General features: G+C 62.3%; 296 protein-coding genes, 2 tRNA genes and 1 pseudogene (1 of these 299 cut by a window edge). 173 read left to right on the forward strand and 126 right to left on the reverse strand.

All coding sequences use genetic code 11. The features are described 5' to 3' along the window. Nucleotides 1-913 carry the 3' portion of a hypothetical protein gene (locus AB4Z19_RS11690; protein ID WP_442021818.1) on the forward strand. It extends 689 nt beyond the left edge of the window, so only the last 913 of its 1,602 coding nucleotides appear in the window; its start codon lies beyond the left edge, outside the window; the stop codon is at nt 911-913. Between the two features lie 56 nt (nt 914-969). On the opposite strand, the gene bfr is transcribed toward AB4Z19_RS11690, so the two are convergent. Further along, entirely contained in the window at nt 970-1,449 is a 480-nt protein-coding gene (gene bfr, locus AB4Z19_RS11695) for a bacterioferritin (RefSeq protein ID WP_442021820.1), read from the reverse strand. Between the two features lie 144 nt (nt 1,450-1,593). Here bfr and AB4Z19_RS11700 point away from each other — a divergent pair, with 144 nt between their 5' ends. Both AB4Z19_RS11700 and AB4Z19_RS11705 read left to right on the forward strand, forming a co-directional pair. Further along, nucleotides 1,594-3,879, forward strand: a complete 2,286-nt coding sequence (locus AB4Z19_RS11700) for a TonB-dependent receptor (RefSeq protein ID WP_442021822.1) — start codon at nt 1,594-1,596, stop codon at nt 3,877-3,879. A gap of 101 nt (nt 3,880-3,980) precedes the next feature. Continuing rightward, the gene (locus AB4Z19_RS11705) at nt 3,981-4,661 is read left to right on the forward strand and encodes a Fe2+-dependent dioxygenase (protein WP_442035305.1); all 681 of its coding nucleotides are present in this window, start codon (nt 3,981-3,983) and stop codon (nt 4,659-4,661) included. On the opposite strand, the gene AB4Z19_RS11710 is transcribed toward AB4Z19_RS11705, so the two are convergent. Both AB4Z19_RS11710 and AB4Z19_RS11715 read right to left on the reverse strand, forming a co-directional pair. Next, complete coding sequence (locus AB4Z19_RS11710) at nt 4,662-5,336, reverse strand: energy transducer TonB (protein ID WP_442035306.1); 675 nt, start codon at nt 5,334-5,336, stop codon at nt 4,662-4,664. Nucleotides 5,337-5,344: 8 nt separating this feature from the next. Continuing rightward, nucleotides 5,345-5,554: a (2Fe-2S)-binding protein gene (locus tag AB4Z19_RS11715; RefSeq protein ID WP_442026240.1), complete on the reverse strand. Its 210-nt coding sequence runs from the start codon at nt 5,552-5,554 to the stop codon at nt 5,345-5,347. Nucleotides 5,555-5,755: 201 nt separating this feature from the next. Here AB4Z19_RS11715 and AB4Z19_RS11720 point away from each other — a divergent pair, with 201 nt between their 5' ends. The 15 genes from AB4Z19_RS11720 (at nt 5,756) to AB4Z19_RS11790 (ending at nt 22,899) form a co-directional block, all read left to right on the forward strand. After that, a complete protein-coding gene (locus tag AB4Z19_RS11720; RefSeq protein ID WP_442026239.1) occupies nt 5,756-6,028 on the forward strand; it encodes a FeoA family protein in 273 nt (90 codons plus the stop codon). Nucleotides 6,029-6,031: 3 nt separating this feature from the next. After that, on the forward strand, nt 6,032-7,921 hold the full coding sequence (feoB, locus tag AB4Z19_RS11725; RefSeq protein ID WP_442035307.1) for a ferrous iron transporter B: 1,890 nt from the start codon (nt 6,032-6,034) through the stop codon (nt 7,919-7,921). Between the two features lie 2 nt (nt 7,922-7,923). Next, complete coding sequence (locus AB4Z19_RS11730) at nt 7,924-8,196, forward strand: DUF6587 family protein (RefSeq protein WP_442026237.1); 273 nt, start codon at nt 7,924-7,926, stop codon at nt 8,194-8,196. Nucleotides 8,197-8,279: 83 nt separating this feature from the next. Further along, complete coding sequence (locus tag AB4Z19_RS11735; RefSeq protein ID WP_442026236.1) at nt 8,280-8,645, forward strand: DUF2946 family protein; 366 nt, start codon at nt 8,280-8,282, stop codon at nt 8,643-8,645. Between the two features lie 95 nt (nt 8,646-8,740). Then, nucleotides 8,741-11,041: a TonB-dependent receptor gene (locus tag AB4Z19_RS11740; protein ID WP_442035308.1), complete on the forward strand. Its 2,301-nt coding sequence runs from the start codon at nt 8,741-8,743 to the stop codon at nt 11,039-11,041. A 158-nt stretch (nt 11,042-11,199) separates the two neighbouring features. After that, nucleotides 11,200-12,252, forward strand: coding sequence for a multicopper oxidase domain-containing protein (locus AB4Z19_RS11745; RefSeq protein WP_442026234.1), 1,053 nt, complete (start codon nt 11,200-11,202; stop codon nt 12,250-12,252). A gap of 9 nt (nt 12,253-12,261) precedes the next feature. After that, nucleotides 12,262-12,948: a c-type cytochrome gene (locus AB4Z19_RS11750; protein ID WP_442035309.1), complete on the forward strand. Its 687-nt coding sequence runs from the start codon at nt 12,262-12,264 to the stop codon at nt 12,946-12,948. Then, nucleotides 12,945-13,304, forward strand: coding sequence for a c-type cytochrome (locus AB4Z19_RS11755; RefSeq protein WP_442035310.1), 360 nt, complete (start codon nt 12,945-12,947; stop codon nt 13,302-13,304). The genes AB4Z19_RS11750 and AB4Z19_RS11755 overlap by 4 nt, the downstream gene beginning before the upstream one ends. 21 nt (nt 13,305-13,325) lie before the next feature. Next, nucleotides 13,326-14,255 (forward strand): multicopper oxidase domain-containing protein, encoded by a 930-nt coding sequence (locus AB4Z19_RS11760; RefSeq protein ID WP_442022816.1) that lies wholly within the window; start codon nt 13,326-13,328, stop codon nt 14,253-14,255. A gap of 82 nt (nt 14,256-14,337) precedes the next feature. Then, the gene (locus AB4Z19_RS11765; RefSeq protein WP_442035311.1) at nt 14,338-15,681 is read left to right on the forward strand and encodes an efflux RND transporter periplasmic adaptor subunit; all 1,344 of its coding nucleotides are present in this window, start codon (nt 14,338-14,340) and stop codon (nt 15,679-15,681) included. Then, on the forward strand, nt 15,678-18,764 hold the full coding sequence (locus AB4Z19_RS11770; RefSeq protein ID WP_442035312.1) for an efflux RND transporter permease subunit: 3,087 nt from the start codon (nt 15,678-15,680) through the stop codon (nt 18,762-18,764). Before AB4Z19_RS11765 ends, AB4Z19_RS11770 begins: the two co-directional genes overlap by 4 nt. Continuing rightward, entirely contained in the window at nt 18,761-20,812 is a 2,052-nt protein-coding gene (locus AB4Z19_RS11775; protein WP_442022813.1) for a cytochrome c biogenesis protein ResB, read from the forward strand. The genes AB4Z19_RS11770 and AB4Z19_RS11775 overlap by 4 nt, the downstream gene beginning before the upstream one ends. A gap of 11 nt (nt 20,813-20,823) precedes the next feature. Further along, nucleotides 20,824-21,975: a c-type cytochrome biogenesis protein CcsB gene (gene ccsB, locus AB4Z19_RS11780; RefSeq protein WP_442035313.1), complete on the forward strand. Its 1,152-nt coding sequence runs from the start codon at nt 20,824-20,826 to the stop codon at nt 21,973-21,975. Then, a complete protein-coding gene (locus AB4Z19_RS11785) occupies nt 21,975-22,241 on the forward strand; it encodes a DUF2818 family protein (protein ID WP_442022811.1) in 267 nt (88 codons plus the stop codon). Before ccsB ends, AB4Z19_RS11785 begins: the two co-directional genes overlap by 1 nt. A 1-nt stretch (nt 22,242) precedes the next feature. Beyond that, nucleotides 22,243-22,899: an EAL domain-containing protein gene (locus AB4Z19_RS11790; RefSeq protein WP_442022810.1), complete on the forward strand. Its 657-nt coding sequence runs from the start codon at nt 22,243-22,245 to the stop codon at nt 22,897-22,899. Here the strand turns inward: AB4Z19_RS11790 and AB4Z19_RS11795 are convergent, their stop codons facing one another. Then, nucleotides 22,900-23,271 carry a group III truncated hemoglobin gene (locus AB4Z19_RS11795; protein WP_442035314.1) on the reverse strand — a complete coding sequence of 124 codons (372 nt, stop codon included), beginning with the start codon at nt 23,269-23,271 and terminating at the stop codon, nt 22,900-22,902. It lies immediately after the preceding gene. Between the two features lie 74 nt (nt 23,272-23,345). Here AB4Z19_RS11795 and AB4Z19_RS11800 point away from each other — a divergent pair, with 74 nt between their 5' ends. Continuing rightward, nucleotides 23,346-23,846, forward strand: coding sequence for an RrF2 family transcriptional regulator (locus tag AB4Z19_RS11800; protein WP_442022808.1), 501 nt, complete (start codon nt 23,346-23,348; stop codon nt 23,844-23,846). Here AB4Z19_RS11800 and AB4Z19_RS11805 read toward each other — a convergent pair. Further along, the gene (locus AB4Z19_RS11805) at nt 23,742-25,334 is read right to left on the reverse strand and encodes an FMN-binding glutamate synthase family protein (protein ID WP_442022807.1); all 1,593 of its coding nucleotides are present in this window, start codon (nt 25,332-25,334) and stop codon (nt 23,742-23,744) included. The genes AB4Z19_RS11800 and AB4Z19_RS11805 overlap by 105 nt on opposite strands. Nucleotides 25,335-25,440: 106 nt before the next feature. Here AB4Z19_RS11805 and AB4Z19_RS11810 point away from each other — a divergent pair, with 106 nt between their 5' ends. From AB4Z19_RS11810 to AB4Z19_RS11820, 3 genes are read left to right on the forward strand one after another with little or no spacing between them, the layout of a single operon-like run. Next, on the forward strand, nt 25,441-26,112 hold the full coding sequence (locus AB4Z19_RS11810) for a glutathione S-transferase (protein ID WP_442022806.1): 672 nt from the start codon (nt 25,441-25,443) through the stop codon (nt 26,110-26,112). A gap of 51 nt (nt 26,113-26,163) precedes the next feature. Further along, nucleotides 26,164-26,940: a 5'-3' exonuclease gene (locus tag AB4Z19_RS11815; protein WP_442022805.1), complete on the forward strand. Its 777-nt coding sequence runs from the start codon at nt 26,164-26,166 to the stop codon at nt 26,938-26,940. 11 nt (nt 26,941-26,951) lie between these two features. Then, nucleotides 26,952-27,371 (forward strand): response regulator, encoded by a 420-nt coding sequence (locus tag AB4Z19_RS11820; RefSeq protein WP_442035315.1) that lies wholly within the window; start codon nt 26,952-26,954, stop codon nt 27,369-27,371. On the opposite strand, the gene mnmA is transcribed toward AB4Z19_RS11820, so the two are convergent. Next, nucleotides 27,354-28,466, reverse strand: a complete 1,113-nt coding sequence (gene mnmA, locus AB4Z19_RS11825) for a tRNA 2-thiouridine(34) synthase MnmA (protein ID WP_442022803.1) — start codon at nt 28,464-28,466, stop codon at nt 27,354-27,356. The genes AB4Z19_RS11820 and mnmA overlap by 18 nt on opposite strands. A 10-nt stretch (nt 28,467-28,476) precedes the next feature. Then, nucleotides 28,477-28,956 (reverse strand): NUDIX hydrolase, encoded by a 480-nt coding sequence (locus AB4Z19_RS11830; RefSeq protein ID WP_442022802.1) that lies wholly within the window; start codon nt 28,954-28,956, stop codon nt 28,477-28,479. A gap of 171 nt (nt 28,957-29,127) precedes the next feature. Here AB4Z19_RS11830 and AB4Z19_RS11835 point away from each other — a divergent pair, with 171 nt between their 5' ends. From AB4Z19_RS11835 to AB4Z19_RS11845, 3 genes are read left to right on the forward strand one after another with little or no spacing between them, the layout of a single operon-like run. After that, nucleotides 29,128-30,240 carry a Re/Si-specific NAD(P)(+) transhydrogenase subunit alpha gene (locus tag AB4Z19_RS11835; protein WP_442022801.1) on the forward strand — a complete coding sequence of 371 codons (1,113 nt, stop codon included), beginning with the start codon at nt 29,128-29,130 and terminating at the stop codon, nt 30,238-30,240. Between the two features lie 13 nt (nt 30,241-30,253). Next, complete coding sequence (locus AB4Z19_RS11840) at nt 30,254-30,559, forward strand: proton-translocating transhydrogenase family protein (RefSeq protein ID WP_442022800.1); 306 nt, start codon at nt 30,254-30,256, stop codon at nt 30,557-30,559. Continuing rightward, nucleotides 30,556-32,028 carry an NAD(P)(+) transhydrogenase (Re/Si-specific) subunit beta gene (locus AB4Z19_RS11845; protein ID WP_442035316.1) on the forward strand — a complete coding sequence of 491 codons (1,473 nt, stop codon included), beginning with the start codon at nt 30,556-30,558 and terminating at the stop codon, nt 32,026-32,028. Before AB4Z19_RS11840 ends, AB4Z19_RS11845 begins: the two co-directional genes overlap by 4 nt. A gap of 71 nt (nt 32,029-32,099) precedes the next feature. Here the strand turns inward: AB4Z19_RS11845 and AB4Z19_RS11850 are convergent, their stop codons facing one another. Genes AB4Z19_RS11850 through AB4Z19_RS11865 form a run of 4 tightly spaced genes read right to left on the reverse strand, consistent with a single transcriptional unit; the run spans nt 32,100 to nt 36,345 of the window. Next, nucleotides 32,100-33,233, reverse strand: a complete 1,134-nt coding sequence (locus AB4Z19_RS11850; protein ID WP_442024617.1) for an FAD-dependent monooxygenase — start codon at nt 33,231-33,233, stop codon at nt 32,100-32,102. After that, complete coding sequence (gene pepP, locus AB4Z19_RS11855; RefSeq protein ID WP_442024615.1) at nt 33,230-34,552, reverse strand: Xaa-Pro aminopeptidase; 1,323 nt, start codon at nt 34,550-34,552, stop codon at nt 33,230-33,232. The genes AB4Z19_RS11850 and pepP overlap by 4 nt, the downstream gene beginning before the upstream one ends. Beyond that, entirely contained in the window at nt 34,549-35,256 is a 708-nt protein-coding gene (gene murU, locus AB4Z19_RS11860; protein WP_442024613.1) for an N-acetylmuramate alpha-1-phosphate uridylyltransferase MurU, read from the reverse strand. Before murU ends, pepP begins: the two co-directional genes overlap by 4 nt. A gap of 9 nt (nt 35,257-35,265) precedes the next feature. Then, the gene (locus AB4Z19_RS11865) at nt 35,266-36,345 is read right to left on the reverse strand and encodes an aminoglycoside phosphotransferase family protein (RefSeq protein WP_442024611.1); all 1,080 of its coding nucleotides are present in this window, start codon (nt 36,343-36,345) and stop codon (nt 35,266-35,268) included. Between the two features lie 98 nt (nt 36,346-36,443). Between AB4Z19_RS11865 and AB4Z19_RS11870 the strand changes: the two genes are divergently transcribed. Genes AB4Z19_RS11870 through rsmA form a run of 4 tightly spaced genes read left to right on the forward strand, consistent with a single transcriptional unit; the run spans nt 36,444 to nt 42,029 of the window. Continuing rightward, nucleotides 36,444-38,681, forward strand: a complete 2,238-nt coding sequence (locus AB4Z19_RS11870; protein ID WP_442035317.1) for an LPS-assembly protein LptD — start codon at nt 36,444-36,446, stop codon at nt 38,679-38,681. 40 nt (nt 38,682-38,721) lie between these two features. After that, nucleotides 38,722-40,131: a peptidylprolyl isomerase gene (locus AB4Z19_RS11875; RefSeq protein WP_442024607.1), complete on the forward strand. Its 1,410-nt coding sequence runs from the start codon at nt 38,722-38,724 to the stop codon at nt 40,129-40,131. An 18-nt stretch (nt 40,132-40,149) separates the two neighbouring features. After that, the gene (pdxA, locus tag AB4Z19_RS11880; protein WP_442035318.1) at nt 40,150-41,268 is read left to right on the forward strand and encodes a 4-hydroxythreonine-4-phosphate dehydrogenase PdxA; all 1,119 of its coding nucleotides are present in this window, start codon (nt 40,150-40,152) and stop codon (nt 41,266-41,268) included. After that, nucleotides 41,265-42,029: a 16S rRNA (adenine(1518)-N(6)/adenine(1519)-N(6))-dimethyltransferase RsmA gene (gene rsmA / locus AB4Z19_RS11885; RefSeq protein ID WP_442024603.1), complete on the forward strand. Its 765-nt coding sequence runs from the start codon at nt 41,265-41,267 to the stop codon at nt 42,027-42,029. The genes pdxA and rsmA overlap by 4 nt, the downstream gene beginning before the upstream one ends. A 138-nt stretch (nt 42,030-42,167) precedes the next feature. Here the strand turns inward: rsmA and AB4Z19_RS11890 are convergent, their stop codons facing one another. From AB4Z19_RS11890 to AB4Z19_RS11900, 3 genes are all read right to left on the reverse strand, one after another. After that, the gene (locus AB4Z19_RS11890; RefSeq protein ID WP_442024601.1) at nt 42,168-42,779 is read right to left on the reverse strand and encodes a hypothetical protein; all 612 of its coding nucleotides are present in this window, start codon (nt 42,777-42,779) and stop codon (nt 42,168-42,170) included. A 22-nt stretch (nt 42,780-42,801) separates the two neighbouring features. After that, a complete protein-coding gene (locus tag AB4Z19_RS11895) occupies nt 42,802-43,371 on the reverse strand; it encodes a hypothetical protein (protein WP_442024599.1) in 570 nt (189 codons plus the stop codon). Nucleotides 43,372-43,469: 98 nt separating this feature from the next. Next, entirely contained in the window at nt 43,470-44,882 is a 1,413-nt protein-coding gene (locus AB4Z19_RS11900) for a metallophosphoesterase (protein WP_442035319.1), read from the reverse strand. Between the two features lie 72 nt (nt 44,883-44,954). Here AB4Z19_RS11900 and AB4Z19_RS11905 point away from each other — a divergent pair, with 72 nt between their 5' ends. Then, entirely contained in the window at nt 44,955-45,653 is a 699-nt protein-coding gene (locus tag AB4Z19_RS11905; RefSeq protein ID WP_442027921.1) for an HAD family hydrolase, read from the forward strand. 28 nt (nt 45,654-45,681) lie between these two features. Then, nucleotides 45,682-46,698: a heat-inducible transcriptional repressor HrcA gene (gene hrcA, locus AB4Z19_RS11910; RefSeq protein WP_442027920.1), complete on the forward strand. Its 1,017-nt coding sequence runs from the start codon at nt 45,682-45,684 to the stop codon at nt 46,696-46,698. 63 nt (nt 46,699-46,761) lie between these two features. Here hrcA and fur read toward each other — a convergent pair whose 3' ends face one another. After that, nucleotides 46,762-47,190, reverse strand: a complete 429-nt coding sequence (gene fur, locus AB4Z19_RS11915; RefSeq protein WP_442027919.1) for a ferric iron uptake transcriptional regulator — start codon at nt 47,188-47,190, stop codon at nt 46,762-46,764. A gap of 78 nt (nt 47,191-47,268) precedes the next feature. Between fur and AB4Z19_RS11920 the strand changes: the two genes are divergently transcribed. From AB4Z19_RS11920 to AB4Z19_RS11940, 5 genes are read left to right on the forward strand one after another with little or no spacing between them, the layout of a single operon-like run. After that, complete coding sequence (locus tag AB4Z19_RS11920) at nt 47,269-47,835, forward strand: outer membrane protein assembly factor BamE (RefSeq protein ID WP_442027918.1); 567 nt, start codon at nt 47,269-47,271, stop codon at nt 47,833-47,835. Nucleotides 47,836-47,844: 9 nt separating this feature from the next. Further along, complete coding sequence (gene dapB, locus AB4Z19_RS11925) at nt 47,845-48,654, forward strand: 4-hydroxy-tetrahydrodipicolinate reductase (protein WP_442035320.1); 810 nt, start codon at nt 47,845-47,847, stop codon at nt 48,652-48,654. Next, nucleotides 48,654-49,322 (forward strand): MotA/TolQ/ExbB proton channel family protein, encoded by a 669-nt coding sequence (locus tag AB4Z19_RS11930; protein ID WP_442035321.1) that lies wholly within the window; start codon nt 48,654-48,656, stop codon nt 49,320-49,322. The genes dapB and AB4Z19_RS11930 overlap by 1 nt, the downstream gene beginning before the upstream one ends. A gap of 1 nt (nt 49,323) precedes the next feature. Beyond that, nucleotides 49,324-49,746, forward strand: coding sequence for an ExbD/TolR family protein (locus AB4Z19_RS11935; RefSeq protein WP_442027383.1), 423 nt, complete (start codon nt 49,324-49,326; stop codon nt 49,744-49,746). Between the two features lie 2 nt (nt 49,747-49,748). Further along, nucleotides 49,749-50,066, forward strand: a complete 318-nt coding sequence (locus AB4Z19_RS11940) for a barstar family protein (RefSeq protein WP_442027382.1) — start codon at nt 49,749-49,751, stop codon at nt 50,064-50,066. A 53-nt stretch (nt 50,067-50,119) separates the two neighbouring features. On the opposite strand, the gene map is transcribed toward AB4Z19_RS11940, so the two are convergent. The 4 genes from map to AB4Z19_RS11960 all read right to left on the reverse strand — a co-directional run bounded on the left by map (nt 50,120) and on the right by AB4Z19_RS11960 (nt 53,184). Then, on the reverse strand, nt 50,120-50,908 hold the full coding sequence (gene map, locus AB4Z19_RS11945) for a type I methionyl aminopeptidase (protein ID WP_442027381.1): 789 nt from the start codon (nt 50,906-50,908) through the stop codon (nt 50,120-50,122). A gap of 58 nt (nt 50,909-50,966) precedes the next feature. After that, nucleotides 50,967-51,332: a VOC family protein gene (locus AB4Z19_RS11950; protein WP_442027379.1), complete on the reverse strand. Its 366-nt coding sequence runs from the start codon at nt 51,330-51,332 to the stop codon at nt 50,967-50,969. A 75-nt stretch (nt 51,333-51,407) separates the two neighbouring features. Beyond that, complete coding sequence (locus tag AB4Z19_RS11955) at nt 51,408-52,091, reverse strand: hypothetical protein (RefSeq protein ID WP_442027378.1); 684 nt, start codon at nt 52,089-52,091, stop codon at nt 51,408-51,410. A gap of 172 nt (nt 52,092-52,263) precedes the next feature. Further along, nucleotides 52,264-53,184: a DUF6597 domain-containing transcriptional factor gene (locus tag AB4Z19_RS11960; RefSeq protein WP_442027377.1), complete on the reverse strand. Its 921-nt coding sequence runs from the start codon at nt 53,182-53,184 to the stop codon at nt 52,264-52,266. 63 nt (nt 53,185-53,247) lie between these two features. On the opposite strand from AB4Z19_RS11960, the gene leuS reads away from it, so the two are divergent. The 16 genes and pseudogenes from leuS (at nt 53,248) to AB4Z19_RS12040 (ending at nt 74,478) form a co-directional block, all read left to right on the forward strand. Beyond that, nucleotides 53,248-55,869 carry a leucine--tRNA ligase gene (gene leuS / locus AB4Z19_RS11965; protein WP_442035322.1) on the forward strand — a complete coding sequence of 874 codons (2,622 nt, stop codon included), beginning with the start codon at nt 53,248-53,250 and terminating at the stop codon, nt 55,867-55,869. Between the two features lie 2 nt (nt 55,870-55,871). Then, the gene (locus AB4Z19_RS11970; protein ID WP_442026537.1) at nt 55,872-56,492 is read left to right on the forward strand and encodes an LPS-assembly lipoprotein LptE; all 621 of its coding nucleotides are present in this window, start codon (nt 55,872-55,874) and stop codon (nt 56,490-56,492) included. A gap of 7 nt (nt 56,493-56,499) precedes the next feature. Then, complete coding sequence (gene holA, locus AB4Z19_RS11975) at nt 56,500-57,516, forward strand: DNA polymerase III subunit delta (RefSeq protein WP_442026533.1); 1,017 nt, start codon at nt 56,500-56,502, stop codon at nt 57,514-57,516. 13 nt (nt 57,517-57,529) lie between these two features. Continuing rightward, entirely contained in the window at nt 57,530-58,801 is a 1,272-nt protein-coding gene (locus AB4Z19_RS11980; protein WP_442026534.1) for a glutamate-5-semialdehyde dehydrogenase, read from the forward strand. A gap of 9 nt (nt 58,802-58,810) precedes the next feature. Beyond that, nucleotides 58,811-59,242 carry a CopD family protein gene (locus tag AB4Z19_RS11985; protein ID WP_442026535.1) on the forward strand — a complete coding sequence of 144 codons (432 nt, stop codon included), beginning with the start codon at nt 58,811-58,813 and terminating at the stop codon, nt 59,240-59,242. 10 nt (nt 59,243-59,252) lie between these two features. Next, nucleotides 59,253-60,428, forward strand: a pseudogene (locus tag AB4Z19_RS11990) (THUMP domain-containing class I SAM-dependent RNA methyltransferase); the annotation flags it as partial. Between the two features lie 429 nt (nt 60,429-60,857). Beyond that, a complete protein-coding gene (locus tag AB4Z19_RS11995; protein WP_442035323.1) occupies nt 60,858-62,129 on the forward strand; it encodes a multidrug effflux MFS transporter in 1,272 nt (423 codons plus the stop codon). Between the two features lie 231 nt (nt 62,130-62,360). Continuing rightward, nucleotides 62,361-64,499 carry an HDOD domain-containing protein gene (locus tag AB4Z19_RS12000; RefSeq protein ID WP_442035324.1) on the forward strand — a complete coding sequence of 713 codons (2,139 nt, stop codon included), beginning with the start codon at nt 62,361-62,363 and terminating at the stop codon, nt 64,497-64,499. Nucleotides 64,500-64,533: 34 nt separating this feature from the next. Continuing rightward, entirely contained in the window at nt 64,534-66,744 is a 2,211-nt protein-coding gene (locus AB4Z19_RS12005) for a putative bifunctional diguanylate cyclase/phosphodiesterase (RefSeq protein ID WP_442035404.1), read from the forward strand. A gap of 7 nt (nt 66,745-66,751) precedes the next feature. Next, nucleotides 66,752-68,347: a tetratricopeptide repeat protein gene (locus AB4Z19_RS12010; RefSeq protein ID WP_442027570.1), complete on the forward strand. Its 1,596-nt coding sequence runs from the start codon at nt 66,752-66,754 to the stop codon at nt 68,345-68,347. A 264-nt stretch (nt 68,348-68,611) separates the two neighbouring features. Next, nucleotides 68,612-71,542 (forward strand): TonB-dependent receptor, encoded by a 2,931-nt coding sequence (locus tag AB4Z19_RS12015; RefSeq protein WP_442027568.1) that lies wholly within the window; start codon nt 68,612-68,614, stop codon nt 71,540-71,542. Nucleotides 71,543-71,609: 67 nt separating this feature from the next. After that, entirely contained in the window at nt 71,610-72,290 is a 681-nt protein-coding gene (locus AB4Z19_RS12020) for a DUF4197 domain-containing protein (RefSeq protein WP_442035325.1), read from the forward strand. A gap of 10 nt (nt 72,291-72,300) precedes the next feature. Further along, nucleotides 72,301-72,699, forward strand: coding sequence for a YidB family protein (locus tag AB4Z19_RS12025; RefSeq protein WP_442025492.1), 399 nt, complete (start codon nt 72,301-72,303; stop codon nt 72,697-72,699). Nucleotides 72,700-72,789: 90 nt separating this feature from the next. After that, nucleotides 72,790-73,461 (forward strand): CsgG/HfaB family protein, encoded by a 672-nt coding sequence (locus tag AB4Z19_RS12030; protein ID WP_442025493.1) that lies wholly within the window; start codon nt 72,790-72,792, stop codon nt 73,459-73,461. Then, on the forward strand, nt 73,458-73,811 hold the full coding sequence (locus AB4Z19_RS12035) for a DUF4810 domain-containing protein (protein WP_442025494.1): 354 nt from the start codon (nt 73,458-73,460) through the stop codon (nt 73,809-73,811). The genes AB4Z19_RS12030 and AB4Z19_RS12035 overlap by 4 nt, the downstream gene beginning before the upstream one ends. A 1-nt stretch (nt 73,812) precedes the next feature. After that, nucleotides 73,813-74,478, forward strand: a complete 666-nt coding sequence (locus tag AB4Z19_RS12040; RefSeq protein ID WP_442025495.1) for a DUF799 domain-containing protein — start codon at nt 73,813-73,815, stop codon at nt 74,476-74,478. A gap of 21 nt (nt 74,479-74,499) precedes the next feature. On the opposite strand, the gene AB4Z19_RS12045 is transcribed toward AB4Z19_RS12040, so the two are convergent. The 6 genes from AB4Z19_RS12045 to AB4Z19_RS12070 are packed head-to-tail and all read right to left on the reverse strand — an operon-like array spanning nt 74,500 to nt 81,696. Then, complete coding sequence (locus AB4Z19_RS12045; protein WP_442025496.1) at nt 74,500-76,416, reverse strand: MFS transporter; 1,917 nt, start codon at nt 76,414-76,416, stop codon at nt 74,500-74,502. 10 nt (nt 76,417-76,426) lie between these two features. Then, entirely contained in the window at nt 76,427-77,506 is a 1,080-nt protein-coding gene (locus tag AB4Z19_RS12050) for an N-acetylglucosamine-6-phosphate deacetylase (RefSeq protein WP_442025497.1), read from the reverse strand. Between the two features lie 3 nt (nt 77,507-77,509). Then, nucleotides 77,510-78,277, reverse strand: coding sequence for a DeoR family transcriptional regulator (locus AB4Z19_RS12055; protein ID WP_442025498.1), 768 nt, complete (start codon nt 78,275-78,277; stop codon nt 77,510-77,512). Nucleotides 78,278-78,311: 34 nt separating this feature from the next. Next, nucleotides 78,312-79,631, reverse strand: coding sequence for a D-tagatose-bisphosphate aldolase, class II, non-catalytic subunit (locus AB4Z19_RS12060; RefSeq protein ID WP_442025499.1), 1,320 nt, complete (start codon nt 79,629-79,631; stop codon nt 78,312-78,314). Nucleotides 79,632-79,637: 6 nt separating this feature from the next. Then, the gene (locus AB4Z19_RS12065) at nt 79,638-80,573 is read right to left on the reverse strand and encodes an ROK family protein (RefSeq protein WP_442025500.1); all 936 of its coding nucleotides are present in this window, start codon (nt 80,571-80,573) and stop codon (nt 79,638-79,640) included. Further along, the gene (locus AB4Z19_RS12070) at nt 80,560-81,696 is read right to left on the reverse strand and encodes an SIS domain-containing protein (protein WP_442035326.1); all 1,137 of its coding nucleotides are present in this window, start codon (nt 81,694-81,696) and stop codon (nt 80,560-80,562) included. Before AB4Z19_RS12070 ends, AB4Z19_RS12065 begins: the two co-directional genes overlap by 14 nt. A 278-nt stretch (nt 81,697-81,974) precedes the next feature. Between AB4Z19_RS12070 and AB4Z19_RS12075 the strand changes: the two genes are divergently transcribed. The 3 genes from AB4Z19_RS12075 (at nt 81,975) to AB4Z19_RS12085 (ending at nt 89,814) form a co-directional block, all read left to right on the forward strand. Continuing rightward, complete coding sequence (locus AB4Z19_RS12075; RefSeq protein ID WP_442035327.1) at nt 81,975-85,355, forward strand: TIM-barrel domain-containing protein; 3,381 nt, start codon at nt 81,975-81,977, stop codon at nt 85,353-85,355. A gap of 79 nt (nt 85,356-85,434) precedes the next feature. After that, the gene (locus AB4Z19_RS12080; protein WP_442026910.1) at nt 85,435-88,413 is read left to right on the forward strand and encodes a TonB-dependent receptor domain-containing protein; all 2,979 of its coding nucleotides are present in this window, start codon (nt 85,435-85,437) and stop codon (nt 88,411-88,413) included. A gap of 36 nt (nt 88,414-88,449) precedes the next feature. Then, nucleotides 88,450-89,814: a Gfo/Idh/MocA family protein gene (locus AB4Z19_RS12085; RefSeq protein WP_442035328.1), complete on the forward strand. Its 1,365-nt coding sequence runs from the start codon at nt 88,450-88,452 to the stop codon at nt 89,812-89,814. Here the strand turns inward: AB4Z19_RS12085 and AB4Z19_RS12090 are convergent. Then, nucleotides 89,811-90,899, reverse strand: a complete 1,089-nt coding sequence (locus AB4Z19_RS12090) for a porin (RefSeq protein ID WP_442035329.1) — start codon at nt 90,897-90,899, stop codon at nt 89,811-89,813. The two genes, AB4Z19_RS12085 and AB4Z19_RS12090, sit on opposite strands and share 4 nt — an antisense overlap. Nucleotides 90,900-90,912: 13 nt before the next feature. After that, on the reverse strand, nt 90,913-92,271 hold the full coding sequence (locus AB4Z19_RS12095; protein WP_442035330.1) for an MFS transporter: 1,359 nt from the start codon (nt 92,269-92,271) through the stop codon (nt 90,913-90,915). A gap of 109 nt (nt 92,272-92,380) precedes the next feature. Here AB4Z19_RS12095 and AB4Z19_RS12100 point away from each other — a divergent pair, with 109 nt between their 5' ends. After that, nucleotides 92,381-93,265 (forward strand): NAD(P)-dependent oxidoreductase, encoded by an 885-nt coding sequence (locus AB4Z19_RS12100; RefSeq protein ID WP_442022980.1) that lies wholly within the window; start codon nt 92,381-92,383, stop codon nt 93,263-93,265. Here AB4Z19_RS12100 and AB4Z19_RS12105 read toward each other — a convergent pair. Genes AB4Z19_RS12105 through AB4Z19_RS12160 form a run of 12 tightly spaced genes read right to left on the reverse strand, consistent with a single transcriptional unit; the run spans nt 93,262 to nt 103,434 of the window. Next, nucleotides 93,262-94,176 carry a LysR family transcriptional regulator gene (locus AB4Z19_RS12105; protein WP_442022979.1) on the reverse strand — a complete coding sequence of 305 codons (915 nt, stop codon included), beginning with the start codon at nt 94,174-94,176 and terminating at the stop codon, nt 93,262-93,264. The two genes, AB4Z19_RS12100 and AB4Z19_RS12105, sit on opposite strands and share 4 nt — an antisense overlap. Nucleotide 94,177: 1 nt before the next feature. Then, nucleotides 94,178-95,380: a 3-oxoadipyl-CoA thiolase gene (gene pcaF / locus AB4Z19_RS12110; protein ID WP_442022978.1), complete on the reverse strand. Its 1,203-nt coding sequence runs from the start codon at nt 95,378-95,380 to the stop codon at nt 94,178-94,180. A 9-nt stretch (nt 95,381-95,389) separates the two neighbouring features. After that, entirely contained in the window at nt 95,390-96,028 is a 639-nt protein-coding gene (locus AB4Z19_RS12115; protein ID WP_442022977.1) for a CoA transferase subunit B, read from the reverse strand. Further along, a complete protein-coding gene (locus AB4Z19_RS12120; RefSeq protein ID WP_442022976.1) occupies nt 96,025-96,693 on the reverse strand; it encodes a 3-oxoacid CoA-transferase subunit A in 669 nt (222 codons plus the stop codon). Before AB4Z19_RS12120 ends, AB4Z19_RS12115 begins: the two co-directional genes overlap by 4 nt. A 10-nt stretch (nt 96,694-96,703) precedes the next feature. Beyond that, the gene (gene pcaD / locus AB4Z19_RS12125; RefSeq protein ID WP_442022975.1) at nt 96,704-97,477 is read right to left on the reverse strand and encodes a 3-oxoadipate enol-lactonase; all 774 of its coding nucleotides are present in this window, start codon (nt 97,475-97,477) and stop codon (nt 96,704-96,706) included. After that, a complete protein-coding gene (locus tag AB4Z19_RS12130; protein ID WP_442022974.1) occupies nt 97,474-98,259 on the reverse strand; it encodes a 1,6-dihydroxycyclohexa-2,4-diene-1-carboxylate dehydrogenase in 786 nt (261 codons plus the stop codon). Before AB4Z19_RS12130 ends, pcaD begins: the two co-directional genes overlap by 4 nt. After that, the gene (benC, locus tag AB4Z19_RS12135) at nt 98,259-99,278 is read right to left on the reverse strand and encodes a benzoate 1,2-dioxygenase electron transfer component BenC (protein WP_442022973.1); all 1,020 of its coding nucleotides are present in this window, start codon (nt 99,276-99,278) and stop codon (nt 98,259-98,261) included. Before benC ends, AB4Z19_RS12130 begins: the two co-directional genes overlap by 1 nt. Nucleotides 99,279-99,288: 10 nt before the next feature. After that, a complete protein-coding gene (benB, locus tag AB4Z19_RS12140; protein WP_442022972.1) occupies nt 99,289-99,771 on the reverse strand; it encodes a benzoate 1,2-dioxygenase small subunit in 483 nt (160 codons plus the stop codon). Then, on the reverse strand, nt 99,768-101,090 hold the full coding sequence (gene benA, locus AB4Z19_RS12145; RefSeq protein ID WP_442022971.1) for a benzoate 1,2-dioxygenase large subunit: 1,323 nt from the start codon (nt 101,088-101,090) through the stop codon (nt 99,768-99,770). Before benA ends, benB begins: the two co-directional genes overlap by 4 nt. Before the next feature lie 11 nt (nt 101,091-101,101). Next, the gene (gene catA / locus AB4Z19_RS12150) at nt 101,102-101,995 is read right to left on the reverse strand and encodes a catechol 1,2-dioxygenase (RefSeq protein WP_442035331.1); all 894 of its coding nucleotides are present in this window, start codon (nt 101,993-101,995) and stop codon (nt 101,102-101,104) included. 26 nt (nt 101,996-102,021) lie between these two features. Then, nucleotides 102,022-102,312 (reverse strand): muconolactone Delta-isomerase, encoded by a 291-nt coding sequence (gene catC / locus AB4Z19_RS12155; protein ID WP_442022969.1) that lies wholly within the window; start codon nt 102,310-102,312, stop codon nt 102,022-102,024. A gap of 12 nt (nt 102,313-102,324) precedes the next feature. Next, nucleotides 102,325-103,434 (reverse strand): muconate/chloromuconate family cycloisomerase, encoded by a 1,110-nt coding sequence (locus AB4Z19_RS12160; RefSeq protein WP_442022984.1) that lies wholly within the window; start codon nt 103,432-103,434, stop codon nt 102,325-102,327. A gap of 113 nt (nt 103,435-103,547) precedes the next feature. Between AB4Z19_RS12160 and AB4Z19_RS12165 the strand changes: the two genes are divergently transcribed. Continuing rightward, nucleotides 103,548-104,462 carry a LysR family transcriptional regulator gene (locus tag AB4Z19_RS12165; protein WP_442022968.1) on the forward strand — a complete coding sequence of 305 codons (915 nt, stop codon included), beginning with the start codon at nt 103,548-103,550 and terminating at the stop codon, nt 104,460-104,462. A 124-nt stretch (nt 104,463-104,586) separates the two neighbouring features. On the opposite strand, the gene AB4Z19_RS12170 is transcribed toward AB4Z19_RS12165, so the two are convergent. From AB4Z19_RS12170 to AB4Z19_RS12180, 3 genes are all read right to left on the reverse strand, one after another. After that, nucleotides 104,587-107,376: a TonB-dependent receptor gene (locus AB4Z19_RS12170; protein WP_442035332.1), complete on the reverse strand. Its 2,790-nt coding sequence runs from the start codon at nt 107,374-107,376 to the stop codon at nt 104,587-104,589. Between the two features lie 340 nt (nt 107,377-107,716). Beyond that, entirely contained in the window at nt 107,717-109,339 is a 1,623-nt protein-coding gene (locus tag AB4Z19_RS12175; RefSeq protein ID WP_442035333.1) for a methyl-accepting chemotaxis protein, read from the reverse strand. Nucleotides 109,340-109,436: 97 nt separating this feature from the next. Continuing rightward, a complete protein-coding gene (locus AB4Z19_RS12180) occupies nt 109,437-110,684 on the reverse strand; it encodes a M28 family peptidase (protein ID WP_442025690.1) in 1,248 nt (415 codons plus the stop codon). 157 nt (nt 110,685-110,841) lie between these two features. Here AB4Z19_RS12180 and AB4Z19_RS12185 point away from each other — a divergent pair, with 157 nt between their 5' ends. Both AB4Z19_RS12185 and AB4Z19_RS12190 read left to right on the forward strand, forming a co-directional pair. Further along, the gene (locus AB4Z19_RS12185) at nt 110,842-111,534 is read left to right on the forward strand and encodes a hypothetical protein (RefSeq protein ID WP_442025689.1); all 693 of its coding nucleotides are present in this window, start codon (nt 110,842-110,844) and stop codon (nt 111,532-111,534) included. A gap of 31 nt (nt 111,535-111,565) precedes the next feature. After that, nucleotides 111,566-111,639: transfer RNA gene (locus AB4Z19_RS12190), tRNA-Gly, on the forward strand. A gap of 12 nt (nt 111,640-111,651) precedes the next feature. On the opposite strand, the gene pdxR is transcribed toward AB4Z19_RS12190, so the two are convergent. Beyond that, nucleotides 111,652-113,064 (reverse strand): MocR-like pyridoxine biosynthesis transcription factor PdxR, encoded by a 1,413-nt coding sequence (gene pdxR, locus AB4Z19_RS12195; protein ID WP_442025688.1) that lies wholly within the window; start codon nt 113,062-113,064, stop codon nt 111,652-111,654. A gap of 99 nt (nt 113,065-113,163) precedes the next feature. Between pdxR and AB4Z19_RS12200 the strand changes: the two genes are divergently transcribed. The 7 genes from AB4Z19_RS12200 to AB4Z19_RS12230 all read left to right on the forward strand — a co-directional run bounded on the left by AB4Z19_RS12200 (nt 113,164) and on the right by AB4Z19_RS12230 (nt 118,299). Next, nucleotides 113,164-114,120 (forward strand): cupin domain-containing protein, encoded by a 957-nt coding sequence (locus tag AB4Z19_RS12200; RefSeq protein WP_442025687.1) that lies wholly within the window; start codon nt 113,164-113,166, stop codon nt 114,118-114,120. A gap of 97 nt (nt 114,121-114,217) precedes the next feature. Further along, the gene (locus tag AB4Z19_RS12205) at nt 114,218-114,757 is read left to right on the forward strand and encodes a carboxymuconolactone decarboxylase family protein (protein ID WP_442025686.1); all 540 of its coding nucleotides are present in this window, start codon (nt 114,218-114,220) and stop codon (nt 114,755-114,757) included. Nucleotides 114,758-114,840: 83 nt separating this feature from the next. Then, nucleotides 114,841-115,476 (forward strand): nitroreductase family protein, encoded by a 636-nt coding sequence (locus tag AB4Z19_RS12210; RefSeq protein WP_442035334.1) that lies wholly within the window; start codon nt 114,841-114,843, stop codon nt 115,474-115,476. 17 nt (nt 115,477-115,493) lie between these two features. Beyond that, a complete protein-coding gene (locus AB4Z19_RS12215; RefSeq protein ID WP_442035335.1) occupies nt 115,494-116,039 on the forward strand; it encodes a carboxymuconolactone decarboxylase family protein in 546 nt (181 codons plus the stop codon). Between the two features lie 13 nt (nt 116,040-116,052). After that, the gene (locus AB4Z19_RS12220; protein WP_442035336.1) at nt 116,053-116,529 is read left to right on the forward strand and encodes a GNAT family N-acetyltransferase; all 477 of its coding nucleotides are present in this window, start codon (nt 116,053-116,055) and stop codon (nt 116,527-116,529) included. Next, complete coding sequence (locus tag AB4Z19_RS12225; RefSeq protein WP_442035337.1) at nt 116,462-117,325, forward strand: AraC family transcriptional regulator; 864 nt, start codon at nt 116,462-116,464, stop codon at nt 117,323-117,325. The genes AB4Z19_RS12220 and AB4Z19_RS12225 overlap by 68 nt, the downstream gene beginning before the upstream one ends. Nucleotides 117,326-117,390: 65 nt before the next feature. Beyond that, nucleotides 117,391-118,299 (forward strand): DMT family transporter, encoded by a 909-nt coding sequence (locus AB4Z19_RS12230; protein ID WP_442035338.1) that lies wholly within the window; start codon nt 117,391-117,393, stop codon nt 118,297-118,299. Here the strand turns inward: AB4Z19_RS12230 and AB4Z19_RS12235 are convergent. Genes AB4Z19_RS12235 through AB4Z19_RS12245 form a run of 3 tightly spaced genes read right to left on the reverse strand, consistent with a single transcriptional unit; the run spans nt 118,226 to nt 119,654 of the window. Then, a complete protein-coding gene (locus AB4Z19_RS12235; protein WP_442028810.1) occupies nt 118,226-118,459 on the reverse strand; it encodes a hypothetical protein in 234 nt (77 codons plus the stop codon). The two genes, AB4Z19_RS12230 and AB4Z19_RS12235, sit on opposite strands and share 74 nt — an antisense overlap. Before the next feature lie 48 nt (nt 118,460-118,507). Next, nucleotides 118,508-119,017 carry a hypothetical protein gene (locus AB4Z19_RS12240; RefSeq protein ID WP_442035339.1) on the reverse strand — a complete coding sequence of 170 codons (510 nt, stop codon included), beginning with the start codon at nt 119,015-119,017 and terminating at the stop codon, nt 118,508-118,510. 58 nt (nt 119,018-119,075) lie between these two features. Next, nucleotides 119,076-119,654, reverse strand: coding sequence for a PEP-CTERM sorting domain-containing protein (locus tag AB4Z19_RS12245; protein WP_442028808.1), 579 nt, complete (start codon nt 119,652-119,654; stop codon nt 119,076-119,078). 230 nt (nt 119,655-119,884) lie between these two features. Here AB4Z19_RS12245 and trmB point away from each other — a divergent pair, with 230 nt between their 5' ends. Beyond that, complete coding sequence (gene trmB / locus AB4Z19_RS12250) at nt 119,885-120,565, forward strand: tRNA (guanosine(46)-N7)-methyltransferase TrmB (protein WP_442027763.1); 681 nt, start codon at nt 119,885-119,887, stop codon at nt 120,563-120,565. On the opposite strand, the gene AB4Z19_RS12255 is transcribed toward trmB, so the two are convergent. Beyond that, nucleotides 120,529-121,434 carry a DMT family transporter gene (locus AB4Z19_RS12255; RefSeq protein ID WP_442027765.1) on the reverse strand — a complete coding sequence of 302 codons (906 nt, stop codon included), beginning with the start codon at nt 121,432-121,434 and terminating at the stop codon, nt 120,529-120,531. The two genes, trmB and AB4Z19_RS12255, sit on opposite strands and share 37 nt — an antisense overlap. A gap of 140 nt (nt 121,435-121,574) precedes the next feature. Here AB4Z19_RS12255 and AB4Z19_RS12260 point away from each other — a divergent pair, with 140 nt between their 5' ends. Further along, a complete protein-coding gene (locus tag AB4Z19_RS12260; protein WP_442027766.1) occupies nt 121,575-122,489 on the forward strand; it encodes a helix-turn-helix domain-containing protein in 915 nt (304 codons plus the stop codon). Nucleotides 122,490-122,518: 29 nt separating this feature from the next. On the opposite strand, the gene recQ is transcribed toward AB4Z19_RS12260, so the two are convergent. The 4 genes from recQ to AB4Z19_RS12280 form a co-directional block, all read right to left on the reverse strand. Next, complete coding sequence (gene recQ / locus AB4Z19_RS12265; RefSeq protein ID WP_442027767.1) at nt 122,519-124,339, reverse strand: DNA helicase RecQ; 1,821 nt, start codon at nt 124,337-124,339, stop codon at nt 122,519-122,521. A gap of 8 nt (nt 124,340-124,347) precedes the next feature. Continuing rightward, nucleotides 124,348-125,181, reverse strand: a complete 834-nt coding sequence (locus tag AB4Z19_RS12270) for an undecaprenyl-diphosphate phosphatase (protein ID WP_442035340.1) — start codon at nt 125,179-125,181, stop codon at nt 124,348-124,350. A gap of 136 nt (nt 125,182-125,317) precedes the next feature. Continuing rightward, entirely contained in the window at nt 125,318-125,581 is a 264-nt protein-coding gene (locus tag AB4Z19_RS12275) for a YkgJ family cysteine cluster protein (RefSeq protein WP_442035341.1), read from the reverse strand. Then, entirely contained in the window at nt 125,578-126,480 is a 903-nt protein-coding gene (locus AB4Z19_RS12280) for a LysR substrate-binding domain-containing protein (RefSeq protein ID WP_442027402.1), read from the reverse strand. Before AB4Z19_RS12280 ends, AB4Z19_RS12275 begins: the two co-directional genes overlap by 4 nt. A gap of 308 nt (nt 126,481-126,788) precedes the next feature. On the opposite strand from AB4Z19_RS12280, the gene AB4Z19_RS12285 reads away from it, so the two are divergent. Beyond that, nucleotides 126,789-127,487 (forward strand): hypothetical protein, encoded by a 699-nt coding sequence (locus tag AB4Z19_RS12285; protein WP_442027400.1) that lies wholly within the window; start codon nt 126,789-126,791, stop codon nt 127,485-127,487. Here the strand turns inward: AB4Z19_RS12285 and AB4Z19_RS12290 are convergent. Next, entirely contained in the window at nt 127,482-128,612 is a 1,131-nt protein-coding gene (locus AB4Z19_RS12290; protein WP_442027399.1) for an MFS transporter, read from the reverse strand. The genes AB4Z19_RS12285 and AB4Z19_RS12290 overlap by 6 nt on opposite strands. 63 nt (nt 128,613-128,675) lie before the next feature. Then, nucleotides 128,676-128,981 carry a hypothetical protein gene (locus AB4Z19_RS12295; RefSeq protein ID WP_442035342.1) on the reverse strand — a complete coding sequence of 102 codons (306 nt, stop codon included), beginning with the start codon at nt 128,979-128,981 and terminating at the stop codon, nt 128,676-128,678. Nucleotides 128,982-129,083: 102 nt separating this feature from the next. Between AB4Z19_RS12295 and AB4Z19_RS12300 the strand changes: the two genes are divergently transcribed. The 4 genes from AB4Z19_RS12300 (at nt 129,084) to AB4Z19_RS12315 (ending at nt 132,243) form a co-directional block, all read left to right on the forward strand. After that, complete coding sequence (locus tag AB4Z19_RS12300; RefSeq protein ID WP_442027395.1) at nt 129,084-129,725, forward strand: TetR/AcrR family transcriptional regulator; 642 nt, start codon at nt 129,084-129,086, stop codon at nt 129,723-129,725. Nucleotides 129,726-129,875: 150 nt separating this feature from the next. Next, complete coding sequence (locus AB4Z19_RS12305) at nt 129,876-130,529, forward strand: protein-L-isoaspartate O-methyltransferase family protein (protein WP_442035343.1); 654 nt, start codon at nt 129,876-129,878, stop codon at nt 130,527-130,529. 10 nt (nt 130,530-130,539) lie between these two features. Continuing rightward, nucleotides 130,540-130,863, forward strand: a complete 324-nt coding sequence (locus tag AB4Z19_RS12310; protein ID WP_442027761.1) for a rhodanese-like domain-containing protein — start codon at nt 130,540-130,542, stop codon at nt 130,861-130,863. Between the two features lie 39 nt (nt 130,864-130,902). Beyond that, the gene (locus AB4Z19_RS12315; protein WP_442027760.1) at nt 130,903-132,243 is read left to right on the forward strand and encodes a TolC family outer membrane protein; all 1,341 of its coding nucleotides are present in this window, start codon (nt 130,903-130,905) and stop codon (nt 132,241-132,243) included. Here AB4Z19_RS12315 and gloA read toward each other — a convergent pair whose 3' ends face one another. The 4 genes from gloA to AB4Z19_RS12335 all read right to left on the reverse strand — a co-directional run bounded on the left by gloA (nt 132,244) and on the right by AB4Z19_RS12335 (nt 134,719). Next, nucleotides 132,244-132,654, reverse strand: coding sequence for a lactoylglutathione lyase (gene gloA / locus AB4Z19_RS12320; protein ID WP_442035344.1), 411 nt, complete (start codon nt 132,652-132,654; stop codon nt 132,244-132,246). It abuts the gene before it with no gap. Nucleotides 132,655-132,693: 39 nt separating this feature from the next. Then, complete coding sequence (locus AB4Z19_RS12325; RefSeq protein WP_442035345.1) at nt 132,694-133,995, reverse strand: PQQ-dependent sugar dehydrogenase; 1,302 nt, start codon at nt 133,993-133,995, stop codon at nt 132,694-132,696. A gap of 8 nt (nt 133,996-134,003) precedes the next feature. Then, the gene (locus AB4Z19_RS12330) at nt 134,004-134,267 is read right to left on the reverse strand and encodes a hypothetical protein (protein WP_442027755.1); all 264 of its coding nucleotides are present in this window, start codon (nt 134,265-134,267) and stop codon (nt 134,004-134,006) included. Between the two features lie 68 nt (nt 134,268-134,335). Continuing rightward, on the reverse strand, nt 134,336-134,719 hold the full coding sequence (locus AB4Z19_RS12335) for a VOC family protein (protein ID WP_442027754.1): 384 nt from the start codon (nt 134,717-134,719) through the stop codon (nt 134,336-134,338). A 136-nt stretch (nt 134,720-134,855) separates the two neighbouring features. On the opposite strand from AB4Z19_RS12335, the gene AB4Z19_RS12340 reads away from it, so the two are divergent. The 7 genes from AB4Z19_RS12340 to AB4Z19_RS12370 all read left to right on the forward strand — a co-directional run bounded on the left by AB4Z19_RS12340 (nt 134,856) and on the right by AB4Z19_RS12370 (nt 143,452). After that, the gene (locus AB4Z19_RS12340; RefSeq protein WP_442035346.1) at nt 134,856-135,755 is read left to right on the forward strand and encodes an NAD kinase; all 900 of its coding nucleotides are present in this window, start codon (nt 134,856-134,858) and stop codon (nt 135,753-135,755) included. Next, complete coding sequence (recN, locus tag AB4Z19_RS12345) at nt 135,755-137,401, forward strand: DNA repair protein RecN (RefSeq protein ID WP_442027171.1); 1,647 nt, start codon at nt 135,755-135,757, stop codon at nt 137,399-137,401. The genes AB4Z19_RS12340 and recN overlap by 1 nt, the downstream gene beginning before the upstream one ends. A gap of 103 nt (nt 137,402-137,504) precedes the next feature. Continuing rightward, nucleotides 137,505-138,614 (forward strand): ferrochelatase, encoded by a 1,110-nt coding sequence (gene hemH / locus AB4Z19_RS12350; protein WP_442027172.1) that lies wholly within the window; start codon nt 137,505-137,507, stop codon nt 138,612-138,614. Nucleotides 138,615-138,999: 385 nt separating this feature from the next. Next, a complete protein-coding gene (gene grpE / locus AB4Z19_RS12355; protein WP_442027173.1) occupies nt 139,000-139,548 on the forward strand; it encodes a nucleotide exchange factor GrpE in 549 nt (182 codons plus the stop codon). A 72-nt stretch (nt 139,549-139,620) separates the two neighbouring features. Continuing rightward, nucleotides 139,621-141,564, forward strand: coding sequence for a molecular chaperone DnaK (gene dnaK / locus AB4Z19_RS12360; protein WP_442027175.1), 1,944 nt, complete (start codon nt 139,621-139,623; stop codon nt 141,562-141,564). Between the two features lie 95 nt (nt 141,565-141,659). Next, the gene (dnaJ, locus tag AB4Z19_RS12365) at nt 141,660-142,778 is read left to right on the forward strand and encodes a molecular chaperone DnaJ (RefSeq protein WP_442035347.1); all 1,119 of its coding nucleotides are present in this window, start codon (nt 141,660-141,662) and stop codon (nt 142,776-142,778) included. A gap of 5 nt (nt 142,779-142,783) precedes the next feature. Further along, complete coding sequence (locus tag AB4Z19_RS12370; protein WP_442023033.1) at nt 142,784-143,452, forward strand: carbonic anhydrase; 669 nt, start codon at nt 142,784-142,786, stop codon at nt 143,450-143,452. Here the strand turns inward: AB4Z19_RS12370 and AB4Z19_RS12375 are convergent. Together AB4Z19_RS12375 and AB4Z19_RS12380 are read right to left on the reverse strand one after the other, a co-directional pair. Beyond that, complete coding sequence (locus AB4Z19_RS12375; RefSeq protein ID WP_442023032.1) at nt 143,431-144,360, reverse strand: alpha/beta fold hydrolase; 930 nt, start codon at nt 144,358-144,360, stop codon at nt 143,431-143,433. The two genes, AB4Z19_RS12370 and AB4Z19_RS12375, sit on opposite strands and share 22 nt — an antisense overlap. A gap of 23 nt (nt 144,361-144,383) precedes the next feature. Further along, nucleotides 144,384-145,016 carry a TetR/AcrR family transcriptional regulator gene (locus AB4Z19_RS12380; RefSeq protein WP_442023031.1) on the reverse strand — a complete coding sequence of 211 codons (633 nt, stop codon included), beginning with the start codon at nt 145,014-145,016 and terminating at the stop codon, nt 144,384-144,386. Nucleotides 145,017-145,098: 82 nt separating this feature from the next. Here AB4Z19_RS12380 and AB4Z19_RS12385 point away from each other — a divergent pair, with 82 nt between their 5' ends. The 17 genes from AB4Z19_RS12385 to AB4Z19_RS12465 all read left to right on the forward strand — a co-directional run bounded on the left by AB4Z19_RS12385 (nt 145,099) and on the right by AB4Z19_RS12465 (nt 166,199). Continuing rightward, nucleotides 145,099-146,547: a flavin-containing monooxygenase gene (locus AB4Z19_RS12385; protein WP_442035348.1), complete on the forward strand. Its 1,449-nt coding sequence runs from the start codon at nt 145,099-145,101 to the stop codon at nt 146,545-146,547. A gap of 4 nt (nt 146,548-146,551) precedes the next feature. Next, nucleotides 146,552-148,141 carry a GMC family oxidoreductase gene (locus AB4Z19_RS12390; protein WP_442023029.1) on the forward strand — a complete coding sequence of 530 codons (1,590 nt, stop codon included), beginning with the start codon at nt 146,552-146,554 and terminating at the stop codon, nt 148,139-148,141. A gap of 50 nt (nt 148,142-148,191) precedes the next feature. Next, nucleotides 148,192-149,418 (forward strand): putative DNA modification/repair radical SAM protein, encoded by a 1,227-nt coding sequence (locus AB4Z19_RS12395; protein ID WP_442023028.1) that lies wholly within the window; start codon nt 148,192-148,194, stop codon nt 149,416-149,418. Beyond that, nucleotides 149,415-150,839: a UdgX family uracil-DNA binding protein gene (locus AB4Z19_RS12400; RefSeq protein WP_442023027.1), complete on the forward strand. Its 1,425-nt coding sequence runs from the start codon at nt 149,415-149,417 to the stop codon at nt 150,837-150,839. The genes AB4Z19_RS12395 and AB4Z19_RS12400 overlap by 4 nt, the downstream gene beginning before the upstream one ends. A 56-nt stretch (nt 150,840-150,895) precedes the next feature. Then, nucleotides 150,896-151,591 (forward strand): hypothetical protein, encoded by a 696-nt coding sequence (locus AB4Z19_RS12405; RefSeq protein ID WP_442023026.1) that lies wholly within the window; start codon nt 150,896-150,898, stop codon nt 151,589-151,591. 88 nt (nt 151,592-151,679) lie between these two features. Continuing rightward, nucleotides 151,680-152,567, forward strand: coding sequence for a TauD/TfdA dioxygenase family protein (locus AB4Z19_RS12410; protein WP_442023025.1), 888 nt, complete (start codon nt 151,680-151,682; stop codon nt 152,565-152,567). A gap of 9 nt (nt 152,568-152,576) precedes the next feature. After that, complete coding sequence (locus tag AB4Z19_RS12415; RefSeq protein ID WP_442023024.1) at nt 152,577-153,575, forward strand: ABC transporter substrate-binding protein; 999 nt, start codon at nt 152,577-152,579, stop codon at nt 153,573-153,575. A 1-nt stretch (nt 153,576) separates the two neighbouring features. Further along, complete coding sequence (locus AB4Z19_RS12420; protein ID WP_442023023.1) at nt 153,577-154,404, forward strand: ABC transporter ATP-binding protein; 828 nt, start codon at nt 153,577-153,579, stop codon at nt 154,402-154,404. Further along, nucleotides 154,401-155,354, forward strand: a complete 954-nt coding sequence (locus tag AB4Z19_RS12425; RefSeq protein ID WP_442023022.1) for an ABC transporter permease — start codon at nt 154,401-154,403, stop codon at nt 155,352-155,354. Before AB4Z19_RS12420 ends, AB4Z19_RS12425 begins: the two co-directional genes overlap by 4 nt. A 27-nt stretch (nt 155,355-155,381) precedes the next feature. Next, nucleotides 155,382-155,981, forward strand: a complete 600-nt coding sequence (locus AB4Z19_RS12430) for an ANTAR domain-containing response regulator (RefSeq protein ID WP_442023021.1) — start codon at nt 155,382-155,384, stop codon at nt 155,979-155,981. Between the two features lie 37 nt (nt 155,982-156,018). Then, nucleotides 156,019-157,149, forward strand: coding sequence for a CmpA/NrtA family ABC transporter substrate-binding protein (locus AB4Z19_RS12435; RefSeq protein ID WP_442023020.1), 1,131 nt, complete (start codon nt 156,019-156,021; stop codon nt 157,147-157,149). A 15-nt stretch (nt 157,150-157,164) separates the two neighbouring features. Then, on the forward strand, nt 157,165-157,812 hold the full coding sequence (locus AB4Z19_RS12440; RefSeq protein ID WP_442035349.1) for a methyl-accepting chemotaxis protein: 648 nt from the start codon (nt 157,165-157,167) through the stop codon (nt 157,810-157,812). Nucleotides 157,813-158,063: 251 nt separating this feature from the next. Then, the gene (locus tag AB4Z19_RS12445; protein ID WP_442035350.1) at nt 158,064-159,365 is read left to right on the forward strand and encodes a NarK family nitrate/nitrite MFS transporter; all 1,302 of its coding nucleotides are present in this window, start codon (nt 158,064-158,066) and stop codon (nt 159,363-159,365) included. Continuing rightward, a complete protein-coding gene (gene nirB / locus AB4Z19_RS12450) occupies nt 159,362-161,890 on the forward strand; it encodes a nitrite reductase large subunit NirB (protein WP_442022683.1) in 2,529 nt (842 codons plus the stop codon). Before AB4Z19_RS12445 ends, nirB begins: the two co-directional genes overlap by 4 nt. A 37-nt stretch (nt 161,891-161,927) precedes the next feature. Beyond that, complete coding sequence (nirD, locus tag AB4Z19_RS12455; RefSeq protein ID WP_442022684.1) at nt 161,928-162,278, forward strand: nitrite reductase small subunit NirD; 351 nt, start codon at nt 161,928-161,930, stop codon at nt 162,276-162,278. Continuing rightward, nucleotides 162,275-163,489 (forward strand): NAD(P)/FAD-dependent oxidoreductase, encoded by a 1,215-nt coding sequence (locus AB4Z19_RS12460; protein ID WP_442035351.1) that lies wholly within the window; start codon nt 162,275-162,277, stop codon nt 163,487-163,489. Before nirD ends, AB4Z19_RS12460 begins: the two co-directional genes overlap by 4 nt. Before the next feature lie 4 nt (nt 163,490-163,493). Then, the gene (locus AB4Z19_RS12465) at nt 163,494-166,199 is read left to right on the forward strand and encodes a molybdopterin-dependent oxidoreductase (protein WP_442022686.1); all 2,706 of its coding nucleotides are present in this window, start codon (nt 163,494-163,496) and stop codon (nt 166,197-166,199) included. Here the strand turns inward: AB4Z19_RS12465 and gabD are convergent. Beyond that, nucleotides 166,196-167,656, reverse strand: coding sequence for an NADP-dependent succinate-semialdehyde dehydrogenase (gabD, locus tag AB4Z19_RS12470; RefSeq protein ID WP_442035352.1), 1,461 nt, complete (start codon nt 167,654-167,656; stop codon nt 166,196-166,198). The two genes, AB4Z19_RS12465 and gabD, sit on opposite strands and share 4 nt — an antisense overlap. 101 nt (nt 167,657-167,757) lie before the next feature. On the opposite strand from gabD, the gene AB4Z19_RS12475 reads away from it, so the two are divergent. From AB4Z19_RS12475 to AB4Z19_RS12490, 4 genes are read left to right on the forward strand one after another with little or no spacing between them, the layout of a single operon-like run. Further along, nucleotides 167,758-168,552: a gamma-glutamyl-gamma-aminobutyrate hydrolase family protein gene (locus AB4Z19_RS12475; protein WP_442022688.1), complete on the forward strand. Its 795-nt coding sequence runs from the start codon at nt 167,758-167,760 to the stop codon at nt 168,550-168,552. Nucleotides 168,553-168,603: 51 nt separating this feature from the next. Beyond that, entirely contained in the window at nt 168,604-169,974 is a 1,371-nt protein-coding gene (locus AB4Z19_RS12480; RefSeq protein ID WP_442022689.1) for a glutamine synthetase family protein, read from the forward strand. Between the two features lie 12 nt (nt 169,975-169,986). Next, nucleotides 169,987-171,372 (forward strand): aspartate aminotransferase family protein, encoded by a 1,386-nt coding sequence (locus tag AB4Z19_RS12485; RefSeq protein ID WP_442022690.1) that lies wholly within the window; start codon nt 169,987-169,989, stop codon nt 171,370-171,372. 2 nt (nt 171,373-171,374) lie between these two features. Beyond that, nucleotides 171,375-172,859, forward strand: coding sequence for an aldehyde dehydrogenase (locus AB4Z19_RS12490; RefSeq protein WP_442022691.1), 1,485 nt, complete (start codon nt 171,375-171,377; stop codon nt 172,857-172,859). A 73-nt stretch (nt 172,860-172,932) separates the two neighbouring features. Here AB4Z19_RS12490 and panB read toward each other — a convergent pair whose 3' ends face one another. Both panB and AB4Z19_RS12500 read right to left on the reverse strand, forming a co-directional pair. Then, nucleotides 172,933-173,820 carry a 3-methyl-2-oxobutanoate hydroxymethyltransferase gene (panB, locus tag AB4Z19_RS12495; protein WP_442022692.1) on the reverse strand — a complete coding sequence of 296 codons (888 nt, stop codon included), beginning with the start codon at nt 173,818-173,820 and terminating at the stop codon, nt 172,933-172,935. 53 nt (nt 173,821-173,873) lie between these two features. Further along, the gene (locus AB4Z19_RS12500) at nt 173,874-174,725 is read right to left on the reverse strand and encodes a LysR family transcriptional regulator (RefSeq protein WP_442022693.1); all 852 of its coding nucleotides are present in this window, start codon (nt 174,723-174,725) and stop codon (nt 173,874-173,876) included. A gap of 89 nt (nt 174,726-174,814) precedes the next feature. On the opposite strand from AB4Z19_RS12500, the gene AB4Z19_RS12505 reads away from it, so the two are divergent. Then, the gene (locus tag AB4Z19_RS12505) at nt 174,815-175,663 is read left to right on the forward strand and encodes an alpha/beta fold hydrolase (protein WP_442022694.1); all 849 of its coding nucleotides are present in this window, start codon (nt 174,815-174,817) and stop codon (nt 175,661-175,663) included. On the opposite strand, the gene AB4Z19_RS12510 is transcribed toward AB4Z19_RS12505, so the two are convergent. The 6 genes from AB4Z19_RS12510 to AB4Z19_RS12535 are packed head-to-tail and all read right to left on the reverse strand — an operon-like array spanning nt 175,664 to nt 180,503. Beyond that, the gene (locus tag AB4Z19_RS12510) at nt 175,664-175,999 is read right to left on the reverse strand and encodes a DMT family protein (RefSeq protein WP_442022695.1); all 336 of its coding nucleotides are present in this window, start codon (nt 175,997-175,999) and stop codon (nt 175,664-175,666) included. Then, nucleotides 175,996-176,478: a 2-amino-4-hydroxy-6-hydroxymethyldihydropteridine diphosphokinase gene (gene folK / locus AB4Z19_RS12515; protein WP_442022696.1), complete on the reverse strand. Its 483-nt coding sequence runs from the start codon at nt 176,476-176,478 to the stop codon at nt 175,996-175,998. The genes AB4Z19_RS12510 and folK overlap by 4 nt, the downstream gene beginning before the upstream one ends. A gap of 29 nt (nt 176,479-176,507) precedes the next feature. Then, nucleotides 176,508-178,037, reverse strand: coding sequence for a polynucleotide adenylyltransferase PcnB (gene pcnB, locus AB4Z19_RS12520; protein WP_442022697.1), 1,530 nt, complete (start codon nt 178,035-178,037; stop codon nt 176,508-176,510). Then, complete coding sequence (locus AB4Z19_RS12525; RefSeq protein ID WP_442022698.1) at nt 178,030-178,701, reverse strand: HAD family hydrolase; 672 nt, start codon at nt 178,699-178,701, stop codon at nt 178,030-178,032. Before AB4Z19_RS12525 ends, pcnB begins: the two co-directional genes overlap by 8 nt. Further along, a complete protein-coding gene (gene hda, locus AB4Z19_RS12530) occupies nt 178,698-179,369 on the reverse strand; it encodes a DnaA regulatory inactivator Hda (RefSeq protein WP_442035353.1) in 672 nt (223 codons plus the stop codon). The genes AB4Z19_RS12525 and hda overlap by 4 nt, the downstream gene beginning before the upstream one ends. A 51-nt stretch (nt 179,370-179,420) precedes the next feature. Further along, on the reverse strand, nt 179,421-180,503 hold the full coding sequence (locus AB4Z19_RS12535; protein ID WP_442035354.1) for an AI-2E family transporter: 1,083 nt from the start codon (nt 180,501-180,503) through the stop codon (nt 179,421-179,423). A 141-nt stretch (nt 180,504-180,644) separates the two neighbouring features. On the opposite strand from AB4Z19_RS12535, the gene purM reads away from it, so the two are divergent. Then, the gene (gene purM, locus AB4Z19_RS12540) at nt 180,645-181,688 is read left to right on the forward strand and encodes a phosphoribosylformylglycinamidine cyclo-ligase (protein ID WP_442035355.1); all 1,044 of its coding nucleotides are present in this window, start codon (nt 180,645-180,647) and stop codon (nt 181,686-181,688) included. An 87-nt stretch (nt 181,689-181,775) separates the two neighbouring features. Here the strand turns inward: purM and AB4Z19_RS12545 are convergent, their stop codons facing one another. From AB4Z19_RS12545 to AB4Z19_RS12575, 7 genes are read right to left on the reverse strand one after another with little or no spacing between them, the layout of a single operon-like run. Further along, nucleotides 181,776-182,990, reverse strand: a complete 1,215-nt coding sequence (locus AB4Z19_RS12545; protein ID WP_442035356.1) for a 6-phosphofructokinase — start codon at nt 182,988-182,990, stop codon at nt 181,776-181,778. Between the two features lie 39 nt (nt 182,991-183,029). Beyond that, nucleotides 183,030-185,024 (reverse strand): alpha/beta hydrolase family protein, encoded by a 1,995-nt coding sequence (locus tag AB4Z19_RS12550; RefSeq protein ID WP_442035357.1) that lies wholly within the window; start codon nt 185,022-185,024, stop codon nt 183,030-183,032. Then, complete coding sequence (locus AB4Z19_RS12555; RefSeq protein ID WP_442035358.1) at nt 185,021-187,003, reverse strand: alpha/beta hydrolase family protein; 1,983 nt, start codon at nt 187,001-187,003, stop codon at nt 185,021-185,023. Before AB4Z19_RS12555 ends, AB4Z19_RS12550 begins: the two co-directional genes overlap by 4 nt. Before the next feature lie 45 nt (nt 187,004-187,048). Further along, the gene (locus AB4Z19_RS12560) at nt 187,049-189,106 is read right to left on the reverse strand and encodes a sodium:solute symporter family protein (protein WP_442024248.1); all 2,058 of its coding nucleotides are present in this window, start codon (nt 189,104-189,106) and stop codon (nt 187,049-187,051) included. After that, a complete protein-coding gene (locus tag AB4Z19_RS12565; protein ID WP_442024246.1) occupies nt 189,103-189,354 on the reverse strand; it encodes a DUF4212 domain-containing protein in 252 nt (83 codons plus the stop codon). Before AB4Z19_RS12565 ends, AB4Z19_RS12560 begins: the two co-directional genes overlap by 4 nt. After that, on the reverse strand, nt 189,347-190,855 hold the full coding sequence (locus tag AB4Z19_RS12570) for a sensor histidine kinase N-terminal domain-containing protein (RefSeq protein WP_442035359.1): 1,509 nt from the start codon (nt 190,853-190,855) through the stop codon (nt 189,347-189,349). Before AB4Z19_RS12570 ends, AB4Z19_RS12565 begins: the two co-directional genes overlap by 8 nt. Beyond that, nucleotides 190,852-191,544: a response regulator gene (locus tag AB4Z19_RS12575; RefSeq protein WP_442035360.1), complete on the reverse strand. Its 693-nt coding sequence runs from the start codon at nt 191,542-191,544 to the stop codon at nt 190,852-190,854. Before AB4Z19_RS12575 ends, AB4Z19_RS12570 begins: the two co-directional genes overlap by 4 nt. Nucleotides 191,545-191,673: 129 nt before the next feature. Here AB4Z19_RS12575 and recA point away from each other — a divergent pair, with 129 nt between their 5' ends. The 8 genes from recA (at nt 191,674) to AB4Z19_RS12615 (ending at nt 199,214) form a co-directional block, all read left to right on the forward strand. After that, nucleotides 191,674-192,753, forward strand: coding sequence for a recombinase RecA (recA, locus tag AB4Z19_RS12580; RefSeq protein ID WP_442035361.1), 1,080 nt, complete (start codon nt 191,674-191,676; stop codon nt 192,751-192,753). A gap of 94 nt (nt 192,754-192,847) precedes the next feature. After that, nucleotides 192,848-193,306, forward strand: coding sequence for a recombination regulator RecX (gene recX / locus AB4Z19_RS12585; protein WP_442024240.1), 459 nt, complete (start codon nt 192,848-192,850; stop codon nt 193,304-193,306). Between the two features lie 47 nt (nt 193,307-193,353). Beyond that, nucleotides 193,354-194,943: a phosphoethanolamine transferase gene (locus AB4Z19_RS12590; protein WP_442024238.1), complete on the forward strand. Its 1,590-nt coding sequence runs from the start codon at nt 193,354-193,356 to the stop codon at nt 194,941-194,943. A 128-nt stretch (nt 194,944-195,071) separates the two neighbouring features. Continuing rightward, nucleotides 195,072-195,635: a DUF2889 domain-containing protein gene (locus AB4Z19_RS12595; protein ID WP_442024236.1), complete on the forward strand. Its 564-nt coding sequence runs from the start codon at nt 195,072-195,074 to the stop codon at nt 195,633-195,635. A gap of 63 nt (nt 195,636-195,698) precedes the next feature. Beyond that, nucleotides 195,699-196,865: an ADP-forming succinate--CoA ligase subunit beta gene (gene sucC / locus AB4Z19_RS12600; protein ID WP_442024234.1), complete on the forward strand. Its 1,167-nt coding sequence runs from the start codon at nt 195,699-195,701 to the stop codon at nt 196,863-196,865. 13 nt (nt 196,866-196,878) lie between these two features. Then, a complete protein-coding gene (gene sucD, locus AB4Z19_RS12605; protein ID WP_442024232.1) occupies nt 196,879-197,760 on the forward strand; it encodes a succinate--CoA ligase subunit alpha in 882 nt (293 codons plus the stop codon). 61 nt (nt 197,761-197,821) lie between these two features. Further along, entirely contained in the window at nt 197,822-198,544 is a 723-nt protein-coding gene (locus AB4Z19_RS12610; protein WP_442024230.1) for an FHA domain-containing protein, read from the forward strand. A 196-nt stretch (nt 198,545-198,740) separates the two neighbouring features. Beyond that, the gene (locus tag AB4Z19_RS12615) at nt 198,741-199,214 is read left to right on the forward strand and encodes a pilin (protein WP_442024228.1); all 474 of its coding nucleotides are present in this window, start codon (nt 198,741-198,743) and stop codon (nt 199,212-199,214) included. Nucleotides 199,215-199,266: 52 nt separating this feature from the next. Here AB4Z19_RS12615 and AB4Z19_RS12620 read toward each other — a convergent pair whose 3' ends face one another. Continuing rightward, a complete protein-coding gene (locus AB4Z19_RS12620; protein WP_442024226.1) occupies nt 199,267-199,962 on the reverse strand; it encodes a flagellar brake protein in 696 nt (231 codons plus the stop codon). 84 nt (nt 199,963-200,046) lie between these two features. Then, a complete protein-coding gene (locus AB4Z19_RS12625; protein ID WP_442024224.1) occupies nt 200,047-201,276 on the reverse strand; it encodes an AGE family epimerase/isomerase in 1,230 nt (409 codons plus the stop codon). Between the two features lie 82 nt (nt 201,277-201,358). On the opposite strand from AB4Z19_RS12625, the gene AB4Z19_RS12630 reads away from it, so the two are divergent. After that, entirely contained in the window at nt 201,359-202,039 is a 681-nt protein-coding gene (locus AB4Z19_RS12630) for an SOS response-associated peptidase (RefSeq protein ID WP_442024222.1), read from the forward strand. On the opposite strand, the gene moaC is transcribed toward AB4Z19_RS12630, so the two are convergent. After that, on the reverse strand, nt 202,036-202,524 hold the full coding sequence (gene moaC, locus AB4Z19_RS12635) for a cyclic pyranopterin monophosphate synthase MoaC (protein ID WP_442024220.1): 489 nt from the start codon (nt 202,522-202,524) through the stop codon (nt 202,036-202,038). The genes AB4Z19_RS12630 and moaC overlap by 4 nt on opposite strands. A 34-nt stretch (nt 202,525-202,558) precedes the next feature. Between moaC and AB4Z19_RS12640 the strand changes: the two genes are divergently transcribed. Continuing rightward, the gene (locus AB4Z19_RS12640) at nt 202,559-204,133 is read left to right on the forward strand and encodes a M48 family metallopeptidase (RefSeq protein ID WP_442035362.1); all 1,575 of its coding nucleotides are present in this window, start codon (nt 202,559-202,561) and stop codon (nt 204,131-204,133) included. Between the two features lie 108 nt (nt 204,134-204,241). Here AB4Z19_RS12640 and AB4Z19_RS12645 read toward each other — a convergent pair whose 3' ends face one another. From AB4Z19_RS12645 to AB4Z19_RS12660, 4 genes are all read right to left on the reverse strand, one after another. Beyond that, entirely contained in the window at nt 204,242-204,829 is a 588-nt protein-coding gene (locus tag AB4Z19_RS12645; RefSeq protein ID WP_442022349.1) for a DUF2946 family protein, read from the reverse strand. A gap of 3 nt (nt 204,830-204,832) precedes the next feature. After that, nucleotides 204,833-205,813: a YheT family hydrolase gene (locus AB4Z19_RS12650; RefSeq protein WP_442022347.1), complete on the reverse strand. Its 981-nt coding sequence runs from the start codon at nt 205,811-205,813 to the stop codon at nt 204,833-204,835. A 67-nt stretch (nt 205,814-205,880) separates the two neighbouring features. Next, nucleotides 205,881-206,300, reverse strand: coding sequence for a YybH family protein (locus AB4Z19_RS12655; protein ID WP_442022345.1), 420 nt, complete (start codon nt 206,298-206,300; stop codon nt 205,881-205,883). A gap of 26 nt (nt 206,301-206,326) precedes the next feature. Next, nucleotides 206,327-206,515, reverse strand: coding sequence for a zinc-finger domain-containing protein (locus AB4Z19_RS12660; RefSeq protein ID WP_442022343.1), 189 nt, complete (start codon nt 206,513-206,515; stop codon nt 206,327-206,329). 133 nt (nt 206,516-206,648) lie between these two features. Here AB4Z19_RS12660 and AB4Z19_RS12665 point away from each other — a divergent pair, with 133 nt between their 5' ends. The 12 genes from AB4Z19_RS12665 (at nt 206,649) to AB4Z19_RS12720 (ending at nt 219,239) form a co-directional block, all read left to right on the forward strand. Next, the gene (locus AB4Z19_RS12665) at nt 206,649-207,386 is read left to right on the forward strand and encodes an AzlC family ABC transporter permease (RefSeq protein WP_442022341.1); all 738 of its coding nucleotides are present in this window, start codon (nt 206,649-206,651) and stop codon (nt 207,384-207,386) included. Further along, entirely contained in the window at nt 207,379-207,708 is a 330-nt protein-coding gene (locus AB4Z19_RS12670) for an AzlD domain-containing protein (RefSeq protein ID WP_442022339.1), read from the forward strand. The genes AB4Z19_RS12665 and AB4Z19_RS12670 overlap by 8 nt, the downstream gene beginning before the upstream one ends. A 145-nt stretch (nt 207,709-207,853) precedes the next feature. After that, the gene (locus tag AB4Z19_RS12675) at nt 207,854-209,050 is read left to right on the forward strand and encodes a phosphoglycerate kinase (RefSeq protein WP_442035363.1); all 1,197 of its coding nucleotides are present in this window, start codon (nt 207,854-207,856) and stop codon (nt 209,048-209,050) included. 62 nt (nt 209,051-209,112) lie between these two features. Next, entirely contained in the window at nt 209,113-210,579 is a 1,467-nt protein-coding gene (gene pyk, locus AB4Z19_RS12680) for a pyruvate kinase (protein ID WP_442022335.1), read from the forward strand. 33 nt (nt 210,580-210,612) lie between these two features. Next, on the forward strand, nt 210,613-211,677 hold the full coding sequence (gene fba / locus AB4Z19_RS12685) for a class II fructose-bisphosphate aldolase (protein ID WP_442022333.1): 1,065 nt from the start codon (nt 210,613-210,615) through the stop codon (nt 211,675-211,677). Nucleotides 211,678-211,803: 126 nt separating this feature from the next. Continuing rightward, nucleotides 211,804-212,700 (forward strand): phosphoribosylaminoimidazolesuccinocarboxamide synthase, encoded by an 897-nt coding sequence (locus AB4Z19_RS12690; protein WP_442035364.1) that lies wholly within the window; start codon nt 211,804-211,806, stop codon nt 212,698-212,700. A gap of 2 nt (nt 212,701-212,702) precedes the next feature. Next, a complete protein-coding gene (gene purE / locus AB4Z19_RS12695) occupies nt 212,703-213,203 on the forward strand; it encodes a 5-(carboxyamino)imidazole ribonucleotide mutase (protein ID WP_442022329.1) in 501 nt (166 codons plus the stop codon). After that, a complete protein-coding gene (locus tag AB4Z19_RS12700) occupies nt 213,203-214,369 on the forward strand; it encodes a 5-(carboxyamino)imidazole ribonucleotide synthase (protein WP_442022327.1) in 1,167 nt (388 codons plus the stop codon). Before purE ends, AB4Z19_RS12700 begins: the two co-directional genes overlap by 1 nt. Further along, entirely contained in the window at nt 214,366-215,388 is a 1,023-nt protein-coding gene (locus tag AB4Z19_RS12705) for an L-threonylcarbamoyladenylate synthase (RefSeq protein ID WP_442022325.1), read from the forward strand. The genes AB4Z19_RS12700 and AB4Z19_RS12705 overlap by 4 nt, the downstream gene beginning before the upstream one ends. 45 nt (nt 215,389-215,433) lie before the next feature. After that, nucleotides 215,434-217,005 (forward strand): alpha/beta hydrolase family protein, encoded by a 1,572-nt coding sequence (locus tag AB4Z19_RS12710; protein WP_442022323.1) that lies wholly within the window; start codon nt 215,434-215,436, stop codon nt 217,003-217,005. A 139-nt stretch (nt 217,006-217,144) separates the two neighbouring features. Further along, nucleotides 217,145-218,530: an SGNH/GDSL hydrolase family protein gene (locus tag AB4Z19_RS12715; RefSeq protein WP_442022321.1), complete on the forward strand. Its 1,386-nt coding sequence runs from the start codon at nt 217,145-217,147 to the stop codon at nt 218,528-218,530. 25 nt (nt 218,531-218,555) lie between these two features. Further along, nucleotides 218,556-219,239: an OmpW/AlkL family protein gene (locus tag AB4Z19_RS12720; RefSeq protein WP_442035365.1), complete on the forward strand. Its 684-nt coding sequence runs from the start codon at nt 218,556-218,558 to the stop codon at nt 219,237-219,239. 73 nt (nt 219,240-219,312) lie between these two features. On the opposite strand, the gene AB4Z19_RS12725 is transcribed toward AB4Z19_RS12720, so the two are convergent. Both AB4Z19_RS12725 and AB4Z19_RS12730 read right to left on the reverse strand, forming a co-directional pair. Then, nucleotides 219,313-220,497, reverse strand: a complete 1,185-nt coding sequence (locus tag AB4Z19_RS12725) for an acyl-CoA dehydrogenase (RefSeq protein ID WP_442022317.1) — start codon at nt 220,495-220,497, stop codon at nt 219,313-219,315. A 33-nt stretch (nt 220,498-220,530) separates the two neighbouring features. Then, nucleotides 220,531-221,040 carry a flavin reductase family protein gene (locus tag AB4Z19_RS12730; RefSeq protein ID WP_442035366.1) on the reverse strand — a complete coding sequence of 170 codons (510 nt, stop codon included), beginning with the start codon at nt 221,038-221,040 and terminating at the stop codon, nt 220,531-220,533. A gap of 152 nt (nt 221,041-221,192) precedes the next feature. Here AB4Z19_RS12730 and msrA point away from each other — a divergent pair, with 152 nt between their 5' ends. Continuing rightward, the gene (gene msrA / locus AB4Z19_RS12735) at nt 221,193-221,717 is read left to right on the forward strand and encodes a peptide-methionine (S)-S-oxide reductase MsrA (protein ID WP_442022313.1); all 525 of its coding nucleotides are present in this window, start codon (nt 221,193-221,195) and stop codon (nt 221,715-221,717) included. A gap of 58 nt (nt 221,718-221,775) precedes the next feature. On the opposite strand, the gene AB4Z19_RS12740 is transcribed toward msrA, so the two are convergent. The 3 genes from AB4Z19_RS12740 to ltrA form a co-directional block, all read right to left on the reverse strand. Further along, nucleotides 221,776-222,978 (reverse strand): class I SAM-dependent methyltransferase, encoded by a 1,203-nt coding sequence (locus AB4Z19_RS12740; RefSeq protein WP_442022311.1) that lies wholly within the window; start codon nt 222,976-222,978, stop codon nt 221,776-221,778. A 42-nt stretch (nt 222,979-223,020) separates the two neighbouring features. Continuing rightward, nucleotides 223,021-224,202 (reverse strand): pyridoxamine 5'-phosphate oxidase, encoded by a 1,182-nt coding sequence (gene pdxH / locus AB4Z19_RS12745; RefSeq protein ID WP_442035367.1) that lies wholly within the window; start codon nt 224,200-224,202, stop codon nt 223,021-223,023. A 116-nt stretch (nt 224,203-224,318) separates the two neighbouring features. Beyond that, nucleotides 224,319-226,019, reverse strand: a complete 1,701-nt coding sequence (ltrA, locus tag AB4Z19_RS12750; RefSeq protein WP_442022307.1) for a group II intron reverse transcriptase/maturase — start codon at nt 226,017-226,019, stop codon at nt 224,319-224,321. A gap of 1,140 nt (nt 226,020-227,159) precedes the next feature. Between ltrA and tcdA the strand changes: the two genes are divergently transcribed. Beyond that, a complete protein-coding gene (gene tcdA, locus AB4Z19_RS12755; protein ID WP_442028098.1) occupies nt 227,160-228,026 on the forward strand; it encodes a tRNA cyclic N6-threonylcarbamoyladenosine(37) synthase TcdA in 867 nt (288 codons plus the stop codon). A gap of 48 nt (nt 228,027-228,074) precedes the next feature. On the opposite strand, the gene thpR is transcribed toward tcdA, so the two are convergent. Further along, nucleotides 228,075-228,599, reverse strand: a complete 525-nt coding sequence (gene thpR, locus AB4Z19_RS12760; RefSeq protein ID WP_442028096.1) for an RNA 2',3'-cyclic phosphodiesterase — start codon at nt 228,597-228,599, stop codon at nt 228,075-228,077. A gap of 36 nt (nt 228,600-228,635) precedes the next feature. Between thpR and AB4Z19_RS12765 the strand changes: the two genes are divergently transcribed. Continuing rightward, nucleotides 228,636-229,205 carry an FKBP-type peptidyl-prolyl cis-trans isomerase gene (locus AB4Z19_RS12765; protein ID WP_442035368.1) on the forward strand — a complete coding sequence of 190 codons (570 nt, stop codon included), beginning with the start codon at nt 228,636-228,638 and terminating at the stop codon, nt 229,203-229,205. 39 nt (nt 229,206-229,244) lie between these two features. Then, on the forward strand, nt 229,245-230,177 hold the full coding sequence (gene cysK, locus AB4Z19_RS12770) for a cysteine synthase A (RefSeq protein ID WP_442028093.1): 933 nt from the start codon (nt 229,245-229,247) through the stop codon (nt 230,175-230,177). Here cysK and AB4Z19_RS12775 read toward each other — a convergent pair. From AB4Z19_RS12775 to AB4Z19_RS12795, 5 genes are all read right to left on the reverse strand, one after another. Then, nucleotides 230,174-231,178, reverse strand: coding sequence for a cation diffusion facilitator family transporter (locus AB4Z19_RS12775; RefSeq protein WP_442035369.1), 1,005 nt, complete (start codon nt 231,176-231,178; stop codon nt 230,174-230,176). The two genes, cysK and AB4Z19_RS12775, sit on opposite strands and share 4 nt — an antisense overlap. Beyond that, nucleotides 231,175-231,492, reverse strand: a complete 318-nt coding sequence (locus AB4Z19_RS12780) for an ArsR/SmtB family transcription factor (protein WP_442024478.1) — start codon at nt 231,490-231,492, stop codon at nt 231,175-231,177. Before AB4Z19_RS12780 ends, AB4Z19_RS12775 begins: the two co-directional genes overlap by 4 nt. An 87-nt stretch (nt 231,493-231,579) precedes the next feature. Then, nucleotides 231,580-232,083 carry a hypothetical protein gene (locus tag AB4Z19_RS12785; RefSeq protein ID WP_442024480.1) on the reverse strand — a complete coding sequence of 168 codons (504 nt, stop codon included), beginning with the start codon at nt 232,081-232,083 and terminating at the stop codon, nt 231,580-231,582. A 6-nt stretch (nt 232,084-232,089) separates the two neighbouring features. Next, nucleotides 232,090-232,818 (reverse strand): hypothetical protein, encoded by a 729-nt coding sequence (locus tag AB4Z19_RS12790; RefSeq protein WP_442024481.1) that lies wholly within the window; start codon nt 232,816-232,818, stop codon nt 232,090-232,092. A gap of 11 nt (nt 232,819-232,829) precedes the next feature. Continuing rightward, a complete protein-coding gene (locus AB4Z19_RS12795) occupies nt 232,830-233,717 on the reverse strand; it encodes a metallophosphoesterase family protein (RefSeq protein ID WP_442024483.1) in 888 nt (295 codons plus the stop codon). On the opposite strand from AB4Z19_RS12795, the gene AB4Z19_RS12800 reads away from it, so the two are divergent. Continuing rightward, entirely contained in the window at nt 233,716-235,674 is a 1,959-nt protein-coding gene (locus AB4Z19_RS12800) for a UvrD-helicase domain-containing protein (RefSeq protein WP_442035370.1), read from the forward strand. The two genes, AB4Z19_RS12795 and AB4Z19_RS12800, sit on opposite strands and share 2 nt — an antisense overlap. On the opposite strand, the gene AB4Z19_RS12805 is transcribed toward AB4Z19_RS12800, so the two are convergent. Continuing rightward, nucleotides 235,667-236,149, reverse strand: coding sequence for a CinA family protein (locus AB4Z19_RS12805; RefSeq protein WP_442024487.1), 483 nt, complete (start codon nt 236,147-236,149; stop codon nt 235,667-235,669). The genes AB4Z19_RS12800 and AB4Z19_RS12805 overlap by 8 nt on opposite strands. 276 nt (nt 236,150-236,425) lie before the next feature. Here AB4Z19_RS12805 and AB4Z19_RS12810 point away from each other — a divergent pair, with 276 nt between their 5' ends. The 3 genes from AB4Z19_RS12810 to AB4Z19_RS12820 are packed head-to-tail and all read left to right on the forward strand — an operon-like array spanning nt 236,426 to nt 241,565. After that, nucleotides 236,426-236,941 (forward strand): YfiR family protein, encoded by a 516-nt coding sequence (locus tag AB4Z19_RS12810; protein WP_442035371.1) that lies wholly within the window; start codon nt 236,426-236,428, stop codon nt 236,939-236,941. Beyond that, the gene (locus AB4Z19_RS12815) at nt 236,938-238,968 is read left to right on the forward strand and encodes an ATP-binding protein (protein ID WP_442024491.1); all 2,031 of its coding nucleotides are present in this window, start codon (nt 236,938-236,940) and stop codon (nt 238,966-238,968) included. The genes AB4Z19_RS12810 and AB4Z19_RS12815 overlap by 4 nt, the downstream gene beginning before the upstream one ends. Next, nucleotides 238,965-241,565 carry an EAL domain-containing protein gene (locus AB4Z19_RS12820; RefSeq protein ID WP_442024493.1) on the forward strand — a complete coding sequence of 867 codons (2,601 nt, stop codon included), beginning with the start codon at nt 238,965-238,967 and terminating at the stop codon, nt 241,563-241,565. Before AB4Z19_RS12815 ends, AB4Z19_RS12820 begins: the two co-directional genes overlap by 4 nt. Before the next feature lie 101 nt (nt 241,566-241,666). On the opposite strand, the gene thiL is transcribed toward AB4Z19_RS12820, so the two are convergent. Both thiL and AB4Z19_RS12830 read right to left on the reverse strand, forming a co-directional pair. Further along, nucleotides 241,667-242,632, reverse strand: coding sequence for a thiamine-phosphate kinase (gene thiL, locus AB4Z19_RS12825; protein ID WP_442035372.1), 966 nt, complete (start codon nt 242,630-242,632; stop codon nt 241,667-241,669). Between the two features lie 24 nt (nt 242,633-242,656). Beyond that, complete coding sequence (locus AB4Z19_RS12830; RefSeq protein WP_442035373.1) at nt 242,657-242,827, reverse strand: hypothetical protein; 171 nt, start codon at nt 242,825-242,827, stop codon at nt 242,657-242,659. 260 nt (nt 242,828-243,087) lie between these two features. Here AB4Z19_RS12830 and AB4Z19_RS12835 point away from each other — a divergent pair, with 260 nt between their 5' ends. From AB4Z19_RS12835 to AB4Z19_RS12860, 6 genes are all read left to right on the forward strand, one after another. Continuing rightward, the gene (locus AB4Z19_RS12835; RefSeq protein ID WP_442028419.1) at nt 243,088-243,843 is read left to right on the forward strand and encodes a hypothetical protein; all 756 of its coding nucleotides are present in this window, start codon (nt 243,088-243,090) and stop codon (nt 243,841-243,843) included. A gap of 140 nt (nt 243,844-243,983) precedes the next feature. Beyond that, nucleotides 243,984-246,317, forward strand: a complete 2,334-nt coding sequence (locus tag AB4Z19_RS12840) for an NADP-dependent malic enzyme (protein WP_442035374.1) — start codon at nt 243,984-243,986, stop codon at nt 246,315-246,317. Continuing rightward, a complete protein-coding gene (locus tag AB4Z19_RS12845; protein ID WP_442028421.1) occupies nt 246,314-246,769 on the forward strand; it encodes a DUF2214 family protein in 456 nt (151 codons plus the stop codon). Before AB4Z19_RS12840 ends, AB4Z19_RS12845 begins: the two co-directional genes overlap by 4 nt. 93 nt (nt 246,770-246,862) lie before the next feature. Then, nucleotides 246,863-247,906: a GDP-mannose 4,6-dehydratase gene (gene gmd / locus AB4Z19_RS12850; protein WP_442035375.1), complete on the forward strand. Its 1,044-nt coding sequence runs from the start codon at nt 246,863-246,865 to the stop codon at nt 247,904-247,906. Nucleotide 247,907: 1 nt separating this feature from the next. Next, complete coding sequence (locus tag AB4Z19_RS12855; RefSeq protein WP_442025927.1) at nt 247,908-248,837, forward strand: GDP-mannose 4,6-dehydratase; 930 nt, start codon at nt 247,908-247,910, stop codon at nt 248,835-248,837. Between the two features lie 24 nt (nt 248,838-248,861). After that, nucleotides 248,862-249,986: a glycosyltransferase family 4 protein gene (locus tag AB4Z19_RS12860; protein ID WP_442025926.1), complete on the forward strand. Its 1,125-nt coding sequence runs from the start codon at nt 248,862-248,864 to the stop codon at nt 249,984-249,986. On the opposite strand, the gene AB4Z19_RS12865 is transcribed toward AB4Z19_RS12860, so the two are convergent. Beyond that, nucleotides 249,916-251,373 (reverse strand): YbfB/YjiJ family MFS transporter, encoded by a 1,458-nt coding sequence (locus AB4Z19_RS12865; protein WP_442025925.1) that lies wholly within the window; start codon nt 251,371-251,373, stop codon nt 249,916-249,918. The genes AB4Z19_RS12860 and AB4Z19_RS12865 overlap by 71 nt on opposite strands. Nucleotides 251,374-251,468: 95 nt before the next feature. Here AB4Z19_RS12865 and AB4Z19_RS12870 point away from each other — a divergent pair, with 95 nt between their 5' ends. Continuing rightward, complete coding sequence (locus AB4Z19_RS12870) at nt 251,469-252,047, forward strand: TetR/AcrR family transcriptional regulator (protein WP_442025924.1); 579 nt, start codon at nt 251,469-251,471, stop codon at nt 252,045-252,047. Here AB4Z19_RS12870 and AB4Z19_RS12875 read toward each other — a convergent pair. After that, complete coding sequence (locus tag AB4Z19_RS12875) at nt 252,022-253,050, reverse strand: AraC family transcriptional regulator (protein ID WP_442025923.1); 1,029 nt, start codon at nt 253,048-253,050, stop codon at nt 252,022-252,024. The two genes, AB4Z19_RS12870 and AB4Z19_RS12875, sit on opposite strands and share 26 nt — an antisense overlap. 117 nt (nt 253,051-253,167) lie before the next feature. Here AB4Z19_RS12875 and AB4Z19_RS12880 point away from each other — a divergent pair, with 117 nt between their 5' ends. The 7 genes from AB4Z19_RS12880 (at nt 253,168) to AB4Z19_RS12910 (ending at nt 258,456) form a co-directional block, all read left to right on the forward strand. Next, nucleotides 253,168-254,358 carry a lipid-transfer protein gene (locus AB4Z19_RS12880; RefSeq protein ID WP_442025922.1) on the forward strand — a complete coding sequence of 397 codons (1,191 nt, stop codon included), beginning with the start codon at nt 253,168-253,170 and terminating at the stop codon, nt 254,356-254,358. Next, entirely contained in the window at nt 254,355-254,795 is a 441-nt protein-coding gene (locus AB4Z19_RS12885) for a MaoC family dehydratase N-terminal domain-containing protein (protein ID WP_442025921.1), read from the forward strand. The genes AB4Z19_RS12880 and AB4Z19_RS12885 overlap by 4 nt, the downstream gene beginning before the upstream one ends. Before the next feature lie 9 nt (nt 254,796-254,804). Next, nucleotides 254,805-255,197 carry a MaoC family dehydratase gene (locus AB4Z19_RS12890; protein ID WP_442025920.1) on the forward strand — a complete coding sequence of 131 codons (393 nt, stop codon included), beginning with the start codon at nt 254,805-254,807 and terminating at the stop codon, nt 255,195-255,197. 43 nt (nt 255,198-255,240) lie between these two features. Then, a complete protein-coding gene (locus AB4Z19_RS12895) occupies nt 255,241-256,065 on the forward strand; it encodes an SDR family NAD(P)-dependent oxidoreductase (RefSeq protein ID WP_442035376.1) in 825 nt (274 codons plus the stop codon). Nucleotides 256,066-256,076: 11 nt separating this feature from the next. After that, nucleotides 256,077-257,228 (forward strand): acyl-CoA dehydrogenase family protein, encoded by a 1,152-nt coding sequence (locus tag AB4Z19_RS12900; protein ID WP_442035377.1) that lies wholly within the window; start codon nt 256,077-256,079, stop codon nt 257,226-257,228. After that, on the forward strand, nt 257,225-258,220 hold the full coding sequence (locus AB4Z19_RS12905) for a CaiB/BaiF CoA transferase family protein (protein WP_442027771.1): 996 nt from the start codon (nt 257,225-257,227) through the stop codon (nt 258,218-258,220). Before AB4Z19_RS12900 ends, AB4Z19_RS12905 begins: the two co-directional genes overlap by 4 nt. Nucleotides 258,221-258,294: 74 nt before the next feature. Next, complete coding sequence (locus AB4Z19_RS12910) at nt 258,295-258,456, forward strand: hypothetical protein (RefSeq protein WP_442027770.1); 162 nt, start codon at nt 258,295-258,297, stop codon at nt 258,454-258,456. Here the strand turns inward: AB4Z19_RS12910 and AB4Z19_RS12915 are convergent. Then, nucleotides 258,453-261,707, reverse strand: a complete 3,255-nt coding sequence (locus AB4Z19_RS12915; RefSeq protein ID WP_442035378.1) for a DUF4450 domain-containing protein — start codon at nt 261,705-261,707, stop codon at nt 258,453-258,455. The two genes, AB4Z19_RS12910 and AB4Z19_RS12915, sit on opposite strands and share 4 nt — an antisense overlap. A 94-nt stretch (nt 261,708-261,801) precedes the next feature. Next, nucleotides 261,802-261,886 (reverse strand) — tRNA-Leu (locus tag AB4Z19_RS12920). Nucleotides 261,887-262,574: 688 nt separating this feature from the next. On the opposite strand from AB4Z19_RS12920, the gene AB4Z19_RS12925 reads away from it, so the two are divergent. Beyond that, a complete protein-coding gene (locus AB4Z19_RS12925) occupies nt 262,575-262,976 on the forward strand; it encodes a hypothetical protein (RefSeq protein WP_442028447.1) in 402 nt (133 codons plus the stop codon). Nucleotides 262,977-263,049: 73 nt separating this feature from the next. After that, complete coding sequence (locus AB4Z19_RS12930; RefSeq protein WP_442035379.1) at nt 263,050-263,454, forward strand: hypothetical protein; 405 nt, start codon at nt 263,050-263,052, stop codon at nt 263,452-263,454. A 6-nt stretch (nt 263,455-263,460) separates the two neighbouring features. Here the strand turns inward: AB4Z19_RS12930 and AB4Z19_RS12935 are convergent, their stop codons facing one another. The 9 genes from AB4Z19_RS12935 to hutC form a co-directional block, all read right to left on the reverse strand. After that, nucleotides 263,461-265,374 carry an AAA family ATPase gene (locus AB4Z19_RS12935; protein WP_442035380.1) on the reverse strand — a complete coding sequence of 638 codons (1,914 nt, stop codon included), beginning with the start codon at nt 265,372-265,374 and terminating at the stop codon, nt 263,461-263,463. A gap of 201 nt (nt 265,375-265,575) precedes the next feature. After that, a complete protein-coding gene (locus AB4Z19_RS12940) occupies nt 265,576-266,319 on the reverse strand; it encodes a substrate-binding periplasmic protein (RefSeq protein WP_442022635.1) in 744 nt (247 codons plus the stop codon). A gap of 92 nt (nt 266,320-266,411) precedes the next feature. Continuing rightward, the gene (locus AB4Z19_RS12945) at nt 266,412-268,124 is read right to left on the reverse strand and encodes an ArnT family glycosyltransferase (RefSeq protein WP_442022633.1); all 1,713 of its coding nucleotides are present in this window, start codon (nt 268,122-268,124) and stop codon (nt 266,412-266,414) included. A 90-nt stretch (nt 268,125-268,214) separates the two neighbouring features. Next, nucleotides 268,215-268,484, reverse strand: a complete 270-nt coding sequence (locus tag AB4Z19_RS12950; protein ID WP_442022631.1) for a type B 50S ribosomal protein L31 — start codon at nt 268,482-268,484, stop codon at nt 268,215-268,217. Nucleotides 268,485-268,706: 222 nt separating this feature from the next. Further along, nucleotides 268,707-269,969 carry a transcription termination factor Rho gene (gene rho / locus AB4Z19_RS12955; protein ID WP_442035381.1) on the reverse strand — a complete coding sequence of 421 codons (1,263 nt, stop codon included), beginning with the start codon at nt 269,967-269,969 and terminating at the stop codon, nt 268,707-268,709. Between the two features lie 138 nt (nt 269,970-270,107). Further along, nucleotides 270,108-270,434, reverse strand: a complete 327-nt coding sequence (gene trxA, locus AB4Z19_RS12960) for a thioredoxin TrxA (protein WP_442022627.1) — start codon at nt 270,432-270,434, stop codon at nt 270,108-270,110. 201 nt (nt 270,435-270,635) lie between these two features. Beyond that, a complete protein-coding gene (locus AB4Z19_RS12965) occupies nt 270,636-271,055 on the reverse strand; it encodes a response regulator (protein ID WP_442035382.1) in 420 nt (139 codons plus the stop codon). After that, entirely contained in the window at nt 271,045-275,667 is a 4,623-nt protein-coding gene (locus AB4Z19_RS12970; protein WP_442022623.1) for a PAS domain S-box protein, read from the reverse strand. Before AB4Z19_RS12970 ends, AB4Z19_RS12965 begins: the two co-directional genes overlap by 11 nt. 143 nt (nt 275,668-275,810) lie before the next feature. Next, entirely contained in the window at nt 275,811-276,545 is a 735-nt protein-coding gene (hutC, locus tag AB4Z19_RS12975) for a histidine utilization repressor (protein ID WP_442035383.1), read from the reverse strand. Nucleotides 276,546-276,675: 130 nt separating this feature from the next. Here hutC and ada point away from each other — a divergent pair, with 130 nt between their 5' ends. Continuing rightward, nucleotides 276,676-277,734 carry a bifunctional DNA-binding transcriptional regulator/O6-methylguanine-DNA methyltransferase Ada gene (gene ada / locus AB4Z19_RS12980; protein WP_442035384.1) on the forward strand — a complete coding sequence of 353 codons (1,059 nt, stop codon included), beginning with the start codon at nt 276,676-276,678 and terminating at the stop codon, nt 277,732-277,734. Continuing rightward, nucleotides 277,731-278,474 (forward strand): 2OG-Fe(II) oxygenase, encoded by a 744-nt coding sequence (locus tag AB4Z19_RS12985; protein ID WP_442022617.1) that lies wholly within the window; start codon nt 277,731-277,733, stop codon nt 278,472-278,474. The genes ada and AB4Z19_RS12985 overlap by 4 nt, the downstream gene beginning before the upstream one ends. Here the strand turns inward: AB4Z19_RS12985 and AB4Z19_RS12990 are convergent. Both AB4Z19_RS12990 and AB4Z19_RS12995 read right to left on the reverse strand, forming a co-directional pair. Next, nucleotides 278,452-278,943, reverse strand: coding sequence for a hypothetical protein (locus AB4Z19_RS12990; RefSeq protein ID WP_442035385.1), 492 nt, complete (start codon nt 278,941-278,943; stop codon nt 278,452-278,454). The two genes, AB4Z19_RS12985 and AB4Z19_RS12990, sit on opposite strands and share 23 nt — an antisense overlap. A gap of 106 nt (nt 278,944-279,049) precedes the next feature. Next, the gene (locus AB4Z19_RS12995) at nt 279,050-279,688 is read right to left on the reverse strand and encodes a glutathione S-transferase family protein (protein WP_442022613.1); all 639 of its coding nucleotides are present in this window, start codon (nt 279,686-279,688) and stop codon (nt 279,050-279,052) included. Nucleotides 279,689-279,761: 73 nt separating this feature from the next. On the opposite strand from AB4Z19_RS12995, the gene AB4Z19_RS13000 reads away from it, so the two are divergent. The 8 genes from AB4Z19_RS13000 (at nt 279,762) to AB4Z19_RS13035 (ending at nt 290,725) form a co-directional block, all read left to right on the forward strand. Then, complete coding sequence (locus tag AB4Z19_RS13000) at nt 279,762-281,414, forward strand: amidohydrolase (protein WP_442022611.1); 1,653 nt, start codon at nt 279,762-279,764, stop codon at nt 281,412-281,414. Between the two features lie 161 nt (nt 281,415-281,575). Further along, nucleotides 281,576-283,276 carry a urocanate hydratase gene (gene hutU, locus AB4Z19_RS13005; RefSeq protein ID WP_442035386.1) on the forward strand — a complete coding sequence of 567 codons (1,701 nt, stop codon included), beginning with the start codon at nt 281,576-281,578 and terminating at the stop codon, nt 283,274-283,276. Nucleotides 283,277-283,401: 125 nt separating this feature from the next. Then, nucleotides 283,402-284,946 (forward strand): histidine ammonia-lyase, encoded by a 1,545-nt coding sequence (hutH, locus tag AB4Z19_RS13010; RefSeq protein ID WP_442022607.1) that lies wholly within the window; start codon nt 283,402-283,404, stop codon nt 284,944-284,946. 12 nt (nt 284,947-284,958) lie between these two features. Further along, nucleotides 284,959-285,747 carry an N-formylglutamate deformylase gene (gene hutG, locus AB4Z19_RS13015; protein WP_442022605.1) on the forward strand — a complete coding sequence of 263 codons (789 nt, stop codon included), beginning with the start codon at nt 284,959-284,961 and terminating at the stop codon, nt 285,745-285,747. Further along, complete coding sequence (locus AB4Z19_RS13020) at nt 285,744-287,111, forward strand: formimidoylglutamate deiminase (RefSeq protein WP_442035387.1); 1,368 nt, start codon at nt 285,744-285,746, stop codon at nt 287,109-287,111. The genes hutG and AB4Z19_RS13020 overlap by 4 nt, the downstream gene beginning before the upstream one ends. After that, entirely contained in the window at nt 287,108-287,692 is a 585-nt protein-coding gene (locus tag AB4Z19_RS13025) for a HutD/Ves family protein (protein ID WP_442035388.1), read from the forward strand. The genes AB4Z19_RS13020 and AB4Z19_RS13025 overlap by 4 nt, the downstream gene beginning before the upstream one ends. Before the next feature lie 7 nt (nt 287,693-287,699). Next, nucleotides 287,700-288,986 (forward strand): imidazolonepropionase, encoded by a 1,287-nt coding sequence (gene hutI / locus AB4Z19_RS13030; protein WP_442027669.1) that lies wholly within the window; start codon nt 287,700-287,702, stop codon nt 288,984-288,986. A gap of 59 nt (nt 288,987-289,045) precedes the next feature. Beyond that, the gene (locus tag AB4Z19_RS13035) at nt 289,046-290,725 is read left to right on the forward strand and encodes a glycine betaine ABC transporter substrate-binding protein (RefSeq protein ID WP_442027672.1); all 1,680 of its coding nucleotides are present in this window, start codon (nt 289,046-289,048) and stop codon (nt 290,723-290,725) included. A gap of 158 nt (nt 290,726-290,883) precedes the next feature. Here AB4Z19_RS13035 and AB4Z19_RS13040 read toward each other — a convergent pair whose 3' ends face one another. Both AB4Z19_RS13040 and AB4Z19_RS13045 read right to left on the reverse strand, forming a co-directional pair. Continuing rightward, the gene (locus tag AB4Z19_RS13040) at nt 290,884-291,366 is read right to left on the reverse strand and encodes a GNAT family N-acetyltransferase (RefSeq protein WP_442035389.1); all 483 of its coding nucleotides are present in this window, start codon (nt 291,364-291,366) and stop codon (nt 290,884-290,886) included. Then, on the reverse strand, nt 291,363-292,295 hold the full coding sequence (locus AB4Z19_RS13045) for a DMT family transporter (protein WP_442035390.1): 933 nt from the start codon (nt 292,293-292,295) through the stop codon (nt 291,363-291,365). The genes AB4Z19_RS13040 and AB4Z19_RS13045 overlap by 4 nt, the downstream gene beginning before the upstream one ends. Nucleotides 292,296-292,505: 210 nt before the next feature. On the opposite strand from AB4Z19_RS13045, the gene AB4Z19_RS13050 reads away from it, so the two are divergent. Together AB4Z19_RS13050 and AB4Z19_RS13055 are read left to right on the forward strand one after the other, a co-directional pair. Then, nucleotides 292,506-295,373, forward strand: coding sequence for a hypothetical protein (locus tag AB4Z19_RS13050; RefSeq protein WP_442027777.1), 2,868 nt, complete (start codon nt 292,506-292,508; stop codon nt 295,371-295,373). Between the two features lie 28 nt (nt 295,374-295,401). Further along, complete coding sequence (locus AB4Z19_RS13055; RefSeq protein ID WP_442035391.1) at nt 295,402-298,269, forward strand: patatin-like phospholipase family protein; 2,868 nt, start codon at nt 295,402-295,404, stop codon at nt 298,267-298,269. Here AB4Z19_RS13055 and AB4Z19_RS13060 read toward each other — a convergent pair. Beyond that, nucleotides 298,222-298,659 (reverse strand): Mpo1 family 2-hydroxy fatty acid dioxygenase, encoded by a 438-nt coding sequence (locus tag AB4Z19_RS13060; protein ID WP_442035392.1) that lies wholly within the window; start codon nt 298,657-298,659, stop codon nt 298,222-298,224. The genes AB4Z19_RS13055 and AB4Z19_RS13060 overlap by 48 nt on opposite strands. Nucleotides 298,660-298,725: 66 nt before the next feature. Here AB4Z19_RS13060 and AB4Z19_RS13065 point away from each other — a divergent pair, with 66 nt between their 5' ends. From AB4Z19_RS13065 to AB4Z19_RS13080, 4 genes are all read left to right on the forward strand, one after another. After that, nucleotides 298,726-299,220, forward strand: coding sequence for a DNA-deoxyinosine glycosylase (locus tag AB4Z19_RS13065; RefSeq protein ID WP_442029427.1), 495 nt, complete (start codon nt 298,726-298,728; stop codon nt 299,218-299,220). Between the two features lie 235 nt (nt 299,221-299,455). After that, the gene (locus AB4Z19_RS13070) at nt 299,456-299,896 is read left to right on the forward strand and encodes a GNAT family N-acetyltransferase (protein ID WP_442029425.1); all 441 of its coding nucleotides are present in this window, start codon (nt 299,456-299,458) and stop codon (nt 299,894-299,896) included. Nucleotides 299,897-300,070: 174 nt separating this feature from the next. Next, entirely contained in the window at nt 300,071-300,787 is a 717-nt protein-coding gene (locus tag AB4Z19_RS13075; protein ID WP_442035393.1) for a hypothetical protein, read from the forward strand. A 127-nt stretch (nt 300,788-300,914) separates the two neighbouring features. Continuing rightward, a complete protein-coding gene (locus tag AB4Z19_RS13080; RefSeq protein WP_442029306.1) occupies nt 300,915-301,517 on the forward strand; it encodes a YdeI/OmpD-associated family protein in 603 nt (200 codons plus the stop codon). On the opposite strand, the gene AB4Z19_RS13085 is transcribed toward AB4Z19_RS13080, so the two are convergent. Genes AB4Z19_RS13085 through AB4Z19_RS13105 form a run of 5 tightly spaced genes read right to left on the reverse strand, consistent with a single transcriptional unit; the run spans nt 301,514 to nt 307,742 of the window. Next, nucleotides 301,514-302,539, reverse strand: a complete 1,026-nt coding sequence (locus AB4Z19_RS13085; RefSeq protein ID WP_442029307.1) for a Shedu anti-phage system protein SduA domain-containing protein — start codon at nt 302,537-302,539, stop codon at nt 301,514-301,516. The two genes, AB4Z19_RS13080 and AB4Z19_RS13085, sit on opposite strands and share 4 nt — an antisense overlap. Continuing rightward, a complete protein-coding gene (locus AB4Z19_RS13090; protein ID WP_442035394.1) occupies nt 302,536-304,470 on the reverse strand; it encodes a CocE/NonD family hydrolase in 1,935 nt (644 codons plus the stop codon). Before AB4Z19_RS13090 ends, AB4Z19_RS13085 begins: the two co-directional genes overlap by 4 nt. 10 nt (nt 304,471-304,480) lie before the next feature. Further along, complete coding sequence (locus tag AB4Z19_RS13095; RefSeq protein ID WP_442029064.1) at nt 304,481-305,674, reverse strand: tetratricopeptide repeat protein; 1,194 nt, start codon at nt 305,672-305,674, stop codon at nt 304,481-304,483. Nucleotides 305,675-305,707: 33 nt separating this feature from the next. After that, a complete protein-coding gene (locus AB4Z19_RS13100; RefSeq protein ID WP_442035395.1) occupies nt 305,708-306,856 on the reverse strand; it encodes a DUF2863 family protein in 1,149 nt (382 codons plus the stop codon). 25 nt (nt 306,857-306,881) lie between these two features. Beyond that, nucleotides 306,882-307,742, reverse strand: a complete 861-nt coding sequence (locus tag AB4Z19_RS13105) for an HDOD domain-containing protein (RefSeq protein ID WP_442028703.1) — start codon at nt 307,740-307,742, stop codon at nt 306,882-306,884. 172 nt (nt 307,743-307,914) lie between these two features. On the opposite strand from AB4Z19_RS13105, the gene AB4Z19_RS13110 reads away from it, so the two are divergent. Next, nucleotides 307,915-308,481, forward strand: a complete 567-nt coding sequence (locus tag AB4Z19_RS13110) for a DNA-3-methyladenine glycosylase (RefSeq protein WP_442035396.1) — start codon at nt 307,915-307,917, stop codon at nt 308,479-308,481. Here AB4Z19_RS13110 and AB4Z19_RS13115 read toward each other — a convergent pair. Beyond that, nucleotides 308,462-310,126, reverse strand: coding sequence for a methyl-accepting chemotaxis protein (locus AB4Z19_RS13115; protein WP_442035397.1), 1,665 nt, complete (start codon nt 310,124-310,126; stop codon nt 308,462-308,464). The two genes, AB4Z19_RS13110 and AB4Z19_RS13115, sit on opposite strands and share 20 nt — an antisense overlap. A gap of 4 nt (nt 310,127-310,130) precedes the next feature. After that, nucleotides 310,131-310,583, reverse strand: coding sequence for a cache domain-containing protein (locus tag AB4Z19_RS13120; protein WP_442026256.1), 453 nt, complete (start codon nt 310,581-310,583; stop codon nt 310,131-310,133). 98 nt (nt 310,584-310,681) lie between these two features. On the opposite strand from AB4Z19_RS13120, the gene AB4Z19_RS13125 reads away from it, so the two are divergent. Genes AB4Z19_RS13125 through AB4Z19_RS13135 form a run of 3 tightly spaced genes read left to right on the forward strand, consistent with a single transcriptional unit; the run spans nt 310,682 to nt 314,306 of the window. Continuing rightward, entirely contained in the window at nt 310,682-312,088 is a 1,407-nt protein-coding gene (locus AB4Z19_RS13125) for a KamA family radical SAM protein (protein WP_442026257.1), read from the forward strand. Continuing rightward, nucleotides 312,078-313,427 (forward strand): MFS transporter, encoded by a 1,350-nt coding sequence (locus AB4Z19_RS13130; protein ID WP_442035398.1) that lies wholly within the window; start codon nt 312,078-312,080, stop codon nt 313,425-313,427. The genes AB4Z19_RS13125 and AB4Z19_RS13130 overlap by 11 nt, the downstream gene beginning before the upstream one ends. Nucleotides 313,428-313,457: 30 nt before the next feature. Continuing rightward, nucleotides 313,458-314,306, forward strand: coding sequence for a fumarylacetoacetate hydrolase family protein (locus tag AB4Z19_RS13135; RefSeq protein WP_442026259.1), 849 nt, complete (start codon nt 313,458-313,460; stop codon nt 314,304-314,306). Here AB4Z19_RS13135 and AB4Z19_RS13140 read toward each other — a convergent pair. Then, the gene (locus AB4Z19_RS13140) at nt 314,303-315,640 is read right to left on the reverse strand and encodes an aspartate aminotransferase family protein (protein ID WP_442026260.1); all 1,338 of its coding nucleotides are present in this window, start codon (nt 315,638-315,640) and stop codon (nt 314,303-314,305) included. The two genes, AB4Z19_RS13135 and AB4Z19_RS13140, sit on opposite strands and share 4 nt — an antisense overlap. 438 nt (nt 315,641-316,078) lie before the next feature. Here AB4Z19_RS13140 and AB4Z19_RS13145 point away from each other — a divergent pair, with 438 nt between their 5' ends. Further along, nucleotides 316,079-316,630 (forward strand): carboxymuconolactone decarboxylase family protein, encoded by a 552-nt coding sequence (locus tag AB4Z19_RS13145; protein WP_442026261.1) that lies wholly within the window; start codon nt 316,079-316,081, stop codon nt 316,628-316,630. Here AB4Z19_RS13145 and AB4Z19_RS13150 read toward each other — a convergent pair. Then, the gene (locus AB4Z19_RS13150; protein ID WP_442035399.1) at nt 316,588-317,460 is read right to left on the reverse strand and encodes a M14 family zinc carboxypeptidase; all 873 of its coding nucleotides are present in this window, start codon (nt 317,458-317,460) and stop codon (nt 316,588-316,590) included. The two genes, AB4Z19_RS13145 and AB4Z19_RS13150, sit on opposite strands and share 43 nt — an antisense overlap. A 93-nt stretch (nt 317,461-317,553) precedes the next feature. On the opposite strand from AB4Z19_RS13150, the gene AB4Z19_RS13155 reads away from it, so the two are divergent. Genes AB4Z19_RS13155 through AB4Z19_RS13165 form a run of 3 tightly spaced genes read left to right on the forward strand, consistent with a single transcriptional unit; the run spans nt 317,554 to nt 321,395 of the window. Then, the gene (locus AB4Z19_RS13155) at nt 317,554-318,198 is read left to right on the forward strand and encodes a 2Fe-2S iron-sulfur cluster-binding protein (protein ID WP_442035400.1); all 645 of its coding nucleotides are present in this window, start codon (nt 317,554-317,556) and stop codon (nt 318,196-318,198) included. Between the two features lie 3 nt (nt 318,199-318,201). Beyond that, nucleotides 318,202-319,188 (forward strand): FAD binding domain-containing protein, encoded by a 987-nt coding sequence (locus tag AB4Z19_RS13160; protein WP_442028470.1) that lies wholly within the window; start codon nt 318,202-318,204, stop codon nt 319,186-319,188. Continuing rightward, a complete protein-coding gene (locus AB4Z19_RS13165) occupies nt 319,185-321,395 on the forward strand; it encodes a xanthine dehydrogenase family protein molybdopterin-binding subunit (RefSeq protein WP_442035401.1) in 2,211 nt (736 codons plus the stop codon). The genes AB4Z19_RS13160 and AB4Z19_RS13165 overlap by 4 nt, the downstream gene beginning before the upstream one ends. On the opposite strand, the gene AB4Z19_RS13170 is transcribed toward AB4Z19_RS13165, so the two are convergent. The 3 genes from AB4Z19_RS13170 to yjgA are packed head-to-tail and all read right to left on the reverse strand — an operon-like array spanning nt 321,392 to nt 323,274. Beyond that, complete coding sequence (locus AB4Z19_RS13170; protein WP_442028467.1) at nt 321,392-322,060, reverse strand: alpha/beta hydrolase; 669 nt, start codon at nt 322,058-322,060, stop codon at nt 321,392-321,394. The genes AB4Z19_RS13165 and AB4Z19_RS13170 overlap by 4 nt on opposite strands. 10 nt (nt 322,061-322,070) lie before the next feature. Continuing rightward, a complete protein-coding gene (gene mog / locus AB4Z19_RS13175) occupies nt 322,071-322,685 on the reverse strand; it encodes a molybdopterin adenylyltransferase (RefSeq protein WP_442035402.1) in 615 nt (204 codons plus the stop codon). Beyond that, nucleotides 322,675-323,274, reverse strand: coding sequence for a ribosome biogenesis factor YjgA (gene yjgA, locus AB4Z19_RS13180; RefSeq protein ID WP_442028465.1), 600 nt, complete (start codon nt 323,272-323,274; stop codon nt 322,675-322,677). Before yjgA ends, mog begins: the two co-directional genes overlap by 11 nt. Nucleotides 323,275-323,942: the final 668 nt, after the last annotated feature.

Genomic DNA, 323,942 nt, shown 5'->3' on the forward strand with positions numbered 1-323,942 from the left:
CAATATGAACCTGGCTTACCCGAATACTTCCTCTGCACTCACGACCTACGTCAATACGCAGGGTCCGGCTTCCGCCATCCAGGTCGCGCAGAGCACCGGCTTGCAGGAGCTGGCTGCGGCGAGGACCAATGCAACGCAGCCGGGCGCAGCGAATGGAGGCTTGCAGACCAGTGCCAGCAGTTACTACGTGGGCTATACCGTCCCGGTGTGGGCGAATCTGACCGCGGGACTTGGCAATACCGCGAATCAGGTCAGCATTGGATGCACAGCGTCCAGTTTCTCAGCCACGTCGACCAATTTGACGATTGCCAACGCCAGCTATAGCGTGTCGCCGGGATGGTTCACCTTTACTGCCAGCGGCAGCGCCAGTGCCGTGAATGTGGAAACCTACGCGAGCGAACAGTCGACGATGACGCTGAACATTGTCTATCCCGGGGTGACCACCTTCGGCACGGACGTTCAGGCACTCTCCGCCAATCTGGCAACGGGCTGGTTCGACAATACGATTCTTACCCAGATCATCCAGACCTGGCAGAACCCGAATCTCACGGGCTTTGCGATTGGTGAAAGTACGACCTACCAGCCGCCAACCACGTTTGGACAGGGCAAGCAGTTTGGCCACTTGAAACAATGGGTCATCTCCAATCCGCCAACCATCAGCTTCACGATTACCAACGCCAATGTCGCCGCCATGTCGGCCGCCTTCCAGCAGGGGAGTGCTTACACGTCGATCGGCATTTTCTCGGGATCGGCTGGCGTGCAGACCTCGGGCTATGCCGTCAGCAACTTCCAGGCCGTGGGCAGCACGGTCACGGTAACGCTGGCGGCCACGCCCGTAGCGAACCTGCCGCCAACGCAGCAGGTTGCCTTTGTGCTGGGCGGCGTCGCATCCTATCCGCCGAATAACGTGTAATTGGTGTGTGCCGGCCAGGGGCGCGCGCCCTGGCCGGCCATTGCGGAATCAGCGAATTATTCGTCCGCTTCGGACATCTGCGACTGCAGGTAGTTCTGAATGCCGATTTTGCCGATCAGGTCGATCTGGGTTTCCAGCCACTCGATGTGTTCTTCGGTGTCGGTCAGGATTTCCAGCAGCAGGTCGCGCGACACGTAATCACCCACTTTCTCGGCCTGCGCGATGCCTTCCTTGATGGTCACGTGCGCGCCATTCTCCAGCTTCAGGTCGGCCGCCAGCATTTCCTCGGTGTTCTCGCCGATCAGCAGCTTGTGCAGGGCTTGCAGGTTAGGCAGGCCGTCCAGCATCAGGATGCGGTCGATCAGTTTGTCGGCGTGCTTCATTTCGCCGATCGACTCGTCGTATTCCTTCTTGCCCAGCTTTTCCAGGCCCCAGTGGCGGTACATGCGGGCGTGCAGGAAGTATTGGTTAATGGCCGTCAGTTCGTTCGTCAGCTGAGCGTTCAGCAGGCGGAGCACGTCTTTATCGCCTTTCATGGCTTGTCCTTGTTCTACGGGTGGGGATGGTGCCATTCTGCCACGAAGCAGGTGCTCAAACTAGGCAAAACGGCAATCAGGATTGCTAACGTAAATGAAAACCATTATCATTTGCATTTTGATTGCTAACCAATAGAAGAAAAAATGTCCTACATTAAGAGCCGCAAGCACCAGCCAGCCGCCCTTGCCGCAATTGCCACTCTGGCGATGCCTTTGGCCCTCCATGCAGAAGAAGCAGCCGATCCTGCGACCCAGAAATTGCCGGAAGTGGTTGTAACCGGTAGTGCAGGCACGAGTTTCCAGGTCAGCAAGTCCGCTTCCGACAAATTCACCGCGCCGCTGCTGGACACCCCCAAGTCGGTCACCGTGATCCCGGCTGACGTGATTTCCCAGACCGGCGCCGTGTCCCTGACGGATGCGCTGCGCACCGTGCCGGGCATTACCATGGGCGCTGCCGAAGGCGGCAACCCGGTAGGCGACAACCTCTTTATCCGCGGCTACAACGCGCAGTCCGACACCTATATCGACGGCATCCGCGACACCGGCTCCGGCACCCGCGAAATCTTCGACATCGAGCAGATCGAAGTCGTGAAGGGCCCGAACTCCGCATACGGCGGCCGTTCTTCCGCCGGCGGCAGCGTGAACATGGTCAGCAAGACCGCCAAGGCCGAGAACTTCGCCAACGCCAGCGTCGGCGTGGGCACCGCGCAGTACCGCCGCGTGACCGGCGACCTGAATCGCACCATTGGCGACGACGCGGCCTTCCGCCTGAACCTGATGTACCACGAGAACCACGTGGCCGGCCGCGACGAAGTGCACGGCGACCGCTGGGGCATCGCGCCGACCGTGGCGTTTGGCCTGTCCTCGTCCACCAAGGTTGACCTGAGCTGGTACCACTTCCAGTCGAGCGAACTGCCGGACTCCGGCCTGCCGTTCAATAACCCGATCACCTCCGGCCCGAACGTTGCCAAGAACGGTAACGGCGAGCCGCTGAATGTGCCAAGCAACACCTTCTACGGCCTGGTGAACCGCGACTTCCGCGACACCAAATCCGACATCGGCACCATCGACGTCAAGCACCAGTTCCACAATGGCTGGACCTTCCGCAACGTGACCCGCAGCGGCCGCACCAGCAACGACTACATCTACACCCAGCCGGACGATTCGAAAGGCAATATCGTCCTGTACGGCACCCTGTGGCGCCGCGCCAATACCCGCACCGCGGACACCGACACGCTGGCCAACGCGTCCAGCCTGACCGGCGACTTCATGCTGGCGGGCGTGAAGAACAGCTTCACCACCGGCATTGAAATCAGCCGCGAGATCACGGACCGCAGCACCTATCTGTTCACGCCGGGGACCAACAACTTCCTGACCAACAGTACCAACTGCCCGACTGCAGGCGCTGCCACCGGCTACAACTGCACCACGATCCTGAACCCGAATCCGAACGATCCGTGGACCCAGACCCGCAGCGTGTCGCCRGCGATGAACAACATCCACAGCAACACCCGTTCGGCGTATATGTTCGACACCGTGGAATTCAATCCGCAGTGGCTGCTGAACCTGGGCCTGCGCTGGGATGAGTTCCGCTCCAAGCTGTCGGTGCCGCAGTACACGCTGGCTGGCGTGACCACCGCGGCGGTGAATGCGGGACTGAAGTCCACCTTCACCAACTACCAGGTTGGCGTGGTGTACAAGCCTGCTCCGAACAGCAGCATCTACGCATCGTATGGCACCTCGTCCACCCCGCCGGGCAACGACGGCGGCGAAGGCGTCGATGGCCTGACCGTGGCGGTGCAGAACCTGAAGCCGCAGGACAGCAAGAACTTCGAACTGGGTACCAAGTGGGAAGTGCTGGCGCGCAGGCTGTCGCTGAGTGCCGCAATCTTCGAGAGCAAAATGAACAATGCCCGCGTCAGCAACGGCGACGGCACTTCGCAGAACATCGGCGAGAAGACCGTGAAGGGTGTGGAGTTCGGCGCCAGCGGTTCGATCACCAGCAACTGGCAGGTGTTCGGCGGCGTGACCTTCCTCGACGCGAAAGTGACCGACAACGGCTTCACCAATATCGGCACCACGGCTGCGCCGGTGTGGGTGGTGTCCCCGTTCAACGGCAACTGGTTCCCATCCACCCCGCGCAAGAGCGGCTCGCTGTGGACCTCCTACACCTTCGCCAATCGCCTGACGGTGGGCGGCGGTGTGAACGCCGTGTCCAAAGTCTACGCTACTATTAACAATAATAAGTGGGTGCCGGGTTACGCGCGCTTCGATGCGATGGCCAGTTATGAAGTCGATAAGCACATCAGCCTGCAGTTGAACGTGCAGAACCTGACGGACAAAACCTACTTCGACAAGGTCGGCTCGCCGCACTGGGTTGGTGTGGCCGCTGGCCGTACCGCAATCCTGACTGCGAACTTCCGCTACTGAGCAACGATGGCGGGTCAATGACCCGCCCTACGCGCAGGGGCCCATGCATTTGACACGTAGGGCGGATCGTTTTGATCCGCCGTGACTGACATGGAACGATCATGATGCTGCATATCCCCGGCGTGCTGACGCCGGAACAAGTGAAACAGTTCCGCCAGCGCCTGGCGGCCGCCGAATGGATCGATGGCCGTGCCAGCGTTGGCAGCCAGGGAGCGCAGGTCAAGCGCAACCGCCAGTTGGCTGAGGCCAGCCCGCTGGCGCTGGAGCTCGGGGATATCATCACCAAGGCCCTGGTGGCCAATCCACTGTTTTATTCGGCAGCGCTGCCTCTGCGCGTGCTGCCGCCTTACTTCAACAGCTATGCAGGCGGCGAGACTTACGGCCTGCATATCGACGGCTCCATCCGCATCAATCCGGTCACCAAACAGACCATCCGTGCGGACATCTCCACCACCGTTTTCCTCAGCGATCCCGATGAATATGAAGGCGGCGAACTGACCGTGATGGACGCTTACGGCGCCCACGAAGTCAAGCTGCCGGCAGGCGACGCCATCATCTACCCATCCAGCAGCGTGCACCGCGTGAACCCCGTCACTGCTGGCGAACGTGTGGCCTCATTCCTGTGGACGCAGAGCATGGTGCGCGATGACTGGCAGCGCAATATGCTGTTCGATCTGGATCAGAATATTCAGAAGCTGCGCGCGCAGCATGGCGACAGCGAAGCCACCGTGGGCCTGGCCGGGCACTATCACAACCTGCTCCGCCTGTGGGCAGAGACTTGATTACGACATCCGGAAATTGATCGGCACGATCACGTAGACCGGGATCGCCTTGCCGTCTTCGAGATAAGGCTTGAACAGTGCGCGCATGGCCGCCAGGCGTCCTGCTTCGTCCAGGCTCGAGAAGCCGGACGACTGCTGCACATTGGCCTGTTCGGCGCGGCCCTGTTCATTCACCAGGACGCGCAGCGTGACCACGCCCTGTTCGCCCATGCGGCGCGAGAGGGAGGGGTAGACCGGCTGCGGCGCGCGAACATACTCCACGCCGGAAACCACGCGCGGGCCGGAAGGCTGCGTAGGCGCCGGGGTAGCTGGCGCTGCCGGTGCCTGCGCAGCCACGACGGGCGCAGGTGAAGGCTCGGCGGCACGCGGCGCCGGCGGTGGCAGGGTGATGGTGTTTTCAATGACGACCGGCAGCATGGGAAGCTGCGGGGCGACGAGGGCAGGCGCTTTGGGCGCGATCTGCACCGTTTTCGGCGGAGCGGGTGGCGCGGGAGGCGGTGCGACGAAGGTAACGTTGACGACTTCCGGCAGACGCTCCACAACGCGGTGGAGCATGCCATTCTTCATCAGGAAGAACAAACCGGCATGGAGCGCGATAATGACTGCCACTTTGCCCAGCTTGCCGCTGGATTTGCCGCCTTCGTAAGAGTAGGCGGGGAAAGTCATCGACGACATAGCGCTCCTTATTCGACTAGCGAAGGGCGCTTTAGAACGGTTTCCTGCATCGTTGCGCCCAGATGTTGATCCAGCACTTCCATTGCATAGCCGAGGCACTCGCCGCAATTGGTTGCGACGCCCAGTGCTTCACGCAGGCCTTCAATAGTAGTGATGCCCAGATCTACGGCTTGACGGATTTCACGATCAGAGATGTTGTTGCAGACACAAACGATCATCGAATTACCTTCTGGCTAATAGACTTTACTTAATAGACTTTGCCAATGGCATTAATGTCATTATTAAGCTTCTCTTAATGAGAATCATTATCATTCCGGTTCCCATTGTACCCGATCAGGCGTACAATGCAAGCGCAAATACAAACGATTCGCATTTGCCCTTATAATGAGCTTTCCCACTAGACACACCGGAACCGCGCCATGACTCTCGCTCCTTCTTTGATCAATCTGGACACCCTGGCGGTGGGGAAAAGCGGCACGGTGGTCAATATCGCTCCGGCGAACCCTCACGATACCGAAGAGGGCGCCGACCTGGCGCGCCGCCTGATGGAACTGGGCTTCGTGCCCGGTGAGCGCATCCGCATGCTGAAGCGTGGCCTGCCGGGCGGCGAACCGCTGGCCATCAAAGTGGGCAATTCGACTTTCGCACTGCGCCGCTTTGAAGCCGCGCTGATTGCAGTACAACCGGAATAAATAATGGGTGCAGCAGAATCCACAGCGCAACGCGTTGCGCAGCAGCCCATCATCGCCTTACTGGGTAATCCCAATTGCGGCAAGACTGCGCTGTTCAACCGCCTGACCGGCGCGCGCCAGAAAGTGGCGAACTACGCCGGCGTGACCATCGAGCGCAAGGAAGGCCATTTCACCTCGCCCGAAGGCCGTTCCTTCCGCGTGCTGGACCTGCCGGGCGCCTACAGCCTGTCGGCCCACACCCCCGACGAAGAAATCACGCGCGACGTGGTGGCCGGCCTGCGTGAAGGCGAGCGTTCGCCGGATCTGGTGGTCAGCGTGGTCGACGCCACCAATCTGCGCCTGAACCTGCGCCTGGTGCTGGAAATCAAACGTCTCGGCCTGCCGATGCTGGTCTGCCTGAACATGGTGGACGTGGCGAAGAAGCGCGGCATCGTGATCGATACGGCACGCCTGTCGCAGGAGCTGGGAATTCCCGTCGTGGAAACCGTGGCCGTGCAAAGCGGCGGCGAAAAAGCGCTGCTGCAATCGCTGGATGCGATGTGGCCGTTGTATGAGTCCAAGCCGAATGCATTGTCCGCCATTGATACAGTGAGCGTGGAAGAGACGCAGCGCGAAGTGCGCCGTATCCTGTCCGTGGCCGCCAGTTATGGCGAAGACCGTGGCAATCTGACCGAAAAGATCGACCATATCGTCCTGCATCCTCTGGTGGGACCGGTGATTCTGGCCGTGCTGATGTTCCTGGTGTTCCAGGCCGTGTTCACCTGGGCTGAAATTCCGAAGGACTGGATTCTGGCCGGTATCGACATGCTGGGCGGCGTGGTGAAAGCCCATATGGCAGATGGTGCGCTGCGCAGCCTGCTGGTGGACGGTATTCTCGGCGGCGTCGGCAGCGTGCTGGTGTTCCTGCCGCAGATCCTGATCCTGTTCTTCTTCATTTTGGCGCTGGAGGATTGCGGCTATCTGCCGCGTGCCGCCTTCCTGCTGGACCGTCTGATGGGCGGTGTGGGCTTGTCGGGCCGCGCCTTCATTCCGCTGTTGTCCTCCTTCGCCTGCGCCATTCCGGGCATCATGGCTGCGCGTACCATTCAGAATCCGCGCGACCGCCTGGTGACCATCATGATTGCGCCGCTGATGACCTGCTCGGCGCGTCTGCCGGTGTACTCGCTGATCATCGCCGCCTTCATTCCTGAGCGTGAAGTGTGGGGCGCCATGAGCCTGCAAGGCCTGGTGCTGTTTGTGCTGTACTTCGCGGGCATTCTGTCGGCCATGGCGGTGGCCTACTTCATGAAGCGCACCATGGGCGCCAAGCGCAACCAGCCGCTGATGCTGGAACTGCCGGCCTACCACTGGCCGCACCTGAACAACCTCGCGATCGGCCTGTGGGAGCGCGGCAAGATCTTCATGACCCGCGTTGGCACCATTATTCTCACCCTGATGGTGCTGCTGTGGGCATTGAGCAGCTTCCCCGGCGCACCGGAAGGTGCGACCCATCCGCCGATCTGGTACAGCTTCGCGGGCATCCTTGGCCGTGGCCTGGAATATATCTTCGCACCGATCGGCTTCACCTGGCAGATCTGCATTGCGCTGGTGCCGGGCCTGGCCGCGCGTGAAGTAGCTGTGGGTGCACTGGGCACGGTGTACGCACTGTCCCAGACCGGCGACGAGCTGGCGACTTCGCTGACGCCGGTGATCGCACAGAGCTGGCCGATGGCGACCGCGCTGTCGCTGATGGCTTGGTATGTGTTTGCGCCGCAGTGCATGTCCACGCTGTCCGTGGTGCGCCGCGAAACCAACAGCCTGCGCTATCCATTGCTGATGGCGGGTTATATGTTCGCGCTGGCCTACACCGCGTCCTTCATCACTTACCGCGTCGCGCTGGCGCTGGGAGCCTGATCATGTGGCAGCAGATCATCGTTGGCCTGATCGTCGCAGCAGCCCTGCTGCACTTCTGCACCAAATACCTGCCTGCTGCCTGGCGCCGCCAGATTGTCTTCGTGCTGACCAAGCGTGGCTTCAACCAGGACAAACTGGCGAAACTGTTCAAGACTGAATCCAGCTGCGGCGATGGTTGCGGCAGCTGCGGCAGTTGCGGGGACGCGCCGGCCGAAGAAAAGCCAGTCGAAGGCGGCCCCGCACGCCGCGTCATCAAGCTGCACGTGCAGCGTTAAGACCACACAAGGGATAGGCCATTTCTGGTGCACGTATAAACATGCATATATAATGTATGTTATTGATATCCCACCATCTGGCAATGACGTTCAGCAGACGACAAATCGCACGCATCATTTACATCGCCTTGCTGGCGGTGCTGATGGCTGCGCTCGCGCCGACCGTGTCGCAGCTGCTGGACGCGCGCGTGCCGCTGCCGGATTGCCATGCTGTCGCTGACGCTGATACGGCCGCGCCGGGCCATGCGCCCGCCAGGGCCGCCCACCCGCTGACGCATCATTGCGGCTACTGCGTCCTGCAAGCCGACCTGCCGTACCTGCCAACGCTGCCGGCCGCCCTGCCTGCGCCGGAAGTCCCGCCGGCCAGTACGCTGCCACTGCTGCGTCTCGTGCCGGCCTCAATCTTCGTATGGCTCGCTGCGCAACCGCGCGCACCACCGGCCAACTGATCTTCCACCACCAGCACACCTCCGCATTGCACGCGCATTGATCCCTGCGCGGCCGCAAGGCCTCCGCACGTCCAAATAAATCGAAAGGAAGCACCATGCAATTCCGTCTCATTCCGCTCGCCGCCGCGCTGCTGGCTGCGTTCACCCATAACGTCCGCGCCGACGAAGGCGAGGGCACATCCGGAGCGCCGCTGAAGATTCTTGGCACCGTCACGATCACCGGCGTTAATCCGACTTCGTTGCCGACGCAAATTCCCACCACCATTGAAGGCATCACGCGCGAGCAACTGGAGCGCACCGTCAACGCCACCGATGCCGAAGACGCACTGAAATACATGCCAAGCCTGCTGGTACGAAAGCGCTATATCGGCGACTACAACCACGCCGTGCTGTCCACGCGCGCTTCCGGCACGGGCAATAGCGCGCGTTCCGCCGTGTATGCGGACGGTATCCTGCTCTCGAACTATCTGGGCAACGGCGCCACCTTCGCACCGCGCTGGGGCATGGTGGCGCCGGAAGAAATCGAACGCGTCGATGTGCTGTATGGCCCGTTCTCTGCGGCCTATGGCGGCAACTCTGTTGGCGCCGTGGTGGACTACGTCACGCGCATGCCCAGGCAGCTGGAGGCGCACGCCCGCGTCGCCTATGTGCATCAGCCCTTCGAGCTGTACAACACGAATTCCACATTCCACGCAAAGCAGGCTGGCTTCTCGCTGGGCGACCGTGTCGGCAATCTTTCCTGGTTTCTCAGCCTGAATCGCACCGACAGCGATGGCCAGCCGCTGACGTTTGCCACGCGCCTGCTTTCCGCCGCGGCCACGCCAGCGAAAGGCGCAGTGGCGGTCACCGGCGCCATAGCGGGCCAGGACCGCAGCAATCGCGACTGGCTGATTCTCGGCACGGCCACACAGTACGACACGGTACAGAACCAGGGCAAACTCAAGCTGGCGTACGACATCACTCCGTCCGTGCGCGCGAGCTACACGCTGGGCTGGTGGAAGAACGATTCGCAAGGCCGTCCGGACAGTTTTCTGGATGACGCGCAGGGCAAGCCGGTGTACAGCGGGCCGATCTCCATCGGTGGCCGTGGCTACACGCTGACGGCGTCCGACTTCAATGCATCGAACGAATCGCTGCAGCACTTCATGCACGGCCTCTCCATCAAGAGCCATACCAAAGGCGTGTTCGACTGGGAAGTAGCTGCCAGCATGTATGACTATGACCGCGACCTGCTGCGTGCACCAACCGTGGCGCAGCCGGGGGCTGCGGCCGGTGGGGCGGGGCGTATTGTCGACCAGAGCGGCACCGGCTGGAACACGTTGGCACTGAAAGGCACGTGGCGTCCGGAAGGCGCACAAGGCGCGCACATCATGGACTTCGGCCTGCAGCGCGAAGCCTACAAACTCGCCAGCATCGAGCGCGCCACCGACAATTGGATCGACGGTGCACCGGGTGCGCGCAATCAGGCCTTTGCGGGCCGTACCGATATCACCAGCCTGTATGCGCAGGACACCTGGAAATTCGCGCCGCGCTGGAAGACCGTGCTTGGCGCACGCATCGAGCACTGGCGCGCACACGACGGCGCTACCTCAAACGCCACCACCACAGTGCAGCAAGGCGAACGCAGCGAGACGTACGCCTCGCCGAAAGCGGCACTGGCCTTCCAGGCGAACGACGACTGGACACTGAAAGCCTCCACTGGCCGTGCGGTGCGCATGCCGACAGTGTCCGAGCTGTATCAGGGCGGCATTAACGGCTCCGGCACCCTGATTAACAACGATCCTAAGCTGCGCCCCGAAAAATCCTGGACCTCCGAGCTGACCGCTGAGCGTCTGTCCGGCGCTTCGTCATTGCGCCTGACTGCTTTCTTCGAACGAACCAGGGACGCGTTGTACTCGCAGACCAATGTGCTGGTCACGCCCAATATCACCAATGTGCAAAACGTCGACCGCATCCGCACGCACGGCGTTGAAGCGGCATGGAGCGGCGAGGACGTGTTCGCGCAAGGCCTCGACCTCGCCGCCAGCGCGACCTGGACCGATTCGAAGATCACCCGCAACGATAAGTTCCCGGCCAGTGTAGGCAAATGGCAGCCGCGCATTCCGGAGTGGCGTGCCAGCACCGTGGCCACGTACCGCGCGACCGACAAGCTCAGTGTGACTGCCGCCGCACGCTACAGCGGCAAGCAGTTCTCCACGCTGGACAACTCCGACCCGAACGGCTTTGCCTACCAGGGCGCCAGCAAATACTTCACGACCGACCTGCGCGTGCGTTACCAGATCGATCGCCAGTGGAGCGTTGCCGGCGGCATCGACAACGCCAACAATTACAAATACTGGAATTTCCATCCCTATCCGCAGCGCAGCTGGTTTGCCGAACTGCGCTTCGATCTGTGAGCCGCCAATGACCCTAGAAAAAATCCGGCAATCTTGCGGCACAGCATAAAGATGCATACAATGTGCATGTTTGTTGGCAACTGGAGGTATCGCCAGCAAATTTTTTGATCACAAACATGCAAACAAAATGCATGTTTAAACGGGAAAGGGTTGGATCGATGAAGAGGCTCCTGAAATGGGATACAGGACGCGTGCTGGCGCTGTTTGGCCTGCTGCTTGCCTGCGTCGCGTACGAAAGCGAATCGCTTGCCGCCGTGCGCAAATTTGAAATGAATATCGAAGACACGAAGATCACGCTGGTGGAAAAGCAGCAGTTCCATACTTTCGCTTTCGCCGGCCAGGTGCCGGGTCCACTGTTCTATGTGGACGAAGGCGACGAGATCAACGTCCACGTCAACAATATGACTGCGCTGCCGCACACGATTCACTGGCACGGCATGCTGCAGAAGGGCACGTGGAAAATGGACGGCGTGCCTGATGTCACGCAGGAAGGCATCAAGCCGGGCGAAAGCTTCGACTACAAATTTACCGCGGAGCCTTCGGGCACGATGTGGTACCACTGCCATGTGAACGTGAACGAGCACGTGGTCCTGCGCGGCATGTGGGGTCCCTTCATCGTCAAGCCGAAGAAGCCTACCGCGCTTGAGAAAACGGTCACCAAAGAGCTGATCCTGATGCTGTCCGACTGGGATTCGAAGTGGGCCAACAAGCCTGGCTTCGGCGGCGTGCCTGGCGATACCTTCGACTACTTCACCATCAACGGCAAGTCCTTCCCGGATACCCAGCCTATCCGCGTGAACAAGGGCGACGTGGTGCGCATGCGCCTGATCGGTGCGGGCGACACGACCCACAGCATCCACCTCCACGGCCATGTGATGACCGTGGCATTCAAGGACGGCTTCCCGCTGCCTGCGCCGTACAAGGCCGACACCATCGCCGTCAATCCGGGCGAACGCTACGACGTGATCTTCACTGCCGACAATCCTGGCCGCTGGATGATTCACGACCACGTGGACAGCCACACCATGAACGGCGACCGTCCGATGGGCGGCGTGATGACGGTGGTTGAGTACAACGAGATCAAGCATGACGACCCGTTCTACTCCTGGAAGGGCAAGAAGTACGAGCCGAACTTCTACTACGAGGAATCGCTGAAAAAAGGCCCGGGCATCTATACCAACGATTCGATGAAGGGCCAGCTGGTCCAGTAAGGAGCGCACATGAAACGTTTGCACATGACCGTGCTGGCGGTCGCCATGGCCGCCTGGCGCCTGGCCGCAGCGGCACCCGGCGATGAGCTGATCAAGCAGCAGTGCATCAGCTGCCACGCCGTCGCCAAGCCGGACAAGGCCACGCTGGATCACATCTGGCAGCGCAAGGGGCCGGACCTGCACTATGCCGGCGATAAATTCAACCGCGACTGGCTGGTGAGCTGGCTGCAGAACCCTGTGGCGATTCGTCCCGCCGGTGTGCTGTATTCCAAGGTGGTGAAGGCTGCGGCAGACAAGGCTGCGGACCAGCCGGATGCCTCGCAGCTGCAGCCGCATCCCAAGTTGCCGAAAGATCAGGCGGAGCAGGCGGCCGATGCGCTGATGGCCATGAAGGTGCCGGGTCTGGTGGAGAAGGGCAGCTACAAGAACGAGCCTCCGAGTTCCATGGCTTCCATGCTGTTCTCCAAGCTGCGCGGCTGCACCTCGTGCCACGCGGCCAAGCCGGGCAGCGGTGGCCAGTCCGGTCCTGAGCTGTACACGGGCGGCGATCGCCTCCAGCCGGACTACGTGGCGGCCTACATCCGCGACCCGCAAAAGTTCGATCCGCACGTGTGGATGCCGACGCTGGGCCTGAACGAGGCCGACGTGCAGAAGCTGACCGGCTACATCACGACCCTCAAAGGAGCACCGAAATGATCCGCCGCGCCACGATCCCGCTGCTGCTTGGCTTTGCCGCCTTGTCCGCCCACGCGGAAGAGCCGCATGCCAGCGCAACCCGCAATTACAACACTTACTGCGTGCAGTGCCACGGTGTGAACCGCGACGGCAATGGCATCAACAGCAAGGAAATGTCGGTGAAACCACGCGACCACACCGACACCAAGGCCATGGGCGACACGCCCGACGAAACCCTGTTCAAAGCGATCAAGGGTGGCGGCCTGGCCRTCAGCAAATCCGTTCTGATGCCTAAGTGGGAGGGCATTCTCAGTGATGGAGAAATCCAGGAAATGGTGGCTTACCTGCGATTTGTCAGCAAAACCACCAGCAAGTAAATCCAAACAACGAGGAAAGCTATGAAAAAGAAAATTGCACTGCTCGCCGTGACCGCAGCAATGGGGCTGGTGAGTGTCGCCGCGGTGCAGGCCAAGACTGTGAAAGTCACCTTCACCGCCAAGGAAGTCGATCTGCCGATCGATAACAAGGGCACCATGTACCGCACCTGGACCTATGACGGCCAGGTTCCCGGCACCGTCGTGCACGTGGAAGAAGGCGACGTGGTCGAATTCACACTGCTTAACGACAAATCCAGCAAGAATTCCCACTCGGTAGACTTCCACGCTGCCCGTGTCGACGTGGTGAAAGACTTCGAAGCCGTGAAGCCGGGCGAGAAAGGCAGCTACACCTTCAAGGCCGATTATCCAGGCGTGTTCTTCTACCACTGCGGCGCTGATCCGATGATCCAGCACATCGCACGCGGCATGTTCGGCGCCATCATTGTGGACCCGAAGGACAAGACCGCGATGCCGAAGGCTGACCGCGAGTATGTGCTGATCCAGTCCGAACTCTACCCGAACCCGGACAACCAGGCCGACATGATGGCCAACAAATGGACCAACGTGATGTTCAACGGCGGCGTGTTCAAGTATGACCCGGTGCATGATCCGGCAGCCACCCGCATGCTGCAGGCCAAACCGAACGAGCGCGTACGTATCTACTTCGTGAACGCCGGCGTGAACGAGTTCTCGTCGTTCCACTCCATCGCCGGTATCTGGGACAAGGTCTACCCGTCCGGCAATCCGAAGAATGCGTTGACCGGTCTGCAAAGCTACACGGTGGGCCCAGGCGATGCTGCGACTTTCGACCTGATCTCGCCGGTGGAAGGTGCGAACGCCATCGTGTCGCACTCGCTGCGCCAGGCGCTGACCGGCGCCATCGCCATCATTCAGTTCACCAAGGACGCCGATCCGAAGATGGGTAAAGGCGACAACATCCTGATCCGCTGATTGCGTTTTTAGTTTTTCCCAGCGCACAGCAGGCGCCCAACACGCCTGCTGTGCGCACCCCGAATTCTTCGAAGGTACCTGTATGCTGAAATCCAAACGAAAACTGATCCTGGGACTGACGGCAGCTGCCGTGCTGTCCGGCGGCGCAGGGTACGCCTTCACCGTTTATGCCGTAGCCCACGATCCGCACGCCGTCCACGCCGGACATGAGGCGCAGCAGGCGCACGATGCGCCCAACGCCGAGCCGATGCACGCCAGCGGCTACACTTGCCCCATGCATCCTGAAGTTGTGCAATCGACGCCAGGCTTCTGCCCCATCTGCCATATGGATCTGGTGAAGATCAGCGCGTCGTCCCAGCAGGCTGCCCTCACTACGCCAGCCGTGCACGTCGACGCCGGCATGCAGCGTCAGATGGGCGTTACCGTGGCCACTGTCGCGGAGAGTGCGATGCATAAAGACATCACGGCTTACGCAACCATCGCCCCGGACGAAAGCAGCGCCGTTTCCGTCAATCCAAAAGTGGAAGGCTGGATTCGCGCCTTCCACATCCAGGGTCCCGGCCAGCAAGTGCGCAAAGGCCAGGTGCTCTACGAACTGTATTCCCCCGAACTTCAGCAACGCCAGCGCGAATACCTGGACATGCTGCAGCGGCGCGACGCGCTGCTCGATGTCGTGAAAACCTCGGGCATGGAAACCACCACCGGCCCCAACTCGGCCATGCTGGGCAGTCTGGCGAAGGAACGGTTCCGTCTTCGCGACCGCCTGATTGCCGCGGACATGCCGCCTGAAGTCGTGGACAAGCTGGAAAAAGACCGTCGCGTGATCGAAGTCACGCCCGTCCGCGCAACGCAGGACGGCATCGTGCAGACCGTGTCCGCCCGCGTCGGCAGCTACGTCAATCCCGGCCAGGTTGTGCTGACTTATGCCGACTACAACCGCGCCTGGGTCGAGCTGACCCTGTTCCCCGATCAGGTGAGCTGGCTGCGCAATGGCGACGCTATCGTGCTGACTTCCGGCCTCGATCGCCAGCGCAGCGTGCAACTGAAGGTTGATATCAACAATCTGCAGATCGATCCGTCCAGCCGCACCGCGCGCCTGCGCCTGCCGCTGAATAATGCGAATCAGGCTTTCCGCCCCGGCTCCTTTGCCGACGCCACGATACGCACCGGTGCACGCCATGCGCTGACCGTGCCGCGCGATGCGCTGATCCGCACCGGGCATGGCGACTTTGTGGTGGTCGATGAAGGGCACGGCCATTTCCGCAGCAGCGAAGTACGCGCCGGTATCGAAGACAGTGAGCAAGTCGAAGTTATCTCCGGCCTGAAGTCCGGCCAGCAGGTGGCGGTGAACGCGCAGTTCCTGCTGGATTCCGCCGGTGCGCTGCAGGCGATGCAGCAGCGCCTGGTGGCGGAGCGCATGCCATGATACGCAAGCTGATCACGTGGTCCGTCGACAACCGCCTGCTGGTGCTGATTCTCAGCCTGGCGCTGGTGATCGGGGGTGTGGAATCGCCGCGCCGCCTGTCGCTCGATGCGCTGCCGGACCTGTCGGACGTGCAGGTGATCGTCAAGGCCGAATATGCCGGCCAGGCGCCGCAGATCGTGGAAGACCAGCTGACCTATCCGCTGGCGGCGTCGCTGCTGTCCGTTCCGGGTGCGCGCGCTGTGCGGGGCTTTTCGATGTTCGGCGAATCCTTCGTCTACGTGATCTTCCAGGACGGCACCGATATCTATTGGGCCCGCTCCCGCATTCTCGAAAATCTGGCTCAGTTGGGAAACCGGCTGCCGGCCGGTGTTACGCCCGCACTGGGGCCGGACGCATCCGGTGTCGGCTGGGTTTATCAATACGCGCTGGTGGACCGCAGCGGCAAGACGCCGCCGGACCGCTTGCGCGCCCTGCAGGACTTCTATCTCAAGCTGGAGCTGCAAAGCGTTCCCGGTGTAGCCGAAGTGGCCAGCCTGGGCGGCAAGGCGCGCCAGTTCAACGTGGAAGCCGATCCCGCGCGCCTCGCCGCACATGACGTCACGGTGGAGCAGGTGGCGCAAGCTGTGCGCGACGCCAATTCCGCTGCTGGCGGCGCATCCTTCGATATGGCGCGCTCCGAATACCTGGTGCGGGCACGCGGCTATCTGAACAAGCCTTCCGATTTCGACGATATTCCCGTCACCGCCGATGTGCGCCTGCGCCAGCTGGCCACCGTCAGCCCAGGCCCGCAGCCGCGCCGTGGCGTGGCGGAACTGGACGGGCAAGGCGAAGCCGTGGGCGGCATCATCGTCATGCGCCACGGCGAGAATGCGCTGCGCACGATTGACGGCGTGAAGCGCAAGCTGGAAGAGCTGAAGAAGGGCTTGCCGCCCGGCGTGGAACTGGTCACTACCTACGATCGTTCCAGCCTGATTGAGCGCGCCGTCCACACTTTGAAAGACAAGCTGCTGGAAGAGTCGTTGGCCGTGGCCCTGATCTGCGGCGTATTCCTGTTCCATATCCGTTCTTCGCTGGTGGCGATCGTTACCCTGCCGATCGGCATACTGGTTGCGCTGTGGGTGATGCGCCTGCAAGGTATCTCGGCCAACATCATGTCGCTCGGCGGCATTGCGATTGCGGTCGGTGCGATGGTCGATGCGGCCATCGTGATGATCGAGAATATGCATCGCAACCTGGAGCGCGAGCCTGGCGCGGAAACCTGGGACGTCGTGCGCCGCAGCGCTTGCGAGGTTGGCCCTGCGCTGTTCTTCTCGCTGCTGGTGATCACGCTGTCCTTCCTGCCTGTGTTCACCTTGACCGGACAGGAAGCCCGCCTGTTCGGGCCTCTCGCTTACACCAAGACTTACGCCATGGGCGCCGCTGCCATTCTGGCCGTCACGTTGACGCCTGTGCTGATGGGTTATGCGATCCGTGGCCGCATTCCGCCCGAATCGGCAAACCCGCTGAATCGTCTGCTGATGCGTCTTTATCGCCCGCTGCTGGACGCGGCCCTGCGCCGTCCATGGCACGTCATCGCTGCCTCCGTCATGCTGCTGGTGTCGCTGGCCTGGCCGCTGGCGCGCCTTGGCAGCGAATTCATGCCGGCGCTGGATGAAGGCGATCTGCTGTATATGCCGACCACGCTGCCTGGCGTATCGGTTGATGAAGCAGCCGACATTCTGCGCCGCACCGACCGCATCATCGCATCGATGCCCGAGGTGGCCCACGTCTTCGGCAAGGCAGGCCGCGCTGAAACCGCGACCGACCCGGCGCCGCTGTCCATGCTGGAAACGACCATCGTGCTGAAGCCGAAGTCCGAATGGCCGGCCGGCAGTGAGAAAGACAATGCAGCCCTGATCCGCAAGCTGGATGAATCCGTGCGCTTCGCGGGGCTGACCAACTCCTGGGGCTTTCCCATCAAGACGCGCATCGACATGCTGTCCACTGGCATCCGTACCCCGCTTGGCCTGAAACTGAGCGGGCCTGATCTGGCTGAACTGGAACGCATCTCGCTGCAAGCGGAGCGCGTGCTGCGCAAGCTGCCAGGTACACGCTCCGCTTTCGCTGAGCGCATTGGTGCCGGGCGTTACGTGGACATCGACGTGGACCGCACCCGCGCCGCACGCTATGGCCTGAGCATGGCGGAGGTGCACCGCCTGATCCAAAGCGCGGTGGGTGGCGAAGCGGTGACAACGATTGTCGATGGCCGCGAACGTTATCCCGTCACGCTGCGCTTCCCGCGCGCCGACCGCGATTCGCCACAGGCCTTGAGTGAAATCCGCGTGAAGACCCCATCCGGGGCGATGGTCACGCTGGGCGATATCGCGCACATTGGCGTGGCCGATGGTCCGACCGAAATCAAGAGCGAGAACGCGCGGCCGGTGGGCTATGTGTTCATCGATCTCACTAATGCCGATGCGGGTGCCTGGTTGCAGGAGGCCCAGCCCGCGCTGGAGCGCGAACTGAAACTGCCGCCGGGCTACAGCATCAGCTGGCAGGGCCAGTACCTGCAGTATGAACACGGCAAGGCGCGCCTGTGGAGCGCTGTCGGTCTGACTTTGCTGCTGGTGCTCACGCTGTTGTACTTCCACTTCCGCGATGTGCGCAAGCTGGGTCTTGTGCTGCTTTGCCTGCCGTTTTCTCTGGTCGGCGGTTTGTGGTGCACTTATCTGCTGGGATATCAGCTGTCCGTGGCGGTCTTCATTGGCCTGATCGCGCTGGCTGGTGTGGCGACCGAGTTCGGCATCGTCATGCTGCTGTATCTCGATCAGGCGCTGGCGGCTCTGCCCGCTGATGCGCGCCGTGGCGATGTGTTGCAAGCCATCGTCAGCGGTGCGCTGCTGCGCTTGCGTCCCAAGGCAATGACGGTGGCCGTGATTCTGGGCGGCCTGCTGCCGGTGATGTTCTCGCACGCTTCCGGGGCGGACGTGATGCAGCCGATCGCGGCACCGCTGATTGGCGGCATGGTGTCGGCGCCGCTGTTCTCACTGCTGGTGATCCCATCGATATACAGCTTGCTGCACGGACGAAGGGCGCAGTCATGAAAGCGCTGCTCGATCTTCTGCGCTCGATGCGATTTGCCGTCGCCATTCTCACGGTGGTGGCGGTGGCGTCCACCGTCGGTTCGGTGCTGGAGCAGTCGCAGCCTGCTGTGGTGTATGTCAGTGCGTACGGCGAGTTCTGGGCGGATGTTTTCATACTGTCCGGGCTGACCGATGTGTATCACGCGTGGTGGTTTTTCCTGCTGCTGGGCGTGATGGCGACGTCCACTACACTCGGCCTGATTTTGTACACGCCGCAGATGCTGCACGAGATGCGCACCTTCCGCGAGCATAAGAGCGTGGCATCGCTGCGCCGCATGCCGCAGAGTGCCGAGCTGCCGGTTCCTGTGTTGCCCGCCGCGTCGTGCGCGCTACCAGGACGTCTGGCTGTCTGGTTGCGCAAGAGTGGCTACCGCTTCCGCCAGCAAGTGTCAGCCGACGGCAGTTTGATGCTGGCGGCCAGCACGGGCATGTCGCGCCGTGCGGGATATCTGCTGGTGCATACGGCTATTGTGATGATCTGCGTCGGCGGCCTGATAGACGGCAATCTCGCGCTGCGCTGGCAATTGCTGGCAGGTGGCAAGGCCGTCGAGAGGCGCGACCTCGCTGCCGCCGACGTGCCTTTGCGCAGCCGCCTGCCAGCTGGCGGCGGCTCCTTCCGCGGTGCGATGAATCTTGTTGAAGGTGATACTGGCAATAGCGCGCTGTTGTCGCTGGGCGATGGTTTTTTGCTGCAGGAGTTGCCGTTCGCGGTGCGCTTGAAGCAGTTCCGCGTCGAGCATTACGAGCAGGCGGGCGCGCGGCCGAGCGATTTCGTCAGCGAGCTTGAGATTTCGGATGGCGAGCGGCGTATTCCCGTCACCCTGCGCGTGAACCATCCGTTCTCGTATCGCGGTGTGACGCTGTATCAATCCGGATTTGCGGACGGCGGCAGCAAGGTGCGCATGAAGGTCTTGCAGCATGGTGTTGTGCGCGAGCTGGATGGCAAAGTTGGCGCCGGCACGGCGCTGCTGCTGGACGGCGAGCCATATACGGCGGAGCTGGAGGAGTGGCGCACCAATAATGTGTTCAAGCGCGATGCGGGGCAGAGCAGGGCGCTCGAAGACGTCGGCCCGTCGCTATCGTTCCGCCTGCGCGACAAGAATGGGCAGGCGGCCGAATGGCTGGTCTACCGCAATCCGATCCGTTTCGATGGCGCACGGTATGCGGTGAGCGGCATGCGGTCCGTCGGCGCTTCGGAAATGCACTACCTCCGCGTGCCGGTCGACGCCGACGGCGGCACGTCCAGCTACGACCACCTCGCCGCCACCCTGGCCGCCCCGTCCGCCCGCCAGTCCGTCGCCAGAGCCCTCGGCGCCGCAACATCCTCGCACGCCGTCGCCCGCAGCGTAGCACCGCGGGCGATGGGGCATGCCGCCCGCCAGGCAGTGGATGGCGCGACAAGTCAGGCGGCCGGCAGCGCAACGGGCCGGACGATGGGCGGTGTAGGGATGCCAGCTGCCTTGGCGTCTGCACGCGTCGCTGGTGCGGCGCCGGCGTTGTCTGCGGAGCTGGCGCACACCACGCAAGTCCTGCTGGACGTCTTTGGCGAGCGTGGCTACCGCGGCTTGGCTGAACTCGTGCAGCGTACGGTGCCGCCCGCTGAGCAGCTGCGGGCGGGGACTTTCTACGCGTCGCTGGTGGAACGCTCGCTGGCAAGCACGCTGCCGGACGGCGCGCCGCCAGTCCGCGCGCTGATGGATAGCTACAGCGACGCGGTCGACAAGAACATGACCCTGCGCTTCGCCATCGAAAACGTCGAACTGCGCAACGCCTCCGTGCTGCAGGTCACGCACGCGCCAGGCGCCTGGCTGGTGTACCTGGGCTCGGCCTTGCTGGCAGCAGGCGTCTGCTGCATGTATTTCGTGCGCGAGCGCCGCCTGTGGCTGGTGCTGGACCGCGCCAAGGGCAGGTTGCTGGCCGCCTACGCCGGCAACCGCGACACCCCTTCGCTGCCGGACGAATTCCGGCGCCATCAAGCGGCGCTTGCCGCGCTTTGCAATCAACCATGAGGAGGTCGACCATGCCGACTGATACCCTGACCCTCGAATTCGAAGCCGACCGCGTTCCGTCGCCCGCTACGGCGGGCAACTGGCTATTCCTGATCGCCCTGTGCGCCGTCGTCGGTGTAGCCTTGCTGCGCTACGCGCCGCTGATGGATGCTTATGAACTGATTATTCTTCCCGCCAGCGCGGTGCTGCTGGCGTGGCTCGGCCTGCGCTGGCGTGCATTGCAAGCGCTGGCCGGAGCCAGTGGGACGCTGGCCCTGAGCGCAATCGCCCTGTATCGCGGCGACCTCGCGCATGGCGGCAGCAGCTTCCTGCTGAAGTTCTTTCTCGCCAGCCAGTCAGCCATCATGTGGATGGGCGTAGGCTTCCTGGCCGCCACCGCTCTCTACGCGATTGGCTGGCTGCGCCGCGGCGAGAATGCACTGGTGCTGGCAAGCCGCGTCAACTGGATGGCCTGTACGGCGGGCTTCACTGCGCTACTGGTGCGCTGGCACGAGTCCTATCTGATGGGACCTGGCATTGGACATATTCCCGTGTCCAACCTGTATGAAGTCTTCATTCTGTTCTCGCTGCTCACTGCTTTGCTTTATCTGCACATGGAGCAAGCGAGCGGCAGCCGCCAGCTTGGCGCGCTGGTGATGCTGGTGGTTAGCGCTGCCGTGGGTTTCCTGTTCTGGTACGGCGCCGACGCGGGCGTGCATGAAGTGCAACCGCTGATTCCTGCGCTGAAGTCCTACTGGATGAAATTGCACGTGCCGGCCAACTTCATCGGCTACGGCGCGTTCTCCCTGGCGGCGATGCTGGGCGCAGCCTGGCTGCTGGCTGGACATTCCTTCTTCGCAAGCCGCCTGCCATCGCGTGCCTGGCTGGATGAACTGAGCTACCGCGCCATCGCATTGGGCTTCGTGTTCTTCACCATCGCCACCATTCTCGGCGCGCTGTGGGCCGCCGAAGCGTGGGGCGGCTACTGGTCCTGGGACCCGAAGGAAACCTGGGCATTGGTCGTCTGGCTGAACTACGCGGCATGRCTGCATATGCGGCTCGTGAAACAGTGGCGCGGCGGCGTGCTGGCCTGGTGGTCGCTGGCTGGCTTCGTGATCACGCTGTTTGCCTTCCTCGGCGTGAACATGTTCCTGTCCGGCCTTCATTCTTACGGGAGCCTGTGATGACGACCTATTCCGCCGCAGTGCTTGCGCTAATTGCAGCGGTGTTGATGGCCAACCTGCCGTTTGCGGCGCCTCGCTTATCTGCATGGATGCGATTGGCGGGGCTGGTGCTGTTCTATTTCGCCTGGGTGGCCGGCTGCGCGGCGCTGCAAGCGACGTCCGGCATCGTCGCGCCGCTGGGCTGGCAGGGTTGGTTCATTACATCCGCATTCTTTGCCGTACTGGCCTTCCCCGGCCTGACGTGGCGCTACCTTCTGAGGCACTGACATGAACGTTTCCGAAATCCGTAGCGCCCTTGAACTGGGCGAATTCGAACTGCGATTCCGTCCGCGCGTTGCGTTGCGTGATGGTCGCGTGGACAGCCTGGAAGCGGTGCTGCGCTGGCGTCACCCGCGCCTTGGTGTGCTGACACCGTCGGCCTTTGCCGCTGAAGTGGAAACGCGTGCGCTTGGTGCTGAACTGGCGTGGCAAATCGTCGCGGATGCCTTGACGGCGATGCGTCTGTGGGCCGGTTGCGGCTTCGTGCCACGCGTGTGGCTGCCGCTGCCACGCAATGCCGTGGCGGTGCGTGCCCATATGGCCGATTTCGCCGCGCTCAATGGCGTGGATGGCGGCCGCCTGCTGTGCATGGACGCGCCGCAAGTGCTGACGATCGATGCTGCGCTGGTGGCCGATGCGGCCGAATCGCCGAATGCGGAGGACAAGCTGGCCCTCCTGCTGCGCAAGGCGCACGAGGCGGGAATGGCGACAACTGCGCAAGGCGTATCCAATCTGCTGGACTGGCTGGTGCTGCGCGAGCTGCGATGTGATTACGCGTCCGGCGAGTTCATTGCGCCACTCCGGCTGGCGCACGGCGTGCCGGACGTGCTGCGCACCTGGCGGGAGCAGCACGCGGCAATGAGCGCGGTGGATCAGTATTTGTGATCACTCCACCATGACCTTGCCGAAGAAGCCATATTGCAGGCTTTGGGCGATGCGGTGGGCGACGACCTTGAATTCCTTCTCGTCCTCACCGTCGAACATGCGCTCCACCGTCGCCTCGAACAGCGCCAGCCAGCGTTCGAAGTGTTTCGGTTCGATGCCTTGCAAGACCATGTGCTTGCCGTAGACATTGCCCTGGAACTGGCGCGAGCCAAGCATCACGGTGGACCAGAAATCCACCATGCGCCCCAGGTGCGTGTCCCACTGGTCGCCGATGGCGTTGTTAAAAACGGGTCCCAGCTCAGGATCGGCGCGCACGTCGTCGTAGAAACGGTGGACCAGATTGGTGATGGATTCAGTAGTCAGGGTAGACATGGCAGTTTGTCGAAATAAAGATGCATGCAAAATACTACATTAAAACGCAAAATGCTGCAATCGGGGATATGTGAATGAGACTGACAACTTTTACGGATTACACCTTGCGCGCGCTGATCTACATCGGCGCCAACCAGGGACGCGTGGTGACGGTTGGCGATATCGCGGATGCCCACGGCATCTCACGTAATCATCTGACCAAGGTGGTGCACCAGATGGCGTTGGCTGGATGGATCGACACCACGCGCGGGCGCGGCGGCGGTATCAGGCTCAGTGGTCCGCCGGAGTCGATCAATGTCGGTGTGGTGGTGCGCCGCAGCGAGATCGATTTTCACATGGCCGAGTGCTTCGAGTCGGAGCACAGCAACTGCGTGTACCAGAACGCATGCGCCCTGAAGCGCATGCTGGTTGGCGCGACTGAAGCCTTTCTGCGTGCGCTGGATAACGCGACGCTGAAAGACTTGCTGCCGCTAGACCTGGGGACAGAAGGAGTCGGCGCGGGCGACGGGCCAGTACAGGCCGAAGACGGGCGGCAGATGCTGCAGGCGACTGTCATCCAGCAGCTCCCCCGGTGACAGGTAAGGCAGCAGGGCGCTGGCCAGCTTCACCTGATTAGGCGAGATGCGGCGCACGATGTGATGCGGCTTCAGTTCATTTGGATGCTTGAGGCCTGAGGCGGCGATCAGTTCGGCCAGTGCCCGCAGTGTATTGGTGTGGAATTGCTCGACGCGCTTGGCTTTGTCCGGCACCACCAGGGCGCGCTGGCGCAGCTTGTCCTGCGTCGCGACGCCGGACGGGCAGCGGTCGGTATGGCAGCTTTGCGACTGGATGCAGCCCAGTGCGAACATGAAGCCGCGTGCGGAGTTGCACCAGTCAGCGCCGAGCGCGATGGTGCGGGCGATGTCGAATGCGGTGATGATTTTGCCGGATGCACCGATCTTGATCTTGTCGCGCAGGTTGGCGCCAACCAGTGAGTTATGCACCAGCAGCAGGGCTTCCTGAAGCGGCGTGCCCACGTGGTCGGTGAATTCAACCGGCGCTGCACCTGTGCCGCCTTCTCCGCCGTCGACCACGATGAAGTCGGGCGTGATGCCGGTGATGAGCATGGCCTTGACGATGCCGAAGAATTCCCAAGGGTGTCCGATAGCGGTCTTGAAGCCGGTTGGCTTGCCGCCCGACAGATTGCGCAGCCTGTCGATGAAGTGCAGCATTTCGACCGGTGTGCTGAAGGCGGAATGCGAGGAGGGTGAGATGCAGTCCACGCCTTCGGGCACGCCGCGGGTCAGCGCGATCTCGTGCGAGACTTTGGGGCCGGGCAGCACGCCGCCGTGTCCCGGTTTGGCGCCTTGTGACAGCTTCAGTTCAATCATCTTCACCTGCGGTGTGCAGGCGTTGGCGACGAAGGCTTCTTCCGAAAAGGTGCCGTCTGCGTTGCGGCAACCGAAGTAGCCGGAGCCGATTTCCCAAACCAGGTCGCCGCCGTTCTGGCGGTGATAGGGACTGATGCTGCCTTCGCCTGTGTCGTGCATGAAGCGGCCCGCTTTCGCACCGGCGTTCAGCGCCAGGATGGCGTTGGCGGACAGCGCGCCGAAGCTCATGGCGGAGATATTGAACACGCTGGCGGAATAGGGTTGCGGACGGCCTTCGCCGATCGTGATGCGGAAGTCGTGGTTCTGCACGGGCGCGGGCTGGATGGAGTGGTTGATCCATTCATAGCCGGCTTCGTACACATCGAGCTGGGTGCCGAAGGGGCGCTTGTCGATTTCCTTCTTCGCACGCTGGTAGACGATGCTGCGCTGGTTGCGCGAGAAAGGCGCGGCTTCCTTGTCGCCTTCGAAGAAGTATTGGCGCATCTCCGGGCGGATCGCTTCGAAGAAGAAGCGGAAGTGCGCCAGGATTGGGTAGTTGCGGCGCAGGGCGCGCTTGGTTTGCATCAGGTCTGTGATGCCGACGATGGTCAGCGCGGCGGCGATGCCGGTGATCCAGATGCTGGAACCAAGAGCCAGCGATATGAGTAAGGCGAGAACTGCGGCTGCAAAGGCGGCGTAACGAATCAGGGACATCAGGCACTCTCCGGCGGCGGACGACGCTGCTCAGTGTACCTCACTGCTGCGGGGCTTTCCCAAAGCTGCTAAGCTTGCACGATCGTCAATTATGCCGGAGCCGTACATGCTGACCGTCCATCACCTGAATAACTCACGCTCGCAGCGCGTGCTTTGGCTGCTGGAGGAACTCGGCCTGGAGTACCAGATCGTGCGCTATGAGCGTGACAGGAAAACCATGCTGGCGCCGGCGGAGCTGAAGCGTATTCACCCCCTGGGCAAGTCGCCGGTGGTGGTGGATGGTACGGCGGTGCTGGCGGAATCGGGCGCGATCATAGAGTATCTGGTGGAGAAGTACGGCAATGGTCGGTTCGCGCCGGCGCCGGGCACGCCGGAGAAGCTGCGCTATTCCTACTTCATGCACTATGCGGAAGGGTCGATGATGGCGCCGCTGCTGATGAAGCTGGTGTTCGACCGCGTCGAGAACAGCCCGGCGCCGTTCTTCGTGCGTCCGATCGCGCGCGGCATCGCGCAGCGCGTGAAGTCGACCTATATTCAGCCGCAGATCGACACGCATCTGAATTATCTCGAAGGCGAGCTGGCGCAGAACCATTGGTTCGCCGGCAATGAGTTCAGCGCGGCCGACATCCAGATGAGCTTTCCGCTCGAAGCGGCCGCCGCCCGCGCGGGCCTCGACGCTTCCCGCCCCAAGCTGCAAGCCTTCCTCTCCCGCATCCACGCCCGCCCCGCCTTCCAGCGCGCCCTCGAACGCGGCGGCCCCTACGAACTCCTGCGCTAACGGCGCGCGGCAAGGGCTGATGGCATATAGCGCTGCGGTACAATGCCGCCTATGACTGGTAGATTGCTTGCCATTGATGGGCTGAATATTGTGCGGCGTGTATATGAGGCGAGTCCGGAGCCGGACTCGGATCTCAAGGCCGAGATTGCGTTGCGCCATGCGTTTGGCGCGTTCCAGCGCATCGTGAATGGACACGAACCGACGCACATTCTCCCCGCGTTCGACTATGGCGGCACCACATGGCGCCATACGCTGTACCGCGGCTATCGCGAAGGCCGGCAGCCGATGCCGGAGGTGCTGCGCGAGGCGCTGCCTGATTTCTACGTCAAGCTGACGGAGATCGGCATGTGCCCCATCTCCATTCCGGATGTCGAAGCCGATGACGTGATCGGCACCGTGGTCACGCGCTGGCTGAGCGAGAAGCGCGGCGAGGCGGTGGTGGCGACTACCGATAAAGACCTGCACTGCCTGATCGCGGAAGGCACCCGTATCTGGGACCATTTCAAGTCCGAATGGCACGACCGCGACTGGGTCGAAAAGAAGTGGGGCGTCACGCCCGGCATGCTGCCGGACCTGCTGGCACTCATGGGCGATGAAACCGACTCCATCCCCGGCGTGTCGAATGTGGGCGTGAAAACGGCCGCCAGACTGTTGCGCACATACGGCAGTCTGGACGCAATCATGGCCGGCGCCGGCATTCTGAAGGACAAAGTTGGCGAAAGCCTACGAAAAGAGCGCGAGATGCTGTATCTTTCTCGTCAATTAGTACAACTAAAGACGGACGTCAGGATCGGCGTGAGCTGGAATATGCTGACCTGGGACCGTTAAGACCTCTTCAGATGCTAAAAGCAGTAATTATTGATGTCAGCGCCGTCGCACGCGGCCTGCTCAACACCGTATTGACGGACGGCGGCTACGATGTCGTCGGCCAGGCCCACACCTGCGCAACGGGCAATGCCCTGCTGATCAAACACCATCCGCAGATCATCTGCGTCTCGCGCGACGTGATCGAGGCCGATGAAGCGGGCATGCAGGCGATGCGCAAGGACTGGCCGAAAGCCATGATCTTTATGGTGTCCAGCGAATTCGATGAAGCCACGATCCGCAAGGGCCACGCGATGGGCCTGAACGGCTACATCGTGAAGCCCTTCAATGCGGGCACGGTGCTGAAGACGATCCGCAACACCGTCATCACGACGGTGAAGCGTCAGCAGAAGGCGCAGGGCGCGGGGGAAGGCGAGTCAGTCGACGAAGCTTGAGCCGTCGATGATGCCGCCGCCGAGGCACACGTCGCCGTCGTACAGCACGGCGGACTGGCCTGGCGTCACAGCCCACTGGGCATCCACGAAATTCAGCGCAAAGGTGCCGTCCACTTGCGGCAGCACGTCGCAGGCCACGTCGGCCTGGCGGTAGCGCGTCTTGGCGGCGATGCGGCCGGCCAGTGGCGCTTCGCCCGCGATCCAGCTGGTCTGGCCCGCGCTCAGCGACTCCGACAGCAGCCATGGATGGTCGTGTCCCTGCACCACCCACAGCGTATTGTTCGCCACGTCCTTGCGCGCCACATACCAGGCGTCGCTGGAACCGTCCGCGTTCTGGTAGGACTTCACACCGCCAATGCCGATGCCCTTGCGCTGGCCCAGCGTATAGAAGGACAGGCCGACATGCTCGCCCACCACCTTGCCGTCCGGCGTCTTCATCGGCCCCGGTTTATACGACAGATAGCGGTTCAGGAATTCGCGGAAAGGACGCTCGCCGATAAAGCAGATGCCGGTCGAATCCTTCTTGGCCGCATTCGGCAGCTTCAGCATCTCGGCAATCTTGCGCACTTCCGTTTTCGGAATCTCGCCCAGCGGGAACAGGGTCTTGGACAACTGCGCCTGGTTCAGGCGATGCAGGAAGTAGCTCTGGTCCTTGGTGTGGTCGAGCGCCTTCAGCAGCTCGTGCTTGCCGGTCGAGGCGTTGTGGCGCACGCGCGCATAGTGGCCGGTCGCGATCAGGTCCGCGCCCAGCAGCATGGCGTGGTCGAGGAAGGCCTTGAACTTGATCTCGGCATTGCACAGCACGTCCGGATTCGGCGTGCGGCCGGCCTGGTACTCGCGCAGGAACTCGGCGAATACGCGGTCCTTGTATTCAGCGGCGAAGTTGACGGCTTCGATGTCCACGCCCACCACGTCGGCCACGGAGGCCGCGTCGATCCAGTCCTGGCGGGTGGAGCAGTATTCGGAATCATCGTCGTCTTCCCAGTTCTTCATGAACAGGCCCACGACCTCGTAGCCTTGCTCCTTCAGAAGCCAGGCGGAAACGGAAGAGTCAACGCCACCGGACATGCCGATGACAACCTTTTTCTTGCTCATTTTGGGTCCTTCACACTTCTTCGTAGACCGAAGCGTGGGTATGCAGTATTTCCAGTGGGGCGCGCTTGCCGGCCAGGTATTCGTCGACGAGGGTCAGCAGCAGGGGGCTGCGGTGACGCTCCTTGCAAGCAGCAATTTCGTCGCGTGTAAGCCACATTGTACGAAGAATACCCTCGTCCAGCGGCAAATCGTGTTTCTTGCCAACTTCACCACAAAATGCAAAGCGCAGATAAGTCACCAGCTCGCCTGTGCGGTTGGAGCGGTAGCGCGACATATACATGCCGACCAGCGCGGTCGGGGTGAAATCGTAGGCAGTCTCTTCTAAAGTTTCGCGCACCACCGCTTCTTCCAGCGACTCGTGCGGGTCCAGGTGGCCAGCGGGCTGGTTCAGGCGAATGCCATCACTGGTTTCTTCCTCGATGAGGAGAAACTTGCCGTCGCGCTCGATGACGGCGGCGACTGTGACATTCGGTTTCCAGGTGCGTGACATTCTGGGCTTTGTCCTTGATGAGAGCCGATATTGTAGCCTGAACCGCGTTTCCGCATGTTACCGGGCAGTGACAATGCCTCAAAAGTGGGTTTGTTGTCCACAGTGGAATATTAATTTTTAGGAATTCCGTGTTAGATTTTAGTCAGTTTATCCACACTTTTGGAGGCATTTATGAGAATTGGCATACCGGCCGAGTCGAGGCCGGGGGAGACCCGGGTAGCGGCAACGCCCGAGACGGTCAAGAAGCTAGCATCCAAACACCTGGTGATTGTGCAGGCGGGAGCCGGCATTTCATCTTCGGTGACAGATGAAGCGTATGCAGCTGCCGGCGCTACGATCGGTAGTGCTGCGGATGCACTGGGTGCAGAGATCGTCCTGAAAGTACGTGCTCCCAGCGCCGATGAGCGGGCCCTGATGAAGTCGGGCAGCGTTGTGATCGGCATGCTGAATCCCTTCGACGTGGAAAACATTGCGGCCATGGCGGCTTCCGGCCTGTCCGCTTTTGCCTTGGAAGCTGTGCCGCGCATCACGCGAGCACAGTCGATGGACGTGCTGTCCTCGCAAGCCAATATCGCGGGCTACAAGGCCGTGATGGTTGGCGCAAACACTTATCAGCGTTTTATGCCGATGCTGATGACGGCGGCCGGTACGGTGAAGGCCGCCCGCGTGCTGATCATGGGCGTGGGCGTGGCCGGTCTGCAGGCCATTGCGACCGCCAAGCGCCTGGGCGCCGTGATCGAGGCGTCCGACGTGCGTCCGCCGGTGAAAGAACAGGTGGAATCGCTGGGCGCGAAATTCATTGACGTGCCTTTCCTCACCGACGAGGAAAAGGAAATTGCGCAAGGCGTGGGCGGTTATGCGCGCCCCATGCCGCCGGAGTGGATGAAGCGCCAGGCCGAACTGGTGCACGAGCGCGCCAAGCAGGCCGACATCGTGATCACCACGGCGTTGATTCCGGGCCGTCCCGCACCGGTGCTGATCGGCGAAGAAACGGTGAAGTCCATGAAGCCGGGCTCCGTGATCGTCGATCTGGCGGTGGAGCAGGGCGGTAACTGCCCGCTGTCAGAACTGGGCAAGACCGTCATCAAGCACGGCGTGCACATCGTGGGCGAGCCGAACCTGGCCTGCCACGTGGCGGCGGATGCTTCGGCGCTGTACGCGCGCAATGTCCTCGATTTCCTCAAGCTGATCATCGACAAGGAAGACAAGTTGGTGATCGACCGCGAGGACGAGATCCTGAAAGCCACCCTCGTCTGCCACGGCGGCGAACAGCTGCGCAAATAGGAGAGAACGGAAAATGGAAGTCAGTCACACCATCATTAATTTGATTATCTTCGTGCTGGCCATTTACGTTGGCTACCACGTTGTCTGGAACGTTACCCCCGCACTGCATACGCCGCTGATGGCGGTGACCAATGCCATCTCGGCCATCGTCATCGTTGGCGCCATGCTGGCAGCCGGCCTCACTGAGGGCCTGGTGGGCCAGGTCATGGGTACTGTTGCCGTGGCGCTGGCGGCGGTGAATGTGTTCGGCGGATTCCTGGTCACCCAGCGCATGCTGGAGATGTTCAAGAAGAAGGAAAAAAAGGGGGATAAGCAATGAGCTGGGTATCCCTCAACCTCGTTACGATGATGTACCTGATCGCGTCTGTCTGCTTTATCCAGGCGCTGAAAGGTTTGTCGTCTCCTTCCAATGCACGCCAGGGTAACGCCTTCGGCATGACCGGGATGGCCATTGCGGCCGTCACTACGATTGCCCTGATCCTGAAACTGAAAGCGGACGCGGAAGCGGCCGGCTACTCCGGTTCGGGCATCGGCCTGGGCCTGGTGCTGCTGGGCGTGGTGGTCGGCGGCGGCATCGGCGCCTTCCTCGCCAAGCGCGTGGAAATGACCAAGATGCCGGAGCTGGTCGCGGCAATGCACTCGCTGATCGGTATGGCGGCGGTGTGTATTGCGATTGCTGCCGTGTCGGAGCCGCATGCATTCGGCATCGCTGCGCAAGGCGAAGGCCTGCCGGTCGGTAACCGTATCGAACTGTTCATCGGTACGTTCGTTGGTGCGATTACCTTCTCCGGTTCGGTGATCGCTTTCGGCAAGCTGGCAGGCAAGTACAAGTTCCGCCTGTTCCAGGGCGCGCCGGTGGTATTCGCGGGCCAGCACATCCTGAACCTGGTGCTGGCGACCGTGATGGTCGGCCTGGGCCTGGTGTTCGTGATGGGCAGCGGCGCTACGCCAGCCTGGGCGCCTTACCTGCTGATGACGGCGATTGCCTTTGTGCTGGGCGTGCTGATCATCATCCCGATTGGCGGTGCGGACATGCCGGTGGTGGTGTCCATGCTGAACTCCTACTCGGGCTGGGCGGCGGCAGGTATCGGTTTCTCGCTGAATAACTCGATGCTGATCATTGCCGGTTCGCTGGTGGGTTCGTCGGGTGCGATTCTGTCCTACATCATGTGCAAGGCGATGAACCGTTCGTTCTTCAACGTGATCCTGGGCGGCTTCGGCGGCGATGCGGCAGCGGCCACTTCGGGCGGCGCGCAGCAGCAGCGCCCTGTGAAGTCGGGTTCGGCGGATGATGCGACGTTCCTGATGTCGAATGCGGAAACCGTGATCATCGTGCCGGGCTACGGTCTGGCGGTGGCGCGCGCGCAGCACGCGCTGAAGGAACTGGTGGAGAAGCTGGGCCACCAGGGCGTGACCGTGAAGTACGCGATCCACCCGGTGGCCGGTCGTATGCCGGGCCATATGAACGTGCTGCTGGCGGAGGCTGAAGTGCCTTACGACCAGGTGTTCGAGATGGAAGACATCAACAGCGAGTTCGCTCAGGCGGACGTGGTGCTGGTGCTGGGCGCGAACGACGTGGTCAATCCGGCAGCCAAGGATCCTAAGTCGCCGATTGCGGGGATGCCGATTCTGGAGGCCTATAAAGCGAAGACCATTATTGTGAACAAGCGCTCGATGGCGTCCGGCTATGCGGGCCTCGATAATGAGCTGTTCTATATGGATAAGACCATGATGGTCTTTGGCGATGCGAAGAAGGTCCTTGAGGATATGGTGAAGGCCGCGGAATAGTCTTAAAACCCGAGGCGTGAACCAGGTGGCAGGCACGATGTGCCTGCCACCTGCTTTGGGGCCGTTGGTTTTTAGCGGCGGCCGTACATCATCAGCTCGGCGAGCATGCTGCGCGCGGGGCTGATGATGTCGATGGCGGCCAGCGAGAGCCCGAGCAGGGCTTGGGCCGGCGATTCGTTGGCAAAGATGCGCGCCATCGTATCCGTCGCGCGCACGGTCAGGCTGCGGTCCTGTCGGCGCAGCTCGGCGTAGCGCACCAGCGTATCCGGTGACGCCGATTGCGCCAGCAGGCGTGCCAGCACGGCCGCGTCGCGCAGACCGAGATTCAAGCCCTGTCCCGCCACCGGATGCAATGTCTGCGCCGCATTGCCGATAGCAGCAGTGCGCGCGCTGCCCGTCACCCCGGCATTCAGGCCAAGCGGAAAAGCCAGCCGGCGTCCCGTGGCAATGAAGCTGCCCATGCGGTGGCCGAACATTTCACCCAGACGCGCCAGGAAAGCCGCGTCATCCAGTTCCAGCAGCTCGCGCGCCGTATCGGGACGGCAGCACCACACCATCGAATATTCCTCATCCTGCGGCAGCAGTGCCAGCGGGCCTTCGTGCGTAAAGCGTTCGTAGGCGCGGTGTTCGACCGGCGCGCTGGTGCGCACCTGGGCGATGACGGCGGTTTGTCCGTAATCGCGCGTGACGTGCTTTTCGTCCTGCTCGCCAAACAGGCCGCCTTCGGCCTGCACTACGATGGACGCGCGCAGCATCTGCGGTGCTTCGCCTTCCAGGTGCAGGATGACCTGCTGCGCATCCTCGTCCTTGCGCACCACGCGCGCGGGACGCAGCGCACGCACGCCCATCTGCGCACACACGGCGCCGAGCGCCTGCACGATGGCGCCGTAGCGCGTGACATAACCCAGCGCCGGCACCTTCTGCTCGTCGCGCGTAATCATGCTGCGGCCGAACTGGCCCTTGCGCGACACATGGATGTCGTGAATTGGCGTGGCGGGAATCGGCCAGGCGCCGATGCTCTCCAGGATCTGGCGGCTGCCATAGGACAGCGCCAGCGAGCGCGGATCGTTCTGTGCCTGCTCCAGCGATTTGGCATCGATCATCGCGATACGGCCGCCAGCCACGCCGCGTTTGACCAGCAGCGCCGCCAGCGCCATGCCGGCCGGACCTGCGCCGCAGATGGCGATATCGGCATCAACCGTCATGCATTGCCCTTCATGATGTATTCAATGTCCGTGATGGACTTCGGCGCGCTGGCCGTCAGCAGGCGATAGCCGTCCCGTGTGACGATCACGTCGTCTTCGATGCGGATGCCGATATTCCAGTATTGCTCCGGCACGCCCACGGCAGGCCGCACATAAAGGCCCGGCTCCACGGTCAGCGCCATGCCCGGCTGGATCAGGCGTGACGGTTTGTCGCTGTGCTGCACGTCGCGGTATAAGCCCACATCGTGCACGTCCATGCCCAGCCAGTGGCCGGTGCCGTGCATATAGAACTGGGTGTACGTTTTGTTCTCGATCACTTCATCCAGGCTGCCCTTCAGCAGACCGGTGTCGAGCATGCCCTGCACCAGCACGCGCACGGCGGCTTCGTGAATGGCCGAATACTGCTGCCCCGGCACGATGGCCTTGAAGGCCGCTTCCTGCGCCGCCAGCACCAGTTCATACAGCGCGCGCTGCGGACCGGTGAAGCGGCCATTGACCGGGAAAGTGCGCGTGATGTCGGAGGCATAGCCATCCAGCTCGCAGCCCGCATCGATCAACACCAGGTCGCCGTCCTGGGTCTGGCGCCTGTTGGTGTTGTAGTGCAGGACGCAGGCGTTCGCGCCCGATGCCACGATCGGCGTATAAGCCGGGAACTGCGCGCCGTGGCGGCGGAATTCGTACAGCAGCTCGGCTTCGATTTCGTATTCGAACATGCCCGGCTTGGCGGCACGCATGGCGCGCTCGTGGGCGCCGCCCGCGATTTCGCCGGCGCGCAGCATGATGGCCTGTTCGCCTTCGTCCTTCAGCAGACGCATTTCGTCGATCATCGGCAGCAGGTCGCGCACCGAGGACGGCGAGGTGATGCCGCTGCGCGACATGCGCCGCACGCTTTCCAGCCAGCGCATCACCTGCGCGTCGAGCGTGGTGTTGCGTGCCAGGGAGCAGTACAGCGCCGTGGCATTGGACAGCTGGCGCGTCATCTGCTCATCGAGCTGGCCGATGGGATAGGCGAAGTCCAGGCCGAATTCTGCACGCGCCGCTTCGGGGCCGTAGCGGTAGCCGTCCCAGATTTCGTGTTCGATATTCTTCTCGCGGCAGAACAGAATGCTCTGCGCTTGCGCCGTACCGCGCGGCGCCACCAGCACCAGTACCGCTTCCGGCTCGGTAAAGCCGGTCAGGTAGTAGAAGGAGCTGTCGTGGCGGTACGGGTAATCGCTGTCGCCGTTGCGCAGCACTTCCGGCGCGGTGGCGATGACAGCCACGCTGCCGGGCTCCATCTGCGCCAGCACTTTGGCGCGGCGTTCGGCGTAAGGGCTCATGCGTTCAGTGCTGCGTTCAGTTCTTCCAGCTGTTTGACGGTGCCGACGTTGACCCATTCGCCTTCATAGATCTCGCCGCCCACCTGGCCTTTGTCCGCATAGGCGCGAATCAGCTTGCCCAGGCCTGCGTGCTGGCCCGGTTCGATGCCGTCGAACATTTCCATGCGGTAGACGCCGATGTTCCCGAAGTTCCATTTCGGATCGCCTTCGTTGGTCACCGTGTACATGTCCAGACCGAAGTCTCCCTTGGGATTGTGCCAGGGGTTCTTGGTGAGCCAGATCCAGGCGGCGTCGCGCTTGTCCTTGTCCCACGGGTTGCCCCACATGTCCTTATCCTGCAGCACATCCTTCACCTGCTCGAAATCGAAGTGCGGGCAGAAGATATCGCCGGAAATGGCCAGGAACGGTTCCTCGCCAATCAAGTGGCGCGCCTTGGCGATGCCGCCCGCCGTTTCCAGCGGTTCCGGCTCGGCGGAGTAGGCGATGGTTGCACCATACCTGCTGCCGTCGCCCAGATATTCCTCGATCATGTGGCCGAGGTGGGAGTAGTTGATGACGATCTCGGTGATCCCGGCACGTACCAGGTTCACGATATGCCATTCGATCAGTGCGCGGCCGCGCACCTTCAGCAATGGCTTCGGCGTGGTATCCGTCAGGGGACGCATACGCTCGCCGCGTCCTGCGGCGAAAATCATGGCTTTCATAACAGCCTCTCAGAAGGTATAGCCGACCTTGGGCTGTGGGTTGGTATCCAGCGCATCGAGCAGCTTGCGCAGCGGCTTCAGTTCGGTGTAGCGGTGGGCGGTCTTGGTCACGTACTCCAGCACCGTCGGGATGTCGCCGAGGTACATCGGCTTGTTGTCGCGGTAGTTCAGGCGCGAGAACGTGCCCAGGTTCTTCAGGTGGCGCTGCAGGGCGCACAGCTCGAAGTCCTTGTAGAAGGTGTCGAAGTCCTTGTTGAGCGGCAGGCCCATGGCGCGCGCATGCTGCCAGTAGCGGATCACCCAGTCGAGGACCAGCTCTTCGTCCCACGCCACGTAGGCATCCTTCATCAGCGAGCCGATGTCGTAAGTGACCGGGCCGTACATCGCATCCTGGAAATCGAGGATGCCGGGATTGTGCTCGTCCATCCACATCAGATTGCGCGAGTGGAAGTCGCGGTGCATGAAGACCTGGGGCTGGGACTGGATGTTCGCCATCAGGAATTCGAAGACCTTGTCCAGGTCCGCGCGCTGGGCATCGGTCAGGGTCACGCCGAGGTGGCGGCCGATGTACCATTCCGGGAACTGGCCCAGGTCGCGCATCATGATTTCGCGGTTGAAGTCGGGCAGCACGCCCGGCTGGCTTTTCAGCTGGATCTTCACCAGGGCGGACAGCGCCTCCGCATACAGGGCGGCGGCGTTGTCGTGGTTCAGGGCTTGCAGATAGCTGGTGGTGCCCAGGTCGGACAGCAGCAGGAAGCCTTGTGGCACGTCCTGCGCCACGATGGCGGGCACCGAAACGCCGGCACCGGCAAACAATTCGTCGACCTTGACGAAGGCCGGCACGTTCTCGCGCTCGGGCGGCGCATCCATCACGATCAGGGTGGCGCCATGCTTTGCCTGATGCTCAGGCAGCACATCGACACGGAAATAGCGGCGGAAACTGGCGTCTTCGGAGGCCGGACGTGCGGAGTCCACGGCCACCAGGCCAAGGCCTTGCAGCCAGTCTTTGAGCAGGGCAAGGCGGGGATCGGCAGCTGCTGCGGCGCCATTTTGCGCGCCGTTGGATGGTAAATTAGACAATAAAGACATTAAACAGCCTGCGGAATCCGGTTGAAGGTGAAGATTCCCATATAATAAGGGATTCACATTAAAAAATCGCCTGTCACGGTGTTACTCGCGTCCCTTACATGAGCTGGTTTTCGGCCCCTAACAACAAGCAACGCTGGGCATTCGCCTTGACCGCCATCGCCGCCGCCTCCGCGACGGTGTGTGCCCACGCACAGACTGCGCAGCATGCCAAGCGCCCGCCGCGCGTGGAAGACAAGACTGCAGTGACCACCATCAGCGCCGAGGACATGAGCGGCCGCCCGGAGCGCGAGCTGAATCTGTACCGCGACGTGGAAGTGGTGCACGACAAGACCCGCATGACGGCCGACACGGCCTGCTTCCGCCAGGTGGAAGACGAGGTCGAAGCGAAAGGCAATGTGCGCATGTGGCGCTACGGCGACTACTACACCGCCGATGAGCTGAAGCTTAACCTGGAAACGGGCAAGGGCTACGCACTGCATCCGACCTACAAGATGGAGGTCAACAACGGCCAGGGCAAGGCGCGCCAGATCGACTTCCTGAGCGAAGACGAAGCGCTGGTCCTGGACGGCACCTACAGTACCTGCCAGGGTCCGAGCCCGGACTGGTACATCAGATCGAGCACCCTGAATCTGGATTCGGGCCGCGACGTGGGTACTGCCGGCACCACCATCGTGTATTTCAAGGACGTGCCCCTGATCGGCACGCCCGCCATGTCGTTCTCGCTGTCCGGCGCGCGCCGCTCCGGCTGGCTGCCGCCGATTCCGGGCTTCGGCTCGAAAGGCGCGGCCGAACTGACCGTACCGTACTACTTCAATATCGCGCCCAACCGCGACCTGACGCTGTACCCGCGCATCATCTCGCGCCGCGGTATCCAGTTCGGCGCCCTGGGCCGCTATATCGGCGAGACGGACGCCGGCAACTATTACGAAGGCAAGACCTTCATCGAATACCTGCCGCACGACCGCGAAACCGGCACCGACCGCTGGCAGATCAACACCACGCACACCCAGGCGCTGACCAAGGACTGGTCGTTCGGCTGGAATGCGCGCGCGGCATCCGACGACAACTATCCGAACGACTTCTCGAAGACGGTGGCCGGTTCGGCGGAACGCCAGCTGCTGCGCGAACTGCGTACCGATTACCGCGGCGAATACTGGAGCCTGACCGCGCGCGTGAACCGCTACCAGGTGCTGCAGGACCCGGACTCGGTGACCAACCCGAGCCTGACGGTGGAGCGTCCGTATGACCGTCTGCCGGCAATCAATTTCCGCGCCGCGCGCTACGACGTGGGCGGCTTCGACTGGCAGGTCGACTCCGAACTGACGCGCTTCTCGCATCCGACCCTGATTGAAGGCAGCCGCTTCGTGGCCGTGCCGCAGGTGAGCTATCCGATCATCGGCTCCAGCTACTTCATCACGCCGAAGGTGATGCTGAATGCGGCGGCGTATTCGATTGATTCCTATCAGGGCGCCGATTCGCGCTCGGTCACGCGCGCGATTCCGACCTTCTCGATCGATTCGGGCCTGGAGTTCGAGCGCGACACCAAGCTGTTTGGCCGCGCCATGACGCAGACCCTGGAGCCGCGCCTGTTCTACGTCTACACGCCGTACAAGCGCCAGGACAATCCGCTGTTCGACACGGCCGACGCCACCTTCAACTTCACGCAGATCTTCAGCGAGAACCGCTTCGTCGGTTCCGACCGCGTGAGCGATGCGAACCAGATCACGGCCGCCGTGGTGTCGCGCTTCCTGGAAGCGAATGGCGCCGAGCGTTTGCGCCTCGCATTCGGCGAGCGCTTCTACCTGAAAGACCAGCGCGTACAGCTTGATCCGAACGCCGAGGTCAAGGACAGCCGTTCGGACATTCTGGCCGCCGCCACCGGCCGCATTTCCGAATCCTGGGGTGTCGACAGCGCAGTGCAGTACAATCCGCACGACAGCAAGGTAGTCAGCTCGAATCTGACGTTGCAATATCAGCCAGGTCCCAAGAAGGTGATTAACGCGGGCCTGCGTTATCTGCGCGACAGCTTCAAGAATGCGGACTTCTCCAGCCAGTGGCCGTTATCGGACCGCTGGTTTGGCGTGGGCCGCGTCAGCTATTCTTTGCAGGATCATAAGGTCCTGGATAGCCTGATTGGTCTGGAATACAACTGTGAATGCTGGGTGTTCCGCATGGGCGCGCAGCGCTTCGTGACGACGGCCAACAAGACCTCGACCCAGATCTTCTTCCAGCTGGAGCTGAACGGACTGTCCAAGTTCGGTATCGGCAACCCGCTGGAAGTGATGAAGAACAGTATTCCGGGCTACCAGCGTTTGAATGAAGGCTACCGCCGCTAAAATTGGTTTTCTCCACCCCTGACTCATGAGCGTTTCAGATATGCGTAATGCCAGTATGCACCCGATCAAAGTAGCAGTTGTCCTGCTGTGCGCCCTCGCTGCCGGCACCCCGGCCCTGGCGCAGGACGCCAAGCCGGCCGCACCAGCCGCTCCGGCCAAGGCGGCGCCGGCTGCAGCAGCAGCGAAAGGTTTTACCCCGCCTGCGCAGTCGAACAACACGCCGATCGACTCCATCGCCGTGATCGTCAACGACGAAGTCATTACGCGCCGTGAACTGAACCAGCGTGTGCAGACCATCGTGCACCGCATGCAGCAGCAGCGCGTGCAGCTGCCGGACCAGGCCGACCTGGAACGCCAGATCCTGGAACGCATGATCGTGGAACGCGCCCAGCTGCAGCTGGCCAAGGAAATGGGCGTGCGGGTGGACGACCAGATGCTGGACCGCGCGATCAGCCGCATCGCCGAACAGCAGAAAATGAGTGTGCAGGAACTGCGCAACCAGACCGAGAAAGAGGGCACCACCTTCCCGGCTTTCCGCGAGGAGATCCGCGAAGAGATCATCATGCAGCGCCTGCGCGAGCATGAGGTGGACAACAAGATCCAGATTTCGGAAGCGGAAGTGGACAACTTCGTGGCTTCCGAGCAGGCCGCCGCTGCCGAACAGTTCGAACTGAATATTTCGCAGATCCTGGTGCGCATCCCTGAAAACGCCAATCCGGAAGTGCTGGCGCAGCGCCAGAAGAAGGCGGAAGACGTGATGCGCCAGCTGCGCACCGGCGCCGACTTCGCCAAGGTGGCCGCGACTTACTCCGACGCTTCCGACGCGCTGCAGGGCGGCGCCGTCGGCTGGCGCCAGAGCGACCGCTTGCCGCCGGTGTTTGCCGAAGCACTGAGCAAGCTGAAGCCAGGCCAGACCACCCCGGTCATCAAGAGCGTGGGCGGCTTCCACATCCTGAAGCTGGTGGACAAGCGCAGCCTGGCAGAAGCGGCTGCCGCGGAAACCGTGCAGCAGACGCACGCCCGCCACATCCTGATCAAGGTCACGCCGACCGTGAGCGCGGCCGACGCCAAGCGCAAGCTGCTGGAACTGAAGGAGCGCCTGGATAACAAGGCCGCCAAGTTCGAAGACCTGGCGCGCCTGGTGTCGAACGACGGTTCCGCGTCCAAGGGCGGTGACCTGGGCTGGCTGTATCCGGGCGACACCGTGCCGGAATTCGAAAAGGCCATGAACGAACTGAAGCCGGGCCAGGTGTCCGAGCCGGTGGAAACCAGCTTCGGTTACCACCTGATCGAAGTCCTGGAGCGCAAGACGGACGACGTCTCGAAAGAGAAGAAACGCGCCGAAGCCCGCAACGCCCTGCGTGAGCGCAAGCTGGTGGAGGCCATCGAAAACTGGCAGCGCGAAGTGCGCGACCGCGCCTACGTCGAGTTCCGCGAAGAAGCGAAGTAAGTCAGAAGGAGGGCACAGGTGAGCGCCACTCAGCAAAACGGGCGCGCCGCCGTGCCCCCATCGCGACGCCCCGTGGTCGCCGTGACGACGGGCGAACCGGCCGGTATCGGGCCGGAGATTTCCATCCGCGCCGCCTGGGCCATGCGCGAGCAGGTCAACGCCGTACTGATTGGCGACGCGGCCTTCCTGGCCATGGTGGCCGCCGACATCGATCCCGCCATCCGCATCAGCGCCTTGTCGCTGCAGGCCGTCCGCAACGGCGGGTTGCCGCATTTCGGCGCCAATGTGCTGTGCGCGATCGACATCCCTTTGGGGGCGCACGTCACACCCGGCGTGCTGGATAAGGAAAACGGCCGCTTCGTGCTGGCCACGCTGGACGCGGCGATTGAAGGCGTTGGCGCTGGCTGGTTCCGCGCTGTCGTCACCGCGCCGCTGCAAAAGAGCACCATCAACGATGCCGGCGTGCCATTCTCCGGCCACACCGAATATTTTGCCGACAAGACTGCGACGCCGCGCGTGGTGATGATGCTGGCCGGCCAGCCGCACGCGCTTGCAGCACCTGCCGCGGCGCCGGACCGGGCAGCGGTCGCGCCGCCGCTGCGCGTCGCGCTGGCGACCACGCATCTGCCGCTCAAAGACGTCGCGGCGGCCATCACACGCGAAAGCCTGGCCGAGATCCTGGACATCATCGACCGCGACCTGCGCGGCAAATTCGGCATCGCATCGCCGCGCATCCTGGTCACGGGCCTGAATCCGCACGCCGGTGAAAACGGCTACCTGGGCCGCGAGGAAATCGACACCATCACGCCCGCGCTGGCCGCTGCCCGCGAGCGCGGTATCGATGCGCGCGGGCCTTATCCGGCCGATACGCTGTTCCAGCCCAAATACCTGGAAGACGCCGACTGCGTGCTGGCCATGTACCACGACCAGGGCCTGCCGGTGCTGAAGCACGCCACCTTTGGCCGCGGCGTCAACATCACGCTTGGCCTGCCGCTGATCCGCACTTCGGTCGATCACGGCACCGCGCTGGACCTGGCCGCGCAAGGCCTGGGCCTGGCCGACAGCAGCAGCATGGAAGAAGCCATCGCCAGCGCCTTGCGCATGGTCGAAGCCAGCCAACAATCAGAGAGAACATGAAACACATAGCCCGCAAACGCTTCGGCCAGAACTTCCTGCAGGACGACCGCGTCCTTGGCGATATCATCGATTCCATCGCCCCGCGCGACGGCGACACCATGGTCGAAATCGGCCCTGGCCTGGCTGCGATGACCGACCTGCTGCTGAAATCCCTGCCGCATATGCACGTGGTGGAGCTGGACCGCGACCTGGTGGCGCGCCTGGAAAAACGCTATCCGCGCGAAAAGCTGACCATCCACGCAGGCGACGCGCTGAAGTTCGATTTCGGCTCGATCCCCGTGCCGGAGGGCCGCAAGCTGCGCGTGGTGGGCAATCTGCCGTACAACATCTCGTCGCCGCTGCTGTTCCATCTGGCCGAATTCGCGCCACAGGTGCAGGACCAGCACTTCATGCTGCAAAAAGAGGTGGTGGAGCGCATGGTGGCGGAACCGGGCACCAAGGCCTATAGCCGGCTGTCTGTGATGCTGCAATGGCGCTACCGCATGGCGCTGCTGTTCATCGTGCCGCCGGATGCCTTCGATCCGCCGCCGAAAGTGGATTCGGCCATCGTGCGCATGATTCCGATCGAAAATCCGCTGCCTTGCGATCCTGCGCGCCTGGAAGCCGTGGTCGCGAAAGCTTTTTCGCAGCGCCGCAAAGTGATCCGCAACTGCGTGGCCGGCATGTTCACGGAAGAGCAGCTGGTGCAGGCGGGCATCAATCCGCAGGACCGTCCCGAGGCTGTCCCGATGGAAGCCTACGTCGCCCTGGCCAATCTCTGAGCAAAAAAAAAGCCCACCTAGGCGGTGGGCTTAAATCCAATTCTTAGTAAGAAGTGGAGGAGACAGGAACGATTATGATGCGCTGCCGCATATTAATCCAATTTATTTTTAAAATTCCTGTCATTCACTTCCTGAATATCACTGGCAGGTGATTACGACGTTCGCGCGGTTGGCGTCGCCCATCACGTCGGTGCCGTTGATCAGCGTGCAAGTCTGGGTCGCGCCGGTGGTGGTGTCCTTCGGCTGGGTGAAGATGGACAGGCCGTATGGCGTACCGACCGGGATCGATTCCGGATACACAAACGCGGTCGAGCCCTTGGCAACCGAGAATGCCGCCGAGCTGTTCGAGCCGTTGATGATGCTCAGGCCATCCAGCGTCAGATTGCTGATGGTGCCGCCCACGGTGTACGAGTTCTGCGAGCAGATCACGGCGACCGAGATGGTCGCGGTGTGGCCTGCCGAGCCGGTCGGGTTGGCGATGCTGCAGGTCATGTGCGCCGGCTGGGTCTTGACGGTCACATTGTATTCAGTGCCGTAGGAAATGCGGTTCGGGAAGGTGAAGCTGGTCTGGCCCAGCGGTACGGACACGGTGTCGTCGCCGTTCTGCAGCACCAGGCCGCTGTTGGCGATCGGGCTGCCGGACGACGTGGTCACGGTGCCGGAAACGTCGAACGACGCTTTGCCGCCGCATGCGGACAGCGCCAGGGCTGCGGCCAGCGCTGCCGCCGTGCCTACATAGTTTGCTTTCATGTATTCTCCAAAAAGGATGCGCTTAGTGGCAGGTCACGGCCACATTGGTCACGTCTGCGACCGGCATGGTGCCGCTGCCATTGGCCACGGTGCAGGACAGGCCATCCGGCTGGGTCAGCACGGTGACGCCGTACAAGGCAGCATTCGGTACCTGTACCGGGAACTTGAAGGTCGTGGTGCCGGCCGGCAGCGATACGGTGCTGGAGCCGTTGGCCAGTACCAGGATGCCCTGGGTCAGGCCGCTTACCGTGCCGCCCAGGTTGTAGGGCACGTTGGCGCAGTTGACCACCGCCTGCAGCTGGGTGTAATAGTTGATCTTGCCGGTGCCGTTGCTGACCACGCAGGTGACGTTGTCCGGCACGGTTTTCAGGGTGACGTTGAAGTCCGCGTCGGTGGCCAGCAGGGTCGGGAAGTAATAGGTGCCGGAGGCATCGGCGGTGACGGTGTCGCTGCCATTCTGGATAATCAGGCCGGTCTTGGCCAGGCCGTTGACGGTCACACCCAGAGTCATATTGCCATTGCCGCCACCGCATGCCGACAGGACGGCTGCGCACAGCAGCGCCAGGCCGGGACGCACAAACTTACTATTCATTCATCTCTCCAATACGATTTACTGGACCGCCACGCGGAATCGGCAGCTATTTTAGTGCATTTAGCAAGCAACGGCCTGATTTAGGCTTGTAACATTTTTTAGCGCAGCTGCGCCTTCTCGCATTGCGAGCTGCGGCCGGACAGGCGGCAGTGGTTCATTTCGGCGCCGTTGCGGTCGTGGACGACGATCTGCCACTCGCCCGGCGCCGCGCCGCGTTCCATGGTCATGAAGCCAAAACCGCCTACCCAGCTGCTGAAGTGGGCGATCACGGCGCCCGGCGCCGGCTGCACTTGCGCGACGTCGTCCGGCAGCGGCGTGGTGTCTTCGTCGGTGCCGGAGAAGCCGGTAATGAACTGGCTCGGATGCGGACTGCTGTAGCTGACCTGCTGCCACAGGTGCACGTGGCCGGACAGCATGGCTTGTACGCTGTCGGGCAGCAGCAGGGGATTCAGCGAGCCGAAGGTTTGCTGCAGGCCGAGGTCGCCCAGCTCCAGGAAGCGCTGCTTGCTTTTCTTGTCGATGTCGGCGCCGAAGCCCAGCATCGGCTGATGATTCAGGCCCAGGTTCCAGCGCGCCTGCTGCGACAGCTGCTCCAGCTTGCGGTAGGTGTCGCGGTACTGGTCCCAGCCGGGCTGGCCGGGCTTGATGCCGCGCCAGCTGGTGGCGGTGGTATCCAGCACCAGCAACTGGCTGGCGCCGCCGATCGGCACGGCGTAGGGATCGCTGTAGTTGCCGCTCAGATCATCGGCGGCGGCATTGCAGTCGCGGCCTGGCTGCAGCGGACGCGGATCGAGGAAGCGCCACCAGCCTTGTCCGGCGCGGGTGCAGGTTTCGTGATTGCCGCGCACCATGACCCAGGGCGCTGCCGCCAGCAGCGGCGCGGCGGGACGGAAGAAGTCTTCGCGCCAGGCGTCCCAGCCATAACCCCAGGGCGAACCGGCGCAGCCGGCGTTGCCTTCGGGGCAGGGATTCTCGCGGTAGTGGTAGTCGCCGACGTGGATCACCAGGTCGGGCTGCCACTTCGCCGCGGCGGCGGCAATGGTGGCAAACGGCGTCGCTTGCGCATCGTTGCAGGCCTGGTAGTTGTTGTCGGACTTTTTCAGGCGGCAGCCGGTGTCGCCGATCACCACGATGCGCTGTGCTTCGGCGCGTGGCAGCGGCAGCGTCTGGCCGCCGACGCTGGCGCTGCGCGCATTTGCCGGCAAGGCCGCTTCGCAAGTCAGCACCGGGAAGCGGCTGGGCACCGAATCGGCCGGCGCCGAGCTGGTCGGCCGCAGCGCGATGGTTTCGGCCGGCGCGCGCAGCTGCATCGGCAGCGCCTGGCCGTCGACGGTCAGCGGCGGGCAGCTTGCCGCTTCCGTCACCACGCGCGCCACGGCCGCACCTTGCTCGCCCAGCACGACATACGCGGACAGCGAAGCGGATAGCGGCGCCGGTGCCGGGCTTTGCGTAGCGCAGCCCGCCAGCACGGCGGCGGCCAGCGCCCAGGGCGCGCGTGACAGGATAGACATCAACTTAACTCCAGTGCAATAAGCCCGTTAATCTACCACGGCCGCGTCTTCGCGATGTGGGACAATGCTGGCATGAAGCCGAAAGCCATACTTTTCGATCTGGATGACACCCTGTGGCCGATCGCGCCGGTGATCGCCGAAGCGGAGCTGACCTTGCACGCCTGGCTGAGCGAGCACGCGCCGGGCGTGACGAAAAATTTCAGCATCGAGCAGCTGCGCCTGCACCGCATGGAGTTGCTGGCCGCGCGGCCGGAACTGCACGTCGATCTGGGCGCCTTGCGGCGTGCCAGCCTGAACGAGGTGTTCGCCCACGCCGGCGAGGACGCCACCAACGTCGATGGCGCCATGCGCCATTTCTTCGCCGCGCGCAATGCGGTCAAGCCTTATGACGACGTCTTGCCCGGCTTGCTCAAGCTGAAACAGCAGGTGTTGCTGGGAACCATCAGCAATGGCAACGCGGATCTTGAAGTCATCGGCCTCGCCCACCATTTCAAGGTATCGCTGGCGGCCGCCGATTTCGGCAAGGCCAAGCCCGATCCCGGCATTTTCCGCGCCGCCTGCACTACCCTGGGCGTGCTGCCCTCGGAGGCGGTGTATGTCGGCGACGACCTGAAACTGGATGTGGAAGGCGCCCAGCGCGCCGGCCTGCGCGCGGTCTGGCTGAACCGGACCGGCAGCGATGCCCATCTGGCGGCCGGTGTCCAGCCTGATGCAATTTGCTCCAGTTTTGAGGAACTTCTTGCATGGCTGGAAGAACAGTTGGCAGAATAGATGGGCAATCACCGCTTCATGAAGAGCTATGCAACTCGATAACCGTGCCCAAACCCTGCTCAAAGCCCTGGTCGAGCGCTATATCGCCGACGGCCAGCCCGTCGGCTCGCGCGCGCTGTCCAAGATTTCCGGACTGGAGCTGTCGCCGGCCACCATCCGCAACATCATGGCGGACCTGGAGGAGCTGGGCTATGTGGCCAGCCCGCACACTTCGGCCGGACGCATTCCCACGCCGCGCGGCTACCGCATCTTTGTCGACACCCTGCTGACCGTGCAGCACATCGATGAGAGCGCAGTCGAGGCGCGCCTGCGCGCGACCGCCCAGCCGCCGCAGAAGCTGATTGCCAACGCGGCGCAGATGCTGTCCTCGCTGACCCAGTTCGCGGGCGTGGTGCTGACGCCGCGCCATGAGTCGGTGTTCCAGCAGGTGGAGTTTTTACGCCTGGGCGAGAAGCGAATCTTGCTGGTGATCGTGTCACCCAATGGCGATGTGCAGAACCGCATGCTGCTGACCGACGTGGATTATTCTCCGGCCCAGCTGCAGCAGTCGGCCAATTTCATCAACCAGCATTATTCCGGCCTGTCCTTCGACGAGGTGCGCGGCCGCCTGCAGGGCGAGGTGCGCCAGCTGCGCGACGATATGGGGCGCCTGATGCAGGCCGCCGTGGAAGCGGGCAGCGAAGCCATGGCCGAGAATACCGAGGACATGGTGATCGCCGGCGAGCGCAATCTGCTGTCGGTGGCCGACCTGTCGTCGAATATGAGCTCGCTGCGCCAGATGTTCGACCTGTTCGAGCAGAAGACCGGCCTGATCCAGCTGCTGGACGTGTCGTCCAAGGCGTCCGGCGTGCAGATCTTCATCGGCGGCGAATCGCACCTGGTGCCGATGGATGAAATGAGCGTGGTGACCGCGCCGTACGAGGCGAACGGCAAGATTGTGGGTACCCTGGGAGTGATCGGCCCGACCCGCATGGCCTACGAGCGGGTGATTCCGATTGTCGATATTACATCGCGCCTGCTGTCGAATGCCCTGAGCCAGCATTGAAACCCGCGGCTTGAACCCGGTGGCAGCCACGACGTGGCTGCCACCCGCTTTACGCCTCGGGTTTTAATGCTTGTGCGGGCAGTTGGTCTTGGTGCAGTTGCCGTACAGCGCCAGGGCGTGTTCGGCGATCTTGAAGCCGCGCTCGGCGGCGATGGCTTGCTGGCGCTTCTCGATTTCCTCGTCCACGAATTCTTCCACGCGGCCGCAGTCCAGGCACACCAGGTGGTCGTGGTGCGAGCCTTCGTTCAGTTCGAAAATCGCCTTGCCGCTCTCGAAGTGGTTGCGGTTCAGCAGGCCGGCCTGCTCGAACTGGGTCAGCACGCGGTACACGGTGGCCAGGCCCACGTCCATATTCTCGGCCAGCAGCTGTTTATAGACGTCTTCCGCAGTCAGGTGACGCACTGGGCTGCTCTGGAAAATGTCAAGAATCTTCAGGCGCGGCAGGGTGGCCTTCAGGCCGGACGCCTTCAGGTCGGTGGGGCTGTTACTCATGTTTGGTATCGTATGTGGCTGGAGTGCTTTATGATATAGCGTTTTGGCACTTCTGCTCAATCGGATTTGAGGTCATCTATGCGCGTTACCCCGGCTCTGCCGTCCCATTTGTTAGTGAAATGCCTGGCCCCGCTGGCGGCTCTGGCCCTGGCCGGCTGCGCCAGCAAGGCACCGGCGCCAGCGCCGGTGGTAGCGTCCCAGGGCGCCCAGACCACCACCATCACCCAGCTGCAGAAGTTCATGTGGTTCTTCTCGCCTTACCGTCCGGATATCCAGCAGGGTAACTTCGTGTCGCAGGAAATGATGGCCCAGCTGAAGGTGGGCATGACCAAGGACCAGGTGAAGTTCCTGCTCGGCACGCCGCTGATGGCCGATGCCTTCCACGCCGACCGCTGGGATTACCCCTTCCGCCTAGCCAAGGGCAGCGGCGAGCTGACCACCAGCGCGGTGGTGGTGTTCTTCGACAAGGATGGCAAGGTGGAGCGCTTCGAAGGCGGCAATCTGCCGACCGAGCAGGAATACATTTCGCGCATTGCCGGTCCGATCAAGGAATTCAAGAAGTCCGAGGCAGCCGCCGACAAGCAGCAGGCATCGCCGGCGCGTGCGCCGCTGCCGGCCGGTCAGGAATCCGGCGCGGCCAAGTAAGGATCATTCATGACGACTCTGAATATCGCAATTGCCGGCGCCGGCGGGCGCATGGGCCGCATGCTGGTCGAGGCGGTGCAGGCCGATCCGGACTGCACCCTGGCCGGTGCCCTGGACCGTCCGGGCGGCGCCAATATCGGCCAGGACGCGGCGGCCTTCACCGGCCAGCCCTCCGGCGTGACGGTGGCGGGCGACTTGGCCGAAGGCTTGAAGAATGCCCAGGTGCTGATCGACTTCACCCGTCCGGAAGGCACGCTGGAACACCTGGCTTACTGCGCCGAGCACGGCGTCAAGCTGGTGATCGGCACCACCGGCTTCGATGAGGCGGGCAAGGCAGCCATCCGCAAGGCGGCCGAGAAGACCGCCATCGTGTTCGCGCCGAATATGAGCGTGGGCGTGAACGTGACCCTGAAGCTGCTGGAATTCGCGGCCAAGCAGTTCGCTACCGGCTACGACATCGAAATCATCGAGGCGCATCACCGCCACAAGGTCGATGCGCCGTCCGGCACCGCGCTGAAGATGGGCGAGGTGATTGCCGATGCGCTGGGGCGCGACCTGAAGCAGGTCGGCGTGTTCGCGCGCGAAGGCGTGACCGGGCCGCGCGATCCGTCCTCGATCGGTTTTGCCACCGTGCGCGGCGGCGACATCATCGGCGACCATACCGTGATGTTTGCCACCGAAGGCGAGCGCATCGAGATCAGCCACAAATCGTCCTCGCGCCAGCATTACGCCAACGGCTCGCTGCGCGCGGCGCGCTTCCTGGCGGACAAGAGCACCGGCCTGTTCGATATGTACGACGTGCTGGGCCTGAACGGCTGATGGAGCACTTCAGCTTCGAGAGCTACTGGGAACGCGCCGACGCGGTCGGGCATGCGGTGTCCTATCTGCTGCTGCTGATGTCGGTGCTGAGCTGGTACTTCATTCTCGGCAAGGGCTGGCAATCCTGGCGCGTGCGCCGCAGCAAGGGCGTGGTGCAGGCGTTCTGGGATGCGCCGACCTTGCAGGACGGCGTGGCCAGCGTGACATCGGGCGATCCGGAAGGCATTTACGCGGCGCTGGCCACGGCCGGCGCGGATGGCGTGAAGATGATGGGCCGCAGCTCGCTGGCCGGCGAGATGGGGCGCGGCGAGCAGCTGACGCGCGTGCTGCGCGATGCCATCCACGCCTCGACCACGCGGCTGGAAAGCGGGCTGACCTTGCTGGCGTCGATTGCCTCCACCGCGCCTTTCGTCGGCCTGATGGGCACCGTGTGGGGCATCTATCACGCGCTGGCGGCGGTGTCGACCGCGGGCACGGTGCAGCTGGACAAAGTGGCCGGCCCGGTGGGCGAGGCCCTGATCATGACCGGCGTCGGTCTGCTGGTGGCAATTCCCGCCGTGCTGGCCTATAACGGTTTTAACCGCGTCAACCGCCTCACGCTGAGCGAGCTGGATGCGTTTGCCCACGATCTGCATGCCTACCTGACGCGCGACGGCGCGGGAGTGTGAGATGGCTTTCGGCGCCTTCAATCATCACCGGCAGAAGGAGTCCATGGCGGACATCAACGTCACGCCCATGGTCGACGTGATGCTGGTGCTGCTGGTGATCTTCATCATGAGCGCGCCCATGTTCACCAATGCCGTGAAGCTGGATCTGCCCAAGGCGCAGGCCCAGGCTTCCGAGCAGCAGCCGGACACGCTGGCGGTGGCGATCGATGCTTCCGGCGCGGTATTCTGGAACAACGAGGCGCTCAAGCCGGGCGAGCTGGAAGAGCGGCTGGCCGCCGCCGCCGCGAAACAGCCGCAGCCCGAGCTGCAGCTGCGCGCCGACAAGGACACGCGCTACGAAGTGGTGGCGCAGGTGATGGCGGCCGCGCAGAGCAGCGGCCTGACGAAAATCGGCTTCGTCACCGACCCCAAGAAGGACAAATAATCATGGCGACTGCCACCTTGAACGGCGCGGCCATTGCCGGCGCCGACGCTTTCCATGCCGCCAGCCGCGAGGCTTTCGGCTTTCCCGAGTTTTACGCGAATACCATCGACGCCTGGGTGGACTGCCTGTCCTATCTGCGCGATGAAGAGAATATGACGAAGTTCCGGCTCAAGCCGAACGAGGTGCTGGAGATTGTCATCACTGACGCGGCCAAGGTGCCGGCTGAGCTGATCGAGGAAGTCACTTATTGCGTGGGCGGCATCAATGAGCGCTATGAGGATTATGGCGAGAAGCCGGCGCTCAAGCTGACCTTGCGCTAAACCCACGGCGGAAACTGGTGGCAGGCACGACGTGCCTGCCGCCCGCCTTTGCCTCAGGGGTTTTCGCCGGGGGCGAGCGTCAGGACGTCGAAGCCGGTGTCGGTGACGGTAACCATATGCTCCCACTGAGCCGACAGCGAACGGTCGGCGGTCACCACGGTCCAGCCGTCGGGCAAGGCGCGCGTCTGGTGCTTACCGGCGTTGATCATGGGCTCGATGGTGAACACCATGCCCGGCTTCAGCTCCATGCCCTGGCCGGGACGGCCGTAGTGCAGCACCTGCGGATCTTCGTGGTACACCATGCCGATGCCATGGCCGCAGTAATCGCGCACCACGCTGAAGCCGGCCGCTTCGGCCAGCTTTTGAATGGCATGCCCCACATCGCCCAACGTGGCGCCCGGCTTCACGGCGCGGATGCCGGCCCACATGGCGTCATACGTCACATCCACCAGCTTTTTCGCGGCCTTCGACGGATTGCCCACGTAGTACATGCGGCTGGTGTCGCCAAACCAGCCATCCTTGATCACTGCCACGTCAATATTGATGATGTCGCCGTCCTTCAGGACTTTCTTGGCGCTGGGGATGCCGTGGCAGATCACTTCATTGACCGAGGTGCAGATGGTCTTGGTGAAGCCGGCATAGCCGACATTCGCCGGAATCACTTGCTGCACCTGGGTGATGTAGTCGTGGCAGATCTTGTCCAGGTATTCGGTGCTCACGCCCGGCTTGACGTAGGGGCCGATCATGGTCAGCACATCGGCCGCAAGCTGGCCGGCCACGCGCGCGGATTCGACCTGGTCGGGCGTTTTGATCAGGATGGATTTGTTGTCGCGCTTGCGCATGGTGGGAGCCGAGTGAGGGGGAAGGGGCGCATGGTATCACAAGCGCCCCAGCGGCGGCTCAGGCTACTTTGGACGGGTCGAAGTGGGGATTTTCGATCAGGCCGAGGACGTTGCCGAACGGGTCGGCCAGCTCGGCGACCTTGATGCCTTCGCCCACGTCCTGGATTGAAGAGTGAGTGCTTGCTCCCAGTGCAAGCACGCGCTCGACTTCTTTTTCGATGTTGTCGACGCCCCAGTAGACCTGGGAGCCGGCCTTGCCCGGCGTGCCGTCCGGCACCAGTCCCAGCTCGAAGCCGCCGATTTCGAAGCCGACGTAGAACGGCTGGTCGAAGTAGGGTTCCTTGCCGAATACCTTGGCATACCAGGCTTTGCCGGCCGCCAGGTCGGGCGTTGGGTAGAGCGCAGTGCGCAGGCCTTTGATCATGTGGTTCTCCTCCTTTGTTATCGAATGCCCGCATCTTGCCACGGCGTTCACGGTTGCGATTGGAAAAATGGAAACTCAATCCAGAAAGGAGTCTTCCAGCCGCCGCGCGCTCGTCCGCCGCTCGGGACCCCCAGGCCACCAGAGCGACTGGCCTTGTCTGGCCTGGATGCGGGCCTGGCTCGGAATGGGCGGGATTCGCGGCAGGCGGTGCGGCGGCACTGACGCTGGCGTGGGAGTAGGTGCGGCTGCCGCTGCAGGTGCAGGTGCAGGTGCGGCGGTGGCAGTGGCAGTGGTGGCGGCGGCAGCGGGCAGGAACGGTCGAGCGTCTCGGGCGCGCTCCGCCCGCCGCTGCTCGTCGCGGCGGCTATGGGCGGCTTTCCAGGCTGTTTCGCCTGGCATCAGTAGCCAGATTTCGGTCCAGGCATTGCGCGGGATGCCTTCTTGCAGCCGCACGAACTGGTTAGGCGTGATCGGTCGGCGGGCGTGCAGAATTTCGTCGCCAACCACTTCGGCGTAGCGCGCGCCGTTTTCGCGGCTCCAGACGCGCAGTTGCGTGCCTTCCGGCAGGAAGAGGTTTTTCCATTGGTAGCCGCGTTGGCGGCAGGTGTGGACTGCAGGCTCTTTGGCGCGGGCTAGCCACTCGCGAATGGCTAGATCGGCGAACTCGGTAGCCGCTTCGGGCTTGCCACTGGCGGCTGCGAAGTTGAGTAGATCGCGCAGGGTGGCAGCTGGTATCGAAAACGTCTGTATTGCAAACATACTCTTTTCCTCCTCTCTTTTTCACTCTTTTCTACTCTTTTCCACTCTTTTGACCCGATGGCTGCGGCGAAGTTCAAAAAGAGTGAAAAAGAGTGAAAAAGAGTGGAAAAGAGTGAACAAAAAGAGTGAATTTGCCATAGCGATGTGCGCGAGGACAGCGCACCCGCGATGGTCAGCGAGTGAGGAGCCAGGCGTCAGGGGAGGCGCCGGCGAAGTCGTGGAAGTCGCGGATGAGGTGGGACTGGTCGAAATAGCCGCAGGCGAGGGCGAGGTCGGCCCAGTCGCCGTCGCAAATGGCGGCCCTGGCAGCGGGCGACGCATGTGCCGCGGTGGCGGCCGCGGCGGTGCGCCAGTCGCGGGCGGCGGCAGTGGCGCGGCGGAAGCGGGTGATGCGGGCGAAGAGTTTAGGCGTCAGGCCGACCTGCTCGCGGAACTGGGCGGACAGATGCTGCCGGCTGACGCCAAGGGAATCCGCCAGCGTCTCCACGCGCAGCTCGCCGCCGGAGGATTCGATGGCCGCCACAGCATGGCGCGCCAGTGTCGCGGCAGGGCTGGCAGCAGGCAAAGCGAAGTGCCCGGCCCGGGCAGCGCGAACGGCCTGAGCGATGCCGCTGCGGGTGGCAGCAGACGACAACGCGAGCCGCGCAAGCAGCGCCGACTCGATCAGCCGCAGGCGCGCGCGATCATCGAAATCCGAAGACCACAGGGCATCGCTCAGACGGTCGGCATCGGAACGGGGCCAGAGCAGGTCCAGGTCTGCGCGGCCATCGGTCAGCGGGGCGAGGGGCGTGCCGAGGAAGAGGGCGGCGGCGCCGGGCAGGAAGCGGACTGCCACCGTGCGCACCGGCCCATCGGCGGGCACATCGAAAAAGCGGCTCATCATGCCGACCGCGAAGGCCAAGCCGCTGTCCTGCCACAGGATATCGATGCAGTTATCCGGCAGCACGCGGTGGGAAAAGGCAGGGCGGCCGGGCGCGGCATTGGGTGAGCTGGCAGGCGCGGCGGCAGGCGGCGGCAGCACCGTGGCCGACCAGAAGCAGGCCACATGCCCGGCCAGCGCCGGATGCGGCGGATATTCGCGGTAGCGCATCATGTCGCGGCGCACCAAGGCATTGCGTATAATGATCGGTTCATATCACTCATTGTGCGCTCCATCATGCAAGAAAAATATAGTCCCGCAGACGTCGAAAAAGCCGCCCAAGCCCACTGGAAGGCGATCGACGCCTACAAAGCCGTCGAAAACGACCCGCGTTTCCCAAAAGGCAAGTATTACGCTTGCTCGATGCTGCCTTACCCATCCGGTAAGCTGCACATGGGCCACGTGCGCAACTATACGATCAATGACGTGATGTACCGCTACCTGCGCATGAACGGCTACAACGTGCTGATGCCGATGGGCTGGGACGCCTTCGGCATGCCGGCCGAAAATGCGGCAATGGCCAACAAGGTGCCGCCGGCGCAATGGACGTATTCGAACATCGCTCACATGAAGGAGCAGATGGAGTCGATGGGCCTGGCGATCGACTGGTCGCGCGAAATGGCCGCCTGCAAGCCGGAATACTACAAGTGGAACCAGTGGATGTTCCTGAAGATGCTGGAGAAAGGCATCATCTACCTGAAGACCGGCACCGTGAACTGGGACCCGGTGGACCAGACCGTGCTGGCCAACGAGCAGGTGGTCGATGGCCGCGGCTGGCGTTCGGGCGCGCTGATCGAAAAGCGCGAAATCCCGATGTACTACGTGCGCATCACCGACTACGCGGAAGAACTGCTGGACTACGTCGACCACAAGCTGCCGGGGTGGCCGGAGCGCGTGCGCATCATGCAGTCGAACTGGATCGGCAAGAGCACCGGCGTGCGCTTTGCCTTCCCGCACAGCATCAACGGCGACGACGGCGCGCTGATCGGCGACGGCAAGATGTTCGTGTTCACCACCCGTCCCGACACCATCATGGGCGTCACCTTCTGCGCCGTGGCCGCCGAGCACCCGCTGGCCAGCCACGCCGCGCGCAACAACCCTGAGCTGCAAGCCTTCATCGCCGAGTGCAAGATGGGCTCCGTGATCGAAGCCGATATGGCGACGATGGAAAAGAAGGGCATGCCGACCGGCCTGTTCGTCACCCATCCGATCAGCGGCGAGCAGGTCGAAGTCTGGGTCGGCAACTATGTGCTGATGACCTACGGCGACGGCGCCGTGATGGGCGTGCCGGCGCACGACGAGCGCGATTTCGCCTTTGCGAAAAAATACAAGCTGCCGATCAAGCAGGTCATCACCGCTGAAGGCCAGAGCTACTCCGACGAAGCCTGGCAGGAATGGTATGGCGACAAGACCGTGTCGGTCGTGACCAACTCCGGCAAATACGACGGCCTGCACTACAGCGCAGCGCTGGACGCGGTGGCCGCCGACCTGGCTGCCCAAGGCCTGGGCGAAAAGAAGACCACCTTCCGCTTGCGCGACTGGGGTATTTCCCGCCAGCGCTACTGGGGCACGCCGATCCCGATGATCCACTGCGATTCCTGCGGCGCCGTACCGGTGCCGGAACAGGACCTGCCGGTGGTGCTGCCGGAAGACTGCGTACCGGATGGCACCGGCAACCCGCTGAACAAGCATGAAGCCTTCCTCAAGTGCGACTGCCCGAAATGCGGCAAGCCGGCGCGCCGCGAGACCGATACCATGGACACCTTCGTCGACTCGTGCTGGTACTACATGCGGTATACCTCGCCCGGCTCGAACGAGGCCATGATCGACCAGCGCAACGATTACTGGATGCCGATGGACCAGTACATCGGCGGCATCGAGCACGCCGTGCTGCACCTGCTGTACGCGCGCTTCTGGACCAAGGTGATGCGCGACTTCGGCCTGGTCAAGTTCGACGAACCCTTCGTCAATCTGCTGACGCAGGGCATGGTGCTGAACGAAACCTATTACCGCGAAGACGCGGCCGGCAAGAAGACCTGGTTCAACCCGGACGACGTGGAACTGACCACGGACGACCGCGGCCGTCCGGTGTCGGCGCTGCTGAAGGCCGACGGCCAGCCGGTGGAGCTGGGCGGCACCGAGAAGATGTCCAAGTCGAAGAACAACGGCATCGACCCGCAAGCCCAGATCGAGCAGTACGGCGCCGATACGGCCCGCCTGTTCACCATGTTCGCCTCGCCGCCGGAGCAGACCCTGGAATGGTCCGGGTCCGGCGTGGAAGGCGCCAACCGCTACCTGAAGCGCGTGTGGAGCTTCGGCGTGAACCAGCGCGACGCGATCCGCGCCGCCGGTTCGCCGCTGTCCGCCGTGGCCGCCAGCGACGAAGGCAAGACCCTGCGCCGCGAACTGCACAAGATCCTGCAGCAGGCCGACTACGACATCAAGCGCATCCAGTACAACACCGTGGTGTCGGCCTGCATGAAGATGCTGAACACGCTGGAATCGGCGAAAACCGTGGAGCCGGCCGTGCTGGCTGAAGGCTATGCCATCTTCCTGCGCCTGCTGAATCCGGTGGCGCCGCACATCACCCACGTGCTGTGGCAAGAGATGGGCTATGCCGGCGACCTGCTGGACGCGCCATGGCCGCAAGTCGATCCCGCCGCGCTGGAGCAGAGCGAGATCGAGCTGATGATCCAGGTGAACGGCAAGCTGCGCGGTTCCGTCAAGGTGCCGAAGGCGGCCGACAAGGCGGCCATCGAAGCGGCCGCGCTGGCCGAGGAAAGCGTGCAGAAATTCCTCGAAGGCACGCCGAAAAAGGTCATCGTGGTGCCGGGCAAGCTGGTCAACATCGTGGTATGAGCATGACGACCTCCTCGACCTTCCGCTCCGGCGCGCGCACTGCCGTGCGCCTGGTGCGCGGCGCCGCGCTGGCGGCCGTGCTGGCGGGCGCGCTGAGCGCCTGCGGCTTCCACCTGCGCGGCGAAGGCGGCAACTACACCCTGCCGTTCGCCTCGCTGTACGTCGGCCTGCCGGACGGCTCGCCGCTGGCGATCGACCTGAAGCGCAACATCCGCGCCAACGGCCACACCACTGTGGCGCGCGTGGCCAAGGATGCGGACGCGTCGATCGAAGTGCTGACCGACCCGGAAAAAACCCGTACCAAGACCATCCTGTCGCTCAACAGCAATGGCCGCGTGCGCCAGTACCTGCTGAGCTACAACATCGTGTTCCGCGTGGTCGACAAGGCGGGCACGGAGCTGCTGCCGGCCACGCCGATCAACCTGTCGCGCCCGATCGACTTCAATGAAACCCAGCTGCTGGCGAAAGAGCAGGAAGAAGCCCTGCTGTACAAGGACATGCAGACCGACCTGGTGCAGCAGATGATGCGCCGCATGGCCGCCATCAAGCCGGCCGCCGCGCCGGCCGCCCCGGAAGCCGCGCCCGCCAATCCGGCCGCTCCGGCAGTGCCGATCACGCAGTAAGGCCGCCATGCAGCTGCGCGCCGAAGCCCTGGACGCCCACGTCGCCAAGACGCTGGCGCCCCTGTACGTGATCACCAGCGACGAGCACTTGCTGGCGCTGGAAGCGGCCGACAAGATCCGCAAGGCGGCCCGGGCGCAAGGCTATTCCGAGCGCGAAGTGCTGTCGGTCGAGCGCAGCTTCAAATGGGGCGAACTGCTGGCCGCCAATCAGGCCATGAGCCTGTTCGGCGACAAGAAGCTGATCGAGCTGCGCATCCCGTCCGGCAAGCCGGGCAAGGATGGCGGCGCCGCGCTGCAGGCCTACGTGAAAGACCTCGGCCCGGACAACCTGACCCTGATCACCCTGCCCAAGCTGGACTGGCAGACGCAGAAAGCGGCCTGGGTGGCGGCCCTGCAGCAAAGCGCGGTGTATATCGACATCCCGAACATCGAACGCAGCGCGCTGCCGGGCTGGATCGCCAACCGCCTGGCCGCGCAAGGCCAGAGCGCCGAGCGCGCCAGCCTGGACTTCATTGCCGACCGGGTGGAAGGCAATCTGCTGGCGGCGCACCAGGAAATCCAGAAACTGGGCCTGCTGCACGAAGCGGGCAAGCTGTCGCACGAGCAGGTGCAGGACGCGGTGCTGAATGTGGCGCGCTACGACGTGTTCAAGCTCAGTGAGGCCATGCTGGCGGGCGACCCGGCGCGCCTGATCCGCATGCTGGAAGGCTTGAAAGGCGAGGGCGAAGCCCTGCCGCTGGTGCTGTGGGCGGTGTCCGAAGAAATCCGCACACTGCTAAAATTAAAGGCAGCGATGGCGCAAGGCCGTCCGCTGCCGGCCCTGCTGAAGGAATACCGGATCTGGGGTCCGCGCGAGCGCATGATGGAGCCGGCCCTGCGCCGCGTTTCGCTCGCCACGCTGGAAGCGGCCATGCAGCAGGCCGCGCAAGTGGACAAGATGGTGAAAGGCCTGCGCGCGAAGAGTTTCGCGGGCGACGCCTGGGACGCCATGCTGCAGCTGGCATTGAAGGTAGCACGAGGATAAAAGAGGACGCATCGTGGACATCAAGCAGTACATGGAAGACATCGGCAAGCGCGCCCGCGCCGCCTCGCGCGGCATGGCGCGTGCCGACAGTGCGCAGCGCAACCGCGCACTGGAACTGATCGCCGCCGCCATCGAGCGCGAAGCGCCGGCCCTGCGCGCAGCCAATGAGCAGGACATCGCCGCCGCGCGCGCCAGCGGCCTGGCGCCGGCCATGCTGGACCGCCTGGCGCTGTCCGACAAGGCGATTGCCACCATGATCGAAGGCCTGCGCCAGATTGTTGCGCTGCCTGATCCCATCGGCGAAATCTCGAACATGAAATTCCGCCCGAGCGGCATCCAGGTGGGCCAGATGCGCGTGCCGCTGGGCGTGATCGGCATCATTTACGAAGCCCGTCCCAACGTCACCGTGGACGCGGCCGGCCTGTGCATCAAGAGCGGCAACGCCACCATCCTGCGCGGCGGCTCGGAAGCCATCCACTGCAACCGCGCCCTGGCGAAACTGGTGGCCGAAGGCCTGCAAGGCGCGGGCCTGCCGGCCGATGGTGTGCAAGTGGTCGACACCACCGACCGCGCCGCGGTGGGCGCCCTGATCACCATGCCGCAATACGTGGACGTGATCGTGCCGCGCGGCGGCAAGGGCCTGATCGCGCGCCTGATGGAAGAAGCCACGGTGCCGATGATCAAGCATCTGGACGGCATCTGCCACGTCTACATCGACGCCAAGGCCGATCTCTCCAAGGCGCTGGACATCGGCTTCAACGCCAAGTGCCATCGCTACGGCACCTGCAACACCATGGAAACCCTGCTGGTGGCGCGTGCCGTCGCCGCCGAGATCCTGCCGCAGCTGGCGCAGCGCTACGCCACCGAACAGGTCGAACTGCGCGCCGACGTCGAGGCTTACGCCATCCTGTCGGCCGCCGGCTACCCGCACCTGGCGCACGCCACGGACGAAGACTGGGCCACCGAATACCTGGCGCCGATCCTGGCGGTGCGCGTGGTGGACGGCCTGGATGCTGCCATCGAGCATTGCAACAACTGGTCGTCCAAGCACACCGAAGCGATCGTCACCGAAGACTACAGCGCCGCCCTGCGCTTCCTGCGCGAAGTGGATTCCTCGTCCGTGATGGTGAACGCTTCCACGCGTTTTGCGGACGGCTTCGAATACGGCCTGGGCGCCGAAATCGGCATTTCCAACGACAAGCTGCATGCGCGCGGCCCGGTCGGCCTGGAAGGCCTCACCTCCCTCAAGTACGTGGTGTTCGGCCACGGCGAGGTACGTAAATAAAGGAACTCCATGCTCTGGGTTAAAGCGCTGCACATCGTCTTCATCGTCTCCTGGTTCTCCGGCCTGTTCTACCTGCCGCGCATCTTCGTCAATCTGGCGATGGAAGTGCCGGGCCCCGCCACCGAGCGCCTCTTGACGATGGGCCGCAAGCTGTACCGCTTTACCTCGATGCTGGCCGTGCTGGCCGTGGTGTTCGGCGTCTGGCTCATGTGGCTGCAATACGGCGGTCAGCCGGGCGGCATGAAGCTACCGGGCTGGCTGCACGCCAAGCTGGCCTTCGTGGTGCTGGTGCTGGGCTACCACCACGCCTGCGGCTCCCTGCTGAAAAAATTTGAACGTGGCGTGAACCAACGCAGCCACGTGTTTTACCGCTGGTTCAATGAAGTGCCTGTGCTGATGCTGCTGGCGATCGTGATCCTCGTGGTCGTCAAGCCATTCTGAAAGGTCTTCCATGACATCTTATTTCTGCCCATGCCCGCGCGGCATGGAAGCGGCGCTGGCTGAAGAACTGGGCGAAATCGCCCAGGGCAGCCCGACGCTGAAAGTCCACAACCAGGTGCCGGGCGGCGTGCACTGCTCGGGCGACCTGTACGACGCCTACCGCATCAACCTGCATTCGCGCATCGCCTCGCGCGTGCTGATGCGCATGGCCGTCTGCCACTACGACAACGAGAACGACATCTACGACCTGGTGCTGGGCACGGCCTGGGAAGAATGGTTCGGCATCGACCACACCATCCGTGTGGATGTCACCGCCATCAAGTCGCCCTTGAAGTCGCTGGAATTCATCACGCTGAAGATCAAGGACGCCGTGTGCGACCGCTTCCGCGACATGTACAACAAGCGCCCGTCGGTCGACACGCGCGAACCGGACATGCGCATTGTCGGCTTCCTCGACCAGCGCCAGTTCATCATTTATCTGGACACCTCGGGCGAAGCGCTGTTCAAGCGCGGCTGGCGCAGCGAAACGGGCGACGCGCCGCTGCGCGAAAACCTGGCGGCCGGCCTGCTGCGCGTGGCGGGCTGGAAACCGGGCATGCCGCTGTTCGACCCGATGTGCGGTTCCGGCACCATCCTGTGCGAAGCGGCGCAGATGGTGCAGGGCATCCCGCCCGGTGCACGGCGCCGCTTTGCATTCGAGAAGTTCTATGATTTCGATCCACAGCCATGGGAAGAGATGAAGGCGGCCATCAAGCCGCGTCCTCTGCCGACTGAGCCAACCATTTTCGGTTCCGATATTTCGGGCGATATGGTGGCGATGGCGCGCCACAACCTGAAGAGCGCGGGCATCCTGTTCGACGTGCCGCTGAAGCAGATCGAAGCGCAGCAGGTGCAGGCGCCGACGGCGGAACCGGGCATTTTGCTGACCAACCCGCCGTACGGCGAGCGGATTGGCGTGCGCGGCGACGCGTCGCTGGAAGAGGACGAGCTGGCGAAGTCGTTTTATGCCGCGTTCTCCGGCACGCTCAAGCAGCGCTTTGCCGGCTGGACGGCCTACTTCTTCACGGCAGACCTGGGCCTGCCCAAGCTCCTGCGCCTGAAAGAGGCCCGCAAGACCCCATTCTTCAACGGCGCGCTGGAATGCCGCCTGTTCCGCTTCGACATGGTCGCCGGCTTCAACCGCAAAACCACGGGAACCACGGGGTCAGGAACCACGGGGTCAGATCCGACATTCGTACAAGAGTCTGCTTCCGGCGCCCCGGCGCGCGCAGACCAGGGGCTGGGGTCAGATCCGACATTCGGACAAAAGCGCGGCCGTGAGGCCGGCGCCGAGCAGAGCGCGGCGCAGGAGGCGGCTAAGCCAGCCAGCGCGGCTGCGGCACCGGTAGCACCGGCTGCCGCTGGTCCGTGGGCGGGGGCGAAGGCGGGCGGAGGGTCAAGCGCAACGGGAAGTGCATCGGGCGCGTCCACCGGCGGCGCTACATCGGATGCCGGCGATGCGCCGGAGCCGGCCAAGATGCGGCGAGCGCCGGCACCCGCCACGCAGCCGGCGCGCCAGGCAAGGCCGACCTTGTCGCGGCCGCCGCGTCCACCGCGCAAGGGGAGCTGATTTCTCATGATGCCCCAGCCGCCAGCGAGCGTTCCTGCCGATCCTGAAGCCGACGTTCCCTCACCTGAAGTACCGCATCGCAAGCCGCTGGGGCCTGCCGCACTGGCGACAGTGCTGGCCGGGCTGTCCATGCTCGGCCCGTTTTCCATCGACGCTTATCTCCCTGCTTTCCCCAACATCCAGGCCAGCCTCAACGCCACAGCGGTCGAGGTCCAGCAATCGCTGACAGCCTACCTGCTGGCCTTTGCCGGCATGGTGCTGTGGCACGGCGCGCTGTCCGATGCGTTCGGACGCCGCAACGTCATCCTGGTCAGCCTGGTCACTTTCTGCATCGGCACCTTCGGCTGCGCCGCCGCGCACAGCGTGCAATACCTGTGGGTATTCCGCGTGATGCAGGGCGTGTCGGCCGGCGCCGGCGTGGTGGTCGGCAGGGCCATCATCCGCGACCTGTATGCGGACGCCGCCGCCGCAAGGCTGCTGTCGATGGTGACCATGATTTTCTCCATCGCCCCCGCCGTGGCGCCCGTGATGGGCGGCTTCATCGTGAAGTATTCCGACTGGCGCAGCATTTTCCTGTTCCTGGTCGGCTACACCATCCTGCTGTTCGTGGTGTGCTACCGCCGCCTGCCGGAAACGCTGCCGCCGCACAAGCGCCATGCCTTCAATCCGCGCTTCCTGTGGACCAGCTACCGCACGATTTTGTCCTCGCCGCTTTTCCATTTGAAGACAGGCGTGGTAGCGCTAAATTTCTGCGGCCTGTTTGTCTACATCTCCGCCGCGCCGATTGCGCTGCCGGAGCAGTTGCACCTTGGCCCGGACCAGTTCGCGTGGCTGTTCGTGCCTGCCGTGTCGGGCATCTTCCTCGGTGCACTGGCCGCCAACCGCATCGCCGGCAAATGGAGCTTCGCGCGCCAGATCCGCTTCGGCTTCGCTTTCCTGCTGACGGCCGCCGCGGTGAATGTGCTGTACCACCTATTCCTGCCGCCCGCCCTGCCGTGGAGCACTTTGCCGATCTTCTTCTACACCTTCGGCATGTCGGTCGTCGCCCCGGGCGCCACATTGCTGGCGCTGGACCTGTTCCCGCACATCCGCGGCACGGTCGCCTCCTGCCAAAGTTTTGCCGTCACCCTGCTGGCCGCCGTGATTGCAGGCGTGATTGCCCCGGCGCTGTCGCACTCCATACTACTGTTGGCCTGCGCCCAATTGTGCTTTACGGTAACAGCCCTCGGATTATGGTTGACGTCGCGCGTGGTCAAGCGCATGCTATCGTCCCAATGAAAGAATAACAGCAACATTGTTTTATTTTTAACAATAATCCCTCTTAGTACGTTAATAAATGCAACAAAGTGTCGCCGGGAATTTGTATTGCCGATAAGTTATAGTATATTTATGTTAATGTGCATTTGAGATTGCAAGCGGGAAATGCACGGTAAAGCTGTTACTGTTTAAAGAATTGAACAGGCGCCCCATGTGCTAGGCGCCGATTTTTTACGTCACCTTGGCGCCAAGATGCATCAACCTGATCATGACATCCGCAATCGCTTGCTGATCGCGCGTCTGCCGGCCATGCCGCAGATTCTCATCAAGCTGATTGAGCTGCTGCAAGCCGACGACGCCGGCATGCCGGAGTTGGCCGCGCTGATCGCCAAGGATGCCGGGATGACGTCCAAGATCCTGTCGGTGGCCAACAGCTCGGCCTACCAGCGCCACAGCCGTTCCGTAGGCCTGGAGCAGGCCCTGGTGTCGCTCGGCACGGACATGATCAAAACGCTGGTGATCAGCGAATCCGTGTTCCAGACCTTCAACAACTTCCCGCACTCCGGCAGCACCGATCTGCGCGCGTTTTGGAAAGGTTCCCTTACCACTGCCGTGATCGCGCGCGACATCGCCCGCGCCATGGATTACCCGCACGTGGAAGAAGCCTATCTGGCCGGCCTGCTGCACAATGTCGGCCGCCTGGCCCTGCTGTCCACCGCGCCGAAGGAATACGCCTACAACTTCACCGCGCGCGACGACGAAGACCTGTGCGCCGTCGAGCAGCGCACCCTGGAAATCACGCACACCGAAGCGGGCGCCTGGCTGATCGAACGCTGGAACCTGGATTCCTTCCTGGCCGACTCGGTGCTGTATCACCACGAGCCGGTCACGCGCCTGGAGTCCGCGCATCCCCTGATCCGCATCGTGCGCCTGGCGCACCACCTGTGCTACCACGATGGCGACGCCGACGAAGCAGCCGCGCTGTGCGGCCTGGATGCGACCCAGCTGGACGCCTTCGTGAAGTCGGCTGCGCGCCAGGTGCTGAAGTCCGCCGAATACCTGGGCATCGACCTGACCGGCGCCGACGACATCGTGGCGCCGCCCGCCGTGGCGCCCACGCCGGCCGATCCCGTGCAGGCGCGCCTGCAGGAAGAAGTGCGCAATATGGTGCTGGTGTCCGAAATGGGCCAGACCTTCGCGCGCCAGCAGGGCGAAGCCTCGATGCTGGAAGCGATGGCGCGTTCGGCGCGCATCCTTTTCGATTTCGACACCACCGTGCTGCTGCTGGAGAATCCTACCGGCCATGCGCTGGAAGGCTTCGGCACCGGAGAAGCCCAGCAGCGTCTGGCCGAATTCTCCATCCCGCTGAACAAGGGCGGTCTGATCGCGGACGCCGCCGCCGAGCGCAAAATGGCCTTTGCCACGCGCGGCGCGCAGCCGCTGACCATCGCGGAAGAGCAGCTGTTCCGCATCCTCGGCACCGACTCCATGGTGTGCCTGCCGCTGGTGACCGGCCAGCGCTGCCTGGGCGTGCTGGTGGGCGGTGCGGGCACCTGGCAGCTGCCGTCCTACCAGAAGCGCGAGCGCTTCCTGCAATCCTTCGGCACGCAAGCCGCGGCTGCGCTGGAAACGGCGATCTCGGAACGCGGCCATGCACGGCGCCAGGTGGCGCATGTGGCCGAGGAATACCGCGAGGCGTCGCGCCGCGTGGTGCACGAGGTGAACAACCCGCTGTCGATCATCAAGAACTACCTGTCGGTGCTGGATGCCAAGCTGGCGCGGCGCGAGCCGGTGGTGTCCGAAATGTCGATCCTGAACGAAGAGATCGACCGCGTCGGGCAGTTGATCCACGGCCTGGCCGACCTGCAGCCGACCGACACCGGCAGCGTGACCCATATCGGCCGCGTGGTGGACGATGTGCTGCGCCTGTTCCGCGCCACCGACTTCGTGCCGGCCTCGGTGCAGCTGATCCTGCGCATGCTGGAAGAGCCGAACGAAATCGACGGCGACGCCGACCTGCTGAAGCAGATCCTCGTCAATCTGATCAAGAACTCGGTGGAAGCCATGCCGGACGGCGGCCGCATCGAGATTTCCAATCGCGGGCTGGTCAACCGCGAACGCAAGCTGTATGTGGAACTGGTGGTGGCGGATAGCGGTCCTGGCCTGTCGGCCGAGGTGCTGGCCAATCTGTTCACCGCCGTGAAGAGCAGCAAAGAGGGCAAGCACCACGGGCTGGGGCTGTCCATCGTTCACAGCCTTGTCAAGCGCCTGGGCGGCGAGATTACTTGCCGCAGCGGCGCCACGGGTACTACTTTTGAAATCTTGCTGCCGGCCCGGGGCAGCAACAGCCAGATCGCGACCGTGCAGGCGCGCGTGATGGATTCCGTATAAGGCCATGATGAACCCGACGAACCCGAACCCACTCATGGCGTCCGACGGCGGTTTAGTTCCGCCGGCCCCCGAGTTCCAGCCTCGCCTGCTGCTGGTGGATGACGAGCCCCGTCTCCTGACGTCCCTGTATGAACTGCTGCGCGGCCACGACTACCAGCTGGTGACCGCCTCCTCGGGCAGCGAAGCGCTGACCCACCTGAACCGCCTGCAATTTGACCTCGTGCTGCTCGACCTGCGCCTGCCGGACATGAGCGGCCACGAGATCATGGACTTCATCAACGCCAAGGACATCGATGCCGACGTGATCGTGATGAGCGGCGAAGCCGGCATCGACGCCGCCATCGGCGCGCTGAAGCGCGGCGCCTACGATTACCTGCGCAAGCCGTACAACCCGCCGGAGCTGCTGAAGACCGTCGAGAACGCGCTGCAGAAGCGCCGTCTCGCGGTGGAAAACCGCCGTATCGGCCAGCGTCTGGAAAACTCGGAGAAGATGTACCGCTATCTGGTGGACTCTTCGCCGGACATCATCTACACCCTGAACCACGAGGGCTGCTTTACCTTCGTCAACGACCGCGCCTACCAGCTGCTGGGCTTTACGCGCGAAGAACTGCTGGGCAAGCACTACTCCATCCTGGTGCACGACGAAGACCAGGAACGCGCCCGCTATGTGTTCAACGAGCGCCGCGTCGATGAACGCGCCTCGCGCAATGTGGAGCTGCGCCTGAAGTGCAATTCCGGCGTCGGCGCCGACCGCACCTTCAACAACACGCTGATGACGATCTCGCTGAATGCGATCGGCATGCACGTGCCGGGCGCGGAAGTGGAGAAGCACGAATTCTTCGGCACTTACGGTGTGGCGCGCGACATCACGGACCGCAAGCGCGCCGAGGAGATGATTTCCTACCAGGCCTACCACGACATCCTGACCGACCTGCCGAACCGCATGCTGTTCAAGGACCGCCTGGGACTGGCCGTGATCCAGGCCAAGCGCAAGCTGACCGAACTGGCGGTGATGTTCGTCGACCTGGACCGCTTCAAGCTGGTCAACGACACGCTGGGCCACGTGAAGGGCGACGAGCTGCTGCAGCAAGCCGCGCTGCGCCTGAAGGAATGCCTGCGCAAGGGCGACACGCTGGCGCGCCAGGGCGGTGACGAATTCACCATCGTGCTGCCGGAGCTGCGCGACCGCGCCGATGCGAAAGCGATCGCCGACAAGTTCCTGGAAGTGCTGCAGAAGCCTTTCGATCTGGACGGCCACATCGTGCACATCTCGGCCTCCATCGGTATCGCTATCTATCCGGGCGACGGCGAGAGCATCGAGGAACTGCTGCGCCATGCCGACATCGCCATGTACCAGGTGAAGGCGCTGGGCAAGAACGGCCACAGCTTCTACCACTCCTCGATGCAGGACATGTCGCACCAGAAGATTGCGCTGGAACAGTCGCTGCGCAAGGCGCTGGAGCACAACGAACTGGAAATGTATTACCAGCCGCAGATCGACGTGGCCACCGGCCGCATCATCGGCGCCGAGGGCCTGATGCGCTGGAACCATCCGCAGCGCGGCCTGCTGTCGGCTGGCGAATTCCTGCCGTTCGCGGAAGAGAATGGCCTGATGCTGCCGATCTCGGACTGGATGATCGGCGCGCTATGCCGCGACCTGCTGATGTGGAATGCGGCCGGCGGTGACACCATCCGCCTGTCGCTCAACCTGTCCCCGCAGTATTTGGACCGCGGCGATTTCTTCGAGAAGATGCGCGGTGCGCTGCAGCGCTACGGTATTTCGCCGGCGCAGATCGAGGTGGAGATTACCGAGAATATCTGCATCCGCAATCCGCAGTACGCCATCGAGCAGTTGAACAAGCTGTGCCAGCTGGGCGTATCGGTGGCGATCGACGATTTCGGCACGGGTTATTCCTCGCTGTCCTACCTGCACCGCTTCCCGATCCACACCATCAAGATCGACCAGAGCTTCGTCAAGGAGATCCACGACGAGCATGGGCACTATCCGGTGATCCTGGCCATCATCTCCATCGCGCGCGGTCTGGGCCTGCATCTGGTGGCGGAAGGCGTGGAGACCGAGGTGCAGGCACGCTACCTGCAGGCCAATGGCTGCTCCACCATGCAGGGCTATCTGTACTACCGTCCGATTTCGCTGTCGTCCTTCATCAACGTGCTGCAGACGCAGAACCAGATCGAAGGTGCGGCTGAAGTGCCGGGCGCGCGCGTCGTCGCCATCCAGGCCTGAGCCACCCATGCAGCGCTACACGCCCAGCGAAGCAGAAGCCTCCGCGGCCACCAACTACACGGCGGAATACCTGCGTGTACGCGATCTCGCCGAGCGCGGCGTGCCGAACGCCCAGCACAGCCTGGGCTTCATGTATTTCAACGGCCAGGGCGTGGCGCAGAGCTATGAGCTGGCCGCGGCCTGGTATCGGCAGGCCGCCAATGCAGGGCTGGAGCATGCGCAGTACAACCTTGGCGTGATGTACCAGAAGGGCCAGGGCGTCGATCCGGACTACACGGAAGCGGCGCGCTGGTATCAGCTGGCGGCGGAGCAGGGCTATGCCGCCGCGCAGTACAACCTGGGCTGGCTGTACGCCAAGGGCCAGGGTATCGAACAGGACACCGAACAGGCGCGCCACTGGTTCGCCAAGGCTGCCGAGCAGGGCGACGCGGGTGCGCAGAACAACCTGGGCATGATGTACGACACCGGCAAGGGCGTGCCGCAGGACTTCCGCCAGGCCATCATGTGGTATCGCCGCGCGGCGGAGCAGGGCTATGCGCGCGCCCAGTTCAATCTCGGCCTGCGCTATGCGAACGGACAAGGCGTGCAGCAGGATGTACAGCAAGCCATGTCATGGTTCCGCAAGGCGGCAGAGCAAAAATACGCGCCGGCCCAGTTCAATCTCGCGCTGCGCTACGACAAGGGCGACGGCGTGCCGCAGGACAGCCCGAAAGCCATCAAGTGGTACACGGCGGCGGCCGAGCAAAATCATATGAGCTCCCAGTTCAATCTGGGCCTGATCTACGACAATGGCCACGGCGTGCCGCGCGATGAGCAGCTGGCGCTGGCCTGGTATCGCCGCGCGGCGGATCAGGGCCACGCGGCGGCGCAGAACAACCTGGGCCAGCGCTATGACCATGGCCAGGGCGTGGTGCAGGACTATGCCGAAGCGGCCAGCTGGTACCGCAAGGCGGCCGATCAGGGTTTCCCGGCGGCGCAATACCATCTGGGCATGCTGTTCGACGCGGGCCATGGCGTGAATGCCGACCCGCACGAAGCCATTTTCTGGTATCGCAAGGCGGCCGATCAGGGCCATCTGCGTGCGCAATTCGACCTTGGCCTGCGCTATGAAACAGGGCAGGGCGTGCCGCTCGATCTGCGCAAGGCGATCGCTTGGTATCTGCGCGCGGCGGAACAGGATTACGCTGCCGCCCAGTACATGCTGGGCCAGCTCTACGACCGCGACGACGGTCCCGTGCCGGACATCTTGCAGGCCAACGCCTGGTACCGCAAGGCCGCCGAGCAAGGCCACACGCTGGCTCAGTTCACGCTGGCCCTGCGCTACGACAATGGCCAGGGCGTGCCGCGCGATTTCGCCGCCGCGCTGCAGTGGTATGTGGCCGCCGCCCGCCAGGGCCATGGCCGTGCGCAGCTCAACGCTGGCTTGATGTACCTCAGCGGCCAGGGCGCACCGTCCGACGTGCCGCAAGCCTACCGCTGGCTGTCGCTGGCGGAACGCGCCGGCGTTCAAGGCGCCGCGCGCTACACCGCACAAGCCGCCGCCCGCCTCAACGCCAGCCAACTAGCGCAGCTGCGCGCCCACCCCGACCTGCTGCCTGCTTAAAAACCCACGGCGTAACCCTGGTGTCTGCCACGGCGTGGCAGACACCTGCTTCTGCCTTGGGTTTCCGGCAGTGTCGCGTAATCCCCACGCTCAAGGGGAGCATTTGATCGCTCAATCCGGTGATTGAAACCCGTGCCGCTCCTCTGGCGCGACTGAAAGTGCAGCGATCAGTACCGATCAAGTTTATGAGTTGTTTGCTCACTGCTGAAAAAAGCGGCGTGGTGCGCCATACACTCCTTGCAACAACAACAGGGAGGAGACAGGATGGAGTACCGCAATCGTATGGCGCTGGCCGTAGCACTTGCAGTCGCCAGCATGGCCGCCAGCGCGCAGGAAGAGAACGTGGTTGTCGTATCGGGCTTCCGCGCCAGTTTGAACAGCGCCTTGAACACCAAGAAGAACAGCGACGGAATCGTCGATGTGATCAAGGCCGAAGATATCGCCAAATTCCCGGACGCGAACCTGGCCGAATCGCTGCAGCGCGTGCCGGGCGTGTCGCTGTCGCGCGGCGACGGTGGCGAGGGCAAGCAGATTACCGTGCGTGGCCTGAACGCAGGCTTTACGCGGGTGCGCATCAACGGCATCGAAGGCGTGACCGCCACCGGCGCATCGGACATCAACGGCAGCACCAACCGCGGGCGCGGCTTCGACTTCAGCGTATTCGCCTCCGAACTGTTCAACAGCCTGGAAGTGCGCAAGACCGCCGAAGCGGCCGTGGAAGAAGGCTCGCTGGGCGCCACCGTCGACCTGCGCACCGCGCGTCCCTTCGACTTCAAGGGCCGCACCTTCAGCCTCGGAGGGCAGGAGTTCCACAACGACCTGTCGCGCAAGACCGAACCGCGCCTGACCGCGCTGGCGTCCGACCGCTGGACCACCAGCTTCGGCCAGGTCGGTGCACTGATCTCCGCCGCCTACTCCAAGCGCACCGCAACGGAAGAAGGCTATGAAGCCGTGGAGCTGCTGAGCGCCAACCAGGACGGCGGCTTCTGCTCGCCGCTTAGCTATAGCCCTCAGAATCCGGGCAACACGCCCGCCAAAGGCATCGATGCGGCGAATTGCGGCACGGGCGTGCCGCGTACCTCCAGTACCGCCGCCTACAATGACGTGATGGGCCGCACCGACGATTACGGCGGCACGGTCGCCAATCCGGCGCCGGGCTCGGGCGCATTTGCGCCGCGTATTCCGCGCTATCGCCGCTCGGAAACCCAGTATGAACGCAGCGGCATCACGGGCTCGCTGCAATGGCGTCCGGATTCGCACACCGAACTGGCTTACGACTTCCTGGGCGGTAAATTCGTCAACAACCGCTACGACAACTACATCGAAGCGATTTCGTTCGGCCGCAGCCTGGGCCAGTCCAACGGCAAGCCGCAGACCTCGATCGTGGACGCGCACTTCGACCAGAACGGCAGCTGGGACTATGGCAAATTCAACGCCGTCGACATCCGCACCGAGGGCTTGCTGGACAAGTACACCACGCTGTTCCGCCAGAACGTGCTGTCCGGCCGCCACGATTTCAGCGACCGCTTCAAGGTCGACTTCCTGACCGGCAGCTCGATCTCCGACCTGGACGAACCGGTGCGCGCCACCGTGCAGTGGGACGCGCCGAATATCAATAACTTCTCCTGGGACTTCCGCAACAACCGCAATGTGCCGACACTGAACTTCGGCATGGACGTCACCAACCCGAACGCCTTTACCTTCGCGCCGCAGGAGGCGGACGGCACCTTCCACGGCCAGTTCGTGGGCCGCTATCTGCACACCAAGAACAAGCTGACCACGCATGCCATCAATGGCAGCTTCGAGGTGAACGACAACATCACGCTGCGCGGTGGCTTCTCCAAGCGCGCCAACACCTGGACCAATATCGAGATCGGTTCCGGCGGCAATGGTCTGGCGCTGCCGGCAGGCGTGACGCTGGCCAGCGTGTCGCGCCAGATCGACAACTTCGGCAGCGGCCTTGGCGGCACGGGCGTGCCTACGTCGTGGGCTGCGGTGGACCTGCAGAAGTTCCTCGGCGTGTACAACATCGAGTGCCATTGCGCCGCCGTGCCGGGTTCGGAATACAACTACCTGGCGCAGGCCAATCGCGGCGTGGATGAATCGATCAAGGCCTTGTTCGCCATGGTGGACTTCAAGTACGACGTGTTTGGCATTCCGCTGCGCGGTAATGTGGGTGTGCGCGGCGCCGACACCACGGCCACCTCCTTCGCGCTGGTGAATGCGAACAACGCGCTGCAGCCGGTGACGGTGGAGCACAAGTACCGCGACTACCTGCCGGCGCTGAACGTGACGGCCGAACTGCCGCGCGATGTGCTGGTGCGCTTCTCGGCCGGCAAGACGGTGGCGCGTCCCGAATACACCGACCTGGCGCCATCGGCCACCTTGAGCACCCAGAGCCAGACGGTCAGCATCGGCAATCCGAACCTGGACCCGATCCGCGCCAAGACCGTCGACGTGCAGGCCGAGTGGTACTACCAGAAGAACGCCATGGTTTCGCTGGGCTACTTCTACAAGGACATCGGCACCTTCATCCAGGGCGTGTCCGAACGTGCCGTGTTCTCCTCGCTCGGTCTGCCGGATTCCGTGCTGCTGGGCGGTGGCTGCAGCATTACGGGCGGCACGCCGGCCTGCCCGACGCTCCCAAGCACCACCGTGGTGGTGAACCGCAAGGTCAACACGCCGGGCGGTCCGCTGCGCGGCTATGAATTCAACTGGCAGGCGCCGTTCAGCTTCCTGCCTGGGTTCTGGAGCAATTTCGGCGCGCTGCTGAACTACACCCACGTCGATTCGAAGATCACCTACATCACGCGGGTGGACAATCCCAATACGGCCGCCAATGAGCAGCTGACCCAGGTCGCCAACTTCACGGGTCTGTCGCCAAATGCCCACAACATCACGCTGTATTACGAGGACCAGAAGTTCAGCGCGCGTGTCTCGGCGGCGCACCGCTCGTCGTATCTGCTGAACGTGCTGGGTAATGTGGCGGGCCACGACTTCACCATTGTCGATGGTTCGACCAACGTGGACTTCAGCGTTTCCTACAACATCACGCCGCAGCTGCGCGTGTCGCTGGAAGGGCAGAACCTGACCGACGAACCGCTGCGCTATGGCCGCGATTCGCAGCGTAACGATACGCTGCTGTATGTGCATTCGGGCCGTTCTTTTGTGGCAGGCCTGAGTTACAAGTTCTGACAACTCTGGCGGGATTGATCGACTGTTGGTAGTAAGATAGCAAGATCAATTTCGTCCGGAGTGTGTGATGAAACCTGCGATCTTCGGCGCTGGCCTGCTTCTGGCAGCCAGCGCTTTCGCCGCCGATCCCCTGGCGGCGCTCAGCAACAAGGAAGCCAGCGGCGGCCTGAAAGCGGCGCTGGAAGCCGGATCTTCGGCCGCTGTCGCCAAACTGGGCGTCGACGGCGGCTTCCTCAATAACGAAAAAGTTCACATCCCCCTGCCGAAAATTCTGGAGAAGGCGCGCCCGCTGATCGCCATGACGGGCCGCGGCCAGCAGCTGGACGAACTGGAAACCGCCATGAACCACGCCGCCGAGCAGGCCGTCCCCATGGCCAAGCCGCTGCTGGTGAACGCCGTCAAATCGATGACGGTGGATGACGCCAAGCGCATTCTGACCGGCGGCGATACCTCGGTCACGGACTTCTTCAAGGAGAAGACCTCGGCGCCGCTGGCCGCCAAATTCCTGCCCATCGTGAAGGGCGTCACCGACCGCTCCAAGCTCTCCGGCCAGTTCAATGCTGCGATGGGGCAGGCGGGCAAGCTGGGCCTGGCGGCAGGCGACAGCGCCACCGTGGAAGGCTACGTCACCCAGCGCGCGCTGGATGGCTTGTACCTGATGATTGCAGAAGAAGAGAAGAACATCCGCCGTGACCCGCTGTCCTATGGCAGTGCGGCGATCGGCAAGGTATTCGGACTGTTGAAATAGGGAGGCAGCAATGGGTATTTTCGATACGCTGGCAGGGCAGGTGCTTGGCCAGTTCTCTGGCGGCAGCCATCCGGAAGGCATGTTTGAAGCAGTCGGCGCCATGCTGACCGACCCGCGCACCGGCGGCCTGCAAGGGATGGTGACGGCTTTTGAGCAGGGCGGCATGGGCGGCGTGGTCGCCTCCTGGATCGGCACCGGCGAGAACCTGCCGATCAGCGCCGAGCAGTTGCAGGCGGTGCTGGGCAACGAGCAGGTGCAGGCTATCGCCACCCGTCTTGGCTTAAGCACGGAGCAGGTATCCGCGCATCTGGCGCAGCTGCTGCCGCAGGTGGTCGACAAGCTCACGCCAGGCGGCACAATTCCCGACAGCCGTGGTGCCCTGGACAGCCTGTTTGGCGCGCGCTCCTGAATAGCAAATAGCAATTTAGTTTTCATTATTTGCAATATTGCCCTGTGGCATCTTATAATTGATGCACCACAACCACCTTAGGGCAGAATAATGAAAACCGTGTTATTGGCGATGGCCGCAACCGCGGCGCTGGCAGGCTGCGCCACCGAGAGTCATCAGGCTTTGCAAGTGCCAACCGTGGCCAGCGCTGCGCGTCCTTACACCGGCCCGCGTACCCTGGTCGCGGTCGGCAAATTCGATAACCGCTCGAGCTTCATGCGCGGCGTGTTCTCGGACGGCGTTGACCGTCTGGGCGGCCAGGCCAAGACCATTCTGATCTCCCATCTGCAGCAAACCAACCGCTTCAATGTCCTGGACCGCGACAATATGGCGGAACTGCAGCAGGAAGCAGGCTTCAAGAAGCAAAGCCAGAACATCAAGGGCGCAGACTTCGTCGTCACCGGCGACGTGACCGAGTTCGGCCGCAAGGAAGTGGGCGACCATCAGCTGTTCGGCCTCGCCGGCCGCGGCAAGACCCAGGTTGCTTACGCCAAAGTGACCCTGAACGTGGTGAATATCGCGACCTCCGAAGTGGTGTACTCCGCCGGCGGCGCGGGCGAATACAGCCTGTCCAACCGCGAAGTGCTGGGCTTTGGCGGCACCGCAAGCTACGACGCAACCCTGAACGGCAAGGTGCTGGACCTGGCCATGCGCGAAGCGGTTGAGCGCCTGGTGGCCGGCATGGAAGGCGGCGCATTCAACCTGCGCGAGGCCCGTCAATGAAATTGGTGAAGATTACTTTGACGCTGGCTTGCGCCATGACGCTGGCTGCGTGTAACCACACCCAGACCATGTACCAGTGGGAGAGCTACCAGCCGCAGGTGTATCAGCACTTCAAAGGCGAGAAGAGCCCGAACGAGCAGATCGACGTGCTGCAGAAGGATCTGCAAAAGATCGCCTCGCAGGGCAAGACGCCGCCACCGGGCTATCACGCGCATCTGGGCCTGTTGTACTCCATGGTTGGCAACGCGGACCAGATGGCCGCCGAGTTCCAGACCGAGAAGCAGCTCTTCCCTGAGTCTGCGGCCTATATGGACTTCCTGCTGAAGAATACGAAGAAGGCGGCAAACTGATATGTTGAAAAAGACCCTGAAACTGGTGGCTTGCCTGCTGCCTGCACTGTTCTTCGTCGGCTGCGCCACGCAAAAGACGCCTTACGACTACACAGCTTTCAAGGCTAGCAAACCACGCTCCATTGTGGTGCTGCCGCCGCTGAACGAGTCGCCCGAAGTCATCGCGACGTACGGCATGCTGTCGCAAGTGAGCTTCCCGCTGGCTGAATCGGGCTACTACGTGATGCCGGTGGCGCTGGTCGATGAGACCTTCAAACAGAATGGCCTGACCACGGCTGCCGATATTCATTCGGTCGACGTGAAGAAGCTGCACGACATCTTCGGCGCCGATGCTGCGCTGTATGTGACGGTGACCAATTATGGTTCGACCTACAACGTCATCAGCAGCAACGTGATCGTGTCCGCCAAGGCCAAGCTGGTGGACCTGAAGACCGGTGCCGAGATCTGGTCCGGTGCGGCGACCGCGTCCAGCGCCGAAACGCAGAACAATCAGGGGGGCGGCCTGATTGGCGCACTGGTGGCTGCGGCAGTGAAGCAGATCATCAATAGCGCGACTGACTCGTCCTGGCCAATCGCCGGCGTTGCAAGCAACCGCCTGCTGTCTGCCGGCATGCAGAATGGCATCCTGTACGGCCCGCGTTCCCCGAACTACGGCAAGCTGCAGTAATCCCTCCAGCGCATTTCCGCTTCAACGGCGGAAATGCGCTTCAATCTCTTCCAGCGTTTTCCCCTTCGTTTCCGGCAGCAGGAAAGCCGCGGTCAGGAAATAAATCACCGTGCAGCCAGCCCAGAAGAAGAACATTGCGGCGTAGCCGTAATGCCCCACCGTCGGCAGAAACACTGCCGCAATGACCGTCGATACAAACTGATTGATCAGCAGGGCGATGCTCATGCCGTTGGAGCGGATGCGCGTCGGCATCAGCTCGGACAGGGCCAGCCACACGCACACGCCCGGCCCTATCGCGAAACTGGCGACGAACAGGCAGATGGCGGCGGTTACCTGCCAGCCGTGTGCTGACGACGGCACGCTGCCCGTTTGTGCGCGCTCAATGCGCAGCGGAGCGTTGCGGCCTTCTTCCGGATTGGCGAAAGGGTTCAGGTGCAGCTTGCGGAAGAAGGCGCCGATCACGCTGTCTTCCTGCACGGCGTCGGCACGCGTGAGGTGCAGCGTATCGTTGGTGCGCAGTGTGGCCACGTTGGCGAATGGGCCGTAGCTGTAAGCGACCGTGAGCTGCTGGGCGTTCGCGTCACCGAGGGCGCGCAGGGTTTCCGTATCGAGACGCAGCGTGAGGCTGTCACCCTGCACTTGCTGCGCGACCCTGGCGCGCACGTCCTGCTGGCCGCTCTCCGCACTGCGGAACAGCAGGCCTGCTGCCAGCAGGGCGATCACGATACCGCCGCTGCCCAGCATCAGCAGGAACTTGCGGCCCTTGCGGTCGACCAGTGCGACCGCGGCAATCGTCATCGCGGCATTCAGCACTTTCAGTCCGACGTCCGCCATATTCGCCGTGGCGCCGGGCAGGCCGGCCTGGTTCAGGATATTCACCACATAAGCCAGCACGGAGTTGATGCCGGTCGCCTGCGTGCAGGCCAGCACCAGACAGGCGAGCAGGAAGGGCATCACATAGCGCCGGCTGAGCAGCGGGTCTGCTGCGGCGTCGGCGGCCGTATGCTCGCGCTGCGGCTGGGCGGTCGCGGCAGACGCGCTCGGGGCCTGCGCGGCGGCGTTAGCGGCACTGGCGGCATGCCCGCGCTGTGGTTGAGTGCCTGCTGCGGAGGCGCTTGCGGCTGTAGGGCGGCCGCGCTGGGGAAGGGCTGCTGCGGCGTCCAGCATTTCGCGCAGTTCGGCGTCGGCTTCGGCGGCGGCGCGGGTGCGCAGCAGGGCCTGGCGGGCGGCGTCGTTGCGGCCGCGGCGTACCAGCCAACGCGGCGACTCTGCCAGCAGCAGGCTGCCAATGGTGAACACCAATCCCGGTGCAAGGCACATCCAGAAGATGCTGCGCCACGCACGATCGCGCGCGGCGAACAGCGCATCGGCGCGCGCGGCTTCGGACAGCACCTGCGCCGCCGCCGTAGCGCGATCGACATTCTGCGCCTGCACCAAACCGATAACTGCCGCAGCAACGAGGCCAATGGTCAGCAGCAGCTGGAACAAAGCCGCGCCGCGTCCGCGCTGGTCTGCGCGCAGGCACTCGGCCAGATACAGTGGCACCACCACGCCAATCAAGCCACCGCTGACGCCTTGCAGCAAGCGCCCAAGCAGCAGCGGCATATAACCATCGGCCAGCGCGATAATCGGAATGCTGATGGTGAACAGCGCGCCGGACAGCACCATCGCCCAGCGCCGTCCGATGGCATCGGCCACCGCGCCTGCAAACAGCGAAGACAGCACAGACCCCAGCAGCACCGCCGCCACGATGAAACTCAATTGCTGCGCGCTCAAACGCCAGGCCTGCGAAGCCGTCGACTCCAGATAAGGCAACGCACCGGCAATGATGCCAACGTCGATCCCGTACAGCAGCCCGCCCATGCCCGCGATGAACAGCAGATAGCGCATGGGCCAGGCAGGTGCACTGGTGGAGCCGGACAAAGTGGCAGCGTGCATGGGCACTCCTTTAAAGAATGGCTTCGCCTTCAACGAACACGGCGACTGGTTGCAAGTCCTGATCGAGTACAACGATATCGGCCCAGGCGCCGGGCGCGAGACGCCCGCGCTCAAGCTCGCCCAGATAGTCGGCCGGATATAGCGAGAGGCGGTTCGACGCATCAGCCAGGTCCAGGCCCAGGCTGACGAAATTACGCAGCGCCTGATCCATGGTCAGCACGCTGCCCGCCAGCGAACCGGTGGCAAGGCGCACGCAGCCCAGGCATTTGTAGACGCGCTGGGTGCCGAGCGAGTATTCGCCATCCGGCATGCCGGTAGCGGCAGTAGCGTCGGTGATACCATAGGCGCGAGGAATGGCGCGCAGTGCGGCGCGAATCGCGCCGGGATGCACATGCTGTAGATCCGGAATGATCTCGGCGTATTCGGCATGCGCCAGTGCCGCATCGACGATGCCGGGCTGGTAGTGGTCCATGCCCGTCATACCGTTGAACAGATGGGTGAAACCGGCGGCGCCTGCACGCAGGGCAGCCACGCCGGTGTCGTAATCGCCGGCCGAGTGGCCAATCTGCACGCGAATGCCCATCGCCGCCAGCTGCGGAATCAGCGCAAGGTGGCCATCCACTTCCGGCGCCATGGTCAGCACGCGGATCGGCGCGATGGCGTTAAAGTCTTGTACCAGTTCCAGCGTGGCCGGCATTACGTCAGGCGGCTGGGCGCCCAGACGGTGAATGCTGATGAAGGGGCCTTCCAGATGCACGCCCAGCATGCGCGCGCTGCGTGGAGGGCGTTCCGCCACCACGCGCGCCAGGCCGGAGAGGGCGCGGCGGATATCCGGTTCGTGCGCCGTCATGGTGGTGCCCAGCAGGGACGTGGTGCCGTGCCGCGCATGTTCCTGCGCCACGGTGGCGCCGGCATCGCCGCCGCGCATGATGTCCACGCCCGCCGCGCCATGCACGTGCAGGTCGACGAAGCCGGGAAGAATCGTCAGCGAGCTGTCGGCAGGACCTTCGGTGATATGGCGTATGCGCTGGTCAAATTCGATGCTGCCTGTGACCCAGCCGCCGGGAGTAAGGATTCTGCCGCTTAACACGCTCTATTCCGCTATGAGTAATTCGATGCCCAGCTTCTGAATGCCCTCGCGGTACTCGGGGCTGATGCTGGCATCGGTGATGATGGTATGCACGCGTTCCAGCTGCACGATGCGGTGCAGGCTCACGCGGCCGAATTTGGATGCGTCGGTGAGGACGATAATTTTCTTCGCGCGCTCGACCATCTTGTGGTTCAGGCTCGCTTCCGCTTCATGGTGGGTGGTCACGCCGAATTGCAGATCCAGACCATCCACGCCGAGGAAGAGTTTGTCGAAGTTGTAGGCTTGCAGACTGGCTTCCGCCTGGCTGCCCTGGATCGACAGCGACTGCTTGCGCAGCAGACCGCCCGTCAGGATCAGGTCCACACCCGGCGCATCGGCCAACTCCCACGCGATGTTCAGGCCATTGGTCATCACCGTCACCTCGTTGGCGCCGCGCAGGTGGCGCGCCAGCGAAATGGTGGTGGTGCCGGAATCGATGATGATGTTATCGCCCGGCTGCACCAGGCGCGCTGCCATGGCGCCGATGCGCTCCTTCTGTTCCTGGTTGATCGAATCCTTCTGGCGAATCGAGTGCTCAGCCGGCGGAATGCGATTCAGGATCGCGCCACCGTGGCTGCGCGTCGCCAGGCCCTGCGCCTCCAGCGCGCTCAAGTCGCTGCGGATCGTGACCGCGGACACGCCAAACTGTTCGACCAGATCGTTGACCTGGACGGACGCCTGGTTGACGAGCAGTTCGAGGATGGATTCGCGGCGTTGGCTGGTATTTCGCATGGTAACGGTTGGATCGGCGATGAAAACGTCGAGCTTAACAGATGGCTGGCTCCGGCAGGGAAGCCGTATTGCGGTTGCAGGCCCGCGCATACTGGGCCAGCACGCGGCCGATCTTATGCTGCAGTAGCTCACGCGCGTCGGCGCCCAACTGGCCTTGCAGCACGTCGAGGTATTGCTCCGGCAGATGCTGGCTCAGAAGCGGCAGCGGAATTTCTCGCGCATCCAGATTGGCGAACAGGCGTTCCACCGCAGCGGCCACTTCCGGCTCGCCCCAGTAATAACGGCAACGGTCGCTCAGGCCGTAGCGGCGCATGACGCGCTGCTCTTCGCTGGTGCCGGCGTAGTGCGCGCGCCAGTGCTGGGGCTTGGCCAGCATGACATCCTCCAGAATGCGCATCAGCTGCGAGCGCTCCGCTTCCGGCAGCAGCTCGTCTTCGATCTGGCACAGGGCCAGCAAGCCTTCGCGCAGCGCGAACGTCGCTGCCGGGCCGACCTTCAGGATGGCGAAGTGATCGCGCACCATGGCGTGCAGGCCGGTTTCGCGCTGGTAGTCCGTCGAATGCGCTTCGAACACGAGGCCCGGCTGATTCGCCACGAAGGCCGAGAGATCCACCGCTTGCGCCGCATCGTAGTGCTGGATATGGCTGGCGTCGAAGTCCACGCCCGGCTGCACGACCATGGCAATCACGCGCTTCCACGCATCGTGCAGGCCGGCTGCGGCGAAGGCCTGGCGGTGCACATCCAGTGTCTGCGCGGCAGCGGCGGGCAACGTTGGCGCGCCTGCATCGGCCAGTTCCGCTTCGCCACCGGGCACGGGCACTTCGGTGCCGATCACATACACCGGCGGCGGCAAGCCGGCGCCGGCAGCGGCGGCTTCGGCGACTGCGCACAGGCGCGCGGAGCGCCCGGCCACCACTTCATCGCTCAGGCGCTGCGGATCGTCCGCGCAGCGCATGCTGCAGTCGAGGTGTATTTTGTGGAAGCCTGCGCTTGCATAGGCGGCGATCAGGGTTTCGGCATGCGCCATGGCGATGGCGGCGTCCTGGCGCTGCCAGGCATTCGGGCCGAGGTGGTCGCCACCCAGCACCAGGCGCTCTTGTGGAAACTTTTCTTCCCTTGCCAGTTGCTGCACGTAGTCGCGGAACTGCGGCGGCGTCATGCTAGTGTAGCCGCCGAACTGATCGACCTGATTGGAGGTGGCTTCCACCAGGAGCAGCGTGCCGTAGCAAGCCGCCACGCGCATGGCCGCGCGCAGCACAATGGGATGGCTGCAGCACACGCTGTACAGGCCAACGGCTTCGCCGCGGCGATGCGCTTTCACAACCTGCAGAACAGGTGACAGGACTTCGTTCATGGATTTTCAGGCCTTGGTCAGTTGACGGGCAAGCAGGGCGGCGCCGCGTGCGCCTCCGGCGTCGCCGAAGCGCGGCGGCAGGATGGGTGGCACTTGCACGCCGCGGAAGAGATGCCGCTTGATGGCAGCGGGCAAGCGTTCATACAGGTGGGCGAGGTTCGAAAGCCCCCCGCCCAGCACGATGGCGTGCGGATCGTAAGACAGCACCAGGCCCGCCATCGCGTGGCCCAGCAGATCGAGATGAACGGCCAGCGTGCGTGCAGCGATGTCGTCGCCGGCGTTGGCGCGCGCCACAATGGCCACCGGCTCGGCGCCATCACCGCCGAAATGCGCGTGCAGCTTGCTCATGCCGGGACCGGCCACATAGCGCTCCAGGCAGCCCTGCTTGCCGCAAGGGCAGTCGAGCACCGGCAGGCCGTGCTGGGCCAGCAGCGGCGCGGGAATCGTCCAGTGCCCCCATTCGCCCGCAACGCCATTGAAGCCGCGTTGCAGAAGGCCTGCGACGCAATAACCACCACCGGCGCCGGTGCCGATGATGGCGCCGAACATGGTGGGCAGCTCTCCTGCCGCGCCACCCTGGGCTTCGGACAGCGCGAAGCATTGGCAGTCGTTACCGATGGCGACGGGACGCTGCAAGGCTTGCTGCAGGGTTTCCGCCACCTGGCGTCCGTTCAATGCGGGCACGTTGGAACTGATCTGGCGGCCGGTGGCGCTGTCGATCACGCCCGGCAGGCCGATGCCGACCGGCGCACGCAAACCCAGCGCCGCATCGCCGCGCGACACCAGCGCCACGATGGCTTGTACGAAAGCGTCGAAGTCCTCGCAGGGCGTGGCGATGCGTTCGCGGAAGACTTCATCGAAGTTCCCGCTGTAGGCCACCAGCTCGATCTTGGTCCCGCCAATATCGATGCCGTGGAGGCCGCGTTGTTCAGAATTCGTCATGGCGGTAGATGGTCACGCCTTGCACGACACGGTTCACCGTGCCATCGGCAAATGGATTGTCGGGGCGCAGACGCAGTGCGGCCGACTGGTGCAGCGCGTATTGCTGCGCCATCAGCAGCCACAGTGGCGCCAGCCAGGCGTCCGGCCACGCAGGCGCCGCTACGCCGATATCGGCATCGCGGCCTACGGTCACGCAGCGTCCAGCAATCTGTTCGCGCTGCAGCTCCTGCAGCAGGTCTTTTTCATACTGGCGTGCCAGCGCCTTACTGCTACGGAACAGCACCACCAGCGAGTCGCGGTTCAGTGCGGATTTCGGACCATGGCGGAAACCGAGCGCCGTATTTGCCATTGCCAGCACGCGGCCGCCGGTCAGTTCAAGAATCTTCAGCGCAGCTTCTTTCGCCAGTGCCTCCAGCGGGCCGCTGCCGAGATAGACCACGCGCTGCACCGGCTGTGCGGCCAGCACGGATACGGGCGCTGCCCACTGCTGCAAGGCCTGTTCGCCCAGATCCGCCAGTTGCAGCAGTCGATCTTCGCCGGACGCGCCGCTCAGCGTGCTCAAGGCCGCCAGCAGCATGCAGGTAAAGCTGCTCGTCATGGCGAAGCCGCGGTCGCAGCTCGCGGCGGGCATCAGCAGATTGAACACCTTGCTGTCGGCCGCGCCCTGGCGTGCCAGCTGGCCTTCCGCATTGCAGGTGATGTTCAGGAAGCGCGCGTCACGTACGGTGGCGCGCACCAGATCGACCGCTGCCAGGCTTTCAGGGCTGTTGCCGCTGCGCGCGAAAGAAACCAGCAGCGTCGGGGCATCCGCTTCCAGGTACAGCTCTGGATGAGTGAGCAGGCTGGTAGTCGCCACGGCGCGTACTTGTGCGGCGCTGGCTGCATTCAATTCGTCGGCCACGATCTCGCCCACATAAGCGGAGCTACCTGCGCCGGTGAGGATCACGCGCTGTGCGGGATTGCGCAGGCAATCGCCGAGGAAGGCTGCCAGCGCCGCACGTTCGCCGTTCAGCCGCTGCGACAGTTCACGCCACAGGGCAGGCTGCTGCGCAATTTCTTCGGCGGTATCGAGTCCGCCGATGTCGCGCCAGGCTTGGGAATCGCGGTTGAGAAGGGTAGTCATCGAAAAGAAAAGAAAGTAGAAGTTTCAGAAAGCTTAGAGATAAATTTTCGTAAAGTCAAATACGAAAGTAAAACGAAAGTACATATCGTATGAATTTACGCATCTCGCAACGTCAAAAGTCGCCTTTTTGCTACGATTTCGAAAGTTTGCACCGCAACAATTTGAATAAACGAAAGATAAATGCCTGAATTTTCAGTTTTTTTCTTTCTTTTTGTTGACGCTACTTGTTTTTGTTCCTAAAGTTAGGGTGCCAAAACCGCAATTCTTTCGAAAATATTATGAAACTCCGTCTTGCTGCATCTCTGCTGATGGCTGCTTTTGCCGCCCACGCCGCCCCTGTCGGAAACCTGCGCACGCTCAGCGCGGACGCCGCACAGCAATGGGAGCTGGTCACCGATACCGGCGCTCATATCCGGGTCAGCCTGCCGCGCGCCGATGTGCTGCGCATCTGGGCCGCGCCGAATGCAGAGTTCAGCGGGGCGGGCGACAAAGCGGCATCCATCGTCGTAGGCGAGGCGGCGCCTGATGTGCAGCATACCGTGAGCGAGAAGCCTGACCATATTCTGATCCAGACTGCGGCGCTCAGCTTGCGCATCGATCGCAAACCGTTGCGCTTTACTTTGTACCGCGCGGGCGAAACGCAGCCGCTGTGGCGCGAGGTGCAGCCGCTGGAACTGAGCGCGAAACAGAGCGTGCAGGTGCTCTCCAGCGACAAGTCCGAACACTTCTATGGTGGCGGCCAGCAGAACGGACGCTTCGAATTCAAGGGCCGTCAACTGGACGTGTCCTATTCCGGTGGCTGGGAAGAGGGCGATCGTCCAAGCCCGGCGCCTTTTCTGATGAGTTCCCGCGGCTGGGGCATGCTGCGCAATACCTGGTCGGACGGCAGCTACGATTTGCGCGACAGCACCCAGGTCACGCTGGAGCATGCGGAGAACCGCTTCGACGCATACTACTTCGTCGGCAAGGACATGCACGATGTGCTGGCCCGTTATACCGAATGGACAGGCCGCGCGCGCCTGCTGCCGCGCTGGGCCTTCGAATACGGCGATGCCGATTGCTATAACGATGGCGACAATGTGAAGAAGCCGGGCACGGTGCCGAAGGGCTGGACCGATGGCCCAAGCGGCAAGACGCCCGATGTGATCGAAAGCGTGGCCCGCAAGTACCGCGAGAACGATATGCCGGGCGGCTGGATCTTGCCGAACGACGGCTATGGTTGCGGCTATTCCTCGCTGCCGGAAGTGGTGCAGGGCTTGTCGAAGTACGGCTTCCGCACCGGCCTTTGGACGGAAAACGGTGTCGACAAGATTGCGTGGGAAGTCGGCAAGGCCGGCACGCGCGTGCAGAAACTGGATGTGGCGTGGACAGGCAAGGGCTATCAGTTTTCGCTGGATGCGAATAAGTCGGCTTACGACGGCATTCTGAATAATTCGGACAGCCGTCCCTTCATCTGGACCGTGATGGGCTGGGCGGGTACGCAGCGTTACGCGGTGGCCTGGACAGGCGACCAGAGTGCGAGTTGGGACTATATCCGCTGGCATATTCCAACGCTGATCGGATCGGGCCTGTCCGGACAGGCTTATGCGACGGGCGATGTGGACGCCATCTTCGGCGGCAGCCCGGAAACGTACACGCGCGATTTGCAGTGGAAGTCGTTCACGCCGGTGTTGATGGGCATGTCCGGCTGGTCGGCTGCTGAGCGCAAGCATCCCTGGTGGTTTGATGAGCCTTACCGCAGCATCAATCGCCGCTACCTGAAACTGAAGATGCGCCTCACGCCGTATATGTATGGCTTGTCGCGCGAGGCCGAGCAGACGGGCGCGCCGCTGGTGCGCGGAATGATGTGGGATCACCCGAATGATCCTGCGGCGTGGTCGGAGTCGTACAAGTATCAGTTCCTGCTGGGGCATGAACTGCTGGTGGCGCCGGTGTATCGCAGCCAGGCGGTGTCGCAGGGCTGGCGCAAGGGCATCCATCTGCCGCAGGGACGCTGGTTCGATTATTGGGATGGACGGCAGGCGACTGCAGGTGCATCCGGCCGCGATATCGATTTGCAGGTGACGCTGGATAAGTTGCCGGTGTTTGTGCGCTCGGGCGCGATTCTGCCGATGTATCCGGAGATGCTGTATGACGGGCAGAAGCCGAAGGACCAGCTGACGCTCGACCTTTATCCTGAAGGTGATTCGTCGTATTCATTGTACGAAGATGATGGCAATACGCGCCAGTATCAGAAGGGCGCTTTCAGCACGCAGGAGATTCGCATGCATGCTGCCGCGGAAGGCGTGCGCGTTGAGGTTGCGCCTGTAGTGGGCGAGTATGCGGGGCAGGAGGCACGGCGTAGCTATGCGGTGCGTATGCTGCTGGCGCAACGTCCCGCTGGCGTGCAGGCAGCGGGCAAGGCGCTGGCGCAGCGTGCATCGCGTGCAGAATTTGATGCGGCGGCCGAGGGCTGGTTCTTCGACGCGGCCGAGCGCAAGGGAACGCTGCACGCCAAGACTGCGGCGCAGGATATCCGCCAGCCGCTCGTGATCGCGGTTGCTGCTGGCGCGACCGCACCTGCTGGCGGAGCGGCGCCGGTGGCGGGCGCCGCGCAGCCATCCGCGTCCGGGGAGGCCGCGTCGGCAGCCACCGTAGCTGGTGTGCTGTTCCGTGCTGACGACGAATTCCCCGCAGCGCCGGCGATGGGGCGGGCGCTGCCTGCGGACGCAATGGTCGTGGTTAATCGTCCTGCGGAGGAACCCGGTCAGCCGCTGGAGAACGCTTTCGATGGCAACCCGGCCACCTGGTTCCGCACCTTGCGCAGCCAGGCCGTGCGCAGCGGCGCGCATGAGTGGACTATCGGCTTCACCGAGCGCCGCCTGATCGACGGTATCGAACTGGCGCCGCGTAACGATCAGCACTGGAAGCACGGCCAGATCCGCGACTACGAAATCTATATCGGCGACAGCAATGGCGACTGGGGCGCGCCAATTCAGAAAGGACGCCTGAAACTGCAGGAAGGCGCGCAGACCATCAGCTTTGCAGCTACCGCGGGACGCCTGCTGCGTTTCCGCGTGCTGAGCACACAGAATCCGGAAGGCGAAGCGGCATCGGCGACCGATCCAATGGTCACCGCAGCACAAGGCAGCACCGCGCAAGCCTATAACGCCTCCGTGCCGAACGAAGTCGCCCCAATCACGCTGTCCGAGTTCCGTATCCTCGAACATCGCGTACCTGAGGGCGCCGAACAGCAGCAATACCTGTCCGACCTGACGCTGCCTAAAACCATCGGCCGCGACAAGCCTGCCGGCAAGGCGAACGAAATGCGCATGAACGGATTGCGCTTCCGTAAAGGCCTGGGCGTCGGCGCAATGAGCCGCATCGACCTGCAACTGCAAGGCGGCTGGCACCTGCTGCGTGCCGACCTTGGTGTGGACGACAGCTGCCGCGCCAACGGCGGTCTGCAATTCCAGGTCTGGAGCGGCGACCGCCTGCTCTACGACAGCGGCTTCATTACCGCGCCGGCGGTGGTCAAGCCGGAAATCGATGTCCGCGGCCTGAGTCAACTCAGTCTGCGCACGCTGGGCGCGCGCGGCGCTCATCCCGCCCAGGTTTGCGGCAACTGGGCCAACGCCGTACTGACAGGCACGGAGGGCGCCACAGCCCGACTGCGCTAACCGCAATCTAAGCATCCACTTCAAGCACCCCTCTTCGAAGGGGAGGGGCGCTCTCAACCTAAAAAAAGAGGAGACGCACTTGGAACTGAAGAAATTGATGGCCGCATTGGCCGCAGCAGGCCTGGCTTCCGGCGCACTGGCTGCCGACCCGGTCGACGACAAGGCCGAAAACGCCGAGAAAGGCGAGAAGCTGGTCCGCGTTGAAGTGACCGGATCGAGCCTGAAACGCATCAACGCCGAAACCGCATCGCCGGTGCAGGTGATCGATGCCAAGGAAATTGAAAACATGGGCGCCCGCACCCTGCTTCAGGTGCTGGACAACATCCCCGCCGCACGTCCGGCGCAGCAGGACTTCCGCTCCATGTTCACCGGCTCCGATGGCGCATCGCAGGCCAACCTGCGCGGCCTTGGCGCACAAGGCACGCTGGTGCTGCTGAATGGCCGCCGCCTGTCCTTCTACGGCGCACCGGCTGGCTTCCAGACCATGTTCGTCAACATCGACGCGATCCCGGCCGCGGCGATCGAGCGCATGGAAATTCTGACCGACGGCGCCTCGGCGATCTACGGCTCCGATGCCGTAGCGGGGGTGATCAACGTGATCACCAAGAAGAACTACCAGGGCCTGGAAGCGCGCGTCAACAACGACTCCTCGTCCAATGTGAAGTCCTACGGCGAGCATCAGGCCAGCATCCTGTACGGTAAAGGCGACCTGGCCAGCGACGGCTACAACATCTACGGCTCGCTGAATCTGTACAAGCGTGACCGCATCGCACTGGAAGACACTTATCTGAAGCGTCCGGACTACTTCTACACCGCCAACCCGACCTTCATCCGCGACTTCCGCAACGGCACCGGCAGCGAGCCCGGCGTGCTGAATCCGGGTACTTTCTTCGTTTTCGATAAAGCCAACAACAATGCCCGCACCCAGCGCGCGGTGCCAGGCTGCCCGACCAGTGTGACTGAGGCGGCAGGCACACGCTGCATCTGGAACAATCTGCCGTACGCACTGGATACCGGCCCGTCGTCCAAGCGCGCCACCGGCTACCTTGCCGGCCGCCTGAAGATCAACGACGACACGGAAGCTTTCGCCGAAGTCGCCTTCACCCACATCAATTTACATGGCGATAACGGCCCGCGCAGCTTCAACAGCGGCAGCACCTCCAACTGGTTCGCGCGCAACACCGGGACGCAGCTGAATACCTTCGTCTATCCTTATCTCGGTCCGAACAACGTCTACCTGAAGGGCAAGCTCGATCCGGATATGGCCGCCAAGATGGGCGGCGCGGCAGGTCTGAACTATCTGCTGCAGGACGCGAACGATCACTTCGGGCAGACCAACACCGACAACAACTACCGCGTGCTGGCCGGTTTGCGCGGCTCGCTGTTCAATGGCTGGGACTATGAGACTGCGGTTGGCGTAGCGGGCAGCCATTCGGTGCTGTACCAGACTATCAACGTCAATATCGACGGCTTCCAGAAGGCCTTTGGTCCGTTCACCAAAGATCCGGTTACCGGCCGCACGTATATCTCCGATAACCCGGCCTACCATTTTGGCGAGATCAGCGAGTCCAATGCGGCCTTGCTGCGCGCAGCCTACCCAACCTTCGACATCCAGTCCTGGACCAAGCTGATTACCTGGGACGGCAAGCTGGAAGGCACCATCGCCAAGATCGGGGACCGCGAAGTGCGTGCCGCCGTGGGCGCGAACCTGATGCGCGAAAGTTTCTACACGCCGGGTAACACGGACGCGGCGAATGGCCTGATCACGCAGCAGGGTGGCTCCTGGTTTGACGGCCAGCGCACCATCTCCGCACTGTTCGGCGAGGTGGTGGTGCCGGTGACCGACAAGCTGGAACTGAATGCAGCGGCACGCGTCGACAAATATCCGCACTTTGCCGCCAATCTGGCGCCGAAGATCGGTGTGCAATGGCGCGCGCATCCGGACCTGATGCTGCGCGGTACCTACTCGGAAGGCTTCCGCGCACCGAATCTGGCGGAATCGGGCAGCGGCGGTGTGTTCGCGCAGGTTGGCGGCATCCGCGACACCGTGCGCTGCGACGAAACCAATGCCATCGCCAAGACGCTCATGAAATCCGTCTCGCCGACCGATGTCGATCTGGGCAAAACCCTGCTGAATTCCAACTGCTCGACCACCGTCGGCGGCCTGACGCCACCGAACCCGGATCTGAAGCCTGAAAAGGCCAAGATCTCCACCGCCGGCATCGTGCTGCAGCCGGCCAAGGATGTCAGCATCTCGCTGGACTACTGGTTCGTCTACCGCCGCGACGAAATCGTGCGCCAGGACTTCAACCAGCTGTTCACCCAGCTGGTTGACCAATACGGCCCAACGCTGGCTGGCGCGGGCAACGCGACGCGCATGGCGCTCACCGATGCGGACCGCGGCAATATGGCGGCCGTCGCTGCAATGTGCGCCAATCCCGCCAATGCGGCTGCCTGTGCCAGCGGCGTGCCGAAATATTCGGTTGGTAATCTGGCTGGCCTGATCAACTCCTACTCGAACCGTGGCCGTACTCTGATCGATGGCGTGGACATCGACGCACGCGCCAAGTTCTCGCTGGGCGAATGGGGCAAGCTTGGCACCGGCGCTTCCGCGACGATCCGCCGCCGCGAGGTGTACAACTATGAGGACGGCAGCGGCTTCTCCGGCAACTACGTGGGCTACTACGATTCGCCGCGCGTGCGTGCAACCGTCAACGCCGACTGGAGCTATCGCAACTTCATCACCAGCGTATTCGTGAATTACACGGGCGGCACCAAATGGGCTTATGGTCCTTACGACACCGACAACACGCCGGAAAACTGCATGGCGGCAGGCGTCGATATGCCGAAGAATGCCTGCGACGGCACGCCTTCCTACACCACGGTCAATCTGGGTTTCACCTGGAAGCCGATCAAGAACCTGGACCTGGGCCTGACCATCAAGAACGTGACCAACAAGATGCCTTACTTCGATCCGAATGGCTGGGAAGGCTATAACCACAGCCAGAATCTGTTCGGCCGTTCGTATGCATTCGCAGCGAGCTACAAGTTCTGGTGATCCCGCTACAATGCAAATTCAATTCGAGGCATAAAGATGGACAAGCAATTCAATCGACGAAACTTCCTCACCGCCGGCGCCGCGCTGGCGGGCGGCCTGATGCTGCCGCGCGCCTTTGCCGCGGCGGGCCGCGAGCGCCTGCGCATCGGCATGATCGGCACCGGCATGCGCGGCCAGGTGCTGCTGAAAGAGCTGCTGCGCCGCGACGACGTGGAAGTGGTGGCGCTGTGCGATATCGATCCGGTCATGCTGGGCCGTGCGCTGGCGCAGGCTGAGAAAGCAGGTAAGCCGCGTCCGCGTACTTTTGGTGACGACCGTGATCCGCAAGCCTATAAGCGCATGCTGGATTCGAAGGCATTGGACGGTGTGATCATTGCCACGCCGTGGGAGTGGCATGCCCCAATGGCGATCGCCGCCATGCAGGCCAAAGTGCCGGTTGGCTGTGAAGTCGTGGCGGGCATCACGCTGCAGGATCACTGGGATGTGCTGAACACCCAGCTGAAGACCAATACACCCTATATGCTGCTGGAAAATGTGTGCTTCCGCCGCGATGTGATGTCGGTACTGCAAATGGTGCGCGCCGGCGTGTTCGGTGAGCTGGTGCACCTGCAGGGCGGTTACCAGCATGATCTGCGTGCGGTGAAGTTCAATAGCGGCGACCCGGCCAAACCTTATGGCGGCGGCGTGGAATTCGGTGCGAAAGGCTTCTCCGAAGCGCACTGGCGCACCGAGCACTCGGTGAAGCGCAATGGCGAACTGTATCCGAGCCATGGCATCGGGCCTTGCGCGATGTACACCAACATCAACCGCGGCAACCGCTTCACGCGCATCAACAGCTTCGCCACCAAGGCGCGCGGCCTGCACGATTACGTCGTCAAACAGGGCGGCCGGGATCACCCGAACGCGCAAGTGAAGTTCAGCCTGGGCGATATCGTGACCACCACGCTGTCCACGGAAAACGGCGAAACCATCCTGCTGCAGCACGATACATCGCTGCCGCGCCCATACTCGCTGGGCTTCCGCGTGCAGGGTACGAATGGCCTGTGGATGGACGTGAACCATTCCATCCACGTCGAGGGCCAGACCAAGCCGCACCAGTGGGACGATTTCCAGGCCTGGCAGGACAAGTACGAGCACCCACTGTGGCGCAAGTACGGCGAGCAGGCTGCCGGCGCCGGTCACGGCGGCATGGACTTCTTCGTCATTCATGCCTTCGTTGAAGCGCTGAAGGCGCAGGCGCCAATGCCGATCGATATCTACGATGCGGTAACGTGGAGCGCGATCACGCCGCTGTCCGAACAGTCGGTCGCCCAGAATTTCGCAACGCTGGACTTCCCTGACTTCACCAACGGCCAGTGGTGTAACCGCAAACCGATCTTCGCTTTCGGCGACCGCTACTAGAAGAGGTGGCGCAGACCGGCCATCACGCCGTTCTGCGTCTTCCCTGCGCCTGCCGTGCCGCCTGCATCCAGTGCGACCGCGGAGGCGCCTTCGTTTTTCAGGTGGCCGATGCCGACGTAAGTGGCCGTACGCTTGGACAGGTAATACATCACCCGCGCAACGGCCATCTTTACATCGTCGTCGCTATGCTTCGCATTCCGGTAAGCCAGCTGCGCATCCAGCACGAGCTGCGGCATGATCGGGTAGCTGACGCCGAGGTAGTAGAGATTCGATTCCGTCAACGCGGTTGCAGCTGCCGTGCGGCGCGCCACCACGCCGCCACCAATCTTCGCCTCCCCCGCCATTGCCCAGCCGTTCAGCGTGATACGGCGGTCGCTGTTTGTACTGCTCGTGAGGCCGCCCGCCGCACCGGGACCACCGTACAGGATGTCGTAGGAGGTGGTCACGCCAAAACGGCTTTGTTCATAGCCCAGCAGCGCCGTGACCTGGCGGCAGGCACGTGGATTGCCCGCCACTTCACCCGCACAGCCGGTGGCGGAAGGTCCGCCAGCCGCTGATACATCGCGGCCAAAACTATAGGTGGCGCCGGCGGTAAAGCCGTTGAACTGGCCCAGGTAGCCAATGGCATTGTCGCTGCGCGCATTCGGCAGATATAGGTCGATGCTGCTGATTGAGAACAGGTTTGGACCCAGCACGTCCGACTTTKGGGTGGCGAGGTACGTCATATTGATCTGGCGGCCCAGCGTCAGCGTGCCGTATTTGCTTTTCAGGCCAATCGAGGCCTGCCGCCCGAACAGACGGCCGCCCTGGCCCAGGGTGCCGGCGTCCGGTGCGAAGCCGTTCTCCAGCGTGAACACGGCTTGCAGGCCGTCGCCCAGATCTTCCGTGCCGCGGAAGCCGATGCGCGAGGGCAGGGAGCCGGTCAGCGACGGCATCTTGGTGATCGAATCGCCGGCGGCGTTGACATTGGTGACGTGAGCGACGGCGGCGTCGAACAGGCCGTACACGGTAACGTTCTGCGCGGATGCCGTGGACGTGGCGATACCGCCCAGCAGCGCTGCTGCGCCGCAGAGTGCGTACTTCATTTTGTCTCCTTGATTAGTTCCTGGTGCGCTTGGCCAGGATGGCCAGTGCGGTCATGGCGATGAGTGCGGGTGCGGCCAGCAGGGCGAGAATCACGCTGAAGGGAAGCTGCATGCCAAGCAGTACGCCACCGATCATGGCGCCGAGAATGCCGCCGAAGCGTCCTACGCCAAGCATCCAGGCGATGCCGGTGGCGCGGGCCTGGGTCGGATAGAGCGGCGCCGCCAGCGCCGGCAGTGAAGCTTGCGCGCCGGTGACCATGGTGCCGGCGGCGAAAACCAGCACGGCGAAGGCTGCGACGTTCCCGCCACTCAGACTTTGCCCGACTGCGACCAGCAGCACTGCGGCAGCGAGATAGGTGAAGGCCAGCACGCGGGATGGATTGAAGCGGTCCATCAGCAAGCCGCCGGCCAGCGTGCCGATACCGCCGCCGAGCGGGAACAGGGCAGAGAGCAACGCTGCCTTTTCGATGGAGAAGCCGGCGTCTTTCATCATCAGCGGCATCCAGCTGGTCAGGAGATAGAAGATCAGCAGCCCCATGAAGTAAGTGGTCCACAGCGTGACCGATGGCAGCAGATAGCGGCCGGACAGCACTTGCGCCAGCGAGCCTTTCGCTGCGGGCGCTTTGCCGCCGTCGCCGGCCACGAAGCGCGTGACGTGGCCGAGGTCTTTGCCGCAGATCCGTGCCAGGACCGCCGCCACCGCCGATGCGGGGTACTGGCGCACCACCATGTAGGCGACGGATTCCGGCAGCAGTTTGGCCATCACCGGCAGGAAGAGCAGGGGCAATGCGCCACCCAGCAGGAACACGCTCTCCCAGCCGTATTTGGGAATGATGCCCGCCGCAACGAAGCCGCCCAGCGCCGCACCGAGCGGAAAGCCGACATACACCGAGTTCACGATGAAGGAGCGGCGCCGCGCGGGAGCCAGTTCCGCCATCAGGGTGACCGCATTCGGCATTGCCGCGCCGAGGCCAAGTCCGGTAAGGAAGCGCAGCACGGCCATGGTCTGGATGGAGCCGGCGTAGGCGGTGAGCGCGCTGAAGATGGCGAATCCCAGCGTGGAAACCAGGATCACCGGTTTGCGGCCGAAGCGGTCGGCGCCCGGGCCGGCGGCCATCGCGCCAAATGCGAGGCCGAACAGGGCGGCGCTCAGAACCGGCGCCAGTGCGGAGCGGGCGACGCCCCATTTGGCCACCAGCGCGGGTGCGACATAGCCGATAGCGGCTGTGTCGAAACCGTCCAGCGCGAGCACGGTGAAGCAGAGGAAGAGGACTGCGTACTGAAACGGCGACATGCGGCTCTCGTCAATCAGAGCCTGCACATTGAGCGTCGTGTGCGGAGAATCCGCAACAGCGGTAGCATGGGAATACATCGGTGTCTCCTTTTGTGGAATTGTTGTGATGTAAATCCATACTACGAAAGGGCTGTTACGCCGTCTAATACTGATGTAGTCGTGATCCACAACCTTTAAGGTATCGAATATGAAAATCGCTTTTCTTGGTCTCGGCACCATGGGTTTTCCCATGGCCGCTAATTTGTTGAAGGCCGGTCACTCTGTCCACGCCTGGAATCGCTCGCCTGAACCGCGCGCGCGGTTGGCGGCCCTTGGCGCCACGGCCGCGGCGAGTCCTGCCGACGCAGCGGCAGATGCCGATGTGCTGATTTCCATGCTGGCTGACGACGACGCCACGCGCGCCGCGGTGGTCGGGTCGCAGGCGCTGTTGAAACTCAAACCAGGCGCGATTCACGTGAATATGGCGACTGTGTCGGTGAACCTGGCGGTAGAACTGGCCGAGCTGCATCGCCAGCATGGCATTGGCTATATCGCGGCGCCGGTGCTGGGCCGGGTGAATGTGGCTGAAGCCGGAAAGCTGAATATCATGGCCGCTGGCGATGCTGCGGCACTGGACAAGGTGCAGCCGCTGTTCGATGTGCTCGGCCAGAAAACCTGGCCCTTTGGCGATCGCCCGGAGCAGGCCAATGCGGCCAAGCTGGCAGTAAACTTCATGATCGCCAGCGCTATTGGCACGATGAGTGAAGCGGCGGCGCTGGTGCAGGGCCATGGCGTGGACAAGACCGGTTTCCTGGAATTGGCCACGTCGACCGTCTTTGCGGCGCCGGTCTATCAGGGCTACGGTGGCGCGATCGCACAGGAGCGATTCGAACCGGCAGGATTTAAACTGTCCCTGGGCCTGAAGGACGTACGGCTCGCGCTGGAAGCCGCGGAGCAGGTCAACGTTCCGCTGCCGCTGGCCAGTGTGCTGCGCGATACCCATATCGAGAGCCTCGCCCACGGCGATGGCCATAAGGATTGGGCTGCGCTGTCGCGTACCAGCCTGCGCCGCTCCGGCCAACTGAAGAACTAGAGTTCCTCCTTCACGTGCGCGATGCCGCGTGCGTCGTAGATGTCGTAAATCGTTTGCAGAATGTTGCGCAGTTCTTCGGAGCGGTCCATCAGGCGCATATTGAAGAGGATGGGTGAAACGGCGTGCATGTCTTCGATTTCCCGATACAGCACGTCGCTGCGCCGCATGCCTTGCAGGCTGTCCGGTACGATGGAGACGCCCTGGCCTGCAGCCACCATGCCGATGGCAATGTGCAGTTCGCGCACTTCCATCACGTGCTCCGGACGCAGCGAGCGCGCGCTGAAGGCCGCCAGCACCTGATCGGCGAAGCTGGGGCGAGGCGACTGCGGGTAGACGATCAGGTTTTCGGGTAGCAGTTCGATCAACCTGATCGGCCTTTCCGGCGCCGCCAAGGGATGGCCGATGGGCAGGGCGACGATCAGCCGTTCTTCGCGCAGCAGAATGCGGCGGATGAACGGGTCTTCCAGCACCACGCGGCCAAAGCCGACGTCGATGCTGCCATCCTTCAGGCCGCGCATCTGTTCCATCGTCGTCATTTCGTGGAAGGTGATGTGCACGCCTTTGTGGCGCTCGCGGAAGCGCCGCACGATTTCCGGCAGCAAGCCGTATAGCGTGGACGCGACGTAGCCGATCGAGAGCGTCTCACCGACCTTGCCCACGCGCTGGGTCATGGTTTTCATGTCGGCCATCTTTTCCAGCATGCTCTGCGCGTGCGCCTGAAAGAATTTGCCCGCTTCGGTGAGCCGTAGCGGGCGCGATCCCTTTTCGAACAGTGGAACGCCAAGTTCTTCCTCCAGCTGCTGGATCTGGCGGCTCAGGGGCGGCTGAGCGATGAACAGCCGCTGCGCCGCCCGCGTGAAGTTTTTCTCTTCCGCCACGGCCAGGAAATAGCGCAGATGGCGGATTTCCATCTCACACCCGCTCGATTACGGCTGCAATACCTTGTCCCACGCCGATGCACATCGTGCACAGTGCATAGCGTCCGCCCGTATCGCGCAGCTGGTAAGCCGCTGTCGTCAGCAGCCGTGCGCCGCTCATGCCGAGCGGGTGGCCGAGCGCAATGGCGCCCCCGTTTGGGTTGATGCGCGGATCGCTGTCGTCCAGGCCGAAGGATCTCGCTACCGCCAGGGCTTGCGCGGCGAAGGCTTCGTTCAGTTCCAGCACGTCCATCTGGCTGATGGTCATCTTCAGCCTGTCCATCAGCTTGCGCACCGCAGGCACGGGACCGATACCCATCACACGCGGTTCCACGCCTGCCGTCGCCGCACCAACGATGCGCGCGATTGGCGTCAGGCCATGGCGCCTTGCTGCCACGCCGCTGGCCAGCAGCAAGGCGCAGGCACCGTCGTTGATGCCGGATGCGTTGCCGGCGGTGACGGTGCCGCCGGCGCGCACCACGCCGCGCAGTCCGGCCAGCACTTCCAGTGTAGTCTCGCGAGGATGCTCGTCGCGCGCAAAGGTGACCGGGTCGCCCTTCTTCGCTGGCAGCAGCACAGGTACGATTTCGCGTGCGAATACATTGAGCTGGATGGCGGCTGCGGCTTTGCGCTGGCTGGCCAGCGCGAATTTGTCCTGATCCTCGCGACTGATGTTGTAAGCCTGGGCCACGTTTTCCGCTGTTTCGGGCATGGTGTCGACGCCATACAGCTCTTTCAGCCGCGCATTGATGAAACGCCAGCCCATGGTCGTGTCCTGCAAACTGGCGTTGCGCGAGAACGCGCTGTCGGCCTTGCCCATCACGAATGGCGCGCGGGTCATGGATTCCACGCCGCCTGCCAGCATGAGCGAGGCTTCGCCGCTGGCGATGGCGCGCGCTGCGCTGCCGACAGCGTCCATCCCGGAGCCGCACAAGCGGTTGACGGTCGTGCCGGACACCGATTGCGGCAAGCCCGCCAGCAGCGAGGACATGCGCGCCACGTTGCGATTATCTTCGCCGGCCTGATTGGCGCAGCCGTAGATCACATCGTCCACCGCTTCCCAGTCCAGATTCGGATGACGGCGCAGCAGGCCGCGTAACGGAATGGCGCCAAGATCGTCGGCGCGCACATCTTTCAGTGCGCCGCCGTAGCGGCCAATGGGTGTGCGGACTGCGTCGCAGATGAATGCTTCGTTCATGTTCTCTCCTTATTCCCACAGCAGCGGTACGCTGGTCACTTCCTGCAACTGCGCGCGGCTCAGGCCTTGCGCCATGTCGATCACGCGCAAGCCGCCGGGTACCACGTCCAGCACAGCCAGATCGGTATAGATGCGGTTTACGCAGCCGATGCCCGTCAGCGGGTAGGTGCAGTGCGGGACGATCTTGCTTTCGCCGGCCTTGGTCTGGTGCTCCATCATCACGAATACCTGCTTGGCGCCGATCGCCAGGTCCATGGCGCCGCCGACAGCGGGGATCGCATCCGGTGCACCGGTGTGCCAGTTCGCGAGGTCGCCCGTTGCAGACACCTGGAACGCGCCCAGCACGCAGATATCGAGATGGCCGCCGCGCATCATGGCGAAGGAATCGGCGTGGTGGAAGTAGGCGCCGCCGGTGAGCAGGGTGACGGGCTGCTTGCCCGCGTTGATCAGGTCATCGTCTTCCTCGCCCGGTGCGGGTGCGGGACCCATGCCCAGCACGCCATTCTCGCTATGCAGGAAAACCTCGCGCTTGGCGGGCAGGTAGTTGGCGACTTTGGTTGGCAGGCCGATGCCGAGGTTGACGTAAGCGCCTTCCGGGATGTCTTGCGCCACGCGGGCGGCCATTTGTTCGCGGCTGAAGCGGTTCACAGTTTGCTCTCCTTGACGACGCGCTGTACGAAGATGCCGGGCGTGACGATAATTTCGGGATCGAGTTCACCCAGTGCGACGATGTCCTTCACCTGCGCGATCGTGACCTTGGCCGCCATCGCCATCACGGGACCGAAATTGCGGGCGGTCTTGCGATAGACCAGATTGCCCCAGCGGTCGCCGCGCAGCGCCTTGATCAGCGCGAAGTCGGCGTGGATGGGCGATTCCAGCACGTAGTGGCGGCCGTTGATGAGGCGTGTCTCTTTGCCCTCCGCGAGTGGCGTGCCGTAGCCGGTCGGCGAGAAGAAGCCGCCGATGCCTGCGCCGGCGGCGCGGATACGCTCGGCCAGATTGCCTTGCGGTGTCAGCTCCAGCTCGATTTCACCCGCGCGGTAGAGCGCGTCGAAGTGGTGCGAGTCAGCCTGGCGCGGGAAGGAGCAGACGATCTTGCGCACACGGCGTTCGCGCAGCAGCGCGGCTAGCCCGGTTTCGCCATTGCCAGCGTTGTTGTTGACGATGGTGAGTTCGCGCGCGCCCTGGTCAATCAGCGCGTCGATCAACGCGGACGGCATGCCCGCGTTGCCGAAGCCGCCGATCATGACGGTGGCGCCGTCGTGAATGTCCGCGACGGCTTGCCGCATCGATTCGAATGTCTTGTTGATCATGTCTGGCTTTCTATTGCAGGAAGCTGGACAGCGCGTCATTGAACGCGGATGCAGCTTCGATATTGGAGATGTGCGATGCCGGCAGCACCGAGAGCTGCGCGCCTGGAATGCGCTCGTACAGGAAGAGCGCGTCATTCACGGTGGTGACAGGATCGGCTTCGCCTGCGATGACCAGCGTGGGCAGGGCGATGCGGCGCACGTCGTCGCGCTGGTCGGCGGCGGCCAGCGCATCGCAGCAGGCGGCGTAGCCTTCTGCGCTGCCGCTGGCCATGGCGTCTACCAGGCCGCTGACCAGGGTGGCTTCGCGTGCGGCGAAAGCAGGCGTGAACCAGCGTTCCGGTGCGCCGGATGCGATACCACCCAGGCCATAGAGCCGCACATTGGCAGCGCGCGTTTTCCAGCCATCGGCGCTGCCGATGCGCGCGGCGGTGTTGGCGATGGCCAGGCGGCCAATACGGTCTTCGGCATGCGCGCCCAGCCACTGGCCGATGGCGCCGCCCATGGAGATGCCGCAGAAGTGAACGCGCTGCACGTCGAGATGGTCCAGCAGCTCGATCACATCGCCTCCCAGTTGCGCCAGGCTGTATGGTCCCTGTGGCGCGGTGGAGCGGCCATGGCCGCGCGTGTCGTAGCGGATGACCTGAAAGCGTTCGGCGAAAGCGTCCGTTTGCAAATCCCACATGCGCAAGTCGGTGCCGAGGGAGTTGGAGAACAGCAGGCAAGGCTTGTCGGACTGGCCGTCGACGCGATACCAGGTGCCTGCTGGGGTGAGGCCGGTTTTCATCCCTGATCTCCTCCGCCGACCGGCAACACCGTGCCGGTGATATAGGATGCTTCAGGCGACGCGAGGAACAGGATGGCGCCCACTTGCTCGTCGATCGTGCCGTAGCGGTGCATCAGGCTGGACGCGATGGTCTGGTCGACAATGCCCTGATACCAGACTTTTTCCTGGTCGCTGAGCGGCTTGGGATTGCGTGGCACTTTGCGCGGCGGCGCTTCCGTGCCGCCGGTAGCAACGGCGTTGACGCGGATGCCGTCGCCTGCGTGTTCAAAGGCCAGTGCGGCCGTCAACGCGTTCACGCCGCCTTTTGCAGCGGAGTAGGGAATGCGGTAAATGCCGCGCGTGGCGATGGAGGATATGTTGACGATGGAGCCAGCTCCCTGCTCAATCATTGCCGGCAGTACGGCGCGGCAGCACCACAGCGTGGGGAAGAGCGAGCGGCGGATTTCGGCTTCGATCTCTTCCGGCTGGTAAGCCTGGTAGGGCTTGGCCCAGATTGTGCCGCCAACATTGTTGACCAGAACGTCGATGCCGCCGAAGCCTTCGTGCGCGGCGGAGGCCACGGCGGCCGCGCCGGCATAAGTTTCGAGATCGGCGGTGACAACGGCGACTTGTGCGTCAAGTGCCCGGACCTCGTCGGCAACTTCGTACACCAGCTCCGAGCGGTCGGCCAGCACCAGACGCGCACCTTCAGCCGCCATCGCCAGTGCCACGCCGCGGCCGATGCCTTGCGCGGCGCCGGTGACAATCACGCTCTGTCCATGGAATCGTTGTTTCAGCATCATCACGCTCCGCTGCTGGCCGAGAACTTCTCGAAATAGAAGTTCGCAGGCGTTACGCCGATTTCGCCGAGCCACTTGCGCACCGCATCGACCATCGGCACTGGGCCGCACAAATAGACATCCACATCGCCGCCGTTCAGCCATTCGTCGTCGACATGCTGCGTGACGTAGCCCTTGCGCGCGTGCGCGCTTGCGGGCGCGGCGACGCAGGTGCGGTAGCTGAATTGCGGGTTGGCGACGGCGATGCGGTCCAGCTCTTCCAGCGCCACCAGATCTTCGTCATTGGTCACGCCGAACACCATGTGCACGGGATGTGTGAAGCCCTGTTCGTCCAGCACCTGCAGCATGGCGAGGAAAGGTGCGATGCCGGTGCCCCCAGCCAGCATCAGCACGGGACGTTGTACGGGACGCAGATAGAAGGAGCCAAAGGGGCCGGAGAATCCGATCGGCTGGCCGGGAGCCGCGTCGCCGCACAGGTAGCTGCTCATGCGGCCGTTCGGCACATTGCGCACCACGAATTCAACCTGGCGTGCGCCGGGCTGGGAGCTGAAGGAATAGGAGCGCGTCAGTTCGGTGCCGGGGATTTCAACGTTCACATACTGGCCGGACAGGAAGGTCAGCGCGTCCGGCGCCTCAAGGTCGATCGAGAAGCCGATGGTGGTGGCGGACAGCTGGCGCACGGCGGCGACGCTGCCCGCATGGCGGGTTACGCCGGTCTTGCACGAAGCCGCAGTGGCGGGAATCTTCACCACGCAATCCGAAGTCGGTTTCATCTGGCAGGCCAGCACCTGGCGCTGCGCTGCCTCTTCCGGCGTGAGCGCGTCTTCGATATAGCTGGACTCCGGCATGTCATAGTTGCCGGACTCGCAGTGGCCACGGCAGGTGCCGCAAGCGCCGTCGCGGCAATCCAGCGGGATATTGACCTTCTGGCGGTAGGCGGCATCGGCCAGCTTCTCGCCTGCTTCGCAGCTGATGAAGCGGGTCACGCCGTCTTCGAATTGAAGAGCGATGTTGTACGTCATGGCGTGCCTCTCAGATGTGATAAATGTCGATGACCTGGTTGATGTAGTCGTTTTTCAGGACGACATACTTGTCAACAATGCGCGGCGTGCCGCCGCTGTGGTCGATGATGTAGCGCGACATGCCGAAGTAGCTGAAGTCCGTCTTGTAGCGGTGGCTCAGCGTGTGCCAGTTGAAGCGCACGGTGACGGTGCCGCCTTCGCGGCTCACCACTTCCACATTGCTGATGTTGTGGCTGGTGCGGGTATCCGGCATGGTGGCGCTGGAACGTTCGGTCTTGATGCGGAACACGCGGTCTTCCAGACCCTGGCGATTCGGATAGAAGATCAGCGAGATTTCGCGCTCCGGATCGGTAATCAGCTGGTCGTCGTCGTCCCAGGACGGCATCCAGAAGCGAGCGGTGGGGGCGTAGCATTCCAGCCAATCGTCCCACAGCTCATCGTCCAGCAAGCGGGACTCGCGGTACAGAAAGGCGCGGATGTCTTCGATATTCATTTGCCGGACTCCTTGGCATCCGTGATCACCTTCAGCCAGTAGCGGTGCTGCACGGTGTACAAGCCTTCGTCCTCGGTCTTCACGCCACTCATGACCGGTTTCAGGCCGATTTCTTTGGCCGCTTCATCGGCGCCGTCGATCCAGTGTTCGGAGCCGCGGCACATATCGTTCCACTTCATGGCTGAACCGGCATAGCCAGCCTGGCAGGCGCGAAATTCTTCCAGGTCGTCCGGCGTTGCCATGCCGCTGACGTTGAAGAAGTCCTCATACTGGCGGATACGGCGCGCACGCGCCTCGGCGGATTCGCCTTTCGGGGCAATGCAGTAGATGGTGGTTTCAGTCTTGTCCACCGAGATCGGACGCAGCACGCGGATTTGCGAGCCGAACTGGTCCATCAGGTATACGTTCGGATACAGGCAGAGATTGCGCGAGCGCTCAATCATCCAGTCCGCCATCGGACCGCCGAACTGCGAGGCGAATTCCTCGCGGCGCGGGAAATTGGGACGGTCTTCCGGATTCGCCCAGCGGCTCCACAGCAGCATATGGCCGTTCTCGAAAGCGTAGAAACCGCCGCCCTGCTTGCCCCATTTGCCGGCATCCATGGCGCGGACATTGTCCCCGGCCTCGGCCTGCTTGCGGTGGTTGGTGGTGGCGGCGTAGTTCCAGTGCACGGCGGAGACGTGATAGCCGTCCGCGCCATTCTCGGCCTGCAGCTTCCAGTTGCCGTTGAAGGTGTAGGTGGACGCGCCGCGCAAGACTTCCAGTCCATCCGGCGACTGATTGACGATCATGTCGATGATCTTTCCCGCCTCGCCCAGGAATTCAGTCAGCGGCGGCACATCGGAATTCAGGCTGCCGAACAGGAAGCCCTTGTAGTTCTCGAAACGCGCCACTTTCTTCAGATCGTGCGAGCCTTCCTTGTTGAAGCACTCCGGATAGCCCGCTTCCTCCGGGTCTTTCACTTTCAGCAGCTTGCCGTTGTTGTTGAAGGTCCAGCCGTGGAAGGGGCAGGTATAGGTGGCCTTGTTGCCGCGCTTGTGGCGGCACAGCTGTGCACCGCGGTGGCTGCAGGCGTTGATGAAGGCGTTCAGCTCACCCTGGCGGTTGCGAGCGATGAAGATCGGCTGGCGGCCCATATGGGTCGTGTAGTAATCGTTGGTGTTCGGGATCTGACTTTCGTGTGCCAGGTAGATCCAGTTGCCTTCGAAGATGTGCTTCATCTCCAACTCGAACAGTTCGGGGTCGGTGAAGGCGCTGCGGTTCAGGCGATAGTCGCCCTTGGCCTTGTCTTCGACGAGGAAATCATCCAGGGTTTGCATGGCCTTGCTCCTTACGCTGCGGCGCGCACGCGCTGTACTTCTGCGGACGGTGCGGTGACCGCTTCCGGCAGCAGATGGAAATCGAAGTCGATCGTGGCGTGCGGTTCGGCGCCGCCGGTGCGCTTCACCTCCGGCACCAGTCCTTCACGGCTGGCGAAGGCAAAGTCGTCCCACAGGTATTCGTCGCCGTCAATATTGATCTGGGTGGTCAGCTTGCGGTAGCCATTGGCGGTAACGAAGAAGTGGATGTGGGCGGGGCGGTTGCCGTGGCGGCCCAGCTGGTCCAGCAACAGCTGCGTGGCGCCGTCCGGTGGACAGGCGTAACCCATCGGCATGATGCTGCGGAAGCGGTAGCGGCCTTGCTCGTCGGTGATGATGGAGCGGCGCAGATTGAAAGCGGATTGCGACTTATCGAAGAAGGAATAATTGCCCATCAGGTTGGCGTGCCACACTTCGACCCTGGCATTCGGTACCGGCTTGCCGTCCTTGCCGTACACGATGCCCTGCATGAACAGGACTTCGGCCTGTTCGCTCTCGGTGCCGTCGTCCAGGCGCGCGTAGCCGACCGATTCCGGTGCGCCAGCCACGTACAGCGGGCCTTCGATGGCGCGCGGCGTGCCGCCCGTCAGGCCGGCTTTCGCTTCGGCTTCGTCGGCGCGCATATCGAGGAAGCGCTCCAGGCCAATGCCCGGCGCCAGCAGGCCGAATTCATTGCGCGAGCCGGTGAAGGTCAGGTATTCCAGGCCTTTCCACACTTCGCTCGGCTGGATGTCCAGGTCTTCAATCGCCTTGTACAGGTCACCCAGAAGGCGCACCGCGATTTGCTGTACGCGCGGATTGACAGGGCGGGTTGCGGTATCGACGATCCAGCTTTTGACCAGTGCATCAATTTCAGTATGAGTCATGACAAAGTCTCCTTGTTAGTGTGGTGTTAGCGATCGTCGTCGCGAATGGATGATGGGTGGCGGCACAGCGGGGCGACTTCGATGGCCATGTAGGGAAACAGCGGCAGCGACATCAGCGTGTTGTGCAGCTCGTCGACGCTCTCCACGTCGAACACGCTGAAGTTGGCGTACTGGCCGGCGATGCGCCACAGGTGGCGCCATTTGCCGCTGCGTTGCAGTTCTTGCGCCAGTTCCTTCTCGCGCAGCTTGAGTTGCGTGGCCTGCTGTTCCGGCATATCCGGCGGCAGGTTCACGTTCATTCGTACATGGAACAGCATCGTGGTTCTCCTTTATTGCGCTTGCAGGTACTGGATCTTTTCGATATCCAGCTCAACGCCCAGGCCGGGCTTGCGCGGCACCTGCAGCATGAAATCCTTGTAGACCAATGGCTCCCGCAGCACTTCTTGCGTCAGCAGCAGGGGGCCGAACAACTCGGTGCCATACGCCAGGCTGTTGAAGGTGGCGAACAGCTGGGCGGATGCCGCAGTGCCAACACCGCCTTCCAGCATCGTGCCGCCGTACAGGCCAACGCCCGCCAGCTGGGCGACGGCGGCGACCTGCGCGGCGGGCAGCAGGCCGCCGGACTGGGTAATCTTCACGGCGAAGACGTCGGCAGCGGAGGCGGTCGCCATGGCGTAGGCATCCAGCGGGCCATGCAGGGCTTCGTCGGCCATGATCGGTACCGCGAAGGTGGCGGCCAAGCGGGCCATGGCGGCTTTGTTCTCGGCGCGCACGGGCTGCTCGATCAGGTCGACGCCGCCGTCCTGCAGTGCGGCGATGGCGCGCATCGCATCCTGTTCATTCCAGGCCTGGTTCACGTCCACGCGCACGCTGGCGCGCTCGCCTACGGCCTTCTTGATGGCGATGACGTGGGCCACGTCGTCTTCCACGCGGCGGGCGCCGATCTTCAGTTTGAAGATGCGGTGGCGGCGCATGTCGAGCATTTTTTCGGCTTCGGCGATGTCCTTGCTGGTGTCGCCGCTGGCGAGGGTCCATGCCACCGGCAGTTCATCGCGCACGCGGCCGCCCAGCAGTTCGCTCAGCGGCACGCCGAGGCGGCGTGCCTGCGCATCCAGCAGGGCCGTCTCGATCGCGCATTTGGCGAAGCGGTTGCCCTGGATGACCTGGCGCACTTTCGCCATCGCTTTCGCGACTTCGCTCGCTTCCATGCCGACGATCAGCGGAGCGATGTAGGTGTCGATATTGGTCTTGATGCTCTCGGGGCTCTCTTCGCCGTAATTCAGGCCGCCGATGGTGGTGGCTTCGCCCCAGCCTTCAATGCCGTCGGCGCAGCGCACGCGCACCAGGACCAGGGTCTGAGTGCTCATGGTGGCTACCGAGAGCTTGTGTGGGCGGATGGTGGGCACATTGGCCAGCATCACTTCGATATTCTGGATCATACTCATGGCATATAGTGGGCTGCGGATATGGACAAGATATGCCTCTCCAGAGGCGCAGTCCAACACTGAGTTGGTATGATTCAATACCTGGAAGGTATGGTTAAGGAGTTGCCGTGGAGCTACGCCATCTGCGTTATTTCGTCGCTGTCGCTGAGGAGAAAAACTTCACCCGCGCGGCCAAGCGTTTGTTCATCGCTCAGCCGCCGCTGAGCCGCCAGATCCAGCAGCTGGAAGAAGAGTTGGGCGTGGATCTGATCGAGAAGGGCTCGCGCCCTTTGCGCCTGACCGAGGCAGGTGAATTTTTCCAGGCTCACGCTACTGAGCTATTGGAGAAAGTGGGCGCGCTGAAGACCATGACTCAGCGCGTGGGCAAGGTAGAGCGCACGCTGTCGATCGGTTTTGTGGCCTCGACCCTGTATGGCCTGCTGCCGGAGATCGTACGCCGCTTCCGCACGCGCTATACGCAGGTGGAGGTCACTTTTAACGAACTGACCACCATGGAACAGCTCAAGGCCTTGAAAGAGGGGCGTATCGACGTGGGCTTCGGCCGCGTGAAGGCGGAAGATCCCAGCGTGCGCCGCATCGTGCTGCGCGAAGAACGCCTGATTGTGGCGCTGCCGATCGGGCATGCGCTGAGCGATTCGGAGGAGCCCTTGCGGCTACTGGATCTGCAGGGCGAGACGCTGCTGGTCTATCCGAAATCGCCGCGTCCCAGTTTCGCCGATCAGGTGCTGGAAGTGTTCCGCGCCCACGGCATCCAGCCGCGCAATGTGATGGAAGTACGCGAACTGCAAATCGCAGTGGGCCTTGTGGCTGCTGGAGAAGGCATCGCCGTGGTGCCGGAGAGCGTGCATGGCATGAAGCGCCGCGACATCCACTACCGCCCGCTGGCGGACCGCCAGGCCGTGTCCCCGGTAATGTTCAGCGTGCGCAATATGGACAAGTCCGAGGAACTGGTTAACATGCTCGCTGTGATCTACGAGATCTACGACGAATTCGGCATCCCGCACGTGAAGGAAAAGCTTTAAGAAAACCTGAGGCGTAACCCTGGTGGCTGCCACGATGTGGCAGCCACCTGCATCTGCCGTGGGTTTAAAAAAAAGCCGCTCCCGAAGGAGCGGCTTTTGCGAACCGGCTAAGAGTAATCAGCGATTACTGGAAGCGGTAGGATGCGTTCACGTACAGGAAGCGGCCGCGTGGGTCGTACTGGTTGATGTCGTAACCGTATTGGAACTGGTTGGACACTGGTACGAAGATCTCAGGCTGCTTGTCGAACAGGTTGCGCACGCCAACGGTCAGGGTCAGTGGCTTGATTGGCTTGTAGGTCACGTTCAGATCGTACGTAGCGTTGGCGCCGATGAAGGTGCGCTCGTCATCTTCATAGCGGTGGCCAGCTTCGTAACGCGAGCTGAAGTTCTGGATGACGGTAGCGGTCCACTTGTCTTTGCTCCAGGTGGTCGCCAGGGTGTGCTTCCAGCGCAGCACTACGCCGCCGTTCTGGGCGCCCAGCACTGGGTTGCCTGCGGAGTCAACCAGGGTGCCAACTTTGTGCGAGATATCGCCGCCTGGGCTGGTCTGGTCGAACTGGTCCATGTAAGTACCGTTCAGGGCCACATCGAAGCGGCCGTAATCGGTGTTCTTACGGTAGTTCGCGAACAGGTCGAAGCCTTTCACCACTGCGTCGCCGGTGTTGGTCAGCAGGGTCTTGATGCCGGTGATCTGGCCGCTGCTGTTCAGGGTGACGAAGTTAGCGTAAGCCGCATCGCCAGCGCGGAAGCGGGATACCACTTCCTGAGCCGATGGGGTCGACAGGATGTCGGACACATTGATCTTGAACCAGTCCAGACCAACGGTGAAGTTGTCGATCGGAGCCAGCACGATACCAACGGACTTCTGACGCGACTTCTCAGGCTTCAGATCCGGGTTGCCGCCGGTCAGGGCGTTCACCTGGATCTGGTTCTGGTGGGTTGCCGGGTCGTTGAAGGACTCGGAAGAACCCACAGTCTGCGGCTGCCACAGGTCGGTCAGGGTTGGAGCGCGGAAGCCCGAACCAGCGGATGCACGCAGCACCACTTGCTTGATTGGCTGCCAGCGAGCGTTCGCCTTGTAGTTGGTGGACGAACCTACGTCATCGTAGTGGTCGTAACGCACTGCTGCGCCCAGGTCCAGGTTCTTCAGCACCGGCACGTTGGTTTCGGTGAACAGCGAGTTGATCTTGCGCTCGCGGTCAACTGGAGGAACGCTGCCGCCCAGACCGGCGATGTCGCCAGCTTCCAGCGCTTCGCTCGGGGTGGTTTGCAGTTTCTCGATACGCGACTGCAGGCCCACTGCGTACTGTGCGGTGATGCCGGCGATTTCCGGCAGGTCGCCAGCCAGCTTGGAGTCGAAGGAGGTGCTGGTCGACTTGCCGTGCAGGGTGCTGCCGGTGTACTGAGCGGACTTCAGCTTGTCAGCCAGAGCGCCGGTCTGCACGCCGCCTGGTGCCCATGGGTTCCAGTTGTTGGCCGGATCGTTGATGATCTTGGCGTAAGCAACTTGCGAGAAGTAGCCGCCTGGCACGTAGCCGTCGACCTTCGATTCGTTGTAGGTCAGGCCGATTTCGTAGTCCTGGTTCATCACGGTGCCCTTGGCGCCGACGACGATACGGGACTGCTTCGCCTTGTCTTCCGAGATACGGTTACCGTAGTCGAACACGCGGCTGGTGATGGCCAGCGGCTGGCCGATCAGGCTGGTGTAGCCCATCTTCTGCAGGTAAGGCACAGCGGTGTTCTGGTACGCCGGGTTGCTTGGGTACAGAATCAGGGCTGGGGTCACGCCTTGCTTGGCGAATTCAGCATCGGTTTCCAGGAAGGACGCGCGCACTGGGCTGCCCTGGAAGCTCTGGGTGATGGTGGACTCGGAGTACAGCACATCAGCGAACAACTGGTGGTTGTCGTTGATCTTGTAGGTGCCGTTGGCGGTGAAGTTGTTCAGTTCACGCTTCGGGGTCAGGCCCACGAAGGCAGCGGAATCGAACACGCAGGTCTGCGCGCCCTGGGCGGTCTTGCCCGGTGCTGCGATCATGTTGATGTCGCCGCACTTGCCTGCATCAGCCAGCGGGTTGCCGTACAGCGGGGAGCTGCCGGAGAACGGGCCGTTGAATTGTGCCGGGTTGGAGCCCGGTACGATCGCGCCTTCGATATTGCCCTGGCCGGTTGCGCCGGAGGTGAAGTATGGAGGACGGTTGCCGGTCGAAGCGAAGCCGCGTGCGCTGGCGAACAGTGCGCGCTCGCGCTCAGCGGATGCGGACAGCACCACGGAGTAGCGGTCTTCGTCCAGATCGCCGAAGCCGGCGGTCACGGAGTATTTCTGGTTCTGCGCGCCGCCGCCATGGGTCGGAACGCCGCCGCCTACCTGAGCTTCGATACCTTTGAAGCTCTTGTTCAGGATGAAGTTGACCACGCCGGCCACTGCGTCGGAACCGTACACGCCGGATGCGCCGTCTTTCAGCACTTCCACGCGCTCGATAGCGGCCAGCGGAATCACGTTGACGTTAACGGCTGCACCGCCGCCGCCTGCGAAGGCTGCCAGACGGCGGCCGTTCACCAGCACCAGGGTACGTTCAGCGCCCAGGCCGCGCAGCGAGATCGACGACAGGCCGTAGGTCGAGGAGCCAGCGCCGGTCGAGTTGCTGGTCGAGCCAGCGGTGGACAGGGCCGAGATGGTGCCCAGCAGTTCTTCAGTGCTGGTGGCGCCGGTACGGGCGATGTCGGCCTTGCTGAGGGTGGTCACTGGCAATGCGGTTTCGGAATCCACACGCTTCAGGGAAGAGCCGGTGATTTCTACGCGCTGGATCGGTGCTTCAGGAGCGGTGGTCTGCGCGATGGCAGCTTGCATACCGACGGCCAGGCCGCCGGCGCACATTACGCGAACGGAGCGCGCAATGAGTGTTTCTTTCATCATTTTTGTCCCAATTCCAAGTTTCGTTTTTACGAAGCGGACGAGCAGAAATTCTCGGCCGACCGTCATGGAAACATTGGTGTTGGGAACGTGTCAATACAGGTTTTTCCGCAATTTGCAAGAAAAACCAATGGTTAAGTTGTAATTAAGCCACGGATGCTTCAGGTGTGAACCATCAAATGTCGCTATCTTGCATTTAACTAGTTGCTATATTCGCCTAACCCGAAAATGCGTTTTAGGCAAATAATTATGTGTCATTTTGTATCAACCGTGACTTTTATACGACAAAGCCGTCAAAATCTTTCACCAGATTGCGTGTTGGCGCATCTGGTGACGCCGGGCTTCAGGCGTAGCGTGCAGCCAGCCGCGCCTGTGGGGCGGATTGCGGCATGGCTTTGGAACCCTTGCCTTGCGCGCCGCTTTGTGGCGGCAGCTTGAACACTTCCAGCGCCTTGGCGACCGCCTGGGCTTGCAGGTCCAGCACGCCGGTGGCGGCGGAGGCTTCCTCGACCATCTGGCTGTTCTGGCGGGTCACTTCGTCCAGCTGCACGATGGCGTCCTTCACCTGGTTGACGCCGTTGCTCTGCTCGCGCGTGGCGCCGCTGATGTCGCTCATGATGGACGCGACGCGTCCGATGGCGGCGGTCACCGCATCCATGTCGGCGCCGGCCGCCGTGGCCACGCTGGCGCCGCCTTCGATCTTGCCGGCGGCGGTATCGATCAGGGCCTTGATGTCCTTGGCGGCGGACGCGCTGCGCTGCGCCAGGTTGCGCACTTCGCTGGCGACCACCGCGAAACCACGGCCGCTTTCGCCGGCGCGGGCCGCTTCCACCGCGGCATTCAGGGCCAGGATATTAGTCTGGAACGCGATGCCATCGATCAGACCGATGATATCGACGATCTTGCGCGAAGATTCGCGGATTTCGTCCATCGCCGTCACCACCTGCGATACCGCAACGCCGGTGCGACCGGCCAGCGTGGTCGCTTCGTTCGCCACGCTGTTGGCGGTGTTGACGTTGTCGGCGGTCTGGCTCACGGTGCCGGTGATCTGACCCATGTGGGCCGAAGTCTGTTCCAGATTGGCCGCTTGCGCCTCGGTGCGGGCGGCCAGGTCGGCGTTGGCGGTGCGCACCTGGGTGGTGGTGCTGCGGGTCAGGGCGAAATTACCCTGGATATCGCCGAGGATGGATGCCAGATTCAGGTTCAGCTGGCGCACGAAGGCTTGCAGCTGGCCCAGTTCGTCGTGGCGGTCCACCGCCATGCGCGTGGTCAGGTCGCCGCCCGCCAGAATGCGGGTGGCCTTGATGCAGGCCTGGACCGGCGCCACGATGGCGCGGTGCAGGCTGTACCAGCCGTACAGCGCCAGTGCCGCCAGCAGCAAAGCCTGCAGATGCAGGGCAAATTCGGAGTAGGGCAGCACGGCGTGCAGCGCCATCGACAGCGCCAGCAGCGTCATGCTGCCGAAGCACAGGGCCATGCGCTGCGTCAGCGAGACATCGCGCAGCGCATTGGAATACTTCTGCCATCCGCGTGGCGCCGCTGCGCCGCGGTGGATGCGTACACCGTCAGCCCTGGCTTTCACGCTGCGGTACAACTGTTCCGCTTCCTGTACCTGCTTCGGCTTCGGTTTGGTGCAGACCGACATGAAGCCGGTGGTCCGGTCTTTTTCGATCACCGGGGTGACGTTCGCGATGCACCAGAAGAAGCCGCCGTCCTTGCCGCGATACTTGATCAGGCCGCGCCACGGTTCGCCCGACATGGTGGTGCGCAGCATGTCTTCATCGACTTCGGCCGGCATATCCGGGTGGTAGAGCGATTTTTGAGGACGTCCCTGAAGTTCCTCGCCGTCAAAGGCGCTGATGGCGATGAAGGTCGAGTTGGCGTAGGTCAGGCGGCCTTGCAGGTCGGTGGTGATGACGATGGGCTTGCCGTCTTCGAGCAGGGTTTCGTGTTCGGTGCTGCGCATTGGGATAAATAGTTTCAGTTTGGAACGATCGCCGATCATAACAAGGGCCACGCCGGAAGCGTGGCCTTTTTTACCAAACTGTTAATTGCGAGCTAATTTATTGTGGCTGTTTTGCAATCCTGACCCCAACTAGTTTCGCTACGCCTGCCAGGGTGGTCTGGGCGGCGTTCAGGCCGAGCAGGAAATCCTTGTCCGAATAGTTGGAATACAGGTCGGTCGGCTGATGCCAGTGCGGATTCCAGCCGGAGCCGATTTGCTGCCCGCGCTCGTTCTCGCGCAGCGAAATCGACGGCACCAGATCCATGAATGGCGTGGAGTCGGTATTGGTCATGTGGAAGCCGACCGCTGCCGGATAATTGGTCGCGTATTTGTCGTTCGCGGCGCGGAATTCCCAGGCCAGCCTGGCCGAGCCTTCCGCCTGTTTGGAGTTGGACTGGAACTCGATGTTCACGTCCGCTTCGGCGCGCTGTTCCTTCGGCAGAACATAGACTGGATGGCCCTTGTCATCCAGCACCGGTTTGCCCGCCGCATCCAGCTTCGCCACTGGCATGCCATGGTCGAACAGCATCATGTCGTGCTGGATCATGCCGAGCCAGCGCGGCTCGGGATATTTGCCTGAGCCTTTCGGCGATTCGATGCCTTGCAGGCCTTTGCGCTGCTCGACGTAAGCGGCGGCGCCGTTCAGGCCCGTTTCCTCGTTGTTCCACAAGGCGAAGCGGATCGAGCGGTCCGTTTCCACACCTGGCGCGCTGAAGATGCGCGCCAGTTCCATCACCAGCGCGGTGCCCGAACCGTCGTCGTTGGCCGCTTCACCGAAGCCGATGCCGTCCATGTGCGCGCTGACGATATACATTTCCTCGGGATGCGTTTTGCCGACCTTGGTGCAGTAGACGTTCTCGCGCTGCGATGTACCTTGCGGGGTCTGCTCCGCATTCAGCGCGCGCAGGCGCTCGTCCGGCTGGCGCATCGGGTCGGTGTTCACGCCGGTCGGGGCACGGTTGCCGAACAGCGTGCTGCCGCCCTGGCCGGGTGGACCGCCAGCGCCGCCGCCCGGCGCCACGGCAGGCTTGCCGCGCGCCGGCGGCTCGGTGAATTGATACTGCAAGCGCTCGACGTTCTCGCAACCATATGCCTTCAGCTGTGCCTCGATCCAGTTAAGTGCCTGACGATTGCGCTCCGTGCCCTGGCGGCGGTCGCCGAATTTGGTCAGGCTCTTGATGGTGGCTTTGTACTTCTCCAGATCCAGCTGGCCGACCAGCGTTGAAACGGGATCGGATGCTTGCTGTGCGGCGGCGTAGGGCGCCGCGAAGGCGAGGGAGATGCCGAGTGCTGCGATTGTTTTCATCGAGGTGTCCATAAAGTTGAGGAACCTGATCATTGTGCACCATTGCCAACACGAATCTTCAGATTTCCCCGTTCATACCACGCACGATTGAACACAGTGCAGCTTTGTGCCATCATCGGCGAGTTGTTGTTTTGATAACCAATAGGGAGCCCTGAAGATGAATAAGTACGCCTTGGTATTGCCCGTCTTACTGCTTGCCGCATGCGCCAAGAAAGCACAGGAGCCAGCGTCTGCACCGGCCCCGGCGCCCGCACCGGCCGTTGCCGCGCCGGCCCCAAGCCCTGCGCCTGCCAGCGCCGCCAATGGCCCGGTGCAAACGCCGCAAGTGGATACGGCGAACATGAGCGAGGAGCAGAAGGAGGTCGCCAAGCGCCAGGCAAAGCTCGATTATTCCAATATGGAAGACGGCTATATCAATGACGCCAACGGTCAATGGGCCACCATGGCGAAGGCGACGTCGGAATACGGCGGCAGCACGTATGAGCCGGCCAACGCAACCGGCAAGGTCGATGGCAAGTCGTTTGCGACCAAAGGCAGCGACGTCGGTTTCGACTCGCTGGAAGTCAGCTTCGACAAGCCGGTCAACGCCACCGAGCTGCGCGTCGCCGTCACCGATGGCTATGGCCTGGAGGGCATCACCAAACTGGAACTTCAGGACACGGATGGCAAATGGAATACTATCTGGAGCGGCATCAATACCGTGAAGCCGGACAAGCGCGGCGCCCGTACCTGGTATGTGCAGCCGATCGAAAAGACAGCCTACAAAGCCAAGGCGGCGCGCATCACCAAATCGAATAACATCACCACCGACCGCATGTATATTGACGCGGTGCAGCTGGTAGGCTCATGATTGTTGCGCGCTCAGGTAAAATGCGCGCAGTGCGGGTGTAGTTCAATGGTAGAACGGCAGCTTCCCAAGCTTCATACGAGGGTTCGATTCCCTTCACCCGCTCCAAGCTTACATTCATCAGCGATTGCGCTCGATGATCTCGAATAGCCGGCGGCACGCCGTGGCGACGTGCTGTTCGGGCGCTGTGGCCACGCCAAGCAAGAGTCCCTGCAAGGTCCAGGATGGCGTGGCAAACCAGGCTGACAAAGGCGACGGCGCCATGCCGACCGTCATTGCCTCGCGAACGACTTTGGTGTCCAGAACCCCGTCCGGGAGTCTGAGAAGGATTGCCAGGCCGGCCTTGATCCACTCCGCATCGTGCATTCGCAACTGCTCGCATAGCGCGTCACGCTGGGACAGATATAGCCGCTTAAGCCGGCGCACGCGCTGGATGTAGTAGCCCTCATGCATGAAGCGGGCGGTGGCCAGCTGCACTACAGGCGATGGCGCGGGTGCCAGCGTCGCCGCCACCTCGGAAAACGCGGTGACCAGTTCAGTTGGCGCCACCACAAATCCCAGCCGCAATCCGGGGCTGATGGTCTTGCTGAAAGAGCCGACGTAGATGACCCGTTTGCCCTCGTCCAGGGAGGCCAGGGCAGGCGCCGGCCTGCCTTCCAGCTGCAATTCGCTGAGGTAGTCATCCTCGACGACCCAGGCGCCGCTTGACGCCGCCCACTCAAGCAGATGAAGCCGCCGTCGCAAACACAAGGTCGAACCCAGCGGCGCCTGCTGGCTCGGCGTCACCACCGCTAACGCCGCGTCGGCGGCATGCTCGATGCCGTAGCCGACGTTGAGACCTTCGGCGTCCACCGGCACCGGAACGATATTCAAGCGAGCGAGCTCCAGGCCCTTCCTCGTAAAGCGGTAACCGGGTTCCTCCATCCAGACCTTCTTGCCCTCCAAACTCAGCACCCGCAGTAGCAGGCCTAAGCCCGAGCTGTAGCCCGAGGTGATAAACACCTGGTCGGGGAAACAGTGCAGGTTTCTGGAAATGGAGAGATAGCCTGCAATCTCACGCCGCAACTCCAGCTCACCTCTGGGGTCGGGATAGACGAAGGACGAAAAAGCGCCCGTCTTCAGGAGATTGGAAGATCGCGCGCGGGCGAACAGTTTTTCCGGCAAGCCTTTCTCCAGCGCCGGCAGTCCGAGCTGAAAGATCGCTGGCCCGGCGTGCATCTCCTGATAGGTCTTCATGAAGGAGCCGGGCTGCGGCGCTTCGGGTGGCGTCAGCACCACATGGGGACGCGGCGCGACGCGGGTGCCGCCAGCGCCAAACGTTTCGATCATCTGGTCGTCGGACAGCCGTTCATACGCGGTTTGAACTGTTCCTCGCGCCACGCCAAGGTGCGCGGCCAGATCCTGCCACGAAGGCAAGCGAGTGCCCGGTGCCACCAGGCCGGACTCAATTGCCCGGCTGATGCTCACACGGATTTGTTCGGATAAGGAGATCTTTGCTGTCCGGTCTAAATGAATTTGCAGGTCTGAATCCATAATCTTGGTACACACACTAGCGGGTAATCTTGGTTCTTTTATTCGTACCATCGATGGTAGAGAATTCCTGAACGATAGTACAAAAGGTCCCACGCTGTCATGTCTCAACTCGATTGGTTAAGCCATCTCCTGCAAACGATTACCGTCACCGGCAAGTTGGAAGCCCATTGCACTTACGGCGCGCCTTGGCGCGTGGACTGGGCGCAGTCCGGGGCGCACGAGATTCCCTATCACATTGTGCTCAAGGGACGCGCCATTCTTGAGGACCCGGCAAGCGGGACCATCAAGGAGCTGGTGAGTGGCGACATCGTGTTGCTGCCGCAAGGCGCGGCGCACGTGCTGCACGATGGCAGTGGCGCCGCGCCAGGCCCTACGCGCAATCAGTTCAGCCCTGCAGGATGGATGCTCAGCGAGAATGATGGCCAGGGCGAGCAGTTGGATATGCTGTGTGGACGATTTCTGATCGAGCCGCCCCATGACCGGCTGATCCGCGACTACCTTCCCGCGACGCTCATGGTCAGAACCGTGCAAGGCCGTGGCGACGAGCGCGCCGCGCCGGCCTCGAATCATCTCGCCAGTCTGGTGGGGTTTATGCGTATGGAGTCCGCGGGCGACAAGCCAGGTGGACACGCCATCCTCAATGCGCTGACCTCTGCCTTGTTCACCCTCGCATTGCGCGCGGCAAGCGAATCCGAGCAAGCTCCGGCAGGCTTGCTGGCGCTGGCCAGCCATCGGCGACTGGCCCCCGCCATCGTCGCCATGTTCGCCGATCCGGCGCGAGCCTGGACTCTGCCGGAACTGGCCGACTTGTGCAGCATGTCGCGCGCCACCTTCATGCGGCACTTTCAGGAGAAGCTGGGGCGCTCGGCCGTCGAACTGCTGACCGACATCCGAATGAGCCTGGCCACCAACGAGTTGAAGAAGCAGGGGATGACGACCGAGGCGGTGGCCGACCTGGTCGGATACCGCTCCGTCGCAGCCTTCCGCCGCGCGTTCACCGACAAGATGGGGATGACGCCGGGCCAATGCCGCCGTCTGGCGCAGGTAAGCGGTTGATCCTTTCCGGCATTTTCTTGAGCCGATACAGTCTCGAATTCAATGCGGTGCAAGCCTAAAGTGGAGGCTCCTGACTACCCATTGAAAGCCAAGCACCATGAGCCGTATCGCCATCCCTGCAATCGCCTCCGCCGTCGGCGTTACCGTTGATATCTACGACCAGGTCAGGAAGATTGCCGGCGGCCGGGTGCCGAACACTTACGCTGCATTGGGCCACCTTGCTCCTGAGTCTTTAGGCGCCGTGCTGGGCGCGCAGCGCACCCTATCGTTGGGAAGCCTCAGCCAGCAGGACCTGCAAACCGTCAAGTTGCTGGTCAGTGTGAAGGCCGGTTGCGATGTTTGTGTGGCGGCCCACAGTTATGTCGGCAAGATGGTAGGTTTGTCGGCCGATATCCTGCGCGCCATTCGTGCCGCACAGCCTACCGGTGACGCCAGGCGCGACGCCCTGGTGCGTTTCGTGTCCCAACTGCAGACTACAAGCGGCACGATCAGCCATGGCGAGTTCGATGCCATCCGTGCAGCCGGCTATTCCGCCACAGCGCTGGCGGAGATCTCAATCGCCATTGGACTCGCCACCATCACCAGTACCTTCAATCGCATTAACGATACCGAAGTTGATTTTCCGGCAGTGGACTAACCCGTCTTGCGGAGCAAGCCGGCTTCGCAGCAAGCAATCGCTTTCATGCACTTCAACCTACCCAACCAATCATAGGGATCACCATGACCAACGCAACTTCCAAGGCCAACGCTGTCATCGAATGTATCTTGAGCCGCAGCGCCGCCAAATATTACGACCGCACCGCGACGCTGAGCGACAGCCAGATCCGCGAGCTTGTGCAAATCGGTACCACGGCGCCGACGTCGTTCCATATGCAGAACTGGCGCTTCATCGCTGTACGCACGGCGGAAGCGAAGGCACGACTGAGTCCTATCGCGTGGAATCAGCCGGCGATTGTCGACGCGGCCGTTACCTTTATCGTCGTTGGGCAGCTGGCCGATTCCAGCGTGATCCCGGATCGCCTGGCGCCCCTGGTTAAAGCGGGTGTCATGCCAGCGGACATGGTGGCGGAATGGGAGAACCCGGCGCGCGATCTGTATATGAATTTCCCGCAACGCCAGCGCGACGAAGCGGTGCGCACCGGAACCTTCGGCGCGGCGGCAATCATTTATGCGGCCCGTGCTCTGGGCCTGGGTTCGACACCGATGATCGGTTTCGACGCGGAGGCGGTGCACGAAGAGTTCGGCCTGGCGCAAAACGAAGTGCCCGTGATGCTGCTGTCCATTGGCGTGGAACGTGCCGGGAACTGGGCGCAGAAGCCTCGCCGTCCTGTAACCGAAGTGCTGGATTTTGTATAAACCTGAGGAGAACTACGATGCCACGATCTACTGCCCTGAAGCCGGAACAAGTGCCTGCCGATTCCAAGCCTACGCTTGATGCGTTCACCAAGAACATCGGCTTCACGCCCAACATGATGGCGACCTTTGCGCAAAGTCCCATCGCTTTCAACGCCTGGGCCAATCTGCTTGGCTCACTGAGCAAGGCGCTCGACGTAAAAACGCGCGACAGCATCGGACTGGCTGTCTCGGAAGTCAACGGCTGCAATTACTGCCTGACGGTGCACAGCTTTACGGCCCAGCATATGGCCAAGCTGCCGAACGAGGACATCATCCTGGCACGCCAGGGTCACGCCAACGATCCGAAGCGCGATGCCGCCGTCCAGTTTGCGCGCAAAGTCATCGTGAGCCGTGGCCAGGTGAGCGACGCCGATCTGAAAGCCGTGCGCGATGCCGGCTACACGGATGCCAACGTGATGGAGATCGTCGCCTTGGTTGCGATGTACTCGCTGACGAACTTTATCAATAACGTGTTCGATCCCGAGAAAGACTTCCCAGCCGTTGCGCCGGCTGGCTCGATCTGAAACCAGCGGTGACATGGAATCAGGGGAGATCAAGGTCATCGGCAGCGAGGATTTTGATATCTGGCTTCCGCTATGGAAAGCCTATCAACGGTGCTGCGATGTTGATCTCCCTGATTCCGTGACGCGCAAGACGTGGGCGCGCTTGCTGGACCCCGTCGAGCCAGTGCATGCGGTGCTTGCGATAGCGGGAAACCGCGCACTGGGCCTGGCGCATTCGATTTATCATCGATCTGCCTGGACGGCGGACAATCACTGCTATCTGCAAGACCTGTTTGTTGCGCACGATGCGCGCGGCGTTGGCGTAGGCCGCGCACTCATTGAGCATATCTATGCCGATGCACGACGTTGCGGCGCGGCGCAGGTGCACTGGCCCACGCGCCTTACCTTATACTGGCCGGCTGACACCTCAGATTCTTATCCAGATGGCCAGTGCTCAATTCCGGTCGGTTCGCTGTACCCTGCCGGGCGTCCACGCGGTGGAGGCCTGTAGCGATCATTCGTTCTCCCGGCACACGCACGAAGAATTTGGCATTGGCCTGTTTGTGCGCGGAGCGCAGAAGTCATTCAGCGGGCGGGGCATGGTGGAGGCCGGGGCGGGTGATCTGGTGACCGTCAATCCGGGCGAAGTACATGACGGGATGCCGATTGGCGATGGCGTGCGCTCGTGGCGCATGCTGTATCTTGACCCGCCGGTGGTAGGCGCGGCGGTGCGTGACGTCAGCGAGGGCCGGCTGATGCAGCTGGAGTTCAACGAGCCGGTGATGCACGATGCCCGGCTGCCGGCGGCGTTCGTGGCGCTGTATCGCGCCGTGACGGAGCCGCAGATTGCGGCCGCCGGGTTGGCCGCTGAGCAGGAGCTGCTACGGCTGATGGCGCAGACGTTGTATTGGCCGCGCGACCGCGGCGCGGACTCCGCCTCAACGTCCGCATCGGCACCCGCATCGGCTTCGGCACGGGTGCGGACACCGGGGCCAGCGGGCGTCCTGCGGGCGCGCGAGCTGATTGACGATGACCCTCGGGCCGAACTGTCGCTGGACGACCTGGCGCAAGCAGCCGGCATCAGCCGCTTCCATCTGGTACGCGCATTCGGACGCGCGACGGGACTCACGCCGCATGCTTACCTCGTTCAGCGCCGCATTGCCATGGCGCGTGCGCTGATCGCGCGCGGCACGCCGCTGGCGGAAGCCGCGGCAGCCAGCGGCTTTGCCGACCAAAGCCATATGACCCGCATCTTCGTCCGCAAATACGGCATCGCGCCCGCCGCCTACGCGCGCGCCTGCGCCTGACAGCAATAACGTTCAAGACGCCGCCGCCGCGCCTGCCTACCCTCGAAGTTTTTGAGGGAGGAATCATGCTGGGTTATCTGTATCTCACGGCGGCCTCGCTGACGGTGGGCAGCACCGTCGTTGCGGGCAAACTGATTGCGGCGGGACTGCCGCCGTTCACCGCAACTGCGCTGCGTCTGGCGCTGGCGCTACCGGTCTTTCTGCTGCTGATGCGGGTGAAAGGCGAGCGTCTGCCGCGTCCCGATAAGCACGATGCAATGCTGCTCGTGCTGCAAGCGGGCGCGGGCAGCGTCGGCTACACCGTGCTGCTGATGACAGGCTTGCAGCACACCTCAGCGGCAAATGCTTCGGTGGTGCTAGGCACGCTGCCGGTCGTATCAGCACTGATGGCGGTGTTCGTGCTGGGGGAACGTCCCAAACCCGCGCTGATCGCGGCGCTGGTGCTGGCGGCGGCCGGCGTGCTGATTGCGACAACCCGTAGCGGCGACGCGAGCGGCTGGCAAGGGAACTTGCTGGTGCTCGGTGCCGTTGCCTGCGAGGGTCTGTTCGTCCTGCTCAACAAGAAGCTGCGTACGCCGCTTGGTGCGCTGCCCCTGTCGACCATCATGTGCGGTGTGGGGCTGCTGCTGGCGATCGGCCCCGCGCTGGGCGAAGCTCATCCGCAAGCGGGTACGCCGGCGCTGGCGGCGGTGGCTTACTACGCACTGGTGCCGACGGTGGGCGGCTATGTGCTCTGGTATGCGGGATCGGCGCGCGTCAGCGGCGCGGAGGCTTCGCTCTTTACGGCGGTGACGCCGGCGTCGGCGATGATTTTTGCGTGGTGGCTGCTGGATGAGGCGATCGGGCCGCGCCAGCTGGCGGGCATTGCCTGCGTGCTGGCGGCTGTGCTCAGCCTTTACTTCACATCAGGGTCCGGCGCGCGGGGTTATGCGCCTGTGCGGCAGAGTTCAGAACCTCCAGCTGGCCCGCTTTGAAGGTTTGCTGGTGGACGCCATCGCGATCGTGCCAGCGGCACACGACATCGTCATCATCGCCGGTGCCATTGGGACCGGGCATGGTGCGGACTACCAGCATCTTGCGATGCCAGCCGATTGGCCGGACGGCGTCGCCGGCCTTTGCGCGTTCACGGTCCATATCGGCCTCCTCACTTGCATCAGGCAATGATACTCCGATGCGAGGAGGTCAGGCGTTTGGTTCGATATCCAGGTTGACGGAATAAGACAGGCGCTTGCCTTCATACAGGCCGCCGCCGCGCACCACGCCTTCGGTGGACGTCAGTTTGCCGGAAAGATCCAGACGCGCCAGGCGCTCGCGGAAAGCGATAGCGTCTTTCGGCGCCAGGTAGCCGACCATGTGGCCACTGAGGAAGACGGCAACGGCCTTGTCTTCGTAGGGATTATGATCGTCCGGCAGCAGCAGGGCAGGGTGCCGCACATCGGCGCTGGCATCGCCGTGCTCGCCCGCCAGTTCGCGGATGGTCTCGTAGTAGCGCGACTCGCCCAGCACTTCCAGCTGGAAGCGGCCATTGTCGGACCAGTGGTGGGCAGGCTCGCCTTCAGGTAGCGGCGTGTAGGAGCCGGCGGCTGGTTTGTCCTTGGGCGTAAAGGCTGGCGCCTGCGGTTTTCCTTTCAGCAGATAGACAAGGGTCACCAGGGCAAGGACGATGATGATCAGGTTGAGAGCGAGGGCCATAGCGTGCTTCGAAGATTCAAAAGAACGCTATTATCGCAGCCCCCGCTGCTTCGATCTATCAGGCTTTTTGCTTGCGGCGGCGCAGGGCGGCCGCACCGGCCAAACCCAGGCCGACCAGGGCCAGGCTGCCCGGTTCCGGTACGGCGGCAGCGTTGACCGTGATGTCGTCCACCAGGAAAATGCCACCGGAGACGCGCAAAGTGTCAATTCCAGTAAAGCCCAGGTTGACCAGCTGCCAAGGGTTGCTGTAGGTGACGGCCACATCGCCAACCACCACGCCGTTCAGCAGGCCTTGTACATGGGAAGTGAACGCGGCGCCTTGCCAACCGTTCAGCCACAGCGACTGCGCCGAGAAAGTGCCGCCGCCCACCTTGGTCATATCCATATCGCCCGAGAAGTCGTTGAGGGCGGCAAAGTGACCGCTGTGGCCATCGCCGACGCCATTGCTCCAGCTGCCGGCCGGCGATACGTCGACGACGTCGGAATTTGCGCTGAACCGGAAGCCCTGTTCAACGAAACCACTTCCCAAGCCGGTGATGCCGCCCGGGGTGCCGATATCGTCAAAGGTCAGCACGCCTGCCTGGGCGGAGGCGGCCAGGCCGAAGACCAGCGCAGAAGCGAGGATGAGTTTTTTCATGGAAATGCCTATTGTCTAAAGGTGATATTGTTTAACTATTAGCAAATCTTGGGCCATCGCAATAAAATCAAGGACTTAGCTTGATTTAATACAAGATCGTGTCTTCCGGTGTAAAGAAAGCCGACACAAAGTTTCGTGCCGGGAGGACGGTGTGGCGGGGTATAATGCGCGTTTTTTCAGCAAGTCCTGTTATGTCGTCCGAAACTCCACCAAAGGGCCCGGCGCGGTCCATGCTCTACGATCCGACCGAACGCCGCATTCGCAGCTTCGTCACCCGCGCGGGACGCCTGTCTACGGCGCAAGAGCGCGCGCTGAACGATTTCGGCCCGCAGTACATGGTGGACTACAACAAGGCGCCGCTGGATTTCGCGCAGGTCTTCGGCCGCAAGGCGCCGGTCGTGCTGGAAATCGGCTTTGGCATGGGCCAGACCACGGCGCATATCGCCAAGCTGATGCCGGAGAAGGATTTCATCGGCGTAGAGGTGCACACGCCAGGCGTGGGCAGCCTGCTCAAACTGTGCGGTGAGGAGAACATCGGCAACTTGCGCGTGATCCAGCACGACGCGGTAGAAGTGCTACGCGATATGATCCCGGCCGGTTCGCTGGCAGGCGTGCATATCTACTTCCCCGACCCTTGGCACAAGGCACGCCACAATAAGCGCCGCCTGATCCAGCCGGCTTTCGTAAAGACGCTGTGCGATCACCTGGCGCCGGGCGGCTATATCCACCTGGCGACCGACTGGGAAGACTACGCGGTACAGATGCTGGAAGTGCTGAGCGCCGAGCCGGCACTGCGCAATACCGCGGACGGCTACGCGCCGCAGCCGTCCTACCGTCCGCTGACCAAGTTCGAGAATCGTGGCCTGAAGCTGGGTCATGGCGTCTGGGACCTGGTCTTCGAGAAGAAATAAGTCCCCGCCGGCAGGAATACCAGCAGATTCCCGCACAACACAAGCAGCAGTCCGGCCAGGGCTGCTGCGTTCCAGCGATAACCCTCCACGAAAGTCGACACCGTCAGCGCCACGACGGGAAACAGCACCGTCGAATAGCCTGCGCGGTCCGGACCGATGCGTCCCACCAGCAGCAAATAAGCCGTAAAACCGATTACCGAACCCGGAATGCCGAGATAAAGCAGGCCGATCACGTAGCGCGGGCTGGGATCGAAAGTGAACGGCATGCCCAGTGCCAGCGCGCCCACCGTCAGCATGGACGCACCGATCAGCATGGCCCAGGTATTGGTCAGTAAGGGCGTCAGGCCCAGCTCCTGCATGCGGCTGGACAGCAGATTCCCGGTCGAGAAGCAGAGTGTGCCCAACAGCGCCAGTCCAAGTCCGGTCAGCACGCCGCTGTCGGCCCAGTGCCCCGCCATCTGCGGCAGGAAGAGCAGGGCGATGCCTGCCAGTCCCAGCGCCGCGCCGCCCATCACCTGCTTGCGGATGGGACGTTTCATGAACAGGCGGCCATTGACCGCGTTCCAGATTGGCGCAGTCGAAAACACCACCGCCACCAGTCCGCTCGGCATCCACTGCGCCGCATAATAGAAGCAGAGGAAGTTCAGGCAGAACAGGGCGAAACCTTGCGCCACCAGATAGCGCCAGGCCGCACGCGGCGGCCACATGGGCTTGCGCAGCACGCCCAGGATCAGCATCAGCACAACGGTCGCGATCCAGAAGCGGTAGGCAATGGACACGGGCGCCGGCACCACGCCGAGCTGGAATTTGATGGCGATCCAGGTGGTACCCCAGATCAGGACGGTAAGGATGTAAAGTAAGGTGTTCATACATCCAGCATGGCGCGTGGAGGACGCCGCGGTTTGTCTGGGATTGCGCAATTGCGGGACAATTGTCTGATCTTGCGCTTTTTATGCCACGGCCGGGCTGCGGCCGGGCGGCATTGCCGCGCGCGTGCTAGACTTTTTTCATGGAATCCGACCGACCAGCTCTCGCCTCGATCACACCGCCTGCAGATGCCATGCAGCATGCGGTGTTTCGCACCATGGCTACGACGGACGCCAAGCTGGAGCGCTTCGCCTGGCTGGGCGACGGTCTGGCTGCGGCCATCTGGCGGCGCGAAGTCGATATTGCCGAGACAACGTATGAGCAGCCGGGACACCACACCCTGTCCTGCTATCTGGTTGGCGGCTACGGCGTGCACCGCGATGATGCGCCCGGCAGCTATGGCGCGCCGCAGCGGCTGTGTGCGCTGCCGGACTGGCACGAGTCGCGCTGGACCGTGCGCGGCGGCCTGCGCATGATGCATCTCTACTTCATGCCCGAGCACTTCACGCGCCGCGCCATCGTTGAACTGGACCGCGAACCGCGCGAGCTGACGCTACAGGATCGCACCTATTTCGAGAATCCGCGTCTGGTGCAGCTGTGCGGCGATCTGCTGAATCAATCCTGGCAAGACCCCAACCAGCTGTTGCGTGCCAACGAGTTGGCGCACGAATCGATTAGTGAGCTGCTGCGCTCGCAGCACATGATCCAGTCTGGCCAGCGTTTGCGCGGTGGACTGGCGCCGCTGGTGCGCCGCCGCCTGCACGATTACATAGAAGCGCATCTGGATCAGAACATCACGCTGGGAGCGCTGGCGCAGCTGGCCTGCCTGTCCGAATATCACCTGGCGCGCATGTTCCGCGTGTCCTTCGGCATGCCGCCATCGGCCTGGGTTGCCATGCGCCGTCTGGACCGCGCCCGCGTTCTGCTGAAAGGCGATCTGCCCTTGCAGCAGGTTGCCGACGCTTGCGGATTCGCTGACCTCAGCCATTTCAGCCACCGCTTCCGCGACGCCACCGGCATGCCGCCGGGGAGGTATCGCCAGATTGTCGCGGCCTAGCGGCAGGACGGTCCGATGGCTGGCGTGCTTTACAGGAGGCCTGCGATCAGGCTTACGATCTCGTCGCCATAAGACGCGAGCTTCTTCTCGCCGACGCCGGATACGCCGCGCAGATCGTCCAGCGAGGTTGGCTTGGCCTTGGCGATTTCGCGCAGCGTGGCGTCGACAAAGATCACGTAGGCGGGCACATTGTGTTCGCGTGCCGCGCCCATGCGCCACGAGCGCAGGCGATCGAAGATGGCCTGTTCGCTTGTGTCGAGGTCGGTCTCCACATAGCCTTTCGGCGCGGCGCTGCGCTTCTGCTTGACCGGTTTCTGGTACTGGCGCAGCTGCACCTTTTGTTCACCCTTCAGCACCGGCCGTGCGGCGTCGGTCAGCTTCAGCGAGGCGAAGTTTTCGTGATCCACCGTGAGCAGTCCCAGCGCGATGGCCTGGCGCAGGATGGCGCGCCATTCCTGTTCGCTGCGGTCGGCGCCAATGCCGAACACGGACAATGAATCGTGATGCCAGCTCTTGATGCGGTCCGATTCGGCGCCGCGCAATACGTCGATCACATGTCCCGCTGCGAAGCGCTGATCCACGCGGTAAATGGCGGACAGCAGCTTCTGCACCGGCACCGTGCCGTCGAAGGATACCGGCGGAATCAGGCAGGTATCGCAATTGCCGCAAGGCGCGCCGGGCTCGCCGAAATAATCCAGCAGACGCACGCGGCGGCAGCTCAGGGTTTCGCATAGGCCCAGCATGGCATCGAGCTTGGCGCCCAGCACGCGCTTGAAGTTTTCGTCGGCCTCGGACTCGTCGATCATGCGGCGCTGGAGCACCACGTCCTGCAGGCCGTAAGCCATCCAGGCGCTGGCGGGCATGCCATCGCGGCCCGCGCGGCCTGTCTCCTGATAGTAGCCTTCGATGGACTTGGGCAGGTCGAGGTGGCAGACGAAGCGCACATCCGGCTTGTCGATGCCCATGCCGAAGGCGATGGTCGCCACCATCACGATATTGTCTTCGCGCAGGAAACGCGCCTGGTTCGAGGCGCGCACCGCATGCTCCATCCCCGCGTGATAGGCGAGGGCGCGGATGCCGTGTTCGTTCAGGAAGTCCGCCGTCTCTTCCACCTTTTTGCGCGACAGGCAGTACACGATGCCGGAATCGCCGCCATGCTCGGTGGTGATGAAGTCCAGCAGCTGCTTGCGGCCGTTGGACTTCTCTACGATCTGGTAGCGGATATTCGGGCGGTCGAAGGACGACACGAACTGCGCCGCCTCTTCCAGCTGCAAGCGATGCACGATCTCGGCACGGGTTTGCTGGTCGGCGGTGGCCGTCAGTGCAATGCGAGGAATCGTCGGGAAGTGTTCGTGCAGGACCGAGAGCTTGATGTACTCGGGGCGGAAGTCGTGGCCCCATTGCGAAACGCAGTGCGCTTCATCGATGGCGAACAGGGCGATCTGGGAATCCTGCAGCAGATCGAAGCAGCGCTGCGTCAGCAGGCGCTCAGGCGCCACATACAGCAGGTCGATCTGGTTGGTGCGCACCAGGCGCTCGATGCGCGCGGCTTCTTCGTAGGTCTGGGTGGAATTCAGGAAGGCGGCTTTGACGCCGACTTCGGCCAGCGCATCCACCTGGTCCTGCATCAGTGCGATCAGCGGCGAGACGACGACGCCCACGCCGTCGCGCAGCAAAGCAGGGATCTGATAGCACAGCGATTTGCCGCCGCCGGTGGGCATCAGCACCAGCGCATCTCCGCCACTGGCCACCTGCTCAACGATCTGCGCCTGCTGGCCGCGGAAGGCCGGGTAGCCGAATACGGTCTGGAGCAGGTGCAGTGCGTTTGAACTGGTGTCCTGGGCGGTCATCGGGTTCCTTAGTCGACCCAGGCCACGCTGCCGGTCAGCCACGTAGCGATGATGACCAGGCCGAACGCAATGCGATACCAGGCGAAGGCCGAGAAGTCATGCGAGCTGATATAGCGCAGCAGCCAGCGCACGCACAGGAAAGCCGAAATGAAGGCCACCACGGCGCCGATGCCGAACAGCGGCAGGTCGGCAGCGGACAGCAGCGCGCGTTCCTTGTACAGCGAATAGAAGGTCGCCGCCAGCAGGGTCGGGATGGCGAGGAAGAAGGAGAATTCGGTTGCCGCCTTGCGCGACAGGCCAAACAGCATGCCGCCGATGATGGTGGCGCCGGAGCGGCTGGTGCCAGGGATCAGTGCGAAGGCTTGCGCCACGCCGACTTTCAGCGCGTCGATCGGACGCATGTCGTCAACGGAGTGAATGCGTACCGCAACGGGATTGGTCTTGGCGCGCTTTTCCACCCACAGGATGATCAGGCCACCGATGATGAAAGCGAGGGCCACCGGCACGGCGGAGAACAGCACGGCCTTGATGGCTTTGTTGAACAGCAGGCCGAGCACGGCGGCTGGAATGAAGCCGATGATGATGTTGATGGCGAAGCGGCGCGAACGTTCGCTGGTGAACATGCCGGTCAGGACTTCACGGATCTTGCGGTGGTATTCCCAAATCACGGCAATCATCGCGCCGCCCTGGATCACAATCTCAAACACTTTGATTTTTTCGCCCGTGAAGTTCAGCAGGCTGCCGGCCAGGATCAGGTGGCCAGTGGAAGAAATCGGCAGGAACTCGGTAAATCCTTCTACGAGACCCATGATCAGAGCCTTCAGCGCGAGAATAATGTCCATTGTGATTTTGTTAAGTGGTCGGAGGGGTAACGCGGCGGGATGCTACGCGGGCACGAAGCTTACCACGAGCGGCCCCGAGCGAGCACTTCTCAGCAGCGTAGCGCGCTTCCGCGGCGCTGAATTTGCGCTGCCGCAGTCAGGGTGCAGTTGCCAGTTCGAGCTGGGTCAGCCAGTGCATGGCTTGCTCGCGGCTGTCACCGCACATTTCTTCCGATGGCTGGAGTCCGGCGCAGGAGGCGGGACGCTCGGGGCGGCCGAAGATCAGGCAGCGGTTGTCCTCGCCAAGCTGCACGCAGCGCACACCGGCCGGTTTGCCCTTGGGCATACCGGGAATGGGTGATGTGATGGAGGGCGCCGTGCAGCAGGCGCCACAGCCTGAGCGGCAAGTTGCGGTTTTCATGGGGCCGTTATTGTACCCTGCATCTCGGCCACTTCCTGGCGCAGCCAGTCGCAGAAGCGGGTGATCTTGCTCATGCCCTGCATGCTGCGCGCGACGATGATGCGGTAGCCGCGCTCGTAGGGCGCGCTCTCGCACTCCACCATTTTCAGCCTGCCACTGCACAGGTCTTCGTAGGCGATGGCGTGCGATACCAGTCCCACGCCGAGTCCGGCCACCGCTGATTGGACCATCACGGCGAAGTTCGTATAGGCGCGCGAGAAGTTATAGCTGCCTTTGTGGATACCGTTATGCCGCAGCAGCGCGATCCAGGTATCGGTGGTGAATTCGTGCAGCAGCGGGTAGCGGTGCAAAGTCTCCAGCGTGATTTCGGTTTCGCCGGGCTCCAGCAGCGACGGGCTGTAGACGGCGACCAGGTGATCGTGGAACAGCAAGTCCGGATCGCCCTGCACGGCGTCGTAGGTGCGCAGGGCGATGTCGGTGCTGCCGTCGCTCATATTGGCCAGGTTGTCGCTGGAGTCGATGCGGATATCGAGTTCGGGGTAGAGCTTGGTGAAGCGCGCAATGCGCGGCACCAGCCATTTGATCGCCAGCGAATGGGTGGTCGAAATGCGCAGGACTTTCTCCTCGTCGCCGCCCTGCAGCGCGGCCACCTTGGTCTGTAGCTCGGTCAGCGTGCGGTGCACGGTGGCGGCGAGTTCCTGTCCTTTTTCGGTCAGCGTGATGTGGCGCGGATGGCGCACGAACAGGTCGAAGCCCAGCGATTCCTCCAGTTGCTTGACCTGCAGACTGATGGCGGCCGGCGTCTTGTGCAGCTCCTGCGCGGCCAGTTTGAAGCTGCCCCAGCGCGCCACGCAGTCGAAATCGAGCAGGCCGGACAGGGAGCGCAGTGATTTACTCATAAATTAGTTTTTCTTGTGCTGAACTCGAAAATAACTCGTTTGATAACGCATTCTTACAGTAGCAGAATATAACTGTACATTACCATGAACAAGTTTTTTTATAAGGGAGGTCGTCCATGTACCAGCCACCCAAGGGGGCGTTTATGCCTGAGTTTTTAGCAGAACTGAAGAAGATCCTCGCGCAACTGGCGACCCAGCGCTGATGCGCGCTTGACTCCCCTCAAATGTCGCCGCTGGCGGCGGCCTACCATGGCACTATTGCGCGCCATGCGCGCGCGCCGGCTGCTAGGATCGAGAGGGGAGTTGAGATGACCATGCCGCTCCAGTTCGACAAGCCCGCCTATCTGAAAGTCCTGCGCGAGGCAGGAGTCCCACCCGACATCGCCGAGGCCCTCGCCGAAGCCATCGAGCAAGGCCTCGACCAACCCATCGTCCTGCCAGCCGACCTCGCTTTGCTCAAAGCCGAACTGCTGGCCAGATTCGGCGAAAAAGTCAACGAGACGAAGGCTGAACTGCTGACCGCAATCGACGAAAAGGTCAACGAGACGAAGGCTGAACTGCTGGCCGCAATCAGCGAAAAGGTCAACGACACGAAGGCTGAACTGCTGGCCGCAATCGGCGAAAAGGTCAACGAGACGAAGGCTGAATTGCTGACCGCAATCGGCGAAAAGGTCAACGAGACGAAGGCTGAACTGCTGGCCGCAATCGACGAAAAGGTCAACGAGACGAAGGCTGAATTGCTGACCGCAATCGGCGAAAAGGTCAACGAGACGAAGGCTGAACTGCTGGCCGCAATCGGCGAAAAAGTCAACGACACGAAGGCTGAACTGCTGGCCGCGATAAGCGAAAAAGTCAGCGAATTGAGGGTCGAATTGCTGGCCAGGATTGCTGCGCTGGAGAAGCGCGTCAATTTGCTCTTTGCGGTATCGCTGGCCATGAGCGCCGCCTCATTGGTATTAAGCGGCGCCACGTTGATGCTGCTGCGCGAAGTCCTGGCGCGCCTATGAGCGGTGGGGCGAGGCAGTCCAGCGGGCGCTGGCGGCGATCAGGAGCATGAAGCCGCCGAGGCCGGCGAAAGCGAAGTCGAGGCTGACGGCGTGGGCGACGAAGCCGATCATCGCCGGGCCGGACAGAATCCCTGCGTAGCCCAAAGTCGTGATCGCGCCGATCGCCAGGCTGGGCGGCATCGAGTGCTGATTGCCGGCCGCCGTGAACAGCACCGGCACGATATTCGAAGCGCCCAGGCCAATCAGCACGAAGCCGAGCAGGGCCACCGCCGGCGACGGCGCCAGCACCGCCCCGAAAAAGCCCAACGCCGAACACAGTCCACCCAGCAGCATCACGCGCTTGCCACCGAGGCGGCGCACCACGCGGTCGCCCGTCAGGCGGCCCACGGTCATGGCCACCGCGAAGGCGGCATAAGCCAGGCCGCCGCGTCCCGCGTCCATGCCGCGCTCCACAGTCAGCAGCACCGCGCTCCAGTCGAGAATCGCGCCTTCGGCCAGGAAGCACAGGAAACACAGCGCACCGATGAAAATCACGGCTCCGTGCGGCACCACGAAATGCGAGCCGCCGCCCGCTTCCGGCTCGCGCAGCAGGTGCGGACCGGCCAGCCATAATGACAGCGCTACCAGCAGCGCCACAACAATGCTCGATCCGGTTGGCGACAGTCCCAGCCACAGCAGCAGGGCCATCACGCCCGCGCCGATAAAGCCGCCCACGCTGAACAGGCCATGGAAACCGGACATCAGCGACTCGCCGCTCTCGCGTTCCACGATCACCGCCTGCACATTCATGGACACATCCAGCGTGCCCAGCGTCGCCCCAAACAGAAACAGGCAAGCGCCAAGCAGGAAGGGCGTCGGCGCCAGGGCCAGGCCCGGCAGAATCAGGCAGGCCAGAGCGCCGGAAATCAGCACCACCGGACGGCAGCCGAAGCGCGCCGACAGCATGCCGGTCACCGGCATGGCCATCATCGACCCCGCCCCCAGACAAAGCAGCAGCAAGCCGAGATCGGCCTCATTCAAGCCAAGGCGCAGCTTGGCGAAGGGCACCAGGGGCGCCCAGGCGGACATGGCAAGGCCGGCGGCAAGAAAAGCCAGCCGCGTCGAGTAGCGGTGTGCGGAGTTCATAAGGGCATGACGATACCGGCACCCGCGCACGGGTGCAAGCGTATCCTGCCTCCGCGCCAGCGCTCAATGCAGAATACGGCGCGCCCTGCCGCCAAACGCTCGCAGCAGTTCCGCGCAACTGACATGGATCAGCCCCAGGTGGGCATCGCGCATGACCCAGGACGTTGACTTGTCCCCATCACGCCTGGCCACCTCGCGCTGTACCAGTTCGGTCAGGCGTTCCTCCAGCAATTGGCGGTAATACGGCGACGTCTGGCTGCCGGCATGGATTTGGGCGTACAGGTCCGCCCCTTCCCATAATTCAGCGATGCGCTGATCCCCCAGCCCGGACGTAACCGCCAGGACTTGCAGTGAATGTTTATTATCCATTTTTGTTCTCTCCCGTCTGATCAGTATTGTCCAATCTTGACGTCATTCAAGTTGTTATCTACTATTAATGACCAATAAGTAAGTTACCCATTCACTGTTTTTATGCAATCCCCGAACGAAACCAAGCCCCGCTGGGAGCGCCGCAAGGATGCCCGCCCGCAGGAGCTGCTGGCGGCTGCCCTCGAACTCTTCGTTGACCGTGGCTTTGCCGCCACGCGCCTGGAGGATGTCGCCCGCGCCGCAGGCGTGTCCAAGGGCACGTTGTATTTATATTTTGAAAACAAACAGGAGCTGTTCAAGGCCGTCGTGCGCGAGAACATCGTGCAAGTGATCGGCGAGGCCGAGCTGGAACTGGCCGGCGCCGAAAATGTCTCCAGCGAAGAGCTGCTGCGGCATATGCTGGAAAAGTGGTGGAACCACGCCAACGAGTACCGCGCCGCCGGCCTGATGCGTCTGATGATGGCCGAGTCCGGCAATTTCCCCGAGCTGGCCCAGTTTTATGAAGAAGAAGTCAACGAACGCGGCGGCGCGCTGCTGGAAAAAGTGATCCAGCGCGGCATCGCGCGCGGCGAATTCCGCCAAGTCGATTCGCACGCCATGATGCAGGTGGTGATCGCGCCCATCATGATGCTGGTGATGTGGTCCCACAAGTTCTTCCCCTGCGATAAGCAGGAAGTCGACCCGGTCGCCTATATGGATGCCTTCCTCGGCCTCGTGAAACGGGGCCTGGCGCCTGAAAAATAGGCATTGGCTGGTGATTTTGGTGCATTCAATCCCTGAAATCTGCAGACTGTCGCAATTTTCCGCTATCCATTGTCATTATCGTTAATATGCCCACCTGACCAGTTCAACGATAAAATGATGGATTGTTTATCCCTCACCGAGTCATTAAAGATGAATATCGAACAAGCCCGTTTCAATATGATCGAACAGCAGATCCGTCCATGGGATGTGCTGGATACGGACGTTCTCGATCTGTTGCTGGTCGTAAAACGCGAAAACTTCGTGCCGGAAGCGCACAAGAACCTGGCATTTGTCGACACGATGATCCCGCTGGCCGATGGCGAATCCATGCTGACGCCAAAGCTGGAAGCGCGCATCGTGCAGGATGTTGCTACTAAAAAGCACGAAAACGTGCTGCTGGTTGGCGCCGGCACCGGTTACCTGGCAGCCCTGCTGTCGCACCGTGCGCGTCACGTGACCGCCGTCGACATCTCGCCGGAAATGAAGGCGATCGCCGAAAAGAACCTGGCGGCCAACGGCATCAGCAATGTGTCGGTGGAACTGGGCAATGCGGCCCAGGGCTGGGCCAACGGCGCGCCGTTCGACGCGATCGTGGTGTCCGGTTCGCTGCCGGTGCTGCCGGAAGCCCTGCTGCAAAACGTGAAGGTGGGTGGCCGTATCCTGGCCATCATCGGTGAATCGCCGGTCATGTCGGCGCACCTGATCACCCGCACGGGCGAGCACGGCTACGACACGAAGAAACTGTTTGAAACCGACGTGAAAGCGCTGAACGGCGCCGCCACGCCATCGCATTTCACGTTCTAAGGACGGAGCCATGCAGCACATTACCGCTCCGGAATTGGCTGACTGGCTGGCCGACGAGGCTCGCGCCAAGCCTTTCCTGCTGGACGTGCGCGAGAACTGGGAGTTCGAGACCTGCCAAATCGCAGGCTCGACCCTGATGCCGATGCAGACCATTCCGGCCCGCATCGACGATCTCGATGAGGATGCCCAGATCGTCTGCATCTGCCACCACGGTGCGCGCAGCTTGCAGGTGGCAGCATTCCTCGAACACCACGGCTTCGGCAAGGTGAGCAATCTGACAGGCGGCATTCACGCCTGGGCGGTCCAGGTGGACACCGCCATGCCGAAGTATTAGGCCGATATTTATTAATTGACGACTCCAACGGAGATGCACATGCAGAAACCCCTACTCGCCGTGCTGATGTCCAGCGCCTTCCTGACGCTCAACGCACAGGCGGCTGACCTGATCCAGGTGTATAAGCAGGCACTTGCCAACGACGCCACCTACGCCAGCGCGCGCGCCGCCCTGGCTGCCGGACAGGAACGCACGACGCAGGGGCGCTCCCTCCTGTTGCCGACTGTTTCGGCATCGGGTACGGTTTCCAAGAACTACGGCGACATCACGCCATCGCACGAAGGCGAGATCGATCCCAACACGCTGTCGCCGATTTCCAAGCGTGACAACGACAACTACCAGAACCTGTGGACCGTGCAGCTGACCCAGCCGCTGTTCCGCTGGGCGAACTGGGAACAGTACCAGCAATCCAAGCTGCAGCAGTCGGTGGCCGAAGCCACCTTCGCGCAGCAGCAGGAAGACCTGATCGTGCGCGTGGCCCAGGCTTACTTTGACGTGCTGACCGCACAGGACAATCTGTCCGTGACCCGCGCGCAGAAGGAAGCCACCACCGAGCAGCTGGCATCGGCAAAGCGCAACTTCGAAGTGGGCACGCAGACCATCACCGACACCCACGAAGCCCAGGCAGCATATGACCTGGTGGTGGCGCAGGAATTCGCCGCGGTCAACGATCTGGAAGTGAAGCGCACCGCGCTGCAGCAGATCATCGGCACCGTGCCTGGTTCGCTGTCGACCCTGCGCACCGGCGTCGCGATCGCTCCGCCACAGCCTGCGGAAATCGATCCCTGGATCTCGGCTGCCGAAAACCAGAACTACGGTGTAGTGAGCCAGAACCTGAACCTGGAAATCGCCAAGCGCGAAATCGGCAAGCAGCGTGCCGGCCACATGCCGACCCTGGACCTGACCGCAGCGTCGCAGCATCAACGCGTTACCAACAATGGCCTGACCAAGAACAACGCCATTGGCGTGACCTGGTCGGTACCGATCTTCAGCGGCTTTGCGGTGACCAGCAAGGTGCGTGAAGCGATCTCGCTGGAAGACAAGGCGCGCAACGATCTGGAAGCGACCAAGCGTGCCGCCGCCCAGAACGCCCGCCAGTCCTACCTCGGCGTGACTAGCGGCCTGGCCCAGGTGAAAGCACTGGAAGCGGCGGAAGTGTCGAGCAAGTCGGCACTGGATTCCAACAAGCTGGGTTACCAGGTGGGTGTGCGTATCAATATCGACGTGCTGAACGCGCAGCGCCAGTTGTACAACACCCAGAAGGATCTGTCGAAAGCACGCTACGACACGATCATGAACGGCCTGCGTCTGAAGTCCGCCGCAGGCACGCTGAAAGAAGAAGACCTGATGCCGATTAACGCGCTGCTGACCAGCCAGTAATCAGCGCAGGCCCGCGCCTTCTCCGTGGAAGGTGCGTTCGATCAGTTCAATCTTGTAGCCGTCCGGGTCCGTGACGAAGGCGATCACCGTGGTGCCGCCTTTCACCGGACCTGGTTCGCGCGTCACGTTGCCGCCCGCCGCTTTCACGCGCTGGCAGGCGCCCGCAATATCATCCGCCGAAATCGCGATATGGCCATAGGCGGTGCCGAGGTCATACTTGTCCACGCCGTAGTTGTAGGTCAGCTCCAGCTCCGCATGATCCGGGTTGCTGCCGTAGCCCATGAAGGCCAGCGTGTATTTGTATTCCGGGTTATCGCTGGTGCGCAGCAGCTGCATGCCCAGTACCTTGGAATAGAAATCGATGGAGCGCTGCAGGTCGCCGACCCGCAGCATGGTGTGAAGAATGCGCATGATGTGTCTTTCCCTAAAAAGGGCATTGTATGCGTTTTCTCAGCGGCCAGTTGCGGTCACTCGCCACACCGTGTTGCCCACATCATCCGCCACCAGCAGCGCGCCTGTCTTATCAACCGCTACGCCAACCGGACGGCCTTGCGCCTTGCCGTCGCTGGTCAGGAATCCGGTCAGGAAATCGACCGGCGGTCCGGCAGGCTTACCTTCGGCGAAAGGCACATACACGACCTTGTAGCCGGAGAAGGGATTGCGATTCCACGAGCCGTGCTGGCCGATAAACACACCGCCCTGATAGCTGGCCGGGAAGGATTTGGCTTCGTAGAAGGCCATGCCCAGCGATGCGGTGTGCGCGCCGATGGCGTAATCCGGAATCACGGCCTTGGCCACCATATCCTCGCGCTGCGGCTTCACGCGCCGGTCCACATGCTGGCCGTAATAACTGAATGGCCAGCCGTAGAAGGCGCCATCCTTCACTGAAGTCAGATAATCGGGCACCAGCTCATTGCCCAATTCATCGCGCTCGTTGACGACGGTCCACAGCGCCTTGGTTTGCGGCTCCCAGCCCATGCCGTTCGGATTGCGCAAGCCTGTTGCGAACAGGCGCGATTTGCCGGTGGCGCGTTCAACCCGCCAGATCGCGGCGCGGCCTTCTTCCTTGTCGAGGCCATTGTCGCCGGCGTTGCTGTTGGAGCCGACGGTCACGTACAGGAACTTGCCGTCCGGGCTGGCGATCACGTTCTTGGTCCAGTGGTGATTGATGGGACCTGCGGGCAGGTCGATCACCTTGCTGCCTGCGGCCGTAATGGACGTTGCGCCATCCTGATACGGGAAGCGCATCAGCGCATCGGAGTCCGCAATGTACAGGTCCTTGTCGATCAGCGCCATGCCGAACGGCGAATTGAGGCTGGTGAGGAAGACTTCGCGCGTGCGCGCCTGGCCGTTCGCATCGACATCGCGCAGCAGCGTGATGCGGTTGGCGCTCTTGCCGGCCGAACCGGCCTTCTTCATTTCATGTTTCATGATGGCGCCCTTGATGCCCTTGCCGTCTTCCGGCTTCGGTGGCGCATTCGTTTCGGCGACCAGCACATCGCCATTGGGCAGCACATAAATCCAGCGCGGATGATCGAGGCCGCGTGCATAAGCAGTAACCGTGAAGCCCTGGGCTGCGACAGGTTTGGCATCGTCCTGCCACGGCGCGGTCGGCGCGACATTCATCACGGGGATCAGTTGCTTCGCTGGTTCGGGCAAGGACGGATTCGGACCATAGCCAGGCGGGTATTGCGGCTGGGCGGAGGCGATCGCGGCTAGCGCAGCCAATGCGCTAAAGGCTAATGTGCGCATGGCCGGCCTCAATCGCGTTTGGTGCCGGGCAGGGGATTGGCCTGCTGGCCTTCATTGCCGGGAGAAGCTTTCTGCAGACCTGGCGTGGCGCGGCGGTCCGTGTCGACCAGGCCGCGCTCGATGTCCTCGGCAGCCTGGCGGATGACGCTGTGCGTTTTCTGATTGGGCGCGCCTTGCGGCGATTCGTCCCGTTCATGGGGTAGGCGCTTGCCGGCATCCTTCTCGACAGGCGCTGTCGTATTGACCAGACGGTCCTTCTTGTTGGTATCCATGGCAGATCCTCCTTCGCCTTGATGTTAGCGAAGGGGAGCGCTGCCAGTCGCCCGATTGCCCTTTAGAATCAGGACGCTGGCGGTACGGCCGGCTCCCACAGCTCGACCTTATTGCCGTCCGGGTCGATGAACCAGCCAAAGCGGCCATAATCGAATGACTGCACATCGCCGACGATCTCGGCGCCGCCTTCAGCCACCTGTTTCAGTGCGCCTTCCAGGTCATCGACAATCAGGTTGAACATGAATTCGCGGCGCGATGGCGCGAAATAGCCCGTGGTCTGTTTGAAGGGGCTGAACACGGTGCAGCCGCCGGGCGGCATCACGGCGGGCATGAAAGCCGCGTGGTCCGGTGCATCGGTGGGAAGGCCCAGGTAGGTCTGATACCAGCTGATCAGCGCTTGCGGGTCTTTGGACTTGAAGAAGATGCCGCCTACGCCCAGTGCTTTTGCCATTTCAGTCTCTCCATTGTATACTGTGCAAACATACAGTATTCTTCGCGTACCGGCCAGCGTTGCAATGCATGGCATGAGCAAGCATTATGGGTTACTCTGCTGCGTGTTGCCACCCCATATTTTGACCGAGATTTTTATGTCCGCTACGCACGCCATGTACAACACGATAGCCCTGGTTGTAAGGCCTAACACTTCAGGTATCGAAGAGCCGGTGCGCGCGGTGATCGATTTCCTCAAGGCCGGCGGCTACAGCGTGGTGCTGGAAGCGGATACTGCCGTCCACGTCGCCTTCCCCGATATTCCCTCGATGAGCGCCCAAGGCATTGGCGAGCGCGCCGACGCGGTGGTGGTGATGGGGGGCGACGGCACCATGCTGGGCATCGCGCGCCAGCTGGCGCCATACGATGTGCCGCTGATTGGTATTAATCAGGGCCGCCTCGGTTTCATGACCGATATCTCGCAGGAAGATATGCTGCCCGTGCTGGGCAATATCCTGAGCGGCACGCACAAGGCCGAGCGCCGCACCCTGCTGGAAGGGCGCGTGATGCGCGACGGTAAAGCCATCCATTTCGGCGTGGCCGTGAATGACGTGGTGGTGTCGCGCGGCGCCGGCGCCGGCATGGTCGAACTGAGCGTCGATGTGGACGGCCACTTCATGTACAACCAGCGTTCCGATGGCCTGATCGTCGCCACGCCCACCGGCTCCACCGCGTATGCGCTGTCGGCTGGCGGCCCGCTGCTGCATCCGACCCTGGGCGGCATTGCGATGGTGCCGATTGCGCCGCATGCGCTGTCGAACCGTCCGATTGTGCTGCCCGACTCCAGCGAGATCGTGATCGAAATCAAGCGCGGCCGCGACATCACCGTGAACTTCGATATGCAGACCTTCGCCAGCCTGGTGAACGGCGACCAGATTCACATCCGCCTGTCGCCGCACACCATCACCTTCCTGCATCCCGAAGGCTGGAGCTACTACAACACCCTGCGCGAAAAGCTGCACTGGAACGAATACCCTTCAACTGACGGCAAAATCTGATGCTCCGTACACTGTCCATCCGCGATTTCGTAATTGTCGACTCGATTGAACTGGAATTTTCCTCAGGCTTTACCGTCTTCACCGGCGAAACCGGCGCCGGTAAATCCATCCTGATCGATGCACTGACGCTGGCGCTGGGCGGACGTGGCGATGCCAGCGTCGTGCGTGAAGGCGCGGCCAAAGCCGACATCACGGCCGATTTCGCGGTGACGCCGCAGGCGCAGGAATGGCTGGAAGCGAACGAGTTTGCGGAAGAAGAGGGCGGCGCCCTGCTGCGCCGCGTGATCGACAATGCGGGCCGCTCGAAGGCCTTCATCAACGGCGTGGCTGCTACCGCGGCGCAGCTGCGTGAACTGGGCGATTTGCTGGTCGATATCCATGGCCAGCACGCACACCAGTCGCTGCTAAAAACCGACGCGCAGCGCGAGCTGCTGGATAATCAAAGCGGCGCCAATGTGCGCGACGTGACCACGGCGTATAAAGCCTGGCGTGCGCTGGCGAAGCAGCTGGAGGAATACGAAACCAACGCCGCCAATCTGCAGTTCGAACGCGAGCGCCTGGAGTGGCAAGTCGCGGAGCTGGACAAGCTGGCGCCCAAGAAAGGCGAATGGATGGAAATCGGCAACGAGCATTCGCGCCTGTCGCACGCGGCCAGTCTGCTGGAAGGCGCACAGGAAGCCTTGAATGCGCTGTCCGAATCGGACGATCATCCGGTGCTGTCGCAGGTGTCGTCGCTGCACCAGAAACTGGGCAAGCTGCTCAGCGTGGACGCCGAATTGCAGCCGGTGGTCGACCTGCTCGAAACCGCGCGCATCCAGCTGCAGGAATCCGTGTACGCGCTGAACACCTATCTCGATAAAGTCGAACTGGACCCCAACCGTTTGCGCGAAGTCGATGCGCGCATGGAAGCGCTGCACTCCGCCTCGCGCAAATTCCGCGTCACCCAGGACGAGCTGCCGGACGAGCATGCGCGGCTGTCTGAAAAGCTGTCGCAGCTGGCCGACGCCAGCGACATCGAGGGACTGCGCAAGCAGGAAGAAAAGCTGAAGGCCGCGTACATGAGCGTGGCCCAGCAGCTGAGCAAAACGCGCGCGGCCGCCGCCAAAGCCTTGAGCAACGCCGTCACGCAAGCCATGCAGGACCTGAGCATGACGGGCGGCCGCTTTGAAATCGCGCTGAACCCGGCGGAGCCAGGCGCGAAAGGACTGGAGCAGATTGAATTCATGGTGGCCGGCCATGCTGGCGTGGCTCCGCGTCCGCTGGCAAAAGTGGCATCGGGCGGCGAGCTGGCGCGCATTTCGCTGGCGATTTCCGTCATCACCTCGCACGCGACGACGGTGCCGACCCTGATCTTCGATGAAGTGGACAGCGGCATCGGCGGCGGCGTCGCCGAAGTGGTGGGACGCCTGTTGAAGCGCCTGGGCCAGGAACGCCAGGTGCTGTGCGTGACCCACCTGCCGCAAGTCGCCAGCCAGGCCGGCCAGCACTTCCAGGTCGCAAAAGGCACCTCGGCAAACGGCAAGACCGCCAGCCGCATCGAGATCCTCGACCAGAAAGCGCGCGTGGAAGAAGTGGCGCGCATGCTGGGCGGCCTCGAAATCACCGCCACCACCCGCAAACACGCCCGCGAACTCCTCGCCTCCTGAACCTCTTTGGGGTCAGGCACGTTTTGCTACATGAGGCCGTGTCCCATTTAGTGCCTGACCCCAAAGGTATAATGGCAGGCTCTCTCGCGAACAAAAGAAGAATATGCCATTTGCCAAAGAACCGCCTTTCAAGCATGGGGCAGCCGCGCGTACGGCTGTGGTGCTCGTCAATCTCGGCACTCCCGATGAGCCGACACCAGGCGCGGTCCGCCGTTATCTGAAGGAATTCCTGTCCGACCCGCGCGTGGTCGAGATCCCGAAAGCGGTGTGGTGGTTCATTTTGCACGGCATTATTCTGCCCTTCCGTTCCAAGCAGTCGGCCCAGAAGTACGCGACCATCTGGACGCGCGAAGGTTCGCCGCTGAAGGTGCATACCCAGGCCCAGGCCACCTTGCTGCGCGGTGCGCTGGGCGAGCGCGGACATAATGAGCTAACCGTTGCCATGGCCATGCGCTACGGCTCGCCGTCCATCCCGGAAGTGCTGGACCGCCTGAAAGCCGAGGGCCACGACCGCATCCTGATCCTGCCCGCTTACCCGCAATACTCCGGCACTACCACCGCCTCCGTCAGCGACGCCGTGTTCGATCATTACAAGCGCGTCCGCAACCAGCCCGAACTGCGCCTGGTGCGCAATTACCACGACCACGAAGCCTATATCGATGCGCTCAAGAAGTCAGTGCTCGCTTACTGGGAAAACAACGGCCGGGGCGAAAAGCTGGTGATGAGCTTCCACGGCGTACCGAAACGCACGCTGACCCTGGGCGACCCCTACCACTGCGAATGCATGAAAACGGCCCGCCTGCTGGCTGAGAAGCTGAAGCTGAAAGAAGATCAGTACCTGGTCACTTTCCAGTCCCGCTTCGGCAAGGCGGAGTGGCTGCAACCCTACACCGCGCCGACCGTGGCGCAATTGGCAAAAGACGGCGTGCGCCGGCTGGATGTGATCTGCCCCGGCTTCACCAGCGATTGTCTGGAAACCCTGGAAGAGATCGCGATGGAAGTGCGCCACGACTTCGTGTCGAACGGCGGCAAGGAATTCAATTACATCCCCTGCCTGAACGAGCAGCCGGCCTGGATCGCCGCGCTGGCCGAAATCGCCGAGCAGCACCTGATCGGCTGGCCGACCATGCTCTCGCAGGCCCAGCGCGAGCTGCGTAAAAAAGATGCCGAAATCGCGAAAGTGCGTGCCCAGCAGCTGGGCGCTGCCCAGTAGTGAGTTGTTAGCACTTGCGGGGTGAGAGTGCCAGCCTGTTAAAATAGCCGGCTAGGGGATCAGTTCGCTGTAGCAGATCAGCGCAGTGGCGAGGAAGGCCCAGGCGATGATCGTCGCGGTAATAAAAGGCAACTTCATGATGCGCTCCGTCGGTGCACACCGTGGCACCGCATTGCCTTCAGTTTAGCCAATCAGTTGCCTAACGTGTCCCTCAGTTTTGTAAAGATTGTAACTCTGCCGTTACAAACTGCCGAGCTCGCCCGTGCGCCGCAAGGCGCTGGAGAAGCGGACAATAGCCCTTGAAATAAAAGGGTTAAGCCCCATTTCGAGCCAGTACGGTAACAATAGTAATGTCAAACAAACACGATTTGTAGGAGTCTCACAGATGCAAGATCAGGAAAACCAGCCAAGCCCGATTCCAGAGGCAGAACAGGCGGCCGCGCAACCATCGACTCCCGCCGACGCACCTGCCACTCCCAACCTGGAGGAGCAGCTGGCTGCCGCTGAAGCGAAACTGGCAGAAATGCAGGACGCTTTCATGCGCGCCAAAGCCGAAGGCGAGAATATCCGCCGCCGCGCCCAGGAAGACGTGTCCAAGGCACACAAATTCGCTGTTGAAAGCTTCGCCGAAGCCATGCTGCCTGTGAAGGACAGCCTGGAAATGGCGCTGAAGGTGGAAGCACCGACCCTCGACAGCCTGAAGGAAGGCGTGGAAATGACGCTGAAACAGCTGAATTCCGCCTTCGAACGCAACCGCCTGGTGGAAGTGATGCCGGCGGCTGGCGAGAAACTGGACCCGAACAAGCACCAGGCCGTGGCCATGGTGCCCGCCGAGCAGGAAGCCAATACCGTTGTGAATGTGCTTCAGAAGGGCTATATGATTGCCGACCGCCTGTTGCGTCCGGCCATCGTTACTGCGGCGCAGCCGAAGTAAGGCCTTGAAAACAATCAGCTTTTCCACATATAAGAACTATCTGACATTTAGTAAATAAAGGAAGAACAAATCATGGGCAAGATTATCGGTATTGACCTGGGTACCACCAACTCCTGCGTAGCAATCATGGAGAACGGCGCTCCGAAGGTCATCGAAAATGCTGAAGGCGCGCGTACCACGCCGTCTATCATCGCCTATCAGGACGATGGCGAAATCCTGGTCGGCGCGCCGGCGAAACGCCAGGCTGTGACCAACCCGAAGAACACCCTGTTCGCGGTGAAGCGCCTGATCGGCCGTAAATTCGACGAAAAAGAAGTGCAGAAGGACATCTCCCTGATGCCTTACGAGATCAACAAGGCCGACAATGGCGACGCATGGGTAGCCGTGCGCGACAAGAAGCTGGCCCCACCGCAGATCTCCGCTGAAGTGCTGCGCAAGATGAAGAAGACCGCCGAGGACTACCTGGGCGAAGAAGTCACCGAAGCCGTGATTACCGTGCCGGCCTACTTCAACGACTCGCAGCGCCAGGCAACCAAGGATGCCGGCCGTATCGCTGGCCTGGACGTCAAGCGCATCATCAACGAGCCGACCGCAGCCGCACTGGCATTCGGCCTGGACAAGACCGACAAGGGCGACCGCAAGATCGCCGTGTATGACCTGGGTGGCGGTACCTTCGACGTATCGATCATCGAAATCGCGGACGTGGACGGCGAGAAGCAGTTCGAAGTGCTGTCGACCAACGGCGACACCTTCCTGGGCGGCGAAGACTTCGACCAGCGCGTGATCGACTACATCATCGACGAATTCAAGAAGATCAACGGCCTGGACCTGAAGAAGGACCCGATCGCCCTGCAGCGTATCAAGGCATCGGCAGAGCGCGCGAAGATCGAACTGTCGTCCTCGCAGCAGACCGAGATCAACGAGCCGTACATCGCCATGGCGAACGGCGCACCGGTCCACCTGAACCTGAAGATCACCCGCGCCAAGCTGGAAGCCCTGGTGGAAGAGCTGATCTCCAAGACCATCGAGCCATGCCGCGTTGCGATCAAGGACGCCGGCGTGAAAGTGTCCGACATCGACGACATCATCCTGGTCGGCGGCATGACCCGTATGCCGAAGGTGCAGGAAAAGGTCAAAGAGTTCTTCGGCAAGGACCCACGCAAGGACGTGAACCCTGACGAAGCCGTGGCTGTTGGCGCCGCGATCCAGGGTGCAGTGCTGTCGGGCGACCGCAAGGACCTGCTGCTGCTGGACGTAACCCCGCTGTCCCTGGGTATCGAAACCCTGGGTGGCGTGATGACCAAGATGATCCACAAGAACACCACGATTCCTACCAAGTTCTCGCAAGTGTTCTCGACTGCCGACGACAATCAGCCGGCCGTGACCATCAAGGTGTACCAGGGCGAGCGCGAAATCGCTGCCGGTAACAAGGGTCTGGGCGAATTCAATCTGGAAGGCATCCCACCGGCAGCACGCGGTGTGCCGCAGATCGAAGTGACCTTCGACATCGACGCCAACGGCATTCTGCACGTGGGCGCGAAAGACAAGGCCACCGGCAAGGAAAACAAGATCACCATCAAGGCAAACTCCGGCCTGTCCGAAGAGGAAATCCAGAAGATGGTGAAGGACGCCGAACTGAATGCGGAAGAAGACAAGAAGGTCAAGGAACTGGCCGAGTCCCGCAATCAGGCCGACGCCCTGGTGCACAGCACCCGCAAGTCCCTGACCGAGTACGGCGACAAGCTGGAAGGCGGCGAGAAAGAGAAGATCGAAGCGGCCATCAACGATGTTGAAGCGGCGATCAAGAACGGCGACAAGGCAGCTATCGATGCCAAAGTCACCGCGCTGACCGAAGCTGCCCAGAAGCTGGGCGAAAAGATGTATGCTGACATGCAGGCGCAGCAAGGCGCTGGTGCAGAAGCGGGTGCCGCCCCTGGTGGCGCGCAAGCGGAAGCCAAGCCTGCGCAGGACGACGTCGTTGACGCCGACTTCAAAGAAGTCAAAGACAACAAGTAAGCTTCAAACAAACGGTCAACCCTGAAAGTCTGACCAGCCGAGCCGAGCGACCGCAGTAACGGGCTCGCTCGGCTTTTTCGCATAATTGGCACACCATGGCAAAGCGTGATTTTTACGAGATCCTCGGGGTCGCAAAAAACTCGTCCGAAGACGATATCAAGAAAGCGTATCGTAAGCTGGCGATGAAGTATCACCCGGACCGCAACCCGGACAACAAAGAGGCGGAAGAGAAGTTCAAGGAAGTCAAAGAAGCCTACGAAATGCTGACCAATCCGGAGAAGCGCGAGGCTTACGACCGTTATGGCCACGCCGGCGTTGATCCGAACATGGGCGCTGGCGCCGGTGGTTTCGGCGGCTTCGGCGATGCTTTCGGCGACATCTTCGGCGATATCTTCGGTGGCGGCGGCCGCCGCAGCGCCGGCCCGCAGGTGTACCGCGGCGCCGACCTGCGCTACAACCTGGAGATCACGCTGGAACAGGCAGCGCACGGCTTCGATACCACGATCCGTGTTCCGGCCTGGGACAAGTGCGACACCTGCCACGGTTCCGGCGCCAAGCCCGGCACCTCGCCGACCACCTGCTCGACTTGCGGCGGCCATGGCCAGGTCCGTATGCAGCAGGGCTTCTTCAGCATTCAGCAGACTTGCCCGAAATGCCACGGCACCGGCAAGATCATTCCTGAACCATGCCCTTCGTGCTCCGGCGCGGGCCGCATCAAGCGTAACAAGACGCTGGAAGTGAAGATCCCGGTCGGCATCGACAATGGCATGCGCATCCGCTCGACCGGCAACGGCGAGCCTGGCACCAATGGCGGCCCACCGGGCGACCTGTATGTGGAAATCCACATCAAGCCGCACCCGGTATTCCAGCGCGAAGGCGACGATCTGCACTGCGAAATGCCGATCAGCTTTGCGAAAGCGGCGCTGGGCGGCGAGATCGAAGTGCCGACGCTGGATGGCAAGGTGTCCTTCACCGTGCCGGAAGGTACCCAGTCCGGCAAGACCTTCCGCCTGAAAGGCAAAGGCATCAAGGGCGTGCGCTCCGGTTATCCGGGCGACCTGTTCTGCCACGTGGCAGTGGAAACGCCCGTGAAGCTGAACGACCGCCAGAAAGAACTGCTGCGTGAATTCGACCGCTCCACCACGGAAGGTGGCGCGAAGCACAGCCCGCAAACCAAGTCCTTCATGGACAAGGTCAAAGACTTCTTCGAGTGAGCACAATGAGCGAAAACCAGGACGTCCTCCAGAATCTGCTGGAGAGTAACCGCAAGTGGGCGGCCGACAAGGTCGCCAAAGACCCTGACTACTTCCACAACCTGTCGACGGTGGCGCCGGAATATCTGTGGATCGGCTGCTCCGATTCGCGCGTACCGGCGAACGAACTGCTGGGCATCCCGCCGGGCAAGGTGTTCGTGCATCGTAATATCGCCAACGTGGTGGTGCACTCGGACCTGAATTCGCTGTCCGTTCTGCAGTTCGCGATTGAAGTGCTGAAGGTAAAGCACGTGATCATCGTGGGCCACTACGGCTGCAAGGGCGTGCACACGGCGCTGACCGGCGGCCGCGTGGGTCTGGTGGACAACTGGCTGCGCCACGTGCAGGACGTCGCACAGAAGCACGACCGTTACCTGGGCGAAGCGCTGGGCGATATCGGCAAGCGCAGCGAGCGCCTGTGCGAACTGAACGTGATGGAGCAGGTGGTCAACGTCTGCCAGACCACCATCGTGCAGGATGCGTGGGACCGCGGCCAGGAACTGACTGTGCACGGTTTCGTGTACGGCCTGCGCGACGGCCTGCTGAACGATCTGAAGATGTCGATCGCATCGCCTGCAGACCTGGCGCCCCGCCTCGACGCTTGCCTGAAGTCTTACGCCACTTCGGCTGCCTGATGTTCTCTTAGCCGCTGCTGGAAGGCCAGGAAATCCCTGGCCGTCCGGCGCGGTGCCTCCAGCATCGGCAAATGGCCGATGCCCTCCATCAGAATCACCTCGCTGCCCGGCAGCAGTGCCTGCATAGCACTTGCCGCGCCAGGGTTCAGCACACGGTCTTCCTTGCCCCATACGATCAGGGCTGGCGTATCGATGTGCTGGTATTGATCTTCCAGTCTGGGCGAATCCACCACCTCGCGCATGATTTGCACGTGCAGCGGATAGTCATGCACCGCGCGCCGCGCCAGCTGGTGTTCCAGGCACCAGGGGAACCAGGGACGCTTGTGCATGCAGGTGTCGAGCAGCGCGCGCATCGCGCCGGGCTCGCGCACCAGCAAGGGCATGTCGCCCGTCTGCATATAGTGCGTGAAAGCGGGGACTGCAAACGCCGCAGCCGTACCAGCGGGGTCCAGCAGCCAAAGGCTCCGCACCTGGGCCGGATAGCGCGCCGCATATTCGCAGGTGATAAAACCCCCCATCGAATTGCCGCCCAGATGGAAGCGCTGTACCCCCAGTTCGTTGAGGAAGGCGCGCAGGTTCTCCACCTGCTGCGCGATATCGTGCTTTGCCGCGGCATCGCGCCGCGCTGCGCCGAAGCCCGGCAAGTCGGGAATGATGACGCGGTAGTGCGGCACCAGCATGGCGGCGATGCGAGTGAAGTTATCCTTGTCGCCCGCGAAGCCGTGCACCAGCACCAGCGTTTCCGGGCCGTTGCCGCCTTCCAGATAGGGCAGTGATCCATGCTTCGTCGCCAGGCCTGAGCGTCTGCGCTCCAGTCCCACGGCAGTGTGCGCGGCGCGCGCCGGCATCAAGCGGTTGAACAGCACGAGGCCAAGAAAGGCCGTACCTACAGCGTAAAGCAGGATCATGCCGTCTCCTTATCACTGTTTTCTTATTTTTCCCAAAGTCCGATCATGCCGAGGAACAGGGCGTGCGAATTGCGCACCAGTTCTTCTTCCGGCAGCTTGAAACCGCTGTGCGCCCAGATCTTGCCGAGCTGGTAGACGGCGCCCATCATGCCGCTGGCCAGCAGCGTCGCGTTGAGGCCTTTGCCCGGCGAGGCAGGCAGCTCCTTGCAGATCACGTTAAGGATCATTTGCGACGATTCCTCCAGCACCTCGCGCACTACCGCATTCATTGCATCACTCACGCCTTCCAGTTCGAACAGCAGCAGCCGTGCGCGGTCTGGATTGACGTGCAGCTGGCGGAAATAGGTGCTGACGGCCGCCAGATTGCGCGCTTCCGGCGTGGGCTGCGCGGCCAGCGCGGCGGCCAGCACGTCCTGCAGCAGCTGCTCGCGCGCGTGCAGGTAAGCCGCATGCAGCAGTTCTTCTTTCACGCCGAAGGACTCGTAGAACGAGCGCTCCGTCAGTCCCGCGTTCACGCAGAGCGCCTTGATGCTGGTGTTGGCAAATCCCTGGCTGCCGAACAGCTGGACCGCCGAGTCGACCAGCTTTTCGCGGCGTTGGGCGATGCGGTCTTCCTTCTGCACGCCGCGGTAGGGACGGCTCTTCAAATCTGACATGATACGTTGTTGACAATGACTAATGTCGAAAATATAGTCGAAAAAAAGCGGCATTGCCACAAAAAACAGACGGGAGACGGCAGTGAATTACGACGTGGTCATCATCGGCAGTGGCTTCGGTGGGCTATGCAGCGCCATCAAGCTGCGCGAGGCGGGCATCGATAACATCGTCATTCTTGAGAAGGATGAGGCGTTCGGCGGAACGTGGCGTGTGAACCACTATCCCGGCGCTGCCTGCGACGTGCCGAGCCATCTGTATTCCTTCTCGTTCGCGCAGAACGCGGGCTGGAGCCGCCTGTTTCCGCGCCAGGACGAACTGCTTGCCTACACCGAGCGCATCGTGCGCGATTACGAGCTGGCGCCGCTGATCCGCCTGGGCACCACGCTGAAGTCCGCGTACTTCGATGAAGCGGACGGCTGCTGGCACATCGAGACGAATAAGGGCAGCATGACCGCGCGCGCCATCGTCTCCGCTTTCGGTGCGCTGAGCCGGCCCAGCATTCCGCACATCAAGGGGATCGAAGAGTTTCGCGGCGAATCCTTCCATTCGGCGGTGTGGAAGCACGACGTGGATCTGCGCGGAAAACGCGTGGCGGTCATCGGCAACGGCGCCAGCGCGGTGCAGTTCATTCCCGAAATCGTACCCAAGGTCGCGTCGCTCGATCACTACCAGCGTACCGCGCACTGGGTGCTGCCGCGTCCGGACCGTCCTGTGCGCGGCGTCGAGAAATGGCTGCTCGAACATGCGAAGCCGCTGCAGAATCTCTACCGCGCCAAGCACTACTCCTTCTACGAATCGCGCGCGCTGATCTTCGTGTTCGCGCCGTGGTTCGCACGCCTTGTGCAGTGGGAGGCGAAGCGCTTTCTGAAAAAACAGGTGGCCGATCCGGCGCTGCGCGCCAAGCTCACACCGGGCTATGTGCTGGGCTGCAAGCGCGTTCTGTTGGCCAGCAACTACTATCCTGCGCTAACGCAGCCACACGTGTCGGTGCAGACGGACGGCATCAGCGAAATCCGCGCGCACAGCATTGTGACCAGCCGCGGCGAGGAGCGCCCGGTCGATGTGCTGATTTTCGCCACCGGCTTCGATGTCGCGCACGGCATGGCGCAAGCCGACATTCGCGGCCGCAACGGACGCGAACTTGGCCGGGCGCTGGCCGAGGATGGCGCTTACAAAGGCTGCACGGTCGCGGGCTTTCCGAACTTCTTCATGATCACTGGTCCCAACACCGGCCTTGGCCACAACTCCATGATCTACATGATCGAATCCGGTGCGCGCTACGCCGTGGACGCAGTGCGCCACTTGCTGCGCAAGGGTGTGCATTCGATCGAAGTGCATGACAGGGCGCAGCGCGCTTACAACGATGCGCTGCAGCGCAGATTGCGCAGCACGGTGTGGAACACCGGGTGCAAGAGCTGGTATCTCGATGCGCAGGGCCGCAACTTCGTGCTGTGGCCCGGCTTCACCTTCCACTACCGGCGCATTACAAAACGCTTTGATAGCAACAACTACAACATCCAGGGGAGATAACTTTATGCAGGAATTCGATTACCTGATCGTGGGTGGCGGATCGGCGGGCAGCGTGCTCGCAGGCCGCCTGTCGGAAGACCGCAATGTCAGCGTGGGACTGCTGGAAGCAGGCGGGAAGGGCGACAGCTGGGTAGTCAACGCGCCCATCGGCGGCGCTGTCATGATGCGCTACAAGGTGAACAACTACGGCTTCGAAACGGCGCCGCAAGCGGCCCTGAACGGACGCCGTGGCTATCAGCCGCGCGGCAAGGCACTGGGCGGCTCGTCGGCCATTAACGCCATGGTCTATATCCGTGGCCATCGCATCGACTACGATCACTGGGCCGCGCTGGGTAATGAGGGCTGGGGCTATGAGGACATGCTGCACTACTTCAGGCGCTCCGAGAACAATGCCACGCTGGATGGCGAATACCACGGCCGCAGCGGCCCGCTCCATGTCAGCGAACTGCAAACCGATAATCCTTTCCACGGCCTTTACTTACAGGCCGCACAGCAGGCCGGCTATCCGCTGAATAAGGACTTCAACGGCCCTGAACAGGAAGGTATCGGCATCTATCAGGTCACGCAGAAGAACGGCGAACGCTGGAGCGCCGCGCGCGCCTACCTGCTGCCGCACATGGGGGTGCGTGCCAACCTCACCGTGGAAACCGGCGTGACCGTGCGGCGTGTGCTGTTCGAGGGGCGCCGGGCGGTTGGCGTGGAATGCGTCCAGGATGGCCAGGTTCGCGCCATCCGCGCACGGCACGAAGTGATCCTGAGCGCTGGCGCCTTCCAGTCGCCGCAGCTGCTGATGCTATCCGGCGTCGGCCCGGCGGACGAGTTGCGCAGGCATGGCATCGGCGTGCGTCATGACCTGGCTGGCGTGGGACGCAATCTTCAGGACCATCCCGACTTCATCTTCAACTACTACGCCCGTGACCTGGATTTGCTCGGCTTCTCGATTCCAGGGCTGGCGCGCGGCGGCGCCAATCTGCTGAAATACGCGCGCACGCGGCGCGGCATGTTTGGCACCAATTTCGCTGAAGGCGGCGGCTTTCTGCGCAGTGACGCATCGCTACCGGCGCCCGATCTGCAATTGCACTTCTGCGTCGCCGTGGTGGACGATCACGGGCGCCATTTGCACGCGCGGCATGGCTACTCCTGCCACGTGTGCGTGCTGCGTCCGACCAGCCGCGGCACCGTTACGTTGCACAGTGCCGATCCCGCGCAGCATCCGGACATCGATCCGAATTTCCTCGGCACGGAAGAAGATATGGCCACCATGGTCAAAGGCTTCCGCATGACGCGCAGGCTGATGGATGCCCCCGCGCTGGCTGGGGTTCGTCACCGCGACATCTACACCGATGGCGTGGAAACGGAAGAGCAGATCCGCGAAGTCCTGCGCCAGCGCGTGGACACGGTCTATCACCCCGTCGGCACCTGCAAGATGGGCAAGGATCAAATGGCCGTGGTGGATAATCGCCTGCGCGTGCACGGGCTCGAAGGCTTGCGCGTGGTCGATGCCTCCATCATGCCCACCCTCATCGGAGGCAACACCAATGCGCCCACTATTGCCATTGCCGAAAAAGCCGTCGACATGATTCGCGCTGTCTGAGCGCTCCGAATCGCGATATACTGTACGCATATACAGTATATCGCGATATCATGGAAACAATAGAAAAACTGGAGATCCTGGCCGACGCCGCCAAGTACGATGCGTCCTGCGCCAGCAACGGTGCGCCGAAGCGTTCTTCAGTGGGCAAGCAGGGAATTGGCGCCACCAACGGCATGGGCATTTGCCACAGCTACACGCCCGACGGCCGCTGCGTCTCGCTGCTGAAAATCCTGCTCACCAATTTCTGCCAGTACGACTGCCAGTATTGCGTCAACCGCCGCAGCTCCAACGTGCCGCGTGCGCGCTTCAGTGTCGATGAAGTGGTAAAACTGACAGTCGATTTTTACCTGCGCAATTACATCGATGGGCTGTTTCTCAGCTCCGGCATCATCCGCTCCGCCGATTACACGATGGAGCAGCTGGTGGCCGTTGCGCGCACGCTGCGCGAAACGCATCAGTTCCGCGGCTATATCCACCTCAAAACCATCCCCGACGCCGATCCTGCGCTGATCGAAGCGGCGGGGCGCTATGCCGACCGGCTCAGCGTGAACATCGAATTGCCGACGCAGGACAGCGTGCAGGCGCTGGCGCCGGAAAAAAGCGTCCACACCATCAAGCTGGCGATGGGCGCAATCCGCCTGAAGCTCGATGAAGCCGAGGAACCCAAAGCGCCCGCCTTTGCGCCGGCCGGGCAAAGTACGCAAATGATCGTGGGCGCCGATGCGAGCGACGACAAGCGCATTCTCGGTACGGCTGAAACGCTGTACAGCAGTTATAAGCTGAAGCGCGTGTACTACTCGGCCTTCAGCCCGATTCCCGACAGTCCGAAAACCGTGCCGCTGGCGCCACCTCCGCTGCTGCGTGAGCACCGGCTCTACCAGGCGGACTTCCTGTTGCGCGGCTATGGCTTCCAGGTACGTGAGCTGTTGCCGCAGGACGGCAGCCTGGCGCTGGACATCGACCCCAAGCTGGCGTGGGCGCTGGCCAACCGTGAGCATTTTCCGCTTGATCTGAACCGGGCGGATTTATCGATGATCATGCGCGTGCCCGGCATCGGCTTGCGTAGCGCCCAGCGCATTGTCGAGCTGCGGCGCTTGCGGCGCGTGCGCTATGAAGACCTGTCGCGTCTTCGCTGCAGCATGAAGAAGGTCGCGCCCTTTATCGTTGCCGCCGACTACAAGCCCGCAGGCGATAGCGCCACATCCGAAGCGCTGCGCCGCGCCATGGCCGATACGCAGCAGCAAATGAATCTGTGGCCGGAGCTGGCTGCCGCATGATTGCCGTCCGGGCTCACGACTTCGCCAGTTTCCGCTCCGCCGCGCGAGAGCTGATCGTGCGCCGCGTTGCACCCGAATCCGTACAATGGCTTGGGCGCGACGGCGAAGGCGATCTGTTTGGCGCAGCCGCGTCCACACTCGGAGCATCCGCTGCGCAGCAAGGCTGCCTGCGCGTTTCTCGCGAGCTGATGGACCTGCTGGCAAGCGCCGCATGCTTCAATGCGGCGGACCGCTGGGCCTTTCTGTATCGCGTACTGTGGCGCTGGAACCTGGGCCAACGTGAGGTGATGTCGATGGCAGATGAAAACGGCAACCGCTTGCACAGCATGGCCAAGGCTGTGCGGCACGAAGAGCACGATATGCACGCCTATCTGCGCTTTCGCGAACGCAGGCCGAGCGAAGGTACGCCGCGCTTCGTCGCCTGGTTCGAGCCTGAGCATGATGTGCTGCCGCAAGTGGCCGAACACTTCGCACGCCGCATGGGCAATACCAGCTGGCTGATTGCCACGCCCGATGCCACCGTCATGTGGGACGGCGCGCAGCTGCACAGCACTGGTCCGTTGCTGCACGGTCCTGAAGAAATTGAAGACGAGAGCGAAGCGATGTGGCTCACTTACTATCGCAGCATCTTCAATCCGGCGCGCCTCAATGCCGACATCATGCACAGCCATGTGCGCTCACGTTTCTGGAAGAATATGCCCGAAGCGGCGGTGGTGCCGCACCTGATTACGCAAGCTGCGGCCGGCGCACGCAAGGTTGGCCAGCTGGAGGCAGTCACGCGCCGCAAAGGCAGCACAATTCCCATCACGCCGGAAGACGCACAGCCGGACCGCCGGCAACCCAGCACGCTGGACGAGTGCCGCCGCTGCGACCTGTGGCAGAACGCCACGCAAGCCGTTGGCGGGCAGGGCGCGCGCCACGCACGCATCATGCTGGTCGGCGAACAGCCCGGGGATCAGGAGGATCTGGCGGGCAAGCCTTTCGTCGGCCCCGCTGGCGAGCTGCTTGATCGCGCGATGGATGCCGCCGAAATGGACCGCCGCAAAGTCTACGTCACCAATGCCGTCAAACACTTCAAGTGGGAGCCGCGCGGCAAGCGGCGCATGCACAAGACACCGGGGCAGAAAGAAGTAATGGCCTGTCACTACTGGCTGGAAGCGGAACTGGATTCTGTGGGGCCGGACGTTATCGTCACCTTGGGTGCCACGGCCCTGAAGTCGGTCCTGCAAAGCGGCGCCGTCAGCCTGAAGGATTACATGGAAGAACCCGTGCAGCGCGATGGCCGCTGGATCGTCGCCACCTACCATCCTGCCTTCGCCTTGCGAGTGCCGGATCGCGAGGAGCGCCAGCGCGCCTTCGAAGTCATCACCGAGGCACTGCGCACCGCCAAGCGGCTTTCGGAAGGCGAATCGCCCGCGTAATACAATGGCGCTGTCGCCACTCCCGCGGGCCGCAGATGCGAACGATATTTTCCACCATGCTGCTGACGTGTGTCCTGTGTCCCATCGCCCACGCCTATCGTCCCTTCGATGGCGGTGATGCAGCCGTTGCTGGCGCTGGCGTGCTGGAAATCGACACTGCCCTGAACCGCCATCACAGGCATGGCGTGCACACCCAATCGCTGCCGGCGCTGACTTTCACCTACGGCCCCGATGACGACACCGAAGTCTCTTTCGGTGGCCGCTTCGCCCACCATGCCCACGCGCCGCAGGAAGAACATCATGTCACAGTGGACGATATCGTGCTGTCCTTCAAACACCTGCTCCGCCGTGGCAGCCTGCAGGATGAACAAGGCGCCAGCGTTGCGCTGGAATGCGGTCTGCTCGCTCCTGCCCTGCGCGGGGAGGATGGCGCCGGTGCTGGCTGCTCCGGCATCGTCTCGCACCGCGTGGCAGCCGGCACCGGCCACCTGACCCTCACCGCCACCCGCAACCGTGCCGGTCAGCTTTCACGTTACGCAGGCGTGGTGCTGGAAGGACCGGACAGCTGGCGCGTGCGGCCGGCACTGGAGGCGGGCATCGAGCGCACCGGCGGCGTCAACACGCGCAGTGTGCTGGCCGGCTTGCTGTGGCAATTGCGGAACGGCCCCGCCCTCGGCATGGCCCTGCGCCACGCCAACGACGGCGCCAGCATCCTCGAACTGCGCTTCGGCGCGAAGTGGTCCTTGCACTAAATTCGCATATCCATAGTAAAAAGCATTCGTTTTAATGCACGGCGTTGCGGCCTAGACTGGGTTTCCGATCAGCTCAATACCGCACACCATGTCAGCCGTCCTCTCCGAACTGCCTGTGGCGCGCCAGCGCTTTGATGTCCGCATCTTCGACGCGCCGCTGGGCGCAGAAGTCGTCGGGCTGGATTTGTCGCTTCCCGTCAGCGACGTGGATTTCGCCCGTATTCACGCTGCACATCTTGACCATCATGTGCTGGTATTCCGCCATCAGCGCATCACGCCGGGCCAGCAGATTGAGTTCAGCCGCCGCTTTGGGCCGCTGCAGATTCATGTGCTGCGCAATTTCGCCCTGGCCGCTCATCCGGAAGTGCTGGTCGTCTCGAACATCGTGGAGCATGGCAAGCCGGTCGGGCTGGGCGACGCCGGACATTTCTGGCACTCCGACCTTTCGTACAAAGAGCGCCCCAGCCTGGGCTCCATGCTGCACGCGCAGGAATTGCCGGAGGAGGGCGGCGATACGCTGTTCGCCAATATGCACCTGGCCTACGAAACCTTGCCTGCCGCGCTGCGCCACGCGATTCGCGGCGCACGTGCCGAACACAGTTACATCGCCAAATATGGAGAGCTGCAACAGCGCAGCCCATGGCGCCCCAATCTGACGCAGGCCCAGATCGACGAAGTGAAGCCCGTGATCCATCCAGTCGCCCGCGTGCATCCCGAAACGGGCCGTCGTGCGCTGTTCGTCAGCGAGCATTTCACGACACGCATCGTCGGCTTTCCCGAAGATGAAAGCAAGGCGTTGCTGGAGGAGTTGTTCGCCCATAGCGTGAAGCCTGAACATCTCTACCGCCATCAATGGCAGCCGCACGATCTGGTGTTCTGGGACAACCGCGCATTGATGCATCTCGCGACGACGGTGCCGGAAGGCCAGCGGCGCAAGATGTACCGCACCACCATCGAGGGCGATGTCCCGTTTTAAGGAGCTGTTATGAAGATTTCGTTTGCCGCCGCGCTGGCGGCATCGCTGGCACTGTATGGCGGTACCGCCTATGCAGAGGGCCGCATCCGCATCGCAGAACAATATGGCGTGACCTATCTGCTGCTGAACATCGCCCAGGATCAGAAACTGATCGAAAAGCACGGCAAGGAGCAAGGCGTAGACGTCAAAGTCGAGTGGACACAGCTCTCCGGTGGCGCTGCCGTGAATGACGCGCTGCTGTCCAACGTCGTCGATATCGCGGGTGCCGGCGTTGGACCGTTGCTGACGATCTGGGACCGCACCAAAGACCGCCAGAACGTACGCGGCGTGGCGGCGTTGGGCAGCTTCCCTTATTACCTCGTCACCAATAATCCTAGGGTAAAAACGCTGGCCGATTTCACGGACAAGGACCGCATCGGCCTGCCTGCCGTTACCGTCTCCGTGCAGGCGCGCATCCTGCAAATGGCCGTCGCCAAACAGTGGGGCGACAAGGACTTCGCCCGCCTCGACAAGATCACGCAAACCCTGCCACATCCGGATGCGGCAGCCGCCATCATCGCGGGCGGCACGGAAATCAGCGGCCACTTTGGCAGTCCGCCATTCCAGGAGCAGGAGCTGGCGCAGAATCCGAATGCACGCATCGTGCTGAGTTCCTATGAAGTGCAGGGCGGCCCGTCTTCTTCCACCGTGTTGTATGCGACCGAAAAATTCCGCAAAGAGAACCCCAAAACCTACCGCGCATTTACGGCGGCGCTGGCCGAAGCGGCCGACTATGCGGCGAAAAATCCGGAAGGCGCTGCGGACATTTACCTGCGCACCAACAAGAGCAAAGTCGATCGCGCCATTCTGGTGAAGATCTTCCGTAACCCGGAAGTGCAGTTCAAAATCTCGCCGCAGAACACACTGACACTTGCACAGTTCATGCATCGGGTTGGCGCCATCAAGAACAAACCGGAATCCTGGCGCGATTACTTCTTCGATGATCCGGCCATCGGCCAGGGAGGCTAGGATGACGCAAGCCCTGCATCTCGTTCGTTCCACACCGCTATTGCGCGCTGAAGACGTGACCCTCGAATACCGCGATGGCCAGCGCACGGTACGCGCCGCGCAGGACGTCTCGTTCGATGTGCACGAGGGCGACCGGTTTGTCCTGCTCGGTCCTTCCGGCTGCGGCAAATCTTCCCTGCTGCGCGCGGCCGGTGGCTTCCTCGCACCGGCAGCCGGCCGCTTCTCCATCGATGGAGCGCCCATCACCACACCGGGTCCCGATCGCATCGCCGTCTTCCAGGAATTCGACCAGCTGCCGCCGTGGAAGACCGTGCTGCAGAATGTGATGTTTCCGCTCCTGCGCGCCAAACGCCTGCCGCGCAAGGAAGCGCGGGAACTTGCCCTGCACTGGATCGCCCGCATCGGCCTGGAGAAATTCGCCGGCGCCTATCCGCACACGCTCTCTGGCGGCATGAAGCAGCGCGTAGCCATCGCCCGCGCGCTGGCGATGCGTGCGCGTGTGCTGCTGATGGACGAACCCTTTGCGGCATTGGATGCGCTTACGCGCCGCAATATGCAGGAAGAGCTGGGGCAGCTGTGGGAGGAAGAACGTTTCACGCTGCTGTTCGTGACGCACTCAATCGAAGAAGCGCTTATCGTCGGCAACCGCATCCTGCTGCTGTCGCCGCATCCCGGCCGCGTGCGCGCTGAACTGAACTCGCACCAGTTCGACCTGCACAGCGTAGGCAGTACGGAATTCCAGGCGGCCGTGCAGCGCATCCACGACCTGCTGTTCGATCAAACAACCGCGCCGCTGCAGGACCACGGCGCAGAAAGGATTGCCCTGTGAGCCGCGCCATCGACCCTTTGATCCGGCCCGAGTACATTCTGCCTGTCGCAGCCACCGGTCCCGACGCGCTGCCATCCGCCGCGTTCGCGACCTACGCCACGCTGGACGCGCCACCGGCCCGCCAGGCGGGCCACGCCGCCGCAGAGCGCCGCCTGCGCAATCCTCAACGCTGGCGCGACTGGCTCGCCCAGGCCGCCGTGCGCAAGGGGTTCCTGCTCGCCGCACTGGCTGTGATCTGGGAGCTGGCGGCGCGCTGGACCAACAACGACCTGCTGCTGCCCGGGTTCCTGCAAACGTCCAGCACCTTCGCGCAAGGCCTCGTCACCGGCGAGCTGCTGCAGCGCGTGGCCGCCTCGCTGAACGTCCTGGCACAAGGCTACGCCGCCGGCATTGCCGCCGCGCTGCTGCTCACGGCGCTGGCCGTGCTGACCCGCATCGGCCGCGATCTGCTCGAAACCTGCGTCGCCATGTTCAATCCCTTGCCCGCCATCGCGCTGCTGCCGCTGGCCATGCTGTGGTTTGGACTCGGCAAGGCCAGCCTGATTTTCGTGATCGTACATGCCGTGCTGTGGCCGCTCGCGCTGTCCACCTACGCCGGCTTCCGTTCCGTGCCCGAAACCCTGCGCATGGCGGGCCGCAATTACGGCCTCAAAGGACTGTTCTTCGTCTTCGACATCCTGGTCCCCGCCGCGCTGCCCGCCATCTTGTCCGGACTGAAAATCGGCTGGGCCTTCGCCTGGCGCACGCTGATTGCCGCGGAACTGGTGTTTGGCGCCGCATCGGGGCAGGGCGGTCTTGGCTGGTACATCTTTCAGAACCGGAATGAACTCTACACCGACAAAGTCTTCGCCGGCCTCGCCGCCGTCATCCTGATCGGCCTCGCGGTCGAGAATCTTGTCTTCTCCACCATCGAGCGTCACACGGTCCGCCGCTGGGGCATGCAAAAGTAGTTGGCGCGGTTCTTGCTCAGTTAGGGCATGAGCCGCAATTTACGCATAGTCCTGGTCCACCCGCCGCACGAAAATGATGCATCCGAGCGTGCGCACGCCCTGCACACGGGCATGGTGGAGGCGGGCTACGAGGTGATTGCCTCGCTGGCCGCCGACATCCATCTGCCCGAGCAGATCGCCCAGCTGCAGCCCGACATGATCATCGTCGACGCCGAATCCGACGCGCGCGACGTGCTCGAACACATCGTCATCGCCACCCGCGATGAGCGGCGTCCCATCGTCATGTTCACCGAAGACGACGATCCCTCCTCCATGGAGGCCGCCATGGCCGCCGGCGTCTGCTCCTATGTGGTGGCGGGCCTGCAACCGGAGCGCATCAAGCCGGTGCTGAAGGTGGCAATGATGCGCTTCAAGCGCGAGCAAAAGCTGCTGAACGAACTGGAAGACACCCGCCACAAACTGGCCGAGCGCAAAATCATCGACCGCGCCAAGGGCCTGCTGATGTCGAAGCACGGCATGAGCGAAGACCAGGCCTACCAGAAGCTGCGCACCATGGCGATGAACAAGAACCTGAAGCTGGCCGACATTGCCCAGCGCATCCTGGATGTGGAGGATTTGCTGGGTTGATGCACGTTTTTGGTGCAAAACCCGGCCGGAGTAAAGCATGCAGATCGAGAAAGAACGAGTCAGGATAGGTTTCAACCCGCTCACCGATTGCGCTTCGGTGGTGATGGCGTCTGTGCTGGGGCTGGACCGCAAGCACGGCATCCGCATCGAATTGAGCAAGGAAACCTCGTGGGCGGGCGTGCGCGACAAGCTGCTGACCGGCGAGCTGGATGCCGCCCACGCGCTGTATGGCCTCGTATATGGCACCCAGCTCGGCATCGGCGCTGCGCACCGCGATATGGCCATCCTGATGAATTTGAACCGAAACGGCCAGGCCATTACCCTGTCGCGCCGCCTGTTCGACCAGGGCGCGAAGGACGGCTCCTCGCTGGCGCAGCTGATGCGCAGCGAAGATCGCCGCTTTACGTTCGCACAAACTTTCCCGACGGGCACCCACGCCATGTGGCTGTATTACTGGCTTGCTGCGCACGGTATGCATCCGCTGAAGGATGCCCGCACCGTCACCGTGCCGCCGGCCCAGATGGCAACCAATCTGGCGGCAGGCCATATGGACGGCTACTGCGCCGGCGAGCCGTGGAACCACCGCGCCGTGATGGATGGCGTAGGCGTCACCATCGCGACCAGCCAGCAGATCTGGCCCGATCACCCGGAAAAAGTGCTGGCTGCCTCCGCCGACTTCGTGCGCGCCCACCCGAACACCAGCCGCGCTCTGATCGCGGCCGTGCTGGAAGCCAGCCGCTGGATCGACGCCAGCCCGGAAAACCGCATGGCGATGGCCGAGATCATTTCCGCGGTCCCTTATGTCAACACGGGCAAGGACGTGATCTGGCAGCGCATCCTGGGCCATTACGACGACGGCATGGGCAAGCATTGGGAGGACCCGCACAGCATGGCCTTCCACCAGAACGGCGACGCCAACTTCCCCTATCTTTCGGATGGCATGTGGTTCATGACTCAGCACCGCCGCTGGGGCTTGCTGAAGGGCGATCCCGACTATCACGCGATCGCGACACAGATTCACCAGACCGCCCTGTACAGAGAGGCGGCAGAAATCACGGAGACGCCCGTACCCGCCACAGCGCTGCGCCGTTCGGTGCTGATGGACGGGACCATTTGGGATGGCGAAGACCCGGCGCGCTATGCCGCGTCCTTCGCGATCCGCCAATAACTATGGGAGCCAACCATGACGGACGCACCGGCTACACCCTTATCGGGCGAAGTTTTCGGCGCATTGATTAATCTTTCCGGGCGCAGGCGCTTCACCTCGCAGCGTCTCGTGCTGTATGCCGTGCTGGCGGCACAAGGCCAGTTCCAGGCAGCGGAAACGGCGCGCGAGGCGCTTGCCCTGTTCCGCAACGCGCATACGGTGCTACTCAGCGGCAGCGATACCCTGCCCGGCATATTCTGCTCTGAGCTGGAGCAGGCCTATTACGGCAAGCTGGATGGCGCGTCCCAGATCGCGCGTTTTGTGGAACTGGCCGAACGCACGCTGGACGCGGCGGAGCGCGGCCGGAGCGAAGCGGCGGCGCTGCTGGCGGAGCTGGTCGAGATCACCACGCCGGTGCTGGCGGTGCTGAATCAGATCACGGCCATCTATGAAGAGCAGTCCAAGAAACACGCCGTCCAGATGAAAAAGCAGCTGCGCGGCGTGATTACGGACATCGAAACCATCGCGCGCCAGGCCAAGATGGTGTCCTTCAACGCCCGCGTGATCGCGGCGCGAGCGGGTCACGCAGGCCGCGAATTTGCGGTCGTGGCCGGGGTACTGTCCAACATCACCACGGAAATTGACGACATGGTGAAAACCGCGCTGAGTGCCGCCGTACGATAGTGCGCTGCACCATTTTCGGGCGCGATTGCACCGCAAACTATCATCCGGGACCTCAAAATCAGGGTCCTTCCCTCTGAGAGCAAGCTGGCACAGCTCTTGCAATAACGTAGGCATAGGGTCAATGGCGATCCTCCCATTTAAAACGCTGGCCTAACGGCGGGTCGGCAACAGGACAACGGCGTCCGCGCATCCAGGCTTGTGCAAGTCGAGGCTGCGCGGACGCTTTTTTGTTTTCTAGACGGGATCAAAAAATGGCCAGCAAAGCTACCAGCATCAAACTGTTCTCCATCAGCAGCCCGCAGATGCGTGCCTTCCACCTGACCTGGATGGCCTTCTTCGTGTGCTTCTTCGCATGGTTCGCCTGTGCTCCTCTGATGCCGGTCATCAAAGGTGAATTCGGCCTGACGCCGGCGCAAATCGCCAACATCAATATCGCTGCCGTTGCGATCACCATCGTCGTGCGCCTGATCATCGGTCCGATGTGCGACCGCTTCGGCCCGCGCAAGACCTACACCGGCCTGCTGCTGCTGGGTGCGATTCCCGTGCTGGGCGTGGCCGCTGCGCAAACATACGAAAGCTTCCTGTTCTTCCGCCTGCTGATTGGCGCGGTAGGTGCCAGTTTCGTGATCACGCAGTACCACACCTCGGTGATGTTCGCGCCGAATGTGGTCGGCACTGCCAACGCGGCTTCCGCTGGCTGGGGCAACGCCGGCGGTGGCGTGGTGCAGTCCACCATGCCGCTGATCATGGCCGCCATGATCATGCTGGGCGTGAGCGAAACCGCAGGCTGGCGCGCTGCCCTGGTGGTACCGGGCGTGCTGATGCTGATCATGGCCTTCGTCTACTACCGCTTCACCCAGGACTGCCCTGATGGTAATTATGCTGAGCTGCGTGCTGCCGGCGTTGAGATCGAGAGCGGTAAAAAAGGCGGCTGGGCGAGCTTCAAGCTGGCCGCGAAAAACTACCGCGTGTGGATGCTGTTCGTAACCTACGGCGCGTGCTTCGGCGTAGAGATCTTCATTCACAACATCGCAGCAACCTATTACGTGGACAACTTCAAGCTGTCCCTCAGCCAGGCCGGCATGGCCGCGGGCAGCTTCGGCCTGCTGGCGCTGTTTGCCCGTGCACTGGGCGGCTGGCTGTCCGATAAGGCCGCGCGCGTCGGTAGCCTGAATGCCCGCGTCAATCTGCTGTTCGTGATGATGCTCGGCGAAGGCGCAGGCCTGCTGTGGTTCTCGCATACCGATACCGTGATGGTCGCCGTGATTGCCATGCTGACCTTCGGCCTGTTCACCCACATGGCTTGCGGCGCGACTTATGCGCTGGTGCCCTTCATCGACAAGCGCGCACTGGGCGGCGTGGCCGGCATCATCGGCGCGGGCGGCAATGTGGGCGCTGTTCTGGCGGGCTTCCTGCTGAAAGGCGTCGGCAACACGCAGCAGACGCTGAGCATTCTCGGCATTCTCGTCGCAGTATCGGCGCTGTGTGCCATCGCCGCCCGCTTCAGTTCGGCCACCAACAAAGAACACGCACTCGCAGGAGCAGCAGTATGAAGATCGTCGTTATCGGCCACGGCATGGTTGGCCATAAATTCCTCGAATCGCTGGCGGATTCCGGCGCGACCGGGCTGGAAGTCACCGTGCTGTGCGAAGAGCCGCGTCCCGCCTACGACCGAGTGCACCTGTCCGAATTCTTTTCCGGCAAAAGCGCGGACGACCTGTCGCTGGTAAAGCCGGGCTTCTTCGAGCGCGACGACATCGTGCTGCGCCTGAATGCCCGCGCTACCTCCATCGATCTCGCCGCACGCGAAGTCACCGTCAACACCGGCGAAGTTCTGTCGTATGACAAGCTGGTGATGGCGACAGGCTCCTTCCCCTTCGTGCCGCCGGTTGAGGGCAAGGACCGTAAGGACTGCTTCGTCTACCGTACCATCGAAGACCTGGAAGCCATGCTGGAATGCGGCAAGCGCGCCAGGACCGGCGTAGTGATCGGCGGCGGCCTGCTTGGCCTGGAGTGCGCCAAGGCGCTACGCGATATGGACCTCGAAACGCACGTGGTCGAATTTGCTCCGCGCCTGATGGCGGTGCAGGTTGACGATGGTGGTGGGCGCGTCCTGCGCAGCAAGATCGAGGACCTGGGCGTGACCGTCCACACGGGCAAGAACACGCTGGCGATCACCGCCGGCGAAGATGGCACGCACCGCATGAACTTCTCGGATGGCAGCCATCTGGACACCGACATGATCGTTTTCTCGGCAGGCATCCGTCCACGCGACATGCTGGCGCGCGAGTGCGGCCTGGAAGTCGGTCCACGCGGCGGTATCGCGATCAATAATCAGTGCCTGACCTCGGACCCGAATGTGTACGCCATCGGCGAATGCGCGCTGTGGAATGGCATGATCTACGGCCTGGTTGCGCCGGGCTACGACATGGCCCGGGTGGCCGCCAAACACATGCTGGGCGGCGCCAGTGCTGAATTCAGCGGCGCCGACATGAGCACCAAACTGAAGCTGATGGGCGTGGATGTCGCCAGCATCGGCGATCCGCATGCCAAGGCAGAAGGCTGCCGCAGCTATCAGTTCACCGATGAGCGCAAGCAGGTTTACAAGAAGATTGTTGTCTCCGACTGCGGCAAATACCTGCTGGGCGGCGTGATGATTGGCGACGCATCCGAATACGGCACGCTGCTGCAGATGATGCTGAACCGGATCGAGCTGCCTGAAGCGCCGGAATTCCTGATCCTGCCGCAATCCGATGGCGCAGCAAAGCCGGGTATCGGTGTGGATGCCTTGCCGGCATCGGCACAAATCTGCTCCTGCAACGACGTGTCCAAAGGGCAGATTTGCGACGCGGTCGCAGCGGGTAACACCAGCATCGGCGCGCTGAAGAAGTGCTGCGGCGCCGGCACTTCCTGCGGCGGCTGTGTGCCGCTGGTGACCCAGATCATGAAGGCCGAGATGAAGAAGCTGGGCATGGACGTGAACAATCACGTCTGCGAACACTTCCCGCACTCGCGCCAGGAACTGTTCCACCTGATCCGCGTTGGCCAGATCAAGACTTTTGAAGACCTGATCGCGCGCCACGGCAAAGGCCTGGGCTGCGATGTCTGCAAGCCGCTCGCGGCCAGCATCTTCGCCACCTGCTGGAACGACTTCGTGCTGAAGAAGGAGCACGCCGGCCTGCAGGATTCGAACGACTACTTCCTTGGCAATATTCAGAAGGATGGTACCTATTCCGTGGTGCCGCGTATGCCGGGCGGTGAAGTGACGCCGGAAGGCCTGATCGCTGTCGGCATGGTCGCCAAAAAATACGGCCTGTACACCAAGATCACCGGCGGCCAGCGCGTCGACCTGTTTGGCGCACGTGTCGAAGAGCTGCCGCTGATCTGGGAAGAACTGATCGCGGCCGGCTTCGAAACCGGCCACGCTTACGGCAAATCCCTGCGTACCGTGAAGTCCTGCGTCGGCTCGACCTGGTGCCGCTACGGCGTAGGCGACTCCGTCGGCCTGGCGATCGAACTGGAGAACCGCTACAAAGGCTTGCGCACGCCGCACAAGATCAAGTTCGGCGTGTCCGGCTGCACCCGCGAGTGCGCGGAAGCGCAGGGCAAGGACGTGGGCATCATCGCCACCGAAAAAGGCTGGAACCTGTACGTGTGCGGCAATGGCGGCATGAAGCCACGCCATGCCGAGCTGCTGGCTTCGGACCTGGACAAGGACACGCTGGTCAAGTATGTGGACCGCTTCCTGATGTTCTACAGCCGCACCGCTGATCGCCTGCAGCGCACCAGCACCTGGCGCGAGAATCTGGAAGGTGGCCTGGACTACCTGAAGGAAGTCGTCATCAACGACAAGCTGGGCGTGAACGCTGAAATGGAAGAAGACATGCAACGCGTAATCGACAACTATGCCTGTGAGTGGAAGGAAGCCGTTACGAATCCGGAAACCCGCGCGCGCTTCCGCCACTTCGTCAACAGCCCGGACAAGGACAGCAACGTTGTCTTCATGGAGGAGCGCGGCCAGATCCGTCCCGCCACCGTAGAGGAACGAAAACGTATTCCAATCAAAGTCGTAGCGTAGGGCGGATCATTGATCCGCCGAACCAAGGAGAGCCAAAATGCACCGTGACATCCAAACCGGCAACTGGACCGCTGTTTGCGGCCTCGATGACATCGTCCCTAACACCGGCGTTTGCGCACTGCTGAACGGCGAGCAGGTGGCTGTGTTCCACCTGCACGACGGCGATGCGCCCCGTGTTTTCGCGATCGGCAATTACGATCCGAATTCCGAAGCGTCCGTGCTGTCGCGTGGCCTGATCGGCAATCTGGGCGAGCGCATCGTCGTTGCGTCGCCCATCTTCAAACACCACTTCGACCTGCAAACGGGCGAATGCCTGGAAGCGCCGGAGCATTCCGTGCCGACCTGGCCTGCACGCATCGATGGCGGAAAGGTCTGGGTCGGGGCATGAAGCCGTCGCTGGTCGTCGTCGGCAATGGCATGGCCGGGATGCGAACGGTCGAGGAGCTGCTCAAGCTGGCTCCTGACCTGTACGACATCACGGTCTTCGGCGCTGAACCGCACGGCAACTACAACCGCATCCTTCTCTCGCCAGTATTGGCGGGCGAAAAGACGGTGGACGACATCATGCTGCATACCCGCGAGTGGTATCAGCAGAACGGCATCACGCTGCATGCGGGCGACCCGGTCGAGCAGATCGACCGCAAGCGCCGCCTGGTGCGTGCGCGCTCCGGCCTCGAAGTGCGTTACGACCGCCTGCTGATCGCCACCGGCTCCAAGCCGTTCATCATTCCTGTGCCTGGCCATGAGCTGCCCGGCGTGCTGGCCTTCCGCGATATTCAGGACGTGGAAGACATGCTGCAAGCCGCCCGCAACCACAAGCATGCTGTCGTTATCGGCGGCGGCCTGCTGGGCCTCGAAGCGGCCAACGGCCTGCAGCGGCAGGGCATGGACGTAACGGTCGTTCACGTCACCGACGCGCTGATGAACCAGCAGCTCGACAAGCCCGCCGCCCAGCTGCTGCAGAAGGCGCTGGAAGCCAAAGGCCTGCGTTTCATGCTGGGCGCGCAAACCACCGGGATCATTGGTCCGGATCGCGTGACCGCGGTGCGGTTCGCTGATGGCAGCGAAATCCCTGCCGATCTGGTGGTGATGACAGCCGGCGTGCGCCCCAACATAGCGCTGGCGAAATCGGCAGGCCTGCACTGCGAACGCGCCATCGTGGTTGACGACACGTTGCAAACCTACGACCCGCGCGTGTATGCCGTGGGCGAGTGCGTGCAGCACCGTAGCGCGACCTTCGGCCTCGTTGCTCCGATCTGGGATCAGGCCCGTGTATGCGGCGCGCATCTTGCCGGCGCAGGCCATCGCCGCTACGTGCAACAGGCATCGCCGACACGGCTGAAGGTCACCGGCGTGGACCTGTACTCGGTCGGCGATTTCATTGGCGGCGAAGGCAGCGAAGACCTCGTACTGCGCGATCCGCGACGCGGCGTGTACAAGCGCCTGGTCCTGAACGGCAACCGCATCGCCGGTGCGGTGCTGTACGGCGACGTGCAGGACGGCCCCTGGTACTTTGACCTGATCCAGAAGCGCACCGACATTTCGTCGATGCGCGCTCACCTCTTGTTTGGCGAGGCGCTTTGCGCCCAGGCTGCGTGACATCATGAATCTCTCCCAGGAACACCTGTCGGTCAGCACTACCTGTGCCTATTGCGGCGTTGGCTGCGGCGTGAAGGCGACGCCACGCACGGATGGCGGTTTCGACATCGCCGGCGATACGGCGCATCCGGCCAATGCAGGCCGCCTGTGCGTGAAAGGCTCGGCACTGGGCGAGACGATCGGGCTGGAAGGCCGTCTGCTGCATCCAATGATGCGCGGCGCCGATGGCGCGCTGCGTCAGGCCGGCTGGGATGAGGCGCTTGATCACGTGGCCGCGAAATGGCAGGCGATCGTGGATGAGCATGGCCCGGATTCCGTGGCCTTATACGTATCCGGCCAGCTGCTGACGGAAGATTACTACGTCGCCAACAAGCTGATGAAAGGCTATGTCGGCACGGCCAATATCGACACCAACTCGCGCCTGTGCATGTCCTCCGCCGTGGCAGGGCACAAGCGTGCATTTGGCGAAGATGTGGTGCCAGTCAATTACGATGATCTCGAACTGGCCGACATGGTCGTGCTGGTCGGCTCCAACCTCGCGTGGTGCCATCCGATCCTGTTCCAGCGCCTGACGCGGGCCAAAGAAGCGCGTCCTGAAATGAAGATCGTGGTGATCGACCCGCGCCGCACCGCGACCTGCGAACTGGCCGATCTGCATCTCCCGGTCAAGCCGGGCACGGATGTATGGCTGTTCAATGGCCTGCTGAGCTATCTGTCGCGCATCGGCGCCGCTGATCCGGAATTTGTGGCCGAACACACCAGCGGCCTGGCCGACGCACTGGCCGCCGCTTCGCTGACGCCGGAAGAAGTGGCGAAAGCGTGCCGTGTGAATCTGGCGGATCTGATGTCTTTCTACGAAGCTTTCGCTGCGACGGCGAAAGTGATTACCGGTTTTTCGATGGGCGTGAACCAGTCCGGCGCCGGTACGGACAAGGTCAACAGCATCATCAACTGCCACCTGATCGGCGGCCGTATCGGCAAGCCGGGCATGGGGCCGTTCTCGATTACCGGCCAGCCGAACGCGATGGGCGGCCGCGAAGTCGGAGGGCTGGCGAATATGCTGGCCGCGCACCTTGACCTCGACAAAAGCGAACACCGCGATGCCGTGCAGACGTTCTGGCGCTCGCCGAACATCGCCTCCGCGCCTGGCCTGAAAGCGGTGGATCTGTTCAGCGCCATCGAAAGCGGCCGTGTGAAAGCGGTATGGGTGATCGCGACGAACCCTGTGGTCAGCCTGCCGAACGCCGATCAGGTACGCCGCGCCTTATCGAAGTGCGAGCTGGTGATTTCCTCCGACGTGGTGCTGGCGACGGACACCAACACGCATGCCCACGTGCTGCTGCCCGCGCTGGCCTGGGGCGAAAAGGATGGCACGGTCACCAATTCTGAACGCCGTATCTCCCGCCAGCGCGCCTTCCTGCCAGCACCGGGCGAAGCTCGCCCCGACTGGCAGATCCTTTCGCAATTCGCACAGCGCCTGGGCTACCAAGGCTTCGCGTACACGAGCGCGCGCGAGATCTTCATCGAGCATGCCGCCTTGAGTGCGTGGCGCAACAATGAGCGCGATCTGCCGCGCGCTTTCAACATCGGCGGCCTCGCGGCGCTGGACGCCGCGGGCTACGATGGTCTGCCTCCGACGCAATGGCCAGCAGCCGCCGTAGTGCCCGGCCGCGCTGCGCCAGCACGTGTATTTGCCGACGGCCGCTTCTCGCACCCCGACGGCAAGGCGCGCTTCGTGCCGACGCCGCCGCGCGCGCCGGCGAATGCGCCGGAAGAAGAATTTCCTATCGTGCTGAACACCGGCCGCGTGCGCGACCACTGGCACACCATGACCCGCACCGGGCGCGCGCCGAAACTGGCCGACCACATCCCCGAGTCCTTCGTCGACATTCATCCGCAGGATGCGCTGCTATGCGGCGTGAAGGAAGGCGAGTTGGCCCGCGTATCGAGCAAATGGGGCGCGATGATTGCGCGTGTACGTCACGGTGGCGGTATCGCACGTGGCAGCGCTTTCGTGCCGATTCACTGGAACGACCAGACGGCATCGGACGCCCGTGTCGGTGCGCTGGTGAATCCCGTGGTCGATCCGATCTCCGGCGAGCCCGAATTCAAACACACACCGGTGCGTATCGACCGCTTCCCCGTGAAATGGCATGGCTTTGTACTCAGCCGCACGGAGCTGAACCTGGACAGCATGGCCTACTGGACGCGCGCGCAGGGCAAAGACTTCTCCCGCTACGAACTGGCTGGCCGCAATGCGATCGAAGATTTCGGTCACTGGGCCCGCGCGCTGCTTGGCGTGAGCGATGACGATGCCGACTGGCTGGAATACGCCGACAAGAGCGAAGGCGTGTATCGCGCCGTGCATCTGGTCGACGACCGTATCGCGCAATGCATCTTCATCTCCCCGCGCACGGATCTGCCAGCGCGCAACTGGCTTGCGAGCCTGTTCGCGATGGAGCAACTGACCGTGGCTGACCGCGCAGGTGCGCTGGCGGGCCGCGCGATCGAAAAGGGCGCCGACGCCGGTCCCACGGTGTGCTCCTGCTTCGGTGTTGGCCGCAACACCATCTGCAACGCGATCCGCGACAAGGATCTGAAAACCGCCGCCGAAGTCACCGCCTGCGTGAAAGCAGGGGGCAACTGCGGGTCCTGCGTGCCGGAGATCAAGCAGATTCTGCTGGTCACCCGCGCAACGGCTGAAGCTTAGCGGTCGATGCCCCCCATGCAGATGTATTTGATGACGAGGTAATCGTCCATGCCATGCGTGGAGCCTTCGCGGCCGATGCCCGATTGCTTCACGCCGCCGAAGGGCGCGATTTCGTTCGAGATCAGGCCCGTATTCACGCCGACCATGCCGCTTTCCAGTCCTTCCGCAACGCGCCAGATACGGCCGATGTCGCGCGAGTAGAAGTAGGCGGCCAGACCAAACTCGGTGGAATTGGCCAGGGTGACCGCTTCCTCGTCGGTCTTGAAGCGGAACAGCGGCGCCAGCGGACCAAACGTCTCTTCGCGCGCCAGCTCCATATCCGAATGCACATCCGCCAGAATGGTCGGCTGGAAGAAGGTATGGCCCAGTTCATGGCGTTTCCCGCCCAGCAGCAGCCGCGCGCCTTTGCCCAGCGCATCGGCAATGTGCTCTTCGACTTTCTTGACGGCCTTCTCTTCGATCAGCGGACCTTGCGTCACACCCGGATCGACGCCATTGCCGACTTTCAGCTTACCGACAGCCTCCACCAGCTTCTTCGCAAAAGCATCGTAGATACCGTCCTGCACATAGATGCGGTTCGCGCACACGCAAGTCTGGCCGGTATTGCGGTACTTCGATGCGATTGCGCCTTCTACCGCCGCGTCCAGATCGGCATCGTCGAACACGATGAAGGGTGCATTGCCGCCCAGTTCCAGCGACAGCTTTTTGATCGTTGGCGCAGACTGCTCCATCAGCAGCCGTCCCACCGCAGTGGAACCGGTGAAGCTCAGTTTGCGCACGATTGGGTTGGCGGTCATCTCCTTGCCGATGGCTTTGGGATCACCCGTGACAACGCTGAACACACCAGGCGGAATGCCCGCGCGTTCGGCCAGCACGGCCAACGCCAGCGCCGAGAAGGGCGTCAGCTCCGCGGGTTTCAGCACCATCGGGCAGCCCGCGGCGAGCGCAGGACCAGCCTTGCGTGTGATCATCGCAGAAGGGAAGTTCCACGGCGTGATGGCGGCGCTCACGCCAATCGGCTCGCGCGTGACAACGATGCGGCGGTCAGGCCATGGCGACTGCAGCGTTTCGCCGGCAATGCGCTTGGCTTCTTCGCCGAACCATTCGATGAATGATGCCGCGTAAGTAATCTCGCCCTTGGACTCGGCCAGCGGTTTGCCTTGCTCGGCCGTCATCAGCAACGCCAGGTCGTCGGCGTTTTCGAGCATCAGATCATTCCACTTGCGCATGATGGCCGCACGTTCCTTCGCGGTCTTCTTGCGCCAGGCCGGCCATGCGGCATTCGCGGCTTCAATGGCGCGGCGCGTTTCCGCTTCGCCCATGCGCGGCACGGTGCCGATTTTTTCGCCAGTGGCGGGATTGGTGACGGCAATGGTTTCGCCATTATCGGCGTCGCACCATTGGCCATTAATGTAGGCCTGCTGTCGCAGCAGGGTGGGATCTTTCAATGTCAGCATGTCGCCCCCTTTTGTGAATCCCACCAGTATAGCGAGAACGTCAATATCGTGCCCTGAGCACGATCCGAGGCGCGCGGTTGCGAATGTTTCAATTTGAGCATATGATCAAACTGCAAAATATTAAGATCACACTAATTAATATGCGCCGCCCCATCGTACTGGTCCCCGCTTGCAGCCACCAGATTGGCTCGCATCCCTACTATGCCGCTCAAAACAAATATGTTGATGCGGTCGTTGTGGGTGCGCGCTGCCAGCCGCTGCTCGTGCCGCCACTGGCCGACAATACAGACATCGAATCGCTACTCAAGATAGCCGATGGTCTGATGCTGACCGGTGCGCCTTCCAATGTGCACGCCAGCCTGTATGGCCAGGACCTGCTTGATCCATCGCTGCCGCTCGATGCGGCGCGCGATGCGACGACCATTCCGCTGATCCGCGCTGCCATAGACAGAGGCATTCCGCTGTTCGCGATTTGCCGCGGCTTCCAGGAAGTGAACGTGGCGCTTGGCGGCACATTGCATCAGGCGCTGCATCAGGTGGATGGCCTGTTTGATCATCGTGAAAACAAATTCCAGTCGCTGGAGCAGCAATATGCGCCGGCACATCGGGTCAACCTCGAAAAGGGGGGGCGGCTGCATCATATTCTCGACGGCGATAACGAAATCAAAGTGAACTCCCTGCACGGGCAAGGCATCGACAAGCCGGCGCCAGGCCTGCAAGTGGAAGCGCGGTCCGATGACGGATTGATCGAAGCCTACTCAATTTCCACCGCGCCCGGTTTCACGCTTGCGGTGCAATGGCATCCGGAATGGCGTGTTGCCGATAGTGCTGTCTCCATGAAATTGTTCAGCGCATTCGGGCTGGCCTGCCGCGTGCACCGGGACCGTATCCCCTAGCGTCTTCTCAGCGTAAGTCCAGAATTTCAAAATGACTTTAGAGAGGAAGCTATGGCAATTCGCGAGAACTTTACATACACGGACATGGATGAGTGGCTCAATGAAAAACGAGTCACGGAGATCGAATGTCTGGTGCCGGACCTGACCGGTGTCGCACGCGGCAAGATTCTTCCGCGCGGCAAATTCACGGAAGAACGGGGCATGCGCATCCCGGAGGCGGTGCTCGGCATGACCGTGACGGGCAATACGCCGCAGGAAGACGACGCCTACGACCGCGCGATATCGTCGATCGACCGCGACATGATCCTGAAGGCCGATCCCACCACGATTACGATGGTGCCTTGGGCTGCCGACCCTACAGCGCAGGTGATCCACGATTGCTACTTCTCCGATGGCCGCCTGGTCGATTTTGCGCCGCGTACGGTGCTGCGCCGCGTGCTGAAGCTGTATGAAGAAAAAGGCTGGAAGCCCATCGTGGCGCCGGAACTGGAGTTCTACCTGACCGACAAGAACTCCGATCCCGATCTGCCGCTGAAGGCGCCGATTGGCCGCAGCGGCCGCGCCGAAACCAGCCGCCAGGTCTACAGCATCGACGCGGTCAATGAATTCGACCCGCTGTTTGAGGACATCTACGACTACTGCGACATGATGGGCCTCGACGTCGAAACGCTGATTCACGAAATCGGTGCGGGACAAATGGAGATCAATTTCCTGCACGGTGAGCCACTGGGCCTTGCGGACAAGGTGTTCTTCTTCAAGCGCACCTTGCGTGAAGCGGCGCTGAAGCATCATATGTACGCCACCTTCATGGCCAAGCCGATGGCGGGCGAGCCGGGATCGGCGATGCATATCCACCAGAGCGTTGTCGATGCAAAGACGGGCTGGAATATCTTCAGCAATGAGGACGGTTCCCCGTCGCCGCTGTTCAAGCAATACATTGGAGGCCTGCAGCACTACATGCCTTCCGCGATGGCCATCGTTGCGCCATATGTGAACTCATACCGGCGTCTGGTACGCCACACGGCGGCGCCGATCAATATCCAGTGGGGCATGGACAACCGCACCGTGGGCTTCCGTGTGCCGGAATCGAGCGTGCAGGACCGGCGTGTGGAGAACCGCATCATCGGCGCCGATGCGAATCCGTATCTGGCGCTGGCGGTCACTCTGGCCTGCGGCTATCTCGGTATGACCGAGCATCTGGAGCCCTCACCCATCACCACCGGCAGCGCTTACGACATGAAGTACGAGCTGCCGCAAGGCTTGCCGGAAGCGCTGAAAGCCTTGCGCGCTGAGCCCAAGCTGCATGCCGTATTGGGCGAGCGCTTCATCGATGTCTATGCCGCGATCAAGGATCTGGAACACCAGGAGTTCATGACGGTGATCAGTCCATGGGAACGCGAGCACCTGCTGCTGCACGTTTGATAAGGGGGCGATATGGAAACTGCTGAAATTCAGGCCAAGGACCACGCCCACTATATGCATCCCTTCACCGATCACAAGGCGCTGGGCGAGAAGGGGGCGCGCGTGATCGTGCGCGGCGACGGCATTTATCTTTGGGATTCTGAAGGCAAGAAAATCCTGGATGGCATGTCCGGCCTGTGGTGCGTGAACGTGGGGTACGGCCGCACCAGCATTGCCAAGGCGGTGTATGAGCAGATGGAGACGCTGCCTTTCTATAACAGCTTCTTCAACACGACCAATATGCCGGCCGTGACCCTGGCCTGCAAGCTTGCCGAGATTGCGCCGCCGGGTTTTCAGCACGTGTTCTTTACCGGATCGGGCTCGGAGGCGAACGACACCAATGTGCGCATGGTGCGCCGCTATTGGGATTTGATGGGGCAACCGAAGCGCGACATCATCATCAGCCGCCACAACGCCTATCACGGCAGTACGATGGCCGGCGCGTCGCTGGGCGGCATGGACGGCATGCACGCACAGGGCGGATTACCGATTCCGGGCATCGTGCATATCGGCCAGCCGGATTACGTATCGGCTGGTAAAGGCATGACGGAGGACCAATTCGGCATTCACGCGGCGGCCTGGCTGGAGCAGAAGATCCTCGAACTGGGCGCTGATCGCGTCGGCGCCTTCATTGGCGAGCCGATTCAAGGCGCGGGGGGCGTGGTGATTCCTCCGCGTACCTACTGGCCGGAGATCCAGCGTATCTGCGACAAATACGGCATCCTGCTGATCGCGGACGAGGTGATTACGGGCTTTGGCCGCACGGGCCGCATGTTTGCATCCGAACTGTTTGGCATCAAGCCGGACCTGATCACGTTTGCCAAAGGCGTGACCTCGGGCTATGTGCCGCTGGGCGGTGTGCTGGTGGGCGACCGCGTCGCGAAAGTGCTGGTGGAGCAGGGCGGCGAATTCAATCATGGGTTCACCTACTCCGGCCATCCGGTGGCCTGTGCGGCGGCACTGGAGTCGATCCGCATCGTCGAAGAAGAACATCTGGTGCAGCGCGTGGCGGACGACACGGGACCTTATCTGGCGGACCGTTTCGGCTCGCTGAGCAGCCATCCGGTGGTCGGTTATGCCAACAGCTGCGGCTTGGTGGCTGGCCTGAATCTGGTGCGCAAGAAGGGAGCCACCGTTCACCAGCATGAGTGGTTCGATCCGGCGCTGAGCGCGGGCATGGTTTGCCGCAAGCATATGTTCGATAACGGCATGATCATGCGTGCCGTGGGCGACCGCATGATTATCGCGCCGCCGCTGGTGATGACGCGGCCGCAGATCGACGAAATGGTGGAGCTGATTCGTCATTGCCTCGATCTGACGTATAAAGAATTCAAACAGCTCGGCTGGATCAAGGAGTGAGCATGGAGAAGATCAACTGGGCCGATCGCGCCATTCGCCTGAGTATCGATGGCCGCGCCTTCGTCAATGGTGAGCGCAGCTGGGCGGTGTCCGGCCGCAAGTTCGACAACTTGTCGCCGATCGACGGACGCTATCTTGCCCAGGTTGCGCGCTGCGACAGCTCGGATGTTGACCTGGCCGTGTCGAAAGCGCGCATCGCGTTTGAGGACGGGCGCTGGGCGCGCAAAGCCCCTGCGCAGCGCAAGAAGATCCTGATGCGCTTTGGCGAGTTGATGATGCAAAACATCGAGGAGCTAGCCCTGCTCGAAACGCTGGACATGGGCAAGCCAATCAAATACAGCCTGTCCGTGGATGTGCCCCTGGCCGCAAACTGCATCCGCTGGTATGGCGAAGCGATCGACAAGATCTACGGCGAGATCGCGCCCACGCCCGCCAACAGTCTGGCGCTCATCACGCGTGAGCCTGTGGGCGTAGTGGCGGCTATCGTTCCCTGGAATTACCCGATGCTGATGGCCGCATGGAAGATCGCGCCTGCACTGGCGGCGGGGAATAGCGTGGTACTCAAGCCATCGGAGAAATCGCCGCTGACCGCGTTGCGCATGGCCGAGCTGGCGATGGAAGCGGGCATTCCGCACGGTGTATTGAATGTGCTGCCGGGATTCGGCAATGAGGCGGGAGCCGCGCTGGCCCAGCATATGGATGTGGACTGCATCGGCTTCACCGGCTCCACGCGCACTGGCAAGCAGATCGTGCAGATGGCGGGGCAATCGAATTTAAAACGGGCCTGGACTGAATTGGGCGGCAAGTCGGCCAATATCGTTTGCGCCGATTGCCAGGATCTGGACGCGGCGGTGTCGGCGGCTATTGGTTCGATCTACTTCAACCAGGGCGAAAGCTGCAACGCACCGTCACGCCTGTTCGTTGAGGAATCGATTCGCGAAGAGTTCCTGGCGCGGGCGCTGAAGATGGTGCCGAACTATGCGCCGGGCGATCCGCTGGACGAGAAGACGGTGATGGGCGCGATTGTCGATGCGACGCAAATGAAAACCGTCATGGGTTATATCGAATCCGGCAAGGCGGAAGGCGCCAAGCTGCTGGCTGGCGGCAATGCGGCGCGCGCCAGCACCGGCGGCTTCTACGTCGAGCCAACGCTGTTCGACCGCGTCAACAACAGCATGAAGATTGCGCAGGAGGAGATTTTCGGACCGGTGCTGTCCGTGCTGGGTTTTACCGATCTGGATGAAGCGGTGAAGCAGGCGAATGCCACGAGCTACGGCCTGCATGCGGCGGTGTGGACTGCGGATTTGAGCAAGGCTGTGAAAACCGCCCGCGCTTTGAAGGCGGGCACGGTGCACGTCAACCAGTACGATGGCGACGACATCACCGTGCCGTTCGGCGGCTACAAGCAATCAGGCAATGGCCGCGATAAATCGCTGCATGCCTTCGACAAGTACACCGAGCTGAAAACGACCTGGATTCAGATTTGAGGTTGTCGCCGGTCAGGTGGCAACGGCGGGTCAATGACCCGCCCTACGGCGATCTTCGATCCGCCGTGCCTGTTTAGAAGCAATGTTCCAGCGCCGGGAAGCCGCCGTTCTTCACGGCCGCAACGTAGGCGCTGATCGCTGCCGCGATCGTGGTCTGGCCGTCCATGAAGTTCTTCACGAAGCGCGCTTTGCGGCCCGGGAACACGCCCAGCATATCGTGCATCACCAGCACCTGGCCGGAGCAGTCCGGACCCGCGCCGATGCCGATGGTCGGAATCGCCAGCAGCTCAGTAGTCTCCTTGCCCAGTGCAGTCGGAATCGCCTCCAGCACCAGCAGCGAAGCGCCGGAAGCTTGCAGTTTCAGCGCGTCCGCCTTCAGCAGCTCGGCGCTTTCCACGGTCTTGCCCTGCACCTTGTAGCCGCCCAGCGAATGCACGGACTGCGGGGTCAGGCCCAGGTGAGCGCAAACCGGAACGGAACGATCCACCAGGAAGCGCACGGTATCGGCAACCCAGGCGCCGCCTTCGATCTTCACCATATGCGCGCCGGCCTGCATCAGCTTGACCGCGTTGTCGAACGCTTGCTGTGGCGAGCCGTACGAACCAAAAGGCATATCGGCGACGATCATGGCCGACTTGGCGCCACGGGCGACAGCCGCCGTGTGATACGCCACTTCCTGCACGGTCACCGGCAGCGTGGACGAGTGGCCGTTGCACACCATGCCCAGCGAGTCGCCGATCAGCAGGACTTCCACGCCGCAGCTGTCCATCAGCGAAGCGAAGCTCGCGTCGTAGCAGGTCAGCATGGTGATCTTTTCGCCGGCCGCGCGCAGCGCGTTCAGCGACGGAATCGTCACGGCCTTGGTCGGCACCGCCTTCGTCGGAGCGGGCGTGCCGCTGGCGCCCAGCGCAGGCGCCGGAGCCGAACCAGCCATATCGTTCCCTTGCAAATAACCAGACATGGTATGTCCTCGAAATAAAAAAGCGTATTGTAAGCGCTTATTTCAACTGCTTGTCAGCGCCGCAATTCCGACATGATTTTTTCGGCAAGGAAGTCGCATGGCGGCCGATTCGACGTATTGCTGCGCGCGAGGATCACTTCCAGCGCATCGATTTCGGGAAGGCCCTGCGCCTGGCCGAGCAGGGCCAGATGACTGGGAACGGCGCAGCGCGCCAGCGGCGCCACGGCGAGCCCCGCTTCCACCATGCTGAGTAAGCCCATCAGGCTGGGGCTTTCGTAGGACGTGCGATACGGGATCTTTGCCTTCTCCAGGCTGCGGATCGCGTTTTCGCGCGCCACGCTGCCCGGCAGGAAGACGGCAATCGGCAGCGGACGCTCTTTCCAGATATCTTTTGCGCTCGGCGTTGCGGCCCAGACCATCGGCTCGAAGCGGATGAACTCTCCCGAAAGACCCTTCACGCGCGTGGCGCAGACCAGGTCCACCGAGCCATCTTTGACCATCGGCGCCAGCGCCACGCTCGGAAGTCCCACCACCTGAATTTGCACCTTCGGGTAAGTGGCGGAAAACTTCTTCAGGATTGGCGGCAGCAGGGAATAGGCATAGTCGTCGGGTACGCCAATGACTACGCGGCCCGTGATGTCGGGACGGACCACGGCGGCCCACGCTTCGTCGCGCAGCGCCAGCATACGCCGTGCGTAGGTCAGCAGAACCTCGCCATCCTGGGTCGGCGTGACGCTGCGCGGCCTGCGCACGAACAGCGGCTTGCCCAGCGCCGTTTCGAGCGTCTTGATCTGCATGCTCACGGCCGATTGCGAACGATGCACGACTTCCGCCGCGCGGCTGATGTTGCCGGTATCGGCTACGGCCACCATCATGGCCAGCACATCCAGGTCGAGTGCTTTCATAAGTATCAGAAAAACAGATAGAAACGTTCAGTATTATGCGATTTTCTTAGGCTAACACGTCAGGCATAGTATCGGAAAGGAGCCGAATCATGAACGCACGCACCGATCCATCAATCTTCGCATCGCCGGAACTGGACTTTGCCACACTGGCATCCGGCATCCGTGTGCCCTATGTGGCCAGCGGAGCGGGAGAGCCGCTGTTCTTCGTGCACGGCTCGCTGTGCGACTTCCGTTACTGGAACAGCCAGATTGCTGTTCTCGCAAAAGATTTCTACTGCGTTTCGATGAGCCTTGGCCATTACTGGCCAGGTGGCGACGGCCGCGCGCTGGGAGAATTCAGCTGGAAGAACCATGTGGCGGAACTGGCGGAGTTCATCGCCGCGATGGATGTCGGGCCGGTGCATCTGGTGGGCCATTCGCGCGGCGGATGCGTCGCGTTCCAGCTGGCGCGCGAGTATCCGCAACTTGTTAAATCGCTTACGCTGGCAGATCCGGGTGGCCCGCTGCAAATCGATGGCGCCGTGCAGGCTTCTCTGCCGTCTGAAACCGAGATCCTGCGCGCGGAAGTCTCCGCGCTGATTGAAAACCGTGCCATTGAGGCGGGACTTGAGCTGTTCGTCGACTCGGTCAGCCTGCCCGGCATCTGGCGCAGGAGCCCTGCCGGGTTCCGCACCATGGCGCTCGATAACGCCTCCACGCTGCCAAAGCAGTTCCGCGATCCCTTGCCTGCCTATTCGCGTGAAGCAGCAGCTGATGTGAAATGCCGGACCTTGCTGGTCGCTGGGCAGAAAAGCCCACGCATGTATCACGATAACGTAGAGCGGCTCGCGGAGTGGATCGGCGACGCCCAGACCCACACCATTGCCGGCGCTTCGCATGGCATGAATGTTACGCACCCGGCGGCGTTCAACCGCCTGCTCCAGGCTTTCCTGGGCTGATTATTTGCCGACGAAGAGGAAGCCCACCGCGCCCATGATGCAGACGAAGGCGCCCGCGTGGCGCCAGCTCACAGGTTCGCCCAGCACGGTCACCATGAAGATGCCGAACACGATCAGGGCGATGGCTTCCTGCGTGACTTTCAGCTGACCGGCGCTCCAGCCACTGGCGAAGCCGAAGCGGTTGGCGGGGACGGCCAGACAGTATTCCACAAATGCGATGACCCAGCTGATCAGGATGACCTGAAACAGCGGCTTGTGCATGCCGCCCTTCAAATGCCAGTACCAGGCAATCGTCATGAAGATGTTCGAGAGGGAGAGCAGCAGGAATGTAGTCATGACGGGAGCTTGGTGATGGTCTGGCCGGCAACGCGCGGCAGGTAGTCGGCGGCTTTGCCCAGGCCCGGTAGCTTGACTGCCGCATCCACTTCCAGCAGGGGCACCAGGACGAAGGCGCGTTCGTGCAGGCGCGGGTGGGGCACGGTCAGCGTGGGGCTGCTGATTAGCTGGTCGCCGTATAGCAGCAGGTCCATGTCCAGCGTGCGCGGAGCGTTGTAGTAAGGGCGCAGGCGGCCATGCGCTTGTTCGATGTCCTGCAGCGCGCGCAGCAGGGCTTCCGGTTCCAGCGCGGTTTGCAGACGGGCGACGGCATTGATGTAGTCGTCTCCGCTGGAATCGATGGGCGCCGTAAGGTACAGGCTGGAGACGCCGGCCAGCGTACTGCCGGGCAGCTGGCGCAGCATATTGATGGCGTCTTCCACATTGGCGCGGGCGTCGCCAAGATTGGCGCCGATGCCGATGTAGGCGGTGGTGTTCATGGCGGATCTAGGCGGATCGTTGATCCGCCCTACGCGGCGGCTGGTTCGTTGCTGCCGCCGCCACGCTTGCCGCGGCGGGGACGGCGACGGCGGCGCTTCGGCGCGCCATTCTCTTCGCTGGCCGGCATGTCGAACTCGTCCTCGCCTTCGTCGGCCACGGCTTCGCGCGCTTCAGCGTGCGCTGCATCGTCGGCGCTTTCGTGTTCTGCTTCCTGACCTTCGGCCGCGTCCTTGTGGCGCGTGCCACGGCGTGGTGGACGCTTGCGCTTCGCGCCGCCACCGCCGCTGCCAGCGGTCGACACCAGCTCCGCGCGCATGATCTCATCGCCCTCATAGAAGGCCGTCCACCAGTCGCCCAGTTCCTTGTCGATCTCGCCGGATGCGCAGCGCAGCAGCAGGAAGTCGTAGCCCGCGCGGAAGCGCAGGTGCTCCAGCAGCTTGTATGGGTTCTTGCCGTTGCGGCGCTCGAAGCGCGGCTGCATGGCCCAGATGTCGCGCATGTCGGAACCGATCTTGCGCTGCAGGGCCAGTTTTTCGGTCTGCGATTCCAGCACTTCGTCCGCTGCCAGATGCAGGGCAGGGATCGGGAATTCGCCGGCGGCCTGGTAGGCCTGCCACTTCTCCAGCACCTGGTGCCACAGCAGGGAGGCGAACAGGAAGCCGGGCGACACAGTCTTGCCGGCCAGGATGCGGCGGTCGGTGGCGTCCAGTGCCAGCGTGACGAACTTGGTGCCCAGCGGCTGCTCCAGCACCACGTCCAGCATCGGCAGCAGGCCATGATGCAGGCCTTCCTTGCGCAGCTGCTGCAGGCAGGCCAGCGCCTGGCCGGACATCAGCAGCTTCAGCATCTCGTCGAACACGCGTGCGGCAGGCACGTTGTTGATCAGCGGCGCCATCACCGAAATCGGTTCGGCAGTGGTCGGCTCGATATCGAATTTCAGCTTGGCGGCGAAACGCACCACGCGCAGCATGCGTACCGGGTCTTCGCGGTAACGCGCTTCCGGCTGGCCGATGATGCGCAGGGTCTTGGCGCGGATGTCTTCAATACCGCCGTGATAGTCCAGCACTTCCTGCGTGGCCGGGTTGTAGTACATGGCGTTGATAGTGAAGTCGCGGCGCGCCGCGTCTTCCGCCTGGCTGCCGAAGGTGTTGTCGCGCAGGACGCGGCCATGCTCGTCGCGCGGCGCGTTATCCATGGCCGTGCCGCGGAAGGTGGTTACTTCCAGCAGGTCCTGACCGAACATGACGTGCACGATCTGGAAGCGCTTGCCGATGATGAAGGCGCGGCGGAACAGGCGCTTGACCTGCTCCGGCGTAGCGTTGGTGGCGATGTCGAAATCTTTCGGCTTCACGCCCAGCAGCAGGTCGCGCACGGCGCCGCCAACCACGAAGGCCTGGAATCCTGCCTCCTGCAAGGTGCTGGTGACACGGACGGCGTTCGACGACAGCAGCTTCGGATCGATGCCGTGGTCTTTCGGTCCCATGACTTCGGGCTCGCTGGTATTGCGTCCGGCCTTGCCTTTGACGCCCAGGATTTTTCGGATGAATTTCTTAATCATTGAACAGATGGAGTAGTTCCCAGCCTTTTGCCGCGGCGTGTGCGCTCAGGGTGGCGTTGGGGTTGGTCGCAATCGGGTGGCTGACGATCGAGAGCAGCGGCAAGTCGTTGTGCGAATCGCTGTAGAAATGCACGCTCTCGAAGCTGTCCAGCGTATGTCCCATCTTTTCCAGCCAGGCCTTGGTGTGCACGATCTTGCCCTCGCCCTGGGTTGGCGTACCAAGCAGCTTGCCGGTGATGCGGCCCTCGGCATCGCGTTCGGGCATGGCGGCAATCAGATGCTCCACACCGAAGGCTTTGGCGATGGGCGCCGTCACGAAGTGGTTGGTAGCGGTAACGATGGCAACCAGGTCGCCGGCTTCCAGGTGTTTCTGCAAAATGGCGCGGGCGGCAGGCAGGACGTTCGGCATCACCACTTCCTGCATGAACTGCTGCTGAAGTTCGGCCAGGCGCTGCGGCTCGAATTTAGCCAGGGTGCCGAGGGAGAACTCAAGGTATTCGACGGGGTCCAGCGTACCGGCCTGATATTGGGCGAAGAATTCGTCATTGCGGCGGCGGAATTCGGCGACGTCCACCACGCCCAGTTTGCACAGGAACTTGCCCCATTCGTAGTCGGAGTCGATGGGGAGCAGGGTGTGGTCGAGGTCAAAGAGGGCGAGCTTCATTCTTCTTTCGCTTCCGCTTGCAGCCATTCGCGCAGCAGCGGCAGGGTAATTGGTCGTTGGGTTTCCAGGGAATACTGGTCGAGCGAGTCCAGCATCGAAGACAGCGAACGCATGTCACGCTGAAAATGGGACAGCAAGTAGGGTAACACGCCGGGAGACAAGGTCAAACCACGGGCGGCGGCGGCCTGGCTCAGCGCGGCCACCTTTTCCTCATCGGTCAGACCATGGATCTGGTAGATCAGGCCCCAGCCCATGCGGGTTCGCAGATCCTCGCGCACCGGCAGCACGGCCGGGGCCACATCGCCGCTGCACACCATGAAGGCGTTGTTGGCGCGGATCTCGTTGAACAGGGCGAAGGCGTCGATCTGGGCTACCGGCGACAGCTTTTCGCAGTCGTCCAGCAGGTAGAGATCCACTTCCGGCGAGTACACAAACTCGGATTCGATCGAAAACGGGGAAATATACCGGGCGCGCTCGGTCGAGGCGAGCGCCTTCAGCAGGTGCGACTTGCCTGCCCCGATTTCCCCCCACAGATAGGCAAAATGCTCGCGCGAGCTGCGGTCGGCGAACTGGCGCATCAGCGCAGCTACCTCGGCATTGCGGCCCACCTCGAATGATTCCAGGGTGTGCACCGGCTCCGCGCCCAGGTCAAGCACCAATTGTTTCATTGGTATTGCCCCGGCTTTGTGGTCTTTTGAATAACGATTTCGATCTTCACACTACGCATTATAAAAGCTGCTGCTAAGGTAGTGGCGGCGCAGGTGGCGGAAAGCCACCATCAGCAGGGCGGAAGCGGGCAGCGCCAGCAGTACGCCGACGAAGCCGAACAGCTGTCCGAAAGCCAGCAAGGCGAAAATCACAGCCAGCGGATTCAGGCCGATACGCTCGCCCACCAGGCGCGGCGTGAGGAAAAATCCTTCGATAATCTGGCCGAAACCGTAGATGACGGCCACCGCGATCACGCCGCTCCAGTCGCTGAATTGCAGCACAGCCGACATCAGGGCCAGCAGTAGGCCGAGGCCGAAACCGAGATAGGGAATGAAGACGAGCAGACCGGTCAGGATGCCGACCGGCAGCGCCACGTCGAAGCCCGCCAGCGCCAGCGTGGCCGAGTAGTAGCAGGCCAGCACCAGCATCACCAGCAGCTGGCCGCGCAGATACTGGGCCAGCAGGGTGTCCGCTTCCTGGGCCATGCCGACGGTGGAGCCGATCCAGCGGCGCGGCACGGCCGCGGCGACACGCGCCAGCAGATCATGCCAATCCAGCAACATGTAAAACAACACAACGGGAATCAGCACCGCAGTTGCCAGCCACCCCAGCACGGCCGTACCGCCGATGCGGGCGGAATTCAGCACGGCGGACCAGATCTGGTCGCCGCTCTTGGCCATCTGCTCGGTCACCATGGCCTTGATGCTGGCCGAGTCGAAGCTGAAATCCACGCCCAACTGGTGCAGGCGCGGTCCGAAGGCGTCGTTCATGCGGGCCAGCGCGGTGGGGATGGCGGCTTGCAGCAGGGGGATTTCCTTTTGCAGCACCGGCACCACGATCAGCACCAGGGCAAAGATGGCGGCAAAGAACAGCACCACGACAATGGTCACGGCCAGCGCGCGCGGCAGCGGGAAGCGGGCGAACTTGAAGCGGCTCAGGCGATCCACACCGGGATTCAGCACGTAAGCCAGGATGGCGGCCGCCAGAAATGGCGTCAGCACCGGTCCCAGCGTCACCAGAAGGAACAGGAATGCCAGCCAGACTGCCACCCAAAACACTGTTTGTTTTTGTTCTACCGTGAGGGGAAATGGCATGAGCGGGCGGGTTTGTGGTCGAAAAACGGTGGGTTGAGAGGCTAATTTGATAAAATAGCGGACTTGCCGGATTTTGCCCCCATTTCGGCGCAGAATCGGGCCACCGCTTTCTATTTTACCGCCTCCGCTGCGAAATACACCATGAGCCAACCTTCGAATGTTTCCCTGTCCTACCGTGACGCGGGTGTCGATATCGACGCCGGCGATGCCTTAGTTGAAGCGATCAAGCCGTTCGCCAAGCGCACCATGCGCGAAGGCGTGATGGGCGGCATCGGCGGCTTCGGCGCGCTGTTCGAGATCAGCAAGAAGTACAAGGAGCCAGTGCTGGTGTCCGGTACCGACGGCGTGGGTACCAAGCTGAAACTGGCTTTCGAGCTGAACCGTCATGACACCGTGGGCATCGACCTGGTTGCCATGAGCGTGAACGACATCCTGGTGCAGGGCGCCGAGCCGCTGTTCTTCCTGGACTACTTCGCCTGCGGCAAGCTGGACGTGCCGACCGCGACCGACGTGATCAAAGGCATCGCCAAGGGCTGCGAAATTTCCGGCTGCGCGCTGATCGGCGGCGAAACCGCTGAAATGCCTTCCATGTACCCAGCCGGCGAATACGACCTGGCCGGCTTCGCGGTGGGCGCAGTGGAAAAGTCCAAGCTGATCGACGGCACCAAGATTATTCCTGGCGACGTGGTGCTGGGTCTGGCTTCGTCCGGCGCGCACTCCAACGGCTACTCCCTGGTACGCAAGATCATCGAAGTGGCGAAGCCGGATCTGAACGCCGACTTCCACGGCCGCAAACTGGCGGACGTGATCATGGAACCGACCCGCATCTACGTGAAGCCCCTGCTGGCGCTGATGGAAGCGATGGAAGTGAAGGGCCTGGTGCACATCACCGGCGGCGGCCTGGTCGAGAATATCCCTCGCGTGCTGGGCGAGCACCTGACCGCAGAACTGGATGGTTCGTCGTGGACCATGCCTCCGCTGTTCCAGTGGCTGCAACAGCACGGCGGCGTGGCCGACGCTGAAATGCACCGCGTGTTCAACTGCGGCATCGGCATGACCGTGATCGTCTCCGCCGAAAACGCCGACGCAGCCGAAGCCCAGCTGAAGGCCGCCGGCGAAACCGTCTACCGCATCGGCAAAATCCGCGCCCGCGCGGAAGGCGAACACCAGACGATCGTCAAGTAATTAAAACCGACGGCGTGAACCTAGTGGCTGCCACATCGTGGCAGCCACTTGCTTTTAGTCCCGGGTTTTAATGAGGTCAGCGGCGCATCAGCGCTTGAGGATCTTCGGTACGGCAGGGGAGCGCAGGCGGTGCGCGTCCGGCAGGCCGGAGCCGAGCAGGGGGCGCAGGTAGTTGATGAAGGCGTCGGTGACGTTGGTGCCGCTGGCGGATATGAAGGCGTCTTCCATCGTACGCGTTTTGCCGGCCACGGTTTCCAGCGGCAGCAGCTCATATTGCACCGCGTAGTCGCCGCTGCGGCGGATCGCCACGGAACCATCGCGGTCGCCCCACATCGCAAACTGCACGGCCTTCTCGCCGACTTCGCGCGCCTCGCGCTGGTCCACGTCCGAAACGCAGCCGAGGAAGGAGCGCTGCAGATAGCCGAAGGTGTCGCCGCGCACGCGCTTGATGCCGAGCTTCTCCTTGATTTCATCGCACAGCAAATCGGCCAGCGCGCCGGTGCCGGACAGCTGCACATTGCCATGCGCATCGCGCTCGACCTCTTTCGCCAGCAGCGAGGCAATCGCTTCGCCGGACGCATCGTGAATGCCTTCCGACACCGCAATCACGCAGCGGCCATGTCTGGCGTAAGTCTCCTTCACATCAGCCAGAAACTGCTCCAGCGAGAACACGCGTTCCGGCAGGTAGATCAGGTGCGGTCCGTCGTCGGGGAATTTACGTCCGAGCGCCGAAGCCGCGGTGAGGAAGCCGGCGTGGCGGCCCATCACCACGCCCACGTACACACCAGGCAGCGACGCGTTGTCCAGGTTCGCGCCCGCAAAGGCCTGCGCCACAAAGCGCGCGGCCGACGGGAAACCCGGCGTATGGTCATTGCCCACCAAATCGTTGTCGATGGTTTTCGGAATATGCACGGCACGCAGCGGATAGCCTTCGGCGCGCGCCTGTTCACTGACGATGCGTACCGTGTCCGACGAATCGTTACCGCCGATGTAGAAGAAGTGGCCAATGTCGTGCGCCTTCAGCACCTTGAAGATATCTTCGCAATACTTCAGGTCCGGCTTGTCGCGCGTGGAACCGAGTGCGGAGGAGGGCGTGGCTGCAACCAGCTCCAGGTTATGGCTGGTCTCCTGCGTCAGATCCAGGAAGTCTTCGTTGACGATGCCGCGCACGCCATGCAGCGCGCCGTACACCTTCGTCACTTCGCGGAAGCGCCGCGCCTCCAGTACCACACCTACCAGCGACTGGTTGATGACGGCGGTAGGACCGCCTCCCTGTGCGACCAGAATTTTGCCCGACGACATGCGCAGCCTCCCGAGGAAATTGGATGACGAGCCGCCAGCTTACTCCGTTTTCGCGCCAGGACCGATATTCTTGTCGAGGAATTTCTCCACGCGGGTCCAGAAGTCGTAGCGGTTTTCCGGCAGCAGCCAGCCATGGCCCTCGCCCGAATACTCGATATATTCCACATCGGCTTTGTTGGCCTGCAAAGCTGAACGCAGTTTGCTGTAGTGCGTGAATGGCACGCGGTGATCGTCCGTGCCATGGGCCAGTAGCAGCGGACGCTTGATGCGGGCGGCCTGCTTCAGCGGCGAAGTGGCGATGAACTGCTCGGTATCCTTGTTCACATCGCCGATCAGGTGAGGCGCGCCGTATTGTTTGTAGTCGTCGCCCATATCGGACAGCACCATATCGCCGCTGTCGAACATCAGAGGAATATCGGTGACGGCGGCGAAGGCAACGCCGCAGCGGTACAGATCCGGATCTTTGATTAGGCCCATCAGCGTCGCATACCCGCCATAGCTGCCGCCCAGGATGCAGACCCGCTTCGGATCGGCAATACCCTGCGCCACGGCCCATTTGACCGCGTCGGCGATATCGTCCTGCATGGCAAGACCCCATTGCTTGCGGCCCGCGGAGAACAGCTGGAAGCCATAGCCGGTACTGCCGCGGAACTCGGGCTGGATGACGGCATAGCCGCGCGAGGCGAGGAACTGGCTGTCTTCATCCCAGGTCCAGTCGGTGCCGCGCACATAAGGACCGCCATGCACGATCACCACCATCGGCAGCTTCTTGCCGCCACCTTTCGGCATCGTGACCCAGGCCGGAATGGCCAGACCGTCACGCGCCTTGAACTTGACCAGATCCATCTGACCCATGTCCGCAGCATGGATGCCTGGATGCCGGCTGCCCAGCACGACCAGCTTGTGCGTCTCGGTGTTATACAGCTGGAACAGCGATGGCTGGCGGTCGGAGGTGGAACGAACCAGCACCCATGGCGTTTGCGGATGGCGCGGCGGCGTGATCCGGTTATTCAGGCCCGGCAGCAAAGCGTCTACCTGCTTCTGCACCTCCTTCATACCCGGATCGAACCATGCACTGCCATAGCCGTCCGCCAGGTATTGAATGCCTGCCAGCTTGTCGTTGATATAAACGAGCGTGCCGCTGAAATCGAAGTCGGCCAGCTCCATGAGCGGTTCCTTGTCCATCTTGCCGGTGACCAGGTCGAACTGGCGCAAGGTGAGTTTGTCGCCGCCGGCATAGGACTGCACCAGCAGGTGATGCTCGTCCATGAAGCCGAGTGGCGCAAAGCCCGCGTGCGGACCGTAAGCCTTGGTGCTGGAAATGACGCGCCAGGAAGAAGTGGCCGGATCAAGATAGTGCAGCGTCTCGATGCCTTCGCTGAGCGATGTCATCAGGCGCGGCACGCCCTTGACGTCCAGCAGCCAGCCTTCCGGGTTGGCCGGCCGGCTGATGACTTCACCCATGCCGGTGCCGGCATCGATGCGCACCAGGTCCGTGCGCATGATCTCGTAGGTGTTTTTCTCTTCGTGCCAGACCGGGCGCCTCACATAGAGAATGTCGGAGTCTTGCGGACCTTCCTGATTCATCAGGTAAGTATTCCAGGGCTGGAAACGGGCCTTGATCATGGTGCCGGTCTCGGCCCCGGTATCCCAGCGGCGCGCAGCCAGGATGCGGCCGTTGCCGCCATCGCGGTCGATGAGGAACAAACCTGGCGCGTAGCGCATATCGCCCGGTGTCTGCGTGCGGTCGGCAATGGTGTAGAGCAGCTGCTTGTCGTTCAGCCAGCGGAAGCTGCCGATGTCCTGGTCGGACATGCGGATGGTGCCGATCAGCGCCATCGTCGACGTATCGAGCACACCCAGGCTGTCGCGCAGCTTGTCGTTGCCGATCTTGACCGCGACATAGCGTCCGCTCGGCGATATGCGGGCGTCGCTGTATTGCGCATTTTCGAAAAACAGCTTGACCGGCAGCGGCGCGGCGGCGACGCTGGCGGCAAAGGTGAACAGGGCTGCGGCCAGGGCTTTTTTAATCATGGTTTGGCGTTGGGTCCAATCTGACGGTCGAGGAATTTTTCTACGCGGGTCCAGAAATCGATGCGGTTTTTCGGCAGGGCCCAGCCGTGGCCTTCTTCCGGATACTCGACCCATTCGACATCCTTGTTGGTGGCCTGGACGGCATCGCGGAACTTGGTGCCGTGTACGATGGGTACGCGCTTGTCGGCGCCGCCGTAGGCCAGCAATAGCGGGCGGTTGATGCGCGCGGCCTGCTCCAGCGGCGAGGTGGCCTTCAGCTGGGCCGCGTCTTTTTCCATGTCGCCGATCAGGTCGGGCATACCGTATTTTTTCCAGCGCTCCGGCATGTCGTCGGCGTGCAGCCAGTGGCCGGTGTAGAGCAGTTTGATGTCGGTCACGCCCACCCAGTCCACGCCGCACTTGTACAGATCGGGATCGTTGACGAGGCCCATCAGGGTCGCATAGCCGCCGTAGCTGGCGCCAGCGATACAGACGCGCTTCGGATCGGCATAGCCTTTCGCCACGGCCCATTTGACGCCGTCGGCAATATCGTCCTGCATTTTCAGGCCCCACTGTTTCCAGCCGGCGCGGAAGTGGGCTTCGCCAAAGCCGGTGCTGCCGCGGTATTCGGGCTCCAGCACGACGTAGCCGCGTGAGGCGAGGAACTGCACGTCGGAGCGCCATCCCCAGCGGCTGCCGCGCACATACGGACCACCATGCACCAGCACCACCATGGGCAGATTCTTGCCGCTGCTTTGGAGCGGAACCGTCAGCATGGCAGGGATTTCCAGCCCGTCGCGCGCGGTGTAGCGTACTTCTTCCTCCGCGCCCATATGCGATGGTTTGATGTTCGGACGGCTTGCGCCAACGCGGTCCAGCTTTTTCGTTTCGCTGTTGTAGATGAAGTAGACGGAGGGCTGCACGTCGGAGTAGGCCGTCACCAGCACATTGGCCGTTTCCGCATGGGTTGGCAGGTCAATCATGTTGATCGTGTTCGGCAGCAGCTTGTTCACCGCCTCCTGCATCTGCTTCATGTCGGAATCGAACCAGAGGGTGTCATAAGCATCGCGCAAATAGCGGATGCCGAGCAGCTTGTCGCCGCGCATGATCAGGCGGCCGCTGAAGTCGTAGCCGTCCAGTTGAATCAGGGGCTGCTCGCTGACCTTGCCGGTGGCGACGTCAAAGGTATGGACAGCGGCGCGGTCCTTTACCTTGCTGCTGATGACGTACAGCGTGCCTTCCGGCCCGAAGGCCAGTGGCGTAAAGGCGTCCAGCCCGCCGCGGTAGGTATCGAAGCTGGCTACCTTGCGCCATGTATCGTTGCCGCTGTCGCGCAAATAAATATTGCGCATGCTCTTGTCCAGCGTATAGGTCAAACGCGGCGCGCCTTTGTTATCGAGCACCCAGCCCATGGTATCGCCAGGGCGGCTGACTTCCTCGGTGCGTCCATTCAAAGTGTTCAGGCGCAGCAGCGCGACGTCGCGCAGATCGCCCAGCCCGGCGATATTATTGTCGGTGACGTAGACCCATTCGGAGTCCTGCGCGCCGACTTGCGACAGCATGAAGGTATGCCAGGGCAGCAGCTTTTTGGCCATGCCGTCGCGCACGAAATGATTGGCCCGCTCGGCCAGCTGACGGAAATGGGTACCGTCGCGGTCAACGGCGAACAGCCCCGGCGCGTAGATTCGCTCGCCTTCGCTAGCGGTTTTGTCGTTCAGGTCGAACAACAGTCGGCTATCGCTCACCCATTGTAGATGGCCGATGTCGGCGCTCGAGAAGCCGGCAATGGCTTGCGCCTTGTTGTCGCGCAGATCGACCACCGCCAGCATGTCGCGGCCGTTCTCTTTGCTGGCGACTTTGGCGGCGAGATAGCGGCCGCTTGGCGATAGGACCGGCTCGTTGAATTCAGGGTTGTTGAAGAAGTCTTCGATGGGCTGCTGCTGGGCGGAAGCCGCAGACGTCGCCGCAGCAATGAGGAGGGCGAGTATAGTTTTTATCATGCCGCGACATTAGCACGGCAACATCCGTTGAAAATCCACTAATTGTCACAGCTTGGGCTGAGGGGGCGTTTCAGGTGTGTGGATGTAGCGGATCAGCGCCACGCTTTCCTCGTCCGGCTGCGGCGTCAGCAGGCTGACAACGATCACGGCCAGCAGCCCGACTGGCACGCCGAACACGCCCGCCGAAATGGGCGCAATGCCAAACCATTCGCCCGACAGGCTGCCGCCCAGCACTGGATTGGTGTGCAGCATATACAACAGGCAGGTAAAGAAGCCCGCCACCATGCCTGCCATGGCGCCCTGGCGATTGGCGCGATCCCAGAACACGCCCAGTACCAGGGCCGGGAACAGGGTGGAAGCCGCCAGCGAGAAGGCGGCGCCAACCAGCGACAGGATGTCGCCCGGTTTGGTTGAAGCTGCGTAGGAAGCGATAAAGGCAACCGCCAGTAACAGCAATTTGGAAATTGTCACTCGCTTTTGAGTGGATGCATTAGGGTCGACCAGCTTGTAGTAGATGTCGTGCGACAGCGCGTTCGAGATCGCCAGCAGCAGCCCGTCCGCAGTGGACAGGGCCGCCGCCAAGCCGCCCGCTGCCACCAGTCCCGATATCACATACGGTAGTCCCGCGATTTCCGGCGTGGCCAGCACCAGCACGTCCGAATCGATCAGGATCTCGCCCAGCTGCACGATGCCGTCGTGATTCACATCGTTGATCGCCAGCAGCGGGTTGGTCTTGTCCACATTGGCCCAATAGGACACCCAGGTTGGCAGCTTCGAGAAATCGCTGCCCACCAGCGCGCTGTAAATATCGTATTTGACCAGCACGGCCAGTGCCGGAATGGACAGGTAGACCAGCAGGATAAAGAACAGCGTCCAGAACACGGAGACGCGCGTGTCATGCACCGACGGTGTGGTGTAGGAGCGCATCAGGATGTGCGGCAGGGCGGCCGTGCCCACCATCAGGCAGAACACCAGGGCGAGGAAATTCAGGCGTTTGTTGTCCGACTGTTCGCGCGTGGCGCCGGGGAAGGGCTCCGCATGCGGCACGATGTCGGCGGCACGCGCCATATTGTAGTCGCGCTGGCTGGACCACAGCGCGGCCGCTTCTTCCACGCTTTTCGGATAGGCGATCAGCGCGCGTTCGGCGGCGCGGATTTCCAGCAGCGAGCCACTGCGCCGCTTGACGGCGTCGAGATTGTGCTGGGCTTCCTGGCGCCCCGATTCCCACGAAGCAGGCAGGCCATTCAGGCGAACATCATAGTCGTCCGCGCGCTGGCGGAAGATCGATCGCACCTCCGCTTCCGCTTCATCATGGGCCAGCACGTTCTCGCGCGCCGTCAGCTGGGGCAGCAGTTTGCCGTAGGCCACCTGCGGTATCGGATTGTCGGCGTGCTTCACCGACAGCCACATGGCCGGAATCAAGAACGCCACCAGGATGATGATGTATTGCGCCACCTGGGTCCACGTGATGGCGCGCATGCCGCCGAGGAAGGAGCACACCAGAATGCTGGCCAGACCAAGGAAGATACCGACCGAGAAGTCCACACCCGTGAAACGCGAAGCGATCAGACCCACCGCATAAATCTGCGCCACCACATAGGTGAAGGACACGATGATGGTCGCCGCCACCGCCAGCAGCCGCACAGGGCGCCCGTGATAATCGCCGCCATAGCGCGCTGCCAGAAAGTCGGGAATCGTGTACTGCGCAAACTTGCGCAGATAGGGCGCGATCAGCAGCGCGACCAGGCAGTAGCCGCCGGTCCAGCCCATGATGTAGGCCAGTCCGTCGAAACCGTGCAGATACAGGCCGCCCGCCAGCGAGATGAAACTGGCGGCGGAAATCCAGTCCGCAGCGGTGGCCATGCCGTTGAACAGCGCGGGCACGCGCCGCCCGGCCACATAGTATTCAGACACATTCGAAGTGCGCGAAATCACGCCGATCGATGCGTACAGCACGATGGTGGCGAACATGAACAGATAGCCGATCCACAGGCGGGGCATGCCTTCCTTTTCCAGCACTGCCAGCGCGATCAGGAAGGCCGCAAAGCAGGAAGTGAAGATCAGGTAGTAGCGCGACAGGCGGCGGAAGAAGCTGTTTTTCACTGGCCGGCCTCCGCTGCGTAGGCGCGGTCCAGCCGCCGCATATAGATGGCGTAGCCACCGATGATGCCCAGGTAGGCCAGTGATGCGCCTTGCGCCGCCAGATAAAAGTTCAGCGGCCAGCCGAAGATGAACAAGCCATTCAGTTCGCGTGCGAAGAACACCACGCAGAAAGTCGTCAGCAGCCATGCTGCCAGCAGCAGGCCGGTTACGCGGCGTGCTTTGCGCCAGTGCTGTTCGCGCTTATCCAAAATGCGGGACCTCGTCGTTTTCAATCGGCTCGGGCGGACGGATCTCGAACGTCAGCCGAAACAGGCAGCCGGGATATTTGGGATCATGGCAGCGCGGATTGCTGAACAGGTCCAGCTCCGCATTATGCTGCTGCGCGACTTCGCGCACGATGGCCAGGCCAAGGCCGCTGCCTTCGGCCGTGCTGCCGAGAATCCGGTAGAAGCGCTCGAATACGTGGGCACGTTCGGCTGGTGGGATGCCGGGACCGTTGTCTTCCACTTCGAGGATCGCGTGATCGCCCGCACGCCGTACGCGCACCGTCACGGCGCCGCCGCGTGGCGTGTAGCGCAGGGCGTTGTCGATCAGGTTGGACAGCATTTCGCGCAGCATCATCGGATTGCCGGATACCGGCACCTGCTCGGTCGGCGGCTCGAAGCCCAGGTCGATCTTGTAATTGAAGGACGCCTGCACCCAGTCCTGTACCGTGGTGCGCGCCAGCTCACCCAGTTCGATCGGCACGAAAGCGGCTCCGGATTGCGGCTGGTTCTCGGTGCGCGCCAGCGCCAGCAACTGGTTCACGAGGCGCGTGGCTGCCTCCGAACTTTTCGCCAGCTGTTCCAGCGAGCGGTGGATTTCGTTCCTGTCCGTCTGGCGCAGCGCCAGCTCGGACTGCATGCGCATCCCCGCCAGCGGCGTCTTCATCTGGTGCGCCGCGTCGGCGATGAAGCGCTTTTGCATATCGATGGACAGCTTCAGGCGTTCCAGCATTTCGTTGAGCGAGCGTACCAGCGGCGTGATTTCCTCCGGCACCTGATTGGGCGGAATGGGACTCAGGTCATCCTCCGGCCGTGCGCGGATGCGCTCCTGCAGCTCGGCCAGCGGCAGCAGCCCGCGTGACAGCGCAAACCACACCAGCGCCAGCACGATGGGCAGGATGATGAACTGCGGCAGGATCACGCCCTTGATGATTTCATTGGCCAGCTTGGCGCGCTTCTCCAGCGTTTCCGCCACCTGTACCAGGGCCAGGCGCGGATCGTGGTCCTTGTCCTTCTCCAGGTTCACGTAGGAATAGGCCACGCGGATTGGCGTGCCGTGCAGGGTGTCGTTACGAAAGTTCACGCTGCCGGCGCGGAAGCTGTCCGGATCGGGCGCGGCTTGCGGCTGCGGCAGATCGCGGTCGCCGTCCACATGATTGCCGCGCGGGTCCATGATCTGGAAGTAGACGCTGTCCACATCGTCGGCGCGCAGGATGTCGCGCGCGGAGCCGGACAGGCGCTCGATCACCTGGCCATCCACTTCACGCACCTGCTGCGACAGCACGGTGACGTTATCTTCCAGCGCGTGGTCGAAAGGCTGGTTGGCGATGGATTTTGCGACCAGGTAGGTAATCGCGATGCTCATTGGCCAGAGCAGCAGCAGGGGGGCGAGCATCCAGTCCAGGATCTCGCCGAACAGGGAGTGCTGGATTTCGTTGGCTTCGGCGGCGGGCGCCTGTTGCCAGCTGGCCTTTTCCTCGCTCACTTGCCTTCAGCGCCGGATGCGGCGGAAAACTTCTCCAGGCAGTAGCCCAGCCCGCGCACGGTGGCGATGCGCACGCCGCCCACTTCGATCTTCTTGCGCAGGCGGTGCACATAGACTTCGATGGCGTTGTTGCTGACTTCCTCGCCCCATTCGCACAGGTGGTCGACCAGCTGTTCCTTCGACACCAGCCGTCCCGTGCGCGCCAGCAGGATTTCCAGCAGGCCCAGTTCGCGCGCCGACAGGTCCAGCATCTGGTCATTAATATAGGCGCTGCGCCCCACCTGGTCGTAGGTGAGGGGGCCATGCTTTATGACGGTAGAACCGCCACCCTGGCCGCGCCGGGTCAGCGCCCGTACGCGCGCTTCCAGTTCGGACAGGGCGAAAGGCTTGGCCATGTAATCGTCCGCGCCCAGATCGAGGCCGTTGACGCGCTGTTCGACCGAATCGGCAGCCGTCAGGATCAGCACCGGCAGCAGCGAGCCGCGCGAACGCAAGCGGCGCAGCACTTCCAGACCGGACAGCTTGGGCAGGCCAAGGTCCAGAATCAGCAGATCGAATTCCTGGGTGGAGAGGGCGGTGTCGGCTTCCTGCCCGTTTTTTACGCAATCAATGGCATAACCGGACTGGCGCAGGGAACGTGTCAGGCCGTCGGCAAGGACGCTGTCATCTTCGGCAAGTAAAATACGCATAACGCTAATGTAGCTACTTTTTGATCCCCCTCAAAGATTTAAAAACAGTGCTTGTCAAAAGCACTGTTTTTTTATACAGTACCGTCTGTAGCGACTAATTGCGACCAACCAACTGCGCGAAAGAACATCATGGACGATAAAAAAGCTGTAATCCCCGCATCTGAAAAAGCCAAGGCGCTGGCCGCCGCGCTGGCACAGATTGAAAAGCAGTTCGGCAAGGGCTCCGTGATGCGCATGGACGCCTCGGCTCCGATCGAGGAAGTACAGACCGTGTCCACCGGCTCCCTGGGTCTGGACATCGCCCTGGGCGTAGGCGGCCTGCCGCGCGGCCGCGTGGTCGAGATCTACGGTCCGGAATCGTCCGGTAAAACCACCCTGACCCTGCAGGCCATCGCCGAAATGCAGAAAATGGGCGGCACCTGCGCCTTCATTGACGCGGAACACGCGCTGGACGTGGTCTACGCGCAGAAGCTGGGCGTGAACCTGCACGAGCTGCTGATCTCCCAGCCGGACACCGGCGAACAGGCCCTGGAAATCTGCGATGCGCTGGTGCGCTCAGGTTCCGTGGACCTGATCGTGGTCGACTCGGTCGCCGCGCTGACCCCGAAAGCGGAAATCGAAGGCGATATGGGTGACTCGCTGCCAGGCCTGCAGGCCCGTCTGATGTCGCAAGCGCTGCGCAAGCTGACCGGCACCATCAACCGCACCAACACTCTGGTCATCTTCATTAACCAGATCCGTATGAAGATCGGCGTGATGTTCGGCTCGCCGGAAACCACCACCGGCGGTAATGCACTGAAGTTCTACGCCTCCGTGCGCCTGGACATCCGCCGCACCGGCTCCATCAAGTCCGGCGACGAGGTGATCGGTAACGAAACCAAGGTCAAGGTCGTCAAGAACAAGATCGCGCCTCCGTTCAAGGAAGCCCACTTCGACATTCTGTATGGCGAAGGCACTTCCCGCGAAGGCGAAATCATCGATCTGGGCGTGGAAGCCAAGATCGTTGAGAAGTCCGGTTCGTGGTACAGCTACGAAGGCGAACGCATCGGCCAGGGCAAGGACAATGCCCGCCTGTTCCTGAAAGAGCGTCCAGCGCTGGCGCGCGAAATCGAGAACAAGGTCCGCGCAGCCCTCGGCGTGCGCGCACTGCCGGTCGTGAACGACGACGGCGAAGAAGTCGCCGCACCGAAGCTCAAAGCCGTCGAATAATCGCACAGCGGCGGGTCAATGACCCGCCCTACGCCATGCGTTGGACATGCCAACAATGTGTCGTAGGGCGGATCATCGATCCGCCGTTTTTGTTATGCCCCGCCCCCCCCTCTCTCTCAAAGCCCGCGCCTTGCGCCTGCTCTCGCAGCGCGAGCACAGCCGTCTGGAACTGTCGCGCAAACTCTCGCGCTATGCGGAAGAAGGCGACGACCTCGAAGCCCTGCTCAACTTCCTCGAACAAAACAAATGGCTCTCGCAAGAGCGCTTCTCTGAAAATCTCGTGCATCGCCGCAGCGCCCGCTACGGCAACAGCCGCATCGTCGCCGAGCTGCAAAGCCACGGCATCGAGGGCGAGATGCTGACCGGGATCAAGACCGAGCTGAAGGAAAACGAAGTCGAGCGCTGCTGCGAAGTCTGGCAGCGCAAATTCGGCGAAGTCGCCACCGATCCCGAAGGCCGCAACAAGCAAATGCGCTTCCTGCTGGCGCGCGGCTTCTCGCAAAAAGCCATCCGCACCGCCATGAAGGGCACGATGCCCGACGAAGATTACTAAGCACCCGTCATCGGCTACAATCGGCTTTTCCCTTCAGAAACAGCAACATGCGTAGCAATGTCCTGAAGGCGGGGCTCCTGGCCGGATGGCTATGGTTGCCCAGCCTTGTTGTGCTGACCACCGACCAGCTGGCATCCCCGCGCGATGCCATTGGATTGCTGGGCTTCTCGCTGTTCCTGCTGCTGTGCCCGCTGGTGCTGCTGCCCCGGCCGCGGCACTACTTCCTGGCGCTGACGCCATTCGCACTGCTGGCCGGCCCGTTCGCCTACCTGACCCTCGCCTATCACAGCGTCCCCGGTGATGCCCTGATTTCCGCCACATGGAATACCGAATGGGCGCAGACCCGGCAGGTGCTGGCCTCCTTCGGCTGGCTGGTGTGGTTGGTGCCGCTCAGCGTGCTCGCCTATGTGCTGCTGGCATTATCCATCGACCGCACATGGAAGCTTGGCGCTGAAGCACGCAAGCGTCTGTTCGCCGGCTTGCTGATGGCGGCCATGCTGGCCATGGTCACGCGTGTGACCTTGTCGCAGCAATTGCGCCTGCCGCCTTTCTTCGAGCACGCGACGGCCAATCTGGCATTTCCCAGTGGCCTGGCAATGTCGCTGACCCGTATGTATCACCAGCAAAACAAAACGGCCAGCTTTGCCAGCGTGCACGGCCGCCCGGCTGCGCCGTCCCAGCCGGTACTGGTTGTTTTCGCGCTTGGCGAAAGCCTGCGCTATGACCACTTGCAGCTGAACGGCTACAAGCGGCCAACGACGCCTAATCTTGCCGCGTTGGGGCCGGACCTGCTGTCCTTCAGCGATGTCGCATCGACCGCTAACTGGACCAATGCCGCGGTGCCGAACATCGTTGCGCGCCATATCGGCAAGCAGGAAGCGACGCTGGTGAAGACCTTCCGTGAAGCCGGTTTCCAGACCGCCTGGATATCCAATCAGGAACGCTCCCCGTATGCGCGCGATGCCAATGTTGTGGAGCAGGGTCACGACGCTCAGGATTTCCATCTGCGCACCGACGCCAATCTGCTGCCCATGTTCAGCTCCTTCGTGCGCCAGGCCGGGCCTCGGCAGTTTGTGCTGCTCCATATGATCGGCAGCCATATCCCTTATGAAGAACGGTATGGCGCCGATTCGCGGGTGTTCACGCCGACCTTGAGTGACCTGGGCATCAACGCGCCGCAGCCCGCCGACCGCGAAGCGACGGTGAACTCGTACGACAACACGGTGATCGAAGCCGACAAATTCCTGTCGCGCGTGATCGCCACGCTGTCGCAGGAGACGCGCCCGGCCATTCTGCTGTTCACCTCCGACCATGGCGAAAACCTGTTCGACGACAAGCGCGGCCTGTTTATGCACACGCAGCATCCGGCCACACGTTTTGACACCCATGTGCCGATGCTGGTCTGGATGAACGCCGCTTATCGCGAGTCCCATCCGCAAATTGCCGCGGCGCTGCAAGCCAATCGCGATCGCAAAATCACGCACACCCAAATCTTCCCATCACTGCTGGAAATAGCAGATATAGACTGGGATGGCCGCGATTCGCGCGAAAGCTTCGCTTCACCTTCCTTCACGGAAGGGCCGCGCAAGGTGCTGGTGGACCTGCAGACCACAGCGGACTACGAAACCCTGAAATAGCCGTGTTGCGGCGCGGTGTGCTACACTTTTAGGGTTTTATGCAGCACCGCGGGTGCGGTGGTTGTCCGTAGAAGCTGCGGCGTACATTAGCTGCTTATTAATTTGGCCACGAAAGTGGCATCGGTCTTATGTCCTTGTCAAATCCAGTCTCCCGACGTGCGCTGAGACATACGCGCGCCATAGACATCAAAGCGTTCGCCCGCGAAGATGGCCTATGGGATCTTGACGCTCATATAACGGACATCAAATCCATTGATACCATGCTGGCATCGGGCCCCCGCAAAGGCGGAGAAGCCCTGCACGACCTCTGGCTGCGTATCACTGTCGATAAGCAGCTGACTATTGTGGACGCTGAAGCTGTCTCGGATGCAGTTCCTTACCCCGGCCGTTGTAACACCATCGGTTCCGCCTATAAAACCCTCGTCGGCCTCAATCTGATGAAGGGATTCCGCAACGAAGTGAAGCAACGCCTTGCTGGTGTTTTGGGCTGCACGCATCTGACCGAACTGGCTCAGATCCTGCCCACGGCTGCCATTCAGGCCTTCGCCAACGACGTATGGCCGGTGCGTGAACGCTCCGAGCATCATGAAAAGCCGTTCCAACTTGATAAGTGCCACGCCCTGAAGACCGATGGCGAGGCAGTTGCCGAGTTTTACCCGCGCTGGTTTGTCCAAAAGGCAGACGCAGCCTAGGTGCTGTCCAAACTAACATAAACCGTATTCATACACACATCTGTATCAGAAGGGAAAGCCAGCATGAAAATCCATGAGTATCAAGGCAAAGAGATCCTCCGAAAGTTCGGAGTGACCGTACCGCGCGGCATCCCGTGCATGTCCGTGGACGAGGCAGTGAAAGCTGCTGAAACCCTGGGCGGCCCGGTTTGGGTCGTGAAGGCACAGATCCATGCTGGTGGCCGTGGTAAAGGCGGCGGCGTGAAAGTAGCCAAGTCGCTGGAGCAGGTAAAAGAATACGCAAACCAGATCATGGGCATGCAGCTGATCACCCACCAGACCAGCCCTGAAGGCCAGAAGGTACGTCGCCTGCTGATCGAAGAAGGCGCGGACATCAAGAAAGAACTGTACGTATCCCTGGTGACCGACCGTGTCACCCAGAAGGTTGTGCTGATGGCTTCCTCCGAAGGCGGTATGGACATCGAAGAAGTTGCCGAGTCCCACCCGGAGAAGATCCACTCGATCGCTATCGATCCAGCCGTGGGCCTGACCGACGCTGAAGCCGCTGGCATCGCTGCCAAGATCGGCGTGCCGGAAGGTTCGATCGCCGACGCCGTCGCCAACCTGAAGGGCCTGTACCAGGCTTACTGGGAAACCGACGCCTCCCTGGCTGAAATCAACCCGCTGATCCTGACCGGCTCCGGCAAGGTCATCGCGCTGGACGCCAAGTTCAACTTCGACGCCAACGCCCTGTTCCGTCACCCGGAAATCGTGGCTTACCGCGACCTGGACGAAGAAGATCCAGCTGAAGTGGAAGCTTCCAAGTTCGACCTGGCCTACATCTCCCTGGACGGCAACATCGGCTGCCTGGTGAACGGCGCCGGTCTGGCCATGGCAACCATGGACACCATCAAGCTGTTCGGCGGCGAGCCGGCCAACTTCCTGGACGTGGGCGGCGGTGCCACCACCGAGAAAGTGACCGAAGCCTTCAAGCTGATGCTGAAGAATCCGGAACTGAAAGCCATCCTGGTGAACATCTTCGGCGGCATCATGCGCTGCGACGTGATCGCTGAAGGCGTGATCGCCGGCGCCAAGGCCGTGTCCCTGGCCGTACCGCTGGTGGTGCGCATGAAGGGCACCAACGAAGACCTGGGCAAGAAGATGCTGGCCGAATCCGGCCTGCCGATCATCGCCGCTGACACCATGGAAGAAGCAGCCAAGGCCGTTGTTGCTGCCGCTGCCGGTAAATAATTAAGGAATCACTATGTCTATCCTGATCAACAAAGACACCAAAGTCATCACCCAGGGCATCACCGGCAAGACCGGCCAGTTCCACACCCGCATGTGCCGCGACTACGCGAACGGCAAGAACGCCTTCGTAGCTGGCGTGAATCCGAAGAAAGCCGGCGAAGATTTCGAAGGCATCCCAATCTACGCCTCCGTGAAGGAAGCGAAGTCCGAGACCGGTGCGACCGTGTCCGTGATCTACGTTCCACCAGCAGGCGCTGCTGCGGCAATCTGGGAAGCTGTTGAAGCTGACCTGGACCTGGCAATCTGCATCACCGAAGGCATCCCAGTCCGCGACATGATGGAAGTTAAGGATCGCATGGCTAAAGCCGGTTCCAAGACCCTGCTGCTGGGCCCGAACTGCCCAGGCCTGATCACTCCTGACGAAATCAAGATCGGCATCATGCCTGGTCACATCCACCGTAAGGGCCGCATCGGCGTGGTTTCCCGCTCCGGCACCCTGACCTATGAAGCGGTGGCTCAGCTGACCGCCCTGGGCCTGGGCCAGTCTTCGGCAGTGGGTATCGGCGGCGACCCGATCAACGGCCTGAAGCACATCGACGTGATGCGCATGTTCAACGAAGATCCTGACACCGACGCTGTGATCATGATCGGCGAAATCGGCGGTCCTGACGAAGCCAACGCAGCCCGTTGGATCAAGGACAACATGAAGAAGCCAGTGGTAGGCTTCATCGCTGGTGTGACCGCTCCTCCGGGCAAGCGCATGGGCCACGCCGGTGCACTGATCTCCGGCGGCGCCGACACCGCGCAAGCCAAACTGGAAATCATGGAAGCCTGCGGCATCACCGTGACCAAGAACCCGTCCGAGATGGCACGCCTGCTGAAGGCAATGCTGTAATCGTTTCGGTATGATGACGGGGAGCTGCGGCTCCCCGTTTTTGTTTGTTTGGAGGATTTGATTGGCCAAATTAGTCATCACTCGTGAAGGCATCGTGGAGCAGACGGTCCAGCTCAGTAAAGAGCGCATGACTTTCGGCCGCCATCGCCATAACGATATCGTGCTGAACCATCCTGCCGTGAGCGGGGAGCACGCGGTGATTACGACTATTCTGGACGATTCCTTCCTCGAAGATTTGCACAGCACCAACGGTACATTTGTTAACGGCCTGCGCATCGGCAAGCACTTCCTGCAAAACAAGGACGTGATCAAGATGGCAAAGTACCACCTCGAATTCATTCAGGACGGCATCCGACCGCTTGCTGCCGCTGCGGCCGCCGGACCGTCCACCATCATGCCGGGCGTGCGCCCGGCGCCGGCGACATCTGTTACGCCTGCCGCTGCTGCAGTTTATGGCAGCGGCGCCAGCCCTGGCGCGGCCTCTGCTGCGGCGATGGACGCCGCTGCGGGGGAGGTTGGCCTGCCGCTTGGCCGCATCGAACTCCTGAACGGCCCGAATGTTGGCAAATCGCTCACTCTGACCAAACCGGCCACCAGCCTGGGCCGTCCTGGCGTCCAGGTCGTGGTAATCGCCCGCGCGGCGGACGGCTACACGGCAGCTCACGTCGAAGGCGAACAAGCGCCACTATTAAATGACACACCTCTTGGCCGCGTGGCCAAGCGCCTGGCCGACGGCGATGTGCTCGACCTCGGCGGTACCCGCATGAGTTTCCGTACGGCATGACGAAAATTGTCACGTGGAAACGCTACTACTGACAAAATTCGACAGCGCCCTGACAAATCTCGACAGTGGTGTCGACAAATTTTGACAGTTTACGGTCCAAAAACCCTCATTTTGCTTAAAAAATAGGCTGGCACGCCGATTGCTCTTATCCCTGTGTCCCACCCAATTTTTAGTTTCTTTACTGAGGAGCAGCAAAATGAAATCCATGAAAATGATGAAGCAACAAGCTCAAGCCGGCTTCACCCTGATCGAACTGATGATCGTTGTTGCAATTATCGGTATCCTGGCAGCAGTTGCTATCCCTGCATACTCGGACTACACCGCTAAAGCAAAAATCGCTAACGCAATCTCCGCAGCAGACTCGCTGAAGACCGCAGTAGCGCTGTGCGCACAGGAAGCCGGCGGTGACCTGACCAACTGCTCCAACGGCAGCGGCGGCATTCCAGCAGCTAACCTGTTCCTCGCAACCAAAGAAGTTAAAGCCGGTGCTACTGTTGCTGGCGGCACGATCACCCTGATGCTGCAAGACGGTATCTCCACCGACGCAAACGGCAAAAAAATCACCTTTGCCCCTGTGCTGACCGCTGGCGACAGCTCGATGAAGTGGACCGCTGGTACCGACATCACCAACACCACCCTGTCAACCGCTATCACCAAGAACAATCCGTAATAGCTAGTTGAACCCAAAAAAAACCGGGCTTCGGCCCGGTTTTTTTATTTGTTCAAACGATTTTTTGTCGATCTGCGAGCAGGGCCTCGTAAGTGAGGTTCTGCAGCATGGTGAAGTGGACCGGATCGAGGTTCGAGAACTGCACGCCGTAGCTGAACACTTCTTCCGTCCCGCTAGGTGAAGCGGCGACGCTCACGTTGCGCACCAGGGCCTGCGTGTTCACGCGCACCTGGTGTTGTCCCGGCGCTGAGAGCAAAGTGAAATCGAGGCCGACGGTTTCAGTCTCGCGTGCGAGCGGCTGGGTCGATTCAATCAAAGCACCCGAAACGCTCAGGTTGGTCAGGAAGACCGAGGCCTGCATGCCATCCGCCCGCGTCAGCTGAGCCGGAATTTCCACCTTCACGCGCATCGCCGTACGCAAGCTCGTGCCCTGGATATTGGCCGGGAAGGTCACGTGTGCATACAGCAGCGGACGCTGAAACACGCGCAGCACCACAGTCGAAAACGCGCACACATTCACGCCTGAAAACACGCGAACGGTCAGTTTATCCCCTTCCAGTAGCGCAATTGGCGCCCCATTTTCCATGGGGATCTTGACGATCATGTACTCGTCGCGGACCCAGCCGATGACGGTAGAGAAGTGCTGGATCGGGCGCAGCGTGCGGTGGGTCAGGAGCTGGATTCGCCCTCCCACCTGCAGGTTCATCTGTTCAAATTCGTATTCCTGCGTCTTCGCCTCGCTCGCCATGCCTTTGGGTCCCGTTTGGTTGTTGAGCAACTTGCACGATTATACATTGTCACGGAATAAATAGTTCTAAGTGGAACTAAATATTCATTGCGTGGATGCCATGGACAACGCTGTCACGTCCAGTCCAACCAAATGATAAGGTTCCGGCTGCAAATCGCCGCACAATCCGTCATCGCAAGTGCGCTTCGCGCCGAGGCGCCAGCCGCCGTGGTCGCGGTCCAGCATTTCGTGATCGACCAGCTCCAGCGTTTGCTGGTAGCGCCGCGCCATTTCGGGACGCTGGCCCACAGCCATGAAAGCGCGCATCGCCTCCGCCTGTTGCCACCAGTATTTGTGGCGGTCCACCGAGCCGTCGGGGAAGATGCGATTGAAGATGCCGCCGCTGGCTTCGTCATACCCGTTGGCGATGGCGTACTTCAGCAAACGGTCGCCCACATCCGCAAACATGGGTGGCAAGCCGCGCCGTTCCGCCGTGCGCAGCAGATGGCTCCATTCGAACTGGTGGCCAATGTCGATATAGGCGCCCTGGTCGGCGGTCGCGAGCGGCTTCCATTGCGCGTCATACCATTCGGGGATATAAGCGCCACCGCCGGGCAAACCGACCATCAGTTTGTACAGGACGAAGTTGCCGACGCTGCGCGCGTCTTCCAGTGCGCCTGGGTCGCCGGTGGCCTCGACCAGGGCCAGCAGGGCTTCGAACATATGCATCACCGGATTCTGCGTGCGCAGGCCGGAGGCGGGCGCAAAGTCGCGGCTGGCATTGGCGACGAAGCCGCCATCCGCATCCCGTAGTTTGCTGCGGATGTCGCGCCAGGCCGTCAGCGCGGCCTGCTTGTAGCGCTCATCGCCGGTCACGCGCGCCATGTGCGAAAGCGCCAACACGGCGAAGGCGTGGCTGTAGGTGTTCTTGCTGTTGTCGACCACTTTGCCGGCCGCATCCACGTGCTGATAAAAGCCGCCGTACTGCGGATCGCGGAAATACTGCAGCATGAAGTCCGCGCCGCGCCTTGCCGCATCTGCGTAGCGCTGATCGCCCGTGGCTTCGTAGCCGACGATCATGGCGTACACCACGCGGCTATGTATTGTCAGATCGCCGCTGGCGCCTTTTTGCGGCTGCCAGTTGCGGTTGAACTGGCCCAGCATCAAGCCTGATGGCGTGGGCGCCACGGCTACCCAGCGGGCGAGGTGAGCATTGAGATCCTTGCGATGCCAGTCCGCGTTCACAAACTGCCCGTCCTCGCGCTCGCAGCCCGCCAGCGCCATCAGCAGCGCAGAGGAAAGGAGTAAACGCAGGGCCGTCGCCTTGGATGTCATCTGTCCATGCTATCCCGAAAGCTGACGTTGTCACAAGTATAATTCGAGGGCGACCTCAGCGGTTGTTGTACGATAGCTGCCCATGTGCACCAACTACCGACCCACCTCCCGCGATCTCGTTGCCGAGATGATGCAGCTCGATATGCTGGCGTCTGAGGACTGGCCGGACGAGACTTGGAAGGACTATGCGGCACCCATCATTCGGCGCGGCAGCAGCGGCAAGGCCGAATGTCTGGTCGCGTCTTACGGCATGGTACCGCGCCGGCATATTCCGCCTGGCGTAAAGCCTTGGGACACCATGAATGCGCGTACCGAAACCGTCGGCGAGCTGCGTTCATTCTCGCAGGCCTGGCACGACAGCCAGGTCTGCCTGGTGCCGATGAATCATTTCTATGAACCGAATTACGAGTCGGGCAAAGCAGTGCGCTGGGGGATAGGCATGGCCGATGAGCGTGCCTTTGCGGTAGCCGGACTGTGGCGGCGCTGGATCGAGGCGGACGGCAGCTCAAGCTACTCCTTCACCCAGCTGACCATCAACGCCGACCATCACCGCCTGATGAAGCGCTTCCACAAGGACGGTGACGAAAAGCGCTCCCTGGTCATCATCCCGCCCGAGCATTACGAAGACTGGCTCGGCTGCCGCAACCCCGAACACGCGCGCGCCTTCCTCAACCACTACCCGGTGAGCCGCATGCGCGCCTGGGAAGAGCCGCTGGCGCCGCGGCAGAAAGTGGATACTTCCCAGTTGGATCTGTGGGCTTAGTCAGCCTTCCAGTCGCCGGACTTGCCGCCGGCCTTCTCCACCACGCGGATATTGTTCATGACCATGCCGCGGTCGACAGCCTTGCACATGTCGTAAATGGTCAGCAGGCCGACTTGCACGGCTGTCAATGCTTCCATTTCGACACCGGTCTTGCCATAGGTTTCGACCTGAGCGCGGCAGTGGATGGTGGACGAGGCTTCGTCGGACTCGAAATCCACTGTCACGCGGGTCAGCGCCAGCGGGTGGCAGAGGGGTATCAGGTCGCTGGTGCGCTTGGCGGCCATGATGCCGGCCAGGCGCGCAATGCCCAGTACGTCCCCCTTCTTGGCGCTTCCCGTTAGAATGATGGCCAGCGTTGCAGCTTGCATGCGAATGCTGCCTGCGGCGACGGCGACGCGGTGGGTTTCCGCCTTGGCGCCGACATCGACCATGTGGGCTTGTCCGGAGGCGTCGAAATGGGTAAGTTCTGGATTCTTGTTGGTCATCGTGTCACTCTGATTGAACGGGTATGATAGCACTGTGAATGCACATCGTTTTCCCCGCCGCCTGCTGGCGGCCCTGCTGTCGTCGCTGCTGATTACGGCGCCGAATGGGCAGGCGCAGTCTGCAACGACTACCCCCAACCTGCCCACCCTAGGCGACGCGTCGCGCGAGGATCTGTCGCCCGTGATGGAACAGCGCCTGGGCGAAGAAATCATGAACGACATCCGGCGTGACCGCGATTATCTCGACGATCCGCCCATCATCGAATACCTGAACAACCTGGGGCAGACGCTGGTCGCGGCGCGTCCCGGCGCGCGCGGCGATGCCAACTACAGCTACTTCTTCTTCGTGGTGCGCGATCCGATGCTGAACGCGTTCGCGCTGCCAGGCGGGAATATCGGCGTGCACTCGTCGCTGCTGCTGGCGGCGCAGACCGAATCCGAACTGGCGTCAGTGCTGTCGCACGAAATCGGCCACGTGGCGCAGCGCCACATTGCGCGCCAGATCGGCGCACAGAAAACCGATGCGCTGATTCCGCTGGCGGCGATGATTCTCGCCGCGCTGGCATCGAAGGCCAGCAGTGACGCGGCGATCGGCGTGTTCATGGGCGGGCAGGGCCTGGCCATCCAGCGCCAGCTGAATTTCAGCCGCGATGCGGAACGCGAAGCGGACCGTGTGGGCTTCCAGATCATGGGCGAAGCGGGCTATGACGTGAGTGGCATGGTGGGCTTCTTCCAGCGCCTGCAGCAGACCACGCGCAACTACAGTGACATCGTGCCGGCGTGGCTACAGACCCACCCGCTGACCACGGAGCGTATCGCCGATATCCAGGCACGCATCCGCGAAACGCCTTTCCGTCCGCGCGTGGATGGCACGGACTTCTTCCTGGTGCGCTCGCGCGCCCGCGTGCTGCAGGATGAGAGCGAAAAAGGCCTGGCCGAATCAAAGGCATTCTTCCAGACGCAGACGGAAGCGCCGGGCCGCCAGCAAGTCGCGGCCGGCCAGTACGGCCTGTCGATGGTCGCAATGCGCCAGCACGATTACGCGGGCGCCCAGCAATGGTTGGACAAGGCGCGCGCCACCCTCGACAAGGCGCCCACCGCCGGGGCTTTCAGTTCTCCCATGCCGCGCGGCCAGACCGATACCGAACTGGCCTTCCTGTCGTTGGAAATCAAGCTGGCGCAGGAAGACAATCCGAAAGTGATTGCGGCGGCGGTCAAGGAGGCGGAGGCGGCGCATGCGCGCTATCCGCTGTCGCGCGGCCTGGCCTGGCAGTATGCGGACGCGATGATTAAAGGCGGCAAGTCGGACGAGGCGGCACTATTCCTGCGCGATCAGCTGCAGATGTACCGCAGCGAGCCGGAGCTGTATGACTTCCTGGCGCAGGCGTATTCGAAGCAGGGTAAGATCGCGCTGCAGCACATTGCGCTGGCCGAGTCCTATGTGCTGCAAGGCGGCACCATGGCGGCACTGGATCAGCTCGGTCTGGCGCGCAAGGCGCCTGATGCGACCTACTACGACCAGTCGGTGATCGATGGCCGCGAGCGCGAACTGCAGGCCAAGCGCCGCGAGATGCTGGGCGATAAGAAGAAGGACAAGGATAAGGATTAAAGCCGGCGGCGGTTCATGGCGGATCGATGATCCGCCCTACATCAAACATCGCGTATTTCATCGAAGATGCGTAGGGCGGATCATCGATCCGCCGTTCAAGCGTAGCGCTTACGCCGGCGTCGGCACGCGGCGGAAGCCCAGTTGCTCCACATCCGTGCGCGCAATCGGCGAAACAGGCACTGCGCGGCCGCCCGTGCGTAGCACCAGTTCACCGTCCGCATGCTCCAGCCAGTCGAGCAGCGCTTCATCACTGGCGGGCGTTCCGTCCAGTTCCAGCAACGGCAGCACTTGCGCGAAATCGCGATCGTCCAGTTGGGCGACGGTTTCGCCTGAGCGCAAAATCAGTTCGCCCGTTTCGGTCAGCCATGCCTGATCCGGCACGCCGAGTGGCGCACCCGTATGCAGCACGAAGCCCTGCACAGGATCGGTGCGGGCAATAAAGGGCGTCGCTTCCAGATTTAGATAAACGCGCTGCGGACCGTTCTGGAAATACCAGCACCCGCGCTCGTCCTTCAGGTAATTACGGACGATGAAGCCCACCAGCGCTGGATTGTTCAGCTTATCGCCCGGTTGATTGAAATGCTGGGCGCGCTCATCGCGCATGCGCCAGTTGCCGCGCGCATCCAGCGCCAGCCAGCCGTAGCAGTGCGGCACATTGGGCCATTTCGCGATTGCCTGTTTGACGATTTCATCCATGCATCAAGCCTCGCACAAGGCGCCGTTTTTTGGCGCAGGCACCGAGCGATTCCCTTCCAGGAAATGCAGCATGCGCAAGGGCAGCCAGCTCAGGCTGCCCGGCAGACTGCCGGTGGCGAAGCCCACATGGCCGCCTTCTTCCGGATAGTCCAACACCACCTGCGGCGACGCGGTGCTTGGCAAATGCACACCAGGAAAGAAGGGATCGTTCTTCGCATTCAGCACCAGGGTCGGCACGGTGATGTCGTCCAGCACATGCTTGGCGCTGGCGCGGTCCCAGTAATCGTCGGCATCGCGGAAACCGTGCAGCGGCGCCGTCACGATATTGTCGAAAGTGTGCAGGTCGGTGGCCGCCATCATCGCATCGAGATCGAACAGGTCGGGGAACTGCTTCAACTTGGCCACGCACTTCGGCTTCATGGTCTGCAGGAACATGCGGCTGTACAGGCGATTGAAGCCGCGCGACAAGGCATTGCCACCTTTCGCCAGATCCATGGGCGCCGATACCGCGCATGCAGCATCCACAAATTCGGCCTGATGCTGCGACTCGCCCAGCCAGCGCAGCAGGGCATTGCCGCCCAGCGAGACGCCGCAAGCATAGAATTTGCCGCTGGTGCGTGGGCGCAGGCGGCGGACGATCCAGTCCAGTTCAACGATATCGCCGGAGTGATAGAAGCGCGGCGCCAGATTGCTTTCGCCGGAGCAGCCGCGGAAATGCGGCACGGCGCCCGACCAGCCGCGCTGCGCGAGCTCTGCCATCAAGGCGCGCGAGTAGTGGCTATCGGACGAACCTTCGAGGCCGTGGAACAGCACCACGAAGGGTTTATCCGCCTGGCCATCGACAAAATCGACGTCGATGAAATCCGCGTCCGGAGTGGTCCAGCGTTCGCGGCGGAAGCGCACAGCCGGCTTGGCCATGCAGGTGGCAGGATAAATGGTTTGCAAATGGCCGCTAGGCAGCCAGAAAGGAGCGATGTAGTTCATGATGCGTCTTTGGCGGACCTTATGAGTCCACTCTGCGTCGTGGGCGGACCATTGATCCGCCGTTTATCTAGTGCAGAATCGGGGCGCGCGTATCAAGTGGCACGGGACCCGGCGCTACAGACACATGATGCAACACAATACGCCAACCCTTCGGTGTCTTAACGTACACATTGGTCGCAACAAGGTGTGCTGGCTCGCCACTTTTTGCCGTAACGCCTTCTATGACAGTATGCACCGAACTCATCAGGTTGTGCGTTTCGTGCAGCTGGGAGGGGGTAATATGCAAGCCACCGTGCTCTAAAAGCAACTGCCACGACTCGCGGATTTGCGCGTGGCCAATCAGGCGCGGTCCGCCGGGGTGAATGCAGACGATTTCTTCATCGTCTGCCCACAGCGCCATCAGGGCATCGAGATCCGCCCGGTTCAACGCGTCATAGAAAGCTGCTTCAACTTCTTTGGCGCTGCCGATCTGGTGCTTGCGAACCATGGGGGCTCCGGGCGTTTTCGGGAAGATTAGTGATGGCCGGCTTCGGTGCCCGGCTTCAGGCGATACGCGGTGCCGCAGTAGGGGCATTTGGCTTCGCCGTGCTTGAAGTCGAGGAATACGCGTGGGTGCGAGGACCACAGTGGCATGGCCGGATTCGGGCAGTATGCCGGCAGATCTTTGCCATCAAGTTCGACTGGGGCTGGGGCGTTGCTCATCTTCTAATGCTCCGGGGTATTAAAAAGCACGATTTTAATCCATTCGCGCAATGAGAAGAATTCGCCGTTAAAATGACGCCTTCCATTGATAGCGCCGCCAGCGAAGGATTTCATTGTGTGGCTATTAGACCACATGACTTTTCCTGCCGCCGAGCCTGATATTGCTGCACACGACCCAGCGTTGTGGCGCGAGGGCGTGCGCAAAGGCTTGCCGACCTTGTTCGGCATTCTGGCGTGGGGACTGGTGGTCGGCGTGGCGATGGTCAAATCCGGCCTGACCGTGCCGCAAGCGCTGGGAATGACTTTATTTGTCTACGCCGGTTCCGCCCAGTTGGCCTCGCTGCCGCTGATCGCGGCGGGCGCGCCGATCTGGGTGATCTTCCTGACCGCGCTGGTGGTCAATCTCCGCTTCGTTATTTTTGCCGCGATCCTGGCGCCACATTTTGCGAAACTGCCGCTGAAGCAGCGCTTTTTCCTTGGTTATGCGGCCGGGGACATGACGGTGGCGCTGTATTTGCAGAAATTCCCGACTGACAAGCCGGAGCCGGGCAAGGTGTCCTACCTCAAAGGTTTGCTGTATCCAAACTGGGCGGCCTGGCAAGTGGGCTCGATTGCCGGCGTGCTGCTGGGCAGTACGGTACCGGCGGAGTGGGGACTCGGCTTTGCGGGAACGCTGGCGATTATCGGCATCACGGTGCCGATGGTGACGACCAGCCCGGCGCTGTGCGGGGTGCTGGTGTCCGGCGCTGTGGCCGTGGCGGCGGCCGGTATGCCGTACAAGCTGGGCCTGCTGATGGCCGTGCTGGTTGGCATGGCGGTGGCAATGGGCGTGGAAAGTCTTCAGGAAAAGAAGATGGTGAAGCATGTCTGACCTGGAGGTTTGGCTGACCATCATTGCGCTCGGCTGCGCGACCGCCGCCACGCGCAGTTCATTCTGGCTGGTGGGCCAGCGCATTTCCATCCCGACCCGCGTGCAGGGCATGCTGCGCTACGCGCCGTCCTGCGCCTTGGCCGCCATCATCGGCCCCGACTTGCTGCTCGATCCGGCGGGCGTGGTTTCGGTTGGCATTCACAACTACAAGCTGTTCGCGGGCATCGCCGCCGGCGCCTACTACCTCATTCGCAAGAGCATGCTCGAAACCATCATCTTCGGCATGCTCGCCTACACCGCTCTGCGGCTCCTGCTCGCCTAAATGCGGGGTCGGGTCTGTCTGCATGTCCCAAGGACAGACCTGGACCCCGAATTTGGTGGTTGACGAGGTGATAACAAACGGTCGAAACGTGCTGGCATTCAGGTAAAATAGCGGTCTTTCCAACTTATTGTCCCTTTGAGTAGCCATGCTGAAATTTAACCGCCTGGAAGACCTGGCCGCGCAGAATGCGCTGCAGGGCAAGCGTGTATTTATTCGTGCCGATCTGAACGTGCCGCAGGACGATGCGGGCAATATCACCGAAGATACGCGCATTCGCGCTTCCGTGCCGGGTATTCAGATGGCGCTGAAGGGTGGCGCTGCAGTGATGGTGACATCCCACCTGGGCCGTCCGACTGAAGGCGAGTTCAAGCCGGAAGACAGCCTGGCGCCGATCGCCAAGCGCCTGTCCGAGCTGCTGGGCCAGCCGGTTGAGCTGAAACAGGACTGGACCGGCGGTGTGGAAGTGAAGCCAGGTCAGGTCGTGCTGCTGGAAAACTGCCGCGTCAACAAGGGCGAAAAGAAGAATTCCGATGAGCTGGCCCAGAACATGGCCAAGCTGTGCGACGTCTACGTGAACGATGCTTTCGGCACCGCGCATCGCGCCGAAGCCACTACCCACGGCATCGCCAAGTACGCACCGGTCGCCGCGGCCGGCCCGCTGCTGGCTGCTGAGCTGGACGCGCTGGGCAAGGCCCTGGGCGCGCCGGCCCGTCCGTTGCTGGCCATCGTGGCCGGCTCGAAAGTGTCGACCAAGCTGTCCATTCTGAAATCCCTGGCCGACAAGGTCGATAACCTGATCGTCGGCGGCGGCATCGCCAACACCTTCATGCTGGCTGCCGGCCTGAAGATCGGCAAATCGCTGGCCGAGGCCGACCTGGTGGCGGAAGCGAAAGCCATCATCGACATCATGGCCGCCCGCGGCGCGCAAGTGCCGATTCCTGAAGACGTGGTCTGCGCCAAGGAATTCTCCCCAACCGCGGCCGCCACCGTGAAAGCCGTGGCCGACGTCGCCGACGACGACATGATCCTGGACATCGGTCCGAAAACCTCCGCCAAGCTGGCAGAGCAGATCAAGGCCGCCGGCACCATCGTGTGGAACGGCCCGGTAGGCGTGTTCGAATTCGACCAGTTCGGCGAAGGCACCAAGACCCTGGCCATGGCAATCGCCAACTCCAAGGCCTTCTCCATCGCCGGCGGCGGCGACACCCTGGCCGCCATCGCAAAATACGCAATCACCGACAAGATTGGCTATATCTCCACCGGCGGCGGCGCCTTCCTTGAGTTCCTGGAAGGTAAAACCCTGCCGGCAGTGGAAATCCTGGCGCAACGCGCCCAGCAGTAAAGGCAAAAGGCGCTCGCAAAGCGCCTTTTTTACTCTCACCGCACATATCGAGGAACTCTCTAATGTCTCGTGGCACCAAGATCGTCTCAACCATCGGCCCTGCATCCACTGACCTGAACGTCCTGATCCGCATGATCAAGGCCGGCACCGACGTCGTGCGTCTGAATTTCTCGCACGGCAAGGCGCAAGACCACATCGACCGCGCCAAACTGGTGCGCCAGGCCGCTGCTGAATGCGGTAAGGAAGTGGCGATCATGGCCGATATGCAGGGTCCGAAGATCCGCATCGGTAAATTCGAGAACAACAAGATCGAGCTGGCCAACGGCGACAAATTCATCCTCGATGCGAAGTGGGGCGAGAACGGCGAGCTGGGCAACCAGGAGCGCGTGGGCCTGGACTACAAGGCACTGCCGAACGACCTGAAGCCGAACGATGTGCTGCTGCTGAACGACGGCCTGATCGTGCTGACCGTGGACAAGATCGTTGCCCACGAAATCTACACCACCGTAAAAATCGGCGGCGAGCTGTCCAACAACAAGGGCATCAACCGCCAGGGCGGCGGCCTGACCGCGCCGGCCCTGACCGCCAAGGACATGGAAGACATCAAGACCGCGATGTCCTTCCAGGCTGATTATCTGGCCATCTCCTTCCCGAAGAACGCCACCGATATGGAAATGGCACGCCAGCTGGCCAACATCGCCGGCGAGCCTTTCGGCTTCAAGCCGATGATGATCGCCAAGATCGAGCGCGCTGAGGCGATCCCTGCGCTGCAGGAAATCCTGAACGCCTCCGACGGCATCATGGTGGCGCGTGGCGACCTGGCGGTGGAAGTGGGCAATGCCGCTGTGCCTGCGCTGCAGAAGCGTATGATCAAGATGGCGCGCGAATCGAACAAGATCGCCATCACCGCGACCCAGATGATGGAGTCGATGATCTTCAACGCCGTGCCGACCCGCGCCGAAGTATCCGACGTGGCCAACGCCGTGCTGGACGGCACTGACGCCGTGATGACTTCCGCCGAAACCGCCTCCGGCAAGTACCCGGTCGAGACTGTCGAAATGATGGCCGCGATCTGCGTGGAAGCCGAGCAATCCGAATACAACAAGCTGGACGCTGATTTCCTGAACGTGCGCTTCACCCGCATCGACCAGTCGATCGCCTACGGCGCCCTGTTCACTGCGCACCACCTGCGCGTGAAAGCCATCGTGGCCCTCACCGAATCCGGTTCCACTGCCTTGTGGATGAGCCGCCACAGTATCGACACTCCGATCGTTGCGTTGACGCCGAGCGTCACCACGCAGCGCAAGGCCACCCTGTACCGCAATGTACGCTCCTTCCAGCTGATGCAGGACGCACCGACCGACGTCGTGCTGCGCGCCGCGGAAGACCTGCTCGTGCAACAGGGCATTGCCAAAAAGGGGGATATGATTGTGGTTACCTGGGGTGCGCCGATGGGCAAAGTCGGCGGTACGAATGCGTTGCGCATCGTCAAGGTCGGCGAATTCACGCACCGCGCAGAACAGCGCTAAACGACAGATTTCTTTATTGATTGGAGTACCACCATGTCTCTCGTATCCATGCGTCAACTGCTGGACCACGCCGCTGAACACGGCTATGGCATCCCGGCATTCAACGTCAACAACCTGGAACAGGTGCAGGCCATCATGGCCGCCGCCGACGCGCTGAACAGCCCGGTGATCATGCAGGCGTCCGCCGGCGCCCGCAAATACGCCGGCGAAGCCTTCCTGCGCCACCTGATCGATGCAGCCGTGGAAGCTTACCCGCACATCCCAGTGGTGATGCACCAGGACCACGGCCAGTCCCCGGCCGTCTGCATGGCTGCCATCCGCTCCGGCTTCACCTCGGTGATGATGGACGGCTCCCTGCAGGCTGACGGCAAGTCTGTCGCTTCCTACGAATACAACGTGGACGTGTCCAAGGAAGTGGTGAAGTTCGCCCACTCCATCGGCGTGACCGTGGAAGCGGAACTGGGCGTGCTGGGTTCCCTGGAAACCATGAAGGGCGACAAGGAAGACGGTCACGGCGCGGAAGGCACCATGACCCGCGAGCAGCTGCTGACCGACGTGGCGCAAGCCGCCGACTTCGTGCAGAAGACCCAGTGCGACGCGCTGGCGATCGCCATCGGCACCTCGCACGGCGCGTACAAGTTCACCCGCAAGCCAACCGGCGACATCCTGGCGATCGACCGCATCAAGGAAATCCACGCCCGCATTCCTAACACCCACCTGGTGATGCACGGTTCTTCGTCGGTGCCACAGGATCTGCTGGCCATCATCCGCGAATTCGGCGGTGACATGAAGGAAACCTACGGCGTGCCGGTGGAAGAGATCCAGGAAGGCATCCGTCACGGCGTGCGCAAGATCAATATCGACACCGATATCCGTCTGGCCATGACCGCTGCGATCCGCAAGTACCTGTTCGAGAACCCATCCAAGTTCGACCCGCGCGATTACCTGAAGCCAGCCCGTGCTGCCGCTGAAGAAATCGTGAAGGCGCGCCTGCAGGCATTCGGCTGCGAAGGCCAGGCCGGCAAGATCAAGCCGATCCCGATGGAGAAGATGGCAGAGCGCTACAAGGCCGGTGAACTGGCCCAGATCGTGAAGTAAAACCGGTAAGTGCTGATGGCAGCCACGATGTGGCAGCCATCCGGCCACTGCCGCGTCCAAGGTGGCTGGCACAACGTGCCTGCCACCAGGTTTCCCCCGGTTTTAAATTTTCAGAATTCCCCCGCTATGAACAGCCTTTACAAGTCCACTATCAAATCCCTGCCGCTGCTGGGCCACGGCAAAGTCCGCGACAACTACGCCGTTGGCACCGACAAGATCCTGATCGTCACCACCGACCGCCTGTCCGCCTTCGACGTCGTGATGAACGAGCCTATCCCCGGCAAGGGCATGGTCCTGAACCAGATGAGCGATTTCTGGTTCGAGAAACTGGGGCACATCGTGCCGAACCACCTGACCGGCGTTACGCCGGAATCCGTGGTGGCAGCCGATGAAGTGGACCAGGTCAAAGGCCGCGCCGTCGTAGCCAAGCGTCTGAAGCCGATCCTGGTGGAAGCCGTGGTGCGCGGCTACATCATCGGTTCCGGCTGGAAGGACTACCAGGCCACCGGTTCCATCTGCGGCATCAAGCTGCCGGAAGGCCTGCAGCAAGCCGACAAGCTGCCGCAGCCGATCTTCACCCCGGCCGCCAAAGCCGACCTGGGCGAGCATGATGAAAACATCAGCTTCGAAGACATGGAACAGCGCATCGGCGCCGAACTGGCCGCCAAGATCCGCGACGTGGCGATCAAGCTGTACACCACCGCCGCCGATTACGCCGCCACCAAGGGCATCATCATCGCCGACACCAAATTCGAGTTCGGCCTGGATGACAACGGCGTGCTGCACCTGATGGATGAAGTGCTGACTGCCGACTCCTCGCGTTTCTGGCCAGCCGACTCCTACCGTCCAGGCATCTCGCCACCGTCCTACGACAAGCAATTCGTGCGCGACTACCTGGAAACGCTGAAGGACTGGAACAAGTCCCCGCCAGCACCAGCGCTGCCGGCTGACGTGATCGACAAAACCCAGGCCAAGTATTTCGAAGCCATCGAGCGCCTGACCGGCGAGAAGCTGAAGGTATAAGCATGGCAGACCAGAACAAGCCGCTGGTCGGCGTGATCATGGGCTCGTCCTCGGACTGGGACGTGATGCAGAATGCCGTGGCCATCCTCAAGCAGTTTGGCGTGCCTTACGAGGCCCAGGTGATTTCCGCGCACCGCATGCCGGACGAGATGTACGCATACGCCAAGAGCGCGCGTGAGCGTGGCCTGCGCGCCATCATCGCCGGCGCTGGCGGCGCTGCCCACCTGCCTGGCATGGTCGCTGCCATGACCATCGTGCCGGTGCTGGGCGTGCCTGTGCCGTCGAAGTACCTGCGTGGCGAAGATTCGCTGCTGTCCATCGTGCAGATGCCGAAGGGCGTGCCGGTATCCACCTTCGCCATTGGTGAAGCGGGCGCCGCCAACGCGGCCCTGACTGCCGTTGCCATCATCGCCACCACCGACGATGCGCTGGCTGCCAAGCTGTCCGATTTCCGCGCCCAGCAAACCGCCGCCGCACAGGCCATGAAACTGCCGTCTGAATAATGAGTAATGCAACCAACCCACCAGCGTGGCTGGGTGTGATGGGCGGCGGCCAGCTTGGCCGCATGTTCGCCCACGCCGCGCAAAGCATGGGCTACAGCGTGGCCGTGCTGGAACCATCCGATGATTGCCCGGCGGGCCAGGCGGCCAATCGCCTGATCAACGCCGGCTACAGCGACGCTGCCGGCCTCGATGCGTTGGCCGCGCAATGCGTGGCGGTCACCACCGAGTTCGAGAACGTGCCGGCCGACAGCTTGTCGCGTCTGGCGCAATCGGTCTTCGTTGCGCCGAATGCGCACGGCGTGTCCGTGGCGCAGGACCGCGTGGCGGAAAAATCCTTCTTCGTTTCCTGTGCGCCGAAATCCGGCGTGATGCCTGCACCGCATAAAGTAATCGCTTCGCAAGCCGACATCGACGCCATCGCCGATGATCTGCTGCCGGGCATCCTGAAAACGGTGCGCATGGGTTACGACGGCAAGGGCCAGGTGCGCGTGAAGTCGCGTGAAGATGTGCGCGCCGCCTTCGAATCCATGGGCGAGGTCACCTGCCTGCTGGAGAAGATGCTGCCGCTGGCGTATGAAGTGTCCGTGCTGACCGCGCGTGGCGCCGATGGCCAGTCGGTTGTGTATCCGATCGCCGAAAACGTGCACCGCGACGGCATCCTGTTCACCACCACGGTGCCGGGACCGAATGTGTCCGCCGAATGCGCCCGCAAGGCGCAGGATGCGGCACAGGCCATCGTGGCGGAGCTGGGTTATGTGGGTGTGCTGTGCATCGAGTTCTTCGTGCTGGCGGATGGTTCGCTGGTCGTGAACGAGATGGCGCCGCGTCCGCACAACAGCGGCCATTACACCATCGATGCCTGCGTCACCAGCCAGTTCGCGCAGCAAGTCCGCGCGATGGCCAGGCTGCCGCTGGGCGATGTGCGCCAGCACTCGCCGGCCGTGATGCTGAACATCCTCGGCGATATCTGGTTTGACGGCGATTTGCAGCGTGAACCGGCGTGGGACAAGGTGCTGGCACTGCCGGGCGCCAATCTGCACCTGTACGGCAAGGAAGATCCGCGCCGTGCACGCAAGATGGGCCACCTGACCTTCGTCGCGCCGACGCTGGCGGAAGCGCAGCAGCATTTGAACGCCGCCTGCGCCATCCTGGGTATCGCGCCATGACCGAGCAGTTCCACGCCGTTGCCGCGGCAGCCGATGCGCTGGCGGCCGGCGAGCTGGTCGCGTTCCCCACCGAGACCGTGTATGGCCTCGGTGCGGACGCTGAAAATCCGGCCGCGGTGGCAAAGATCTACGCCGCCAAAGGCCGCCCGCAAGACCATCCGGTGATCGTGCACGTCGCTCCCGGCGCCGATCTCGATTACTGGGTAACCGATGTCCCTGACGCAGCGCGCCAGCTGGTCAAGGCGTTCTGGCCCGGTCCGCTGACGCTGATCCTGAAGCGCAACGCGCATATTCCCGATGCGGTATCCGGCGGGCAGGACACCGTTGGCATCCGCTGCCCATCGCATCCGGTGGCAATTGAACTGCTGTCCGCGTTCAAGAACGGCAAGGGCGGCGTCGCTGCACCATCGGCCAATAAATTTGGCAACGTCAGCCCGACCACCGCGCAGCACGTGCGCGATGAATTCGCCGGAGAAGTCGGCGCGGGCAACGTGATCGCTGCGGTGCTCGATGGCGGCAACAGCCAGGTCGGCATCGAATCGACCATCCTCGATCTCTCGCGTATGGCCACGCATGGCCCGGTACTCTTGCGTCCAGGTCACATCTCCGCCGAGGAGATCGCGCAAGTGATCGGACAACTGCCGCAGGCACCCGACCAGGCCGCGCCGCGCGCATCCGGTACGCTGGAATCGCATTACGCACCGAAAGCGCCGGTGGCGCTGTTGCCAACCCGCGACATCCCGGACACCGTTTCCGCGCTCGCCGCCCGTGGCCGCAGGGTGGCGCTGATTCACTACACGCCAATCGCAGCCAGGGCGCCATATGTTGCGCTCCCCGATGAGCCAAAGGGGTATGCTTATGGTGTGTATGCCGCGCTGCGTGCGATGGACCAGGAGCAGGTCGATCTGATCCTCGTTGAAGCACCGCCGCAGGATGCCGCATGGGCTGGCGTGAACGATCGCCTGCGCCGTGCCGCCTTCGGTTCCGCCGGCATTATCGAGCGTTTCCTGACGCCGTAACCGCCGGGGAGATCAGCCTCCTGCGCGTTGCGCATGGAGGCTGTGATGTTCTCTTTACGACTTCTCGCAGCAACGCTGGCGGCTGTCCTGGCCGCAGCCCCGGTTTTTGCCGACCCTCCAGAACCAAGCCTGTTGCCCCTGAGTGCCGCGCCGCCCGTTTCTGCGGCAGGTGTTGCCACGGCCACCGGCGGCGCATCGGCGGCGCGTTCCGCCATGACGGTGCAGCCTTCGCAACGCGGCAAAATCCTGTCCGGCCCTACGATGCAGAAAATCAGCGTGGGTCCGATCAGCATGAAGCACATCGAACCTTCGACGCTGAACGAGTTGCTCACGCGCGCATCGGACGCGCTGCGCGAAGCGGTGGGCGAGCCGCACTGCACCATCACCACGTATTCGGTGCGCTACAACACCGTGGGCGGCCATGGCGAGCCGACCGACGCCAGCGCCGCCATCATCACGCCCACCGGCAAGGAGGCGATGTGCAAAGGCGATCGTCCCATCCTGCTGTACGCGCACGGCACGTCGATCGCCAAGGACCACAATATGGCCCGCCTGCGCGGCGAGGCGCAACTGGTGGCGGCTTTGTTCGCATCGCAGGGCTATATCGTCGTGGCGCCCAATTACGCGGGGTATGACGGTTCCTCGCTGCCTTACCATCCGTATCTGAACGCGGAGCAGCAATCGGCGGATATGGTCGATGCCTTGCGCGCTGCGCACATCGCGCTGGCGCGCCTGAAGCAGGGCTACTCGCAGCAGCTGTTCGTCGCGGGCTATTCCCAGGGCGGCTTCGTGGCGCTGGCCACGCAGCGCGCCATCCAGCAGCAGTACAGCAATGAATTCACTGTGACGGCGGCAGCAGGTCTGTCCGGGCCGTATGCGCTGGCGCAGTTCTCGGATAACGTTTTCAGCGGCAAACCGAATGCGGGCATCACGGTCTATCTGCCGCTGATCGCGACCTCGGCGCAGAAGGCGGGAGCTGCCATCTACGGCACGCCGGGCGACTTCTATGAAAGCCAGTACGCAGCGGGCATCGAAACACTGCTGCCCGGCAGCATGTCGCGCACCGATCTGTTCAAGCGCGGCAAGCTGCCGACGCGCGGCTTGTTTGCGCCGGACTCGCAGCCTCAGTCGGCCGGCGCCAGTGCCTTCTTCGCCGATCCGCACCTGGTGCGCAGCAGCTACCGCGACGCCTATCTGCAGGACATGGCCAGCTTCCCCTGCAATGGCGATCCGGGCGCGGGCTGCACCTCGCATAACAATCTGCGCAAATGGATGCTGAAGAACGACCTGCGCAGCTATACGCCGCAAAGCCCGCTGCTGCTGTGCGGCGGCGCCGGCGACCAGGCCGTGCCGTTCGCAAATGCCACGGCGACCGCAAGCTATTTCGAAGCGCACGGCAGCAAGCCGGTGCTGCTCGATCTGGAAGCGCATGCCCAGCAGGACCAGTTCACACCGCTGCGTCTTTCGTTCGCGCATGTACTTGAAACGGCGCGCGCCAGCGCCATCAAGGACGGCAAAAATCCCGATGAAGCCGTCGGCGAACGCTATCACTCCCGCTATGCAGCGCCTTTCTGCTTGCTAGCCGCTCGCCAGTTCTTCAACGCCTCGCTGCGCTGATCATGCAACGCGGCAGTGTAAATACTGCCGTTTCTACAAAATTTCCCTTGTATAAGTCTCATTGGTGCTGGCATATTATTTGGACTGCGAATAGCACAAGCGTTCGCATGCATAAGAATATTTACCCCCAGGAGACAAAATGCGTCATACGAAATTCGCGTTGGCCGCAGTTGCAGCGGCTGCGGCAGCAGTAATTGCAGGTTGTGGTGGTGGCAGCGGCCCACGTGCCGGCGATCAAACCCCTAAAGTCAAATATTCCGCACAGATTGTCTTTGGCGACAGCCTGTCCGACATTGGTACTTACGCCGTGGGTACCGTCAAAGCCCTGGGCGGCGGCAAGTTCACCATCAATGGCAACAATACCTCGGTCAACGAAGCGCTGACCGGCCTCACCTGGACCGAGCTGCTGGCGAATCAGGTCGGCCTGGGCACTCAGTGCCCATACATGACCGGCCTGGAAGGCGATGCCACCAAAGGCTTCAACGTGCCTGTGGCCACCAACACCAGCTGCAATAACTATGCACAGGGCGGCGCCCGTGTGACCAACCCGGTTGGTCCGGGCAACAAGGCTACCGGCAGCGCGCTGGGCGCACTGACCGTGCCTGTCGCCAAGCAAATCTCGAATCACCTGGCCAAGGTCGGCGGCAAGTTCAAAGGGGACGAGCTGGTGCTGGTCATGGCCGGCGGTAACGACATTCTGGAAGGCCTGGACGAGCTGAGCAAGAACGCCACCGCCGCCGGTACCGCGGCGGGCGCACAGACCTTTGCTACCAGCCTGGTCGGCCAGCTGGCTGCCGGCGCACCGAATCCGCAAACCGCAGCACAATCGATCGGCCTGGCCGTCGCTTCCGAGGCTGCACGTCCTGGCCACACCGACACCAGCGTGGTGCAGGCTGCCGTGACTGCTGCCGTGATGGCAGGAAATACCTCCGCCGCTTCCCCTGCCGTGTACGGTCCGATGGTTGCCAAGGCACAGGCCGACGCGACTGCCGCCGGCACCAAGGCCGGCGCCGACTACGCCGCAGCGCACGGCCCGGATCTGGTGGCGGCACTGGGCCAGGCCGGTGCCGAACTGGTGGCACTGGTGAAGAACCAGCTGCTGGCCAATGGCGCCAAGTTCGTGGTCGTCAACAATATGCCTGACGTGGCCAGCACGCCAAGCGGCCTGGCGCAGGATGCCAATACCCGCACCCTGATCGGCGCCATGGTCAAAGCTTTCAACGACCAGCTGACCAACGGCCTGGCCACTGAAGCCAATGTGCAACTGGTGGACGTGTACTTCGTCAGCCACGACCAGGCGACCAACCCTGCGCCATACGGCCTGACCAATGTGAAGGACACCGCCTGCGACCTGGCTTCGCCGAAGAACCCGCTGGCCAGCTCGCTGACCTGCAACGGCGGCAACCTGAAGGCCGGCGACGTGAGCCACTACTCCTATGCGGACTCGGTGCACCCGACCCCGTTCAACCACAAGCTGCTGGCACGCTATGTGTCTGAAAAGATGGCCCTCAAGGGCTGGATGTAATCAGCCCAAGACCACAGGAGACACTATGAAAATTCGTATGCAACACGTAGCCAAGCTGGCGGCCCTGGCCGCCGCAATGGGCCTGTCGATGGGCGCGCAAGCGCAGTCGAAGGGCGAGTACATGGTCAAGGTCGGTGTCAACCGCCTGATGCCGCAAGTGGAAAGCGGCGAGTTCACCGCGCCGACCCTGCCGGGCTCGAAGACCGATGTCAGTGCCGACACCAAGCCGCTGGTCACCGGCGCCTACATGATCACCGATAACATCAGCACCGAGCTGCTGCTGGGTGCACCGCTCAAGCATGATTTGAGCGGCGACGGCATGATCAAGGGCGTTGGCAAGCTGGGCACCGCGGAAGCGCTGCCACCGACCCTGATGTTCCAGTACCGCTTCATGGAGCCGAACGCGAAGTTCCGTCCTTACGTCGGCCTGGGCATCACCTACGCTTACTTCCGCAAGGAAACTGGCTCCGCCACGCTGACCGCCTTCATCGATCCGGGCGCAGGCAAGCCGGTGACCTTCGAGATGGATTCCAAGTGGGCCGGTAACGCGCAGATCGGTGGCACTTACCGCATCAATGAGCACTGGTTCGGCGACGTTTCCGTAATCAAGACCAAGCTGAAGACCACCGCGCACTTCAGCACCGGCCAGAGCATCACTGCCAAGCTCGACCCGATCGCAGTCACCCTGGCAATCGGCTACAAGTTCTGATTTAAGACCAAGAGCGTAACTCTAGTGGCAGGCACATCGTGCCTGCCACTTGCTTTTGGGCCGGGGGTTTTGATTACTGGAAGGCCTGGATGCCGGTCTGGGCACGGCCCAGGATCAGGGCGTGGATATCGTGGGTACCTTCGTAGGTATTGACCACTTCCAGGTTCACCATGTGGCGGATGATGCCGAACTCGTCCGAAATACCGTTACCACCCAGCATGTCGCGCGCCACGCGGGCGATGTCCAGCGACTTGCCGCAGGAATTGCGCTTCATCATCGAGGTGATTTCGACCGCAGCCGTGCCTTCGTCCTTCATGCGGCCCAGGCGCAAGCAGCCTTGCAGGCCCAGGGTGATTTCGGTCTGCATATCGGCCAGCTTCTTCTGCACCAGCTGGTTGGCGGCCAGTGGACGGCCGAATTGCTTGCGGTCCAGGGTGTACTGGCGGGCGGTGTGCCAGCAGGCTTCCGCAGCGCCCAGCGCGCCCCAGGCGATGCCGTAGCGTGCCGAGTTCAGGCAGGTGAACGGACCTTTCAGGCCGCGCACGTCCGGGAAGGCGTTTTCTTCCGGGCAGAACACTTCATCCATCACGATTTCGCCGGTGATGGAAGCACGCAGACCGAACTTGCCGTGAATTGCCGGCGCGGACAGGCCTTTCATGCCTTTTTCCAGGATGAAGCCGCGAATCGCGCCTTCGTCATCCTTGGCCCACACCACGAACACGTCGGCAACCGGGGAATTGGTGATCCACATCTTGGAGCCGGTCAGGGAATAGCCGCCCGCCACTTTCCGAGCGCGGGTCACCATGGAGCCCGGATCGGAACCGTGGTTCGGCTCGGTCAGACCGAAGCAGCCGATCCATTCGCCGGTGGCCAGCTTCGGCAGGAATTTCTGGCGCTGTTCTTCGGTACCGAATTCATAGATCGGCACCATCACGAGCGAGGATTGCACGGACATCATCGAGCGGTAGCCGGAGTCGACGCGCTCCACTTCGCGCGCGATCAGGCCGTAGGCCACGTAGCCCAGGCCTGGGCCGCCGTATTGTTCCGGAATCGTCGGGCCCAGCAGGCCCAGTTCGCCCATCTCCTTGAAGATCGACGTATCCATCCGCTCGTGGCGGAAGGCTTCCAGGATGCGCGGCGCCAGCTTGTCCTGGCAGTAGGCGGCGGCGGCGTCGCGCACCATGCGCTCTTCGTCCGTCAGCTGGCTGTTCAGCAGCAGCGGATCGTCCCAGTGGAAGGGGGCTTTCGTCTGGCTCATTGTCTCTCTCTATTGGTTGATAAAGTTTCTACTTCAGGGGCGCTCCAGCCCAACAAACTGCCCGCCGTGGAAGACCAGCGGCGCGCGCGGCGTCAATTCGCAATGCTCGACCTCGCCCACGAAAATCACGTGGTCGCCCTCCGGATAGCGGCTGCGGTTGTGGCATTCGAACCACGCGGTGCAACCCTTCAGGACAGGCTGGCCCGTGCGCGACAGCTCGAATTCCACATTGCCGAAAGGATCTTCGGTGCGGGTGGAAAACAGCTTCGCCAGATGGGCCTGGTCGGCGCTGAGCACATTGATCACATAGTGCGAATTGCCACTGAATATGGGCAGGCTGTTGGCTCCCGTACCCAGGCTCCACAGCACCAGCGGCGGCTCCAGGGAAACGGAATTGAATGAACTGGCTGTCAACCCGCGGAACCCGCCATCGGCCAAGCGTGTGGTGATCACGCAGACACCTGTGGCAAATTGCGACAGCGCCTGGCGAAATTGGGTACTGTCGAACTCGCGCAATTCGGCGCGGGGGGAGCTAGTATTCATGCTGAACCTGTTTAATTCGAAACAATTATCTCAAAAGCCGTCCAGTAAAACCTTGGCGAAAGCGACCTCGATTTTCAGTATGGCGGCAAACTGCAAGCATACAGGGTTGGTTTGGGATACAGTAGGGAAACTGACATGTCAGGGAGGTTTCTATGAGCGAAGTCGCAGTATTAGGCGGCGGCTGCTTCTGGTGTACCGAGGCGGTGTATCTGCAAGTACGCGGGATTGCCAAGGTGGAATCCGGCTATTCGGGCGGCGCTGCGCCGAATCCGAGCTACGAACAGGTATGCACGGGCGATACCGGCCATGCGGAGGTCGTGCGGCTGGAATACGACCCGGCCGTCATCAGTTATCGTGACATTCTGGAAATCTTCTTCACCATCCACGACCCGACCACCCTGAACCGCCAGGGCAACGATGTCGGCACCCAGTACCGCTCGGTGATTTACCACCAGTCGCCGGAGCAGGAAGCGACCGCGCGCCAGGTCATCGCGGAGATGGCCCATGTGTGGGATGCGCCCATCGTGACGGAACTGTCGGCCGCCCAGCCCTATTACAAGGCTGAGGACTATCACCAGAACTACTTCGCGCAGCACCCTTTGCAGGGTTACTGCGCTTTCGTAGTGGAGCCGAAGGTGGCCAAGTTCCGCAAGATGTATTCGAACAAGCTCAAGTAGGGCGGATCATCGATCCGCCGTTGTGCGCGCGCCGTGGACGGCGGATCGATGATCCGCCCTACGCGTAGATGTATTTGCGCGACCAGGGCAGGGCTTGCGACGCGCGCCCCGCCTTGCCGCACACGATCTGATACAGGCTGATCCAGTCCTGTTCGAAGGCGTAGCTGCAGCCGGCCAGGTAGACGTGCCAGATGCGGAAGCGCTTGTCGCCCGCCAGTTCGCGTACTTTTTCCTCGTTCTGCTCGAAATTCTCGGTCCAGATGCCGCAGGTCCTGGCGTAATGGCGGCGCAGGTTTTCCACGTCGAACGCTTCCAGCTGGCCTTGCTGCATCGCCTTCAGTACCTGGCCGATATGCGCCAGCTCGCCGTGCGGGAACACGTACTTCTCGATGAACTCGCCGCCGCCATAAGGCGTTTCGCCGTTGTCCGGATCGGTGGATGTGATGCCGTGATTCATGCATACGCCATCGTCGGCCAGCAGGCGGTTGATGATGCCGAAGTATTCCTGCAGGTGGCGAATGCCGACGTGCTCGAACATGCCCACGCTGGTGATGCGGTCGAAGGTGCCGGTCACATCGCGGTAATCCTGCAGGCTGATATCGATCAGGTGCTCCAGTCCTGCCGCGCGCACCCGTTCAGTCGCCAGCGCGTGCTGGTTCTCCGACAGCGTGATGCCCACACAGCGCGCGCCATACTGCTGCGCCGCGCGGATCACCAGGGCGCCCCAGCCGCAGCCGATGTCGAGCAAGGTCTGCCCCGGCTGAAGCTGAATTTTTTTCAAGATGTGATCGATCTTCTTGATTTGCGCGCTGGCCAGGTCCTCGTCGCCGTTTTCGAAATAGGCGCAGGAATAGACCATGTTCGGGTCCAGGAACTGCTGGTAGAACTCATTGGAGACGTCGTAGTGGTAGCGGATCGCTTCCGCGTCTTTCTTGCGGTCGTGATGGAAGGTGCGCACGATGCGCGACAGCTTGCCGCTTTCCTGCAGCGTGCTGCGCGCCAGCGCGTTGACCACTTTGATCATATCCGCTGCACGCCCTTTGACCTCGATCGCGCCTTCCACATACGCCGTACCCAGGTTGGAGAGCGAAGGCGAGAGCAGATAGCGCGCAGCCGAAGGATTCGGCACGCGGATCGTCACGCGCGGGGCCTCCTTGGAGAAATCGAAGCTGCGGCCATTCCACAGTTCGACCCGCAAGGGTATGGAGATCTGGGTAGCGACACTATCGACCCAGGCGTTGATGCGGTTCTGTACAAACATTGAGCCTCCATTGGTCATCGTTCCGCTGGAGGCCCGGTGGCTTTATGGCTGGATGCGTTCCCTGGTCCAGCTGCCGTCCGCCTGCAGCGTGTACACAATCCTGTCGTGGAAGCGCGAAGCGCGACCTTGCCAGAATTCCACACGGTCCGGCACCAGGCGGTAACCCCCCCAGTGCACCGGACGCTGCGGCTTGTCGCCGCTTGCCGCTTCCACCGCGGCGAATTGCGCCTCCATCTGCTCCCGGCTTCCAATCGGCTGGCTTTGCTGCGACGCGATGGCGCCCAGCTGGCTCTTCAAAGGACGGCTGTAGAAATACTTGTCGCTGTCCTCGGCCGATGTCTGTTCCACGCGGCCCTCGATGCGTACCTGCCGTTCCAGCTCGGGCCAGAAGAACAGGATGGCGGCATGCGGGTTTTCCGCGAGTTGCTGGCCTTTTTGGCTCTGATAGTTGGTGTACCAGGTGAAGCCGCGCTCGTCGTACTGCTTGATCAGCACGATGCGCGAACTGGGGCGCCCGTCCCTGCCCACGGTGGCCACGCTCATCGCGTTCGGCTCGTTCACCTGCGCCTTCATGGCTTCATTGAACCACTTGGCAAATTGCGCTACCGGTTCAGCCAGCGTATCAGCTTCGGACAGGCTGGCGCGCCCGTAATCCATCCTCAGGTCGGCCAGGGCGATGCCACCGGCAGACGGCAGCAGGCCGCGGCGCTGCTGCATGGCCTCGCCCAGGATAGCCATCTGGGCGGGACTCAGAATCCGTTTTGCCATGGGGGCGATGTGGGCCTCTTCGGTTTCCATGTGGGCGCTATAGGCCTGCACAAAGCGCGTGACATCCTCTGCATTCAGGGCGGCGCTGGAACCGTTGGCAATCTTGTCGAGTTGCGAATCGATTATATGCCAGTCTTTATCCATTTGCTGGTGCTGCTCCAGAATTGCGGGCGCCAGGGTGCGCAGGAGGGCGGCGTCCTCGTTTTGCGCCGTCGCCTGGAGCATGGGCAGCAGGTCGACTTCCTCATCGTCGTGATGCAGATGGGCAGCCTTGTTGAAATATTTCTGCACCGCCTGCGCCGCCTGCTGCGCTGCCGCATCGGCGCCGTGCTGGGGCAAGTGGCTCAGCAGGTTTTGCAAGGTTTGCAATTGCTTGCGGATCTTGTCGTGGCAATGTTTGAGGACGGCGATGGGCTGGTCGTAGCCGGGTGCCGTGTCGATCAGGGAGTTGCTCATGGCGGTAGGCGTGGCAAGTTAGGGTAGGGTAGGAAGGGTCTGTTACCAGAACCCCTCCCCCCTAAGAACCGTGCATGCGATTTTCACCGCACACGGCTCAAGCATAATAAGAGTCCCTATACAGGAACCGGTTTCACAACCTTTAACCCAAGGCGGTGCACTTGAGTATGGCAGTTGGGGTGTAATAGTACGCGATTTCCAAGGGCGTCCGACCCGCCCATCACACGGTATTCAATGTGGTGGTCGTGCCATCCTGTGTCCATGTCCATCTCGCATTCACAGAGCGCGCACAGGCCGCGCTGGTCCGCATACAATTTGGCCCACTCCTTTCGGTAGCTCATGTTTTTCAACATGCGTTCCTGCCGGAGAGTTTCACCGTATGCTTCCCATTGCGGATCATAGGGGTGGTACTCCCCAATGACCTTCTTGTGGCGCTCAATAGCTGTACTCGCTAACGAGTACAGTTCCATTACACCTTTCTTGCCATCTTTCGTTACAACGTCCGCAGCAAATACCCGCTTTCGATCACCGATTGGCCGCCAGTACTTCTTGTTAATCCAATCGACACTCTTGTTCGGATGCCTGCGCTTGGCCCACCGCATCAGTCGCCAGAACAGCAACGACTCCATGCGCGAGAACGCCTGTTTGGCTACTACGGGGCTGTGATACTGCGCCCAACCGCGTAGAACTGGATTTAACAGCCGGATCAAGTCTTCCTGCCGGACCATCAAATGCTCGCCAATGATTTTCCTCAGCTTGTCGTAGAACGATTTCGCGTTCTTCTTACTCGGCTTGATGAACAGTTTTCCATCGTACTTCCTGAAATTCCATCCGAGGAAATCGAAGCCCTGGTCGATGCTTACGATCTTGGTTTTGGCCTCAGACAGTCGCAGACCTCGTTGTGCGAGGAAGGTTTCTATCCATGGCCTGATTTCTGTTTCAAGCAGTTCTACTGAACCGCCTGGAACCACGAAATCATCCGCGTATCGTATTACACCAACTTTGAGCCCTTTGATTTTTGACGTACCAAACTTCGCACTAAGGTGCTTGAGCAGTCCCGTCTCCAAACCATTTAGCGTCCAGTTTGCCAATGCAGGGCTGATGATGCCGCCCTGTGGGGTTCCCGCTGTGGTTGCCAGCAATTGCGCCCGGTCGACTACACCTGACCTCAACCATTTCCGGAGAATCTCCTTGTCCATACAGACATGTTTGATCAGCCAGTCATGATTGATGTTGTCGAAGAAGCCTTCAATGTCCGCATCCAGTACCCACCGGGCCGAAGCCTTTTGGGACAACTTGATGAACAACTGGCTCATTGCGTCGGCAGTGGCGCGGTTTTTCCGAAATCCATAAGAGTTCGGGTCGCTCACTGCCTCCAAGACTGGGTCGAACGCCAGCAAATGCAGCGCTTGCATGGCTCGATCCTTCATGGTCGGAATGCCCAAGGGGCGTTCCTTTCCATTGGCCTTAGGGATGTAGACCCTCCTTAGTGGCAGGGGCCGATATCCACGTTTCTCCAACTGCGCTATTGCCGCAAACTTCTGCGGCGGTGTATCCCATAATTGCCGGTCTACACCTGCGGTACGTTTGCCTTGGTTTTCTGTCACTCGTTTGACTGCCAGTGCTTTCGCACTAAACGAGCGGGTCAGCCACCGTTGTAGGGATTTCACCCTGCGCCAGTCGCCTTCCTGTGTCGCCTTCGTTAGTCGAATCTGCATGACTCTTACATTCTTTTGAACACGCCGCCAATCTATGGCAGCCCATTCAGTCGGAATGTGTGAGGACGCAGAATCTAAATTGCTTTCGATTTCTTTCATTGCTGTTCCTCGGTGTAGAGATGCCCGCCGAGGACGCAATTCTGCCCCGAAGGGAAGAACTGCATCCCTTCGGGCGACTGTGAAAAATCTAACTACTCGTCTATGTGTTCGTTAACGACTATTACACCAGATGGAAGTCTGCCCGCTTTCGCGTGAGACAAATCTCGAATCCCTATCCCACCCATTACAGGCAGGCGTTCGCTTTTTCCATCCTCCCATACCCGCTCCGCCATGGGCTCCCCTCGCGGGTTGCTTGCCTGCCCCAATGTTCGGGGGCAGGCGGCGAGTCGGGCTTACCACGTTCCCTGTGATACCAGCACGGCCATACTGCGCCGCACGTGACTGTTTAGGGTCTGACTCTCCCCCGGTGGTTTGATGACGACGTGTTCCCAGCCTTGAAGGGAACAACCAACCACACACCTTTTGGTTCAGGCCAGCAGCAGCTTAAGCCTGTCAATGTTCACGAGGGTTCAAACGTCAGTTCACATTACATTACCCATACAGCCTCACCTAGCCCCTTAACCGTATTGCTGCTAACAGTCTCTGACCTCCTCATTCACATGGGAGGTCACCGCTTACGCGGGGGTACATTGTCATCGGAGCTTCAAACCCTTCCGTTGCCAGAAGCGCATGTCCGAATAGGTGACAGGTGATCGTACACCCGGTCACGGCCCCGCCTACGGGAGGCGGGTGTGACAAGGCATCTCAGAGTTTGCGCGATCTTGAATAGCCATCTTGTTTACGAGCCCCGAGCGGAGCCAACCTTGCAACATCCCTAAAATCAGGGAATCCGCGACGTTGAATTTTGTTTTGGACTTGTTGCATTGAAACAACACGAGGTGCTTTTGCGAACGAAAAACTGAGCGATTTGACGTCAAAATCGACAGGCGAACTTGCGATCTTGGGCCTAATTACCCGCCGCTCTATTGCGTTGTGTTGATCTGGTTTCTAACCCTTATTGCGGACGCAATTCGGGAGCCCACGGCTTTCATGTCAGTCAAAGATCAATAAAATCAATGACTTGCCGCGTGACGTGCAAGATGGTAGTGCTGCGTAATACTCTATGCCGCGAAGGCGGCGATCGCGACGGCGTGTCGCACCAAGGCAATCATTGTAGCGGGTGTCCGGTAAAATGGCGGGATGAGTTCCCTGAATACCCAACTGGTCGATGAGCATGACATCGACTTCGAACGCCGCTTCGGCGGCATTGCCCGCCTGTATGGCGACAAAGCCCTGGCCCGTTTCCGCGCCGCGCATATCTGCGTGATCGGCGTGGGCGGTGTCGGCTCGTGGATCGTGGAGGCGCTGGCGCGCTCCGCGGTCGGCCGCCTGACCCTGATCGATCTCGATAACGTGGCCGAGTCGAATATCAACCGCCAGATCCAGGCGCTGACTTCCACCGTCGGCATGGCGAAGATCACCGCGCTGGCCGAGCGCATCGCGCAGATCAACCCCTACTGCGTGGTGGAGCAGATCGAAGATTTCGTTACGCCGGACAATCTGGACGAGATGATCGGTTCGCACGACTACGATTACGTGATCGACGCCATGGATTCGGCCAAGGCCAAAACGGCGCTGGTGCATTACTGCCGTACCAAGTCCATTCCGCTGATCGTGATCGGCAGCGCGGGCGGCCAGACCGACCCGACCCGCATCGAAGTGCGCGATCTGTCGAAGACCGAGCAGGAACCCTTGCTGAAAAAGGTGCGACGCCGTTTGCGTAGCCAGTATAACTATCCGCCGAATTCGAAGAACAAGCTGAATGTGGATGCGGTGTTTTCGATGGAGCCGTTGAAGTTTCCGGAAACCGGCGAAGTGTGCTCCGTCGATGGCGATGACCGCATACCGACCACCAGCATTACCGGCATCAACTGCGCGGGCTTCGGCTCGGCGATGGTGGTGACGGCGACCTTCGGCATGGTCGCGGCGGGACATTTGCTGCGCAAGCTCGCCGAGCAGGCCAACGCCCCGGCTGAGGTACACGCCGCCGAGGCGGCGGATCAATGATCCGCCCTACGACAAGCCGGTGATCGATCCAGCAGGGCGTAGGGCGGGTCATTGACCCGCCGTGCGTGCGCGGCTGATCGGCCGATACTGGCCGGTCGCCGTATCCGACTCAACGAGCGCCAGCTCGCGCACATCCCACGTCACGGGTGATGGCGGCTGGCCGGGCGGCGCTTCGCGGGCCTCACGCGCCAGGGTGACATGCGGCTTGAACGCTCCATGCGTGGCCGCTGAAAATCCTGAAGCCTCCAGCCGCGCCATCAACTCCGCCTGCATTTCCAGCAGCGCCGCAGGCGGCTCGTTCATGCCCGCCCAGGCAATGCGCGGCTTGGTGAAATAGCCGTAGCAATCCACAACAAGCCGCATCGGCGGCACAGCCACCGTCTCCAGAATATCGAACAACGCCGGCAGCGCATCGGCGGATTGCTGCCCAAGGAAGGCCATGGTCAGGTGCAATTTCGCCTGTGGCGTATGGCGTCCTGCGACGGGCGCCTGCAGGCGGGCGAGGGCGGCGCGGGTGGCCGTGTCCGGCCAGAGCGCGAAAAACAGCTTGAGGCTTGAGTGATTTGCTATCATGATGCCGCCCTGGATATCCCTTAGGAAGAATACACGATGACCCGCAGCTCCGTTCTGTTCGCATTTATTTGTGCGGCCGCCGCCTCGCTGGCGCAGGCCCAGACCCCGGCCCAGCAAGCAGCTGCGCCAGCCCAGCCGGCCGCCGCCGCGCAGCCGTCGACCTCCGCCGACGCGCAAGCCGCCAATCCCGCCGCTGCCACCCAACCTGCCGCCGCACCGGCGCCGATCGTGCCAGGTTCCGCCGAACCCGGTCCGCCTGCCGAGCAACTGATCGTCAACGACGTGAAAGTCGGCAAAGGCAAGGAAGCCATGGCCGGCGCCACCGTGCGCGTGAACTACACCGGCTGGCTGTATCGCCCGCTGGCGCGCAACGGCAAGGGTCGCCAGTTCGACACTTCCATCGGCCAGGGCCGCGAGCCGCTGGAATTCGCACTGGGCGCCGGTAAAGTGATCAAAGGCTGGGACCAGGGCGTCGCCGGCATGAAGGTGGGCGGCAAGCGCACCCTGATTATTCCCGCCGAACTGGCCTACGGTCCACGCTCGGTCGGCATGATTCCGGCGAACTCCGCGTTGATCTTTGACGTCGAACTGCTGGACGTTAAATAAGGTTACACTGGTCTCCATCCCGGCTGAGGAGGAGACCATATGAATATCGCCAACGACGTCACGGCGCTGATCGGCAATACGCCACTGGTGCGCATCAATCGCATGGCTGCGGGCGCACCGGCGCAGCTGCTCGCCAAACTGGAATTCTACAATCCCGCCCACAGCGTCAAGGACCGCATCGGCCTCTCGATGATCGAGGCGGCCGAGACGTCCGGGCAAATCCATCCCGACACCGTCATCGTCGAACCGACCAGCGGCAACACGGGCATCGCGCTCGCCATGGTGTGCGCTGCGCGCGGCTACAAATGTGCGCTGGTGATGCCGGACACGATGAGCAAGGAACGCCGCACGCTGCTGCGTGCCTATGGGGCGGAACTGGTGCTGACGCCGGGCAGCGAAGGCATGACAGGCGCGATTCGCCGCGCCGAAGAAATGGTGGCCGCGGACAAGCGCTACCTGATGCTCCAGCAATTCAACAACCCCGCCAATCCCGAAGTGCACCGCCGCACCACCGCCGAAGAAATCTGGCGCGATACGGATGGCCAGATCGACATTCTCGTTGCGGGCGTGGGCACCGGCGGCACGATTACCGGCGTCGGTGAAATCATCAAGGAACACAAGCCGTCCTTCCAGTGCATTGCGGTGGAGCCGGAAGCTTCGCCCATGCTGTCGAAAGGGACCAAGGGACCGCACCCGATCCAGGGTATCGGCGCGGGCTTCGTGCCGGCGGTGCTGAACACCAAAATTTATGACGAAGTGATTTGCGTGAAAAACGATGACGCCTTCGTCACCGCGCGCCGCGCGGCGGCGGAAGAGGGGCTGCTGGTGGGGATTTCGTCAGGTGCGGCGCTGTGGGCAGCGCTGCAGGTGGCGCGCCGGCCGGAGAATGCGGGCAAGATGATCGTGACCGTCATTCCCTCGTTCGGCGAGCGCTATCTCAGTACCCCACTGTTTGCGGGGCTGGCTGATTAGTGATCGTGGTGGGCGTGGCCATGATCATGATGATCGTGATCGTGATCGTGGCCGTGCTTCTCTTCCTCGGCGCCCGATTGCAGGCAGCAATTATGCTCCGTCGTGCCTTGCTCCGTTTGCAGTGTGGTGTGATGAATGGAGAATTTCTCGCGCAGCTCGCGCGCAATTTCATCAACCGCCGCATCGCCCGGGTAACCGCCCGGCATCACCAGATGGCAGGTGAGCGCCACATCAGTGGTGCTCATTGACCAGATGTGCAGGTCGTGAATGGCGGTCACGCCCTTGCGCGCGCGCAGGAATTGCTCCACTTCGGTGGGATCGACATTCAGCGGCACGGCAGCCAGCACCATGTCCATCGATTCACGCAGCATGGACCAGGTGCTCTTCGCGATAAACAGCACAATCACCAGGCTGACCAGCGGGTCGAGCCACTTCCAGCCGGTGTACATCACCAGCAGGCCGGAAATCAGCACGCCCAGCGAAATCGCCGCGTCGGCTGCCAGGTGCAGGTAGGCGCCGCGGATATTGATGTCGTCCTTGCTGCCGGCCATGAACATCCAGGCCGAGACGCCGTTCACCAGAATGCCCACTCCCGCAACCACGGATACGGTCAGGCCCTGCACCGGTACCGGATGCAGCAGCTGTTGCGCGGCCCCCCATGCGATGGCGCCGCAAGCGGCCATCAGCAGCATGCTGTTCACCAGCGCTGCCAGCATGGAGGTGCTGCGCAGGCCATAGGTGTAGCGTGGGGACGGTTTGCGCGCGGCCAGGATCGCAGCGGCCCAGGCCAGTGCGAGGCCCAGCACGTCGGACAGATTGTGGCCCGCATCGGCCATCAGCGCGGTCGAATTGGCGAGGAAGCCGTAGAAGAACTCCACGGCCACGAAAATGGCGTTCAGCGCGATGGCGATGGCGAAAGCCTTGCCGTGGCTGACTTCTCCGTGGTGATGGTGATGCCCATGGTCGTGGCCATGGCCGTGATGATGATGGTGGCCGCTCATGGCTCGTTCCCGTTAGGTGGTTCAGCGATATGTTCGAGCATATCGTGGAGGACACCGCTGATGTGCGCATCGGCGGCGGTGTAAAAAACCTGCTTGCCCTGGCGCTCGGACTTCACGATGCGCGCCGCGCGCAGCAGGCGCAGGTGGTGGCTTACCAGGGAACTGGAAAGCTGCAGGCTGGACGCGATCTCGCTGACCGCAATCGGCGCTTCCACACAAGCCAGCACGATGCGCAGCCGCGTCGGATCGCCCAGCAAGTGGAACAGGTCGGCCAACTGCGCCACCGAGCCGTCGTTGTCAGGAAATATCGCCATAGCTTAACATATGAATAGGTCTTCATATGTTATCACAACCCACGGCGTAAAACAGGTGGCAGGCACGATGTGCCTGCCACCAGCGGTTCAGGGTTTGGCGAGTGCCTCTTCCACGGCGCCTCGGGTTTTGGCGTCGAGGGTAGGCAGGACTTTGTCGAGCTTTTCAGCGCGGGCGATGGCGGCGGTTTGCGCCGGCGTCAGTGCAGGCGCGCTGCGGAACATGGCTTGTCCCGCCAGCACCACCAGTGCGGCGACCAGCGCGATGCCCGCAGCGGCGCCCAGCAGGCGCAGTTCGCGCGGCGAGAATCCCTGGTGGGAAGTTGCGATGGGGCGCACGCCGGGCACCGCGGGCGCCGGCTCGAATTCGGAATGCGCCGCCGCGGAAGCAGCGCGCGCCGGCGGCAGGCCGCCCGCGCTGCGTGCATGCTGCGCCAGCTCCATCGAAGCCGCTTCGATGCGCTCCAGATGGCGGTCGACCGTTTCCTCCAGCACCGCCTCATTCAGGGCCACCAGTGCGAAGATGGGATCGTCCACATCGACCTTGATGCCAGTCTTGTCGAACACCTGGCTACGCAGTTTGGCGCGGTCCATGGCGACTTACCAGTTCACCAGGTCCAGCTGCTCATACAGGTCGCGGAACACGACCTTGATGCGCTGCTTTTCCATGACGTTGAACTTGTCGCTGGACTTCACTTCGTCCACGGTCAGACGCGCAGTGTTCATCTTTTTCACGTCGGCGCCGAACGTATCGGCATTGCGCTGGGCCAGCACCACGCGGCCGCGCACGCGCGCGGAGTTGTCGGCGTAGGTTTGCGATTCGATGAAGGCTTTGCCGGAGGCCGATTGCAGCAGGCCGAAATGCTCGTTCTCCCACAGTACCAGTGGCACATGGGTGGACTTGGCGGTGGAGACGAAGCCCATCGCCGTATCATGCAGCGTATCGCCGCCGCCCACGATGGTGTGGATGTAGACCTTGCGGCCCGATTCTTCCAGCAGGTTAAAGCAGTCGTTCTCGATCAGATAGGCCAGCAGCGGGGAAAAGGTATTGGCGCCGTTGTCGATCACGCAGTTGCCGTCCGCTTCCAGGATATCGATCATCAGCGAGTCGAAGCGCTTGGGATCGATGGTACGCGATTCCGTCATGACGGGAATGTGCTTCACGTCCAGCGCCTTGTAGCGCGAGAAGGTGGTGTTTTCCTGGTCGGTGTCGTAGCAGCGCAGCGGGGTGTCGCCTTTGGACTTCAGCCATTGTGCGAGGATGGTCGATACCAGCGTTTTGCCGATGCCGCCCTTACCCTGCAGGACGAAGTGAACCGTGTTTTGCATTCTTGCTCCTGTTATTTGTGGCAGGATGCCGCGCCGCTGTCGCGAGCCTCCCGTTCCTGCGAACCCGGGCGCATTGTATCGGCCGCCAGGAATTCCCATTCATAGCCATTGTCTTTCAATTTAAGCTTCAGCACACCCACCCGCCAGTTCTGGCGCACTTCGCTGTTATCCACCGTCCAGCGATAGGGCGTGAGAAAGGCGCCTCCCGTACCGACCACGAACTGGCGCAGGCCGCGCGCGTCGTCCCGCTGGCCCTTATCGTCCTGCGGCGCAAAGCGCTCGTAGTCGTGATCATGGCCAGATAACACCAGCTCCGCGCCCGCTTCGTACAGCAGGCGCCAGGCTTCGCGCATGTGGTCGGTCATGGGGTGCCCGCCAGAACTATACAGCGGCGAGTGCCAGTAGGCGAGGGTGCAGAGCGCCGGATGGGCCGCCAGGTCGTCTTTTAGCCACACGAGCTGGCGCTCGTGCTCTTCGCCTTTCATTTCACTGTTTAAAGAGATGAAGTGCCAGCCGCCCATGTCGAAGCTGTAATAGCCACGGCCGCGCTGCCCGGCAGCGTTGCCGAAATAATCATAGTAACCATTGGCCGTGCCGCTGTAATACTCGTGGTTACCGGGCGTAGGATGGGTGCGCGATTTAAAACGGCCCCAGGTCGGCTCATAGCATTCCGTGAATTCGGCTGGCTTGCCGTTCGGGTAAGTATGGTCGCCCAGGCTCAGAACCACGGCCTGCGGATCGCCCGCCGCGATGATGGCAGCGGTCTGCGCGGCGCCCGAATACTCGGCGCGGGAGTAGCGGCAGTCGGCGATATCGCCCGCTGCAAACACGGTCAGCGGCGCGGCGTCGGCGGACATCGCGCCGGCGGCCAGCGCCAGCGCGGTTAGAATACGGGTCATGCAAGTCATACCTTCAAAAGAACAGGAAGCCATTCTGCAATCCCGCGCGCCCACGCTGATGATCGAGGCGCGCGCCGGAACTGGCAAGACTACCACGTTGGCCATGCTGGCGGCACGCGAGCCGGGCGTGGTGCTGGGCCTTTGCTTCTCGGACGGAGCCCGCATCCGCTTCGAGGACAAGCTGCGCGACGAGGCGCCCGGCCGCAAGGTCACCGTGCTGACGGTGGAAGGCCTGGCGCGCTCGCTGCTCAATCGTCTGATCCAGGGCAGCTATTTCGACAAGCCATCGCGCCTCGCCAGCGCCGAGCAACTGCGCCCGCACGTGGTGGAAGCAGCCAACGCGGTATGGAACAAGTATGAGCAGCGCGGCTATACCGATTTCGATTTCGACTTCGAATACCGCACGCCGCGCATCGAGCAAATGCTGCAACTGCTTTCGACGCTGAAGGCCACGCTGGCTTCGCTATCTTTTGACGATGAGGACTTTGACGATTACGGCGTCGAGGAACTGGCCGAGCGCTTCAATGTGGACCGCGAAGCGATCGAGATCTGCCGCGAGTTCGAACGCCGCCGCCAGCCGCAGCAAGGGTTCTACGTGTGGCAAAGCCCGGCCGATATGGTGACCGATCTTGTGGCCATCCTGCGCCGCAATCCCTACGCGCTGGATGCGCTGCCGCAGGCGGACCTCTGCCTGGTCGATGAATGGCATGACGTGAACGCCGCCGAATTCGAGCTGCTGCGCTTATTCCGACGCGACGCGCGCTTGGTGGTAGTGGGCGACCGCCATCAGGTCATCAACGCAGAGCGCGGCGCCGATCCGCAGTTCTCGGCCGAAGCCTTCGATCTGGCGTGGCCGCGCACAGAGCGCCTGCCACTGAGCCAGTCGCGCCGCTGCGGCGTGTCGATCGCCAAATTGCTCAGGCAGGTGCTGCCTGCCTGCCGTTTCGAATCGCATGCGGACACTTATTCCGAACTGCGCCGCGTGCAGTATGCGCCGGGCCAAGGCGCGGCAGCAGTGGCCGACCGCGCTGCGGGTTTGGCTGCGGATGGCGTGAAGCTGTCCGATGTCGCCGTGATCCTGCGCGAGGCCGACCAGACGGTGGATATCGAAAACCTGCTGCTGGACCGCGCCGTGCCTTACGTATGCGATGGCGTCGAATCCTATCTGCTGCGTCCTGAAATCCTGATGCTGCGCGCATTGCTGCACATCGCCAGCGGTGACTACGATACGCTGAAGGGCGACAAGGAAAGCTGCGAGCGCATGGTGGACAGCCTGCTGGTCTATCTCTCTGTCTCCGCTGCCAGCACCGACTGGGAAACCGGCCACGAAATCTATGGCAGCGGCAGCTGGCTGGAAATGGCGCGCAATGACGTCGTGGCGCAGCCATCGGCGCTGGACAATCTGTTCACCAGCGTGCTGTGTGCCGACAAGGAAGGCGATAGCCCGACCACCTTGCGCTGGAAGCAGCGCTTCCGCCAAGTGGTGACGATGCTGAAGGAACGCGCTGCGGAAGCCAGTGCGCCCGAACTGCTGGCGCTGGCCAGTCAGGCACTGGACCTGCCTGCCGCCACGCGCACGGCTTTCGTCAGCCATAGCCGCGCCGACTCTGCGCTGCGCACCATCCGCGCGTTCATCGCCTTCGCCGAGCGTGGAGGGCAGCGCTCCGCCGCCGAATTCCTGCAAGACCTGAAGCAGCGCCAGGACCGCACGCGCGCCGAAGTGAATTATCTGCGCGAACGCCGCCAGCTGGTGCTGACCACAGTGCAGGCCGCGAAGGGGAGGGAATGGGCCCAGGTACTGCTGCCCTGCCTGGAGCAGGGCCAGTTCCCGCGGGGGGGGGATATGGCCGAAGAACGGCGCTATTTCTACGTGGCGGCCAGCCGGGCGATTACCGGCCTCACGCTGTTCGAACCGGACGAGCAGCACGCCGCTCGCCGCAGCTCCCTGCTCAATTAATAAAGCGTAGCAGGCCTTGCAGGGCGTGGATCACGGTCTGCTCGCGCACCGCGTGACGGTCGCCGGAAAACACCAGACGTTCGGTGTGCACGGTATCGCCATTGGCCCAGCCGAAGCAGACGGTGCCTACCGGTTTGCCCGGCACGGCGCCGGTCGGGCCGGCGATGCCGGTGGTGGACAGCGCCACGTGCGCATTGCTGGACGCCAGCGCACCCTGCGCCATCGCGGCTGCCACTTCCTCGCTGACGGAGCCGAACTGCGCGATCAGCGCGGCGGAAACGTCCAGCATCTCGCTCTTGGACGCGTTCGAATAGCACACGAAGCCGCAGTCGAACCAGCCGGTCGAGCCGGCGATTTCGGTAATGGCGGTAGATACGCCGCCACCGGTGCAGGATTCTGCGGTCGCCAGCAGGAAGCCTTTGTCTTGAAGAGCCTTGCCCACTTGGGCGGCCAGTTGGTTGATGTCGACAGTCATAGGCTCTCCTTTTGGCTTCGAATTCCGATGGCTTCATTCTAGCTCGCCACCGCAGCGCTTGACCACGCTGCACCGCAAAAAGTGTTGTCCAGGCCAGAATCACATGTCAATTGCTAGCCGGGAGAGGCTGCAATGACGCGGTTTCTCAATAATGCGCTGCTTTCTTATACTCAACGATAGAATAGGGGGAACAACCCCGGCGCGCGAGGCAAGGTGGCTCCCCTGCACTCCTTTCACAGGCAAAAGATTCCCGGCGGCTGGCTAATCATGCTGGCTATGGCCATCTTTCCTTTATTCGCCTCCGCCCAGGCCGGCAGCGTGTTGGAACGCCAGGTCAAGGCAGCTTATCTATACAAGTTCGCAGGCTTCGTCGAATGGCCGGAAGGCAGCTTCGCCAAACCGGACAGCCCGGTCGTCATCGGCGTGGCTGGCGCCGATGCGCTGGCCGATCAACTGGAGGCAGCGGTCGCAGGACGCAACGCCAATGGCCGTCCGTTGCAGGTGAAGCGGCTGAAGCGCGGTGAGAGTGTGGCTGGCTTGCACATGCTATTTGTCAGCGCTGCCCTGGACAAGGCCAACGCCCAGGAGTGGATGACCGCTTGCCGCGGCCAGGCGGTGCTGACCGTGAGCGACGCCGACGAGAGCCAGGCCATGGGCAGCATCATCAATTTCGTCATGGTCGATGAGCGTCTGCGCTTCGAGGTGGCACTGAAGAACGCCGCCACAGCGCACTTGCGCATCAGCGCGCGCATGTTGCAGGCGGCATTGCGCGTTCAGCAGGTGGCGTCATGAGTGCGCGCCGCTCGCTGCGACGAAAGCTGCTGGGCGTGGTCATGCTGGTCACGCTGGTGGCGCTGCTGGTGTCGGTGGGCACGGTGATCGCCTACGATCTGCGGGCCTACCATCAAACCCTGATCGGCGACATGAGCACCCAGGCCGAACTGCTTGGCCACATGAGCGCACCGGCACTGGCCTTCGACGACCAGCGCCTGGCAAAGGAGAATCTGTCTCTGCTGCGCCTGCGCCCCAAGATCTATGCAGGCGCCATCTACAATGCACGCGGCCAGCTGTTCGCGGCTTATGTCGCGCCCACGCACGACGTCACCGTGCCGCGCGCGCCGGGCGAAGAAGGCGTGGAGTTCGAGGACGGCAAGATGATCATGTTCCGTCCGATTCGCGACAATGGCGAGTTGCTGGGCACTGTCTATCTGCGCTCCGATTATGAAATCCTCAGCCGCTTTGTCGATTACCTGATCATCGCCATTTTGGCCAGTTTGCTGGCGATGGGCATCGCCTACTTGCTGATGCGGCGCCTGAATCACGTGATTACCCAGCCGGTGCTGGCCATTGCCGATGTGGCGCGCGAGGTGGTGGCGACCGGTGATTACTCGCGCCGCGCCGCGCGTCTGTCTGACGATGAAGTGGCCGACCTGGCCGATTCCTTCAACAAGATGCTGAGCGAGATCGAAACACGCACGCGTGAACTGGAGAACTCCAACCGCGAAATCGCGCGCGAGGCCGAGCAGCGCAGCGAGGCGCAAAAGGAAATCATGCGCCTGAACGAAGAGCTGGAAAAGCGTGTGCACGAACGTACGCTCCAGCTGGAAAAGGCCAACGGCGAGCTGGCGATGGCGATGGAAGAAGCGAAGAGCGCCAATCAGGCCAAGTCGGCCTTCCTGTCGTCCATGAGCCATGAGCTGCGCACGCCGCTCAACGCGATTCTCGGCTTCGCGCAAATCCTGACATCGGACAAGCTACCGTCCACCTTGCAGCAGAAGAAGGAATTCGCCAACCACATCCTGAAGTCGGGACGCCATCTGCTCACGCTGATTAACGAGATCCTGGATTTGGCCAAGATCGAATCCGGTGCAGTGGCCTTGTCGATGGAGCCGGTGGCGCTCAATGAAATCCTGCAGGAGTGCGAGAGCATGGTAGGGCCGTTGGCCGGACAGCGCGGCATACGTCTGCTGTTCCCGGACTTATGCCTGGCCAATGTAAACGCGGACCGCACGCGTCTCAAGCAAATCCTGCTAAACCTGCTGTCGAATGCCATCAAGTACAACCGCGAAGGTGGCGCCGTGGTGGTCGATTGCAGTCCAAGCGGGCCGGGACTGTTGCGCGTTTCGGTGCAGGACACGGGCATGGGCCTGCAGCCGGAGCAGGTGCGCATGCTATTCCAGCCCTTCAATCGGCTGGGACAGGAAAGCGGGGCGGAAGAAGGCACGGGCATTGGCCTGGTCGTGACCAAGCGGCTGGTGGAGCTGATGAACGGCACCATCGGCGTGACCAGCAGTCTCGGTGTGGGCAGCATGTTCTGGATTGAACTGAAAGCCACCAGTCCCGTGCCATCGCGCGTGGAGCAGGGCGGCGAGCGTGCGGCCATGAGCACCCGCGAACATAGCGAAAACGAACCAGCCACCGTGCTGTACGTGGAAGACAATCCGGCCAATTTGAAACTGGTGGAAGAAATCATCAGCTTCCGTCCGGATCTGCGGCTGCTGTCGGCGCCGGACGGCCATCTTGGCATCGAGCTGGCGCGCGCCCATTTGCCGGACATGATCCTGATGGACATCAATCTGCCCGGCGTGAACGGCATCGACGCACTGAAGCTGCTGCGCAACGATCCCCGTACGGCGGAGATTCCGGTGATCGCACTGACCGCCAATGCCATGCCGCGCGATGTGGAGAAAGGCCTGGCCGCAGGGTTCTTCCGCTACCTGATCAAGCCGATCAACATCGACGAATTTACTGACGCCATCAACAGCACTTTAGCGTTCCTCTCCCGCAGGAACGAGAAGGAAAGGAGCACGCCGACGTGATTACGCGAGCCGATATCCTGAACGCCAACATCCTCATCGTGGATGACCAGCCCGTCAACGTGCAGCTGCTGGAATACCTGCTGCAATCGACCGGCTACACCCAGGTGAGTTCGACCACCGACCCGCGCGTGGTGGCGCCCTGGCACGAACAGAATCGCTACGACATCATCATCCTCGACCTGCACATGCCCGGCATGAACGGATTCGACGTCATGGATGCGCTGAAGCCGCTGGAACCGGATGCCTATCTTCCGGTGCTGGTGGTGACGGCGGAACCGGACAAGAAACTGGCCGCGCTGGAAGCAGGCGCGCGCGATTTCGTCAGCAAGCCTTTCGATCCGGTGGAAGTGCTGACCCGCATCCGCAACCTGCTGGAAGTGCGCCTGCTGCATCGCCAGGCGCGCGACTACAACACGCTGCTCGAGCAAACCGTGCGCGAACGGACGGCAGAGCTGCAGCGCTTCCGCAGCGCGATGGATGCGACGGCGGATGCCATCTTCCTGATCGATTCCGGCAGCTTGCATCTGGTGGACGTGAACGATGGCGCCTGCCGCATGCTGGGTTATGGGCGCGAGCAGCTGCTCGCGCTGGAGCCGGCCCGCATTGGCCTGGGTGGACGCGAGGTGCTGGAGCAGTGCGCCGAATCTGCGCGTGAAGCCGCAAACACGGCGTCCAGGGCGCCCGAGCTGTTCGAAACAGAGCTGACGCGCGCCGATCTGGTCACGGTGCCGGTGGAGGCGTATTGGCAGCAGCACGGCGAAGGCGAATCCTCCGGCAGCACTTTGATCTGCGTGGCGCGCGATATCAGCGAGCGTCGTCTGGCGGAAGAGCGCTTGCGTCATATGGCGCATTACGACAGCCTGACCGGCCTGCCCAACCGCACGCTGTTCTTCCAGACGCTGGCTGAATCGATCGAGCTGGCGCAGGACAAGGAATGGCGCATCGTGGTGCTGTTCATTGGCCTGGACCGCTTCCGCAATATCAATGATTCGCTGGGCGCTGCGGCGGGCGACGAACTGCTGCGCGATTTCTCGAATCGCCTGGTGCAGTGCGTGCGCATTCGCGACACCGTTGGGCGTCTCGGCGGCGACGAGTTCGCGCTGATTCTGACCATGACACGTGACCAGCAGGATGCGGTGCTGGTAGCGAACGAAGTGCGTGAAGCGCTGCGCGCGCCGTTCGAGCTGGATGGGCGTCAGGCCACGATGACGGCGTCAATTGGTATTGCCATGTATCCCGACGACGCCAACGACCCGGAGACGCTGGTGAAATACGCCAATACGGCCATGGAGCGGGCCAAGGAGGCGGGCCGCGACGGCTATCGCTTCTTCACGGCGGGAATGAACGTGCAGGTGCTGGCGCGCCTCGATCTCGAAATGGCGCTGCGCCGCGCGCTGGAGAACAATGAGCTGGAGCTGTACTACCAGCCCAAGGTGAATCTGCATACTGGCCGCGTGAGTGGCGCGGAGGCGCTGCTGCGCTGGAATCGTCCCGGCTATGGGCTGGTGTATCCGGCGGAGTTTGTGTCGGTGCTGGAGGATACGGGACTGATCGTGCGCGTCGGCACGTGGATCATCGAGTCGGCCTGCCGCCAGATCGCGGCGTGGATGCGCTCTCCCGTTGGACAGGTGCATGTGGCGGTGAACGTTTCGAGCCGCCAGTTCGTGGAGGGCGATCTGGAACACGAGGTGAAGGAATCGCTGGAGCGGCATAAGGTTCCGCCGGAGTTGCTGGAGCTGGAGTTGATGGAAACGGCCTTGATGTCGAATGCGGAGCGCACCATACAGGTGCTGGGCGCCTTGAAGGAACTGGGTATCAAGGTGGCCATCGACGATTTCGGTACAGGCTATTCTTCGCTGGCTTATCTGCAGCGCTTCCCGATCGACAAACTGAAAATCGATATCGCATTCGTGCGCGATATCACGACCAATCCGAATGACGCGGCGATTGCGCTGGCCATCATCAGCATGGCGCACTCGCTCAAGCTGCGCGTGATTGCGGAAGGTGTGGAGTCGCGTCCGCAGCTGGAATACTTGCGGCGTAATCGCTGCGACGAGATCCAGGGGTATTACTTCAGCCGTCCCATACCTGCGGGCGAAATGGGGCAGCTCGTCGAGGCCGGAAAATGCCTGCCGCCGGACCCGAACCAGGCGGCCGAACCGCCGCAAACCTTGCTGCTGGTGGATGACGATGTCAATGTGCTGTCGTCGCTGCACCGCCTGTTCCGCCGCGATGGCTACCGTATTCTGACGGCGGTGTCGCCGGCTGAGGGCTTCGAGCTATTGGCGTTGTATCCGGTGCAGGTGATCGTGTGCGACCAGCGCATGCCGATTTTGAGCGGCACGGAGTTTCTGGCCAAGGTGAAGGAGATGTATCCGGACACGATACGCATTATCCTTTCCGGCTATACGGGGCTGGAGGCGGTACTCGATTCGATCAATCGCGGCGCGATTTATCGCTTCTACACCAAGCCTTGGGATGACACGCAGTTGCGCGACAATATCCGCCTCGCTTTCCACCACTACTGGCTCATGCACGGCAGCGGCCGCCGCGCGGGCGAGCCGGGCGAGGACAACACGGCCATTGGCGGCCAGTGACGCGCCATCACGAGGCATGCACGGCGGATCGATGATCCGCCCTACGATGCGTGTGCGGCGGGGCATTGATCAGCCGAAAACCAAACGAGGCGTAGGGCGGCTCATTGAGCCGCCGTAAAGTGATCGAAGCCGCCCAGCTTGAGATCAAGGGTGGCGCCTGCCGCGTTGCTGAAGCGCAGGCCCGGCGCGGCCTCAATGCGCCCCACGCGCGTGACAGCGGTGCCGCTGGCCGCGCCGGCGGCAATAACCGCCTCGCGCGCCGACGCCGGCGCCGTAAAGCACAGCTCATAATCATCCCCGCCCGCCGCCGCAAATGCGCGTCTTAGCGCCAGGGGTTGCCCGGCCAGCACCGGCCCTGCCGGCAGCGCATCCACATCGAGCACCGCACCAACGCCCGAACGCTCGAGGATATGTCCCAGGTCACCCGCCAGCCCGTCCGAAATATCGATCGCCGCATGCGCAATGCCGCTCAATGCCAGCCCAAGCTGCACGCGTGGCGTTGGCATATGCATGCGCGTGCCGGCGGCGGCCAGCTGCTCCGGCGGCAGTGCCAGTTCGCCGCGATACCCCGCCAGCGCCAGCCGCGCATCGCCTAGCGTGCCGGACACCCAGATATCGTCCCCCACCTGCGCTGCACTGCGCAGCAGGGAACGTCCCGGCGCCACCTCGCCGAAGATGGTGATGCAGATATTCAGCGGTCCCTTGGTGGTATCGCCGCCAATCAGTTCGCAGTCATGCGCGTCCGCCAGCGCAAACAGGCCGGCGGAAAACGCGGACAGCCAATCGCGGTCCGCAGCCGGCAGGGCCAGAGCGAGCGTGAAGCCTACCGGGCGGGCGCCCATGGCAGCGAGATCGGAGAGATTGACGGCGAGGCATTTGTGCCCCAGGCGGCGCGGGTCTTCGCCCGCGAAGAAATGCCGGCCCTCGACCAGCATGTCGGAAGAAATGGCGGTCTGCATCCCCGGCGACGGGGCGAGCAGGGCGCAATCGTCGCCGATGCCTAATGCGGCCTTGCGGCGGCCTGGGCGAACGAAATAGTGTTTGATCAGGTCAAATTCTGAGAGCATCCCGCCATTGTAGCGGGGACGCTCTTAAACGTGCCTGTCGCGCAGATAGATCCAGGTGCCGCCCGAAGCGATGGCGGCGGTGGCGAGGGTAACGACCCAGCTGGAATCTGGTGGAGTGAAGAAGAGTGCAGCAGCAGTCGCAGGGAACAGGACGCCGGACATACGGGCCCAGGAGTGCCAGATTGCAGTGCGCATGGTTCTTTCCTTCCGTAAAGGTGCCAACAAAACTCAGTCTAGGAGACGATGTGCCAGATGTAAACTTGTTGTCGACAAATATTCCAATTATTTTAGGTTTCGCGCAACAAGATTTTATGGTTTCGTTCCGCATGTCAGCTTTATTTTAAGAAACCTCAAGAAATTAAAATTTATCGATAGTAATAAAAGTTTCACTCAGGAATATTGAAAAATAAGTAATTTATTGTTAAATTGGTATTTCCAAACTTTTCGGGGATTCCATGAAACAAGCTTTTGCCTTGATTGTCAGCGTGGTGGCCGCCGCCTCCGCCCATGCTCAAACGCCGCACAAATACGCCATCGTTTCGCTGGCAGGCGCCAATGTCTCGGTGCTGACCTATGTGACTGGCACGGGAACGAATCAGGGTCCAAACAACAAGCAGGTCGTCGCATTGAATAATCCGGTGTTGGACGATGCGGCTATCAAGGCAGCCACTGCCGTCATCAAGAAGAACGAGCCCGATGCCACGGTGCTGCCGCTGCTGACAATGGACGCGCAGCTGCTCAGGTCCGGCAACGCGATGTTTGAAGAGCCGGACCAGAACGCGTCCAGCCGCGAGCGCCTGGCCAGCATGTGGCAGGGCAAAGACATCACCCACGTCATCGTGGTCACGCCTGGACACGGCGATGTCGACGTCAAATTCACCAATACATCAATGACAATGGGGAAGGCCGATGGCATCGGCTTCTTCGTCGATAACGAAGCGCGCACAACCGGGCGTCCAGACAACAGCACCGCCACCGGCCTGGTGATGCCGCTGGCCTATCTGCACCTGCGGCTGGTGGACGCCAAAACCCTGCAGGTGGTGAAGGAAGTATCGCAAAAGGAGGCGCGCATTCTGACCCCGGCGCCCACCGACGACGCCAACCTCTTCGCCTGGAATAATCTGACGCCCCAAAAGAAGCTGGAATACCTGCAGCTGATTACCCGCCAGGCTGTATCGAAAGGGCTGCCCAAGCTGCTGGCGGCCGAATAAAGCCTGCATGGCCAATCCAATAGTTATTTTCACGATAACTTTTTGGCATAAATTCGTGAAACTACCTAGGATTGGCCGTACAAGCGTCTGTTAGAATCGGGGGATTCGTATTTAGAACATTGGAAGGGGGCAGTACAGATATGGACTCGGCATCTGATAAAAAAGAAGAACTTCGACAGCAACTTCGCGCAGCAGCACTTGAATATCACGAGTGTCCAAGACCCGGCAAAATCAGCGTCACCCCCACCAAGCAACTCTCCAATCAGCGCGACCTCGCGCTGGCCTATTCCCCCGGCGTAGCAGCTCCCTGCGAAGAAATCGTCGCCGATCCAGCCAATTCCTATAAGTACACCGCGCGCGGCAACCTGGTCGCCGTGATCTCGAACGGTACCGCCGTTCTGGGCCTGGGCAATATCGGTGCGCTGGCATCCAAGCCGGTCATGGAAGGCAAGGGCGTGCTGTTCAAGAAGTTCGCCGGCATCGACGTCTTCGACATCGAAATCAACGAGCAGGACCCGGACAAGCTGGTCGACATCATCGCCGCACTGGAACCGACCTTCGGCGGCGTGAACCTGGAAGACATCAAAGCACCTGAATGCTTCTACATCGAGCGCAAGCTGCGCGAAAAGATGAAGATCCCGGTCTTCCACGACGACCAGCACGGCACCGCCATCATCGTGGGCGCGGCCATCCTGAACGGTCTGAAATACATCAAGAAAGACATCAAGAACGTCAAGCTGGTGGTGTCCGGCGCGGGCGCTGCGGCACTGGCTTGCCTGGACCTGATCGTCGACCTCGGCTTCCCGATCGAAAACATCGTGGTGACCGACCTGGCGGGCGTGGTCTACAAGGGCCGCAAAGAACTGATGGACCCGGACAAGGAGCGCTTCGCGAGCGAAACCAGCGCGCGTACCCTGGCTGAAGTGATCGAAGGCGCGGACATCTTCCTCGGCCTGTCCGCCGGCGGTGTGCTGAAGCAGGACATGGTCAAGCAGATGGCGCCGAACCCGCTGATCCTGGCGCTGGCCAATCCGACCCCGGAAATCCTGCCGGAAGACGTGAAGGCGGTGCGCGGCGACGCCATCATCTGCACCGGCCGTTCGGACTATCCGAACCAGGTCAACAACGTGCTGTGCTTCCCATACATCTTCCGTGGCGCGCTGGATTGCGGCGCTGCCACCATCACGCGCGAAATGGAAATCGCCGTGGTGCACGCGATTGCGGAACTGGCCCACGCCGAGCAATCGGACATCGTGGCGTCCACCTACGGCATCGCCAATCTGGCCTTCGGCCCTGAATACCTGATCCCGATGCCTTTCGATCCGCGCCTGCTGATCAAGATCGCACCGGCCGTGGCGAAGGCCGCTTTCGATTCCGGCGTGGCAACCCGCCCGATCGAAGACCTGGAAGCGTATGCGGACAGCCTGCAGCAATTCGTCTACCGTTCCGGCACCTTCATGAAGCCGCTGTTCTCGGTGGCGAAGAAGGCCCACACGGACCTGAAGCGCATCGTGTACGCGGAAGGCGAAGAAGAGCGCGTGCTGCGCGCGGTGCAGGTGGTGGTCGACGAGAAGCTGGCGCGTCCAATCCTGGTGGGCCGTCCGGCCGTGCTGGAAGCGCGCATCCAGAAGTTTGGCCTGCGCCTGAAGCCGGGCGTGGACTATGCCGTCATCAACCCGGACTACGATGAGCGCTACCGCCAATACTGGCAGGCATACTACGAGCTGACCGCTCGTAAAGGCGTGACCCAGGAATACGCCAAGCTGGAAATGCGCCGCCGCCATTCGCTGATCGGCGCCATGATGATCAAGAAGGGCGATGCCGACGGCATGATTTGCGGCACCTTCGGCACCACCCAGCTGCACCTGCATTACATCGACCAGGTGCTGGGCCGCCGTCCAGGCGCCTGCGTGTACGCGGCGATGAACATCCTGGTGCTGCCTGAACGCCAGCTGGCCATGGTGGACACCCACGTCAACGAGAACCCGACCGCCAACGAACTGTCGGCCATCACCATCATGGCAGCGGACGAGATGAAGCGCCTCGGCCTGGAGCCGCGCGCGGCCCTGCTGTCGCATTCGAACTTCGGCTCCTCCAACAGCGAGTCGGCGCAGAAGATGCGCGCCACGCTGGAGCTGGTGCGCGAACGCGCGCCGGATCTGGAAGTGGACGGCGAAATGCACGGCGATACCGCGCTGGATTCCAAGCTGCGCAAGAAGATCATGCCGAACTCCTATCTGGAGCGCGACGCGAACCTGCTGGTGATGCCGAATATCGACGCCGCCAACATTGCCTACAACCTGGTCAAGAGCTCGGCCGGTAACGGCATCACCATCGGCCCGATCCTGCTGGGTTGCGCCGCGCCGGTGCACATCCTGACGCCTTCCGCTACGGTACGCCGCATCGTCAACATGACCGCGCTGTGCGTGGTGGATGCCGTTGCTGCCAACGCTACCAGGAAAGACAACGCATGACCGATCTGCTGCTTGCCATCGTCCACCACCTTTGCGCCTTCGGCATCGCGGCGGTAGTCACCGCTGAACTGGTTCTGGTACGACCTGGCATGCAGCCGCCGGCCGTGCGCCTGGCCGCCCGCTACGATGCAGCCTACGGGCTGCTAGCAGTTGGGCTTCTGGTGATTGGCTTCCTGCGCGTCTACTTCGGCGCCAAGGGCCACGACTACTACTTCCACAACCACATCTTCTGGACCAAGGTCGGCCTGTTTGCTGTCATGGGCCTGCTGTCCATCAAGCCCACGCTGCGCATGCTGCGCTGGCAGAAAGCGCTGCGCGCCGACGCCGGATTCGTGCCGCAGGAAGTGGAAATCAAGGCCGTGCGCAAGCTGCTGATGGCCGAAATTCACGTCTTCGCCCTGATCCCGATTGCGGCTGCCGCCATGGCCCGCGGCTACGGCTACGTAGCATAATTGCTATCTTGTAATATGTTGTAAAGCGCGCCTTTTGGCGATACCTGCTCTGTTACAATTACAGGTTCGATAACACCGCAGTTGGATTCGTACATGACCACCACAAAGCGCGCCCTGATTACGGGCATTTCCGGCCAGGACGGCGCCTATCTGGCCCAGCTGCTGCTGGAAAAGGGCTATGAAGTCACCGGCACCTTCCGCCGCACCAGTTCCGTCAATTTCTGGCGCATCGAAGAACTGGGCATCCAGAATCACCGGAATCTGAAACTGGTCGAATTCGATCTGACCGATATGGGCTGCATCATTCGCCTGCTGCAGATCGGGAATTTCGACGAGGTCTACAACCTGGCGGCGCAAAGCTTCGTGGGCGTGTCGTTCGAACAGCCTGCAACCACGGCCGAAATTACCGGCGTTGGCTGCACCAATCTGCTGGAAGGCATCCGCATCGTCAATCCGAAAATTAAGTTCTACCAGGCTTCGACCTCGGAGATGTTCGGCAAGGTGCAGGCTATCCCGCAAAAGGAAGACACGCCGTTCTATCCGCGCAGCCCTTACGGCGTGGCCAAGCTGTACGCGCACTGGATGACGGTGAACTACCGCGAGTCCTACGGCATCTTTGCTTCCTCTGGCATTCTGTTCAACCACGAATCCCCGCTGCGCGGCCGCGAGTTCGTGACCCGCAAGATTACCGACTCCGTCGCCAAGATCAAGCTGGGCAAGCTGGACGTTCTGGAGCTGGGCAATATGGACGCGAAGCGCGACTGGGGCTTCGCCAAGGAATACGTGGAAGGCATGTGGCGTATGCTGCAGACCGACAAGCCTGATACTTATGTGTTGGCCACCAACCGTACCGAGACCGTACGCGACTTCGTGACCATGGCCTTCAAGGCAGTGGACATCGCCATCGAGTGGCAGGGAAGTGTGGAGAACGAAACAGGCCGCGACGCCAAGACCGGCAAGGTGCTGGTGCGCGTGTCGCCGAAGTTTTACCGCCCAGCCGAAGTGGACCTGCTTATCGGCGATCCATCCAAGGCCCGCAAGGAACTGGGCTGGGAAGCCAAGACTTCGCTGGAAGAGCTGTGCCAGATGATGGTGGCAGCAGATCTGCGCCGCAATACCGCGGGCTTCTCCGTCTGATATGAGCGACCGCTTGCAGCTGCTGTCCCCGGCGCGTGAAGGCGAGGGCAAACGTGCCCTCGTTACCGGTCTGGCTGGATTTACGGGCCACTATGTGGCGCAGGAGCTGCGTGCCGCCGGCTACAAAGTGATCGGTACTGCGGTGCCCGGCCACGAGCATGGCGGCGACATGGTGTCGCTGGACCTCACTGACCGTGCCGCTGTCGCCGCGGCGGTCCACGAATTGCAGCCGGACGTCGTGGTGCACCTGGCTGCCATCGCCTTCGTCGCCCATTCCGACGTCGAGCAGATCTATCGTGTCAACGTGATGGGCACGCGCAACCTGCTGGAAGCGCTGGCGTCTGCGCCGAAAAAGCCTGGTGCAGTGCTGCTGGCATCAAGCGCCAATATCTATGGCAACACAGCCGTGGAAATGATTCACGAAGACGTTCCTGCGTCGCCGGCCAATGACTACGCCGTCAGCAAGCTGACCATGGAGTACATGGCCCGCCTGTGGATGGACAAGCTGCCCATCATCATGGCGCGCCCATTCAACTACACGGGCGTGGGCCAGCACGAGAACTTCCTGCTGCCGAAGATCGTGTCGCACTTCCGCCGCAAGGCCGCGGACATCGAACTGGGCAACCTTCAGGTATGGCGAGATTTCTCCGACGTGCGCATGGTCGCCGCCAGCTACCGCGCCCTGCTCGCGGCCAAACCTGCTGGCCAGGTGTTCAACATCAGCTCCGGCAAGGCTTACTCGCTGGGTGAGGCGATCGCCATGATGGAAGAGATTGCAGGCTACAAAATCAATGTCCACGTCAATCCAGCCTTTGTGCGCGCCAATGAAGTGGAGCGCCTGACGGGCGATAACCGCCGCCTCGCGTCCGTGATCGGCGCCATCGAGCCGGTGCCGCTGCAGCAAACCCTGCGCTGGATGTACGAGGCGTAATTGCCAATCACGGCAACAAGTAACATGCGCGTACTGCATTTCTACAAGACTTATTATCCCGATTCCTGGGGCGGCATCGAGCAAGTGATCCGCCAGATGTGCGTGGGCACAAGCCGGCTCGGCGTCCACAACGAAGTGCTGACGCTGACCCGCAATGGCGGGCCGGAGCTGATGGACATCGAAGGCCATTCGGTTCATCGCGTGCGGCTCGATTTCGAAATCGCTTCGAATGCGGTGTCGGTTGCATCGATCCGCAAGCTGGCGGCGTTGGCGAAAAACGCGGACGTGATTCATTATCACTTCCCGTGGCCCTTCATGGATATGGCCCACTTCATGGCGCGGGTAAAGAAACCGAGCGTGGTGACTTACCACTCCGACATCGTGCGCCAGAAGACGCTGCTGCGTGTGTACACCCCGCTGAAGCGCCGCTTCCTGAAAGATGTTGACTCCATCGTCGCGACTTCGCCGAATTATCTGGCGTCTTCGCCGGTGCTGAGACGCTATGAAAACAAGGTGACTACCATTCCATTCGGTTTGGATAAATCCACCTATCCCGAACCGCCCCCGGAAGTAATAGAGAAATGGCGTGCCCGCATGGGCGAGCGCTTCTTCCTGTTCGTCGGTGTGCTGCGTTACTACAAGGGCTTGCACATTCTGCTGGATGCGGTGGCGCGCAATGGTTATCCCGTCGCAATTGTCGGTGCCGGTCCGATCGAGCAGGAACTGAAGGAGCGCGCCAAGCGTCTCGGTGTGCTCGACAAGGTGCAGTTCCTCGGTGCGCTCGATGAAGAAGACAAGATCGCACTGCTGAAGCTGTGCTACGCCATGGCTTTCCCGTCGCACCTGCGCTCGGAAGCTTTTGGCATCTCGCTGCTGGAAGGTGCCATGTATGGCAAACCGATGATCTCCAGCGAAATTGGCACCGGCACTACCTATATCAACATCGATCAGGACACGGGCCTGGTGGTGCCGCCCAGCGATGTCGAGGCCTTCGACAAAGCGATGCGCGTGTTGTGGGAGAACCCGCAGCTGGCGGCCGATATGGGCCGCCGTGCGGAACAGCGTTACTGGAGTTTGTTCACGGCGGGGAAGATGGCCGAGGACTATGCTCAGCTTTACCGCTCACTGCTCGCGCGGCGAGCTCGGTAAGCAGCGCCAGTATCAAGCCTGCTGCGGCCAGCATGAACAGCATGCGATGTTGTCCGCCGCTCGCAGTCAGCAGCCAGGATGAAGTGTAGCCGACAATCGCTTGCGTTAGCGCGTAGATGGTGGTGGCGCGGCTCCAGGCGGCCGATTGCCTTTCCGCATTGCCGGGCAGGATGCGCTGAATCTGGCCAAGGTAGATGGGCACGATCCCCGGCGGGAAAGTGCCGATCACCAGCGTGGCCAGGATCAGCGCTGGTATTTTCGTCGTGCTGACCAGCAGGGCGATGGCCGCGATTTGTCCGGCGATCGCGATGCGGTTGGTGACACGCGGCGTGATGCGGTCGCCCAGCGCGCCATACATCATCGGGCCGGCGATGGCGCCGATGCCGTAGGCGATCCAGAACATGGCGCCGGTCTGCGCACCGAGGCCCAATCCGCGTGCGATGTAATCCACCAGGAAGATCATCATCGGCACCAGGCCAACGGCCATCAGCGCGTACTGCACGTAGAGCACGGTCATCTCCGCGCCGCCATCCGCTGTCGCCGCCGGATGCGTCGATGCACCAGCCGCGGTCGCGCCACGACCGCCTGCGGCCGTCCCGCCGGACTCCGCGGCCGTCGCCGCCGCCTCCACCGCCTCAGCGTCCGCTTCCGACGCGGCCTCCACAGCCGTAGCCACAGCGTTCGCCTCCGCCGCGGCCTCCACCGCCGTAGTCTCAGCGTCCGCCTCCGTCTGCACCGCCGCCGTCGCCGCCACAGCAGCGCTTACCGGATCGGCGCTCGCCGCCGATGTCCCTGCGGCCGGGGCGTTGCGCGGCGTCGCGGGCGCCGCACTGGGCCATCCCTGCCAGCTCGCGGCGGTCAGCAGCGCGGAGACGACGCCGAGCCCGGCCCAGGTTTGCCACAGCCCGACTTTGAGCAGCAGCGGCACCAGCGTGCCCGACGCGGCGATTCCAATACCCAAGCCAAGGAAGATCGCGCCGCTGGCCATGCCGCGCTTTTCGACTGGAATATGCGGCAGCACCGTAATCGCCGCCAGCACCATGATAATTCCGCCCGCCACGCCGGACAGGAAGCGCCACGCGAAGAACCACGCCACCGACACCGGCACCGCGCAAGCAAAGAAAGCCAGCGCCGCCAGCGCCATCATCCATTGCAAGGTACGTCGTGCGCTCAAGCGCGACGCCAGCGGACGTCCACCCACTGCACCAACCAGATAGCCCACCAGATTCGCTGCGCCGAGATACAGCACATCATTGGCCGCAAACCAGTGCGCCTCGATCAGCGGCGGAATCAAGGGCGTGTAAGCGAAGCGCGCCAGCCCAATGCCGACCAGGCTCGCACACAAGGCGGCAAAAATCGACCGCCCAACGGAAGGAGATGAAGCCATGATAGTTCCCACGAGATTCCCACGAGATTTCGAATTATGTTTGACAGGGTAGTCAAGTTTGACGTGTGTGTCAAGAATGCGTTAAAATCGCCCTCATGGTCGGAATACGTCAATTCAACGAAGATGCCGTGCTGGACGCTGCGATGCAGCTGTTCTGGCAGCGCGGTTATGGTGCCACCTCGATGCAGGACCTGGCGCAGGCCACCGGCGTGCTGCGTGGCTCGCTCTACAACGCCTACGGCGACAAGGCGCAGATTTTCGTGCTGGCCTTCGAGCGCTATCACCGCCAGATTCTCGAACTGGCGCGCGAGGCGCTATCTCATCCCGACCTGCGCACTGCGCTCGAATCCTTTTTCGAAAAGCTGATCGCGCTGATGACCAGTCCCGGCGAAGGTGCGCACACGCGCGGCTGCCTGACCACCAAGACGGCGGCCGATGAAACGGCGCAGGGCGAGATCATCCTCAGCGCTTTGCAAGGCCTGCTGGATGGCATGGAAGCCCTGCTGACCGAGCGCCTGCAGAAAGCCGGCAAGCTGTCGCTGCCGCCGCAAGAGGGCGCTCGGCTGATGGTCACGCTGACGCGCGGCCTGGTCATCATGGAGCGTGTTTATTCCGATCCGGCCCGGCTGCGCGCCAGCGCCGCTGCCCTCATCGACCTGCTGCTGAAGAAGTAGCGCGGTATTCGCCGCAGGTTTTTCCCGTCCATTTCTTGAAGGCGCGCTGGAACGTGGCGCTGTCGCTGAAGCCCAGCTCCGTGGCAAGCTGCGCCAGACCGATGCGCGAAGTGGTCAGGCGCGCGATGGCAATGCCGCGCCGCAGATCGTCCTTCAGCTTTTGCAGAGAGGAGTCCTCGTGCGCCAGTTGGCGCTGCAAGGTTGCGGGTGATACGTGCAGGCTGGCCGCAATGGCCGGCAGATCCGGCCAGTCGGGATACTGGCGCAGCAGGCAGTTGCGCACTTCCTGGCTCACCGGGCCAAATCCGCGCGGCGGTAGCAGAATCTGCGCGAAAGCATCCGGCAGGAAGGCGCGCAGGGCCTGCTCGTCGCGGCTGACGGGCGTCTGCAGCACGGCCGCATCAAACCAGAAGCCCGAAGTCGCCTGCTGGAAGCGGCGCTCGCCGGGGAATACCGCCGCATAGTCGCGCGCATAGTCCGGCTCCGGGAACATGAAATCGAAATGGCGGATCGGCAGCGGACCGTTGATCAGCCACGCGGCCAGGCGCCACAGCACGCGCACCATGGTCTCCTGCAGGAAAGCCGGCGCGCTCTCGCCTTTGCCGACCCAGGCCACATCCAGTCCCGCTTCGTCCTTCTGCACTGACAGCGAAAACAGCAGGTCATCCTGCAGCAGATTCAATACCTTGCTCATGCGCTGCAGCGCGCTGCCCAGCTCCGGCGCGCCCATGCCCGAGCGCGCGACCAGGGCGAAGCTGCCCAGTTTGAAGGGCCGCGAAAACAGCCCCACCGATTCGTCCTTGAGTTCCTGGGCCAGCGTGTAGAACAATGCGACATACTGGTGCGAACTGATGCCGGGATGGGCCGGATCGGTCAGCACGGCGGTATCGGCGCCCACGCGCTGCAGGTAGGCTGTGACATCGGCCCCGCTGGCGCCGATACGGGACAACATGCCGCGTACGAAGGCGGGCGCGATCAGGGTGTCGGTGAGGTCTTTTGCCATTGGTTTTAATGTCCGCGGCAATTGCCGGGCAGCTTGCAAGCCCATAGGATGGGGGAATTATAAGCCGAGGCGTGAGGCGAATTGCCACCGCCGGTTTCAACCAGCAGGAGACAAAAGATGACTTCCAAAGTATGCGTCGCAGGCGTCGGCATGGTGCCGTTCGTGAAACCGGGCGCCAACGAACCTTATCCCGTCATGGCGTCGAAAGCCGCGCTGGCAGCATTGGCCGATGCGGGCATCGGCTATGACCAGATCCAGCAGGCTTACATGGGTTATGTGTACGGCGACTCCACGGCTGGCCAGCGCGCGCTGTACGAGGTGGGCATGACGGGCATCCCGGTCGTCAACGTCAACAACAACTGCTCCACCGGCTCAACCGCGCTGTACCTTGCGCGCCAGGCCGTGCAATCGGGCGCTGCGGAATGCGTGCTGGCGCTGGGCTTCGAGCAAATGAGTCCTGGTGCGCTGGGTTCCGTGTTCAATGACCGTCCGAGCCCATTCGAACTGTTCGACAATGCCGCCGATGAACTGGTGGGCGAGCCGCAGATCCCGCTGGCGCTGCGCTACTTCGGCGGTGCCGGCCTGGCGCATATGAAGGAATTCGGCACGCCACTCAATACCTTCGCCAAGATCCGCGCCAAGGCCAGCCGCCACGCGGCGAACAATCCGGTCGCACTGTTTCGCAAGGAAGTCACCGAAGAAGAAGTGATGGCGGCGCCGATGGTGTGGGACGGCGTGATGACGCGCTTGATGGCTTGCCCTCCAACCTGCGGCGCAGCTGCGGCCGTGATCTGCTCTGAGGACTTCGCCAGACGCCACGGCCTGAACGCCGCGGTACGCATCCGCGCCCAATCCATGACGACTGACCGCGCCATTTCTTTCGAAGCGCGCGATATGCGCGAGGTGGTCGGCTTCAGCATGGCGCGCGAGGCGGCGCAGCAGGTGTACGAAGCGGCCGGTATTGGTCCTGAGGACGTGCAGGTGATCGAGCTGCACGACTGCTTCGCGCACAATGAACTGATCACTTATGAGTCGCTGGGACTGTGCCCGCGCGGCGGCGCGCAGAAGTTCGTGGAAGACGGCGATAACACGTACGGCGGCAAGTACGTGACCAATCCATCCGGTGGCCTGCTGTCGAAAGGCCATCCGCTCGGCGCGACCGGCCTGGCGCAGTGCACGGAGCTGGTGCAGCAGCTGCGCGGCCAGGCGGACAAGCGCCAGGTCGAAGGCGCGCGTCTGGCGCTGCAGCACAACCTCGGTCTGGGCGGCGCCTGCGTGGTGACGCTGTACGAAAAGGTGTCGGCATGATTGACCGCGCCTGGCTGGGGCGTGAGCTGCCTCCTTCCGAAATGCTGGTGGACCGGGCACGTCTGCAATTCTTCGCGCGATCCATCGGCGAGACTGATCCAATTTATCTCGACGTGAGCGCTGCGCGTGACGCGGGCTATGCCGACATCCCCGCGCCGCCTACCTTCCTGTTCTCAGTAGAGCTGGACAGCGGTTCCACAGACTGGATGCTGCACCAGATGCAGATTCCGCTGGCCAAGCTGCTGCACGGCGAGCAGTCCTTCCGCTACTACAAGCCGGTGTGCGCGGGCGATCACATCACCGTGCGTTCAACGGTCAGCGAAATCTACGACAAGAAAAATGGTGCGCTGGAATTCGTCGAGCGCAGTTCGCGCGTGACGAACCGGGATAACGAACTGGTGGCCGAGCTGCGCTCGCTGCTGGTTGTGCGCCACTAAGGAGGCCAGATGAAACCGGGAGATATCCTGCCGACGCTGCAACTGCCGCCCGTTGACCGCACCATGCTGGCGCTGTACGCCGGTGCTTCGGGCGACCACAACCCGATTCATATCGACATCAATTTCGCCCGCCGTTGTGGCATGCCGGACGTGTTTGCGCACGGCATGCTGGGCATGGCCTGGCTGGGCCGGTTGCTGACGCAATGGGTGCCGCAATCGCGCCTGCGCAAATACGAAGTCCGCTTCGCCGGCATTACCCACCTGGGCAATGCCATGCAATGCCGCGGCGAAGTCAAAGAGCTGCTAGATCTCGACGGCGAACCCTGTGCGCGCATCGCGGTCGTCGCAGCAAACCAGTACGGACAACAAAAAATCATCGGCGAAGCCATCGTCGCCGCGTAGGGCGGATCATCGATCCGCCGTGCATGAACAGAGAGGAAAGAAAATGAAACTGCAAGGAAAAGTAGCGCTGGTCACCGGCTCCGGCCGCGGCATCGGCCGCGCCATCGCCATGAAACTGGCAAGCGAAGGCGCGCGCCTCGTCATCAATGACCTGGACGAAGCTCCTGCCCAGGAAACGGTCGACGCCATCAAGGCTGCGGGAGGCGAAGCCATCGCCTGCGTCGGCAGCGTGACCGCTCCGGATTTCGCCGAGCGCTTCATCGGCACGGCAGTCGATCATTTCAAGGGCCTGGACATCATCATCAACAACGCCGGCTACACCTGGGACAACGTGATCCAGAAGATGACCGACGAGCAGTGGTACGCCATGCTTGACTGCCATCTGACTGCGCCATTCCGCATCCTGCGTGCGGCGCAGCCGGTGATCAAGGCGCTGGCCAAGACCGAAGCGGAACAGGGCATCCGCAACGTGCGCAAGGTGGTGAACATTTCCTCCGTCGCCGGCGTGTTCGGCAATGCGGGACRGGTGAACTACTCGGCAGCGAAGGCCGGCATCATGGGTGTCACGCAAACGCTTGCGAAAGAATGGGGCCGCATGAACACCACGGTGAACTGCGTGGCCTTTGGCCTGATCAAAACGCGCCTGACCGGCAACGCGGCTGAAGGCGGCACCGCCAATATCGAAGGCCGCGAAATCAAAGTCGGCGTCAACAAGGACCTGCTGGCGATGATGGAAGCGACCATTCCATTGGGCCGCGGCGGCACGCCGGAAGAGGCAGCGGGCGCAGTCTATATGCTGTGCATTCCCGAATCGGATTACGTCAGCGGCCAGACCCTGATGTGCACCGGCGGCCTGACCGGCATGTGAGGAGGAAGACAATGCTGCCACGCCTGCACCAGCACCCATGGATGGACGCGGACATCGAAGCCTTCCGCGACCAGGTACGCCGTTACGTCCACGCCGAACTGGCACCGCACCTGGATGGTTGGCGGCGCCAGGGATTCATTCCACGCGAAACCTGGCGGCCCTTTGGCGAGCTGGGTTTCCTGTTGCCTGAGATGGATGAGCAATACGGTGGTCCCGGCGCCACGCTGGCCTACCAGCTGGTGGTGCAGGACGAACTGGCCAAGGCCGAAGTGCCGGCCAATTCGGCCGTGCACACCATCGCCGCCCACTACATCCTCGACTACGGCACGGAAGAACAGAAGCAGCGCTGGCTGCCGCGGCTGTGCAGCGGCGAACTGCTGGCAGGTATCGCAATGACGGAACCAGGCTGCGGCTCCGACCTGAAATCGATGCGCACGCGCGCCGTGCGTGATGGCGACCATTACGTGATCAACGGCGCCAAGACCTTCATTACCAATGGCTACACGGCCAACCTGCTGGTACTGGCGCTGCGTACCGGCGATGCGGGCTCGAAAGGGATTTCGCTGGTGGTTATCGAGACGGAAAATCTGTCGGGATTTAGTGTTGGGCGCCGCCTGGAAAAGATCGGCATGCATGCATCCGATACCGCCGAACTGGCATTCGAAGATATGCGCGTGCCGGTCGCCAATCTGCTGGGCGTGGAAGAAGGCCGCGGCTTTGGCCAGCTTATGAGCCAGCTGGCGTATGAACGCATGCTGCTGGCGGTACCTGCGGCAGCCGTGATCGAGCGCTCGCTGGAACTGGCGGTCGAATACACCAAGGAGCGCAAGGCGTTCGGACAGCCGATCTCCGATTTCCAGAATACGCGCTTCAAGCTGGCCGAATGTGCGACCATGGCGCACGTGGTGCGCAGCTTCGTCAACGACTGCATCCAGCGCCTGCTGGACGGCACGCTGGACGACGAAGCGGCCTACATGGCGAAGTGGTGGTGCTCCGAACAGCAGTGCAAAGTGACGGACGAATGCCTGCAGCTCTTCGGCGGCTACGGCTACATGGCTGAATATCCGATCGGCCGCCTGTGGGCAGATGCGCGGGTGCAGCGCATCTACGGCGGCACCAATGAAATCATGAAGGATCTCATCGCACGCAAGGTACTCGCATGAAGCCACTGGCCGGCTTGCACATCGTCGAATTCGAAGGGCTGGGCCCTGGTCCTTTATGTGGCCGCATGCTGGCCGACTTTGGCGCGCGCGTCACGCTGGTGGTGCGTCCCGGCGCGGGCCTCGTTGCTGGCCTGCTCGGCGGCGATGGCAAGCGTCCGCTAGCCGAGGGCAAGACGGAGCTGGCCTTGAATCTGAAAGATGCGGCAGATGTTCGGCGCGCGCTGGCGCTACTGGCGCAAGCCGATGGCCTGATTGAAGGCAACCGGCCCGGTGTCATGGAGCGCCTTGGACTGGGTCCTGCGCACTGCGCGGAAGTCAATCCGCGCCTGGTATATGGACGCATGACGGGCTGGGGACAGGATGGTCCGTTGGCGCAGGCAGCGGGGCACGATCTGAATTACGTGGCGTTAAGTGGCCTGCTGTCGCTGGCGCCGCAGCAGGGCATTCCGCCCACGCTGGGCGACGCAGCCGGTGCGCTGGGACTGGCCTTCGGCATGGTCAGCGGCTTGCTGCAGGCGCGCAGTACGGGCAAAGGCTGCGTGGTGGATGCGGCGATCACGGACGTCATGGCAATGCTGGGCGGGATCGCGCAGTGGGTTGCCGCCAGCGGTGGCCTGGGCGGCCCGAAGCCGAGCCCCTTCCACGATTCGCCTTTCTACGATGTCTACCGCTGCGCTGACGGCGCCAGCATCACGGTCGGCGCATTGGAACCGCAATTCTATGCGCTACTGTTACAGAAAGTAGGCATGCATGATGTCGATCCGCGCAGCCAGTATGATGCAAGCCAGTGGCCGGCATTAAAGGAGCGCTTTGCCGCGTTGTTTGCCTCGCGATCGCGTAGTCACTGGTGTGCCTTGCTTGAAGGAACCGACGCCTGCTTCGCGCCGGTATTAACGTTGGCGGAAGCAATGCAGCATCCACACAACGCCGCGCGCGGCACCTTTACAGAGCAAGGCCATGTGCGGGCAGCCCCGCGCTTCACTTCTTTCTGACAGCTCAGCCGTTTTGGTGTAACTTGGTATATATACAAATCTCCCGCCGGGGAAAAATTTCCGGGGAGGCCAATATGAAAATCAAGATCACCTTTGTGCTGCTGCTTGCCCTGGCCGAGATGCGCTGGGGAGACGCGTTCGATTGGGTTCTCAATATGTACCCGATCGCAGACATTCGCGCAGCGCTCACCACCAATGTCAGTGCCGGCGACCGCAACGGCCTGAATGTCCGCTAGCGTTCCAGCGTAACGCTCATCAGACCAATCACTACGTCATTGCTTAGGGTGCGCAGTGTCAGGCTGCGCAGGGTTCTGGCTGATTCCAGCGGTATGCATTGCGCGGTCGCCGCGCCGCCTGCTACGGCGCCGCCGCTTGTCTGCAAGCGGACCTTGCCGGTCTTGAGGTCGACTCTGGGCGGGATTGGGCCGGGGCGGCGGAACTGGTAATCATCAATTAGATAATCTTGCTCGATAGGCCACCAGTTGTCCGGATTGTGCAGGGCGAGCCGCGTGCTGGTGCCATCGGTATAGCGGACAATCACTTCACCGTTATCCAGGCGGCTTTGCATGAAGTTGGTAGACCCGGCCATCAGCAACCAGGCGCGCTTGGCCGTGCCGGCTAGAGGGATTTGGGCCTCGCGCGGGTAGTTGTTCCATTGCGAAGTGAAGACGATATTGGGCGTACCGGATTGCGATGGCGTGGCGAAAGGGACGCCGTTTGGCATCACGATATTGCCGCCGCCGGCGCGCGCTGCGCTTCGTAGACCGGTATCGTCGATCTCCGGCAGGGTGTCGAGATGGCCAGCCCAGGCACCGGCGCCTTGCGCGGGCAGGGACAGCGACACATAGGGCGAGCGCGGCGACTGGTATTTGCCGGGTTTGAAGATTTCGGTAATGCGATCATTGAAATAGGCTGCCAGCGAAATGCTGTCGTAGCGGGCGCCGTTGCGCGGCGTCGTCCAGTCGATAGCAGGACTGCTGATGTGTTCACTACTGGCGGCCATCGTTGCCGCGGCGCGTGTGGGTAACGTGGCGGCGCGCCAGGTGATGTCGACTTCAGCGCGCCCGTGGTTCAACGGCGTTTCGATCACAGTCATGTCCGCAGCGGTATGCCAGCTCATTGCTTGCCCGTTGACGGTGACGCTGGCCGGCGCACGTGATGTGGAAGGCAGTTGCAGCCGCAAGCTGCGGAAACGCGGCGCCACATCCTGCAAGGCCCAGCGATCCGTGGCGCCACTGCGCGAGAAGCTCAGTGCGAGATCCGGATGCGTGATGCGCGCATGCGTCCAGCTTGCGGGCAAGCCGGGATGCACAGAAAGCGTCCCCGCCAGCGCGTCGGGATGAATACCGAACAGACCCTCGACCAAGGCGCGCGACAGCACGCCTGCGCCGTCGGCAAAGTCACGCTGCGACTCGCGGCGGTAGACGTCCAGGTAATTCATCGTACCGACATTACCGGGCGAGATACCCATATACATGCTGGCCAGCAGTGCGCTCTTGGCCAGCATGTACGCTTCTTCCGGCTGGTCCGCCTGCCATAGAGCGAGCGCCGTGTGCAGGTTCTCGCCCATGACGACATTGTTGGCCGACCAGGAGTAAGGCATCCAGTTGGTGGTGGCCAGCATGTGATAAGCCGCATCCGCAGGCACGCCTTCGCCAGCAACAGGAATCGCCTGGAAGTCGCGCAAAAGCGCAGCCGCCATCTGATGCGCTTCGGCGGCGGTGGGTACTTCGGAATCGATGGTGTGATAGAAGGTCCAGAGGCCATAGCTGGGATGAAGCTGCTGAAGTCCCAGTACATCGCGGTATTCTGCGAATGCACCTTGCTCCGGCATCCACAATAGACTGCGCATGGCTTGCGCCACCAGCGCCGCTTCGCGTTCATAGGGCGACGGGTCTTTGCCCAACAGGCGCGCCAGGCGGGCCGCCCCGCGATTGGCGTAGACGTTGTAGGCCGACGCATAGCTGACGCCACCACCGTTGTAATAGATGTCGTCACTGGCCCAGATACTGGCGTAGGCTTCGTACAAGGGCAGCTTGTCCGGACCGAACTCGCGCCGGAACAGGCGCTGTTGCCAGGCGAGGTGGCGTTCGATCACAGGCCAGACGGCGCGGGTATATTCCAGATCGCCTGTCCACAGAATGTGGCGAAGCAAGGCATCCATGAAGACCGTATTCATGTCGTAGTGCGAGTGCGACATATCGCCGTTGGAATGCAGTCCCGCTTCGTTTCGCGCCAGTTTGCTGGCGGTATCGGCTGAGGGCAGGGCCGGCGGAATAGCGCTGGTGTTCTGGCCGCGCGTCCAGCCCTCTGCATTAAGACGCGCACGCTCATGCCAGCCGAGTGCATCGAGCGCATAAGGGCCGCGCCAGCCGAGCAGGCGCGTGCGCCAGGCGATGGCGCCATGCATGATGGATTGTGCGCTGTCGTCCCACAGTGCATCAGTGGCGACGTTGAGGGCACCGGCTGCAGCGTTGAGATAAGGATCGGGTGTTTCGATCCGCACGCGATCGCGCAGTGCGGCAAAGTGCTGGCGTGTTTCATCGAACAGGCGTGGCAGCTGAGCGCGCGCATACGCTGGGTCCAGTGCGCCGGACTTGCCGGAAGGGGCGGGCGCTGGCTGTGTCGTGACGGCGGCATATACGTCCAGATCGGCGGCCTGCGCCGCGCCGATGCGCTGCAGCGATATCAGCAGCGGCTGCGCATTGATCAGCGGCGTGCGGGCGACCATCACTGGCGTGGCGGATGAGGCGTCTGGCGACAGCATGGCGGCCAGATCGTTCCAGGCGCCGCCTTCTGCCACATGCAGCGCGGTGCCGGCGGGGACAACACCCGCGATGGTGGCAGCGGGGCTGCTGAGGGTGAAGCCTTCGCCGCTGATGGTGAATTGATTGCGGGCTGCGAATTCGGGACGGAACTGGAAGTATTGAGCGATGGGCACGCGCTCGGTGCTGATATCGCCATCGCGGCGTCCGCGCTCGCCGTTCACGCCGCCGTACGACCACAGCAGTTCCGCACCCGGCGGCAGACCTTTCCCTTCGGCGCGCAGGATCAATCCCTCCGTACGCGCATAGGCCAATACGTCCAGCCGCAGCACGGCGGTGGCGCCCCAGGCGGGATCGCGCAGTTCGTACAGCAGTTCGCCGGGCCGGTAGCGGGTGTCGATGCTGGCCGCCTCGTGCAGCCAGCGCGCGCCGCCGGGCCAGCGCAGCGCCAGCCGCAGATTGCCGCCACGGCCGGGCAGATACAGCATGAATTCGGGATTGTCGCCGCCGTCGACACGGAAGGCGCTGTGCCCACCATATAGGGAGCGGTTGAAGAACTCTGCGCCGTTGTGGATCACGAAATCGGGACCATCGGGCCGATAGCGTATCGGCCGGCTGACCTGGCCAGCGAGGTTGGGATGCAGCGAGGCGGCGGCAGGTGCGATTTCAGCGGCCGTGGCAGTGCTGGCAAGCAGGGCCAGGCAGCAGGCAAGTTTCTTCATTGCGATTTCCGGAGCGGACAATGAAGCTGATCATAGCGGCGCCATACGGGCCGGCATGCTCATGTTTGTGAGAGAAGCGCAGAAGGAGGGAGGGTGGTGCCCGAGGCCGGAATCGAACCGGCACGCCTTGCGGCGGCGGATTTTGAGTCCGCTGCGTCTACCAATTTCACCACTCGGGCATTTAAATGCGCCGTGCATTATTACCGATTTGACCAAGGGCGGCAAGTTGGCGTGAAAAGCATTGCAATAAATGCATGTAACTCATGGTTGCATATAGCTATGGACCACGCGCGCCGCATTGAAAAAATTCAAGGCCACCAGAGCTAGAGTTCCCTGTAACACACGCGTAGCATGAAGTGGTCATCCCCCAAGAAGATGGCCGACCCACGTGATGCAGATGCAGATTCGGAGGGTGAAGAAATGAATCACGTTGTCCTGAAATTGCTGGCCTTGGCTGTGTTGGCTGGCGTGGCGGTCGCTGCTGCGGCCATGGGATAAAACGCCATCATTCGCTACACACAGCTGCACAACTAGCAGCCTGTCGAAGTAGACCCGCAAGCGCAAGGCGTACTGGCCTTAGCGCTGGGTACCAGGCTTACATCAGGGATCGAGAGCGACACAATCGCCGCTTCCCGTCTTCATCGGCGCCCCGTATGCGGCGTGCCGATAATGATCCGGACCGCACCGTCCTTGCGAGGAACACCGGTCCGTAAAGCCGAATGCAGTTCATCGACGCGCCGTGCGTTCTAGTCCACGAAATCTGCGGTTCGTCGCTTGCCACTGCATGCCTGAGGCGGCATTTGCTACCTTGTAACCGTCCCCGCACAATTCCAAAGAGGCGGGGCCACCAGGCAAAATTCGGAGAAGATGATGAACAAGGTTCTGCTCAGTGCCATGGCCGCACTTACTCTGGCCTCAACGGGTGCTGCGCTCGCAGCTGACCCGCAAGACGCAACCGTCCAAATCCGCGCCAGCGAAGGCAACTACAAGCTGAAAATCGGAGAGTTCGACGACTACGCAAATCGCTATGCGCTCGACAACGGGTACAAGATCCGTTTCCAGCGCTACGCCAAACACTATTACGCCCAACTTTCGGGCGAACTACGGGAAGAGATGTTCCCCGTCGAACCAGGGGTCTTCATGACCGCCGCCGGAACCCGGGTGCAGTTCAAGGATCAGGGTGACATGGTCGAAATCGCGAATTTCGAACGTCTGCAGCCATCGCTTGCCGCGACCGGTATGCATATCACTGTCATCGCTCGCCGCTGAAGCTGCTCTTAAAAGAATCCAAACGGCTTGCATGGGCAAGCCGTTGATTGCCTCACCCTAACGGAGAATCAAAATGAAGAAGATCGCTATTCTGGGCGCCATTGCGGCGCTTTCCCTGGCCGCCTCTGCATCGGTACTGGCCGCTGGTCCACAAGACCCCACGGTGCAAATCAGTGCCGGCCAGGCAAGTCGCTACTATATGCCGCCTTCCAGCTTTGACGAATATGCCGGCCGCTTCGCGCTGGACAACGGCCAGCAGCTGCGCCTGTCGCGCCATGTGAACCACTACTATGTTGAACTGACCGGCGAGCAGCGTGCAGAACTGACGCCAGTGGGTCCGAATGCATTTGTGACGGATGCCGGTGCGCGCGTTGAACTGCGCGACCTGGGAGACACTGTCGCCATCAGCAACTATGAAAAGCTGCCGATGGCGGTGGCAATGAAAGCCACCAACGTGATGATGGTGGCCAAACGCTAAGCTGCTTTACGCAGCCTGCTGGAAGGGCGCCGTATCCAGGCGTTCTTCCAGCAGGGCGAAGATGTCATCCTTGGACAGCACATAGCGGTCCATCAGCTCGCCCTTGATCGATTCCATCACGGCGCGGTAATCGCCAATGGACTTCAGGGTGCGGCTATACAGCTCGTCCGCCTTGGACTCGAGCTGCGCCAGACCATGCTCACCGGCCGTCTCGCTCTTGAACTTGCTGTAATCGAGCTTGGAGCGCGAATACATCGATAGGCGGTTCACCATGGTGTCCAGCATATTGGTGGCCTTCTCGATATCGTTCTGGCTGCCCACCGAAATACCGCGCGCACCGTAGAACAATTCTTCCGCCGCCACGCCGCCGTACAGCTGCATCACATCGCGTTCCAGTTCTTCCAGCGTGCGCAGAGACATATCGTCGCCTGCCGACAGCACATAACCCAGCGCATTCAGCTTCGACACCGACTCGGTCGAAATCTTCAGCAGGTGCGACTTCTCTTTCACTTCCGCCAGCGGCAGTCCTTCGCGCAGGAAGGGATCGATCTGCATGAAGAAGTGGCCCAGCTCGTGCAAGGCGATACGCTCGCGCTGACGGGTTTTCTCAGCCGTGGTGGCGCGGTCGGTCAGGCCGATGGTGGCGCGCTCGAACGCGCGGAACATCAGGTCGGTGTTGATGACCTGCTTCTCCTGGATCGAGATCATGGAAGCGCGATCGACCACGGTCTCCAGCAGCGCGGGGCTGAGGTTGTTGGTGATCTCGGCCACCTGGTCCAGGTCCATATCGGTCCAGTCGACCAGGCCTTTCTCCTTGCGTTCCAGGAAGGAGCGCAGCAGCTCGCGGCGTTCGTTCTTATTCGGCAGGCGGAAGTTGATCTTCACGCTGAAGCGGCGCAGCATGGCTTCGTCCATCTGCGAGTTGGCATCGTCGAAGTTGGACGCGACAACCCAGATCACACCCGCGCCGTCTTCGCTCTTCACGCCGTCCAGCAGGCCGAGCAGGGTGTTGGCGGTATCGTCTTCCCATTTCTTCTCGCCGCGGCCGCGCGGCATGAACAGGGCCTGCGCTTCATCCAGGAAGATGATGCAGTTGCCGCGCGCGCAGGCCTTGCGGTACAAGGCGTTCAGCGCTTTCGAACCACCGCCGACATAGCCGGATTCCAGCGCCGAACCGGAGGCCTGGATCAGCGGATAGTTCAGGCGCTTGGCCAGGTAGCCGGCCAGCTTGGTCTTACCGGTACCCGCGGGGCCGGTCAGCATGACGTTGAACGGCTTGTCAATATTGTGCGATTTGTACACCTCGCGGTTGCGGATCATGTCTTCCAGGTGCAGCACTTCCTGCTTGATGTCTTCCATGCCGATCAGATCATCCATCGAGCCTTTCAGCTTGTCCGGCGTGATGACGGAAGCGGACATGCCCACGCCCGGAATGCCGAACTTCAGCACGAACAGCATCAGGCCGATCACGAAGATATCGAAGGCGTGGCGCTTCAGGAAAGAGCCCACTTCGGCGGTGGCGCCGCCATCGTCCTGCAGCACGCTCTTGTGCGCGGCCAGATAGTCTTCCTTGGCGATGGCATAAGGGATGTTATTGCGCAGCAGGACTTCGCGTTCCAGGCTCAGGTGCGAGGTGGACGGCACGACTACCACGTGCAGTTCCGGCTTGTCCTTGTACTTGTAGATATAGCGCGGCGCCTCGCTCAGCGGGCGCGCGATCAACAGGTAATCCAGGTGCTCGCGCTGGTTCACCAGGCTGGTGATTTCGGAAATATTCTGCGAACGCACCACAGGGCTCGCATCTTGCGCCGGCTCACCGCGCAAGAGGGCGAATGCCACCGCTGCAACCGTCAGCAGGACCAGAGTGATGCGCACCATAGGGTTCTTGAGCGCAAGCTGAAGTTTGTAGAAGTTGAACATGACGTTCCGACCAAAAGCAGATGAAGGAATCGCGCGGGGGATTGGGCGCGGAGAAGGATGAGTGCCGTGTGGCAATGCTCCGTATATAGGGACTATAACGGCGTCCGCAAGCTTTGTGTCTAGTGCGGACAAGAAAAAAATTCGCGCAGCAACAGCTCAAAATGGCATCTATGACAGGCTGTCTACGCAAAACGATAAATACTATTTCCGCTCTGTCCAGTGTTCGTATTTACGCTCCAGTCGGACGAAGCTGCCATCGCGGCGCATGGTGTCGAGCGCCGCGTTCATACGCTCAATCATGGCATCCGGCACGGTGTTGTTGCAAGCCAGGTAGACCTTGACGCGGTTGAATACCAGCACCGGCACGATGTCCGGTGCAAAGCGCGCCAGCACGGTGCTGCCGGTGCGGGCACCGACCGCCCACAGGTCGATGCGGTCGATCATCAGCTTCTTTGGATTGGATGCGTCGTTCGGCACCGGGTCGACATGGAAGCCGCGCGTGCGCAGGTACTCGTCGCGCGCATCGCCGTTGTAAGTGCCGATGCGCATAGCGCGTGCATCTTCAAGGCTATTGATTTGGTATTTACGGTCGGCACGGCCCAGCAGGACCCATTCCGCTTCGTCGGTCGGGCCGACCCACTTGAACTGCTTTTCGCGCTCGGCGGTACGGGAGGTGGAGTAGACGCAGGTGAAGGCGTCGTTCTGCGCCATCATGTAGGCGCGCTTCCAGGGCAGCAGGCCAATCTTGTAGCTGATGCCGGAGCGCTGCAGCATCTCGCGGATCTTTTCGCCTTCGCGGCCGACCACTTCATTGCCGTCCATCATGCTGGCAGGCGGCGTGTATTCGCCCGTGATGTTCAACGGCGGAGCCGCAGGCGCGCTCGCACCCGCTGGCGACACGCTGGTCGCCAGCAAGATTGCGAGTATTGAAATGCTAGTTGCCATGCGTTCCTCAATGATTCCGTCGCGCAATAAAACCGGCGCTGACGGCTCACAGGATAGCAGTACCCCGAAAGGGGCGGCAACACTGTTGCGTATCAGTTTAGGCGGCGATACAGGCGGAAACGCTCGATCTTGTCCGAGGCGCGGCGGCCTTCCCAGAGGAGCTGCCAGTGGTTGCCGGGCGATGCGGGCTGGGCTTTTCCTTTGATGCTAACTTGCAACAAGAGGACCTTGCACTCCCCGCCTTGCACGCCCTGGAAGGGGATATGGCCGAAGAAGGCGAAGGAGGCGCGCTGCGCTGCACCCATATTGCTTTCCACGCAATCTGTACCGGCGGGCAAGGCGGCCGCGGTCTGCTGCGCCACCGTCGCATAGCTCTTGCTGTAGTTCAGATTGGGCAGGAACAAGGTCATCAGCAAGATCCAGGTCAGGATCAGGCCGCCTGCGGACAGCACCACGGCGCGCCACAGCACCGTCGGGCGGCGCGAGATGCGCCAGTGCACCAGGATGAACCAGCCGGCGGTGGCGCACAGAGCGACCAGGAAGGCGCCCAGGTTGAGTTCCGGCACGAAGCCGGGAATCAGCTTCAGGACGTTGTGGGCGGGCTGGCGCGGCCAGCCGGTCAGCTGGGCGTACCAGAACAGCCAGATCACAACCGCGCACACGGTCAGCACCATCACGCTGAACCAGTCGATGGCGTTGATGGCGCCGCGCTTCATGGTCAGCAGGCCAAAGGCGGCCATGATGGCCAGCGGCGGCAGCAGCATCAGCAACTGGCCCTGTTCGGGATTAGGATGCAGCAGCACCAGCAGGGTGGCCACGGTCACAAAGGTGGCGGGCACCACGATGTGCAGAAGGTGGCGCTGGCGGCGCCAGGCCCACAGCGCCCACAGGGCAAACGGCCAGGCCGGCCAGAAGAACCACATGCCCACACGCAGGAAGGAGCGCAGGGATTCGCCCAGGTCGGGGTTCAGCTGGGCCAGATTCCATTCCATCCAGCCCGCCAGCGGAGCGTGGCCGTAGGGCTGGGTCATCAGGGCAGGCAGCAGCCAGGGCAGGGTGACGGCAAACGCCACCACGGCGGAAAACGACAGGTCGCGCAGGGAGCGTCCGGCCGGCAGGGCCAGGAAGCGGGTGCAGGCAAGCAGGGCGCCGATCACGAACACCGGCACCACCCAGCCGCGCGCCAGGGTCATCAGGCCCAGGGCCAGGCCGACCAGGGCGGCATTGCGCAGCGAGGGCAGCTCCATATAACGCACGGAACGGTACAGGGTGAGCGCCAGCAGGGCCGTCATCAGCGGCTCGGAGGTGGTCTCGTGGCTGTGCACCAGCAGGCCCAGGCTGCCGAGGTAGATCAGGACGGCGGCATCGGCCAGGGTGCGGCCGAAATCGTCCGGCTCGGGCTGGCCGCCAAAGGCCAGGCGCAGGGGCTGGGCTTCCGGACGGCGGCCCAGATTGAAGGTGGCAAACCACAGGGACAGCACGCCCAGCAGGAACACGCCAATCGTGGCCACGCGCGCGCCCAGCACGTCGCCCAGCAGCCAGCCGGTCAGCTTGATGCCGAGGGCGCCGAACCAGAAGGCCAGCGGGCCTTCGTCCGGCACCGGCAGGCCGGCGATATTCGGCAGCAGCCAGTCCTGCCAGGTGCCGTGCGCCATGGTCCACATGATGCCGAAGCTGGCCGCATCGTCGTTCTTCCACGGCTCGCGCCCGATCAGACCCGGCAGGATGTACAGCATGCCAAGGGCGAAAATCGCCCAGCGGGGCAGGGTGCGGGTGGCAGAGGCGGGAAGACGGACTGGCTTCATCGGTCAGGCTTATTCTTTTGAAAGCTGGAGTATGACGGTTAAAAAGAAAAAAGGCAGCCGCAGCTGCCTTTTTTTTCGGTGCGACGCGGATTAGGCGTTGGCAACGGAAGTCTTGGAACCGACTTTGCCGAACTTCTGACGGAACTTTTCCACGCGACCGGCGGTGTCGACGATCTTGTGCTGGCCGGTGAAGAATGGGTGGGATTCGGACGAAACCTCGATCTTGACCAGCGGGTACTCTTTACCTTCGTGGGTAGCGGTTTCGCGCGTCTGGATGGTCGAACGGGTGACGAATTTGAAGTCGCAGGACAGGTCGTGGAACAGGACTTCGCGGTATTCTGGGTGGCCTTCAGCTTTCATGCTTTTCTCTCAATGTTTGGTAGCCAAACGGCACTTCGGCGGCCTGTACTGCTTCTTGGCCCGATTGCTGTCCACTTGCCAGGGTTTAAATGAACCGGGGATTATACACGAAAACCCACGGCAAAAGCGGGTGGCAGGCACGAGGTGCCTGCCACCCGTCCCACGGCGCCGGCCAGGTGGCTGCCACGCAGTGGCCGCCACCTGGGGGGGCGCCGTGGGTTTTTAGCCACCCCGACGCATCATGTCGAAGAACTCGACGTTGGTCTTGGTCGCCTTCATCTTGTCGAGGATGAACTCCATCGCTTCGATCTCGTCCATCGAGTACAGCAGCTTGCGCAGAATCCAGATCTTCTGCAGCTGGTCGGCCTTGATCAGCAGTTCCTCGCGGCGGGTGCCGGACTTGTTCAGGTTGATCGACGGATAGACACGCTTCTCGGCCAGGCGGCGCTCCAGGTGCACTTCCATATTGCCGGTACCCTTGAACTCTTCGTAGATCACGTCGTCCATGCGGGAGCCGGTTTCGATCAGGGCGGTCGCGACGATGGTCAGCGAGCCGCCTTCTTCCACATTTCGCGCGGCGCCGAAGAAACGCTTCGGACGCTGCAGGGCGTTGGCGTCCACACCGCCGGTCAGCACCTTGCCGGAGGCAGGGATCACGGTGTTGTAGGCGCGCGCCAGACGGGTAATGGAGTCCAGCAGGATCACAACGTCCTTCTTCATTTCCACCAGGCGCTTGGCTTTTTCCAGCACCATCTCGGCGACCTGCACGTGGCGGGTGGCCGGTTCGTCGAAGGTCGATGCCACCACTTCGCCGCGCACGGAGCGCTGCATCTCGGTCACTTCCTCAGGACGTTCGTCGATCAGCAGCACGATCAGGGTCACGTCCGGGTGGTTGGCCGTGATGGCGTGCGCGATGTGCTGCAGCATGACGGACTTACCGGACTTCGGCGACGCCACCAGCAGGCCGCGCTGGCCTTTGCCGATCGGGGCGATCAGGTCGATGATACGGCCGGTGATGTTCTCGGCGCCGTTCATATCGCGTTCCAGGCGCAGCGGCTCATTCGGGTGCAGCGGCGTCAGGTTCTCAAACAGGATGCGGTGCTTGGAGGCTTCCGGCGATTCGCCGTTGACCTTGTCTACCTTGACCAGGGCGAAATAGCGTTCGCCGTCTTTCGGGGTGCGCACCTCGCCTTCGATCGAATCGCCGGTGTGCAGATTGAAGCGGCGGATCTGGGACGGGGAGATGTAGATGTCGTCGGTGGACGCCATATACGAGGCGTCGGGCGAGCGCAGGAAGCCGAAGCCGTCCGGCAGCACTTCCAGGGCGCCGTCGCCGAAGATCTGTTCGCCCGCTTTCGCGCGCTTTTTCAGAATAGCGAACATCAGCTCCTGCTTGCGCAGGCGGGCCGCATTGTCGATATCCAGGCTAATGGCCATTTCCAGCAGCGCCGAAACGTGCATGGCCTTGAGTTCAGATAGATGCATAAATGTTTGAGTGTCCCGCGACGGGAAAGTAAAGGTAGGGGAGGGAACTGCGTGGATAAAAATTATTAAAGAGGAAAGGTTTTTGGGCCTTTCCCCGCCGTTCAGGCGGTACTGCGGGCGCAGTGCCGCCTATCTTACTTAAATATTGCTGTCGATGAAAGAGGTCAGCTGGCCTTTTGCCATTGCGCCGACTTTTTGTGCAGCAGGAACGCCATTTTTGAACAGGATCAGGGTCGGAATACCACGGATGCCGAATTTGCCCGGCACTTGCTGGTTGCTGTCCACGTCCAGTTTGGCGACGGTCAGTTTGCCGTCATATTCCTTGGCCACTTCTTCCAGAATCGGGGCGATGCTCTTGCAAGGACCGCACCATTCGGCCCAGAAGTCCACCAGCACTGGGCGGTCGGCTTTCAGCACGTCCGCTTCGAACGATGCATCGGTAATGTGTTTGATATTGTCGCTCATGTTTGTCCTCAAATATAAGTTCGCCCGGGATTACCCCTAGCCTTCATCTCCCATCTGGAGATGAACTGCACTAATTCAATATTGGGAATGTCAAGAGGGAATCAGGGCGGGAATGGAACAAATAATAACCTATTTTTTTAAATTGTGTGGGCGCCAGAGGAAATGGAGACGAAACACATTTCACGCGCAGCGGTAAATGCGTTACGTCCCCATTTCCCGGCGCGCCGAGGCCTGGGCCAGCAGGTCGGCCAGCACGGCGGACGGCACCGGTTTGCGGCAGGCGCCGAGGATGCTCAGGCCCTGGGCCGAGGCCAGGGTTTCGGCGGCTTTCAGGATGCCGTTGTCCATCCCCGACAGCAGAATCACGCTGCCGCCGAAGCGGCTGTCGGCCGCCAGGCGCAGAAACTCGATGCCGTCCATGTCGGGCATGGACAGGTCGCACACCAGCAAATCCGGCCGGTATTGCGGCAGGGTCTTCAGCGCGGCGCGTGCATCGCTCTCGCTGCGCACATTGAGCTGGCCCAGGTCTTCCAGCATGTCGGCCAGCAGGGACAGCATGAACGGGTCGTCGTCCAGCAGCAGGATGCGCAGGGGCGTGGTCGGGGTGCTATCAGTCGTCATCGGCAAAGGTGGTGTTATTCATGATGTATTCGCTGACCCTGGCCAGCAGCGGCCAGAGTTGCGCCAGCAGGGTACGCGCCTGGGCCAGTTCGGCCTCGGTGCCGGCGCCAGCCAGCACTTCCAGCTGCTCGCACAGATCGGCCATGCCGTGCGCGCCCACGGCGCGTGCCGAGGATTTGATGCGGTGGCCCAGTTCGCGCAGTTTCTGTACCTCGCCCTCCGCCAGCGCGGTTTCCATCTCGTTGAAGCCCGCCTCCGTGGTTTGCAGGAACTTGAAGGCGAACTTGCGGATCTTGTCCGGGTGATAGCCAAGTAACTGGGCCAGCACCGATAAGTCGATCACCGCCGGATCGCCCGCCAGGGTCGGGCGGAAGCCATGCGACTTGCGCGCCGGCGGCGGGGGCGGTGCATCGGCGCCGCGCTCCGGCAGCCAGCTGGCGATGGTCCGGTACATCAGGGCCGGCTGGATCGGCTTGGTAATGAAATCGTCCATGCCCGCTTCCAGGCAGCGCGCGCGGTCTTCGTTGGTGGCGGTGGCGGTCATGGCCAGCACGCGCGTTTCGGCCAGCTCGGGATCGGAGCGGATGCGGCGCGTCGCTTCCAGGCCGTCCATCAACGGCATCTGCACGTCCATCAGCACGCAGTCGAAGGAAGTCTGGTGCAGCAGGTCGAGCGCTTCGGCGCCGTTATTGGCCAGACAGACCGAGGACCCGGCTTCCTCCAGCATTTCCATGGCGATCTGCTGGTTGAAGGTATTGTCTTCCACCAGCAGGATGCGGGCATCCTTCAGCGCGCCCATCACGGTGGCGGTGCGGGTGGAGGCCAGCAGTTCGGCCGCGGCATCGCGCACCTGGCTGATGATCTCCGGCACCTGGCGCTGCGAAATGCCGAGGCGGGCCGTGAACCAGAAAGTGCTGCCCTGGCCGGGCGCGCTGTCCACGCCGACCTCGCCGCCCATCAGTTGCGCCAGCTGCTTGCAGATAGCCAGGCCAAGGCCGGTGCCGCCGTACTCGCGCGTGGTGGAGGTGTCGGCCTGCTGGAAGGACTGGAACAGCTTGCCCTGCTCGTCGTCCGACAGGCCGATGCCGTGGTCGCGCACTTCAAAGCGCAGCAGGCATTGGCTGTCGTCGGCCAGCACCTTGCGGATCTTGATTTCAATGGCGCCGTTCTCGCTGAACTTGATGGCGTTGTTGGCGTAGTTGATCAGCACCTGGCCCAGGCGCAGCGGGTCGCCGCGCAGCACTTTCGGCAGGTGCTCGTCGACGTCGAACTGCAAGGTCAGGCCCTTGCTGCTGGCCTTGGGCGCGACCACCGTGTTCAGGGTTTGCAGCACATACTCGATGGCGAAATCGACCTGTTCGATTTCCAGCTTGCCCGCTTCGATCTTGGAGAAGTCGAGAATGTCGTCAATGATGCGCAGCAAATGCTCGCCGGCGAAGCGGATCTTTTCCAGATAATCGCGCTGGCGCGGGTCGAGCTCCGTCTTCAGCGCCAGGTAGGCCATGCCGATCACGCCATTCATCGGCGTGCGGATCTCGTGGCTCATATTGGCCAGGAACTGGCCCTTGGCCTGGCTGGCTTCCTCGGCGATCTTGCGCGCCTCCTCCAGCTGGGCGGTGCGCTGGGCCACACGTTCTTCCAGGTGTTCGTTCAGTTCGCGCAGGGCGTGCTCGGCGTGCTTGCTTTCCGAGATGTCGAGGCACATGCAGATCAGGTAGGCGGGCTGGCCCTGCTCGTCGTACACCGGCTTCTTGAAAGTGCGCAGCTGGCGCTGTTCGCCCAGCGCCGGGTTCCACACGCTTTCCTCGTAATCGATCTGCGCCCGGCTGGTGAAGGCCTCCAGGTCGCGGGCGCGGAAGGCCGACACGTCCTCCGGCGCATGCAGGGCGCTGTAATCGCCTTCGTTGAGTTCTTCGAAGCGGTAGCCGAACAGCTGCTCGCTGGCGGGGTTCATCAGGATCATGCGGCTGGACGCGTCCTTGATGAACAGGCCGATCGGCAGCATCTTGATGATTTCCTGCAGGCGCTGCTCGCCACGCCGCAAGGCGTCTTCGCTGCGCTTGCGGTAGCTGATGTCGGTCAGGCTGGCCACCACCATCAGGCTGGCGCCCTGTTCGTCGCGCATCGGCTCCGCGTTGACCGACAGCCAGCTGATGCTGCCGTCGGCCTGCGGCACGCCCATCACCACTTCGCGCACCGACTGGCCGCTGGACAAAGCCTGCTGCACCGGGTGTTCCAGCGCGGAATAGGCGCTGCCGTCTTCGTGGCGGCCGGGCCATTGCGGCGCCCCGCGCGCGGCGGCACGTCCCAGCAGGCGGGCGGCGGCGGCATTCGATTCCAGCACGCTGCCCGCGCTATCCAGCACCACCAGGCCATTGGTGACGGCGTTGAAGACGGACGCCAGGCGCTGACTGGAGTGGCGCAGCGCCAGCTCGGCCAGGCGGCGGTCGGTGATGTCGGTGACCATGGCCAGCGTGCCGGCGTAGGAGCCGTTGTCGGCATTGATCTGGGTGGCCGACAGCAGGCCCCACAAGGTGGCGTGGTCCTTGCGGTGGAAGCGCACGTCGGCCTGTTCCGGCAGGCCGACGTGCTGCTGCAGATAACTCAGGCGGGTGTGCGATTCCGGGTCCATGAAGTCGCGCATGGGACGGCCCAGCATCTCTTCCGGCTCGTAGCCCAGCATGCGCGCCATGGTGGGGTTGACGAAGCTGGTCTTGTCCTCGGCGTCCGTCATCCAGATGCCTTCCGCGGCGGTCTGCACGATCAGGCGGTAGCGCTCGGAGCTGGCGTGCAGGGCTTCCTCGGCGCGCTGGCGCTGGGTCATATCGCGCACCGACAGCACGGACAGGCCCTGGCCCGCCATCTGCATCGGCGACAGGTGCACCATGGCGGGGAAGTAGCTGCCGTCGTTGCGGCGCGCGGTCAGTACCCGGCCCGGCATCTGCGGCCGCGAGAACAGTTCGCGCGCGCGGCCAGGCGCCCCGCGCATCACGTCCGGCACCAGCAATTCCATCGACAGGCCCGTCATCTGGCCCGGCTCGTAGGCGAAGCATTGCTCGCAGGCGGCGTTGGCCTGGTGCACGCGGCCATTGCGGTCGGCCACCAGCACGGCGCCCGGCAGCGCTTCCAGCACGGCGGCCAGGCGCGCTTCCTCGGCCCGCACGCGGTAGGAAATATCGCCCATGGTGCCGGAAATGCGCAGGGGGCGGCCGGCCGCATCGCGCGCCAGCACCATGCCGCGCGCCAGCACCCATTTCCAGCTGCCGTCGCGGCACGCCATGCGGAATTCCATGAAGAAGGGGCCGGGCGCAGCGGCCGGATCGTCCAGCGCGGCGGTGTCGTCCAGCACGCGCTGGCGGTCGTCCGGGTGCACGTGCTGCGCCCATTCTTCGACATCGGCGGGCGCCAGCTCGCCCGGCTGGTAGCCCAGGATGTCGCAGTAGCGCGGCGACAGGTGCAGGATCTTTTTGACCGGCTGCCAGTCCCACAAGCCTTCGCCCGAGCCTTCCAGCGCAAAGCTGGCAATGCGCTCGGCATCGTCGACCCGGTCTTCGGCGCCGCGCAGGGCGCGCGTCAGCTTGCGCAGGCGCCAGGCGGCCAGCAGGCACAGTACGATGGCGGCCAGCGCCACGCCGTACTGCCAGGCGGGTGTGCTGTCGTTGGCGCGGTAGAGGAAACCGTCCAGCTTGAAGCCGGCCGGCAGCATGCCCAGGCTGGCGTAGGTATCGGCAATGGCTTGCCAGCGGATCGGGTTGCTGTAACCCAGCTCGATCAAATGCTGTTCCAGCAGGGGTACGGTTTGCGCCGCTTCGAACATCAGCTGTTCGCGCGAGGCGCGGCCGGGATAGCGGGCGCGGATCAGGTCGGCAATTTCTCCCGGATGCGCCATGGCGTAGCGCCAGCCGCGCAGGGTGGCGGCGCGCATGGCGCGGGCGCGTTCGGGATGCTCGCGCAGCTCGCTCTCGGTGGTAAACAGGATGTCGCCGTAGAAGTCGAGGCCGGAGTTGCGCGGGCTGATCAGGTCATAGCGGAAATTGGCGCGGTCCAGCACGAAGGGCGCGTCCGTGGTGTAGACCGACATGGCGTCCACCTTGCCCAGCAGCAGATCGTCGTAGCTCATGCTGTGGGCGCGGATGTCCAGCTTTTCCAGCGCCACGCCTTCGCGCCGCAGCCAGGCCAGGGCTTCGTCGTTATTGGCGCCCACCATGATGCGCGCCTGGGTCCAAGGCATGCGCTTGCCGTCTGCCGTGCGCCGCACCGCCAGGGCATTGGGCGAGTGCTGGAAGATGGAGGCCAGCACCACCACCGGCTGGCCCGCGGCGCGCCGCATCAGCAAGCCGCTGGAGCCGATGCCGTATTGCGCCTTGCCGTCCACCACGGCCTGCACCGGATCGACGCCAGGCTGGGCTTCGCGCAGGGTGACGTCCAGGCCGGCGTCGCGGTAATAGCCTTTATCCTGCGCGGCGTAGTAGCCGGCGAACTGGAATTGGTGTTGCCATTTGAGCTGCAGGGTGACGTGTTCGGCACCCGGCGCGGCACCCGCGCAGGCGAGCAGCAGCACGGCCAGCAGGCGGCGGACAGGACGCAATGTTGGGCAACGGCGTGGCAACAAGGGCTTACCTTTCTGGCTGTGTGCGGTCAACTATAGCATCGATAATTTGCCGCGGAAAATTTCCTTTGGACAGTCCTGGAAAAGTAAATTGATTCCCTTTAAAGGTGTCGTAAATTTAACACTGAGGTCGTGAAGAGTGAAATTCAGGCCGCCGCGCCGGGGGCAAAACTGCCGGTGAATTGATAGCGGTGGCCGGGGTGCCACATAGTAGCAATGGAAGCGATTTTGCCGGCCGACTGGGTCTGGCGTTTCAACACCAGGCAGGGCTGGCGCGCGTCCATGGCCAGCATGTCGGCAATGTCACGCGGCGGCATCAGCGCTTCCACACTGTAGCTTGCGCCCTGCAAGGGAGCTGCGGCCATCAGGTATTCATTCGGCGTGGTGTGGGCGAAATCCTGCTCCATGTAGTCCGGCGCGCACTGCGGATTGACCCAGCGGTCTTCGACCTGGATCGGCACCCCGTTTTCGAAGTGGACGATAATGGAGTGGAACAGCACATGGCCGGCCGGCAGGTCGAACTGCTTGGCCAGCAGCTCGCTGGCCTTGGCGCGCTCCAGTTGCTGCAGGCTGGAACGGTGGGCGTGGCCGCGTGCCCGCACCTCGTCGGCAATGCTCTTGATTTCGAGCAGGGTGGCCTGATATTTTTGCTGGGCGACAAAGGTGCCGGAACCCTGGCGCCGCGTCAGCACCGCTTCGGAGGTCAGCTCGCGCACGGCGCGGTTGACGGTCATGCGCGACACGCCAAATTGCTTGACCAGCGCCTGTTCGGAAGGGATGACATCGCCTTCTTTCCAGTGTCCGGCGGCAATTTGCGCCATCAGGTAATCCTTGATGCGCTGAAAGATGGGAGTATTGTCTTGATGTTGTGGCTCGTCCAAACCTGTCTCCGGGCGTATATGCCTTGCGATTCTAGCATCGGGGTGGCCGAATTCAAAAGCAAGAGCCGGAGTGTGGTCCGGCGCCCGGCTGCCTAAGATGGCCACATCGCAACCCATTCGGAGCAAGGCAATGAGCAAGTCCAAATTCCAGAACGACGAAGCGCGCTGGAGCGCGGTGCAAAAGCGCGACGGCGAGGCCGATGGCCAGTTCTTCTATTCCGTGCGCACCACCGGCGTGTATTGCCGTCCTTCCTGCGGCGCGCGCCCGGCCCTGCGCGCCAACGTGGCCTTCCACCTGACCACGGCCGATGCCGAGGCGGCCGGCTTCCGCGCCTGCAAACGCTGCAAGCCGGACCAGCCGCCGCTGGCCGAGCGCCACGCGGCCATGGTGGCCGAACTATGCCGCCTGATCGATACTGCCGAGGCTGAGCCGGATCTGGCCACCTTGGCCGAACAGGCAGGCATGAGCCGCTTCCACTTCCACCGCATCTTCAAGTCCGTGACCGGCCTGACGCCGAAAGCTTACGCCTCGGCTTCACGCAAGAAGCGCATGCAGGTGGGACTGGCGGCAGAGAGTTCGGTGACGGATGCGATCTACGCGGCAGGCTTCAATTCGTCCGGCCGTTTCTACGCCGCCACGCCAGGCGCCCTGGGCATGACGCCGTCGGCCTATCGCGCGGGCGGTTCGGGCGCGCGCATCCGTTTTGCGATCGCTGAATGTTCACTGGGCGCCATCCTGGTGGCCAGCACGGAAAAGGGTATTTGCTGCATCCTGATGGGCGACGATCCGGAAGCCCTGGCGCGCGACCTGCAAGACCGCTTCCCGAACGCGGAGCTGGTCGGCGCCGAGCCCGAGTACGACAAGCTGGTGGCGCAAGTGATCGGCTTTGTCGAGGCGCCCGAGATCGGCCTCGACCTGCCGCTCGACGTGCGCGGCACAGCTTTCCAGCAGCGCGTGTGGCAGGCCTTGCGCGAGATTCCGGCGGGCCGCACGGTGACCTACAGCGAACTGGCCGACATCGTCGGCGCCCCGCGCGGCGCCCGCGCAGTCGCCGGTGCCTGCGCCGCCAATGCGATCGCCGTGGCCATCCCCTGCCACCGCGTCGTGCGCAACGACGGTTCCATCTCCGGCTACCGCTGGGGCGTCGAACGCAAGCAAGCCCTGCTCGAACGCGAAGGCTCGAAATGACCCGCGCCATCTCCCCGGTGCCTGCCACCCTGGTGGCTGGCACCAGCCGTTCATCGGTTTTCGACTGGCCGTACATCGAGTCCGACCTCGACACCTACGGCTGCGCCGTAGTCCGCGGCGTGCTGTCAGCAGAAGAATGCACCGTGCTGGCCGCCGGCTACCGCGAGCCCGACCTGTTCCGTAGCCGCGTCGTCATGGAGCGCCACGGTTTCGGACGCGGCGAATACCAATACTTCCGCTATCCCTTACCCGACCTGATCGCCGAGCTGCGCGAGCAAATGTATGCCCCGCTGGCGCGCATCGCCAACCGCTGGTACGAAGCCATGGATCTCGTCCCGCGCTTTCCGTCGCAGCACGCCGACTTCCTGCGCCGCTGCCACGAAGCGGGCCAGACACGCCCGACGCCGCTGCTGCTGCAATACGGCGCCGGCGACTACAACTGCCTGCACCAGGACCTGTACGGCGACCATGTCTTCCCCCTGCAGGCGGCCTTCCTGCTCTCCCAGCCGGGACGCGATTTTGAAGGCGGTGAGTTGGTCCTCACCGAACAACGCCCGCGCATGCAGTCGCGCGCCGAAGTCGTGCCTCTGGAGCAGGGCGACTGCGTCATCTTCCCGGTCTTCCACCGGCCCGTGAACGGCACCCGCGGTACCTATCGCGTCAACATGCGCCACGGCGTCAGCCGCCTCCGCGCCGGCCACCGCCACACCCTCGGCATCATCTTCCACGACGCGCCCTGATTTCACGCCGCATCAGCAGGTTTTCCACTGTTTCGGATAAGGCGGATGCTTCGCGCGGTGCCTGCGCCGGCCAGCTCCTTCGGGACCGCGTGGGCACGAGCCGCCTGGAGCGCCGTGGGATCGTCTTCGGCCGCTTCGGCTCTTGCGGCGATTGCCCGGCCGGCGCTTCGTCGCCAAGCAATCGCGCTATCGCCCCTTTCCGCGCCGACCGGCATACATCGGCGAGCAGCCGTTCGTCACTGCCCGGCAGGCAGATCCAGATGGCATTCCACGCATTGCGATTGCCGCTGCCTTGCAGGTTCGCAAAGCGCGACGGCAACATCGCCTGTTCGCCATGTTTGATCTCTTCGCCTTCAACCCTGGCGAAATAACTGCGCCCGCCGAAGCGGGCGCGCAGACCGACCAGAAATTGCCGGTGAATTCGCCCAGCGATTCCAGTAAATCGGAAGGCACGCGATTCAGGCGGCACGATTCAGTTCCCGGAATCCTAAAAAATCCCGCGAAATATCGACGATCAGTGTGAAGTAGTAGCGCTTATCGCGTTTTAGTAAAAACCGGTTTTCGGGAACCCTGTCTCACGGCAGCTCGCCGGATGAGTAAGGATCGATGGAATAAGGGTAGTGCTGTTCCAGGAAGCCTTCCTGCGCACGCACGCGCTCGATCCACGCGGTCACATGCGTGAACTCGTGCAATGGCAGTCCCGCTTCGTCGGCGCGATGCGTGTAAGCGAACAGCGAGATATCCGCGATGGTGTAATCGTTTCCGCAGATGAATGGCCGCGAAGCCAGTTCGTGATCGAGGATCGCGAGCGCCTTCAGGCCACCCGCGCGGCGCATCTCGACCAGCGCGGCCGGACGGCGCGCAACCTTGCCGGTCATAACCCAATGCCGCAAGGACGCAATGGCCAGCACATAGTCCTGCTCAAACGACATCCACTGCTGCACCTTGGCCAGCCCGAACGCATCGGAAGGCAAATAGCGTGTGCCGTAGGCGAGATAGGTAAGAATCGCATTGGACTCCGCCAGCACGCGCCCATCATCGAGCAACAGCGCCGGCACCGCGCCAGACGGGTTCACCGCCAGGAATTCGGGCCGCTGTCCGGCCCCTTCAAAGATACTCACCAGCTCAGTCTGATACGGCAACTGCAGGTGATTAAGAAGCAGACGCACCTTGTAGGCGTTCTGCGAGGGGAGGTAATCAAATAAGGTCATCATAGTGACACCATTGGACCACTCCAGGAAAACCGCTACACTCCAATTCTTGCTATCGAATTCGGAGACAACAACAATGCAGATTCGCCGCACCCTGATCGTCGCCGCCGCCGCCGCGCTGGCCGCCACAGCCGCCCACGCCGGCACCGTCATCGAAAACGCCAACGGCTACACGCTCAATGCCAAAAACCAGCTGGTGCGCTTCACGGCCTTGGCCTTCGACGACAACGGACGCATCGTCGCCGTCGGCAATGCAAAGGACGTGGCAAAGAAAGCGATGGGCTACAAGCGCATCGACCTGCAAGGCAAGACCGTACTGCCCGGCCTGATCGACGCGCACGGCCATGTCTTCGGCCTGGGCAGCATCGCCACCTCGGCCATGTTGTACGGCACCAGCTCTCTGCAAAATGCATTGGATACTATCGGCAAATTCGCCAAGGACAATCCGCAGCGCAGCTGGGTGATCGGCAATGGCTGGAACCAGGAGATCTGGAAACTGGGCCGCTTCCCGACCGCCGCCGAACTCGATAGCGTGGTGGCCGACCGTCCGGCGGTCATGCACCGCGTAGACGGCCACGCCATGTGGGTCAACACCAAGGCCCTCGAACTGGCCGGCATCACCAAAGACTCCAAAGACCCAGCCGGCGGCAAGATCGATCGCGACGCCAACGGCAATGCCACTGGCCTGCTGGTCGATAACGCCATGGAGTACATCGAAAAAGTGCTGCCGCCGCCAACCGAAGCGGAAGCGCGGGGCATCCTGGATGGCGCACTGCGTGCGCTGTCCAGCGTCGGCCTTACCAGCGTGCATGACGCAGGCATTGACGCCAAATCCGATTACCTGTTCCGCGACTACGCCGATCACGGCAAGCTGACCACGCGCGTCTACGCCATGATCATGGATACCGGCGCCGACTTCGACAAGCTGTCGAAAAACGGCCCGCTGAAATCCTATGCCGACGACCACTACGCGCTGGCGGCCGTGAAGCTGGTGAGCGACGGTGCGCTGGGCAGCCGCGGCGCGGCCCTGATCAAACCCTACAGCGACGACCCGCACACGCGCGGCCTGCTGTTCTACGCCGACGGCGACGTGCAACAGAAAATCGCCAAGGCCATGAAGGCGGGCTACCAGGTCAATGTGCATGCCATCGGCGACGCCAGCAACAAGCAGATCCTGGACGCTTTCGCCAAGGACGGCGCCAAGCCGGAGCAGCGCAACCGCATCGAGCATGCGCAGGTGGTGCAGCTGGAAGACATCCCGCGTTTCAAGCAGCTTGGCATCGTGCCGTCCATGCAGCCGACCCACGCCACCTCCGACCAGAATATGGCCGAGCAGCGCGTGGGCCATGAGCGCATCAAGGGCGCTTATGCATGGCGCAGCTTCCTGAAGCAGGGCTCGCGCATCGCCTGCGGCTCGGACTTCCCGATCGAGTCGCCGAATCCGTTTGCCGGCATCCACTCCGCTGTGACGCGGCAGGACATGTCCGGCACGCCGAACGGGGGCTGGTACAAGGAGCAGGCCATGGCCCTGCAGGAAGCTTTCCGCTGCTTCACCCTGGACGCAGCCTGGGCCGCGCATCAGGAAAAAGCCATCGGCTCGCTGGAGCAGGGCAAATGGGCCGATTTCATTATCACGGATAAGGATCTGTTCACCGTGCCGGCCACCGAGATTGGCAAAATCGGCGTGCTGGAGACCTGGGTTGGCGGCCAGCAGGTCTACAGAAAATGAGAAAACCCAAGGCGTAACCCAGGTGGCTGCCACATCGTGGCAGCCACCCGTTTTATGCCGGTGGTTCTAAAAAAATAACGGTTGACTAGGTTGTCTATACAACTTATCCTGTGAAGATCGGCGGGGCTATTGCGCCCGCCATCCACCCATGAGGAGATGACATGAGCAACCTGGAAAATGATCCCCGCTTCGACGCCACCCGCGAAATCCGTGCCCCGCGCGGCGCGGAGCGCGTGTGCAAGACCTGGGGCGCGGAAGCCGCCTACCGCATGATCCAGAACAATCTGGACAAGGAAGTGGCCGAAAACCCCAAGCACCTGGTGGTGTACGGCGGCATCGGCCGCGCGGCGCGCAACTGGGAATGCTATGACCAGATCCTCGCATCGCTCAAGAAGCTGGAAGCCAACGAAACCCTGCTGATCCAGTCGGGCAAACCGGTCGGCGTGTTCCAGACCCATGAAGATGCGCCGCGCGTGCTGCTGGCGAACTCCAACCTGGTGCCGAAATGGGGCAACTGGGAGCACTTCAATGAGCTGGACCGCAAGGGCCTGTTCATGTACGGCCAGATGACGGCCGGCAGCTGGATTTACATCGGCACCCAGGGCATCGTGCAGGGCACATACGAAACCTTTGCCGAAGCGGGCCGCCAGCACTTCGGCGGCGACATGAAGGGACGCTGGATTCTGACCGCAGGCCTGGGTGGCATGGGCGGCGCGCAGCCGCTGGCCGCCACTTTCGCCGGCGCCGTGTCGCTGAATATCGAGTGCCAGCAATCGTCTATCGACTTCCGCCTGCGTACCCGCTACCTGGACAAGCAGGCCGCCAATATCGACGAAGCGCTGGAAATGATCCGCTTCCACACGGAGCGCGGCGACGCCATCTCCGTCGGTCTGCTGGGCAACGCGGCCGAAGTGCTGCCGGAACTGGTGAAGCGCGCGCAAGCCGGCGGCATGGTGCCGGACCTGGTCACCGACCAGACCTCGGCGCATGACCTGATCAACGGCTACCTGCCGCGCGGCTGGAGCGTGACCGACTGGAAGGCGGCGCAACAGGACGAGAAACGCCACGCGCAGCTCAAGGCTGCCGCCGCCGATTCCTGCGCCGCCCACGTGCAAGCCATGCTGGCCTTCCAGCAGCTGGGCGCCAAGGTGGTCGACTACGGCAACAATATCCGCCAGGTGGCTTACGATCAGGGCGTGCAGAACGCCTTCGATTTCCCGGGCTTCGTGCCGGCCTATATCCGTCCGCAGTTCTGCGAAGGCCGAGGCCCGTTCCGCTGGGTGGCGCTGTCCGGCGATCCGGAAGACATCTACAAGACCGACGCCAAGATCAAGGAACTGTTCCCGCACCACGCCAACGTGCATCGCTGGCTGGATATGGCACGCGAACGTATCGCCTTCCAGGGCCTGCCGGCGCGCATCTGCTGGCTGGGCCTGGGCGAGCGCCATATCGCTGGTCTGGCCTTCAATGAGATGGTGAAGAACGGCGAACTGAAGGCGCCGATCGTGATCGGCCGCGACCACCTGGATACCGGCTCCGTCGCTTCGCCTAACCGCGAAACGGAAGGCATGCGCGACGGCACCGATGCGGTGTCCGACTGGCCGCTGCTGAATGCCATGCTGAACACGGCCGGCGGCGCGACCTGGGTGTCACTGCACCACGGCGGCGGCGTGGGCATGGGCTATTCGCAGCACGCGGGCGTGGTGATTGTGGCCGACGGCACCGACGCCGCCGCCAAGCGCCTGGCGCGCGTGCTGGTCAACGACAGCGGCTCCGGCGTGATGCGCCATGCGGACGCCGGCTACGAGACTGCCATCGCCTGCGCCAAGCGCAATGGCCTGAACCTGCCAATGATTAAATAAAACCCACGGCGCAAACCAGGTGGCTGCCACGGCGTGGCAGCCACCAGCTTCACGCCTTTGGTTTATCAGCTTCAAACCTTTGGTTCACCAGCTTCACGCCTTTGGTTCTAACGAGAGATCGACACATGACGCAAACCCTGACCCTCAAGCCCGGCAAGATCGCGCTGACCGACCTGCGCGGCGCCTGGACCGCCCACGGCAAAATCGCCCTGGCCGCCGAAGCCTACCCGGCCATCGAAGCCTCCTGCAAAGCCGTGCAGGACATCGTCGCAAAAGGCGATGCCGCCTACGGCATCAATACCGGTTTCGGCCTGCTGGCCAAGACCCGCATCCCGGACGACAAGCTGGAACAGCTGCAGCGCAACCTGATCCTGTCGCACTCCGTCGGCACCGGCGACCTGATGGCCGACCACGTGGTGCGCCTGCTGATGCTGACCAAGATCGGCAGCCTGGCGCGCGGCTTTTCCGGCATCCGCCCGATCGTGATCGACACCCTGATCGCCCTGTACAACGCCAACATCATGCCCGCCATCCCGGTCAAGGGTTCGGTTGGCGCATCCGGCGACCTGGCCCCGCTGTCGCATATGACCCTGGCCATTCTGGGCGTCGGCCCGGTGCGCATGAACGGTGAGCTGATGCAGGCTGCCGACGCGCTGAAAGCCGCCGGCATCACGCCGGTGGTGCTGGCCGCGAAAGAAGGCCTGGCCCTGATCAACGGCACGCAGGCATCGACCGCGCTGGCGCTGCATGGCTTGTTCATGACCGAACGCCTGCTGGAAGCGGGCATGGTGACCGGCTCCCTGTCGCTGGACGCCGCCAAGGGTTCCGATTCGCCGTTCGACGCGCGCATCCACGAAGTGCGCGGCCAGCCGGGCCAGATCGCAGCTGCCGCCATCTACCGCCAGCTGGTGTCGAACAGCGCCATCCGCGCTTCGCACCTGGTGGGCGACGAGCGCGTGCAGGACCCGTACTGCCTGCGCTGCCAGCCGCAAGTCATGGGCGCATGCATGGACCTGATCAACAACGCTGGCCGCACCCTGCTGATCGAAGCCAATGCCGTCACCGACAATCCGCTGCTGTTCCAGAACGCGGACGGTCCGTTTGTCGCCAGTGGCGGCAACTTCCACGCCGAGCCGGTGGCCTTCGCGGCCGATACGCTGGCCCTGGCCATCGCGGAAATCGGCAGCATTTCCGAGCGCCGCATTTCCTTGCTGATCGACGCCACCTTGTCCGGCCTGCCGCCATTCCTGGTGCGCGATCCGGGCGTGAATTCCGGCTTCATGATCGCCCACGTCACCGCCGCTGCGCTGGCGTCCGAAAACAAATCGCACGCCCATCCGGCCAGCGTGGATACCATCCCGACTTCCGCCAACCAGGAAGACCACGTGTCCATGGCAACCTTCGCGGCGCGCCGTCTCGACGAAATGGCGCACAATACGGCTGCCATCCTCGGCATCGAACTGCTGGCCGCGGCGCAGGGCATCGATTTCCACCGCCCGCTGAAGACGTCGCCGCAGTTGGAACACGTGCATGCGCAGCTGCGCGCGCAAGTGCCGTTCTTCGACGCCGACCGCTTCTTCGCGCCGGATATCGAGGCAGCGAAGCAGATGGTGCTGAAGGGCGAATTGAGCGCCACCTGCAAGAACCTGTTCACGGCGCTGCATCCGTAAGGAGGGAAGGGCATGGACTATCACTTCAAGGCAGGCAGCATTCCGCTGCTGGTGTCGATGCCGCATGTGGGCACCGAGATCCCGGACGACATCGCGGCCACCATGTCGCCCGCCGCTACCGAGCGCGCGGACACCGACTGGCACCTCGTCCAGCTCTACGGCTTTTTGCAGGAGATGGGCGCGTCCACGCTGTCGGCGCGCTGGTCGCGCTATGTGATTGACCTGAACCGCCCGCCTGAGAACACCAATCTGTATCCCGGCCGGGACACCACCGGCCTGTGCCCGCTCGATACCTTCCACCGCGAGCCGCTTTACCTCGCGGGCAAGCAGCCCACCGAGGCCGAAGTGCAGCGCCGCCTCGCGGCATACTGGCAGCCCTATCACACCCAGCTGCAGGAAGAGCTGGACCGTCTGCTCACGGAGCACGGCAAGGTCGTGCTGTGGGACGCCCACTCCATCGCTTCGGTAGTGCCGCGCTTCTTCGAAGGCAAGCTGCCGGACCTGAACTTCGGCACGGCCGATGGCGTGAGCTGCGATCCCGCGCTGACCAAGGCCATCACAGAAGCGGCCAGCCTTGACGGCAATTACACCATCGCCGTCAACGGCCGCTTCAAGGGCGGCCATATCACGCGCTTCTACGCCAGGCCGGAGCAGGGCGTGCACACCATTCAGCTGGAGATGTGCCAGTCCACTTATATGGACGAAACGGCGCCCTTCGGCTACCGCGACGACCTGGCTGCCCAGGTACAGCCGCTGCTGCGCCGGCTGGTGGGCATCGCTGCCGATTGGGCGAAGAAATGAAGGCGCTGTTCGCCCGCCACGCCCTGCTGCCGGAAGGCTGGCGCAGGGACGTCCTGCTGCAATGGGACGATCGCGGCAACTTGACGGCCGTGCAGCCAAACGCGGTGGCCGCATCGGGCATTTCGTCTGTGCAGTACGTCATGCCGGGCATGATCAATCTCCACTCGCACAGCTTCCAGCGCGCGCTGGGCGGGCTGACCGAAGTGGCGGGCGATAGCAAGGACAGTTTCTGGACCTGGCGCGACCTGATGTACCGCTTCGCGCGCAATATCACGCCGGAGCAGATGGAAGCCATCGCCGCCCAGTTGTTCAGCGAATGCCTGCGCCATGGCTACACTTCGGTCTGCGAGTTCCACTATGTGCAGCGGGCGCCGGATGGCAGCATGTATCCGCAGGCGTCCGAAACGGCGCAAAAGGTGATTGCCGCTGCGCGCCACACCGGCATCGGCATCACCATGCTGCCAGTGTTGTACAGCTATTCCGGTTTCGGCGAGCAGCCGCTCAAGCCGGAGCAGGCGCGCTTCCGCACCGACGCGCGCGACATCCTGAAAATCATCGGTGAGCTGGAGCCGCTGCGCGATGCGCAGATCGAAGTGGGCGTGGCGCCACACTCGCTGCGTGCGGCGTCGGTGGCGCAGATCCGTGAAGTGCTCGATCACTTGCCGAAAGCGCGCCCTGTGCATGTGCACATCGCCGAGCAGCAGGGCGAAGTGCAGCAGTCGCTCGATTTCAGCGGCCGCCGTCCCGTGCAATATCTGTACGATCAGTTGCCGGTGGATCAGCGCTGGTGCCTGGTGCATGCCACGCACCTGACCGGAGACGAGATCACCTCGATCGCCCGCAGCTGTGCGGTGGCCGGTCTGTGCCCGACCACGGAAGCCAATCTGGGCGACGGCATCTTCCCGCTCGAACCGTTTCTCGCGCAGGGCGGCCGTTTCGGCATCGGCAGCGACAGCCATATTTCGCAATCCGCAATCGAGGAGCTGCGCTGGCTGGAATACGGACAGCGTCTGGCACAGCAGCGCCGCAATATCGCGGTGTCCGAACAACAGCGCCACGTGGGCGATTTCCTGTGGCAGTCGGCCTTGCAGGGCGGGGCGCAAGCGTGCGGACGCCCGGTAGGCGCACTGGCGCCGGGCAAGCGCGCCGACCTGATTGTGTTGGATGATGACCACCCGAATCTCGATGGTTTGCACGATTCCGAGCTTTTAGGAAGCCTCGTTTTCTGCGGAAATGATAATCTAGTGCGTGACGTAATGGTCGGCGGCCAGTGGGTGGTGCGCGGCCAGAAGCACGTGGCGCAACCGGCCATCACCGCGCGCTTCAAGAAGACGCTGGCCGAATTGCGCGAGCTACGATCATGACACGACTGATTCAGTACGCAAGCCTGCATGCCACGCCGTGGAAAAACGGCGGCGGCAGCACCACCGAAGTCACCGTCTTCCCACCCGGCGCCACCTTTGAAGATTTTGAGTGGCGCGTCAGCATTGCCACCATTTCGCAGTCCGGACCGTTCTCCGTCTTTCCCGGCATCGACCGCACACTGACGCTGGTCGACGGCGAGGGCGTGGTGCTGGACGTGGGGAACGAACGGCGCGTGGCGCTGAGCGAGCGTGAACCGGTGGTGGCTTTCCCCGGCGAGATCCAGGTCACGGCCACCGTCGATGGCGGCATGACCACGGACTTCAACGTGATGACGCGGCGCGAATACTGCAATCACCAGCTGGAGCGGCGTGTCGTGCGCGACTTCTCCACGCTGGAGCGGCGCAGCGAAACCACCATCGTGTTCCTGGCCGAAGGCGAGAGCCTGACCCTGATCAGCGGCTGCGAGCGTATCTCCATGGTGCGTTATGATGCTGTGGTACTGGAAAAAGAAGACGTGTGGACGCTGGAAGCGGGCCACGCAACGGTCTTCATCATAGATATCTTCCCCAACGACGAGTAAGCAAAGCATGGCAGCAAGCTGGGATCTCTTAATCACCAACGTTCACCTGGCCACGATGGCCGATCCCAGCGCTCCGGCCAGCGCTTCCACCGCCGGCGCGATTGCACTGTCCGGCTACGGCGAGTTGCGCGATGCCGCGATTGCGGTCAAGGATGGCCGCATCGCCTGGTTCGGCCCGGCCGCCGACGCAGCTTCCGCGGGTTCGGCCGCCGAGGTGCGCGACGGCGAGGGCTGCTGGCTCACGCCGGGCCTGATCGACTGCCACACGCATATCGTCCATGCGGGCAACCGCAGCGATGAATTCGAGGCGCGCCTGAATGGCGCCACCTATGAGGATATTGCCCGCGCCGGCGGCGGCATCATGTCCACCGTGCGCGCGACCCGTGCGGCATCGGATGATGAACTGCTGCGGCAAAGTCTGCCGCGCATTATCGCGCTGCTGGCCGAAGGCGTCACCACGCTGGAAATCAAATCCGGCTACGGGCTTGATCTGGAGTCCGAGGCCAAGATGCTGCGCGTCGCGCGCCGTGTGGCCGAAGTGCTGCCGGTAAGCGTGCAGACTACCTTCCTCGGCGCGCACGCCTTGCCGCCGGAATTCCGCGATCGTGCGGACGATTACGTGCAGCTGGTATGCGACATGATCCCCACGCTGGCAGGCGAGGGCCTGGCCGATGCGGTGGACGCGTTCTGTGAGCGCATCGGTTTCTCGGCCGCGCAGACTGAGCGCGTGTTTGCCGCAGCCCGCGCGCACGGCCTGCCGGTCAAGCTGCATGCGGAACAGCTGTCCGACCAGCAGGGCGCACAGCTGGTGGCACGCTTTGGCGGACTGTCCGCCGATCACCTTGAACATTTGAGCGCCGACGGCATCGCCGCCATGGCCGCCGCCGGCACGGTCGCCGTGCTGCTCCCCGGCGCTTACTACTTCCTGCGCGACACCACGCCGCCGCCCGTCGCGGCATTGCGTGCCGCCGGCGTGCCAATGGCGGTTGCCACCGACAACAATCCCGGTACCTCGCCAATGACCTCGCTGCTGCTGGCGATGAACATGGTCTGCACCCTGTGGCGACTGACGCCGCTGGAAGCGCTGGCCGGCTGCACCGTGCACGCTGCCCGCGCGCTCGGCCTGCAGGACGAAACCGGCAGCCTGTCCATCGGCAAGCGCGCCGACTTCGCCCTGTGGCGCATCGCCCGGCCCGCCGACTTGTCCTACGCCATCGGCTTCAATCCCTGCCACGCCGTGGTCCACGCCGGCACCTGGCGCGCCCCCCAACTCGCCCCCGCGGAAGCCTGGTGACCGCACCATCCCCCGCGCCCGCCCCGCGTGCGTCACAGCGCCTGCTGGCCGCATGTTGCGTGCTGGCCGGACTGCTGGCCGCAATCACCGCACATGCAGACGACAGCGTGCTGCGCGTTGGCTCGAAGCGCTTCACCGAGTCCTACATCCTCGGCGAAATCATCGCGCAAACCGCCGCGACGCAAGTGAAGGTCGAGCACAAGCAAGGCCTCGGCAACACAGCCATCGTGCTAGCCGCGCTGGAGGCGGGCAGCATCGACGTCTACCCTGAATACACCGGGACCATCGACCAGGAAATCCTGAAGCACACCAAGCCCGCCACGATTGAAGAACTGAACCGCGAGCTAAAACCAAAGGGACTGGGCGTCGCCGTTCCGCTGGGCTTCAACAACACCTACGCGCTGGCAGTGCGCAACGAGCCCAATGCCCCGCGTACCTTAACCGAGCTGGCCGCGCGCAAGGACATGCGCCTCGGCCTGTCGCATGAATTCATCGGCCGCGCCGATGGCTGGCCCGGCCTGTCGACACTCTACGGCCTGTACCAGCAGCCGCGCGGCCTCGATCACGGCATCGCCTACGAAGCCCTCGCGCAGAAGCAGGTCGACGTGATCGACATCTACTCCACTGACGCCAAGATCAGTCAATACGGCCTGCGCGTGCTCGATGACGACCGCCATTACTTCCCGCGCTACGACGCCGTGCTGCTCTACCGCCTCGACGCCGCCCAGCGCTTCCCCGCCGCCTGGCGCGCGATTCAGCAACTGCATGGCAGCATTAACGCGACCGACATGATCGCCATGAACGCCGCTGCCGAGCTGCAATCCCAACCCTTCGCCGCCATCGCCCGCAACTGGCTCGCCCGGCATCCCGCCGCTGACGTCGCCGCCGTCGCCGGAACGTCCACTGCGCGGCCCGCCGCGGCTGCTGGCGCGGCCAGCCCTGCGCCCGGCGCATCGCCGGCCACGACCGCCGCATCGTCGGCCACGTCGGCCGCATCACCGGCTACGACCGCCGCATCGCTGGCCACGTCCGCCGCTATCTCCGGCGCGACGGGCACCCCGTCCGCCAATGGGGACCCCGCCGCAACAAGCGCCGCGCTGGTCAAGCCTGGCTTGCTATCACGCCTGTTCGCCGACGACTTGTGGAAGCTCACGCGGCAGCACATTACCCTGGTGGCGGTGTCGGTCATGCTGGCCTGTGTGGTCGGCATTCCGCTCGGCGTTCTGGCCGCGTACAGGCCCGCGCTGAAGCAGCCGGTGATGGCCGCAGTCGGCGTGCTGCAAACCATTCCATCGCTGGCCTTGCTGGCAATGCTGATCCCACTGCTGGGCGCCATCGGCCCGCTGCCGGCGTTGGTCGCCTTGTTCGTGTACGCGCTGCTGCCCATTGTGCGCAACAGCTGCACAGGCATTGATGGCATACCACCAGGATTGAAGCAGGCAGCCGAGGCGCTGGGCCTGAAACCCGCGCAAAGACTGCTGCATATTGAACTCCCGCTGGCTACCCCCATTATCCTGGCAGGCGTCAAGACGGCCGCCGTGATGAGTGTTGGCACCGCAACGATTGCGGCCTTCATCGGCGCGGGTGGCTACGGCGAGCGCATCACGACAGGACTCGCACTGAACGACAACGATCTGCTGCTGGCCGGCGCCATCCCAGCCGCCGCACTGGCCCTGATAACGCAGGCGATATTCGAACTGCTCGAACGCGCCGCGCAATTGCGTCGCGTCAAGTTGTAAGCAGTTTCGACTGAAGGTAAAAATTTGTAAGTAACGGGTTGAGCGCACTGATCAGCGACTATATTGAAGTCGTTGATTCATCTCCCCAAAATCCCAACTGACACCTGGGTTTTCCCCACCCACGCATCACGAGCCGCGTGGGTTCTTTTTTTTCAGAATCAGGAACGCGCCAGCTTCGTCAGCGCATCGCCCGTTACGCGGCACACGCGCCAATCCGGCAGCACATCCGCGCCCATGGACTCGTAGAAATTAATTGCGTTCGAGTTCCAGTCGAGTACCGACCACTCGAAACGGCCGCAGTGGCGCTCGACCGCCAGCTGCGCCAGCGCAATCAGCATCTGCTTGCCGTAGCCGTGGCCGCGGCGGTCCTGCTTCACATACAGGTCCTCCAGATACAGACCCTTCTTGCACAGGAAGGTGGAGAAATTGTGGAAGAACAATGCATAGGTCACCACCTCGCCATCCGCCTCGCCAACCAGGGCCTCGCTCACTGGCTTCTCGCAGAACAAAGCCTCGTGCAGCATGGCTTCGTTGGCGACGACCAGGTGTTCAAGTTTCTCGAAAACAGCCAGCTCCTTGATCATGCCGAAAATCGCGGCGACGTCGTCAGGGCGGGCAAGGCGGATATGCAGATTGCTCATGATGCTTTCTTCAAAGTTAGGTTTTGACTTGCGGCGGGCGTGCCCGGCGTACGCAGCGCCCACGCCACACTGGACAGGCAGAGCGCCATGCCCAGCCATTCAAGCGGGCCGGGACGGAAATTCTCAAGACGGATCGACAGCAGCACCGAAATCACCGGCGTCACCACCCCGATATACACTGCCTTCTGCGTGCCGAGGCGGTGGATCAACGTGAAATAGCAGGCGAAGGCGATCACCGAACCGAACAGCGACAGGTAGAGCAAGCCGCCCCAATACTTCGGCGCAGTCGGCAGCGCGAAGGAGGCGCCGGTAATCACCGCCCAGCTGGTCGACAGCAAGGTGCCGAACAGCATGCCCCAGGCCATGGTCAGCAGTACATTCGGCGTGTGCTGACGCGCTTTCACTACCAGCGTGTTGCCGACCGTGCTGCAAATGGTCGCCATCAGCGCCATGCCCAGGCCGAGCAGGAAGTGTCCCGTGCCGCCCGACATGATCTCATTCAAGGACGCGGTAATCGAATTCCAGAAAAGAATAATCACGCCCAGCACCGCCAGGCTGCCCGTCGCATAAGTGCGCAAGCTCAGCGGCGTGCCAAAGAACAGGCGGCTGCAAATCGGATTCCAGAACACCATCAGCGCAAACAGCACGGCCACCAGGGCCGACACCAGGTATTGCTCGGAACTGTAGGTGAACAGATAGCTCAGCCCGAAGGTGGCAAAGCCGTGCAGCATGATCCAGAACAGCGCCTTGCGCGGCGGGAGGAGCTTGTCGCCGCGCGCCAGGCACCAGCCGAACAGCACGATAGACGCCAGTGCAAAGCGGTACACCACGGACACGACCGGCGCGACTTCACCCAATTGCAGGGTAATCGCGTAAAAGGTGGAACCCCAGATCAGGCAGGCAATAACGAAGAGGACGGAAGAAGGCATCCGGCGAGTATACGTCCTTTCCCCTGACCTTGCCATGAAGCTACTTCCGGTAGTGGCTATCAGAAGGGGACCTTCTTTCCTGCAACATCTTTTCATTTTTTTAACAAAGGATGGGTCACGAAGACTGCTTTTGTGAAACCATTTGAGAATTCGCAAACCTACCGCAGCGAATATTTGATCCCCCTCAATGCCCTTCCTCAGGAGATAAAAATGCCGAATGCCCTGGATTGGTTGGTCACGACTAAAAGTTCCCAGATGAGCAGCGTGTTTGCGATCGCGGACGCCCTGCAGCAGATGATCAATGCCTATCCGGCGGCGGGCGCGTCGACCAATTGGCAATGGCTGAGCGCGGTTCTTGACGGGAGCTCGACTAATCCGAACGTCGCCAACGCCGTCAGCGCATCGGTACTGGCGCAAGCCGCCATCGAATACAAAGCGCTCAACAAATTGCTGGGCAGCGCGCTGCCGGCTGCCGTGAAACCGCTGGTGCAGTCGACCGCCCAGCTGGCACAGGAGGCCGGCGTAGACTGGCCGCTGTTCGATTTGGAGAACGGCGCTGCGCCGGGAGCCTGGCAGTACGGACTGGAAACCAAATCGCATTGCACGGTCACCGCCTATCCGCAAACCGAATCCTCGCTCGGGTTCAAGATTCCGGCAGAGCACGTGGGCCTGGGCATTGCGCTGCATGGCGATGCGAGCGTTGATCTGGGCGCCAAGGGCGCGTTTTCATGGGGCAGCGTCAGCGCCGGTGCCAGCGCAGGGGCCAGCGCCATCCTCGAAGCGTTCTCCACGCCGGAGAACGACAAGCCGCTGGCCTGGGCGCTGGCCGATCTGCTGAAGGGCGTGCCCACGCCGGGCAAGCTGGAATCTCTGTTCGATAAGGGCAGCGGGCAGGCCCGCCCGCAGAGCATTCAGGCTCTGCACATGAAAGTCGACGGCACGCTGACGGCCACCGGCACTGTGAAGGTCGGCACCACCTTCGTGCAGAACAGCGCAGCGAATGTGCAAATGGCGAGCCTGGGTGTGGACATCGGCCTGTCGGCCAAGTTCCAGCACGATCGCGGCTACAACTTGCGCGTGGTGCTCGACGGCGGCAAGGCCCAGGTCGACCTGACCTGCAGCCGTGCCAACAGCAAGGAGCTGGGCGCGGGGCTGGATGCGGGGCTGTCGATCAGCGGCTATGCCAACAAACTGTCGCAGGCCATGCAGGAAGCCTTCCCCAGCGCGAAGCCCTTGATCGAAAAATTGGGGCCGCTGTCCGACATCCAGGGCTGGCTGCACGACAAGCTGGCCGAAGACCTCGACGGAGCGGCCGAGAACGCGGTGGCCGATCTGGTATTGGCAGGCTCGCCGGCCGCGCGCAAGACGCAGGTGCTGGCGCTACTGAATCAGGCGCTATCCGATGCCTGGCAAAAGGTTGGAATCGACTTCAGCGTTCTCAACACCGCAGACCTGGAAGCCACGGTCATGGATGGTGTGCGCGGTGCGCTGGATGCCAAAAACAATCCGAAAATCGAGCAGGCCATCAAGACGCATCTCCAGCCTGCTGTGGCCAACCTGTTCAAGAATTTGAAGAAGCAGGTGAAGAACGAAGTCGATCGCGTCAAGAAAGATGTCAAAGCCGCGCTCGGCAAGGATGTCAGTGCGCTGCTGGCCCCGCTCGATGAGGCGCTCAAGCCGGTTGACGACCTGATCAAGGACCTGCAGGCAGACATCAATAAACTGGACGCGCCGTTGCTGGAATGGCTGAACGCCTACGAACAAAAGCGCAGCATGCTGGTGAAGGCGATCACGCAAATTGCAGCCAGCCAGCTGAAGCTCTCGCTTGGGAGCGAAATCGCCACCACGCATGAGGAAGTGAGCCTGCTGTCGGTCACCTTCATCCACTACTCCTATGCAGGTGACGCGTTGTATCGCGGACTATGGCGCGGCGACTTGAGCGCACTGCCCGAGCTGATGGAAAGGGCTGCATCCGAACAAGCCATTCTGCCGGGCTATACGGGCTGGCTGGTCGACACGATGGTGCGCCAGAAGACCTATCGCTTCTCGCTGGACTTCTTCGGCCTGGGCTCGATCAGCGCCACGCGTGTTGGCCTGAGCCAGGTCGCGATCAAGGAAGACCTGCGCACACACCGCATTCTGGCCTGCACCAATGTCAACAGCTTGAATGATCGTCTGCTGGAATTCGGCAAATCGCAGGAAGGCAATATGGGCCTGACCCTGGATGCCTTCGCCACTTCCGGCAACGGCGTGCCGCTGACCTTGAGTTTCACGGAAACCGGCAAGAAGATCGATAAAGATGATGTGCAGATGTACTTCAAGACCATGATGGATGCCAGGCTGGTGGACGCTACCGTGGGCGACCGTGCATGGAAGCTGCTGCAGGCCAGCGCGGGCCAGCAGAACAATGTGCTGACCAATGCCATGCTGCGCACCCAGCTTCAACTGACCGGCGACGAGTGGCGCAAGCTGCTGCATCTGAAGTCCAGCGATGTGTACGACGCCACCTGCGCGGTAGTGCTGGACGTGGCGTCGGCGGCATGGGCGATCAATATTCCCGGCCATCAGCTGTCGCAGCCGATCCTTGAGCTGAGTACGCATTTCCCCGATGCCGACTTGCTTAAGCCGACTGGCCTGGTCAGGTGGTGCGCTCGAAATCACGGCACTGTCATCGGCGAGATCCAGGATGCGCTTGGGCCGCTGACGACGGTATGGAAGACCGCCTACATCAATACCTTCCTGCGCATCGGCATGCTTGGCACCGGCTTTGGTGCGGGCATCGATGTGCTGCAAGGGTTATCGTCGACGCTGGCGGCCCTGGCCGACGATCCATCGCAAATCAACAAGGCCGCATTGCAAAGTCAGCTCAGTCAGTGCAACACCGCGCTGCTGAAAGCGTGGGACAGCGCAGCCGGCACTTCGCTGCCCGCCTTCTTCACGCCGCTGCGCTTCCCCTGGCCGACGCTGGCTTTCTACGCCGCGCTGGCGCTGGCGGTCGGCCGTCCACGCGACCGTATCGGCTTGATCAATATGGTGTCACCAACCGGTACGGAACAAGATGCAGTGCTCGTGGTCTAAGCTCGTTTAAGACCTTGGGGAGACGCTGATGTCATCGAAAAAATTGAAGGCACTCACAGGCGCTCTACTGTTTGTTTCGCTCGTCCTCTTCGCCTTGCAGCAGGCCCTGCGCCTGCCTGCAGGCTATGGCGTCGAGGATTTTATGGGATGGACGAATCCCGGTGCGGTCAAAGCGGCACTTTACTATTGGGATAAGCTCCCGGCTTACCACCATGCCGAACGCTGGTATGTGTGGATCGATACGCTGGTGTTCATTCCAATCTACGCTAGCCTGATTTTGGGCGTAACGCGCAAAGTGTTCGGGAAAGTGGCGCGGCACTGGTGGAATCGTGTGGCGGAACTGTTGGCGTATGCCGCCTTGATTCTACTGGCCTGCTATGACCTGGCAGAGAACGCAACGGGATTGGCACGCATGTACTGGGGCGAAGCGCCGCTGTTTTTGTCCAATAACGCCGACATCTTCCATTCGAAGAAATTCTTCTTCATTTCCGTCGCCATTCTTCCATCTGCCTATGCGGCAGTCATGTGGTGGCTTGGCATCGACAGCACCGCGCAGCAGGCGCAGCTGCGCCGGGAGAAGTGGCAGGGCATGATGGGCGTGATTGGGCGCAGCCGTTATGTGCTCGCCGCCTTGCTGCTGTTTGCCGGTTTCACCTTGTTCCTGGATCAATGCCGCGACGTCGTGCTTGGCATGGTCGGCAGCGACTCGCCATTGTTTTTCAAAGTATCGGCAATCGCCTTGAATGCTTTGGCCTGTGCTTTGTTCGCCTATTCCTGCTGGCTTTGGACGCGGCTGGTGGAACAGGTGAAACGCTGCACGCTGCCATCATCCAGCAATGCGGATGTCAATCAATGGATCGGCCGTTTCGCCCAGCAATGGGCAAGGCTGCTGTCGCTGATGCCTGCCTTGATGCTGATGCGCCTGTTTGGCTATGTGACTGGCGACGCGTTGGCGGGCTTGCGCATGGAAGCGGGTACGGCCAGCGAGGCGGCACAAAACTCGCTGTTCTGGCTGCAGTTCTTCGCCTTCCTCGTACTGGCTCTGTGGGGAGCGTTTCTGTGGAAGCGGCAAAAGCTGGCATTGGCACGGCCGGAGGAGTATTACAACTCGCGCGATTTGCCACAGCTGCTGAAGGATGAGCCCAGCCGGGTCGCAGGCTGGCAGGGCAAGCTGGCGTATTTCATCGGACCGACCAATCTGCCCCTGCTGGCCTTGGGCCTGATGCTCCTGATACGGGTGCTGCGGGTGACCATGCCAGAATCTTTTAATGCGCCGTTTGCCTTCGCCGAGCTTTGCCTGAGCCTGACGTGGTGGCTGGGTGTGGCCGGCGTGGTGTCATTGGTCGAGCAGAAGAGCTCAATACCGTGGGGCGCATTTTTCATTGTGCTCGCTGGCGTCTTCGGCGTCATGCAGTGGACGGACAACCACCAGTTTTCCGTGGCGGCTGCGGGTGCCGGCAACGCTGGCGCCAGTTCGCCGGCTCTGTTCCTGCCCGCAGTGCTGATCGGCTGTCTGGCAACGACATGGATCGTCTTCACAAAGCGCTATGCAAGGCGGGAGGGCAGCCAGAACCAGGGACTCGCCCTGATTTCATGCGCGCTGGGTCTTGGCGTGGTATTGGTTGCCGTGTTGTGGGTGGCCGGGCGCACTGCTCCATATAGCCCGATGCTGGGCGTGGAAAAGGAAACCAGGCCGACTCTGCAAAAGGTATTGGATGATCACGGCCTGAAAGGCAAGCCGCTGTACCTGGTTGCCTCAGAAGGAGGCGGCATACGCAGCGCCTATTGGACGGCCTTGATGCTCGCCAAGCTGCATGAGATGCCGGGTTTCGATGAGCGCGTGCTGGCAATCAGCGGCGTCTCTGGTGGCGCGATGGGCGCTGCGGTGTATCGGGCTTGCCTGCGCCGTGACCGCACGCACGTCATGGACTGCGTTGAAACGGGGTTTCGCAAACTGGATGCCTTGTCGCCGCTGGTGGAGTCGCTCATGCTGGAGGATGTAGTTGCCCGCGTCATTCCAACCAGTTTCTGCGCCGCGCCGGGATGCGGCTACATGAGCCGCGCTATCGCCTTTGAACAGGAGTGGATTGAAGCCTTTCCCGAAATGGCCGAGCCTTTCGGTCCCGCGCGGAAAGGCGAGCCGGAGCTGCTGCTGAACAGCACGGGGGTAGAAAGCGGCAATCGCAACACCTTCTCGACCATGCAGCTTGGACTATCCGACACGCCATCGAATGACGACATCATCACGGAATTGAAAAGGGAACCGCGGCTTGTTACGGCCGCGCATGCCGCTGCACGCTTCCCGTTTATCAATCCGCTGGCTCTTGTGGAAGACAACGAAAAGGCGCGCTGGCACCTGGCCGATGGCGGCTATTACGACAACAGTGGCGTTACGGTCCTCATTGATCTGGTGCTAGCCATGCAGCAGAACAAAGTTGAGCGCAAGGTAAAGCTGATCCTGATCCGCAACGGGCAAATCGACGCGAGCTGCGGCAAGAAGTTGTCGCCGGACGCGCTCGTGACATGCCTGAAGGAGGTCAGCGAACGTCAATACGAGGGGCCGCTCAACGTGCCGCTGCGGCGGCCGGGGCAGGCACTCTATGCGGACGCCGTGGGTCCGCCAACAGCCTTGTTCAACGTTTCAGGCATTGGTGCACATGGCCGTTATCCGCCGGGTTCCAGCATCTGGCCGAAAGGCACCCATTGCTTGCTGGACCAGCAGAATGGCGTCAACCTGGCGCCACTGGGCTGGTACTTGTCGCACACGGCTCGTGAGGCGCTCAGAAAGCAGGCGGACAAGGTGGCTGTCGCCAGCTGCCTGGCAGACAGCGCAGAGCCAGCGCCGGCTTCAGTAGGCCAGATTCAGGCGTCGATACAGGAAGCCCAGCACAAATAGTGGGCCGATCAGCAGGAAGCGCAAGTCATCGAAGAATGACGGCTTCTTGCCTTCGATCTTGTGGCCAATGAACTGGCCGATCCATGACAGCACGAAGATCAGGATACTCAACGGCAGCACCGCGGGACGGGGCAGGGCGGCCAGCACCAGCAGCATCACAGCCGCCATCGCCAGCATGCCCAGCGCGAAGCTGGTCGACAGCTTGAAGTAGTAGACCAGGCTCGCCACCACGGCCACCACGGCCAGCAAAGGATGCGCGGCCCAGATCAGTCCCAGCAGCGAAAACACGATCAGCGGCACGCACACGCAATGGATCGCTTCATTGGTGGGATTCAGATGGCTTTCGCTGTACTTTTCCAGCAGGGTGTCGATGGTACGCGCATCGCTCATAGTGTGTCTCCGAAGGTTTTGATTATTTAGCACTACCGTTCGATTCTACACCTGTACAATGGCTCGATGTCACTAAAACGCTGCTTCGATCCTGTCGTCAACCAACACACGCGCATTCTCCTGCTAGGCAGCCTGCCAAGCGAAAAGTCGCTCGTGCTGCAGCAGTATTACGGCAATCCCCAGAACCGGTTCTGGCATTTGGTTGGCGAAGTGATCGGCGTGGACCTTGTGCCGTTGGATTATCAAACGAGGTTGTCTCGGCTCTTGCATCACGGAGTCGGTTTGTGGGATGTCGTTGCGAGCGCACGTCGATCCGGGAGTCTGGACAGCCAGATCCGGGACCAGGCAGGTAATGATATCGCCGCGTTGGCTGCATCTTTGCCGAAGCTGAACGCGATCGGTTTTAATGGTGGAACTGCGGCCAGGCACGGGCTGAAGCAACTTGGTGCTTTGGCGGAGCGGTATCGGATTGTGGTGTTACCTTCGTCGAGTCCAGCGCACACGCTGGCGTACGACAAGAAACTGGAAGCCTGGATGGGATTAAAGGATTATGTGGGGTAGGCCCGCCGTGCATGAATACTGGTACTCGGCCAAGCGTGTTTGGGGAGGGCGTAGCGCCATCGCGTGGCAAGGATGGACCATCGATGTTGGCATAGCGGTATTGTTCATCGTTGCGGGACCGTGGTTTCGCTCGCCGCGACATCCCGTTCTTCAACTTTCCGTCTTTTTCGGCGTTCTCTTTCTGCGTGCCGCAATCGCACGCTGGAAAGGCGAGCCTGACGAGTGAAGCAGCTTCGTGAATTCTGAAATCCGATACCGTCAGGCGAACGCTGACGACATTCCCGCGATGTCCGCAATCCGGCTGATGGTGCGCGAGAACGTGCTGCGCAATCCCGCCGCGATCACGCCGCAGATGTACCTGGACTATCTCTCCAAACTGGGCCGCGGCTGGGTCGGCGAACTGGATGGCCGCATCGTCGGCTTCTCCTACGCCGATCGTCAGGACAATTCGATCTGGGCCTTGTTCATCCACCCGGACTTCGAAGGCCGAGGCATCGGCACAGCCTTACTGCATCTCGCCACCGGCTGGCTGTTCGCAGAAGGCGCGCGCCGCATCGCCCTTGGCACAACACCTGATACGCGGGCCGACCGCTTCTACAAAGCGCTGGGCTGGGTGCGCGGCGAAATGCGCAATGCTGGCGAAGTCGAGTTCACCTTGCGATGTCCTTCAATGTGACGGGAAAATCGAGCATGCTAGACTGAGCCCACGAAGTAACCATTTCTCCTCTTACATCAGTCCTAGCTTCAATCACAGCCACCCAACGACGGTGATTTGACCTGTATCAAATGGCGATCCGCATAGTTCGCATGAGCGCCCCTACAATGGTGAGGGACGCGAAAGGAGCGGGCTATGACTACCACCGAAATAAAATCTGATACTGAAGTACCAAGTGCTGCGGACGTTCAAGCAGTCCTCGCCATAGTTGCGACCGCGACTATGGCTAAGCCACCTTCCCCGCCGTCCACGATATGGGAGAAGAGAGTTGAACGCTGGCAGGGAGTCATTGGGATACTTGTTCTGGCGATCATGATAACTATATTGACGCTCGCCGGACTTGCTGTGCCAGTCAAAGTAAAACTGTTGTATGAAGTAGCGATGATTCTTTTGAATTTAATGCTACTTCTTTGCTACCTCATGTGCTTCGGTATAAGCCTTGTCGGCATTTCCTTCCTATGGCGACTAGCGACAAATCCATATGCGCTATTTCTTCAGCATGTCGATCTTGTGAGCCAGTTTGATCATCCCAGCGTGGATGCGCTGAACCAATGCAGAAAGAATGCGCTGCAATACGTTCTTACTCATTACAAATATCAGCGCTTGGGATATGAGAGACGCGCTGGAATGATTGCGGGCGCAATAGAAAAAGTTGGCCTGCTGCCGGCGCTGGCTGGGCTCATTATTCTGCTATCAAATTTATCCAAGGCTGGAGTTACGATTGGATTGTCAGATTTCATAGGCCCAGTGCTGCTGTCTTTCTATGGTATTGGAGTGCTCTCTGCGCATATGACACATCGCATGGACAGGGTCATTGCACTTCTTGAGTACAGCCTGCAACTAAAGAAATAAAATTTAAGCAGTGTATGGAAACTCAATTTCAGAAACTGGTTGCGGAGGCATTGGCCTTACCTGAGGCCTTACGAGCGACTGTCGCGGTGGTACCATGTTCCTGCCAATAACCAAAAGAGGAGCAAGAATGCCCACCGTCGATCCGCGCATTGACGAATACATTGCCAAGTCCGGCGAATTCGCGCAGCCTATTCTGAGCCATCTGCGGGCGGTGATTCATGAGGCGTGTCCGGATGTGGAGGAGACCATCAAGTGGAGCATGCCGTTCTTTTTGTATAACGGGATGTTGTGCAATATGGCGGCGTTCAAGCAGCATTGTGCGTTTGGGTTCTGGAAGGGCGAGCTGCTGCTGGCGGAGGCGGACGATAAGGGCAAGGAGGCGATGGGCCAGTTTGGACGCCTCGCGTCGGTGAAGGACCTGCCGGCGAAGAAAACCCTGGCGAGCTATATCAAGCGCGCGATGGTGCTGAATAACGAGGGTGTAAAGGCGCCGTCGCGGGAAAAGAAGGCGCCGCGTCCGCTGGATGTGCCGGACTACTTCAGCAAAGCGTTGAAGGCACAGCCCGCAGCGAAGAAGCATTTCGAAGCCTTCTCCACCAGCGCCAAGCGCGAATACGTGGAATGGCTGGAGGAAGCGAAAACCGAAGCGACCCGCCTGCGCCGCATGGACCAGGCCATCGAATGGATCGCTGAAGGCAAGCAGCGCAACTGGAAATACCAGAACTGCTAATTGCGGCGCAGCTTCTGCAGCCAGCTGTCCCAGGTCTCCAGCTGAATGAAGGGTTCGAAGGACATCTCGAACGCCTGGCGCTCCACCGCATCCACTGCGCGTCCGCCGATCACGACATAGTTCACGTTGATGTCGCGCGCGGCCTCCACCTGCAGCGGCAGGCGCGGCCCGGGGAACGAGTTATACGCGGGATGTCCCTGCTCCACGCGGTCGCGGATGCGATGCGCCATGGCGCGGAATTGCGGATACTGGCGCACGATATAGCCCAGCCGCGACGAAATCTGCGCCCGCGCTTCGTCCAGATGGAAGGCCGTGCCCTTGATTTCGACCAGCGTCACGTCCATGCGCGAGCGTCCGGAGAATAGGGCAAAGTCCACGAAGCCGCTATCGACAGGGAACTGGCTGAAGGCAATGTACTCCTCCTCCGGCTGCGCATACAGCTCCGCGATCAGCGACAAATCCTGCGCAATCAGGTGATGCATCTCCAGCGCCGTCGCGCCTTCCTCGATCAATGAACGCAGCTGCTCCACGGGTATGCGCTGGCGCAGGATCTCATTGCGCCGGTTGAGCACCGCCACGCTCTCCTGCTGCGGCCTGTCGATATAAGGATTGATCTGCACGCGCAGCTTGTCGATCTGTGCCGCGAGGCGTGGATCATCCAGCGTGTGATGCTCCAGCGCGATCTCCGCGCAGCCCAGCAGGGCGGCAGCATCGGCGGTGCACAGCTTCTGCCAGTTCGGCAGGCCATCCACCTCCGTCACCAGCGCAAACGTGGCCTCGCTGAGATGATTGGCTTCGTAGTGTTCAACGATGCGGGCCGATTGGTCGATATGGCCCGCATCGATCAGATGATGACGCAGCGATTCAATCGAATTCGCCACCGAAGAACCGGTGTTCCTGTCACCCAGGTCGGTGAGCAGGGCGGACACGCGGTCCGTATGGAAAAGGCGCACGCGGCAAATCGAGTCGTGCACCGAATCCCGGTGCGCCTGGTAGCGAAAGATGAAATCGCTGATCTTCATCGTGGCATGACGAGCACCTGTAGTCCGGATGGGGTAGCAGGCGCGTGATAGATACGCTGCGTGGCCTTCTGGAAGTCCTCCGGCTTGGCCTGCGGGATGCTGACAAACGTCTGAGGATTCAGATCGATCAGCGGGAACCAGGAGCTCTGCACCTGCACCATGATGCGATGGCCGCGGCGGAAGGTGTGGTTCACGTCGCCCAGGTGATAGCTGATGGTTTCCACTTTGCCCGGCGTGAAGGGTTCCGGCTTCTCGAGGCTGTTGCGGAACTTGCCGCGGATCGGATTGCCGCGCACCAGCTGCTGATAGCCGCCCAGTTTCAGCGAAGGCGGTGGCGTATCGCTCGGACGCGTACCGTCGCCGCCGGCCGAAGGCATCTCCTGCGGATAGACGTCGATCAGCTTCACCACGAAGTCGCTGTCCGTACCGGAGGTCGAAACGAAGAGCTTGGGCGTGACGGGACCGGCGATGGTCACATCATCTTCCAGCACTTCGCTCTGGTACACCACCACGTCCGGACGTGAAGCGGCAAAGCGCTGGTCGGACACCATGTATTCCTTCGGCACGCCGGTGGCCGGATAGCCGATATAAGGCACCGGCTTGCGCGGATCGCTCACATACTCGTCAAACGCGGCGGCGGCAGCAGAAGGCTGGTTCCACGGCAGCGTGCCGTTGGCCCCGAAGTACAGCATCTGCGACTTGGCTTGCTGCGGCGGCCAGGTGGCGTACTGGCGCCAGACATTGGTCCCGGTTTCGAAGGCGTTCACTTCGGCGATCGGCTTGTCGGCCTTCTTATCCTTCAGATTCTGTTCGAAGAAGGGGAACAGCAGCTTCTTGTTGAAGTATTCGCTGGTCTTGCTGTCGAAATGCACCGCGCCCAGGCTCTTGCCTTCCTGGCCTGCCCAGCCGCCGTGCGTCCACGGGCCGATCACCAGGCCGTTGAAGATGCCGGTGTTGTTCTTGCGGATCGAGTTATAGGTGGTGAACGGGCCTTGCGGATCTTCCGCATCGAACCAGCCACCGACGGTCAGCACGGCCGCCTTGATGTTCTTCAGGTGCGGCGCGATATTGCGCGACTGCCAGAACTGGTCGTAGGTGTCGTGGTCGATGGTCGGCTTCAGATAGGCCAGTTGCTTCGGCTGCAGGTCCGCCAGAATGCCGGACATGGTCAGGCGCTGCAGGAAGTAATCGTAGCTGTCCGCCGTGCCGTAATCGAAGCGCTCGCGCACGCGGGCCGGCGGCGCTGGATTTTTCTCCTCGGTGAACGAGGAATAGAAGTCGAAGTTCCCCGACAACATGAAGGCGCCGCCGTGATAGGAATCGTCGCCCATGAACAGGTCCGTCACCGGCGCCTGCGGCGAAGCGGCCTTGATCGCTGGGTGCGAGTCGATGATCGAGGCCGAGGTGTAGAAGCCCGGGTAGCTGATGCCGTAAATACCGACCTTGCCGTTATTATTGGCCACGTGCTTCAGCAGCCAGTCCACCGTGTCGTGCATGTCCTGGCTCTCGTTGCCTTCGCCTGCCGCCTTGTTGGCTTTCACATGCGGCGTCATCTCCTGCCATTTGCCCTCGGACATATAGCGCCCGCGCACATCCTGCCGCACGAAGATGTAGCCGCTGTCCGCGAAGTCTTGCGGCAGGCCAAAGCTCTTTGGGTAGTAATCCACGCCGTAATGCGACTCGCCGTCCTGATACACGCCCACGCTGTAAGGGGTACGCTGGATCAGGAAGGGATAGGGCCTGGACGCATCCTTCGGCACATAGACCGCCGTGAACAGGCGCGCGCCATCGCGCATCGGGATGCGGAATTCGTATTTGGTGTAGGTGGCGCGCAGGTCCGGCTTGTCCTTGTCGTCAGGCGCCGCGTGGACGGCGCCTGCAAAAGCCAGTGCGAGAGAAAGGGCGAGTGGGGTCAGGTGGTGGCGTTGCATAGGTCCTTATTTAATTAGTTCCTGCTTCGGGTCGAAGACGGCCCTTATCATACAGGCGCAGGCGGTCAAGCTTGGCGGCATACAGATCGTGGTCGCCGCGCGTGGTGCTGTTGCTCATCGCAAGGCGCATATGCTTGTCGGCGGTTTTGAAATCACCCAGTTCGAAGGCGGCTTTCGCCATCCAGAAGTGGAACTCGTGATAGTAGGGCGCACGTTCCAGTTCACGGGCGAACAGGCCGCGGGCCTTGCGGTAATCGCCTTCATCCATGGCTTTGCGGCCCAGGTTGAAGTAATAGAAGGGCGGTTGCGGTTCCAGGCGATCCAGCTCCGCTTTGACCACCAGGGCTTCGGCTGTGAGGCCTTCGCCGTTCAGCACCTGTACCAGGTTGAACATGGTGATGGTGTTGCGCGGATCGCGCTGCAGGGCAAAGCGCAGCACACGCTCTGCATCGGCCAGCATGTCGTGGCGCTGATAAACGATGGCCATGGTGTTGTACGAATACAGGAAGCCGGGATCGGCCTGCATCGCACCGCGCGCCCACCAGTAAGCCTCGTCCAGCCTGCCCTGCACCAGCGCTTCGGCAGAGCGGTTATTCATGAACATGGCGATGATGGTCTGCTGTGTGATCGCTTCCTTTTCCAGGCGCTCGGCGTCGGCTGGCGGCAGGAAGTCGATGGTCACGTAATAGGCGCGGTCATATTGGCCTGGACGCGTGTCCATCACCGGTTTGCCCAGCACCAGGTTCACGTGGCCGTTGTTGAGATACAGGCTGCCGGCGCGGCTCCAGGTGTCTTCGCCCGTGATCCGCTGGAACGTTACGTCCAGCCCCAGGTCCTTGGCCAGTGCGGCGGTCATGATCACGAGGGACAGGCAATTGCCCATGCGCGCATCGAAGGCCTGCGCGGCGGTGCGGGTGATCTCGGAATCGTATTCGATGCGCAGCTGGTCGCGGCGGTACAGCGCTTCAAACAGCGCCTCGTGCGTATTGCGGCCGTGCAGGGTCTGACGGATCTGCGCCACGTAGTCGCGCATCTGCGGCGAGAGCGCAAAGATCTGGTCGGCCGTCAGTACGCTGTCCGGCTTCTTCTGGAAAGCACTATCGTTGAATAGCTGGACTGCCGGCGCTTCGGCCACCGGCGGCTTGGTGCTTGCGCAGCCCGTGACCAGCGCTGCGGCAATAATCAATATTGACAGATGTTTCATGGCGCGTCTCCCCCATGAAACAAGTATCCTCGGCTATTTTGGTGATGTCAATTCGGCGCTGACTTCCTGTACGCCGAGGGTGGAAAGGGCATCGCGCAGGTCGTCGAGTTCCGCTTCCAGATCGCTGCCCGCGTCAAATGGGCGGCCGGCGGAAGCCAGCAGCGTGTCGCCGTCGAACAGCTCGACACGCAGCATGCCTTCGCCGCCTTGTTCGGCTGGCGTGACCACGGCACGGGCCGGACCGCTGTGCGCCCGCAGGGCATCGCCGAACTGCGCCATCATGGCCAGGGTCGCGTGTTCCAGACGGCCTTGCTGCAGTGCGCCGTAGAACAGGTCCTGGTACAGGAAGTTCAGGCGCAAGGACTGGGCTTTGTCGCCGCGTGCCAGGATGCGCTGCAGCAGCGGCGCGGCCGCCTCGGTCCAGGCCTGGTAGCGCTCCATACGGGCGGCGAAGTATTCGTCCTGCGCCGCTTCATCTTCAGGGATGCGGTAGAACGCATCGTCGGCGCGCTTGTAGGCAAAGCCCAGCAGGAAGCGCAGCTCCACGGCTTCATCGTCCGAGCCGAAGGTGGTTGGCGACCAGCCGGAGATGCTGCGCTGCAGGGCAGGAGCTTCGCGTACCTTCTTGTCGGTCAGCGAGACGGCGGCTTCGCGCACCATGGCGTTCAGCTGGCCGTAGGTGATGCGCTCCGCTTCGTTCAGGTCATAGGCGTGCTGCACCAGCACGATTTTGGCTTTGGGGCTTTCCAGGCCGCCGCTGCGCAGGCTTTCCACCAAGGCAGCGTAGGCTTGCTCGTCCTGGAAGCTGTCCGCTTCGGACAGGCCGCCCTGGCTATGCACGAACACTGGAATGGCAAAGGCGTTGACTTCCATCTCCGGACCGTCTTCGCGATGCAGCAGCAGCGTGCCCGCGTGTTCCTCAATGGTGTCGCGCAAGAGCTGGTAGCCGGCGCTGTCATCAAAGCGCGCAATTTCCAGCGCGCCGTACAGGATGTCGTTCTTCTGCTGGTTCAGGTAGCGGCGAATCTGGCGATGAAAGTCCAGCTCATATTCGCTCATGTCCTCGTATTCCTGCTCGGCGACGGTGAGCGCGAGTTCGGCCAGCGCCTGGCTCAGGGCATCTTCTTTTTCGGCAGGCGCCGTGTGAGACTTGCGGAGGACGGGCTTCTTATTCTTGGGCATATTCCGGGCGGCGCCCGGAAGCGCCTCAATGTTCGATGTGGAAGGTTTCGTGCAGTTCGTCGAGCAGGTCGGCGGTTTCGTCTTCGCTCATGCCGAGATGCTGGCAGGCCAGCTCGCCGCCTTTCGCCCACTCGGGCGATTCAGGGTTGCCATGGTAGCGCTGAATGGCGCGTTCCGCCAGCACCGAGCCCGCCACCAGGGAGCGGATGGCGTCATCCGTGGCGCCGTCGGCCAGCACTTCATAGTCGTGATGGTGCAGGATGGCCCAGGACACGTCCGGCGAGAGCCCCCAGTTGCGGGCCAGCAGGCAGCCGATGGAGGCGTGGTTGGTCATGTGGCGCGCATCTTCCACCGCCGTGAATTTCAGCGTGGCGCTGCCGGAGGCGCGGTCCAGCGTGGCGGCATAGTCGCTGAAGCGGTTCATCAGGATCGGGATGCCGATATCGCAGAACAGGCCGAAGGTGTGGGCGATATCCGGCGGCGCCAGGCGCAGGCGGCGCGAAATGAACACCAGCGCCTGGGCGCGGCGCGCCGACATTTCCCAGAACTGGTTGAGCGACGCTTCATTGCCCTCGATGGCCTGGCGGGCCAGCAGGCCGGTCAGCAGGGCGGCGCAATTGGTAATGCCGAGGAAGTTGATGGCCTGTTCCACCGACTTGGCCTTGCGCTGAGCGCCATAGAAAGGCGAGTTGGCCAGCTTCAGCAGCGCACCCGACATGCCCACGTCATTGGCAATGATGCGGGCGATATTGCGCGGCGACGGATCTTCCCGGCCCAGTTCAGCTTGCAGGTCGACGAGCAGGCTTGGCCGCGGCGGAATACGGATCGAGCGCAGAAGGGCTTCTTCTGCGGTGTCGGCTGGCGCCGGCGCTGCTGCTGTTGTCATTTTGCTTCCACTGAACTGCGTTAAACGGACCGCTGTCATTATCGCCGCATCTATCCACTACGGCTCATTTATCAGAAGAAATATTTTATCGTTTGTTGCCCAAGTGCATGATTTTGATAGCGTTTTGGCAGGCCAATCGGACAAGCTTGCAATGCTTGCTACAATCGCCGGCATGACCAGACTAATCGCAGGAATCGACTTTGAACGTCCCGCACACGAGGTGGCACGCAAGCTCATCGGCGTGACCGTGCTCGTCGATGGCGTCGGCGGACGTATCGTGGAAACCGAAGCTTATGACCGCGAAGATCCGGCATCGCATGCCTTCACGGGACGATCTGAGCGCAACTTCGCCATGTTCGGTCCGCCGGGACATGCTTATGTCTACCGCTCGCACGGCTTGCATTGGTGCCTCAACTTCGTCTGCATGGAGGACGGGCACGGCGCGGGGGTGCTGATCCGCGCGCTGGAGCCGGTGGAAGGTCTGGAGGCCATGCACGCGCGGCGCAAATTCGATGACGTGCACATCCTGTGCGCCGGGCCTGGGCGTTTATGCCAGGCCATGGCCGTCACGCGCGCCCACAACGCCATGGCGCTGGACGCGCCGCCATTCGAACTGCGTCCCCGCACGGGCCAGGTGCAAGTCGTTGCCGGCCCGCGCATCGGCATCAGCAAAGCCGTCGACGTCCCCTGGCGCTTCGGCCTCGCCGATTCGCCTTACCTCAGCAAGCCGTTCCGCTAAGCGCTCGCGACCCGCGCTCGCGCTGCCGCGCGTTCGCCGCGCCGTCGAACGCGCGGTAATGGGCATCGGTGCTCGCCGGCTCGGCGTCGGGCGCGGGCGGCCGGTCCAGCTCGAAGACTGCGATCGCGCTGGCGAGGTGGCTGGCCTGCTCCTCCAGGCTGGCCGCCGCAGCGGCAGCTTGCTCGACCAGCGCCGCATTCTGCTGCGTCACGTCATCGATCTGCACCACGGCCTTGTTCACTTCAGAAATCCCCTGCGCCTGTTCCGCGCTGGCAGCGTTGATGCGCTCGATCACGTCGTTCACCTGCCGCACCGACGCCACGATATCGCCCATGCTATTGCCCGCCACGCCAACCGACGCGGCGCCGCGGTCCACCGTGGCCACCGATTCCGCGATCAGCGCCTTGATCTCCTTCGCCGCCGACGCCGAGCGCTGGGCCAGCGTGCGCACTTCCGCCGCAACGACTGCAAAGCCGCGTCCCTGCTCTCCGGCGCGCGCCGCCTCCACCGCCGCATTCAGGGCCAGGATATTGGTCTGAAACGAAATCCCATCGATTACGCCAATGATCTCCACGATCTTGCGCGAGCTGGCGCGGATCGAGTCCATGGTGGACACCGCCTGCGCCACCGCATCGCCGCCTTTTGAAGCAAGATCCGACGCCACCGCCGCCAGCGCGCAAGCCTCGCGTGCGTTCTCCGCGTTCTGGCGCACCGCATTGGTCAGGCTATCCATTGCGCTGGCGGTTTCCTCCAGCGACCCTGCCTGCATCTCGGTGCGCGTTGAAAGATCCATATTCCCGGTTGCGATCTCGCGCGCCGCCGTGTCGATCGAAACAATGGATTCGCATATCGTGCGCAGCGTCGTGTTTAGACCCGCAATGCTCTGATCCAGCACACGCGACGTCTCAGCAATTTCATCCTTGCCCCGACTGGACGCCTGCGCCGTCAGCTTGCCCGCCGCCAGGCTGCGCACCGTGCCGCCGATCAGCGCAATATCGCGCAGCAGGGCCGCCCGAACGCGCATCGACACCAGCAGCGACAGCGCCACCGATAGCGCGGCAATGCCCGCCATCGTCCCGCCCAAAGAACGGAAGTCGCCGCGCGCCTGCGCGAAAGCCGTCTCGCTCAGCGTCTTCTCCAGCCCCGCTAACCGCGCCAGCTGCGCGTCCAGCGCCTCGAACTGCTTCTCGGCTTTGGACATCGCGTTGGTCGCAATCGACTGGTCCAGCTGGGCCAGATCGATCGTCTCCAGCACGCCGCGCCGGTAAGCGTTGAGCGCCTTCAGTGAGGCCTCTACGATCGGCTTCTCGTCAGGCGAAGCCACTTCCGCCAGCGCGCGCAACTGGGTGCCGATGGATGCATGCCGCGCGCGAATCTGGGCAATCAGCGCATCCAGTCTCTCCTTGGCGAAGCTGCCGTTAATCCACGCCAGCAGTTGATAAATATTCGCATGCGCAAAGCGCGCTTCGCCCGCCACGTCCGCCGCTGCCTTCAGCCGCGTGGCCCGTACCTGCACCAGGTTTTCCATCGACGCGTTCTGCCGCACCATACCCATCCAGGCGCTGGTGGCGGTCGCGAGCAGCAGCACCAGCACCATGCCGGGCGCCAGCAGCAGTTTGGGTCCGATCCGCAGTTTGTTCAACATGGCGCTACTTCTTGTAGATGCCCGCTTCCAGCACCACATCGCCGACGCGCAGGATGTAGGTGGTCTTCGGTTCGATCTTGCCGGTCTGCGGATTCTTGTACATGTAATCGACCCAGCCCTTGCCCTTTCTGGCCGCCAGCTCGATGATCTCGCGGCGGTACTTCTTGCCGCTGGCGTCCGGCACATCGGTCAGGTCCTTACCGACGATGGTCGGATTGAAGGGATGCGCCAGCACGATGCCGGTGTTGATGTCGCGCATATCAACGTACAGAGATCCCTGCACGAATTCGGCGTCCTTGGCAGCGATCCTTTTCATCATTTCATCCTTGCCGTGGGCTTTGATGTAGGCCGCGCCGCGTTCGGTCATGGCGATGGCGTCTTTTTCCGTGGGCTCTTCGGCGGCATGCACGCTCGCCGTGGCGAGCACGATCATTGCGGCGGACAACACGCGTTTCATGGTCGATCTCCTTGCGGGTTCGGGAATGCTCAATGTACGACGCTGTTGCTTTGAGGAAGTTGCGCTAGCGCAAGGTGGCTTGGATTTCTGTAGCTAGCATGAAACTTCCAGCCCACACCGAACAGGAGAGCGCCATGAAGTTCAAGCCCTACACCCGTCAGACGATCCGCCAGGCGCCTCAATGGCATTGCCTGTCACCCGAACAGCAGGAGGCCGTGCAGGTGGTGTCGCATGTGCTGCCATTCCGCACCAACGAATACGTGCTGGATCAGTTGATCGACTGGCACAAGGTGCCGGACGATCCGATCTACCGGCTGGTCTTTCCGCATCGGGACATGCTGCCGCCGCACGAGTATTGGCAGCTGCGCGATCTGCTGCTGGTGAAGCAGGATGAAGCGGCGGCGGCAAAGCTGGTGCATCAGATCCGCCTGCGCATGAATCCCCATCCGGCCGGGCAGATGACGCACAATGTGCCGCGCGTGAACGATGCGCCCTTGCGCGGCTTGCAGCACAAGTACAACGAGACGGTGCTGTTCTTTCCCAGTTCGGGCCAGACCTGCCATGCTTATTGCACTTTCTGCTTTCGCTGGCCGCAGTTCGTCGGCATGGAGGATATGAAGTTCGATGCAAAGGAGACGCACGAACTGGTGGCGTATCTCCAGTCGCATCGCGAGGTGACCGATGTGCTGATTACGGGCGGCGATCCTTTGATCATGAACACGCGCTCGCTGGCCGGGATCATCGAGCCTTTGCTGGCGCCGGAGCTGGCGCATATCCAGAACATCCGCATCGGCACCAAATCGGTGGCGTACTGGCCGCAGCGCTTTGTGACGGATCGCGATGCCGATGATTTGATGCGATTGTTCGAGAAGGTAGTGTCGTCGGGACGCAATATGGCCATCATGGGCCACTACAACCACGCGGTGGAGCTGCGGCAGGAGATCGCACAGCAGGCGGTCAAGCGCATTGTGGGCACGGGAGCGACGCTGCGCATGCAGGGTCCGCTGATCCGGCATATCAATGAAGACCCTTTCAGCTGGGCGGAGCTGTGGCAGACGGGCGTGCGCCTGGGGGCTATTCCGTATTACATGTTCGTCGAGCGCGATACGGGGCCGCGCGAGTATTTCGCTTTGCCGCTGGCGCGGGCGCATGAGATATTCCAGACGGCGTATCAGATGGTGTCCGGTTTGGCGCGCACTGTGCGCGGGCCTTCGATGAGCGCGTTTCCGGGCAAGGTGGTGATCGATGGTGTGGCGACGATCGGCGGGGAGAAGGTGTTTGCGCTGCAGTTCCTTCAGGCGCGCAATCCGGACTGGGTACGCAAGCCGTTCTACGCGAAGTTCGATCCGGAGGCGACCTGGATGGATCATCTGAAACCCGCGTTCGGCAAAGAGCGGTTCTTCTTCGAGGCAGACGAAGAGCCGGACCAGCGCAAGGTCATCTCCATCGCTCCCGCAGCCCAGGCGCGCGGCGCGGCGTGCGCCGCCCACACCCATGTCGCCTAGCGCCGCCGCCATGGCCGACGACACCTCCACCGCTGTACCGATCGCATCGGCGCAGGCGAAGGGCAGCAGGTTCGCGCGGGCGTGGCAGGGACGGGTGAGGGCGGCGGGTGAGTTGTCTGGCGTGGCGGTGCTGTGCTGCGTGTTTGTGCCGTTCGCGCTAGGGCATTTCCTTTCCTGGCTGCTGCGCACGGTGAACGCGATGCTGGCGCCGCAGATGACGGCGGAACTGCATCTGAACACTTCGCAAATGGGTACTGTGACCAGCACCTACTTCCTGGCCTTCGCCGTCGCCCAGCTGCCGGTCGGCATGGCGCTGGACCACTACGGGCCGCGCCGGGTGCAATTCGTCATGCTGCTGGTCGCCGCCTTCGGCACGCTCGCCTTCGCGCAAAGCCGGGACTTCGCGCAGATGGCGAGCGCGCGCACCATCATGGGACTGGGACTGGCCGCGTGTTTCATGGCCGCGATGAAGGCCATCTCCACCTGGATCTCGCCGCAGAAGGCGCCGTCCGTGCAAGGCTATCTGATCGCAGCAGGAGGGCTCGGCGCCGCCTCGGCCACGCTGCCGGTAAGGCTGGCGCTGCATTACACCGACTGGCGCGGCATCTTCGCCGCGCTTGCAATCTGCTGCGTGGTGCTGGCCGTGACAATTCTGCTGCTCGCACCAACCGCACCTACCGCACCAGCGGCCAGGCCCAAGCCATTCACGGGACAGGCGCTGGCTGAAATCTTCCGCCACCATGCCTTCCGCGACACCGCATCGCTGGTGCTGATCCCGCACACGGTCTATTTCGGCATCCAGGGTTTGTGGATCAGCCGCTGGCTGGCCGACGCCGGCTGGATGGACCAGCAAACCATCGCCTGGCTGCTCTACCTCGGCATGGTCGCCGTCATCTTCGGCGCCATCGCGGTCGGCATGCTGACCGAGTGGGCCAACAAACATGGACGCCAGCCAATCGACGTTGCCGCCATCGGTATCACCATCTTCATACTGGTGCAGTGCGCGTTCCTGACAGGATGGCGCCCCGCCATGCCAATGCTGGCCGTGGCTTTCATGCTCACTGGGACCATCACCGGCATCGAATACACCATCGTCTCCCAATCCGTTCCGCCCGCGCTGATGGGGCGCACATCGACCTGCCTGAACCTCCTGATCTTCAGCGGCGCCTTCGCCGTGCAGGCAGGTTTCGGCTGGATTGTCAGTCACGCAAGCGCATCGCCAATGCGCGCCTACCAGTTCGGATTCGCCGTGCTGCTACTGCTGCAAATACCGGGTCTGCTGTACTACCTGCACCGCCGATTTCGCACGCGTCCGAGGGCAATCCAAACCATCCGGTAGAATATCGCCTTCAACAAGAAGGAAGATGTTATGAAACTGGTTCGTTACGGCCGCCAAGGCAAAGAAAAACCCGGTCTGATCGATGAAGAAGGCAAGCTGCGAGACCTCTCCGGCGTGATCAGCGGCGATATCGGCGGCGCCAACCTGTCGGACAAAGCCATGCGCAAGCTGGCCAAAGTCGATCCTGAGTCGCTACCCGTGGTGCGCGGTAATCCACGCTTTGGCGTTCCCATTGCGAAGGTCGGCAAATTCATCGGCGTTGGCCTGAATTACGCGGACCACGCAAAAGAAGCCGGTATGCCGATTCCGAAAGAACCGATCATCTTCCTGAAGGCGATCAGCTGCCTGTCCGGCCCGGACGATCCCATCATGCTGCCCAAAGGCTCGAAGAAGACCGACTGGGAAGTGGAACTGGGCGTCGTGATCGGCGAGCGCGCACGTAATGTGAGCGTGGAAAACGCCGAAAAGCATATTGCCGGCTACTGCGTGGTGAACGACGTGTCCGAGCGCGAATTCCAGCTGGAGCGCAATGGCCAGTGGGATAAGGGCAAGGGCTGCGATACCTTCGGCCCGGTCGGCCCGTGGCTGGTCACACGTGACGAAGTGTGGGATGTGAACGACCTCGATCTGTACCTGGAAGTGAACGAGAAGCGCATGCAGACCGGCAGCACGTCGACCATGATCTTCAAGGTGCCGCAACTGGTTGCGTACATTTCTCAGTTCATGACGCTGGAACCGGGCGACATCATCGCCACCGGCACGCCACCCGGCGTTGGCATGGCGCGCAAGCGTTACCTGAAAAAGGGCGACTTCGTTCGCCTCGGCATCGCCGGCCTCGGCGAACAGCAGCAGGACGTCATCGGTTACCAGGAGTTCTAAGACGGACGAACGCTGGCGATTGAACGCGCCAGCCCGTCCGACAAACGCGTCACGATCTGTTGCAGGTCGTTCTCCGACGCGATGAACGGCGGCGCCAGCAGGATATGGTCGCCCCGTTTGCCATCGATGGTGCCGCCCATCGGATACACCATCAATCCACACGCCATGGCTTGCTGCTTCACCACCGCGTGCAAGCGCAGGTCGGGATCGAAAGGCCGCCTGGTTTCGCGGTCCTGCACCAGCTCCAGCGCAATCAGCATGCCGCGTCCGCGAATATCGCCTACGTGTGGATGATTGCCGAAGGCGTCGCGCAGCATGCGCTTGAAACTGGCGCCGCGTACCGTGACGGCGCCCAGCAGGCAATCGCGCCTGATCACCTTCTGCACTGCCAGTGCCGCCGCTGCGGCTACCGGGTGTCCGACGTAGGTATGCCCATGCTGGAACACGCCGCTGCCACTGCGCATGCGCTGCATGATGTGATCGCGCGCCATCACCGCGCCAATTGGCTGGTAGCCCGCGCCCAGGCCTTTGCCCAGCGCGATAAGATCCGGCACCACGTTTTCCTGCTCGATGGCGTACAGTGTGCCGGTGCGGCCCATGCCGCACATGACTTCATCGGCAATCAGCAGCATGCCGTACTTGTCGCACAGCGACCGTACGCCCTTGAAATAGCCTGGCGTTGGCGGCACTGCACCGCTGGTTGCGCCGACGACTGGTTCGGCGCAGAATCCGATCACGTTCTGTGGGCCAATGTCGAGAATAGTCTTTTCCAGCTCCTGCAGCAGGCCTGCTGTGTATTCGTGCACATCCTGACCGGCCGGGCGCTCGCGGTATTCGAAGCAGGGCGACACACGCGCCACATCCATCAGCATGGGTTCGAAATGGCGGCGGCGGTATTCGTTGCCGCCCAAGGCCAGCGCACCCAGCGTGTTGCCATGATAGCTTTGGCGGCGCGCAATGAATACGCGGCGGTCCGTTTCCCCGTTCTCCACAAAAAACTGGCGCGCCATCTTCAGTGCAGCTTCAATTGCTTCCGAGCCGCCGGATACGAGGTAAGCGAAATTCAGATCACCTGGTGCATCCTGTGCCAGACGCTCGCCCAGTTCCTCGGCCACATCGGTCGTGAAGAAGGACGTGTGCGCATAAGCCGCGACCTTGAGCTGCGCCTGCATGGCGGCCAGCACGTCGGGATGACTGTGGCCGAGCGAGGAAACGGCGGCGCCGCCGCTGGCATCGAGATAGGTATTGCCATCCTTATCGCGCACTTGTATGCCGAAGGCGCAGACGGCGGTAGGCGGGGTGTGACGCAGGTCGCGGTGGATCAGGTGAGTCATGAAAGCCTCGCGTTCGGGTTGGACGTCCTGCGACATTAGCCCGCGCGTGAAAGCTACGTTTTGACTTTTCTCTTGTCCGGTGCAATGTTCCTATGCCTTTGTTCAGGCCCTTTTTTCGTCACGTCATTGGTCCAATAGCTGTGCCACAGATTATTGGGGTCGGGCACCTGGTCCAGCCATGTCGTTCCGAATTTTTCTTTTTACGGCAGCCGGGAGCGGTGAGGAGCGTTTTGTAGAGCGGGGGAAGATGTGTTCGGCCGAAAGGCCGGCGCTACTTGTGGCGGAGCTGGCGGTTTGATAGGAAGTCGAAGCACCATGAATTACCTCGTCGCTGTCAACAACGTTGAACTGATGCGAGAATGCCTGATACGTAGCGCTTGTTGTAGCATCGCATGTTTCCACTGTTGGGTAAATGCTTTTTGAGAGAGCAAACCGTGTATGAATGATCGCCTGCCGACTATCCCTTTCGATCAACTGAACGCCACCCAGCAAGCGGCCGCGCAAGCCGTGATCGACGGACCGCGCGGTGCGCTGTACGGCCCCTTTGTGCCGCTGATTCGCAGCCCGGAGCTGATGGGCTGCGCTCAGCGCATGGGAGAGTACCTTCGCTATCGCAGTGCAATTGGCACGCGGCTTTCCGAACTGACGATTCTCGTCACAGCGCGGCAGTGGGATCAGCAGGTCGAGTGGGCGATCCACGCGCCGATAGCGCTGCAGGAAGGCATCAGCCAGCTTACGGTAGATGCGATTGCCGCGCACCGCCGTCCGGATGCGATGAGCGAAGATGAAGCGCTCGTACATGACTTCTGTATCGAGCTGCACCAGCAAAAGCGCGTTTGCGACGCCACCTATAACGCCGCACTGGCGCGCTTCGGCGAGCATGGCGTGGTGGATCTGATGGGACTGAACGGCTACTACACTTTCCTTGCCATGGTGATGAACGCCGCTCAGTCGGCGGTGCCACCTTCGACGGCTGCACCATTGGCGTAGCGTGGCGTCATATTCCGCTTGATCCAGTCCAGCATGTCGCGCCAAATGCGCTGCACTTCGGCGTCGGGTGGCATGGACTGCGCATTGGGCAATTCAATCGTGATCACCGGCACCTGCTTGTGCCAGCCGCTGTAGTTGCCCAGTGAGCCCGGATAGACGCCGACCCGGTGATAGATCAGCCGTCCGAAATTGCGCGGCGGTTCGGCCTGGCCATCGAAATCCAGGATGCCGAAGGGCGCGTGCACGGACACGATCAGATCGGGGTGGAATCGTTCGATGGTGTCGTTGACCCAGCGCGTTTCCGGTTCGGACAGCGGGGCTTTTCCGGGGAAGCGGCGCGGATCGCTGCGCGTCACCCTGGTCCAGTAGCGCGGCGCTTCCTGTTTCCAGCCGGGCGTGGGGAAGTTGCGGTTCAGGTCCACGCCGTGCGCATTCACACGCTGCGGCTTGGCGGCCAGCAGACCGTCAGGATTGAGCAGGGGCGCCACTTTCCAGTGCACGCCTTGCGCGTCTGGCGCATCCATATGCTGCAGCCACTGGAACACCAGCGAGGACGCAGTCAGCTCATCGCCATGAATACCACCCAGTAGAAGTACGCGCAGGGGAGGCGCGGCGGCAGGGACACGCGGTGCGATATCGCGTTCAAGAATGGGAAAGCCGAGGTTGGACTTGGCGCCGCTTGGCGCGACTGCGCTCTGGCGGCAGCTCGACGCCGATACCGAAGGCAGGCGCGCGGCCAGACGATCGCACCAGGGGGCATCGGCGGCCCGCGCCTGGGCGGCTGGCACAGAGCCCAGCAGGCAGCTCATCAGGATGAATGCGTATTTCATTCCGACATTATGGATTAAACGTTTGTGTTAGGGAGCTAACGGTGGGATTAACGTTGTAAGGCCATCATCGGTCGCACATTTTGAAAGCGAATAATGCCAGATAACTCCAACCTAACGCGCCGCAATTTTCTGCAAGGCGCGCTGGCTGCGGTGGCTGCAACTCAAGTTCCCGCTGAAGCCGCGCCCAAGTCCGCGCCCGTTGCCGCGCCAGCTCCCACAGCCGGTGCGCGTCCCGTGCAGCTCAGCATCAACGGCAAGGAATACAGCCTGTCGCTGGAGCCGCGCGTGACGCTGCTGGACGCGCTGCGTGAACACATCGGCATGACAGGCACCAAGAAGGGCTGCGATCGTGGCCAGTGCGGCGCTTGCACCGTGCTGGTGGACGGACGCCGCATCAACTCATGCCTCACGCTGGCCGTGATGCATGAGGGTGAGCACATCACCACCATTGAAGGTCTGGCGCAAGGCGAGCAACTGTCGCCGTTGCAGCAAGCCTTTATCGAGCAGGATGCTTTCCAGTGTGGCTACTGTACGCCGGGCCAGATCTGCTCCGCCACCGCGCTGCTGGAAGAAATGCAGGCGGGTACGGCAAGTGCAGTCACGCCGGATGTGCGCGTGAAGTCCCCGGCCTTTACCGATGACGAAATCCGCGAGCGCATGAGCGGCAATATCTGCCGCTGCGGCGCCTATCCCAATATCGTGGCCGCGATTCGCACCGTGGCGCTGAAAAAGGTCTGAGCCATGCAAGCGATATTCTATGACCGGGCTCGCAATATGGACGAAGCGTTGCGTCTCGCTCAGCAACCGGGTGCGCGTTTCATCGCAGGCGGCACCAATCTGCTGGACCTGATGAAGGGCGACGTCGAGCATCCACAGCGTTTGATCGATGTGAGCCGCGCCGGCATGGACGCGATCACCGAGCTGCAGGGCGGCGGCTTGCGCATCGGCGCCACAGCGCGCAACAGCGATATGGCCAATCATCAGCTGGTGCGCGAGCGCTATCCATTGCTGACGCGCGCGCTGCTGTCCGGCGCATCGGGCCAGCTGCGCAATATGGCGACCACGGGCGGCAATCTGATGCAACGCACGCGCTGCCCTTATTTCACCGATACCGCCTTCGGCCAATGCAATAAGCGCGAGCCCGGCTCCGGCTGCGGTGCGCGCGAAGGCTACCATCGCATGCACGCCATTCTCGGCGCCAGCCAGGCCTGCATTGCCGTCAATCCCTCGGACATGAACGTGGCACTGGCCGCGCTGGACGCTGTGGTCGTGGTGGCCGGGCAGGGCGGCGAGCGCCGCATTCCCATCAGCGAATTCCACCGCCTGCCGGGTGATACGCCGCAATTCGATACGGTCCTCAAGCCGGGCGAGCTGATTACCGCCGTCGAGCTGCCGCCATCCAGGCTTTCGAAGAACAGCCACTACCTCAAGGTGCGCGACCGCGCCAGCTATGCCTTTGCGCTGGTGTCCGTCGCTGCTGGACTGGAAATGGATGGCAATGTGATTCGCCAGGCGCGTATTGCACTGGGCGGCGTGGCACACAAGCCCTGGCGCGTGCCTGAGGCAGAAGCGCTGCTGCAAGGCCAGCCGCTGGACGATGAGCGCAGCCGCCAGGCCGCGATGCGTCTGCTGCAAGGCGCCCAGCCGCTGCCGGAAAACCGCTACAAGGTCGAAATGGCGCAGCGCGCAGTGGTACGCGCACTGCGTATTGCAGGAGAAAGCGCATGAGTATCGTCGGACAAGGCATGAACCGCACGGACGGCCGCCAGAAAGTCACGGGCACGGCTACCTTTGCAGCGGAACACCAGCTGCCGCGCATGGCGCACGCCGTGATGGTGCTCAGCACGATTCCGAAAGGCCGCATCAGCGCCATCGATACTTCGCGCGCCGCGCACATGCCGGGCGTGCTGACCGTGCTGACGCACCAGAACGCCCCGCACCTGCCGCGCACCAAGCCGGGCGAGGGCGACATGCCGCCGCCGCCGAAGATCAACCTGCTGCAGGACGCGGTAGTGCAGTACAACGCGCAGCCCATCGCGGTCGTGGTGGCGGATACCCTGGAGCAGGCGATGGATGCCAGCCGCGCCGTGCGCGTGAGCTATGCAAGGCAGCCTGCGGTACTGGATTTCAATGGCGCGAAGGCGCATCCGAAAATACCGAAAGAAGATCCCGAACGTCCGTCCAGCAGCAGCCGAGGGAAAGTCTCGGCTGCGCTGTCCGGCGCTGCAAAGCGCTTCGAGGCGACCTACACCACGCCCATCGAGAACCACAACCCGATGGAGCCGCATGCGACCATCGCGGCATGGGATGGCGACCGCCTGACGCTGTATGACGCCACGCAGAATATCTCCGGCGTGAAGAAAGCGGCGGCCAAGGATCTTGGCATCTCGCCGGACAAGGTGCGCGTGGTTTGCCCCTTCACCGGCGGCGGTTTTGGCTGCAAAGGCAGCATGTGGTCGCACGTGGTGCTGGCGGCGATGGCCGCCAAAGCCGTAGGCCGTCCCGTCAAACTGGTGGTGGAGCGCACGCAGATGTTTGCGCCGGTCGGCGCACGGCCGATGACCGAGCAGCACTTCCAGCTTGGCGCCGGCGCGGACGGCAAGCTGGCCGCGATTGCGCATCATTCGATTTCGCATTCCTCGTTCCAGGACGATTTCGTCGAGCCCTGCACCACGCCCACGCGCATGCTCTACGCTTGCGACAACTGCGATACGACGCAAAGGCTGGCGGTGCTGAATCTCGGCGTGCCGACCTATATGCGCGCGCCGGGCGAATCGACCGGCACATACGCGCTGGAGTGCGCGATGGACGAACTGGCCTACGCGCTGAATATGGACCCGCTGGAGCTGCGCCTGCGCAATTACGCCGACAAGGACCCGGAAAAGAATCTGCCCTTCAGCAGCAAGAAGCTGCGCGAATGCTACGAGGTGGCAGCCAAACATTTTGACTGGGCCAGGCGCAATCCGATTCCCGGTTCGATGCACGCCGGGCGCATGCTGGTCGGCTGGGGCATGGCCACGGCTACCTATCCGGCGCACCGCCTGCCGGCCAAGGCCTGGGCCAGCATCCAGCCGGACGGCACGGCCATCGTGCGCTGCGGCTCGCATGACCTGGGCACGGGCACTTATACCGTGATGACGCAGGTGGCGGCCGATGCGCTGGGACTGCCGCCGAGTAAGGTGAAGTTCGAGTTGGGCGATACCACGATGCCGCAGGCACCGGTTTCCGGCGGCTCGATGACGGCCGCCAGCATCGGCCCGGCCGTGCATCAAGCCTGCCTGGGCGCGCGGCGCAAGCTGACCGAAATGGCGGTGGGTGATGAAGTCTCGCCGCTGAAAGGCGCCGATCCGGCCAAGGTCGATGCGCAGGACGGCTGGCTGATTTTCCGCGATGCGCCGGAGCGCAAGGAACCGATGGCAGCCATCATGGCGCGCCACGGCGGACAGCCGGTCGCGGCGGACGGCGAGGCCAAGCCTGGCATTGAAAAGAAAGAGTTCTCCTCGCACTCTTTCGGCGCAGTCTTCGTCGAAGTGTTCGTGGACCCGGACCTCGGCACCGTGCGCGTGCCGCGCATTGTGGCGGCCTACAACGTGGGCAAGCTGCTCAATGCGAAGACGGGCCACAGCCAGCTGATGGGCGGCATCGTATGGGGCCTGGGCATGGCGCTGACGGAGAAAACGGAGATGGACTGGCACCACGGCCGTGCCGTGAACGCCAACCTGGCGGACTATCACGTGCCGGTGAATGCGGACGTGCCGGGCATGGACATCATCGTGGTGGAAGACAGCGACACCAACTTCAACGAGCTTGGCATCCGCGGCATTGGCGAGATCGGGATTACCGGCGTGGCCGCCGCTGTGGCCAACGCGGTATTCCACGCAACCGGCAAGCGCATTCGCGACTTGCCGATCACGCCGGACAAACTACTGGTTTAGAGCAGCACCTTCTTCAGCCAGGCGCCGATGTGGTCCACTTCTTCCTGGCACAGCGAGTGCTGCATGTAATACTCGTGCCACTCGACCTGGTAGCCCAGCGACAGCAACAGGTCTTTCGACGCGATGGCGCGCTGCACCGGGATCACCGGGTCCATGCGGCCATGCACCATGAAGATCGGCGTTTGCGTGCTGACGGCGCTGCGTTCGGCGGCCACCTTGTCGGCCAGCGGCACATAGCCGGAAAGGCACATCAGGCCCGCCAGCTGTTCAGGATGGCGCAGGCCGGTTTGCAGGGTCATCGCGCAGCCTTGCGAGAAGCCGGCCAGGATGATGCGGTTGGCCGGAATGCCGCGCGCCTTCTCACGCTCGATCAGCGCTTCCACCAGGATCTGCGATTCGCGCAGGCCTTTCTCGTCTTCCTGGCGGCCCAGGTCGGTGTGGATGATGTCGTACCAGGCGCGCATCACGTAACCACCATTGATGGTCACCGGCATGGTGTTCGCATGCGGGAAGATGAAGCGGATGCCTGGCAGGCCTTTCAGGTCCAGTTCATCGACCAGGGGCACGAAATCGTTGCCGTCGGCGCCCAGGCCGTGCATCCAGATGATGGAGACTTCAGGGTTGTCGGAAGTGCTGACTTCGATGTGGTCGAGTACGTGGGTCATGCGGTAGTCCTTATTTGCTGCGGATGGCGGATTTTGGTCGGAAGGCTTTGCACACGGCCGGATCGGTTTCCATGTAAGGACCGCCGATCAGGTCCACGCAGTAAGGCACGGCTGCGAAAATGCCGCCGACCAGCTGCTTGCCGTCGGCGTCCTTCAAGCCTTCCAGCGTTTCCTTGATGGCTTTCGGCTGGCCGGGCAGGTTCATGACCAGCGCCGCGTGACCGTCAATTTCGCGGATCACGGCAGTCTGGCGCGACAGCACGGCAGTCGGCACGAAATGCAGCGAGATGGCGCGCATCTGTTCGCCGAAGCCCGGCATTTCCTTGGTGCCGATGGCCAGCGTGGCTTCCGGCGTCACGTCGCGGCGTGCCGGGCCGGTGCCGCCGGTGGTCAGAACGAGATGGCAGCGCGCCTGGTCCACCAGCTCGGTCAGCGTGGCTTCGATCCGGGCGCGCTCGTCCGGAATCAGTCGTGTCTCAACGCGGAAGGGCGTGGTCAGTGCAGTGCGCAGCCAGCCTTCCAGCGCCGGGATGCCCTGGTCCTGATACACGCCTTCGCTGGCGCGGTCGGAAATCGAGACCAGGCCAATCATCAGCTCAACCTCGAGTTCCGGTTCATTCGTCATTTTCTTCGCCTTCTTCTTCAGCTTCCTCGTCATCCGCGGACTTGGCGGCAGGCTTTTGCAGGTCCTTCAGGATCTGGAAGATTTCGCGGTAGGCCTTGGGCGGCTTGTTCTCGGCCTGCTCCTTGCGGGCATTGCGGATCAGGGCGCGCAGGTGCTGCACGTCCAGCTGCGGATGCTCTTCCAGCAGGGCGGTCAGGGCCTTGTCGTCGGCCAGCAGCTTCTCGCGGCGGCGCTCCAGCGCGTGCAGGGCGGCGGTATCGGCCTTGGAGGCGCCTTTCCAGCCCTCGATGGTGCGGCGGATCACGGCCACTTCCTCTTCCGTCAGGCCACGCATCTTCTTGCCGACAAACTGCAGCTGACGGCGGCGGCCTTCGTGATTCTTGATATTCTGGCATTCCAGAATGACATCGCGCACGTCTTCCGGCATGGGCACGCGCTTCACGCGGTCACGTGGCGCTTCCACCAGTTCGCGGCCCAGGTCTTGCAGGGCGTCCGACTGGCGCTTCATTTCGGTTTTGGATGGGCGTTCGTATTCTTGTTCGAACTCGCTCGACTGGAAGCCGACGGCCCCGCGGTTTGCATTTGGCATAGTGACAAAAGGCTCGCTGGTGTAGCGAGCCTGTAAAAACAGTAAACGGCTGCTATGATAACTGTTTTAGTGCGACACGTTCGCGATCGCCGCCTTCGCGGCATAAAGTATTTACGAAGTATCCATCCTGCACGTCACGCGGCAAGTCATTGATTTTACTAATCTTTGAATGACAATAAAGCCGTGGGCTCCCTAATTGCGCCCGCAATTTGGGATCAAAACCAAACAAACTCACAGCAATAAAATCTGACGCGACAAGACACAAACTACGGGTTCGCCTGTAAATCCGTGTCAAATAGCCCATATTTCCGTTCACAGACGGGTTGTGTGTTGTTCCATTGCAACATAATCCAAACAAAATTCTCACGAATTCAACGTCACGGATTCCCTGTCCCGCAGGGAAATGCAAGGTTGCCCCATCTGGGGCTCAAAACAGGATGGCTATTCAAGATCGCCCAAGCTCTGAGATATCTCGTCACGCCTTTACACCGTAATTGGAAAAGGACAGTGACCGAGTGTACTGTTAATTTGCATTGAAAGTTGACCCACCTTCCCCACGAATTTGCAACGGAATCTGACCCACGTTCGTAGCACAATTCTCCCTGTCCTTTCGACAGGAGATCGGAGTGATCGACGTGGCTTTATTAGGCATAATTCGACGCTGGCAC

This window comes from Pseudoduganella sp. RAF19, assembly GCF_052114165.1.
GTDB lineage: Bacteria > Pseudomonadota > Gammaproteobacteria > Burkholderiales > Burkholderiaceae_D > Rugamonas.

Coding starts and splice junctions, on each gene's coding strand:
- AB4Z19_RS12025 (WP_442025492.1), top strand. CDS start 72,301: ATGGGTATTTTCGATACGCTGGCAGGGCAGGTGCTTGGCCAGTTCTCT.
- moaC (WP_442024220.1), bottom strand. CDS start 202,524: ATGACCAACAAGAATCCAGAACTTACCCATTTCGACGCCTCCGGACAA.
- pcnB (WP_442022697.1), bottom strand. CDS start 178,037: ATGATTAAGAAATTCATCCGAAAAATCCTGGGCGTCAAAGGCAAGGCC.
- recX (WP_442024240.1), top strand. CDS start 192,848: ATGCCCCGCCCCCCCCTCTCTCTCAAAGCCCGCGCCTTGCGCCTGCTC.
- AB4Z19_RS12485 (WP_442022690.1), top strand. CDS start 169,987: ATGGAAACTGCTGAAATTCAGGCCAAGGACCACGCCCACTATATGCAT.
- AB4Z19_RS13140 (WP_442026260.1), bottom strand. CDS start 315,640: ATGACTCACCTGATCCACCGCGACCTGCGTCACACCCCGCCTACCGCC.
- pyk (WP_442022335.1), top strand. CDS start 209,113: ATGTCTCGTGGCACCAAGATCGTCTCAACCATCGGCCCTGCATCCACT.
- AB4Z19_RS12040 (WP_442025495.1), top strand. CDS start 73,813: ATGTTGAAAAAGACCCTGAAACTGGTGGCTTGCCTGCTGCCTGCACTG.
- benA (WP_442022971.1), bottom strand. CDS start 101,090: ATGCAAACCCTGGATGATTTCCTCGTCGAAGACAAGGCCAAGGGCGAC.
- catA (WP_442035331.1), bottom strand. CDS start 101,995: ATGACTCATACTGAAATTGATGCACTGGTCAAAAGCTGGATCGTCGAT.
- AB4Z19_RS12545 (WP_442035356.1), bottom strand. CDS start 182,990: ATGTCGTCGGGCAAAATTCTGGTCGCACAGGGAGGCGGTCCTACCGCC.
- AB4Z19_RS12180 (WP_442025690.1), bottom strand. CDS start 110,684: ATGAAAACAATCGCAGCACTCGGCATCTCCCTCGCCTTCGCGGCGCCC.
- recA (WP_442035361.1), top strand. CDS start 191,674: ATGGACGATAAAAAAGCTGTAATCCCCGCATCTGAAAAAGCCAAGGCG.
- AB4Z19_RS11985 (WP_442026535.1), top strand. CDS start 58,811: ATGCTCTGGGTTAAAGCGCTGCACATCGTCTTCATCGTCTCCTGGTTC.
- leuS (WP_442035322.1), top strand. CDS start 53,248: ATGCAAGAAAAATATAGTCCCGCAGACGTCGAAAAAGCCGCCCAAGCC.
- AB4Z19_RS12375 (WP_442023032.1), bottom strand. CDS start 144,360: ATGATCCTGCTTTACGCTGTAGGTACGGCCTTTCTTGGCCTCGTGCTG.
- AB4Z19_RS12435 (WP_442023020.1), top strand. CDS start 156,019: ATGCAGATCGAGAAAGAACGAGTCAGGATAGGTTTCAACCCGCTCACC.
- AB4Z19_RS12915 (WP_442035378.1), bottom strand. CDS start 261,707: ATGAAGAAACTTGCCTGCTGCCTGGCCCTGCTTGCCAGCACTGCCACG.
- AB4Z19_RS12065 (WP_442025500.1), bottom strand. CDS start 80,573: ATGACGAATTCTGAACAACGCGGCCTCCACGGCATCGATATTGGCGGG.
- AB4Z19_RS12060 (WP_442025499.1), bottom strand. CDS start 79,631: ATGAACGAAGTCCTGTCACCTGTTCTGCAGGTTGTGAAAGCGCATCGC.
- AB4Z19_RS12330 (WP_442027755.1), bottom strand. CDS start 134,267: ATGGATACCAACAAGAAGGACCGTCTGGTCAATACGACAGCGCCTGTC.
- AB4Z19_RS12615 (WP_442024228.1), top strand. CDS start 198,741: ATGAAATCCATGAAAATGATGAAGCAACAAGCTCAAGCCGGCTTCACC.
- AB4Z19_RS12215 (WP_442035335.1), top strand. CDS start 115,494: ATGCCACGATCTACTGCCCTGAAGCCGGAACAAGTGCCTGCCGATTCC.
- trmB (WP_442027763.1), top strand. CDS start 119,885: ATGCTCTACGATCCGACCGAACGCCGCATTCGCAGCTTCGTCACCCGC.
- AB4Z19_RS12395 (WP_442023028.1), top strand. CDS start 148,192: ATGGAAACAATAGAAAAACTGGAGATCCTGGCCGACGCCGCCAAGTAC.
- AB4Z19_RS13085 (WP_442029307.1), bottom strand. CDS start 302,539: ATGAAGATCAGCGATTTCATCTTTCGCTACCAGGCGCACCGGGATTCG.
- AB4Z19_RS12085 (WP_442035328.1), top strand. CDS start 88,450: ATGGACAAGCAATTCAATCGACGAAACTTCCTCACCGCCGGCGCCGCG.
- AB4Z19_RS12305 (WP_442035343.1), top strand. CDS start 129,876: ATGAATATCGAACAAGCCCGTTTCAATATGATCGAACAGCAGATCCGT.
- AB4Z19_RS12170 (WP_442035332.1), bottom strand. CDS start 107,376: ATGATGAAAGAAACACTCATTGCGCGCTCCGTTCGCGTAATGTGCGCC.
- AB4Z19_RS12430 (WP_442023021.1), top strand. CDS start 155,382: ATGAGCCGCAATTTACGCATAGTCCTGGTCCACCCGCCGCACGAAAAT.
- AB4Z19_RS12995 (WP_442022613.1), bottom strand. CDS start 279,688: ATGATGACCTTATTTGATTACCTCCCCTCGCAGAACGCCTACAAGGTG.
- AB4Z19_RS11800 (WP_442022808.1), top strand. CDS start 23,346: ATGAGACTGACAACTTTTACGGATTACACCTTGCGCGCGCTGATCTAC.
- fba (WP_442022333.1), top strand. CDS start 210,613: ATGTCTCTCGTATCCATGCGTCAACTGCTGGACCACGCCGCTGAACAC.
- AB4Z19_RS12405 (WP_442023026.1), top strand. CDS start 150,896: ATGCTGCTGACGTGTGTCCTGTGTCCCATCGCCCACGCCTATCGTCCC.
- AB4Z19_RS12290 (WP_442027399.1), bottom strand. CDS start 128,612: ATGAACTCCGCACACCGCTACTCGACGCGGCTGGCTTTTCTTGCCGCC.
- AB4Z19_RS12885 (WP_442025921.1), top strand. CDS start 254,355: ATGATTGACCGCGCCTGGCTGGGGCGTGAGCTGCCTCCTTCCGAAATG.
- AB4Z19_RS12045 (WP_442025496.1), bottom strand. CDS start 76,416: ATGCACGCTGCCACTTTGTCCGGCTCCACCAGTGCACCTGCCTGGCCC.
- AB4Z19_RS13135 (WP_442026259.1), top strand. CDS start 313,458: ATGAAACTGGTTCGTTACGGCCGCCAAGGCAAAGAAAAACCCGGTCTG.
- AB4Z19_RS12925 (WP_442028447.1), top strand. CDS start 262,575: ATGATGAACAAGGTTCTGCTCAGTGCCATGGCCGCACTTACTCTGGCC.
- grpE (WP_442027173.1), top strand. CDS start 139,000: ATGCAAGATCAGGAAAACCAGCCAAGCCCGATTCCAGAGGCAGAACAG.
- AB4Z19_RS11995 (WP_442035323.1), top strand. CDS start 60,858: ATGATGCCCCAGCCGCCAGCGAGCGTTCCTGCCGATCCTGAAGCCGAC.
- AB4Z19_RS12400 (WP_442023027.1), top strand. CDS start 149,415: ATGATTGCCGTCCGGGCTCACGACTTCGCCAGTTTCCGCTCCGCCGCG.
- sucD (WP_442024232.1), top strand. CDS start 196,879: ATGTCTATCCTGATCAACAAAGACACCAAAGTCATCACCCAGGGCATC.
- AB4Z19_RS12595 (WP_442024236.1), top strand. CDS start 195,072: ATGTCCTTGTCAAATCCAGTCTCCCGACGTGCGCTGAGACATACGCGC.
- AB4Z19_RS12335 (WP_442027754.1), bottom strand. CDS start 134,719: ATGGCAAAAGCACTGGGCGTAGGCGGCATCTTCTTCAAGTCCAAAGAC.
- AB4Z19_RS12035 (WP_442025494.1), top strand. CDS start 73,458: ATGAAATTGGTGAAGATTACTTTGACGCTGGCTTGCGCCATGACGCTG.
- AB4Z19_RS12940 (WP_442022635.1), bottom strand. CDS start 266,319: ATGGCAACTAGCATTTCAATACTCGCAATCTTGCTGGCGACCAGCGTG.
- benC (WP_442022973.1), bottom strand. CDS start 99,278: ATGACGTACAACATCGCTCTTCAATTCGAAGACGGCGTGACCCGCTTC.
- AB4Z19_RS12550 (WP_442035357.1), bottom strand. CDS start 185,024: ATGATTAAAAAAGCCCTGGCCGCAGCCCTGTTCACCTTTGCCGCCAGC.
- catC (WP_442022969.1), bottom strand. CDS start 102,312: ATGCTGTTCCATGTACGAATGAACGTGAACCTGCCGCCGGATATGCCG.
- AB4Z19_RS12020 (WP_442035325.1), top strand. CDS start 71,610: ATGAAACCTGCGATCTTCGGCGCTGGCCTGCTTCTGGCAGCCAGCGCT.
- AB4Z19_RS12280 (WP_442027402.1), bottom strand. CDS start 126,480: ATGAGTAAATCACTGCGCTCCCTGTCCGGCCTGCTCGATTTCGACTGC.
- AB4Z19_RS11900 (WP_442035319.1), bottom strand. CDS start 44,882: ATGTCTATCCTGTCACGCGCGCCCTGGGCGCTGGCCGCCGCCGTGCTG.
- AB4Z19_RS11895 (WP_442024599.1), bottom strand. CDS start 43,371: ATGAATAGTAAGTTTGTGCGTCCCGGCCTGGCGCTGCTGTGCGCAGCC.
- feoB (WP_442035307.1), top strand. CDS start 6,032: ATGGGTGCAGCAGAATCCACAGCGCAACGCGTTGCGCAGCAGCCCATC.
- AB4Z19_RS11870 (WP_442035317.1), top strand. CDS start 36,444: ATGAGCTGGTTTTCGGCCCCTAACAACAAGCAACGCTGGGCATTCGCC.
- AB4Z19_RS12310 (WP_442027761.1), top strand. CDS start 130,540: ATGCAGCACATTACCGCTCCGGAATTGGCTGACTGGCTGGCCGACGAG.
- AB4Z19_RS11765 (WP_442035311.1), top strand. CDS start 14,338: ATGCTGAAATCCAAACGAAAACTGATCCTGGGACTGACGGCAGCTGCC.
- AB4Z19_RS12410 (WP_442023025.1), top strand. CDS start 151,680: ATGTCAGCCGTCCTCTCCGAACTGCCTGTGGCGCGCCAGCGCTTTGAT.
- AB4Z19_RS12795 (WP_442024483.1), bottom strand. CDS start 233,717: ATGACCCGTATTCTAACCGCGCTGGCGCTGGCCGCCGGCGCGATGTCC.
- AB4Z19_RS12875 (WP_442025923.1), bottom strand. CDS start 253,050: ATGGCAAAAGACCTCACCGACACCCTGATCGCGCCCGCCTTCGTACGC.
- hemH (WP_442027172.1), top strand. CDS start 137,505: ATGCCATTTGCCAAAGAACCGCCTTTCAAGCATGGGGCAGCCGCGCGT.
- AB4Z19_RS12780 (WP_442024478.1), bottom strand. CDS start 231,492: ATGGCGATATTTCCTGACAACGACGGCTCGGTGGCGCAGTTGGCCGAC.
- AB4Z19_RS11775 (WP_442022813.1), top strand. CDS start 18,761: ATGAAAGCGCTGCTCGATCTTCTGCGCTCGATGCGATTTGCCGTCGCC.
- AB4Z19_RS12790 (WP_442024481.1), bottom strand. CDS start 232,818: ATGCAAAACACGGTTCACTTCGTCCTGCAGGGTAAGGGCGGCATCGGC.
- AB4Z19_RS12730 (WP_442035366.1), bottom strand. CDS start 221,040: ATGAATACTAGCTCCCCCCGCGCCGAATTGCGCGAGTTCGACAGTACC.
- AB4Z19_RS12500 (WP_442022693.1), bottom strand. CDS start 174,725: ATGAAAGCACTCGACCTGGATGTGCTGGCCATGATGGTGGCCGTAGCC.
- AB4Z19_RS13125 (WP_442026257.1), top strand. CDS start 310,682: ATGAAACTTCCAGCCCACACCGAACAGGAGAGCGCCATGAAGTTCAAG.
- AB4Z19_RS13170 (WP_442028467.1), bottom strand. CDS start 322,060: ATGACCCACGTACTCGACCACATCGAAGTCAGCACTTCCGACAACCCT.
- AB4Z19_RS11745 (WP_442026234.1), top strand. CDS start 11,200: ATGAAGAGGCTCCTGAAATGGGATACAGGACGCGTGCTGGCGCTGTTT.
- AB4Z19_RS12645 (WP_442022349.1), bottom strand. CDS start 204,829: ATGGATGAAATCGTCAAACAGGCAATCGCGAAATGGCCCAATGTGCCG.
- msrA (WP_442022313.1), top strand. CDS start 221,193: ATGAGCGAAGTCGCAGTATTAGGCGGCGGCTGCTTCTGGTGTACCGAG.
- AB4Z19_RS12535 (WP_442035354.1), bottom strand. CDS start 180,503: ATGCCATTTCCCCTCACGGTAGAACAAAAACAAACAGTGTTTTGGGTG.
- AB4Z19_RS11950 (WP_442027379.1), bottom strand. CDS start 51,332: ATGATCAAAGGCCTGCGCACTGCGCTCTACCCAACGCCCGACCTGGCG.
- AB4Z19_RS11720 (WP_442026239.1), top strand. CDS start 5,756: ATGACTCTCGCTCCTTCTTTGATCAATCTGGACACCCTGGCGGTGGGG.
- AB4Z19_RS12855 (WP_442025927.1), top strand. CDS start 247,908: ATGAGCGACCGCTTGCAGCTGCTGTCCCCGGCGCGTGAAGGCGAGGGC.
- AB4Z19_RS12710 (WP_442022323.1), top strand. CDS start 215,434: ATGTTCTCTTTACGACTTCTCGCAGCAACGCTGGCGGCTGTCCTGGCC.
- AB4Z19_RS13130 (WP_442035398.1), top strand. CDS start 312,078: ATGTCGCCTAGCGCCGCCGCCATGGCCGACGACACCTCCACCGCTGTA.
- AB4Z19_RS13155 (WP_442035400.1), top strand. CDS start 317,554: ATGCCAGATAACTCCAACCTAACGCGCCGCAATTTTCTGCAAGGCGCG.
- AB4Z19_RS12260 (WP_442027766.1), top strand. CDS start 121,575: ATGGAATCCGACCGACCAGCTCTCGCCTCGATCACACCGCCTGCAGAT.
- AB4Z19_RS12420 (WP_442023023.1), top strand. CDS start 153,577: ATGACGCAAGCCCTGCATCTCGTTCGTTCCACACCGCTATTGCGCGCT.
- AB4Z19_RS11790 (WP_442022810.1), top strand. CDS start 22,243: ATGAACGTTTCCGAAATCCGTAGCGCCCTTGAACTGGGCGAATTCGAA.
- AB4Z19_RS12005 (WP_442035404.1), top strand. CDS start 64,534: ATGGCGTCCGACGGCGGTTTAGTTCCGCCGGCCCCCGAGTTCCAGCCT.
- bfr (WP_442021820.1), bottom strand. CDS start 1,449: ATGAAAGGCGATAAAGACGTGCTCCGCCTGCTGAACGCTCAGCTGACG.
- AB4Z19_RS12670 (WP_442022339.1), top strand. CDS start 207,379: ATGTCTGACCTGGAGGTTTGGCTGACCATCATTGCGCTCGGCTGCGCG.
- AB4Z19_RS12575 (WP_442035360.1), bottom strand. CDS start 191,544: ATGCGTATTTTACTTGCCGAAGATGACAGCGTCCTTGCCGACGGCCTG.
- AB4Z19_RS12175 (WP_442035333.1), bottom strand. CDS start 109,339: ATGCGCAGCACCGAACACGAAACCCTGCTCGAAGACGGCAAGCCCATC.
- AB4Z19_RS13060 (WP_442035392.1), bottom strand. CDS start 298,659: ATGAGCGATGCGCGTACCATCGACACCCTGCTGGAAAAGTACAGCGAA.
- AB4Z19_RS12015 (WP_442027568.1), top strand. CDS start 68,612: ATGGAGTACCGCAATCGTATGGCGCTGGCCGTAGCACTTGCAGTCGCC.
- AB4Z19_RS11890 (WP_442024601.1), bottom strand. CDS start 42,779: ATGAAAGCAAACTATGTAGGCACGGCGGCAGCGCTGGCCGCAGCCCTG.
- AB4Z19_RS12840 (WP_442035374.1), top strand. CDS start 243,984: ATGGACTCGGCATCTGATAAAAAAGAAGAACTTCGACAGCAACTTCGC.
- AB4Z19_RS13080 (WP_442029306.1), top strand. CDS start 300,915: ATGCCCACCGTCGATCCGCGCATTGACGAATACATTGCCAAGTCCGGC.
- AB4Z19_RS13145 (WP_442026261.1), top strand. CDS start 316,079: ATGAATGATCGCCTGCCGACTATCCCTTTCGATCAACTGAACGCCACC.
- AB4Z19_RS12200 (WP_442025687.1), top strand. CDS start 113,164: ATGTCTCAACTCGATTGGTTAAGCCATCTCCTGCAAACGATTACCGTC.
- AB4Z19_RS12665 (WP_442022341.1), top strand. CDS start 206,649: ATGACTTTTCCTGCCGCCGAGCCTGATATTGCTGCACACGACCCAGCG.
- trxA (WP_442022627.1), bottom strand. CDS start 270,434: ATGAGCGACAATATCAAACACATTACCGATGCATCGTTCGAAGCGGAC.
- sucC (WP_442024234.1), top strand. CDS start 195,699: ATGAAAATCCATGAGTATCAAGGCAAAGAGATCCTCCGAAAGTTCGGA.
- AB4Z19_RS11845 (WP_442035316.1), top strand. CDS start 30,556: ATGAGCTGGGTATCCCTCAACCTCGTTACGATGATGTACCTGATCGCG.
- AB4Z19_RS12650 (WP_442022347.1), bottom strand. CDS start 205,813: ATGAACTACATCGCTCCTTTCTGGCTGCCTAGCGGCCATTTGCAAACC.
- AB4Z19_RS11905 (WP_442027921.1), top strand. CDS start 44,955: ATGAAGCCGAAAGCCATACTTTTCGATCTGGATGACACCCTGTGGCCG.
- AB4Z19_RS12805 (WP_442024487.1), bottom strand. CDS start 236,149: ATGACTGTCGACATCAACCAACTGGCCGCCCAAGTGGGCAAGGCTCTT.
- rsmA (WP_442024603.1), top strand. CDS start 41,265: ATGAAACACATAGCCCGCAAACGCTTCGGCCAGAACTTCCTGCAGGAC.
- AB4Z19_RS13045 (WP_442035390.1), bottom strand. CDS start 292,295: ATGCCTTCTTCCGTCCTCTTCGTTATTGCCTGCCTGATCTGGGGTTCC.
- folK (WP_442022696.1), bottom strand. CDS start 176,478: ATGAACACCACCGCCTACATCGGCATCGGCGCCAATCTTGGCGACGCC.
- AB4Z19_RS13020 (WP_442035387.1), top strand. CDS start 285,744: ATGAAGGCGCTGTTCGCCCGCCACGCCCTGCTGCCGGAAGGCTGGCGC.
- AB4Z19_RS11840 (WP_442022800.1), top strand. CDS start 30,254: ATGGAAGTCAGTCACACCATCATTAATTTGATTATCTTCGTGCTGGCC.
- AB4Z19_RS12720 (WP_442035365.1), top strand. CDS start 218,556: ATGAAAATTCGTATGCAACACGTAGCCAAGCTGGCGGCCCTGGCCGCC.
- AB4Z19_RS12810 (WP_442035371.1), top strand. CDS start 236,426: ATGGCCATCTTTCCTTTATTCGCCTCCGCCCAGGCCGGCAGCGTGTTG.
- AB4Z19_RS11815 (WP_442022805.1), top strand. CDS start 26,164: ATGACTGGTAGATTGCTTGCCATTGATGGGCTGAATATTGTGCGGCGT.
- AB4Z19_RS11850 (WP_442024617.1), bottom strand. CDS start 33,233: ATGACGGTTGATGCCGATATCGCCATCTGCGGCGCAGGTCCGGCCGGC.
- AB4Z19_RS12245 (WP_442028808.1), bottom strand. CDS start 119,654: ATGAAAAAACTCATCCTCGCTTCTGCGCTGGTCTTCGGCCTGGCCGCC.
- AB4Z19_RS13115 (WP_442035397.1), bottom strand. CDS start 310,126: ATGTTGAACAAACTGCGGATCGGACCCAAACTGCTGCTGGCGCCCGGC.
- AB4Z19_RS12625 (WP_442024224.1), bottom strand. CDS start 201,276: ATGACATCCAAGGCGACGGCCCTGCGTTTACTCCTTTCCTCTGCGCTG.
- AB4Z19_RS13055 (WP_442035391.1), top strand. CDS start 295,402: ATGTCATCGAAAAAATTGAAGGCACTCACAGGCGCTCTACTGTTTGTT.
- AB4Z19_RS12725 (WP_442022317.1), bottom strand. CDS start 220,497: ATGAGCCAGACGAAAGCCCCCTTCCACTGGGACGATCCGCTGCTGCTG.
- murU (WP_442024613.1), bottom strand. CDS start 35,256: ATGAAAGCCATGATTTTCGCCGCAGGACGCGGCGAGCGTATGCGTCCC.
- nirB (WP_442022683.1), top strand. CDS start 159,362: ATGAAGATCGTCGTTATCGGCCACGGCATGGTTGGCCATAAATTCCTC.
- AB4Z19_RS13100 (WP_442035395.1), bottom strand. CDS start 306,856: ATGCCCAAGAATAAGAAGCCCGTCCTCCGCAAGTCTCACACGGCGCCT.
- hrcA (WP_442027920.1), top strand. CDS start 45,682: ATGCAACTCGATAACCGTGCCCAAACCCTGCTCAAAGCCCTGGTCGAG.
- AB4Z19_RS12295 (WP_442035342.1), bottom strand. CDS start 128,981: ATGGATAATAAACATTCACTGCAAGTCCTGGCGGTTACGTCCGGGCTG.
- AB4Z19_RS13040 (WP_442035389.1), bottom strand. CDS start 291,366: ATGAGCAATCTGCATATCCGCCTTGCCCGCCCTGACGACGTCGCCGCG.
- AB4Z19_RS11930 (WP_442035321.1), top strand. CDS start 48,654: ATGGAGCACTTCAGCTTCGAGAGCTACTGGGAACGCGCCGACGCGGTC.
- AB4Z19_RS11705 (WP_442035305.1), top strand. CDS start 3,981: ATGATGCTGCATATCCCCGGCGTGCTGACGCCGGAACAAGTGAAACAG.
- AB4Z19_RS11785 (WP_442022811.1), top strand. CDS start 21,975: ATGACGACCTATTCCGCCGCAGTGCTTGCGCTAATTGCAGCGGTGTTG.
- AB4Z19_RS13075 (WP_442035393.1), top strand. CDS start 300,071: ATGACTACCACCGAAATAAAATCTGATACTGAAGTACCAAGTGCTGCG.
- AB4Z19_RS13050 (WP_442027777.1), top strand. CDS start 292,506: ATGCCGAATGCCCTGGATTGGTTGGTCACGACTAAAAGTTCCCAGATG.
- AB4Z19_RS12030 (WP_442025493.1), top strand. CDS start 72,790: ATGAAAACCGTGTTATTGGCGATGGCCGCAACCGCGGCGCTGGCAGGC.
- AB4Z19_RS12740 (WP_442022311.1), bottom strand. CDS start 222,978: ATGTTTGTACAGAACCGCATCAACGCCTGGGTCGATAGTGTCGCTACC.
- AB4Z19_RS12095 (WP_442035330.1), bottom strand. CDS start 92,271: ATGTATTCCCATGCTACCGCTGTTGCGGATTCTCCGCACACGACGCTC.
- dnaK (WP_442027175.1), top strand. CDS start 139,621: ATGGGCAAGATTATCGGTATTGACCTGGGTACCACCAACTCCTGCGTA.
- AB4Z19_RS12465 (WP_442022686.1), top strand. CDS start 163,494: ATGAATCTCTCCCAGGAACACCTGTCGGTCAGCACTACCTGTGCCTAT.
- AB4Z19_RS11795 (WP_442035314.1), bottom strand. CDS start 23,271: ATGTCTACCCTGACTACTGAATCCATCACCAATCTGGTCCACCGTTTC.
- AB4Z19_RS12445 (WP_442035350.1), top strand. CDS start 158,064: ATGGCCAGCAAAGCTACCAGCATCAAACTGTTCTCCATCAGCAGCCCG.
- recQ (WP_442027767.1), bottom strand. CDS start 124,339: ATGACCGCCCAGGACACCAGTTCAAACGCACTGCACCTGCTCCAGACC.
- AB4Z19_RS11955 (WP_442027378.1), bottom strand. CDS start 52,091: ATGTTTGCAATACAGACGTTTTCGATACCAGCTGCCACCCTGCGCGAT.
- panB (WP_442022692.1), bottom strand. CDS start 173,820: ATGTCTGGTTATTTGCAAGGGAACGATATGGCTGGTTCGGCTCCGGCG.
- rho (WP_442035381.1), bottom strand. CDS start 269,969: ATGCATCTATCTGAACTCAAGGCCATGCACGTTTCGGCGCTGCTGGAA.
- AB4Z19_RS13095 (WP_442029064.1), bottom strand. CDS start 305,674: ATGAAACATCTGTCAATATTGATTATTGCCGCAGCGCTGGTCACGGGC.
- AB4Z19_RS13065 (WP_442029427.1), top strand. CDS start 298,726: ATGTCACTAAAACGCTGCTTCGATCCTGTCGTCAACCAACACACGCGC.
- purE (WP_442022329.1), top strand. CDS start 212,703: ATGGCAGACCAGAACAAGCCGCTGGTCGGCGTGATCATGGGCTCGTCC.
- AB4Z19_RS12835 (WP_442028419.1), top strand. CDS start 243,088: ATGAAACAAGCTTTTGCCTTGATTGTCAGCGTGGTGGCCGCCGCCTCC.
- AB4Z19_RS12775 (WP_442035369.1), bottom strand. CDS start 231,178: ATGAGCGGCCACCATCATCATCACGGCCATGGCCACGACCATGGGCAT.
- AB4Z19_RS11940 (WP_442027382.1), top strand. CDS start 49,749: ATGGCGACTGCCACCTTGAACGGCGCGGCCATTGCCGGCGCCGACGCT.
- AB4Z19_RS12910 (WP_442027770.1), top strand. CDS start 258,295: ATGAAAATCAAGATCACCTTTGTGCTGCTGCTTGCCCTGGCCGAGATG.
- AB4Z19_RS11770 (WP_442035312.1), top strand. CDS start 15,678: ATGATACGCAAGCTGATCACGTGGTCCGTCGACAACCGCCTGCTGGTG.
- AB4Z19_RS12285 (WP_442027400.1), top strand. CDS start 126,789: ATGACCATGCCGCTCCAGTTCGACAAGCCCGCCTATCTGAAAGTCCTG.
- AB4Z19_RS11715 (WP_442026240.1), bottom strand. CDS start 5,554: ATGATCGTTTGTGTCTGCAACAACATCTCTGATCGTGAAATCCGTCAA.
- AB4Z19_RS13000 (WP_442022611.1), top strand. CDS start 279,762: ATGCAGATTCGCCGCACCCTGATCGTCGCCGCCGCCGCCGCGCTGGCC.
- AB4Z19_RS12900 (WP_442035377.1), top strand. CDS start 256,077: ATGCTGCCACGCCTGCACCAGCACCCATGGATGGACGCGGACATCGAA.
- AB4Z19_RS11760 (WP_442022816.1), top strand. CDS start 13,326: ATGAAAAAGAAAATTGCACTGCTCGCCGTGACCGCAGCAATGGGGCTG.
- AB4Z19_RS13150 (WP_442035399.1), bottom strand. CDS start 317,460: ATGAAATACGCATTCATCCTGATGAGCTGCCTGCTGGGCTCTGTGCCA.
- AB4Z19_RS12340 (WP_442035346.1), top strand. CDS start 134,856: ATGTCCGCTACGCACGCCATGTACAACACGATAGCCCTGGTTGTAAGG.
- AB4Z19_RS12705 (WP_442022325.1), top strand. CDS start 214,366: ATGACCGAGCAGTTCCACGCCGTTGCCGCGGCAGCCGATGCGCTGGCG.
- AB4Z19_RS12100 (WP_442022980.1), top strand. CDS start 92,381: ATGAAAATCGCTTTTCTTGGTCTCGGCACCATGGGTTTTCCCATGGCC.
- holA (WP_442026533.1), top strand. CDS start 56,500: ATGCAGCTGCGCGCCGAAGCCCTGGACGCCCACGTCGCCAAGACGCTG.
- AB4Z19_RS11710 (WP_442035306.1), bottom strand. CDS start 5,336: ATGTCGTCGATGACTTTCCCCGCCTACTCTTACGAAGGCGGCAAATCC.
- dapB (WP_442035320.1), top strand. CDS start 47,845: ATGACGACTCTGAATATCGCAATTGCCGGCGCCGGCGGGCGCATGGGC.
- AB4Z19_RS12935 (WP_442035380.1), bottom strand. CDS start 265,374: ATGTTCAACTTCTACAAACTTCAGCTTGCGCTCAAGAACCCTATGGTG.
- AB4Z19_RS11750 (WP_442035309.1), top strand. CDS start 12,262: ATGAAACGTTTGCACATGACCGTGCTGGCGGTCGCCATGGCCGCCTGG.
- AB4Z19_RS12815 (WP_442024491.1), top strand. CDS start 236,938: ATGAGTGCGCGCCGCTCGCTGCGACGAAAGCTGCTGGGCGTGGTCATG.
- AB4Z19_RS13110 (WP_442035396.1), top strand. CDS start 307,915: ATGACCAGACTAATCGCAGGAATCGACTTTGAACGTCCCGCACACGAG.
- AB4Z19_RS12890 (WP_442025920.1), top strand. CDS start 254,805: ATGAAACCGGGAGATATCCTGCCGACGCTGCAACTGCCGCCCGTTGAC.
- AB4Z19_RS12000 (WP_442035324.1), top strand. CDS start 62,361: ATGCATCAACCTGATCATGACATCCGCAATCGCTTGCTGATCGCGCGT.
- AB4Z19_RS12415 (WP_442023024.1), top strand. CDS start 152,577: ATGAAGATTTCGTTTGCCGCCGCGCTGGCGGCATCGCTGGCACTGTAT.
- AB4Z19_RS12800 (WP_442035370.1), top strand. CDS start 233,716: ATGCAAGTCATACCTTCAAAAGAACAGGAAGCCATTCTGCAATCCCGC.
- AB4Z19_RS12210 (WP_442035334.1), top strand. CDS start 114,841: ATGACCAACGCAACTTCCAAGGCCAACGCTGTCATCGAATGTATCTTG.
- AB4Z19_RS11730 (WP_442026237.1), top strand. CDS start 7,924: ATGTGGCAGCAGATCATCGTTGGCCTGATCGTCGCAGCAGCCCTGCTG.
- AB4Z19_RS11970 (WP_442026537.1), top strand. CDS start 55,872: ATGACGACCTCCTCGACCTTCCGCTCCGGCGCGCGCACTGCCGTGCGC.
- AB4Z19_RS12480 (WP_442022689.1), top strand. CDS start 168,604: ATGGCAATTCGCGAGAACTTTACATACACGGACATGGATGAGTGGCTC.
- ltrA (WP_442022307.1), bottom strand. CDS start 226,019: ATGAAAGAAATCGAAAGCAATTTAGATTCTGCGTCCTCACACATTCCG.
- mog (WP_442035402.1), bottom strand. CDS start 322,685: ATGACGAATGAACCGGAACTCGAGGTTGAGCTGATGATTGGCCTGGTC.
- pdxH (WP_442035367.1), bottom strand. CDS start 224,202: ATGAGCAACTCCCTGATCGACACGGCACCCGGCTACGACCAGCCCATC.
- AB4Z19_RS11835 (WP_442022801.1), top strand. CDS start 29,128: ATGAGAATTGGCATACCGGCCGAGTCGAGGCCGGGGGAGACCCGGGTA.
- AB4Z19_RS12390 (WP_442023029.1), top strand. CDS start 146,552: ATGCAGGAATTCGATTACCTGATCGTGGGTGGCGGATCGGCGGGCAGC.
- AB4Z19_RS12185 (WP_442025689.1), top strand. CDS start 110,842: ATGAATAAGTACGCCTTGGTATTGCCCGTCTTACTGCTTGCCGCATGC.
- fur (WP_442027919.1), bottom strand. CDS start 47,190: ATGAGTAACAGCCCCACCGACCTGAAGGCGTCCGGCCTGAAGGCCACC.
- hutH (WP_442022607.1), top strand. CDS start 283,402: ATGACGCAAACCCTGACCCTCAAGCCCGGCAAGATCGCGCTGACCGAC.
- thpR (WP_442028096.1), bottom strand. CDS start 228,599: ATGATAGCAAATCACTCAAGCCTCAAGCTGTTTTTCGCGCTCTGGCCG.
- AB4Z19_RS12130 (WP_442022974.1), bottom strand. CDS start 98,259: ATGATGCTGAAACAACGATTCCATGGACAGAGCGTGATTGTCACCGGC.
- AB4Z19_RS12235 (WP_442028810.1), bottom strand. CDS start 118,459: ATGGACCGTGAACGCGCAAAGGCCGGCGACGCCGTCCGGCCAATCGGC.
- AB4Z19_RS12075 (WP_442035327.1), top strand. CDS start 81,975: ATGAAACTCCGTCTTGCTGCATCTCTGCTGATGGCTGCTTTTGCCGCC.
- AB4Z19_RS12945 (WP_442022633.1), bottom strand. CDS start 268,124: ATGAAGCCAGTCCGTCTTCCCGCCTCTGCCACCCGCACCCTGCCCCGC.
- AB4Z19_RS12715 (WP_442022321.1), top strand. CDS start 217,145: ATGCGTCATACGAAATTCGCGTTGGCCGCAGTTGCAGCGGCTGCGGCA.
- AB4Z19_RS13160 (WP_442028470.1), top strand. CDS start 318,202: ATGCAAGCGATATTCTATGACCGGGCTCGCAATATGGACGAAGCGTTG.
- AB4Z19_RS12300 (WP_442027395.1), top strand. CDS start 129,084: ATGCAATCCCCGAACGAAACCAAGCCCCGCTGGGAGCGCCGCAAGGAT.
- AB4Z19_RS12985 (WP_442022617.1), top strand. CDS start 277,731: ATGACCCGCGCCATCTCCCCGGTGCCTGCCACCCTGGTGGCTGGCACC.
- purM (WP_442035355.1), top strand. CDS start 180,645: ATGAGCCAACCTTCGAATGTTTCCCTGTCCTACCGTGACGCGGGTGTC.
- AB4Z19_RS12120 (WP_442022976.1), bottom strand. CDS start 96,693: ATGATCAACAAGACATTCGAATCGATGCGGCAAGCCGTCGCGGACATT.
- AB4Z19_RS12270 (WP_442035340.1), bottom strand. CDS start 125,181: ATGGACATTATTCTCGCGCTGAAGGCTCTGATCATGGGTCTCGTAGAA.
- AB4Z19_RS11805 (WP_442022807.1), bottom strand. CDS start 25,334: ATGTCCCTGATTCGTTACGCCGCCTTTGCAGCCGCAGTTCTCGCCTTA.
- yjgA (WP_442028465.1), bottom strand. CDS start 323,274: ATGCCAAATGCAAACCGCGGGGCCGTCGGCTTCCAGTCGAGCGAGTTC.
- AB4Z19_RS12675 (WP_442035363.1), top strand. CDS start 207,854: ATGCTGAAATTTAACCGCCTGGAAGACCTGGCCGCGCAGAATGCGCTG.
- AB4Z19_RS11810 (WP_442022806.1), top strand. CDS start 25,441: ATGCTGACCGTCCATCACCTGAATAACTCACGCTCGCAGCGCGTGCTT.
- ada (WP_442035384.1), top strand. CDS start 276,676: ATGAGCAAGTCCAAATTCCAGAACGACGAAGCGCGCTGGAGCGCGGTG.
- AB4Z19_RS11735 (WP_442026236.1), top strand. CDS start 8,280: ATGACGTTCAGCAGACGACAAATCGCACGCATCATTTACATCGCCTTG.
- recN (WP_442027171.1), top strand. CDS start 135,755: ATGCTCCGTACACTGTCCATCCGCGATTTCGTAATTGTCGACTCGATT.
- AB4Z19_RS12160 (WP_442022984.1), bottom strand. CDS start 103,434: ATGATCCAGAATATCGAAGTGATGCTGGCCAATGTGCCCACCATCCGC.
- AB4Z19_RS13165 (WP_442035401.1), top strand. CDS start 319,185: ATGAGTATCGTCGGACAAGGCATGAACCGCACGGACGGCCGCCAGAAA.
- AB4Z19_RS12010 (WP_442027570.1), top strand. CDS start 66,752: ATGCAGCGCTACACGCCCAGCGAAGCAGAAGCCTCCGCGGCCACCAAC.
- mnmA (WP_442022803.1), bottom strand. CDS start 28,466: ATGAGCAAGAAAAAGGTTGTCATCGGCATGTCCGGTGGCGTTGACTCT.
- AB4Z19_RS13025 (WP_442035388.1), top strand. CDS start 287,108: ATGACACGACTGATTCAGTACGCAAGCCTGCATGCCACGCCGTGGAAA.
- map (WP_442027381.1), bottom strand. CDS start 50,908: ATGCGCAAGCGCGACAACAAATCCATCCTGATCAAAACGCCCGACCAG.
- AB4Z19_RS12460 (WP_442035351.1), top strand. CDS start 162,275: ATGAAGCCGTCGCTGGTCGTCGTCGGCAATGGCATGGCCGGGATGCGA.
- AB4Z19_RS11875 (WP_442024607.1), top strand. CDS start 38,722: ATGCGTAATGCCAGTATGCACCCGATCAAAGTAGCAGTTGTCCTGCTG.
- AB4Z19_RS12275 (WP_442035341.1), bottom strand. CDS start 125,581: ATGAAAACCGCAACTTGCCGCTCAGGCTGTGGCGCCTGCTGCACGGCG.
- AB4Z19_RS12220 (WP_442035336.1), top strand. CDS start 116,053: ATGGAATCAGGGGAGATCAAGGTCATCGGCAGCGAGGATTTTGATATC.
- hutG (WP_442022605.1), top strand. CDS start 284,959: ATGGACTATCACTTCAAGGCAGGCAGCATTCCGCTGCTGGTGTCGATG.
- AB4Z19_RS12865 (WP_442025925.1), bottom strand. CDS start 251,373: ATGGCTTCATCTCCTTCCGTTGGGCGGTCGATTTTTGCCGCCTTGTGT.
- AB4Z19_RS12830 (WP_442035373.1), bottom strand. CDS start 242,827: ATGCGCACTGCAATCTGGCACTCCTGGGCCCGTATGTCCGGCGTCCTG.
- pcaD (WP_442022975.1), bottom strand. CDS start 97,477: ATGAAAACCGGCCTCACCCCAGCAGGCACCTGGTATCGCGTCGACGGC.
- AB4Z19_RS11740 (WP_442035308.1), top strand. CDS start 8,741: ATGCAATTCCGTCTCATTCCGCTCGCCGCCGCGCTGCTGGCTGCGTTC.
- AB4Z19_RS12380 (WP_442023031.1), bottom strand. CDS start 145,016: ATGTCAGATTTGAAGAGCCGTCCCTACCGCGGCGTGCAGAAGGAAGAC.
- AB4Z19_RS12870 (WP_442025924.1), top strand. CDS start 251,469: ATGGTCGGAATACGTCAATTCAACGAAGATGCCGTGCTGGACGCTGCG.
- AB4Z19_RS12905 (WP_442027771.1), top strand. CDS start 257,225: ATGAAGCCACTGGCCGGCTTGCACATCGTCGAATTCGAAGGGCTGGGC.
- AB4Z19_RS12240 (WP_442035339.1), bottom strand. CDS start 119,017: ATGGCCCTCGCTCTCAACCTGATCATCATCGTCCTTGCCCTGGTGACC.
- AB4Z19_RS12700 (WP_442022327.1), top strand. CDS start 213,203: ATGAGTAATGCAACCAACCCACCAGCGTGGCTGGGTGTGATGGGCGGC.
- dnaJ (WP_442035347.1), top strand. CDS start 141,660: ATGGCAAAGCGTGATTTTTACGAGATCCTCGGGGTCGCAAAAAACTCG.
- AB4Z19_RS12325 (WP_442035345.1), bottom strand. CDS start 133,995: ATGCGCACATTAGCCTTTAGCGCATTGGCTGCGCTAGCCGCGATCGCC.
- AB4Z19_RS12505 (WP_442022694.1), top strand. CDS start 174,815: ATGAACGCACGCACCGATCCATCAATCTTCGCATCGCCGGAACTGGAC.
- AB4Z19_RS12620 (WP_442024226.1), bottom strand. CDS start 199,962: ATGGCGAGCGAGGCGAAGACGCAGGAATACGAATTTGAACAGATGAAC.
- cysK (WP_442028093.1), top strand. CDS start 229,245: ATGAATATCGCCAACGACGTCACGGCGCTGATCGGCAATACGCCACTG.
- AB4Z19_RS12785 (WP_442024480.1), bottom strand. CDS start 232,083: ATGGACCGCGCCAAACTGCGTAGCCAGGTGTTCGACAAGACTGGCATC.
- AB4Z19_RS11830 (WP_442022802.1), bottom strand. CDS start 28,956: ATGTCACGCACCTGGAAACCGAATGTCACAGTCGCCGCCGTCATCGAG.
- AB4Z19_RS12590 (WP_442024238.1), top strand. CDS start 193,354: ATGCGTAGCAATGTCCTGAAGGCGGGGCTCCTGGCCGGATGGCTATGG.
- AB4Z19_RS12205 (WP_442025686.1), top strand. CDS start 114,218: ATGAGCCGTATCGCCATCCCTGCAATCGCCTCCGCCGTCGGCGTTACC.
- nirD (WP_442022684.1), top strand. CDS start 161,928: ATGCACCGTGACATCCAAACCGGCAACTGGACCGCTGTTTGCGGCCTC.
- tcdA (WP_442028098.1), top strand. CDS start 227,160: ATGAGTTCCCTGAATACCCAACTGGTCGATGAGCATGACATCGACTTC.
- AB4Z19_RS12525 (WP_442022698.1), bottom strand. CDS start 178,701: ATGAAGCTCGCCCTCTTTGACCTCGACCACACCCTGCTCCCCATCGAC.
- AB4Z19_RS12370 (WP_442023033.1), top strand. CDS start 142,784: ATGAGCGAAAACCAGGACGTCCTCCAGAATCTGCTGGAGAGTAACCGC.
- AB4Z19_RS13105 (WP_442028703.1), bottom strand. CDS start 307,742: ATGACAACAGCAGCAGCGCCGGCGCCAGCCGACACCGCAGAAGAAGCC.
- gmd (WP_442035375.1), top strand. CDS start 246,863: ATGACCACCACAAAGCGCGCCCTGATTACGGGCATTTCCGGCCAGGAC.
- AB4Z19_RS12950 (WP_442022631.1), bottom strand. CDS start 268,484: ATGAAAGCTGAAGGCCACCCAGAATACCGCGAAGTCCTGTTCCACGAC.
- AB4Z19_RS13090 (WP_442035394.1), bottom strand. CDS start 304,470: ATGCAACGCCACCACCTGACCCCACTCGCCCTTTCTCTCGCACTGGCT.
- benB (WP_442022972.1), bottom strand. CDS start 99,771: ATGAATATCGAAGACATCCGCGCCTTTCTGTACCGCGAGTCCCGCTTG.
- AB4Z19_RS12690 (WP_442035364.1), top strand. CDS start 211,804: ATGAACAGCCTTTACAAGTCCACTATCAAATCCCTGCCGCTGCTGGGC.
- AB4Z19_RS12490 (WP_442022691.1), top strand. CDS start 171,375: ATGGAGAAGATCAACTGGGCCGATCGCGCCATTCGCCTGAGTATCGAT.
- AB4Z19_RS11960 (WP_442027377.1), bottom strand. CDS start 53,184: ATGATGCGCTACCGCGAATATCCGCCGCATCCGGCGCTGGCCGGGCAT.
- pcaF (WP_442022978.1), bottom strand. CDS start 95,380: ATGAACGAAGCATTCATCTGCGACGCAGTCCGCACACCCATTGGCCGC.
- AB4Z19_RS12475 (WP_442022688.1), top strand. CDS start 167,758: ATGATCAAACTGCAAAATATTAAGATCACACTAATTAATATGCGCCGC.
- AB4Z19_RS12880 (WP_442025922.1), top strand. CDS start 253,168: ATGACTTCCAAAGTATGCGTCGCAGGCGTCGGCATGGTGCCGTTCGTG.
- AB4Z19_RS12555 (WP_442035358.1), bottom strand. CDS start 187,003: ATGATAAAAACTATACTCGCCCTCCTCATTGCTGCGGCGACGTCTGCG.
- AB4Z19_RS12105 (WP_442022979.1), bottom strand. CDS start 94,176: ATGGAAATCCGCCATCTGCGCTATTTCCTGGCCGTGGCGGAAGAGAAA.
- AB4Z19_RS11920 (WP_442027918.1), top strand. CDS start 47,269: ATGCGCGTTACCCCGGCTCTGCCGTCCCATTTGTTAGTGAAATGCCTG.
- AB4Z19_RS12660 (WP_442022343.1), bottom strand. CDS start 206,515: ATGAGCAACGCCCCAGCCCCAGTCGAACTTGATGGCAAAGATCTGCCG.
- AB4Z19_RS11820 (WP_442035315.1), top strand. CDS start 26,952: ATGCTAAAAGCAGTAATTATTGATGTCAGCGCCGTCGCACGCGGCCTG.
- AB4Z19_RS12930 (WP_442035379.1), top strand. CDS start 263,050: ATGAAGAAGATCGCTATTCTGGGCGCCATTGCGGCGCTTTCCCTGGCC.
- AB4Z19_RS12655 (WP_442022345.1), bottom strand. CDS start 206,300: ATGGTTCGCAAGCACCAGATCGGCAGCGCCAAAGAAGTTGAAGCAGCT.
- AB4Z19_RS12230 (WP_442035338.1), top strand. CDS start 117,391: ATGCTGGGTTATCTGTATCTCACGGCGGCCTCGCTGACGGTGGGCAGC.
- AB4Z19_RS12255 (WP_442027765.1), bottom strand. CDS start 121,434: ATGAACACCTTACTTTACATCCTTACCGTCCTGATCTGGGGTACCACC.
- hda (WP_442035353.1), bottom strand. CDS start 179,369: ATGAAACAATTGGTGCTTGACCTGGGCGCGGAGCCGGTGCACACCCTG.
- AB4Z19_RS12630 (WP_442024222.1), top strand. CDS start 201,359: ATGTGCACCAACTACCGACCCACCTCCCGCGATCTCGTTGCCGAGATG.
- gabD (WP_442035352.1), bottom strand. CDS start 167,656: ATGCTGACATTGAAAGATCCCACCCTGCTGCGACAGCAGGCCTACATT.
- pdxR (WP_442025688.1), bottom strand. CDS start 113,064: ATGGATTCAGACCTGCAAATTCATTTAGACCGGACAGCAAAGATCTCC.
- gloA (WP_442035344.1), bottom strand. CDS start 132,654: ATGCGCATTCTTCACACCATGCTGCGGGTCGGCGACCTGCAGCGCTCC.
- AB4Z19_RS11865 (WP_442024611.1), bottom strand. CDS start 36,345: ATGTCTTTATTGTCTAATTTACCATCCAACGGCGCGCAAAATGGCGCC.
- AB4Z19_RS12845 (WP_442028421.1), top strand. CDS start 246,314: ATGACCGATCTGCTGCTTGCCATCGTCCACCACCTTTGCGCCTTCGGC.
- AB4Z19_RS12225 (WP_442035337.1), top strand. CDS start 116,462: ATGGCCAGTGCTCAATTCCGGTCGGTTCGCTGTACCCTGCCGGGCGTC.
- AB4Z19_RS12510 (WP_442022695.1), bottom strand. CDS start 175,999: ATGACTACATTCCTGCTGCTCTCCCTCTCGAACATCTTCATGACGATT.
- AB4Z19_RS12440 (WP_442035349.1), top strand. CDS start 157,165: ATGACGGACGCACCGGCTACACCCTTATCGGGCGAAGTTTTCGGCGCA.
- AB4Z19_RS12070 (WP_442035326.1), bottom strand. CDS start 81,696: ATGACTACCCTTCTCAACCGCGATTCCCAAGCCTGGCGCGACATCGGC.
- AB4Z19_RS12860 (WP_442025926.1), top strand. CDS start 248,862: ATGCGCGTACTGCATTTCTACAAGACTTATTATCCCGATTCCTGGGGC.
- AB4Z19_RS12965 (WP_442035382.1), bottom strand. CDS start 271,055: ATGACGACTGATAGCACCCCGACCACGCCCCTGCGCATCCTGCTGCTG.
- AB4Z19_RS13120 (WP_442026256.1), bottom strand. CDS start 310,583: ATGAAACGCGTGTTGTCCGCCGCAATGATCGTGCTCGCCACGGCGAGC.
- hutU (WP_442035386.1), top strand. CDS start 281,576: ATGAGCAACCTGGAAAATGATCCCCGCTTCGACGCCACCCGCGAAATC.
- AB4Z19_RS12315 (WP_442027760.1), top strand. CDS start 130,903: ATGCAGAAACCCCTACTCGCCGTGCTGATGTCCAGCGCCTTCCTGACG.
- AB4Z19_RS12765 (WP_442035368.1), top strand. CDS start 228,636: ATGACCCGCAGCTCCGTTCTGTTCGCATTTATTTGTGCGGCCGCCGCC.
- hutI (WP_442027669.1), top strand. CDS start 287,700: ATGGCAGCAAGCTGGGATCTCTTAATCACCAACGTTCACCTGGCCACG.
- pepP (WP_442024615.1), bottom strand. CDS start 34,552: ATGAGCCCTTACGCCGAACGCCGCGCCAAAGTGCTGGCGCAGATGGAG.
- thiL (WP_442035372.1), bottom strand. CDS start 242,632: ATGCTCTCAGAATTTGACCTGATCAAACACTATTTCGTTCGCCCAGGC.
- AB4Z19_RS12055 (WP_442025498.1), bottom strand. CDS start 78,277: ATGCGAAATACCAGCCAACGCCGCGAATCCATCCTCGAACTGCTCGTC.
- AB4Z19_RS11935 (WP_442027383.1), top strand. CDS start 49,324: ATGGCTTTCGGCGCCTTCAATCATCACCGGCAGAAGGAGTCCATGGCG.